Genomic DNA, 443,328 nt, shown 5'->3' with positions numbered 1-443,328 from the left:
AACTCGGCGGCCAGCAGTTCCGCGGGGAGGTTCCCCAGCGCGTCGACGGTCGTGTCCGGGTCGTAGTGGTTCGCCCACCGTTCGAGGATGCCACCGCTGCCGTCGAAGGCAAGTGGCATCGCCATCACCGACAGCGTCCGGACCTTCTCCGGGTACTGCGTGGCGTACATGGCCGACATCGTTCCGCCCATGCAGTAGCCCAGCAGGTGGACGTCCTCGACGTCCGAGTACTCCTGGACGGCCTGGACGCAGTTGTCGATGTAGCGGTTCACGTAGTCGTCGAGCGTCAGCGTCCGGTCGAGGATGGAGGGTTCCCCCCAGTCGACGAGGTAGACCTCGAAGCCCGCGTCGAGGAGGTGGCGGATGACGCTACGGTCGGGCTGGAGGTCGAGGATGTACGGGCGGTTGACGAGCGCGTAGACGATGAAGATGGGCGTCTCGTGGCGCTTCTCGTCGGGCTCGTAGCGGTGGAGTTCGAGTTTGTTCTCGGCGTGGACCACCTCGCTGTCGGTGTGGCCGACGTCGACGGTCAGCAGTTCCACGAACTGCTCCGGCGTGACCTCGGCCTTCTCGACGGCCTCGGCCATCAGTTCCCAGGTGCGACGCTGCGCGTCGACGGCCGCGGTCAGCTGGCTCGTGTTCACCGCGACCACCCCCCGGTCGTCGCGGGCCACGGTGGCCGCTGACGGTGCCCTCCCGCGTCGAAACAGACCCGGCTCGCTGTCATGGGCGGACAGTTGGACGAGCAGGACAATAGTAGTGGGTGTTCCTTCACCGCCTGCGATAGGACTCACAGGCGCTGTCTGTCGGTTTTCACCGCGAGAAGTCACTCGCTACTCCCGTGTGAAACAGAGTCACGGGGAGTCACAGGACGGGACGGACGCGGCCCTACTGTTCGGCACAGATGTCGACGAAGTTCCGCAGGATGCGCAGCCCCGTCTCGCCCGATTTCTCCGGGTGGAACTGGGTGCCAAAGACGTTGCCGGCCTCGTTGGCGACGATGCTGGGGAAGTCGAGGCTGTAGTCGGTCGTCGCCACGACGGCGTCGGGGTCCTCCGGGTCGGCGTAGTAGGAGTGGACGAAGTATGCGTACTCGCCGTCTACCCCCTCGACGAGCGGGTGCTCGCGCCGGACGTTCAGTTCGTTCCAGCCCATCTGTGGCACCTTCACGTCGTCCGGGAAGCGGACGTTCGTGCCGGGGATGAGGTCCAGGCCCTCCGCGTCGCCCTCGCCCGCGTGGTCGGCCTCCTCGCTCGTCGTCAGGAGCATCTGCATCCCGAGACAGATGCCAAAGAGGGGCGTCCCGGCCTCGGCCTCCTCGACCAGGGTCTCGCGGAACGGGCCGGCGTTCTCCATCCCCTCGCTGAACGCGCCCACCCCGGGCAGGACGATGCCGTCGGCGTCGCGCAACGCCGCCGGGTCGTCGGATATCTCCACGCCGGCGTCGGCACGTTCGAGGCCGCGCGTGACGCTCCGGAGGTTCCCGAGTCCGTAGTCGACGACGACCACGTCGGCGGCCGTCTGCCGCGTCGTACTCATGAGAGCGCGTACGCGCGGGCGCACTAAGTGCGTTCGGGTCGGGCCACCGCTTGCGCCACTGCCCGTCGGCGACCGACCCCGGAAGCCGGCTGGAGTGAACGAAAAACACCAGACGTAACGAGTATCGTTCAAGTATATATAGACTATATATAGATATATGTGAGTATGTTATAAATGTGGGAGAACATATGAACGCTTTACTTTGTTTTTTGTTTAATCAAACTGTATGCGTTCCAGACGAACGTTCCTGAAGGGAGTCGGTGCAATCGGTGGAATTGGTGTACTTGCCGGGTGTTCAGGTGATTCGAACGACGGGGGCAGCGGTGACGGCTCCGACGGGTCGAGCGGGTCAGGTGGCGACAACTCCACGGACGGTGGGTCCGGGTCCGATGGGTCCGACAGCAAGGCCTACGTGGACAACAAGATCAAGTTCCTGATGTCGCCCTCCGAACCGCAGGACCAGCTCCGGGCGCAGTACACGCCCATCAAGGAGCGCCTGGATAGCTACGTCGACGCCGTGGACACCGTCGAGATGCAGTACGCCGCCAACTACTCGGCGACGCTGACCGCGCTGGGCACGGGCACCGGCGACATCGCCGAGACCGGCCCGTTCGCCGCCGCCCTGGGTGTCAACTCCGGCAACGCGGAGGTGCTCCTCCAGCGGAAGGGCTACGGCTCCTGGACGTACTCCAGTGCCATCGTGACCCGCCCCGAAACGGACATCTCGTCGCTGACCGACCTGGAGGGCAAGACGATCGGCTTCGCCGACGCGCTGTCGGCCAGTGGGTCGCTGTACCCGCTCTCGATGCTCAAGGAAGCCGGCCTCTCGGTTCCCGAGGAACCCGGCTCGCCCGCGGGCGCTGACTTCACGCCCCGGTGGTCGACCCACGCACAGGCCGCCGAGGCCCTCAAGTCCGGCAGCGTCGACGCCGCCGGCGTCGGCTACTTCATCGTCGCCAACGAGGACCGCACCGGCTTCGTCGACGGCGTCGAGCCGGTCGAGCAGGCCGAGGGGATTCCGCGCGCCCCCATCATGGTCTCGCCACAGCTCTCCGAGGACGAGAAGACGACGGTGCAGAAGGCCTTCACCGAGGCCGGGGACGAACTCTACATCGGTGCCGACGGCGAGGCTGACACCGACGACGACCTCTGGTTCAGCGACGTCCGCCCGGCGTCCCTGGAGAAGTACCAGCCAGTCATCGACAAGGCCAAGACGCTCGGCTACGGCGCCGACGTCTTCGAGTAACACTCCACACTGTAGCTTGACGAACAGCCATATTTTTACTCACAGACCAGACAAAGAGGAACTTAGATGGCCACAATAACCATCGACGGCGTCAGCAAGGTATACGGCGAGGACACCGTCGCCCTCGACGACGTCTCCTTCACCGTCGAGGACGGCGAGTTCATGGTGTTGCTCGGTCCCTCCGGCGCCGGGAAATCGACCCTCCTGCGCCTGCTGAACGGACTCGAATCACCCACATCGGGCGAAATCTACGTCGGCGACGAGGCGGTGGCAGGCACCCGGTCGGACGTGGCGATGGTGTTCCAGATGCACAACCTCGTCGAGAGCATGAGCGCGTACCGCAACGCGCTGACGGGGGCGCTCAACCGCACCGGCGTCGCCCGCAGCGTCACCACGCAGTACGGCGACGACGTCGAACGGATGGCGCTGAACGCCCTCGACACGGTCGGCCTGCTCGACGAGGCCGGGCAGCGGGCCGACAGCATGAGCGGCGGGCAGCAACAGCGCGTCGGCATCGCCCGCGCGCTCACCCAGGACCCGCAGTTGCTCCTGGCGGACGAACCCGTCGCCAGCCTCGACCCGAAGGCCGCCGAGGACGTGATGGGCTACCTGCGCGCCGCGGCCGACGAGCGCGAACTCACGACGATAACGAGCCTCCACCAGGTCAACATCGCCCGGGCGTTCGGTGAGCGCTTTATCGGCCTGCGCGACGGCGAGGTCGTCTTCGACGGCGGGAAGGACGACCTCACGATGGACGTCGTCTCCGACATCTACTACGACGAGGACGAGGTCGTGAAGACAGTCGGCCAGAGCGAGCAGGGAGACAGTTCCGTCGAGGCCGACCACCAGACCGCAAAAAGCATCGAGAGGGAGTCATAATGGCAACCGACGACGCATCAGAGCTGGCACAGAACATCGAAGACGCGCGACAGCGCCTCTGGCGCAAGCGAATGATTCGCCGGGGGCTGTACGTCACCGCGTTCCTGACGATCGTCTATCTCACGTACTTCGTCTTCCTGGACTTCCTCGGGTTCAACTTCGCCGACCTCACCACACCACGCGCACAGCGTGAGTTCAGCAGGTTCGTCGGCGGTCTCCTCCCCCCGAACTTCGAAGACCTGACGACCTACACGAAGGAAAACGAGATCAAGGGCTTCGCCGCGCTCTCGACCACGCTGTTCACCTGGGAGTTCGGCATGCTATGGGGCATCATTCCCGGCGTCTGGCCGACGCACATCATGGACACGCTGGCACAGGCGACCGCCGGAAACGGGAACGTCATCATCTCCGCGGCCTACACCACCGTCGCAGCGGGGTTCACCGGCACGGTGCTCGGCTTCCCGTTCGCGCTCCTGTTCGGTGTGCTCGGCTCGGAGCGCGTCATCCCGTTCCCCTTCAACTTCATCTTCCGCGGCACGATGTCGACCATCCGCGCCATCCCGGCCATCGTCTGGCTGCTCATCTACATCCCGATTCTCGGCATCAGCCCCGCCACGGGTGTGCTCGCCATCACGACCGACACCGTCGGGAACCTCGGCCGCCTGTTCACCGACGAACTGGAGGAGATCGACGACGGCCCCATCGAGGCCATCCGCTCGACCGGCGGGAACCGCGCGCAGGTCGTCATCTTCGGGATGCTCTCCCAGGTGACCAACTCCTTCATCGCCTGGACGCTGTACATCCTCGAAATCAACACCCGCATCGCCATCACGCTGGGCGTGCTCGGCGTCGGCGGCCTCGGGATGTACATCGACGGCCGCCTCGGCCTGCTCGAGTATCCGACCGCCGCCGCCGGTATCGTGGCGGTCATCGTCATCGTCCTCTCCATCGAACTCGTCTCCTCGCGCATCCGCGCGTACCTGCGCCCGGGCGAACAGGAAAAGCGTGGCTTCGTCGGCGCACTGCTCGACCTGTTCAACCCCGGCAAGTGGCTCGGGATGAGCCGCTAGAAGGAGCCGAGCGTCGACTGCCCGCCCTCGCCGGCGTACTCTGCGGCCGCCCGGAGCGTGTCCGCGAACGTCTCTTTCTGACTCGGGTCGTACAGCGTCGCCGCCGGGTGGACCGAGAGCATGACGCGGTAGGTCTCCCCGTCGACCGTGCAGTCGTCCACATCGCCGGCCTCGCTCGTGACGGCCACGTCACGCCCCAGCAGGTGCTCGGCCGGGACCTTCCCGAGCGTGACGACCAGTTCCGGGTCGACCCGCCGGAGTTCCGCCTCCAGGTACCCCCGGCAGTTCGCCAGTTCCTCGACGTGCGGGTCGCGGTTCTCGGGTGGCCGACACCGCACGCAGTTCGTGATGCGCACGTCCGCCCTGGCGAGACCGATCTCACGGAGGCCGTCGTCGAGTACGTCGCCGCTGCGGCCGACGAAGGGTTCGCCCTCGCGGTCCTCGTTCGCGCCGGGGGCCTCCCCGACGAACAGGAGGGCCGCGTCCGCGGGACCGACCCCGTTGACGATGCGGCTCCGGGACGCGACCAGTGCGGGACAGCGCTCGCATCCCGCCACGGTCAGCCCGTCCATACAGGCCAGGTCCTCTGCCGTGCTGTCGTCCATACCCCACGGACGCCGCGGGCGACCAAAGAAGCTACTCTCCGTCGCCGGTCAGCCGGGCGCGGAACTGCTCGGCCGCGCGGGCGGCGCTGCGGGCGACGCGGAGCGGTTCCGGCCGGCCGCCCTCGGGCGTGAACGCGCGCACGGCGTCGGCGGCCTCGGCGTCGTCGATGCCGACGCCACGGACGAACACCGTCTCGTCGTTCACGGCGACGCGCCGGCGCTCTGGCTGGGCGCGGTAGGTCGACAGCCGCCGCGCGGCCGCGTCGCCGTCGAAGGCCTCGCGAATCGCCCCCGCCAGCCCGGGGCTGTCCTCGAAAGATACCGACAGGACGGGTCGCCCGGTGGCGTCGGCGAGGGCGTGGAGGTCGACGACGTTGAACCAGGCGGGAGCGATACCGGCGACGAACAGATAGCGCACGTCCTCGCGGTCCAGCCGCTCGAAGAGCGCTTCGATGGCGGGGGTGGCGTCGGTTCCGCCGACGGTACACGTCCCGAAGACGAAGTCCTCGGTGACGCGGTCCGCCCGGACGACGGCACCGGCGAGCGTGCTGCGGTCCGCGCGATACGACTCCGCGACGCCGAGGGCGCGGACCCCGGCCTTCACGGCTACGTGTTCTCCTTGATGTCCTGCAGTCGGTCCAGCAATTCGTCGTTCGAAGCGGTGAACTCGTACTCGACTTCGCCGTCGTGTGTGTTCTCTGCAGCGTTTACACCGTCCTCGTCTTCGAGGTCAGTGTCGTACTCCTGATTTTCCTGTTCGGATTCGTCGTAACTCCCGAACCCCATACACGCGGTATTTGGGGGTTCAGACTGAAAAATCAATCGGGCAGGAGTTCGTCCACACACGGCTGCTGTCCCGAGAGCGGACAACCTGTTCAGATTCCACAAACCGGACACATACCGAGATTTTTTTACGTCTATCGAACACGTGATAGCATATTTCTCGCCAATCTTAATATTATTCTCGCCCAATACTACCTGATTATGGCTTTCAGAAACGACCCGTTCGAGCAGATGAATCGCCTCTTCGAACAGATGCGCTGGTCCATGCTGGACGAGACGCCGGCGTTCGGTTCCACATCCCGACCCCGGACCGAGGACTGGCGGACCGACACGAACCTCTCCGTCGAGCCGACCGACGACGGCTACGTCGTGATGGCCGACCTCCCCGGCTTCGAGAAGGACGACCTCACCATCAGCTTCGAGGACGGTTCCCTCACCGTCCGCGGCGAGAGCGACGTCTCCGAAGAGACCAGCCACGGCACCCGCCGTCACAGCCGACACGTCCACGAGCGCGTCCACATCGACGGCGACGTGGTGACCGACGACATCACGGCGACCTACCACAACGGCGTCCTCGAAGTCGTCGTCCCGACGGAGGAAGAACCCGCGGACGACACCCACGTCATCGACATCGAGTAGCTGCGTCGGATACTCGCACAGCCACTTTTCCACCCCAGTTTCAAGCCTGCGCAGTCCCACCCCTCGGTATGGACGTCTACAACGTCACGGCGGACGCGGACGTGTTCACCTGCAACGCCTACCTCGCGCTGGGGACAGAGCCGACGCTGGTCGACGCCGGCGCGATGGACGGCGTCGTCGACACGATACGGGAACACACAGACGACCTTTCGAAGGTGGTGGTGACCCACCAGCACAGCGACCACGTCGCGCAACTGGATGCCGTCGTCGAGGCCTTCGACGCGGACTGTTACGCCTACGCCGACCACCCCGTGCGGACGCACGAACTCGCGGACGGGGACACCGTGACGGTCGGTTCGGAGGCGTGTGACGTCGTGTACACGCCAGGCCACGGCGACGACCACGTCTCGCTCGTGAGCGAGTCGTCGCTGTTCTCCGGGGACGTGGTGGTCCACAACGACGGCGCGTTCGACTACGGGAGTTTCGGTCGGACGGACTTCCCGGGGGAGAGCCACGACGGGATGAGCCGCGAGCGACTCATCGAGTCGATTCGGACGCTACTGGAGCGGATGCCCGACAGCGTCGAGTACATGTACTCCGGTCACGGCGACACGTTCCACGGCGACGTGCGCGACGTGGTGGAGACGGCCCTCTCACGGGCAGAGAAACGCGAACCGAAGTACCCGGAGGGGTGAACGGTCCGGGTGGCCGGTACGGGACGAAGTACCCGGAGGGGTGAACGGTCCGGGTGGCCGGTACGGGACGAAGTACCCGGAGGGGTGAACGGTCCGGGTGGCCGGTACGGGACGAAGTACCCGGAGGGGTGAACGGTCCGGGTGGCCGGTACGGGATTGTCGTGTGGTTGTGAGAGAGGTGGTAGTTGCGTAAGGGGGGGAACTACCGAAGTGCACACGCGCGTCGCGTGTACGGCCATGCCGTCCAGGCGGCTGAGAGCCGGAGCGACCGGGCGAGCAGCGACCCGTCGACGGACGGGCCGCGGGACATCGAGGTCGAGGACGCGCTCGCATGGCGTGGGCGCTCCGCAATCGTCTCGTCACAGACCGGGCAGTCGTAGGCGACGTGATCTCCGCGTGCCTGGACCCGCCAGTCCCCGTCCACAGGGCTCGCGTGCCCGCACGCCGGGCAAAAGAGCGTGCTCTTTCGCCCTGACGCGTCCGTCGTGGTCGACGACTGGCTGGTAACTGGTGGCATGCACGTGAAGATAGTCGCGCGACACATATAAACCCGTCGCTGATTACCATTGAATGGTTTCTAATGGTATTAACCACCAAAGATAGTCTGGGAGTGTAGGGCCGCCGCTGAGCAGGCGCTCGGCGGGGGTTCAGTCGGAAAGAGATGGAGACGCCGCTAGTGGTGCCGGGTGGCGGCGAGAGAACAGAGAGGAACTACGTGCTCCGGGTCTCGCGTGCCTTCGGGCGGAGTTTGCCGTAGCCGCACTTGCGACACTGGGTCGCTCGCTGCGCGTTGCGGGCGTTACAGCGCATGCAAATCTGCTTCGTGAAGATGCGCGCTTCTGCCTTCTCGAATCGAGCCATACCCGTCGATTTCTCCCGGGCGCGCTTAAGCGTCGTGGTCTCGGCCCGAGCCGTTATTCCTCCGCGGACCGTCGTCCATCCTATGCTCTACGACCACGTCGCCGACCTCCCGCTGACCGTCGAGACAGTCTCCGTCGACCGGCACGAACGCGACACCTCCAGCGGGTTCACCCGCGCAACGACCGTCGTCTCGCTGTCGGGCGACGGCGCGACCGGCCGCGGCGAGGACGTGACCTACGACGCCGACGAACACGACCCCGCGAAGTGGGACGCGCTGGACCTTCCGCTGGCCGGCGAGTACACGCTCGACTCCTTCTCGGGATTGCTGGCGGAGACCGACCTCTTTCCCGACCCCATCGACCGCGAGGTGTTCCACAACTACCGGCGGTGGGGCTTCGAGAGCGCCGCGCTCGACCTGGCGCTCCGCCAGGCCGACACGACGCTGGCCGACCTCCTCGACCGCTCGGTCGACCCCGTGCGCTTCGTCGTCAGCACCCGCCTCTCGGCGGCCGAGAGCGACGAGCCGCCGACGACCGACCGCGTCCACCGCCTGCTGGAGCGCGACCCCGACGTGGAGTTCAAACTCGACCCGACGCCCAACTGGACGCCGGAGGTCATCGACGACCTGGCCGAAACGGGAGCGGTCCGCACGCTGGATTTCAAGGGCCACTACGAGGGCACCGAGGTCGAGACGCCGCCGGACCCCGACCTCTACGAGCGCCTGCTCGATGCCTTCCCGGACGCGGTCGTGGAAGACCCCGCACTGACGAATGCCACGCGGCCACTGTTCGAGGGCCGCGAAGACCGCGTCGCGTGGGACGCACCGATTCACGGCATCGAGGACGTCGAGGCCCTGCCCTTCGAGCCGTCCTGGCTCAACATCAAGCCCTCCCGCTTTGGCAGCGTCGAGCGCCTGCTGGCGACGCTGGACTACTGCTTCGAGCGCGACATCGCGATGTACGGCGGCGGGCAGTTCGAACTCGACGTGGGTCGACTGCACATCCAGCGCCTGGCCGCGCTGTTCTACCCGGACGCCCCCAACGACGTGGCTCCCGGCGGGTACAACGATCCCGAACCGCCCGCGGGGCTGCCGTCGAGTCCCCTCGACGTGAGCTCCGACGGCCCGGGCTTCTAGCCGCAGTGCGCGGGGCAACGCGTCGCCCCGCTACTCGTCGGCGAGGTAGTCGTCCTGGACGGCGACGACGTCCGTCGAGTCCGCACAGTCGGCGTACCGCCGGAGCGGTTCCTCGTTCAGGTCGAGAAAGGTCGGCCCCCACGAGAACGTCGAGAGGATGTCCGCGGCCTGCTCGCGCTCGCCGAGAATCGCGAGCGCGCCGGCGAATGCCTCCACGGTGTTCAACTGGAAGGCAGTCCCGTAGTTGACGGGATTGGCCGCGACCAGGAAGGGCAGCGAGCGCTGGGGACCGTCGAGGTCGAAGGCCTCCCGCTCGGCGGTCTCCCACGAGCAGTCCAGCGCCACGAGCCGGTCCGGACCGGACTCGGCGTCCGCGGGCGAGAGCGCCTGCTCGGCGAAGGGGTTGAGGACGATGCCCGGCGGCGTCGCCCGGGCCGACCGGTGCAGCGTCGCGTGGCCCAGCCGGTCGAGCTTGCGGGCCGTGCACTTCTTCGGGTCGTCGTCGCCCTCGTAGCGGACGTGGAGTTCCACACCGGTCGTTGTCGGGCGGCGGGCAAAAGCGCCCCGCCCCGCGCGGTGCCAGCAGCCCCCAGGGTTAAGTGTGCGTGCGGGGAATTCCTGACAATGATTGAGGACGGTGACGAGGCCCCCGAGTTCACGCTGCCCGCCGTCGCGGACGGCGAGTTCGGCGAGGTTTCCCTCGCGGACTACCTCGGGGACGACATCGTCGTGCTGGCCTTCTACCCCGCGGATTTCAATCCCTGCTGCGACGGCGAGACGACCGACCTCGACCAACTCGACCTCTTCACGATGCAGAAGGACGTCTCCATCGTCGGCATCTCCGGCGACAGCGTCTACAGCCACCGGGAGTTCGCCGAGGCGTACGACCTCCGGATTCCGCTGCTCTCGGACGTCGACGGGGCGGTGGCCGCCGACTACGGCGTGGCCGTCGACCCCGACAGCGGCTACCAGTGCAACCGCGCCGTGGTCGTCGTCGACCCCGAGGGGACGGTCCAGTACGCCTGGCAGACCGAGAAACTCCGCGAACTTCCGCCGACAGACGCCGTCCGGCGTGCGGTCGACGACATCGGCGGGGCCGGCATCGCCGAGGCGCGCTACCGCGTCGGCCACGCACACTACGTCGAGGGGCGGCGCGCGTTCACCAGCGCGATGGACGAGTTCGGCGACCGGGAGTGGATGATGGCCCAGAACGACTTCTCGCGCGCCCGCGAGGAGTTCGACGAGGCGGCCGACCAGTTCGACACGGCCGTCCGCTTCGGCGAGGGCGACGACACGGTGCCGTACTTCGAGCGCGCAAAGGAGAAGTCCCGGGCGCTGTCCCGGGCCGCGGAGTGGCTCGCCGGGTCCGCCAGCGCCTACGCCAGCGGCGAGGGAGCCGACGCCATGGACCTGCGCGATGACGCCGAACGGCCGCTGGAGACCGCTCGTGACATCCGCGAGCCGCCGGACCCCGACGACTTCCCGCCCGGGGACGACCCGGCCGAGACCGACGACGACGAGGCCACCACGCTCCTCCCGGACGAGGAGGAACCCACGGCCAGCCTGGACGCGGACATCGACGACGGGCCGGACGCGACAGAGGACGGCGTGGAGAGAGGCCCAGCCGACGCGACGGAGCCGAAAGGGACACCCGACCAGGCGGCGGCCGCCAGCGACGGAGCCGCGGACGACGTGGAGAGCGAGGGCGACACGATAGACGACGCCGAACTGGCGGAGATAGCCGCCGAAGTCGAGGCCCAGACCGAGCAGGGCCAACCCGCGGCCAAGGCCACGTCGGGGGGCGCCGGTCCCGACAGCCCGTCGCAGTCCGGGACCGCCGAGGAGGACGGCGAGGAGACCGACGACGAGGAACTGTCGGTCGACGGGACGCTGGACCTCGCGGACCCGACCGAGGGAGCGGAGAGCACGGACGAAGACGAAGACGAGAGCGCGGCGGACGAAACGACAGACGAGAGCACCGGTGTCGAGGAGGACGGGAGCCACGGGGTCCCCGACTCACTGTGACGATGAGCGAGGACCCGACCCACGCGCCGGCGGACACCGCCCGGGCGTACTACCGCGCGCTCGACACCGACGACTACGACCTGCTCGCGGGGCTGTTGACCCCCGGCTTCGTCCACGAGCGGCCCGATATGACTCTCGAAGGCAGCGACCGGTTCGTACAGTTCATGCGCGACGAGCGCCCGATGAACGACACCACCCACCCCGTCGACGGCGTCTACGAACAGGTCGACGGCGAGGGCGTCGTCGTCCGCGGCCGCCTGCTCGCTGCGGACGGAACGACGATTGCGCGGTTCGCGGACGTCTTTTCCTTCGAAGGTGAGAAGATAGCGCGAATCCGGACGTTCACCGCCTGACTACTCGCGTTCGCCCGCGCCGACCGCCGCCTCGCCGATGGGTTCGTGGCCCTCGATGACCGCCTGGCCGTCGAGGTAGGGGCGCAGTGCCTCCGGGACGGTGACGGTGCCGTCGTCGTTCTGGTAGTACTCCAGGACGGCGACCATCACGCGGGGCAGCGCCAGCCCGGAGGCGTTGAGCGTGTGGACGTACTCGGCGGATTCGTGGCGCTCGGGCCGGTAGCGCAGGCCGGCGCGGCGGGCCTGGAAGTCCTCGAAGTTCGACGCGCTGGAGACTTCCAGCCACCGGCCGCCCTCGTCGGGGCCGTAGTCCATGTCGTCGCCGGGAGCCCAGACCTCGATGTCGAAGGTCTTCGCGGAGGCGAAGGTGAGGTCGCCGCCACAGAGCTTCACGACGCGGTAGGGCAGGTCGAGTCGCCGGAGGACTTCCTCGGCCTCGTCGACGAGCGCGTCCAGGCGGTCGTCGCTGTCGGCCGGTTCGACGAAGTTGACCAGTTCGACCTTGTTGAACTGGTGGACGCGGACCATCCCGCGGGTCTCGGTGCCGTGTTCGCCGGCCTCGCGGCGGAAGTTGGGGGTGTAGGCCTGGTGCTTGATGGGCAGGTCGTCGGACAGCAGCATGTCGTCGGCGTACATGTTGGTGACCGGCACCTCGGCGGTGGGACAGAGCCAGAGGTCGTCGTCGTCGTAGTCGTCGTGTTCGTCGCCGCCGACGCGGTAGGCGTCCTCGTTGAACTTCGGAAGCTGTCCGGTGCCCCGCATCGAGACCGAGTTGACGGGAATCGGCGGGAACACCTCACTGTAGCCCTGCTCGCGGTGGACGTCGCGCATGAACTGGATGAGCGCGTGCTCCAGGCGCGCGCCGTCGCCCTTCAGGAAGTAGAAGCCGCCGCCGGCGACCTTCGCGCCGCGCTCGAAGTCGAGTATCTCCAGGTCTTCCCCGAGGTCGTAGTGCGGGGTGACCGCGTCGGGCAGTTCGCGGAGGGAATCGAAGCCCACGCGTCGGACCTCCTCGTTGTCCCACTCGTCCTCGCCGGGCGGAACGTCGTCCTGCGGGACGTTGGGCAGTTCGAGCAGGTGGGCCTCCAGTTCGGCCTCCAGTTCGTCGGCGCGGTCCTCGACCTCCTGGAGTTCGGCCTTGAGTTCCTGGGAGCGCTCGATGGCCTCCTGGGCCGCCTCCTCGTCGCCCGCCTGTTTGAGTTCGCCGATCTCGCTGCTGACCTCGTTGCGCTGGTGGCGCAGGTCGTCGCCGCGGGCTTTCAGTTCGCGCCACTCCTCGTCGACCGCGAGGATGGCGTCGAGGTCGACGTCCTCGGTGCCACGGAGGGCGAGGGCGTCCCGGACCTCGTCGGTGTGTTCGCGGACGAACTGCCTCGATAACATGTCCTCGGATTCTCGATGCGGTGGCAAAACCGTGTCGCTCTCGCGGCCGGCGGCCCACAATTAAGTGGCTGCTGGCCGGCACTCCGCGCATGGAGACGCTGGCAGTCATCGAGAGTGCGCCGGGAGCCATCGCGGGGGCGATCGAGGCCGCGGCCCTCTCGGACGGGGCGACCGAGACCGGCCGGGAGATGTTCGTCCGTGTCACCGAGGACTCCGTGGAGACGCCGGCCAGCGGTACGGGCGCACGCCGCGCCTCCTACTGCACGCTCGACCCGGGTCGCTTCGACGACCTCGTCGTGCCCTCGGAGGGGGCCGTGGAGGCGATGTTCGACGTCGACGACGTGCTCGGCTGGCTGTCCTGGGTCGACAGCGACCGGGTCACCGTCCGCTTCGAGGGCGACGCGGGTATCGCGACCAGACTGACCCTGGCGGGTGGCACCGACGAGGTGAGCGTCGCCTGCGTCGACGACCCGACGGTGCTGAACAACATCGAGACGTTCCTGCCGACCCGCTTCGACGGCGCGACGTTCCTCGACGAGGACGGGACCGCGATGCCGACGACAGTCGAGACGACGGTCGCGCAGCTGGACCGGCTCGTCCGGGCGGTGGACCTGGCCGACGACGGCGACCGCTATCCGCTGCACGTCCGGGACGACGGAGTAGCGGTAGACGTCGAGACCGAGCGCGCGAGCGTCTCGGCACCGCTCCGCGCCGACGTGGCCGGGCCGGCAGTCACGAACCGCTACGACGAGAGCTTCGCCGAGGTCGTCCAGGGGCTGGACGGCGACGTGACACTCCAGACCGGCCCCGGCGAGCCGGTCGCCTTCGTCCAGGACCGCGACACCTGCACCCTCCGGTTCGTCGTCACCCACGCGTAGCGCCACGGACTGCCCGGACTCCCCTTCCGGGACGTACTGTCGGAATTACTGCTATTCTGCAGCGAATTGGCCGCCCTGCGATTCACGTAATTAAGCTTACTACATATTAAAATAACACGTTATTATGAGAGATAACCACCGGGAGTCTGTCGGGATAGCACAACATTCAAGTGGTATAATGGTAAGTCCTGGAATATGTCAGGCGATTCGACGACAGCCTCGACGCGGGACAGCCAGGGGAGCCGTGCCGGTAGGTCGCGGCGGGTACCGGGCGGTCGGACGCGCCGGTCGTTCCTCAAGACGGGGGCGGCGGTGACCGTCGCCTCGCTGGCCGGGTGCTCCGGGTCGGACGGGAACGATGGCGGCGCGACGCCGACGGACAGCGGTGGCGGCGAACCGTCCAAGCCGTGGACCACCGACGAACTGGCCGACCAGATAGCCGGCGACGAGACGATAACCATCTACGCGGGGACCGGCGACGACACGCAGTGGAAGGACCTCGTGAACGTCGTCAACGACGAGTTCGGGACGAATCTGAAAGCCAGCGTCGTCGCGGGGTCCGGCGGTGAGGTCTCCCAGCGGTTCGTTCAGGAGCGCCAGGCCGGCAACGACAAGGTGGACATCCTCAGCAACGTCAGCGACGTCCAGGACGAAATCAAAATCGCCGGCAACGACGAGGGCACGGAGAAGGCACGGGAGGTCGCGAGCAACTACTTCGAGATGGGCGTCGACGAGAACTTCTGGTTCGCAGACGTCCTCGACGACTGGCACCTGCTGCCGTTCATGGTGCCCGCGTTCAACGGCGGAACCAACATCACCCTCCCCTACAACGAGGACCTGTTCGAGGAACAGGGACTGGACGTGCCGGAGACGTACAACGACTTCCTCGACCCGCAGTACGAGGGCATGACGATGCTGGTGCCGGGCTATATCGTCGCCACCTACGCCGGATGGATAGTCAAGCGCCACGCGAAGGAGACGGACATGAGCAAGATGGAGTGGGTCGAGGCCCTGCGGAACAACCTGAACTTCCGGGGTGCCAGTTCCTACACCGCCGCGACGCGGCAGGTGGCAAACGGCGAGGCGCCGACGATGCTCTTTAGCTTCCCGAACACCGTCCAGTCGATAATCACCCAGTCCGACGCGCTCCGGGGGACCTTCCCCGGCGGCGGCTTCTGGCCCGCCTCCGCCGGCCCGCTCTTTATCAACAAGGAGGCCCCGAACCCGTGGGTGGCGCGCTTTTTCACCAGCGCGGTGCTCGAAGCGCCCGTCCAGAAGCGCATCCTGACGGACGTCTACACGCAGGTGCCGGTTCGGCTCGACCTCGACTACTCCGACGTCGAGACCAACCCCTACAACCGGAGCCGCATCGAGACGGACGGCCAGCAGGTCGGGTTCTACGAGACCGCCGCCTACGCCAAGACCGGCCAGAAGGCCCGGAGCGAGGGCAAGTTCAGCGTCGAGTAGGGCGGCAGGCGGCCGCGGCCAGGAGCTACACCGTCACTCGGTGACCTCGAAGGCGAAGTGGAAGGCCGGCAGCGGGCGGACCGGGTGGTTGTCGAGATAAGAGAGGTGCGGGCGGAGTTCGAAGTCGGGTTTGTCCCGCTGCACGACGAACAGCGACGGGTAGACGTCGATGAAGTGCCAGCCGGGTTCCCCGGTGGCGCGCAACACCGGATTGACGATGCCGGTGTCGTAGTCGCCACCCGTCCCACAGAGGTAGCCGATGGGCTTGTTGTCGTAGACGAAGAAGGGCGCGTTCTCGTACATCGTCCAGCCGACGCCGGAGAGTTCGATTTCGATGTCGGTCCCGACCGGGCCGCTCGTCGGCTCGAACCGCTCGATGGACGGTTGCAACACGAAGCCAGTCACGGCGACCTCCCGGCCGTCGACGGCAGCGGTGATTGGGCGGGTCGAGCCGATATCGCGCGGAATCTCTACCTCGACCTGGAAGGAACCGTCGCTGTCGGTGCTGACGGTGGGGAGCACGTCGGGTTTGGCAACCGGGGTGATGGTCGGGTCGGGTGCCTTCTCCCGACCTTCGGACTCGTGGCCCTCGTGGCGGTACCAGGTGAGGTCGACCTCGGCGTGTGACGGGAAGTCGGTGCCGGTGACGATGGCGCTGGTTCCCGCCTGCCCGCACTCGGGCGAGATGTCGAGTTCGGCGTCGGTATCCTCGTCGAGGTACGGATAGTGGGCGGGAATCGGCTGCTCGTCGAGCAGCGGGTCCAGCCAGGCCGTCTCGGGTGGCTCCTCGGGTTCGGTCACCTGGACCGTCCAGGTACTCCCGCGGTCGCCGGCGACAGCGCGGAACGGGGACTGGGTGTCCCGCAGGAGGTACGGGACGCCGCGGTAGCCGTGCCAGACCTCGATGACGTGCTTGCCGACCGGCCCCGCCGCCCGGATTTCGGCCGTGGCCGTCCCGCGGTTCTGGACGCCGCTCACGAAGCCGACGGCGCTGTTGTCCCAGCTCACGTGGTAGTTCGACGCCATCACGTCCGGGCTGATACCGTAGCCGCGGATGCGGAACGACTCCCCCAGCGGGGCCGCCGTCCGGTCGAGCTCGAAGTGCTCGACGATGGTGAATTCGGCGTCGTCGACGGTATCCCCGTCCGTGTCCGTCACCTCGATTCTGTGTCGCCCGCCGTAGTCCTCGGGGACAGTCCACTCCTCGTCGAAGGCCCCCTCCTCGTCGGTGACGACCGTGCCGATGGTCTCGGTTCGCGGGCGGTACTGCGGCCCGACTATCTCGTGGGCCTCCAGCACGCCCCACTCGCCCTCGACAGTGTGCCAGCGGACCTCTACCTGTTGCTCTGCCGGGAAGTTCCGTCCGTGGAGCGTGATGGTATCGCCGACGTGTCCCTCCTCGTCACTTACGACGAGTGTCCCACGCAGCCCGTTTTTCACGTTATCGTGCTGTCTCTGGCTGCTTTCACCAGAGACGTTGCTCGGCTCGTTCCCCATGGGAAAAGTGTAAAATTACCAATCTTATATGTGTTGGGATGCGTATAGTTATGTGATTCTGCGGTCGACGGGCCGCTCGTCGGGACTCGGGGGGCCGTCACCGTGGCGTGGCCGGGGCGGAAAGCGCGTTCCGGCCGCCCACGGGAACGCTTTTGCCGGCGGTCGGCGCACGTCCGGTATGGCACTCGGCGACCTCTACGAGGCGACGGCTGGCGAGACGACGGACCTCTACTACGTCGACACGGGGATGTACGACACCGCGGAGTACGGTTCCGTCTACATCCTCGACGCGGAGCGGCCCGCGCTCGTCGACACCGGCATCGGGACGAACTACGAGGCGATTCTCGACGCGATGGACCAGGTCGGCATCGCGCCCGAGGACCTGGAAGTCATCGCACCCACCCACGTCCACCTCGACCACGCCGGCGGCGCGGGCTATCTCGCCGCCGAATGTCCCAACGCGGATGTCTACGTCTACGAACTCGGGGCGCGCCACCTCGTCGACCCCGAACGGCTCTGGGAGGGGACCAAGGCCGCCGTCGAGGACCAGATTGCATACTACGCCGAACCGAAACCGGTCCCCGAGGAGCGAATCGTGGAGCTGACCGACGGCGACACGATAGACCTCGGCGACCACAGCCTGGACGTCCACCACGCGCCCGGTCACGCCCCTCACCAGGTCGTCTTTCACGACCCCGCGAACGACGGCGTGTTCACCGCCGACGCCGCCGGCATCCTGACGCCCGGGCTTGACGGCCCGCGCCAGACCAGTCCGCCGCCGACGTTCGACCTGGACCAGGTGCTCGCCGACGTCGAGATGCTCCGCGACCTCGACCCCGCGGCGCTGTACTACGGCCACTTCGGCGACTCGCCGACCGCCGACAACCTCGACGCATACGCCGAGGTCACGCGGGAGTGGGTCGCCGACGTGGAGGCCGCACGCGAGCGCCTGGCCGACGACGAGGCGGTCATCGAGCACTTCGTCGAGCGGACAGAGGCCGTCGACGCCTGGGGCGAGGAGAAGGGCCGCGCCGAGGAGCGGATGAACGTCCGGGGAATCCTCACCTACCTCGACAACCGCGAGGACTGAGTCCCAACAGGTTGATTGGGATGCTCGCGCCTACGCAGGTGTATGCCGACTACCCGACGGGTCGTCGCAATCGGACTGCTGGCCGTCCTCGTCGCCGTCGCCGGCTGTTCGCAGGTCGGTGACGGCGGTGCGAGCGCGACGCCGACCGAGACCGCCACAGCGACGGTGACGGCTACCGCGACTGCGACTGCCACGCCGACGGAGACGACGACAGCGACCGCGACGCCAACGGCCGTCCCGACGGTCACCGCCACGCCGACCGTGACGGCGGCACCGACTGCGACGGGCGACGTGGGCGCGGAACTCGGACTCTCCCTCAAAATCGCGACCATCACCGAGTGCGGCCGGACCTGCCGGGACGTAACCTACACGGTGACCGACACCGACGGCGACGGCGCGGACGACGTCGCTGCGAACTTCACCATCACCTCCGGCGGCGAGAACATCTGGGAGGGGCGACAGCGCATCGGCGACGTGCCAGCAGGCGGGAGCGTCGAGCAGACGGTCCGCGTCAAGGTCGGCCTCAGCGAGGCGCTCACTGTCTCCAGAAACGACAACGAGGTCACCATCACCACCGACCTGACCGCCGACGGGAAGACGACGACGGCCGTCCGGGACCGGCAGTTCTGACCGCGCCGTCCCCCGGTCAGCGGAAGTGAGTGCGTTTATACAGGGGGCACTCCTGTCACAGGACAGATGGAGGGACAGCCGTGGCGGCCAGCGAATTAATCGTCCTGGTCGCGGGCATCATCGCCCTGGGCGTGGTTGCGCAGGTGCTCGCCAGCCGAACCGGCATCCCGAGCATCATCTTCTACATCGTCGCCGGCATCGCGCTCGGCCCGGAGGGGGTGGGCTTCGTCACGCCGGAGGCCTTCGGCGACGCGCTGCCGGCCATCGTCGGCCTGGCCGTCGCCATCATCGTCTTCGAGGGTGCGTTCCACCTCGAAATCAACCGCCTGCGCGAAGCGCCCGCTGCGACCGTCCGGCTCATCACCGTCGGCGCGGTCATCGCGCTCGTCGGCACCGCCGTCGCCGTGCGCTTCGCGCTCGAGACCGGATGGCCGCTTGCCTTCCTCGTCGGCGCGCTGCTGGTCGCCACCGGACCGACGGTCATCACCCCGATTCTCAACGTCGTGCCGGTCCGGGACCGCGTCGCGGCGGCCCTGGAGACCGAGGGTATCGTCAACGACGTGAGCGCGGCCATCCTCGCCGTCGTCGTCTTCGAGGTCCTCAACCCCAAGAGCGCGACGACGGGGCTGGTCGAGGACTTCACCGCCCGCCTCGGGACGGGCGTGCTGGTCGGCATCGTCGTCGCCGCCGGCGTCTACTACATGCTGCTGTACATCGACCTCTCGCCGGGTGACGCGCCGCGCAACGCCCGCCTGCTCGTGCTCGCGGGTGCGCTGATGGCCTTCGCGGTGGCGAACGCACAGCGCAGCGAGGCGGGCGTCGCCGCCGTCGCGACCGCCGGCCTCCTGCTGGGCAACGCCGACATCCCCTACGAGGAGGAGATTACCGACTTCAAGGGCGACATCACGCTGCTGGTGCTCTCCTTCGTCTTCATCGCGCTGGCCGCGCTGCTGGATTTCGACGTGTTGCTCGGCATCGGCGTGCCCGGACTGGTCGTCGTCGCCGCCGTCGCGCTCGTCATCCGGCCGCTGCTCGTGTTCGTCTCGACGGTCGGCGGCCGCTTCACCGCCCGCGAGCGGGTGTTCATGAGCTTCGTCGGCCCCCGCGGCATCATCCCGGCGTCGGTCGCAACCCTGTTCGCGGTCGACCTCCGCGAGCAGGCGACGGAGTTCCGGACGACCGCCGCGGAACTGACCGGACGCAGCGTCACCAGTCTGGAGGGCGTCGACCCGGCGACGCTGGGCACCCCCGACGCAGTCGACGCCCTCACACAGGCACAGACGCTGACCAGCCAGGCCGACATTCTCGTCGGCACGGTCTTTCTCGTGATTCTCGTGACAGTCGTCTTCGAGGGCGGCTTCGCGCGCTACATCGCCGAATACCTGGACGTGATACCAATGCGAGTCATCATCGTTGGAGGCGGGAAGACGGGCCGTGCGCTCGCCGAACGCCTCGCAGACCGAGGAGAGAACGTCGTCATCGTCGAAGAGGACGAAGAAGTGGTAGAGGAGACCCGCAACGCCGGCTTCACCGTCGAGTGGGGTGACGGGACCGACACCGACATCCTGCGCTCGGCCGGCGCGGAGAACGCGAAAATCATCGTCGCCGCGACCGGCGACGACGACGCGAACCTGCTCGTGTCGCAACTGGCGGACTCGAAGTTCGACATCGAGAAGGTCATCGCGCGCGCGAACAACCCCGACAACGTCGAGGCCTTCGAGGACCTCGGCGTCAACACTATCGACTCGGGGATGGCGACGGCGTGGGCCATCGACAACCAGATAGAGCGGCCCGCGCTGGCGCGGTGGATGACCGGCGTCGGCCGCACCGGCGACGTCCAGGAGGTCGAAGTCACCAACGAAGCGGTCGTCGGCAAGTCCATCCGCGAGGTCGGGCCGACGCTGCCCGACGCCTGCCTCATCGCGCTGGTGAGCAAGGACGGCGACACGCAGGTGCCGACCGCCGACTACGTCATAGAACGCGGCGACAAACTGACCCTGCTGGGCCAGCGCGACCCCGTCCGGAAGGGGATGCAGATGTGCCAGTCCTGACGGGAGTCACTGCCCGCCGTCGTCCGGCGTGACGGTGGCCGCGTCCGACCACGGCGTCTCCTCGCCCTGCCCGCCCGTTTTGTAGGTCCCGTGTGCGGTAGCGACGTGTCTGTCGTCGGCGTCGTACATCTCGACGCGGGTCATCGCGAGGCTCTCGCCGAATCTGACCACCTCTGCCTCGGCGGTGAGGTCCGTCGTCACCGGCGCGAGGTAGTCCATGCGCATGTCGACCGTCGGCGAGACCGCGTGGGACAGCGAGATGACCGACGCGCTCCCGATTGCGTCGGCGAGCGCGTAGGTCGCGCCGCCGTGGACGACGTCGCCGTGGGGGTTCGAGAGCAGTTCCTCGCTGTGGGTCAACTCGCCGGTCGCGACGCCGTTCTCCGCGAACGTGAGTTCGATTCCCAGCAACCTGTGGAAGGGCATCTCGTTGAACAGCGCGACGAGGTCCATACGGCCCACCAGCGCCGCCGCCCCCATAAGACTCTTCGAACGGGCGACAACGGGAGCGGCGTTGCGGCTGTCGGCTGGCGGTGTCCGCCTACAGCGTCGTCGAACTCATCGACAGCAGGTGGTCGCCGGCGTCCTCGATAGCGTCGACGGCGTCGTCCAGCGCGAGCAGCAGTTCCCGGACGACGAGCGCGTCCGCCGTCGAACACGCCCCGAAGGCCGCCGTCAGCGCGTCGTACTTGTGGGCGTCACAGTCGCCCTCCATCGTCGCGAGCGTGTCCACGCTGTCGACCACCCGGACGGGTTCGCCCGCCGCGAGGAGGCTCTCGACGTAGGCTTCGGTCACGTCGGTGAGGACGACGGTCGCCTCGGTCGCCAGCGACGCCATCTCGGCGAGTGCCTCGTGGACCCGTTCTGGCAGGTCGGGGCGCATGGCGGCGAGTTCGCGCACGAACGACTCCGCGTGGTTCGGGACGGCGTCGACGCAGTCGTACAGCCGCATGACGTCGTCGGCGCGGAGGTAGACGTCGGTGTAGTTCGGCGGGAGCGACTCGCCGACGAGCGTCCGGAGTTCCCGCAGCGTCGCGTCGCACTCCGACTCCTGCGTACTCAGGCGGTCGACGGCAGCCTCGAAGGCGTCCCGGTCGGTCCCGTAGGCGTCGACGGCGTCCGGCAGGTGCGCGGTGGCGGCCCGGACCTGGTCGAGGTACGTCTCCGTTCGTGCGAGCACTTCGTCCCCGAAGGCGTCGGTGACCGTCGGCATGTTGTTCGACCAGGGTCCCGCGCCGGACAAAGCGTTGCTATGACTGCTACATAGCAGTCGGGAGCCCTCCCGAGCGGGGAGTGCGCGAAGGGTTTTGCCCGCAGCCGCCGTACGTGATGCATGCACATGACACCATTCGAGACAGACGTCAGCGCGGAGATGGCCGACCAGCTCGTCTCGGCGGCCCGGACCGCCCTGGGTGACGAACTCCGGGGCGTCGTGTACTTCACCCCCGCTACCTTCGACGTGCTGTACGTCCGCCAGGACCTCTACGACGCCGACGAGGACGCACGGGAGGCGAAGGCACAGCTGGTCGACCTGGAGACCGTCGGGTTCGCGGAGGGACCGGTCCGTGACGCCCTGGCCGACACCGAACCGGCTCCCATCGGGCCCTACCAGTTCACCGTCCGCTTCCACCGGGACGGCTTCGTCACCCGGATCATCCAGGGCGCGGCCGGCGTCATCCTGACGACCGACAGTATGGACGTGACCGCCTTCGAGGAGGCCGCGACCAGCATCCGGACGCTCCTGACAGAGTGACGACGCGCGACGCCGCGCCTACTCCAGGTGGAACTCGATGGCCGCGCCCTGGCCGAAGCCGACGCACTCCGTCGCCAGGCCGAGGTCGGCGTCGCGCCGTTGCATCTCGTGGATGAGCGTCACGGGCAGGCGCGCGCCAGAGGCCCCGAGCGGGTGGCCGATGGCGATTGCGCCGCCGTTGACGTTGAAGCTGTCGTCGTCGAAGCCGAGTTCGCGCTGGCAGTACAGCGTCTGGCTGGCGAAGGCCTCGTTGAGTTCCACGAGGTCGTAGTCGTCGGTGTCGCGGTCGGTCCGCTCGGCGAGGCCCCGCACCGCCGGGACCGGGCCGATGCCCATCATCGTCGGGTCGACGCCGGCGACGTTGTGGTCGCCGACCTCCGCCATGACGTCCAGGCCGTGGTCCTCGGCGAAGGCGCGGGAGGTGACCATCAGCGCGGCCGCGCCGTCGGTCGTCTGGGACGCGTTGCCCGGCGTGACCGTCCCGTCGGCCTTGAACACCGTCGGCAGCGAGGCCATCTTCTCCATGCTGGTGTCGTAGCGGATTCCCTCGTCCTTCTCGACCGTTCCGTCGTCGGTCTCGATGGGGACGATCTCCTCGGCGAACTTCCCGGACTCGGTGGCGTCGGCCGCGCGCTCGTGGCTGCGCAGGGCGTAGGCGTCCTGGTCCTCCCGTGAGATGTCGAACTCCGCGGCCACCTTCTCGGCGGTCATCCCCATCTGGAGTTCGCCGACGTTGTAGTGGTCGTTCAGACCGGGGTGGACGTTGTGGACGTTCTCGCCCATCTTCACGCGGGACATCGACTCGACGCCGCCGGCGATGGCGACCTGTCGCTGGCCGGCGGCGACGGCGTCGGCTGCGCGCATCACCGACTCCGCCGAGGAGGCGCACCAGCGGTTGATTGTCGCCGCGGGGACGGACTCGCCGAGGTCCGAGAGCAGCGAGACGACCCGGCCTACGTTGTTGCCCTGCTCGCCGCGTTGCTGGGCACAGCCCCACAGCAGGTCGTCGACGTCCTCGCCGGCGAGGCCGGTGCTCGCGAGGAGTTCGTCCACGAGCGGGATGGAGAGGTCTTCGCTTCGGACGTCGGCGAACGCGCCGTCTTCCTTGCCGAAGGGCGTGCGAACCGCTTCGACGATAACTGGTGTTGCCATGATCGGATTGAGGGGAGCCACCCTGTTAAAATCTCACAAACGGCGAACGACTGGCAAGCCGTTCACTCCGGCACGGTAACTAAGGCGACGGCGCGTGTCTGTCCGGACATGACCGACAGAGACGTCGTGGTACTCCGCCAGGAGGTCCACGGCCGCCCCATCGAGAACTACGTCGAGGCACTCCGGGAGCGACTGCCGGACCGCGAGATTCGGCTGGCGCGGACACCGGAGCAGGAGCAGGAACTGGTGGCGGATGCCTCCGTCGTGACCGGGTTGCAGATGGACGAGGCCCTGCTCGACCGAGCCGAGTCGCTGGAACTGTTCGCCTGCCTGTACGCGGGCGTGGGCCACCTGCCGACCGACGCCTTCGAGGAACGCGGCATCGCCGTGACGAACGCGTCGGGCGTCCACGGCCCCAACATCTCGGAGTACGTCCTCGGGTCGCTGCTGACGTTCGCCCGGGGACTGCACCGCGGCTGGCAGCGCCAGCAGCGCCGGGAGTGGCGACACTTCCAGACCCGCGAGCTACACGGGAGTACGGTCACCGTCGTCGGCCTGGGGGCAATCGGGACGACCGTCGTCGACCGCCTGGAGCCGTTCGACGTCGACACCGTCGGCGTGCGCTACAGCCCCGAGAAGGGCGGCCCGACCGACGAGGTGGTGGGGTTCGAGGACGTCCACGCCGCCTGCGTCGAGACGGACTACCTCGTGCTCGCCTGCCCGCTGACGGAGACGACGGAGGGGCTGATAGACGGGGCCGTCTTCGAGACGCTCCCGCCGGACGCCGTCCTCGTCAACGTCGCCCGCGGCCCCGTCGTCGAGACGGACGCGTTAGTCGAGGCGCTCCGGGGCAACGGCATCCGCGGCGCGGCGCTGGACGTGACCGACCCGGAGCCGCTGCCGGAGGACCACCCGCTGTGGACGCTGTCGAACGTCCTCGTGACGCCGCACAACTCCGGGGACACGCCCGAGTACTACGAGCGGGTGGCGGACATCCTCGCGGAGAACCTCCAGCAAATCGACGAGACCGGTGACTACGGGACCCTCCGCAACCGGGCCGTCTGAACGGGGTGAGACCGGAAACCGGGAGACGGGGCGGCCACGCGGACTTCGAGGCACTTATTTCCGTCGCGGGCTAACCTCGGTGAGAATGAACGACCCGGAGCGTGCCGTCGTCGAGTTCGTGCTGACGGCGTCTGTCTACACGGAGAACAAGCAGTTCGAGCCCGACGACCTGCCGCCAGCCTACCGCGAGGCCTTCTACAGCGACGGTCGCATCGAGCGCCCGCTCTCGCCGACCCTCGAGTCTGCCGCCGCGGCCACCGGCGTCGAGGAGCCCTGGAACGTCGTCTCCGGGCTGATGTTCACCGACAAGAACGACTTCGACGGGACCCTCTCGTTCACCGACCGGGACATGGCCGAGGAGTGGCTGCGCGACCGGCTCGACGCCGACGCCCTCCGGGCGAACCCGGTGCTCGCGGCCCACTTCGAGGACGACGTCGAGGGCGTCGACTACGAGAGCGCCCGCCAGTACAACCGCCCGTCTCGGGCCGACCGCGCGGTCATCGACAACCTCCTCTCGGAGTACTTCGACGAGGACGAGGAAGGGGAGATGCTGGACCTCGTAGACGTGCGCGCGCCGACGGAAATCGAGATGACGCTGGACGACATCGTGCTGACGGCCGACCAGGAGAACGAGATTCTGAAAATCGTCAAGGCGATCAAACACCGCGAGTACCTCGCCTCCATCGGCCTGCGCGAAATCGGCAAACTCCTGTTCGTCGGGCCGCCGGGCACCGGCAAGACCACCGTCGCGCGGGCGCTGGCCCGCAAGCTCGACCTCCCCTTCGTCGAGGTGAAGCTGTCGATGATTACCAGCCAGTACCTCGGCGAGACCGCGAAGAACGTCGAGAAGACCTTCGAGGTAGCGAAACGGCTCTCGCCGTGTATCCTCTTCATCGACGAGTTCGACTTCGTGGCGAAGACCCGCGCCAGCGACGAACACGCCGCCATCAAGCGCGCCGTCAACACGCTGCTGAAGAGCATCGACGAGGTCAGCCTCGTCCAGGACGAGGTGTTGCTCATCGGCGCGACGAACCACCCCGACCAGCTCGACGCCGCGGCCTGGCGGCGCTTCGACGAGATCGTCAACTTCCCCAAGCCCGACCGGACGATGCGCTCGGACATCCTGCGCGTCGTCACCCGCGAGATGGACATCCTCGACTTCGACCCCGACGAACTCGCCGAGATTACCGAAGGGCTGACCGGCAGCGACCTCCGGCTGGTGCTCCGGGAGGCAGTCCTCGACGCGCTGACAGAGGAGCGCACGACGCTGACTCAGCAGGACCTCATGGACGCCGTCGAGGACTTCGAGGAGCGTGACACGCTGAAGAACATGGACATGATAGAGGGCGACCACGACGCGCTGGTCGCCGGCGGCGACATCGGCGACGGGCACGACCACGGCCACGACCACTGAGCGGAAGCGCACCGTTTAGGCACCCCCGGCCCCTGTGTCAGCACGATGGAGGTCACGCTGCTGGGGACGGGCGACACGACAGGGACGCCGACCGTCGGCTGTGACTGCGACACCTGCGCCGCCGCCAGGGAACGCGGCGTCGAGCGCACTCGATTCTCCGTGCACGTCCGCAACGAGCGCACCGACGAGACGCTGCTGGTGGACCTGAGCCCGGACTTCCGCCAGCAGTTCCTCCGCGAGGACCTCTCCGTCCCCGACGCCGCCGTCGTCACGCACATCCACTTCGACCACCTCCACGGCGCGGGCAACGTCTTCCGGCTGACCCGCTCGCTGCCCGTCCACGCCGCCGCCGAGGTGGACCCGACCACCGGCGAGAGCGTCGCGGAGACCGTCGCCCGGCAGTACGACTACCTCGACGCCATCGAAGTCCACGACCAGGAGCCGCTGGAACCCTTCACCGCGGCGGGCCTGAACTGTCGGCTCGTCCCCGTCGACCACCCGCCGCTGGTCTGTTACGGGCTGGCCGTCGAGGACCCCGAGACGGGCGCGAAGCTGTCGATTTCGGGGGACACCACCTACGACGTGCCCGAGGACTCGCGGGACGTGCTCGCGGACCCGGACCTGCTCGTCGCCGACGGCATCGTCCACGCCGAGTTCTGCGAGCGCCACCCCCGCGGCGGCCAGCACCACGACGCCGACGGCGTCCCGCGCACGTTCGGGACGAAGCACATGACCGTCGACGGCGCGCGGGCGCTGGCCGAGGACCTGAACGCCGACCGGTTCCGGGCAGTGCACGTCTCCCATTTCGTGCCCGCCGACCGGGCGTTCGAGGACCCGTTCGCCGTCGACGGCGAGCGGTATCGGCTGTGACAGCTCCCGACCGTTGCGCGTGACCGGCTAGAGATTGGCAAACGGACCCACCCATTCGAGCGCGAATAGTCTGAGCGCTGAGAGAACGGCTGTGCTGCATACAACGCGCATAGTCGGCACCGAGGAATTACTGAGTATGGACGACGCTGAGTGCGAAATACAATAATCTTGCCGAGCGGATATTTCAGCGGACTCAGTTTGACGCAGGCATGACGATAGAGCACTGACTGCTGTGAGATGCCGGTGTGACCACATCCGGCTGATGCTGTGGTCATCCAGTGAGGATGGAAATCAGCGGCAGGTGCGAAATGACGGCGTCACTACACTTATTTTAGCCCAGTCTATTACAGGTCCCACATGTCGGATTTTAATTTTCATGGACAGGCCATGTCGTGGCCACAGAGTCTGTACTTTGCTGTCTACGGTCTCGTCGTTATTGGCGTGACCACGATTCTTCAGCAGGCGTTTGGGGTAAGTGGGACAGAGCTCGCTGGAGTCGCAATTGTAGTTGCTTTCGGATTGTTTTGGGGAGGGTTCCTCCCGCTCTACCGTCGTCTACCGAGTCGGTGGAAATAGTCGGTGAGCACGCTTACTGACCGGCTCATTCAGCAGAATTAGTGTGAAACCAACGATGGCCGACTGCTGACTACACCCTCTGTATCTCGCACGCTCCTTTTGACGGAGAAGAGATAGTTTGCTACACCTCTACAAAGCGCATTAGCTCCACTACCAGTCAAGGGTGTCTGGCAACTCCACGAATCCATCTCCTTGATAACGATGAGTAGTCCAACCAGCGTCGGTTGCTCCATCAATATCAGCGTCGCTGTCCCCGATCATCGCGTACGAGTCAGCCGGAAGGCGCTTTTCAGCGGTGTGAAACGGACTGACATGTGGCTTATGCATCCCGACGTCATAGGATGCAACGAATACGTCGAAGTATTGTTCAAGATCATAGGCCCGGAGTTTCTGCATCTGCCAATCTGGAAGGCCGTTTGTCAAAATCCCGAGTTTGAACGATTCAGCAAGCCTGTCGAGGTCAGAATGTGCGTTCTCCGGCGGTTGGCACATCGCTATTTCTCGGTTTCGAAGCGTTTCGATGAGTCGCTCTGGATCAGCCTGAGTATTGACGGCGGAGAATCCGTCTAAATACGGGTTTGGTTCGTGCGCTTTGAACGAGTCGTAGAACGCTTGATTGTACAATTCAATCCATTCCTCTCGGCTCTCCCCGAGAACAGCACTGAACGTATCGGTTAACACCTCACGGTACTCTTGCGTCAAATGAAGCAGAGTTCCATCCAGATCAAAGAAGATGGCTTTCATACAGAGCGTAGTGACAGCACAGATAAAAAACAGTGCTGCATACACTCTCTGTATCGGTCACGACATCACTGACAGAGGTTGGGTAGTTTGCGAAGGCGCTGATGGATACACAGCGCTTGTCGGTCACCAAATTACTGCTGAACTGGCGGCGGAGAATCGCTAAGTACAGCGAAGGCACGTTTCGGTCAGACGCTTACTCGGGGAAGGCGCGTCGGGTTGAGAAGCTTCGTAGTAGCTGTATCCCAGCAGTGAGAGCGACGATTCCCCCGACTACGCCAGCAGCACTGAATACGAGACTCTGCCAGTACAGGAGACTTGTCACAGTCAGGACATATCCAGTATGGGCCAGCGTGACAATGCCGACCCCCAAGAGGAACGCAATCACTAGCAACCACCGGCGAATCTGCTGAAGGAGTTCATCCGTCTCGGAGGGCATCAGCGGGATTTGAGTCTTCTCCGATATGAGCCTCCTGATTCTATCGCACCCCCTTTGCGGCTTTTTCATCCCTAGTCCTCTGAGACGAACAGCATCACTTGCTGAATGCACCCTCTGAATCGGTCACGCCGTTACTGACAGATATCGAGGGGTTTGCGAAGGCGCTGAGGGAGACAGGGCGCGTATCGGTCACGAACTTGCTGCCGAGCAGTGAGACGGCGCATCGGTCAATATGGCAGATTTAGGAAACACTAACACTACTCGCTGTTGTCGGTGTTGCGTGTGTCCCTCTCAAGAGATACCCTCCTGTTCAGTATCGTGGTTATGCTGTGGGCAGTTCAAATTGAAGCCAGCGGATACGGTACCTCGAATACAATTGTCCTTACCTCACTCACCATTGGGGTACTGGGACTTGCTGGAAGTTTCATATCGTCACTGATGTCTATCGACCAGAGTCCCGAGTCCGACCCCACCGAGTGATACGCAGGTTTACGGACTGGCTTGTACATCAGAATCTGTGTGAAACCAACGATGGCTGACTGCTGAACTTAACCTCTCTATCGGTCACTGCGAGATTGATAGATCGAATTTCTGCCACGAGAGAGCGTATGAGATGCCGCTACTTCCGATACACAACCGTCATCGAACGGCGTCCATTGCGGTCGCTCGTGTGTGATCGCTGCGATGCCTCCCCGACAGCGTGCCGTGTCTCTGGTGCCGGTGAGTCACTCGCCGACGAAGCGGTCCAGCCCCGACTGCTGGCGGGCGCGGCCGTCGGGGTCGGCGACCCACGGCGTCCGCGCGTTCCGGAGCGCCGCGGCGTCGCTGGCCGGCGGGTCGGCGGGGTCGTGGCCGTCGCACCCCGCGCCGCAGTCGGTGACCGGGCGGACGACCCGGCCCTTCCAGGGGCAGTGTGGCAGGCCGTCCTCGTCGGGGGCGACGCGGGCACACGCCGGCAGGTCGAACGTCCGCCAGCCCTTGCCGTAGGCGCGCTCCGCGAGGCGGCGGCGGGCGCGTGCCTTCTCCTCGGCCGTGGCGACGTGGACGTCCGTGCGCGCGGGCGTCCGCTCGACGATTTCGACGCCGGCCTCGTCGACAGGGAGCGGGTCGGGGTCGCGGACGACGGTGCGCTCGCCTGTCACGGGGTCGAACTCCCAGACGCCGACGGCGTCGGGGATGCGATTGAGGTGTGCGCCGGTGACGTGACTCGCCGTCGCCAGCACCGCCGCGTCGACGAGGCCGAGGTGGACGTCGGTCAGCAGTTGCGTCTCCAGGTCGCCGGGGCGGTCGAGATCCGGCTTGTTCTCGACGCCGACGATGCGGCCGAACCAGTCGTCGGGATAGCGGGCGGTCTGGCGGACGTAAGTGCGCCCGGAACGGCGCTCGCGCTCGAAGAATCCCACCTCGACTGCCCGGTCGACGACATCGCGGGCGCGCTCGGGGTGGCAGTCGACGGCGTCCTTCCAGAAGCGCGCCCGGCCGGTGCCGACCGCTCCCTCGATTGCGGCGGGCGGAATCGTCTCCGCGGTGATGGCCGCCCGCTCCGCGAAGGAAGGGCCGGGTTCGACCAGGACGGTGTCGAGCACGCGGTGGCCGGCGACGGACGCGCCGAGCTGGCGGCTGACGAGGGCGTCGCGGGCGCGCTCCAGGTGAGCGGACAGCGCCAGTTCGAAGGCGAACTCCGACACGGGTTCCGTTCGGCGCCGCGTCGGCAAAAGCAGTCCGCTGGCGGCCGGGTCGCGCAGACCGACAGCTCACTCGCCGTCGACGACGACGGTGCCGGGTGCGACCATGTACGGGTGACCGTAGCCACAGTAGACGGTGCAGGCGAAGCCGAAGGAGCCGGTCGCGTCGACGACGAACCCGAGTTCCGCGGGGACCGTCGAGCGGTGCCAGAGGTACGTCGACGGCGCGAGCGCCCCGGCGGCGGTGCCACCCGGCAGGCCGCCCATGCCGGGGCCAGTCCCGGGACCGTGGGGCCCGCCGCCCCACCCGGGTCCGTGATGGCCGCCCGGGCCGGGACCTGGTCCCTGCCCCGGACCGCCGAAGCCGCCGGTCCCCTGGCGGAGGTACTCGTCGCGGACGAGGGCGAGCCCGTGGTCGGGGTAGGCCGCCTCGGCCGTCTCGTGGAGGGCGTCGAGGTCGGTACCGCGGGGGGCGGGAATCGACTGCTCGTTGCGCCGGGCGCGCTCCTCGCTGCCCGGGATGCCCTCGCGGACGGCCGCCGGGAGGGCGGCGACGGCGTCGTCGGCCTCGACGTTGAACAGAGTGAGTCGGAGTTCGTCGCCGGTCGACAGCGACAGTCGGTCGCGCTCTGTCCCGGTGTCGTCGAGGAGGAAAAACCCCCAGTGGTAGGAGCCGACGAACCCGCGGACGGTCCGCGACTGCTGTTGCTGTGCCTGTCCGTTCCGGGCGTCCCTGCCGGCCGCCGAACAGCCGGCGAGTGCCGCCCCGCCAAGGAGCGCGAGCGTCTCGCGGCGGCTGAACGGTCGCGATGCGAGGTCCATGGTCGTCCACTCGGGAGAGCGAGGAAAGTCGGTTGTCGCCCCATACTCCCCGGTTCCACAGGAATACCGGCCAGCAGGACGCGCGGACGATGCGAATCGCCTGCGACGGGAGAGCGGGTTCTGGCCGGTGGGTCCGTCCGGAACGGGGGTCGGGGGGTCCTTCGGTGCGCAAACAGTAGGTTTATCACCGGCAGGGGGCGAATCTGTAGCAGGATTACTGTCGCGATGACAGCGAACAAACAACCGGAGGTAAACATCGGGCTCGTCGGTCACGTAGACCACGGCAAGACCACCCTGGTCCAGGCGCTGAGCGGTCAGTGGACGGACCAGCACAGCGAGGAGATGAAACGCGGCATCTCCATCCGCCTGGGCTACGCCGACGCGACGTTCCGACACTGTCCGGACATGGACGAACCGGAACGGTACACCGTCGAGGAGGAGTGTCCGGACGGCACCGAAAGCGAGGTGCTCCGGACGGTCTCCTTCGTGGACGCACCCGGCCACGAGACGCTGATGGCGACGATGCTCTCGGGTGCCTCCATCATGGACGGTGCCGTGCTCGTCATCTCGGCGAGCGAGCCGGTTCCGCAAGCACAGACCGAAGAACACCTGATGGCGCTGGACATCATCGGCATCGAGAACATCGTCGTCGCCCAGAACAAGATAGACCTGGTCGACCGCGACACCGCCGAGGAGAACTACGCCCAGATTCAGGAGTTCGTCGAGGGGACCGTCGCCGAGGGCGCGCCCATCGTGCCAATCAGCGCACAGCAGGGCGTCAACATGGACCTGCTCATCCAGGCCATCGAGGAGGAGATTCCCACGCCCGAGCGTGACCCGGACGCGGGGGCCGAGATGCTCGTCGCCCGTTCCTTCGACATCAACCGCCCGGGGACGACGTGGGAGAACCTCTCCGGCGGCGTCCTCGGCGGCTCACTCACGCGGGGCAAACTCGAAGTCGACGACGACATCGAACTCAGGCCCGGCCGCGAGGTCGAGGAGGGCGGCCAGACGGAGTGGCAGTCCGTCGAGACGACCGTCCGGTCGCTGCAGGCCGGCGGCGAGGGCGTCGACGAGGTCACCCCCGGCGGCCTGCTGGGCGTCGGGACGGGGCTGGACCCCGCCATCACGAAGGGGGACGCACTCGCCGGGCAGGTCGCCGGGCCGCCCGGGACGCTGCCGCCGGTCCACGAGCAGTTCACGATGGACGTCGAACTGCTGGACCGCATCGTCGGAGAGGACGGCGAAGACGAGGTCGACGAGATATCGACCGGCGAGCCGCTGATGCTCACCGTGGGCACGGCGACCACCGTCGGGTCGGTCACGAGCGCGCGCTCCGGCGAGTGCGAGGTGGCGCTCAAGCGGCCCGTCTGCGCCGAGCCGGGCGTGAAAATCGCCATCAACCGCCGCGTCGGCGCGCGCTGGCGGCTCATCGGGTACGGCACCCTGATGGGATGAGCGTCGTCCTGGATACGAACGCACTGATGATGCCCGTCGAAGCCAACGTCCGCGTGTTCGAGGAACTCGACAGGCTGCTCTCGGACCCGACCTGCGTGGTCCCCGAGGCGGTCCTCGCGGAACTGGCAAAATTGGCGGACGGCGCTGGCGAGGCGGCCACGGCGGCGAGCGTGGGTCGTGACCTCGCACAGCGGTGTTCGACACGGGCGACGGCGGCGGCGTATGCCGACGACGCCGTCTGCGAACTCGCACAGGCCGACGACGTGACACACGTCGTGACGAACGACAGACCCCTGAAACGCCGCCTGCTCGACGCGGGCGTTCCAGTAATATGTTTACGGGGGGAGAACAAACTCGCCATCACTCAACCATAACATGTACAAACGGGTTAGACTACGCGACACGGTCGAAGTCCCGCCGGCCCACCTGGCCGACGTGACCCCCGACCTTGTCAAACGGCTGTTGCAGGACAAGCTCGAAGGGCGGGTCGACGAGGACGTCGGCTCCGTCGTCTCGGTCATCGAAGTCCACGACGTCGGCGATGGGGCGGTGCTGCCCAACGAGCCCGGCGTCTACTACGAGGCGGAGTTCGACGCGCTCACCTTCGACCCACAGATGCAGGAGGTCGTCGACGGGGAGGTCGTCGAGGTCGTCAACTTCGGTGCCTTCGTGGGCATCGGGCCCGTCGACGGGCTGCTCCACGTCTCACAGATTTCCGACGAGTACCTCGCCTACGACGAGGAGGGCCAGATGCTGGCCTCGCGGGAATCCAACCGCGCGCTGGGCGTCGGCGACGCCGTCCGGGCGCGCATCGTGACCAAGAGCATCGACGAGCGGAACCCGCGCGATTCGAAAATCGGCCTGACCGCGAAGCAGGTCGGCCTGGGCAAACACGGCTGGCTGCGCGAGGACCGCGAGAAGCGCCAGGCGTCCGCGGAAGGTGAGAGCTGATGGCCGACCGACTCGTCTGCCGGGAGTGCCACCGCGTCCAGGAGGCCGTCGAGGCCGAGGCCTGTGACGCCTGTGGCTCCACCTCGCTGACCGAGGACTGGGCGGGCTACGTCGTCATCAGCCACCCCGAGAAAAGCGCCATCGCCGAGGAGATGGGCGTCACCCAGCCCGGCAAGTACGCGCTGAAGGTCCGGTAACGTGACGGAGACCGTCGTCGAGCTTCAGCGGGAGTTGCGCGCCGAGCTGAAAGAGCCGATGGGGCGCGTCTACACGGACGCCGAGGAACTCGTCGCCGCGGCCGGCGAGCCGCTCGTCACGGTCGGCGACATGGTTACGTACCACCTGCTGAAAGCCGGGTACGTCCCGGACGTAGCGCTGGTCGACGAGCGCACCGAGCGTGCCGAGGTCGACGCCGAGGTCTGGGACGCCATCACCGGGTTCGACCGCGAGGTGACGGTCGCGAACCCGGCGGCGACACTGACGGCACCGCTGCTGGAGGCGCTACGGGATGCGCTCGACCGGGCCGGGGACGCCTCGACGCTCGTCGTCGTCGACGGCGAGGAGGACCTGGCGACGCTGCCGGCGCTGGTCGCCGCCCCCGACGGAGGCAGCATCGTCTACGGCCAGCCCGGTGAGGGTATGGTGCTAGTGGCCGTCGACGGGCCCGCGACCGAGCGCGCGCGGGACCTGCTGTCGCGGATGGACGGCGACACGCGGCGTCTCTGGTCGGTGCTCGCCGTCTAAGAGTCGGTAGCGTCGGCTACACAGCGAAGAATCGTCGCCACGGGCCGGGAGCGGTCGTCTCTACTGCTGGCGCGGCACGCCGATGTTCTGCAGGTACCCGCCGCACTCGCAGAGGCGGCCGTCCGGATTCTCGATGTGGCGACTGCAGTCGAGACACTCGTAGAGCGACTCGCCCCCCGAGGCCGGGTCGCGGTGAACTGGCATAGTGATGTGCTATACGTTGGCGAGGGACATACCGGTTACGTAACCAACGGAAACCGTCACCGGCGGAGCGCGAGGACGTACCGCGTGAGCGAGCGGTGGACGGGGCGCTGGAAGGCTGCTTCGGTGGTCCAGCCGGCGGCGCTCGCGGTGCGTGCCCACGGCCGGTCGCCGACGACGATACACCGGGGCGCGACGCGCCTGGCCTCTCGCAGTGCCGCCGAGAGCAGGTCGTCGATGTCGCCCTCTATCTTCGACTGGCGGCCGTACGGCGCGTCGAAGACGACGGCGTCGACGCCGCCGTCGGCTATCGGGAGCGAGCGCGCGTCCGCGCGGGCGACGTGCCAGTCGCCGTCGAGGAAGGCTTCGAGGTTCTCGCGGGTCCCCTCGACCATCTTCTGCTGGGCGTCGGTCCCGACCACGCGCGCGCCGACGAGACCGGCCTCGATGAGGATGCCTCCGGTGCCACACATCGGGTCCAGCACCGTCGCACCGGGGCGAGCACCGGCCACGTTGGCCAGCGCACGCGCAAGCAACGGGTCCATGCTGCCTGGCTGGAAGTACGGCCGGTCGGTCGGCTTGCGCTCGCCGAAGTCGCGGACGCTCTCGGTGACCAGCCAGCCCACCGCGCAGGTGTCGGTCCGTCCGTCGCCCGGGTCGGGTTCGGCAAAGAGCACCCGGAGTTCGTGGTCGGGGTCGTCGAGGTCCACCGCGAAGCCGCGGTCGACGAGCACCTGTCCCAGGACCCGCTCGGCGCGCTGGGTGTCCACGCCGGTCCGGCCGCGGACGTCCTCGGCGCGGACGGCGACGGTCCCGGTCCGCTGGAGCGTCGTCGCCGAAAGCAACGCGCGGGCGCTCTCGACGTCTGGCGGGCAGCGCCCGAGGAGTTCGCTGGCCGCTCGGGTGTAGGCCAGCGACGCAATCCGGTCGGTCACGCCGCGGGCCGTCGCCAGCCCCGGCGCGATCGGGGTGACGTCGGAGGCGGCACTCTCGGCCTCGAAGACCGCGAAGTCGTCGTCCTGTCCACCGAGTTCGAGGACGTACACGGTCGTACTGACGGGAGCGGGCGTATCAGCGTAACGGTCGGACCCGACCGGCCGCCAGCCCGCACGTCGACTTAAATCGACGCCGCAGCGTTCCGGACGCGACGACGTTTCACGGACCTGTTACATCCCAGGCGGTGAACAGGCGACGACGTGCCACGAACCTTTATATAGTTTAAATACGACGTTTAAACAGAGTCATGGTTGACCCAAAAGAGACTATTAATATCGAAAACGTCGTCGCCTCGACTGGAATCGGGCAGGAGCTCGACCTCCAGAGCGTGGCGATGGACCTTGAAGGGGCTGACTACGACCCCGAGCAGTTCCCCGGCCTCGTCTACAGGACACAGGACCCAAAGTCGGCGGCGCTCATCTTCCGGTCCGGCAAAATCGTCTGCACCGGCGCGAAGAGCACCGACGACGTTCACCAGAGTCTCCGCATCGTCTTCGACAAGCTCCGCGACCTGAACATCCAGGTCGACGAGGAGCCCGAAATCATCGTCCAGAACATCGTCACCTCCGCCGACCTCGGGCGCAACCTCAACCTCAACGCCATCGCCATCGGCCTCGGCCTGGAGAACATCGAGTACGAACCCGAGCAGTTCCCCGGCCTCGTCTACCGGCTCGACGACCCCGACGTCGTCGCGCTGCTGTTTGGCTCGGGCAAGCTGGTCATCACGGGCGGCAAACAGCCCGAGGACGCCGAGGAGGCCGTCGACAAGATCGTCTCCCGGCTGGAAGACCTCGGGCTGCTCGAATAGCCCGCTCGGGAACGTAGCTCTCAAGCCGTCTCCCTTCGAACCTCCCCTATGCTCCTCCAGTCTTCGGTGAGTCCCACCGGCGGCGGGCTCCTCGCTATCCTCGTGACCTTCCTGGTCGCGACGCTGTTCTACGCGGTCACGCTCCACCTCGCGGCCACCTTCTTCATCGGCGAGGTCCCCAGCCAGCGGGCCGCCTACGTCGCCCCCGTCCCCGCCGCGACGAGTCTCCTCCTCCAGCAGTACGGTCTCAGCGGCATCGGGCCGCTATCGCCGAGTCTGGCCGTCATCGTGGCCGTCGGAGTCACGCTGATTGCCGACGCCATCGCCATCAGTTTCGTCTACCGCCTGAAGTGGTCCTCCGCCATCCCGCTCACGCTCCTGCACTTCGCCTTCGCCGCCGTCCTCGGCGTCGCGCTGAACAACATCTTTGGGTTCATCTGAACCACTTTTTACTTCGTCGGGGCTCGCAACGCGCCTTCGGCGCGTGCGGCCCACTCCTCGTAAAAACTTGGGGAAAAAGGCTCCTCGCGCTCGGTAGAGCGCTCGGAGGGAACCGGCGGCTCCGCCGCCGGATGCTCGTAGCAGGCCTGCCCTTCCCCGGGGAGCGCGACGGAGCGCGCTCCCGGCCACCGCTCCCCGCTACTCCAGCGACGCCATCTCGTCGGCGGGTTCGTGAGTCACCCGATAGCCGTCGTCGGTCTCGGCCACCTCGTCGGCGACGTAGAAACGGATGTCCTGCTCCTGTTTTGTGACGACCGGGAAGTCGTAGTGGGTCGCGTCGTACGCCGGTTCGTCGCCGGCGTCGCGGCGGTCGGCGACGAACTCGCGGTGGCTCCGCAGGCGCTCGCCCACGACGTCGCGGGCCATCTCCGGAACGTCGGTCACGCGCTCGGCGAAGTGGTCGGCGAACTCCCCGTCGAGTTCGTACCCCACGGAGTTGCGGCCGGCGACCATCGCCGCCAGCGTCGTCGTGCCCGTCCCCCAGAACGGGTCCAGCACGGTGTCGCCGTAGACGGAGTACATGTTCACGAGCCGGTAGGGAATCTCGAAGGGGAAGGCGGCGGCGCGGTCCCGCAGGTCGTCGGCGGGCAGGTCCTGCAGACAGCCGCGCACGTCCGTCCAGACGTCCGTGAACCAGCGGTTGCGCTCCTCCCAGAAGAACGCGCTCTCGTAGCGGCGCGTCGACCCGGGTTCGAACGACCGCCGCCGTCCCTTCCGAAAGACCAGCACGTACTCGTGTTCCAGCGTCACGTAGGCGTTCGGCGGGAGCATCCCCGACCCCATGAACTTCGCCGCGCTGTTGGCGGGTTTGCGCCAGAGCACGTCCGGCAGCGGGTCGAAGCCCAGGTCCTCGAAGGCGTCCGTGATGCGGGCGTGGTTGGGGTAGACCCGGAAGCTCTCGCCGACCTTCCGCGTGGCGTCGCCGACGTTGATGCAGGCGATGCCGCCGGGGACGAGCACCCGCTCCAGTTCCCGCCAGACCGCGTCGAGCGCGTCGTGCATCGCGTCGAAGGCTTCCTTGCCGTCGCCGGCGTCGAGCGCCTCCGCGGAAGCAGGCGCGACGTCGGCGAACAGGTCGTCCCACATCTCTATCATCGGATAGGGCGGCGACGTGACGACCAGTTCGACGGACTCCGCAGGCAGCGAGAGGTCGCGAGCGTCGCCCACCCTGACGCGGTGGGTCGTCTCCAGGCTGTCGGGCATCACTCGACGAGGCGCTCGATTTCGGTCACCAGGATGTCACTCGCACCCATCGCCTTCAGGTCGGAGATGGTCTCGAAGACCTGTTGCTCCTCGACGACGGCGTGGACCGCCAGCGCCTCCTGGCCGGCGATGTCCATCACCGTCGGGCCGCCCATCCCCGGAATCACGTCTTTCACGTCCTCCAGGCGCTCGGCCGGGACGTTCATCATCAGGTAGCGCTTGTCGTCCGCCGACAGCACCGAGGCCAGCGCCGTCCGGATCTGCTCGACCTTCGGGTCGTCGGCGGTGTCGGGGCGGGCGAACAGGCGCACCGAGGACTGAAGCACTTCGTCGACGATGCCCAGGCGGTTCATCCGCAGGGTGGTACCCGTCGAGGTGATGTCCACGATGGCGTCGGCGATGTCGACGTGCGGGGTCAGTTCCGTCGCCCCGGAGACCTCCGCGACGTCCACGTCGACGTCTTTGTCGGCGAAATAGTCGCGCGTGATAGAAGGGAACTCGGTGGCCACGGTGCCGCCGTCGAGGTCGGCGACGGAGTCGATGTCGCCGTCCTCGGGGGCAGCCAGGACGAGTCGACAGGTGCCGTAGTCGAGGTCCAGCAGGTCCACGAGGTCTGGGTTCGACTCCATGACCTGGTCAAGGCCGGTGATGCCGACGTCAGCCGCGCCGTCGGCGACGTACTCCGGGATGTCGGCGGCGCGGGCGAAGAGAACGGTCACGTCGGGGTCGACGGTGTCGGCGTAGAGCTTGCGGTCGGCACCGTCGACGAGGTGGAGGCCGGCGCGTTCCAGCAAATCGAGTGTCGGGTCGTGCAGACGACCCTTGTTGGGCACGGCGATGCGCATACGGGCAGGTGACGCTCGCGGGGCAACTGTCTTTCCCTCGCGGTCAGTCCGCGACCTGCTCGCGGGCCGGCAGGAAGAGGTAGACCAGGCCAGCGACGACGGACAGCCCGGCCAGCAGGAAGAAGGCCTCGGCAAAGAGTCCCCGGTCGGCCATCGCGCCGACGACTGTCGACCCGAAGGCACCGACGGTGAAAAAGCCCGTCCGGAGCAGGCCCCACGCCGTCCCCCGGACGTTCGCGGGCAGCAGTGAGACGATGTAGGCGTTCGTAATCGGGGCCATCGAGAGGCGCACGCCGATGAAGACGGCCACGAGCGCGAGCGGGAGGAGCCCGGAGACGAACGGCAACAGGGCGAGGGGAACCATCCCGGACAGCGCCACGACAGACAGAATCGACCCGTGGCCGTACCGGTCGGCGAAGCCGCCGCCGAGGGACTGCCAGACCGCCCCGGAGACGAACAGCAACCCGAAGAGGACGCCCGCGGTCCCCTCCGTCAACCCCTTCACTTCGACGAGGTACGTCGTGTAGAAGGCCGTCAACCCCTGGAAAATAAAGAGCATCAGCGTCGCGCCGACGACGGCGAGGACCACGCCCCGGCCGGCAATCGCCCGCCGGACTGCACCGGCACGCTTGCGGAGCGAGATGGTCCCGCCGTCCGCCCGGACCGACCGGCCCGCACCGGGGACGACGCGATAGAGCGCGACAGTCACCAGCAGGAAGCCCGGAATCGTCGCACCGAGGGCGACCCGCCAGCCGACCGCGTCGGCAACGACGATGGCGGCGACCGGTAACAGGGCGGCCCCGATGCTCCCGGCGGCAAGCACGCTACCGAAGGCCACGCCGTCGGTGTCGGGGAACGTCCGCGAGAGGACGGTCCCGCGGGGCGGGCCGTACAGTCCCGACCCGAATCCGAACAGCGCAGTGGCGAGGAGGAAGACGGCGAAGGTCGGCGAGAGCGCGTACCCGACGAGTCCGACCGATGCGGCGACCGTGCTGGCGGCGAGCAGTCGGCGCTCGCCGAGGCGGTCGACGAGCGCGCCCGCGGGGAACTGCACAAGGGCGTAGGTAATCCACAGCAGCGTGATGGCCGCACCGGCGGCCGCGTTCGAGACCGGGAAGTCCTCGGTGATGATGGGCAGGAGCGCTGGCACGACGAACCGCAGGCCGAGAACGAGAAACCAGCCCGCGGCGACGGCCAGCAGCGTCCAGCCCCGTCCCTGGCCGTGGACCTCGCGGGCGAGCGAGCGGAGGCGAGCGAGGGTCGCGCGCGGCGAGCCAGGGGACACACCCGGGGAGACGAAGTCGAGCGGAAAGACGCTGACGAACGAGACCCGGGGATTGACACTCCCCGCCCCCATATCGCCGCCGATGAGCCACCTTCACATCGCCGGCGGGCAGGTCCTCACCCCCGAGACCACCGTCGAGCGCGCGGACGTACTCGTCGACCAGGACACAGGGACCATCGAAGCGGTCGGGACGGACCTCGACGCGGCCGGCGCGGAGACGCTGGACGCCAGCGGCGGCCTCGTCATCCCCGGCCTCGTCAACGCCCACTCCCACGTCGCGATGACGCTCTTTCGGGGCCACGCCGACGACAAGGAACTCGACGCCTGGCTCCAGGAGGACATCTGGCCAGTCGAGGCCGAACTCCAGGCCGAGGACGTCGCCGCCGGGACGCGCCTGGGCGTCGCCGAGATGATTCGCTCGGGGACGACTACCTTCGCCGACATGTACTTCTTCATGCCGGAGGTCGCCGAGGTGGTCGCGGAGACGGGGATGCGCGCCCGCCTCGGCCACGGCTGTATCTCCGTCGGCAAGGACGACGCCGACGCCCGCGGGGACTTCCGGGAAGGGCTGGACTTCGCCCGCGAATACGACGGCTACGCCGACGGCCGCGTCACGACGATGTTCAACCCCCACAGCCTCACGACGGTCTTCGAGGACCACTTCGCGGACTACGTGCCGGAGGCCCGCGAGGCGGGCATGACGGTCCACTTCCACGCCAACGAGACCACCGACGAGGTGGACCCCATCGTCGACGAGCGGGGCCGCCGCCCGCTCGACTGGGCCGACGACCTGGGGCTGCTCGCCGACGATTCCTTCATCGCCCACGGCGTCCACGTCGACGAGTCCGAGATAGAACTCCTCGCGGACCGGGGCACCGCCGTCATCCACTGCCCGGCGTCGAACATGAAACTCGCCAGCGGGATGGCACCGGTCCAGGAGATGCTGGACGCGGGCGTGACCGTCGGCCTGGGCACCGACGGGCCGGCGTCGAACAACGACCTGGACATGTTCGACGAGATGCGCGACGCGGCGATGCTGGGGAAACTCGCCGCGGACGACGCCAGCGCCGTCGACGCCGCGACGACCGTCGACCTGGCGACGAAGGGCAGCGCCGACGCCATCGGCGTCGACAGCGGCCGCATCGCGGAGGGGGCCAACGCCGACGTCGCGGTGCTCTCCCTCGACGCCCCGCACCTGACGCCGCCCCACGACCTGGTGAGCCACCTGGCCTACGCCGCCAGCGGGAGCGACGTGCGCCACACCGTCTGCGACGGGCAGGTGCTGATGCGCGACCGCGAACTCACGACCATCGACCTCGCTGCCGCACGGGCCGAGGCGACCGAGCGTGCCGAGGCGCTCATCGAGCGCGCGAGCGAGAGTTAAACTTCGAGAAGAGTTTCTAAACCGTATAAAATATTCTGAGAGAGTTTCAGAGACAGCGGGAACGGGATGAACGAACCTGAACGAGGGGGCGGGTTTACTGTGGTCACGGTGCCACGTACAGTCAGAATGCGTACCAAATTGTTCGCGCTGTACGCCGCCGTGGGACTGGTCCTGGTCGCTGCCGGTCCCGGCCTGGCCGCTGCAGCAGACGACGGTGCTGGAAACACCGCCCTCTCGGTCGCGGTCAATCAGCCCGGCGACGGAGCACCGACAGTGAGCGTGACGGACAACGGGACCGGCGTCGACGGCGCCGCAGTGAGCGTCGTGGGGCTGGACAACTACTCCTACGTCGGCGTGGGCGACTACACGACCGACGAGAACGGGACCGTGTCCCTGCCGGAACCACAGGAGAACGGCACCATCGCGGTGACGGCGACGGTCGACAACTACACCGTGGCGACGACGGCGAACCTGACCGCCGCCGAGGAGGAGAACGAGTCCTTCGGGTCGGAGATGTCGGCGTTCGTCCACACGCTGCTGATGAACAACCCCTCGGGCGGCATCGGGCACTCGGTCGCGACGTTCGCGACGATGAACAACCCCGGCAACGCGCCGGACCACGCCGGCCCGCCGTGGATGGACGACGACGGTGACGACGAGCGCGGCCCGCCCGCACACGCCGGCCCTGGCGGTGACGAGGACTCCGAGCGTGGACCGCCCGAACACGTCGAGTCGGACGACAACGAGACCGACGAGCGCGGCCCGCCCGCCCACGCAGGACCGGGCAACGGCGACGACACTGAATCCGAGGATGAAGAAGACAGCGACGACGGCGAGGAGAGCGACGACGACAGCGAGGACACTGACGGCGAAGAGACCGACGCCGAGGAAAGCGACGACGACAGCGAGACCGAGGACGAGGACACCGAAACGGCCGACAACGAGGACGATGACGACAGGCGCGGCCCGCCGGGCGGGAACGGGCCGCCGGGTCAGGCCGGCCGGTAACGCCTCGACGCGGACCGCTTCGGTAGGGTTTTCCCCGCCCTTTCCTTCTTTCCGGGCATGACTGCACCCATCAGTGAGCAACTGGACGACGCCGCCTCCCAGCGCGAGGAGGGGGCCCGCAAGATGGACTGGGCGCGCCAGCACATGCCCATCATGGCCGCGCTCCGCGAGGAGTTCGAGGCCGACCAGCCCTTCGCCGGCGAGGTCATCGGCATGGCGATGCACGTCGAGGCCAAGACGGCCGTCCTCGCCGAGGTTCTCGCCGCCGGCGGCGCGGAGGTCGCTATCACCGGCTGTAACCCGCTGTCGACCCACGACGACGTCAGCGCCGCACTCGACGCCATCGACGGCATCACCTCCTACGCCAAGCGCGGCGTCGACGACGACGCCTACTACGACGCGATGGACGCCGTCGTCGCCCACGAGCCGACCATCACCGTCGACGACGGCGGCGACCTCGTCTTTCTGATCCACGAGGAGTACCCCGAACTCATCGAGACGATCATCGGCGGCTGTGAGGAGACGACGACCGGCGTCCACCGCCTGCGCGCGATGGCCGACGACGGCGCGCTCGACTATCCGATGTTCGCCGTCAACGACACGCCGATGAAGCGCCTGTTCGACAACGTCCACGGCACCGGCGAGTCCTCACTGGCCTCCATCGCCATGACGACGAACCTCTCCTGGGCCGGCAAGACCGTCGTCGTCGCCGGCTACGGCCACTGCGGTAAGGGCGTCGCGAAGAAGGCCAGCGGCCAGAACGCCGACGTCGTCGTCACCGAGGTCGAACCCCGCCGCGCGCTCGAAGCCCACATGGAGGGGTACGACGTGCTCCCGATGGCGGAGGCCGCCGCGGAGGGCGACGTCTTCATCACGACGACGGGCAACCGCGACGTCGTCGTCGGCGAGCACTTCGACGCCATGCAGGACGGCGTTCTGCTCGCCAACGCCGGCCACTTCGACGTGGAAATCGACCTCGACGCACTCGAAGCGAAGGCGGTCGACACCTACGAGGCACGCGACGGCGTCACCGCCTACGAGATGGACGACGGCCGCCGGCTGAACGTTCTCGCGGAGGGGCGGCTGGTCAACCTCGCCACGCCCGTCGCGCTGGGCCACCCCGTCGAGGTGATGGACCAGAGCTTCGGCATCCAGGCCGTCTGCGCCCGCGAACTGGTCGAGAACGGCGACGAGTACGATGCGGGCGTCCACGACGTGCCGGACGACCTCGACCGCGAGGTCGCGGAAATCAAACTCGCCGCGGAGGGCGTCGCCTTCGACAGCCTCAGCGACGCACAGCGCGACTACATGGACTCCTGGCAGCACGGGACGTAAGCACCAACGTCTATGGGCCCGCGCTCGAACGGGCGCGCATGGAGTACGTCCCCGCCGGCGACGCCGAGATTCCCGCACTCGGCGTCGGCACCTTCCAGCTCGATAGCGACCAGGCACGCGAGACAGTCCGAACGGCGCTGGACCTCGGCTATCGCCACGTGGACACGGCCGAGTACTACGACAACGAGGAGGGCGTCGGCGCGGGCATCGCGGCCGCACCCGTCGACCGCGACGACGTCTTCCTGACGACGAAAGTCTGGCGCTCGAACCTCCGCCGCGACGACGTCCGCGCCGCCGCCGAGGCCAGCCTCGACCGCCTGGGCGTCGACTACGTCGACCTCCTCCTGATTCACTGGCCCCACCCGCGCGTCCCCGTCGCGGAGACGCTGAGGGCGATGGAAGAACTCCGCGCGGAGGGGCTGACCCGCCACATCGGCGTGAGCAACTTCACGCGCTCGCAACTGGCCGACGCGATGGAGGTCGCCGACGCGCCAATCGTGACCGACCAGGTGCTGTACCACCCGTTCAAAGCGCAGCGCGACCTCCGCCAGTTCTGTGTCGAGTCGGACGTCGCACTGACCGCCTACAGCCCGCTGGCGACGGGCGACGTCGTCGGGAACGACGACCTGGCACGCATCGGCCGGCGCTACGACAGGACCGCCGCGCAGGTGGCGCTGCGCTGGCTCGTCCAGCAGGACGGCGTCGTGGCGATTCCCCGCTCGTCGAGCGCCGACCACCTCGCAGACAACCTCGACGTCTTCGACTTCGAACTGACGGACGCGGAGATGCGCGAGGTTCACGGGCTGACCGGCAGCCTCCGGCGGCGACTGGAGAACACGCTCCCGAAACTGATGCGGTCGTTCCCGCTCTAGAAGTCCGACAGCGACGTCTGATTCTGCTTCAGCGAGTGCGCCTCGTAGCCCAGCCGCGACCGTATCTCGGTCGCCAGCGTGTCCGTGCTCCCGTGGGTCGTGTAGACCACCTCGGGGTCCACCTGTTCGACGACGGCCAGCAGTTCCTCGAAGTCACAGTGGTCCGACAGCGGGAAGGTGCGGTCGTAGCCGCCGGCGTACCTGAAGCTGGTGTCGACTGCCCACCCCGAGAGGGCAGCCCGCAGCGCGCCCGTCTCCTCGACGATTGACTCGACGAAGGAGAGCCGGTTCGTCTGTGAGGGAAGTACGAGTGCATCGCCGGCCCCCAGCGTGGTCTCGCGGGTGTACCGTTCGACCGGGAAGGAGAGGTCCGTCGCCGCCGCGATGGGTTCGTTCAGGTTCTCGATTGCTTCCGTGACGAAGACGCGCTCGCGGCCCGAGTCGCCGAGCAGGAGTTGCACCTCCTGGGCCCGCCCCAGCGAGTACGCGAAGACAATGACCGGGTGGTCGGCGCTGTCGGCCAGCCAGTCGTGGAACGCCGTGGCCACTTCTGGTCGGGGCGGGAAGACGTATTCGGGGTCGCCGTACGTCGATTCCACGACGAGGACGTCCGCTTCCGGCGGGTCAAAGCCCGCGAGGGCGTGCCGCGAGCGCGTGCTGATGTCCCCGGTGTAGAGGTAGGTCCGGTCGGCGTCCTCGACGAGCACGGCCCGCGACCCGGGGACGTGTCCCGCGTCGACCAGGGTGATGCGGTCGTCGGTGACCGTCTCGGGCAGCGGGTCGTCGGGGCGGCGGACGGCAGCGAGGTCGGCGGTGAGCGACGACCAGACCACCTCGTCGGGCGGGTCGTCGTAGAGATGGTCGCCGTGGGCGTGGCTCACGACGTTGACGTCGCCGTCGGGGGCGCTGGCGTCGGCGACGACCGTCTCGCCGGTCGAGAGGTCGATTTCGATGCCGTCGGTGTACCGGACCGACCGTGTCACACCCGGAGTAGGGCTGTCAGAACCAAAACGCTGTGGGGCTTTCAGTCCGCGACGGCGACCGTGTCCCGGACCAGTTCGATGTCCGGGTCCGCGCGGAGTTCGAGGAGACACGCGGTACAGAGATGCAAGTCGAGTTCGACCGGCCGGCGCGTCTCCGGCGAGAACCGGAGCGTGTAGGCCATCGAGAGCTGTTGCTGGCCGCAGTTGGTGCAGGTCATTGCGGGCGGGCGACGACTGGTTCGGCCGCCGGGACGCTCACTCGGACTGTCATTGCCAGTGAGTGGACGGCCTGAAAGCGTATCACGTTACTCCGTGCAATCTGTGCAGGCCGTGCACAGCGCCGGCTCAGAACTCGTCGGCCGGCTTCACGCGGGCGCGGTCGCGGAAGTCCCGGTAGACCGACTCGGCCCAGGCGCGGACGTCGTCGCTGTCGGTCGCCAGCAGCGCCCGGGGGAAGCCGTCGTCGTCCTCGACGCCGACGTGGACGGTCCCGTCGTCACCGAGGCCGAGATAGAACGGAAGGTCCCCGTCATGGACCCGGACGGTCAGCCGGCCCGTCCGTATCTGCTCGCGAAAGAGCGTCGCGTACTCGCCGGTGGTGAGCGTCGGCTCCAGTCCCGCCGGCACGACTATCTCCGCCTCGAACTCGCCGGAGTGAATCCGCTCGTGGACGACCCTGGTCCCCTCGATGTCGAGCGACGGGAGCAGGCCGCGGAACTCCCCCACCTCGTGCAGGAGTTCCGTCTGTCGTCTGGCGGGGAGATAGGGGTCGCCGGGAGCGTGCGAGAGTATCTCGGCACCGCGGATGTGCGCCAGGTCGAGGTCGAACTCTGCGTAGGGAAACCACTCGAGGAACGTCGAGATCTCCTCGGTCGCCCGGATGGTGTCGACCAGGTCACCGAGTCCGTCAGCGACGATGCGACCCTGCGGCGTCAGGCGCCACGCCTCCCCGTCGCGTCGAATCCAGTCGTGCTCGTCCAGCGCCGACAGGGCGCGCGTCACGGTCGACCGCGACGCGTCGACGTGCTCGCGAAACTCCCGCTGTGTGGTCGGCCCCGACTCCAGCAGGTGCGTGAGAATCTCGACTCTCGGTTCCGCCCGGGTGAGAAAGGCAATCTGCTCGACCGCCCCGGCGTCGTCGCCCATCTGTCACCTCATAATAACACGGAGAGTATAACTCCTCTCATCGACAATTTCGGGAGCGCCAGACGCCGGTACCACCCCGGGCTACTGGTCCTCGTAGAGCCGCTCGACCCGTTCCAGCGAGTCCACCTCGTCGAGGCCGACGTCGTCGCGAAACCCCTCGAAGCGGGGAAAGCGCAGCGCGTAGCCGGAGTCGTACTCCGGTGACGCCTGTATCTCCTCGTAGGCCACCTCGATTACCTCCCGGGGTTCGAGGTCGACCGCCCGGCCGTCCTCCGCCACGATAGCGTCCTCCAGTCGCTCCGTCAGATCGGCCAGTTGTTCGTCGGAGAAGCCCGTCGAGAGGCGACCAATATCCCGGAACTCGTCCGTCTCGGGGTCCCGACAGCCGAGGTACAGCCGGCCGAGGTTGTTCGAGCGCCGTCCCTCGCTCCACTTCGCCCGCGTGATGGTCAAATCCAGCGGCTCCATCGTCGGCTTGACCTTCAGCATGTAGCCGACGCGCTTGCCCGGCTGGTAGGTCGCCGTCGGGTTCTTGACCATCACGCCCTCGTGGCCCGCGGCCAGCGCGTCCTCGTAGAACGCCGCCGCCTCGTCGGCGTCCGCGGTGGTACGGTTGGGCATCCGCTCGACGGCCAGGTCCTCGGGTTCCAGCCGGGCCTCCAGTTCGGCGACGCGGTCGGAAAGCGTCGCCTCCAGGAGCGTCTCGCCGTCGACGGCGAGCAAATCGAAGGCGTACAGCACGACCGGGACCTCCGCGGCGAGTTGCTCGACGTCGTACTTGCGCTTGATCCGCCGGGAGAGTTGCTGGAACGGGACGGGCCGCTCCGTCTCGGGGTCGTAGCCCAGCACCTCGCCCTCCAGGACGAACGAGTCGGCGTCGAAGGCGTCCTCGACGGCCGCCACGACGTCGGGGAACTGGTGGGTCACGTCCTCCAGCCGCCGGGTGAACACGCGGGTCTCCTCGGGGGTCGCGTGGACCTGCGCGCGGAAGCCGTCCACCTTGTACTCCACCAGCGGCGCGGTTCCTTCGTGGGCACCAGCGTCGGCATCGCCGTCGTCGGCGAAGGCATCCAGCGAGACCGTTCCGTCGTCGGGAGCGTCGGCGTCTGAACCTGCGTCGTCAGTCTCCTCGCCCCCGCCTCCGGCGTCGGCCAGCGCGTCGGCGATTGAGTCGGACTTCTCGGCGAGCATCACCTTCACCGGTCGGTGGACGGCCAGTTCCAGGTCGTCCAGGCCGTCCCTTCCCTCGCTGGCGGCGGTCTGTGCGACGACGCCGGCGTCGTTGGTCACCTGCAGCGCGCGCTCGACGGCCTCGCTGTCGGGTTCGTCCAGGAACGCCTCGGCGATGGCGTCGCGGACGGTGCCTTCGCCGATGCCGAGCCGGAGGTGGCCCAGCGCCGTCCGGACGACGTAGCGGGCCTCGTCGGGGTCGGCGTCCGACAGCAGGCCGGCCACCTCGTCGACCCGACGGCTCTCGCTGCCCGCGCCGTCGAGGTCGGCCAGCGACTGGAGCGTGTCGTAGACGCGCTCGACGGTGAGCGGGTCGCTGAACAGCGACTGCTGGACCTGCTTCTCGACCGCGCGGGCGGCGGCGTCGCCGAGGTCACCCGTCTCGCGCCAGTCGCTCTCGATGTCGTCCTCGGAGAGACCGGTCGCCTTCGCGACGGCGCGGCTGGCGAGGCTGGAGGAGACGCCGAGGTCGGCGGAGTGCCACGCCGCGAAGACTTGCCCGCGGAGGAGGCGGACGAGCATCGGCAGGTCCTCCTGGGGCGTCTCGGCCAGTTGCTCGGCGAGGATTGCCGTCTTCTCCGTGGTCGACTGCGTGCTGGCGAGGCGGTCGTAGACGGCGACCAGCGCGGCGTAGTCCATCGTCAGTCCGGTGGGCCGGGACCGACATAAACGGCGTCACTCGTAGCGCAGGGCGTCGATGGGGTCGACGCGGGCGGCCCGCCAGGCGGGGTAGATGCCGGCGACGACGCCGACGAGGACGCCCACGCCGATGGCGACGGCGAACCACCCCGGCGCGAGCGTCAGCGCGATGTCGGCGTAGGCGGTCGCGACCCACCCGCCGGCCAGGCCGACGGGGATGGCAATGAGCGCCCCCAGCGCGCCGAGCATCGCCGCCTCGACGAGAAAGAGCAGGAGGATGTCCCTGCGGCCGCCGCCGACGGACTTCATGATGCCGATTTCGCGGGTGCGCTCGGTGACGGAGACGAGCATGATGTTGGCGATGCCGATGGCACCGACGACCAGCGAGATGAGCGCCAGGCCGGTCACGAAGCGGGTCAGCCGGTCCACGAGGTCCGCGAGGTTGTCGGCGATGTCGCCGCTGGTGCGGGCCGACAGCGCGTAGCCCGCGGGCTGGAGTTGCTCGGCGTCGGTCCCGTTCAGCGCCGCCGCGACCCGTTCCTGGGTGCTGGTCAGCGTCGCGGGGTCGGCGACGACGGTCACCTGCGGGTAGGCCTGCTGGCGCGGGTTGCCGGGCAACGTCGGGCTCTGGACTGTCGTCTCGTAGTAGCGGTCGGCGGGGACGTAGAAGCGCGGCTGGCCGGCGAAGCTCTGGAAGGGGAGTTGCGAGCCGGTGCGGTCGACGACGCCGACGACGGTCAGCGTCGCCGTGCCGTTCCCGCGCAGGCCGACGGTGAGGCTATCGCCGACCGAGAGGTTCCGGTCGAAGACGGTGCGGGCCTGGCCGTTGATGACCACCTCGGCGGCCCCGGCCTCGAACGCGCGGCCGTCCTGGAAGGTCGCCCGCTCGAAGGCTTCGGGCGTGGTCGCGGTCACCTGCTGTCTGGCGATGGTCTGGTTGCCGAGCGTGAGCGTGCTGATGGCGACGGTCCCCTGGGGGACGACCTGTCGCACCCCCTCGACGCCGCGCAGGGTCTCGATGTCGTTGTCGGTGAACACCGCCTGCGGCCGGTTGGGGAAGCCCTGGTCGCCCTCGGGCGTCGAGAGGACGTAGATGTTGTTGGCCGTCGACTGGTCGATTTCGCCGACCACGTCGGCCTTCAGGCTGGCACCGAGCGTGACGAAGGTGACGACGGCCGCGATGCCGATGACGATACCGATGACCGTCAGGGCCGAGCGGAGTTTGTGCCCGCGCAGCGAGCGCGCGGAGAGTCTGAACAGTTCCAGCGCCCGCATCTACATCACCTCGGCCGGGCGCGCCGGGACTCGCCCGCTGTTCGTTGGGACCACTGTGGCCACTCTAGCGCTTCCCGGCGCATATATCGCTCGCCGACTGCAGACGACCGCAGGTGGAGACTGCCGGTACTGCCACCGACGAAGCCGGACCGACCAGCCGCCACGGGTGGGACTTTCGTGCTGTTCGAAGCGTCTCCGAGAGCGGGAGTCGCTAGCGGCCGAGGACATATGTTCGTGTAGCCCGTAACAGAGTCGATGACAGACGTTCGCGGACGACTTGACAGGTGGGGACCGCTCGTGCTCGTCGTGCTCCTCGTCGCCGCGACGGGGGCCGTCGGGGCGGTCGTGCTCGGCCCGCCCTCGGGTGACGCCATCCTCGACAACGTCGAGCAGCGCTACGAGAGCGCCGAGACGGTCCTCGGCGCGGCGACGGTCACCGTCGAGAACGAGACGATGGAGCGGACTGCGAGCGTCGAGTACGTCGCCGCCGACGGCAACAACAGCCGCGTCACCGTCACCGACGCGGACGGCCGCACAGTGGTCGTCGGGTCCAACGGCAGCGTCGCCTGGACCTACCAGCCCGCGACCGGGCTCACGCAGACCTTCGACGACGAGACGAGAGTCGAGGAGCTGAAAGCGCGCTACGACGGCAGATACGCCGACCGGATGGACCGCTTCACGGAGAACGTGACCGTCGAGCGGACCGGCACCGAGACCGTCGACGGCGAGGCGGCGTACGTCCTCTCCATCGAGTCCGAGAACGAGTCCATCACCTCGACGGCGACGCTGTGGGTCGATCGCGACGACTGGACGGTGCTCCAGAGCCGCGTCACGAGCGAGAAGGGGACCGTCACGACGCAGTTCACCGACACCCGCTTCGACGTGAGCGTCGACGAGTCGACGTTCCGCGCGCCGGACGAGACCGGCCAGCTAGTCGACGGCGCTGACCGGGAGCGCTACGACGACTTCGATGCGGCCCAGTCGGCGACCGACCTCGCCTTGCCGGACCTCCGTGACAGCTACACCTTCGAGGGCGCGCTGGTCGCCAGCTACGACGGGACCGCGACCGCGACGGCCATCTACGGGACCGACGCCGGGACGGTCTACGTTGGCGTCACCACCGGCGACGAGTTCGCCGGCGCGGGCGACGCGGAGGGCGGCGAAACCGTCACCATCGCCGGACAGGACGTGACCGTCGCGTCGACGCAGGGCGGCTCCATCGCTTACTGGACCGACGACGGGACGACGACAGCCGTCGTGACCCGCGGGCCGCCCGAGACCGCGCGCGAGGTTGCGGAGACCGTTCTCGGCGCGTAGCGGCCGACGACAGACGTTTTATAACCGTCCGACGGCGACGTAGTGGCAATGTCGAACGCGAAGGGCGACCGCCGCGAGCGGGAACTCGTGAACAAACTCGACGAGGCCGGCTTCGCGGTCATGCGCGCGCCCGCCAGCGGGAGCGCGACCGAGCGGGAACTCCCGGACGTGCTCGCCGGCAACGGCGGCGACTTCTACGCCATCGAGGCGAAGTCGTCGGCGGGCGACCCCATCTACCTCGACGGTGCGGAGATAGAGGCGCTGCTCTATTTCTCCCAGAACTTCGGCGCCCGCGCCCGCGTCGGCGTCCGCTTCGACCGCGAGGACTGGTACTTCTTCCACCCGGACGACCTCTACACGACCGACGGCGGCAACTACCGCGTCAAGAAGGAGACGGCGCTGGCCGACGGCATCGACTTCGCGGAACTGACCGGCCACTCCGAGCGCGTCACACTGGCCGAGGCCGCCGAACAGGACGAGGACGACGGCCCCGCTGTCCGCGAGATTCTCGAAGCGTTCCAGCGCGAGGACGTCACCATCGACGAGGCCGAGTCGATGCTGGAGTGACGGTCCGACGACTCACTCGCGGATGACGTTCGACTCGAAATCACGCGGGAAGTAGGTCAGCACGTCCACGCCGTCGTCGGTGACGGCCACGGTGTCGGAGTGGCGATAGCCCGCGGTGTCGGTGTAGATGCCGGGTTCGATGGTGTAGACGTGGCCCGGTTCCATCTCGGCGTCGTTGCCGCGGTCGATGTAGGGGGGTTCGTGGCCCTCCATCCCGATGTTGTGGCCGACGTGGTGCCGGGCCAGGTCGGTGACGCCCTGTTCCTCGAAGTAGTCCCAGACCGCCTGGTCGACGTGGCTGACCGGCACGCCCGGCCCCATCGCGTCGATGGCGACGTCCTGGGCCTCGCACATCAACTCGAAGTAGTGTTCGTCCTCGTCGCTGGCCTCCCCGACGAACATCGTCCGCTCCAGTTCCGAGTAGTAGCCGTCGACGTTCGCGGACGCGCCCGTGACGAGCACGTCGCCCGTCGACAGGCGTTCGTTGGGCGTGTGGCCGTGGGGAAGCGCGGTCTCCTCGCCGCTGATGTAGCCGGCGTGGACCGGCCCGTCGCCGCGCGTGCGGACGGCGTACTCCGACCCTAGCGCGTCGAGCATCGCCCGCGAGCCCTCCATCGACGCCCGCTGGCTGACCGTCACCGGATGCGCGCCGGGTTCGGTGTAGTCGGCCAGATAGCGGTGTGCGAGGTTCGCCCAGCGCGCGGACTCGCGGATGAGGTCCACCTCCGCGTCGCTCTTGGCTTCGCGCATCCCGGCCACCCAGTCCTGGGTCTCCACGTCGACGAACTCCGACAGCGACGGTCCCTCGTAGCCCATGACGCCCGGCGCACCGTCGGCGTCGGCGCGGACGCTCTCGACATCCAGTCCCTCTAGCATCTCCGCGACGGTCGCGATTGGCTCGCCGCCGGGGTAGTCAAAGTAGCTGTGGACGGCGTCGATGCGGGGGTTGTCCCGGACGCGCTCGACCTCCAGCCGCGGGACGGTGAGTTCGACCGCCTCGGCGGTGACGGCGAGACAGACCGGGCGCTCGGTCTGGATGTGGTGGAAACCGGTCAGGTACTCGATGCTGGTCGCGCCGAAGAAGACGGCGGCGTCGGCGTCGGCCGCGGCGAGGCGGTCGCGGACCGCTCCGAGTCGCTCGCGGAACTCGCGAGCGGGGAGACGTGTCGACATACCGGCACCAGGGACCGCGGCGGGATAAAACGCGCTACTGTCGGCGACCGGGCAGTCGGCGCGCAAACGGCGGTAGCGCTTTTCGGCCTGCGGCCCCACGTAGGGGTATGGAGAGTGCTGTTCAGCAGTCGGGAAGTCGCCTCCGCCTGGTCCTCGCCTCCTTCGGCCTCGCTGTCGGCGGCATGGTCCTGGGCATCGTCCTGTTACTCGGCCTGTTCCTGGCCGTCTTGGTCCCGCTCGGCATCCAGCCCTCGCCCACCGACGGGCTGGTCATCAGCCTGGTGCTCTTCCAGGGCATCGCCTTCCCCGGCATCGCCATCCTGTATTTCAGGTACAAGGGCCGCTCGCTCCGGCAGTTCGTCCCGGTCGCAATCCCGGGGCTGCGACAGGTCGGCATCATCATCGCCGCCTGGATCGGCGCGCTGGTGCTCGTCCTCGTCGGCGCGAACGTCGTCGTGAACCTGCTGGGGACGGAACCGGCCGCCAACGCCGCCTCCCAGACCGCCGCCGAGAACCCCGAGTTCATCCCCTTCCTCATCCCGCTGGTCTTCCTGCTCAACGCACCCGGCGAGGAACTGCTCTTCCGCGGCGTCATCCAGGGGCTGCTCCGCGAGCGGTTCAGCGCCGCCGGCGCGATTCTGCTGGCGACCGCGTCGTTCGCACCCATCCACATCACCGCGCTCATCGGGAGCATCGAGGCCGCGCTGGTCACCATCACCATCCTCTCGATTCCCAGCATCGTCTTCGGGGCCGTCTACGAGATTACGGACAACATCCTCGTCCCCACGCTCGTCCACGGCCTCTACAACGCGACGCTGTTCGTCGGGCTGTACTTCGCCACGACCGGCGGGTGACCGGCGGTCAGACGCTGCCACCCGCAGTGAAGGCGTCCAGAACGGCAGACAGCCCCGACTGTAGTTGCGCGAACGGCGCATCGTCGGCCAGCAGTTCCTCGGCGGACTGGACGTACTCGCCAGTGCCGGTGTCGCCGTCGACGGCCTCGACGAGTGCCCCCACGCTCTCGCGGGTCGCCTCCAGGTGGAACTGCAGCCCCAGCGCCAGGCCGTCGGCGGCGAGGAAGGCCTGGTTGCGGCAGGCCGGCGTCCGCGCCAGCAGCGTCCCGCCCGCTGGAATCTCGAACGCGTCCCCGTGCCAGTGAAAGGCCGGGAACTCGGGAACCAGCGGCGCGAGCGGGGAGTGTGCGGCAGCACCGGTCGTCTCCACCGGAAACCACCCCACCTCGCGGCGGTCGTGGCTGGCGACGTCGGCCCCGAGCGCGGCCGCGACCTGCTGGGCACCGAGACAGACGCCGAACACCGGCGTCTCCGCGTCCAGGGTCGCCCGAATCAACTCGCGCTCGGCGGGGAGCCAGGGATACGCCTCGACATCGTGGACGCCCATCGGGCCCCCCATGACCACCAGCAGGTCGACGTCGTCCGGGGCCGGCAGCGCCGCTCCGTCGTAGAGGTGGGTCCCGGTCAGGTCGTGGCCGCGCGCGGCGGCCCAGTCGGCGATGGCCGCCGGCGGCTCGAAAGGGACGTGCTGGAGGTAGTGAACGCGCATACTGAAACGGGGGCGGCCGACCAAATCAAAGCGCGGGTCGGCGCAAGGTCTGCGACAGTCGGCGGAACGGGCTCAGGCGTCGACCAGCGCCGCGTCGTCGGTCCGCTGGAGCCGCGACAGGGGGAAGGAGTACGTCCGCGGCTCGTCGTGTCTGATGGCGTCGCCGAGGTAGGCCACCTCGACCACGATGTCGTTCGCGGGGTAGCCCTCGTTGGTTGGGTAGTCGGCGACGGTCGTGTCCGCGGCCTGAATCATCACCTCGTCGGCGCGGCGGCCGGTGACGGCCCTGACGAGCAGGCGGTCGCCGGTCTCGCGGTCCACGACGACGTCCCCGGGGTCGAGTGCGCAGTGGTCACACAGCGGCGGCCGCGCGGCCTCGTCGACGAACGTCTCAGTGCCACAGGCCGCGCAGTCGGTGCGGCGCTTGCCCGGCGGCGGGACCCGGTGGGTCGTAATTTCGATGGCGACGCGGCGGCGGTGCTTGCACGTCTCGCCGCGGATGGTGGCGTCGGGGCAGGTGCAGGTCCCCTCGGCGGCGTCGACGACGTAGGTCGCGCCGCTCTGGCTGTCGACGGCGTAGCGCGACCCGCCGAGTGGGCGGACGGCCATCCGCTCGGCCCAGGCGCGGGCGGCGCGGTCTGGCATGGCACGGAGGTCCGGCGCGAGTGCGACGCGGCGGTCCGTGACGGGAGTCTCGGAATCGGGCATGGTGCTCACCGGACACGGGCGGTTTGCGTGGTGTGTCCAGTCGAAACGTAGGTTCCGGAGGTGGGTAAGTCGTTCGGTGGTGTGGCCGGCGCGGGGCCGCTGTCGGGCGGATTTCGGCCGGAGAGGGTTCGACACCCTTTTGCCCCTCCCTCTGGAATCCGCGGGCATGGAAATCGACGGGGAGACGGTCACGCAGATTCTCATCGCCGGCGGTGCCGTCGCTCTCTTTATCGTCGCCGCACTGGGCCTCAGCATGGCCTTCGGTAGCCATCCCGACCTCCAGAACGAGTCCGTCCAGGGCAGCCTCAACGGGACGCTCGCCGAGGGCGCGGTCTCGGGCGGGAGCGTCGACGGGGCGTTCAACGGGACGCTCGACGCCGACCTCAGCGCCAGCATCGAACGGGTCAACGGCACGCTCACCGGCACCGTCGAGAACAGCAACGTCACCGGCCGCTTCGTCGGCGAGGCCGCGGGGACGGTCGACGGGACGGTCAACGGGACACTCACCGGAACCTACGACGCCGACACCCGACGCGTCACCGGCCAGTTCGACGGGAACATCAACGGCACGGACGCGGGGACGGTCATCACCGAGACGGGCGGCATCGCGATCGTCGGCGTCCTCGCCGGCTTCATCGTCCTGATGGCGCTCGCGGGCTTCTACCTCGAACGTCAGGAGTTCGACTCCGACTCCTGACGCTCGCGCCAGTCGACGATGTCGTCCTCCTCGGAATCGTCCAGTTTCGCCTCGTAGTAGGCCATGGGATGTGAGATGGTCTCACAGAGGTCGTCCATGTTCACGCAGTCGCCGTAGGACTGCATCGTCGCACACGACGGCGCGGAGTACTCGGTGGGACTCGTCTCCCCGCGGATGTGGTCGACCTGGTAGCGCGTCGCCTCCTCGCCGAAGCCGGGGTTGACCTGGAACAGTTCCACGATTTCGTCGGTGTCCATCCCGATGCTCGTCAGGAAGGAGGCGATGGCGAAGCGGGAGTGGTGTTCCAGGTGCTCGCCCTTCTGGACCCGGTCCAGGAGGGACTTCATGCACGGCGGGAACAGTTCCGGGACGACCGTGTCGATGTCCCGGGTCAAATCGAGGTCGGCCAGTTGCTCGCGGATATGTGCACACTCCTCGTCGAGTTCCGCACCGATTACGTCCGGGACGTCGAGCGGCAGGCCGTCCTCGACGCGGTGCTGGACCGCCTGCCGGACCAGGAGGAGGAGTTCCTCCCCGGACAGGGGAACCTCGCCGTCGGCCAGGTCCCGGTTGACCAGTCGCCAGCCGTCGTCGCGCTGGTCGGCCGCGTGTTCGAGGTAGGTCCCCACCCCGATGCGGTAGCCGTCGGGGGTCTCGCGGACCGCTCCAGCGAGGTCGAACTCCCGGAGCAGGGCGTCGAGCGACAGCGACTCGGTCCGCGTGCTCTTCAGTTCGGTCTCCTCTCTGACTTCCTCGGTGAACCGCTCGTGAGCCGTCGCGGCCTCCGCGCGGGCGTACTTGCGGGTGAGCACGTGCTCGTCGACCAGCGAGACGAGCACGCGCGCGACCGGGTACGAGAGCAGTTCCACGCGCGGGCGACGGTGGGGCTCGCCGACCGAACTCCCCTGCAGCGACCCCTCGATGCGGCCCAGCGCGCGCTGGACGACCGCCTCTTCGTCGGCGACGACGGCCGCGAGGTCGACGCCCGCCTCCTGGACGGCCCGGCGGGCCGCGGCGAGGAACGGGTAGCGCGCGTGGAGCGGCTTCATCGCCACTCGGTTGCAGGGCGGCGAGCAAAAACCCGGCGGTCAGCCCGTCCTACTTCTCCAGTTCCTCGATGACCTGACTGACGTCCCCGCCGTCGCTGACGATGTCCCGGTAGCGGTCGCGGCTGACCTCCACCGTCTTCGTCTCGCCGTGGCGGACGACTTCGAGTTCGACGGTGCCCGCGGGGTTGTTCCGCAGGCGGAACGTGGCGAGCGCGGAGAAGACGAACCACAGCGCCACGGCAGCGCCGACCGCGTAGAGCATGACCGTCTCGAAGGCCATCGAGTCGGCGGTGCGGGTCCACCGGCCGGGGTAGGCGTGCCAGAACAGCCAGACGCCGACGACGGTCAGCGCGGACCCCGCGACCACGCCGACGCGCTTGCGCGTGCTCGCGGGCAGAACGAAGACGACGGACAGGAGCAACGCGGGGATGCCCAGACCGGCGAGAACGCCCGCCTGGGCCTTCGCGGCGACGGCGTCGCCGCCCACCGCGACGAGGAGGATGGCGGCGAGGACGGCGATGGCACCCGCCGCGCCGACGGCGAGTCCGCCGGCGACCCGTCGCGGGTTGCGCTCCGTGAACGTCCGCCGGTCGTAGGCCTCGTCGAGACTCGGCATACCTCCGTGTTCGGCAGCCTCGTACAAAACGATGCGTCAGACGGGCGCAAGACGGCGGGCGCAGAGAGACGCGGCGCTCAGTTGCTCTGGATGCGCGGGGCCAGCATGTACGTGACCGTCCCCTGTCCCTCGGCGATGTCGAAGTGGAGTTTGACGGGGAACTCCTCGCCGAGTTCCATCGTCACCTCGGCGTCGGAGGGGATGGCCTTGTTCATGTCCTTGAGGTAGTCGAGCGAGAACAGCGAGGCGGCCGGGCCGGCGACGAGGTCGATGAGGTCGTCGGTGTCCAGTTCGAGGTGGACGTCGTCGGTGTCGCCCTCCGCGGAGACGTAGAACAGTTCGTCGGCGGCGTCGACGCCGAGTTCGATGTGGTCGCTGACCATGTCCGCGGCGGTGACGGCGCGGTTGATGTCGCGTCCCTCGATGACGATGTTCGCGGGGAGGTCCAGGTCCGGCAGGTCCGGCTCCTCGCGGATGGACTCGGGGTCGATGAGCGCGAGCGTGTACTCCAGCCCCTCGATGGAGATGTGGAGCTTTCGGGTCTCCTCGTCGAGTTCCAGGTGAACGAGCTGGTCCTTGTCGGCCATGCCGGCGATATCCTGCAGCCGGACGAGGTTGACGCCGATGAGCCCGCCGTCGGCCTCGTAGGACTCGAAGGCCTCGGCCGACAGCGAGAGGTCGACCATGCCCACGTTGGCGGGGTCGACCGCCCGGATTTCCAGCCCGTCCGCTTCGAGGTGGATCTTGCACTCGTCCACCAGCACGCCCACAGAGTCGAGTGTCGCCTGGAGCGTCTCCGCGCTCACGATGGCGTTGAACATCTTGAAAATCGGTACGACCCCATCCCCTAAAAAGGCACGCCATGTGCGCTCGCGCGCGCGGACGACGGACCGTCAGTCCCGTTCGTCCAGCGCTCCCGCGACCAGACGCGGCGCAGGACGTTCAGCACACGCCTGCCAGGGCCGCGACGATATCCACTGCTCGGCCGCGTGCCGGCTCGACGGCGTGGACGAGTCCCTCGCAATCGCTTTCCAGCGGCAGGTCGAGCACGACCTCGGACCGTCCGATGCTTACGAGGTCGTGACGGTCGTCTGGACGTGAACCATTACCGCGCGGTGTGTGCCAGTTCCGACCTGGAAGCGGATCGTATGTTCGCCGGGGTCGTACTCATCACCCAGCTGCTCGGCGAGGTCGATGGTGCCGCTGGTCGAGCCGTCGCCGTAGTGAACGTGGCGGGCGTCACTAGGGATCACGTCCCCGAGGGGGACGAGCTCCGCGTCGATGATGGCGTGGAGGTGGCCGGCGTCGGAGTTGATGCCGTTGCTCGACGGTTCGATGGTGTAGTTATCGGCTTCGATCGTCCACTCGACGACGCTGCCGTCGACCGACGTGGACAGATCCAGGCTGGCTGTGTCCTCGACAGTGACCTCGACGGTGTCGGTCAGCCCCATCGCTCTGTGTGCGCCGTCTGCGACCTGCAGGTGAAGGGTGTGCTCGCCGGGTTCGAGTGCGAAGACGCCCTCTGTCTGGCCTGTCCCGTAGTGGATGTGGGCGTCGTCGCTGGGGATGATCTCGCCGGGAGTTACGGGGCCGGTGTCGAACATGACGTGATAGTGACCCGCGCCTTCGGTGACTTCACCGGCCTCCTCGATGGTGACGCCCTCGGCAGTCGTGTCCCACTGAACTGACGTACTCGTCAGCCCTGCCCCGTCCATCGGCACTGCGAACGAGACGCTGGCGTCGGGGCCGACGCCGTTCATGTACGTGCCCGTCGACGTGCTGGTCCCGGTCGGGGATCCGCCAGCGTCGGTCGGCGACCCGCCGGACGGACCGCCACACCCGGCCAGCGTCGCGATGCCAGTTGCGCCGAGTGCGAGTACCTCTCTCCGGTCGTACCAGGTGAAGCGGTCGTCCGTCATACACCATCTTGTCTGCCAGCAACAATGATAGCTGTCTCTCGGTCCACCACCCGGGAAGTGAACCGGAAGTATCCGGGAACGGTAGTATAATTATTTTTATATAGCAGCAGTCCAGGATTCGTTACGCACTACTATCGTCGAGGCTCGGGGAGGGAGGGCCAGCGTGACAGCGACACGCCTAACCGCGTCGGTCAGCTATCGGACGCAAGACTATGAGCGGGAAGGACATGTACTACAACAAGGCCAAGCAGGAGGGCTATCGAGCCCGCTCGGCCTACAAGCTCAAACAGCTGGACGAGGCCGCGGGCCTGCTCGGTGACGGCCGGACCGTCGTCGACCTGGGCGCGGCACCCGGCGGCTGGCTGCAGGTCGCCGCCGAGCGCGTCGGATCACGGGGGACCGTCGTCGGCGTCGACCGCCAGCGCATCGACGACCTGGACGAGCCCGTCGCGACGGTCCGGTACGTCCGCGGCGACATCACCGAGGATAGCACCAAAGACCAGATTCGGGAGACCGTCGCGGACGCGACCGGCGAGGACCCCACGGAGCGGCCCGTCGACGCCGTCGTCTCCGACATGGCGCCGAACATGAGCGGCGACTACGACCTGGACCACGCCCGCTCGGTGTACCTGGCCCGGCAGGCCTTCGAGGTGGCGACGGACCTGCTCGACACCGGCGGGGACCTCGCAGTGAAGGTCTTCGACGGCCGCGACCTGGCCGACCTCCAGGAGGACATCGAGGCCGAGTTCGAGTACGTCCGGCAGGTCCGCCCCGACGCCTCGCGGGACGCTTCCTCAGAACTCTACCTCGTCGCGAAGAACTACCTGACCGCGCCGGTCCGCGAGGGCGACCGGATGGACGTGGAAATCGTCGACGTCGGGGACGAGGGCGACGGCATCGCGAAGGTCGAGGAGTTCACGCTGTTCGTCGCGGGCGCCGAGGAGGGCGACGAACTGACCGTCGAAGTGACCGACGTGAAGCCACGGTACGCCTTCGCCGAACCGGTCGAGTAGTCAGTCCAGCCGCGAGGCGGTAGCGGCCGAGTCGCCGGCCCGCGAGCGGACTGCGCCGACGACGGCGTAGACGAAGGGCGTGTCCCCGAGTGCGATGAGCAGTTTCAGGACGTACTGCCCGACGATGAGCGCCGCAATCGCCGACAGCGAGCGGGGGTCACTGCCGACGAGCAGCGGGACGAGACCGAACGCGAGCGTGATGAAGATGACCGTGTCGAGCAGCTGGCTGCTGGCCGTCGACCCGAGGTTGCGCAGCCAGAGCGCGTCGCCGTCGGTGTACTCCCGCAGCCGGTGGAAGACGAGCACGTCCCAGTTCTGGCTGACGAGGTAGGCCGCGAGGCTGCCGACGACGATGGGGAGGCTCGCGCCCAGCACGCTCGCGAACTCCGCCTGCCCCACCGGCGAGAAGGACGCGATGGGGGCCTGGATAGTCAGGAAGGCCAGCGCGAGGAAGACGAAGTTCATGAAGAAGGCGACGTTGACCATCACCTGCGCCGCGCGGCGGCCGTACAGCTCGGCGTAGCAGTCGGAGGCGAAGAAGGTCACCGCGTAGGCCAGCGCCGCGCCCGGGAGAAGCAGCGTCTCGCCGGCCAGCGGGATGCCGAAGGGGAGGTCGATTGCCAGCAGCTTCGAGGCGGTCACCTGCGACGTGATGAGCGCCGTCACGAAAAGCGACAGCAGTCCCACCTGCACGACCTGGCCGAACGACGACCGGTCGAGGTCCGCCCGCTGGCTCCGCGTGTCGTGGCTCACGGCTCAGCGCTCACCCTCTTCGAGGCGGCCGTGGCGCTCGTCTATCTCGTCGAGCACGTCCAGCGTCTTCCTGATGGACGCGCGTATCGCCTCGCTGCGGTTGACGAACTTCCCGTTCTCGCCGACGTGGCTGTCGAGGTCCGCGAGGAGTTCCTCGGGCACCTCCACGCTAATCTTCGGCATGTATTCTACTGCGAATACCCGGGTAATATGCTTGACGTTCGGGGGTGATAACACGCGACACATAACCGGGCATGGTTTTATTAACGTGACAATAGTCATCTCGGGGTAACGATGCACGCGAACGATTCCGACGAGGTGTCGTCGACGAGCGAGACCGCGTGGCGGCCGGCGAGAGCGACAGTGCGGGACGCGAGCGCGGCCCGACCGGCCGACGCTGGCACGAAGACCGGCGTACACGCGGCGGTGAGTCGGCCATGACGGGCAACGACATCGTCTTCGAGGTGGTCGCGGCGCTGGCCGCGAAGGAGGGCGTCGCGCCCGAGGAACTTGACTACACCTTGTCGGAGTACGTCGACACGGACGCGCTGGCGACGCTCGCGAGCATGGAGGACAGCGTCTGGGAGTTCAGTTTCCGCGTCAAGGACCACAGCGTGACGGTCACGCACGACGGGCGGGCCTACGTCGACGGCGTCGCCTACCGCGGCGGCCTCCGCATCGACGAACCCGCCCACCACTGACAGTCTTTCTGCGGCGCTCTACAGTCGGTGTGCCAGGCGTTCGCCAGTGTCCAGTCCGTTGCGCAGCGCCGCGTGCAGGCGGGCCTCGCCGGCCACCCAGTCGCCGAGGCAGTACAGGTCGTAGTCCTCGGCGGACTGGACGAGTCCGCTCGGGACACCCGTCTCCGGTTGCGCGTAGCGCCAGCCCTGCCAGTCGGTCCAGTCCGGGTCACGCAGGCGCTCGTCGCCGATGATATCGGCCGTCATCTCGGCCAGCGCGGTCACGTTGTCTTCGGGTGCGGCGTCGTAGTGCTCGACCGACCACTCGTGGTTGGCCTGGACGACCAGCAGCGACTCGCCGTCGGGGACGTGCCCGTCCTTGCACTCCTCGCGGGCAATCCAGCCGACCGCGTGGTCCTTGTCGGTGTTGACCAGCGCGTAGTATGGGCGGTCCAGTTCGAAGGGGTAGTGCAGAATCCCCGTCCAGATGGTCCGGTAGTCGACGTCGTCGACGGCCGCGGTGAGGTCCGCGCGGAACGGGTCGTCCCACTCGGCGTCGGCGAGCAACGCGGCCGTCTGTGGCGCGGGCGGGTTCAGGCAGAGCACGTCGAAGGGACCCCACCGCTCGCCGTCGGTGTCCGTCGCCGTCCACCGCTCGTCCTCGCGTGCGATTGTCTCGACGCGGGTCTCCGTGTGGACGGTGGCGTCGGTGCGAGCGAACAGGCGCTTGGCAATCTGTGTCAGCCCCTCCTCGTAGCTCCACTTGTGCTCGTCGGCGTCGCGGCCCTCCGAGACCGTGCCGTCGGCGTCGAAGACGTAGATGGGTTCGGTGACGTCGACCAGGCCGTCGGTGTCCAGTTCCTCGGTGATGAGGGCGACGACGCGCTCGTCGTCGGCCTTGACGTAGTTCGCGCCGTAGTCGTAGCGGATGCCGTCCCGGCGGCGGGTGGCGGCCCGGCCGCAGACCCCGCGGGACTTCTCCAGGACGGTCACCGTGGCGTCTGTCGTCGAATCGAGGACGTAGGCGGCGGCCGCGGTGGCCGCGCCCGCACCGACGAAACCGATGTGTGTCATCGGCGTCCCTTGGGGTCGCAGACACTAAACGGCGCCACTCCGGTGCCGCCGTGGAGCGGGGCCGACAGGGGCAATATACAGCGGCTGTTTGACCCTCCGACAGTATTTCCATCGTGTCGGTCGACGGTTCCGATATGACGAAGCCGACCCGTCGCGACGTGCTCCGGGCGAGCGGCGTCGTCGCCGTCGGGGCCCTCGCTGGCTGCTCGGCGCTCGGCGACGACGCGACCGAGGAGCCGTCCTACAGGCAACTCCCGACGACCGCGGTCTACGTCGCCGACGTCGTGGACCTGTCGGTCCCGGCGGAGATAGAGACCGTGAGCGACCCGGTCAACGCCGACCTCGTCGTCGTCCCTGCCGACACGAGCAGCAGTGCCGAACAGACCGTCCAGTGGCTGGCCGACGGCCGCGCCGTCGCTTTGCTCGGCGACGCCGCCGAGGAGACGTGGCACGCCTGGGCCGAAAGCGCCGCCTACCGCGACACCTTCGACACGGAGGGGTACTCCGACAGCGACCCCGACCCGGAGCTACTGGTCGCGGGCGCAATCGGGCTGGACGTAACGACCTACCGCTACACCTGGGGCGAGGGACCGAGCGACGAAGACGTCCTGGGGGCGCTGGACGAATCGCTCGCGGACATCGAGACGCGGACGCCGCAGTGACGGAGACGATGCCCTACCGCCGCAAGCGGTAGAGCAGTTCCATCGGGGCCATCCCGATGAAGAAGGCGATGGTCGCGGGAATCGCGAGGATGAACATGGTGAACACGCCCTTCGGCGAGAGGAGGCCGCCGATGGCGAAGAAGCCGAGGACGGCCACGCGCCAGCGCGTCCGCATCGTCTCGTAGCTGATGAGGTTGCCGCGGGCGAACAGCCACATCGTGACGGGAATCATCGCGAGGATGCCGACGCCGATGGTGGTGAAGATGACCAGCCAGCCGAAGTTGTTGATGCGGTAGGCGATGACCATGTTCGAGGTCAGCGCGTCCCCGGCCAGCCAGGAGATGATGCCCGGCGCGATGTAGAAGAAGCCGAGCAGCGTCCCGCCGATGACCGACGCGAACAGGGTGCCGCCCCAGACCAGCAGGACGTTGCGGTTGCCGCCGGTCGTAAACCCGCGGCTCTGGATGGCCGGCCACGCGAAATAGAGCACGATGGGGATGATGGAGACGAAGGCGAGCAGCGTCGAGAACTTGATCTCGAAGATGAGCGCCTCGACGGGGTGCAGCGTCACGATGTCGACCTGGTCCGCCAGCGTCTCGGGCATGCTCCCAAGGAAGGAGTCGCGGATGTCGCCGATACCGCCGCTGTAGAGGTAGACGAACGTCAGCGCGAGGACGGTCATGAACGTGCCGACGATCCAGATGGCCTTCGAGGTCAGCGAGTCGAGGATGAAGGCGATGTCGTAGTAGTAGCCGCCGATGTCGTCCTCGGTGGTCTCGTCCTCGGTGAACGCGTCCATCATGCCGGCCGCCGTCGACGTGACCGGGTTCGAGGACTCCTCTGTCTCCGTGGCCTGCTCGGCGGCGAACTCCTGGGCCTCGTCGAACCGGTCGAGGATGGCCTGGGCCTTCTCGCCGTCCTGGTCCTCGACGGCGCGTTCGGCGTGTTGCAGCGCCTCCCCCTCCGACAGTTCGGCGAACGCTTCCGGCGGCGCGGCCCTGACGGCGGCCGCGCTCAGCGCGTCGATGTCGATTTCGGCGGGTTCGCCGGCGCTGGCCGCGGTACTGTCGGCCGTCACCTCCGACTGGGGCGTGCCCGTCGCGGCGAGCCGGTCGGTGACGGCGACCCGCTGGAGTTCCCGGATGCGCAGGGCGAAGAGGGCCACGCTGACCGTGAGCACGACGACCCCGCCAGTGATGACCGCGGCAGCGGTGGCCGAGTCGAGTCCCAGGAAGCCGAGTTCACCGAACGTCGGGAAGCGGTACGAGGAGCCGATGGCGTCGAGCGCGCCGTTGGTCGCCTCCAGACCGCCGCGGGTGAGGTAGGCGTAGATGCCCGCGCCAGCGAGGACGGCCGTGCCGGCGAGGACGTTCCAGCGCTTGCGGACCACCAGCCGGATGGGGACGTTCGCGCCGGCCTGCTTCGAGAGGACGGCGAGTCTGGTCACGCCGAGGCTGAGACCGTAGAGCGTGACCAGCGGCAGCGCCCACATGATCTGGGTGAACGGGTCTGGCGGGGAGAACACCGCGCCGAAGACGAAGATGCCGATGACGGCGTAGCGCCACTTGTCGCGGAAGGTCTGGTAGGGGACGACGCCGGTCAGCGAGAGCCCGCTCATCGCGAGCGGGAGCTGCGCGGCGAGGCCAAAGGAGAGCGTGAGGAAGAAGACGAACTCCGTCCACTTCACGATTGAGTACGTCGGCGTGAAGCCGGCCTGGACGGCGTTCTCCGCGAGGAAGGAGAACATGATGGGGAAGAACAGCTCGTAGGCGTAGGTGACGCCGCCGACGAACAGCCCGCCGATGAGCAGCCCCAGCACGGCGAGTTTCCAGCGCGGGATGGCCTCCGAGGGCCAGAACCCGCGCCGTTTGAGCGCACCGCGGCTGAAGAACAGCAGTGCCGGGATGGCGAAGAGGACCCCGACTATCATCCCGACTTTCACCTGCAGGAGGATGACGTCGAAGGGCGTGACGGCGACGACGGTGGTGGCCTCGCGGGCCTCGGCGTTCATCTGGGAGTAGAGGATGTCCTGCTTCAGCGCGTCCCAGACGTACATCCGCAGGGCGAAGAAGGCCCCCAGCATCCCCACCAGAAAGACGAGGAACACCTTCTTGAGGTCGCTCTGGGCCGTCGAGAGCATCGCACCGACGGTTTCGCGGCCGCTGGCGACTGTCCGCGCAGTGTCCTCGTCGAGTGCGCCAGCCATTTCTCGGGGGAATCTTGCCGACTGTCGGTTATCAATCTATTGCGTTAGAGCCGTGCGGGCGAGAGAGAAGGCTTACAAGAACTGCCGGCCAATCGCCGCTGAATGAGCGAGGGGGACCCCGACGAGGGCGACGAGCACCCGTCCGGGACAGACGAGGACGAGCAGACACCCCCACCAACGGGTCCGGAAGACGATGACGACCCGGAGACACCGGACGACGAACGGGAAACGGCAGCCGGTGCGGACGACGCGGACGAGGGCGACGATGCGGACGAGACGGCAACGACAGCCGAGGCGTCCGACGAGTCGAGGACCGAAGAGGACGACGAGAACGACGACAGCACGGGAGACGCCGACGCAGGCGACGACGCGGGGGCGGACGAGGAAAGCCGAGACGGGGACACAGACGAGGGGACCGAGGGCGAGACGACCGACGACGGGGCGGATGGCGACGAGACGACCGACGAAGAAACGGACGAGGACGAGACCGGCGACGACGTGGCGACGCCCGGGGAGGACCTAACTGTCCCTGCCAGCGGCGAGCCGCCGACCGCGCCGGCAGAGCCGCTCGAACCCGAGGCGGGCGCGCCGGACGACCAGGAGATGCCGCTGACCGCGCACATCGAGGAGATGGTCAAACGGCTCGGCATCGTCATCGTCGTGATGGCAATCGTCAGCGCGGTCATCTTCCCGCTGGGTGACCGCCTCATCAACTTCCTGTGGTACTCCTTCCTCCCCGGCCCGCCGACGGAGTGCGTCCAGCAGATCGCGACGGCTGCGGAGCAGGCCGCGGGGACAGCCGCCGACGGTGCCGGGAGCGACACCGCCGCCTGTCCGCGGCTGTACCACCCGCTCGCGCTCGTCCTCGCGCGGCTGAAAGTGGCTTCGCTGGGCGGCTTCATCATCGCGTTGCCCGTGTTCGTCTACCAGACCTACCTGTTCATGCGTCCCGGGCTGTACCCCAACGAGCGCCGGTACTACCTGGCGAGCGTGCCGACCAGCCTCATCCTGGCCGGCATCGGCGTCGCCTTCGCGTACTTCCTCGTCCTGCCCATCATCTTCCAGTACTTCCTGGGCTACTCACAGCCGGTCGCGGAGGTGGCCTTCGGCCTCAGCGAGACGTTCGGGCTCATCCTGCTGATGCTGGGCATGTTCGCGGTCATCTTCCAGATACCGCTTTTCATCATGCTCGCCATCATGATGGGCGTGACCACGCGGCGCTGGCTGAAAGACCGCCGGCTGTACTTCTGGTTCGGCTTCGCCGGCATCGCCTTCCTCTTCAGCCCCGACCCGACCGGGATGGCACCCTTCATCGTCGCGCTGACGATGGTCCTGCTGTTCGAGGGGTCGCTGCTGCTGCTGCGGTGGACGGGGCGGTAGTCCCCCGGCCGCCGGAGACACCCGACAGCTAAGAGCGTCGAGTGCCGAGCGAGTCCTGTGACGGGACAGCCAGCGGACGGCCGGACGCGGGTCCTGCTCGTCCGGCACGGCGAGACGGACTGGAACCGAAAGCGGCGGATTCAGGGGTGGGCCCCGTCGTCGCTGAACGACCGGGGCCGCGAGCAGGCGCGGGCGGTCGGCGAGCACATCACAGCGGCGTACGACGTCGACCGCGTCGTGGCCTCGGACCTCCGGCGCACCCGGGAGACGACGGCGCAGGTCCGCGAGGCGGGCGTCGACGCCGAGCCGACGTTCCTGCGGGCCTGGCGCGAGCGCGACTTCGGCGTCTACCAGGGCCTGGGCTACGACAAACTGTTCGAGCGCCACCCCGAGTTCGCCGCCGAGAGCGGCGTCGTCGCGCTCCGGGCACAGCCCGCCGGCGGCGAGCGCCTGCCCGAGGCCTACGAGCGCGTCGTCGACGGCTGGACCCACCTCTGTGCCGAGGCCGTCGGTGAGACCGTCCTCGTCGTCACTCACGGCGGACCCATCTACTTCGTACTCGGCCACGTGAAGGGGCAGGACGTGCTGACGGCGGTGCAGGAGCACTCACTGGACAACTGCGGCGTCACCGAACTGCTCGTCGGCGAGGAGACGGAACTCGTGCGGGAGAACGAGACTGTCTAGTCGGTCGGGTACTCGGCGTCCAGCGGGTCCGGCGTCTCGGCCGCTGGCTGGTCCTCCTCGGCGGCCTCGCCGGGGCTGACGCTGCCGGTCCGGTAGCCGTGGAGGTCCAGGGTCACGTGGTCGAACCCGAGGTCGGAGATGTGGTCCCGCGCGGCCCGGACGAAGTCGGGGTCCAGCGCCACGTCGAGTTCGTCCTCGGCGACTTCGATGCGAGCCAGGCCGTCGTGGTCGCGCACGCGGAACTGGTCGAAGCCCCACGTCCGCAGCAGACGCTCGGCCTTCTCGATGCGCGAGAGGCGTTCCTCCGTGACCTCCAGCCCCGTCGGAATCCGCGACGAGAGACACGCCATCGAGGGCTTGTCCGCCACCGAGAGGTCGTACTCGCGGGCGATGTCGCGGACCTCCTCCTTCGTGATGTCGTGGGCCAGCAGCGGCGAGTAGGCGTCGAGTTCCTCGACGGCCTGCAGACCGGGCCGGTGGCCCTCGCCGGGGTCCGACGCGTTCGTGCCGTCGCAGACGACCGGGATGTCCAGGTCCTGTGCGCAGTCGAACATCGCCGAGAGGCGCATCGAGCGGCAGTGATAACATCGCTCGTCGTCGTTTCGTACGAAGGCATCGCTGTCGAGTTCGGAGAACTCCACGATCTCGTGGCGGATGCCGATTTCCTCGGTCACCCGGCGGGCGTCGTCGAGTTCCTCGGCGGGGAGGGTCTCGCTCTTGGCGGTGCAGGCCACCGCGTCCGACCCGAGGGCGTCGTGGGCGATAGCGGCGACGACGGAGGAGTCGACGCCGCCGGAGAAGGCGACGAGGACGCCGTCGCGCTCGGCCAGGTCGGCCCTGGCGGCGGCCAGTTTCTCTGCAACCATACCTCCCGTTGCGCCTGCGCGCGCAAAAGGCCGTTGACCCTCAGCGAGCCGTCACTCGTTGACGACGGCCGTCTCGAAGCCGCCGTCGGTCGCCTCGACGCCGACGGCACAGACGGCGTGTTCGAACTCGTGGTCGTACACTTCGCGTGCGGCCCCGGCGGCGTCGCCGGCCGACAGCGGGAACGACGAGGGGCTGTCCCGTTCGTAGGTCGCCACGAGCGTCGGGCCCTCGACCTCCTCGACGAGCAGCGCGTCGCGGCGGACGGTCCCGACGAAGGCGCTCTTCCCGTCGGCTGTCGCCGTAGGGTCGTCGTCGAGGCCGACGATGCCGGCGATGCGCGGGGTGTCGTAGTCGTCCTTCTCGAAGTCCAGCGCGAGCAGCGGCTCCGCGAGGGCGTCGCGGGCGGGGTAGCCCAGTTCGAGTTTCTCGGCGATAGGGTCGACGTGGGAGCCGTTGCCCAGTACCGCGCCGCGGTCGGTGACCTGCACGCAGTTGTAGGAGATGTAGGGGTTGTCCGTCTCTGGGGCGTCCGCGGTGGGGCCGACGGTGACGGTCCCGTCGCGGTCGAGCGCGCGGCGGTTGGGGAACGAGCGCGAGGAGACGCGGTAGGCACCGAGTTGCGGGCCGACGACGACGAAGCGTCCGACGTACATACGCGTCCCTGGCGCGCGGGCCCACATGGGCGTGTCGGTTGGCAGCCCGCTTTTGTCGCTGGGTCTCCACGGTCCGGTATGCTCATCGCCGAGCGGGACGCCCGCTACCGCTTCGTGACGCAGCCGGCCCACGCGCGAGTGGCCGGCCGACTCGCCGAACACTGGGGCGGGGACGGCTTCGACCGACCCGAACCCTCCCCCGCCGTCGTCACCGCGACGTACAACCACGACAACGGCTGGTGGCGCTACGACCGCCAGCCACACCGCGACGCGAGCGGCGACCTGGTCGGCGTCCGCGACGTCCCCCCGGCGAGGTGGGTCGAGTTCTACGAGGACGGCATCGACAGCGTCGTCGACCTGGACCCGTACGCGGGGGTGCTCGCCTCGCTACACGGATCGGGACTGCGCCGGCGGCGGTACGGCCTCTCCGACGCGACGCCGCCGGAGCACGACAGCTACGAGCGGTTCGTCGCCGACGAGGAGGCCCGCCAGCGGCGACTCGTCGACGAGATGCGACGGGAGGGCGACGAGCGCGTGAGCGAACGCGACGCGGCCCTGCTGGAGTCGCTGCACGAGTCGGGGACGCCGGCCGACGAAGGGAGCCGGCTGTGGCGGAACTACGCGCTCCTGCAGGCGTGGGACCGGCTCTCGCTTGCAGTCTGTGCGACGCTCCCGCCGGGAGAGACGACCGAGATACCCCTGGCTGGAGACGAGACGCTGACGGTGGCCGCTGTCGACGGGACGACCTTCGAGGTCGAACCGTACCCCTTCGCGTCCGATTCGCTGGTCGTGCGGGTGCCGGCCCGCCGCGTCGAGAAGACTGCGGTCGAGACGGGGGAAGACCTGGCCGGGAGCTACTACGGGACTCCCCGGGAGTCGCTCGCGGTAACGCTCCGGGGTAAGCAGTGATTACCGGCCGGCGAAGGCGTCTCCGGCCCGCGACCAGTCCCACTCCAGGTACGTCACCTTGGGGGAGGAATCGGCCGGGATAGCGTCGTACTCGCGGAGGAACTCCCTCGTCCCGCGTCGACCGCCGAAGTCGCCGGGGTGCCAGCGGAACAGCCGGGGGACCCGCACCGCGTCGGCGTCGGGGTCGTACTCGACGGTGGCGTCGAGGTAGGTCTCCGTCGCGAGGTCGAGCTGGTCGTCGATGGCGTCGGGCGTGTACGCGCGGATGGCCGGACAGCTGGCCGCGCCGCAGTTGAGCGCGAAGTGGACCCGCGGGTCCAGGTCGGCCAGCCGGTAGCGAAGCTCGAAGGTGTCGGGAACGAGCCGCGGCAGATACCCCAGTCCGTACTTCGAGCGCCGGCGGAGGATGCCGTGTTCGATGTCGTCCAGGCTCAGCGCGTGACCCGCGACGGTGACTGCGGGAACCGAGAAGAAGCGCAGCGACCGCCATCGGCTCTCGTAGAGCCCGCTGCGGGTCGCCAGCAGGTGCTGCGTGCCCGCGTTGTAGAGGTTGCACCAGAAGGCGAGGGCGGTGGCGCGGTCGGTCCGTACCTCGGCGAGCGCCGCGTCGTCGAACGCGGCCAGCGCCGACAGATACGGCTCCGGGTCCGCGTCCGTCCGGTAGGCGACCAGCAACTCCTCGGCCGCCTCGGTCGGGGTCGGGGCCGGTCGGCCGTCCGGGGTCGACTCGGCAGCAGCCTCGGGAGCCATGTGCATCGGGAGGGGCGGACGCAGAAAAAGCGTTGTGCGGCCTGGCGCAGCCGATACCAGAGGAGGAGTGCGCTGCCCGGGCGAGGACGACACAGCGCCGCGAAGAAGCCGGAAGGAACCGGCTGCAGCCCCGTAGAAACCGACTACCGTCGACCACTTACGACACTCATAAGTAGGCCGGCGTGTAACCGACGAGTGCACAGTCCATTGGGGTAGCGGCCAATCCTGAAGCCTTCTGGGGGCTTCGACCCTGGTTCGAATCCAGGATGGACTATTCTACGAGGAACCGACACGACGAGTGCATTGTCCGTCACAGGTACGTCACCCCCAGCCTCGCACAGCGGGTCCACCGCGCGCCCGGTCAGCCACGTCCGACGACGCCTCCACAGGGTAATACAGCGTTACCGTCGCCGTTTCTGCTCCGCCACAGCGAGTCGCGTCCGTTACCGCCCGGGACGGCCGACCACGGTCGTTGGTTCGATAAGCCGACGCAAAGGGACACTTGAGAGTGAATAACCAAATCGCGGTCTGCTGTACTGTACCACACGCCAGACGGACGGTCTACGGCCCTCTCAAGGAGTGTCATGCCTGCGGAGGGTATCCCGCACGTCGGCAAGCGCGAGAACCGCGAATCCATGCCAGAACAGATATTTCACGGCCGAATCGGCCGTCCGGACGACGAATCGGAATCCTCGATGCGTCCAGTGCTGACCGGCGTCTTCGCCGGGTCGAGCGGCGGGAGCGACAGCGTCGACACCACCCGCGACCGCGCGCCGTTCGCGGTCGCGCGGGTGACCGTCGACGTCGACGGTGAGCAGAACGTCCACGAGGAACCAGCGACGAACCGCACGGTGGCGCGGGAATGACGATGAGTTCAGAACACGACGAACCGCAGCCGTTCCGGTACGACGCGGAGGTCGACCCCGGCGAAACCCGGCACATCCAGTACGAGGTCGGCGAGACGTACCTCGGCCGCCCGGTCGAAATCCCGGTCACCATCATCAACGGCGAACACGCTGGCCCCCGCCTGTGCCTGAGTGCGGCCATGCACGGCGACGAGGTCAACGGCGTCAAGGTGCTCCAGGAGGTCGCCGACCGATACGAACCGGCTGATCTCCACGGCGCAATCGTCTGTCTCCACGTCGTGAACGTGCCCGGGTTCATCGCCCAGCAGCGCTACCTCCCCATCTACGACCAGGACCTCAACCGGTCGTTCCCCGGGACCAGCAGCGGGTCGACCGCCTCGCGCATGGCCCGGGTCATCTGGGACCGCTTCGTCAGCAAGTGCGACATGGGCCTCGACTTCCACACCTCGACGCGCAACCGGATGACCGTCTTCCACGGCCGGGCCGACATGGAGGACGAGGGCATCCAGCGACTCGTCGAGGCGGCGGGCATCCCGCTCGTCATCTCGGGCGAGGGGAGTTCCGGGATGTTGCGCCGGGTGGCGACCGAGAAGGGAACGCCCATCGTCACCGTCGAGATGGGCGAGGCGAATCGCTTCCAGCCGATGCTCATCGACCTGGGCCTCCAGGCCGTCGAGAACGTGCTCGCGGCCCACGAGATGCACCCCGAGGCGACGCCGCGCCGTACCGAGTTCCAGAAAGTTCTCACCAGCGAGGACCAGAAGAAGTGGATTCGGGCCGAAAACGGTGGCCTCGTGGAGATGAAGTGGGGGCCGCTGCCCATCGTCGACGAGGGCGAGACCATCTGCGTCATCAGCGACCACTTCAAGACCGAGGAACACGTCGTCACCGCGCCCTTCGACGGGTTGCTCGTCGGCCTCCTAGCGAACCCGCGCGTGCTGCCGGGCCATCCCCTCGTCCACCTCGTCGAGATCGACGACGAGGACCGCGAACACGTCCGCCAGGCCTACGAGGACGTCGGATTCGCGAGACACGGCATCTTCCACTGGATGGGCAAGATGGGCGAACGGATGGCCGAGTCCGTCCGTGACCGTCAACTGAACAGGGGAGCGGACAACCGCTGACCAACCGACCGAACCGATGACCAACACCGAACCGGAGACCGGCTCGCTCGCCGACGATGGGTTGGCTCACCCACGGCGACGACCCGGCCGGCGAGGACGGCCGTAGGAGCGAGGGGCACCTGCTATGCTCGGCGACGACCACTCCTCGACCACCTTCCTCAGGATGCTCCTCCTGGTGGTCGGGGCGCTATCTGTCGTCCTCGTGTTGCCGTTCCTGCAGTTCGTCCTGGCGGCAGGACTGCTGGCGTACCTCGTCGAGCCAGTGAGCAAGCGCCTCTCGCGGCGACTGGGGCCGACCGTCGGCGCCGTCCTGACGATGGTCGCGACGGGTGCCGTCGTCCTGGTTCCCCTGCTCCTCATCGTCGGCGTCGCGGTCGAGCAAGCCGTGTCGCTGGTTCAGGGGTTCGAACGACCTGACTTCGGGGCCCTGGAGACCCTCGCCCAGGAGTGGGTCGGGGTCGACGTCGACCTTCCGGCACTGGTCGGGCCGCTGGCCGGGGCTGTCGAGACGGGAGTCGGCGGTCTCGTGGGGGGCATCGTCGGAGCGCTCGGCGCCATCCCCGCGTTCCTCGTCGGGGTCTTCATCTTCCTGTTTTCGTTCTTCTATCTCCTGCGGGACGGCGACCACCTGGTCGCCTGGCTCCGGGCGGCGGCCCCGCTCGACCGGACGGCGACGGACGAACTGTTCGGCCGGACCGACGACCTGCTGTGGGCGGCGGTGGTCGGCAACGTCATCGTCGCCGGGGTACAGGCGATACTGACGGTCCTGGGCTTTCTCGTCCTCGGGTTCGACAACATCGTCTTCTGGGGCGTCGTCACGTTCGGCCTGTCGCTACTGCCGATAATCGGCGCGTCCGTGGTCTGGATTCCCGCGATGGTCTATCTCTTCGCCGTGGGCCGCGTCACGGCGGCGGCGGGCCTGCTGGTGTACGGGAGTGTCATCATCAGCGGGTCGGACAACATCGTCCGTCCGCTGGCGATGCAACGCGGTGCGCGGCTCAACCCCGGCCTGCTCGTGCTCGGTATCTTCGGCGGCGTCGCCGTGTTCGGATTCCTCGGACTCTTCGTCGGCCCCGTGCTCATCGGCCTCTCGAAGGAACTCGTCGAACTGCTTGTCGAAGAGCGGGGGCCGTGACTGCCGGGGAGGCGTTCCCATCATCGAAGCGTCAGGTAACGCGACCGTAGCACTGGCGGTGTGCGGCCTACCGAAAATTGGTGACAAATAACAATGCCTGCAGCGGCCGATGGATAGGCGTCTGCGGGAGGGCTGACAGCGGAAAGGGACCGGAACCCAGACTATGGCAATCACGAACATCAATCCCGACATCGAACTCGTCGTCCACGCCCAGCACGCGAACGCGAGTGACCCCGACGCGGCGGCGAACTGGCTCCCGGCACCCGGGGGTAATTTTCGCTTTCCACCCCGGGCCTCCGGCCCGCACTGGTCGCTCGTCGCCGGTGTCGACGCCGTGCCGCAAGTCGTCTCCGTGGGGGAGTGACCGACGATGGCCGTCGTCCTCGAATCGCTCGCCACGCTGTCGGTGCTGGTCTTCGTCGTGACCAGCATGCTGGCGATGGGGCTGAGCCTCACCGTCGGGCAGATTATCGAGCCGTTGCGGAACCTCCGGCTGGTGGCGAAAGCCCTGGTCGCCAACTTCGTCCTCGTGCCGCTGCTCGCGTACGGGATTCTGCTGGTCATCCCGCTCACCGATGCGCAGTCCATCGGGCTAATCCTGCTGGCGACGGCCGCTGGCGCACCGTTCCTGCCGAAACTCGTCGAGATGGCGAAGTCAGACGTTGCCTTCGGGGTGGGACTGATGGTGCTGCTGATGGTCGTAACGGTGGCCTACGTGCCGGTGGTACTCCCGTTCCTCCTGCCGGGCGTGCAGGTGAGTCCGCTGGAAATCGCCAGTTCGCTCGTCGTCCTGATGCTCGTGCCGCTGGCAATCGGCCTGTTCGTGAAGGCCCGCTACGGCGACACGGCCGCGACCTGGCAACCGACGGTGAATCAGATTTCCTCGACCGCGCTGGTGTTCCTGGTGGTGCTCATGCTGGTTCTCAACTTCCAGACGCTGATAAGCGTCGTCGGGACCGGCGCGCTCCTCGCGTTCGCGGTGCTCATCGTCGGGTCGCTGGTCCTCGGGTGGGTGCTTGGCGGTCCCGGAACCGACACCAGACCGGTACTCGGGCTCGGAACCGCCCAGCGGAACGTCTCGGCGGCGCTCGTCGTCGGCGCGGCGAACTTCGACGACCCGAACGTCGTCGTGATGCTCGTCGTGGGCGCGACGCTGATGGGACTGCTCATCGTCGTCGCCGGCGAACTCGGGAAACGCAGCCAGCGGCCCGAGGCCGTCCCGAGCGCCGAGGAGGCGACCTATGACGACTGACGGGTCCGTGCCGGAGTGCTGTCGGGAGACGCGACGCGTCACTGCCATACCAGTCTGCAACTGCACGACGTCGACTCACGCCGGGCGGTGAGCACCCGTGCAGGCGGGCGTGGTCGACGTCGATGCGGTGCTCACCGCGCTCACCAGCCTCCAGGGGACCCTCGTGGCCGTCTCCCTGGTCGCCATGATGGCCGCGATGGGGACCCAGTTGACGCAGGGGGACGTCCGCAGGACCATCCGCGAGTCGAACCTCGTCGCGCGGTGGATTCTCGCGAACCTGCTCGCTGTCCCGCTGTTCGCGGTCCTGCTGGGGATCCTGTTCAACCTCCCGGACCCGAGTCTCGTCGCCCTCCTCCTCGTCGCCATCGCTCCGGGTGCGCCCTTCATCCCGCAGTTCGCCGCCCTGGCGGGCGAGAACTCCCACGAGGCCGTCCGTCTGACCGCCGCCCTGACCCTCGTCGCCACGCTGACCGTGCCGTTGCTGGTCGCCGCCGCACTGACCGTCCTCCAGATCGAACTCGTGTTCCCGGCGTGGCGGTTCATCGTCCCGTTGCTGGTCGTGCTCGTGATACCGCTCGTCGCCGGCGCCCTCGTGCGAAGTCGGCGACCGGCGCTGGCGAACGCGCTCCGGAAGCGGCTCGTCATCCTGGCGAACGCGGCGTTGCTCGTGGCGCTGGCTATCGTGGCGTTCCTGGACCTCGGCAGGACAGTGCGCGTGTTCACGGGGCTGGCCGGGACCGGGATACTGCTGGTGATGGCGCTTTTCGTGTTCGCGTCCATCGAAATCGGGTGGCTCATCGGCGGTCCGACGGCGCAGAACCGGCGCCTACTCGCGCTCGGGACGGCCGGCCGCAACGTGAACATCGCGCTGTTCATCGCGACGGGTGCGTTCCCCGGGTCGAACGCGGACGAGACCATCCTCGCGTTCACGACGATTATGATCGGCACCTCGTTGCTCGCCGCCCTCTACTGGCGGCGAAGTCCACTGACGGGCGGGTCCCCGCGGGACGAGCGCAAGCAGGACAGCGAGACGGGACAGCAGTGAGGAGTAGGGGGCGGCGACGACCCGTTCTCAGCCCGCGCGGCGTGCGTTCCGGACGGAAAGCAAAAACAGGACCGTCATGAACGTCGCGATGGCGTAGCCGATGGCCCCGAAGACGGGGCTGGTGTCGGTGAGAATCGACGAGCCGACGACCCAGGCGGCGGTGATGATGGCGTACGCGAGCACCCGCCCGATGGCGACGAGCGGGGCCTGGAGGTCCAGCCCCTGGATGGAGAGTTCGCCGCGGGCGAGCTGGTCGAGCACCGTCTCCAGCGCCGCCGGGAGCCTGACGGCGGACTGCGCCGAGGCGAGCGCATCGTCCCGTAGCTCCCGCGTGAGTCCCTCGACGCCCCGCCCCAGGTAGCCGTGGGCCGCGAGAAACTCCCGCGCGGCGGCGATGAAGTCGAACTCCGGGTCTATCTGGCGCAGCGTCCCCTCGCCGACGGTCCCGACGCGGATGACCAGCATGAGGTCCGGCGGGATGCGAAACGGGAACGACTGGAGCACCGCCATCGCCTCCTCGATGATGTCGCGCCAGTCGGTGACCCCGCGGCCCTCCAGGTCCGCGATGACGAGCCGGAGGACGTAGGCGATCGACGCGCGGTCGACGGCGGGGTCGAGCGCCCCGAGGTCGATCAGCGTGTCGATGATCGTGTCGACGTCCCGCCGGACGGCGGCGAGATAGAGGTCGAGAATCGCCTCCTGCATCTCGGGGGTGAACCGGCCGGTCATCCCGAAGTCGTAGATGACGACCCGGCCGCGCCGGTCCAGGCCGAGGTTCCCCGGGTGCGGGTCGCCGTGGAAGAGCCCGTGGTCGATACCCATCGTGAAGTAGGCGTTCGCCACCTTCCGGGCGGCGTCTTTCGGGTCGAACCCGGCACGCCGGAGCGCCTCCGTGTCGGTAATCTTGGTGCTCTCGACGAACGTCATCGCGAGGACGCTCTCCGAGGAGACGGCGGGAATCCGGCGCGGCGTCACGACGGTCTCGTCGTCCGCGAAGTTCTCGCGTATCTCCGCCATCACCCGCCCCTCCCGCTCGAAGTCGAGTTCTTCGAGGATGATGGTCTGGAAGTCGTCGGCCAGGTTCCGCAGCGAGAATCGGTGCCGTCGCGGGGCGAACCTCGCGATGACGGGGATGAGCCGGTCGAGCACCCGGAGGTCGGTCTCGACTAAGTCCACGACGCCCGGCCGGCGAACCTTGACCGCGACGCGCTGGCCGCGATAGCGCGCCTCGTACACCTGTGCGAGCGAGCCGCCGGCGACCGGGTCCGTGTCGAACCGCTCGAACTCGTCCAGGTCCAGCCCCGGGACGGCCGCCGGGTCCATCTCGCCGAACGGTCCCGGCGGGATTGCGTCCTGGAGCATCGCGAACTCCTCGGCGTAGACGGGCGGAACGATGTCGGGCCGCGTCGAGAGGACCTGCCCGATTTTGACGAACGTCGGTCCGAGGTCGAGCAGTGTCTGGCGCACGTCCTGGGCCCGTGCTCGTTGCTCGGACTCCGTGACGGTTCGCGACCCGCCGACGACGAGGAACCGACGGCGGTCTCGCAGGGCCGTGAGGACGAACGGGAGGAACTCGCGGACGACGCGCACGAGTCGCACGGGATATCGGGCCATTCGAACCGTGACGATACCGCGACCCGTTCGACAAAAAGAAGGTGGACCTTACCGGCCTCCCCACCAGGGCGGGCGCTACCCGGGGATGCCGCCCGAGAACTCGGGACCGGGGGTAGACACGCGAAGGCCGACACACGGTCGGTCGCCGGGGTTCTCGCTGTAGTGTGACTCCCCGGCGTCGATGCGCATCGAATCGCTGGTCGACAGCTCGACCGAGGCGTCCTCGGTGTGCAAGACGAGTTCGCCCTCGAAGACGATGACGACCTGCGCCGTGTCGTGCGAGCGCGGGTCCGAGGTGTGACCCGGGGGCGCTTCGAACGGGTCGACGGATATCGCATCGGTCGCCAGGAGGTGCTCGTCGACGACGTGGGTCATGTACGCCTGCCGTGCACCCTCCGTCGACGGCGCGATTGCCTGCCACGCGCAGTCGGGGTACGGACACTGTTTCATTGCCTTGGTCTGCGCAACACGGCGGGTAATATGAGCGTTCCGTTCGCCCGGTTGGGACCACTGGACGGCAGAGCGGTGCGTCGGTTGGCCGGGCTTACGGCCGTCACGCGCAGTCGGTGAGCGGCGGGGCGACCACGAGCGGCAATCGCTCACCCGGTAAGCTGTCACAGCGTGAAGACAGGCCCGGCTTTCCAGGGTAAGGACTCGCCCGGCGGGTGGCTACGAGTCGTCCTCTAGAGACAGAGGCGCGTCGATTGAGGGCTGGCGACGGCCGAAGGGGAGCGCCCCGCGAATCATCGTCGGCAGGTTGATGCGGCCCTTGGAGCCCCAGGTGTCGAGCGTCCGGCGGAGACGGACCCGCCGCGAGAGGTCGCGAGCGGTGACCGGGGTGGACTCCCCGACGAACGCGACCATCCAGCGGAGGTAGTCCTGGTATATCCGGTCGTCGCTGTCGTCCGGGGCGTAGTAGAAGGCCAGTTCGAGGTTCTTCCCGAGGCCGTCCCAGGTCAGGTTCGCCGACCCCATGACCAGCGCCGGCTCCGGGCCGTCGCGGAGGTAGAGCTTCGGGTGGATGAACCCGTCACGGTAGGTCAGAAGGCGGATGCGGTCGGCCTGCTCGTGCTCCCAGAGGGCGTTCGCCACCAGGCGGGAGAACTGGTCGGCACCCGTCGAGACGACGACCACGAGTCGGTTCTCCGGATTCCGGTAGAGAAACTCCGTGAGCGGGTCCCGGAGCGCGAGGTAGCCGGACCAGGTGAGATACCCAGTCGCCAGGTAGACGGTCCCGTCCGCCTCGAACAGGCGGGAGACCGCGTCGGCGACGAGCCGTTCGGTGAGGCGGTTATCGAAGAGTTCGTGTTCGACCATCGAGTGACACTTCGTACTCCGTTGTCCCCTAGCGTACGTCCAGCCGACAGTTAACCATGTCGTCGGTCGAACCGGCGCGACCGCTGGATGGCTGTAGCGTCGCGGGCCGGAGACGTCGGTGACCGGCCGGCGGGAACGGGGAGTGCGACCGGGTCAGTCGTCGGCCGGGACGGCGGCCGCAGCGCCCGCGTTGACGGGTTCGTCGGGGCCGGAGACGACGTGTCGGTAGAGGGCAATCGCGCCGTCGTCGATGACGAGGTAGGTGTTGGAGTCGGGGGCGCTCGCCTTCCACGTGCCCGGGTTCGCCACGGCGTTGTCCGGCCGGACGTACGGCCGGTGGGTGTGGCCGTAGACGAGTTTGTCCTCCGGGACGGCGTCGAGGTAGGCGTGAGCGCGGCGCTCGCGGCGCGGATACACCTCACCGTCGTCGTCGCCCGACAAGACGCTCGTCCGCGCTCGCTTGAGGCGGCGTTTCTGCGTCTGGACCAGTTCGCGCCCCCAGGCGACCACCGGGTCCTTCAGACCCCTCGTCGGGTCGATGTCGCCCCGGTCGCCCGGCCCGGAGAGGTGCTTCGAGAGCGCGTCCGACTGGAAGCGGTCGAACGCTTCCCCGTGGCAGAATCGGATGTCGTGGTCGCCGCTCCCGAGGACGAGTTCGTTCCGGAACTCGACGTCGTACAGCGTCCGGTCGAGATGGCGGAGATGGGTGTCGTGGTTGCCGAAGACGAAGTGAACCGGGACCTCGCTCGCCAGGCGTTTGAGGTGGGTAATCGTCTCGCTCGTCTCCCAGGCCACGCCGAAGGGGTCCCGGCGGATGAGGTCCCAGACGTCGCCCAGCAGGACCAGGTGGTCCACCGAGTGCTGGTTCCGGGACTGTGCCTGGAGGAAGCTATTGAAGGCGTCGACGTCCGCGTGTTCGGAGCCCAGGTGAACGTCGCCGGCGACGAGAATGCGCCCCGTCATCGGCTGTCACCCGCTGTCAGTATCGTCACGTGTTCGGCTGAACGGATAGACACACTAGCCGACCGTCGATAAAATACCTTTCCAGTCCGGGCGACGTCCGTGGCGGCCGAGTCACTGGGGCGCGCCGGGGAGTTCTGACGACCGGCCCGGCGGTCAGCCGCGGGACCGGCACTCGCCGTCGGTGCCGCGGAAGGACAGGTGGGCGCGGCGGACGGAGTCGAGCAGGTGAGCGCGCTGTGGCGCGTAGTGGAGGTGCGAGCCACAGTCGCAGTCCGAAGCGCCAAAGGCCGCGACGGGGTCGCCGTCGACGGCGGCCGCGACGGCACACTCGATGTCGGCACCGCGGGAGTCGACGACCGTGTCGATGTCCGCGGCCGGGTGTCCGAGCAGGTAATCGACGTGCCAGTGACGGGTGTCGCGCTCGCCGGCGGCCAGTTCCCGGTGGCGGTCGACCCGCGAGAAGCCGCCGGGGCCGAGCGCGCTCCCCGTGTAGGCGTACCACCCCGGGTCGAACGAACGCTCGCCGAGGGCACCCACCTCGACGGTCGCCGGTTCCAGCACCTCCACCAGGAGCGTGTACGTGCCACCGACCGCCACGGTATCGCCTGTCACTATCGGAACGTAACCGAGTGCGCACATAGATGTTTGGATACCGTTCCGGTGGAAAGGCGTATCCAGCCGGTACGCGAACGGGGAGCTATGACGCACGTGCTCGTGGCCGCGGCGTCGGTCCACACGACAGCGGCGGCCTGTGACTACCTCCAGGGGCGACTCGGCGGCGACGACAGGGTGACGGTGCTCGCGGTGGCCGAGCCAGGACTCGACGCGCGGGACCCGGGCGACGCGACGAACGTCGCGCGGACGCGGCTGGTGACCCCGGCCGTCGAGACGCTGGTCCGCGAGGGCGAGCCCGCGTCGACGATTCGGGCGGTCGCTGCCGAGCGCGACGTCGACGAGGTACTCGTCGGCCCACGGCGCGGCGACCCGGAGAGCAGCGGCGACCCGCCGGGGGAGACGGTGCGGGCGCTGCTGGCCGCGGGCGAGTGGCCGGTCGTCGTCGTGCCGCTCCCGGCGCTGTCGTGAGCGGGGCTTTGAAATCGGTGGGTGGCGAAGAGGGGCGTACATGTCGGGGTCGGAACTCGCCGCGCGGGTCAGGGAGCTGCTGTCGGTCGACGCCGAGACGTTCCGCGAGGAAGCACGGGCGGAGGCCGAGGACCTCAAAGCGGAGGTCAAGTCGGGGACGTTCGACAACACGCAGGCGCTGGTCGGCCTGGAACTGGAACTGTACGGCGTCGACAGCCGGACCGACAGCCTCCGGCGGATGCCCCGGAGCCTGCTCGAACTCATCGGCTTCGAGAAGGAACTGGGGCTGCACAACGCCGAGTTGCAGACGAGCCCGGAGCCGCTGACCCGCTACGGCCTCGTCGCACAGGAGAAGGAGTTGCAGGCCCACGTCGCGCCGGCCCAGGAGAAGACCGACGCCGAGGACCTCCAGCTTGTCGCGGACGGGATGTGGACCGTGCCGCCGACCGGCGAGACTGCCAGCGAGTACCTCACCGACTCCATCGAGCAGGACGGCATCCGCATCGGGACCAACATGAGCGACGCGGTGCGGTACCACGCGATGGCGAACACCGACTACCCCTCGCGGCTGGCGCTGGACGCCCCACACGTCAGCCTCCAGGCCGACACGGTGATGCCCGAGAGCCTCATCACGTCCATCCAGCCCCACTACCAGGTGCCCCACGCGCCGGACCTGCCGGAGTACTTCCGGTACGCCCTGCGCGTGGCCGGGCCGTTGCTGGCGCTGGGGGTCAACTCCCCCTTCTTCCCGCCGGACCTCTACGACGACGCGCCGGACAGCGAGATTCTCGCCGACGCACACATGGAGAACCGCATCGGCGTCTTCGAGTCGGTGCTGAACCCGCCGCCCGGCCATCCGGAGGAGCCGAAGGTGTGTTTCCCGCCCGACTTCGAGACCGTCGACGACGCCATCGACGCCATCGCGAACGACCGCACCATCGTCCCGATGGAGGTGGCGACGGGGACCCGCTTCGACGACCGCTTCGCGCACTTCCGGCACAAGCACGGCAGTTACTGGCGGTGGGTGCGGCCGGTCTTCGACGGTGCCAGCCGCTCCGGCGCGAACGCGCGCATCGAGTTCCGCCCGCTGCCGGCCCAGCCGACCATCCGGGACTGCATCGCCTTCGAGGCCGTCTTCGCCGGCCTGATGGAGAGTCTGCCCCGGCGGGAACACCCCGTCCGGACGCTCGACTGGGAGACGGCGGAGGACAACTTCTACGCGGCCGCCCGCGACGGCCTCCAGGCCGACATCGACTGGGTGACCCGCGACGGGGCCCGGACGACAGTTATCGACGAAATCTGTGGCGAACTGTTCGAGTTCGCCCGCGACGGGCTGGAGCTGCGGGGCCTCTCGACGGAGCAGGCCCGCGAGTACATCCGCCCGCTCAGGGAACGGCTCGACCGCCGGACGACCCCCGCCCGCTGGAAGCACGACCACGTCGCGGCGAGCGTCGAGGCCGGCGTCCCGCTCCCGGAAGCCATCTGGGGAATGCAGGCCGAGTACATCGACCGACAGGACGGCACCCTCATCGAGGGGTCGTTCGCGGACTGGGTCTAGTTTCCTTCGACGGCAGATTCGACGTATTCGACGGCCGCAGCCGGCGTCTCGACGTGCTCGATGCCGTCCACGCCCTCGACGCGGTGGGTTCCCAGCCCCGCAATCGGCCGACCGAAGTCGAGCGCGTGGCCGAGTTCGGAGAGCGTTCCGGGACCACCGTCGACGGCGATGGCGGCGTCGCCGTTCATGACCACGAGCGGATTGCGGGCGTTGCCGAGCCCCGTCGTGACGACGGTGTCGACGTACTCGTTCGCCCCGCTCCGTCGGGTCCCGGGAAGGATGCCGATGCTGTGGCCGTCGCGCTCGCTCGCGCCGCGGCAGACGGCCGCCATGACGCCGCCGCGGCCGCCGCAGACGACCGTGTGGCCGCCGTCGGCGAGCAGTCGCCCCACCTCGCGGGCGGTCCGGTACTCCTCGTCGGTGACCGTCGACCCGCCGATGACGCTCACGCGGAGTCCGCTGTCCATGGCTGCGTGCTCGCCGCTGGGCGAGAAAAGTCTGTCTGCTCGCAGCCGTTCGCACGAAGGAAAGAGCCGAAATCGCCGGTCGAACGTTATTCGAGCTGGTCGAGCCAGTCCTGGGCGCGTGCCTCGGTGGTCTCTGCGACGTCGGCGACGTCCGCGGCGTCGTGTTCGGCGAGGTCCTCGACCGTCTCGATGCCCGCCGCCCGGAGTCGGTCCGCGTAGGTCGCGCCGATGCCGTTGACGGTCTCGACGTCCGCGGCCGCCTCGTCGACCTCGGGTTCGGCCTGGCTCTCGGCGACCTGCTGGGCGGCCTGTTCCTGAATCTCGGCCACCTCGCTCTCGGCGGTCTCCTCCTCGCTGTCGGCCTCTGCGGCCTCTGACTTCTCCCAGAACCAGTCACAGACCTCCGGCCAGACGTCCTCGTGGGTGGATGACGAGACGGACATCCCGATGTGACCGGTCGGGTACTCGATGGTGGTCACGTCGTCGCTGCCGACGACCTCGTTGAACGGCTTGGAGGCCTCCGGCGGGATGAGGTGGTCGTACTCGCCGATGATCTGGATGATCGGCATGTCGATGTTCTCGACGTCGACGCGCTCACCGTCTAGCTCCAGAACGTTCCGGTAGAGCTCGTTGTTCTGGTAGATTTTCGTGAGGAAGTCGACGTAGGCCTGCCCCGCGAGGTCGATGCCCTCGTCGAGCCACTTCTCCATCCGGGAGAAGTTCGCCACGAAGCCGTCGCTTTCGAGGTTCTCGTAGAGCGTGATGTACTTACTGACGTAGTTGTCGATGGGGTCCATCAACGCGAACCCGTCGTCGAGCAGTTCCGCCGGGACGTTCCCGAAGGCGTCGACGACGTCCTGGGGGTCGTAGTACTCCTCGCTGCCCCAGTCTTCGAGGGTCCCGCCGGTGCGGTCGAAGCACAGCCCCGCGGCCATCAGGCCGAGGGCGTTGACCTTCTCGGGGTTGAGCGCGCTGTAGATGGTGCTCATCGTGCCGCCCATGCAGTACCCCAGCAGGTTGATCTTGTCCTGGCCCGAGCGCTCGCGCACCACGTCGACGCAGTTGTCGATGTAGCGGTTGATGTAGTCGTGCAGGCCGAGGTGCTGGTCGAGCCGCGAGGGCTCGTTCCAGTCGATCATGTAGACGTCGTGGCCGGCTTCGAGGAGCCGGCGGACGACGCTGCGGTCGGGCTGGAGGTCGAGGATGTACGGCTTGTTGATGAGCGCGTACACGATGAGGATAGGGACCTCGTTCTGCTCGTCGGTCTGGGACTCGTACCGGAGCAATTCGAGCTTGTTCTCCTCGTAGACGACCTCGGCCGGCGTCTGGCCGACGTCGATGGTCTCGATCTCGACGGCGCGCTCGGGCGCGATGGTGGCCTTGTTCGTGGCGTCCGTCAGCGCCTCCAGCGCGTCCGTCTGTGCGTCCAGTGCCGCTGACAGGGGGTTGAATGCCATGGTGTTACTCCTCTAGAGCGTCGAGGATGCGGTCGAGTTTCTCCTCGACCGCGTGCTGGCGACGTTCCAGTTCGACGATGCGCTCGCCGACCTCCTCGACGTCGTCGCGGGTTGGCATCCCCATCTGCGCGAGCGTGTCCTGCGTGACCTCGTCGACCTCCTGTTGCATCTCCATCATCGCCTCGACGAGCTGGCCGTTCGCGGACGCGAAGGCGCTCGTGGACATGACCTCCTTGAAGGCCTCGTTGGCCGACTGGAGCCAGATGTCGCGGAACTCCGTGGCGTCGACGTCCTCGCCCTCGGCCGCGTCGGTGGTCTTCTCGAACATCTGGCTGGCGGCGTCCATCCAGACCTCGTAGGCGCTGTTGTACCCCTCCATCCCCTCGGCGATGACGTCTTCCTCGGGGACGGAGCTGTCGAAGGCGTCACTCCATGACTCCATGAATGCCGCCTGCGCCTCCATGTTCTGCTCGACCGACTCGGCGACGGCCTCGTTCATCTGTTCTACCATCTCGTTCCAATCGTCTTGCATTTGGTTTCTATCGCTCATCGTAATGTCCTCGCACCTGTGGCGAATAAAAAATTCCGACGGTTTACGCCTCGACTGCCTCGACGGTCTGCTCCGAGACGTCGCGCATCTGTGCCTGCATCTCTTCCATCTGGTCCTGCATCTCCTCGACCTGCTCGGCCAGTTGCTCGACGGCCTCGACCGACTGCACCTCGAGTTCCTCGTGGGCGTCGAGCAGCAGTTCGAGCTGGTCTTCGACGGCCGTGAGGTAGTCACCGGTCATCTCGTCGTAGGACGCGACACCCTCGTCGACTTCCTCGGTGAGTGTATCGAAGGCTTCCGCGTGGTTCTCCAGCAGCATCTCGAACTGCTCGTCGACCGCAGCGCGCACGTCCTCGGTTCCCGCGTCGGCACCGGGCATGTTGGCCTCGATGACGTCGAGGGTGTTGTGGATGCCCTCCTGGAGGAGTTCCACGGTCCGGCGCTGTGCCGACTCCGTGCTCTCCATGCTGTCGAGCATCGCAGTTGTCATCTGCTTCTGGAGCTCGACGCTCTGGGTGAGGGCCCGCTGACCCTGTTCGATGGACTGGCGCTGCATTTCGAATGTCGTAGTGACGGGTGTCGTGTAGTCTACCATACTTACTCACTCCTGTTGCGTTTGACCGGGATTACGACGGTCTGGACGATATCTCCCTCCTCTATGTCGAGCGCCTCGCGCTCGGCATCGGGGATGCTGATGCGACCCCCGCTCTGGACACGGGTCTTAAACGTCGCAGTCTGACTCAACGCGCTGATCTGGTTCATGTCCATGCCGGACATGCCCCCGCCAAGCATCTGCTGGAGCAGCTTCTTCTGTTGTTCCACTGCCTGTTCACTCGTCTCCTGGAACACTTCGAACATTGCGGGCGGCCACATCGGCCCGTCGCTCTCGTCGGACATCGGTCACTTCCAACTACCAACCCTGAGTGCATAAATCTTACGCTCATTACCATTCTATACCATCCGGTACCATTAAGTGGCCGACACGCTTACAACGAGACATGAAAAGTTCAATCGTCAGAAACGAGTCCGTCCGTCGGGGCCAGGTGGGTAGGGATGGACACACGCGTGCGAACGCCGCCGCAAGAACGTCGCACGTAACCGGAAAACGACCCAATAATCCTCACATTTTAATAGTGGGTATGACCAAAGGTGAGTCCGATGAGTTCTGAATCGGACCGGAGTGCGCTGCTGGACACGTGGACGGAGACATCGTCACACGTATTCGAGAGTGTCGTCGCGGCCAACCGAGCCGCCTTCGCCGCGTTCGGCGTCGAACCGTCGGAGCAGGACGGTTCCGCAGCGACACCGACAGACCGCATCGAACCGGACGAGGACCTGCCCGAGTGGCACACCGAGCAGACAGCCGAGACGCGCGAGGAGCTGAGCGTCGGCGACCGGTTCGAGTTCACCAAGACGATTACCGAGGGCGACGTCAAGCGGTTCGCAGCCGCCAGCGGCGACACGAACCCGCTGCACCTCGACGGGGAGTTCGCCTCCGAGACGCGCTTCCGCGGCCGCATCGCACACGGCACGCTCGTCAGCGGCCTCATCAGCGCCGCGCTCGCGCGCGTCCCCGGGATGGTAATCTACCTCTCCCAGGACCTGGAGTTCCACGGCCCGGTCCGCATCGACGACCGCGTCACCGCCGAGTGTGAAATCGTCGAGGACCTCGGCAACAACCAGTACCGTCTCAGCACGCGCGTGCTCAACGAGGGCGACGTCGCCATCGACGGCGAGGCCGTCATCATGGTCGACGAACTGCCCGAGACCCTCCAGGACTGACCTCCGGCGGGACGGTCCCAGCCCCTCTTTCTTCCGGTCCGTTCGCGTTCTCGCTCCCGGACAGCCGACGGCTCACTCCTCGCCGTCGTAGGCCCCGTCGCGCTCCAGACGGGCGCGCTCGCGGACGATATCGGGCGTCCGGCACCGCCCCGGCTCCCCCGCCACCTGCGGAACCGTGCAGTTGTTGCAGCTCTCACACAGGACCCGCCCGCCGCCGTCGAGCAACCGCGCCGGGAGCCGCGGCTCGGCGTAGAACGGTCGCCCCATGCCGACCATGTCGCAGGCGGGGGAGCCGTCGTCACCGAGTAGCCCCTCGCAGTGGTCGCGCTCGCGGAGGCCGCCCTCGCAGAGCACCGGCACGTCCACGGCCGCCCGGACCGCGCGGCAGAGGTCCGCGTTCCAGCCCGGTTCCGTCGGGTACCAGTACTCCTCGACGCGGTTGGCCGCCCGGACCGCGCGCGCCCGGAGGCGGCCCCCGAACGCGGCGGCGTAGTCGGCCTGCAGGTCCGAAGCAGCCCACGCGCGGGCCGGGTACTCGCCGCGGACGACGCTCATGTCCCAGTAGACCGAGACCTCGACGGGGACGAGCGCGTCGAACCCCGCCGCCGCCAGCCGCGAGGCGATGTCCACGGCGTCCCCGCGGGTGAGGTGGCGACGGACAAAGGGCGGCGCGGCCGTCTCGGCCGGTACCTTCGTCACGAGCGGGACGTCGCCGGCGTGGTCGCGGATCGCGTCCCGAATCGCCAGCAGGAACTGCACGCCGTCGGCGAACTCGTCGTCGCGGCGGTTGTAGTACGGCGAGAGGAACTGCTGGATGAGGCTCATGTTCGCTGCCGAGAGGTGGATGCCGTCGTAGCCCGCGTCGACGGCGTACCCGGCCGCGCGGCCGAACGCCGCCGCGAGGTCGTACACCTCCGCCGTCGAGAGCACCTCGGGCTGGAGGTCGACGAATCCGAGGCGGTCGGCCAGCCGCAGGTGCCAGGGCGGTTTCGAGACTGCTTTCTGACCGACGGCGTCGCTCCGGCGGCGGTGCTGGGCGTGCCAGAGGTCCAGGCTCCGCAGGCCGCCGTGGGCGAGCTGGAGGAAGATGCGGCTGCCGTGGTCGTGGACGGCGTCCGTCAGCCGCGAGAGGTCCGCGACGAACTCGGGGTCGTGGACCCGCGTCATGTTCGGAGCGGCACAGCCGCCCTCCGGAGTGACGATGCTCGCGCCCTGGAAGATGAGTCCAGTCCCGGCGGCGGCCGCCGGTTCGAGTTCGTCGATCAGCGTGTCGACCGCATCCGGCCCGTTGCCGGCACACTCCAGCAGCGGAGCGCGGTAGAGCCGATTGGGCACCTCGCAGCCGCCGATGGAGAGGGGGTCGGTGAGAACGGTCATCGTTCCACGACGAGCAGCGCGACCCGTTCGCGGACCAGGTCGGCCAGCGTCCCGTCGGTCGCGGCCAGTTCCCGTTCGGTGACGTCGAAGAAGTCCATCACGCGCTCGCGGTCGGGTTCGCCCAGCGTCTCGGCCGGTGCCAGCAGGTCCGCGACGGCCGCGGCCGCACTGGCCTCGTCGCCCTCCGTTCCCCCGTCGACGACGACCACTGCCGGAGTCTCGCCCTCGTCGACGCCTATCTCGATGGCGCGGTTTATCTGCCGGCGGCCCGCGGCGTACAGCAGTATCTCGACCGCGCGGTCGCGGGCGATTGCCTCGCCCCGGTCGGTCTCGCGGTTCGCGAGGTCGACCGCCAGCGTCAGGTGCTCGCGGTCGACGACGTACCGGGCGTCGAAGGCCTGCACGGCGACGCCGTACTCCGCCCCAATCTCGCCCAGGCGCTCGACGAACGCGTCCACGTCCTCGACCCTCGCCAGCCCCTCGACCAGTTGCACTAGAAATCACCCAGGTTGGCCTGGTCGTCGGCGGTGTCGTCGTCGGTCGACGTATCAGTTCCTTCGTGTGAAACATCCTCGTCCGGCTCCACGCCGTCCATCGACGGGTCGCGGTGCCCGGCGTTCTCCAGGACGTTCTCTGCGGTCTTCCGGCGGCCTCGCAACGCGGCGAGGACGACGGACTTGTCCGCGTCCCGGAGGTCCGCGCGGGTCTCGATACCGGCCTCGAACAGGCGGCGGGCGCGCTTGCGGCCGACGCCGCGGACGCCAGCGAGGTCGACGAGTTCGCTCCGGACGCCGTGTTCGACGCGGGTGCGCGCCTCGCGGACGGCCGGCGCGACGTCCACGTCGAGTTCGCTCACCAGCGACTCCGCGGCTCCGAGCAGCCACTGGGCGGTGTCGACCTTCCCGCGGATGTCGCCCGGGCCGACGCCGTAGCGGTCGGTTATCTGGTCCTCGTCGCGCTCGCTGGCCCAGTCCTCCAGCAGCCGGGCGGTCTTCAGCGCCGACAACCAGTCGTCGAAGCGGTCCTCGTACTCCGAGGGTGGCCGACCGAGCAGTTCCGCCTCCCGCTCGTAGGCGATCTCGGTGTAGGTCTCCTCGTCGCCCGAGCGCAGGTAGAGTTCGTACATGTCCGGCGTCCGCGCGACGAGGTGGTACAGGCCGAGCGCGGTAATCTCCGGGGGCTCGTCGGTGGCCGCCTCCTGCTGGTCGCGGAGGTCGCTGGCCGACTGGAAGCCGGCCGGTTCCGCGTCCTCGCTCGGGGCGTCGGCCCCGGTCTGCACCGTCGCGCCGGCCCGCTGTGCCGCTCGCAGCCCGTCGATAATCTCGGCGGCGCTCATCGGGTCCAGGTACAGCCGCGAGACCGTATGGCCGAGGCTGGTCGCGGAGAGTTCGTCGGCCGCCCCGTCTTCGGAGGCGCGTGGCGCCTCGCGTTCCAGAAAGCCGTTCCGTTCCAGGTACTCGATGACGTTGTCCGTCACCGACTCCAGCCGGTCGCGGTCGGCGGTCTGCTCGGCGTACAGCGTCCCCTCCAGAAACTCCAGCAGGCCCGACCGGGAACGGGCAAACCCGGAGGCGACGGTGGCGAGGATGTGCGTCCGCAGCGCGGGTTCGGCGGCGAGTTTCGAGCGGACCGGTTCGGGGTCCGCCCAGACGTACCGCTCGAACAGTTCGTCCAGTTCGTCGTGGCTGGATGCCACGAGGACGGCCTCGCCGTACGGGTCCAGCCCCGGCCGCCCGGCGCGACCCATCATCTGGTGGACCTCCAGCACCGAGAGGGGTTGCATCCCGCCTACCTGGCCGTCGTAGCGCCGCCAGTCCCGGACGACGACGCGCCTGCTGGGGGTGTTCACCCCCGCCGCGAGCGTCGGCGTCGCGGAGACGACCTTGAGCAGCCGCTCGCGGAAGGCGTCCTCGACGAGCGAGCGGTGGTCGCGGGCGAGGCCCGCGTGGTGGAAGGCCGCGCCCGCCTCGACGGCGTCGGCCAGGTCCTCGCTGGTCTCGGTGTCGCTCACGTCGCGTATCTCGGCGGCAATCTCGGCCAGGCGCTCGCGCTCCTCGCCGGAGAGAAAGCCCTCCGTGGTGCCGGTCAGCCGCCGTGCCGCGGCCTCCGCGTTGCGACGGGAGTTGACGAACACGAGCGACGACCCCTCGTCTTCGAGCGTGTCGCGGACGACGGCAGCGGTCTGGTCCTCGCTGTTCCTGACCGCGACGCGGGACTGGCTCCCGTCTTCGAGGTGGAGCGCGTCGCCGTAGTGGACCCCCTTCTGGAGGTCGATGGGCCGCCAGTCCGAGTCGACCAGCGCGGCGTCCAGCCAGTCGGCGAGTTCGCCCGCGTTGCCGATTGTCGCCGACAGCGCCACCGTCTGGAGGCGCTCGTTCAGCGAGCGGAGTTTGGCGAGTGTCACCTCCAGCGTCGGCCCGCGCTCGCCGTCGTCGACCAGGTGCACCTCGTCGGCGACGACACAGGAGAGGTCGTCCAGCCACGGCGCGTCGTTTCGCACGAGGGAATCGACCTTCTCGCTGGTCGCGACGACGATGTCCTTGTCGGCCAGCCAGCCCCCTTCGGACTCGTAGTTACCCGTCGAGACGCCGACGTCGAGCCCGTACTGTTCGTACTCCGCGAAGTCGGCCTGCTTCTCGCTGGCGAGCGCACGTAGGGGAACGATGTACAGTGCCTTCCCCTCGCGCTCGATGCTGGCGAGCATCGCCATGGCGGCGATGAGCGTCTTCCCGCTGGCGGTGGGGATGGAGGCGACCAGGCTCTCGCCCTCGGTGACGCCCGCCTCCACGGCCTCGGCCTGCGGGGGATACAGCTCTTCGATGCCCTGCTCGCGCAGGTGGTCGGGCAGCCACGCGGGCACGCCCGGGATGTCCGCGACGTCCATTATCCCGTGGTTCGGGCGTGCCCCGATTTAAACGTTCGTTCGCTCTCCCTACACCTTTTAGCCGTTGACCGTGCAACCGGAGGTATGCGCATCGAGTACGACCGGGACACCTGTATCGGCATGTTCCAGTGTGTCTCCGAGTGGGACGCATTCGAACAGGACAAGGACGCCGGCAAGGCGGTGCTGGCCGACAGCGAGGAGCGGGAGGACGGCCTCTTCGTCCGGGAAGTCCCCGAAGACGCAGAACTGGACGCGAAGTTCGCCGCGCGGGCCTGCCCCGTCGACGCGATCGCCGTCTACGACGACGACGGCGAGCAGTTGATTCCCTGAGTCACTCGCGGACCAGTCCCGCCACGGTGGCTGTCAGGACCGTTCCCGCCTCCCCGCCCGACACCCGGCGGCAGACGACCCGCGCCTCGACGTGCCAGCCGTCGGCCCGCTCGGTGACGGACTCGTTCGTCCACTCACAGACCACGGTGTCGCCGGTGTAGACCGGCCGGTGGAACTCGAAACTCATCTCGCTTGCGAGCATCTCGATGTCGCCGCTCACCTCCGTCAGCAGGCTCCCGGTGAGCAGGCCGTGGACCAGCAGGCGGCCGTCGGGGCCGGGGTCGGTGTGGCGTGTCTGGTCGTCGCCGGTCACGGCGGCGAAGCGCCGGACGTCCGCCTCCGTGAACGTCCGCTCTGCGGTGTAGGTGTCACCCTCTGTCGGGGGCATACGGCAGCCGAAGCGGTCCAGACTCAAGGCGACGGCGGAGTCGAAACAAAGGTGACCGTGCGGGACAACGTCCGAGTGAATGGTCGTCCGTGGCGCAGTTCAGTGGGTGCTCGAGTCCTTTCCGGCGGCGCTCGCGCGACTGGGACTGGTCGAGCGCGCGAAGGCGACAGAGGCGTTCGACCTCGCCGCGCCGGTGATGGTGACCGGCGGGCTCCGCGTGTTGCTCCGGATGGCCGACTTCCTCTTCGTCGGCCTGGCCTTCGGCGACAGGGCCATCGCCGGCCTGGAACTGGGCTTTCAGTACTACTTCATCGGCTTCGGGCTGGCGCTGGCGCTGACCAGCGGAACCATTAGCGTCGTCTCCCGCCTGCAGGGCGCGGGCGAGCGCGAGCGCGCGGGCCTGGCGGTCAAGCAGTCGCTGTGGCTCTCGCTGGCCATCTCGATACCGCTGACTATCGGGGCGTGGGTGTACGCCGACCCGCTCGTGGACCTGCTCTCCGACGACCAGGCGGTCATCGACTTCGGGTCGGCGTACCTGCAGGTCGTCATGCTCTCGCTCGCTTTCCGGTTCTGGGGGCTCATCGCCGCCCGCGCGCTGGCCGGCAGCGGCGACACGCGCACCCCGATGTACGTCCGGATGCTCACGCTGCCGGCGAACGTCGTGCTCAACGCCGTGCTCATCTTCGGACTCGGGCCGGCACCGCGGCTGGGCATCGTCGGCGCGGCCGTCGGGACCGTCGTCGCCACCGCGTTCGGGGCCGCCGTGTTCTTCTGGCTACTGGTCTCGGGGAAGTTCGACATCGCGCTGCCCCTGCGCGGGAAGCAGTTCGACGCCGAGCTACTGACGGAGATCGTCCGCGTCGCCTCGCCGCTGGGCGGGATGCGCCTGCTCCAGTCGAGCGTCCGGTTCCCGTTCCTGTTCATCCTCAGCGTGCTGGGGCCGGCGGCCGTCTCCGCCTACGCCATCGGCCGGCGGGTCATGTCGCTCGCGCTGATGCCGGCGTGGGGCTACTCGACGGCCGCGAGCACGCTCGTGGGCCAGTCGCTGGGGTCGGGCGACGAGGATTCGGCGACCGACTACGGCTGGCAGACGCTGCGCATCGGGCTGGTCACGCAGTTGCTCATCGCCGTCGTCCTCGTCGTGGCCGCCCGCCCCATCGCGCAGGCCTTCGGCACCGAACACGTCGCGCTGACCGTCGACTTCGTCCGGATATTCGGGGTCGTGACGGCGGCGTTCAGCATCGCGCGGACGATGCGGGGCAGCCTCCGCGGTGCCGGGGACACCCGCTGGCCGCTGTACGGGATGTTCGTCGGGTCCTACGTCGTCCGCCTCCCGATTGCGGCGCTGGCGCTGCCGACCGGCTTCACCGTGACCGTCGCCGGCGTCAGCGTCGCGCCGGGGCTGGGGCTGGGCATGCCAGCGATATTCCTGGCCATCCTGGCCGATTACTACACGAAAGCAGCGGTGAACACGGGGCGGTTCTGGTCCGGGCAGTGGAAGACCGTGGCCCGGCGGGCGGGCGTCGGCACCTCGGGCGACTGATTACTCGAACTCGCCTTCCTCCACGTCGCGTTCGGGCTGGGAGGCCATCTTGATGCGGTTGCGCGGGAAGAAGTGCGCGAGGTCGGTCGTCGTGACGATGCCGACGGGTTCGCCGTCCTCCGTGACGGGCAGTTTCTTGACGCCGTTGTGGCCCATCCGCTCGCCGGCGACCTGGACGGACTCGTGGGGTCGGATGGTCACGACGGGGTCGGTCATTATCTCCGCGACCGTCGTCTCGTCGAGTGAGATGCCGTCACCGACCGCGCGGACGATGTCCGTCTCCGTGATGATGCCTTCGATGATGTCGTCGCCGACGACCAGCGACCCGACGTGCTCGTCGGCGAGCACGCCGGCGGCCTCGGCGATGGTCGTCTCCTGTGTAACGGTGACGACAGGGCTGCTCATGATGTCGCTGACCGGGGTCTCGTGTGTCTCCTCTGGCATTTGTGATAGTACGTCGCAGTGGACAGGTCTTAATATTGGTCCTTGTGACCGCGGCGAATCTGTGCCTTTTTAGGGTTGGTGGTGGAACGGTCGCGTATGAGTACTGCAACCAAAGTCGTCATCGGCACGCTCGCCGTCGCCGTCCTCATCTCGCTGGTGCTGGTCGCGAACCTCGCGCTGACCTGATGTTCACCGAGCGACCGCTGAGCGACTCCCTGGCCGGGGTCCGCGAGAGCCACGCCCCCGGCGCGCTCGTGCTGGACTGTGACCGCGACTTCGAGACGCTCCCGCCGGCACAGGCCGAGGACCTGGGCCTGCTCGTCGACAGCCTCGACCCCGTGACCGTCCCGGCCGAGTGGCTCCCGCAGGACGCGCCCGACGTCCTCCAGCGGTACGCCGGCGGGGACTTCACCGTCGGGATGCCGGGCGACGGCGGCGTCGCCTGGACCCGACAGACCGACCCGCCGGTGGTCATCGTCAAGCCCCGCCTGGAGGGTTCCCCGGAGTCGTTCGTCGACTTCCTCGTCGCGGAGGCGCTGGTCCAGGTCGGCCTCGGCGAACCGGAGCACTTCCTCGGCTTCTTCGAGGACCGCTATCCCGAGTTCGACGCTGCCGCCGGTGACTTCCTCGACCCCGTCGGGGTCTACCAGGTCGCCGCCGCCTGCTACGACGCCTACCTCGGCCTGCAGACCCGCGACGTCTTCGCCGGGTGGGGCGAGGAGTTCCCCGACCTCTTCGACGCCTGGCTAGACGCCGGCGAACGCCTGGAACCGCGACTGTCGGGGCTGAACGAGGCCGTCGCGCAGGGCCGCACCGACTTCGGCGACGCCGCGGAACTGGCCTGTTCGGCCGTCAAACACGCCGGCGAGATTCCAAAGCCGTTCGACGCACTGGACACCGCCGCCTACCGCGACCACGGCGCGGCCTACGCCGTCGAGTGGCTCTCGCGGACGGCCGGCGCGCTGGAGTGACCGACGGCAGCCGTTTCTCACGAAGGTACTGACGCCCCTGCCGTCGCTCTCCGCGGTGCGTTTACAATGTATTAATATGCAAACGGCTGTTCTACAGCCGGTCGAGGACCGCCCCGGCGTCGTAGTTCAGCGTGAGTTCCCGCGAGCGCCCGCGTCCCTCGACGTCGGTGTAGTCGGCGTCGATGATGCCCAGCTGGTCGAGCTTGTTGATTATCTCGGAGTAGCGGGTGTAGCCAAGGTCGGTCCGCTCGTGGAACGCCTCGTAGATGTCGCCGGTGCGCTCGCCGTCGTGTTCGGCGATGACCTCCACCAGCGCCGTCTCGGAGTCGGACAGTTCCCGGAGCCGGCGGGAGAGGTGGACGTACTTCGACTTGTCGTAGGCCTCCTCGACGTCCTGCGTCTCGACGGTGCGGGATGCGCGCATCTCGGCGTTCAGCCCCGCCCGCCGGAGCAGGTCGATGCCGACCCGGAGGTCCCCGCCCTGCTCGGCGGTGAGTTCGGCCACGCGGTCCAGCACCGGCGTGTCGATGACGCCGTCGTGGAAGCCGCGGTCGGCCCGCTCCTGCAGGATTTCGACGATTTCCGCCTCGTCGTAGTTCGGGAAGTAGACCTCCTCGGGGCGAAAGACCGACTGGACGCGGCTGTCCAGTTCCTCGATGATGTCGAGGTCCAGGTCCGAGGAGATGACGATGACGCCGATTTTCGCCCCGCCCTGCTCCTCGTGGGCGCGCAGCAGCGAGTACAGCGTATCGGAGGCCTCTGACTCGTAGAACAGGTAGTTCACGTCGTCCAGCGCGACCACCAGCACCTCGTCGTCCTCGACGAGGCGGTCGGTCACCTGGGAGAACACCTCCTTGAACGAGATGCCCGACGACGGCGGTTCGTAGTCGAAGACGCCCTCGAACAGCCGCGAGAACACCGAGTAGCGCGTGGAGTTGACCTGGCAGTTCACCCGCACCGCCTGCACGTCCGTCTGGGCGCGCAGTTCGTCGAACAGAATCTGCACCGCCGTCGTCTTGCCGGTTCCGGGCGGGCCCTGGGCCATCACGTTCAGCGGCCGGGAGCCGCGGACCGCCGGCCGGAGCGCGTGCTGGAGTCCCGTGACCTGCTTCTCGCGGTGGAGAAACGACTCCGGCACGTAGTCGATCTCGAAGACGTGCTCGTCCCGGAACACCGACTCGTCCCAGGATAGCATCCCCTCCTCGGGGTCGTCCGTCATTATTTTCACCGAGCTTTCGCCACCACTTAACAGTATTGGGGCTGGCAACGACCCGGCCGGTTACTGGTCCATCGACGGGACGATCGTCACCGGAATCTCCGCGCTGTCCGCGACGGCGAAGGCCGTGCTGCCGTCCTTGAGGTTGCCGAGCAGGCCCTTCGAGGTGTGCCCCATGACGATGTGGGAGATGTGGACGTCGGCGGCGGCGTCGAGCAGTTCCTGGGCGGTGCGTGGACCCGAGCGCGCGCCGGTGTGTGATATCTGTTCGACGGAGACAGTCACGGCGACGTCGGCCCCGGTGACGTACTCGCGGACCTCGTCCCGGATGCGCCGGGCGTCGGAGTCGGCAGATGTCTCGTTGACCAGATGCAGGACGTACAGGTCCTGGCCGAGCCCCCGGCCAAGGTCCAGTCCCACGTCCAGCACGCGCTCGCGCATCGGGTCGTCGGCCACTGCGACGAGGATGGTCATACTCGCTAGTGGGACGCGCGAGAATTAATCCTTACCGTCGAACAGGAGCGGGTATTGACGGTCAGAACTTCCCCAGCAGCCGGTCGTAGAAGTCGCCGTCGTCCTCGCCGGCCAGCTTCTCGACGATGAGTTCCGGCGTCGACCGCGCCAGCCGCCCCTTGACCGGCGTCCGGTCGACGACGAGTTCGCCGTCCTCCAGCCCCTCGGCTTCGATGCCGTCGACGGAAATATCCGTCGCGGCGGCCTCGCGTATCTCCCGGGCGAGGTGGGAGACGAACACGGCCGTCGCCCGGCGCTCCGCGAGCGCTTCCAGGATGCCCGCCATGATGTTCGCGCTCGCGCCCGGCTCCGTGATGCTCTCCAGTTCGTCGACCAGCACCAGGACGGGGCGGTCCGCACCGGCGTCGTCATTGTCGCTTTCACGTCGCTCTACCCCGCGGACGAGGTCGCCGAACTCCCGCAGCGTCGACTCGAAGGCCCCGGCGTCCAGCGTCCCCTGGGTCTTGGCGTGGTAGTGCAGTTCCGCCACGCGCTCGACGCGGGCGTGGTCGGCGGGGACCGGCAGCCCCATGTGCGCCAGCGTCACGACCAGCGCAACCAGGTCCAGCGTCGACGTCTTCCCGCCGCTGTTGACCCCGGAGAGCAACGCGACCCCCTCCACACCGTAGTCGACGGGTTCGACGGCCTCGAAGGGGACGTCCAAAAGCGGCGACCGGCCGCCCTCGATTTCGAACCCGCGGCCGCCGAACTCGGGCATCGTGCAGTCGAAGTCGCGGGCGAAGCGGGCGACGGCCCGTTCGACGTCCCGCTGGAGCGCGCTGTCGACGAGGTCCTGGGCGGCCTCGCGGAGGCCGGCGAGTTCCCGGGCGAGTTCGCGCTTGCGCCGGGCGGCGCGGCGGTCCCGCGTCGCGGTCAGTTCCTCCCGCAGGCGGCTGATCGCCCCCTCGTCGTGTTCGACCGGGTATGTCGGTTCGTCGCCGAACGCCCGCCGGGCCAGCGCTTCTGTGTCGCGGAGTTGCAGCGCGTCGACCAGGTGGTCGCGGGCGGCCTCGACGGCCGCGGCGTACTCGTCGGCGAGTTCGCGCTGGAGCAGCGAGTCGACGCCGGCCCCGCGCTCGACCAGCGAGAGCAGGTCGGTCCCCTCGATGGTCACGTCGCGCTCCTCGATTGCCTCCCGGAGGTGGTCGTTGGCGACGCTCTCGGCAGTCGAGACGGCCGCGTCGAGGTCGTCGACGGCCGTCGTGAGCCTGTCGAGTTCCTCGTCGCCTCGCACCGAGCCGTCGGCCGCCAGGTCGTCGAGCGCGGCCGACAGCGCGTCGAGGTCGCAGGGGGCGTCCATGTCGGCGGCGCGGTGGACCGCCGCGGCGGCGCGGATGCGGTCCCGGTTCGTCGCGAAAAACTGCAGCGCGCGCTCGGGGACCACTTCGACGGGATTGTCGAGCGCGTCGGGTTCGACCCGGACGTCCCCCTCCACGTCGACGCCGGCGAACGCCTCGTCCAGCGCGACGACGGTGGCGTACCCGCGGGCCAGTTCCGCCAGTTGCTTGGCGTCGTCGACCACCTCGACGCTGACCTCGGGAATCGCTTCCTTGGCCTTCGCGTAGGTCTCGGCGTCCTGCGTGGCGAGACAGCGGTCCCGGACCCGGACACCGCTGGGCGAGTCGAGCGGGGCCACCTCCGCCAGGGCTGCTGCGACCTCCTCGTCCGGGTCGCGCTCCACCGCTGTCCGGGCGAACTCGCGGACTTCGTCGATGCGTGACCGGACGCCGCTGGGGTACAGCGTCTCCAGGCGGCGGGCGGCGTAGTCAGTGACCGTCCGCTCCTGGAGCAAGGAGAGAGCCTCGCGGTGTATCTCCCGCGCTCGCGGGGTGGCGGCGAAGCCCCCGGGGTCGTCGTGGCGCTGTCGAATCGCGCCGCGGGCGATGCGGGCCGCCCGGCCCTCGGTGATGCCGGGGGCGCGAGAAAGCGCCGCCACGTCGCCGTCTTCGAGTGCGCGTTCGGGGTCGTCCAGGTCGGCCAGCGCCTCCGCCGTCTTCGTGCCGACGCCGGGAATCGACTCCAGGTCCATCTACCCGCCCGTTCGGAACAGGGGAGCAAAAACCCAGCGGGGGCGGGGATTGAAGCCCGCGGCGGCCCACCCCCCGACAATGAAGGTCGGTCTCGTCTCCGACATCCACGGGAACAGGGTCGCGCTGGACGCCGTCGTCGAGGACATGCCCCCCATCGACGCGCTGCTGTGTGCCGGCGACGTCGTCGGCTACAACCCCTGGCCGGCCGAGTGCGTCGAGTGGGTCCGCGAGGAGGGCGTGCCGACGGTGATGGGCAACCACGACCGGGCGGTCGCCGGCGGCGACACCTTCTCGTTCAACAGCCAGGCCGGTGCGGGCGTCCGCTACGCCCGCGACCACCTCGACGACGAGGCCATCGAGTGGCTGGCTGGCCTCCCCGACGAGCGCCGCGAACTGGACGGCCGGGTCAAAATCGTCCACGGCCACCCGGAGAATCCCGACCGCTACACCTTCCCGCGGGAGTTCGCGCCGAACCTGCTCGGCGACGAGGACGTGCTCGTGCTCGGTCACACCCACGTCCAGCACCACGCGAAATTCGAGGAGGGCGTCGTCGTCAACCCCGGCAGCGTCGGCCAGCCACGCGACAGCGACCCGCGGGCGGCCTACGCCGTGCTGGACCTGGCGGACCTGACCGTCGAGGAACACCGCGTGGAGTACGACGTCGACCGCGTCGTCTCGGCTGTCGAGGACACCGACCTGCCGACAGAAATCGGGACCAGACTGTTAGAGGGTCGCTAGACGACGTGCTGGATGAGCTCGAGGACGTCCTCGCGCTGGTCCCAGGGGACGAACAGTGAGACGGAGGTGGCGCTTGTGATGACGTCGTGGAGGTAGATGTGCTCCTCTGCCAGCGGGTCGATGAGCTGTTTGACCGCCGCCTCCTGGCTCTGGAGTTCCCCGCCGGTGACGCGGATGGCCGCGATGCCGGCCTCCTCGGTGACGCTGGAGAGGGTCTCGTCGGCGACGACCTCGTCGTGCAGCAGCGTCTCGGCCTCCTCGGCGTACTTCCGGTCGACGTAGAAGGAGATGGAGTCCATGCCGCTGGAGACCGTCTCGACGTTGATTTCGGCGTCCGCGAGGGCGGTCGACAGCTGTGAGAGAATCCCCGGCTGGTTCCGGATGGCACGGCCGGCGGCGGTGAGACAGACCAGTTCCCGCTCGTGCAGGGCGATGAGGTTCTCGAACTCGCCCTCGATAGAGGTGCCGCCGGTCAGCAGGTCGCCGTGCTGGTAGTGGACGACCCGGACAGAGAGGTCACCGGACTTGTACCGCAGCGCCGACGGAGCGACGACCTCCGCGCCGCGGAAGGAGAGGTTGCGGAGTTCGTCGACGGTGATCTCGCCGACGTTGCGCGCGCCCTCGACGACGTTGGGGTCGCCGGTCATGACGCCCTCGACGTCGGTGACGATGACGACCTCGTCGGCGTCCATGTAGTTGCCCAGCATGACCGCCGTCGTGTCGCTGCCGCCGCGGCCCAGCGTCGTGATGGTGCCGTCGTGGTCCTGGGCGAGGAAGCCGGTGATAACCGGGACCTTCCCGCTGGCCATCGACTCGGCACAGTCCTGTGCGCGGCTGGTGGTCTCCTCGACGTCGACCTCGCCGTACTCGTCGGTGATGATGGGCCACTCCGGGCGGCCGGGTTCGAGGAACTCCGCGTCGATGCCCCGGGCCTGCAGTGCCCCCTTGAGCATCCGGACGGAGGTGCGCTCGCCCATCGAGACGATTTCGGCGCGGTCCACCTCGCTGGCGTCGAACTTCATCTCGTCGAGCAGGTGGTCCGTCGTGCCCCCCATGGCGCTGACGACCACCGCGACCTCGTGGCCGTCCTCGACGGCCGAGGCGATGGAGTTGGCGGCGCGGTTGATGCGGTCGCCGTTGGCGACGCTCGTCCCGCCGAACTTGGCGACTATACGCATGCTACCACCCGCTGTGTGGGTCCGTGACTCATTGGCTGCGGCTTTGTCGTCACCCAGGATAACTGTGTTCATCTGCCGGAAGGGCACCGGGCCAGGGAGCTACCGGCACGTGGTTTAATTGGCGTGGCGCCCAAGGATTCGGGTATGGATGTCCGGGACGCCGTGGAAGCCGACGCCGAGCGCCTCGCCGACCTGACGGATACGCCACGCGACGTGATGCGCAACCTCATCCACGACCGGACCGTCCGCGTCGCCGAGCGCGACGAGGACATCGTCGGGTTCGTCAGCTACGACGCGCGCGAGCGAACCGTCCACATCACCCAGATAGAGGGCGACCCCGACGCCGTCGAGCGGTTACTCGACGAGCCGGTCCGCTTCGCCCGCACCGAGAACATGGCCGTCGAACTGCTCGCCCCCGAGAGCGAGGAGCGCGCCCGGCAGGCCGCCCGCGACGCCGGCTTCGAGGAAGTCGGCACCGGCCCCCACTTCGAGGGGGAGCCGACACGACGCTACCGCCTGGAGTAGCGGCGCGAAAAGAGCGAGCGGTTCACTCACATGAAGTCCGCAATACCCGACTGCTTGTTCTTGTCGTTCTCGAAGATACGCTCGATGCGCTTTTCGAGTATCTTCAGCCGCTGTTTCGTGTAGTCGCGGGCACCGAACTCCTCGGCGACGCGGATGGCCGTGTCCATGTACTTGTTGACCGACCCCTCGTGGACGGTCAGCGTCATGTCGCCGCCACACTCCCGGCAGTCGCCGGTCAGCGGCGCGCGGCGGTACTTCTCGCCACAGCCCAGACAGCGCACCTCCTGGCCGGAGAAGGCCTTGAGGTTGCCCAGCAGGTCCGGCAGGAAGTGGTACTCGATGATGCGCTCGGCCACGTCGGACTCGTTGACCGCCCGGAGCTTCCGCGAAATCGAGAGCTGTGCGTCCATCTTCTCGGTCATCGACCCCAGCGTCTTGTACGCCGACAGCGCCGGCCCCGCCGCGATGTTGGTCGTGTCGTGGGTGTGGTCGAACCCGGTGTACTCGCCGTCGGTCCCCAGGCGCTCCTCGGCGATGGTCATGATATCTTCGACCTCGCCGGGGTCGGCCATCTCGCGGGTGGCCTCGTAGAACTCGCGAGGGTACTCCCGCATGATGTCCATGTTGTGCGCCTCGTCGTCGATCTCCGAGGGGTCGATGCGCGAGGACATCACCAGGGGCGCGTCCATTCGGCCGCCCCGCTGGTCCGGGAGGTACTTCTTGCTGAAGTTGAGGAGGCCGTCGAGGAGCAGCATGACGCAGTCTTCGTCACCGTCGCACTGACCGACTGCCAACCCGTTCGCCGACAACCGGTGAGTCTCGGACACCGTGAGGCAGTACGTGTACTCGACATCGGACGAGATGTACTGAACTGTCTCTACGGTATCGAGGTCCGAACCGCCATCGGCGGTAAGTCCACTGGGAACCGCCGTCTGGGCCCGAGATTTCGCTCCGAGTACTGGGACTCGGTCACCTTTCCCCAGAGTATGTGCTGGAACTGTCTGGAGTTCGTCCGACCAGCGCACCATCGAGTGGTCTGGAGTGACAGTTAGCTTCCGCCCACTCTGCATCTCGATTTCTATCAGATGGTCCGGAGCAGGGTGTTTGGAAACGGCCTCGACGGGCTGGACGGTCTCCGTCCCATCGTCGCTCAGCGAGGGGACGCGAATCTGACCGTCGAGTTCCTGGACGAGCGTCCCGAAGTCGTCCGTCTCGGGATCGTCGAGTCGGTCCTCCACGAGCGTCTCGATGTGTTCGTGGTGCCACTCCCCGTCGACGTCTTCGTACCAGACCTTGGTCTCCGGGTGGAAGCAATTCCGGCGCTTCGAGGCGTGAAAGTACGGATGCGCATAACCTACTGCGGCGGTCGTGAACCCGACGACGCGACCGACAACGGCTGCGCTCGTGTGCGGTGCCATCCCGAAGACGAGTTCGCCGACCAGGTCGTCCCGTTCGTTCAGTTCGTAGTACGGCTCCAGGCCGTAGTACTGCGAGAGCAGGTCGTCGACGAAGTCAGCGGTTTGAAGCATGTGCTCGGCCGCGCCGTCGGAGAGCACGATGTCCTGGACCTTGAGTTCGACCAGCTGGTCGTCGAACCGCAGCGGGTCGCCCTCGATGTCCGTCTCGTAGCCCAGTTCACGGAAGTGGTCGGCGGTGACGTCGAGTTCCTCAGGGCGGACCGCCGTCACCGGAAGGTCGGTCATGTCGTAGCGGACGGTGCCGTCCTTGAACGCCGACACCTCGTGTTTCGCGCGGAGGATGCCCTTCTCCAGCGGTTCGGGAATCTTCTCCGCCGACGAGAGCCCCTTGACGGCCTTCAACTGGTCGAAGGCTGCGGGTCGCTCCCCGACGCCCTGCAGCGCATCGCGGAACTCGGTGTTGATATTCAGCGTCTCGTACTGGGTCGGCGACGCCAGCGTCTCGCAGTTGGGACACTCCGCGCGGCCGGACTCGTCGGGTTCGACCTCGCGCTCGCAGTCCCGACAGACGAACACCGGCTCGGTCGTCCCGCCGCAGTCGGGACACCGGGCGCGGTAGGTCCGGGTCCCGCAGTCGGTGCAGTCCCGCCGGGCCACCTCGACCTCGACCTCGCCTTTGGTTCCTTCGACGGCATCGCCGTGCTGGGCGGCCTTCGCCACGTCGCGCTGGTTGCCGCCGGCGGCCCCGATGGGAAAGAGCGTGTGGACCGCGGGTGAGAGTTCGCGCTGCTCGGATTTCTCCGGGCGGCCCATCCGGTTACCGATGCGGGTCGGAGCGCGCTCCCGGAGGGTAAACGGGGCGAGTTCGTTCACCGCCTGGATGGCGTTGTCGCCGCCGTCGTAGCTCCGGGCGCGCTCGGAGAGGTCCGTCGTCGTCCAGTCGCGGGAGAGGTCGGCGTCGAACCCCAGCGAGCGGACCAGCGGTCGCCACTCGGGGACGACCAGCGTCTCCTCGTGCTGGGTGTGGGTCACCAGCAGGTGCTCCAGCGTCTCGCGGACCCGCTCGGAGTGGGGCAGAACGAGGTCGCTGCTGCCGGCGTCGGCCGACGTGTCGGTGACCGCACCGTCACTGGCGGCGAGGTCAGCATCCTCCACAGCGTCGGCGAGCGCCAGCACGTCGTCGACGGTCACGTCGTGCCAGAGGTAGGTGTACGACGGGTGCAGCGGTGCGTCGTAGTCGGTCGCCCACTCCAGGGCCTCGGCCGGGGAGGGGTCCTCCAGGTCGACCTCGGGGGCGTCCTGCATCGCCTGGACCGGCGCGCCGGCGTCGGAAAAGTCCTGGACCCACCACTCGACGGTGTAGGAGGCGGGCGCGAGCGGGTGGTTGTTCTCGACGAACTCGCCGTAGTTGACCAGATACTCGCCGACGTCCAGAATCTTCTCGACGCCGTTGCGGACCTCCAGGGCCTCCTTCGGGTCGTCGATGCGGCGCACTTCGCCGTTGGCGAGGCGGACCGTCGGCCCCTCGATGGTGTCGACGGGCACGACGCCGGCGGCCTTGCCCGGCCGCTCGGTCTTTATCTGCGTCCCGGTCGCGAGGAAGTCGTCGACGAGGTGCATCGTCGCCGGGTGGACGCCCGCGGTGGCGAAGCCGTGGTTGCGCGCCCGGCCGTAGCGAAGGCGGAAGCCGCCGGACTCGCTCGGGTGCGAGAAGACCGGCCGGCCGGCGATGAGGTCCCGCAGGTACTTCGTGGCCGGGTCGACGCGGGGCGGACCCGACCGCTCGCTGTCGGCCTCCTCGTCGTCGCCCTCGTCTGCGCTTTCGTCGCCATCGCCGTCGGCGTCCGCATCCTCGGACTCTGCGTCGGCGTCGTTCTCGGCGCTCTTGTCCTTGTAGTTGCCGTCGATGAGGTCCTGGAGCCACGGCCAGTCGACCTCGTCGAGTGACCCGGTGTAGCGCTGTATCTTCGGGGCCTTCAGCGCGATCCCCTCCGCGAGGACGAGGCACATCCCGCCACGCGAGGAGTTGGTGTCGACCCGTTCCAGGTCGCGAAAGCCCGACACCTCCTCGTCGCCGGTGGCCTCGCCGTCGAGCATGATTGGCATGTGCTCGGCGATGAACTCCGTCTCCTTCTCCTTGGGCGAGTACTGGAGGCCGGTCTCCTGGTCGTAGAGCGCGACCTCCTCGGCGTAGCGGGCAATCTCGTCGCTGCGTGGCTTGTACTGGTCGATGTCCAGCAGCGCGCGGGCGTAGTCGGCCACGAGAACGGACAGCGCCTGCGCGGTCCCGCCGGCGGAGCGGATGGGGCCGGCGTAGTAGACGTTGATGAACTCCGTGCCGTCGTCGTTCTCCAGCAGCTCCACGCGGTCGATGCCCTCGATGGGCGCTGCGACGACGCCCTCCGTCAGCAGTGCGACGGCGGTCCGGACCGCGCCCTCGACCTTGCCGGCGCGGGTGTCGTAGTCGCCGACCGTTCCCTCGACGAAGTCCTCGACGAGTTCCAGCGCGGCCTCCTCGCGGCTCATCTGCCCCTCTAGTTCGCGGACGCGCTCGGCGACGCCCTCGATGCCGAGGATGTTCTCGACGCGGTCGGCCATGTCGCGGGCGACCGGAATCTCCACCTCGGGGGCCGGGTCGCCGCCGCGCTCGCGGGCGGCGTTGGCCACGTCGAAGGCCTCGTCGAGTTCGGCTTCGAGTTCCGCGAAGTAGCGCTCGTCTGCCGGTCTCATCGCTGGCCCGTCACAGCGGCCAGAGATCGAGGTCCGTGACCTCGTCGTGCTCGCGCTCCAGGTGCGCGTCGAACTCGCGGACGTACAGTTCGCCCGCGAAGGTTGTCGCGGCCTCCAGGTGACCCGCGACGGTGCTGCCGTCCTCGCGGCTGAGCGCGACGTGGGTGTGCGCGAAGCGGCCGTCGTCCAGCCAGGAGATGTTGCCGACTGCCGGGGCGACCTCGAATGGCTCGTCGAACTCGATGGCCTCGTACTCCTGGGTGTCCTGGTCGTAGAAGTACAGCGTCGCGTCCTGGACCGCGCCCAGGCCGAAGAAGAAGGCGGCGTCGATGTCCTCCTCGGCGGCGAAGTCCTCTATCTGGCCGCGCCAGTCCGCGCCGTGTTCCAGACGTGCCACGTACTCCCTGGCACCTTCGACTTCCTGGTAATCCATGTTCGATAGCGACGGACGGTACCCTCAAAAGCGTTGTCTGTCCTACCGCCCGGCCGGCAGCGAGACGGTCCCCGCGGGCTGGCTCCGCTCGGCGTCCCAGAAGACCAGTTCCGAGACGGTCCACTCCACGGGGTCGACGTCGCGGACAGCCAGGCGCTCGGCCGCGTCGACGCTCCCGCCGCGAGCGATTGTGACGTGTGGCGCGTAGTCGTCGCCCTCGATGCCGTCGACGGGGTCGAACTGTTCGCAGAGGCGCTCGTGGAAGTCGCGGAGTCCGGGTGACTCCACCGCGAGGTAGACGACGGGGGCCGCGCCGGTGGCCGGGTCGGCGAAGTAGTCGACGCCGGAGACCCGCGCCGCGAAGGCGGGCGCACCGGTGAGTGCGTCCCGGGCCCGGGCGGAGAGTCGCTGGAACGCCGCCCGGTCGCCCGTCCCCAGTCGCTTCGCAACCAGCGTGTGCTCTCCGCGCGTGCGAGCGCGAGCGCCGGGGAGGTCCCGCGCCAGGTCGGCGGCCAGCGCGGACACCTCGCTCGGGACCGGGACGTTCAGGCTGTACACACCCGAAGGAGGGCGCGAACCGGAAAAAGGCCGTCGGGTCGGGTCAGATGCGGTCGAGGAAGTAGAGGACGATGAGGACGATGAGCACCAGCCCCAGTATCTTCGGTAGCGGCGTCAGGATGAAGGCAAGCGTGTCGAGGAAGACCTCCAGAATCTCCAGTGCGAGCCAGACCACCGCCAGGACGAGGACCACCTTCAGGAGGGTGTCGGTGTCGATGTCGCCGCGCATGGAGCCACTGGGTCGGCTGCCGTCATATCCCTTCTGGCCCCTCGTCGGCAGTAAAGGGTTTGAGTCAGCGGGAGAAACCACCTGCCCGTATGCTGAGACGCGCAGGGCGGGCAGCGGTGCTGGCGGTCGTGGTCCTCGCGGCGCTGTCGGGTGCCGTGGCCGCGTTCGACAGTGACGCGCTCACCCAGGTCGACGTGGAGACCGACTCGACCACGCTGAACGTCGACGTCGGAGCCGACGGCAACGCCTCCTGGGAGGTCGTCTACCGGATTCAACTGGACGACGAGAACCGCACCGCGGCCTTCGAGGACCTGGCGCAGGACGTCGCGAGCGACCCCGCGACGTACCGCGGGACGTTCCGCGACCGGATGGAGCGAACAGTCGCCGCCGCGGAGAACGCCACTGGCCGGGAGATGAGCGTCCGGAACGTCTCCGTCGAGACGCGCCGCGAGTCCCAGCCACAGGGCGAGTACGGCCTGCTCGTCTACCGCTTCGCGTGGACTGACTTCGCCGCCGTCGACGGCGATACCGTCGAGGTCGGCGACGCCATCGACCAGTTCTTCCTCGACGGCGGGACCACGCTGTCCGTTAGCTGGCCCGCCGACTACGCTGCCGAGTCGGTGTCGCCGGACGCGGACGTCACGAACGAGAACGAAGTCGTCTGGCAGGGCCAGCGGGACTTCGACGCCGGCCAGCCCCGCGTCGTGCTCGTTCCCGAGGACCAGGCCGGGAGCGGCGGTGGAGCGGGAGACGGCGGCGACGGTGCCGACGGCGGTGACGGCACGACCGGCGACGGCACCAGCCTCCAGTTCGTCCTGCTGCTGGCGCTCGGCGCGATGCTTGTCGCCAGCGCCGTCTGGCTGTTCGTCCGCGAGAGCGGCATGTCGACGCCCCTCGACGGGGACGACGGGACGGCGGGGGCTGCGCCAGCCGAGGACAGCGGCGACGCCCCCGATACCGGGGCGGACGACGAGCCGGACGGTCCGCCGGCCGAGCTGCTGAGCAACGAGGAGCGGGTGCTGCGCCTGCTGGAGGACAGCGGCGGCCGGATGAAACAGAAGGCGGTCGCCGAGCAACTGGACTGGACGGCCGCCAAGACCAGCCAGGTGGTCGGTGACCTCCGCGACGAGGACAAACTCGACTCGTTCCGCCTCGGCCGCGAGAACGTCCTCACGCTCCCGGACGTGGAACTCGAACCGAGCGGCCCCGACGACGAGGAGTGACGGTCCTGACGGCGACGTTCGTCTAGCACACTCTGGACAACCACAAGACACTTTATTCGATGCAGCGGGGAACGGGGTATGCGCAGGGACGTCGCCCTGGGCGGTCTCCTGGCAGCAGTGCTCGTCCTCTCGGTCCTGTCGGCCCTGGCGGTCCCCGGGGCGCTGGCCGAGCGGCGCGAGGAGCCGCCCGACGGGTTCGTCAGACTGAGCGAGATAACTATCAGCGACGGCGCCGTCGGCGGCGAGACCGTCGAGTTGCGGACCGACGTCCGGCTGGCGAACCGCGGCGGCGTCTCGGAGAACGTCAGCGTCGAGTTCCGGGCGGTCGGCACCGACTCCGGCATCGTGGAGACGAGTCGGACGGTCGAGGTCGGGCGGGTGAGCGACCGGCGCGAAGTCCCGGTGGTCACGAACCTCACCGTCGGGCGGGGGAGCGACTACCGCATCGAGGCCATCGTCTACCAGGACGGCCAGCGCCTAGACGCCGGTGACAGGACGGTGCGCGGAATCGACTCGCTGACGCCCGCCTACGCCGAGACTGGCGTCTCGTTCCACCGCTTCGCCATCGACGACATGCCGGCCATCGAGTACAGCATCGGGACCGTCGCGGACAACCGGACGACGCTCGACGTGTCGACGTTTCTCACGAACAGGGGCGCGACCCCGTCCGGCGAGTTGCGAGTCGTCCTCAAGGCCAGGCAGGTCGACTCGAGCATCGTCGCCGACCGGACCGAGGTCCGACTGGACGGTATCGGCCCCGGCCAAACCGCCACGCCGTCGGCGAGCCTGACGGTCCCGTCGTCGTACAACTACTACCTCGACGCCGTCCTCTACTCGGGGGGCGTCGTCGTCGGGACCGCCCGCTCCGGCGCGAGCCTCGACCCGACGGAGACCGTCGAGGTGAACACTACCCGACGCGACGTGGGCCTGGAGGTCGGTGACTTCGAAACCGACGGTGGCGATGACGGCCGCCGAGACGGCGGTGACAGGGAGACCGAGACGCCATCGGAATCCGGACCCGGGTTCGGTATCGGCGTCGCGGCGGTGGCGATACTGCTCGCGCTCGTCGCACGCGCACACGGCGGTGAGACCCATGAGTGACACGACAGAATCGACGACGGACGAGGCGAACAGCACCGGGGACGAGCAGACGGTCATGCTCCCCGAGTCGATGGTGGCCTACCTCTACCGGGGCGCAGTCGTCGGACTGGCGGGACTCGCGCTGGTCGCGACCGTCCAGTTCTACCTGAGCGCGTCGCGGGCCATCTCAATCTGGATTGCGTCGGACTACGAACCGTTCTTCCAGTCGGCGTTCAACCTCGCCGTGATACTCGCCTGCGGGCTCGGGCTGTCGCTGCTGGTTCAGCGGCTCCGCCAGGACGAATCCGGTATATAAGCATTTCCACGGTTCACCTCCGAGTAGCACTCCGCCAGCGACGAACCGACAGACTGCGAGGGTTTTTAATCGGCGTTAATCGTGGTTAATCGGGCGAGAGTCGGCTTCAGCGAGTGTCGTTTATATAGGGTTGGCAGGACAAGGACGAGATACGATGCGACGAAGCACCGCAGTCACGATGGCAGTGCTCGTCGTCGTCTCCGTGGCCGCCGTGCCGATTTCGGGGCTGGCCGCGACGGGCGACGGCGTGCTGGCCGACAGTCACGACAGTAACGCGACGGCGACCAACGGCACCGACGGCAACGCGAGCGTCGCCCCCGGCGAGCGCCTCTCCGGCGTCGTCGGCGTCCAGCAGGCCGAGCTAGAGGGCGAAGTCGACAGGCGGGCCTTCGGCCTCCAGGTCGCCAAGGCGGCGTCGAACGAGAGCAAGGCCGGGGTCGTCGCCGCGCAGGTCGGTGACGTCCAGCAGCGGATTGCCGACCTGCGGGAACGCCAGCAGGCACTCAACGAGTCCGTGCAGAACGGCTCCATCAGCGAGGGCAAGTACAGGGCACAGGTCGCCGAACTGGGCGCGAAGATGCAGACCGCGAAGGACCTGGCGAACCAGACGGCGAGCGAATCCGAGGGACTACCTGTCGACCTGCTCAAGTCGAAGGACATCAACGCGACGGCCATCCAGCAGCTGCGAGAGCGCGCCAGCGAACTCGGCGGCAAGCAGGTCGCCGACATCGCGCGCAGCATCGCCGGCCCGAGCGCCGCGCCCCGCGGCCCGCCGGCAGACGCCGGACCCGGGCAGGGGATGCCTGACGACGTGGCGGACGGCGACATGCCCGACATGCCCGGTGACAACGCGGCTGGTGACGACACGGTCAGCGACAACGTGACCGACGGCAACCAGTCCGGCGGGCAGATGGGCGGCGCCGACGGCCAGATGGGGCCCGACGGGTCCGACGCGGACAACGCGACAGACGGCACTCGCGGCGGCTCGCCCGGCGGACGCTAACCCGACAGCGGCCAGAACGTATCTCGGACGGTGCTCGTCGCCCCGGCCGCGGCGGTGTCGCTCGCACGGCGAGGCTGACGCGCGTCAGCGAATCGCACACCACGCGCTTCTCGGAACTTATTTGTAGTCCACTCCGGCTATTCCTGCGTACATGACCCGGACCCGCGACGCTCGTGGCGTGCCCGTCGCCACCGGCGGGTCCGTTCGACTTCTGCGAGAACCACGACGACCGGGCCGTTAGGCCCGCTATTACTCACCCATCGACGTTCTGACCGGTCACCAATCGCCGCCCACCGTCGGGTTCCGGGGCGGACATCGTTCACCCGACACACTACACACAAATGCCAGAAGGAAACCGCGTCGCGCTCGCCTTTTCGGGTGGGCTCGACACGACAGTTTGCGTCCCGCTGCTCGAAGAGGAGTACGGCTACGACGAGGTCATCGGCGTCACCGTCGACGTCGGCCAGCCGAAAAAGGAGTTCGCCGAGGCCGAGGAGACCGCCGAGGCCTTAGACGTCGACAACTACGTCGTCGACGCCAGGGAGGAGTTCGCCGACCTCTGCCTGCGCTCGGTGAAGGCGAACGCCACCTACCAGGGCTACCCGCTGGGCACCGCGCTCGCGCGCCCGGTCATCGCCCAGGCCATCCTCGACGTCGCCATCGAACAGGACTGCGACGCCGTCGCCCACGGCTGCACCGGCAAGGGCAACGACCAGCTCCGGTTCGAGGCCGTCTGGCGCGACTCCGACCTGGAGGTCATCGCGCCCGTCCGCGAACTCGGTCTGACCCGCGAGTGGGAGATGGAGTACGCCGCCGAGCGCGACCTGCCCGTCGAGGGCGGCAACGAGGGTCGCTACAGCATCGACACGAACCTCTGGAGCCGCTCCATCGAGGGCTCGGAGCTAGAGGACCCCGCGACCATCCCCGAGGACGACATCTACGACTGGACGGACAACCCCAGCGGCAAGGAGGCCGAACTGGTCGACATCGCGTTCGAGAGCGGCGAACCCGTCGCGCTCGACGGCGAGGAAATCGACTCCGTCGAACTCGTCGAGGCGCTCAACGAGCGCGCCGGCGCACACGGCGTCGGCCGCACGGACATGATGGAGGACCGCATGCTGGGTCTGAAGGTCCGCGAGAACTACGAGCACCCGGCCGCGACGGTCCTGCTGACCGCCCACGAGGCGCTGGAGCAACTCGTCCTGACCCAGGAGGAGCGCCAGTTCAAGCAGCAGGTCGACCAGCAGTGGGCGCAGAAGGGCTATCAGGGCCTCATCGACGCGCCCATCGTCGATGCCCTCGAAGGATTCATCGACAGCACGAACGAGCGCGTGACCGGGACCGTCACCGTGAAACTGGAGGGCGGCCACTGCCGCCCGGTCAGCCGCGAGAGTGAGTACGCCGTCTACAGCAAGTCCGCGGCCTCGTTCGACCAGGAGGACGTGCAGGGCGGCATCACCCAGCAGGACGCCACCGGCGTCGCGAAGTACCACGGCTTCCAGTCGCGCCTGGCCAACACCGCCATCGAGAACGCCACCAAGGACGAGTAAACATGACCGAGGAGAGCGAGCCCGACGACAGCGTCGTCCGCCGCGACCGCTTCAGCGGCGGCCCAGCGCGGGACTTTCTCTCCTCGCTCGCCGCCGACGAGCGCATCTTCGCCGCCGACCTCGCCGTCGACCGTGCACACGTCGTGATGCTCGCCGAGCAGGGCATCGTCGACGGGGACGACGCCGGCGCGATTCTCGCGGCACTCGACGACATCGAGGACGACGGCCACGGCGCACTCCCCGACGGCGAGGACGTCCACGAGGCCATCGAGACGGCCGTCATCGAGCGCGTCGGGCCCGAGGGCGGCCGGATGCACACCGCCCGCTCGCGCAACGACGAGGTGGCGGCCTGCATCCGCTACCGCCTGCGCGAGGACGTGCTGGACCTGCTGGAGACAGTCGTGGACGCACGCGAGCAACTGCTGGCGGTGGCCGCCGAGCACACCGAGACCGTGATGCCCGGCTACACGCACCTCCAGCCTGCCCAGCCGACGACGGTGGCCCACTGGCTGTGCTCCTACGAGGAGGCGCTGGCCCGGGACACCGGCCGCCTGCTGGACGCCTACGGGCGCGTCAACCAGTCGCCGCTGGGCGGCGCTGCCTTCGCCGGGACGCCCTTCGATATCGACCGCGAGCGGACCGCCGAGTTGCTCGGCTTCGACGGCCTGGTCGAGAACGCGACCGACGCTGCGGCCGCACGTGACTTCCTCGTGGAGACGACCGCCGCGACGGCGACCCTGGCGACGACGCTGTCGAGCCTCGCGGAGGACGTCGTCGTCTTCGCCAGCAAGGGCCACGTCGACCTGGCCGACGACTACGCGTCGACGTCCTCTATCATGCCCCAGAAGAAGAACCCGGACACGCTGGAACTCGTCCGGGGGCGCACCGGCGACGCGACGGCGGGGCTGGAGGGGTTGCTGACGACGCTGAAGGGATTGCCGCGGGCGTACAACCGCGACCTGCAACGCGCCGGCCGGCACGCCTGGGACGCCATCGACTCGGTGAGCGAGAGCGTCGAGGTGGCAGTCGGCGCGGTCGCGACCGCCGACTGGCCCGAGGCGGTGCTGGCCGAGGCAGCGGGCGACGGCTTCGCGACGGCGACCGGCGTCGCGGACCTGCTCGCGCAGGCTGGCGTCCCCTTCCGGACGGCTCACGAGCTGGTTGCCTCCGCCGCAGCGGACAGCGACGACCCCGGCTTCGCGGAACTGGACGCCGCCAGCGAGGACGTCCTCGGCGAGTCGCTGACCGCCTACGTGCCCAGAGAGGAGGTCGAGGCGGCGCTTTCCCCCGCCGAGAGCGTCGCGATGCGGGACTCCCGCGGGGGACCGGCCCCCGAGGCAGTCGAGCAGTCGCTTTCGCGCGCGACAGAGGCGCTGGCCGCGGACCGCGAGGCCGTCGAGTCCCGCCGGGCGGCCGTCGCGGACGCGGCGGCGGAACGCCAGTCGGAGGTGGACGGCTATGTCTGAGCGACTGACAGACGCCGAGAGCGGTCAGGCGGGTACAGACGCCGGCCAGCGCGGCCGACGACCGGCCCCAGTACGACGACCACCCCCGCGAGGGGATAATGTACCAGAATACTGAACATCTGATTCAGCACGTCGCGAAAACCGGCACTTCACACGCTTAGAGTTGCGTATGCGTCACTATTCTGTTCTGATAAGTTCGAAGGCTTTAAGTCGATAGACGGACGAACAGCAGGTACAATGGCAGAATGCATCGAGTGTGGGGCCGACGTGACCCTGCACGAGGACATCGAAGTCGGAGAGATCGTCGACTGTTCGACCTGCGGTGCCGAACTCGAAGTGCTGGCGGTCGACCCCGTCGAACTCGACACGGCACCCGAGCTGGAAGAAGACTGGGGTGAGTGAGATGACAGCGGCCGGGCTCGACCGGCCAACTCCCCGGAGGCACCTATGAAAGTCGGCATCCTCTACTCGCGCATCCGGAAAGACGAGAAACTGTTGCTCTCGGAGCTACGCGAGCGCGACCACGACGTGGCGAAGATAGACGTTCGCAGACAGCGCTTCGGTCTCTCGGAGCCGCCGGCGGAGTTCGAGGACGTGGACGTCCTCGTCGACCGCTGTCTGGCGACCAGCCGCAGCCTCTACGCGACGGAGTTCGCCGACGCCTACGGCGTGCCCATCGTCAACAGCGCCGAGACGGCCGAGGTCTGCGCGGACAAGGTCAAGAACAGCCTCGCGCTGGAGCAGGCGGGCGTGCCGACGCCGAACACCGAAGTCGCGTTCACGAAGGACGCCGCGATGGACATTATCCAGGACTTCGGCTACCCCTGCGTGCTGAAGCCGGTCATCGGCTCCTGGGGCCGTCTGATGGCGAAACTGGAGTCCGACTCCGCCGCGGAGGCCGTCTTAGAGCACAAGGAAGTGCTCGGCCACTACGAGCACAAGGTGTTCTACATCCAGGAGTTCGTCGAGAAGCCGGGTCGTGACATCCGCGTGCTGGCGGCCGACGGCGAGCCAATCGCTGCGGAGGTTCGTTCGGCAGACCACTGGCTGACGAACGCCTCGAAGGGGGCAGACGTCACCGAATTCGACATGGACGATGAGAGCCGCGACCTCGTGGCACGGGCGAGCGAGGCCGTCGGCGGCGGGTTGCTCGGAATCGACCTGATGGAGACCGGTGTCGATGAAAACGGAAACCCGACTGGCTACACCGTCCACGAGGTCAATCACAACGTCGAGTTCAAGGCACTCGACGGGGCGGTCGAAACCGACGTGCCCGCCGCAGTCGTCGACTGGCTGGAAGCGAAAGTCGAATCCGAGACCGATACAGAGGTGACGGCATGACGTATACGGCCAGCGTCGTCGGCGGCAGCGGGTTCACCGGCGGCGAGTTGCTTCGCATCCTCGATGGCCACCCCGAGTTCGAAATCGCACAGGCCACCAGCCGGTCGAAGGAGAACAAGACCGTCGGCCACGCCCACCCGAATCTGCGCCACCGGGACCTGCGCTTCTCGCACCCGGAGGACCTGGAATCGGTGGACGTGCTGTTCGCCGCGACCCCTCACGGCGTCTCGATGGAGCGCATCGACGCCTTCCAGGACGCCGCGGACACCGTGGTCGACCTCTCCGCCGACTTCCGGCTGAACACGGAGGAGCAGTACGACGAGTGGTACGACGGCCACGTCCGGCCGGAGTTGCTGGAGAAGTCCGTCTACGCGCTGCCGGAACTCACCCGCGACGAACTGCCGGGTGCCGACCTCATCGCCTCCGGCGGGTGCAACGCCACGGCCACCATCCTCGGCCTGCTCCCGCTGTTCGAGGCGGACATCCTCTCGGGCGACGAGCAGGTCGTCGTCGACGTGAAGGTCGGCTCCAGCGAGGGCGGCGCCGGCGGTGGCGAGGCCTCCTCGCACCCCGAGCGCTCGGGCGTCGTCCGCCCGTACGCGCCGACCGGTCACCGCCACGAGGCGGAAATCGAACAGTTCCTCGGCCTGGACGTCTCCTTCACCGTCCACGCCGTCGACATGATTCGCGGCGCGTCGGCGACGGCGCACGTCTTCCCCGGTCAGCCCGTCTCGAAGGGCGACCTCTGGGGGGCCTACCGCGGGTCCTACGAGGAGGAGCCGTTCGTCGAACTCGTCGCCGGCGGCGGCGGCGTCTATCGCTACCCCGAACCGAAGGCCGTCGCGGGGACGAACCGCGCGGAGGTCGGCTTCGAACTCGACCCCGGGAACAAGCGCATCGTCGCCTTCTCGGCCATCGACAACATGATGAAGGGCTCGGCCGGCCAGGCCCTCCACGCGGCCAACGTCGCGCTGGGCATCGAGGAGACGGCCGGCCTGAACTTCCGCGGGCTCCACCCCGTGGGTGCCCCGTAACGGAGGTTTTCCAATGACTGTAGTTATCAAAGTTGGCGGTGCCCGCGCGGTCGACCCCGCGGGCGCGCTCGCGGACGTCGCATCGCTCGTCGACAGTGGCGAAGACACCGTCGTGACACACGGCGGGTCCACCGCCGTCGACGACACCCTCGAACGCCTCGGCATGGAACCGGAGTACGTCGAGACGCCGAGCGGCGTCGTCGGCCGGTTCACCGACGAGGACACCATAGAGGTCTTCGAGATGGTGATGCCGGGCCTTTTGAACACCGAGATGGTCGCCGGCCTCCAGAGCGAGGACGTCGACGCCGTGGGCCTGTCCGGCGTGGACGGGAAGCTGCTGTACGGTCCGCGCAAGTCCGCGGTCCGCGTCGTCGAGGACGGCAAGCGCAAGATTCGCCGCGGCGACCACTCCGGGTCAATCAAGCAGGTCAACGGCGACCTCCTCGAATCGCTGCTCTCGGACGGTTACACGCCGGTCGTCAGCCCGCCGATGGCCGGGGCAGACGAGGACGGCGTCACGCCGGTCAACACCGACGCCGACCGCTCCGCGGCCGCCATCGCGGGGGAACTCGACGGCACGCTCGTCCTGCTGACGGACGTGCCGGGTATCCTCGAAGACCCCGACGACCGCGACACGCTCATCCGCGAGGTCGAAACCCCCGAGGACTGGACGCGCATGGAAGACGCCGCAGAGGGCTTCATGGGCCGGAAAGTGATGGCCATCAGGGAAGCACTCGAAGGGGGTGCGCCAGAGGTCATCGTCGCAGACGCGAACATCGACCAGCCCGTCGCCACTGCGATGGAGGGCGACGGCACGCACGTCTACCCCAGCGCTCTACCCGACGATGCCGAGACCGACGGAGGTGACGACGAATGAGTGGGTTCGTCTTCAACGAGAAGCCCATTCAAATCGAGGAGGGGGACGGGCCGTACGTCTACGACGACAGCGGCACCGAGTTCCTCGACATGGGCGCGTCCTATGCCTGCGTCCCGCTGGGCCACGACCACGACGCCGTGAAGTCGGCGGTCCAGGAGCAACTCTCGAAGCTCACCTACGTGCAGGCGTCGTACCCCGTTGACGTCCGGACGGAACTGTACGAGCGCCTCGCCGACACGGCCCCGGACCCCATCGACAAGACGTGGCTGTGCAACTCTGGGACGGAGGCCAACGAGGCCGCATTGAAGTTCGCCCGCGCGGCGACGGGCAACTCGAAGATAATCGCCACGATGCAGGGCTTTCACGGCCGTACGATGGGCGCTCTCGCGACCACGTGGAAGAACAAGTACAAGAAGCCCTACGAGCCGCTCATCGGGGACGTGGAGTTCGTGCCCTACGACGACCCCGAGGCGATGCAGGAGGCTGTCGACGACGACACCGCCGCGGTCATCGTCGAACCCGTCCAGGGCGAGGGCGGCATCAACCCCGCCTCCGCGGAGTTCCTGCAGACCACCCGCGAGGCCACCGAGGAGGCCGGTGCCGCGCTCATCTTCGACGAGGTACAGACCGGGATGGGCCGGACCGGCACGCTGTGGGCCGCGGAAGGGGCCGGCGTCGCGCCGGACATGATTACCGCCGCGAAAGGACTGGGCAACGGCCTGCCCGTCGGCGCGACGCTGTGCCGGGACTGGATCGCCGACAACTACGGCTCCCACGCCTCGACGTTCTCCGGCGGCCCGGTCATCTCCGCAGCCGCGAACGCGACGGTGAAGACCATCGTCGAGGAGGACGTCCCCGGTCACGCCGCCGACGTCGGCGAGTACCTTCGTGGGCAACTCGAAGCCGAGGTCGGCGACGCAGCACGCGACATCCGCAGCGAGGGACTGATGGTCGGTGTCGAGGTGAAACGGGGGGCCAACCGCCTGCTGAAGGAACTCGCGTTGAACCACGGGATTCTGGCGCTGCCCGCCGGGCGGACAGTCGTGCGCCTGCTTCCGCCGCTGACGATTACGGAGGAGCACGCCGACCAGGTGGTCGACGCGCTGGTGGACGTGATAACATGAGCGAAGTCAGTCACGGCACCACGGAGACCAAAGCCCAGGGCGAGGCCAGGGACCTGCTGGTGAAACTCGTCGGCATCCCGTCGGTGACCCACAAGGAGCGGGCCTGTGCCGAACAGCTCAAGACGTTCTTCGAGAACCACGACCGCGAGGTGTGGATAGACGACGCGGGCAACGTCCGCGCGCCGGCCGACGACGGCGTCCTCCTGACCTCGCACATCGACACCGTCCCAGGAGACATCCCGGTGCGCGTCGAGACGCTGCCGAGCGATGACGTCGCCTGGGGCGGCGGCGGGAGCCCGCCCGGCGACGAGGCCGACGTGCTCTGGGGCCGGGGGAGCGTCGACGCGAAGGGCCCGCTGGCGTCGATGGCCGTCGCGGCCGTGCGGACGGGCGCGAGTTTCATCGGCGTCGTCGGCGAGGAGGTCGACTCCCGGGGGAGCCGCTACGTCATCGAGGACCGCGAGGCCGAACCGGACGCGGTCATCAACGGCGAACCCTCCGGCTGGGACGGCATCACGCTGGGCTACCGCGGACTGGTGGCCGGGACCTACGTCGCCACCAGCGAGTCCGGGCACACCTCCCGCCCGGAGAACAACGCCATCCAGGACGCCATCCAGTGGTGGGCCAACGTCGAGGACGAGTTCGACACCGACGAGTGGGAACCCGTCTTCGAGCGCGTCACGCCCAAGCCCATCGACATCGACGGCGGGCTCTCGGAGGACGGCCTCTCCGTCGAGGCGACGATGGACGTGCAACTGCGCGTCCCGCCGTCGATGAGCACCGAGGAGGTCATCGAGATAACGGACGGCTACCTCGACGTGGCCGACCGGGTGAACTGGGACGACCGGGTCGAACCCGTCATGCAGAGCCCGCGGACGAAGGTCGCGCGGGCCTTCCGCGGGGCCATCCGCCAGCAGGACGGCGACCCGCGCCTGCTGCGCAAGACCGGGACCAGCGACATGAACGTCTTCGCACAGCACTGGGACTGCCCGATGGTCACGTACGGGCCGGGCGACTCGGACCTCGACCACGCGCCCAACGAACACCTCGGGCTGGACGAATATGATAAGTCAGTGGCGGTACTCGAAACGGCCACGGAGCGGCTCCTGTAACCATGGACCTGGTGGACGTCGACGACCTCACGACCGACGAACTGCACGCAGTCCTCGACCGCGCGGCCGACATCAAGGCCGGCCGGGCGGCCGGCAACCCCGAGAAGCCGCTGGCGGACCAGACGCTGGCGATGATTTTCGAAAAACCGTCGACGCGGACCCGCGTCTCCTTCGAGACGGGCATGACACGGCTGGGGGGGCACGCCATCTTCCTCGGACCGGACGACATCCACCTGGGCCACGGCGAGCCCATCAAGGACACCGCCCGCGCCGTCGCGCGCTACGCCGACTTCATCATGGCGCGGGTGTTCGACCACAGCGACGTGGAGGAACTGGCCGAGTACGCCACGGTGCCGGTGGTCAACGGCCTCACGGACGACGCCCACCCCTGCCAGACGCTCGCTGACCTGCTGACCATCCGTGAACGCTTCGGCTTCGACACCTCGGTCGCGTGGGTCGGCGACGGCAACAACGTCTGCCAGTCGTTCGTCCTCGGCGCGGCGATGGTCGGGCTGGACCTGACGGTCGCGACGCCGCCCGAGTACGACGTCGACGACGACGTGCTCGCCCGCGCGGACGAACTCGGGGCCGCCCCCGAGACGACGACCGACCCCGACGCGGCGGTCGAAGACGCCGACGTCATCTACACCGACGTCTGGGTCAGCATGGGCCAGGAGGACGAACGCGAGGAGAAGCTGTCGGCCTTCGACGGCTTCCAGTTGACGCGCGACTTCGTCGGCGACCGGACCGTGATGCACTGCCTGCCCGCCCACCGCGGCGAGGAGATTACCGACGACGTGCTGGAGAGCGAGAACGCAATCGTCTGGGACCAGGCGGAGAACCGCCTCCACGCACAGAACGGCTTGCTCGTCTGGTTGTCAGAGCAGTAGAACCGCGAACGACCCGCGGGAGTGAGCGGGAGTTTCCTCGCCCTTTTTGGATACCGTATCGCAACAGAGTGGTATGGCAACGGAGTGTGGGTACACTCACGACGTGTCCGCCGAGCGGTTCGAGGACGTCCCGGGCGAGACCTGGACCTGCTCGCGGGAGGCGGTCGAGGACGGACACTGCGTGTTCCACACCGACCCGGACGCCGTGAGCGACGAGGCGGTCCGGGAGGCGCTACTGGAGGCCGTCTCGACCGAGGACGGCCCGCTGCGACTCGTCGGCGCACACCTGGGGTCGCTGTCGCTGAACTACGCCATCCTGGACGGGCCCTCGAACCACCCCATCGACCTCCGCGAGACCGAGGTCCACGGGACGCTGTCGGCGCGGTACGTCACCGTCGAGCGGCCGCTGCGACTGGACGGGGCACACCTCCACAGCCGCGTGGATTTCGAGGACGCGACCTTCTCGCGGCGGGTTGACTTCGGCGGCGCGACCTTCGAGGACCGCGTCTCCCTCCGGCTGGCCGACTTCGAGTCCTGGCTCGACCTCCGCGAGACCGACTTCCACGGCCCGGCGTACATGCGCGTCGCCACCTTCGAGCGGGGTATCTACGGCGTCGACGCGACGTTCCACGCGGCCGCCGACTTCCTGAACACGCACTTTGCGGACGTGGCGAACTTCTACCGGGCGACGTTCCACCGGGGGGCCATCTTCGACAGCAGTACCTTCGAGGGAAACGCGCAGTTCTACGACGCCGACGTCGACGCGCCGGCGGTCAAACTGGACTCCGCGTCGGGGAGCCCCCGCTCCGAGCGGGAACGACGGGACGGCGTGGCGCTGTCGCTGGACGGCGTCACCTGCGAGCGTGACCTCCGCCTGGCCGGGGCGACTCTCGGCGGCGACGTCGCCGTCACCGACAGCGACCTGGGGCGGGACCTCCGGTGTGGCGACATCTCGACCGCCGGCAGCGTCGTCGTGGACTGTTCGGGGACGGCCGTCGTCAGCGGCGAGGTGGCGGGCAGCGACGGGGGCGTGACCTACGACCTCACCGGCGCGACGGTGGGCGAACTCGACATCGTCGACGACGCCACGTTCGACGTGTTCCGCTTCGACGAGACGACCTTCAGCGGGTTCGACTTCGGGGCGTACAAGCGCGACCTGGCCGCCCGAGACTGGCGACTCCACGACGACGGGACAGAGCACACGCCCGAGCGACTGGAGAACCTCTACCTGCGCGCGAAAAACGGCGCGAACGAAATCGGGGAGACGCGGGCGTCGGCGGAGTTTTTCATCCGCGAGATGACCTACCGGCGGGCCGCTCACCGCGAGCGGGCACTCGCGGGGGACGGTCTCCGCGAGCGAGTCCGGGGCGTCTCGCAGTGGCTGTCGAACGCGGCGCTACGGCTGACCTGCGGCTACGGCGAGCGGCCGTTCCGACCCGTCGTGTTCTCGCTGGGGCTCATCGCCGTCTTCGCCGGCGTCTACGCCCGGCTGGACGCCCCCATCGCCTACACTCAGCCGCTGGGCTACCTGACGTTCAGCGTCGAGGGGTTCGTCTCGCTCATCCTCGGCCTACCGGAGATCACCGGGTCGACGCTCAGCTTCGTCGTCGCGCTGGAGGGCTTTCTCGGCGGGTTCGTCATCGCGCTCTTTGTCTTCACGCTGACACGCTCGATCAGCCGGTGACGAACCTGTCGCTTCCCGTGGACTGGAACGGCCGACGAGAACGGTCGTCGGCTACGACTCGGCGGTGCGCTGGTTCACTTTCTCGACGAGGTTGCCGACGTCGACCCGTTTCTCGCCGACGGTGGCACCGACGAGCGCACCCAGGCCCCCGCCGGTGCTGGCGGCGTTACGGCTGATGAGGCCACCGAGTGCGGCTCCGATGGCCGCGCCGATAGCTGCGTACTTCGAGCGATTCCAGATTCGTTTGATGCGAGAACCCATGTCTTGGCTGTCGGGAAACCATCAAATAAAGGTACTCGTCGGTGCCGACCCGACGGCCGGGTCGGGCCCTCAGCGGACGCTCGCGCGCCTGTCCGAACGCCGGAGGCCGGCGACCAGTGCCGCCGTCATCTGGACGAACATCAGGGCCAGTGCAACGAAGAACGTCGCGACGCCGGCGGTGACGAGGGGGTCGCTGGCGACGAGTTCGCCGGCGAGAGCCACGACGACCGCCAGCATCTGGAGTGCGAGCAGGCGGGTTAACAGTTTCATGGTTGCACTTGAGACTCCGTCCCCGACGGGGATAAGACGTGCGCGAGGGATGACGCCAGGGCCCGTGATGTCGTGGTTCGCGGTACCGTGACACATACAGGGGAGTGGAGAGTGCAGCCGACAGTATATCCGCCTGGGCAAAGAAGAAAGAAGGTATGAGCAGCGTCGCGGCGCTACGGAACCTCCTCGAAAACGGGAGCGAAATCACCATCGTCTGCCACAACAATCCCGACCCGGACTGCCTGGCGAGTGCCCTCGCGCTCGGGCGGCTGGCGGCCGACACGGGCATCGACGAGCGCCACATCCTCTACAGCGGCAACATCTCCCACCAGCAGAACCGCGCGTTCGTCAACCTCCTCGAAATCGAACTCCAGCCGTTCGACCCGGCGGCGGTCACCGGCCGCGAGTCGGGCGAACTACTGGCGTTCGTCGACCACTCGGTCCCGGGGGCGAACAACAAAGTACCGGAGGGAACGCCGGTCGACATCGTCATCGACCACCACCCCGCAGAGGACATCGAGGCGGCGTTCGTCGACCACCGGGAGGAGGTCGGAGCGACGGCGACGATACTGACCGAGTACGTCCACGAGAGCGGCCTGGACATAGACACCACGCTGGCGACGGCCCTGCTCTTTGCGATTCGCCGGGAGACGCTGAGCTTCCTCCGCGGCGTCACCGCCGACGAGTACAGGGCCGCGGCCACGCTGCACGAACACGTCGACAAGGACCTCCTGCAACGTCTGGCGAGCCCCTCCGTCAGTTCGGCCACGGTCGACGCCATCGCCGACGCCATCGAACACCGCGTCGTCCGCGGGCCGGTGCTGCTCTCGCACGTCGGGCGCACGAACGAGCGCGACGCGATTCCACAGGCCGCGGACTACCTCGCCACGCTGGAGGGCGTCGAGACGGCCATCGTCTTCGGGCTCGTCGATGATACCGTCCAGATCAGCGGCCGCTCGACGGACGCGCGGGTCCACATCGGCGACGTGCTCCACGACGCCTTCGCGGACGTGGGCAGCGCCGGCGGACACCGCGAGATGGCCGGCGGCGAGATTCCACTCGGGCTGTTCGCCGACTACACCGACGACGACGACCGGCTGACAGAGATGATAGAGCAGATAATCACCGGCCGTCTCGTCGCCGAACTCAACCTCGCGGAGGACGACGACGACGAGGACGACGATTAGCCGTGCTCCCGCCAGTCGTCCGGCGCTGTCCGGCCTGTGGCCACGTCGGCCTGACGCCGCGCTTTCCCGCGCGCCTCGACGGTGACGAGTGGACCGTCGAGTGTCCTGCCTGCGGGCACCGCTTCGAACCGCCCGACACGCCGTGGGTGGCCTGACGGAGTAAGGTCAGATTTCCCGGCGGGCGCGCGAGTGGCCGCTGCATAACAAAGTGCGACCCGGCGCTCGTCGGAGACGCGACACCATGCCAACACTCACAGAGACAGACATCGGCAAGAAAGTGGTCAACCAGGACGGCGAGTCGGTCGGGATGATATCGGGCTTCGAGGGCGGACAGGCCTACGTCGAGCCGGACCCGGGACTGACAGACAGGATAATGTCGAAACTCGGCTGGGAGGACATCGACGAGGACAACTTCCCGCTGGACAGCGAGGAAGTCCACACGATTACCGACGACGAGGTCCGCCTCCGCGGCTGAGCGCACCGCACGGACGACAACCGGACTTTCTTTCGGGCAAAAATCGCCAGCGGGGACCACTACGGGCACCCGGACAGGACCAGCCTACCGGACGACAGCCGTCGGTAACGTCGGCGTACGTCGAACGCGCAGGCGAAATCTCCAGGCGAAACGAAGGGGTTTGTGAGGCGTTCACACGAGCGGAGTGCTGCCGAGCGTCTCAGTTCGGTGGCGAGTCGGACTGTCCGGGGACGCCCCGGCCCTGGTAGAAGTCGCCGGCCCAGTTGCCGACCCAGATGTCCTGGTTCGCCAGGTAGAGCGCGTCGGCCGTCCGGAAGGTGTCGTCGGTGACCGACCACGACCCGCTGCCGGTATCGTAGGCGACTTCGGCGTTGTAGACCGCGGCCTGGCCGAACTCGCCGCCGGCCGCCGGTGGCAGCGGCGGTTCGTTGTCGCGGCCGTTGACCGACGGCGGCCGCTGGGCGCGCTGGAGGCCGCCGGTGTTGAACGTCTCGTCGAAGAAGCGGGCGAAGGTCTCCCTGACGCCCGACGTGCCGAAGACGGCGTCGGCGGCGTTGAGCCCGCCGGTGATGTCGCCGGCGTCGCGCGCGGTGATGGCGTAGGTGTCGGCACCGGGACCGGAAGCGAAGGTGCCGGCGTCGTCGTCCCACAGCGTGTCGGTCATGTACCCGAGCACGTCCGCGGCGGTGTCGGTGTAGTCGACACCGTCCAGCTGGGACGCCCACAGCAGCCCCTGGGCGACGATGCCCTGCGTAGCAGCCTGGTTGGCCGCGCCGTTCTCCACCATCCCGTTGCCCGCGAGGTTGTCCCGCACGACGCGAGCAAGCCCGTCGACGTACTCCGTAACCGCCGCCCGGCTGTCCGAACTGCCGGCCTGTGGACCGTAGTATCCGGCGGCAGCGAGCATGAGACCGACCGAGCGGGTCGATTCCTGCTGCGCCACGTCCTCCGGACTGAACAGTTCCATCGTCGTCCCGGCGACGCCGTCGGCGATCTCCTGGATACCGACTGGCGGGTCGAAGACGGCATCGGCCCCCGCCTCCCGCGGGAGGAGCGGCCGGGGGTTGACGTACCCGAACCACCCGTTCTGGGCGAGACTCGTCATGTCCGAGAGGAACCACAGCATCGCAGCGTGGTGGTGTGGTCGGCGCGTTTCGTCCTCGATGCGGCCCTCGCTGGGTCGGTACTCCGAGAGGAATTCGAAGCTGTCACCGTGGGTCAGCGCACCGTTGCCGCGGGAGCCCCCGGAGAGGATGGCGGCGTTGATACCGACCTGTGCCAGCGTCGACAGCAACTGCGCGCGGAACTTCGGCGCTATCTCGCCGGGCAGGATATCGAAGTGCGCCTGGAAGTTCTTCGCCCAGGTGACCCCCTTGAGGTGCGTCCAGGCGAGCGATGACGGACTGACGACACCGGAGGCTTTCGACTTGTCCCAGGCAAGCGTCGAGGCGTCGGGACGGCCGCTGTCGTCTTCCAGCACCGGTTGCTGGGTGAAGTGGGGGTCGCCCTCGGTGAAAGCCGCGAACGAGAGGTTCGGGTTCGCGATCGGGGGGCGGTCGACGTCGGCGTTCGCCAGCATCGCCGGCAGCCGCTGGTCAGCCAACTGCTGCATCTGTTCGTTCAGCGGGAAGGGGACGCCGTTCCCGCTCATCGCGATGTTCGTACTCATGTTGTACAGCGAGTACCAGTACGAGTCGAACGTCGCGGCCTGCCAGTCGTACTGCTGGCCCCCGTCGCCGCCGTCGCCACCGGCCGAGGAGTCGCCGACGACGACGGCCCCCCGCATCCCGATGCCGCGATGAGGGTCGCAGAAGTACTTGACCATGCCCTCGCTGTCGAAGGTGTGCTCGAAGGTGTGGCCGGCCTCGTCCGTCGGGTCACCGCTCCGGAAGGAACCGTCCTCCGCGACGACGTTGTGGCTGCCGCCGTTGCCGGTCCACTCCCAGGTGACGGTCGTCCCGGGGTCGACGTGTACCGCCGGCGGGTCGAAGGCGAAGGCCCCGCCGCTGTTGCCTTCGGCCCCGACTGTCACGGTGAGGCTGTCCTGGCCGCGGGCGTCGACGGTCGTCCCGTCGAAGTTGTCGGTCTGGGCGAACCAGTCGCCGTAGTCGATAGTCCCCGTCGCAGTAGCCGTCGGGGTGGCAGTGTCGGTCTCGGTCTCAGTCTCGGTCGGCGTGACCTCGCCGGAACCGGCGGTGAGTGCCGAACAGCCGGCGAGCAGGCTGGTCGCGGCGATACCGCCGAGCTGGAGAACGCGGCGTCTCTGTGGGTCCATAGCGGCTGGGGATACTGCCAGGACCCGTTTAGCCGTGTGCCGGTCGCGTGTGGTGGTTACACGGGTGAGGTAGGATTATATCCGTCCGGCGAGCGGCCACTTAACGCTCGGTCGGACGGGCGCGCGTGCGACACAGCCACACAGGGAGTGGGAACACTCAAGCAGTTGGCACCAGTAGCCTGGGACGATGACCGACCCACTCGTCGTGGAGGCCGGCGAGATGACCACCGAGGCGTTGCTGGACGCGCTCGACAGCGGCACGCGCGTCGTCGTCCGGACGGAGTTTCTCGGCTCGGAGCACGAGGTGACGCTGCGCCACGACGGGGAGACCTACTACTGCGACACGCCGACGCGGCTGCACAAACACCAGTCCGCTGCCGAGATGCGAAAGTGCCTGGAACGGCAGGGTTACGGCGAGTAATCCGGGTGAGCCGGGGGTAACGCCTGTTTTTATTCACACGGGACGAGTAACGTGGTGTATGCCAGCGGCCGACCCCTCGCCCGACCAGTTCCGCGAACTCATGCTCAACGAGGAGCCGGGTCTGCAGGACGTACTCGCCTGCGTGTTCGGCATCCAGCGCCACGAGGCACGGACCTACGAGACGCTACTCGCGAACCCCGGAAGCACAGTCGAGGAACTGGCCGACGTCCTCGACCGCGACCGGAGCAACGTCAACCGCTCGCTGTCGACGCTCCGGGAGAAGGGCCTGGCCACGCGCCAGCGCCGCCTCCTCGACGGCGGCGGGCACGTCTACCAGTACTCCGCGACCCCGCTGTCGGAGGCCCGGGACCTGATGCACAAGACGCTGGACGAGTGGACCGCCTACGTGCACGGGCGTATCGACGAGTTTGGGGACAGCGAGGACGAACGAGCGTAGCGAGTGAGTCCTCGAAGTGAAGCGGCGACGACGGGAGCCGCGGAACGCGAGGCACGAAGGTCGCAGGATAGCGGAAGACGGGGCGCACAACCGCCCCACTTTTGCCCGCCCGGACCATCACCTCGGCCAATGACGAGTCTCGAACTGACGGCCGAGGCACCGCCGGAGGCCGACGACGGGGTGTGGCTCTCCTGCATCGAGTGCGGGGAGTCGTTCGCGCCCTTCGACGACGTGCGCTACACCTGCGACGACTGCGACGGCCTGCTGGAGGTCCGCTACGAGGACCTGCCGACGTGGGACGACTTCGACGACGACCAGTGGGGCGTCTGGCGCTACAGCGCCGCCCTGCCCTTCGAGGAGGGCGTCTCCCTTCCCGAGGGCGGGACGCCGCTGCACGACGTGCCCCGGCTGGAGGAGGAAATCGGCGTCGACCGTCTGCGCGTGAAACACGAGGGGATGAACCCGACGGGCAGTTTCAAAGACCGCGGCATGACCGTCGGCGTGCGCGTCGCGAAGGAGATCGGCGTCGGCCGACTGGCCTGTGCCTCGACGGGCAACACCAGTGCCGCGCTGGCGGCCTACGGGGCCCGCGGCGGGATGGAGACGCTGGTGCTCCTGCCGGCCGGGAAGGTCGCAGCGGGGAAGGTCGCACAGGCCAGCCTCCACGGCGCGCGCATCCTCGAAGTCGACGGCAACTTCGACACCTGCCTGGACATCGTCCAGGACCTCGCCGGCATGGGCGAGGCGTACCTCCTGAACTCGCTGAACCCGTTCCGTCTGGAGGGCCAGAAGACCATCGGGCTGGAAATCTTAGAGCAGTTCCGCGACGAGGAGGGGAGCTACCCCGACCGCATCGCCCTGCCGGTGGGCAACGCGGGCAACACCGCGGCGCTGTACAAGTGCTTCCGGGAACTCGTCGAGAGCGGCGCGCTGGACGAGGACGAGGTGCCGAAACTCACCGGCGTCCAGGCGGAGGGTTCCGCGCCGATGGTCGAGGCCATCGAGAAGGGCTGGGACCACGTCGAGCGCTGGGACCACGTCGAGACCCGCGCGACGGCCATCCGCATCGGCAACCCCGTCAACGCGCCGAAGGCGCTGCCGGGCATCCGGGAGACTGGCGGGACGGCCGTCGCCGTCACCGACGACGAGATTACCGCGGCCCAGCGCGACCTGGCCGAGGAGGGCGTCGGCGTCGAACCCGCCTCCGCCGCCTCCATCGCCGGCGTGCGCAAACTCCGGAAGGAGGGCATCGTCGACGCCGACGAGGAGGTCGTCTGTCTGACCACGGGCCACCTGCTGAAAGACCCCGACGCGGCCGCCGAGGCCGGGTCCGAACCCGAACCGGTCCCCGGCGACACGGAAGGCGTGCTCGACCACCTGCGGTCCTGACTGCCCGCCGCCGATGACGCCCGTCTGACGGACTGTTTTGTGACTGCAGCAACAAGAAGTGCAACGGCCCCATGTCAGAAAGTCCCATAGAGGGTCGCGGCTCCCCAGCGTGGAAGTTGACGGCGTCCGACCGTCCGGACGGTGCGGACCTGCGGACGGACCGGGCCATCAAGGGAGTGGCGACCTACTACCGACTGCGGAGCATCGCACTCGAAGCCCGGGTGCAGCGCCTCGAACGAGAACTCGACCGGGCGGAGCAACGCCTCCAGGAGACGGTCGCGCGGTACGAGCAGATTCTCCAGCACCAGGACCGTGACGGCACCGTCGCGGTACCGACGGCCGGTCGGCCCGACGCGCCCCCCGCCGACGACTGACGCCGACGTTCCCGCTACTCCGCGCGGTCGTCCTCCTCCTCCTCGTCCTCGCCCCCGTCCTCGGTCTGGTCGGCGTCGCCGGTCATGCCGCCCCGGGTCGGATGGTCCATCGTCGGCGCGAACAGGGACGCCACGGCGTCCAGCAGGCGGTCTTTCAGTCCCATACCCGACAGGGTGCGCGCCGAGGCGGAAAGAGGTGTGGGACCGCCGCCGCCCCGCCGGCCGTCTCCGGCGACCGACGGACAGATAGTGTAACCACACCGACACCGAATCGCAATCTGTCGACAGGTCGCCGACGCGAACGTCCCCACTGCGTGGGAATCGGCTGGCAATTTATATCCGGACGCGGTCTCCTCTCGATATGATGAGTCTATCCGCAGCGACATCTCACGCCGGAGAGACCGTCGCACTGGCGCGGCTACTGGCGTACGCCGTGGTCGCGCTGGGGTCGGCAGTCCTGCTGTACTACCTCTCCCAGTACGTCTCGCACGTGCTCGCGGAGAGCGATACCCGAAGCTGGCTCCTGCTCGGCGTCGGCATCGCCGCCGGTGTCCTCTACGGACTCGCCGGCGTCGTCGACACGCTGACCGACCTCGCGTGGGCCGGGACGTTCGCCGAGGGGGCGACGCTGTTTTTCATCCTCTTCGTGGCCCTCGGTATCCGGCACCTGTACTTCACGGGCTACGCGGCGAGCCAGTCGCCGCGGGCGCTGCCCGCGTGGGTCGACCACCTAGTCGTCACCGGCTTCGTCGGCTCGTGGTGGTTCGGGTTCCTGGTCGACCAGGGGTGGGCCCACCTCGTCGTCGTGGTCGGCTGGGTCGGGGCGTCGCTGTGGGCGCTGTACTACAGCGTCCTCGCGGTCCGCAAGCACGAGGGGACGAGCATCGCCGCGCTGGTCAGGAACCTCCTGCCGGCCGTCATCGCCGTGACCGTCGTCGTCTTCGCCGACGTCGTCGGCGGGTACGCCGGACTCGGCGCGGCCGTCGACGCGCTGTGGCTGGTCGGGACGGTGCTGGTCGGCGGGTTCCTGTTCACCACCGCCGTCGCCATCCGCCAGCAGGGCGGGGAAGTCGAGCGGCTGTACGACTGGACGACCTGGCGCGGCGACAGCCTCGACGAGGAGACGAAAACAGAGCGCTCGGGAAGCTACACCGACGACTGACCTTACTCGCCGTTGTCCAGCGAGATGTACTTCGTCTCGATGATGCGCTCGTCGGCGTTGAGTTCGTCCAGCACGTCCGTCGGGACCGGGTCGTCGAGGTTGTAGACCGACAGCGCCTCGCCGCCGATGGTCTCGCGGCCGTTGAACATCCCCGCGATGTTGAGCTCGTGTTCGCCGAGGACGCTGCCGATGAACCCGATGACGCCGGGGATGTCCTCGTTGCGCGCGACGAGCATGTGGCCGTGGGGGACGGCGTCGACGCGGTACCCGTCGATGCGGACGATGCGGGGGTCGTCGCCCGCGAACTGCGTCCCGCAGACGGAGATGCTGCCGTCGTCGTTGCCGACGGTCACCGTCACGAGCGACTGGAAGTCCTCGGACTGGTGGGACTTGGTCTCCGAGACGTCGATGCCCCGCTCCTCCGCAATCTGTGGGGCGTTGACGGCGTTGACTTGCCACTCCAGGGGCTGGAAGACGCCCTTCAGGGCGCTGGCGGTCACGAGGTCGACGTCCTCCTCGGCGATGTCGCCGGCGTACTCGATTTCGACCTCCTCGACGCGGTCGTCGAACAGCTGGACGGCGATTTTGCCGGCCGTGTCCGCGAGGTCGATGTAGGGCTGAATCTTCGGGAACGCGCTCTCGTCGACCGAGGGCGCGTTCAGGGCGTTGATGACCGGCTCGTCGTTGAACGCGGCGACGACCTGGTCGGCCGTGGACGTGGCGACGTTCTCCTGTGCGGCCTCCGTGGAGGCGCCCAGGTGGGGCGTCACGATGACGTCCTCGACGGACAGCAGCGGGTTGTCCGGCGAGACGGGCTCGTCGGCGAAGACGTCGACTGCGGCCCCGCGGAGGACGCCGTCCTCGACGGCCTCGGCGAGGGCGGGCTCGTCGACGATGCCGCCGCGGGCGCAGTTGATGACGTAGCCGCCCTCCAGTTGCGCGAGGCGTTCCTCGCTTATCATGTTCTCAGTCTCGTCGGTCAGCGGCGTGTGGATAGTCAGGAAGTCCGCCCGGTCGATGCACTCGTCTAAGTCGTCGACGAGTTCGGCCCCGAGCTGGGCGGCGCGGTCCTCGCTGATGTAGGGGTCGAAGGCGACGAGGTCCATCCCGACGTTGCCCAGCCGCTTTGCGACCTCCTGGCCGACGCGGCCGAAGCCGACGACGCCCAGCGTCTTGTTGTTGACCTCCGTCCCGAGGAAGTCACCTTTCGCCCACTCGCCGCCGGTGAGGCGGTTGTGGGCCTGCGGGATGGAGCGGGCCGTCGCGAACGTCATCGCGACGGTGTGTTCGGCGGCGGCGCGAACGTTGCCCTCGGGGGCGTTCGCGACGATGACGCCGTGTTCCGTGGCGGCGTCGATGTCGATGTTGTCCACGCCGATGCCGGCGCGGCCGACGATGACGAGGTCGGGCGCGGCGTCGAACACCTCGGCGGTGACCTCGGTGCCCGAGCGCACGATGAGCGCGTTGGCGTCCGCGACGGCGTCGAGGAGGTCCTGTCCCTCCACGTCGTAGGCTGTCTCTACCTCGTGGCCGGCGTCGCGCAGGCGCTGAATCCCGGCGTCCGCGATGGGGTCAGTGACGAGTACCTTCATGCCCGAGGAAAGTGAGGGGGTCGGCATAACGCTTGTTTTATCGTCGCGGCCGCTCGGGCCCCAGGGCGGTTGTTCTCCGGAGGTTCGGGATTGTCAATGGCACACACAGCAGACCGGCGTCGCCGCTCCCGGGCGACGGCTGCGAGAACGTGGCCGGACGGTCAGCGCCAGGCCGGGAGCGAGGCAGCGTCGTCGAGCGGGAGTGTTACGAACGCGTCGTCCTGACTGATGTCCGCGATGATGAACTGGGCTGTCGGTCCCTTCTCGACCGAGGCCATGACTTCCGCGTCCGCTGCCACCTCCGACGGGACAACCGTATCCGGCTCCATGCGTGTCAACATGTAACACTGGTACATAAAGCCTCCGAAAGGGGGTGTGGACAATCACCCGAAGGTCCGGCGACGGCGTCGGACGGGCGTCAGACGGCGGGCGGACCCGTCCCGAGATGCCCGAGGACGGGAACCCCGGAGTCGTCGCGGCCGTGCGCCGGTGACCGCCCCGCCCCGGGGCGAAGTGTAAGGACTTAGTGGGTGGGGCGTGGAGTAGGTGGCAGTATGAACGTTGCAGACGTCATGACGCCCCGAGAGGAGGTCGTCACCGTCGAGATACCGGGGACGCGTGACGACGTCCTCGACTATCTCCAGGACAGGCAGTTCTCGTCGGTCCCGGTCATCAAGCAGACCGACGACGGCGAGGTCTTCCGCGGTATCGTCTCCCGCGACGCGCTCATCGAGGAGCCCGACGAGGACCAGCTCGCCCTGCTCACCGAGGAGGTGCCCACCACCACCGCCGACACCGACCTCGCGGACGTGGCCGCCCTGATGCTCGCCGAGGACGAGCGCCGCATCCCGGTCGTCGACGGCACCCTCGAAGGGATCGTCACCGTGACGGACGTGGTCCGCGCCATCGCCAACGGCAACCTGAACGGCGAGACCGAGGTCGGCGGACTCGCCCGGCGGGACATCAACAGCGTCTACGAGGGGGCACCGCTGCCGGTCGCCGAGCGCGAGCTCTTCTTCGCCCGCGTGCCCTACGGCGTCGTCCTCGACGAGGAGGGCGACCTGTCCGGCATCCTCACCGAGGTCGACATCCTGGAAGTCGCCCGCGTCGTCGAGGGCGAGGCCGACACCGGCGAGTCCATCGCCGGCGAGGACGACGAGTGGGCCTGGGAGGGCATCAAGGCGGTCGGCAACCGCTACATGCCGACCCGGAACGTCGAGATTCCCGCCGAACCCGTCCGGGAGTTCATGACCAGCGACATGGTGACCGTCAGCAGCACCCGGACCGCCCAGGACGCCGCCCAGCTGATGATAGAGCACGACATCGAGCAGATTCCGATGGTCAGCGGCGACCGCCTCTCGGGCATCGTCCGGGACATCGACCTGCTGGAGGGAGTATGAGCGACGAGGGCGCGCGCCTGACCGAGCTGGCGAAACGCCGTGGTTTCTTCCTGCAGTCTGCCGGTGCCTACGGGGGCGTCTCCGGCTTCTACACCTACGGCCCGCAGGGCGCGACGCTGAAGGAGAACCTGGAGGACGCCTGGCGGGACCGCTACGTCACCCGCGAGGGTCACATGGAGATTTCCGCGCCCGACGTGATGCCCGAAGCCGTCTTCGAGGCCTCGGGGCACCTCGACGGCTTCGACGACATGATCATCGAGTGCCCGGAGTGTGGCGCGAGCCACCGGGCCGACCACCTCGTCGAGGACAACACCGACATCGAGGAGGCCGAGTCCATCTCCACCGAGGAGATAGCCGAAATCATCGCCGAACACGACCTGGTCTGTCCGGACTGCGGCACCGAACTCGCCGGCGAACCCGTCGAGGACTTCAACCTCATGTTCGAGACGAACATCGGGCCGGGCTCGTCCTCACCGGGCTACCTCCGCCCGGAGACCGCCCAGGGTATCTTCGTCGAGTTCCCGCAACTCGCGGAGTACGCCCGGAACCAGTTGCCCTTCGGCGTCGCACAGATCGGGAAGGCCTACCGCAACGAGATTAGCCCGCGGAAGGGCCTCATCCGCGTCCGCGAGTTCACCCAGGCCGAACTCGAACACTTCATCGACCCCGAGGAGGACGAACCGCCGCTCTCCCGGGTCGAGGACGTGGTGCTCCCGCTGTACTCCGCCGAACAGCAGGACGCCGAGGACGGCGGGATTCGGGAACTGACCGTCCGCGAAGCTATCGACGAGGGCGTCGTCACCTCCGACTGGGTGGCCTTCTACCTGGGCCTGTCGACGGCCTGGTACGAGCGGGTCGGCGTCGACATGGACCGCTTTCGCTACCGCCAGCACCTCCCGGGCGAACTCGCCCACTACGCCTCCGACTGCTGGGACGCCGAGTCCGAACTCGGCGGCGACTGGGTCGAGATTACCGGCTTCGCCTACCGCGGCGACTACGACCTGAAGAAACACGAGGAACACTCCGGGGAGGACTTCTCGGTGTTCAAGCAGTACGACGAACCCGTCACCGTCGAGCGCCCGACCGTCGACCCCGACATGAGCGTGCTCGGCCCCGAGTTCGGCGGCGACGCCGCCGCCGTGGCCGCTGCACTCGAAGACCTGGCCGAACGCGACCCCGATGCGTTCGACGACGACGAAGTGACCGTCGACGTCGAGGGCGAGGCCTACACCGTCGACGTCGAGGCGACCGGCTTCGGCGTCGAGGAGGTCACGGAGTCCGGCGAGCACGTCCGCCCGCACGTCGTCGAACCCTCCTTCGGCGTCGGCCGCCTGGTCTACACGGTGCTGGCCCACGCCTACGCGGAGGACGAGGTCGACGGCGAGGAGCGCAGTTACCTCTCGCTCCCCCCGGAGATGGCCCCCACGACAGTCGGCGTCTTCCCGCTGATGGACAGGGACGGAATGGGCGAGGAGGCACGTGACCTCGCCAGCCGCCTCCGGGAAGCGGGGCTGGAGGTTACCTACGACGATTCGGGTGCCATCGGCCGGCGCTACCGCCGCCAGGACGAAATCGGCACGCCGTTTTGCGTCACGGTCGACTACGACACGCTCGGCGACGGCGAGGGCGACGGGGCACAGGCCGGGACCGTCACGGTCCGCGAGCGCGACTCGACCGAGCAGCGACGGGTCGCCATCGACGAGCTGGCCGGGACGCTCACCGCGCTCCGCGACGGCGACCTGACCTTCGAGGACCTGTAGCGACCCCATGAGCTACGCGCGGCGGCTCATCCACTTCAGCGGGACGCTCGTCCCGGCGGCGTACCTCGTCGGGGTGCTCGAGTGGTCCCACGTCAGGCTCCTGCTGGCTGTGGCAGCCGTCGCTGTCGTCGTGCTGGAGGTGTTGCGGCTGTACGTGGGGCTCGACTGGACGGTCTTCGACCGGCTCACCCGCGAGTACGAGCAGGACAACCCCGCGGGATACGCGCTGGCGGTCGTCGGTGCCGCCCTCGTCGTGCTCGCCTTTCCTCCCGAGGTTGCCGTGCCGGCGCTGCTGGTGTTGACCATCGCCGACCCCATCGCCGGCATCCTCGGCGACGTGGACAGCGTCGACTCGCGGAAGGCGTGGTGGGTGATGGCCGTGACCTTTCTCGTCTGTCTCGCCATCACCGCGCCGCTCATGCCGCTCCGGGCCGCCGTCCCCGTCTCGGTGGTCGTCGTCTTCGCCGACGCGGTCAAGCCCCGCGTCTTCGGGTTCGTCGTCGACGACAACTTCTCGATTCCCGTCGGCGCGGGCGTGACCGGCTGGCTCGCGCTCACCTACCTCCCCCCGCTTCTCTGAGCGTTCACTTTCACTCCGCCACGGGAACCCTTAACCGCAATCGAAGGCAAGGTGGGGAAAATGGCGACGAGCGAGGCCGACGGTGACATCGACTGGCCGTTCCTGGCCGAGGGCCTTCTGGAGCGCCGCGAGTACCAGTTCCAGCTGGCCCAGGCCGCCCTCCGGGACCACACCCTGGTCTGTCTCCCGACCGGGCTGGGCAAGACGACGGTCAGCCTGCTGGTCACCGCCCGCCGGCTCCACGACGTCGGCGGCACGAGCCTCCTGCTGGCCCCGACGAAGCCGCTCGTCTCACAGCACGCCGACTTCTACCGCGAGGCGCTGGCCGAGGTACCCGACGACGAAATCGTCGTCTTCACCGGCGAGGTCCGCCCCGCCAAACGCGCCGACCTCTGGGAGGAGGCCCGCGTCGTCGTCGCCACCCCGCAGGTCGTCGAGAACGACCTCGTGGGCAACCGCATCTCGCTGTCGCGGGTCACCCACTGCACCTTCGACGAGTGTCACCGCGCGACCGGCGACTACGCCTACAACTACATCGCCGAGCGCTACCACGAAGACGCCGAGGAGCCGCTGGTGACCGGCATGAGCGCCTCGCCGGGCGACGACGAGGAGGCCATCCTGCAGGTCTGCGAGAACCTCGGCATCCACGACGTCGAGGTGATGACCGAGGACGACGCCGACGTGGCCGAGCACACCCACGAGACCACCGTCGAGTGGGAGCGCGTCGACCTCCCGGAGACGGTCGAGGAGATACGCGACGCGATAAACGAGATCGTCCGCCAGCGCCTCACCCGGCTGAAGGAACTCGGCGTGACGAACAAGACAAGCCCGGACGTCTCCGAGCGGGAGATACAGCGCATCCAGGGCCAGCTCCGGGACCTGATGAACAACGACCAGTCCGAGGGCTACGAGGGGATGAGCATGCTCGCGGAGGTCCGGAAACTGCGCACTGCCGTCACCTACGTCGAGACCCAGAGCGTCGAGTCCTTCCGGCGGTACATGGAGCGCCAGAAGGAGGCCGCCCGCTCCTCGGGCGCGTCGAAGGCCGACCAGCGGATGGTCTCGGAGCCGAAGGTCCGCGAGGCGGTCCGGAAGGCGCGGGACTACGACGACCTGCACCCGAAGTTCCGCCGCGCCCGGATGCTCATCGCGGAGACGCTCGGGATCAACGACGGCGAGCGCGTCATCCTCTTCACCGAATCGCGGGACACAGCGGAGGCGCTGACGGACTTCCTGGGCGCACACTTCGAGACCCAGAAGTTCGTCGGGCAGTCCGACACCGACGGCAGCGAGGGGATGACACAGACCGAGCAACAGGAGACGCTGGACCGCTTTCGCGCCGGCGAGTTCGAGGTGCTGGTCTCCACCTCCGTCGCCGAGGAGGGCCTGGACGTCCCGGAGGTCGACCTGGTGCTGTTCTACGAACCCGTCCCGACGGCCATCCGCTCCATCCAGCGCAAGGGCCGAACCGGCCGCCAGACCGAAGGCGCGGTGACGGTCCTGCTGGCCGAGGACACCCGCGACGAGGCCTACTTCTGGAAGGCCCGCCGCGACGAGAAGGAGATGGAACAGCAACTGCGCAGCCTGAAAAACGTCGCCGGCGAAATCGAGGGCGAACTGAGCGAGCAGGCGGGGCTGGCGGCGTACGAGGACGACGAAGGAGGGAACGATGACTCGGCGGGCGACGCGCCCCAGGAGAGCGAGGAAGCGACGAGCGGGACGACCGCCGGCAACGACGGGCAGGCCGGCCTCGACGCGTTCGCGGGGAAAGCAGTCGAGAAGAAGGACGAGAGTGGCGGGGGCGACGACGGAGAGGACGAGACCGAAGACGGAGACGGCGTGGTCGCCGAGGCGGGGACCGACGACGAGGCAGTTGAAATCGTGGTCGACCAGCGGGAACTGGACTCTTCTATCGCGCGGGACCTCTCAACCAGGGACGGCATCGAGACCCGACTGGAGACCCTGGAGGTCGGCGACTACGTCCTCTCGGACCGCGTCGTCGTCGAGCGCAAGACCGTCGCGGACTTCCTCGACACGCTGACCGGCGGGGACCGCTCGATGTTCGAGCAGGTGGGCGACGCCGCCCGCCACTACGCCCGGCCGGTCGTCGTCGTGGAGGGCGAGAACCTCTACGGCGAGCGCAACGTCCACCCGAAGGCCATCCACGGGGCGCTGGCCTCGCTGGCCGTCGACTTCGGCGCGAGCGTGATGCGCACGAGCGACGAGGCCGAGACGGCGGACCTGCTGGAGACCGTCGCCGAGCGCGAACAGGACGACGGCGGCCGCGAGGTCAGCGTCCACGGCGAGAAGCAGTCGAAGACGCTGACCGAGCAACAGGAGTACGTCGTCGCCTCCATCGCCGAGGTCGGTCCCGTCACCGCGCGGTCGCTACTCGCCGAGTTCGGCAGCGTCGAGGCGGTGATGACCGCCGAGGAGGACGACCTCCAGGAGGCGGAAGGGGTCGGCGCGGTCACCGCCGAGCGGATTCGGGAAGTGACGGGGAGTTCCTACGACGGGAGCGAGTGAGGCGTCGGCGTCCCCTCACTCCGCGAACTGAAGGTCGCTTCTGCTAACATACATCACGCTGGGAGAACAACGGCGGCTATGCCCGACGCGACGCTCCCCGCGCCCGGACTGGGAACCTACGAGAACACCGACCCCGAGACCTGCCGGGCGTCGGTCCGCATCGCGCTGGACTGTGGCTACCGCCACGTCGACACCGCAGAACTGTACGAGAACGAGGCGGCGGTCGGGGCCGGACTCGACGCCGCCGACGTCGACCGCGAGGAGGTCTTCGTCGCCACGAAACTCGACTCCCGGAACCTCGGCTACGACGCGGTCCGCGACCACGCCCTGGGCTGTTGCGACCGACTCGGCGTCGACACGCTGGACCTCCTGTACGTCCACTGGCCCATCCGGACCTACGACCCCGAGGGGACGCTGGCTGCCTTCGACGAACTCCACGACGAGGGGCTGGTTCGCCACGTCGGCCTCTCGAACTTCACGCCGGACCTGCTCGCGGACGCGCTGGACCGCCTCGACGCCCCGCTGTTTGCCCACCAGGTGGAGTGTCACCCCCTCCTCCCCCAGGAGGAACTGCGCGCCACTGCGCGGGAGGACGACCACTACCTGGTCGCGTACTCCCCGCTGGCGAAGGGGGAGGTACTGGACGTGCCGGAACTGGTCGACGTCGCAGCGAAACACGACGCCACGCCCGCGCAGGTGAGCCTCGCCTGGCTGGACGGGAAGGAGAACGTCGTCCCCATCCCGAAGGCCGCCACGCCCGCGCACATCCGGGAGAACTACGCGGCGCTGGACCTGGAACTGGACGACGAGGACGTCCGGCGAATCGACGCCATCGAGCGCCGGAAACGGGTCGTCGACTTCGACGCCGCGCCCTGGAACTGAGACTTACCGCCGCAGCGAAGAAAGCGTCTCGGCGGCCTCGCGCGCGGCCGCGAGGTACTCCTGTGCCCGCTGGGGGTCCTCGGCCGCCTCCGCCTGCTGGCTGAAACGGGTCAGCGTCCGGACCAGCGACTCCCGTGCAGCGGTCACGTCGCTGGCGGCCGACGGGTCGGACGCCGGGACCTGACGCGGCTGGTCCGAAGGACCTGCGGACTGCCCGGCGCTCGGCTGGTGTGTGTGGTCTTCGGGGGTGCGCTGGCGAGCGGGAGGGTGGGGCTGTCCGTGTGCAGGACCACCTGCCTCGGTCGGCGTCTCCTCGGCGGGGGCGGCCTGGTCCGCAGTCGGCTGGGACTGCGTCTCGGTGTCCTGCTGTGACTGCGTCGCTTCGTCCTGCTGGGCCTCGTCGGCCGCCTGTGCGGCGTCGCCGCCGAAGGCCACGCGGGCCTCGTCGTCGGGGTCGGTGACCTCGATGTTCTCGGGTTTCTCCTCGCTCTCCTCGTCGGCGTCGCCGGTCCCGCGGTCGACCGCCTTCTCGCAGGTGGCACAGAACTCCTGGCCGTCGTACCGGAAGATGGGGTCGCCACAGTCCGAGCAGTGGGCGTTCGTCATCGTCGCCCCCTGGAGGAGGAGTTCGCTCATCTTCTCGGCCACCTCGCGTTGCTCCTGGTCGCGCTCGTACTTCTCGCGGAGTTTCTCCCGCTCTGCTTCCTTGTCGAAGTCGCTCATGTGCGTGTGTGAGCAGACGAGGAGGAATAGGCATTGCGGGACCACACCCGACACCCGGCTGTCGGTGCCGCTGTGCGGTGGTGTGCGAGACGGTACCGAAGGGTATGGGTATGGTTCTGAGTGGCGTTCCGACAATCTTAACGTAGGGCCGCAGGGATTTCCATGTGACATGGCAAAAGTAAGCATCGTCGGTGCGGCAGGCACCGTCGGCGCGGCGGCAGGGTACAACATCGCCCTCGAAGACATCGCTGACGAGGTCGTCTTCGTGGACATCCCCGAACAGGAGGACGTCACCGTCGGCCAGGCCGCGGACACCAACCACGGCATCGCCTACGACTCCAACACCGAGGTCCGACAGGGCGACTACGCGGCGACCGAGGGCTCGGACGTCGTGGTCATCACCGCCGGCCTCCCGCGCTCGCCGGGCGACACCCGCCTGGACCTCGCCGAGGACAACGCGCCCATCATGGACGACATCCAGTCCTCGCTGGCCGAGCACAACGACGACTTCATCACTATCACGACGTCCAACCCGGTCGACCTCCTGAACCGCCACCTCTACGAGTCCGGGTCCCGCCCGCGCAACCACGTCATCGGCTTCGGCGGCCGGCTCGACTCCGCTCGCTTCCGCTACGTCCTCTCCGAGCGCTTCGACGTGCCCGTCCAGAACGTCGACGCCACCATCCTCGGCGAACACGGCGACTCCCAGGTCCCGGTCTTCTCGAAGGTCCGCGTCGACGGCGAGGACCTGACGTTCACCGACGACGAGAAGGAGGAGATTCTCGCCGACCTGCAGGAGTCCGCGATGAACGTCATCGAGCGCAAGGGCGCGACCGAGTGGGGTCCCGCCCGCGGCGTCGCCCACATGGTCGAGGCCATCCTCCACGACACCGGCGAAGTACTGCCCGCCTCCGTCGTCCTCGACGGCGAGTTCGGCCACGACGGCGTCGGCTTCGGCGTCCCGGCCAAACTCGGCTCCGACGGCGTCGAGGAAATCATCGAGTGGGACATCGACGACTTCGAGGCCGAACAGATGCAGGAAGCGGCCGACAAGCTCTCCGAGCAGTACGAGAAGATTAGCTGAGGCGGACGCGACGACGAAGAACGCCCGATTTCTTCTTGTTTCCGTACGAAGTTCCGACGTGGGAGAGACTGGTCAAACGGCTGTTTGAGTCTTCACGAGACCCTTTATGCTGGCGTCCGAGGACACTAACAGGATGAACTTTCGACTGGTCCCCCTTCCGACGCCCCCGACCGCGTGGGACACTGTCGCCGGCGGGATTCGCCGCCTCGCCTTCTGGGCGGCGGTCCTCATGCCGCTCGTGTACGTCCCGCTGCTGTCCAGCCCCGTCACGGACTCGGAACTGCTCGCCTTCGCCGGGCTCGTCGCCGTCCACGTCGGCTGCCTGCTCGTCGGCCACGACTACTCGCCCTGACCATGTCTCCGAACGCCGCACCACCCGAGACGGATGCCGTGCCGGCGAAGGCCCGCCCGCTGGTCGCCTACCTCCGCGAGCGCGTCCAGGAGGAGGGAGACATCTACGTCAAGAGTCGCTTCGTCGCGGAGGACATCGACCTCTCCTCGAAACAGATCGGGAGCTACATGCGGAGACTGACGGAGGCGTCGACGGACCTGACAGTCGAGGCCTGGGCCTACACGAACGGAACGACCTGGCACGTGGCCAGGGAGTAACGAATCAGTCCTCTTCCCAGCGTTCCGGAACCTGGATAGTGTACTTGCCGTCCTCCTGCAGCGCGATGATGTACTCCTCGCGGTCGTACAGCTCCATCAGGTTGAGTTCGTACTTGCCGGGGTCGAGCACCTTGATGGACTCGAACTGGTCGTTGAGTTCCTCGCGGAGTTCCGAGAGGTCCGGACGGTCCCGCTCGCGGTCCGCCCCGCGGGGCCGCTCGCTGTCGTCGTTCAGCACCGGCGTCCGCTTGCTGGTCGCCGGCGAGTCCGGTGCCGGCGGGAGGTCGTCCTTCGAGACGACGTCCGAGCGCGCACTCTTCTGTGCGGCGTCCTCCTCGACGGTCTCCGGTGCGGGCGCGTCGCCCGGCACTTCGGGGTCCGGAGTGTCGGGACTGTCCGCTGACGGCGGCGCGTCGTCCTCGGGTGGCTGGCCGCTGCCGACCAGGTCGCGGACAGCGGTAGCGGCCGAGCCGACCGTGCGGGCGACCGAACTGTCGACCGGCGGCTCCGGTGGCTCCGGGGGTTCCTCGCTCGGGGGCGAGTCCTCGCCGGCGGGCTGGTACTGGAACTTGTTGCCGCCGCAGTCCGGACAGCCCGAGAGCATCTGCTTGGAGCCGTCCTCGAACGTCCGGCCGCAGTCGGTACACTGGTGGGGCATCCTTACTTCCGGGAGACGAGCGTCTGAATGAGCGTTTCGTCCTTGTGGAGCGTCTCGATCTGGTTGGCCGGCCCGATGACCGTCAGTTTCTTCGTCGACTCCTTGCCCATCAGGCGGTCGAGGAAGCTCTGGTCGGCGGTCTCCGAGCGCGGGTGGGTCTCTATCTCGATGCCGTTGAACTCGTCCGGGCTGATTTCGGTCATCGTGACCTCGATGAGCCGCGATTCCTCGTCGGGGGAGAGTCCCTCTTCGAGGATGACGATGTTGCCCTCGCGGACGCCGTCGAGGATCATCCGAATCTTCTCCATGCTCGTGAGCCCGTCCATGCGCTCGGCGCTGATGAGGTCTATCTGGACGCCCTCACCGGGATTTTTCACTTCTGCCATACTGTTCACCCGAAGTACTCCGCTATCTTGTCGTACACTTCGTCCATGTTGTCTCCCTCAAGCGCCGACAGCGGAATCGTCTCGTGCTGCGGGAAGGCGTTGCGAATGCGCTGGACGCTCGACTCCTCCTTGTCTATCTTGTTCGCGAGAATCAGGACCGGGAGGTCCTGGCTCTCGATGATGCCGATGAGCATCGTGTTGACCTGCGTGAACGGGTCCGTCGTCGAGTCCAGCACGTAGATGACGCCGTCGACGTCCTCCCGGAGCCAGTGCATGGCCTCGGCGACGCCCTCGGTTGCCTCACGCGACCGGCGGACAGCGTCGTCTTTCTCCATGTCGTGTTCCAGGAACTCCGTGTAGTCGACCTTCGTCGTCACGCCGGGCGTGTCCACGATGTCGATGTTGACGGTCGATCCGTTCCGCTCGATTTCGACGTTCTCCTTTCGGCGCGCGCGTCGCGTCTCGTGGGGAATGTGGCTCTCCGGACCGACCGCGTCGCCGTGTTCGGTCCAGTCCCGCGTGATGCGGTTCGCGAGCGTCGTCTTCCCCGCGTTCGGCGGGCCGTAGATGCCGATGCGCTTCGACTCCTCCTCGGAGAACAACACCGATGCTGCACGTGAAATGCTTGATTTGAGGTTTGTGAGCAGTCCCATCCTATCCTCCCGGCCCCGTGGGTGGGGCTTGTGACAACAACCCGAGCGCACTCACTTAAGCGTACGTCAGACATACATAAAGAATCCGATATCTGCAGCTGAAAGCGTGGTGCGGTCGGGAGAGGCACGTACGGTCCTGTGTGATTTCGAAAACGACGTGGGCAGTCGTGAGGCCCGAGGAGCGGGCGGGCATTCTGGTATTTTCCACTCGAAAGAGAGGATGCCAAGAGACTGGAGAGGAACGAAGGGAGACGAGAGTGCAGAGGGGAGGAGTGGAGAGAGAACAGTGGAGAGAGTAACGGAAAGAGAGAGGAGACCGAGAGACGGCGGAAAGACAAGCGGGCGAGAAACAGGAGGGAAAGGAGACACCCAGGAGAGGAGAGAAATGAGACGAGACGACATGAGACGACACGAGATGGATACGAGGTCGCGGCGTGGCACCCGGGCTGTGAACTGTCACTTGCAGTTGCTACCCGCCACAGCCGGAGCCCAGCGGGAGGTGAAACCGACCGGGTTGTGGGACGGAAGCGCGTAGGAAGAACGTGGATGTGTCCTAGCCCCCCACCCCTTCGTTTCAACTGGAGTCCCAGGATACCCCGGGTGGGAGTACGCCGGGAGGTGGAGGTCTGTTGTTCCGAAGGTGACCAGAACCGCAAGAGGGGAGACGCCTCGGAAGATTCCTCTAGATTAGTTCACTAGAGTCTAGCAGTAATTAATACTAGCTCACACTAACCTTAGTTTTTGTCTAGTACGGGTTTGGTTTTAGTACTATCAACTTAAAACTTTCCTAGCTAGATGGCACTCCCTCTCGCCGCTCTCACCCCTCCCCTGCTGTTCTCCGTTCCACCCGAAACGAAGGGGTGGGGGGGTCACTTCCACCACAGTCCCGACCTACCTCCCGGCAGCCCCACTCGAACCACTCACCACTCACATCTCGTTGTTCGTCGAACCTCACCGTTCCCGTCTCCCTCCCCTGGTTTCCCCTCCACCGCCAGCCGGAACCACCGACACCTCGCCGTCACGCTCTCCTCTTCGAACACACCCCACCCCTCGCTTCCCGTCGACCGGGCTCGCCTCGTCGGACTCCTCGGGAATCGAAGAACCTGACCCACTCGTGCCAATTCGTCAACCGTTGTTACGAGTTTATTCACCGAGTGCCGACGAACTCCTGTGCGAATGGTTGACAATCGAAATCTTTAATATCGTTTCAACCACGGGTTCTTCTGGTTCAACTGCACGCGCGTCTATCGCCAAAACCCGCGAAATCCGATGGTACGGGCGGACTGGGGCCTTATCTAACGCGCGTGCGACGCGTCTCCACCTGAAATGGAGGGGTTCGAGTACGAGTATGACAGACACGAACGATTCAACCGATTCCGTAGGTGACGCCGATTCCGGGCAAGAGGAGGCAGACGGGACGGCCAGCGACGGGGGGGCCGACTCCCCGCTGGACGACGTCCTCCTCGACGACATCGAGGACGGCGACGCCGACGAGGCCTCGCAGGGGCTGTTCGACGACCTCCTGAGCGGCCAGCCCATCTTCGAGAACAAGGAGGTACTGCGCCCCTCCTACACGCCCCGCAAGCTCCCCCATCGCGAGGAGCAAATAAACAGCATGGCGACCATCCTGGTCTCCGCGCTCCGCGGGGACACGCCCTCGAACATCCTCATCTACGGGAAGACGGGGACCGGCAAGACCGCCAGCGCGAAGTTCGTCAGCGACGAACTGGAGCGCACGTCCCAGAAGTACGAGGTTCCCTGCGAGGTCGAGTACATCAACTGCGAGGTCACCGACACCCAGTACCGCGTCCTCGCCCAGCTCGCCAACAAGTTCATCGACAAGAACGAGGCGGCCATCGAGGCTGACCTCGACCGCCTGCGCTCGCTTCGCGAACGCGGGCGCACGAACGCGGACGCGCTCGCGGAGACGGAGTACGACAGCGTCGAAGCCGTCGAAGACCGCATCGAGGCGCTCGAAGCCGACCTCGACTCCTTCGAGGACGTCCCCATGACGGGGTGGCCGACCGACCGCGTCTACAACTCCTTTTTCGACGCCGTCGACTACCGCGAGCGCGTGGTCGTCATCATGCTCGACGAGATAGACAAGCTCGTCGAGAAAAGCGGCGACGACACCCTCTACAACCTCTCCCGGATGAACAACGAACTGGAGAACTCCCGCGTCTCCATCATGGGTATCTCCAACGACCTGAAGTTCACCGACTTCCTGGACCCCCGCGTCAAGTCCAGCCTCGGCGAGGAGGAGATCGTCTTCCCGCCCTACGACGCCAACCAGCTACGGGACATCCTCGACCACCGCGCGGAGGTGTCCTTCAAGGGCGACGCACTCTCCGACGACGTGATTCCGCTCTGTGCGGCCTTCGCTGCACAGGAACACGGGGACGCCCGGCGGGCGCTGGACCTGCTGCGCACCGCGGGTGAACTCGCCGAGCGCGACCAGACCGACGAGGTCGAGGAGGACCACGTCCGCCAGGCCCAGGAGAAGATCGAACTCGACCGCGTGGTCGAAGTCGTCCGCACGCTCCCCCAGCAGTCGAAACTCGTCCTCTTCGCCATCATCCTCCTTGAGAAACAGGGCGTGCACAACATCAACACCGGCGAGGTCTACAACATCTACAAGCGCCTCTGCCAGGAGATCGACGCCGACGTGCTGACACAGCGCCGGGTCACCGACCTCATCAGCGAACTCGACATGCTCGGCATCGTCAACGCCGTCGTCGTCTCGAAGGGCCGCTACGGCCGGACGAAGGAGATCTCCCTGTCGGTTCCAGTCGAAGAGACGGAGGCCGTCCTGCTGTCGGACTCCCGGCTGGGCGACATCGAGGACGTCCAGCCGTTCGTCCAGGCCCGCTTCGACAACTGACGCGGACGTCTCGCCCGTCCGATTTCCGTTTGTCCACGCCTCCGTCGCAATTACCGTCAACGATATCTCTCTCGGTCCGGTACGTTCTACATGGATACCAGGGACTCCGCGCTCGCCGAGACGGTCGACGAAGTCCTCCCTGTCTTCGAGTCCGGCGGCGCGGAGCCGTATTCCTCGCGCGAAGTCGCCGACGAACTCGGGTGTGCCCGGACGACAGCCTACAAGAAACTCCAGCGGCTGGCCGAGGCCGGCGTCCTCGAAACGAAGAAAGTGGGTGCGAAGGCACGCGTCTGGTGGCTGCCCCCGGAGGAACCGACCCCGCGGTCGGGGACGGGCGCGGAGGACGAGCGAACCGGGAGTCGGGCAGACGCCGACGCGAGCGAGCAGCAGTTCCGGGCCGCGTTCGAGGCGGCGTTCGACGCGATGATGATAGCCGACGACGAGGGGCGCTACGTCGAGGTCAACCCGGCGGCCTCGGACCTCTTTGGAGTCCCCGAGGAGGAGCTCCTCGGACGGACCATCGCGGAGTTCGCCGCCGACGGCTACGACTTCGAGGAGGCGTGGCGCGACTTCCAGGAGTCCAACCTCGACAGGGGGCTGTTCCCCCTGGTTCGACCGGACGGCGAGCACCGGACTGTCGAGTTTGCGGCGACGCCGAACATCCTGCCGGGGCGTCACCTGTCGGTCATCCGTGACGTGACCGAGCGCCGGGAGGCGAAAGAGCAACTGGCCGAGGAGCGAGAGCGCAGCGAACGGTACCTGCAGACGCTCGCGGCCGAGGTGGTCATCGAACTCGAAATCCGTCTCGACGACGAGGACTTCCTCTTCAACGACCTCTCGGCGGCGCTCGACTGTCGGTGCGCGTTCGAGGGCATGGTTCCGACGGCCGACCGGGGATTCCTCCAGTACATCGAGGTGGCGGGACCCGACTCGGAGGAGGCCAAGCAGAGAATCGCGGCGTCGCCACAGGTGAGCGACTCCCGCGTCGTCTTCGAGTCCGACACGGCGTGCGTTCTCGAACTCGTCATGGACCGCTCGCCCCTGCAGAAACTGGTCGAACTCGGTGCGAGCGGGCGCTCGATGCACAGCGAGGGGGGAGCGACGACGGTCGTCGCCGAGGTCGGGGCGGACGCGAGCATGCAGGACCTCATCAATCGGTTCACCGCGGCGTATCCGGCGGCGACGGTCACCGCGAAACGCACCCTCGACCGCCCCGTCGTGACGACGAAACAGTACCGTGATTCCCTCGGGGACAGCGTGACCGAGCGCCAACTCGAGGTGCTGCGCGCCGCCTACCTGGGCGGGTACTACGAGTGGCCACGGAACAGTACGGCCGAGGACGTCGCGTCGTCGATGGGCATCGCCGCGTCGACGTGGCTCCGCCACCTCCGGCTCGCGGAGTCGAAGCTCGTCACCTGGGTCTTCGAGGAGCTAGACTTCTAGCGCCAACCCTTATTCCCGCCACTGGGCTGTCTCTCTCCATGGCATCGAGTAACGAAACCGCGGGCGCACCCCGCCTCGCGGGCCAGGGAATGGATGCGACGGACGAACTGTTCGACCAGCTCAGCCACCCCGTGCGGAGAGACGTCCTCGTCGAACTCCTCCGGGCGGACCCCGGGGCCGAGGTTCACATCTCCGAGTTCGCTCGCTCGGACCGGGGCAGGTCCTCGCTCTATCACACTCACTTCCCGCGGCTGGCCGCGGCCGGGTACATCGAGTGGGACCGTCGGACCGACACGATAGCGGCCGGTCCGCGATTCGAGACGGTCACGCCGGTCCTCGAATTGCTCGTGGCTCACAGCAATCGTCTCCCCGCGGACTTGCGATAGCACCACCCGGAGAGGGGGGCGCGGCGCACTCTGGTCTGGATATCTATTCTGTCCCGTTCGATTCGGGACGTCACCAGCGGCGAACGGTCGGCTGACTCGCTCCCCAGCGCTCACTGCGTACTCAGGCGGACCCAGCCGAGGCCGGGCACGCGGAACTCCGCAGTGCCGATGACCCACTCGGGCCTGACGGGCCCGCTCCGCGACGTCGCCTGGTCGTAGACGGCGTTGTTGTCGCCTTTCGTGATGAAGCCGCCGTGGTCGGCGGTGCACTGCTCGTCGCCGGGGTCGAGTCCGCGGAGGTGGCTGTCGTCGCCCATCGCACACCAGTTCTCCCCCGCGTCGACCCAGTACATCGCTCTGTGGATTATCGGCGTGGTCCGCTCGTTCCCGTCGGGTTCGAAGACGATGACGTCACCCGGTTGTCCGAACTTCACGTAGGAGCCGTCGGACGCCGCGTGGGCCGTGACGACCCCGGTTCCGGGCTGTGCCGCCTCGCCCGGGAAGCGGTGTTCCTCCATCACGAATACGAGGTCGTTGACCTGCATGTTCGGCACCATGCTGCGGCTCTCGACGGCGACCAGCGGGGGCCAGACGCCGCTGACCGCGAAGAGGTACGCGCCGACCACCAGCACCGCCAGCACGCTGCTCACGAGGTCGTAGACGAACAGCCTCGCCTCGCTTCGCTCCTCGCGTCTGCCCCGCTGGCGGGGTGGCGCGTCCCCGCCGGTCTCCTCGGTTCGCCACTCCTCCGGGGAGGGCGGGCGCTCCGGGCCGCTCGTCGACTCTCTGTCGACGGCAGCGTCGCCGACAGACCGCTCGGGGCCGTCGGCAGGGGTGCGGGCGTCGTCGCGGGGCGGAGTCGCGTCCTCGGACGGGGCGGCGTCCGACCGCTCGCGCCGGTCGTCGTCACCGGGGGAACTCATTCGTCCGTTCTTGTCCGACACGGCGTTTGAATGTTCTGGATACCCCGGACCAGTATCCTTTTTGCCGCCCTCCCCCGGAGTAGTGGTGTGCCACTGGAGACCCCCGCCACCGTCGTGAGCGAACTCGCGAGCCGGGGGTACAACGCCGAGCGCGAGGCGGTCACGCTGCTTTCGAACGCTCCCGACCCCGAGACGGCGATGGAGCGCGCAGTCGAAGCGGCCCCCGACGACGCGCTCACGCTCACCACCGACCACGTCCGTGCCGTCGTCGACGACACCTCGTCGTCTGGTGATTCTGCGGAATCCGACCTCGCCGCCGAACGCTCGACGACAACCGCTCAGCCCTCACAGCCAGACCCCTCTGTTTCAACTGGAACGACGGCGGGGGAATCAGGGAACGATGGGGGTGGCGTTCCAGTCGAAACGAAGGGGTCTGGCGGGCGGTCCGTCGACGAGGCGCTCCGGGACCTGCGCATCGACGGCGACATGACCGGCGAGAGCACGGGGACCGGCGAGTACCGCGACTTCGTCGCCGTGTTCCGGGACCGCTACGAGCGCCTGGCCCGACAGCTCCGCGGGCGCGTCAACCACCGCCCGACGGACACCATCGAGAACATGGCCCCCAACAGCGACGCCGCCATCGTCGGGATGGTCTCGGACATCCGCTCGACCGCCAGCGGGCACTGGCTGGTCGAACTCGAAGACACCAACGGGACCTTCCCCTGTCTCGTGATGAAGGACCGCGCCTTCGCCTCGCAGGTCCAGGAACTGCTCTACGACGAGGTCATCGCCATCGAGGGGACGCTGGCCGACGACGGCGGCATCCTCTTTGCCGACGCCATCCACTTCCCCGACGTTCCCCGGACCTACAGCCCGTCGACCGCCGACCGCCACGTCCAGGCGGCGCTCATCTCGGACGTCCACGTCGGTAGCCAGGAGTTCATGGAAGACGCCTGGCACCGCTTCACCGACTGGCTCCACACCGAGGAGGCCGAGACAGTCGAGTACCTGCTGCTCGCCGGCGACATGGTCGAGGGCGTCGGCGTCTACCCGGACCAGGACGAGGAACTGTCCATCATCGACATCTACGACCAGTACGAGGCCTTCTCGGAGCACCTCAAGGAGGTCCCCGGCGACATGGACATCGTGATGATTCCGGGCAACCACGACGCCGTCCGCCTCGCAGAGCCCCAGCCCGCCTTCGACGAGGAACTCCGGGACATCATGTCGGCCCACGACCCCCGCATCGTCTCGAACCCGTCCACCGTGACCATCGAGGGCGTCTCCGTGCTGATGTACCACGGCGTCTCGCTGGACGAGGTCATCGCGGAACTCCCGGACGAGAAGGCCAGCTACGACGAACCCCACAGGGCGATGTACCAGCTCCTGAAGAAGCGCCACGTCGCCCCGCAGTACGGCGGTCACACCCGGCTGGCACCCGAAGACCGGGACTACCTCGTCATGGACGAGGTGCCTGACATCTTCCACTCCGGCCACGTCCACAAACTCGGCTACGGCAAGTACCACAACGTCCTCACGATCAACTCCGGGTGCTGGCAGGCCCAGACCGACTTCCAGAAGAGCGTCAACATCGACCCCGACGCCGGCTTCGCGCCCATCGTCGACCTGGACACGCTGGATTTGACTATCCGGAAGTTCGTCTGAACGCCGGCGACCCCCTAGTCGCCCAACGCGGCGACGAACGACGCCTGGCGTGGCCGGTTCCGGACCCGCTTTGCTTCCTCTTCGAACAGCGTCGCCGCGAGTTCGTCGGGCGCGACCCACTGGACGGCCTGCAGGTCGTCCCGCGCTTTCGCGTCGTCGGTACTCGCTTCACAGTGGTACACCAACTGCAGGCTGTCCCGGACGCCCTCCCCGCCCCACGGAAAGGTCATCGCGTCGACGAGCGTCTCGACGGTGACCTCAAGCCCCGTCTCCTCCCTGACTTCCCGGCGCATCGCCACCTCCACGTGCTCGTCGAAGGCAACGTGCCCGCCGAGCAGGTGCCACTCGCCGCCGATGGGGTGGCTCTCGTCGTCCTCCTTCTGTCCGATGAGTACCCGTCCGTCGTGGGTGATGAGTCCCTTCACGACGGTCCGGAACGCGTCCAGGTCCATGTCCCCCTCGGACAGCGCCGGCTACCTGTACTGTTCGGTTTCGGTCGCGACGAGTGAGTGAAAAGGCGCTGTGTCGTCGTGCAGGCCTGGCCGCCTCAGGGGCGAGCGCGATGTTCCGTCCGGCGCACCGGGGGGCTCGTGGGTGCCCGGAGGTCGGTCACGATGGTCCGGGCCCGCCGGAGGAGGCGGGGGCTGAGTGCGCCAGTGACGAGAGCCAGCGTCAGGACGGGGTAACTCAGCGCGAGGAGGAGGGCGAGACTCACCAGCGCCGCGCCGATGGCGGTCCCGACTGTCGGGTGCACGTCGGTCCGGTTGCTGCGCCGCGCCGAGAGGGTCGGTGGGTAGTCGCTGGTCATGTTTCTACGGAAGCCCCGTACCAACATAAACATAATCTGAATAACATTTCTGTAAGCCGAGTTTCTGAAATCCTCTTCTGTATGGAATCTGACGCCTGCAGCCATTTACGTGGGGGCCGTTCGTAGACGGCGTATGGCAGACGGAAACCGGGAGACGACGCTCTCGCCGGACGACGCCTTCGCCCTCCTGGGGAACGAGACCCGCATCGGTATCCTCCGGGCGCTCGGCGAGGCCGACGGACCGCTGTCGTTCTCCGCCCTCCACGACCGCAGCGACGTGCGCGACTCCGGACAGTTCAACTACCACCTGGAGAAACTCGTCGGCCACTTCGTCCGGAAGGACGACGACGGCTACACGCTCCGCCGCACCGGCCGCCGGGTCGTCGAGGCGGTGCTGTCCGGTGCCGTCACCGAGACGCCCTCGCTGGAGCGGACGCCCGTCGACGAGCACTGCGAGTACTGCGGCGCGCCGATAGAGGTCACCTGGCAACACGGCAGCGTCCGGATGTACTGCACCGAGTGCGCCGGAACGTACGGCCGCGCCTACGACGAGGGCCGCGGCGTCCCGGCCGGCGAGGGCTACCTCGGCCGCCTCCCGCTGCCGCCCGCGGGCGTCAGGAACCGCACGCCCGAGGAGGTGCTGCGGGCCGCCTGGACCTGGGGGAACCTGGAGATATTCGCGATGGCCAGCGGCATCTGTCCCCGCTGCTCGGCGACGGTCGAGACCTCGGTCCGGGTCTGCGAGGACCACGACGCCAGCGACGGCCTCTGTGAGACCTGCGAGAGCGTCTACGCCGTCGCTGCGAACGTGACCTGTACGAACTGCATCTTCGTCAGCGGCGGCGGTGCCGTCATCGCGCTGGTCGCGAACACCGACCTCCTCACCTTCGTGACCGAGCACGGGCTCAACCCCGTCGCCCCCGAGTCGATACGGGTGCTCAACGGCGTCCACGGCGACTACGACGAGGAGATACTCCAGCGGGACCCGCTTCGCGCCCGCTTCACGTTCCACGTCGACGACGATTCGCTCGCGCTGACCGTCGACGAGAACCTGGACGTGGTCGAGGTCGACCGGTGACTACAGCACGCCCTCGGCGGCGAGCAGGTCCTGCAGTTCCGCCATCGACTCGACGATGCTCTCGCAGGCCGGCGCGACGTTGGGTTTCGGGTTGAACCCGACCGCAAGCCCCGCGACTTCGAGCATCGGCAGGTCGTTGGCCCCGTCGCCGACGGCGATGGTGTCCTCGCGGTCCTCGCCGACGACGGCCGTCAGCACCTCCAGCGCGTCGTCCTTGGTCCCCTCGATGAGCGGCCCCTCGACGTCGCCGGTGAGTTCGCCCCCGGCGACTGGCAGGCGGTTGGCGACGATGGCGTCCACCTCGACGCCCTCCCGTTCGAGTGCAGCGGCGACGCCGCGCTCGAAGCCCCCGGTGAGGATGGCGACGTAGACGCCGGCCTCCCGCAGTGCCCGGATGACGTCGGCCGCGCCGGGTCGCAGGCGGACCTCCTCGAAGGCGGCCTGGGCCTTCTCGTCGGCCAGCCCCTCCAGCAGCGCACAGCGCTGGCGGAGGCTCTCCGCGTACTCGATTTCGTCGTTCATCGCGCGCTCGGTGATGTCGTCCATCTGGTCGGCCACGCCACACTGGTCGCCGAGGAGGACCGTCATCTCGGAGTCCGAAAGCGTCCCGTCGAAGTCGAAGGCGACGACTGTCATGCCCGCCAGTTCTCCGCGGGGGGATTCAAACGGTGCGGTTTCCCGTCGAGTCAGTTTTATCCCTTCGCCCCGCGGACGTTCGGGCATGGTAGACGACTCGGGACGCGACGCCCGCTCGACGCTCGTCGGTGCCGCCCTCGCCGGCCTGGGTGCGCTTCTCGTTCTCTCGGTCCTGACGGTGGCGGAGGTCGGCTCCCCGCCGGTGCGCGCGCTCGTCGCTGTCCTCCTCGGCGTCGCGCTCGCACAGGTGTACGAACGCCGGGGCTAGCCCCCGGAATTATCCGTCGCCCGTTCGAGCGATGCCACATGGAGAAAGTCTCCGTCGACGACGTTGAGCCACAGGCACTGGGCGACGACATCGACCGCCGCGGCCTGGCGGCCCCGCTCGATGCCACCGACGTCGCCATCAACCGCTACGCCCTGGAACCCGGCGAGGCCTTCAGCGGTGGCCTCCACGCCCACCTCGACCAGGAGGAGATATTCTACGTCGTCGAGGGCGAGGCGACGTTCGACCACGCGCCCGACCCGACTGCCGACAGCGAGACGGTCACGGTCGAGGCGGGCGAGGCCGTCCGCTTCCCGCCCGGCGAGTACCAGCAGGGGCGCAACGAGGGCGACGACCGGGTCGTCGCGCTGGCACTCGGCGCGCCGAAAGAGACCACTGAGGGCCGGGTCGCACAGCCCTGTCCCGCCTGCGACAGCCCCGCGATGGCCATCGCGATGGGCGAGGAGGGCATGATTCTGGAGTGTCCCGACTGCGGCGAGACGCTCCAGCCGGACCTCTAGACCTCGCCGTCGACCTCCCGCTCGAATCGCTCCAGAAAGTCCGCGACGACCGCCCGCCGGTCGGCGGCGAGTGCGCGGCCGGCGTCGGTGTACATCCGCTCGGGCAGGGCGAGAATCTTCTTGTGGAAGTGGTTGTACTGCGTCGCCCCGGCGGCCGTGTCGTCGGCCTCCGGCGGCAGGTCGGGGTCGTGAATCGTCTCGCCGCGCTCCCCGCCGTAGGTGAAACACCGCGCGATGCCGACCGCGCCGAGGGCGTCCAGGTTGTCGGCGTCGCAGAGAATCTCCGCCTCCAGCGTCTCCGGCTCGCGGTCGCTGGAGTAGCGGTGGACCCGGATGGCGTGACAGACCGCGTCGATTCGCTCGCCGTCGACGCCGCGTTCGGCCAGCAGCGAGCGCGCTTCCCGCGCGCCCCACCTCGCGTGGTCGGCTATCTCGCCGCGGTCCTCCCGCGCCCGCCCGATGTCGTGGAGCAAGACCGCCAGCCGGACCGTTCGCTCGTCGGCGGCGTCGTACTCTGTCAGCAGGCGCTCGGCCAGCGCCTCGACGCGCTCGACGTGGTGCCAGTCGTGGGCGGGGCTGAGTTCGTCGTCGAAGTACGACCGTGCCGTCTCCCGAAGGTTTTCGACGTTCATGTATCGCTACGGCGTCGGCGGGTCACCGTCGTATGCATCCACATCTTGATAGAAGTTCAACAGCCCGAACTTCAGTTTCTCGGGCTGGACGTCTATCATCTCTGCCCGTTCCTCGGCGGGGAACGCGCCGCGGACGGCGTACTGTCCCATCTCTATCTCGGCGCGCTCGGTGTACCGGCCGTCGACGAGGATGCGCGCGCCGAAGTCCTCCGGCGAGCGCACGACCCGCCCCATCGCCTGCCGGGTCTTGCGGATGGTCGGAATCTCGACGGCGTAGTGCCAGCCGGCGTCCTCGCCCTGCACCGTGGGTCCGGAGCCTTCCTTCTCGCCCACGTCGAAGGCCGCGTCGTAGGCCTCCTGGACGGCCTCCATCCGGTCGTCCAGGTGCGGGTAGGGGACGCCGACCACGACGACGGTACGGGCGTCGTCGCCGTCGAAGCTCACCCCCTCGCCGAGCGTGCCCCACAGCGACGTGAACAGGATGCCGTCGCCGTCGGCGGCGAACTCCTCGCGGAGGTCGTTGGCCGGGGTGCCGGGTTCGTCCAGGTAGCGGTTACCCACCATCACGCGCTCGTGGTAGCGCTGGGCCTCGGAGTAGGAGGGGAAGAACACGAGCGTGTTGCCGGGCGTGAAGTGGGCGGCGTCCTCGATGACCTCGGTGATGGTCTCCTGGACGTGCCGGTCGTCGCGCTTGCTGGCGAACAGTTCCGGCCCGTCGACGGCGTAGGTCCGGCGGCGCTCCTCGGGGAACTGCGCGCCGTAGGCCATCGTCTCCGGGTCGTCCAGGCCGAGGACGTCCTCGGTCACCTCGAAGGGCCGCAGCGTCGCGCTCATCAGGACGCTCGCGTGGAGTTCGTCGAACAGCCCTCGCGTCACCTGCTCGGGGATGCAGGTGTACAGTTCCGCGCGGCCGTACACATCGTCGGTGTCCTCGTCCCGACGAGTGCTGACGACCGGATACGTCCCCATCTCGTCGCCCTCCTCCAGCCACGACCGGACGAAGGCGGCGGCCTGTAGCGTCTGGCACTCCTGGCGGACGGTCGCGTCACCGTTCTTGTAGGCCTCCTCGTACTCCTGGTCGAGTTCCCGGCCGAGTTCGACGGCGTGGTCGAGTTCCTCGGAGAAGCCGGGACCGGTGTAGTTCTGGAGAAACGTGAGTGTGAGGTCGTCCCGGCGGTCGTCGTTGGCGATGGCGAGGTCGTACCAGTTCTCGCCGACCTGTTCGCGCTCGCCGAAGGAGAAGGCCTCGTCGTAGGCTTCCCGCAGGGCTTCGAGGAACGTCCCGAGGACGTTGTATGCTGGCTCCGAGCGGGCGTCGTCGGATTCGGTGAGTTCGTCCAGCGCGCTCTCCAGCGTGTTCTCGGTGACCGTCCGCCGGGCGTGGTCGCGGGCCGCGTCCTCGACGTTGTGGGCCTCGTCGAAGATGGCGATGACGTCCTCGGGGTCCCGGCCGAGCCACCGGAAGAACTGCTGGCGTATCATCGGGTCCAGCAGGTGGTGGTAGTTACAGACCACGAGGTCGACGTTCTCGATGCCCTCCTTCAGGAGCTCGTAGCCGCAAAAGCCCTCGCCGTGGGCGCGCTCGTAGATTTCGTCCGGCGTGCGCACGTCGTCGTACAGCCACGCGAAGAAGTCGTCGGTGTCGGCAGTGAGGTTCCGGTAGTAGTGGTCGCAGGTGGCCCTGTCCTCGAACTCCGCCAGGTCGTCCTCGACGGCGTCGAGTTCGTCCATGACCGCCGACCGGGCCTCGGCGGCCCCGCTGTCGCCGCCCTGGCTATCGCTCAGGAGGTTTCGCTGCTGGCGTTCGAGGTCGGCCAGTTCCTCCTCGGTCTCGACCAGGTCGCGGGTGGTGTCGCGCAGCGCCTGGCACTCCTCGTACCCGACGTCGATGTGACACATCGAGGCCTTCCCGCGGAAGACGACGGCGCGAATCGGTTCCTCGTCCGTAATCGCCGAGGCGTCGCGGCGGAACTGCCGCATCTGCTGGTGGACGTTCGTCGTGATGACCACCGTCTTCGACGTCTCGCGGGCGTACTCGAGTGCGGGCGCGAGCGAGGCCAGCGTCTTGCCGGTCCCCGTCGCGCCCTCGAAGAGGATGTCCGACCCGTCGGCCAGCGCGTCGTGGATGCGCCCCATCGCCTCGCGCTGGTGGTCGTAGGGCTCCTCGTAGGGGAAAAACCGCAGGTAGCCCGCTGTCTCTGACACGGGCGGGGGTAGGACGCTTTCGATTATAAACTGCCGCCCCGGAGTGAAGGTGGAGTGAGTGGGAGGCGTCGGCCGCGTGCCGCCCGCGACGCGGTTGTGAGCGACCCGCGCCCCATCGACGTACGCTTTAGCCGGTTTCGCCCGTATCCGTTGTCATGAACCGCCGCCGCTTCCTGGGCATCGTCGGCACCGGCTTCACCGTCGGGGCCGCCGGGTGTCTCTCCGACGGGGGCTCGCCCGGGACCACTCCCGCCGGCCCGACCGGAACCGACCCCGCACCCACGGTCACGGTCGAGGGGGACTCGACCCGCGTGGGCAGCCTGGCCGACCCCGACCTGCCCCTGTCGGACAGCGACCTCCGCCGGGGCGCAGCGAAGGACGCCATCCCGGCCATCACCGACCCCGTCTTCGGGCCCGACTGGAGCGAGGAGAGCGCCGACTTGGCCGACGACGAGCGCGTCATCGGTGTCACCGCCGGCGACGCCGCCCGTGCGTACCCCCTGGCCGTCCTGAACTGGCACGAGGTCGTCAACGACAACTTCGGCGGCCCGCTGCTGGTCACGTTCTGCCCGCTGTGTGGCTCCGGCGTGACCGCCGAGCGCCGCGTCGACGGCCAGGAGACCGTCTTCGGCGTCTCCGGGCTCCTCTGGATGTCCGACCTGGTGATGTACGACGCGCTCACGGAGTCGCTGTGGAGCCAGGTGCTCGGCAAGGCCGTCAAGGGGCCCAAAACCGGCACGGCGCTGGCGCTTCGCCCCTCGACCATCACGACCTGGGGGGAGTGGCGCGGTGAACATCCCGAGACGGAGGTGCTGCTCCCGCCGCCGAAGTCGGCGACGGTCAAGGGCGAGGTCTCGCGCGACTACGACCGCGACCCCTACGTCGGCTACGACAGCAGCCGTCGCATCGGCATCGGCGGCGACACCGCTGACGGCCGCCTCCACCCGAAGGCGTCGGTCATCGGCGTCGCGACCGACGAGGCCGCCCGCGCGTACCCCCTGGAGACGGTCCAGGACCGCGGCGGCGTCGTCAACGACACCGTCGGGGACCTCCCCGTGGTCGTCGCGGCCACCGCCGACGGTTCGCTGGTCGCCTACGAGCGCACCGTCGACGGCACCACCCTCACGTTTGCTCGCGACGGCGACGTCCTGACGGCCGGCGGGTCCCGGTGGCGCATCGTCAGCGGCCGGGCCCAGGACGGCCCCCACGAGGGAACGACGCTGACCCGGGCCAACGACCGCTCGCCGATGTTCTGGTTCGCCTGGGCGGACTTCTACCCCGGCACCGAGATATTCGGCCAGGGGTAGGGTGGGACCTGTTCAGGCAGCGGCGGTGAGCGCCTCGCGGACCTCCTCGTCGGTGACCTGGTCGAATCGGTCGTAGAACCGCCCGACGGCCCCGAACGGCTCCGGCGTCGCCACCGCGACCACGTCGTCGGCTTCCCGCCCGACCATCTCCAGCGACGACGGCGCGCCCACCGGGACGGCGAGAATCACCTCGCTCGCGCCGCGTTCCCGGGTCGCCCGCAGCGCGGCACACGCCGTCGCGCCCGTCGCTACCCCGTCGTCGACGACGAGTACGCGCTTGCCGCTCACGTCGGGCGTCTCCCGGTCGGTCCGGAAGTGTGCGGCCTTCTCGGCGGCCGACGCCTCGGCCTGTTCGCGCCGGTTGGCGAAGACGGACTCGTCGACGCCGAGTTCGGCGACGAGGTCGTCGTTGAACCACGCCGTCCCGTCGCTGCTGACCGCGCCAAGCGCCAGTTCCTCCCGCCGCGGCGTCCCGATTTTCTGGACGACGACGACGCCGAGGGGACAGCCCAGTCGCTCGGCGACGACGCGGGCGACCGGCACGCCGCCGCGCGTGATTCCCAGCACGACGTCGGCCTCGACGTCCTGAGATTCGAGGCGGTCGGCGAGACGGTGGCCCGCCTCGGTCCTGTCGGTGAACATGTGTTATCGTGGCACAGACGAGACGAAATAGCTCCCGGTGTGGGAGACGGCGTCGCGACTGGACGGGCAGCGTCGAAAAAATCGGTGAGAGTCGCGGCTTCAGTTGCCGACTTCCATCGCGCGCTCGACGACGTCCTCGCTGTAGAGTTCGGCGAGGTCGTCGTGCTGGTCGGGACGGTTGTCGTAGACGTCCTGGAACAGCGTGATGGGGGTCTGCAGGGCCTGGTAGGTGGCCTCGTCCCACATGCGGTCGCGGCTGATGTCGACCTCGACGTCGCCGATGCGGACCGTCGCGGCCTGGGTCATCGCGATAGCGCCCTTGCCGGCCTCCTTGGCGGCCTCGAACTCCTCCATGGAGTCGACGATGTCGTTCATGCTCGGGACGTAGGAGACCAGGTCGAGCAGTTCCTGCGCGAGTTCGTCGTCGTCGGCGACCTCGGTCTCGTCGGTGCCGACCGTCAGGACGTAGCCGTCGCCGCTCTCCTCGACGGAGATGCGGTCGCCCTTGTAGGCCCAGACGCCGTCCTCCTCGTCGAGTTCGACTTCGTCGCCGGCGGCGTCGATGAGCCAGTAGCCCGCTGCCGGGGGCAGGGGCGACTTGTTGGCCTCGACGACCTGGCCGGGCGTGAGCGACCAGATGCCGAGTTGCCCTTTGGCCTGGTTGTCGGTCATGCGCTCGCGGTAGCCCTCGACGTCGCGGATGTCGTCGTACGGGCCGTCGACGGCGATGAGGCCGGCGGCGTCGGCCGCGCGCGAGGTGTTGTGGCGCAGTTCGGGCCACGGCGGCAGTTCGCCCGTGGGCGTGATGGCGCGCATGCTCTTGGTGTAGTCGACCTCACCGTTGACCAGCATGAACAGCCGTTCGAGGTTGTTCGACGGGCGTCCAATCTCGGTGCGCAGTTCCTCCATCGCGAGTTCGGAGGCACCGCACTCGACGATGACGGACATCGCGAGGCTGCCCTCGCCGAGGTCGTGTTCGTTCTCGACGATGGTCAGGAACTCGTCGGCCTTCTTCCAGTCGTCGATGTCGCCGACTTCGGGGATGACGAAGCCGTCGATGTGCTGGATGGCCCCGTTCTCGGGATCGGCGATCTCCATCAGGTGCTTGAAGCCCTGGTGGCGCGTGTCGGGGCTGTCGCGGTGCCAGACGATGCGGGGGTGAATCTCCGCGGGGAAGTCTTCCCCGTGCTCGGAGATGACGTCGATGATGTTCTGGGCACCCTCGTCGCGCATGTTCGGCGCGGTGGCGTCCTCGTTGTCCGGGACCCAGACGTCGGGTGCCTGCATCCCGCGGAGCTGTGCCGCGCTTCGCATCATCTTGGCCGAGTCGTCTTCACCCTCGACGGCTGTCGGCGAGGTGAAGAACGTCCGAACGAACTTCCGGGCGTGTTTTCGTTCCATGTGTCATGTTCTACCTCCACTCCCCGACTATTAAAGATGGTCAAATCGGCGCGACGGGATGAAGGAATTTCACGGCTCACAGGCTCTAGGCGGCGTGAAAATCGAAAGAGGAAAAATCGAGAGCGGCCGGAATCAGTCGTCGTTGGATTCGCTGGTGAGGACGGTGTCGCCCTCTTCGGTGAACCCTGCGGACTTCTCCTGGCGCTCGGCGGCCTCGGGGTCGAATTCGGCCTCGATCTCCTGGAAGCGCGGGACGAACGAGAGCTCGTGGTGGCTCTCGGTCGGGTGGCCCAGGTAGCGGTCTTCGAGGTCGAACTGCGCCTCCTCGGCGTTCTCGGCGATGTTGACCATGTCCTCGTAGACGGCGTGAGCACCCGAGTGCAGGGCGTACAGCGTGATGAACTGGTACTTGTAGCCGAGGTCGCCCAGTTCCTGGAACGTGAGCGGGTCCTCCTCCTCGCTCCAGGCGAAGGAGCTGGAGTAGTTGAAGGCCAGCTTCAGGTCGGGGTGGGTCTCGTGGATGGTCTCGGCGTACTCGACGGCGTCCTCACGGGACGGGTCGGGCATCTCGGGCCAGACCAGGTCGACGCCGGCGTCGGCGTAGAGCCGACCGCGTTCGAGGTGTTCCTCCCAGTCGCCGTTGGCGGAGCCGTAGGCGTCCGTCCGGGCGATGATGATGGTGTCCTCGTCCTGCTTGGCGTCGACGGCCGCGCTGAAGCGGGCGACGGCGTCCTCTCGCGAGACGATCTGCTTGCCGGCGATGTGGCCGCAGCGCTTGGGCGTCGTCTGGTCCTCGATGTGGACCGCGGCGACGCCGACCTTCTCGTACTCGCGGACGGCGCGGCGGACGTTGTGGATGCCGCCGTAGCCGGTGTCACAGTCCGCGATGATGGGCAGGTTCGTGGCCTCGACCTGGCGCTTGGCGTTCTCGACCATCTCGCGCATGTCGACCATCTCGAGGTCCGGGAAGCCGAACTGGCCCAGCACCGTGGAGTAGCCGGACATGTAGACGGCGTCCAGACCGGCCATCTCGGCCAGGCGGGCGTCCAGCGCGTGGTAGGTACCCGGCGCGAAGACGTAGTCCTGGTTGTTCAGCATGTCCCGCAGTTCGCGGGCCGCGTCGTTTTCCACGTCGCGGATGTACGGGTCGGTGCTCTTGACTCGGCTCGCAACTTCGTCGATTCCGTCGTCGTCTTGTGTCATGATTGGAGTGTGTGTCCGCGTTCGAGACGCGGGGTATCTTGCATCCACCCGGAAACGGCGGGTATAGAAAAATGTTATGAACTATAATGATAATATTCTTTAATGCATTTAGATACCTTGCCCACGTCTAGGACCTTAAATTGCGTGTGACTCTCTTGCAGGCTCCCGGGCAGTCACCGAGCGGGCGCGCCCCGCGCCGTCCACTCCGGCGCAGTCACGCCCGCCGTGGGCTCACTCGAACCGGCTCGTCGCCGCGAGACGGTCCCCACAGAGCGGGCACATCCCGATGGCGATGTCTACACGGGCCGTGTAGTCGCAGGGGGCGCATTCGTAGTACGTGTCTTCGACGGCGGATGATGACTCGCTCTTACTCATCGTATGTAAATCAATTCTGGATTTCTCTACTTAGAAGTTCCGTACAATGTCTTCACAAGACCTAGAATGTTTACCTATTCTCGTAGGTAGTGATTGATTATGGGAAACAGGCGGGCGCCGTCGCCCCGGCCGCTCACTCGTCGGGTGCGACGACGGTGTTGCGCAGGGTCCCGATACCCTCGTACCAGATTTCGATGTCGTCGCCGGGTTCCAGCAGGCCCGGATTCGCGGGGCTGCCGAAGGAAATCACGTCGCCCGGCCTGAAGGTGTACCGCTCGGAGAGGAAGGCGATCGTCTCGTAGGGGTCGAAAATCATCCAGTCCGTCGTCGCGTCCTGGCGTTTCTCCCCGGAGATGTGCGTCTCCATGTCGATGCCGCGGGGGTCGAGGTCCGTCTCGATGACCGGGCCGAGTGGCCCCGACCCGTCGAAGGCCTTCCGGGCGGTGCGCCGCTCCTGGTCGAGCGCGTCCAGGTCGTTCAGGATGGTCCACCCGCGCAGGACCTCCCGGACCTCGTCCTCGCCGTCCAGGTCGGTGCACTCCTCGTCGACGACCGCGGCGAGTTCGCCGGCGTAAGTGAGTTCTTCGGTCCACTCGGGGTGGACGATGGGCTCGTCGGGGTGGTGCAGCGAGACGGCGGGCTTGATGAACCAGTCCGGGATGTCCGGGACGTCGTAGTCCATCTGGTCGATTTTCTCCGCGAAGTTGCGCCCGACGCAGTAGAAGGTACCCGGTTCGCAGGGCGCGAGCAGGTCCGCGTCCGCGCCGACCTCGTAGGTCCCCGCGTCGGTCGTAACCGTGCCGTCGTCGTACTCGCCGGTCTGGACGCCGTCGTCGGTCCGGATGCGTGCCAGTTTCATCACCGCCGGGTTCGCACAGACTCCGTTTAGGTGATTCGACTTGCCGTGGACGGCTGTCCGGTCGGCTCGCTCGTGGTGTAAGGCACCGCCAAACTATACCCGGATGCGCCGACAGACTCTCTATGGTTCGTCCCACTTTCGTGCCAGTTGCACTCGCCCTCGCCGTCGCACTGGCCGGGTGTCCGGCCTCGGAGACACCTGGGTCCCCGACGCCCACCGCCTCCCCGACCGCGACGGCCACGCCCACCGCCACGGCGACACCAGGGGCAACACCGACGCCAACCCCGACGGCGTCACCACCGACCGGTGACCTCGCGCCCGGCGTGACCGCCGACGGCATCGCCGACGTGGAGGCCCTGTTGTCCGCCCACGAGTCGACGCTGCTCGCCGACGGGACGACGCTGGATTTCGAGGTCACGCGCACCGAACCGGGCGGGACCGTCTCCCAGCGCTCGAACCAGACGCTCTCGCTCGGCCCGGGTTCCCGCCCGGTGACGGTCAACGGCTCCGGGCTCGGTCCCGACGGCCCCCTCCGGGTCGACGCGTGGCTGACCGACGCGACCTCGCTGTACCGTTTCCAGGACGGTAACAGCACGGGCTACCGGGTGCTGGACCCGCTCTCCGACACCACCCGGCTCGTCTGGCCCGGGAACGTCGACACGTACCTCCGGGCCGCCGCCGGCAACTTCACCGTGGCCTCGACCGGCACCGAGGACGGGACCCGCGTCGCGACGCTGACGGCGGGGCTTGACCTCGTCAACGGCTCCACCGACCCCGACACGGAGATGACGGTGACTATCACCGGCGACGGGGTCATCCGCTCGTTCGACCTCACGCAGACCCAGCCAGACGGCGACGAGTACGGCATCGCCTACCGCGTCCGGGCGGTGGGCGTCACGCCGGCCGAACCCGCCTGGGTCGCGTCGGTGCCCGACAGCGCCTTCCTCGACGTCGACCTCTCGGTGGCGGTCACCGACGACGCGCTCGTGACCGTCACGAACGACGGCCCCGACGCGGTGCCCGCGAACGCGACCGTCTCCGTCGCCGCCGGTGGGACCGCCTACGACGCGACGCTGGCCGACCCGCTCGGACCCGGCGAGACGCGGTGGCTGTGGGTCGACGACGGGACCGGGACGCTCACCGTGGCGGCCGAACAACCCGCCGCGCCGTCGGCCCGCGCGCTCGGCGGGCGGGCGACGGTCGTCGTCAGAACGGCGGACGGGACGACGCTGGCGACCGCTGACCTCGCCTGGCGGACGAACGGAACCCGCTGAGTCGCCGTCAGGCCCCGCCGTCGACCGACTGCACGTCGTCCTTCTCGACCTCGACGAACACCGACTTCACCTCGTCGTCGGCCGCCTTCAGCGTCCGCTCTATCTCGTCGATGACGTCGTCTATCTCCCGGCCGACCATCCCCGTCTCGAAGTCGACGTCGGCGGTCACCAGCAGGCTCTCGGGGCCGAAGTAGACCGTCCGGAAGTCGATGACGTCGGTGACGCCCTCGACCTCGGCGACGAGCGCGCGCAGGTCCGTCTCGTCCTCCCTGGGCAGGCTCTCGCCGATGAGCAGGCGCTTGTTCTCCCAGGCGAGCGCGATGGCGAAGCCCATGAGCATGATGCCGATGAGCAGCGCGGAGGCGGCGTCGTATATCTCGTTGCCCGTCGCGCGCGTGAGGTAGATGCCAAAGAGGGCGATGCCGGCACCGGCGAGCGCGATGGAGTCCTCGGTGAACGCCGTCAGCGTCGTCGTGTCGGCGGTCTTCTTGAAGGCCTCGCGGTAGCCGCTCCAGTCGTTCTCCTCGATCTGCTTTTTCATCCCGGCGCGGGCCTTGTAGAGCGCGTAGGTTTCGAAGACGATGGCCCCGACGAGGACGGTGTAGTTGACGTACACCGAGGGGAACGTCTGGCCGAAGTACGTGACCGTCTCCGCGCCGCCGTGGCCGCCGCCGTGGCCGCCGAGCGCCTGCTGGACCTCGTGGTAGCCGTGCTTGGCGGACTCCCAGCCCGCGATGCCAAAGAGCAGGACGCTGACGAGAAAGCTGTAGAAGAACTGTGACTTGCCGTACCCGAAGGGGTGGCGCTCGTCGGCCGCCCGACCGCTGTAGCGGATGCCGATGAGCAGGAACACCTGGTTGCCGGTGTCCGAGATGGAGTGGTAGGTTTCGGAGAGCATCGCCGGGCTGCCGGTCAGGAGGTAGCCGAAGAACTTCAGGACGGCAATCGCTCCGTTCGCGATGAGGGCCGCGATGACCACGGACTTGCTGCTTGCCATTGTGGCTCCACTCTCACCCCTGTCACAAGTATGGCCGGGATTCCGTCGCCGGACTGGGACGTTTATGCCGCCCGACCGCCCACGTCGGGTATGCTCGCTGTTCTCTCCGACACCCACGCCACCGCCGACCCGCCCCTGACCGACGCGATTCGCGAGGCCCTGGCCGACGCCACGGTCACGGTCCACGCCGGCGACTTCACGACGCCGGCCGTACTCGATACCTTCGAGGCGGCGACCGACCGGCTGGTGGCCGTCCAGGGCAACCGCGACGCGCTGGGCGTCCGCGAGCGTCTGCCCGAGACGGCCACGGTCGAGGCGCTGGACAGGCGGATTCTCGTGGTTCACGGGCACGAACACCACAGTACGAGTCTCCCGTTGCTCGCCAGACAAGAGGAGGCCGACGTGGTTATCGTCGGACACACACATCGGCCGGGGATTGAGCGGGTGGGGCAGGTGACGGTGCTCAATCCGGGGAGCCACGCCGACCCGCGCGGCAATCGCCCGGCCTTTGCGACGGTGGGGCAGGCAAGGGGTGGGGTCGAGGGGCAGTTGCGGACCCCAGCAGGGGATGTGTTCGAGCGAGCCGGGTTGTAAGAGGGCCGAAGCGGGTCAGCGCGCACTTCGACGTACGACGGGCAGGGAAAAGTAGCCGACGAATACTCAAACAGCGTTTTGAGCTACCGGACCGCCAGGACCGCGCCGACGACGACCAGCGCGAACAGACCGCCGGCGAAAAAGAGCAGCCCCGGCGGGAGCCCCGCGGCGACGTCCGGTGCGGCGTCCGCGGCCTCGGTCGCCGTCTGCGTCGCGTTGCTGACGGTCTCGGTCGCGCTCGCCGCCGTCTCCGTCATCGTCTCGATGGCAGTCTCGGTGGCCGTTCGCATCGGCTCGTCGGTCGGTGTCCCGGCGTCCGTCGTCACGTCGAAGGCACCCACCTGGCCGTCGCCGCCAGCCGTCGGGGTGTCCGCAGGGGCGGGGCTTGGGCTCGCTGTCTCCGTCGACACGTTCGCCCCGCCGGCCGCGGCCCCCTCTCCGCCGCCGGCGAGCGGTTCGCCGCCGTCGCCCCCGCCGAACAGTCCGCGCTCGCCGTAGAGTTGCTGGATGGCGAGGCTGGCGAGTCCGAGGACGCCGACGGCTCCGAGCACGCGCGACAGCGCCGAGCGCAGCAGCGAACTGTCGTCGTCGTCGCCAGCGAAGATGACCAGCGGCTGGTCGGCGGGAGCGTAGACGTCCATCTCGCGCCCCTTCGCGGAGTAGGCGGTGTCGACGACGGCGACGGCACCGGCGCTCTCCAGTTTCTCCAGGTGGTACTGTGCGTTCTGCAGGGAGGTGTCGACGCGGTCGGCGAGTTCGGAGGGGGCGGCGGGATCTTCGTGTATCTCCGCGAGCAGTTTCCGGGCGGTCTCGGAGGACAGCGCGGAGAGGACTTCCTCGGCGTCCTCGCTGTCGACGCCGACGACCCGGGGTTCGGCGTCGTCGGGCGGCGACGCCTCGGGTTTGGAGGGCAGCAGCGACATTGACTGGGAATTGTACGCCCTGCGGTATCAGTCTTTTCGACCTGGCGACAGGGATTTGTCCCTCGCTCCTGTACCGCGGGTATGGGCTGGCTCGCCAAAATCGGGAACCACATCTACGAGAACAGGGACGGGATGGTGTTCGACATGGCCTTCGCGCTGGTCTGGGTGACCCTCGTCGTCGCCTTCGTGACCATCGTCGACGGCCCGGACTGGGCACAGTACCTCCTGCTCGCTGCGGGTATCCCCGCGTACTTCGGGTTCGTCTACTCGCTGGAACTGGCGAAAGAACACCAGAAACAGCGCGGTGCCTGACGCCGAAACCACTTTCCGCCCGCCCCGTCTATCCCGCGATATGGCCGACGTCATCGTCCTCGGTATCCTCGCCGCCCTCCTGGTTTTCGTCTTCTTCATCTACCTGATGCTCCGGCGCACCGTCACGGGGTTCAAGGAGGGCATGGACCAGGGCCGACGGGACCGGTGAGGCTCGGTCCCGACCCAAAAGCGGTTTTGCCCCGCCCGCCCAGCACTGCGTCATGGACCCGCGAATCCGCGAACACGCCGAAATCATCGCCGACCACTCCGTCGACCTGCAGGAAGGTGACAACGTCGTCGTCCTCGGCCCGCCCGAGGCCGCGGACCTCGTCACCGCCCTCCACGAGGTCGTCGGCGACTACGGCGCGAACCCGCTCGCACTCGACAGCAACAGCCGCTTCTCCCGTGCGTTCCTGCGTGCTCGCGAGGACGACTTCGAGACGCCCGAGCACGAACTCGCGCTCATCGAGGAGACCGACGTCTACATCGCCATCCGCGCGGACCGCAACGTCACCGAGGCCAGTGACGTCTCGCCGGAGACAAACGCCGCCCACTCCCAGGCCAAACAGCCCATCCTCGACGAGCGGCTCTCGAAGCGCTGGTGTCTCACCCAGTTCCCCGCCCCGGCCAACGCCCAGCTCGCCGAGCTGAGCACCGAGGCCTACGAGAACTTCGTCTGGGACGCCATCAACAAGGACTGGGACGCCGTCCGCGAGCACCAGGCCCAGATGGTCGAGATTCTCGACCCCGCCGACGAGGTCCGCATCGTCTCCGGCGACACCACCGACGTCACGATGTCCGTCGCCGGCAACCCGACGCTCAACGACTACGGCGAGAAGAACCTCCCCGGCGGCGAGGTGTTCACCGCGCCCGTCCCCGACAGCGTCGAGGGCGAAGTGCTGTTCGACAAGCCGCTGTACCACCAGGGCCGGGAGGTCACCGACGTCTACCTGCAATTCGAGGACGGGCAGGTCGTCGACCACAGCGCCGAGAAGAACGAGGAGGTCCTGACCGAGGTGCTGGAGACGGACGAGGGCGCGCGCTATCTCGGCGAACTCGGCATCGGGATGAACCGCGACATCGACCGGTTCACCTACAACATGCTGTTCGACGAGAAGATGGGCGACACCGTCCACATGGCCGTCGGCCGCGCCTACGGCGACACCGTCGGCGAGGACAACGAGCAGAACCAGTCCGCGGTCCACGTCGACATGATCGTGGACATGGCGGAGGACTCCCGCATCGAGGTCGACGGCGAAGTCGTCCAGCGGGACGGGACCTTCCGGTTCGAAGAGTAGCGAGGTCTGACCGGAGGGAAGACCTCGAATCGGAACGGCGAGCGAAGCGAGCCGTCGACATGCATCGCCTGGTCCGGACATGGAACAGACTAATGAGGGCGCTCTCCTAGTCTATTCCAGATGGATTTCGACCTGGATTCCAGGATTCTCACGCTCGCGCTGGCGCGGATGGTCGACGCGCTGGCGAACTCCTTTCTCGTCGTCGTCCTGCCGCTGTACATCGGGAATGTCGTCGCACTTCCTGCCTTCGTGGGTACGACGCTCACCGTCGCCACCGTTGAGTTCACCGTCACGCCGGAGTTGCTCATCGGGGTCGTCCTCTCGCTTTTTGGCTTCCTCAACAGTTTCGGCCAGCCCTTCACCGGGTCGCTGTCGGACCGAACCGGCCGGCGAAAGGCCTTTCTCCTCCTCGGTCTGGCGCTGGTCGCCGTCGGCAGCGCGGGCTACATCCTGCTGCGCGACTACGTCTCGATTCTCCTGATGCGGGCGCTGCAGGGCGTCGGCGCGGCCTTCACAATCCCCGCGACCGTCGCGCTGGTCAACGAGTACTCCGCGTCGGACGAGCGCGGCGGCAACTTCGGGCTGTACAACACCTTCCGGCTGCTCGGCTTCGGCACGGGACCGCTGGTCGCCGGTATCGTCGTCTCGCAGGGTCCCTACCGCGTCGCCGGCTTCGACGTCTCCGGTTTCGACGCGGCCTTCCTGGTCGCCGTCGTCGGCGCGGTGCTCAGTTTCGCGCTCGTCACCGCGCTGATTCGCGACCCGGACCAGACCGAGGCCGAGGCCGGCGACGACATCTCCATCCAGATGCGCAACCCGGACGGGCCGGGGCTGGACCCCGTGTTCGCGCTGGGGCTGGCGACCATCGTGATGGCGTTCAGCCTCGCACTCTTTGCCCCGCTCGCGAACGTCATCAACGAGCGGCTGAACCAGGGCGAGTTCCTCTTCTCCGTCCAGTTCGGCGCGGCCGTCCTGGCGAACGTCATGTTCCAGTTCCCGCTGGGGCAGTGGAGCGACCGCTACGGCCGCCGCCCGTTCCTGCTGGGCGGGTTCGTCCTCCTGTTGCCGACGACGTTCGCGCAGGGCTTCGTCGGGTCGACGCCGGTCGTGACGCTTCTGCAGTCCGTGCCCGTCCTCGACCCCTCGCTGCTCATGGTGCTCGTCCGCTTCCTCCAGGGCGTCGCCATCGCGGCCGTGTTCGCGCCGTCGCTGGCGCTGGCCGGCGACCTGGCGAAGGAGGGCCAGTCCGGGTCGACGCTGTCGCTGCTGACGATGGGCTTCGGCCTCGGCATCGCCTTCGGCACGCTGTTTTCGGGCATCCTCGTCGGCTTCGCCTTCTACGTCCCATTCGTCGTCGCGACCGCCGCGGGCGTGGGCGCGCTCGCGCTGGTGTACACCCAGGTCGGCGAGACGGTCGACGACGCGGTGGGGATTCCGGCTGTCGGCGATTGACCGATGCGGGCCGTCACCACACGTCACGCCAGTCCTTTAGGTCGGTATCGCCTCTTGCGTGTATGAACTACGATTCTGCACTCGACAGGGCATACGACGAGTTGCCGGAGCAGGCCCACGACGAGGGCTCCCGCCTCAACGTCCCCGACCCCGTGGGTGAGACCGACGGCGCGTTCACACGGCTGAACAACATCAGCGACATCGCCGACGCGCTGGGCCGGGAACCCGACCACGTCCACAGCGCCATCCAGCGGGCGCTCGGTACCAGCGGTCAGTTCGACGGCGAGCGCGCCCGCTACAACGGCTCCTTCGACGAGAGCGACTTCGACGCCGCACTCGACGACTACATCGCCGAGTTCGTCACCTGCTCGGAGTGTGGCCTGCCCGACACCGTCCTCACGACCGAGGACGGCATCCAGATGCTGCGCTGCCAGGCCTGCGGTGCCTTCCGCCCGGTCCAGAAGCGCAGTTCCGCGTCCTCGCAGGCCAGCCAGGCCACGCTGGAGGAGGGCAAGAGCTACGAGGTCAAGATAACCGGCACCGGCCGCAAGGGCGACGGCGTCGCCGAGAAGGGCAAGTACACTATCTTCGTCCCCGGTGCCCGGGAGGGTGACGTGGTCACCGCCTACATCGAGAGCATCAACGGCAACCTTGCCTTTGCGCGACAGGTCTGAGGCCTGAGCGGGGCCTGTGCGGCGGTTCCGTACTGCTAACGTTTTATGTCTGTACTGTAATAGCGGAGGTATGGCACAACGTGAAGACGTGAACCCCGCGGTCGCCTTCGTCCGCGAGCGGCCGCTTGCGGTCGTCTTCGTCGTACTCGCACTCGTTCTCGGAGTCGACCTGATACGCAAACTCGCGATGGGGACGCTCCCCGTCGGCGACCTGGCGACCCACCTCTGGGACGGCACAGTACGCGGACTCAGCCTCGGACTCGCCGGCATCGGGCTGGCGATGACGTACAGCATCCTCAACTTCGCCAACTTCGCCCACGGCGACTTCATGACCACCGGGGCCTTCGTCGGGTGGGTGACCGCCTTTCTCATCGCCGGCTTCGGCGACTTCGCGACGGAGGCGCTGTTCTTTCTCGGCGGGCCGCTCCCGATAAACACCGGCACGCTCGGCATCAGCATCACCTCGACGCCGATTGCTATCGTCGTCGGCCTCCTGGTCGCGGCCGTCGCGGCTGCGGGTCTCGCGCGACTCGTCGACCGCATCGTGTTCAAGCCCATGCGGGGCCAGGGCGGCATCTCGCTGCTCATCGCCAGCGTCGGCGTCGCACTCGTCGTCCGGCATCTCCTTCTGTTCGTCTTCCAGGGTTCCTCGCGCGGCCTGACGGCCACCCAGCAGACGCCCTCTTACACCCTCGCCCTCGGTGACGGCTCGGTCACCATCACCGCCCACGAGGTCACGCTCATCGTCCTGGCGGCCGGACTGATGCTCGCGACCCACCTTCTCCTGCGCTACACGAAACTCGGCACCGCGATGCGTGCGATGGCCGACAACGAGGACCTCGCGCAGGTCACCGGCATCCCGACCGAGCGTATCATCCGCGCGACGTGGCTGCTCGGCGGCGGCCTGACCGGTGCTTCCGGGTATCTCATCGCGCTGGAACAGGGGACGCTCACCACGACGCTCGGCTGGGGCCTGCTGCTTCTCATCTTCGCTGCGGTCATCCTCGGCGGCATCGGGTCGGTGTACGGCGCGATGGCCGGCGGGCTGGTCATCGGCATCGCCGAGACGCTCTCGCAGGTCTGGATTCCCCAGAGCCTGACGTTGGCCGCCGTGTTCCTCGTGATGATTGCGATGTTGCTCGTCCGGCCGAAGGGGCTGCTCGGGGGTGTCGCGACCGTATGAGCACCGCCACCGGCGACCGTCTCCGGTCCTGGGTCGGGGTCAGCGACGCCCGCCTCCTGCTGGTCGTCTCGCTTTTCATCTACGCGCTGTTCGTCCTCGTCTCACTGCTGCTCAACAACGACCTCAACGGCATCGCCAACACCATCCGCCAGATTACGTTCCTCTCGGCCGTCTACGCCATGCTCGTCCTCGCGCTGAACCTCCAGTGGGGCTACGCCGGCCTGTTCAACCTCGGCGTCGCCGGCTTCATGGCCGTGGGCGTCTACACGATGGGGATACTGAGTACGGCCCCCACCAGTTCGCCGCCGGGGCTGGGGCTCCCGCTCCCCATCGGCATCCTCGGGGGCATCCTCGCCGCCGCGCTCGTCGGCGTCGTCGCCTCGCTGCCGGCGCTTCGCCTCCGCGGCGACTACCTCGCCATCGTAACCCTCGGCGTCTCAGAGATCATCCGCCAGACCTACCGCTCGGGCGTCTTCGAGGAGTTCGCGGTCGGCGGTCTCCAGATCGGCTTCGGCGGCCCGAGCGGGATGGCACTGCCGAAAAACCCCATCCGGATGCTCTTCTACGAGAACCCGACTGAAATCGCCTCGCCGCCGTCCGCGCTCGGCGAGGCCGTCTTCTCGACGTTCGCCACCTTCGGTATCACCGGGCCGGTCGTCGAGGGACTGGCATACGCGGTGGTGCTCATCCTCGTCGTCGCCGTCATCTACGTCCTCCTGCGCCGCGTCGGTAACTCGCCGTTCGGGCGCGTCCTCAAGGCCATCCGCGAGGACGAACTCGTCGCGAGCGCGCTCGGCAAGGACACCCGCTGGTTCAAGATCAAGGTGTTCGCGCTGGGCTGTGGCCTCATGGGCCTGGCGTCGATGCTCTGGTACATGGGCGGCATCGCCTCGACGACCTCGTTCCGCCCCATCACGACGTTCTACGTCTTCGTCGCGCTCATCATCGGCGGCGCTGGCTCGAACACCGGCAGCGTCATCGGCGGTGCGGTCTTCGCCAGCCTGCTGTTCGAGGGGCCGAACTTCCTCAGGCGGCTGGTCACCCAGCTGTTAGACGTCGGCGTCGCGCCGAACACGCTCGTCGACGCCGTCGCCCCGCTCGCGCAGTTCGACGTCACGCCGCTTTTGGCGTACACGCTGTCGGACGTCAACATCTCTGCGCTCCGGCTGGTCCTGCTGGGGGTCGTGCTCATCTACCTGATTCAGAACCGCCCGCAGGGGCTGCTCGGCCACCGCAAGGAGGTCGCCTCACCGATAGACCTCTCCGAGCGCTCGGGGGGTGACGACTCGTGACGACCGCACCACCCGACGCCGACGCGGACGCGAGCGACGGCGACAGTGCAGTCGACGCGGCCGAGCGCTCCACGGAGGACGGGTCGCTGCTGGAGGTCCAGAACCTCCGGAAGTCCTACGGCGGCATCACGGCCGTCGACGGCGTGACCTTCGACGTCACCGCCGGGTCGATGACGGGCCTCATCGGCCCCAACGGCGCGGGCAAGTCGACGACGTTCGACCTCATCACGGGCGTTCAGGAACCCGACAGCGGCCAGGTCGTCTTCGACGGGACGGACGTCACCGGCTTCCGGCCGTACCAGGCGGTCGAACGCGGCCTCGTCCGCACCTTCCAGATCGCCCGGGAACTCGACGAGATGACCGTTCTGGAGAACGTGATGCTCGCTCCCCAGGACCAGGTCGGCGAGAAACTCTGGCGGTCTGTGACCCCGGGCGTCCGCGACGGCGTCATCGCACAGGAGACGGAACTCCGCGAGCGCGCCTGGGACATGCTCGATTTCTTCGAAATCGACCACCTCGCGGAGGAGGAGGCCGGGTCGCTGTCGGGCGGCCAGCGCAAACTCCTGGAGATGGCCCGCGTGCTCATGACCGACCCCGACATGGTCCTGCTGGACGAACCGCTGGCCGGGGTCAACCCCAGCCTGGAGGAGAAACTGCTCGAACGCCTGCACGAACTGCGCGACGACGGCTACACCTTCCTGCTGGTCGAACACGACATGGACGTCATCATGAACCACTGCGACCCGGTCATCGTCATGCATCAAGGGCAGGTCCTGGTCACCGGGTCGCCCGAGACGGTACAGAACGACGAGCGCGTTCTCGAAGCCTACCTCGGGGGTGAGGTCGAGGAATGAGCCTGCTCGACATCCAGGGCCTCGACGCCGGCTACGGCGACCTCCAGATTCTCGACGGCGTCGACATGACCGTCGCGGAGGGCGAGTACGTCTCCATCGTCGGCCCCAACGGCGCGGGGAAGTCGACGGTCATGAAGTCCGTCTTCGGGCTGACGACGCACATGGGCGGGGAGATACTGTTCGCCGATGAAGACATCAGCGGCCGCGCGCCGGAGGAGATCATCACGCTCGGGCTGAGCTACGTCCCCCAGAGCGACAACGTCTTTCCGGGACTGACCGTCCGCGAGAACCTGGAGATGGGTGCGTACATCCTCGACGAGGTGCCCGACGACCGCCTCCGGATGGTGTTCGACCGCTTTCCGATTCTCGAGGACCGACAGAACCAGAAGGGCGGCTCGCTGTCGGGCGGCCAGCAGCAGATGCTCGCGATGGGACGGGCGCTCATGCTCGACCCCGACCTGCTCCTGCTCGACGAACCGAGCGCGGGGCTGGCACCGGACCTCGTCGACGACATGTTCGACCGCATCGACGACATCAACGACGCTGGCACCGCCGTCCTCATGGTCGAACAGAACGCGAAGGAGGCGCTGCGCCGTTGCGACCGCGGCTACGTCCTCGTCCAGGGCCAGAACCGCCACGAGGACACCGGCGACGCGCTGCTGGCCGACCAGCAGGTGCGCGAGGACTTCCTCGGCGGATAGCGAGGAGTAGAGAGAAGCGGTCCGGTTACGGGGTGATGCTCTCGATGCTCTCCAGTCCGCTGTCGGTGAACTGGAAGTAGTCGTAGGCGGCACTCGCCAGGTCACCCGCGTCGTCGAACGCGATGGGACCGGAGACGCCCTGGTAGTTGATGGCCTCGCCGCTGGCGGCCATCTCTATGCCCTCGACGAGGTTGCTCGGCGTCACTTCCGTCCCGTCGTCCTGCGCGACCGCCCGCATGTTCTCGGAGACGGCGGTCCCGTCGTTCTCTCCCGCTGCGGCGTTTGCCAGCACGAGCACCGCCGCCGCGTCGTAGGCCTGCCGGACGAACGGCTGGCCGGCCGGGTCGGCGTCGTAGGTGCTCTGGTACTGCTCGTTGAAGAAGTCCACACCGGGACCCTCGCCCAGCGGTGCGGTCCCGCGGACGTTGCTCATGTCCCGACCCACGTTGCCCGGGAGGTCGGAGGACTGCAGGCCGTCCGAGACGAGCACGTCCTGGCTGGCGTCGTAGTTGGAGTAGAAGTCCCGGAAGATCTGGACGCCGCTGTCCGGGTAGCCGACGATGAGCAGGACGCCGGGGTCGTCGCCCAGCGCCTGCTGGAGTTGGCTGGTGTACGACGACTGTCCCTTCGAGAACGACACGGAGGCCGTGACGGTCCCGTCGTACTCGCTCTCGAAGGAGTTGACGAACCCCTGCGAGAGCCCGTTGCCGTAGGCGTTGTTGAGATACAGCGTCGCGGCGGAGTCGTGGCCCAGCCGCTCGGAGGCCACCTGCGCGAGCACTGCGCCCTGCAGCGCGTCCGTCGGTGGCGTCCGGAAGAACAGGTCGTTGTCGTCGAGCGTCGAGAAGTCGGGTGCGGTACTCGCCGGCGAGCACATCGTGACGCCGTTGGGAATCGCGACCTGGTTCGCCGACTGCAGGCTCACCTCGGAGCTGAGCGCCCCACAGACCATCGGATAGCCGGCGTTGACGAGCGCGTTCCCGTTCTGGACGCCCTGGTTCGGGCTGGTCGCCGTGTCCTCGAACTGCGTGTCGACGCTAAAGTCCGTGTCGGCGTCGTTGACCTGCTGTGGCACCAGTTGCGCCGCGTTGCGAATCGGCGGACCGAGCTGTTGCAGGTCGCCCGTGACGCCCATCAACAGCCCCATCTTGATTGTGCGACCGCCGCTGCCGCCGCCACTGCCACCGTCACCGCCGTCGCCGCCGTCGCCGCCGTCACCGCCATCGCCACCGTCGCTGCCGTCGCCACCGTCGCCGCTACAACCTGCCAATGCGAGGACACCTGCTGCCCCGATACTGCTGATGACCTCGCGCCGTCGTAGGTGTTTTGCCATACCGCGTGTACGTAGCTCACAATAGAAGATAAAACCTGCTGTGCCCGCAGTCTTCGCTTCTGCGCCCGACCTATCAACCGGGGAACGTTAATTGTCCGCCCACCTCGCCCGCCGTCCGCTCACTCGGCGACGGCCGCCGGGGTCGCGTCGGCCAGGTCGACCAGCACGTCGGGGTCGATGGGAAACACGGTCTGGGGGGTGCCGCCGGCGGCCCACACCTCGTCGTGGGACAGCAGCGTCTCGTCGATGTAGACGGGAATGTCCCGCTCGTGGCAAAACGGCGGCACGCCGCCGATGCCGTAGCCCGTCGCCGCCCGGACCGTCTCGGGGTCGGCCATCTCCGCGCCGTCGGCACCGACGACGTCGGCCAGTCGCTCCTCGCTGACGCGGTTGGCCCCGCTCGTGACGACCATCACGGGCTCCCCGTCGGCGACGAACACCAGCCCGCTGGCTATCTGGGCCACGTCGCAGCCGACGACTGCCGCGGCGTCGGCGGCGGTCTTCGTCCCCTCGTCGAACTCGTGGACGTTGACGTCGAATCCGTACTCCTCGCTGGCCTCCGCGGCGAACTCCTGCGCTCGGGGATGCATGTCCGGGCCGACGCACCGGTTCGACAAAAACGTCCTGCTGCGGGCCTGCGGCGGTGAGCTTCCCGACAGCGGGCTCGGTCCGGGTTGCTCGCCCCCGGAGGCCGCTCCGCTGCTGGGTCCTGGCCTTGCAGTCCCCTGCTTGCCGCTCTCCAGTGGTGCCACAGCACGGCAGAAGAGATGTCCACCGGTGCATACAATCAGTCTGCTACGGTAGAGACTGGTAGTTCTCGAAGCACTTCGAGGGGGTGGGGGGATTGGGGGGTGCCGTGCCTCTGTGAGAGTACGGCACGTCTGACTAATACTGTCATTGGCAAAAAACTATCTATAATCTGGTAGTATTACTGGATAAATTATTCTTCATGGAAAATGAAACATACGGGACTCGTCGCAGAAGCGGGCACGTAGGGGATTTTCACCCGATGTCAGACCTCACTTCGCTCGGTCTGCCGTGGTTCGAATCCCACCGTGCAGCGTTTCGGCACGCTGCATTGTCGTTCAACGGCTTCACGGGCACGGTGGGATTTGAACCCACGACCGTCGGATGACTTCCCCCATCAGGGCCGTGGGGATAGAAGTCCGACGCTCTGGTCCGGACTGAGCTACGTGCCCTCACCCGGGAGTTGTTCCAGAGGGGCAAAAATCAGGTGGAATCACGCGGCGTCCGTTCGCCGCTCGGACCACGACTCCACGACTGCAAAGGAGAGCGTACTCGCCAGCCCCAGCAGCGTCCCGCCGGTCAGCATGATGGCGAGGTACTCCAGGCTCGCTTCGCCGAGGAAGAAGGCGCTCACGCCGTGCAGGACGGCGGCGATGGAGAGCACGTAGAAGGGCGCGTTGAGATAGCCCCACTCGAACTCCCCGGCGAGGTACTCCTCGGTGACGCGGCCGAGGCTGCTGGTGATGCCGGCCGCGGCGAACCACTGGATGGAGCCGTAGACCAGCGCCGCCAGCGTGTCGACGACGCCGACCGGTGCGGGTGCGGCCGTCTGGGTCCGCTCCAGCATCTCGACGCCGCTGACGCCGCCGATTATCATCAGCGCCGCGGCGGCGACGTAGGTGATGAGCGTCACGCGGCCGGTGAAAAGCGCCGCGCGGACGCGGGCGACGGTGCTGTCCAGCGTCTCCTCCAGACCGAACCCGCGAGCGAGGACGTACAGCCCGAGCAGTGCCGAGACGACGCCGAAGACAGTCCCCGGAAAGCCCAGCAGGTCAGCGAGAATCGTCAGCGGGTAGATGAGCAACAGGATACCGAGCGGCACCAGCAGCGTGCCGCGGGTCTCGGGGTCGTCCAGCACCTGTTTGATGGTGTAGTACATCGATTCGAGGTCCTGTGCCTGCCGGACGACGACGCGGCGGACGCCGTCGATGGGCACCCGCGAGCGGATGACGGGGACGACAGACTCGTCCTGTGCGCCGTCCGTGACGACGAGCGCGCGCACGTCCTCGCCGGTCGCTAACTGGGCGAGTACGCGGTCGACCTCCTCGCCGACGGCGCGGTTCGCGGCCACGTCGCTGCCGTCGACGCCGGTGACCGCCGCGACCTCGACGGTCTCGTCGATGATACTGTCCGCGAGGTGGCACCCCTCGAACAGGACGTTCACGTCGCTGTCCTCGGGGTCGGCGGTGGCGAGTTCGACCGCGGCCGCCTCCACGGCGTCGCGGCCGACGACGGGGGTCTCGACGTCGGTCTTCCGACCGAGGTCGTCGTCGAGGTCCACACACAGCACCAGCAGCATTATCCACGGCTATGCCAGCCGTCTTTATCTGCTTTCGGGCGGCGGGGTAGCGTCAGTGGCCGACGCCGTCGTAGTCCTTCTCGCCGGCCTCGATCGCCACCTCCAGCCAGTTCTCCGTCGGCGGGAGCGGACACTCGTAGCGGTCCGAGTACGCGCAGGTCGGGTTGTACGCCTCGTTGAAGTCGAGTATCCACTCCCCGTCCGCCGTCCGGTGGTGCTCGGGTTCGAGGTCGATGTACCGCCCCGCGCCGTAGGTCTCCTCGCCGCTGGTCGCGTCCCTGAAGGGCACCCACAGGCGGTCCTCGTCGGCGTCGGACCTGTACGCGACCAGGCTCACGTCCTCGCCGTCGACGGTGAACGTGAACTCGCCCCACGCCAGGTACTCCTGCTCGCCGTCGGTGCTCGTTCCGACGACGACCGGCTCCGGCTCGTCGTACTCCTGCAGCGACAGTTCGTACCGGTACGACTCGTCTATCGGGTAGTAGTTCAGCCCGTCGAACGCCTCCCGTTCGTCCGGCGGGAGCGGCGACCGGGGGTCCCCGCCGAAGTACTGCTCTTTCCGCTCGCGCTGGCGCGCTATCTCCTCTTTCCAGGACATTTCTACCACCAGTTTTGCGCTAGACACACAAAACTGCATCGTCGTTCCCTGCATCTCTATCCGCACGAGTTCCGCTTGCCCCGCCTATACCGGTTTCGAGCGTCTCCAACCGAGTTTTTGCCGGGTGCTGTCGGTCTGGCTGCCAGTTTACGGAGCGCTGACTTCGGGACTGACCGACTCACTGCCGGAGATAGTATTGTATGGCTAGCAATATACTTTAGTAGCCGCTCGCCGAAGAATCAGACATGACAGACCCAGTGGTCGTCGTCGGCGGTGACGCAGCGGGGATGAGCGCCGCGAGCAAGTTCAAGCGCGACGCGCCCGGCCGGGAGGTCGTCGTCTTCGAGAAGGGCGAGTGGGTCTCCTACGGGGCCTGCGGCCTGCCCTACTACGTCAAGGGCGAGGTAGAGACGCTGGAGGACCTGGTGTCGGTACCGGCCGAGGCCTTCCGCGAGGAGCGAGACGTCGACCTCCGGACCGGTCACGAGGTGACGGCCATCGACCGCGACGCCCGCACCGTCACCGTCGAGGGTCCCGAGGGCACGTTCGAGCAGGCCTACAGCGACCTCCTGATTGCGACCGGTGCCCACGCCCTCACACCCCCGCTCGACGGGATGGACCTCGACGGCGTGTTCACGCTGCACGATATGAACGACGCGCCGCGCATCCGGCAGTTCCTCGGGATGGACACCCCCACGGCGTCGCTCCCGGACCTGGGCTACGGCGAGGCCGCCGCGGCGTACGCGGAACTGGAAGCGCCGGACGCCGTCGCCATCATCGGCGGCGGCTACATCGGTATCGAGATGGCCGAAGCCTTCGCCGAGCACGACCTCCAGGTTCACCTCTTCGAGATGCTGCCGCACACGCTCCAGCCGTTCGGGCCGGAAGCCGCCGCCGTCGTCGAGGAACACCTCCGCGAGCAGGGCGTCGAGGTCCACCTCGACACGGCCGTCGACGGCTTCCTCGGTGAGGACGCGGTCTCGGCGGTCGCTGCCGGCGACCTGGAAGTCGACGTCGACCTGGCGCTGGTCGGGGCTGGCGTCGCACCGAACACCGACTTCGCGGAGGCGGCGGGCATCGAACTCGGCGAGACTGGCGCTATCGCGACCGACGAGTACGGCCGGACGAACGACGAACACGTCTACGCGGCCGGCGACTGCGCCGAGGCGACCCACGTCGTGACCGGCGACCCCGACCACGTGCCGCTCGCGCTGACCGCCAACCGCGCCGGCCGCGCCATCGGCGCGACGCTTGCGGGCGACCCCACGCCGGTCGGGGAAATCGCGGGCACGGCCGTTCTGAAGGCCTTCGACCTCGAAGTCGCCCGGACGGGCATCATCGACGAGGAGCGCGCCCGCGAGGCCGGCTTCGACCCGGTCAGCGTCACCATCGACGCCGAGTCCCGCGCCCACTACTACCCCGGCGGGCAGGAAATCCAGATTCACCTCGTCGGTGACCGCGACAGCGGCCGCGTCCTCGGCGCCAGCATGGTCGGCCGCGAGGGCGTCGCCAAGCGCATCGACACCGTGGCGACGGCGCTCCACGCGGAGATGACTGTCGACCAGCTATCGTACCTCGACCTCGCGTACGCGCCCCCGTTCAGCCCGGTCTGGGACCCGGTGCTGACCGCGGGGAAGGTCCTTGCGGGCAAACTCGACTGAGGACCCTCCTCTTTCACTCCGGCGGCGCGTCGATGCCGTCCAGAATCAGGTAGTGCCAGACCGCGGCGAGGACCGCCCAGGTGGCGAAGAAGGCCGTCACCGTCACAGCCCCCCAGAAGAGGTCCGGCCGGGCGAGTCGCGTCCCCAGCAGGTACTCGCTCAGCAGGACTGCCACGAGCGGCATCGCGAGCGCGACCCGCCGCCAGGTGGCGAATCGCCGTCTATGATACTCCGGACCTGCCATCGTTCGTGACCAGACTCCGAACGACAGTAATCCTTCCCCGGTTCTGTGCGCCGCTTGCACGCCGGGCTCGACTGGCCAGTCGGGCGGCCACTCCGTTCCGCACGGCTTTTGACGCTCGATGGTGTAACGGTGGTACCGAATGATTTCCAAGGGCTGTGAACAGTGCGCGAAAGGCGGCAAGATGGTCATCTTCGTCTACGGCTACTGCGACCAGCGCGACTGCTTCTACTGCCCGCTCGGCGAGAACCGCAAGAACGTCACCGACGTCTACGCCAACGAGCGCGAGGTCGAGCGCGACCAGGACATAATCGACGAGGCCCGTCGGATGGACGCGCTCGGTTCGTCCATCACCGGCGGCGAACCCCAGGAGGTTCTAGAGCGGACCTGCCGGTACATCTCACTGCTGAAAGAGGAGTTCGGCGAGGACCACCACGTCCACCTCTACACCGGCATCACCGGCGGTCGCGAGAACATGCGCCGCCTGGCCGAGGCCGGCCTCGACGAGATACGCTTTCACCCACCGTTCGAGCAGTGGGGTGACCTCCACGGCACGGAGTGGGAGGACATCCTCTACGTCGCCCGCGAGGAGGGCATCACGCCCGCCTTCGAGATTCCGGGCATCCGCGCCGAGGAGGAGTTCCTGGACTTCCTCGACGAGGGCGCTGCGGACTTTTGCAACATCAACGAGTTCGAGATGAGCCAGGGGAACTTCCGCCGGATGCAGGAGGAAGGCTACGAACTCCGCGAGGGCCACATGAGTGCCGTCGAAGGCAGCCACGACATCCTGGAGACGATGGGCGACCACGAGCAGGTCTACTTCTGCACCTCGGTGTTCAAGGACGCCGCCCAGCACCGCAACCGCCTGAAGCGGATGGCGAAGAACGTCCGCCGCCCGTTCGACGAAATTACCGACGACGGCACTATCGTCTACGGGAAGACCTGGGTCGACTCCGCCCGCTTCGCGGACCTGGGCGTCCCCGAGGAGTACTACACGGCAAAGAGCGACCACGTCGAACTCGCCTGGTGGCTGCTGGAGGAGATGGTCGAGGAGGGCGACCTGCCGAAGGGGGAAATCGTCGAGCAGTACCCGACGGTCGAGGGAACGGTCGTGGAACGGACGCCGGTCGTGGGAACCGAGTCTGCAGGGGCAGACGAGTCGGCGTCGGCCGACTAGTCCGGGGCCGAGCGTCCGTGGCTCAAAGAGCGACTTGTCCATTCTGAAAACACTTACCGCCCGTCCCGGTAGCGGTGGTCATGCACCGACGCACGTTTCTGACCGCGGCTGCCACCGGATTCGCTGCGACTGCCGGCTGTCTCGGCGAGAGCGACCCCGGTGCGAACACCGACGGAACCGGCGACGACGCGACGGACACGCCGACGCCCGACCCGACTGCGACGCCGACGCAGGAACCGGCGTCCGTCGAGCGCGTCTCCCTGGCGGGACTCCAGCCGGCGCGGATAGCACTCGGTACCCCCGACTCTATCGGCGTCTTCGGGGAGTCGGCCGGGCAGTCGCTCTTTATCTCTGTGCAGACCGGCTCCGAGAACCCGCCGGCGCGCTCGGACTTCGCGTTCGAACTCGACGGGAAGACGCACACGCCGGTGGCGAAGACGCGGCGGCTCTGGCGACGCTCCGAGTCGGAGTTCGGTGCGGAGTACTCGCCGTCCGGCGGCTGGCTGCTGTTCGACCTTCCCGCGACTGCCGACGACCCGGACTCGGCACGCCTGCGCTGGCCGGGCGGTTCCTGGCAGCCCGACCCGGCAGTCCGGACGCGACTCGCCAGCCAGAATCCGACGTTCGACGTGTCGGTCACGGCACCCGAGACGGTCCCGGTCGGTGAGACGCCGGAGGCGACTGTCGCGTTCGAGAACACCAGCGACGTCGCGGGCACGTTCGTGCTGGCCGTCAACCGGGTCGGGCCGTACATCGCGTACGCGCCGGAGGCGGCGGTCAGGAACCTTCTCGAACCGGGGGCGAGCGGGTCGGTGACCGTCACGCCCTCCTTCTTCGACGAGTCGGAGATAGCGGCGGGGGATACGACACAGCTGAAATTCGACTGGTACGGCGGCGAGACCAGCCGGGAGATAGCGTTCGTCGCTCCCGACGCCGAGTGACTCCCGCAACGGTTGTATCGGTGGCCGCCGTACGTCCGCCCGATGTACCTTTCCCACCCTGTCCGGCGCATCCGCGACGACCCGGCCGAGGACGAGACGGTCACGCTGCGCATCACTGCCGTGGACGACGATAGCGCTGACGCCCTCGCGGACAGGCTGGACGACATCGGCGTCGTGGAGAAGCGACTGCGCTTCGCGGGTATCCGGATGACGCTGCCCCAGGAGCGAGTCGACGACGTTTGTGCCCTCGACGGCATCGAATCCATCGAGACGGGGAACACGTTCACCCTCGACCCCGACGGGGCCGGAGAGGACGTGGAGTACGACAGTACGTGCCGGTAGGGGGACGGAGCATCCGCGCGAGCAGGGCGAGCGCGGTTCCCTGACCGCGAGGCCTGTGGCCGAGCGGTCAGCCTTTTTCGCCCACGTTTTTCGAGGAGCGGTTCCCGCAGCGAACGGAGTGAGCGAGGAAACCCGACGAAGAAAAAGGTGGAGGGAAAGCGTTTAATCTGCCGCCTGACTACTCCGTCGCATGTCCGACTGTCCACTCGCCGACGAGTGCCCCAGTTTCTCCGAACGAATCGAGGGTATGGGGTGTCAGCACTACGGCGACCGGGGCGGCAAGGAGTGGTGCAACCACTACAGCCAGCCCATCGAAGACCTCAAATCGCAGCCGGTCAAGGTCGGCGAGGAACTGGAGGTCACCGTCGAGGACATCCACGAGAGCGGCGCGGGCGTCGGTCGCACCGAGGACGGTTTCATCGTCATGATAGACGGCGTCCTGCCGCCGGCCCGTTCGCTGGTGAAGGTGACGAAGGTCCACTCGAACCACGCCCGCGCGGAGGAAATCGAACGGCTCGAACTCGACGAGGAGGAGGGAGACGACGACGCAGACGACGCCGAGGCGGAGGACGAGGTCGACGACGGGGAGGACGAGGACGAGGGGCCACGTCTCGGCAGCCGGGACAACTTCTGGGGCAGCTAGGCTACCGCCACTGCTCGTACTTTTCGCGGACAGTCTCTACCGGGGACGCGGATAGATTTCGTCTAAAGCCACTGGTCCGGTCACAGAGCAGGCCGTTCGGCGCTGGCCGTCGGACGGACGACGGCCCGGTCCCAAGCCGGTAAACCGCTCGGCGTCGTTGTCCCACTCATGGACCTCGACCTCGACGACGCCGACGCACTGTGTACTGCCGCCAGCAGCGGTCTCGGCCTCGCCAGCGCCGAGGCACTCGCCCGCGAGGGGGCGAACGTCGCCGTCTGTGGCCGGACCGAAGCACACCTCGACGACGCTCGCGAGACGCTGCGGGCGGCCGGTACCGGAGACGTCCTGGCGGTACAGGCCGACATCACCGACCCCGACCACGTCGCGGCCTTCGTCGAGCAGACGGCCGAGGAGTTCGGCGGCATCGACCACGTCGTCACGAGCGCCGGCGGCCCGCCGAGCGGCCCCTTCGAGGACATCGCCGACCGCGACTGGTACCAGGCCTACGACATGCTCGTGATGAGCGCCGTCTGGACGCTCCGCGAGGCAGCACCGCATCTCCGCGCGTCCGATGCCGGCTCCGTTACCGCCATCACCTCCCGCTCTGTCCGGGAGGTGCTGGACGGGCTGTTGCTCTCGAACGCCGTTCGCCGGGCCGTCGTCGGCCTCGTCAAGACTGTCTCACACGAGATGGCACCGGACATCCGCGCCAACGCCGTCCTGCCTGGCGCACACGAGACGGGCCGCATCGAGGACCTCATCGAGGCGGCCGTCGAGCGCGGCGAGTTCCCGGACTACGAGGCCGGCTACCGCGACTGGGCCGCGGACGTGCCCCTCGAACGCATCGGCGACCCCGAGGAACTCGGCGACGTGGTGGCGTTCCTGGCGAGTCCCCGCGCCAGCTACGTCAACGGTGCGGCGCTGGCCGTCGACGGCGGGTCGCTCCGGAGCGTCTGATATCAGGCCGGCATCTGCTCGCGGACGCGCTCGACGTTGCTGAACTCGAAGCGGGCCCCGCCGGCCCAGCTCTCGGTAATGCGCACGTTCCACCCGTGAGCCTGCGCTATCTCGTCGACGATAGCGAGGCCGAACCCCGTCCCGTCGTCCGCGCTGGTGTGGCCGGCGTCGAAGACGGCGTCGCGCTCGTCCTCGGGGATACCGGGGCCGTCGTCGGCGACGTAGTACCCGTCGTCCGTCGACCCGACGCGCACCGTCACCGACCGGGTGGTTCGCCCGACGGCGTCGGCCAGTTCTGCCGCCGGGGACGCGTGTTCCACGGCGTTGCGAAAGAGGTTCTCGAACACCTGGCGCAGGCGACCCTCGTCGGCGACGATGGTGACGTTCGCGTCCGTCTCCAGCGTCGCCTCGCCGGTGTCGACGTGGGCCCAGGCCTGGGTCGCGACGTCAGTGAGTGCGACAGGGGTGGTTTCGTCGAGGTCCCGCCCGTGGCGTGCGAGGTCGAGCACGTCGTCGATGAGCTGGTGCATCCGCTCGTGGGCGTCCTCGACGTCCTCCAGGTGCGAGAGGTCGCCGGTCTCCTTCGCGAGGCTCGTCCGGCCGGCGGCGACGTTCAGCGGGTTGCGCAGGTCGTGGGAGATGATGCTGGCGAACTGGTCGAGTTGCTCGTTCTGGCGTTCGAGTTCGCGGCGCTGGCGCTCGCGCTCGGTCACGTCGTGCAACAGGACGACCCGGCCGAGGCGGTCCCCCCGCTGGTCCTCGACCGCCGAGACCGTCACCTCGAAGTCGCGCTTGCCCGCGGGGGTCGAAACCCCCACTATGGCCCCGTCAGCGTCGGCCTCGATGGCGGCCTGCAGCGCGGGGTAGTCCCCCAGGATGCTGTCGATGAGCGTCCCGATAGCCGGGCTGTCGCCGTCGATGACCGGCTCGAACGCCGTGTTGTAGTCGATGATGCGTCCCTGCTGGTCGACGACGACCATCGCGTCGTCGATGGTGTCGACCACCATGTCGCGGGCGACCGGTACGACGTCCATGAACCCAGCCCACCGGATGGACATGAACAGGGCGACGCCGGTGACGCTGAACGCCAGCGGCGTCACGTCGACGGTCAGGAAGTCGAACAGGTACAGCGCGTTGGCGAAAATCGGCACGAAGACGCCGGTCAGCAGGGCGGCGAACTGCCAGACGTACAGCCCCCGGGTCTGGAGTGCCGTCCGAAACAGCAACCCGGTCGTCACCGCGACGAGCAGATAGGAGTACGCCGCGTGCGCCAGGAACGCCGGGCCGGCGGTCGCTACCCCGCCGCTGCCGACCATCTCCCGGACGAGCGCGCCGCCTGTTGGGTCGTACACCAGCAGCCCGAGCAGCAGGCCGGGCTCGATTGCGAGTGCCGCCACGGTCCGTCGCGTGAGCAGGTCGCCGCGGCCGATGAACTCCAGGCCGAACAGGACGTAGCCGTTGACGACGACGACCATCCCCGCGTACAGGGCCTTGTTCAGGAGGAGGTCGAGTTCGGGACTCGCCGACAGTTGCGTCGCGAGGTCACAGCCGCTCCACAGCGCTGCACCGACCAGTAGCCAGACCAGCGGGACCGCACCCGCCTGCTCGCGGTTGCGCCACGTCGCCCACGCCGCCAGCAGCGTCGCGACGACCGACCCCAGCAGCGCGAGGACGTACCAGTCGGTGATGTCCACTGTCACCTTCTATGCAACTCATTACTCTTAACAATGTTCTTCTGCTGTCAATTACTCCACCGCCCCCGAAACCTCAGCAGACGGGTTTGGGATTGACGCCCAGCGACTCCAGCGTCTCGAAGTACTCGTCGTAGGCCGCCTCGACTGCGCCAGTGGCCGCTTCCTGTGCAGTTCCCCAGTCGTCGTCGCCGTCGCAGTACTCGTCGAGCGCCGCCAGCGCCGCCTCGCGGGTCGCTTCGTAGTCGTCGCCGAACCCGCGGAAGAGACTCGCCGTCCGGGGGTCTGCCTGGCCGGTGAAAAACCCGGAGGACTGGCTGGCCTTCTCCTCGATGGCCAGTGTCCAGCCGACGAGCGCTCCGAGTCGCTCGACTGTTGACTCTTGCCCACGAAGGAAATCGACGATAGCCGGCGTCTCACCGGGGTCGTAGTCGTCGAGTTTCCCCGTGATGTCCTCGGCGTGGCCGCGCTCGCGCTCGGCGGCGTCGGCGAACGTCTCGCCCGCGGGCCCGTCGCTCCAGTCCTCGAAGGTTTCGGCTGCGCCGGTCGCGTCGTCCGCCGCCGCGGTCAACACGGGGTCGGCCTCCATCTCGCCCTCGGTGTCGGCGTACAGGGACTTCGAGGAGCCCAGCCGGGAGAGTTCTGTCTTGGTTTCGCTTCGCACTGCGTCGACGAACTCGCTTGCGTCCATGTCTCACGTGTGGCCTGCCGAGGGCTTGTAACCATCGCCCTCCCGGTGCTCGGTGTCGAAAACAGGCGTCGCTGGTCGAGCGGCGCGGCGAAAAATGCGGTCGTATCTGTCTCCTCAGTCGCCCTTCTCTGCGGGTCGGCTTCGCCTCCCCGCGTCGATTCGAGGCCGTCTCCTTCCCTTCGGTCAGTCGTCGGCCTCGCCCTTCTCTATCGGCGCGCCGACCAGGTTACCCCACTCGGTCCAGGACCCGTCGTAGTTGATGGTGTCGTCGTAGCCCAGCAGTTCGTGCAGTGCGAACCAGGCGACCGACGAGCGCTCGCCGATGCGGCAGTAGGCGACGGTGGTGCCCTCGCCGTCGATGCCTTCCTCGGCGTAGAGGTCGCGGATTTCGTCGGCGGTCTTGAAGGTGCCGTCGTCGTTGGTGACGGCGGCCCAGGAGATGTTCTTCGCGCCGGGGATGTGCCCGCCGCGCTGGGCGGTCTCCTGCAGACCCGGGGGCGCGAGAATCTCGCCGGAGAACTCCTCGGGGGAGCGGACGTCGACCAGCGGGAGGCCGCGGTCGATGGCGTTCTCGACGTCCTCGCGGTAGGCGCGGATGGACTCGCGCGGGCCGGAGGCGTCGTACTCGACTTCGGAGAACTCGGGGACCTCGTCGGTCAGCGGATAGTCGTTCTCGACCCAGTAGTCGCGGCCGCCGTCGAGCAGGCGGACGTCGTCGTGGCCGTAGTACTTGAACTGCCAGTAGGTGTAGGCAGCGAACCAGTTGGCGTTGTCACCGTACAGGACGACGGTGGAGTCCTCGGTGATACCGTGGCTGCCGAGCAGGTCCTCGAAGTCCTCCTTCGAGAGGATGTCCCGCGTCGTCTGGTCCTGGAGCTGTGTCTCCCAGTTGAACCCGATAGCGCCGGGCGCGTGGCTCTCCTCGTACAGTTCTGTGTCGACGTCGACCTCTACCAGTCGGTGGCTCGGGTCGTCGCTCTGGAAGTCGTCGAGATGGTTCTCGACCCAGTCAGCGGAGACGAGAACGTCCTTCGCGTAATCAGTCATAGTACACCCCAATATACGCCCACATCACCTATAGTACTACGACTCTCGGCAGGTCCCGCCCCTCCTCACCTCTCCCGGCAGAATCTGCCCCTTCTCGCGTGCCGCTCTGAGAGACGGTCCCGGTCCGGGGCCACTGTCTCGCTCAGTGCGACGTGCTACGCGGTGGCATTTCGACCTGACACAATTGTTGCCGCTATCTTCGACCGACTGAGACGGACATATTCAAGCGCTTCGCGGCTCAAAGCCCGTCAATGAGTGACATCGTGGTCCCGGCGTCGTGGGTAGTCGACCGCCTCGACGACCTGCGGGTCGTGGACGTTCGCGACCCCTGGGAGTACGACGGCATCGGACACGTCCCCGGCGCGGTGAACATCCCCTTCGACGCGTTCCGCGCCGACGAACACGCTGCCGACGGCGAGGGCGGAGGGGAGGGTATGCTCCCCGGCGAGGACGTCTTCGCCGACCTGCTTGGTGAGGCGGGCATCGCACGCGAGGACGACGTCGTGGCCTACGACGACCACCACGGCGTCTTCGCCGCGCGCTTTCTCGTCACCGCGGAACTGTACGGGCACCCCACCGACCGACTCCACCTGCTCGACGGCGACTTCAGCGCCTGGCAGCGCGACCACGAGACGAACGGCGACGCCCCCGACGTCGAACCGACGACCTACGACATCCGGGCCCCGTCCGAGACGCCGCTGGTCGACGCCGACGCCGTGGCGGCGGCCATCGACGACCCGGACACCGTCATCGTCGACACGCGCGAGGACTGGGAGTTCGAGGAGTCCCACATCCCCGGCGCGGTCGCGGTGGACTGGCGCGAACTCGTCGACGACGAGACCCGCGGGCTGAAATCCCGAGAAGACATCGAGGCCATCCTCGCCGACGCCGGCATCACCCCCGACAAGCGCGTGCTGCTGTACTGCAACACGGCCCGGCGCATCAGCCACACCTACGTCGTCCTTCGCCATCTCGGCTACTCGGACCTCGCCTTCTACGAGGGGAGTCTCACCGAGTGGGAGGCCGCCGGCCGCCCGGTCGAGTCGGCGTGATAGCTTCTCGGAGAGCGTGTCGTAGAACTCTCCTCGTCCTCCTCGAAGTGGCCGAAACGATGGCGACAGTATCGAGATACAGCACGCTGGGCAGCATGCATATGGACACCTTGGTGGACAATGCATCACATCCTTTGAAGTACGGACTCACCACGTACATGGATGCCAAGCACCTCTCACGCTGTGCGCATCCCGCAAGAAGTCGGGTAAATCCGTTGCCCGGCTTTGACTTGGACAGCCAGCACACCCTATCAATCAAAATACTGATGAACAAACACCCTTGGAGAGACTTCTCTGACATGCTCTCCAGTAGCGAAAGGTAGCATCAGCGGCGGCGTTAGGTCAGCTCTTGCTGGACGGTCGCCGCCTCGGCCGTCAAAAGTGACACCGCCTCGGCCAGCAGCGCCACGACGACCGGGCCGGCGACAAGTCCGACGACGCCGACCGAGAGGATGCCGCCGGTGAACCCCACGAAGTAGAGGCTGCCGGGCATCCCCGTCGTCAGCCGGGCCAGCCGCGGCCGGATGAGTGCGTCCGGCAGGAACCCGATGACCACCATCCCGACGACGAAGATGACGACCGCTCCCGTCACGTCGCCGGCGATTATCTGGACGCCGCTGAGTACCGCGATGACGACGCTCGGGCCGAGAATCGGAATGAACTGCAGGACGCCACAGATGACTGCCAGCGCGAACGCCGACTCGTAGCCGAGCAGCAGGAACACCGCCAGCCCGATGACGAAGGTCCCGAAGGCGACGGCGGCCTGCAGGACGTAAATCGCGTACAGAATCGAGCGCGTCCGCTCGTGGAAGGCCAGCACGATGTTGTGATGGCGCTCGGGCACCGGCCGGAGCAGCCCCTCGCGAATCCCCTCGGGCCGCAACAGCAGGGCGTACACGACGAGCGTAAACAGGAACAGCTTCAGCGCCACCACGGGCAACAGCTGGATACCCGTGACTGCGACCCGGCCCGAGGCCGCCTGTGCCGCCGCCAGCACCGACCCGATGTCGACGGTGTAGCTGAACTCCCCCACCGAGAGCACCAGCGACTGGGGCAACTGCCGGAGGAACTCGAACAGTTCCCCCCGGCGGAAGTACAGCGCACTGAACAGGGGGGCCGCGAGCAACACGCCGACGAAAAACGCCGTCGCCGTGCTCAGCAGTGCCGCCAGCCGCCCGCTCGCGCCGTGGGTGACGAGTCGCTTCCGGAGCGGATACATGATGTACGCGATGGTGATGGCGAAAAAGACCGTCGGCAGCACCTCCCACAGCAGGAACGCTGTGAGCACTGTCACAGCCCCGAAGAGCACGCCCAGCACAGTCTGTCGCCGCCACTCCAGCACAGGCGTGGACTCTCACCGCACCGGGTAAATGTTTGTGCCCTCGCTGCCGTCACGCCGCGCCCGCCCTGCGACCGGCCCCGGCGCAACGAAACGCTTTACTCTGCGCCGGATGGATGTTCGGACACGGGATCGTGGGTTAGCCTGGTATACTTCGGGCCTTGGGTGCCCGTAACCCCGGTTCAAATCCGGGCGATCCCATTCACTTAAAAGCAAAAACGGAATATTTTGCTGGTTTTTGCGGTCGTCCACTCACTCATCTGTAGACCGCGGGAGGTTCGGGCACCGGAATATGCTACGTGGTGTTGATGCGTAACCATGCAGACGAGTTGCCTGCCGACTGGATATAAGTCGAATCGGGGACTGCTAACGGGGGTTACAGAACCCGCAGTCGGTAGCCTTCGAGGGCGGTCTCATCGGTAATTCGTCCAGCCTCGGAGGCCGCGTCGAGCAGTTCGCTGACGAAATCCTTGGGTACCTCGACGCCGATGAAGTCACTCCCGTCCCGCCCCGTGGTTAGCCGTGCCATCGTCCGCTCGGTGCCGTCGTCGTTGTAGATACTCCCGACGCGCTCCTCATCTCGGATGAATCGAAGGGTGACGTCGGTCGGTTCGATGGTGTCGAAGCTCACCTCAAACACACGATCGTCACCTTCGACCCGCGCAAGCATGAGTCCGTCCAATTCGGCTATCGTCGTCTCCATGCTTCCACTACGGCTTCGACGCGTTTAGGAATCAGGCCAAGCGGTCACGCACACCCCTCTCTGGAATGCCACCCCTCCAGCCCACCCAACACCGACGATCAATCGTTCCACTCTCTCAGAGGAGTCGAACAAACGACCGATGAGTGCGAGACACGCGCTGTGTAGCAGTATCTCAAGGAACTACCATAGACACTCAGATCATTGGGCGGGTAGGTGAGTTCGAAACTGATGCTAATTATCTCATATAGCACACTTTTGTCACTCGTCGACGTCGTGCGACCCGACACACGCCAGGATATCTTGTTCTAATCCACCACCGACAAACTGAACATGACCCGCGTCAGCCTCGTAGTCAATTACCCCGGCATCCGCCAGTTTCGGGAGATGAGTATGATGAAGTACGATCCGGACGCGTTGGCGATGCTCGTCGGATACCCCCTCGGTATTTTCGTCTTCAACCCTGTCTGCAACGCGGTCTACGAGCGCATCGTATTCCAATGTCCTATCAGCAGCGTTGTTCAGTGAACGAACAACAGCGCGTCGGTGTTCGTCCGCTACTGCCGACAGGAGTCTATCGGGCGAAATCAACCGCTCTCGTTCCGCAGATCTGGAGAAATTGTCGATATTCCGCAGACCCGGTTCCTCTCGCTCCACGTTCTCATCCATACTCACACAACAGCGCTCCAACTGCCTGGCTCTATTCCATGGTGCACAATGGAAATCGTTGGTTCTTACGCCTCTGTCTCGGGGGTCAGGAGTGCATGTCGAACGAACCCACCGACGGCACGACGCAGGCGCTCAGTCACTGCTTGATCAGAAATCCCGAGTTCGTCCGCGAGCTCCTCGGTCGTGCAGCCTCGTGGAATGTCGTAGTATCCCATCTGAACGGCAAGCATAAGCGCTTCTCGTTGTGGCTCGCTCAAGCCGTACCACGGACCAATCCCGGGATCCGTGGGATTGTATAGCCTGATAATTTCCGGGGATATGTGCGCGTCCTCACAACAGGTTTGAAACCGGCTCAGGCCCTCGCGGTCAGGGAATCGTATCTCGAAATCCCATCCTTCTGTTGTTCCAGTCGCGCTCAATATTTGCCCCTCGTTGACCAGGATGCACTGAAAGAAATAATCCTGGCTCGCATCCCAATCAAGTCTGAACAGGGTCCGATCTTCGAATACGTCTACCTCGGTTACGCTGTTGACAGTTGGGTAGCGTTGGACGGCTTCGAGAAACTCGTCTCCGACAGGTTCGTAGACCCAAAAGAGTGGCACGGTAGCGTCCCCACTCGGGACGAGCGTTTCGAGTTCGATAGCCGAGGCCTCCTCTAAACTGAGAATCTGCCCGAGTTCGAAATCATCGGGAGATAATCGAACCTCCATTAACACACTCATGCTCTTTTGTTAGGCTAGGTTGCTCTGGGTCCTACAAAAGAGGGAGACATGGTGCACCATGCCCGGACAGTATTCTAACGGCACGACCCGCTCGCAGAACACACCTGCTCATCTGCGTTGGATGATGGATGGTATTTATAAAAACATGGCTCACCATGCTTACTTAGGTATCCCCGGCATATTCTCTCTTACATGGCGACTGAAATGGAATTCACAATTCCAGTAAACGAATTTCCGTTGGGAAGTGTCTTCGAGAACTTGCCGGGAGTGACGGTCGAACTGGAGCGGTTGATTCCACACGAGACGCTCACTATCCCGTACTTCTGGGTGCGTGGTGCGTCCTCTACCGACATGGAAGCTTCCTTTGATCCACATGCTGGCGTGACGGACATCCGATTGGTTGATAACGTCGAGAACGAGTATCTCATGCGTGCAGAGTGGGTGCGAGAATACGATGGGGTATTGAGTGCGTTAGCAGAGACTAATCTAACCGTTCTCTCTGGGGTTGGAACGGACGATGGGTGGCGATTCGAAGTCCGGGGAGACAGTCAAGAAGCAGTTGCCGCGTTTCGAACATGCTGCCAGGAAAATGATATTTCAGCTAACATCTCCACAGTTCACGCGTTGCTCCCGATACAGGGAGATAGCTACAAGTTGACCGAAACCCAGCGCGAAGCGCTGGTATTGGCGCACGAGCGTGGGTACTATGACTCCCCACGCGAGGCATCGCTTGAAGAGATTGCAGCCGAGCTCGGCATCACCCAGCAGTCGCTTTCTTCCCGTCTCCGGCGGGGGTATCGACGTCTCGTCGGTGAGACGCTCATCAGTTCGTAGGAGCGTATCAGTCTTTGAGAATGCCGATAATCGACGGATAGATCGCCATGCCGAACGTCGCGTTTTCCATGGTACACCACCCACGCCAATTATCGGCCTGTCGGACGAAGACTTCCACATGGCGACCGTAATGGAGTTTACGAGCCCGGCAAAGGAGTTCCCGCTGGGGAGTATCTTCGAGAACTTGCCGGGAGTGACGGTCGAACTGGAGCGGCTGATTCCACACGAGACGTTGATCATCCCGTACTTCTGGGTGCGTGGCGTGGACACCGAGGACATCGAAGCGGCGTTCGAACCACGCGAGGGCGTGACGGACATCCGACTGGTCGATAGCGTCGAGAACGAGTATCTCATGCGTGCCCAGTGGGAGCAAGCGTACTTTGGCGTCCTGAGTGCCCTGGCCAAGGCCAACGTCGTCGTGCTCTCGGGGCTCGGAACGAAAGACGAGTGGCGATTCGAGGTGCGCGGCGAGAGTCAGGAGGCAATCGCTGAGTTTCGAGAGTACTGCCAGGAAAACGATATCTCGATAGAGATCACCGCCGTCCACGCAATGCTTCCGATCCAGGGGGAGGGCTACGAGTTGACCGAAACGCAGCGCGAGGCGCTGGTGCTGGCCTACGAGCGTGGCTACTTCGACACCCCGCGCAAGGCGTCGCTCGAAGAGATCGCTGACGAACTCGGTATCACCCAGCAATCGCTTTCGTCACGACTCAGGCGTGGGCATCGACGTCTCATTGGAGCGACGCTCGTCAGTTTGCCGTGATCGTTCTGGCGGGCCCATCTTTTAAACCTACTGTATAATCAGTATCCCTACTAAACCGACTCAGGCCGGTAGAATAGGTACATATGGATGCTGTGGTGTCTGGAGTCGGAGTAGAATCAGTCAAGTATCATCAGGACTCTGCGACTGTTCGGACCCAGTTTGACCAGGAGAAGACCCCCGCAAGTATGGCTGTAATCGCAACGCTGGCGGAAGTGATGGACGCTGATCCGGTTGAACTGGATCCGCTCCATTCTACGGTTGACCCAGACGCGTTGGATGCGCTCGTCCGCGTTCGCACCGGGACGGACGGAGATATCCACGTTACGTTCACGCACGAGGACCACGAGATAACTGTGTACAGCTACGGTGTGGTCACGATCACGTCCGGCGATGAACCAACAGCGGAGCAATCCGGGAGGAACGCGGGAAGATGACGTCTGAGGAGAACCCAGTCGCGTCGAAAGCGGAATTGAACGCGGAGCTAAAAGCACTCCTTATCAGGTCCTACGAGAATGGAATCGATGTGGAAGGCGCGTTCGAATGCCGGAATGGAGTCGACCATCCTGACTGGGACGTGATCGTCACCGAAGTCCAAAAGAACGAACCTTCGGAGTGACCAACTGGGAGAGAACTCGGGTCGGTAGCAATTGAAGTAGTAGCCGTCCTGTTTCAGGCGGTTGCCGGGGTACAGGTCGGCGTTCTCGGTGCTGTATGCGACCGCCGCGAAGTTACAGATGCCGAGGTCAATACCTGCCGTCTCCTCGCCGGGTGCGTTGGGTGTCTTGATTTCGTCTTTGCAGACGAGATGCAGTTCCCATCGCTGCTTCGCTTGGTCGTAGACTGCCCTGACTTGTTGCAAGTTCTCGACCGTGACGCCGGGACGGGGTTCGTATTCGACAAGGATGTATTCCCACGCTTTCGGGTGTTCCTTGTGATTTGCGCCCTTCGAGAGTCGGACTCGGTTATTCTTGGCGTCGTGTCCCGACGGGTCGACAGGTTCAGATTCGTGGTGTCTCGATACTCCACCTCGAAGCGGGACTCATCTGTGAACACAGGTTCTACACGAATATGGACGAAGTGGCTGCGCAGCTCGGACTGACGTTCCCACAGCTACTCGGCCAACTCCCGACGCTCCTGGTCGGGAAAGTGCGGTTATCCCTCTCTCGGTAACTGATCTCTGTTTCGGCCACCTCGGTACTGTCAGCCATTGAGCAATCGAAGAACGCTCTGCGGCATACACAGCCCATCTCTTGCACGTACCTCCGTTCAAACTTGGATTGGATACGAGGAAAATTTCGAGCCGCTTTCGGGAGACAAAAAAGCCCCGATTCGACGAATGGCCTTTACTCCGGTGACACCACCTCGTAGGGAAGCATCATCTCCTGGTCCTCGTGTTCGAGGATGTGGCAGTGCCAGGGATACAGTCCGGTGTAGCCGGTGAAGTCGGGCTTGATGCGGATCACCTCCTGCGGGTTGACCAGCACCGTATCCTTGTGGAAACGGTTGTTCGGATTCGGCAGCGTAGGCGCTCCAGAGAGCGTCACGTAGTCAGAGATGTCTGGCCTGGTGGGAGTCTCGCCGTCGATGAAGGCCTGGGCAGCATCCTGGTACCCCGCTTCGTCGTCCCAGGTGAAGCTCTCCCGCTCAAGCACTTCGAAGTCGACGAGGTGCAGGTGAATCGGGTGGGAATCACCCGTGGTGTTGTACAGCTCCCAGACTTCGGAGGTCCCTAGCGTCGGGTTCACGATCGCGTCGTCATCCTCCCACAGTGAGAGGTCGAGGAAGTGGCTGTCTAGTTCGTCACCCTCGAAATCGCCTTCCTCGACCGTGAACACCGCGCTGTCGAGCGTGAACGTCCGGGTGATTCCGGACGGGTTCGTCTCCGGTTCCTGGTACTTCCTGTTGATGCCATTCAGGAACCCGTCGAGATTGACATTGTTACCCCGGTTGGAGGTTGAGTCGGTGACGCGAATCTGAAGCATCTCACCGATTGAGTCGAGGTCTGGTCCGCTGTTCTCGCCTGCGTAGGGGAACTCGGCGTTGTTTTTCACTGTGAACGTCGTTCCCTCGTAGCCACTGAAGTCGACGATCACGTCTGCACGTTCCGCACCGGAGAGGAGCATCGACTCGATAGGGCCCTCGGGGCCGACCGTACCGCCAGGACCCACCTCGACAACTTCGTCGAGGAAGCCGAGGTCCACGCCGATCTGTTGCATCAATGGGACGTCGCTGTACGAGTCCGTGTCCTCGTTGTAGAACCGCAGGTTGAACGTCCGGTTGTTCGACCCGTTGAGGAGGCGGAACCGGTACGGCCTGGGTTCGACTTCGAGGTACGGATACACCTTGCCGTTGACAACCGGGATGTCGCCAGCGAATTCCGCCTCGTAGTCGTCGTCGTCCCCCGGTGGATAGAACAGTGACCCATCGTCGTTGAACGTCCGATCCTGAAAGAGGATTGGGATCTCGTACTGCCCGTTTGGGAGTGCATTCTCCATCGGATCCCGGAGCAGGTAGAAGCCCGCCAGACCGGCGTAGACGTTGAGGCGCGTGATGCCGAGCGCGTGGTCGTGGTACCACAGCGTCCCCGGTTTCTGGTCGTTTGGGTACTCCTTGGGGTTATTATATGGAACTTCGCTGTCCGGGACGCTTTCGATATCCCCGGCGGTCTGGCCACCCGACGAGATCCACGCCTCCGGGTACCCGTCGTCCTCCGGGGCGACCACCCCGCCGTGGAGGTGGGTAACCGTCCGGACGGCGGGTGCGCCCTGACCCGCACCGTGGACCCGTTCGTCGACGCTCAACAGGTGGTCCGAGGGAAGGTTGTTGACGTATTCGACTTCGACGGGACGTCCGGGCCGTGCCTCGATGGTCGATGCGGGATACGTCCCTTCGTACCCCCAAAGGGTCGTGTCCTTCTCCAGGGAACTGGGGAGTACGGTCTGCGTGAATTCGGTCAGTTCGATCTCGTAACGGTCGGTCCGACCCTTCCGGCTGGCTGGCGTCAATACTCCCGGCCGCGGAAGCGGATCTTCCCATTTGTGGTCTCCGAGCGCCAGCGGCGTGTTGCCAGTGACGGCTGCAACTTGTCCCGCGGTCCAGGGCGATGCTGCGGCGAGGCCGGCAACCCCGGCTGCTTTGAGAACTGTCCGTCGATTCAGGTAGCGTGATTGCTTTCGTTCGTCACTCATAGTTGTGGATTGTTTCCTGTTACGTTGAGGGGAGAACAACGGAAGCGACCCGCCGTGTAACAGGGTATTCACAACTGACGATACGCTCTGTATCTTGTAATGAACATTTTAACCTTGATCACAAACCAGGTAGCGTCGATTTAACAAAACTCACCCAGCCACGTGTATTCCCGATATCGCGTACTTCGTGCAGACACCTCATCTACGCGCTGCATACATCCTCTGAATCGGTCACGCCAGAACTGACAGACACTGAGTGGGTAGAGGAGAGACTGCTGCATACACAGCGCATATCGGTCACCGTGCGGTGTCGAAATCAGTGCTGCTCGAATCGGTAGAGACAGAGTGTGTGTGCAGTACGAGGAAGACGTTCTGGAGATACCTTCCACCGAAGTAGCCTGCTTTGAGCATAAGATATTCAACCCGGTCGCTAATGGACCAGTTTGTGAAACGCCGGACGTATCTCAAAGGGCTCGCCGCAGCATCGCTCGGGACGGGCGGCGGCTGTCTGTCAAAGGCGGGCGGCCCGTCGGACGCCGTCCGGTTGGGTTGGTACAATGTCGGCAATTTCGATACCGAGAGTCACCGGTTTGGATTGCGGATAGAGCGTGACGGGGAACAGGTGCATCACTCCTCGCACGTGGTGCAGGGACGAACCGATCCCGACTCGGCAAGTGAACACGCCACTATCTACGGCGCTACTGCTAGGTGTACGTGGGACGATACAGCCGGCGACTACACCGTAGCTGTCCGTGTAGATGGTGGTCAGTGGGTGACAAACTCCCTCACGGCGAGCGACTCAGAGACGGACTGTACCGTGGCCAGGGCTGAATATGACAATGCGAACCTGGCACCAGATGAGTTTGCATTCTGGACAGATTCCTGTGCGAACGTCAGGCGATACACCGGCGGATGTGAGTTTGCCGAAACCACGGTAACGCCGACAAATTGAGCCGCGGGCCCAAGGACAATTCTGTAGACTTTAAGCAACTGTTGAACCCCCAACACGGGTTCTATCGGTCGTCAGGACCAGCCTGCTGTGCGCGATACGCACACGCTCTCGACCAGCTGATTCATCGGAATCGGTGTGAAACCAACGATGGCTGGCTGCTGACTACCTCCTCTGAATCGGTCACGCCAGAATTGACAGGCTCCGAGTAGGTAGAGGAGAGACTGCTGCATACACAGCGCGTATCTCGCACCGTACTTCGATCGTGACCGCGAAGCGCCGTCACCGGGTCCAGGAGGTGTGCCGGTTCGGCGACGGAGGCAGCGCCTCTTGGCCTCGAATACGAAGCAGCTTCGAGCGAGGCCACCCTCGCCGAGTCCCGTGGATCGATTGCTCGCGGGGAGGAGACTCTGAGCGTCGACCCACTTGCAGTCAGACTCGGAGGATACTACTCTCCATCGCCGTTCCCGTCCGAGCTACCACCATCGGTAACCCCCGACGATGTCCGTGAATTGTTTTCCCCCTGCCTCGAAGCCATCGGTGGAGACGACCGGCCAGCTGTGGACACCGGCGGCAACGGCGACATCGGTCCCGCCGTCGTGCGCGTGTTCGACCCGGGCGATGTGGACGGCCACGCCCCACGGCCCGGCGTCGTCGTTGACCACGCCCAGGAAACTCCGCAGGTCGGTTTCCTCATCGAGGATGGTGGTGCCGTCCGGCGAGTCCTCGATGAACTGCGTTCCGTCGGGGTTGTCCGAGGCCGGTGTCGGGCCCGAGAGCCACTCGACGTCGTCGGCATCAGTCACGCCCGCCTCTTTGAGCAACCCGCGGGCCTGCTCGCTGGTGAGCAGGTCTCGAAGCCCATGTCAGCGATGGGGTTGACCGACTGCCCGGCCACCTCTCCCGCCGGCGTCGACAGCACCCCCAGCCCGTAGGTCAAGCCGCCGATCCGGGTAGAGACGCCCGATTCGTAAACATCGTCGAGGAACGACTGATCCTCGGGGTGAAGATTGGTGGAGGCGGGCGCAGCCACCAGGAATGGATTTGTGCTCCCACTCGATCGTACGAACGAGTCGCCCTCCTCGATCCGCTCGCCGGGCATCTCCTCGGCTGACAGGCCGAACAGCTCTTCGGTGGAGTGCTCGCCGAGCAGTACCACCACCTTGCCCTCCAAGAGGAAGTCGGGGCGCGGGACGGGATACTCTCTCGCGGGCATCCACTCCTTCAACCGGTCGTACTTCCGCCCTAAATCGTACACCAACCCCGGGAAGAACTCCTTCGCGTCGACGAGGTACGCTCCGTTCGTTGCGTTTTTTGGTCCAGATTCTTCCTCAATTCGGGGGATGTCTCCGGTGGGTACATCAACCCCATCCCACCGACCTTTGGTTTGTCAAGCCACAGTCCACTGGGGGCCACGAGGCTGACCCGGTCGCCGGAGAATTGGTATACGTTCTCCCCGAGGTCGAGAGCCACCTCGTCGACGCCGATATCGCTGGCGGCCGCTCCCAGGCCGTTCGTGCCGTTGACCTGCCCGAGGTACCGCCCGTGCAGCGAGAGTCGGGGGTGTAGTCGGCCCCCTCGAGGTCGTAGGCCTTCTTGCGCGTGTACGCGGCCGAGTGAACTGCGACCCGGGCCGATGCCGGCGTCCAACAACGCTCCGAACAGGGAGCCGGCTCCAGCGATCAGTGTGACGTGCCAAAGAGCACCCGATCGGGGCCCGGTACCGTCGGAAGCGTCGACCCCGGACGACCGGACGGATTGACTCGCGGTCGGTCCACGCCCACGACGTCACTCCCAGACGAGTCGGCGCACCCCCATATAGAGTACGAACAGTCCGAGTACAGCGAAGATCAGGCCAGACAGGACCGCACCCACCGAGACACTATAGACTCCACCAGCCGACATGACGACGCCCAGGACGACGGGCACTATCGGGTGGGTCATCTCGCCGGACGGAGCGGCGCCGTCGCTCACGTCCAACCCACCTTGACGACGCTCGTTCCGGGCCCCGAACAACCGTTTCACGAACGGGACCACCGTACCGACGATGGCGAGCAGCCCGAACCCCACCGGAACGAGGTACACCACCGGGAAGTCCGCGTCGAGCAGGTAGGCGTTCGACGGGTCGTCCGGGTCGACGTGGACGGTTGCGGTCGATCCCTCCGGGTAGCGATCGACGACGGACTGGGCCACCTTCTCGGTGTCCGGCCCGTAACACCCGTTGTTGTACTCGCCCGGACAGAGCTTCGAACTCGTGTACGTCGTTCCTTTGTAGGTGTACCGGTACTCGATGTCGGGACTCGATCCACTGGATTGCCCGTTATTGTAGTCGACGACGGAAGATTCGACGACGACCCCGTCGACCGGCGTCGAGTGCATGGTCGCCTGGTAGTGAGTGAAGATCATGAACCCGCCGACACCAGTAAACGCCAGTCCGACGAGAAGCCCTAGCACGAGGTTACGGAGGTCCACGCCACGTCACCTCGATGAGTGATCTCGCCGGCCGGCAGACTGGCGTCTGGGTTGCCAAGGCGCGCCCACGGCTGTTCCGGCCCATCGCTCGCTCATACCGTACAAAACCCCCCGGGGCGTGAATTGCGTCATGGCCGATTTGCCTCCGTGAGTGTCCCCTCCATCCTGACGGTGTTACTATTCGTATTTTCGGCCTTATACGAGATGGTGAATGGGTACCCGTCGGCTGTACAGATGGTATATTTGTACGACGCATACTCTTTATCCGGGATCACAGTAAACTCGGTGCATGGGATCCCGTTGACGGTCGTCTCACTGCCGACTTCGACTATCTCCGCCTCCCACTGTTTTTGTTGGTCGGAGACGTCGACGCGAAAGGTCGTATTCGGCGCAAAGGGATCCGCCTTGGAGTACAACTGTGCATTGCGAACGATGATAAACATCGGTCCAGCATCCATCATGACATTCTGATAAACATACTTGGAGGATCCCGTCACTTCCTTCGTGGTACTTTCACCGTCCTCGGTTATCGTGTGCTTGACCGTCACCTGGTCACCGTCAACGCCAATGACCTCCCATGTCTGTTCGCTCACCGTCCCGACATAGTTGAAGTCGTAAGTGTACGATTCGCCCTCGGTGAACTCGTACACGGATTTAGGAAACGGGACCGTCGGTAGCTCCTCCGTCGTCTCGGTCGGTTCGCCAGTTTCTTCGGTCGTCGCCGTTTCCTCCGTCGTCTCGGGGGATGGGTCACTCTTCCCGCCGTCACTCGTTGTACCCGGATCGTCTCCCTGGGAATCCTGATCGGTGTCGCTACTGCAACCCGCCACACTGCCGACGGTCACGCCGGCCAGCGCCGCGAGCACGCTCCGTCTGTCGACTGTCCCCCCGTGGCGGTCCGAGTGTCGTCTCTCATCTGGTGACATATCCGCTGGGATGGGCGAACCCAACAAATAACGCGACGCTACTTGTTTAGCGTTCGAACGCGGGCGTCCCGAGGTGGCTCGAGAATCGACGCGGCGGCCACTGACCGTCCAGTTGCCCCCATCGAATCAGCGGAGTGCGAGTCGCTCACTGGTCACCGACATCACGTGCCGCTCTCGACGCCCGTGACTGGTTCAGTGCGGCGTCAGTTTGGCGGAGCTGCTTAATGGTGTCCTGCTGAATCCAGGTCTGTCGGAACGTACGGTCCAGACCCTAAACACGTAGCGTCCGATACTTTGTGCTGGTGACTTGATGCCGGGAGCATGAAAGACGGGGGCACGAATTCACATACAGGAACAGCTCAGAGCGCTAGTGACGCCAGCGGCTCGCGTGTTGGACGTGCTGGCACCCCGAGTCACGGGAGGCAACCATTATGACTGAGGATTCACAGTCTCATGGAGACGATGATCCGTCCGGTGACGGGTTACCGTTGGACCGACGGGATTTCCTTCGGACGGTCGTCGCTGGGGCCGCAATGGACCGAAATATGGCTGATAACGCGCTCTTGCTGGACGATACGGACCGTCCTGCGGCGGTCGGAACTGAGACACCTCAAGGGGACACGTCTGACCCGGTAGCCAAACGGGAGTACTTCCCGGTCAAATCTGACTTCCTATCAGTCCGCGGGCTCGCGCCCGACCAGAACACTAGCGTCGGCGGGAACGTGTGGCGCTCTGGGGGCGTCTTCAGCGTCGCAGACCTGGCCTCAGAGTACGATGTCAACCGCGACGCAGTCTCGGTCCGGGAACTACGAACGCCTCAGAGCGTGGGGAGCGCGATGTCTGTCGACCAGTTAGGGTGGGATAACTGGCTGGACGACTACGAGCGGGAGGGGGCTGAGGGTGTAGAGGTTCCGCCAGGTGGGGATGTTTCCCAGTTGATCAGTCTCGTTAATCAGCAGACTGACGGTAAGTTCCGTGGAGTCGGGTCGGGCCACTCCCACTCCGAGGCCGCGGTGCCCGAGGATCTGTTCTCCGACATCAAGAATCTTGAGGGGGAATTGCCACGACCCTGGCTCCGGGACCCCGGCGACGACTTCTGGGACCCCAAAAAGGATCCCAACCGCGATCCGCCGACTCGCGACCACCTCATCCGACTACGCGGGGGTACAATACTGAAAAAGCTCAACCGGAAAATCCTGCCCAACCCCGGCGTTGACGGACGGAAACCGCTCGCCTTGCCGAACATGGGTGCTTGGGACGGACAGACCCTCGCAGGCGCGATCAATACATCGACACACGGGAGTGGGCTCGGACTCGGTACTTTCGCGGACTTAGTGAGGTCGGTCGAGATAATCACCGTTCCCGAATCGCAGTACGAGAGCGATGAGCCACACGTTCGCATGTTCCGGGTCGAACCTTCTGACGGGGTCACTGACCCGAGGAAGTTCGCCAGGGACGCTGGCACCCACGATATGGTGCTCGTCCAAGACGACGACATCTTCCACTCGGTCGTGGTCGGGTACGGAAGCATGGGAATGGTCTATGCGTACACCCTGGAATTGCGCGAGCCGTTCTGGTTGCGCGAGGAGAACACATTCGAGACCTGGGGCACGTTCGATCCCTACCAGGAGGCCCAGCCGTCGAACAACCGCCACTACCAGTTCCTCGTCAACATCGTCGAACCGCAACTCGACGTGTTTACCGGGACAGCGCCGTCGAATGCCCCGGCCCCGCTCTGTCTCGTCCGGAAACGAAACGAGGTGTCAGCGAGGGGACGAACGCCGACCGAGCGGTTCAACACGCAAAACGAGGTCGAGAAGTACGTCGAAGCGTTCCTGACTCCCTACACGGGATTCGACCCGAGCAAACTCAAGAACCTGGATTTCTCGGTAGCGTTAAACAGGGTCATGAATTTCAACATAGGAGACTTGGTCGCCCCAGACCCACCGTTCAAGGCCCCGCCCGGTGGAACCCGGGGACGGCACGAGACGGCCTCGTACATCGCCTTGCGCCGGAAGCAGGACCTCAACCCGAACGACCTGACGAAAGCCGAACCGCCCGTCGACACCATAACCACGGAAATCGCCGTCCCCGCGTCGGACGTGGTCCCAGCTGTCGACGCCGTCATCGACTACGTGTTGAACAACCCCCGCCTGTTCCCCGCACCGCTGGGCGTCCGGTTCACGGCAGGGAGCCCGCACTTCTTCTCCCCCGAGTACGGCCGGGAAACGGCGATGCTGGAGTTACCGATTCCGTTGCCGGATACGCTGCAGCAGGAGTTCGACGACGTGAAAACCCACTACGACACCCCGCCTGCCCTCCCGGGCCAACCATACCTGAAACCGAAGAAGATCTTCTTCCAGAAACTGAAAGAACTTAATCAGAGCATCAGAGTGGCAAAAACAGAGAATCACGACAACGTCGGACCGGGCTTTCTGGACCACATGCTCAGCATCGACGTGGCGAAGGCGGAACTGGAGAAGCTTGAAGACAAACTCGTCAGACAGTTCGACGGACGGCCACACATGGGCAAACACAACACCGTCGACACCAGCGAATCACGGAGCTACATGCAGCCTGGCAACATGTACCCGGAGTACGACAAGTGGCTCGACGCCTATCGGTACTTCAACCACACGGGCACGTTCGATGGGGAGTTCACGGCCAGGAAGACGCCGTAGGCGACTTTGACCGCTGTGTTCCACCTCACACTAAGTGCTTAGCGCGTGTCTATTTCTTGTTACCTGCGTACCATCTGCTATCCAATGGTTGACACTGACATCCTTCTCGAACAGGACAGGATCACCGTCGTTGGACCGCCCAGGGGCCAGTCCGCTGGTGCGGATGTCGCCGTCACGACCGATCCGGACGACGACCCGAACATCACTCTGAATCCCGACGTGGCGGACGCGACGTTCGGCGGGGGGAGCGGGCAGGTCCCGGAGGGAAAGCTACGTGTCGACGACGAGACCGGAACCTCGCGCGTCGAAATCACCGCACCAGGGCAGACGCGACGGGAGCGGGGAGAACGCAGCGAATTCGTCGTCCGCGACGACGATGGGAATCGCCGCGTCGAACTCACCTCGGCGAGCAGGGAGTCCGACCGCGGAGAGAGCGAACTGGTCGTCAGCGACAGCCGGGAGAATCCGCGGGTCCAGGTCAGCGCCCGGCGGGGCGAGAAGCGCGACCCCGGGGAGAACGGGGTGTGGATCAACGGCCAGGACGGAATCGTCCAGCTCGGCCAGGCACAGGGCGACGGCACCGCGCGACCGTGGATCGAACTCAGGGGCAACACGGGTATCCTGGACCTGAACAGTGACCCCCAGTTCCGCGATGACTTCGCCATCAGGCTGGACCCCCGATCGGCCGACATCACGGCTGGTGGGAACAGCTCCGACCCCTCTCCCGGAGGAATCAAACTGCTGGACCGGGAGGGAGACGAGACCGTACTGGTAGCGGCCGAGTCGGAGGGGGCGGGGGCGAAATCCCGGCTCCGGCTCAGCGAACGGGGCCTCGGTGGCGTCGACCTCCACACGCTGGCCTCCGAAACGAACGACCCCTCGGCCGGCGTCGCCACGTTCTACAATGGTGACAATTACGACGCCGTCGAGGTCCGAGGTGATCAGGCGGCGCTTCGGCTGGGATACTCCGTCCCCGGCGGACAAAGCGAGGTCCCGACGGAATCCGTCGGGAACACCAGCACGACGTTCGCCCCGGGTTCCGGGGCCAGCGGGAAGATCCTCCTCGACGACGGGAACGCTGGGGTGCTCGCCGGTGGAACAGTGTTCCGGGTCGAGGCCACAGAGGGAACGCTGGAAATTTCTAGTACTGGCAGCCGGAGCCCCTTCTTCGTGATCGACCCCGACGACAAGAGCATCAAGACGCCGGGAGACTGGACGTTCGACGACCTCTGAGCGGATACTACAGACATGACTCGACAGTCAGACTGCGAAGGACGGGTGACCGATGCCAGGACCCTCGTCCTCGGCATAGTTACTGTGGTGGTGATAGCGACAGCACTCAGCGGAGCAGGATTGGCTACACAGCAGTCTGCTTCGGACGCGACCCTGTCGGACTCGGCTGTCTGTCCTCTTTCAGACCCCGGCCGGGCCATCGGCGACTACGGTCCCACCGGCGTGGCTGCGGCGGCCAACACCGCGCCGACCGCTGGCTTCACCTACGACCCGGCGGAGCCGTCGGTTGGCGAGACGGTCCGCTTCACTGCGGACACCGAATCGTTCGACCCCGACGGAGAGATCGACGAGTACTCCTGGCGGGTCGACGGCAGAAAACTCAGCAACTATCCGTCCTTCCAGTACTCCTTCGACGGTCCCGGCGAGTACGAGGTCAGGCTGACGGTAACCGACGACGACGGTGCGACAGACACCATGACTAAAACTGTCACCGTTAGGGGGACCGGCGAGAACCAGCTCCCGACAGCGGACTTCTCCGTCACGCCGCAGCAACCGAAGCCAGGCGAAGAGGCGACGTTCCTCGCCGACGCATCGGATCCCGACGGGGAGGTCGTCGCGTACGCCTGGCAAATCGACGGCCAGCGGATCTCCGGTGGATCCGAGTTCGCCGTCTATTTGCCCGAAGCGAGGGAGTACGACGTGCGGCTGACGGTGACAGACGACGACGGCGCAGTTGCTGCCACAAGTGAGACAATCTCCGTCACCGACTCCAGCTCGAACCAGCCTCCGACTGTAGCCATCTCGACCGCCCCGACAGAGGTGACACCTGGCGAGGCGATAACGCTCACCGCCGAGGCGTCGGACCCGGACGGCGAGATCACCGGCTACACGTGGCGGGTCGACGGCACCAGAGTCGGTGAGGGGCCGAGTCTCCAGTACGCGGTCGACGAGCCCGGGGAGTACGCGGTCGAGGTGGTAGCAGTCGACGACGAGGGCGCGAGGACGACCGCGAGCAGGACCGTGACTGCTGAAGAGACGGAGTCGCCGACTCCTACCCCGACAGAGTCGCCGACTCCTACCCCGACAGAGTCGCCGACTCCCACCCCGACAGAGTCGCCGACTCCCCCTGATAACGTCCGCGTGACGGCCGAGTGGTGGCACACGCCGCTCACCCCGACTGCCGGTGCGGCGGTGACGCTGGTCGCCGCCGGCGAGTCCGGGAAAGTCTCCTACCAGTGGGACATAGACGGTGACGGTGAGGCCGAAAAAAGCGGCCGGACGATGAGCCACGTGTTCGCCGAACCCGGCGCTCGGACTGTGACGCTGCGGGCGGTCGGACCCGACGGGAAGACCGAGACGCAGTCGGCAACGGTGCAGGTAACAGCGGCGTCCGTTGGCGGCGGCAGCAATAGCGACGGAGCGTCGTTCTGGATGTCACCGCGGAACCCGCTGCCGGGCGAGACAGTGACGCTGATCGCAAGCGGGGCCGGCGGTCCGGAGACCACCTACCGCTGGGAGGTCGGTGACACCGAGAAGCGCGGCCAGATGGTCAGCTACACGCTCGCCGGCGGTGCGACCACGATCACTCTGAGCAGGATCGGTGCGGAAGGCGAAGTGACGACACAATCCAGGTCAGTTGCGACCCGCGACGCGTCGAACGTCACGCGGAGCGGCGACGGGGGCCCGTCACTGTGGATGACACCGCTCTCGCCGCGGCCCGGGGAGGCGGTGACACTGGTCGCAGAGCCCGGGGCAACGCCCGATTCGGAGGTCGCGGACTACCGGTGGGACCTGGACGGCGACGGGGATCCCGACGCACGTGGCCGGACGGTGAGACACAACTTCTCGTCAGACAGACAGACCACGGTGACACTGGTCGTCGAACGTACCAACGGGACGACGGCGACAGTCGAAGAAACCGTCGCCGTGGGGAACGCGACGGCGAAGCCGAGCGAACCGACACCTGAACCCGAAGAGGACCCGACCGACACTGCAAGCCCGGAAACCGACGACACCAGCCCCACGGAAACTCCCGGCGGAGCAGGCCCCGGATTCGGTCCCGTCGTGACCGTGGTCGCGCTCCTTCTCGTCCTGTCGAGGCGGCGGTGGACGTGACTCCCCGTGGTCCGACGAAGCAGTTGGCGACGGTACTAATTTGCACTCCCGGTCCGAACTCGGCTCTCGACGCATGAAAGTCGAAATCGAGATCCCCGACAAGTACGCACAGAAACTCGACGAGATCGAAGAGGTCGAGCCGACGATCCTCGACCAGATTGAGGTCGAGGTGCTCCCGCAGGTCCTGCGGCTGATCAACGACGCGCACAGACAACTCGAAGAGCAAAGTCGGGAACGGTTGCTCGAGGGCTCCGACGACAGGTCTGAGGGGTGACTAGCCGTTTCTGCGGGGCAAAAACCCACAGTATCTCGTCGACCGCGCAAGCCTGCAAGTTTCGAACTCGTTCAATAGACGGTCTGCCTATTTTATATGTGATTGAAAAGTAACTGAACGCTACGTATATAGTGTCCGGGTTTGCCGTCGTTAACACTCAAAGACGCCAAAAACGGGGTCCATCACAACGCTCGGGAGTCCCTGGTGCTCACGCCGTGAAAGAGGTCAGGCTGCATCAAATAGCGTCGACAGGATGACACCCTCGGCCTTTCTGAGGTGTCCGTGAAGCGTCGCGGACGTGACATCCAGCGATTCAGCGACCTCTTCGCCTGTACTCTTCCGCGGCCAGGCGAAATAGCCTGATCGATAGGCCGCCTCCAGCACCTCTCGTTGACGGTCGGTCAGTTCGCCGAGTACCCCATCGGGCCGACTCACGGTCGAGACCTCCTGGTCGCGGTCTCGTTGTGCGATGAAGTCGACGCTTGGATGTTCACTTTGTATGTGATCGACGATTTCACGGATGTCGGCGTTGACGGGAGCGTCGACGATGAATCGCATATCATCCGGACTAACGGTGGCGGTTCTGAGCGAACATCCCGCTCGAGTGATTGTATGAATCAACGACGAATCGGTGACTGTGATTTCCACGTGGCCTTCTCCGTCGGTCATGCTAATGTCCCTGGCTCGCTCGACTCTCTGGTCTTCGGCGACGGTGGCCACAACATCGTCCACCGATGCGCCGTCGACCTCGAAGTAGAGAACCCACCGTTGACCTGAAGCGACGGAGCCGTCGAGTTCGAGTTCACAACCGAGAGTCTCAGCGGTATCGACAAACACGGAATCAGCGTCCGCCAGCTGGAATTCGAGTTCTCTTACAGTGTCTGTAAACAACAATTTGCGGTTCTTCACGGCGTTGATGATGTACCCGATCGTGCGTCCGAGCACGTCACATCCCTCCTTTTCACGATCCTCGAAGGCGTTTTCCCGCTCTGTGTGGATCATGAGGGCCCCGTAGACCGTGTCTTCGTAGTGGAGCGGAACCGCCGCGACCGACTCGAATCCGCATTCGCTGGCGACGTTCTGCCAGGGAGTAGATTCGGGACAATTCGGGTCGAGGACCTGCACGTCCCCGGTTTGTATCGCCCGATGCGCGAAATCCCCCTCTGCCACGTTACCTTCGCTTTCGATCGCATCGAGAAAGCCACGGTCATCGCCAGCGGTCGTACGTGGGACGAATTGGTCACCGTCGATTGCCAGATCCCCGATCCACGCGAACTGGTAGAGATCAGAATTCGATAGCTGTCTACAGACTGTCTGCTCGATGACATCACGATCAGCCGTCTCGATCAAGTCACGTGTCGTTTCGAGCAGGATCTGGTTGACGCGATTCAGTGTCCTCAGTTCGTCGAGATTGCGTTCCAGTGTGCGCTTTCGTCTCTCTCGCTCGGTCACATCACGAAGCACGCCGACACTTCCCTGGTACTCGCCGTCCGGTTCCGGGTGCAATCTGTAGCGCGATTCGAAGATTCGCTCACCATCAGGCGTTGACGATGTCCACTGCACGATTCCCGTACTGGTGTCGTCTTCGACGGCGCGCTGGCGAAGCTCGTCGGCCAGTTCGCACTCCGAACCGTGGTCGAACAGATCACAAACCGGCAATCCAATGAGGCCTTCGCGTGATTGGCCGACGATCTCGCAAAATCCCTCATTGACAAACGAGAATCGCAACTCCTCATCGAGTGCGTAGATGCCGTCGTCGATCGTTTCGACGATAGTTTTGTACTGCTTCAGTCTCCGCTCGCGCTCCAGGCGATCGGTTATGTCTCGGGCGACGCCACAGCGGAAGACCTCGCCGGTTTCTGGATCTTCGAAGCTCTTCCCCCTGAACTCGTGCGTGATCGATTCTCCGTCCTTGGTAAGTACGTCCAGCTCCACCCGCTGATCCTCTAGGGACGCTATCGCCTTCATCAACCCCGGAACGTGCTCGTGTTGCTCCTCGGGAATAAAATCCCTGCCGTGCATCGACTCGATTTCGTCGTGGTTGTATCCCGTCGTTTCCGTGAGCTCCTCGTTCCAGATGTGTGGCCGGCCCTGGGCATCCAGAACGTAGATGATGTCATCGACCGCATTGATTACGGTTTCGAGGAACTGTCGCTCACGTCGGAGCTGGTTTTCCGAGCGTCTGAGTTGCGTGACGTCGTTAATCAGCACGTACGCCGCTGGCTCGCCTTCATATTCGACGGGGGCGGCGGCAATTTCCGTGAATCGCTCCTGCTCATCCACCCCGAGTAACCGATACTCCATTGGTTCGGTCGGTTCTCCCTCCTCGAGGACCCGACGGATGCGCTGACGTGCTCGCTCACGTTGGTCTGGGTGAATGAACTGTTCCGGCTCCTTACCGAGTATAGTCGACTGATCTTCGGCCCCGAGAAGCTCGACCGCCTTCGTGTTACAGTAGATGATTCCCCGATTGGCGGTGAATACCACAATCGGAACGGGCGCGGTTTCGACGAACGGCTGGAATCGGGTTGTCCGATTCTGTGACTCTCGGTGGTCGACCGGACCGCCACTTCCGTTGGTTTGGGACGCTCCCCGTTTGCTTCCCTCCTCACAGTTTCCCGCCAGCTTGGACGCTGGTCTCCGCTGTCTGTCGAGATTTGGCTCGTGATGGACCTGTTCACTCTGGTCACGGACAATCCAGACGAGGCGTCCGTTCGCTGTACGGCGTATCGACAGAAGCTGCGGGAACGGAGAACCGTCTCTACGGACCCCTCTCGCTTCACCTCGCCATTCCTCTTCGGGCCGAACTTCGGGGAGGACCTCGCTTTCGATGTGTCTGCGCTCCGCTTGCGGATACAGCTCGCTCCACGGTATCCCGACGATATCGTCCGAATTATCGTATCCGAAGGTTGTGGCTAACTGCTCGTTAGCCGTGACAAAGATGTTTTCCTCGACGAGGCCTACTCCATCTATCGAGGCAGCGATGACTGCACTCCTTTCAGTTGGCGAACGTGTTGGTTCGCCCATTGGTAACATACAATTAACCAGCAACCAAAGTTCTTGTGCGAACGATTTGGAAACTGACTACCCAGGGCGCAACGTTGCGGACTGCTTTATGCCAGAATCGACGATTTCACTTCAGCTCTGGACAATAGCAGGTGTCTCAGATGAGACCAGCGCAAAACGCTCCAGTCTTCCTTACCTGACTCAATGAGTACACTGCTCAGTTCGCGGGCTTAGTGAATAAAGGATTCACCCTGATGGAGAGAAAGAGCCCCCGCTTCGTGCTGCATCCACCCTCTGTATCTCGCACACACTACCTGAAAGATTTCACAGAGATTGCTCCACAGTGTGATGGAACGTTTGTCTGTATTGTGCAGTCACAGACTTATGCAAAAAGTCGGCACTGGCTGTGAATTTTGTATTTCGCGCTCTTACAAGAGAACGCCCTGCTCACCGAGCGTACGTCGCGCTTGTCAATGGGTCGGTAGTTACACTGGACTGTGTCTCTAGCGATGATGTTCGTCAGCCACCGCCACCAGCGACGCCGCTTCCAATCGCGGCACCGCAGTTGTTACACGCGACGACGTAGAACCGTTTCGACGACCTGAAGATGCCAGCCATCTTGGCATCCAGATCGACAAATTCGACATCCGATTCCTCTGCAATTTCACCATCACATTCGGGGCAATGTACCATGGCACCGAAGACATGGCTGTGACGCCTGAAATGAATGTCCGAAAGTCAAATCACTGCTGAACCTACCGCTGTCTCCTGGAGGTCAGTTCTGACGGCGTCTGCCGAGGTGGGGTGGTCCGTATGCGAACAATGGGGCTTCTGTATTGACGGGTTCAGACGCTGGAAATCTCCTGTCTCAACCCGGGGATTCGTTTACTGGGTCGGTTCGACGTTGTGGTTGAGCCGGAAGACGTTCTCCGGGTCCCACTCGTTTTTGACCTCGACCAGCCGCTCGTAGTTCTCGCGGTAGGCCGCCTGCTGGTCGCCGACTTCTTCGGGGACGAAGTTGGCGTAGACGCCGCCGGTCGCGTGAGGAGCCATCGCCTTGTGCATTCTGCGCGCCCACGCCATACACTCCTCGTCCTGCGCGGGGTCTTCCCACTGCGTGTGGAGGTTCATCACGAATTGAGCGTCGCGGTGAGGGTAGGCCGTCGCGTCAACGGGGCGTTCGTTGATCGCTCCGCCGAGTTGCGCGCAGGCGATCTCCGTGAGTTCGGAGGGAATCGTCTCTCCGAACTCCACGAACGTCTCGATCATGCCGTCGGTCATCTCCTCGAAGTTGTGGGACTTCCAGTAGTTGCGGTTACCGGCCGGAGCCAGGCCGTCGAACGCCTGCTGCCAGCCAGCGTACGGGTGGGGACCAACCCCGTCGGCGACGGGGTCGCCGATGTCGCGCAACGGCTGGAGGACTTCCTCACCCTCGGACATCTCACCGCCATAGAATGCAGCGAGAATGAGGACCTTCTCGCCGTGCCACTCCTCGGGGATGACCTCCATGGGTGGTGCGTGTCGGATGACGAACCAGACGGCCGCCTCCTCGGGGGCGTCGGCAACGAACTCGCGGTACTCCGAGAGGACCGACGCGGTGTCCTCGAAGGGATGGACGATAGGGCCCGACAGCACTTCGGGACCGACCTCGTGCAACTGGAACTCGAAGGAGGTGACGATACCGAAGTTGCCGCCACCACCCCGGATCCCCCAGAAGAGGTCCTCGTTTTCGTCCTCGCTCGCGCGAACCAGTTCGCCTTCTGCGGTGACGACGTCGGCCGACAGGAGGTTGTCGACGGTCAATCCGTGCTTCCGGGAGAGCCATCCCCACCCGCCGCCGAGCGTCAGACCGGCGATGCCGGTCGTCGAATTGTACCCCACTGGCGTGGCGAGACCGAACGCCTGGGTCTCGTGGTCCAGTTCGTTGAGTACGACGCCCGGTTCGACGCGGGCGGTCTTCGCGTCCGGATCGACCCGTACCGAGTTCATCGGCGAGAGGTCGATCATGAGGGCGTCGTCCTCGACAGCCCTGCCAGCGATGTTGTGTCCGCCGCCTTTCACCGAGATGGGGAGGTCGTGCTCTCTGCCGAACGTCACCGCGCTGATGACGTCGGCCGTACCGGCACACTGTGCAATGAGCGCCGGGTGTTTGTCTATCATCGCGTTCCAGACGTCTCGGGCGTCGTCGTACCCCTCGTCGTCCGGCCGGAGGAGTGTTCCTCGAAGCGTCTCCGCGAATTCGGCAACCGCTTCGTCAGCTTGGTTTAGTTGCTCTAATGACATTTTAACACGTCCAGAGACGGTGTGCTTGTAAATGGGTAGCACCCAGTCGCTGTCGCGGGAGACTACCGGGGGACCCCGTACAACAGTTGCCTTCGGTATGGCCGTCGATGAACGGGGACTTGTGATGGCATATCGAACCCGGCCGAGTCGGGTGTTCGACTGCCGACCATCGATATCGAAATCTGGGTCCGGTACGCCTCCTCCGACTGAGGACGGACGGGACCGGCGTCGACGACGATCGTGTGGTCCGGTGCCATGTCGTAGACGTCCCCGACCTCGACGACCTCGTCGTGGTCCGCGTACCGCACAGTCGTGCGACCCGAACCCAAACAGGAAAGTCAGGAATCTGTCGCGGGTGACGATTCCGCGATGACCGATTGTCTGACGACGCTAGCGAGAGCGCGACGAAGCCGTTGCGAGAGTGCGCTATCACTGATATCCATGCTTTCAGCGAGCTCGGTGAGGGTGACGCGTCTCGGGATTTCGAAGAACCCGCGCTCGTACGCTGTAACGAGTGCGTCACGCTGTTCGTCCGAGAGTTCGGCGACCTCGTCCGGTGGTGTCGGATTGTAGAGATGCCGCAACGTGACGGGAATGCCGTCGTCAGTGAGCGCCACGTTGAATTCGGAGAGGTGTTCGTGAGCTTCGAATCGGAGGCGGAAATCCCACGTCTCGGCGGCTCCCGTTGCTTCGAGAATTTTCCCGTGCGTCTCGATGAGCGCCTCGACAATCCCGTTGATCTCGTCACTCCAGTGAACCTCGAACAGCGTCTTGTCGTCCGTTTTCGTGAGTTGCGTGACGGTTTTCGTCTGTGGATTCCCCGCCAGTACCTCTGCGACCTCTCCAGTGTCAGTGCCGGAAACCCAGAACAGCGGGATGATCGTCTCCCGTAGCGGCACGATCCGTTCGAGCTCGATCTCGACGTTCGGGAAATCCTGCATGACCCGTCCTAACTCGAACGAGTTCGCTGGAACCGTGATGTCGGCGATGACTGTCATTGGTAGTCTCTCTGAGATGGGTCGGTCTGCCGCTTTCGCCACACAAGTGTGCTAACAGACTACGAGGTCGAAGGGTAAAACAGTACGTTCGTGGTGGTCACAATTTACTATCGAACCCGTCGAATGCGTGTCTCTGACTACAGTCCGTTTATCTCTCCGTCACATCACGCTACATTCCGAGGGAGTCATGCAACAGTGGTGCCGTCCTCGTTTCGAGAGGCCGTTTCCGCGAGGCGGTCCCGACCTACGCACTGACGCACCGCTCGATGTCTGCCTTCGATTTCATCTCGAGCACGTTGAACGGCGCGCCGATGTCAGTCGCGACGGATTCGTAGTCCGGAAGCGGGTCGTGGTCGTCGTTGCGGCCGTCGTTGTCGTGGAGGTGGGTGACCTTGATTCGGCTCCCGAACCGGTCGGCGAACGCCTGGTACTCGACGCCGGTGGCCTTCGCGTGGCCGACGTCCAGCGTGACCCCGAGATAGTCCGAGTCGACGCCGACGTCGTCGAGGAAGGCAGCGAGTCGGGAGGGGGTGGAGGTGTTGTACCGCTTTTTCGTCTTGCGTCGCTGGTTCTCGACGCAGAGGTGGACGCCGACGTCGTCGGCGTGTCTGGCGGCCTCCCGAATCGTCCGGACTGCCTGTCTGCGAGCGTGGGCCTTCACGTCGTCGGGGTAGTCCCGCCGGACTGCACCACCGTGTACCACCACCGCGTCGGCACCGATAGCGGCTGCCAGGTCCAGCGTCCTGACGATGCTGTCGCTGGCGGCCTGCCGGAGCGGTTCGTGGAGGTTTCCGGGGTTCCAGTCGGTGTAGGGCGCGTGGAGCGTGTAGGTGACGTCGTACGACTCCCGGAGTGCAGCGAGCCGCGTGGCCGCTGGCGGGTCCGGACGCGTGTCCAGGTAGCTCTTCCTGATTTCGACGTGTGAGAGGTCGAGCGCGTCGAGATAGTCGATGAACTGCTCGGGGGAGTCGGCCATCCGCAGGTCGAGTGAGGCACCGTAGCGCATGTGAACGTTCGACCGTCGAGTCCGGTTCGCGGTCTGGTCGAACAGTAGGTACGTGTGGATATGAACCTGTTTCTCGGGTAGTTGTGACTTGTAAGCGGGTTCTCGCTCGCCGGTGTCAGTCGGCCGCCTGCTCCTCGGCAGCCGCCTCGTCGGGCGCGACGGAGACGTCCACCAGCGAGTCACCGACGAGCTTCGGGAGGACGTCGCGGGAGTTGACGTTCATGGCGTACTCTCGGACGTCACGGCGTCGCAGGTCGTGCGTCTCGGTGTAGTCGTGGCCCTTCGCCGTCTCGAGCTGGCGGCGGAACAGGTCCAGTTCCGTCTCCGAGACCGGCACACCGTCCAGGTAGCGACTGACGAGCGTCGCGCCGATGTGGTCTTCGACTGCCACCTCGCCTTTCGAGCCCGAACTCACCAGATGCACCTGTCCGTCCTGGCCTCGCAGGTACTCGCCCAGCGCAGCCGCGTTCATCGTCGACCCGACGAAGACGTCGACGTCGTCCCCGGCGCGTGCCCGCAGGCACGCCACCGCACGACCGCCGTTCGAGGAGGTCATGCTGACCGGCGACCCGTCGACGTCGAGTCGCTGGACGTAGCTCGGCGAGTTGAAGAAGTCGTACCCGTCCGCGGGTTCGTACTCGTCCGTGCTGCCGCCGCCGAGGACCGCATCCGGGTACCGCTCCCGGTAGCTGAACTCGTTGCCGCGCTCGTCGGTGATGTGGATGTGTGCCGCACCCTTCGCGAGCAACTCGATGACGGTGTTCGAGAAGTGCATCGTGTCGATAACCACGTACTGGCCCGGTTCGGGGCGCTCCGGTATCGCCTCGCACCGCTCGATGAGCCGTTCGTCCAGGAGATTCTCCGACGAACGACGGGCCGATGTCGCCTCGTCCATCGGTATATAGAGAGCGCCCGAAATTCATAACCCTGTGTATTAGGACTACATTGACCAACGTAGTCGAACGGTAGGGTGTGGTTGCCGGCACAGACGTTTATCATCGTCCGTGCCCCTCATTGGAACTCCGTGACAGCACCCAAGCCCCGAATCGGTCTCATCTGCCCGGCCGACCACGAGATGTTCGGCCCCGTCGCGGACCGCCTCCGCGACCGGGGGTACGCGGTCGAGTTCCTCGAACCCGGCGTCGAGTTGTCCACCGACCGCCTGGACGCTCTCGACCTGCTCGTCAACAAGAAGGTGCGGTGGGAGTCGCTTCACGCACTCGAATACGCCCACCGGAACGGGATTCCCGCGTGGAACGGCTACGTCGCCTCGATGGTGTTCTTCAACCGTCTCTCGCAACTGGGCGCACTCGCCGCCGTGGGCTTCCAGGTTCCCGACGTCCACCCCGACAAGCCGGACGGCGACTTCGTGGCCAAGGGCTTTCTCGACATCCACGAGGAGCCGACGCTGAACGGCGACGGTGACTTCTACCAGCCGCTGCTGGACTTCGACGGTATCGACCACAAGTACTACGCCGTCGACGACGGGAAAACCGTGCAGACGGCGGTCACGCGCTTCGAGTCGAAGCTCTTCGGCGAGCGCGCGTTCCTCGGTCGCGGGACGCCAGACCCGGCGGTCGAGCGGCGACTCGCACGCCTGTTGCGCTTTAGCGGGGCACGGGCACTCGGTGTCGACGTCGTCGAGGTCGACGGGGAGTCCCACGCCGTCGACGTGAACCCGGCGACCAGTTTTCGCCGGACGGGACTCGAAGCGGCACTCGTGGAGTCGATTGCGAGTGCCGTCCCCCGGTAAGGCGGCGGTATCGGCTGGAAACGACCGCTGGCGGGTGGTCCTCCTGCTGTGGCGGTGTCGTCGAGAGATATATAGTATGCTCTCTCTTTTGCGACCCGGGGGACGTTAGCCAGCATATAGAGATATAGAGGGGTATCCTTGTGTCTGGCACTTATGGGAGAGGGCACACCAGACGGTTCGGCCGGGGAGCGACGCGTCGGACTCATCTGCAACGCGGACCACGACATCTTCGCCGACGTCGCGCGGCGTCTCGAAGCGGCCGGCATCACCGTCACCTTCTTCGAGCCGGGGAGACGGCTGACCGACGCCGACCTGGCGGACCTGGCGTTGCTGATGAACAAGAAGGTCGACCCGGAGTCGTTCCACGCACTCCTGGCCGCCCAGCGGCTGGGAGTGCCGACCTGGAACGGGTTCCGCACGCTGTTGCTCGGGGTTCGCCTGCTGGGGTACCAGAAACTCAGGGACGTCGGCTTTCGCGTGCCACCCACTCATCTCACCAGGCCGGACGGGCAGCACGTCGCGAAGACGCACGTCGACTGGCACTTCCGGCCGGACCCGGAACTCAACGGCGAGGGCGACGTCTACCAGGAACTCGTGCCAGCGACGCCCGTCGACTACAAGTACTACGCTGTCGACACGGGGTCGGACATCGTCGTACAGGTGCTGAAGACCACCTCGAAGCTCCGGGGCGAGAAGCGACCGCTCGGACTGGTCGAACCCGACCCCGACCTGGCACGACAGGTCAGGGCACTGTTGCGACGGACCGGCACGCAGGCCCTCGGCGTCGACTGCGTGAGGGCAGACGGCCAGTACTGGGCCGTCGACGTGAATCCGGCCATGAGTTTCCGCAACGCGGCCATGGTGCCCGACCTCGTCGAGTCCGTGCTCGCTCGCCTCCCCGGTGGAACCGACTCTGTCGACGCCGCCGAGACGGACGTTCGCGCGGTCGAACAGTAGGGGTCGAGCACACTCGGCGGTCCGTCGTCAGTCGCCACGTCGGGGATTGCTCAGCGGTAAGCAGCGCTTACTCGAAGCACTACCGAGACCGCTCGGTTCCAGGTAGTCACACGTCGGTTTCGGGGCGCAGACAGCGTCGTCGAAAGGGCCGACGTGGCCCAATCACAAGGAGCCGGCAGGACCGAGCGCGCCCGGAACGCGATGCCGGTCGCGTGAAGTGACAAGACTCGGTGCGCGCTCGCTGCCGGGCGGTCTCACACCGGACTGCCACGTACCGATGCACGAGACCACCTGTTCGTAAGATGTCTCGGCGCATAGGGTTGTCGGCGACGCGTCGTCTGCACCCGGTCGCGCACGTCCCGACTGACGGCGCTCAGTCTGCTCTGGGGAGTTCGACGACGAACACTGCCCCAGTGGGGTCGTTGTCTTCGACCCAGACGTCGCCACCGTACCCGTCCACGAGCGATTGCACCAGGTGGAGCCCGAGGCCGGTTCCCTCGCTGTCGAGTCCCTTCTCGCCCTTCCCGAAGATGTCGGCCTTCCGCTCGTCGGGGACGCCCGGCCCGTTGTCGGCGACGCGGACTCGAACGTCGTCGCGGGACTCCACCTCGACAGTGACCTCGGGCGTCTCGTCGTAGTTGTGCTGGATAGCGTTTTTCAACAGGTTGCGGAAGACGGACCCGAGCATCTCGTTTGCCAGCACGGTCTCTGTGGGTATCGCGCCCTCGACACTGATTTCCGCCTCGGGGTAGGCAGATTTCTGCTCCGCTATCTCGGCTTCCAGTGTCGCCCGGAGCGAGACCTGCTCGCGGTTCTGTTCGTCCCCGAGCATGACCTCGGCCATGTTCCCGGCCGTAGTCGTCAGTTCGACGGCGTGCTCGGCCCGTTCGCGAATCGTGTCGACGAACTCGCTGTCCTCGCTGCCGTCTTCGGTCCGTTCGGCACACAGACCGGCGTGCGTCGTCACCACCTGGAGGTCGTTGCGGATGTCGTGTCGCAACACCTGGTTCAGCGTCTGCAGGTTGTCGCGCTGGTTCGCGACCCGCTGTTCCCGTTCCTTCCGCTCGGTGACGTCGCGGGAGAAAATCGAGAGTCCGCCCTCGTCGGGATAGACGTCGACCTCCACCCAGTAGTCGAACGGGTCGTCGAGGTAGTACTCGAACGACCGGGGGTCACCGTCGGCCATCGCCTCCCGATAGCTGGCTTCGAGTTCGGTTCCCCTGACTGTCGGAAAGGCCGCCCAGAGTGTCTTCCCCTGGACGTCGTCCGCCGGCCGCCCGGTTCGTTCGGCCATCCGCTCGTTCCAGTACGTAATCCGCCACTCGGAGTCGACGGCGTAGTACGCGTCCGAAATCCGCGTCGCGAGACGCTCGTACTTCTCTTTCTGTGCTTCGACTTCGCGGCGGGCGACGATGCCGGCGATGGCCGTCGCGATTGTCTCACCCAGCTCCGACAGCAACTGCTGTTCGCGTCGCTCGAAGGCCTCCGGCCGGTCGGCGTAGAGATTCAGCACCCCGTAGGCGTCGGTGTCGTTGGCTATTGGGATGGCGGCGCTGGACTCGAACCCCCGGTCGAGTGCGTGCTCCCGCCAGGGTTCGTACTCCGGGTCGTTCCGGATGTCCTGCATGACCTGGATGCGGCCGGTGCGTACCGCCGTCGCGGTCGGCCCGTGTCTGTCGGGGGATTCGGAGACAGAGATGGAGATGTCGTCGAGATACGCCGCGTCCACTCCCGCAGAGGTTCGTGGCACGATCTGCTCCGTCTCGGGGTCGTGCGTCCCGATCCACGCGAAGACGTACGGGGACGACGTCGCAAACGCCTCGCATACCTCGGATTCGAGAGACTCCCGGGTCTCCGCATCAACGAGAGCCCTGTGGATGCCCCGAATGACGTCGCCGATTCGGAGCTGCTCCTTCGTCGATTCGCTACCCATAGGTGACCGTATGGTGGACGGGTACTGGAGCTTTTGCATCGACTTTCTGTCCGTCTTCGGCTCGACGGCCGGCCGCGCCGGCGCTCGACGACGATGGTGGCCGCGTCTCGTCGTCGGCCGACGTCGAGTGTCACGGGGATTGATAACCTCCCCGCGAGCGCTCACGAGACGATGCATCAACGAGTGAGAGGCGGTATCATCGCGCTCGTCCTCGGCGTCGCGTTCGTCGCCGGCGGCGTCTACTGGGCCGCGCCCCACGTGCTAGACACCATGAACAGCGAGCCGGTGGAGGCGGAAATCGTCTCGTCCAACTGGACGCGGTACGAAACCGGCGACGGGGCGTCCGGATACATCCTCGACGTCACCTACCGGTACAGCTACGACGGCCAACAGTACGAGGGTGACACCGTCTTCCCCGGTGACCGGAATCGGGTCTCGTCGGGGATTCGAGCGGGGGAAGTAATCAGGAACCACTCCCCGGGTGACCGGGCGACGGCCTACGTCGTCGCGGGCGACGGGACGGACTCCTACCTCGTCGAGTCCTCGATGCCGTGGTGGCACTACCTCGCTCCCGGCTTCGGTCTCCTGCTGGCCATCGCCGGGGTGGTCAACGTCCTCCAGGGCGTTCGCGGCGTCGATTCCACCGGTTCGAACGACGACGCTCGATAGCGGCCGGCATCCCGTTCGGAGACCCCGAATCTGGGTTGACGAAACTACAGCTTCACAGGAATATCGGGGGCGGTTGGACAATTTTTACGCCAAATCTGATTTGATTGTGGTACAAAGACCCACAGAATATTTAAATATGGATGTACCCTACTCCGGGTCGAGGAACGAATGTCATTCAGGTCATTGACGTCGACGTTGACGCTGTACCGGAGCGGGACGCTCACTCTCGACGAGGCGGCCGAACGGAGTGGCGTCTCACCCACCAAACTCGCGTCCGAACTTCGCACCCGGGGCATCCCCGTCCGTGAGACGGGCCGGACGGATTCGATGAACCGGTCGGGCACCTGACCGACGGCGATTTCCACTCCATCCACATGGCAGTGACACAACGCGAATCCCGTGCCGACGTTCCGTCCAAATCGACGCTGTTCTGTCCGGAGTGTGGACACCAGAGTCGATACGACGAGGACTGGCGCGTCGTCGAGACGGCCCGGACCGCCCGCTATCTCTGTCCCGAGTGCCGGACCGAGATAACCGTCCGGCCCACGTTCTCCCCCCGCGCCCGCCACGACACCCCTGCCGCCCCGCCCACGCTCTGGCGGGCCTGGAGCGAGAGCGTCCGCCTCTGGGTCGCACTGTGGTATCGGCCGGCGGCCTCGAACTAGTCCTCTCTCCCGTCTCCCGCGTCCAGTCTCCAACCCCTTCGTTTCGTCAGTCGCCGACTCGGAGTCTGGCGGTTCCGTCGCGGCCAGACTACTTTCACTCCGGGTCGGCACTCCGCTCTGCCGTCCGCTTCGGCGTCGGGCGACTGCCCACCCCGACCCACCCCTTCGTTTCGAGGGTGCGGTCGGCGTCGTCTCCCGGTTGCGCGCGCGCCGTATCACTTCCACCCCGATTTGCGAACCTTCTTGACCGAAGGGAATCTAAGCCATTGCCACCAGATGGCCCGCGCGGACGACACCGAACTCATCGACACGTTCGAGGAGTTCTACCGGAGCTACTACCGCAACGACATCGGGGAACTGGCACAGAAGTACCCGACCGAGCAGAAGTCGCTGTACGTCGACTGGCAGGACCTCTACCGCTTCGACCCCGACCTCGCCGACGACGTCCGCACGAAACCTCAACAGCTCACCGAGTACGCCGAGGAGGCCCTGCGCCTGTACGACCTCCCCGTCGACGTCTCGCTCGGCCAGGCCCACGTCCGCGTCCGGAACCTCCCCGAATCGACCGACATCCGCGCCATCCGCGCCGACCACCGCGGCTCGCTCATCTCCGTCAAGGGCATCGTCCGCAAGGCCACCGACGTCCGCCCGAAGATTACCAACGCCGCCTTCGAGTGCCAGCGCTGTGGCACGCTCACGCGCATCCCGCAGGTCGACGGCGACTTCCAGGAACCCCACGAGTGCCAGGGCTGTGAACGCCAGGGCCCCTTCCGCATCAACTTCGACCAGTCCGAGTTCATCGACGCCCAGAAACTCCGCGTCCAGGAGTCCCCCGAGGGCCTGCGCGGCGGCGAGACGCCCCAGAGCATCGACGTGAACATCGAAGACGACATCACCGGCGAGGTCACCGCCGGCGACCACGTCGAGGTGACGGGCGTCCTCAAACTCGACCAGCAGGGCAACGACCGCGAGAAGTCCGCGATGTTCGACGTCTACATGGACGGCCTCTCGGTCACCATCGAGGACGAACAGTTCGAGGACATGGACATCACCGACGAGGACAAGAAGGAGATCGTCGAACTCTCCAACGAGTCCGGCATCTACGAGAAGATGGTCGGCGCGATTGCGCCCTCCATCTACGGCTACGAGAAACAGAAGCTGGCGATGATTCTCCAGCTCTTCTCCGGCGTCACCAAACACCTCCCCGACGGGTCGCGGATTCGTGGCGACCTGCACATGCTTCTGATCGGTGACCCTGGTACGGGAAAGTCGGCCATGCTTCAGTATATCCGACAAATAGCCCCTCGCTCTGTCTACACCTCGGGCAAGGGTGCAAGTTCAGCTGGGTTGTGTGTGACTGGAGATACACTGATCCATACGGGAGAAGGTTTCCAAGAAATCAGCTCTCTGGTTGAACAGGAAATCCCCGAACCCGTTCAAACTGAGACGAACGCAAAAAAGCAGCACCAGCTATACACCTTTGACCGCGATGAGGGAAAAGCAACGGCCAAGCAGACATCACACGTCTGGCGAATGCCAGAAAAGCCGTGCCGTCGTATCGAGACCAGTCACGGGAAGGAACTAGAAGCCTCGGTGAACACTCCTGTTCTCGTCTGTGGTGAAGAAGGAATCGAGTGGAGGGAGATTGACGAAGTAATGCCGGGCGACTACGTTGCAGTTCCGAAATACGACGACATCTCTCAATCGACGGTTCCGGTTCGTGAATTCCTTGATTTAACCAGTGAGAAGGTAAAACTGACCGATGAATCCCTCTCGTTCATTCGCACCGAGCTTTCTGAGGAGTTCGGACATCTTCGCGCGGCAGCCGCCGAACTCGGTCTCTCGGAGGACTTTATCTATGATACACTCTCGAATCGATATGTTTCATTAGATAAACTCGATACTGTACTTGACGGCATCGGTGTCTCTCGAACGGCCGTTGATTTCCAGCGGGCGATGCTTCGTCATGGCGACGATATCGCGCTGCCAGAGACGTTCGACGAGGATCTGATGTACCTGCTTGGACTTGTCTTCGGCGACGGTGATATTTCACTGAATCGGCGCGGGGGCAATCGCGGACTTGTTCGTATTTCGAACAGCAATGAAGCACTTCTCGAACGTGCAATTGACATCTTTGCTCGGAAGTTCGACAAGCATGTCGAAATTGAGTATCAGGATGACAGAGTCCCCTCAATTCGAGTGAATAGTGCAACGATTGCGCGCCTGTTCGCCAACGCAGGAATGCAAACGCCAAAGGAAGACCTTTCTCTCGATGCAAAGCTGACGACATCGAAACACGCTGACGCATTTCTTCGGGGCTTGATGGACGCCGATGGTTCTGTCTCTGTTCGCACTAACGGTGGGTCGAGTATATTACTCTCAACCATCAGTGACGCGCTCGCTCGACAGGTACGTCTGATGCTCGAAACCTATGGTATTCGGGCACGGACTCGTGAGCGAGATCGTCGGGGCAAGTACGAATTGGACAATGGGCACGTGATCAATTCACAGCATATCCAACAGTTCATCGAACTATATGGCGCTAATATCGATCGATACGCCGAGCAGATTGGCTTTGAGGCCGAAGAAAAGCAGGAGGCGCTACAGTCGATCGTCGGCGAAACAAACCGACGTAAGGACAAAATCCCCGTCGGAAGCATTCTGGCGACTGCTGGTGAAGCGACCAATTCGTCACACATCGCTCTCAAACAGGGAGCTAATCCCGGTCGTGATAGGGTACGGACAATACTGACTAATGTCGACTTAGATGGAGCCGAACCACTTGTTCAAGAAGCTGTCGACGCCAATCTTCAATGGGATGAGGTCGTCGCAGCTGTCAATACCGGTGAAAAAGAGGTGTTTGACGTTACCGTCCCTGAGACTCACAACTTCTTTGCGAACGGTGTTGTAACTCACAATACCGCTGCGGCGGTACGCGATGACTTCGGCGACGGCCAGCAGTGGACGCTCGAAGCGGGTGCGCTCGTGCTCGCAGACAAGGGCATCGCCGCTGTCGACGAACTGGATAAGATGGAATGTGTGACGGGCGAGACGCTCGTCAACACAGGCGACGGTATCGTGCCCATTCGAGAGGTAGCGCTCAGTGCTGATGCAGACGGTGACGGAGAGCAGAAAGAGCGGGGTCGAATCCTGAGAGATATCGACGCAACCGTCTGGACGATGACCGACGACGGACAGTTGACGACACGCGATGTGACGGCGGTACACGAATACGAGGCCCCGTCTGCGCTTCGCGAGGTAACGCTCGAATCCGGGGAGTCAGTCACGGCGACCGCCGACCATCCATTCTTTGTTCTCGACGAGGGTCGCCGCGCCGAACGGCCGGCGGCCGACCTGGAGTCCGGCGACTGGGTCTATGTCCCCGATTCGATACCACAGCCCGCCTCCGACGGGGGTGCTGCCGTCACGACTCCCAGCGGTGCAGGCGACATCGCCTCACAGACGACGCCTGCTCTCGGGGCGCTCATGGGGTACGTCGCCGGCGACGGGAACGTATACTACAACCGCGACGAGGGGAGCTACGGCATCCGGTTCATAAACTCGGAGGAAGAACTGCTCGCCGACTTCGAGCGCGCGTGTCGTGAGGCCTTCGACGCCACGCCGGTTCGCCACCCGAGCGAGCAGCGCGCTGATGGCGTCGAGACAGTCCGACTCCACGGGAAGCGATACGTCGACGAGTTGCTGGCCGCCGGACTCAATCTCGAAACGTACGAGGGCAAGCGCGCTCCGGCCGCGGTGTTGCAAGGCGACGCCGACGTGAAAGCGGCGTTCCTTCGGGCGCTTGCTGACGCCGAAGGCAACGTCGACGACCGGAACGTGACCATCTACTCGGCGAGTTACGAACTCCTGCTGGGTGCGAAGATGCTCCTCTCGGAATTCGGCGTGACCAGCCAGATACAACACCGAGAACGCGACGAGGGTCGCGACCTCTACATCCTCGCAATCACGGCGGCAGATTCGCTCGCGGCGTTCAACCGACACGTTGGATTCACGCTGGCGCGGAAACAGGAGGCGCTCGATGCCGTCTGCGACCGTGTCTCCGGAGACCGGACGATTCTCGACGTGCTTCCTGAGTGTGGTCACCTGTTCGCGGAGGCACGAGACTCGCTCCGACTACATCAGTCGGAGTGTGGCCTCACTGATGCAACCTACTGTAACTTCGAGAACGGCGACGCCAACTTCTCGCTCTCGAAGGCCGAGCGCGTCCTCGACCGCTTCGAGGAGCGCCGCGACCGGGCTGTGACCGACCACGAAACCCTCTCCACGCCCTGTTCGTGGGACACGCTGTCGACGCTGAAAGAGCGCTACCACGTTTCGCAGAGCGAGATTGCCCAGGGGAGCGATTACTCCCAGCAACGCGTATCGAGGGCGTGGGGAAGCGACGACACGCTTCGGACAGTCGTTCGGCAGACGCTTCGAACGATTACCAGCGCGGCGGCCGAGACAGACCTCGACCGACTCCGCGACCTCGTCCGCGGTGACGTGAAGTGGCGGCGAGTAGACTCCGTCGACAGCGTCGACCCGTCGGTCGGCGACGACCGCCTCGCTGTGCTCCGTCACCGTCTCGCCGACATTCTCGGTACCGACGAAGACGATGCGTACTCCCGTGCGACCGACCTCCTCGCGGTGGAACCGAGTGCCGACTCGTGGGACTCGCTCCGGGCCGAACTCGACCGTCACGGCCTCTCATTCCAGGATATCGCGGCCCGGATGGACGTGGACGGGTCGACCGTCTCGCGCTGGTTCCACGGCGTCGTCGACGGCGAGTCGTTCGAGACTGTCCGTGACGTCACGTTCAGCCTTATCGAGAACGAGCGCGACCGCATCCGGACGCTCGTCGCCGAACTCGACGACCGCCGCGAGCCGAAGGTCTACGACCTCACGGTCGACGGGACGCACAATTTCCTCGCGAACGGGATGGTCGTCCACAACTCCGACGACCGCTCTGCCATGCACGAAGCATTAGAGCAGCAGTCGATTTCGGTTTCCAAGGCCGGCATCAACGCCACACTCAAATCGAGATGCTCGCTTCTGGGCGCTGCAAACCCCAAATACGGCCGCTTCGACCAGTACGAACCTATTGGGGAGCAGATAAATCTTGAGCCGGCGCTCATCTCGCGGTTCGACCTCATCTTCACGGTCACCGACCAGCCCGACGAGGAGGAGGACGCCAACCTCGCAGAGCACATCATCCAGACGAACTACGCGGGCGAACTCCACACCCACCGCACCGAGACGAGCACGTCGAATTTCACCGAGGAGGAGGTCGAGACTGTCACCGAGGAGGTCGCGCCGACTATCGAACCCGACCTCCTGCGGAAGTACATCGCCTACGCGAAGCGCAACTGCTTCCCGACGATGACCGAGGAGGCAAAATCCGAGATTCAGGACTTCTACGTCAACCTCCGGGCGCGGGGGTCCGACGAGGACGCGGCGGTGCCGGTCACGGCCCGGAAACTGGAGGCGCTGGTGCGTCTGGCAGAGGCCAGCGCGCGCATCCGTCTGTCCGACACCGTCGAGCAGGAGGACGCCTCCCGCGCCGTCGACATCGTGCGGTATTGCCTGGAGGACATCGGGATGGACCCCGAGACCGGCGAGTTCGACGCGGACATGGTCGAGACGGGCACCTCGAAGAGCCAGCGCGACCGCATCAAGGACCTGCTATCGCTGATTCAGGACATCGAGGAGGAGTACGACGAGGGCGCGCCCGTCGACGTCATCATCGAACGCGCCGAGGAGGCGGGGATGGAGTCCTCGAAGGCAGAACACGAAATCGAACAGCTCAAACAGAAGGGCGAGGTCTACGAACCCAAGACCGACCACCTCCGCACGACTTGAGGAAGAGGCCTCCGCGCTACCGCTTCAACAAAATGGTGTACCACAATTTCTCAACCCACAGTATATTATTATAAACTATCAGATTTTACCATTCATAAGATTTTTTAATTTGTTGGCCTGTCCGAAACATATGTATTACGGTGGTCTTCCAATAGTGATTGTGCAGTCATGTTGTATGCTCTACAAAGTAAGTGACATGTTCGGAGAATTATTATTTAAAAATCAAATATAATTGGTAATAGATGCGGTAATTTACCGACATCCTGTCGTAGTGGAACACGGGCGCTCTCATCGAGATAACGCGGTGGGTCTGTCGACAAGAAATTCACAGGGGAGACAGGTCACTCAGCATGGAAATCATGGAAGTGAACATACAACGTTGAACATGAGGTGCTGTAGTAGCCGTTAGAACTTTTTACTCGGAGACTGTTACAATAGATGGTGAATCATCTCGACGAGATCTCCGTCGAGGAGTTACAAGACGCCCTCGACAACGTAGATAATAAGAGGCCGACACAGCGGCTCTTAGCCGCAATTGCGTACAAAAACGGTGTTTCGCAAACGGAGTTAGCCGAGTGGCACGATGTTCAGCGGCGAACAATCTACAGCTGGCTCAATCGACTCGACACGGACGGGTCGCTTGAGCAGGCCGTGTCTGATGATAAAAGAACCGGAAGAAAATGTAAAATATCAGAAATACAGAAAAAGAAATTTGAAGAAACCGTTCACGAACCTCCCACCGAGGTCGGTATCGACGCGCCGGCGTGGACGCCGGCGCTTGCCCAAGACTTTCTCGAAGAAACGTACGGCGTCAAGTATTCAATCCCGAGTTGTCGGCGGTTGCTGAAAGAAGCGGGACTGAGCTATCAGAAACCGCGCCGTTCAGCCGCCGAAGCCGATGAAGGCGAGCAAGAAGAGCTCCACGATAACCTCAAAAAAAGCGGCGGGAGATGGACGCCACCGTAGTCTGTATCGACCAAACCAAGACATCCGCGCAAGTTGAGCTGCGTGCCGCGTTGTTTCCGCGCGGTATCGGCCCTCTGTCGACCTCTTTGGCCAACGCGACTGGACGTGTCTGCTGGGCGCGACCACCGAGAACGGTGATTGCTTTTCTCCCGATTCACCGAGTACGTTAGTGCCGTGTGCGCAAAACATTTCATTTTAGTATTATGCAAAGAATTCGAGTATGATTTTGATTATCGTTCTAGATGTAGCGCCATATTTCCAGGCATCGGTCGTCACGGACCTAGCGGCCCGTGACGACCTCACCTTCTTGCCGTTACCGTCGTATTCGCCGGAGCTGAATCCTGTTGAGGAGTACTGGAGACACCTTCAAGCGTCTCTTAGCAACCGCTTCTTTGTCTCTTCGACGAGCTGACAACAGCGATTGATACAGCTCTCGACTGTCTCTCCGAAAGTGAGTAACTATTTCTGAGTTTACTAGAGTGATCACTGTAACCTCTGAATATTGTTGGGAAGAAACGTCTCGATCCAGTCAACAGCGAAGCTGAGCTTGTGACTCAGCCGAAGGAACGTCTCGGTGACGAACTCTCTAAAGTGGTCTTTCCCCTCAAAGATGGTTGGTGAAATCTCGCGCTTGAGGTCTTTCCAGAGCGGTTCGATCGCGTTCAGCGTCGGCGAATACGGTGGGAGGAAGACGAACTCGATGCCGAGTTCGTCGGCCCGTTGTTGGGTGAGGTTCGCGTGATGCGAGCCATAGTTGTCGGCCACGAGCAGAATCCAGCCCCGCGGATTCTGCTCGCGGATCTCCTCGAGTGCCTCAACGATCGTTTCTTTGACTAACCGCTCTTTGTACGTGATCACGCTCTTGCCAGTCAATGCGTAGAAGCCAATCGACCGCCACGGCACCGCGACTAACGGTTTCTCTATCTGGACGGTCCGATCGTACGACCACATCCGCTGGGAGTTCTCGAACGGTTGGGGCCACGCTTCATCGAAAAAATCCCAGCACGACAGGGTCTTCCTCGTCTTCATCTGTGTCTTCGCCGAGCGCCTGGCCGAGGCGCTCGGCGAGAATCTCCTCAGCGTCGGCAGGATGTCGCGGGTCCATCGGTCGTGGTTTCGCGTAGTGCATCCCCGACGCACGCAGTTTCCGAGCGAGATGTGACGGGTGGTAGGTAACGCCGTAGCGGTCTTCGATGAGTGCGTGAATCTCGCGTGGCGTCCACGGTTGGCCGTCTTCGAGGAGTGTGCAAATCTCGTCCCACTGTGCTGGGGTGGGTTTCGGCGGCCGACCGCCGCCGAAGCGTGGGCGTAAGCCCTCGACCCCGTCTTGATTCCACGCGCGTGCCCAGCGACTACTCGTCGGCTGGGAGACGCCAACAGCTGCACCAGCCTGCTGTTGGGTCTTGCCCTCATAGAGATTCTTCACGAAGCAGAGTCGCCGGACGAGACGCGTCTCGTCCGCCTTCTGAGCCACATCAATGGCGTCGTCCAATTCTTCGTTCGAGAGATGCTCAACGACCGTGAACCGACGTGATGCGTTCATCACAGAGAATAGGCTGTCTGAATATTCAGCTATTGCGCTAATCACTCTAGTAAACTCGTACCTCGGGCGTCAACTGGCACCAATTGCTGGATGTTGTGGCACCTCGCTTCGTGGGGAGTAAGTCCACTGCTTAGAGGGAACTGTCGCCAGTTTGGTTTTAGGCAACACAAACTACAAATAGATTCGGAGAGGCGTATTGCACGAGGAACAATAGCATGCATTCCGACGTGGGTTCTACCCAGCCCGACGAGTCACCAGACCGTTCTCGGAGCGGTTGGAGCAACGGTTCAGTTGGCCGTCGAGCTGGGAGCGAGACGAGTGTACCGAGCGCCAGTCAGTGGGGCATTGCCCCCGATGACGGAAAGGGGTCGACGTAGCCATGTTCGAGAAGCTACTCGTCGCCAACCGTGGCGAAATCGCTGTCCGCATTATGATCGCGTGCGAGGAGTTGGGTATCGACACCGTCGCTATTTACAGCGACGCAGACAGAAACAGCGGCCACGTCGATTACGCCGACGAGGCGTATAATGTCGGGCCGGCACCGGCCAGCGACTCCTATCTCGACCAAGCGACAATTATCGACGTTGCGCAGCGGGCGGATGCCGACGCAATCCATCCTGGCTACGGTTTCCTCGCGGAAAACGCCGAGTTCGCGCGCCGCGTCAGGGGTACGGATGGCATCACGTGGGTCGGTCCGCCGAGTGATGCGATGGAACAACTGGGTGAGAAGACGAAGGCCCGGTCTATTATGCAGGAGGCAGACGTTCCAGTCGTTCCCGGCACCACCAACCCGGTTGAGAGTGCCGAGGAAATCCGAGACCTCGGTGCAGAATATGGATATCCCCTCGCTATCAAGGCCGAAGGCGGCGGTGGCGGGCGGGGGATGAAAATCGTTCACAACGACTCAGCGGTGGAAAAAGCCTTCGAGAGCGCCCAGCGTGAGGGTGAGGCGTACTTCGGCAACGATTCAGTGTACGTCGAAAAGTACCTCGAAGCGCCGAAGCATATCGAGGTCCAGGTGCTCGCAGATCACCACGGCAACGTCCGGCATCTCGGGGAACGGGAGTGTTCACTCCAGCGTCGCCACCAGAAGGTCATCGAGGAAGCACCGAGTCCGGCCCTCTCCGACGACCTCCGGGCAGACATCGGTGAGGCGGCCCGTCGCGGCGTCCGTGCGGCCGACTACACCAACGCTGGCACCGTGGAGTTTCTCGTCGAAGACGGCGAATTCTACTTCATGGAGGTCAACACGCGGATTCAAGTCGAACACACCGTCAGCGAGGAAGTAACCGGTATCGACATCGTCCGCTGGCAGATTCTCGTCGCCGCCGACGAAGAGTTGACGTTCGACCAGGAGGACGTCGACATTGAGGGTCACGCCATCGAGTACCGCATCAACGCCGAGAATCCAGCCAACGACTTCGCACCGACGCCGGGATACTTGGAGACGTACGACCCGCCCAGTAGCATCGGCATCCGTCTTGACCACGCAGTCAATCAGGGGGATACAATCGCCGGCGACTACGACTCAATGATAGCCAAACTCATCGTCCGCGCAGACGACCGAGAGCGCTGTCTCGCGCGGTCAAGGCGCGCACTCGAACACTTCACTGTCTCGGGCGTCAACACGACGATTCCCTTCCACCTTCTAATGCTCAACGACGATGTTTTTGTGGCTGGTGACCACACGACGAAATATATTGACGAAGATGTCGAGGAAGCCGACATTGCGGACGCTGTCGACCGCTGGGGCGGTGACTCTTCGGCCCGCGCGGGCGGCGATGCGACGACACAAGAACTGACGGTCGAAGTTGACGGCAGGAAGTTCGACGTAGTCGTCGAAGACGGGTTGCCGCATGCACAGACGGGTGGGCAGGTCGACGCGAGCGGCGGTGGCGGTAGCGACGGCGGCGGCAGTCACCAGACGGCGGCGGGTGTCGTCACAGCCGAGATGCAGGGGACTATTCTCTCGGTCGAAGTAGCCGAGGGCGACGAGGTCGCCCAAGGGGATGTTGTCTGCGTGCTGGAAGCGATGAAGATGGAAAACGACGTAGTCGCCTCCACGAGTGGGACGGTTGCCAGCGTCCCCATCTCCGAAGACGACTCCGTTGACATGGGCGACACACTCGTCACTCTCGAATAACAATGAATGTCTCAGTTTCAGACGACACGACAGACGCACAGGCACAAGCAATCGCGCAGGCGCTCGCTTCGCAGTTCCAAGACGAGGTAACCGTGACGAACAAAAGCGGCAGCGAGTTGGCCACTGCGGCCTACGAACAGGCAGACGAGAGTGGGACCGCGGCTCAACAGCCCGAGGAGGCGCTCGGCCCGACCGAGCGCGAGGAGAACCTGCGCGCGGAAATCGAAAAGATTCTCGAAGGCGGTCCGGAGAAGTACAAAGAGCAGTTACCCGAGCAAGGGAAGCTGTTCGTCCGTGACCGCATTGACCTCTGGTTCGGGGACGATTTCCTCTTTGAGGACGGCAAATTCGCGGAGTTCGACGCCGACGACAAACTGCCGGCAGACGGCATGATTACCGGTGCGGCCAAGTTCGAAGACCGGTCGGTCCACTTCATGTCCAACGACTATACAGTCAAGCGTGGGAGTATGGCCGCCAAGGGGGTCGAGAAGTTCCTCCGGATGCAACAGCGCGCGCTCAAAACGGGCCAACCGGTGCTCTATCTGATGGACTCCTCGGGCGGCCGTATCGACCAACAGACCGGCTTCTTCGCCAACCGCGAGGGCATCGGGAAGTACTACTACAACCACTCACTACTCTCCGGGCGTGTCCCGCAGATCTGTGTCCTCTACGGCCCGAGCATCGCAGGGGCGGCATACACCCCCGTCTTCGCGGATTTCACCATCATGGTCCGTGGGATGAGCGCGATGGCAATCGCCAGCCCGCGGATGGTCCAGATGGTAACCGGCGAGGACATCGACCTACAGGAGTTGGGTGGTCCGGACATCCACGCGAAATACTCGGGAAGCGCCGACCTCGTGGCCGACGACGAAGAACACGCCCGCGAGATCGTCGCCCAACTCGTCTCCTATCTTCCGGACAACAGCGACGAGAAACCACCCAAAACCACGGGGACGGCTCCCGCGCGCTCGCCCGACGGTATCGACGGCGTCATCCCCCAAGAGCCAAATCGGGGTTACAACATGACCGACGTCATCGAGCGCGTCGTTGACGCCGACTCGTGGTTCGAACTCCAGCCCGAATACGGCAAGGAGATTCTCACCGGCTTCGCCCGCATCGACGGCAGACCGGTGGGTGTCGTCGCCAACCAACCCGCCCAGCGGGCTGGCGCTATCTTCCCGGACGCCGCAGAGAAAGCGGCGCAGTTTGTCTGGAAATGCGATGCCTACAACGTTCCCCTTCTGTACCTCGCGGACACGCCGGGTTTCATGGCCGGCTCTTCCGTGGAAAAAGAGGGCATCCTCGAACAGGGCAAGCGGATGATTTACGCCACGTCCGAAGCGACGGTGCCCAAACAGTGTGTGGTCGTTCGGAAGGCCTACGGCGCGGGCATCTACGCGATGAGCGGCCCGGCCTACGACCCCGAGTCGACTATCGGCCTCCCGAGCGGCGAGATTGCGATTATGGGGCCCGAAGCCGCCATCAACGCCGTCTACGCACGAAAACTCAACGAAATCGAAGATGAGGAAGAGCGCAAGCAGAAAGAGCAGGAACTCCGCGAGGAGTACCGCGAAGACATTGACGTGCGCCGGATGGCGAGCGAAGTCGTCATTGACGACATCGTCCCGCCCAGCGACCTTCGGCGGGAACTCCAAGCACGTTTCGCCTTCTATGAGGACGTTGAGAAGGACCGCCCGGAAAAGAAACACGGCACCATCCTCTGAGCGCTGTATCGACCTACAACCACACGCGTTACAACCACCAATCCACCACAACCTATGACAGGACTGTATTACGAGGAGTTCGAGGTCGGTGAGACCATCGAGCACGAGAAGCGCCGGACGATTAGCGAGTCGGACAATCAACAGTTTTGCGATATGACGATGAATCAGCAGCCGTTGCATCTCGACGTAGAGTTCGTCGAGGGGACGGACTTTGGCGAGCGGTTGGTTAACGGGCTGTATACGATGAGTCTGGCAGTCGGTCTGTCAATTCCAGATACGACCGACGGCACTATCGTCGCCAACCTCTCCTACGACAACGTGGAACATCCGGAGCCGGTATTTCATGGGGATACGATTCGGGTGCGGTCGATGGTGTCGGACAAACGGGAGACGAGCGACGGCGAGCGCGGCATCGTGACGATGCACGTGGAAGTGTTCAAGGTCAACGACCCGGACGAACCGGTCGTTTGTGAGTTCGACCGCACCGCCCTCTCGCTGAAACGCGCTAACCAATCCTCAGAGTGACTGTGCACCCTCTCAGCGACTGAGTTCGTAGCCACTCTCGCGGTCCCACGCCGTCGACACGGGTTGCTCTTCGAGGGTCTTCTTCTGGACGCTTCCCGAGGGCCCACGAGGTAACTCCTCGCGGACCTCGATGTATCGCGGCACTTTGAGGTATGGCAACTGCCGCTCACAGTGCCGGCAGATATCCACTGGGTTGACCGTGGCGTCGGTTTCGGGCACGACGACGGCTTTGATTTCTTCCCCGCCGCGCGTGCCCTCGACGCCGACGACGGCAGACCGTGCGACGGCCGGTTGTCTGTCGATGACGCTCTCTATCTCCAGTGCCGAGATACGGCCGGCGATGCGGCCACGATAGATGGAGTTGTCCTCGCTGGCGACGAAGTGGAGATAGCCGTCGTCGTCCATGTAGCCGATATCACCGGTGTGAATCCACTGATTCCGACAGACTTCCATAGCTGCCTCCGGGTCGTTGGCGTAGCCTTGCATCATCGTGTTCGGTCGGGTCGGCCGAATGACTATTTCCCCGGATTCACCGGTCGGAACGGGTCGGTCGGCGTCGTCGACGATTGCTACCTCGACGTAGGAGCCGGGCTTCCCCGCACTCCCGATTTTCTGTTCTTCCGGTGTGTTGTACGTCGCTACGGTCGCGGTTTGGGTCACGCCGTACCCCTCGAGCACCGTGAGGTCGAATTGTGTCTCGACGGTCTCGATGAGAGCTTTGTCGGTGCCGAAACCGAAGCCGTGGCCGATGGCCATCTCGACGGGATTGTCCTCGCCGTCGCTCGCGGCTTGGTTAGAGAGCACCGACAGCATCCGTCCGAGATAGAGGAGGATCGTCGCGTCGTGCGTTCGGACTCGGTCCCAGAACACGTCCGGGTCGAACGGATCTCCGACGACGAACTCCGAACCCGCCAAGAGCGCGCCCATGATGCCGAGTTGGAACGTGAATACGCTGTACAGTGGCAGTGTGGTGAACAAACGGTCGTCCTCGGAGAAGCCAAAGAGATTCTCACAGGCCTCCCAGCCCGTGTTGACGTAAGAGTAGTGAGGCAGCATCACACCCGTCGGCTGTTCGGCGGCGTGGCGTTGGACGTAGATGACTGCGAGCGTGTCAGTTTCTGCGACAGCCCGATTCGGCGCTGTCGTGGTGTCACCGTCAAGCAGTGTACCGAAGTCACGATACGGGTGATCGGCGGTCTCCGCGCCGAGGATGTATTCGGTTCTGCCGTCCGAGAGGTCGGTTCTGACTGCCTCGTACTCCGCCCGGGTCTTCGAATCAACCACGACCGTGTCCGCATCCGCATTCGAGAGGACGTATCTCAGAGTGTCGCCGGTAAAGCGGGTGTCGATCGGGACGACGATGGCACCGATTTTGGCGAGGGCAAGGTAGGTTGCGACGTATTCGAGTGAGTTGTAGAGATAGAGACAGACGTGGTCGCCGCTGTCGATGCCCTGCGAGACGAGGCTGTTGGCGATAGCGTTTCCATCTCGGTTAAGTCCGGTGTAGGTCAGCGTCTCGTCCGTGTCGTGGAGAAACGGCTGGTCTCCCCGAGTCGTGACCTGTTGTTCGAGTGCATCCTGTACGGTCCGCGTCTCATCGGGCGGTGCCATCTCACTCATCACTCGCTCACCCCCTCGGCGGCTCGTTGGATGTCCCCGGCAGCGCCCTGTAGTACCGACTGGATGTCGCGTTGCTGGCGCATCTCGCTGAAGTCGTGTGAGTAGCCGAAGACGCCGAGAGCGTGTGTGTGGCCAGCGGCTCCCTCGAAGGCAACGCCGACTGACTGGATGCCCAATGCCGCCTCCCCGTCGCTGACAGCGTATCCCTGCTGGCGGATCGTTTCCAGTTCGCTTAGCAACGTCTCGGCGTCTATAATCGTTTTTTCTGTGTGTGTGGGGAGTCCGTGATAGTCGAGCACATCCGAGACATACGACGCCGGGAGTTGCGCGAGAATCGCTTTCCCGGGTGCGTGCGTGTGGAGGAACGACCGCTTTCCGATACGGCCATAAATCTCTCGCGTGTTCGCCGTCAGTCCGCGCCGGTTGACGAAGATGCCACGGCCGAACTCCTCGACGATCCACCAGGTCGGCTGTGAGAGTTCCGCGGCTACCTCCTCGAGTACGGGCGTGACCACTTCACGTAGCGTGAGGCTGTTTCTCGCGGCCATTCCGTGGGTCAAAAATCGAAGTCCCAGCCGATAGGTCCCCTCGTCGTCGACGACGTAGCCGAGCGATTTTAGCGTCCGGAGATAGTTGTGGACCGTACTTTTTGCGAGGTCCAACTCTTCGGCCAGTTCGCTCATCGTTACACCCTCCCGGTCCTGCATGATTGTGATCAGTCGGAACGCGGTTCGGACCGACTTCACCTGCCGGGAGGGGGCTTCCGATATCATAGCCGTGATTGGACAAGCGTATCTTTATACTTTATTGTTCTATTGTGTATTAGTCAATACCAACCGTCGGACTTTGGCACAAACTGTTCGGTAATTGTAGACGATTCTAACTTCCAACCAAGGTTCGCTCTCCTTCTGAGGTGGTGGCGTGGGGGGTTCCCTACCGGTCCGGAGGGCTGAATCGACGGGAAATCACGTGCCAATCGCCGTTCTGACGCCTATTATCTCGTGTGTCGGGTTGTCTCGCTATTCCTTCGATATCGACTACCGACGCCGAGATTGTTCACTATGTGTGGACTAGAATTTTGAAGTCCCTGTAGGACATTGTCGTATTGCTAGATCTGCCGAGGAATGTCCGTCGTTAAATCTCCGTGATACGAGCGTACTCGTCGGACAGCGCCTGTGCGTCTTCCGGCAGGAGGGCGATGAACAGGTAGTTGCTGAACTCGCGGAGGTAGTCCACAAGCGCGGAGAGACGTTCGGCGTCGATAGCTTCGAGCGAGTCGAGTAACATGAACGGCACCTGTTCGTGGACGTCGTGTGCGAGATAGCCGGCCAGCGCAAAGACGAGTCCGGTCACTTCACGCTCGCTCTCAGAGAGGTGGTTGACGGTGTCCTCGTAGGCGGCACCGGAGTCGGTGGTTCGGACGACGTGGAGTTCGAAGACGGTTTCTTGAACCTTCCGCCGTCCGTCTCGCGTCTCGTGTTCGGCCCGTTCCAGCCAGACGCGGCCGAGGTTATCGTACTCCAATATTTCGAGGACGTTGTCCATGTGTTCGTTGAACGTCTTGATGGTCTCCTCCTCGATGCGTTCGATGCGGGTCCGGAGGTCGGCAATCTCCGCCCGGACGTCGTCGAGTTCGTCCGCTAACTTCTCCCGTTCGTCGAGTCGGTCCTCTATCGAGGCAATCTTCTCGTTCACGCGGTCGAGGTCGTTCTCCAGGACCCCGAGTTCGTACTCCAACTGGTTCGCCTCTTTGTGCAAATCGAGCACCGTGCTGTGGTCCTCGTCTTCGAGCTCCTCGACTTCGGCTTCGATTTCCTCGACCTTGTCGGTGAGTTCTTCTCGCTCCTCCTGTAGACGCTCGATGGTCTCTTCGGTCTGGTCGATTTCCCGCTCTATCTCACTGCGGCGACGGTCGAGGTTGTCACGCTTTCGTTGGGTCTGTTCGAGTTCGCTCCGCTCGGCCTGCAACTCGTCGATTTCCCCTTCGATGTCGTTCAGTTTACTGACCTCCGACTGGCTGCGCTCGCGCAACTGGTCGATGGTCGCCTCGATTTGGTCGGCTTCGACTTCGCTTCCACACGTCCAGCAGGCCACAGTGTCGTCTTCGAGGAGTTGGTCGGTCAGTTCGGCGTCGTTATTGTCGGGTTCGAACGCGGCCAGTTCGCTCTCGTCGAGCATCTCCTCGTTGAATTTGATTACGTTCTGCAGTTCGTTGATCTCGGCTTCGATGCGTTGTTTCCGTTGGCGGAGCGTGTCGAGTTGTGCGTCGATGTCGGCGATGGCACCGGCGGGCGTCTCCGACAACTCGTCGAGCGCCTCGCTGATCTCCGTTCGTTCCTGTTTGAGCTGTTCGAGACTCTCCCGTTCCGTGTCGAGGTCGTAGCGCACGTCGTCGATGTCCGAGCGCTTCGACCGGAGTTCTTCGAGTTTTGTCTCGAGTTCGTCTTTCACCTGCCGTTTCTCTTGGACGTTCGTATCGACGGCTTCGAGTTCTGCCTCCTTCTCTTCGAGTTCTGTCTTCTTTTCCTTGACTTGGTCTTCGAGACCCTGTCGCTGTTCTTCGAGGTCGGAGAGGTTTCGCTTCTGCTCGTCTATCTCCTCTATCTCCCGTTTGAGTTCGCTTCGCTTCGTGACTAACCGGTCGATTTCCGCCTGAATCTCGTCGGTATCCACCGGTTCCATGATGAGTTCTCGGAGGTTGTCACCCCGAGCGACGGCCTGACGTGCCTTGTTAGATTCCAGCAGAAACGCAAACAGTTCCGCCAGCTCCGGGTCTTCAGCGTACGGTTGTCCCTCGGCGATAACCGCCCCCGACTGCTTAGTCAGGTTTCGCTCATAGGTGTCGTCCCCGAGTTGCAGTTCGATGTGGGCCTCGTCCGCGTCGCCTTTGATGCTCACGTCGTCGCTTCCGACCGCCGCCATAACCGACTGCAGAAACGAGGTTCGATTGGTCGCATTCCGCCCTTCGAGAATCGTCACGCCCGGTTCGAACTCGACCGTGGCCTGCTTGATACCGCCGATATTTTCGACGGTGAGTTGCCCGCGCGAATTTTCCGTCAGTTTTAGCGCCATTGTTTTTCAAAACGGCGATGTAATACATAAGTCTTGATAACCCCACTAATCTTCGCACCGTCTGTCGTATTTGGCGAGTTCGACGACCTCGTCACACCAACTATAACAATCGTATGGATGTTATGGCAATCTCGCTCAAGATATAACAGCAGTACAGTTGTTATACTTAGCTAGCCGCAGTCGCAGCCGCCACGGCGAAGGAGTTCGCCAACGGCGTACTGGCTGCCGCAGGTTTCACAGAGGACACGGATATCGACAGTGGTCGTAGGTTCGTCAACCGTGAGGTCGCCACGCTCTCGAAGCTGTTCGATTTTGCTCTCGGTCACCGTCGCCGTTTTCGCCTGCAACCGTTGGAGGCTTTCGGTGTGGCGCTCGACTGGGTCGGTGTCGTCGCTCGGTGTATCGGCATTCCGATTACGTTTTAGATACGTTCGAATGGCTTGATAGCTCACAAAGTCATCGAGGAGCATCTCCAATTCGACGCCGTTGCGTTCGAGGCGGCGACGCACTCTGGTCCGTTCTGCGGTGCTGACATCGTCGTCCGCCAACAGCCGATAGAGGTTCTCGACTTCTCCATCGAGGGGCCGATCGTCCGCATCAGCGAGACTCTCGGCCAGCAATTTTTGGTTGAAAAACGCCGCGAGGTCGCGCAGACTCATCCGGTCGTCCTCTGCCGTCCAGCGGCGCTCGAGTTCCGGACCGAGACCCTCCAACCCGTACTCGTCGATGAGACGAGCGACCTTTACTTGTCGCTGCGACCTCGCCCCATCTTCTTGGTTGTTTGTGTCCATATCTCGCGTTGGTTCTGACAATTGAATAATTCTTCCCTTCGCTTCTCGGGGTGGCCAACTTTGCCGTTCCAGCACCCTCTCTGTCAATCCCGGGGCAGTGCTCGGCTTAGGCGTGTTTGATGTTCAGTTCCAACTCGTTCGCTGCCCCGAGGAGGAGGTCCGGTAGCTCCTGTTCGAAAAGGTCCCCTTTCAGTCGGTGGGTCGGTCCCGCGATACTCAACGCACCGAAGACGCCGCCGGCCGGCGACTTGACCGCGACACCGACAGCGCGGATGCCTTCGGAGTTTTCCTGTCTGTTGTAACTGTAGCCTCGCTCCCGTATCTGCTCTATCTCCTCGAAGAGTTTGTCGCGGTCGGTGATACTGTGTTCCGTCCCTCTTTCCAGACCGTAGCGCTCACAGATGTCGTGGATTTTTTCGTCGGGATACTCCGCCAGCATCGCCTTACCCGCCGACGCTCTGTGGACCGGGATACAGTCGCCAATGCTCCGGTGGAGATGCACCGCGTGGCGGCCGGTCTCCTGGTGGAGGTAGTAGACGTTCCCGTACTCTTCGACCATGAACTGCGCTCGTTCGTCGGTCTCGTCGGCCAACTCTTCGACTTTCTTCTGTGCGAGGTCGTAGCCCGTCTTTCTCGTTCGCACCTGATCCCCGAATCCCAACAACCTCAATCCGATATGGTATGTGTCGTTTTCCTTCACTACGTACTCGTCTTCTTCTAGCGTCTGCAGATGTCTGAACACCGTGCTTTTCGTGATGCTGGTTTCGTTTGCGATTTCGGTGATTCCGGCCCCGTTCCGCTCCCGAATCGTTTCGAGAATGCGAAACGACGTGTGAACCGCCTTCACTTTACCTTGGCCTGTTTCCATGTACCGTGTTATGAGACTTCCTCACATAATCGTTTCGCCTGTCGAAACGACTGTTTCGATCCAACCGACACGTTCCTCGATCTGTTCTCCTTCGACTGGTCGGGCCGAGACTCGTTTTGGCTTTCGAATCTTCGATTGATTGGTTACCCAGAATGCAATCTCTGCGCTGTCCGTCCGTTGCACTCTGCGAAATATTCTCCCTGTTATCAACATACGCGTTCTTCCTGATTATTCGGATTGGGTTTTCTGCTTTGTGGGGAATTATGCGGACATATCTCGGCAATTTTCACAAATTTTTGCCATTTCTAAATCCCGCTTTTCTGGATTACTTTCCGCTGCATGATACCTGCCAACTAATATTACACTTGGCGGTGGAAGCGGGCGATGATGCGTCCAACGACGACTGCGACTTTGCGATGGAGCCCTCTAAGTGTGAGGAAAACATCGCGCTATCGTGGGGTTCGTTCACACCTACCGAGTGGATACCCGGCGATTGATTTGCTCGCTCCTGATTAGTCTTCCCAGCCATCTTGTTCCGCAGAGCGAAACGAGAAATTCGTCGGGGTGAATTGACGCCGGCAGGACCACGCGGAGAAACTGTGTTAGTGTGCTTCGTCGGCGACGTGGGTTTCGACGAGTTTCCGAAACTCCTGTTCGCCGATTTTGAACACTGAGAACCCGTCGGCGGTTCGTTTGTGCCCCACGGGCGCGATTGATTCACCGTCTACGCGAATCGTCCAATCGTCGCCGTAGCTGACTCCGATACCGACGAATTCGATAGTCACGTCGTAGGATGCTTCGATGTCCTCAACAACTTCGTGTTTGTACGAACCGTCCGCGAGGCGTGGCGGTCGGTACGGTCCAAGCCCCGCCTCCTCGAATTCGTCTATCGCATTCCGCCACCAGTCCGGTAGTGCCGAGGTGTCGATGTCCCCGTAGAGAGCCTCGTCGTCTTCGTCCAACTCCTTGTTCCGCAGTTTCTCGATTGCGTTTTCGTCCCCGGTCATACCCGACGCTTTGGGTGGATTCGGCAAAGTCCTGACGGTCGGCTTAATTATACGTGCCGTGTGCCCACCCCTCCGCATACGAACATTTTTGTGGATACTCTGAGATTAGAGTGAATGCTGTTACAGTCTCACTCAACAGCCAACAACAGTGATTCACGAATGACGAAACTTACACTTTCCAGTTCGGCGTTCGACGGCGGTGAACCGATACCGAGGTGCTACGGATACACGCAAGCAAACACGTCTCCACCCCTGACGGTTGAGGGGGTACCGGACGACGCGGTGTCGCTTGCACTCGTGATGGATGACCCGGACGCGAAACCGATCGCGGGCAAAATCTGGACGCATTGGATTCTTTGGAACGTCCCCCCGGACACTACCGAGATTCCCGAGGGTGAGTGTCCTGCGGAGGCTGTCACAGGACGAAATGACTGGGACGAACCCGGCTACGGCGGGCCGAACCCGCCGGACGGCGAACACAGCTATCGGTTCAGACTCTACGCGCTCGACACCGACCTTGACCTCGCTAAAACCGCGACCGGCGCCGCGTTACAGGAGGCGATTGCCGACCACATCGTCGAGCAGACGCTTCTCGAAGGGACCTACGCCCCGTAAGGACAGATCATCCCGACGTTCCCACGGTGCGCAAACACTTAACACGACCAAGGCCAATTCTCCCTGTATGCCCGTCTTAGCGGCTATTGGTGAGAAACACCAGTCAAACCCCGTTGTCTCGACCGCATACGAACTCGCGTCCGCGCTCGATGAGGAACTGCTCCTGTTGCATGTCGTGCCAGACGAGGAGTTCGAGAGTCACCGCGAGATGATATTGGACGCGGTGGGAACCGACGATTACTCGTTCAGACAAGAAGAACAGAGCGCCGCCCAGTTCAGCGAAACCGTCGCCAAAGAGACGCTTGGCGATTTCGACGAGGAGAGGGTCCGCGGTGTCGGACGCATTGGCGACCCCGAGTCGACCATCGTCGCTGCTGCGGACGAGTACGACGTATCCTATCTCGTCATCGGGCGGTACAAGCGCTCTCCGACCGGGAAGGCGATTTTCGGCAGTACGACTCAGTCTGTGCTGTTGAACACGGACCGACCGACAGTGACCGTCGCTGCCGACGGTGACTTCTAACAGTCGCCATCTAACCCCAAACTCGGCGCGAGTGCTGCCTTGAGTGAGTCGGCGTCCCGTAGTGTCTGGAGATTCTCGTAGAGCTCCGATACGGCTGATCCAGAGAGCCTCCGGATTGCACACTCGCGAAACTTCGTGCGGAGTTCGTCAGCTGAGAGGGGATTCGCCGGGGTTCCCGGCGGGTGCGGGACCGTTTCCGTGTGGCGCTGCCCGTCGGTCGTGACGACTGTCACCGTCGAACGGTGGTCGTTGTACGCGAGGAAATCGTCGTACGCCACGTCGACGCGCTCTCTCAGGGCGTGCACGTCTTTGCGCTCGACTTGGTTGTTCTCGAATGCGTCGAGACCAACGCGGTCTAGACAGGCCGCGGCCGCAACGCAGTGTTCCAGCGAAAACTTCGCTTCTGCGCCCGTCTCGGGCCGTGTATACCGGAGTGCGTCTCTCCCGAACGGTGCAATCTCGACGGTGATGCTGTCGATTGTCTCGGGTGCGATGCCTGCAGTCTCGACCAGCTTCGATACCGCGCTGATGCTCGAATGCGTCGCGCCACAGGAGGGGTACAGTTTCGTGTTGACACCCTCGCGGACGGTACCGAACGGCTCACCGAAGGTTGGTACTGCATCGAGGTCAAGCTCGTCGCGACCGCAGTAGAGGTCGTAGAACCCCCCTTCCCCGGTGAGCGCGTGTGCTTCGGCGGAGAACTCCTGTTCGGCGAGCAGCGCGGCGGTAACACCCGACCGGGACGCCTGCCCGGCATGCATCGGCTTCGTGTCCGTCCCGAAGTTGCGCCGCAAACCCGACGCCGTCGAGGCGGCGATATGCAGTGCGTGCTGAATCTCCGCTGGTGCGAGGTCCAACAGCGAGGCTGCCGTCGCAGCGGCCGCGAACACACCGAAAGTTCCCGTTGCGTGCCAGCCGGTCTGATAGTGGGACGACGATATCGGCGCAGTGAGCGTGGAGAGGGTCTCGAAGCCCGCAGTGTAGGCCACAATCGCGTCCCGGCCGTCGATGTCTCGGTGGCCGAGAAGGCTAAGAATCGGGGGGACGATAGCGACGCTCGGGTGGAGCGGATAGGCGTAGGTGTAATCGTCGTAATCGAGTGTGTGGGCGGACGTACCGGTGAGAAACGCCGCCTCGGCGGCACTCGTCTGCATGTCTGTCCCGACGACCGGGACACCGTCCCGGCAGTCGCTGTCGCCGGCCGCGGCGAGGGCCCGCTGGCCCGCCCCCTCGTTCATCCCGGCGAGGGTCACGCCGACGGTATCGACGATGGCCCGCTCTATCGCATCCGTCGCTGTGGCCGGTACGTCGTCGTAGTGCAGGTCGGAGATGAACGCTCCGAGGTCGGCCGCCGGGTCCCAGTCGTCCGTTGCGTGCATTGCATGACTAGCGGCGGGACCCAGCAATAAATCATATGGTCAGACACGGCGGTAGCTCGCTCGTGGTGCTGTCGAACGGCTTCCGAGGTACCGACTTTCTCTCCCGAGGGTGTTGTTCTCGGAGGCTAAAACCCCAGTTCTTCGAATCTTCCGTGGAGGCCTTCTATCGCCTCGCGGAGTCCCTTCTCCTGTCGGTCCCGGACGAAATTGTACTCGTCGTCTTCGAATCGTAGTTGCGTGGAGAGCGTATGGCCGACGATGCCCATCTCGATATCCATGTCCATCCCCAGCGTCTTGTAGGCGACATTCGCCATCTCCGACCCGATGACGATGCCGTCCAGCGGCAGGAGGTTGATGGCCTCACAGTACCGCTGTACTTCGTCTTCTAACTCCTCTCTCGGAACGACGTGGTTCGCAAAGCCCACGTCTTCGGCTTCCTGCCCGCTGACGGCCTCGCCGGTGAGCATGAGTTCACGCGTTTTTCGCGGTCCCAACTCCAGAAACTCGAGTGCGTCGATGAACTGGTTCCCGGAGAAGGTTAATCGCTGTTCCCGGTGACTGAATTTCGCATCTTCCGAGGCTATCGTGATGTCAGAGGCAAAAACGAGGGCGAGGGCACCGCCAACACACCACCCCTGTACCTGCGTGATAATCGGTTTCAACGAGAACAGGATGCCCTTGTACGCTTCGAGAATTTGGGTGTCCCGGTGCAGGCGCGACCGCATACTCGGTTGGCGCTCACCCGCATCCTCGCCGTCGTACACTTGATACGCTTTGTACACCTGACTCAGGTCGTGGCCGCCGGAGAAGTTCTCTCCCTTCGCGTTGATGAGAATCACCTTCACGTCGTCGTCCATCTCCGAGCGCTTTACGGCGTCGTAGATGCCGTACCGCATGCTCGATGTCAGCACGTTCTCTTTCTCGGGTCTGGCGATGGTGATCTCGGCAATGCCATCGTGCACGCTGTAGTTGATTTCTTCCACTTCGTCGACGGTGTTGCGAAGGTACTGTCGCGGCGGTTCCCACCCCTCTAACGCGTCGAAGGGGATGTCACTCGTGTCGATGGGAATGTCTTCTGGATTACCGACCATACAGCAGTACTTTGCCGTCATCCTATATAATTGCCCTCACTATTTGCTTCGTCAGCCTGTCCGTGTCGCGCCGAAAAATTGCTGGGTGAGTGGCGTCAGTTGCCGCGGACGAGGTACACGTCGCCGTCCTTGACCTCGGTCTCGTACTTCACGAGTCGGTGCTTGGTGCCGCCGGTGTGCTTTCCGGTCTCGATGTCGAACGTCCAACCGTGCCACGGACAGGAGAGATATTCGTCCTCGGTGTAGGTGAGTTCGTTCTCGTCGTCGAGCGCCATAATGCCGTGGACCATACCTTCACAGACTGGTCCGGACTGGTGAGTGCAGTAGTTCAACACCGCGTGGTAGGTGCCGTCGATGTTGAAGACGGCAATTTCACGGCCATCTATTTCGATGATGCGGCGTTCACCCTCGGGTATCTCCGACTCGGGCGCGACGTGATGGAGGCTCGTTTCCTGTGGTGCGTCTGGTTTGTGTTCACTCATTGTGGCGTCAGAATGGGAGAAGGTCAAGCGCGTTCTGCCCGTAGATGTTGTTGATTTCGTCTTCGTCGAACGACGAGAGCAGTTTCATCAGTTCGTCGGTGTTGTCGAAGTCGAAGTGGGGGTAGTCCGAGGAGAACATCAGCGCTTGGTCGCCGCCCATATGCTTGACCATGTCCTGCACGTACTCGGGGTGTTCCGCGCCTTCGACTGGTTGGCTCGTGAAGTAGAACTGGTCTTTGAGATACTCGCTCGGTTCCTTCTCGAGCATCGGCACGTCCTCGGTGTTCTGGTGGTACTGGTGGTCCATTCGGTTCATCAGATAGGGGATGTAGCCGATGCCGGCTTCCTGAATGACCCAGTTGAGGTCCGGATATTTCACCGGCAGGCCGCGCGTGATGATGTCCGTCACGTTGCACATGTGCTGGATGGGGTGGGAGACGGTGTGAATCGAAAAGTATCGCGTCAGGAAGCGGTGCATGCTCGGGAAACTGTCCATCACCGTCGACGCCGAGTTGTGCATGAAGACCGGAAGTCCGTTCGCTTCGGCGGCCTCGTAAATCGGTTCGTAGAGCGGGTGGCCGAGGAAGGGAACGACGCCGGTCGGGGGGACGAACACACCCACGATGCCTGGGTCGTCGGCCCATTTGTTGATTTCCTCTGCACCCTTCTCGGCGTTCTGCGGCGAGACGAGAACCGTGCCGTAAATTCCCTTGTCGGGGGCCGTGATTTTGTCGTCCTGCCAGCGATTGTATGCGGTGGCGATAGCCGCGGCGAGTTCCTCGTTGCGGACGGCACCGAGCAGGAGATTGAGTGTCGGTGTCGTCACCGCCTTGTCGATGTGGAACTTCTCCATGCCAGCCTTGACTTCCGCTCTCGATGCGACCGAGTCGGAGTCTGCCTGCCCCAGCGTGACAGTGTTAATCGACCCTGGGAGCGGGTAGAAGGAGCCGAGGACGCCGTAATCCTCGGAGTCCTCGGTGAGGCTCCGTTGGAACATCTTGCCCCACGGGTCCGGCAGATAAGGCATCAGGTCCTCCTGCCGTTCGGTGAGGTGGAAGTCGCAGTCAACAACTTCGTCTACCTGTTTAAGACGGTCTAGTGTTTGTCTGGCTTGTGCCATGGATTGGCAATGGGTATACTCTACCTATAATCTTTCGGGGAGCAGGATACGAATCTGTCGACGCCGGTGGAATAGTCGACGGAAGAACTCGAAAACGGTTGGTTTCGGGGAAGGTTTTTGCTCGGGGGCACCGACATTGAGTTATGTATTCCCCATCGCTGTTCGAGGAACGAGTCGCACTCGTGACTGGTGCGGGCCGAGGTATCGGCCGGGCAGTCGCACATCAACTTGCCGAACTCGGAGCCGACGTCGCCGTCAACGACATCTCCGCGGAGAGTGCTCGCGCGACGGCCCGAACTATCGAGAGCGAAACTGGGAGCCGGGCGACGGCGACGCCAGCCGACGTGAGCGACCCCGACGAAGTGACGGCGATGGTCGACGAGGCTTCGGACACCCTCGGCCCAGTCCAGCATCTCGTGAACAACGCGGCGACGAAAAACTACGCACCGTTGGTCGAGCTCACGGTCGAAGACTGGGAGCGTGTCATCCGTGTGAATCTGACCGCGCCCTTCCTTGTCGCTCGCGAGGTTGCACGGCGACTACTCGACGGGGGACAGACTGGGTCGGTGGTCAATATCGCGTCCATCTCGGCGCTCCGCCCGCAACCGGGTTCTGGTGGCTACTCCCCCAGCAAGAAGGCGCTCGTCTCGCTGACCGAGCAGATGGCGATGGAGTGGGGAAGCGAGGGGATTCCGGTCAACAGCATCTGTCCGGGGATGATCTGGACGGAGGCGGGCGAGGCAGTCTACAGCGACGACGAGCTTAGAGAACAGCGCGAGTCGTTCGTCCCGATGGCGAAAATCGGTCGGCCGGAACACGTCGCGAACGCGGCCGTCTACATGCTCGCACCGGAGAACGGCTATCTCAACGGCGAATCGCTCGTCCTCGACGGCGGCCTCCAACTCATCGGCAACGACAGACTGGCGGGGAAGACCGAACGGGAGTAATCGCCGGGCGATTGACTACCCGGACGGCGTCGGTGGCTCGCGTTAGTCGGGGAACTCGGAGCGATGGCGGAGATTATCGAACTTGGTTCGGCGCATCAGGTTCAGTTCGGTGACAGTGTTGGGCGGGTGCTGGCGAGCTGTAAAGACGATTGCCTCGGCGGCTTCGCGCGGCTCGGTAATCTCGCCGGGGTCGTAGCGGTCGATGTTCGTCTCGCCGCGTGCTGCTTCTCCGATTTCCGTTCTGACTTCGCCCGGATTCACGACCGACACCGCGACGCCTTCCATCCCCTCGGCTCCCTGCAAACTGTGGGCGAACCCCCTGAGCCACCACTTCGACCCCGCATAGAGCGGCGAGCGGGGGAACGGAAGCGTTCCGGCGTAACTTCCGACGAAGACGAGATTGCCTTCGCCCTCCCTGAGATGGGGGAGGCTGGCTTTCGTCAGGAAGTACATCCCATCGACGTTGACGCCCATGAAGTTCCGGTACTGGTCCTCGGTCAGGTCGTCGATACCATTCGGCGGGAGCAGGCCGGCGTTGCTGACGACGATATCGAGGCCGCCGAAGGCGTCGACCGTCTCCGCGACGAGCGCATCGATTTGGTCGGTGTCGGTCACGTCTGTCGGGACGACCAGTATTTCGCCGTCGTCGGACGGGCCGAACTCGTCTGCGAGTTCGTTCAAGCGGTGTTCACGGCGTGCGGCGACGGCGACTGCTGCGCCTTCCTCCGCCAGCAGGCGTGCGGTCGAGCGGCCGATGCCCGCGCTCGCCCCGGTGACAATTGCGCGTTTGCCGGACAGGTCTGAGTCGTCGGTCATCTCACCGCACGGTAGCAGCACGGTCGTTATAAAAATACCTCCCCGATGCAAACCTTTATTTCTGGATACAGCGATGTTCCGGCCGATGACGCTTCTCGAAGCCGAATTAATCGAAAATGCGCGCAAGCCGTTCGAACTGAACGTCGACGACCCGGAGAACGACGAGGTGCTCATCGTCACCGACACCGAACAGGACGAGCAACTGTGGCAGGTACTGCTGAAGGCCGCCCGGTCGATGGGGATTCGCCCGACAGTCCAGATTGTTCCCAAATTCCAGTACACACACAGCGAGCCACCGGCGATGGTCCGGGAGGCGATGCTCAACTCCGACGTGACGGTGTTCGTGACGACCGAGCCGGTCGTTCACAGCGACGCCTGCATGGAGGCACAGCGCCAGCACATCAAACTCGTCGCCATGGAGGAAATCACGGCGGACATCCTCGCCGGCCCCGCCGCCTCGGCCGACTACGACTACATCTACGACGAAGGGGTCCGCCTGCGGGAAATCTGGAGCCGCGGCGACCACGTCGAAATCACGACACCCAGCGGGATGGACCTCGAAGCTAGCTTGGAGGGCCGTAACGGCTACTTCGCAGTCAGCAAGGTCGAAGAACAACTCGAAGGTATCGACCTCTACGTCGCCAGTTTCCCGGACGGCGAAGCGTCGATCGCGCCCATTGAGGGCACCGCCAACGGCACCATCGTCTGGGACGAGACGATGCACGAACTGGGACACTTGGAGGAACCCATCGAAGCCGACGTGGAGGATGGCTACATTACAGAGATTCGCGGCGGCCAACAGGCAGACCAGTTCCGGCGATTCCTCGAAGAGATGGACCACCCCGACGCCTTCGCACTGGGCGAGATTGCAATCGGTATCAACCCCGGCGCTCGCATCACAGGCAGTCCCCGCGAGGACAAGAAAGCACGTGGCTACCTCCACCTCGCCGTCGGAGAGAACACCGACGTCGGCGGGACGCTCGAAGCCCCGACTCACATCGACGGCGTCGTCGGCGGGGCGACGCTGAAAATCGACGGCGAACTCATCGTCGAAGACGGGGAAATCGTCGCGTAAGTTCGGCAGTCGTGGTCGGTGTGGCGGAAATACGTCGCAGGAAAACGATTTTCAGACGTGGAGGACGACGAGACCGTCTTCGACGGTGACGTCGTAGGTCTCGACTTCCGGATTCTCGGCCATGTCGTCGAACAGGTCCGAGTCCGGGGATTCGACGGTGACGTCGTAGGTCATCGTCCGGATCTTCTCCGGGTCGACAACCGACTTTCCGTTCGTGATGTCGAACTCCCAGCCGTGCCACGGACACTTCAGAATCTCGCCTTTCCGTTCGAGTTCTATCTCGCCGGGTTCGGGGCTCGTCTTGAGTCCGGTCACACTCCCCTCGCACAGCGGCGCGCCCCGGTGGGGGCACTCGTTGAGGAGCGCGTAGAACTCGCCGCCGGTGTTGAAGACGCCGATAGAGCGGTTTTCGACTTCGACGATGCGAACGTCGCCCTCTGCCAGTTCGTCGACCGGGCAAACAACGTGTTCCGCCATGTTAGATATCGAGGTCGTACTGCTCTTTGGCGTTCTCAGCGAAGACGCGCTCGCGGGTCTCGCCGTCGAGTTCCAGCAAGGTCCGCGCGGGGTCGTCGAAGTCCCAGTGGGGGAAGTCGGTGGCGAACATGAGCGTCCGGTCGCCGTCCATCCAGTCGACGATTTGCCGGAGGTCGTCGGCCGTCGGTGGTTCCTCGACGGGTTGGGTGTTGACCTTGACGTGGTCTTTGAAGTACTCGCTGGGGGGCCGTTCGACCCACGGCACCTCGTCGCGCAGGGCCTTCCAGTTGGCGTCCATCCGCCAGAGGTACGCGGGCACCCACGCCCAGCCACATTCGAGCAGGGAGACGCGCAGGTCGGGGTACTTCTCGAAAGTGCCTTGGAGGATGAAACTGGCGAGGTGTGACTGGTAGGTGCCTTGGCGCATCACGCGGTTTTCGGCGTAGTGGTTGGGCCAACCGGCGGCCGTCGGGGGATGGCCGTGGACGCCTTTGCTGTCGTTGCCGAGATGGAGGGAGATAGTGAGGTTCAGTTCCTCGGACGCCTCGTAGATGGGGTCGTAGAACTTGTTTCCGAAGGTTCGTGACGCGCCGATAGGCATCATCACGCCGGTCACTTGCGGGTGGTCACCGATGCGACGGATTTCTTCGGCCGACGCTTCGGGGTCGCGGTGGTTGATGGCGATTTGATAGCGAAAGCGGTCGTCGACATCGAGATACTCCTCGACAGTGTATTCGTTGAACGCGGTGGCGATGGCGTTGGCGTACTCCACGTCTGCCGTCGAACTGAGGCGGTAGGTCGGCAGGCCGGTGAGAATGGCGATGTCGATGCCACAGCCGTCGAGCAGTTTCGTCTGGACGAGTTCGGGCGGTGCGCCGGCAAAGGGGAGCGGGTCGTCGCTGTCCTGTACGTCCTCTCGGACAGCGCGGTCGCCGCCGTTGTTGGCGAAGCCTCGGCCGAGCGACGGGATACCGTACATCTCCCATCGGTCCTCGTACGCCTCGGGCATGTACGGCGTCAAGTCCGAGCGCTCCCCGAAGGAGTGGTGTACGTCAGTGTCGACGATGCGTGAGAGTTGTCCTGCCGAGTCAGAAGCCGTCGATTGTGCCATGTTGAACCTCTTGGTTCGCTGTTGGCGAGAGAGTTGTTTATACGTTTCGCACGAGTGAACCCGCTCGATTCCGCCGGCATCCTCGACCTGCTGTTGCCCCGTCTTGACTGCTATCTGATGGGTTCCAAAATGATTAAGAGGGCTACCCACGTCGGAGAAATTGCAGCCGTGGTAGTTGCTCCCACCCCACGATTCAGGAACCCCCTCACCTGTGTCCTATCACGGTTGGCACACCGGTAGCGAGCAATCCATGACAACCGCGACGCCGGTCGCGGTGGAACGAAGCCCGGTCCGGGCTTCTCTCCCTCTTTGCACCTTTTGTACTGCGATAGCGTCCGAGCTATAACCCCGTACCCACACACTTTTGATGTACTTCACCGATGCTACTGCTATGCACGTTGCAATAATCGGCGGTGCTGGTACTATTGGAACGACCGTCGCCTACACGCTTGCGACCGCACAGCAGGACATCGACATCACACTCGTCGACCCTGCAACGGACCCCGCGCGGGGCCACGCCATAGACCTCTCACACGGCCGGACGGCGAGCCAACTCCCAGGGCTTGCCACCGAACGCCTCCCCGAGGGCCACATTCGCGCCCGTCCGTCCGGACCGGATGCACTCGCGGATGTCGACTGCGCTATCGTGACTGCGAGCATCTCGCCGCCCGATGGGACCGCCGAACGGGGCGCGCGCATCAGGTATCTGGAAAAAAACCGCGACCTTGCCGACTCCATCGCTGACTCGTTGTCGGCCCACGACCCGATACCGGTCGTCGTTGCGAGCAACCCAGTAGACCTCATCACCCACCGCATCTGGGAGTCGACCGGATGGGACCGACACAACTTCGTCGGCTACTCGCTCTCCGAGACTGCACGCGCCGCCGACGAACTCGCCCGCATCTTCGACTGTCGACCGAACGACGTCTACTGCCCGACGCTGGGCGAACACGGGGAATACGTCGTACCGGTGTTCTCCCGACTCTCGATTGTCGGCGAGCGCGTCGAGATCTCCGAGGCACAGAAAGAGCAGGTACTCGAATACGTCCGCAACGTCCCCTACGAGGTCATCGAGTACCGAGGAGAACAGGACTCCTCGCGCTGGGTGACCGGCCAAGGCGTCGGCCGTCTCGTCCTGACGCTCATCGGCGGCGGGTCGAGCGAACCGCTCGGTCTCTCGGTCCCGCTAGAGGGCGAGTACGGTTGTGAAGACGTGTGTCTCAGCGTTCCGGTGCGTCTCGGCGAATCCGGCTGGGAGGAAATCGTCGAATGGGAGATAGCTGACGAGGAGTTCGAACGCCTCCAGCAGGCGGCCGCGTCGGTTGCTTCGGACCTCTAAATCTGCATCTCGCCGTCTTTCGTGATGAGCGTATCGTCGATTTTCATCGTCGCGTTGCCGATGACGCCGTCGAAGTGGATATCGGCGTCGAGTTTCCCGCCGACGTCGGTGTTCTCGCCCAGCGCGATGTGGAGATAGCCAAGCGCCTTCTTGTCGACGCGAATCGACCCCTGGAGTTCCACGTCGGGGTTGAGTCCGACGGCGATTTCACCGATACCCCACGAGTCGCGGTCGGCGTTTTCGAGAATCCGGCGGAGCTGGTCGGCCTCCGCGCCGCCGCGTATCTCCGTGACGTAGCCCTCCTCGACATCCACCTCGATGGGTTCGTCGATGCGGTTGATGTCGTTCATCGTCGTGTCCCAGATGATGGTGCCGTTGACCGTCTCCTCGATGGGTGCGACAGCCACTTCGCCGTCCGGGAAACTCGCCGCGTAGATTTCGATGTCACCGGGCTGTTTCTCGACTTTCCCGACAGCGGAGAAGCCGGGTCGGCCCCCGATTTCCGCTTCGAGGTCCATCCCGAGCGGCGTGGTAATCGTAAGCCGCTCGCCTTCGGTGAACACCTCGCGGACGCTCCGTGAGTGTTCGAGAATCGCTTCGTAGTCCGCCGAGGCCGCACTGCCCGTGATAATCTCGGGCGTAATCTCTTCGAGTGCGACGCCCTTGGTTCCCCCTTTCATCGCCTCGATTGCGGCGTGGGAGTGAACCATCGTCTTCTCGGTGAGGAAGACGATAACGTCGGCTTCCATCATCGCCTGCTGAATCGGCTCGGGCGGTTCTTCGTGGCTGTGTTCCAACTCCGAGCGCATCGTCACCGTCGGGTCGATGCCCCGAGAGCGGGCCGCCTTGAGGACGACTTGCCACATCTGTGGGTCCATCGAGGTGTCTGTCACGAACACCACCTCGTCGCCCTCCTCGATGTTCATGTCCAGTGGCTTGCCGGCGTTCTCTATCATCTCAGCTTCTAAGAGTGTCATTCGTTACCACAACGACTGTTTCTGTGGAGGAGAATAAAAGTATCCCGGTTGCTCCGGCGACTGGTCGTCAGTGTTTCACTCCGGGTGTCGGTCACGCCGATAGAAGAGTATTTGATTCTCGCTCGTGAACGTGAACGCATGGGAGACACTAGCAACCGACTCGTCGAGGGTGTCGACACCATCGTGGACACGGATTTTCATCTCACGGAATCGGAGAAAGACATCTTGCCGTACATCGAAGACCCGTTCGACGGGATGTTGAACGTCGGCGGGTCGGAGACCTACCTCAGCAACGTCTACCCGTCGGCGGGCTTTCTCACCCGCGTCACGACGGAGAAAGCCGAGATGGACGACCTCAGAAGCCCTGAAGCGATCCGCCGAGCGATGGACCTCCTCGGCGTCGACAAGGTGGTGCTCTCGCCGGGGCAGAATCTCCGGCTGAGCTTCGTCCACCACGACGAACTCGCCGCCGCGCTCATGCGGGCGTACAACGAGTGGTTGCTCGATGCAATTCTCGACGAGGACCCCGGCCTGACCGGGTCGATGGTCGTCGCGCCCCAGCGACCCGAGGAGGCCGCCGAGGAGATTCGAAACCGCGCCAGTGAGGACCAGATTATCAGCGTCATGCTCCCGACGGCCGGCGCGCTCCCGCCGCTCGGTCGGGAACACTACTTCCCCATCTACGAGGCCGCCGAGGAGGCGGGCTTTCCTGTCTTGATGCACAACGCTGGCAACGGCCTGATGGCGAACTTTCCGCATCACTGGCGCTGGACCAAACGCTACATCGACGTGCACGTCCCGCTCCACGGCGCAGAACACATGTGGAACCTTTCGACGATGCTCACGAACGGCGTGCCCGAACTGTTCCCGGACCTCACCTTCGTCGCTGAGGAGGCGGGACTGGGCTGGATACCGTACTTCCTCCGGCGCTACGACCACGAGATTCACGGCAAGCGCCGCGACGCCCCCAAACTGAAGAAAAAGCCCAGTGAGTACGTCTACGACCAGTTCTACTTCACGAGCCAACCCGTCGAAGGTGCCGACGACCCCGAGTACGTCGCGTCGATTATCGACCTGTTCGACGGACAGACGAACCTTATGTTCTCTTCGGACTACCCGCATCCGGACTTCGATTACACCGACGACCTCGTCCGGACGATTCGCGCTGAGTTCGGGGAGGAAGCGCTGAACAACATCTACGGCGGGACCGCGATGGAGGTTTTCGACTTCTGACTATGAGCGAGGGAGACAACACTACCGACGCGGACTTGCCCGACGACCACCACTTCGTCGTAGCGGTCGAGGAGTTACCGCCCGGTGAGCGGGCGATGATAGACCTCGACGGACTGGAAGTCGGCGTCTTCAACGTCGACGGCGAGTTCTACGCGCTGGCGAACTACTGTGTGCACCAAGGCGGACCGGGCTGTGGCGGGCGTATCTCCGGGCGAGTGACCGAAACCGAGGACGGCAAACTCACCTACGACAAGCGCGGCGAAGTCGTCTGCTGTCCGTGGCACGGCTGGGAGTACGACATCACGACGGGTGAACACCTCGCGGACCCGTCGATGAAACTCCCGACGTTCGACGTCGTCGAGCGGGACGGCAATCTCTACGTCGTCCGGTGACTGCTGTCGAACGAACTCCCCGCCGTCCTCAGCGCGAGTAAACCGCTGACGGCTCGATTCTGACGATGACTCGCCCGATATCTTCCTCGTAGCGTCGCTCGTAGAAGTTCTCTTCCCCGAGGAGCGTCTCGGCCAATCGGTTGTAGTGGTCGATAGCTCCTTCAGTGACGAACTCGACGGCCTCACCTTGCACCGAGAGATACCGCCGCTCGTCGTCTTCGTGGACGTAGGTCAGCGCGACGGCTGGGTTCCGGCGGAGGTGTTGCTCCTTCTCCCGGCCGGGGACGGTGTTGACGAGAAACTGGTTCCGCTCGGGGTCGTAGTCGACCCAGATTGGAGTCATCAGCGGCGCGCCGTCACCGTCGAGCGTGCCAATCGTGCCGTAGACGCCACCCGCAATCAGTGACTGGTACTCGTCGGGGACGTTGACCATACCGGGTCCGACCACGCTCTGGTACGTATAGGTGTCGGTGGCCGGACTCACTGGCGGTCGGCCGTGGTCACCGTCCCTATCAGAGGTCGGTCAGCACATCGCGTCGGTAGAGGTCGAGTTCGGCCACCGTGTTCGGCGGCTCTTGGCGGGCAGCGAAGGCGATTGCCTCGGCCACTTCCTCGGGTTCTGTGACCTCACCGGGGTCGAACTGGTCTTTCGAGAGTTCGTCCCGGAACTCCTTGGCGAACTCCGTGCGCACCTCGGTCGGGTTCACGATTGTCACGCCGACGTCGTCCTCGCCTACCTGTCCGGCGAGACTCAGCGCGAACCCCCGCGTCCACCACTTCGAGGCGGCATACATCGGGTTCCCTGGACGGGGGTACTGCCCGGCCAGACTCCCGACAAAAATCAGAATGCCGTCCGTCTCCCGGAGGTGGGGAACCGCCGCCCGCGAGGTGAAAAACAGCCCGTCGGTGTTGACGCCCATTACCGTCCGGTACTGTTCGGTGTCGTACTCCTCGATAGCGAGGCCCTTCTCCTGTCCCGTCCCGGCGCTGTTGACGACCACGTCCAACTGCCCGAAGCGGTCGATTGCCGCTTCGACCAGCGCCTCGACGTCTGTCTCGTCGGTCACGTCGGTCGGCACGGCGATCGTCTCCACTCCGTGTTCCGCTTCGATGTCCGATGCAATCGACAGCAGGCGTCGCTCCCGCCGTGCCGCGAGGACGACGTTTGCGCCGTCACCTGCGAGCGTCTTTGCGGTCTCACGGCCGATACCAGCACTCGCGCCAGTCACGAGCGCTGTTTGGGTTGCGAGGGGCTTCTCCGCGACCATGCCTCTCGTTTCACGGCACCGAGTATAAAGCCATACCACGGCATGTCCACCCATCTCAACATATATAACCCTCGGTGGGAATGCAGTTACTATGGCGCTCGATTACGAGACGTACGAAGCGGCAGCCGAGAGTTTCAGCTGGGACGAACGCTGGGAACTGTTCGACGGCGACACGGAGTCGTTCAACATCACACACGAGTGTATCGACCGCCGCGACGACGATTCGACGGCGGTCCGCCTCAAGTTCGGCACTGGCGAGACGGCCACCTACACCAGCGGCGAGATCGGCCGTGCGGCCAATCAGTTTGCGAACGCGCTGTCCGAGCGCGGACTTGAGAAGGGCGACCGCATCGCAGTGATGCTCGACCCCTGTTACGAACTCTACGTCGGGATGTTCGGAATCTGGAAGTTTGGCGGCGTCTTCGTCCAACTCTCTCCGATGTTCGGTCCCGATGCCGTCGAGTACCGTCTCGACGACAGCGACGCCGACGTGGTCCTGACGACCAAATCCGCCGCCGAAGAGACCGTCCCCGAGGACGCCGCTGTCGAGGTCGTCACCGTCGAGGAGGATTTCGAGGACCTACTCGCGGGCCAGCCGACCGAATACGAAGCCACGACCGGCGCGAAGGACATCTCCGCGATTCAGTACACGAGCGGCACCTCTGGAAAACCCTCGGCCACCGAGATGCGCCACGAGACGATCACCTACGTCGCCGTCCGGTCGATGTTCGCCTACGGTATCCGTGCCGAGGACCGATTCTTCTGCACCTCATCGCCCGCGTGGGCGCACGGCCTCTGGATTGGAACGACTGCGCCGCTCGCGCTCGACACTGCCGTCGGTGCGTACTCCGGTGCCTTCGACCCCGAGACGGCCTTGGATGCCCTCGAAGAGTTCGAGATTACGAACCTCGCGGCGGCGGCCACCGCCTTCCGGAAAATCAAGACCTCCGGTCTCCTCGACGAGTACGACCTCAAACTCAAACGCGTCGCAACCGCAGGCGAGGCGATGGACACCGAGACGCAGGCGTTTTTCCAAGAGCAACTCGGCGTACAGGTCGCAGACGTCTACGGCGTCAGCGAGTTCGGCGGGATGATTATGAACTACAACGGCTTCGACGGGTGGGAGATGAAACTCGGGAGCATCGGCAAACCCTTCCCCGGGCTGACGGTGGCCGTCATCGACGAGGAGGGAGAGGAGTGCCCGCCGGACGAAATCGGGGAAATCGCCGTCGAGCGCGGCGGGGAGTGGTTCCGTACCGGCGACGCCGGGATGGTCGATGAAGACGGCTACTACTGGCACAAGGGCCGGAAAGACGACGTCATCATCTCCTCGGGCTACCGAATCGACCCGCACGAAGTCGAAGACAGCCTGCTGGCCGTTCCTGAAGTCGTCGAAGCGGCCGTCATCGAGAGTCCGGACGAGGAGCGAGGCAACATCGTCAAGGCCTACGTCAAAGTCGAAGGCGAGCACTCGGACGACCTGAAAGACGACATCAAGACGAGCGTGAAAGAGGATTTGAGCCGCCACGAGTACCCGCGCGAACTCGAATTCGTCCAGGAGTTCCCGCGGACGGAAGCGGGCGGGAAAATCCAACGGAACAAGCTCCGCGAACTCGACGCGAACGAAGCCTAAAGAGCCATTTTCGTCTCGGTAGTTATTCGCGGGAGGGAAGCCGAATCGTCGCGTTCCCTTTCGCGGTGACGTTGTCGCGCTGATTGGTCGCTTTCAGTTCGACGTCCACGAGGTGTTTCTCGCCGTCGACGTACGTGTCTGTGACTTCGCCGGTACACCACGTCGCGTCACCCAGAAGGTTGTGCCGGCGGACTTCGACGTAGAGGTCTTCGAGGAAGCCGTCGTCGCCCATCCAGTGGTGGCAGGTGTGGCCGAGCCACGAGACGCGTTCCGGGCCGTAGTCGTAGGGTGCCGGGACGCCAGCGTGCTGGGCGAATTCCTCGTCCCAGTGGACGCGTGACGGCGGCTCCGGCGCGCCGTAGCGGTTGATGGTCTTCAACCCTGGATGGTCGTCGAACAGCGCGTACATGAGCTGGTGGCCGCGGGCGTTGACGTAGACACTGCCCCACCCCTGCAGGAACGCGATTGCGCCGGTGACCGTCCGGGGGCCCTTGAGAAGTTTGTCGAGTTGCTGTCCTTCCTCGACGTCTTCGAAGTAGCGCGTCTCACCGCCGCGGGGTTCCTGCTGGCGGTAGTGCTCCGCGAACGCTTCGATATCTTCTTCGTCCCAGTTGGCGAGTTCGACGCCCTCTGATTCGTACTTTTTCTTACCTTCGCGGGCTGTGTCGCGCTCGGTGCGGAAACACCACGAGTCGGCCGTCGCCAACTGCTCGCCGTGCTGGTTGTAGAACTCGGTGCGGTATATCTGCTGTATCGAGCGCCCGGCGAAGTTCGTCTCGTGTTCGATGAGGTCGTGGAGCCAACTTTTCGTCTCTATCTCGTAGCCGCGCTTGATGGGTTGTTTCCAGTCCCAGTCGGTGCCGGCGTACATCGCGTGGACGCCCGGGAGACCGCCGACGTAGCCGCCGGAGATGTGGCAGGTGGCATAGAGAAACGTCGGGGGCGCGGTGATGCTCCCGTACTGGGTGTCCTGTGCGTACTCGGGGTCGGTGTAGAGGGGGTTGTCGGTCCCGATGCCGTTGGCCCAGTGGCGAATCGTATCCCGCGTCGCTTCCGAGACGTAGGGGTCCCGCTCGTCGATGACCGTGCCGATTCTGTCCTCCAGTTCCGCGAGTCCTTCGTCTGTGATTTTGCCGTACGTATCGCTTTCAGTATCTTGTGACATGAGCTGCCTGACTCAATATTGAGCGATGGGGGTAATATGCTTTACCCGCTGGTCCGCCGTCTTCGGCGTCTCGGACCGGCCGACTCAGCGCGGCCAGTCGGTGCCGATGTTGGCACAGACGTTCTTGACCTGCGTGTACTCGTCGATGGCTTCCAGTCCCTTCTCTCGGCCGTAGCCGCTGTCCTTGTAACCGCCGAAGGGCGTCTCGATGCCGCCCGCGAACCATTCGTTGATGTAAATCTGTCCGGCGGCGACCTCCTTCGAGAAGCGAAGCGCCCGCTGGACGTTCTCCGTGAAGATGCCCGCGACCAGCCCGTAGTCCACGTCGTTGGCAATCTCGATTGCTTCCTGTTCGTCCGCGAACGTGATGACGCTCAACACCGGCCCGAAGATTTCCTCCTGTGCGATGCGCATGTCGTTGTCCACGCCGTCGAAGATGGTCGGTTCGAAGAAGTAGCCCGGCCGGTCCAGCGCCGACCCGCCGACCACTGGTTCTCCCGCCTCTTTCCGACCGACTTCGACGTAGCGCTGTACCTTCTCGAACTGCTCTTCGGAGACGAGCGGGCCGACATCGGGGTCGTCGATACCCGAATCGACGGTGAGCGAGTCGACCTCATCGACGAGACGGTCGAGAAACTCGTCGTGGATGTCCTCGTGCAACAGCAGGCGCGAACCGGCCGAACACACCTGTCCGGTGACGGCTGTGAACCCCTTCACGGCGTTCTCGACGGCGTTGTCGAGGTCGGCGTCCGGGAAGACCACGTTCGGACTCTTGCCGCCGAGTTCGAGGTAGTGCGGTGTCAGATTCTCCGCGGCGGCGGTGGCAATCGCCTTGCCCGTTGGGACCGAACCGGTGAAGCCGATGCCGTCGACGGCGTCGTGTTCCACGAGCGGTGCGCCCGCCTCGGTGCCGAAACCGGGAACGACGTTGAGGACGCCGTCGGGGAGGTGGTCGTCGATGACGCGAGCGGCCACGAGCGGGGAGAGCGGGGCTTGCTCGGCGGGCTTGACGATACAGACGTTGCCCGTCGCGAGTGCCGGCGCGACCGACCGCCCGAACACGGAGAGCGGTCCGTTCCACGGGATGACTTGTGCGGTGACGCCGAGGGGTTCCCGGACGGTGAAATCGACGTACTCGTCGGAGAGGGGAATCGAGTCGCCGTACACCTTGTCGGCGATGCCGGCGTAGTATTCGAAGTAGCGGGCACACGTCTGGGCGTGACTGCGTCCCGTCCCGAGCGGTTTGCCCGTATCCAGTGTCTCGATTTCGGCCAGTTCGTCCTCGTGGTCACGGAGCGCCTGCGCGATTTCGTAGAGCAGTTGGGACCGCTCGTCGACGGCCATCCGACGCCAGCCGTCCTCGGCGGCGACTGCGGCCTCGATCGCGTGTTCGATGTCCGTCTCTCGTCCACGGGCGACCTGTGTCAGTTCCTCGCCGGTGCTCGGGTCGTACACTGCGAACCGCTCGCCGCTGTCGGCCGATACCCACTCACCGTCGACGAGGATATCGTACGCGTCTGCGACGCTCCCCTGCGAATACTCGGTCATTACGGTCGTAGATTCCGTAGGACCGCTCAAATTTGTTTCGGTGGGGTGGGTCAGTGCCCGCCTCGCCGGCAGATTTTATATACGCACCTGTCCAACGACTCGGATATGACAGACATCGACCTGACGGGGAAGACTGCGTGGGTAACCGGTTCGGCCCGCAACATCGGGAAAGCAATCGCCGCCGAGATGGCTGCGAGCGGCGCGAACGTCGTCGTTAGCAACCGCTCGAACGAGGCGGAACTCGACGCTGCCGTTGCCGACCTCCGTGAGCGCTTCGACACGTCGGTTATCGGAGTCCAGACGGACGTGAGCGACCCCGACGCGGTGCTCGATGCGGTCGAGACCATCGGACAGGAACTCGGGCCGGTCGATATCTTGGTGAACAACGCGGCAGTCCGTCCGCACAATCCGGTCGAGGACATCACTCTCGAAGAGTGGAACACCGTCGTCGGGACGAACCTCACGGGGCCGTTCCTCTGTGCACGGGCGGTCGTACCGGACATGCGCGAGGCTGGGTGGGGCCGCATCATCACCATGTCAGGCGCGGACGCGATGTTCGGTCAGTCCAACCGCCTCCACGTGGCATCGACCAAGGCGGGATTGTTCGGCTACACCCGCGCCCTCGCTCACGAACTCGCAGAGGACGGCATCACGTCAAACTGCATCGCGCCGGGCATCGCCAAGACTGACCGGGCCGGTGAGGGACAGGGCCAACCCGACTTGGAACCGTACCGGCAACGCATCCCGCTTGGCTACATCTGTGACCCCGAGGAGATAGCGCCGACTGCCACCTTCCTCGCCTCCGACCACGGCGGTTACATCACGGGACAAGTCGTCCACGTCAACGGCGGCCTCTTCCCGACGATTCGGTTCTAGCTCCCCGAGAGCCGCGGGATTTACGTCGATTTCGAGGGCTGGTTCGGCCGCTACCGAACACTTATTCCACAGTAGATGCTACGCCGTCACATGCCGACACGCGAGACGGACAGACAGTCCGGAAGTAGCTATCTCTATCGAGCGCTCGTCGACGCCGGCGTCGAGACGGTCATCGGTATCCCCGGTGCCCAGACAGTTCCGTTCGACAAACTCGTCGCTGAGCGAGACGACATGGACTACGTCATGGCCCGACACGAGACCGCCATCCCTCACATCGCGTGGGGCTATTACGAGGCCAGCGGGGCGATGGCGGCCACCGTCACCATCCCGGGGCCGGGCGACACCAACGTCTCGACGGGGCTGAAAAATGCCCTCTCGAACGGGATTCCCATGATTCACATCGCCTCCGACGTCGACGACGCGGACCGTCCGCGGGAACCCGTCCACGAGATCGAGCCGGAAACCTTCGACAACGTCGTCAAGGAGAACATCCAGGTTTCATCCCGGCTACGCCTCCCCGAGCAGATTTCTCGGGCGATTGCCGTGGCGCGCGAACCGCCGACCGGACCCGTCCGTCTCGGGATTCCAAAGGACATGCTCGCAAGCGACTTCGCCGCCCCGGCCGCCGACGTGACGGCTGAACGAACCACCTACGACAACGAAACTGCCTACGACCGCGCGGCGACACTCCTCTCCGACGCCGAGCGACCGTTGTTGTTCGTCGGCGGCGGCGCTCGACGGACTGCCGACGGCGTGCGCGTCGTCGAGCAGTTGGCGGACCGGCTGAATGCACCCGTCGCCTCCTCCTACAACGGCAAGGGTGTCTTCCCCGAGGACGACCCGCGCGCGCTCGGCGTCACCGGCAAGCACATGCCCGAACCCGGCATCGACGTGGTGCGCTCGGCCGACGCCGTTCTCGCGCTCGGGACGGATTTCGACATCCTCGCAACGAACTCGTGGACGCTCCCAATCGAGGGGTCGCTCGTCCACGTCGACATCGACCCCACGTCCATCGGCAATCACTACCCGACGGCAGTCCCCATCGTCGCGGACGTGACAGACGCCGCCGAGGCATTGCTCGACCGACTCGACCCGGTCGGTGAGGGTCGGTCGACCGGCTGGGACGGCTCGGCCATCGGGCAGGCGGTGCGGTCGGACTACGACGCCCACCTCGACCGGCAGGGTGCGCTCGACGACACCGACCCGACATCGACGCCCGCCGCGATGCACGCCGTGCGCGAAGCCGTCCCCGAGGATGCAATCGTCACTGTCGACGTGGGGGCATTCCGGCTGTGGGCCATGCAGACGTTCCCGGCGTTCACGCCTGGCAACTACATCACCTCCGGCTCGTGGGCCGGGATGGGTTACGGACTGCCGTCGGCCATCGGCGCGGCACTTGCCGAACCCGACCGGCCGGTGCTGACGCTCACCGGCGACGGCGGCTTCTACATGTGCATCCACGAACTCCACACGGCCGTCGAGAACGACGCGAATCTCGTTGCGGTCGTGTTCAACAACGGTGGCTACGGCAGTATCATCAACAAGTCACCGGAAATCAGCGACGATGCGCGAACTCACGAGTTCTCGTGGGGGTCGCCCGACCTCACGACGATTGCCGAGGGGTTCGGGTGGAACGCGACAGCGGTCTCGACCACAGCAGCGGTCGAAACGGTTGTCAGCGATGCACTCGACGACGACCAGCCACACCTCGTGGAGATACAGACGAAACGCAATCAACTCACGGCCGCCGACGCCGCCGGCTACGACTCCCCACTCGACCTCGACCAGTTCGGTGTCTCGACCGGTTCCGCAACCGACAACTGACGACGCAAGACGACACGCTACACTATGATACTAGAAAAACGACAGCGCAGACGTGACAGACGGCTATGGACTCGGTACCTGCACGAAGATTTAAGAGTGCCCCCGGGTAGGTATTGTAAACAGGAACAAGGAGTTGACACTGAAAGGCATGTCTGAGCGAGCAGAAATCCCCCTCGAAGAGTTATTTACGCCATCGTCTGTCGCAGTCATCGGAGCCAGTACCGGCCGGGAGTCACTCGGCGGGCGCATCATCGGCTATCTGGATGACAACGACTATGCGGGCACCGTCTATCCTGTCAACCCGAAGTACGACTCCCTCCACGGCAGGGAGTGCTACGGGAGCATTCTGGACATCGCGGACCCGCCGACGGCCGCCTTCGTGATGTTGCCGGCACCGCTCGTCATCGACGCTGTCCGCGAGTGTGGCGAGGCGGGTGTCGATTACGTCATCATCGGGAGTTCCGGCTTCGGTGAGACAGGGCGCGACGACAGCGAGCAGGAACTCAAGGCCATCGCGGACGAGTACGACATGCGGATACTCGGGCCGAACTCGGAGGGGGTCATCAACACGCCCGAACAGATTGCGCTCTCGTTTTCGAGCGTCTGTCGGCTGGACCTCGAGGCGGACGGCCTCGCTGTCGTCTCCCAGAGCGGCGGCATGGGCGGTGCGTTTCTCCAGATTGCCGCACACGCCGGCGTCGGCACGCGAAAGTGGGTGACGACGGGCAACGAGGCGGACCTCTCGCTGCTCGACATTCTCGAAAACTACGTCGAAGACCCGGAAGTTTCGTTCGTCGTGACACTCGTGGAGGCCGTCGGAGACGGCCGTCGACTGTTCGAAATCGGACAGCGCGCACTCGAAACCGGGACGCCGATTCTCACACTCAAAATCGGTGACTCCGACCTCGGTAAACAGGCAACGCAGTCACACACCGGGCGGATGTCCGACTCGGGCGAGGTGTACGAGGCCGCGCTCCGTGAGACCGGTATCGTCCAACTCAACTCCGTGCAGGACTACGTCGACGCACTCGAAGCCTTCTCGACGCTCGATATGCCACAGTTCCCGGACGGCCCCGGATTGAGCGTCATCAGTGCCAGCGGCGGCTCCTGTGCGCTTATTGCCGACGCCTGCGAGGAGTACGGCGTCGACCTGCCGAGTCTCCCGGACGATGTCCGAGAACAGATTTCCGAACATCTCCCGGAGTACGGTTCGGCATCCAACCCTATCGACATGACGGGGAAGATTATGACGGACCTCGACCTCTTAGATACGCTCGCGGGGTCGGTTATCCGGAGTCCCTCGGTCGATGCAATGCTCTTGCAGGTTGGCAACACGGGGCCGGAGTACGTTCGTCCGGCTCGTGAGACGATCTACGAACTGATAGCCGAGACCGGAAAGCCCATCGTCGTCGTCTTCACCGGCGGCTGGCCCGACGAGGAGTTGCTGGCCGACCTTCACGCACACGGGGTACCGGTGTATCAAGACCCAGTGACGGCAGTCCGCGAAATCGGCCACCTCGCGGAGTGGACCGAGCGCCGGCGCAATCCGCCGCCGCTGGCCGCGGAGGTACCGACAGCTGGCGACCTCTCTTTGCAGGGCGGCTGGGAGGAACTCGCCACGGAGGCGACCGAACGGGGTGTCGATGTCGTCCCCTATCGGCTCACACAGTCGGTCGACGGCACAGTCGACGCCGCCGAAGCCCTCGGCTATCCGGTCACGGTCAAACTCTCCGCGCCGGGACTGAAACACAAGACGGAACTCGGCGGTGTCAGGACCGACCGCCGAACCGAGCGGGAAGTCCGGGCAGCCGCGGATGACCTGCTTTCGACAGCCGAGCGCGAGGGTCTGACCGAGGCGTCACTGCTCATCCAGGAGCAAGTCGACGGGTTCGAACTCGTCTGTGGCTTCCTCGACACGGCGGAGTTCGGGCCGGTGATGCTCGTCGGTCCCGGCGGCGAGTACGTCGAACTGTTCGACGAGACCGCACGCGAGACGGTTTTCCTCCCGACCGAGCGGGAGTATCTTCGCGACCGCCTCACGGGCGGGCGACTCGGCCACATCCTCGACAACAACAGGCGTCACGACCTCTCAGTCGACGCGCTCGTGGACACGTTGGAGGGTCTCGCTGCGTTCTACATTGACTCGGGAGAATCGGAGTTCGAAGTGAATCCGGTCGTCCTCACCGACGAGCGGGCAGTCGTCGTCGACCTGCTTGCAGAATAGCGACAAGTCGGCTTCGGGTCTCCTTTTAGTCGAGGTATGTCGCTTCTTTTCCGTGGACCAGTGCAGTCACGAGGTCGTTGTACGGCGTGGCGACGCCGTGGCTCGCACCGTATTCTGCGACCGTGCCGTTGATGTGGTCGATTTCCGTCTCGCGCTCCTGTTCGATATCGACCAGCATCGAGGAGTGTTTCTCACTGGTCCGTTCGCAGGCGTCGATGACGCGGTCGAGGGGGTCGGACTCGTCGAGCGCGATGCCAGCGGCGGCGGCGACCTCCCGCGTCTCTGAGAGCAGTTGGTCCATGACGCTGAGGACGTGCTCCGAGGCGACCAGGGCACCGTTTGGCAGTTCCGTCAGTGCGGCGGTCGGTTTGACCGCGACGTTGACCAACTGTTTCGACCAGATTGCCGCACGCGGGTCGGCAACCATCGAGGCGGGAAGCGGTGTCTGTTCGAGGAGACTGACGACTTCCCGTGCGCGGTCCGCGTCGTCGCCCCCGACAACAGTATCGGCAACGCGGTAGAGACGGACCGATCCGGGGCCGGTGACCGTCGCGCCGACCATCGTACTGCCGCTGACGATTTGATGCTCGGCCACCTGCTCGGATAGAATCTCGACGTTTTTCAGGCCGTTCTGGAGCGTGACGACGGTCGTTTCGGGTCCGACGACGCCGGCCGCGTTGCTGAGTGCCTCGCGGGTCTGAGTCGCTTTCACGAGAACGAACAGGGTGTCGACGACGCCAACCTCGTCGGGGTCGGTCGTCGCGCGGGGCGTGACGACGCGCTCGTCGGCCCCGCTCGTGATTGTCAGGCCGTTCTGATTTATTTCCTCGACGTGCTTGTCCCACACGTCGATGAGGTGGGCGGATTCGCCCGCGTCGTGCAGGTAGCCGCCGTAGGTACAGCCCAGTGCGCCAGCACCGAGGATGCCGACAGTCATTGTCTCTCTCTTTCGTGAACGACCACTAAGGTGTTGTGGGGAAACAACTTAATCACCCGCCGCGCAAGCATTCCACAGGAAGATTCCCGAATGCACGAGTCTGCCGAGACGACTGAGGAGAGTTTCGTACGGGGATACACCGGTCGGATAACCATCGTGCTCGCGCTGGGGTCGCTCGGCGTCAGCATCGGGCGGCAGATGTTGCCGCTGGTTCTGCCCTCGATAATCGACGAACTCTCGATAACCTCAGCCAAAGCCGGCATGGCACTGACCGTGATGTGGGCCGCCTTTGCCGTCTCGCAGTATCCGGCGGGTCGCTTTGCCGACCAGTGGTCCCGGACGACGATTATCGTCGGCGGACTGGCGACGATGGTCGTCGGATTCGGTCTCCTCCTCGTCGGTCTGACCTATCCGTTGTTCGTGGTGAGTGCGGGCTGTATCGGCATCGGTGCCGGCCTGTACATCATCTCGACGCGAACGATGCTCTCGGACCTGTTCGTCGAACGCCGCGGGCAGGCCTTCGGTATCAACACCAGCGCGAATATGGTTGGCGGAGCGTTCGCCTCCGCCGTCTCCGTCGTCATTCTCTCGGCAGGTGTCTGGGAGTATGGTTTTCTGCCCGTCCTCGTCGTTCTCCTTTCGGTCAGCTTCCTTCTACATCTCTGGTCACAGGAGTCCTACGTCGTCACCAGCGTTACACTGGAACTCGCCAGTTCGACGAAGCGCGTGTTCAGTCGTAGTCGGATGCGCTGGCTCGTGGTCGCTTACACGATGTACATGCTGACGTGGCAGGGGGTCCTGAGTTTTCTTCCGACGGCGCTCAGAGCAGATAAGGGGTTTTCCCCGGAGCTCGCGGCCGTCGGCTTCGCCATCCCTTTCGTCGTCGGTATCGTCGTGATGCCGCTGGCAGGGAAGATGAGCGACGGCATTGCCCGTCTCCCGATTACGGCGGGGGGACTCCTCCTCAGTGCCGCCGGGCTGACGACGATTATACTCGCCCCCTATCCGCTCGTGATTCTGTTCGGAATCATGCTGTTTGCCCTCGGTCTGCTGAGCTTTCCTCCGGTCATGCAGGCGTTCCTGATGGACGTGTTCCCGGATACGAACAAGGGTGGGGACTTCGGCATCTTCCGGACGATGTATTTCGGCATCGGCAGTCTCGGTCCCACCTACGTCGGGTTCGTCTCCGAGTGGTTCAACTACCTCGTCGCCTTCGCTGGTCTCGTCTGCTGTCTGCTCGCTGGCGGTGCCATCATCTTCTGGACGCATCTGACGAAGGGGTAGCCGGCAAGTGCTCCGCGGACTCTCGGACCGTTCGCTACCCTCGTGGTGTGACCCACCGACAGAACTATTGGCTGGAGTGCGCCACTGATACCCGTATGCTCGGAGTTGGAGAGTCAGCACCCACGTTCACAGTACCGATTGCCTACGGCGATAGCTACGACGATATCGGGGAGTTCTCGCTTGCCGACGAACTCGGTGACGGGCCAATCGTCCTCGCCTTCTTCCCGGCGGCCTTTACCGGAGGCTGTACGGAAGAGATGTGTACGTTCCGCGATTCACTGGCGGCGTTCGAGGAGATAGACGCTCGGGTATACGGGCTGAGCGTCGACCTCCCGTTCGCGCTCAACGTCTTCATCCAGCGCCACGACCTCACGTTCCCGATACTGAGCGACTTCGACCGGGACGTGATTCACGCCTACGACGCCATCATCGAGGACCTCTACGGTCTCTCGGAGGTGGCCGACAGGGCTGTGTTCGTCATCGACGACAGCGGGACAATCACTTACGCGTGGGCGAGAGAGGGCGACGAGAATCCGGACTTCGACACCTTCGTCGACGACGTCCGGGACGCGGCGGCAGCGACACGACAGTAAGAACAGTCGTCGACAGGTGGGGGTCTCTACTTTCGCATCGCGTCGCTGACGACGCCGTCCTCGTCGAACTGGACGATGTCGTCGGTGTCGAAGCCGACGTCGGTGAGGATTTCGGCGGTGTGCTCTCCGACTTCCGGCGGCCCGTGCTCGATAGTTGGTGGGGTCCGAGCAGGCTTGACCGCCGGCATCGAACCGGTCACGTCACCGTCAATATCCGGGACTTCCCTGACGGTCCCGCGCTCGCGCAGGTGGTCGTCGTTTGCGGCTTCGGGAATGGTCTGGACTTCGGAGACAGGGACACCCTTCCCGGATAGTAGTTCCATGAGTTCTGCCCGGTCGTAGGGGGCGAACTCCTCTTCGATAGCCGCAAACAGTTCCTCGCGGTTGGCGAGACGGTCCTCGTCGCTCCCGTATTTGGGGTGGTCGACCCACTCTTCGCGGTCGATGGCCGAACAAAAGCGCTTCCAGAGGCGCTGTGAGGGGATAGCGAGGTACACCGGTTCGTCGGCGGTGTCGAAGACGCCAGCGGGACAGTAGCCGTCCCACGAGTGGCCCCGTCGGGTCGGCTCCGTCCCCGTGAGTTCGTGATAGCTGTACCAGTAGCCCATCGCGGAGCCAGCGGTATCGAACAGTGATGCTTCGACTTTCTGCCCCTCGCCAGTCCGCTCGCGGTTCCACAGCGCGCCCATGATACCAAACGCGGCGGCTTGGGCGGCGGCGAAACTGACGAGCGAAGCCCCGACCCGTGAGGGCTTGCGGTCGGGTTCACCGGTGTTCCACATCAGCCCGGACATCGCTTGGGCGTGCGGGTCGAAACACGGCCGGTCGCTGTAGGGGCCGCTCTCGCCGTAGCCGGTCAGCGAGCAGTAGACCAGTTCGTCGTTGTATGCCCGGAGTGTCTCGTAGTCACAGCCGAGTCGCTCCATCGTGCCGGGTCGGTTGTTGTGGATGAGTACGTCCGCGGACTCGACGAGCGAGCGGACGACTTGCTCGGAGTCTTCGGCTTTCAGGTTCAACACGAGCGAGCGTTTGTTCCGCATGTAGTTCGGTCGAAGTGCCCCGCTGGTGAGCGTGCGTGTTGTCGCACCGCCGGGTGGTTCGACTGAAATCACGTCTGCGCCGAAGTCCGCGAACAGTACGCCAGTCAGTGGGCCGGGGCCCGCCTGCGAGAAATCGAGTACGCGCAACTGGTCAAACAGCGTCTCGTCCATACTGCTCTGAGGTTACAGCGTAGGGTTAAGTGTTGGGGTCGCCCCGGTCGGACTGTTCGGTTGGGCACGTCTCGGATGCCGAGCAGGTATACGGCATGTGTTGTAGATTGGATGATACGAACTCGTCACAATCCGGCGCAGTCGCTCGTGCTGGGAGACGTGCGGATGCCTGCTGTCTCGTATCTGGCCGTGAACTCCATACACAAAAAGTATAAGTAGTTCATGTTGTTATGTTATTCCATGTCATCCGACTCGACCGGTAAGACATTGGACCGCAGAGACATTCTCAAAGGGCTATCGTCGGTCCCCGCTCTTGCACTCGCAGGGTGTGCACTCATCGGTGGCGACGGGGGCGATGGTGGCGACGACGGTGGTGATGGTGGCGACGACGGTGGTGACGGCGGGTCAGGCAACGTTCCGACCCAAGACGCCTCGGAACTCGGTGAGCGTGTCCCGACGCTCACAATCGAGTACATGACGGGACAGGCGGGTCGGACGGCAACCATGGAGGAGTTGGCTCCACGGATGGCCGAGGACCTCAGTCAAATCGGCATCAGCGCGGAGGCACGCGGCCGCCCAAACGCGGAAGTTGTCGACGACATCATCAACGACCGACGAGCCGCCGCGTTGTGGATGGCGATGTCCACGTCCTCACCCGACCGACTCGACCCACAGGAGTTCATCCTCCGGGAGTCTATCGGGAACGCCGGGAAAGGCGGTCTTAACCTCTCGAACTGGCCGAACTGTGAGTACAGCGCCATCGCGCAAGAACAGGGTTCCGTCGGTCCGGAGCAGCGTCGAGAACTCGTCGACGAAGCGTTCCAGATTCTCGGTGAAGACTACTCTCACATGATGATCGTGGGCGTGCTCGACTCACAGATCGTCCACACGGATCAAGTCGAGATGAACTCGACCGGCGAGGCCGGTCTGCGCATCTCGAACCCGATTTCGCTCGTCGACTCGCGCCCCAAGAACGGCTCCGAGATTACGATGTCCGCGAACTCCCAGACGATGGCGCGGAAAAACTGGATGATTCAACAGCAGGGGGAGACGTTCTTCCTCTGGAACGCGCTCATCTTCTCGCCGCTCGTGATGTACGACGGCAACTACGAGCTGCAGAACGCGCTGGCGAGCGACTACTCGAGCAACGAGGACTCGACGCAGGTGACTGTCACGCTGGCCGACGACGCCCAGTTCCACAACGGTGACGAGGTGACCGCCGAACACGTCAAATTCACCTACGAGTTCCTGCAGGCCAACTCGGCCGAGGTCTACAAGGTGACGGACATTCCGTTCTCGTCGATCAACGTCATCGACGACAAGACTATCGAGTTCAACTTCGAGAGCCCGTACCCGATCTTCACCACGCGGGATATGGCGACGTTCGGGATTTTGCACAAGGACCAGTGGCAGGCCGCAGACGGCAACGCCGGTGGCTTCCAAGTTCCCGACGATGTGTGGGGCTCCGGACCGTTCGAACTGGCCTCCTTCCAAGCGGACCAGTCGGCACGACTCACCGCCTTCGACGGTCACCCGAACTTTCAGCCCGACCACGACATCGTGCTCCGTGGGTTCGAAGACGAAACCTCCGCTGTGGCCGCCTTCGAGAACGGCGGTATCGACCTCGTCACGCTCGTCACGGCCGGGACCTTCGACCGACTCGACGGACAGGGAGACATGCAGGGTGTCACCTCCGCTGGTCTCTACGGTGGTCCAGCGATCTACCCGCAGATTCCGATGCCCGGTGTCAAGTACAAGCCGATTCGCCAAGCCATCGGTGCGGCGATCAACCGACAGGAGATGAACGAAGTCGTGCTGTTCGGACAGGGGTCCGTCCAGCTCCACTCCCAGTTTATCACGCAGGAACACCCGTGGTTCCCGGACGACGCTCCGATGTACACGGATGACCCCTCGGGCGACGTGGAAGCCGCCCAGCAGGTTCTCTCGGACGCCGACTGGGGCTGGGACCAAGACGGCCGTCTGCACTACCCGCAAGGTGCCGATACGTCGCCACTGTGGCCCGCTGAAGGCCAGCCCAGCCCCGACGACTTCCCGTGTGTCAACGCCGAAGGCGAGTACACCGGATAACGCACGCTTTTTCGCCGCCCGGTTCTACCCGTTGTCTGTTCGAGGGATAGCTATAGATGGGTGACCGACGTCGTAGCTTCTATGGCGAACACGACGTTCAGACTCGCGGCCACTGGCGACGCCATCCTCGCTGAACCGATTTTGGAACGGGCCGAAACCGACAGCCAGTTCCACGCCGTCGTCTCGACACTCCGTGAGGCAGACGCGGCGGTGACGAACTTCGAGACGCTCGTTCCCGGCGACGACCGACCACCTGCTCACGAGGGTGGACTGCTCCATCTCCGGTCACCGCCCGCCGTCATCGACGACCTCGTCGAGATGGGCTGTTCGTTCGCCAGTGCTGGGACGAACCACTCGTACGATTATACTCACGAAGGAATCAGAGATACGATGGTTGCCTTCGAGTCGCACGGGATGACTTACGCAGGCCTTGGTCGGAATCTTGCGGATGCACGTCGGCCCGCGTACAGGCAGACGCCGGGGGGACGTGTCGCGCTCGTCAGCGCCACGACGAGCATTCCGCCCGAGAGCGAGGCTGGTCGCAGTTCCCCGCTGGTACCGGGGCGGCCGGGCATCAATCCGCTCCACGTCGAGAAAATCTACCGTCTACACAGCGAGCGTATCGACCAAATCCGGGCGATTAGCGAGGCGACCGGCGAGTCTGATCGCCAGCGCGCGTGGAAACAGAAGGGACTGGGCATCGGCCACGACTGGGATGACGAGTCGTACGTCCACTTCGACGACAAGAAATTCGAGACCGTCGAGGACGAGTCCGAAGAAGGCGTTCGATATGCAGTCGACCAGCCGGACTGCGAGGCGATTCTCTCCACGGTCCGCGAGGCGAGCACGCGGGCCGAGTGGGTCGTTGCGACGCTTCACTCACATCAGGGGACGGACGGCCAGCGGAACATGCCCGGCACGCCCGACTTTCTCGTCGAGTTCGCTCACGCGTGTGTCGACGCCGGGGCGGATGCCTTCGTCACGACCGGCCCGCACGTGCTCCGTGGAATGGAAGTGTATGACGGGAAGCCGATCTTCTACTCGCTGGGGAACTTCTTCCTCCAGTTGGAGCAGATAGACCGGTTCCCGGCGGAGACGTACCGTCGCTTCGGCGTCACCGACGAGCGGCCGTCGGCGCTGTTCGACCGGTGGTTCTTCGAGGATGGGCAGTTGCGTGAGGATATCATCGGTGACGGGCCGATTTGGGAGACTGTCCTGCCGGTCTGTACGTTCGTTGGTGGACAACTGGACCACATCGAACTAGTCCCTTGTTGGTTACAGGAGAGCCGTGGCCCGTCTTCTCGAGGCATTCCCGTGGTTGCGACCGGCGACCGTGCGGACGCCATCGTGGACCGATTCGCATCACTCTCGGCGGCCTTCGACACGACCATCGACTGTCGGGACGGCCGTGGTATCGTCGATATCTGACCGGACCGTCGGCAGCGGCGTTGCTGTCTGTCCTTTCAAGCAACGTCGCGGAGAATGTCGATTTCGGAGTCGAGTGTCTCACGCGTGTGTGCGCCGACGAGGCGGGCGTCCACTCGGCCGTCGACCATGAACAGCACTGTCGGGCCGGCCATCACGTCGTAGCGCTCCTGTAGCATGACGCTGTTGTCCGGGCCATACACCGAGAAGAGAGCGATGTCTTCGGGAGCGTCACCGAAGATATTCTCGAAATCTCCGCGAACAATGTCACACGGGTCGCACTCTTCTCGCCACACGTAGACGATTGCGGGGCTGAACAGTTCGAGATACGAGGGAAGTTTATCGCCGGAGACGTCGAGAAACGGCTCCGGTGACCCATCCGTCGGAGATGCATCCGCTCGGAACTGGTCGAGAATCGCAGTCCACCGAATCAACTCCTCCGCACTTGCGTCGGAGACCATCTCTACCAGTGTGGCATACTCGACGAGGAACGGCGCGTCAGCTTCGTCCAGTTCGCTCACCGGTCCCTCAGAATCGAGTCCGAGGACAGCGTGTACACTTTCGTCGGGTGTCAGTCCATCCAGCGCCGCTTGGTTCGCCTCCACAGTGTCGACGAACTGTTCGCTCAACTGAAACCCGGACTCCCCTTCTGTGAGGACACCGGAGTCCAGTAACTGCGTCAGCATGGGTAGAATGTACAGACTCCGCTCTTAAAATACCTTGCCGTCGCCCGAGTCAGTCCGACCTTGCCGCTTAGCCTCACTTACACCCACCCTCACAGTCCCGTGTCATTCCTGCCCTCGTGTGTAACAACCCACCGCTGGCTTGCGGCTCGATACTGTAGACCGTACAACAACCTCCAACAATTTTATAATCCATAGATGCAAAGGTTGCCTATGAGTACCATGGGCAATACTGTGGCCTTCCCAGTGAGGCATAGGAGGGTGTCGACGTGGTGACAGCTCGTTTCACAGCCGCGTACGGGCGAGTTCGCTCGAACTATTTCGTCCGAAATCTGGTCGATATCTTCCAGAACACTCTCTCGGACAGAATCACGAAGGTCGCGTTTGCGTTCTTCATCGCCGTGGTTTTGATGGGTGCCTTCGGTCCACAGATTGCTCCCTACAACCCTTCCGAGACGCAGTACAGCGACTCGGGCGATATTCTCCGGACGCAGCCACCATCTATCGACCATCCGATGGGGACGGATAGATTAGGCCGCGACATCTTCTCTATGGTGCTGGTCGGTGCCCAACCGACGATGTTGCTCGTCGTCGTCGTCGGCACGATGATTCTCACCATCGGGTCGGTAGTGGGGGTGACAGCCGGCTACGTCGGTGGACTCGTCGACGAGGTGTTGATGCGGTTTACAGACTTTATATACAGCGTCCCACTGTTACCGGCGGCGCTCGTCCTCGTGGTGATTCTGGAGAGTGGCTTCTGGACGACCGCGTTCATCATCGGGGCGTTGATATGGCGTGGGATGGCGCGGGTACTCAGGTCGCAGGTGTTACAGGTGAAAGAGCGGCCGTTCGTGATGGCGGCGAAATCCACTGGCGCGAGTACGCCCCGGATTCTCCTGAAACACATCTTCCCGAACGTGGCGCCGATGGCGATACTCTTTACCGCGATTGGTGCCGGATACGCGGTCATCATTCAGGCCGGACTCGCGTTTCTCGGTCTCGCTGACCCGTCCAGTTACACGTGGGGCATCATCCTGCGCAACGCGTACCAATCCGGCGTCATCGTCGACGCGTGGTGGTGGGCGCTGTTCCCGGGCCTGCTCATCTCCTTTACCGTGCTCTCGCTATTCCTCATCGGGCGGGGCTACGAAGATGATGACGTGGCAGAAGATATGATGGCGAGTGCATAACAATGAGTGAACCACTACTCCAATTCGACGATACCACGATACAGTACCAGACGCCCTCGGGCAAATTGACGGCTGTCTCGGACGCCTCCTTCGAGATTAACCGCGGCGAATACTTCGGTCTCGTCGGCGAATCCGGTTGTGGAAAGACGACTCTTTCCAGTGCCGTCATCGGTGGCTTAGACAAGAACGGCGACGTTGTCGACGGTCGCATTCTCTACAAGGGAGAGGACATCTCGAATTATTCGGAAAAGGAGTACAACGAGAACATCCGCTGGAAGGAAATCTCCTACATCCCGCAGAGTTCGATGAACAGTTTGGACCCGCTCGAACGGGTCGACAAGCAGGTTGTCGAAATCGCCCAGACACACACCGACCTGAGCAAGGAGGAAGCACTCGACAAGTTCGAGGAGATGCTGGAAATCGTCGGTATCTCCGCGAGTCGCGTGACGGACTACCCCCATCAATTCTCCGGCGGGATGCAACAGCGCGTCATCATCGCGCTTGCGCTCTACTTAGAGCCGAATCTCCTCATCGCAGACGAGCCGACGACGGCGCTTGACGTGATTATGCAGGACCAGATTTTCAAGTATCTCGACAACATCAAAGCGGAGACGGACACGAGCCTGCTCTTGATTACCCACGACATCAGTGTCGTCTTCGAATCCAGCGACAAGATGGCGATTATGCACGGCGGGCAGGTCGCTGAAACCGGCACCGTTTCCGACATCTACGACGACCCGAAACACCCCTACTCGATTATGCTCCAGAAAGCCTTTCCGGACCACCGACGACCGGATGCGGAACTCGAAACGATCGAAGGGGTACCCCCGCAGATCTTCGGTGATGTCGATAGATGCACCTACGCCGACCGCTGTCCACTCGCCACGCAGGAGTGCCGTGACGAGGCACCGCCGCTGGAGATAGTCGGTTCGGACGACCACCGCGCGTCGTGTTTCCACACCGACCGTGCGGACGAGTTGCGGGAGTCGGAAGTGATCCACCAATGAGTTCCGACGGACAAGACAGCCAGCCGCTGTTTGAGGCCGACGGTATCACGAAGGAGTTCCCCCGGTCAACGAGCGTCGTCGACACCATTCTTCGCCGGTCGAAAGAGCCGCTCCGGGCGGTGGACGACGTCTCTATTTCGCTCGCCGAGAACGAAATCACCGGTGTCATCGGTGAGAGTGGCTGTGGGAAGACGACGCTGTTGAAGATGATGGGGAATCTGATGGCCCCCACGAAGGGAACGATACGTTACGAGGGCCAAGACATCGGGGAGATGACCAAGGCTGAACGGATGAACTTCCGGAGCAACGTCCAGTTCATCTTTCAGGACCCGTTCAACTCACTGAACCCCCGGATGACGGTCCGGGAGACGCTCACCGAAGTCTTGGAGATTCACGACTTCGACAACCACGACGAGCGTATCCACGACGTCCTCGAACGAGTGGAGTTGAACCCACCCGAGCGCTTCGTCGACCAGCGACCACCGGCACTCAGTGGTGGCGAGAAACAGCGGGTCTCGATTGCGCGAGCGCTCATCGTCGAACCGTCCGTGTTGCTCGCGGACGAGCCAGTTTCGATGCTGGACGTCTCGACGCAGGCGTCGATTCTGAAACTACTCTCGAACCTCTCGACGGATCTGGGCGTCTCGATAATGTACATCTCCCACGACATCTCGACGGTCTCGTATCTCTGTGAGGACATCAACGTGATGTACCTCGGTCGCTTGGTGGAGCGTGGGCCGACCGAGGAGATAATCAACGACCCGAAACACCCGTACACGAACGCGCTCATTCAGGCCGTTCCGATTCCCGACCCACACAACGCCCGTGAACGAACGAAACTGGAGGGGGCAACGCCGGAACCGGTCGGACTCGGTGAGGGCTGCCGGTTCAGGGACCGGTGTCCGTCGATTATCCCCCCCGACGACATAGACATCTCCCAAGAAGGATTCCGTGAGATAATGACATTACGGCAGCAGATATCGAAGCAAGCGGTGAATCTCGACCATGTCGAGCTGACACTCGAGAATGCCGGTGTTTCCGAGAGTGACGAGAGCCACGACAGCGTCGGTCACACGCTCTATACCGATAGGTTCGAGACGGAGTTACCCGACCGCCATCGACAGCAGGTCGAGACGGCTCTCGCACACGTCGCCAACGAAGATTGGAACAGTGCTAGCGAGGCTCTTGCGGACTACAAGAGTGTCTGCGAACAGACGCCGCGGAGCGTCGAAACTGGTGAGCACCGGGAGAGTGCGTGCCATCTGTACGACGAACAGCGTGCGGGCGTCGCCGGCGGGTCAGGCGAGGGACTGCACAGCGAGACGAGCGCCACTGCGTCGGGTGAGAGCCAATGAGCAAACTCCGATACATCGCTGGCCGACTCGTTCGCTCGGTTATTCTCCTGTTTTTAGTCCTGACGTTCCTGTTTTTCTTCTTCCGGTTGCTCCCCGGTGACTACACCGACCTGCTGATATACAGCGGGGCGACGGAGGAGGAAGTCGCAGTGTTGGAAGCGAAGTGGGGGCTCGACCAACCGATTTACATCCAGTACGTCGACTACATCACGAACTTCCTGACGCTCGACGCCGGAACCTCGTTCCGGTTCAGGGTGCCGGTCGTCGATTACGCAGCGCCGCGTATCTTCAACTCCTTCGTCCTCATCGCGCCGGGGATTACCTTCGCGTACATCCTCGGTATCATCTTCGGGACTGGCCTCGGTCGCGCACGCGGCAGCAAAGCCGAGAAGTACGGCATCATCCCAATCCTGATGACGGGGACGTTCCCCTCGTTTTTCACCTCGATACTGCTCGTGGTCATCTTCGCAGGCATTCTCGGGTGGTTCCCCACGTCGGGGATGCTCACTGCGGGGTCGGCCGCTGCTGGCCTTGACAGATACCTCTCGACGGATTTCCTCTGGCACTACATCCTGCCGTTTACCGCCGTCGTGTTACGGTATCTGTTCCTACCGACGCTGATGATGCGGACGAACGTCATCGAGGTGTCCGGGCAGGACTTCACCTACTACCACCGACTGACGGGTCTCAGTCGGCTGAAGCGCGCCCGCCACATCGCCAAGCACTCGATTCTGCCGATTGTGACGATGTATCCCCTCTCGCTCACCCGGGCTATCGGTGGGCTGGTGCTCATCGAGACGGTGTTCAACTGGCCCGGCATCGGGAACGCGCTCGTGCAGGGCGTCCTCGCGCGTGACTTCCCGCTCGTCCAGTTCATCTTCTTCCTGATAGCCGTCTTCATCGTCTTCTCGAATCTCATCGTCGACCTCGTCTACGGGGTCATCGACCCGCGCGTCTCGCTAGAGGGTGACGAGGGGTAGCGCCCACTGCCGGCTTTTGCGGGCGTTCGCGTGAAAAACAGCGCCGGACAGAACGCTGGTAGCTATTTGTAGAATTCGTAGACGCGGGTGAGATCGGTCTCGCCGCCGAGCTCGTCCTTCGACTGGCGAATCGCCGCGAGGACGACATCAGCGAGTTCGAGGTCCGGGCCGTGTTTGCTGACGACTGCCCGGCCGAGTTCGACGTCTTTCTCGGCAATGTTCAGCGAGGAACCGCGGTCGAACTCGCCGGTGACTACCTCTTCGGGGAACTTCTCCTCGGACCAACTGTTCCGACCGCTCGAATCGTTGATGACGGCCAGCATCGTTTCGAGGTCTAACCCCAGCGCCTCCCCAGCGAGTGTCGCTTCCGTGGTCGCAATCATGTTCACGTAGCTGAGGTAGTTGTTGATGAGCTTCATCGCATGGCCGTGATGCGGTTGGTCGCCCACGTGGTAGATGTTCCCAGCGAAGGCGTCCAGTAGTGGCCGAACTGTCTCAAGCAGGTCACCGTCGCCGCCGACCATCACAGTGAGCGCTTGCTGTCGGGCACCGGGTCGGCCGCCGCTGACCGGGGCACCGAGGAAGTCGATGCCGTCCTCGTCCAGTCGCTCCTGAATCCGCTGGGTGGTTTCGGGTTCGGAGGTGGTCGTATCTACGAGGATGTCGCCCGGTGACAGCGCGTCTGCAATGCCATTCTCTCCGAGGACGATCTGCTCGACGATGGTGTGGGAGGGGAGACAGAGCATGACGACATCCGAGCGTGCAGCGAGGTCAGCCGCCGAGTCTGCGGCTGTCGCTCCGGCCGCGACGAGCGTATCGAGGGCGTCGTCGTCGATGTCGAAGACGAGCGGGTCGTGGCCGTGTTCGACGAGTTTCTCTGCCATCGCCCCGCCGAGGTTGCCGAGACCGATGAACCCGACGCTCGTCATGGTTCGCTCACCCGGCAGGTGTTCCTCGTCGCGTGTTCAAATCGACTCATCGACATCGAACTCCGTCTGGTAGTCCGTGAGGTCGAGAAAGCCCTCGCGCATCTGCCAGATGTCCATCAGAATACAGGGTTCGTCGGAGTTCGGTTCCTCGTAGTGTTCGACGTTCGGCGGGATGAAGAATACGTCGCCCTCCTCGACGGAGATTTGTTCGCCGTCGATGTGGAAATCCGCTGTGCCCTCGACGACGAAGACGACCTGTTCCCACGGGTGGGAGTGTGGTCGCGTCTCCATGTCGGGTTCGATGCGGACCCAACTCATCGTCATGTTGAGGCCGCGGAACATCTTCTGATAGACGCCCTTTCTGACCTTCCGTTCCGGGATGTCGTCGAAGACGCTGTACACTGCCGGTATCTGCTCCGGGTCGTAATGACGTACCATACACCACTCTCTTCCCGTGGGCCGGGTATAAAGATTTCCAGCGGCCGGGTCGATGTCCTCGTGGGGTAACACATAGGATACTCCGGCGGGAAGCAATGCGTATGAGTGAGGTTACCAAAGCAGTTCGCGTCGCCAACCGCGCCGTCCGCACACTGCTCGACGTACAGCAGACAGACACCGTGTTGGTCGTGACCGACGAATCCGGGATGCGAGAGAACGGGGCAATCGTCGACGCCGTGGTCGGCACCGCGCGGGACATCGGCGCGGAGACGAACCTCATCACTATCGAAGACGTCCCGACTGGCGTTGAGTACGTCCCGGAGATGGTGGAATCGGCAATGGGCATGGCCGACGTGCTCATCGGTATCACGAAGACGACAGCCGCGTCGGTCATCCACAACGAGGTGCCCGAGCAACTTGAAGCGGCGGGGCAACTCCGCCGGCTCTACATGGTCAAACGCTCCTTCGACGCGCTCACGAGTCCGAACGTACTGGAGGCCGACTACGAGGAGATGCTGGCGCTCGGCACCCGGATTCGGGAGTTCGTCGAAGACAAATCCCGCATCGAAATCACGAGCACCGCCGGGACGGACGTGACTGCGAGCATCGAGGACGCCCACTGGAAGCAGTCGAGTTTCGCCCACGAACCGGGACAGATGACCGGCATCAGTTGGGGTGAGGTCAACTCCGCGCCGGTGGTCGGGACGATGGAAGGCACAGCGGTCATCGACGGGCCGATTCTCGAATACGGCTGGCCCTCGCCGCCGCTCGAACTGACGATACGCGAGGGCAAGGTGGTCGACGTGAGTGGCGACGATTCCATCGCGCCGAGGATTCAACGGCTCATCGAGGACAACGAGAACGCCGAGAACATCGGTGAGATTGCATTCAGCCTGAACGACCACGCGGACCTGCGGGAGACGAACATCTGGAAGAAGGGTCGGGGTCGACTCCACATCGCTATCGGGAACGGCACGAGCTACGGGCAGAACGTGGTCTCGCCAGTCCACGAAGACCTCGTGATGAACGTCCCGACGGTCGTCGTCGACGGGGAGACGCTCATCGACGAGGGCGAGTTCGTCCTCGGAGAAAACGATTAGGCCCTCCGGAGAGAAGTGCTGGTGTGCACTACACGGCCATCGACTGCCCGCGGTGTGAGTTCAGAAACGAGGTGTTCCTCTCGGACGACGAGGACGAATACCTGCGCCAGTGCGCGAACTGTGACGGATGGGCTATCATCCGCGAACAGGCCGTAAGCGGGGGAAAATCGGACGCCAAGGACGGCGAGTTTCGGGTCGATGGCCTCGGAATCCCCCCACAGTGTCCCGTCGACGGCTGTGGCAAGACGCTGCCGGACAACGACCTCGCTGTCCACATCATCGAGTCACACGGCGGCTCGCTCAGTTGAGAAACGCGGTTAGAGGCTATTCGCTCCCTTCAGACTGTCTCGATGCCTGCCTCCGTGAGCAGGTCACGAAGTGACTCGCCGGCCTTTTCGCCCAGTTCGGTCGCAGGACGGTCGTCGAACTCGTCGGAAATCACTTCGATTCCAACTGAGCTAAGGCCGCCGATGTCGTCGAGAATCCCCAGCACGCCCACGAGGTCGAGGTCACCGTCGCCTGGGAAGAGGCGCTGGCGCGAGTCCCCCCGGAGCGTCCCCTGCACCGTTTCGGGTGCGTCACACACCTGTACGCGGAAAATCTTCTCGCCCGGAATCGCCCGGAGAAGGTCGTCGTCGGGCGTCCCGCGGAAGTAGTGGCGGGTGTCGAAGACGATGCCGCCGTTGTCACGGTCGGCGCGCCTGACGATGTCCCACGCCGTTTCGAGGTCGGGGATGCCAGTCGAGGGGATGAACTCCAAGTGAACGCGCAGGTCGTGGTCGGCGGCGCGGTCACAGAATTGGCCGAAGTGCGTCGCGGCAACCTCGGGGTCGAACTCCCGTCCCCACCGTTCGAGCGCGGTCAGCGATTCGACGCCGAGGTCGTCACACAGCGAGAGATATTCGGTCTCGTCCACGTCGTACAGGGGCGGTACGTCGTCGGGGTTCGGTGGCGTCCACTCGGGCACCCATTTCGTGTAGGGGTCCAAGATGGTGATTTCCACTCCGTACTCGGCAGCGAGCGCGCGGATGTCCGCGACCGATGTCCCGGCGTCGACTGCCTCCCGCACGTCCGTCGGGAACAGCGAGAGTTCGCCAAAGCCGCCAGCGTTCGCCGCTTCGAGACGCTCCTCGATGCTCCGCGACCAGACAGTCCCGCCCCAGAGAACGTAGGATGGCATACCTCTACGGGGTCGCCAAGCCGGCATAAATCTTCGCGCCGGAGTTGCCGGCTCTCCGACCTACCCGAAAAAGTCAGCGAGGTGGCGTCGGGTTTCCTCGGGGGCTTCCTCCATGATGAAATGGCCGGAGTCGATGCCCGCACCGGTCACGTCGTCGGCCCAGCGCTCCCAGACGGGGCGGAGGTCGGACTTCCCGTCCGTACCCCACAGGGACAACACGGGACACGCTATCTGTCGGCCCTGCTCGCGGTCCTGCCGGTCGTGTTCCACGTCGAGGCTGAGGCCGGCACGGTAGTCCGCACAGATTGCGCGGATGGTGTCGTCCTCGCAGAAACACCGTCGGTACTCCGCTATCGCGTCCGGGGAGAGTACTCCGTCGCCGGCCCAGCGCTCGAACATCGTGTCGATGAAAAATGCCGGGTCGTTGCCGATGAGTCGTTCCGGGAGCGGCGAGGGCTGCGCTAAGAGAAACCAGTGGAAGGCGGCTTCGGCCATCTCGGGCGTGAATCGGTCGAGTTTCTCGACGTTCGGCACCATGTCCAAGACGGCGAGTCGGTCAACGCGGTCGGGGTGGTCGAGGGCGAGGCGGTATGCGACGCGCCCGCCTCGGTCGTGGCCGGCCAGGCCGAATCGGTCGTAGCCCAGTCGCCCCATCAGTTCGACGATGTCCCGGCCCATCGCGCGGTTCGAGTAATCGGCGGTCGTCGGCTCGTCGGGGCCGATGCTGTCGCCGTACCCTCGGAGGTCGGGGACGACGACGGAGAACTGCTCGGCCAGTGCCGGCGCGACTGCGTGCCACGCGACGTGTGTTTGGGGGTAGCCGTGGACGAGGACCAGCGGCGGCCCGTCGCCGCCGAGCCGAAGGTGTATCTCGGCGTCGCTCGTCTCGACGACACGCGTGTCGAAGTCTTCGAACATGTCTCAGTGACCCCCGTGCCTCGACCACTCCGCCGCGTCCGGCCCGTGAGACGGCGTCAGAACAGCACCACCTCGATGTCGCTGTCTGCTTCGACGACCTTCTTGAACTCCTCGGGGTCGGCGTCGAGGCCGTCGATTTGTGGCGTGTTGTAGTGAAGCGGCAAGGCGAGGGCCGGCCCAATCTGCCGGACGAGGGTAGCGGCCTCGTGTTGGTCCATCGTCGCCATCCCGCCGATTGGCGGGAGTACCACGTCCGCTTCGATGGCTTCGAGTTCGACCAGTGCGTCGGTGTCGCTCGGGTAGTACAGGGTCGTCCCGTCGATGGTGAGGACGAGTCCGATAACGGTTCCTTTCGGGTGGAACGGGTCGCCGTTCGGCCGAAGATGCGGGCCGTCTGCACGGTTGTAGGCAGGGACCGTTCGCACGCCGATACCGGCGACAGTTGTCTCGCTCTCCGGAGCCAAGCTGACCACCTCCACATCGAGCGCGCTCGCGTCGATGTCTTCGAAGACGGCGACGGTCGTTTCCGGTGACGAGACTGCCTCGATCGCGTCGGAGTCGTAGTGGTCACGGTCGTCGTGAGTGCTGAAGACGACATCGGCGTCGCCCGGTGCGCCGTCGATGACTTCTGACCACGGGTCGATGTAGATGACGGTACCGTCGTCAGTTTCGATACGGACTGTCGCGTGTCCCGGCCGGCTGAACGTCAGTCCTTGATATTCCGCGTCCATTGTGGGTCTGTCATACTTGTGGTCCGCGAGGGGATTAAAGATGGGCGTCGTGGTGCTTCGGCATTACCGAGAGCCGAATACTGATATGACCGCGCTGTGAGTGGGCTATTGTGAGTCAATCTATCGAGCAGGAGAGTCTCTTTACCGGGTACACCGGCCACCTGTTTCTGACGTTCTCGCTCGGGTGGTTGCTCATCCAAGTCGGGATGCAACTGCTCCCGCCGCTGCTACCCCAAATTATTGCGGACCTCTCGATTACGCCAGCTGAGGCGGGGATTGCGCTGACGCTCCAGTGGCTGGCCTACGCGCTCTTGCAGTTTCCCGGCGGTCGCCTCTCCGACCAACTCTCCCGGAAGACGCTGTTGGTTGGTGGCTCGGTACTCATCGTCGCCGGGTTGTTGGTGCTCACCAGAGCGGTCGCGTACTCGGTGTTTCTCGTCGGCGTCACTGTCGTCGGACTCGGCGCTGGCCTGTTCACGACGCCCGCTCGCGCACTCGTCTCGGACCTGTTCGTCGAGCGTCGCGGACAGGCGGTCGGTCTCCACGTCGCCGCCGGCGATATCGGTACGGTGCTTGCCGCCGGTGTAGCCGTCGTTGCCCTCGCCGTCGCGCCGTGGCAGTGGTCCTTTCTCCCTGTCGCGCTGGCGCTGGCGCTCGTCACCGTCGTTGTCCACATCCTGAGTCGGGAGTCCTACGTCATCGACGGGGTCGCGTTCGACGTTCGGGGTGCCGGTCGCCGGCTGTACGCCGATAGCTATCTCATGCAGATTCTCGTCGCCTACGCGCTCTTTACCTTCGTCTGGCAGAGCGTCGCTGGCTTTCTGCCCACGTATCTGACGGCGGAGAAAGGGATGTCACTCGGCCTCGCAAGCGCGGCGTTTGCGGTGTATTTCGGTGTGGGCATCTTGGCGAAACCGCTGGCCGGGCTGTTGGCGGACAGAATCGACCGCGCAACTGTCGCCACGGGCGGACTTGGTCTCGCCAGTGGCGGACTGGGAGTGATGCTGTTCGCTGGTCGGACCGCCGTCATCTTCGTCGGCGTCTCCATCTTCGCCATCGGCTTCTCGATGTTCTCGCCGGTCATACAGGCCTACCTGATGGACCTCATCGCTGACGGGACGATGGGGAGTGACCTCGGCGCGGCGCGGTCCTTTGCTATCGGCCTCGGCGCTGTTGGCCCGACCTATGTGGGCATCGTTGCCTCGTTCAGCGACTACTCGTGGGCATTCGGCGGACTGTTCGTCTGTTTACTGGCAAGTGTCGCCTTGCTCCACTACAGTCCAGCAACGGCCGAGTAGCTCAGTGGATGACACAAAACTGGGCCGCGCTCAACCGAGCGATGTGAGTCGGTTAATCGGATAGAGGCCGCCGTTGGCGTGAATCGTCTGCCCAGTAATAAAGGAGGAGGCATCCGAACAGAGAAAACAGACGGTCTCAGCGATTTCTTCCGGTTGTCCCTGCCGGCCGAGCGCGGACGCTGCCGCCATCTTCTCTATCGTTGAACTTCCTTCCTCGTAGTTTTCGAGGTCCCTGTCGGTGTCGATGACGCCGAGAACGAGACAGTTCGCCCGGACGCCGTCACTGCCGAACTCGACAGCCAAGCCCCGCGTCAGTCCTTCAATACCCGCCTTGTTTGCGAGGACGTGGGTCTTGTTCTCGACGCCAATAAAGGTCGTGATGCCGTTAATGTTGACGAGAGACCCCCATCCCGCGTCGAGCATATCCGGCAGGACTTCCTGTGCGAGGAGGTACTGCGCCCGGAGGTCGATGTCGTGGACGGCCTCCCAATCATCGAGAGACACGTCGAGAAGTGGTTTCAGAGGCCGGTAGGATGCGTTGTTCACGAGGATGTCGATGGGGCCGAGTTCCTCTCGAACGCTGGCGACGACCGCTTCGATATCTCCGGGCTCGGAGAGGTCACCGAGCGCGATTGCGGCCTCGCTTCCCGCCTTACTCACTGCTTCGGCGGTTGACTCACAGCCCTCGCTATCCGACCGGGCGGTGATGCCAACGTCGGCCCCGGCTTCCGCAAGCCGAGTAGCGATTGCCGCCCCGATGTTCCGGCTTGACCCCGTGACGAGGGCGGTGTGGCCGTCAAGATTCATTGCTCGTTACGGACGCGCTTGAGAGCTTCCGACCCTGTCTTGATGCCCCACGCGCTGCCGGCCAAACCGGCGAGTTGAATCGTCTTGACGACTTCGTCGTCGGTCGCGCCGTGGTTGAGCGCGTCGCGGATGTGATCGGCACAGGGGTCAACTTTGTCTTCGGCACACGCTAGTGCGATGAGGATGAGTTCGCGCGTCTTGCGCGATAGTCCGTCGTCCGAGCGGATAACGTGGCCCGCGAGTGCGTCGTATTTTGCCGCGTAGGCGAGGTCGCTATCGAAGAACTCCTCAATGCCGTCGTGAGTATATTCGCGCGCGTCCATAATCGCAGCTCCCGACTCCGCTGGCTGGTCTTCACTTGTCATGGTTCATACTCGGGAGAGTGCACTATCAAGGTTTCCACGCTCACGAGGCCACCAACAACCCGAGAAAGAGTGCGACGGCGGCGAACACCGAAGCCGTGAGCACGGCGAAAGCGACGGTGTACGACGCGAAATCGATGAGCAGGCCGACGACAAACGGCGCGATGCTGCCGCTGACAATCATTATCGTTCGGACGACGCCGAAGGTTCCGCCCGCGACGGCGTCGGGAATGAGTTTCGTGAGATAAGCGTCACGGACTGGCCGGTAGCCGTGCATACCTGTGCCGAGGCCGAGCACACAGAGGCCAACGACGACCGGGTTCACGACCACGAGCAAGCCGCCGATGGCGAGACCGGAGGCCGCAATTGTGACCGCCATCACGCGCAACTGGCCGACCCTGTCGCTGAGTGCTCCGAGGACGGGTTGGGCGAGACTGGCCGCGAACAGGAGCCCGTACAGGCCGTTTGCGAGGTTCGGGGACAGGCCGGCGGAGTCGGTGAGATACAGCGGCATGAACGCGGTCGCGCCGTTCCAACAGAACGCGATGAGCACTGTCGCGGCGATGAAGACGGTGAATCGCGGCTCGACAAACAGCATGACATACGAGTCGTCGCTATCATCTCTGTTGTCGTTGTCGCGGGCCTCTTTGCCCGGGTTGTCGCCGTCACTTGCTGTGGTCTCTGTTGCCCCGGAAGATACTGTCGTGCGGTTCTCCCACAGTCCCCAGTAGTGTTGGCCGAAGAAAACGCCCGCGAGCAGGAAGATGACGCCAGCCGAGAGCAGGAACAGGATGCGCCAGTCGGCGCCGAGCATCCCGATGGCGACGACCGCCGCCGGCCCGGCGACGCCGCCGAACTGTCCGACCATGTCCATCAGGCCGAGCGTCCGTCCGGGTGAACTGGGATACCGGTTCGAGAGAAGCGGGAGCGAGACGGTCTTGTGGCCGCCGGTGCCGACGCCAACGAGGACGAGACCGGCGACCAGTCCGTACCACGACAGCGATAGGGAGATGAGAAGCGCGGCAGTCCCGAACACCGCCGCGCCACCGACGATGACTTTCACCATTCCGAGTCGGTCGGCTAGCCATCCGGCGGGAAACTGCATCGTTGAGTAGGCTATCATCAGGGCGCTATAAGCCAGTCCCAGTTCGGCCCGCGACACGTCGTATTGAATCTGAAAGGTGCCAAAGAGCGGCGGGAGGACGTACCGGAGAAACAGCGCCATGAACCACAACAGCGACGTGAGTATCAGCGCGTCTGCTCTTCGAATCCGCTTGGCAGAGACACGACTCATTCACTCTCGCCGTCCCATCTGTCTGGCCCCACGCTTTGGTATCCGAGTTTGGACGCGCCGCCGAACCGGTGCGGCGAACATACTATCTCGCATATCTTCTCGGAATGGATGAATCCTTTTTGCGAGTCTACTTAACTGTTTACGCTCGTGGCTTGGCTCTAGCCGTTCCGGTACTTACCGGACCGACAGTCGCCTCTGGTTGGAAGGGCACTGCACTTCACACGAGACCGTTCTACCAATTCCATCACATACTGTTTGAGAAACATCTATTTGTGCGATAGCGAACCAAGAAGCCGAATTGGGCGGTGGAACTGGATGGCGATGAGCACAATATTGAATATACTGCGCCCTGTGGATAGACTCATGAGTCACTATGATGATGTAAAAGCGTGTGACAAGATAGACGACACTGTCAAGGAATTTTACGACGTCCGCAATGCCGACGTTGTTCAGGCTTTGAATTCGCTTGACTTTTATAACGATGGCATCTGTGATGGGGGAATAACGCCAATCGTGCGTGGACACGAAATTCGTGGCCGGGCACTGACGGTCAAAATCATGCCGAAGAATGATAAGAAACCCAACTACCAGGGAAGGTCTCTGTCAGATGCCGAAGATGGTGCTGAGGAAACGAACCCCATGAACCAAAACAAGGGGTGGAAAGAGGACTTTGGGAATGTCTTGCATGAGTACTTGGACATCACTCAACCGGGCGATGTCATCTGCGTAGATATGGAGGGCGAAGCATACCAACTCGGTGGAGACCATCTGTCGCTCAAAAGTCTCCTCAGGGGTGCTGTCGGCATGGTGGTTGACGGCGGAATGCGAGACGCGTTCGGGATTCGGGAAGTAAACTTCCCCGTGTGGACGCGTCATATCGCACAAAAAGAACCCGTCCAAGAGATGGAATTAGTGGCGATCAACGAACCCATCAGCCTCGGTGGTACCAAAGTGCAACCCGGCGACCTCATCTGCTGTGACGATGATGGCGTCATCGCAGTGCCGAAACAACACGAAGACGAAGTGCTTGATGCGGCTAAAGGCGGCTACGAAATGGACGTTTCACTTCGAAAGCAAAAGATGAACTTCCTCCGTGAGGAGGGTGTGGATATCGACATTGATTTCACGCCGCCATCCCAGCGGCGGGAGGTGCCAGCGAACCTCAGCGGCGTATCTGAGGAGGTTTGGGAGGAAGTACTTCAGCGAACGGAAGAGGACTACTAAGTCGGATAGTTATGGATGCACCAACGGAAAAACCGCTGTCAGGTGTTACCGTCATCGACGCCTCGTCGTACGTGACTGGTGGTTTTGCTACGACGATTCTCGCAAACCAAGGTGCCGAAGTGATCAAAGTCGAACGAATCGGGACAGGTGATCCCAGCCGTGGGTCCGGCCCGCCGTTCGTCGAAGGCGAGTCGGCGTACTTCATGACTTACAATTATGGGAAGAAAAGTATCGAGCTTGATTTGAAATCCGAAGAGGGCCAGGCAGTGGTTCACGACCTGGTCAAGACGGCAGACATCTTCGTCGAGAACTTCCGACCCGGGACTGCTGAGAAATTGAACGTCGGATACGAGACGTTGAGTGAACTCAACGACGAACTTGTTTACTGTTCGATCAGTGGGTTCGGAGAAACCAGCCCGTGGCGCCACCGCTCGGCCCTTGACGTGCAAATGCAGGGGTTGACCGGCATCATGAGCGTCACGGGAGAAGCCGGGCGAGATCCGGTCAAGGTTGGGATTCCAATTACGGATCTCTTTACAGCGATGTGGGCGAGCGTTGGCATCCTTTCGGCGTTTTATCGCCAAGAACGGGACGGCTCGGGCGATAGGGTCGAACTCGCGATGTACGACTCCATCCTGCCCTTGCTGACAAAACAGGCCTCTCGCGTCTTCGAGGGTGAAACACCGGAGCGACTGGGGACACGGGACCCGGTTCTTGCCCCGTATCAGGCGTTCGAGACGAAAGACGGATATATAGTTATTGGCGCCGGGACCCAAGACCTCTGGGAAGACCTGTGTGCTGCGTTAGATCGGGAAGATCTCCTCGAAGACGAACGATTTGCGACAAACGAGGGCCGCGTTGAACACAGTAAGGAACTGCAGGCGGAGATAGAATCAGTCCTTGCCGACAAAACGGTAGAAGAATGGACGGAGATACTGGTCGAAGAGTACCGCATTCCTGCGGGTTCAGTTCGAGAAGTTGCAGACGCTCTCGATAACGACCACGTAGAAGCACGGGAGATGATTAAACATCTCGATCACGACGCTATCGGGGAGTATCCGCTCGTTGACCATCCGATTAATTACGAATACAGGGACCACGGATTCGAACGTCATGCACCTGTTCTAGGCGCTCATACCGACGACGTACTCGAATCACTCGGCTACACTGAGGACGAAATTACCGCGCTTCGCACCGAGGACGTAATCGGGGACAACTCTTAGGCTGTCTTTTTCCCGCAACGAGAGACTCCCGTCATGGATGTCTCTATTTTTGTTTTCGCTCTTGCGAAGTAGATTGTTGACGGTGAGAGCGGCGGCTGAAAGTCGAAGAGGGCAAGGGCACCGCGCGAGTGGTGCCCGACATGTTTCCGATGAGCCGATTCGTGTCAGAATCGGCTGCAGCGGACCTGCTGCAACAGGTTCGCTGGCGTAATGGTGTCGAGTGCCCTCGCTGCCGTTCTGACCTGACGGTCAGAAACGGCAGCTACAGGGTGTATCAACGGTATTTGTGTAAGAATTGCGGTCGAACATTCAACGACAAAACCGGGACGATTTTCGCCCACTCGAAACTGAAGCTCAAAGAGTGGTACCTCACAATCTACGTGTTCTTACGGTTCAACACGAGCCTTCGCCAAATCGAAGCGGAACTCGATTTGTCCTACAGAACGGTGAGACGGCGCGTCGAGCGCTTCGCCAGAGCGCTCGACGCGCCTTCGATCACGCTGTCTGGCCCGGTCGAGATCGACGAAGTGTACGTCTCTGCCGGCCTCAAAGGCCGCGAGCGCGACCGGAGTGGTCACTGCAACTGTCGAATAGTCAGTGAAGAGCGTTACAGACCAGTGATTGCGAGCAAGGCGAAGCCACCGATTGTGTAGCCGCTCGCCCGTTTTCGTTTACTATTCAGTTCTTGTGCATATCACTCGGAGTCGCGCTCGCGTGGCCTGTCAACACGCGGACGAGGATCGTACAGCGGCGACAAACCGCCGGTGTTCACGTTGGTCGATCGCGGCTCGGACAATCGGTACGTTGTGCCAGCGAAATCGGCCGAGGAATCGACCGTGCGACTCCTGCTCGCCGACCACGAGCAGGAGTCGCTGACCGTCTATACCGATGGATTTCGGGCCTACGACCCGCTAGAGGATGACGACGAGTTCGACCGCGAATACGTCGTCCACGGCGACGGGGAATACGCCGATGGCGAGGTACACGTTAACGGCTGCGAGAGCCACGCGTCGCTGGCGCGACGGTGGCTCTCGCCCCACCGAGGAATCTCGAAAGACAAGCTAACGCCGTATCTCAGGGCCTTCCAACTCCGCTGTGAACTCTACAGAAAACCAGGCGACGAAGCGCTCAAACATGCTCTCGACGCTGTACTTTGAAAATCAAGGCTCTGGTGAATCGCTAGATGGCGTCAGCTTCAATCGTCAGAACTAGGGAGTTGAAGCGGGAAACCGCCGATGATCCATGTCGAAGATTTCCCGCTTCACGACGAAGGTCGTGACGTTAGCCAAAAATGCTGTTGGTGGCAGAGGCGAAGTCGCCGCCCCCGAGGGGGGTGGCGGCTTCGCCGACTACGCTGTCGTTTCGCTGCATTGTCTCCGGGTTTACCTGGAGAAGTCTTACCGAGAGGCGTTGGATTTGCTGAGCGAGATGCCACATATTCTCGGGGAGATCGGCCTCGAACCGGCCGATCTCCCGCACCACTCGACGCTAGTGAAGTGGTTTGATAGGATCAAGATGGCACTCTGGCGAGTGCTCCTGCGTCTCTCAGCGCAGGAGCACGAGCCATCCGGTCACGCCGCTATCGATGCGACGTTCTTTGACCGCGAAAACGCGAGCAAGCACTACTGCCGCCGGACGAATTACCGCGTTCAGACACTCAAAACAACTGCTCTCGTCGATACAGAAACTCAAGCCATTCTGGACGTGCACTGTACGACCGAGAAACGCCACGATACACAGCTCGGCTGGCAGGTCGCCCGCCGCAACGCGGGCGACCTTGCCAGCCTCGCTGCCGACAAAGGCTACGATTGGATGGACTTACGCGAAAAACTCCGCGAAGAGGACGTGAGACCGCTAATCAAACACCGGGAGTTCCGGCCCATCGACCACGCGCACAACGCGCGGATCGATGGGCCTCGCTACCGGCAACGAGCGATGTGTGAAACCGTCTTCTCGACGCTCAAGCGCACGCTCGGCGACGCCGTGCGTGCGCGAACTTGGTACGGCGAATTCCGAGAACTCGTCCTGATGTGTGCAGTTTACAACATCAAGCAAGCAGTGAAACAGTGAAATCAAACTCCATCTGGCGATTCACCACGGCCAAAATCAACAACGTGCTTCCCAAGAGCGTTTGTTTTTATATTTGGTAGTTCCCATCGAGTTAGGAGTTAGTCAGGACTGATGAGGTTAGATTCTCAGGAAGCGTCTCGATAGGTGTCTGAAGTCCCTTTCCTATCCGGACACGATTCCCACGGGCTCTGATCTTGAAACCTTAGTGCTTGATCTCCTCTCGGAGATTCCGATTCCCGGAGTCGAAGCCGCAGCCTTCGACTCCGGGACCATCCGGCAGACACTCTTCCATCTGTTGTCGCTCAGAAGTCCATCAAGGCCGTCACCGACATCACTCGTGGAACGTACTCTGACGACTACACGCTCGCTCAGCTTCACACCGTCTCACCTGACGAATTCGAACCCGTCGTTAACGAACTTCTCATCCAACAGGCGACGATGATCCTCGGGCCGGGGCTGAGGATCATCTGCTCCACGACTTCGTCGACAACCCGGAGGGTGCGTCCGTCAAACAGGTCGATTCGGTCAAGCGCGCACGCGACATCCTGGAGGACGCCGGTGCCGCCGTCACTCTCCGCGAGGGCAGCGGCGACCCCGCGCAGTCGATACTCGACATGGCGGAACAGCTGGACGTCGACCTGATATGTATCGCCGGACGGAAACGCTCGCCGGCCGGCAAGGCGCTCTTCGGGAGCGTCTCACAGTCGGTGATACTGAACGCCGAGCGGCCGGTGCTGACGTGTGGCTCGCCGGGCGACGAAGCGTAGGCGACCCCGCTACCGTTCGTACTCGGGGTCGCGGCCCTCCTGCATCGCCGCGACCGCCTCCTCGTGTTCGGGGTCGTTGACGCACTCCCACTGGTAGTCGATTGCCCGCTCGCAGTGGTCCGCGAACGACGTGCCGGCGCCGACGAGCCGGTTCGTCCGCTGGACGGCCACGGCCGGCTTGTCGGTCACCGTCTCGGCGAACTCCCGCGCCGCCCCGACGACGTCTTCGGCGACGCCGCTGACCAGTCCCAGGTCCTCGGCGTCCTCGGGCGTGATTTTCTCGCCCGTCAGCAGGTACTCGCGGGCCTTCGACTCGCCGATGAGCTTCGGGAGCAGCCACGCGCCGCCGTCGCTGGGCACCAGCCCGACGGTGACGGTGCCCTCGGTGAAGTAGGCGTCGGGCGCGACGTAGCGGACGTCACAGGCGAGCGCGAAGTGACAGCCGGCCCCGATGGCCGGGCCGTTGACCGCGGCGACGCTCGGCTTCCCGAGCGAGCGTAGCTGTCGCACCACATCCTGGACCTTCTCCAGGAAGGCCCCGTACTCCGCCTTGGACTGTGCGGACCAGTCGGGCATCGTCGACACGTCGGCACCGGTACAGAACCCGTCGCCTTCGCCCGTCAGCACGAGCGCGTAGACCGCGTCGTCCCGCCTGGTGCGCCCCAGCGCGTCGTTCAGTTCCTCTATCATCGCCTCGGTGAACGCGTTGTAGACGTCCGGTCTGTCGAGGGTCAGGGTCGCGACGCCGCCGTCGACGGCGTAGGTGATATGTTCGTACACGCTGGTCTCCACGCCCGCTATCGCCTTTGTCATTACGGAGTCCTGGTGCATCGCACACTGTGTGGCGCCGGCGCGGCACCGCCGCTCGTCGGCAGCGCAGGTGAACCGACCGCGAAGCGGGCGGTCGGTTCGTCGTTACATGTCACCGTACCCGGTTCGAGGGGGAGAGTGTCTACCACCGGAACTCGAACGACACGTTTGAACCGGGCTCTGGTCGGGTGGGGGTTCGACGAGGCTCGTGGTGGCCGGCCTCGGCCGCTCTGTTCGCGGCGGTTCACGCTTTGCTATCTCGGTATATAATAATTCCTCCCGTCCGGGCGTCTAGTTCGCCCTAGACGGTGCGACCGGCCGCCGCAAGACCTGGGAAAAGAAGCGCCCGCTAGGCCGTCAGGAGACTGCTCTTGTAGGCCCCGTGGTGGTCTTCGAGCACCTTCATGATCTCCTCCATCGTGGCGTAGGCCTTGACCGCGTCGATGATCGGCGGCATCACGTTCTCGTCGTTCTCGACGGCCGCGGAGAGCGCGTCGAGTCGCTCCTGGACCTCGTCGTCGTCGCGCTCGGCCTTGACCTGTTCCAGCCGGTTCAGTTGCGTCTCGGCGACCTCGTCGCTGACGTGGAGGAGTTCGGGGTCAGTCTCCTCTTCGATGGTGTACTCGTTGACGCCGACGACGACCTCCTCGCCCGCCTCGACGCGCTGCTGGTACTCGTAGGAGGCGTCCTGAATCTCGCGGTCGAAGTAGCCGTCCTCGATGCCGTGGAGGACGCCGTCGCGGACGGAGCCGTCGCCCATCTCACGGATTTCGCCGATGTAGGCCATGATCTCCTCTTCCATCTCGTTCGTCAGTTTCTCGATGGCGAAGGAGCCTCCCATCGGGTCGACGATGTCCGCCGCGCCCGACTCCTCGGCGATTATCTGCTGGGTGCGCAACGCGACGCGGACCGCCTCCTCGCTGGGGAGTGCCAGCGCCTCGTCGTAGCTGTTGGTGTGGAGACTCTGCGTCCCGCCGAGGACGCCGGCGAGCGCCTGGATGGTGACGCGGACGATGTTGTTGAGCGGTTGCTGGGCGGTGAGTGACTGCCCCGCCGTCTGGGTGTGGAACTTCATCCGCTTTGACTCCGGGTTCTCGGCGTCGTACCACTCGTCCATGATGCGGGCGTAGACGCGGCGCGAGGCCCGGAACTTGGCGATTTCCTCGAAAATCGAATTGTGCGAATTGAAGAAGAAGGACAGTTGCGGGCCGAACTCGTCGATGTCGAGCCCGCGGTCCAGACAGTCCTCGACGTAGGCGAACCCGTCGGCCAGCGTGAACGCGGCCTCCTGGGCCGCCGTCGACCCCGCCTCGCGGATGTGATAGCCGGAGATAGAGACCGGGTGGAACTTCGGCGTCTCCTCGATGGCGAACTCGATGGTGTCGGTCACCACGTCGAGCGACGCCTCGGGCGGGAGCACCCACTCCTTCTGTGCGATGAACTCCTTGAGCATGTCGTTCTGGAGGGTCCCCCGGATGTCCTCGCGCGGGACGCCCTGCCGGTCGGCCAGTGCGACGTACATCGCGTAGATGACCGCCGCGCTCGGGTTGATGGTGAACGACGTCGACACGTCGCCGATGTCGATGCCGTCGAACAGAATCTCCATGTCGCGCAGCGTGTCGACGGCGACGCCCTCCTTGCCGATCTCCCCGTCGCTCATCGGGTTGTCGGAGTCGATGCCCATCAGGCTGGGCATGTCGAAGGCCGTCGAGAGCCCGGTCTGGCCCTCGTCGATGAGATAGTGGAAGCGCTCGTTGGTCTCCTCGGCCGTCCCGAACCCGGCGAACTGGCGCATCGTCCAGGTCCGGCCCCGGTACATCGTCGGATAGGGGCCCCGCGTGTACGGTTCCTCGCCGGGGAACCCGAGGTCGTCCTCGAAATCGACGTCGGCGATGTCCTCGGGGGTGTACAGCCGGCCGACCTCGTGGTTCGAGACGGTCGCAAAGCGGTCCTTGCGTTCGCCCCGTTCGAGAAACGGCTCCAGCGTCTCCGCCTCCCACTCCTCGCGGGATTTGCGTATCTCGTCGAGATTGTCCTCGTCGAACATTGGTACCAGTAACCGGGTCTCGAATAGACAAAAATATTTGCTCTGGCCGTGGTGAATCGCCAGATGTAGTTTGATTTCACTGGTTCAGAGACTGCTTGATGTTGTGAACCGAACACATCACAGAATGACCTCACGAAATTCACCGTACTCTGGTTCGCGCACGCACGGCATCGCCGAGCGTGCGCTTAATTGTGGAGAAGACGGTCTCACACATCGCCCGCTGGCGGTAGCGAGGCCCTCGATTCGCGCGTTGTGTGCGTGCTCGATGGACCGGAACTCACGATGTTTGATCAGCGGTCTTACGCCCTCCTCGTGGAGCTTCTCCCGTAAGTCCATCCAATCATAGCCTTTGCCAGCCGAGCTGTGTGTCGTGGCGTTTCTTGGTTGTACAGTGAACGTCCAGAATGGCTTGGCTTTCTATACCCACGAGCGCTGTTGTTTTCAGGGTCTGCATCCGGTAATTTGCCCGCTGGCAGTATAGGTTGCTAGCATTTTTGCGGTCGAAGAACGTCGCGTCGATGGCGGCGTAATCGCTCGGGTCGTACAGCTGTGCCGACAGGCGCAGCAGCACTCGCCAGAGTACTGTCTTGATTCTGTCAAACCACTTCACTAGCGTCGAGTGATATTGGAGATAGGCCGGTTCGAGGCCGATCTCTCCGAAAATATGTGGCATTTCGCTCAGCAGATCCAACGTTTCCCGGTAAGATTTCTCCAAGTCAACCCGCAGGCAATGCAGCGATACGACGGCGTAATCGGCAACTTTGCCTTGGCCACCAACTGCATTTTTGGCTAACGTGACCACCTTCGTCGTGAAGCGGGAGATCTTCGACATGGATCATCGCCGGTTTCTCCCTTCAAATCCCTAGTTCTGACGATCGAAGCCGACGCAGTCCAGCGATTCATTAGAGCCGAAACGATCAAACCTTGGGGCGAGGAAGCACCGCCCCAACACGGGACTGGCCTCGGCCGCTGGATCGTCTACTGGACTGTCTCACTGTTCGGTGGCGAAATCACCTTTGTGGATAACTCACCGCGTGGAACAGGCGTCGTATTGAGTCCCCCCGATCTCCACCGACTCATCTGCTCGGGGAACGCGCGTCGAACACCACTGACCAATGGAAGAAACCGAGGTTTCGAACACACGGAACAAGAGTCAGATGGACCGGTATCGAACGCTCGTGGAAGAATTGAACGACATCGCCACTGACGGCAGGATAACCTACGTGAGTCAGGCCGTCACACGAGTGCTCGGCTACGATCCGGACGAATTATAGTAGCCGTTAGAAATTTTCACTCAGAGACTGTTGCAATAGATGGTGAATCATCTCGACGAGATCTCCGTCGATGAGTTACAAGACGCCCTCGACAACGTCGATAGTAAGAGGCGGACAGAGCGGCTCTTAGCCGCAATCGCGTACAAAAACGGTGTTTCGCAAACGGAGTTAGCCGAGTGGCACGATGTTCAGCGGCGAACAATCTACAGCTGGCCCAATCGACTAGACACGGACGGGTCGCTTGAGTAGTCCGTGTCTGACGATAAATAAACTGAGAGTAATCAGAAAAGCTCGATAAACTGAAAGAAAATTTGAAGAAGCCGTTCACGAACCTCCTGGCGGGGTCGGTATCGACGCGCCGGCGTGGAGTGGTCACTGCAACTATTGAATAGTCAGTGAAAAGCGCTACAGACCAGTGATTACGAGCAAGGCGAAGCCACCGATTCTGTAGCCGCTCGCCCGTCTTCGTTTACTATTCCGTTCTTGTGCATACCACTCGACGCCGGCGCTTGCCCAAGACTTTCTCGAAGAAACGTACGGCGTCAAGTATTTAATGCTCATCTTGCGGAGATTGTTGGTATCGACTGCGCTGGTTCAGGAGGTGACCACCTGATAATCAACTTCACAGACTATCGATAATTGCAGCTAATCGCAAGAGTGCTCGCCATCAACAATGTCCGCTAGGAGAGCGAGTATTCACTCCCGAGTTGTCGGCGGTTGCTGAAAGAAGCGGGACTGAGCTATCAGAAACCGCGCCGTTCAGCCGCCGAAGCCGATGAAGACGAGCAGGAAGAGCTCCACGATAACCTCAAAAAAGCGGCGGGAGATGGACGCCACCGTAGTCTGTATCGACCAAACCAACAAATCCGCGCAAATTGAGCCGCGTGCCGCGTTGTTTCCGTGCGGCATCGGCCCTCTGTTGAACTCTCTGGCCAACGCGACTGGACGTGTCTGCTGGGCGCGATCACCGAGAACGGTGATTGCTTTTCTCCCGATTCACCGAGTACGTTAGCGCCGTGTACGCAAAAAATTTCATTTTAGTATTATGCAAAGAATTCGAGTATGATTTTGATTATCGTTCTAGATGGAGCGCCATATTTCCAGGCATCGGTCGTCACGGACCTAGCGGCCCGTGACGACCTCACCTTCTTGACGTTACCGTCGTATTCGCCGGAGCTGAATCCTGTTGAGGAATGCTGGAGACAGCTGCAAGCGTCTCTTAGCAACCGCTCCTTTGACTCACTCGCCGAGCTGAAGACAGCGATTGATACAGCTCGATAAACTTTCTACTTCAAAAGTGAGCAATTATTTCTAACTACCATAGATGTGTGTGTACCACAATTTCTCAACCCGCGGCATATTATTCGCAAACTGTCCGATGTTACTGTTCATCAAAATTTTAAGGGTTTGAGTTATCCGCCGCAGCAGTCTCGTAGTGATCTCCATACAGTGCTTGTGCAGTCATCTCGTACGCTTTACGAAGAAGTGCCAGGGTCGGAGGGTTTATTAGTTGATATTCAAATCTAATTGATAATGGGTGCGGCAATTCACGGACATCCCGTCGTAGTGGAACACGGGTGGCCTTATCGACATGATGCGGTGGGTCGGTCGACAAGAAACTCACGGGGGAAACAGGTCACTCAGCACGGAGGCCATGGAAGTGAACGTACAGCGGTGAAAATGAGGTGCTACATCCGTGGCTGACAGGCGATCTTTCCTGAGGGTGGGGGCGACAGCGGGGGTTGGTTTGCTGGCGGGTTGTTCAGAGGCTCTGTCCGCTCTCGAAGAGAGCATCGGCGGGGGAGAGGACACGTTGCGGCACGAGGCCGACGCGGAATTGTCGACCGACGGCTCATCCCCGAGTGGATGGGCGCACTACGGCTACGACCGTGCGACGACGAACAACGCAACTGCTGAACAACCGCCCGAAGGATGGGTCCAGCCCATCTGGCGGACAAACGCGGACGCCGCCAAGACCAACGAGCCGTTTGTTCCAGTCCCAGTCGGTAACCGTGTACTCGTAGAAACCAAGTTTCGGGGGAGGAGAACTGTCGTTGCCGTGGACGCCGAATCCGGCGACCAGCAGTGGGAACATCAGTTGAGCGGTGGGGGGATCAGGAACGGGTCAATTGTCGGGGAAACTGCATTTTTTACCGGAGAGGAGGCTGTTTCGGGTGTGTCCTTGTCTGACGGAACTCTTGCCTGGGAGCGAATTCTCGCTGAAGAGGGCGAAACACGTCTTACGATCGGCTGTCGAGTGACTGTCGTGGATGGCGTCGCCTACCTCCCAGGCGTCAAGTCGACGCTTTTGGCACTCGATGCGAGGACAGGCGAACAACACTGGTCGTACGGTGACGAGCCGGGCAGGATGACGCCGGCGGTAGCCGGTAACCGTGTGTTCATCGCCGACGACCGGACAATCCACGCCCTCCCGAGAGATTCCGAGAATAGTGAGAACAACGAGGAGACCGCTGTCGAGGCGGTGTGGACCTACGAGGCCCCAGGCCTCGGGTCGGTCCAAGGGCGCGATACATCCCTCGTCGTGGACCGCGAACAAGGCCTGGTCTTCGCAGTTCTCGCTGACAGGAAACGCCTTCTCGCACTCTCGATTGAGACTGGAGAGCCGGCTTGGGCATACGATGTCGAACTCGCCCCGGTGTTCGGCCGACTCGCAGTGGCCGACGCGACCGCGTATCTGGCCACCGAAAGAGGTATTGTGGCAGTTGAGTACGGTGGGGGCGAACCGAAGCGCCACTGGACGGTCGAAACGCGCGACGTGGTGATGGACGCCCCGACAATCGTCTCTGATACCCTATACGTGTCCCTAGAACACGGGGAAGTGAGGGCCATTGATCGTGCGACTGGCGAAACGCTGTGGCAAACCTACACTCAGGCAGGAACGTCCGCACAGACATCGCCGGTCGTCCACGATGGCCGACTCTACGTCGGGACTGACAGAGGTACACAGGCGTTTGAACGTCGAAAATCGGTAGGGTCAGCCGACACAGGTTCGTGGCCATCGTTCAGAGGCAACAGTCGTCACACTGGCAGTATCCGCAACGCGGGGTCGTTCCTGTCGAAGCCGGATGTCGACTGGATCTACGGAATACAGAGTGGCGAGAATGCGGTGCTGAGCGACGGAATCGTCGTCTTCAAAAGTAATACAGTGGTCGCTGTCGACGTGGCGACTGGCGCCCCAATCTGGAAGGCTCGGCCCGACTCCAGAAACGGCCCGTTCGGCGTCGGGACCCACGATGGGACGGTTATTGTGTGCGGGGAGTGGCATGGCGAACGCGGCAAGGAGGAGCCCGTCGTCCAGGCCTATGACCTGCAGACCGGCAGTCTCGAGTGGGAGCGAGAGCTCGGAACCCGACCGATCGGTGGTCCAGCCTTCGGAGACGGCCTGGTCTATGTCGGCACAGAGAAAGGCAGAATCATCGGCCTAAACCCCGAAACGGGCGAAACTGTTCGACGGCTCCAGACTGGCGGTGAAGTCTGGTGGTTCTCTCTCGACCAGCAACGACTCGTAACGGGGTCGATGTCAGGGTGGGTCGGAGCGTTTGACGTGAAAACTGGTCAGCGGGTGTGGGAGCAGCGACTTGACAACCGGTACCCCTCGTCGAACCCACCGTTGTTGGCCGATGGAACAGTCTATCTTGCACAGAACGCTGGGGCGGTGTACGCTTTCGACATAGAGAGTGGCCAACAGCGCTGGAAGCAGTCGCCGCCGGCCGGCACCGTCTGGAAGGGGACACTTGACGAAGATTCGGTCTACTTCGTAGGCAACGAGAGTGGCTTGACAGCATTCGACCGAGCGACTGGGCGTATCGAGTGGAATACCGATGTGGCACGCCCATCGGGAATCGTTCACGATGGCGAACGGCTCATCTGTGCCGTGGAGAAAGGGACGCTGATGGCGATCGATCCCTCGGACGGGTCGACAGTCTGGACGGTCCCACCGTCGTCAATCTTCGGTGAGCCAGACGTCGCGATACCGGGATCGATGGACCTGGCCTTAGGCGATGACGCCATCTACCTGACCTCGGATTCCTTCGCAGTTCGGTATGCGTGAGCCTTCATCTACCAGTCGGGAGCAGCTGCTTTTTTGGCTCTGGTGAATCGCTGGACGGCGTCGGCTTCGACCGTCAGAACTAGTGGAATGAAGCGGGAAACCGCCGATGCCTATGTCGAAGATTTCCCGCTTCACGAGCAAAGCGGTTCAGTTAGCAAAAAACGCTGTCGGTGGTCGAGGCGAAGTCGCCGCCCCCGAAGGGGGTGGCGGCTTCGCCGAGTACGCGGTCGTCTCGCTGCACTGTCTGCGGGTGTACTTGGAGAAATCGTACCGAGAGACGCTCGACCTGCTGAGCGAGATGCCACAAATACTGGCCGAGATCGGCCTCGACGAGGCCGATCTCCCCGATCACTCGACGCTAGTGAAGTGGTTTGACAGGATCAAGACAGCACTCTGGCGAGTGCTGCTCCGACTGTCGTCGGAGCTGCACGACCCGAGCGGTCACGCCGCGATTGACGCGACGTTCTTCGACCGCGAAACCGCCAGCAAGCACTACTGCCGCCGGACGAATTACCGCGTCCAGACGCTGAAAACCACCGCGTTGGTTGACACAGAGATGCAAGCGATTCTCGACGTTCACTGCTCGACCGGAAAACCGCACGACACGCAACTCGGCTGGCAGGTCGCCCGCCGCAACGCGGGCGACCTGACCAGCCTCGCTGCCGACAAGGGCTACGACTGGATGGAATTACGCGAGAAACTCAGGGAAGAGGGCGTAAGACCGCTGATCAGGCATCGGGAGTTCCGGCCCATCGATCACGCGCATAACGCGCGGATCGATGGGCCTCGATACCGCCAGCGATCGATGTGTGAGACCGTCTTCTCGACGATCAAACGCACGCTCGGCGACGCCGTGCGGGCGCGAGCGTGGTTCCGCGAGTTCCGAGAGATCGTCCTGAAATGTGTCGTTCACAACATCAAGCGTGCCGTCACACCGTGAAATCAACCGCTGTATGCCGATTCACCAGAGCCACCTCGCCTAACTTGCCTGTCTTCACTTGGACTAATACTTTTAACAGACACGTTCGTACGGGATTTTGAAGAGAACATGCGCAGACGACAGTTACTATGTCTTACTGGCGCGGGTATCGCAGCTGGAATCGCAGGATGTTCACAATCTAACCCAAGTGATGATGGAGGTGGGGATGGCGATGTCCCTACCGACACACCTGACCGAACGCCAACATCGACGCCCACCGCGACACCAGACCCAGGCCCTCAACCTCCGAACGAAGTAACGTATGTCGTGGCTCAAGATGGTAGTGGCGACTACGACTCCCTCGAAAAAGCACTCCAGGTGACGCAGAGCGGCGACGTGCTACGCTTGAAACCCGGGCAGTACGAGTGGAGCCCTGAAATCAAGGTAAGCGGCACCACCCACGACTCGTTCAAACAACAACTCACCTTCCTTGGAGATGACCCGAAGAACACGCAACTCACTATCAACGCGGAGAAGGTGAAGAACAGCACAATCGAAGCCCAAAATAAACCGCCAGTCTTCCATAACCTCCGTCTGAACTTCCCATCGGGCGTTACGTTCAACATAGGTTCAGACGGCGCGATTCACCGGTGTCGGACGACTGGAGGAACGGTCGGCGGGGAGTTCTACGCCTACGACACGACATTCGATGGAGCGGTGTCTATTGGCGAAGGCGGCGGAGAATTCGAGAAGTGCGAGGTGAACGGGTACTTCAGATTCGGTGATGATTTTTGGGCGGAACAGACCGTGTTCAACACAACCGTCCGGTGCGGCCAGACCGGTGACGGGAAGGGCACGTTCAGAAACTGTGAATTGAACAACGGCGTCGTCCCAGCTGAGGAGGACTACAACGAGACCAGACCAGTCCTTGAAAATTGCGTTGTGAAACCCATGAGCAACGGGTTTGCATTCGAGCTTGAACGCCCGGGGAGCGAGGATAACCGCGTGTTGGTCATGTATCCCAAGGCGTTCGGCTGCGAGATCGAAGGCCGCATCCGTAATAGTGGCGGGAAATGGGTCGGGAACAAGTTCACCACCGGTGGAGCGTCGTTCGACTACTTCTTCCGCGACCCCGACGACATTGGCGGATACGATGACGGGTCGATGGGTATATGGGGGAACATCTTCGACGGCGCGGACGTGAAATTCGGTGATGGTGACGTGAACATGTACAGCGGCAAAAAGAAAATCGGGAATTACTACTCCGAATGGGATGGCGGCGAAGACAAGGACGGCGACGATATTTCCGAGCTCCCTCGCCCGATCCCCGGGGACGGGGATGTCGTAGACCAACACCCGTTGATGAAGCCAGACCGGTCGGCGTACGATATCCCGTTAAACTGATCCCTCTCCTACTGTCCTTAGTGGGGAACGAATCACTCCTTTCGGCTCTGGTGAATCGCCATACTACGGTTGATTTCAGGTGTGATGGCTCGCTTGATGTTGGGAACCACACATTTCAGGACGATCTCTCGGAACTCGCAGAACCACGCTCGCGCACGCACGGCGTCGCCGAGCGTGCGCTTGATTGCCGAGAAGACGGTCTCACACATCGATCGCTGGCGGTGGCGAGGCCCATCGACCCGCACATTGGGCGCGTGGTCGATGGGCCGAAAGATGCGATGCTTTATCAGCGGCCACACGCCCTCTTCTCTGAGGTTCTCGCGGAATTCCATCCAGTCGTAGCCTTTGTCGGCAGCGAGGCTGGTCAGGTCGCCCACGTTACGGCGGACGACCTGCCAGCCGAGTTGCGTGTCGTGCGGTTTCCCGGTCGAGCAGTGAACGTCGAGAATCGCTTGCGTTTCCGTATCGACAAGCGCGGTGATTTTGAGCATCTGAACGCGGTAATTCATCCGGTGACAGTAGTGCGTGCTGGCGGTTTCGCGGTCGAAGAACGTCGCGTCGATCGCGGCGTGCCCGCTCGGGTCGTGCAGCTGCGCCGACAGGCGCAGCAGCACTCGTCAGAGTGCTGTCTTGATCCTGTCAAACCACTTCACTAGCGTCGAGTGATCGGGGAGATTGTCCTCGTCAAGGCCGATCTCGGCCAGTATTTGCGGCATCTCGCTCAGCAGATCGAGCGTCTCTCGGTACGTTTTGACGGTCGAAACCGACGCCATCCAGCGATTCACCAGAGCCGCTTTTTTATATTGACATCCTCCCGCGCAGTGGGATGAACACGAGTAGACACCCGCCGCTTTCGGGGAACACTCGTGGTCGCCTGACCAACCCAGCGTCAGCGAACCCGCACGTTCACAGCCGGGGTAATCGACTGACTGGATTACCCACGAAGGAAGTCAACGAGGGTCAGCCACTGGTATCAGCGGCCACCGAGGTCTCGAGCGTCTCAAGCAACGAGCGATTACTGTCGTTAATTTCGGTTACTTCCCCAAGTATCATACCGGCCTTGCGATTGGCCTCGTCGGCCATCATCGCAAGTTCCTCAGTACTCTCAGCTTGCTGGTCAGTCGCCGTGGCCACCTGATCCATGCTCGCGGAGAGTCGGGCGGTGATATCCTCGATGGACTCGAAAGTCTCGACGGCGCGGTCGGTCTCCACTCGCCCGACCTCGGCCTCCTCGTAGACGTCTTCGATGTCGTCGGTCACGCGGGTGGTGGCCTCGTCGATAGTCGCAACCAGCTCCCGGATGCGGGCAGCCTCGGCTTGACTATCTTCTGCGAGTGACTTCACCTCGTCGGCGACCACGGCGAAGCCCTCGCCACCGTCCACCCGGGCAGCTTCGATGGAGGCGTTCAGCGCCAGCATGTTCGTCTGGTCGGCGATGTTGTCGATTGTTTCGACGAACTCCTCGATGTCGGCGACGTGTTCGGCGAGGACCTCAACCGCCTCGTTAACCCGGGTCGCACGGGTATGGATGGCATCGATTCGCTCGCTGAGTTCGCGCGCTCGTTGGCATCCTTCCTCGGCGAGGGCCGCCGCGTCGTCGCTCTGTGCGTTGACCTCGTCCGTCGAGGCAGCTATCTCCTCGACAGCGGCGCTGACGTCCCCCACTTCCCGGCTCAATTCGTCCATGTTACCGGACTGTTGGTCCGCCAGGGAAGCGATCTCGGCAGACCGGTCGGCCACCTGTTCGGTCTGGGAGTAGACCGAGTCGGCCGTCCGCGAGGGAATCTTGTCTGAACCATCTCTCATCCTGACGAACGCAGCGGTGATTCGAGCGATGTCCTGGCCGGTGGCTGTCTGTACTCTCTCCTGGGATACCGGCCCTTCTCGGTCAGCTGCCTCGAGTACCCGCCCCTGGAGGTCGGTCAGGAACGTCGCGAGCGTTCCTTCGTCAAGTCCACAGTCCCGACACGTTTGGGCGAAGTCGGTGACTGTCTCGTCGGTCCCAGTTGGGAGTACCGACGTAACGTACTTGAGGGCGATATCCCGGAGTTCCGTCTTGGAAACCTGGCTGTCTTCGAGTAGTTCCGACGTAATCGCTGGGGCAATGAGAGCACCTGTCTGTCCCTCGTCGTCAGGCAGGAGCCTCCCAAGGTCAGTTCTATCGGGGCCACCGTGACTCGTTGCACTCATGTCGGATTGGTGGGTTTCATCATTGCTGTCATGTATCTGGAAATAATGGGCGTCAAAAGATGTTACTCGTGGTGTCGTTCGAGGTGAATGACGATGTCCTCGCTGTCGGCTAGCCATCCACCGTCGAGGCGGGGATCGAACAGTACGGGAACACCCCGTTGCTTAGTGCGTTCGTATAACTCTTCGCGGTCAGTGTGCTTGTCCGGGACCACAATCTCGTCGTAGGTGAGTCCGAGTTCGTCAAGTTTGTTGCGAACCTTTCTCGAATACGGACAGTCTCGCCTGTCGTACAACTCCAGTTTCGCCATCGTATTTTCCGTTCACATCTGGGTCTAATAATGTCCCTGCGAGCGTGCAAGTCGGTTGCACAGGCCTGGAAGCCTCGTTAGTAGCGAAGGGTCGCGGTTCGGAGTCTGAAGTGGTCGTTGTACCGACGGTGGCAGTAACTGTGCTAGATGTGTGATGTTGCATTATTATCGCCTATTTTTCATTACTTTCCCAGATCTTCGACATCCTCACCTACGATATCGGGGATGCAATCCGGTCGTTCGCAGTCACCGGCGGGACTCCGATGTACCTCACTTTGTTCGACTACTCTGAATCCCTCGCAGCGAACGTACAGAAGGAGGTTCTATCGCCAACGGCATTCCTGTACACCGAATCCGAATTCCTGCTTCGGACAGAATTGCGCAACCCGGCGCGGTACATGAGCATTTTCGAAGCGCCTGCGACGGTTGCGACTCATCAACCGCGAGGTACCCGTGACCGCCTCGGCGAAGCAGTGCAGTCCAAATGCTCTCGCTCTCACGTCGCCGACGAGTTCCTGCGCTTTTGGTATCGTTTCGTTGAACCGAACCGCTCCAGCACCGAAGACGCACCCGGCGTGGTCTTCAACTTGCCCTGAAGTCTGGAACAGTGACGCCGAGGGGCGGATTTACCGCCCACCCGGACGGGTTCGAGGCTGAGTTCACGGACCAGCCCCACCCTCCACGAGCGAACCCGTCAGGGTGAGCGAAGTAGGGTCGGGTAGTTGACAGAGTAGCTTTGTAGATGGGCTTGCCGCCGACCTCGGAGACGAGTGGACGCTGTTCAGTCTCACAAAGCTGGACCGTCTCCTCTCCACGCAAGTATAGCGCATCGACAGTCTCCCATTCATTCCACTAGTTCTAACGGTCGAATCCAACGCTGCCAAGCGATTCACCGGGGCCCTATTTTGTGAATAAGAATAATGGACCGGATCTCTGCCCTCCGGAACATCAAGGAGTCGCTGGCTTCCTTCGAGGACGGCGAGCAGACGCTGCCGGAACTCGAACGGGAGGTGCGGGACATCCTGCGGACCTACGCGACGGCGTTCGCCGAGAGCGACGCCTACCGGGTCAGCGGGGAGGACGCTGCCGACGGACTGGTCGTCGTCGCCGACTCTAGGCAGGCGGCCCGCAAGCGCGTCCGGGAACTCGTCGGGGACCCGGCCGCGTTCACCGTCGAGCGAATCGAGGCCCCCTGACGCCATCGGAGGAACGCAAAGCGGTTTAAACGACAAGTTCGTTAGTCGAGACGAATAGCCGGAGTATGACAGCTATCACCGAACAACTCGACGGGGCGCGCAACGTCCTGCTGGCGGGGCCGTCGATGGGCGGGAGCCGCGAAGTCTGCCAGTCGCTGCTGGCCGAGCAGGTCGCGGCACCGAGCGTCCTCTTCGTCTCCTACACGCAGCGGCCAGCGGCGTGCGTCGACCGCTGGGAACGGACTGGCGAAACGGCCCGCAACCTGGGCGTCATCACCGTCGGCGACGGCACCGCCGACCTGGACCGTGAGGACGTGGTCACGGCGAACGTCTCGACGCCGAGCGACCTGACGGGACTCGGTATCGAACTCTCCCAGTTCCTCTCGGAGTGGGAAGCCCCGGTCGTCGTCTGTTTCGACTCGCTGACCTCGATGCTCCAGTACGTCTCCTTCGAGACGGCCTACGAGTTCCTCCACGCCGTCACCGGACAGGTCCAGGCTGCCGATGCCCTGGCACACTTCCACATCGACCCGAGCGCCCACGACGAGACTGCGGTCGCCGGCATCACGTCGCTCGTCGACGCCCGGGTCACCGTCGGCGAGGAGACGACCGTCCGAACCCGGGACATAATTGAGTAGTCCAGCAAAGCAACCAAAGTGACCTCCTCTCCATTCGTTGGGACGGCACTTTTGCCTCAATTCCGGTAAAACCAGACGCTACTCGGTGATCGCCCCGCTCGGCGGAAATCCGATTGCCGGATTCCACATCCTTCAGGGTGTGGAGGTGGTCAAAATCGAGGCTTGATATCAGATACATTTTACTTTCCGAGAGGTGGTATCTAGATACTCTTCTATTACTAATGATACGGGTTGAAATGCCAGACACACCATCGGAAATTATCGATGTCATCTGCGCCAACTCTTCCAATTTCGCCAGCGTATCGTCGACGCCACGCTGATAGTGGCCTCGGAGCACTTAACAGAAAGACAACACTATTTTGCGACCGCTCTCAGTCTTCTTGTGTTGGCAGACTATTCATTCGAGTGAGCGAATCCAGCTATTGCCGCACTGGTGGTGATCGCCGTGGGTGCTAAACGAACGCGGGATGAGCCTGATGCTTCTACAGCACAGTCAGTCGAGACAGATTCATCCTCGTTACCTGTCCCAGTCTCTCTTCCAGACGAACAGCACGTCCAGGCGCGCTATCTCCCTGCAGAGCCAGTCGTACCGCGGCCGTATATCGAAATTCGCCCCTCAGAAACCATGGTTGATTCGGATGCAGTTCTTCGGGCTATGGATCTTCTCCATACTCTGTTACAATCCCATACGCAGACAGGGCTGAAACATTCCCTCTTTGGTTCCACGCAAGTTCCACTCGTTGAATGGCTCCTCGTTTCTGATGGGCGGTCTGATCCCCGGATTCGCTATCTCGTTGGGACAGCTCATACTGACCTGACCGAGGATCTCCTGGGCATTCTTCGAACCTGTTTTCCAAATAGCTACGAGTTTCGCGTCATCGAGTGGCACCCACGCAATGTCGAGGAGTTTCTCCCACTCGTCGATACAACAGCGGGCGCAAAACCACTGACACTCCCAACAGGCGAAGCAATCGATACGACACTCGAACCCTACGTTGCTGGCGTTGAGTATGCTGGGCACACAGCATACAAGCAAGACTGGCAAACCCCGTTTGCTGCCTACGGTGAGCCAACCCGAGAAACCACTTCTCGCTCACACCGTCACACGGATCGGACGCCATCCTCCCACCGTGCAGAATCACACCGGAATTCACTGAGTGTTCTACTTGAAACCATTCGAGATGCAGCGGTGCCTGTCATTTATCAGGCAGTCTGTCATGCACATCGTGATTGGGAGAGCCAAGCCAATTCCTATGTTCAGGATCTGGAGACGGGCACCGTTTCGACTCGAGCCCGCATTCTCGAGTTTCTCTCACCACGCTCACAAGAAGAGCGTGCAGCGCACACCCCCTCACTTTCAGATCGAGAACGAATCGAGCTGATTTCCCACCGCGATCCTCGTCGAACATTTCGGGTTTCCGCTCGTGCTGTAGCACTCACGCGCCAAGACTCTGGGCGTGCAGATACTGTTGCGCGACGACTTGCCAATGCACTCGGCGGAATCAGTGGCCCGTTTCATGAGGTTCGTGGCCATGTCAGGACGGACGGGATGATTCGACCGTCCCGTGATACACCACCTGGTTCTGACATCTATTGTCACCTTATCGATCGCGCTGTGTATAGCGATAGCTATGAATCCGTTTCGACTCGCCTTCCATGGAAACGCCCGCAGAGCCGAGGCATGGTCGTTGCCCCGGCGGAGTTACCCGGCTTTTGTCTTATCGATGGTGCTGCACTCACGCCGAATGGCCAACGCGCACTGGCAACACGGCCGGGTGAACAGACCGCATTGCAACTTCCACCACCGGATCAACTCATCCGCTATACCCCACCTGGGATGGCGCTGTGTATGCCGCTGACGCACGACAGACAGCCCTATGGCCAGCCATTGTATCTGCGGCCCAGCCAGCAAGATCGCCATCTCGTCGTGGTCGGAGATACTGGTTCAGGCAAGTCCGTCCTGATGGAAACCGGGGTCTTGACGAATGTTTCAGCAACGGACGGGCCTGAGATACTCTTCGACTACAAAGGCGGCGGAACGGCATCTGAGTACCTGCAGATGCATTTTGCAACTTACGGCTCGCTTGAAAACGTCTATTACTTCGATTTATCCCGAGTATTGCCTGCGTTTTCGGCCTTCGATATCTCGCCACTGCTCGAGGCCGGGATTCCACGCGAAGAAGCTCGCTCGCGCAAAGCCGGACACTATGCAGAGATCTTGCAGGGCTTGATGGGTGCAGAGAAATATGGCGAGGCAGCCGAATCAGTCAAAGCCATCCGGAACCACCTCCGCGCACTCTATGATCCAGTTCACGGCGAAGATGCAGTTTCCCATGCAGACCTCTATGCAGCACTGCAGCGCACCCAACGTGGCGAGGGAATGCCTCCGACCTCTGATGAAAAACTGGCTGCCTATTTCACTGGGCTTGCCGAGCGCGACCGCGATGTTTTCAATATGATTCTCGGCGGCGCTGTTGGTCGCGTCGAGACAATTGCGACCGATGGCCGACTTGCGCCGCTGTTCGATCATCTTCCGGGAGACAGAGCGAATGAGGCCGCTGGAGATGAGGCTGAGACCGACAGTGATGCAACGGCCGCTTCGTCGTCTCCAGCCTTCGATTTCACCGAGATTATCAATGAAGATGCAGTCGTCATCTTCGACTTTGCCGGCATGGAAGGCAAGATTAAACGCGCCCTCACGCTCGTTATTCTCTCGAATCTCTGGACGGCGCTCAAAGCACGCGACCGAGAGCGCGGTGAGACTCATACCGAGGATCTCCCACAGGTCAATCTCTACCTCGAAGAGGCACGCGATATCGGTGCGACGAAACTACTCGATACACTGCTTTCTGAGGGGCGAAGCTTCGGCCTCTCCATAGCCCTTGGCCTGCAGTTTCTCGAACAACTCGATTCGTCACGCGCTGATACGAAGACGTATCAAGAGGCGCTCAATGAGACCGCAACCTTCCTCGTTGGAAACGTCACTGCTGATACCGACCTTTCGCGAGTGCTTGCAACCGATGCCCTCTCTAGCGATGATATCGAGACACGAATGGCGACGATGGGTCGCGGGGAGTGGCTCGTCCGACCTGGCACTGACTTTGGCGAAGAGGCTGTTCGCCCGTTCCTTGCCCGCTCGCTTGCCGCCCCTCCTGGCCACCCGGTGAGTGAACATCCGCTTTCACCGAGTGAGAAGGCAACGTTCGAACAGGAATTTGCACGCCTCGAGCGTGAGACTGCGCTGCGTGCTGGTCTAGCTCACGAGCGGGACGTAATCGCCAGCGATGATGATGATGATGATGATGGTGAGGATGAGCCAGAGCAGACGGAAGCTGTGGAAACGGAACTCACAGGCGAGACACCCCATCCCGACCTTCGCGTCGATACATTGCTGACGCACACCCGTCGGATGCCTGAGTGCGTCTCCTATGACGATCAGTTAGATGCACTCCACTGTGAGACGTGCTCGAATCGCTACGATTCAGATATTGCGGGCATGCTTCGGGCAATCAAGTGCTGTCACTCACTCGATGACGTTGACCGCGATGACATCCCTGTCTGTGATTTCAATCTGAAACTCTCACATAACGAGATTCTCGCATCTGACTGGTCGCTGCAGCAGTTGTTGTTCCTCCAGGCGGTGTATAACGCACAACAACGCCGCTATGACCCTCACGAGTATAATCTGCAGTCGGATTCGATGGTTCGACTCCATGAATACGTCGGGATCGAACAAGAGGCCGTTGACGAATTGCTTGCGGCCAACCTCCTCCATCGCGATACAGACCACCCACATCGCATGTATTCAGTGGTGGCCGATGGCCGGTCGGCTATTGTTGAATCTTATCGACAGGGGCTTGATTTCGGCCATGGCGCTGGCGACCTCAACGAATCCACAGAACACGTCTTCGGTGTCGACATTGGTGTTCGACTCGTCGAAGAACACTATCAAGCCGATCCGGACTCGGCCGTCGAGACTGTCCGCCCCTATCACGATCTCGGCGAGGGCGAACTCCCGGCTGCAGCATTCATGAGCGATAGCGACGATGCCGAGACAGCCAGTAATCGGTATGAACAACGCAGACTCGACGTTGCCGGCCTTGATGCTGATGGCAATGTGATCGTGGCTGTCGAAGTCGAACGAGTCAATCATGATGTCGGCCGTGCCGTCCCCGAGGATTACGATAAGATGGCGATTTGTGAGCCCGAGGAAGCTATCTGGCTCGTCATGTCCCGAAGTGATGGCCACAAGATCTTAGAGACATTGAACGATCCGATTGACGGTGAGCCACGCGTCGAGAAAACCTACAGTCCGAATACGCCGCTACAGCACTTTCGGATCGATACGCCTGGGATGACCGCACTCTACCCCGTCGGATATGTCCGTGATTCGCTGTTGGAGTGAGTCAGTGTAATGACGACGATTACTGCTTTGCCTCAATTCTTGATTCGTTGCTGCTTGGCTTGATCGTAAAGCCGCAGGGTTGCTACCATGAGTGTGTCATAGAAATATCCTCACGAGGTTTGTTTCATCGATTGCTGATTGAATCAACCCCTCAGTAAGCGTGCGGAGTGACTATTCGATTTCGAGCTGGCCACTTTCGCTGCTCTCCCCACTAGCGTTCTCGTCCCATTCGAGTTCGAACTCGACACTTAATTCAGACATATTGCCAGCGGGGCCTTCGCGCTCGGCTTTGACCTCGAAGGTCGGTCGTGCAGGGGGATTCAGTGTTACAGACTCGGAGCCTGCTGTCAGGCTGATAGCGTTCCCACCCTCAAGATTGTCCGCGACTTTCCGGAGGTACGATGCAATCTCTTCTCGACTCTGGTTACTCTCTGATTTGAACAGGACTTCTTCAGGCATACTGAACGATACGCTGCCTTCACCGATAAGTGAACTCCCCCTTGATTGGCCACTCACGGATGATCGGTACGGGATTGGGAACGGTTCTATGACACGCTAATCATCGCAAAAACACAGCTTCAAGCATGCTGGTTGTAGACGAGAAGCGATGACTTCACCGGCTGGCCTTGGCCTGGCTCCTTTGAAAGAGACTGTTTGCACTCTCACTGCTGCGCTCGAAGGTGGGCGTTGAGATGACCAGCGAGTCCATCTCCGAGCAGCTCACGCTTCCAAGCGATGTATCCCTTCATGCAGACACGGGAGTTCTTGACCCGCGCGCCGATCCTGCATTTGCTGGTGTCTCACTCACGGATCGAATTGTTTCTATCAACGATAGTAACAATGTAGTTGTCTTTGTCCCTTGGCTCAACTTCCCGAGTATCGAAACCGGAGTGCGCCAGTTCATCGATATCTCGCAGTTTAAACGTAAGCAGACAGTTGCTGAGATCGAAAGCTGTCTCAATACGGCTCACTCAATGCTTGAGCCATCCCCACGGGGGTCTTCTTGGTATGGCGTTCTCCATGGTCGGGTGCAACTGAGTTCGAATACGCCAAGTCGATTTATTACCGATCTCCGAGAGATTGAGGCCCGTGCGAGAGAATTTGAACAGAAAGTCTCGGGATTTCGGGCGTCAGTACCTGGTCAACCCGAGAGTGAGTGTCTTGGCTCTATTCTCTGGCCAACGAAATATGGCTGGTTCTATCTGAATGCGCTCCGGCCGAGGGCAGACTCGAGGTTTTTTGTTCGCTTTGGCTTGCTCCGCATCGGGACACTCCTTGATCCAACGCCAGTGAGTGCGTTCTTTGAGCAGACGACTGAGGAACCCCCGATGTCACAAGATCCATGGCCATTCCGACAGCTAATCCTCTCGTCGAATCGGTCGGGTCCAGTGGTGAACAGTGAGTCTGTCGGTGACGCCATTATGCTCCCAATCGGTCCAGATTTTTCTCCCCGACTACGCTACGGTGATAATCCACTCTTGGGCGTCAGCCCGACACATCTTGGCAACCTTTCAGAATCGGCGGCGCGGTCGCTCTATCGACCACTACAGTTGTTCAGTGGTGTTGTTTATGATCGAAATGGTCAGCCCGACTCTGCAGACCATGTTGAGCGGCTTGTCGTGCTTGATCCGCCAAGTCGCCGGACACTGTATGTGACTGCCTCGCTGAAGCAGGTTGGATTTTGAGCTGTCTTTGATGCTGTCAGTACCGCTTTGTATCTCACACGTTATTCATATCACAGGTTGCAAAGACGGGGTTGCGCGTCGACAGAAAGCAATTGCCGAAATTGCACACATCTTGATGGAGTGGCGTGTGCAATTTCTCTCGCGACGAGCGTGGCGACCAAGTGGCCATCGTCAGGATCACGCCGACTTCCGACCCTATTTATAACTGAGCGGCCAGTTCGTCGGTCGAAAAAACTAGGAACCTAGGGGGTGTGTGCAAAAATATGCGGCTCAGGATGAACGACGAGCGGGAGCGTCGCCTCGAAGCGCTCCTCGAGGCCAGCGGCGAGAATACGAAAAGCAAGGCCATCGACAGTGCTGCGAAGTATTACGTGCGGATGTCCGGGGGCACCCAGGCAGTCCCGACCGGGAAGATGACAGAACTGATGCAGCTCGCCGAACAACAGGGCAGCGTCACGCCAGCCGAGATCGCAGACGTCCTCGACACTCAGGAACTCCCGGTCACCTGGCAGAGCAGCTGGTCAGTGGGTGACTGATATCAAGTCCGAGAGTTTCAATCCCGATCTTGGTTTTCTCCTCGCCGCGACGGAAGCGTCGATCGTCGGCATCCCCGCCGACCCACGGTTTCAATCTCTCCCGAGCTTTCTCCGGGCTGCAACGTGCCCCTTGGACTCGTGGGTCACCATCTGCGGCTGGCTGTTTCAATCTCTCCCGAGCTTTCTCCGGGCTGCAACCGGACCACGTCAGCGGCACGGTCCCGGAGGCGTCCTTGTTTCAATCTCTCCCGAGCTTTCTCCGGGCTGCAACGGTCGTGTGCCGCGTTCCCGCTGAAACCGACGCTGGTGTTTCAATCTCTCCCGAGCTTTCTCCGGGCTGCAACCTCGCCGACCTCTAACAGCGCGTCGGGGACAACGCCTGTTTCAATCTCTCCCGAGCTTTCTCCGGGCTGCAACGGGCCAAATGAGGATACCCTTGTCCTCTCACGTACTGAGTTTCAATCTCTCCCGAGCTTTCTCCGGGCTGCAACCCGGAGACCGAGGCCTCGTCGGTCCCGTCTCCGTCGTTTCAATCTCTCCCGAGCTTTCTCCGGGCTGCAACCCGGCCGTCGCCGAGTCGGTATCCCGAGATATCGACGTGTTTCAATCTCTCCCGAGCTTTCTCCGGGCTGCAACGGCATATTGCTATTGCAACCCCTGCAATATGAATGCGTTTCAATCTCTCCCGAGCTTTCTCCGGGCTGCAACGTATCTCATCCCTGGCGATTTTCACCCACGCTTTCATGTTTCAATCTCTCCCGAGCTTTCTCCGGGCTGCAACGCCGCGAACCGATCCTCTCAGTACGCATCCAGGGCGCGGTTTCAATCTCTCCCGAGCTTTCTCCGGGCTGCAACGGCGTTCAGTCTGCACTGTTCCCCAAGCGGTCAAATTCGATGTTTCAATCTCTCCCGAGCTTTCTCCGGGCTGCAACGGTGACTCGACGGCGTTCGACCCGCCCGTCGACGTTTCAATCTCTCCCGAGCTTTCTCCGGGCTGCAACCCATCAGTCATCCTCCCCTCCGATTTCGATGCGGTTGTTTCAATCTCTCCCGAGCTTTCTCCGGGCTGCAACGGCTCCTCCGAGTGGATAAAGGTCGAGGACAACACGTTTCAATCTCTCCCGAGCTTTCTCCGGGCTGCAACGCGGCTGACGCAGTCGTACTACGATTCGGGGTCCGGGCCGGTCCAGGTTTCAATCTCTCCCGAGCTTTCTCCGGGCTGCAACGGGCAACTCCCTGGGCGTGGCCTTCACCGACGCCAACGAGTTTCAATCTCTCCCGAGCTTTCTCCGGGCTGCAACGAGGCCAGCCGGTCGCGCGACGCGGAACTGCTGCGGCAGTTTCAATCTCTCCCGAGCTTTCTCCGGGCTGCAACGCAACACTGTTTCTGTATGGCCCACCCTCTACGGCTTGGTTTCAATCTCTCCCGAGCTTTCTCCGGGCTGCAACATCATTTCCTCAATCGCAACTGCACCAACACCAGTGTTTCAATCTCTCCCGAGCTTTCTCCGGGCTGCAACAACTGCCCCGTTGTCGAATTGGTTGCCCGTTGCCGTGTTTCAATCTCTCCCGAGCTTTCTCCGGGCTGCAACACCACATGACCATCTACCGCGACCCGCTGGGGAGCAAGTTTCAATCTCTCCCGAGCTTTCTCCGGGCTGCAACGGTGGCGACTCTTATTTCACGAGTTCGGGCACTGACAACCTGTTTCAATCTCTCCCGAGCTTTCTCCGGGCTGCAACAGCGGTTGTGCTGTATCATCACCGCTGGCGTGGACGCGGTTTCAATCTCTCCCGAGCTTTCTCCGGGCTGCAACACATCCACAATCCTGAAGACTCGATTGCAGTTAGCGAGTTTCAATCTCTCCCGAGCTTTCTCCGGGCTGCAACCCTCCTCGCAACTTTTCATGTGGAGCGGGAGGTTTCTGTTTCAATCTCTCCCGAGCTTTCTCCGGGCTGCAACCTCCCGGCGTTTTTGATCTGGTCGTCGCGACCCAGCGTGTTTCAATCTCTCCCGAGCTTTCTCCGGGCTGCAACGACCCCGACTTCCGGGCCCAGGTCGTCGGTGGTAATCACGATGTTTCAATCTCTCCCGAGCTTTCTCCGGGCTGCAACTGGTCGCACTGGTCGGCTCGGCGCTCCCGTTTTCGATGTTTCAATCTCTCCCGAGCTTTCTCCGGGCTGCAACCTCACGACGACGAGGGCGATGGCAGCCATGACGAGGTTTCAATCTCTCCCGAGCTTTCTCCGGGCTGCAACCAACCATGCCAGCAATCGAAAACAGCCAACTCAAGCGGGTTTCAATCTCTCCCGAGCTTTCTCCGGGCTGCAACACGACACAGGCCCGCGAGTCAATCGACCCCGGCCAGGTTTCAATCTCTCCCGAGCTTTCTCCGGGCTGCAACAAACACGTCCACTTCTCGGGCGGAGCAATTGAAGGGGTTTCAATCTCTCCCGAGCTTTCTCCGGGCTGCAACATGAGCGCCGATGCCCAGCCCGCCGACCGGCCCTCGTTTCAATCTCTCCCGAGCTTTCTCCGGGCTGCAACCCACGCCGACCACGGCGGGGCAACGGCGGCGGCTTTGTTTCAATCTCTCCCGAGCTTTCTCCGGGCTGCAACGCCTGCGATGACGCCCAGTAGTGCGACGGGCATCAGGCGTGTTTCAATCTCTCCCGAGCTTTCTCCGGGCTGCAACGTTTCGAGCAATCGAGTTAGATACTTACCATTAGTGTTTCAATCTCTCCCGAGCTTTCTCCGGGCTGCAACGATGCGATAGGTCGTCTGTGGCTGTAGACTCTCGTTGTTTCAATCTCTCCCGAGCTTTCTCCGGGCTGCAACCTTCGAAGGTTGCCTCTCCGTGCTCGCGGTTGATGTGGTTTCAATCTCTCCCGAGCTTTCTCCGGGCTGCAACATAGCAGCGCGTGGCTCGCGGCCGATGCCCTGCGCGGAGTTTCAATCTCTCCCGAGCTTTCTCCGGGCTGCAACGGCCGACGCACAGGTCCCTGGCGTGGACGTCGACGCAGTTTCAATCTCTCCCGAGCTTTCTCCGGGCTGCAACGACCCAGTTCGTCTCGGCCTCGTCGCCGGTCAGCGTGTTTCAATCTCTCCCGAGCTTTCTCCGGGCTGCAACCGTACCTGTATGTGGACGCGAACAGTATCGGCCCGCGCAAGGTTTCAATCTCTCCCGAGCTTTCTCCGGGCTGCAACCCGGCCTGGCAGGTCCGCGAGTGGCTGGAGATACTGGCGGTTTCAATCTCTCCCGAGCTTTCTCCGGGCTGCAACAGAGTACGTTATCGGCGCTGCCCCACCGCAACAGAACGACGTTTCAATCTCTCCCGAGCTTTCTCCGGGCTGCAACGCACTACTGGGGATGTTCTCCCGATATTTGCGGTCATGTTTCAATCTCTCCCGAGCTTTCTCCGGGCTGCAACGAGCCAGTAACGCGACCGCTTTTTGTCCCCGTCACGTTTCAATCTCTCCCGAGCTTTCTCCGGGCTGCAACCCAACTACTGCGAGCGCTGCGAGTCCCAGGAGCCCCACGTTTCAATCTCTCCCGAGCTTTCTCCGGGCTGCAACCCGACGACAACGCGGTCGCCGGCCTCGCACTGTTTGTTTCAATCTCTCCCGAGCTTTCTCCGGGCTGCAACGTTTGGGTCTGTTATCATAACCGGCGACGGGGCCGGGTCGTTTCAATCTCTCCCGAGCTTTCTCCGGGCTGCAACACGAAATTCAGGTCGAGCAGTTGGGCCCAGACGGTGAGTTTCAATCTCTCCCGAGCTTTCTCCGGGCTGCAACAGCCAGCAGCAAGCGCTGCAGGCCATCCTCGAAAGCGAGTTTCAATCTCTCCCGAGCTTTCTCCGGGCTGCAACACGGCGACCGTTGGGGCCACCACGACAGCGGGGCAGGCCGGGTTTCAATCTCTCCCGAGCTTTCTCCGGGCTGCAACGCCGCGGGAGCGGGCTTGAGCGCGGACTCAGGAACCGGTGTTTCAATCTCTCCCGAGCTTTCTCCGGGCTGCAACATGCCAGCTGGTGGCTCGACCTCCTGGACGTCGAGGTTTCAATCTCTCCCGAGCTTTCTCCGGGCTGCAACGCGCGGATGTGACATCGTTCGCAACGACATTGACGACGTTTCAATCTCTCCCGAGCTTTCTCCGGGCTGCAACCCTGGTGCCATGTAGTATGAACGGGACAATAAGCGCTTCTCCGTTGTTTGTTTTGGCCACCACTCTCGGCGAGTGAGGCTGTCGGAGAAATATAAAACCCTTCACGAATCATCATACAATATTTGCTGGTTCATCATCCATCTCACGGTCGGGTATCACCACGTCGTTTTTCACCGGACCAACAGAGTAAATACAGATCTCTGCCTGTCCGTCTCCCTCTGATACGAGGTCACGCGCGTCCTTGACGAACTCAGCCTTCTCCGTCTCTGTAAATCGGACTTCGAAGAGACTGAACTGCCGATGGGCTCCGTAGCGACGGCAAAGCGAGCGTATCCGAGAGCGGAGATCGTCGTCGCTTGCGTCGTATGCGACGACGAATCTGCGTGACTCGCTCATCGGCTCGTCTCGTACGGTGGGTACTCAGGGATGTCGCCTATGATTCGCTTCCTGAGTAGGTTTGCCTGCACCCGGATCGTTTCTCGACGGGTGAGTGTTCGATCCACGATGTCGTGAGTCAGTTCCTCTGCCAGGTACTGGTCGAACTGCGAGAGATACGTGTCAAATGCACCGTCGCGGAGTTCGTTCTCGACCGTGAAGTCGTCGTGCGTGAGCGTTTCAGTGTTGATGAGACGAGCCACGAACGGGTCGGCAAATCCGCGGCGAAATTCTTCCATCAGATCCAGTGCCAGCGCCGGACGTCCATGTCGCATGTCGTGGAAAATGCCGACGAAGGGGTCGAGATTGACCTGTCGAAGTGCTGCCTCCGCCTCCCGTTCGAGCATAGTGTAAGTCAACGATAAGAGGCTATTGACATGGTCCTCCGGTGGTCGTCGAGACCGCCCGTCCATCGTCCAGCCGTCAGCTAGTGTGTCCTCGTAGTGGCGGAAAAAGGACTTCGCCGCCGCTCCTTCTATTCCCCTGATTTCGTTGAGTGTCTCCGCCGCTTGCAAGCGAGTGAGAGCCGTCGCAAGGCCGTCATCTTCGGGGACTTCCACGCCCTTACGACCAAGATACCGGCGGGCGTTCGTGACCTTCCCGGCGACGATGCGGAGGGCCACGTCATGAGTATCTGACTCTGACAGGTGGTGTTGCTGTTCATGGAGTAACGCGACAGATGTCTCTCCCGGCACGAACCGTCCTCGAAACCGTCCGTTCGTCGTAAAGTAGTTGATTGCCGTCTGCGTTCGACTCGCCATTGCAATCACCGCAGAGGTGAGGTCAACACCTCGACCGAAGATATTGACAGTCTCTATTTTTTCCACAGGGAACTTCTCGAGGATGTTCGGTGATGGTTCTCCCTCCCCCGTATCACTTAGGTCCCGAATCTCGTACTGATTATCGTTGACGCCGAGTTGTGTTCCCTGCGTCGTGATGTACAGAACTGTCTCCTCAAGTGGCGGGCGTGGGTCTGGACCGCGACGAGCATCACTCATGTGAATCTCCCCCTGTCTGTGGAGCGGAGCTAAGGTCATCCGAGACAGTTTCGACAGTACGTGGAAGACAGCGGTGCTGAACGGAACACGGCTCGCATTTCCGCGGATTGTCTACCACCTCAGGCGGATTATCCGGTTCAAGCGCCTGGATCTCCGCGATGGTTTCACGGACCGCACACCGATGGTCGTCTGTGATTGTGATTTCGTGGCGCTCGTCTGTCTCGTATAAATAGATGTATCCACTCTCGATAGTGATCACCTCTGGCACGGCGTGTTCCAGCAACAGGCAGTAGCCGGCCAACTGTACTTCATCGTTCCAGTAGTAACGACCGCTGGAGCCACGTTTTCGCTCAACAGGGGTGGGGTGGTCCTCATCCTCAGACTGTTCGAGCAGGTCGACAGCACCGTGCAGACAGAGGTCAGGGGCTGCAAAGTGCTGCTCCCGAAATTGTGTGCTCGTGCGTGATTGACTATCGTGATTGGTACGCCCGTCAACGAGCACGGCTGACCTATCTTCCGGGTTGAAGAACTCGTAGTACCACCATCGGCGAGGACAGTACAGATATTGATTCAGCGCACTCACCGGAATCAATCCTGAGGGGCTACGCCGTGCGCGAGATACTGACATTGTCTTCCCTCCCCTCGTGAGTCTCGATAGTTATTGTGACGCGGCCTGCCCGAATCTCCGCCGGGACGAGCATCGACCGTAGCGGCACCAATCTAAACCAGTCCAGAAGGTCGGTCTCGGACACCGCAACATTATCAAGTTGGCCGTGTTTCGCATAGCCCGTGTACCCCGCCGTCAGCACGTCTTCGATGTCCCAGCTCGCTTGAGTTAGGTCGATACCGTCACCGTCTGCCGGCTTTCCAGGGTAGTACCCGCGGACGTCAACCCCCTCACTCGCATCCCAGAGTGTCAGCACGTTCCCGTCCGTAATGTCGCCTACGCTGTAGTGTTGGAGTGCGCGCACGAGGTCATACTCCGTCCGCTCATGGCCGTCACCGCGAGGGTATCGCACCGGATGTGAGACGGACCGGCCTCTGAGTGAGCGAAGTCCTTTGAATGCTTCCATAGCAGCCCTGACCGCCCGACTCCCAGCACGGTCGATAGCTGGGCCCCCGAGCAATGCGTCGGACTCCTCGTCAAGTGCTTGTTGTGCACTCCCCAAGTCTTCGAGGAACGATCGCCAGCGCGACTGCTCGGGGAAGTCACCGAAGTCTGCGTAGACTGCGTCTGAGACTCCGTGTCCCTCGTCGCGGTCGTGAATAGCAGCGGCAGCACGCATACCGCTTAGTGCACGCAGTCGTTCACGGCTAGTACTCGGCTCTGGACGCGCCTCCATGACTCGCTGTAGAAACTCAGGGTACGACTGGACAGGCGGCCATGTCGGGTCATCAAGCCCGTAGAGGTCGACAATTGCTGGCGACTGTCGACCCGCACGCCCGATGCGCTGGATGAACGCAGACGCGGTGAACGGGCTCGCCATGACGAGTCGCTGAACATCGAAGTCAAGGCCGACTTCGCCTTTGCTTGTCGTGTTGAGGACTGCAAACTCATCTGGAAGGGACCGTCTGGCACCCGTGTCGTAACCGTTATCTTTGACTACGAGATTAGCGAAGGCATCGTCGTAAGTCGTCTGCAGGAACTGATAGAAGGCGTTGCTCCGTGCCGCGCTGTTGAAGATAACTGCTGCAATCGGTCCTCCACCGTCGTAGGCCCGGCTGACCGTTCGCCGGAGCCGTTCGGCAATCTGTTCGAACGCGTCCCCGATGCGATTCGGATAGCGATTCACCAGCATTGGCGAGCGGAACCGTGAGATATCCCCTGGACACGTCCCTTCAATTGTCGCGTCGAGGGTGGCGTCAGTCAGTGACTGACTCTCGTAGGTACGTGTTTGCTCCTGTGCCGTCGTGGTGGCATGTTCGTCGTGTCGGTAGAGTAAATCGGCATCCGGAGGTGGGGCCTGCGTGCTCATTGCGAAATCAAGCGGTTGGAGACACGCTGTAATGCGGTCTGCAGAAAGGCCAATATCCTCGATAACATGGTCGATGAACGCGGTATCTGGTGTCGCTGACGACAGGAGGAATCGTGGTGGTGTGAGTTCGTCGTCGCCGTCTGGACTCAGGACCGCGCCGCGCTCGGACAAGACCTTGATCTGCGTCAGCAGACCACTTGCAGCTAATGCGTCGTAGTAGTGAAATTCGTCGAAGACCGCGGCGTCGAACAGGCCGTAGATCCGGAGAATATCATCACCTGGTGAGAAATACAGCCCCTGCAACACCGCCTGCAGGATGTCAGGGTTTGTCACAATCACGTCATGTGCTCCGCGTTGGCCACGCTGTGCGTACTCGATGAGTTCACGCGTCCGGTCGTCGCCAGTCCCACTGAGTGTATCACTCGTCACGACCTGTACGTCGAGTCCAGCAGCCTCCAGTTCGGCAGCCTGAGCATTCACTAGCGCGTTTGTCGGGTACAGGCAGAGCGTGTGCCCCATCGCACGACTAAGAGCCGCAATAACAGCTGTTTTCCCACTTCCGGTCGGCGCTTCGAGTGTAGCGACAGGGGCAGCGTCGGTGTCGTGAATCCATGCAAGTGCGGTCGCCTGAAATTGCCGGGCAGGCTCGTGGGGGAAGTCAGTATCCGGCATCGTCGTTGGCAAACCCGCACCGCCGATGAGATATCGGTCGGCTGGTTCCGGGTCGGTCATCGTCAGAGTACGCTGCCGGGTAGGACTGTAGTTTCGAACCACTGCCGGTCCACGTCCACGAACCGATTCGTCCGCACGTCGTTGCCCCGGCTATAGGTGTCCGCGTGGCGCATCAGGTCAACAAGTGTATCCTCCCCGACATCGTATACCGATTGCAGAAGGTACTGATTGACAGTTACTGTCTCGGCAGGGTCGTCTCTGCGCGTCGCCCGGAATTCTCCCGTTCGCTTGATACCCGCCCGGAAACCGATTTGAGGAGGCGGGGCATCGTCGGGATGTGCCCAGATAGTGAATTCGAAGTTCGTGCCCGGCGACAGTCCGACAAACTCACGAACCTTGTGCCAGCCGGCATTGCTCCCTTCGAGTCGCCTTGGGACTGGCTTCTTCGAGCCACGAATCATCTCTCCGACCGTGTTGTCCTGGGAGACGATGGCTCGTTCGGTCGAGTATGATACCGTCCGGAAGGTCCGTTCGTCTGCATCAACGTCTTCGATAGGGGCTAGTTCACTAACGAAGAACGGCAGGTTCCGTAAGTGTCCGTAGTCCGGGGTTGTGGCCTCGTCACCGATCAGTGCATAGCGCTTTTTGAGATCGTAGTACTCGTAGCCAAGCGCGTGCATGACGGCCGTCGCTGCGATGATAGGATCAGTCTCAATTACGCTTCCCTCCTTGCTGGCGTAAAAAAGGGGTGCGTAGAGTCTGGCGTCATACGTATGCGCACGGACTACCTCGGAGGAACGTGCCGAACTCTCTGCATCCTGGACAGCATCCTCCAGACTGACCTGATTATGTGACATGGGTTGCTGGCATCTCTTGGTTTCAGGCGGTCAGTCGAGTTCGGGGATGTTCTCCCGTGCGGCTGCGGTATCGCTGACAAGCAACTCACGTAGGATCTGGGTTGCGTCGTCGCGTTCCCGTCCAGAAACAGCCTGGAGCGTGGAGAACCACTCGGGGAACGACTCTACATCGCTGACTTTCTCATCGCCGTACACGTCCCAGTTTGCCCGCTCCTGTGCACGGAGGTAGTGCCCGAGAGCGTCACCGATGTCTTCGTGGTCTGGGTCGGGGTCGTACCCCTCGAGGAATTCACCAACGGACAGTAGTGCTGGCTGGTCGGCCACGACAAGCGCCCGAATACTGTTCTCGATAGTCTTCCCGCTCCGAGTTTCACGCGCTCCGTACCCGTGGGTGTTCAAAACATTGTGCAGGACGTACGCAAGCATCGCTGGCGTCCCGGCTTCCAGTGTTAGGAAGTGCATGAACGTGTTTCCTGGCTGGACGCGGACCTGCTCGTACAGCCCCTGCGAATGTTCACCTTCTTCGTCGGTCATCGTGCCGGACTCGAAGGCTTTATTCCGTGTTTCGGCATTCATCACGTCGTATTCGCCTGTCGTGTAGGTGTAGCCCGCGAACAGCCGTGACTTCATGCCGTAGTCCTGATCACCCGTGCCGGTGATACCGTATGTCACGGCATCCATGTTGATGGCGTTCTCCAAGGTAGGGGGTTCATTGTAGGCGTACTCTTCCGCGATGAGATCGTCTCCGTCGTCGAGTTGGCGGAGCAGGTCAAGTCCAGTCAGACGCTCTTTCGTGGTGAATTTCTCTGGGTTCGACTGGGCACGGGTAGTATCAGCAATTATCTGCGTCTCAGCACGGTCCTGCTCAGTATTGCGGATGAGCAGCGGATCGACGACGTCACGTTGAACGGCGAGCGTGACAGATGGTCGACGCCGCATGTAGAACTGATACTGGTCGATGAAGCCTTTCTCCGGGAAGTCGATGGCGGTGGTAGCGTTTGTGCTCATGGGTTTGTTGTCTGGAAGGATAGTTTCAGGCCGGTGCCTCCTCTTCGTCTGCCTCTTCTTCTCTCAATTCGTTCAGTAACTGGTCGTAAGCGAATAGGTACGTGTTCGCCAGTGTGTTGCGCCGACTGCTCAGGTCTTCCTTGGTCAGCGAATCATCTGATTCCAGATATTCGAATAGTGACTCGACGAATTGCGTTGCCTGCTCGGTCGTGACTCGTCCCGTGTACTCCTCCTCCTGAGCGGCTTTGTACACCTGTCCTGCAGTATGCTCAACTAACTCCTCGTCTGCAAGGCCACGATTTAATCCGTCGAGTGCTGAATCAACAGCCAAGCGGAATATCTTGACCTTTTTGTGTCGACTGCCATACTCTTTTCCGTACAGTTCGAGTCCTGATTCGGCTACGTTTCGCATTAGCATGTATGTCACTTTGTATGTACTATCAGTGAAGTGTGAGTGCGTGTCCTCTCTGACGGACGCATACCACTCGCTGTTCTGGACGACGAGGTCTGCTATCGGTTCGAGTGTGTCACCTGGGAGGCTAATCAATTCACGTCCCGCGTCGTAGTCTCCGCTGTCGGCGGCTGACCGGAGGATGTCGAAGAGCCGGCGCGACTGTCGAAGATCGTCGAACGACTCGATGCGGTCCACGCTGTAGGAACGTTCGCGGCGGGTCGGTACCAAGTCCGCAAACAGTGCATCCTGCGGCTCGAATCCCGTGAAGGGCTTACCAATCAGGACTTTGAACCCATTACTCACCAGTGCTTCGAGCAATTCGCGAACCTGCCGGAGCCGCCCGTTCTCGGTGTCGGCGTAGATTGGTTGGAGGTGATATTGCGGGGCGAACGAGTGGGCGACGAGTTCGGGTGTGGTTACTGTGGCTGCTACCTCCTCCTCGTCGGATTGCAGCGAACGCACGAGTCGGTCTGACTCGCCAGTAGCGCCGACAGTGAGGTTCGCAACAAATGCGTCGTAGTAGACGAACGCAATCTTGATGTCTGCCCCCACGGAGTAATCGTGATCCTCAACCGTATCCCTGAGGAGCGCATGCTCGAGGTTGCAGACTGGGCAGATTTTCTTGTAATCTCCCTCTGGCTCGACTCGGCGCGAGAAGCTCTGGGTCCTGTAGAAGGCGTTGTTGCCTTTCTTGTAGTCTCGCGTCGAGTGCCGACCACAGAGGAAGCACATCTCGTCTCCGCTCGGGACCGATATTTCCTCCTCAAGGCCGGTTTCGAAGAACCGGTCGACGACGACCCCTCCAGCCTCAGATTCTGGCTGGAGGTCATCCCGGAGACTGTCGCGATGCTCTTCAGCAAAGTCAGCCAGTTCGTCCCGTACTGTGGCAACCTCATAGCCGTCTGCAACTGCACCGGTCCATCGGCGGAGCAACTCCGCGATGAATCCGATTTTCTGTGTGAACGAATTATACGTATCACCCTCAGAGATTTCCTCCCAGAGGCGTGCCATCGACGGGTAGTTCTCGAAGGCTGACTCGTAGTTCTGGTCGCGAAACACCACTTTTGCCAGCTCTGGAAGATGGGCGGCAAATTCGTCGGGTATCGACTCGAATTCGTGGTCTGTCCCACTACCCTGTCGGAGTGTTTCTGCGTAGCCTTCAGCGATAATTTCTCGCTTTTCGTCAAAGTGGATGTCGACCTCGGCGAGGATATCGTACTCGAAGGACCGCCACTCAGTCTTCGCGTTGAATTCGTGTTCCTCGGTAATCCTGCTCATCAATTCGCTGTCGACGGCCTCACGAAGCGTGTCTCGCTCAATTGGGACGCCAAGGTAGGCTACTTCATTTGGTGTGCTTCCGAGTATGAGACCGTGTGTCGGTGGATTAATCGTTTCCAGGGGCTCGTCGCCTCGATCACCGATGATGTGTTTGACGGTGGTGAGCAGGTGGTTGTTCAAGACTGGTTGTTCCAGTCTGGTGAACTCCACATATTGGACGGGGCTGTCGTCGTCGGCAAAGAACTTCTCGAGCCACTCGACACCCTTTTCGAGCCCATCCTCATGGACGACCGAGACGAAGCCATCACTGATACGACAGTATCGTTCCAGCCCGCGGACGCGACGTGTCGATGCACCGCGGGTTTCACTCTCATCTTCGTAGGCTTCGGTACGCTGGACCAGCCACTTCACGTCTGCTCTGTCCCGAGCGAGTTCCTCTTCGCTCTCACCGGGCAGCACCTCCGTAATGTCGAAATCGTCACCCTGGTCGAAGTAGTAATCCAATACTTCCTCACTGTTATTCGATGTGTCGAGGGAGCAGTCGTAGGCTGCATCAACGTACTTGTTGGTGTCGTGGAGAGCGAGTGCCGCGAGAAGCAATCGCACCTCCGTGTCGTCGATTTCTCCTTCGTCATTAACGACGCGTTCGTACACGTAGACCGTAAGTCCGACTGTGACGACGTTGATAAGGTGAGTCGAGAGCGCGACCGGCGGGTCGTACTTACCTGGATAGTTCCCAGCCTGGTCGATGAGTCTGCCAGCGAGGCCCGGCAATCCATCGGCATCTGACTTGCCGCTGCTCCCGACAACATACTGTCGAACATCACGTGCGTGCTCAGCAGCCTCTTGTAAGCGGTCTGCCTCGGGCACCTCAAACGTGACCGACGAATCCGTGCTGTCAGAAGGCATTGTCACACCCCACTATTTCAACGCTGACGGTACCCGCTCCACGTGCGGTGTGTCGCCCGACACCGGAGAACTCGGCGAACCGCGACAGCGCCAAAACAGCTGTTTTCGTTGCTTCTGACGCACCTTTGAACCGAAACGTCCACGTCCCCGTGTAGCCCTGCGCTTCGTTGAGGTGCTGTCCCCCATCGCTCGCCACGTCATCTGTTTCGGTGCTCTCCTCGTCCATCGGTGGCTCCTCACGATACACCACGATACTGTGGGTGTCGTATGCATCCGCATCCGGAACTGTGTACAGTTCTTCCCCAAGAGTCTCCGCGACTGGCATCATCTCAATGTCTGGCGTGTCGGCGAGTGCGTTCCATCGGTCGGCCAGATGTGGGAATAGTGTCGTTCGTTGCGGATGCGTCTCCCATACTTCGCCGTACCGTTGTCGACACGTCGGCGTCTCGAACGAGACGCGAACACCACCTAGGTCGGCTTCTGTAAGGTCGTGTGCTGTCGTGAGTACCGTCTCTTGCTCGGTCGTCTCTGATTCGACGCTTTCGACCGTCAACTCCCCATGAGCAAGCGGGAGGGAGCGGTCGTTGATAACGAACGCCCGGACCAGCGCCTCAAACAACGCCTCGTCATCTGGGTGTGTGACACCGAGTCGGAGTCGGTACTCTTGATTCCCGTACACCTGTTTGTGGTATGGACGATCAGCACCGTACCCGAAATCCCCCAGCAAGCCACTGTTGGTGAGTGACGAGAAGTTTGCGCCGTGGATCTCGTCGGCAACTTCCGTATCGACATTCGAGAGCAACGAGAGCAATCCACTGTACGTCTGGTAACCCGTGGAGAACGGTACTGGGAATGTGCCAGACGAGGGGACGAGCGTCAGAGTCATTTGCTTCATATCGGTTCGCCCAACTGTGCGTCCTAATCGTGTCGGCTTAATAGTTATGGGAAAATCGACATGATTGCGCTAAGATAGAAAGCAGGAATTATCTAACGCTGAGAAGAGGGAATGTCAGTTGCGTTTTCCTATACATAGAATACAGCGTGTTAATTCTCGCTGCTTTCCGTGAGCATGGAAACAAAATCAGTAGAAATCGAGAGGTTCAAAATCGGGAAAAGAATTATTTATCTATCAGGCTAGCGGTAATTCACACCCTATTCAATGAAACGATTCGTCGCTCCACTCGGATTTAGCGGGCATTTGGTAACACGTTCTGTCATTGCGCATGGTATTGATGCTGGCCACACGATAACGTTGGTATACCCAGAACAGGACGAACCATCTGCCACGGAACGCGTTAAAAGTGCAGTCAACGACGTTGAATCGACGCTCACCGGTGTGGTTCATAGCGTCGATCTCGTCGAGAAGACGGTCCCTCCAGACGATTTCAATGCTGCGCTCGATATTTGTAGTTCTATCCTTACCGACGGACAGCCCCCAGTCGTCTGCATGGGTGGCGGGGCAACGGACGTTCACCTCCCGATGACTGTCGCTCTACTTGCACACTCGGAGCACATCACAGATGTCGTGATGTACAGCGATACGAAGCAGGCCGCCACGCCGGTCCACATTCCTGATATTACAGCAACGATTCCCGACGAGACGGAATCGACATTCACCACGCTACTCTCATTATTGGAAGAAGGCAACGAGGTGTCGGTGTCCGACCTCGCTGAGGCTGCAGATGTCGCAACCAGTACGGCCAGTCGGCATATCTCAACACTCGCTGACCGCGATATCGTCTATCGGGAGCGTTCCAATCAGGCTAAAGTGGTCCGACTGACAACGCTCGGTCGTCTCTTTTCCCGGAATCGGATGTGACTCTCGTATGTTCTGTCTCAGCTCTCAGCCATGAGCGCTCAATACCTATGGAGCCTGCTAATTGAACATTCCACGTCTACGATTATATCGGTTTGGCCGTCGCAGCACACCAAGTGGCTTGAGTTGAGCGAGAAATCACAGGCAAGCGTCCGGATGACTGGTGTTACCGGCCACCCACGGGAGACATCTTCAGCGAGACACCTGTTGCTCACGCTAGCGCTGGCCGGCCGATGAGTGATCAGCCCAACAATTGAACCCCCGATGATGAACGCTGACACCAGTGCGTGGAAACCGAGAGATGGCGTGGAGATAGTCATGTCTCGCCTCATCTCTCCATCTTTTCAAAACTTATGCAGACCACTCCCGCGCGGCATCCGGGCTGTAGCGCCCATGACTCGGCTTCTTTCGCGCATGGACCAGTCAGTAGGACGTGCTCGATGGCACGGAATACAGGTCGGTCTCTTGCGTTCCATGCTTACTCCACTGTCTCCTGGGATAGCAGCGTTTCCATCGAGTCAGCAGACCTCCACAAACCTATCAGCGCTTAAGAAGCAGACTCGAGCACGTCAAAACTAGCCACACCCGTCCAGGTGCGGTGGTATTGCGGTCTGCGGTGCGGTCGCCGAACCCCGAGCGTCAGCGAGGGGTGAGGGGTATTTGGATTGTGTGGCCTTTGCCACACTTCCTCTGAAGGGTTTGCCTAGCCAGCAGGAAGGTGACTGGCACCCAAATCACTGTAAACATCGCCGAACTGCGTATACGGAAGAAAAACTGTCAGGGGACCCGCTAGCAGTCGTGTTCGTGTACTCGCTCGGGCAAGCCAATCCGACCACAGCTGGGGCACTCACCGAGTGCAGTCGGATAGCTCTCGCCCAATTGCTCTAAGATCGCCTCGAAGTGTCGCCGAGCATCGGGATGCACCGCCCGCGTCACGCCCGCAGCGGCGTGCTGGCGAATCACGTCTTTGTTCATCGATCCAACTCCGGCAGGTGATAGACCGCGCCGCGACTGTGGCCACGCGCTGCCAGTCCATCGGCCAGTGCATCCCAGTTTTCGACATCGACGAAGCCAATGAGATCTTTGCCGATGGTGCAGTGTTCATAGACCAGTACGCCGCCGGCGATGGGCACTTGGATGCGGTCGCCGGCGTAAGCCTCTTCGTGTGGTAGTTGTTCTATCGACATGGGTTACTTGGAACCCAGCTCGCCTGCTCTAACAGGCGGGCGCTTTCTGCGTGAAATCGCCCCACGGAGCCGGTGTTCCACAACAAACTGTTGTGCCCACACACCCATAAAACTATTGTAGCTCTACAACCAATTTGTTACTGAACAAAATGTCCACTCGGGGCCCGAAACCAACAGTTTCCGATGATGAATTGATTGACGCGATTCGGATGTCTGATCGCCCATTCGCAACGGCTGCAGACGTTGCGAAGCGAGTAAATCTCTCGGATTGGCGCGTCAGGCAGCGACTCGAACGAATCGGAGAACAAGGCCACAGTCAATTAAATATCGCCCGCATTGGGGGTGGGCCGCTAATCTATTGGCTTGACGGGTCGTTCTCTTCTGAAGCCAACTGACGCCTTCCTTCGTCTGTCAACCACCATACTCTGGCGTTCCCAACTTTATCAGACTCCACGAGTCGATACTCCTCTAATGTTTCAAGCCGCTTGCTCGCCGCCTGTTGACTCATTCCTACTTTCTCAGCCAGCTCAGTCGTGCCTAGTACGGGCTTGTAGGCCATGTGCAACTGATAGAGGAACTCTTTATCAGGGACGTTGGGATCGGGGCCGCGGCGTTCAACCACAGTAGCTGTATTAACCAGTGAGGTACAAGACTAATTTGTTGTGATACTCCTGTATAGACACAACAGTTATAGTGGCTACCCTCATAGCCACCGCTAGCACTCACTCGCAGTGATAGTCGCACGCTGAAAACCGCATGCGACGACCTGCTCTCGACAGATCGCCGCGAGTGGGTCTACCCCAATGAGACTGCACGCACCGCGGGTTCAAAAAGAATCCGCACGGCCAGTTGCATCGCCCGTCAGCCACCAGACCAACCCAGATTTCTCTCCGTAGCTATGCCATCAGAACTCACTTCCAGCGAGCCCACACCAACCGACCCATCTACAGACCACATCGACGCACTCCTCACTGAATGTCGAGACCTCCGCGAGACCGTCGCCGATCAACAGGCCACCATCGAAGCCCAACAAACCCAGATAGAATCCCTCGAATCCCGACTCTCTTCACTCGAAGAGACAACAACCGACCTCCAGACAGAGACCGACGAACTCGAAACAACTACCCAGATCAACACCACCCGCATCGACAGCCTGGATGGGGCAATCGACGCCCACGACCAGGCCATTGCCGAACTGCAGAGTCGCGAACTCGAAAAGAACGCCCATCTCGCACTCGGGAGTGTCGCACGTTTTCTGGAATCGACCCAAACCGCCGACCTCAGCGTCGATGGCGAGCGCCTTGAACGCTTCACCACCAAAGACGGCACGCAGTACGTCCGCCTGCCTGATGCAGCCGATCCACTCGAACGCTCGGGGACCTCGGCACTTGCTCAAGGGGATCTCCTGCCTATCCAGCAACTCGCCCGCCTCGATGATGACATGCTGCGGGCGAACGTGAGTACACTCCCGACGCGGCTGGCAGCCCGCTGTTGGCGTGAGCGGATTGGCGACGACTCGAATGAACCCTGGAAGCGTGGGAGTAACACCGTCAGGCAGTATCTCGACGCGAGTGATCTTCGAACCTGGATACGCCGCGTCGAGGATGGTATCTCAGACACCTATGCAAAAAAGCTCGCCCGTCGCACGATGGATGCACTGACCGACCTCGGACAGGGCCGCCTCTATCAACAAAAGATGACGCATCGCAAAGACGGCCTCCGTTATAAGGAAACCAGATTGATCCTGCCGAGTGATTCGGCCATCCCGGGCGAACAGACTGGAAGCGACTAGTCCGAAGACAGCAGTCGTCGCCGGTCGGGACTGTCTCCCAACCCACGATCGGCCCTGTGAAGGCGCTCACACGACCTACCCCATCACACGAACAACCGAGGGCGGGACTCCTTGCGGTGTCACTACCTGCTGGTGCGTCCTGAGTGCGGGCGTCGGCGGGCACACACCAGTGACGCACCCAAAGCAGGGACCGTCGACGACAGTTGTCGCCGGAGCATTCCGGGAGTTCCTCTTAGGATGTCCCTCACCGTTTTCGAGGCGGAGGCCCGCAGAAACCCAGAAGTAAGCACCCCAACTCACGTAGCTTGGGGAGTCAAGCGACGCTTACAAGCGATGATGACCGACCATCCCACGGCGGGAGACATCTTGTTGCGGTCAGGCGGCAGCGCAAGGCGGGAGGTCGCAGTGGTACGGAGCGAACAATTCGGGTGTGACTGGTTTGGGTGGTCGTGTCGAGACCCTCAGCTGTTGAAAAGTCTCAGCAGTCGTGCTGCATACACAGCGCGTATGTAACACCCAGGCCTAGCCGTCTGTAGTTGAGTGTGTTCGGTGAGAGACCATGATTCTCGCGCTGTTTCACTCACTTCGGTGAGAGTCGCAGTTTGTCCTTGAACGACTGGAGCGCGTATCTAGCAGCCATTCGCGTGGGTCCGCGTTTGGGGGCGTCCCGGACGACCGACCACGTACTCGGGGTTTCGGTCCCATCGAGATTGAACGACCATTCGGTGTCGGCCTCGAGCCGCTCCATCGCCGCCTCGACCCGGTCGAGGACGGCGTCTGCATCCATCGTCTGCAGGTCCCCGTCACGCAGCAGGACCTGTCCGTCCACGATCACCGTCTCCACGTCGGCTCGGGTCGCCTGGTTGGCGACGTGGGCGAAGACGTTGTTGACCGGCGCGAACTTCGGTGAGGAGATGTCGAGGACGAGCAGGTCTGCCCGTTTGCCTGCTTCGAGGCTCCCGATTTCGTCGCCTATGTTCAGAGCGCGCGCTCCATCGATGGTGAGCATGCGGACCAGCTCCCGGGAAGTGAACTGGCCGTGCCCCCATTCGAGGTTCGCCGCGAGCCGTGCCTGTCTGGCCTCCCCCAACAGGTCGTAGGAGTCGTGCCAATAGTGATCGTCGATGCCCAGCCCCACGTCGACGCCCGCATCTAGCAGGTCGGGGACGGGCGTCCACTGTGCCTCGGGATCTGGATTCCAGTAGCTGAAAATCGACGCGCAGTGTGCGACGCCAACATCCGCGTTCGCCGTCCGCTGGATGTCCTGTTCGTCTGCCATCCGGAAGTGAGCAGCAAGTAGCCGGTCGTCGAGGATTCCAACGTCCTCCAGCAGGTCCAGCGAGTCGGCCGCGCCGTTCGACCGTGCAATCGTGTTGCTCATCTCCAGTTCGAGCAGATGCGTGTGGACGAGGAGGTCGGGGTACTCGGCGGCGAACTCGGCAGTCCGCTCCCAGAGCTTTCGGGTACACGACCAGTCGTCGTTAAAATACGGCATTTTCACATCTGGTTATATATGATAGGAAATTTCATTTACTGTGGAAGGATGCGAAGTATTATTTAAAAACCATTTTTAGTTTTTATACAGACAATTAATTATTTATTGGCTATAATCCATTATTTAATTTAAAATACTACATAATCTACATTTTCTCCATTTCTGCTATAGTATCCTTGTTAATATTATTACTTTCACTATCTACTATAATTTTTGTTTTTTAATTTACAGTAGTGTGGCGAGGGGAATGCAGGAATTTAAATTAGTGAAATTTACCAGCCATGTCGCTGAGCTTATTTATAAAAACTCTAAATTTTCTCACTTATTGTGGGCCATCTTGCCTTTCAGAGGCGGACATTCGAAATATCGCCGCCACCAGTAACTTCGCATAGACGCACCCTGAATAGTGAGTATGCATAGCATTGTGCTATCCACTGGTCTCGGATATTCAGGCCAATCGTGGATTTGTTCACGTCGTCAGGAGGGATACCTGTGATTGTATCCGCTTCCAAGCGACAGCGTAAATTCCGTGATTCAAGCGCCCCGGTATCAGCACATAAGGAGTAGTATGTCTCAGTCATACTGGACCAGCGGATGGAGGCTCTCGTGACGGATTTCGTTCCTGGTGAACTGTTCACCACTGACGACCCGATAACTATCAACGAGGGTCGCGAGACAGCGACAGTTACCGTTGAGAACACGGGTGACCGTCCTGCACAGGTAGGATCACACTTCCATTTTTTTGAGACCAACCCTGGACTCGAGTTCGACCGGAAAGCAGCCTACGGGATGCGACTCGACATCCCTGCCGGCACGGCAATCCGGTTCGAACCCGGCGCCGAACGCGATGTCGACCTCGTTGCAATCGGTGGGGATCGTATCGTTCACGGGATGGGTGGCCTCGTCGACGGCGAACTCGATGACGAGGAAGTCCGTGAGCGCGCGTTCGAACGCGCGATCGCACACGGGTATATGGAGGTGGAGGAAGGAGAATGAGCCGCGATTTGGCACGCAGCGAGTACACCGACCTCTTTGGTGCAACCGAGGGCGACCGCCTCCGACTCGGCGACACGAGTCTACTGGCCGAAATCGAGACAGATCACGTCACCCACGGGGACGAGGCGGTCTTCGGTGGTGGTAAGACAATGCGCGATGGGATGGGAATGAAATCCGGCGTCACACAAGCTGAAGGCGCCCTTGACTGGGTGTTCACGAACGTCGTGGTCCTCGACCCCGTCCTCGGAATCGAAAAAGGTGACCTCGGCGTCCGTGACGGCCGAATCACAGGCTTCGGCAAAGCGGGCAATCCCGATACGATGGACGGTGTCGACCCCAATCTTGTCATCGGACCGAGTACCGACGCAGTGCCAGCAGACGGCCTGATTGCCACACCCGGAGCGTTCGACATCCACGTTCATTTCAACAGCCCACAGCTGTTCGACCACGCGCTGGCAAGCGGTATCACGACCATGTTCGGCGGCGGCTACGGCGGTGGTGCGACCACCTGCACCCCCGGGCCACAGAACATCAAGCGCTTCCTACAGGCCGCCGAGGAGTACCCGATGAACGTCGGTTTCTACGGCAAGGGCAACAGCAGCAAGCCCAACGCAATCCGCGAACAGGTCGAGGCTGGCGCATGTGGGCTCAAGCTCCACGAGGACTGGGGGTCGACGCCTGCAGCCATCGATACTTGTCTCTCGCTGGCTGAAGACGCGGACATCCAGGTGTGTATCCACACCGACACGCTCAACGAATCCGGGTTCGTCGAGCATACGTTCGACGCGATCGACGGACGCGCTATCCACACCTTCCACATCGAGGGAGCGGGCGGCGGCCACGCCCCTGACGTACTGGAGCTCGTCGGCCACGAACACATGTTGCCATCCTCGACGAACCCCTCGATGCCTTACACCACCAACACGTTCGATGAACATCTCGACATGGTGATGGTCTGTCACCATCTCAATCCAGATGTCCCGGAAGACGTCGCATTCGCCGAATCGCGTATCCGCGCTGAGACAATCGCCGCCGAGGACGTCCTTCATGACATGGGTGCTATCAGCATCATGACCTCTGACTCACAGGCAATGGGGCGCATGGCCGAGGTCATCTCGCGCACCTGGCAGACTGCAGATAAGATGAAACAGCAGCGCGGACCACTCTCTGCGGACGAGGGAACAGATGCCGATAACACCCGCATCAAGCGGTACGTTGCGAAGTATACCAGCAACCCGGCGAGAGTAGCGGGCATCGACGAGTATATTGGAACACTCGAGCCGGGCAAACTCGCGGACGTGGTGCTGTGGGATCCGGCGTTCTTCGGGACGAAACCCCACTACGTATTCAAAGGCGGGTTCCCAGTCCACAGCGAGATGGGGGAGGCAAACGGGTCACTGATGACCTGTGAGCCAATTCTCCAGCGCGAACGGGCGGGCGCGAAGGGGAAGGCGAAGCAGGCACTGTCGGTGACGTTCGTCAGCGAGGCTGCCTACGAGGCTAACGTCGGGAGCGAGTACGGCCTCGAGACGCCGGTCCGGCCAGTCCAGGGGACGCGAGACGTTCAGAAGGGGGACATGCTGCACAACGACTACTGTCCCGACGACATCGACATCGACGCCCAGACGTTCGAGGTATCGGTCGACGGGGAACACGTCACCTGTGACCCGTCCGAGGAACTCCCACTCGCACAGCGGTATTACCTATGAAACTCACACCGAAAGAACAGGAACGGCTGACGGTTTTTATGGCAGCAGAACTGGCTAGGCGACGGAAAGAGCGTGGCATCGCACTCAACCATCCCGAGACGGTCGCATACATTGCTGACTGGGCGTGCGAGCGTGCACGTGAGGGCATGTCGGTTGCCGAAATCCGTCAGGACGCCACGACACTGCTTACACGCGAGGACGTGATGGACGGCGTCGCGGAGATGGTCGACATGGTACAGGTTGAGCCGATGTTCCCAGACGGGACAAAGCTCGTGACGATTCACGACCCGATCCGTGCTGACAGCCCACAACAGGTGGAAGAATGAGCCACAACGACGTCGCAACCGTCGGTCTGGGCGGGCCAGTCGGGTCTGGCAAGACCGCACTCGTCCAGCGACTCGTCCCGCGTCTCGACGATGCGGGCTACGACGTCGGCGTCATCGCCAACGACATCATGACGCAGGAGGACGCCGACAGACTGCGAAGCTCGTTCGCAGACCGGCTCCCTTCCGACCTCGTGACTGGTGTCGAGACCGGCGCCTGTCCTCACACCGGTATCCGTGAGGATCCCTCGATGAACATCGCCGCCATCGAGGAGTTTACCGAGTCGTACCCCGACCTCGACGTAGTACTGCTGGAGAGTGGTGGCGACAACCTCGCAGCGACGTTCAATCCCGAACTCGCCGACTACTTCCTCTTCGTCATCAGTGTCGCCGAGGGCGACGACATCCCGCGCAAGCGCGGGCCTGGCGTCACGGAGGCGGACCTGCTGGTGGTCAACAAAACGGATCTCGCCCCATACGTCGATGCGGACCTCGACGTGATGCGGCAGGATGCGTCGGAGGCTCGGGGCAACGAGCCGACCTGTTTTACGAACTGCAAGTCCGACGAGGGCATCGACACCGTGGTCGACCATATCGAACAGCAGGTCCTGTTTGCATGAGCTCAGTTCCGCCAGCGTTCGCGGCCTACGGGGAGGAAGAACTCGAGCAGGCACCGGCCTTCGGTCCGGGCAAGTCGGGCGAGTTCGAGGCGACGCTTGTTCGAGAAAAGGGCGGTGAGACGCGCCTGCTCCGCGAGTATACCAGGGTGCCTTACCACCTAACTGGAACGCTCGACGTAGACCCCGCGGACGGACTGACCACACTCTGCCTGCAGGAACCGACCGGCGGCGTCGCACAGGGGGACCGCCACTCGATAGACGTGACTGCTCGGGAGCGCGCCCGGGCACACGTGACGACACAGAGTGCGACGAAAGTCCACAGCATGCAGGCCAACTACGCCCATCTGGACGCGACACTCACCGCCGAACCGGGGTCGCATCTGGAGTATCTACCAGGCCCGACCATCGTCAACGAGAACGCTCGCTGTCTCCAGACAGTCTCGGTCGACTTCTCGGAGGACGCCGTCGTGGTCGTCGGCGACGTACTCGTTCCCAATGGACTCTCGAACCATGAGCCGTTTGCGTTCGACCACTACGCCAGCCACATTGAGGCACGCCACGATGGCGAGCTGGTCTGTGTCGATGCGGTTGACCTGCAGCCGGCGACCGGCGTGCCGGCTGACGCCGCGACGATGGGCAAGTACGGGGTTGTCGGCTCGCTGTATATCTTCGCGCCGACAGTAGAGATATCTCCGCTTACCGACGCCATTCACGACCGGCTCGAAACCGACGGCGATACCATGACGGGGGTGTCGGAACTCGCCGACGGCGTCGGCGTCGCGGTTCGCGTCCTCGGCAACCGGATGACCGACGTCTCCGATGCGGTGACCGCAGCGTGGGACGAAACGAGAAGTGCGACGCTGGCTGTTGGCGCTCCTGAGGACAGGTGGTACTGATGCAGAGGGTCGATGGTATCCTCGGGAACGTGAACGACGATGCCGAGCTGTCACGCAGTGTAGCGGTCCACGAGAAGGACGGGTCACTCGAACGTGTCGTCATTCCCGCTGGGGACCGCCACAGGTCACGTCTGCGAGTCGAAACCGACGCCGGGAAAGACCTCGGTATCGTGGTCGATGAACCACCACTGTATGCCGGTGACGTGCTCGTTCTGGACGACGACCGCGCGGTCGTAGTCGCTTTTGAGGACGAGGAAGCAGTCGTCATTGACCTGCCGGAGCCGTCCAGCGAGGGTGTCGTGACGGCGGTCGAACTGGGTCATCGCATCGGCAACCTGCACTGGGACCTTGCCATCCGCGACGGCGCGGCGTACATACCGGTGGCCGCGGACCGCCATATCATCGAGAACGTCCTCGCCGAGTCGCTTCCCGCAGGCGTCGAACCCCGGTACGAGATGGTGGATGCCTCGCTGTGGGTCGGGGGTACGCCCGACAACGGTGGAACGGAACACGACCATGGAGCCGACCACAGCCACGACCACGAACACACGCATTCGGACGACTACAGATATGCGCATTCCGAGGGATACGACCACGCGCATGGTACCAGTCATTCTCACGGAGGCGACGAGACGTGACTGACGCGTCGTTCCTGCTGGCGATGCGTCTCGCGGACTCCTTTCTGCCAGTCGGAACACACACGGCATCGTACGGCATCGAACAGTACGTCAACGACGGGCGAATCGAGACGGCCGAGGAACTGGGTGCGCTCATCGAAGCGTACCTCGAACGCATCGTCGGTCCGACCGATGTCGTCGCGCTCGGAAACGCACACGCTGCAGCTACAGAGGGAACTCTCGACGGCGTCTGTACGGCAGACCGGCGACTGCATGCAGCGATGCTTCCAGCGGAGTTCCGGGACAGCTCGACGAAAGGCGGTCACAAACTACTGGAACTTCTGACCGAAACCGACGGTCAGCTGTTCCCTGCCATGGACGATGGAGCAGTGGCGGATGGTGTAGTCGCAGACGGAGCCGGTGACGACGTTGCCACGGCCTACGCAGCAGCCGTCGGGGACGGCGAGACGCCGGGCCACTACGCTGTCGCGCTGGGTGTCGTCGGCCAGCGAGGAGGGCTCTCCAAGCGGGAGGCATCTCTCCTGCAGGCGTACTCGTTCGTGACGGAACTGCTCGGGGCCGCCCAGCGACTTGGCCAGTTCGGCCACACTGCGATTCAGGCCCAGCTTGCGCACCTACTGCCGGTCGTCGAGGACATCTGTGATACGTATGCCGATTCCGACCTCGACCGACTATCGTCGTTCGCCCCACTCGCGGAGATTATGGGGATGCACCACGAACGCGCAGACCGGCGATTGTTCATGAGCTGAGCGCTCCGGGGACAGCGGACACCGTGAGACGAGATTGTTCGGTAGTCGACAAACCACGCACTCCTAAACAAGACAGCAGAACATCTGAGCTGGGTACGCGTCCAGCGCGCAAATATCGGCACGATGCCCGATGTTTTTATTGCCAACAGACAAGAGACAGATAGACAGACGACGACCGCAAGCTGCGACTGGAGATTCATCAAACCAATGGGAATCGATACAGTAATCTCAAACGGAACGCTGGTATGGGCTGACAGAACACGAGAATGCGACCTCGCAATCGATGGTGAAAAAATCGTCGCAGTCGGGGACAGAGAGACGTTTCCCTCGGCAACGGAGGAAATCGATGCGTCGGGCAATTACGTGCTGCCGGGACTCGTGGATCCACACGTCCATCTCGAATGTTATTACTCGCAGGATAGTTACGAATCCGGTACTCGTGCTGCGGCACTGGGTGGTGTGACGACGTGCATCGCGTTCGCGTGGCAGGCGTGGGCGAACGATGCACCAGATAGCATGAGTACGTTCGAGGAAGACGGGACGTTGCTCGAAGCAATCGACCGTCACAAACGACGGGGGGAGGACGCACTCGTCGATTTCGGGCTACACGGTGGGATAACTCGTCCCGACCCAGCAGTGTACGACGAACTCGGTGACGCCGTTTCGGAGGGCGTCACCTCCTTCAAAATGTTCACGACCTACGAAATCGGACTTTCGAACGGCTTTCTCGACAAACTCTTCGAGGAAATCGCCGAACACGACGGGATTGCAGTGCTACATACAGAGGACGACGACGTCTGTGAGGCGCGAACCGAGCGTCTCAAAGACCAGGGGAGAGGTGACGTGGAGGACTATCCCGGCACTCGGCCAGCGTTTGCAGAGGCGATGGCTGCAGACGACGCAGTTCGGATGGCCAGGGAAGCGGGCGTCCAGTACTACGGCTTTCACACCTCCTGTGGCGCTGCCGGGGACGTTCTCGCCGATGCACAAGACGACGGCACGCAGATTCGCGCGGAAACGTGTCCGCACTACCTGACGCTGGACCAGTCCGCGTACGAAACACAGGGAACACTGGCCATGATTGCCCCACCACTCCGAACCCAACGGGACATCGAAGCACTGTTTGACCATCTAGAGCGGGACACACTGAGTGTCATCTCGACGGACCACACGTCGTTTCAGAAATACAAAAAAGAGGTCGACGACTGGTGGGACTCAACGTTCGGTGCCAATAGCGTGCAACGGAGCCTGCCCGTCTTCCACGACGAAGCAATCGTCAGTCGAGACTACTCGTATCCGTTTCTCGTCCGACTCATGTGTACCCGACCAGCAGAGACGTTCGGACTGCCGAACAAAGGGACGCTCGATCCAGGAACAGATGCCGACGTCGTTATTTTCGATCCGGATGCCACACAGACCATCAGGGCGGCGGACAATGAATCAGTCTCCGATTACTCTATCTACGAAGGGCGGGAGGTTGTCGGGCAGGTCGAAACGACGCTCGTGCGTGGGAGCGTTGTCGCCGACGGCGGGGAAATTAAACGAGAACCGGGCTACGGCAATTTCATTGAACGCGAGTGTCCGGACTGGGAGCCACTGTGAGAGACTGAACGCGTAGTTCGCAGCTGGCAGTTCGCTTTTGTGCCCGCTGCCAGTGGTGGTCGTCGCATCGGTGTAGCGCCGGAACAAAAAAGAGAATCGCTCTGTTCTAGTCGGAGGAGCTGAGTATATTCTCTCCTTCACTCAGCAGCAATCGCATACCGAAGCGCCGGATGACATACAGGATTCCTGCAGTTGCAAGGACGCCGTACTGTACGAGTGGGTCGGGGTGGATGACTGCTGTCGCTCCAGTCCCGAAATAAATAATCCGCACGAGAAGGTTTGTGATACGGGGCTCGTTTTCCCGCCGGACGAAATTCATCCCGTAAATCAGCGTTACGATACCCAGGAGGACGCTGACGCTCGTCAGGAGCGACGCCAGGCTGAGTCCGTCGGTAACCAGCGTCGGCTTGAACAGGAACGCGATTGGAAGGATGTACAGCGTCGCACCGATTCGGATTGCTTCCAGGCTTGTGAGCCAGAAGTCAGAATCGGCGATACCGGTCGTCACCACGACCGCGATTGCGATTGGGGGAGTGATGCCGGACAAGACCGCACCATAGAAGACGAAGTAATGGGCTGCGATTTCTGGCACGCCGAATTCGCCGACGAAGGTCGGTGCAATAAGGATAGCGACGATTGAATACGCCGCGACAGTTGGCATCCCCATATCCATCACGAACGAGAGGACCATGCCGAGAATGGCCGCAAAGATGAGAACACCACCAGAGATGCTGATGATCGCAAGCGCCAGCATCCCCGGCATACCCGTCGAATTCAGAAGGTCGACGATGACGTTGATCAGCGCAATCATCAGGGCAATGGGTGCCAGCGATTTTGCACCGAACGTGACTCCATCCAGCGTTTGTCCTAGCACCGTTTTGAGGGTTTCCGTGACGCTCTCGGTCTGAGACACCATACTTTGTATCAGCGGAATGCTAATTCCGGTGGCAAACATCAAGCCTGCGGTCAGCAGGGCCGACGTGACCACCGTGAAGTTAGCAATACCAAGCAGGTAGACCAGTGCGAAGAACGGAATACCGAAGCGGACGGCACTGACGATGAGGTCAGTTCGGCTCTTCGAATTATCGAGTGCTGTCTCCGGATCGATACGCAGGTCGTCGGCGTAGCGCTTGGTGGCGAAGTGAATGGCAATTGCGACGCTGAAATAGAAAAACAGCGCGGGAAGCATTCCCGCAATCAACACGTCAGTGTAGCTGGTTCCGAGAAACGATGCCATCAAGAACGCTGCCGAACCCATCACGGGGGGCATCACTTGTCCACCGGATGAGGCAACAGACTCGATGGCCGCTGCCGTCCGTCCGGGTAGCCCGCTTTCTTTCATTAGTGGGATGGTGAACGATCCAGTCATCGCTGCATTCGCGCTTTTTGCTCCGTTAATCGAGCCAATCAGCATACTCGAGATGACGGCCGTCTGGGCGATTCCGGAGCTCATAAAGCCAGCTGCCCGAATCGAGATCCGCTTGACGAGATCGAACCCGCCATACGCTCTAATGAGTCCTGCGTACAGCAGGAAGGGGGCGACCCAGGCAGCGACAATCCGGGTGACCGACCCGTACAGCCCTCGTATGTCCAGTACACTCACCTCAATGAGGCGTTCGAACGAAAGCCCCGCGTGGGAAAAAAGGCCCGGGAAGTACTGTCCGTAGAAACTGTAGACCATCGTCAACAGCACGAGCAAGAGAAATCCGAGTCCGAACCCATCGTACGTCAGATAGAACATGGCCAGAAGCAGGGCGGCCCCGAGGATGTACTCGTGTTCGAAAATCGTAATCGGCCGCGTGACGAACAGTTCCTCGAACGTCACGAAGAGATACACCGAGACGGCGACGACCACGACCATAGACGCAACGAGCAGCAGCTGCTGGATGCGAGAGGGTTCGTCTTCTTCCACATGTTCGCCCTCTGCTGCGGTGCCGTCCCCGCCGTCAAGCCGGGAGAACACGTAGATGACGGCGCCGCCGCCGACGAAAAAGATCGCAAACTGGGGTCGCGGTAACCAGTAGGTTATTCCATAGTACAGTACTACCCCCCAGTAGATGACTGAGAGGAAGATTATGAAATGTCGTAACGGCTCTTGTTTGAGTTTCGTCTGTAACGAGTTGAGGTTCATTTGTACAAAAATTGGTGAGTAGTCGATGGACTAGTTATCAGCTGTTGATAGTGATTGCTGTTGCAGTTGTCGAGTCACAGGTCTGCTTCCGTCATGCTGTCGTCCCAGATATCCTGTTCTCTGAAGAACTCTGCCGCGCCGGGATGAATCGGAACGTCCGGGAGCAGGAAGCTGTTCATACTGCTCGGGTCCGAGTGGTCGAGGTACTGCGACATCGAATTCTGTAAGACGTCCGGATGTTCGTGACTCACGCGAGCCATCTCGTAGACCGCATCTGCGGGCACGTCCTCTCCGAAGCAGAACTGGACGCCGTTGTTCCATGCCATGACGGAGTCGGCGCCGACGTCCTGACTCCAGCCGTACGGTTCGATCTCTTCGGGTTCGATGGACGGCGTGTCTTCGACTGCACTGATGAGTTCGTCGGACGTCTCGACCACGTGAACGTCTTCTCTGGCTTCGATTTCCGTCGCCCATCCCGGAATGCCCGCGTAAGAAGCCCCTTGCCCGAAGAAGGCGTCCACACGCCCCTCTCCGATTGCCCGGGCCAGGTCACCCGCTGGGAGGTTGACGATCTTTTCCTCGATGTTCTCCCACTCGCCCATGTTCTGGTACAGGACTTCCTGAAGCAACCGCGAGCCCCAAGCTGCTGGGAACATCCAGACGTTGACGTCCTGTTCCAGAATGTCCTGAGTCGTCTGGATGCCACTCCCGTCGAGTGCCATCCAGTAGTAATGGAACACCAGATTGTTGAACCCCTGTGGTGCAACGTCCTGAGGTTCGCTGAACGGCTCCTGTCCGTTCTGTGCACCGACGAGGGTAAAATTCTCCGTCGAGTAGGAGTCTGTCTCACCATTGTTGTACAGTTGCACACTGGCTGGATTGCCACCGGAGTCAGAGACCTGCAGTTCGACCGAGTCCGACTCCTCTTCGAGCGCCCGCTGGAGGGCCTGTGCGGTCCCCAGACTGAACGTCCCCGATCCGGTCATGGTGAGCGTGGTGGTACTGCTCTCCCCGCCAGAGTTCCCATCACTGCCATCGCTACTTCCACCGTCGCTGCCGTCGCCACCGTCACCGCCATCTCCGCCACTGGAACACCCAGCAAGCCCGACCACCGACGCAGCACTGGCGGCCTTGAGGAAGTTCCGGCGTGACCTCTTTTCTGCGAATCTGTTTGTCGAATTGCCCGCACTATTCGTTGACGATTGGTTACTGCTTTCTCCACTCATATGGCCGATTCCAGTCTGTAGTAGTAATTGGTGTACATATAATGATTTTCTCTCCCGCAATATTACCACGGCGTTTGTTCGAGAATGTTACCGAACTCCGCACGAATATATAGTCGGCCGCTCACGCTAGAGGTGATGCCGCGAGTACCACGTGTTGATCCAGCATCGCTTCCCGACGAGTACGAGATTCTTGAGGAGGAGTCTGACGCACTCGATTCCACCATTACGGCCGAGTGGTGGAACTCCCAGTCGACTGTTCAGACGTTCGGTAACAACGTCGATCTCGCCGAAACGCACGTCCACGCGAACGTCTCAATGTGGACCCAGACCAACCTCACACCACAGGAGGTCGAATACGTCATTCTGGCAGTCGGACGTGAACTGGATTCGGCCTACGAGTGGCACGACCACGCGATTGCGGCCGTCGAACGCGCCGGCATCGACGAGGAGAATGTTATTGCCATTGCCGAGAAAGACACAGACGCACTCCCGGAGAAAATCAGCGTACTGGTCGAATACATCTACGAGTTCGTCGCCTTGTCAGGTGGCGTCAGCGACGAGACACACGAGGCACTGACAGGACACTACGACGATAGCACGGTCGTCGGCATCGCAATGCTCGCCGCCTACTACGTGTTCATATATTACGTCGCGTCTGCGCTCGGGCTCGAACTCGATGAGGATTTCGTCGGCTGGAATCTCGAGAACTATCCGGTCTGAGTGCTGTCGAGATCCGCGTCAGCGAGACGCTCTCTGAGTGTCGCTGCGATTGACAACAGCGTTTCGTCATCTCCGTGTGCAGCGATACACTGCAGACCAAGTGGAAGTCCAGCGTCAGTTTTGCTCGATGGGACCGTCACGGCTGGGAGACCTGCGTGTGTCCACGGCAGATTCATCACCGGGTCACCGGAGTCGTCGAGTCCCTCAGGTGCTGGCCCGCGTGCCGCAGGAGCGAGCAGTACGTCGAGGTCGAACTGTGCCATTGTTTGCTCGATGGTGTGACGGGTGCGCTGTTGACTCAGCCGTCCGTCGCCGACGGCGTTGAGGTCCGTCTGCCAGCCGTTCTCGACCATCGCCGCCGAGTCCGGGTGGTACCTGTCGCCGTACTCGACGTACCAGTCCGCGTGTTCCATCGCAGCCTCGGCCTCGATCATCGACTCGTGTCGCTCGTTGAGAGCCCCGATGTCGTTGAACAACTGAACTCGGTCGACGGTGATGCCAGATCGTTCGAGTGCCGAAATCTGGGTCTTGAAGTGTTCACGCCCAGTCTCGGTCGCCTGTTCGAGGTACCCTCCCGCTGGGATGCCAACGCTAGAAGAGGTCGTCAAATCCGGCGCCCTGGTCCAGTTCGAACAGAGGACGCTCGCGGCGAGTTCCATTCCCGGGACGTCCTGTGTGAACATGCCGACCTGGTCGGCTGAGGGAGAAAACGGGACGATACCGTCTGTCGAGAGGCGACCCTTGCTGGGTTTGAAACCGACGATCCCACAGAAGGCAGCGGGACGTACGATAGAGCCGACGGTCTGTGTACCGAGCGCGAGTGGCACGAGGCCGGCGGCAACGGCAGCAGCAGAGCCGCTGCTTGACCCACCGGGCGTGTGAGAAAGCGCGTGTGGGTTTCGGGTTGGCCCGGTCGGCGAGGACGCGAACTCAGTCGTGACGGTCTTTCCCATCACGAAAGCGCCCGCCTCCCGAAGCGTCGTGACGACGGGCGCCTCAGGGCTTTCGAACGTGGACGGAGGCAAGTCCGACCCCGCTCGGGTCGGAAAACTGTCGACGCTGAAGATGTCTTTGACACCCACGTTCACGCCGTAGAGCGGCGGCCTCACCGAGGTTCGCTCCCAGCGTTGTCGAACTCTCTTGACGGACTCCCGGAGTGTCGTGAACTCGGGGGTTTCCACAAACGACTGGAGGTCGTCTTCGACAGTCTCGACGCGTGCTTCGACGTCGTCGTAATAGGAGTCAAGATCCTGTTGCCCGCTGCGTAGCGCTCGAACCGTCTCGGAGAGTGCCGCGGAGTACCGTTCGATCGATTCGGTCATTCGATTATCGCCACCGGTCTGATCGGGGAGCCAGTTCCGTCACGGACTTTCAGTGGGAACGCAGACAGCGTGAACCGCTTGCCGACGACTGTGTCGAGATTTGCCATGTTCTCGATGTTGATCATCTCCATCTCTGCGCACACGTCATGGGCGGGAAATTCAGCCGTTTCCGCTGCGGTGCCGTGGTCGATGCTCGGGGCGTCGATGCCGATGTTTTTGATTCCTTGTTTGCCAAGCCACCGCGTGGCATCACCGGTCAGGCCCGAGTATTCGTACTGGTAAGCGTAGCGTTTTTCGTGATCGTCGACCGCGTAGTGTTCGTCACGGTGGCCGGTGTAGAGCGTAATCGCGTCCCCCTCTTGTATCGTGAGGTCGTGTTCGTTGAGACTGGCTCTGATGTCGTCGGCTTCGATGAACTCGTCGCTCGTGACGTGTGAGACATCAACGCCAACAGCGTCGCCGTAGAACCAGTCGAGGCCCATCTTGTCGATGCTTTCCTCCCGCGTCGGGTCGATGTGACAGAGCGCATCCACGTGCGTCGGACCATGTTCACTGACCAGTATCGTCCGGACGAGCGGGTTTTCTTCTTTTTCTCCCGCTCGTTTGGCACCCAGTTTTCGCTTGATTGTCCCGGTTTCTTTGCCCAGTTGCTTCCGGAGGGTGTAGGCTTGCTCCTCGTGGAAGTGCGTGGTCCAGAACTGAGTTCGCTCGTGTCCGGGAAACACTGGCTGGTCTTCCTCAATGTACCCCGAAAGGTCGATGAGTTCTACCATCACCGCACTATTCTGCACAGACGTAATTATATATTGGTATAAGGTCAAACTCCGCCACAAGATTAGACGTAGACCACTACGATTTCATCTCTCACGTCGGTGTCGTACGTCTCGATAGGTGGTGCATCCTCACATAGTTCAGTCCTACAGTCGTTCGGTTCGTCGTGTGCGGCTCGCTCGTCTGCTGCTGTCTCCGGAGGCGTCTGGGTCGCCTTCCCGCTCTGTGGTGTTGCTGTCGGCTCTTCGTTCTGTGCAGGTCGAGATTCGACGTCGGTATCGTAGGTCCGTGTTCGCAGTCGGTGGGGGTTGTAGACCGATTCACCGGTCTTGATATCGAATTCCCACTTGTGCCACGGACATCTGATTATCTCACCCTCTTTCTCCCAGTTGTACTCGCCAACAGCATCGGCTGGCGACAGTGTACCACCGATAGTTCCCTCACACAATGGAGCAAGATGGTGTGGGCAGACATTCCTGAGGGCGTGGAACTCGCCAGCGACGTTGAACACACCGATCGACTCGCCGTCTATCTCGACAATCCGTCGCTCACCGGGTGGTAGCTCCGCAACCGGACAGACCGGATGTGGGTCACTCATATCTATACCAGGCCCTTGGTGGTCGGCAGATCATACAGCTCCATTGCCGTTCGATACATGATCTGCTCGGTCAGGTCGGACGGAAGCGGCGGGAGACCAGGCTGACGTGAGCCGTTCCAGTAATCTCCGTCCCAGTGTGGAAAGTCACTCGAAAACATCAGCGTATCTTCTGCGGTGATCATTTCGAGAAGCTGTTTGAAGTACTTGGGATTCGGTGGTTCGGGGACCGGTTGTTGCGTGAACTTGACGTGCTCGCGCATGTACTCACTGGGCGCTCGCTCCAGCCACGGCACCTGTCTGCGACACGTTTTGAAGTTCTTGTCCATCCGCCACATCAGGTGGGGGGCCCAGAAAAAGCCACCTTCGGCAGCGACGACGGTCAACTCGGGAAACTCCACGAACACCCCCTCGCAGATGAGACTGTTTATTTGCTGCATGTAGGTCGTCGGAAAAATGTTGTGGTGCTCGAAATACGTGCTGGGATGACCAGCACTGGTAGTCGTCCCGCTCAGCCCTGCGCCGTCACTGGCCACGTGCATTGCAACTGGCAGCCCCATCTGTTCTGCAGCGTCGTAAAGCGGCCAGAACTCGTGCTTGCCCAGCAGATTATGAGAAGCACTGTTGATAATTACCTGGACGAACTGCGGATGGTCGCCGTACTCACGAATGATGTCCGCTGCGGCGGCAGCATTTTGTTGTGGAACGTATATCGAGGCGAGAAACCGGTCGTCGGCTGGGAGCCACGAATCCATGACCCATTCGTTGACCGCTCGCGCGAGTGTGGTCGCATAATCCCTGTTCGGAAGGAGATTGAGACCGAGGGCGTCCCCGTTGAGAAGGGCGTAGTCGATGTCGTTCTCCTCCAGATGATTCTCCCGAACCCGGTCGGGAGATGTCCACCCTCGCTGATTGCCGTCTATCAGGTCGTCACGTGTCCGATATCCTGACGGATTGCCGTAGGGAGTCGATGGCACGTCCGGTAGCGAGGGTCCCGACGTATTCTTGAACCGATGTCTGTGTCGGTCCGGGACATGGCGGGCAATCTCATCAAGCGAGTCCCACATCTGATGTACGTCTGTGTCGATGATGGGGACACTCATTGAATTTCCTCGATTCGCACTGTCTGCTCGCCATCTTCCAGCGTCGTCTGTTCGAGTGAACGGAGACGGTCACGCTCATCGGATATCGTCGCAAAGTGATTGCCGGCCAGTTCCCCCGCGGGGCTCTTGAAACACGTCGGTCCACAAGGAAGCAGAATCTCTTGTTCGTTTCGGTAGCCCGGATATAACAAGATGTCTCCACACGAGGGATACACGGTGTGGTTTTCGCGTGGAATGTCCGGGAGTGTGAGGTCGTCGATGTTAATCCACGTCGCAATCCCGCTCCATCTGACGTGCATGAGTGTCGATTCGAGTGGGAGCAGTTCCCTGACTCCGGCAGCTGTTTCCGGAGCGCGCTGGTCGTGTATCTCTGCCGTGAACGTCATCTCGTTCGTGGTAATCTCTAGCATTGTTGGTGTGCCCCAGTTCTGGCGAGTTCTGCGAGGGCCTCTGCGAGTACTTCCGTCGCAACGATGCAATCGTCCCATGCAACGGACTCTTTTGGAGAGTGTGAGTGGCCACCTTCCGAGGGAACGAAGACAAGCCCTGCCTCTGTCACGTCAGCAACCTGCATCGTATCGTGGCCGCCGCCCGAATGGACGGACATGGTCTCTGCGCTACAGTTGTCTGCGGCAGTCTGTAGGACGTCCTGAACTGCCGGTGACAGCGCCGTTGGCGAGACGTCGTAGGTAATCTCCAGTTCGGCGTCCACTCCGTAGTCAGTCTCGATGGCTGCTACCGAGCCTTCAACAGCGTCCAGTTGGGTGTCGATCTCGGCAGCACAAATCGACCGGATGTCCAGCGACAGCGAAACCGACCCGGGAACCACGTTTACCACGTTCGGTCCGACGTTGAGTTCCCCGACCGTTCCGACAGCTGTGCCCGTTCCGGTCGCGGAGAGGTCCGACGCAGTCTCCTCGACAGAACGGACGAGTTCACTGGCAGCCACCAGTGCGTCGCTCCGCTCGGCCATGCCAGTCGTTCCAGCGTGGTCTGCTTCTCCCTGAATGTGGACTTCCCCGCGGACTGTGCCAGTGACGTCGGTTACGATACCAATGGGAACGTCCGCCGCCTCAAGAGAACCACCCTGTTCGATATGTAGCTCCAGCCATGCAGCCCACTCACCGGCGTCGAGCCGACCAGCCCCCTGATACCCTATCGTTCGGAGTGCCTCTCGCAATGTCACGGTCCCGTCGGACAGCGAAAGTGCTTCATCCACGGAGAGGTGTCCCGTGGCGACGGACGACCCCAGTACACCGTCCGCAAACCGTGTGCCCTCTTCCCCGGTAAAACAGACGACTTCGAGTGGTCGCCGCAGTTCCACACGACTGCGTTGGATGGCCCGAACGGCTTCCAGTGCGGCGTACACCCCCAGCGCGCCGTCGAAGATGCCACCGCGCGGAACGGAGTCGAGGTGGCTTCCCGCTGCGACCGGGGCCACATCAGGAGTGGTTCCCGGAGGTGTCCACCGACCAGCGATGTTACCAACGGCGTCGACCCGGACCTCGAGACCAGCGTCTTCCATTTGATTGATGAGATAGTCGCGGGCCCCTCCGTTTGCTTGGTCACCGGGAAGAACAGTTCGTCCGCGGCCGACATCCGCATCGATGTCACCAAACGTCGCGTTCTGGCGGATGTCAGTCTGGAGTGTGTCACCGTCAATACTGAATTGACTCGTCATAATCCTACGACTGACCGAGGAGACACTCGCAGACCAGAGGTGCAGTTCCGAATCGGCCGCATCTGTCGCCGCGTAGAACGTCGTGTTCCATAGACACAGGGGACGCCATCTGGCCATACGGGAGAGCAGGCAGATGTGCCACTGCGGGCGACGCTCAGTTCATCTCCGGGGGGGCATCCGACAGTACCTCTGCGTGGTGGATAGCGGTCTGGAAACATTGTTATTTTTGCTCCGGCTTCACTAGCAAACTGTCACCTGGTGCCTAAAATAACTTTTCAATCGGACAATCCTGTCCGGGCGTCAGAACTACTGCACTCCAGAGTTGAGGTCTCGCTTCACTCACTGATTACCAACAACCAATTTGGCCAGGTTTTTCAGAATGGAGTCGGGAACTGTTCCAGGCTCACCCAGTAGGGGGAGTTGTTGACCAACTCTGTTCCCATATTCCGAACGAGTACATTACAAGTACACGACGTAGGAAGACAAGCCGACAGAACAGAACCGAGCGCGCTGGCGTTAGGAAGCAGTAGCTAGAGTTTTTTTACCACCTAAGACTTTTTCGGATATGCGAACATACATAAACCAATAGTGGGTATTAGTGAACATGCCACCAACTGACAACTCTACTGGGACACGGTCGTTGAAAACCGTGTCGAAGGCTGCGGAGGTGCTCGAAACCATCAAATCCCACGGCGGTATCAGTGTGACGGAACTCTCGCGTGCGCTCGACATTCCGAAGAGTTCTGCATACACCCAGCTCAAAACGCTATCCGAAAACGGGTTCGTCGTGAAACAGGACGATGAATACGTCCTCGCTCTGAAGTTCATCTCGTTCGGTGAATACGTCCGCAACCAGCACGCGCTCTACAGACACGGGAAACCCCACATCGACGAACTGGCACGTGAAACCGAGCAATACGCACATCTCGTCACCGAGGAAAACGGTCGAGGGCTCAATCTATACCGGTCTCGAGGTGATACGAGCGTCGGGGGAGACTATCAGAACAGGAAGCTGCAACAACCAGACTATCTTCACTATACAGCGGCCGGGAAAGCAATTCTAGCGAGTTTGCCGGACGAACGAGTCCACGAGATTATTGACCAGCACGGTCTTCCCGAGCGGACAGACAATACAATAACAGACTCGGAGACACTGTTCAAAGAACTCGCTGCGATTCGTGAGCGAGGATACGCATACAACGACGAGGAGGAAATACGAGGCTTCCGTGCGATCGGCACACCGATCAGAGGTGGTGATTCAAAAGTACTCGGGTCCCTCAGCATCTCCGGCCCAACGAGCTACTTCAGCGATGAGCGGTTCGATCAGGCACTCCCGGAACAGGTTATCGAGAGTGCAAACATAATAGAAGTGAATATAACGATGAGTGGACAAGATTGAGTGTGTGCGTGGGAGAGCGCAACACGCAAGTGTGAATTTGCATTATACGAACAAAGTGGAATAAAAACCGTTCGGGGATATGTTGCTGATTATTGGTGTACCCCTAAAAACTGACAGCCGTGGTGATATCACCACAAATAAGACTCCTACTGTTGACAAATCCGAATTTTCGGCCGTATCTGTGTTGACTGACAGGGTGACCCCCGTAAACTATTGTTCAGTATATGCGAACACTTTGATGCACCCCTCTGTGCACCCAGGATAAGCGGATGTCAACGGTCTATGCTAGAAGTGCCGAGCGGTCAGCAGCGGTTGTGCGGCGACGGTCGGGTCTGCAACGGGGTCAAATCGTAATCTTCTCCCGATATCCATTATAAGCATATGCTTGTAAAGGGGCTCGTCGCGTCAGAAGTGGCAATCCATGATAGCGTAGCAGTTCCGGGTCACAGTCAGTGGAGGCAGGTAGGAGAGAGCAAATCGCGTACGGTCGAAAGAGACGCACATAGGCTCCCCGACATGGCGGCAGTGAGTCACAGGATCCTCATCCCTGCGTTATCGAGAGAGTTATGTGTCTGGAACCTGTCAGTGCTCGGTAGTAATTTCGTCCGCATCTTCCGGGAGGCGTATGACGACCAGGTACTCGGCATACTCGGTGAGATAATCCAGTAGCGTATCGATTCGGTGGGCATCGATAGCATCCATCGAATCGAGGAGAATTAACGAGACCGTTTCGTCAACATCGTGTACCAGATAACCAGCAAGTGCGAACACCGGTGCGGAAAATTCCAATGGAAACATACCGAGCGTTTCTCGACGCATCGGCCGAGAAACGCTCTGGTCACGTCGTCATCGACGCAACTGGCTTCGACCGCGACCAGCCCTCACGCCACTACGCTCAGCGAGCACACTACCGCGTTCGATTGCTGAAAGTCACCGCCCTCGTTGACGTGAAAACGCTGTACCTCTTCGATGTTCACTGTACCACGACGAAGAAACACGACGCTAAGATTGGTCCGCAGGTCGCTGGCTGCTGACCGCGGCTACGACGGGAAACCGTTTCGCGACGAACTCCGTGAAGATGGCATACGCCCGCTGATCAAACGCCGCATCTACTCGTCGCTAGATATTGCTCACAACGCCCGGATGAGCCGCCTCTGGTACAATCGCCGCTGGATGGTCGAAACCGTCTTCTCCTCGATCAAGCGCACGCTCGGCTCCGCCGTGCGTGCGCGAAGCTGGCACCTCGAATTCCGTGAGATGGTGCTGAAATGTGCCGTTTACAATCTTCGTCGAACGGTCAGACACCCAGCAGATTAACCGCAGTCGATGGGTTTTTGCTCGATAGCCGGACGAGTGAAAACTTCGAAATCAAGCTCAGTATAGCGATTCTACAGCGCGAAAGACTGCAAGCCATGGGCCCACAAGGCAATCAGCATGGGTTCGGGATATTCTCCTGTCTGGTTAGGGAATATGCGATTCAATCCTGCCTATTTTCCTATAACTACATTCCTATATCTCAACTCTCTCTTTTCCTTGGCCATTTACGTAAGATATAATCATATCCTATGGCGAAAGTTCGTATTTGGATGTTTAAACTTCGAAATAAAAATAAAATTTGGGTTTAGGGGAGTGAATATCCTCAAAAACAGTCTAAAACCAGAAAAATTAAATTATCTCGGGGTGGTCGCTCATTATTTCCTACTACTTGAGTTTGTCTAAAAGTGGTAGCTATTCCGAAAATCTCTCCATAAACCGTTTTGAGGTTTCTGCTACAGTTTATTCAGAAATTTCGCCGGGTTGAGTAGTTGCTTGTCCCTCTTATTTTGATTTATCAATATGGGATTTTCTCAGCTCTACATACGGTTCCACTCAACAATTCACATATGACCTGCTGGTTCTCAACCTCGAGACGTGCTCAAAATCCTTCTCGCTAAAATTAATTGCTTAGATTCACCTATTCGGCCTTTCCCGGCTGCTGCTTCCGGAGGCATCCGGGCTGTAACGCCGATGACTCGGCTTCTTTCGCACACGGGCCAGTCAACACGATGTGCTCTGTGGCACGGAATACAGGTCGGTCTCTTGCGCCCCATCTTGGTTCACGATCTCATGGCGTAGCACCGTTCCATCGAGTCAGCAGAGTGTTTAGATCATCCGCTGAGGGTTTTAACAGAGCCGCTTGAACTGAAAACTGCTGGCATCCTTGTCCTCTATAGTAGGTCTTGAAACGAGTTACACATCGAACGCATTGTCGTCGTGCGGTCGAGTGTGCATTGACTTTCAAGACCTATTATAAGGGATCTGTGTCTGGCTGGTGGTTGCCATCTCGGCGCTTTAGGAGGGATTCATGTTTCCGATCGTGTGTCTCGTCTCTTCGAAGTCAGGAGGCATTGGCTCTTCTACATTCCTCTCTCAGGGTGCGTTCTGGCCACTGAGTCTCTCGGTGAGTTACCGGATTCACATGGACGTCAGCCAACACACCTTGGTCTTGCCCCCCATACCCCGTTTGAGCATGTCTGTGCGTGCTAAGGGGTGTCTAGGCGGTTCTGCGTTCGCCTCCAGGGTTTCACACACGGCTGTATACCCCGGAATACCCTGTTTTTGTCTCTGTTTCTCCTGTGTGTGACCGCAGTTCTCTTTCGATAGGCGCTGCGAATGCAAACCCGCCACTGGCGGCGAGCGTGCTTCTATTGGGCGATTTTGAGTGTCTGGGGTCGTTCACCGCCGGCGCTTCAGTGTGTCTTCTCACTTCTTTCGCATGCGTGATTCCAAAACCGCATGACGGAGGCCGTGTGTGAACGCTCATGGCCCAACACATGTGAACGTCCCTTGCCTGTCCAACGCGCCCTTCGTCTCGCGTCATTCGGCGCTGTCGGGGGTTTCAGCGCTTCGGTTGTATGTCTGGCGGAGATGAGGTACTGCTCGCTCTTGCGATTGCCAGCGCAATGGCATTGTCACAATTCTCTGAATATGGGCGATAGAAGGTTTATACCGGTTGAAAAAGCCGATTGTGATTATTCGGGTCAACTCCTCCAACGCGAAGTTGGTTGTGGAGACTCTGTTGTATGTCGGTCAGTCGTAGAGTCACGACTGACTCCCTATTGACAACGTCCTCGATAATCGCGATGTCCGTGTCTTTCACTTTGGCGGGCAGCCACTACGGCCAGTTATGAGGGACGTTCCGGAGACGCTCACCACCGCACTGGCCGACGTCACCGTCTCGGACAAGCGCTGTCTGGAGGCGGGTGCCGGCGCCGACCACACCACGGCTGGCTTGGTCGCGGCGGTGACCCACAACCCTGACCACGCGGCGACGGTTCGCGACTGGCTTGCCGGCGATCTCTCGCGGACGATAGTGATGGATCTCGCTCGCGCCTCCGAGCGGGAGTTCACACTCGTCATCTACGTCGAGACCCACTACCCGCTGCGGGGGCCCGCGCCGCCGTCGAGGACGCGCTGGCCGTCGACGGAGATGCCGACTCGCTGGCGGACGCCCGCAGCGAGGTGACCGACCTGCTGTAGCGTGCCTGTCGTCCTGCCGGAGCGACCCTCACGACCGACTGTACTATCACCTGACAGTCCGTAGTGTCCACATGGACGCCGCCGAACTGACCAGAGACGTCTGGGATCTGGACCCGGACGCGTTCCCTGCAGACGCCTCGCTCGAACGGCAAGTGACCTTCCTCTTGCGCTACGCGATCCTGGCTCCGTCCAGCCACAACAGCCAGCCGTGGCGGTTCGCGGTCGATGGTGGGACGGTTGCCGTCCGGATTGCTGACGACCGGCGGCTGGAGGTTGCCGACCCCGACGGCCGCGAGCTACACCTCAGCGTCGGCTGCGCCGTCGAGAACCTCTGTGTTGCGGCCGAGCACTTCGGATTCGCTCCTGACGTGGACGACGACCCCGACGGGGGCGCGGCGGCCGTCGTCTCGCTGCATCCCGACGCGGAGGCGGATTCGCCCCGGCCGCCGGAGCTGTTCGACGCGCTGACCGCGCGGTACACCAGCCACCGGCTGTTCGAGGACCGACCCATCCCCGACACCACGCTGGGGCGCTTCCGGCAGTGCGCCGTCGAGGACGACGTGACGCTCCATCTCGTCTCCGACGCCGAGACGAAGGAATCGGTCGCCGAACTCCAGGCCGCCGCCGACGAGGCGCTGATGGACGACCCCGACTACCGGCGGGAACTGGGCTACTGGGTCGGGACGGGCGCGCTCGGCGCGTCGTGGCTCGCGGCCAGGCTCGGCCAGACCGTCGTCACGCACTTCGACCTCGGCGCGCGGGAGGGACGGAAAAACTCGAAGTTCGTCCAGCGGGCACCCCTCGTCGCGGTCCTGTCGACACCGACAGACGACCCGACGACGCAGGTCCGGGCCGGACAGGTCTTCGAACGCCTCGCCCTCGTCGCGACGACCGCCGACCTCGCGGTCCACCCGCTGAGCCAGACGCTCGAACGGCCCGACGCGCGGGCGGACCTCGCCGACCGAGTCGGTATCGGGGATGGGGTGCCACAGCACCTCTTCCGCGTCGGCTATGCCGACGAGACACCCGAACACACGCCGCGGTTGCCGCTAGAGGCAGTGCTAGAGGACGCCCCGTAGCGTCCGCGGCTCCGGTCTGTTCACCTGTCAAGAAGTTTCTCAAGCCAACCGCCGCTCTCGAACTCGAGTTCGAGGTCGACGTCCAGCGCGGTCAGCGCGTCGGCCAGTTCGACCCCGTCGTCGGTGACCAGCGCGGTCACGTCCGTCTCGATGCGTCCGTCGACGTAGTCGGCCAGCCCCTGCGTTCCGAAGGCGGCGTCGATGACTGCCACGTCCCGCCCCGTCTGTGCGAGCGTCGCTGCCGACTCCACTGCCAGTCGCGTCGTGCCTGCGCCGCCGGCGGCCCCGACGAGCGCGAGCGTCCCGGTCATATCTGGGGGTGGTTCCCTCCCGCTGAAAAAGGTACGCGATTCCCGCCCGGCGTCGCCGTGGAACCCAAGACAGATGGTCGCCTGGCCGCATCGCCCTGGCATGAGCGACGTGCCCGAGACGGTCGCAACCGCCCTGGCGGACGTCCCGGTCGCCGGCCGCCCGTGTCTCGAAGCCGGTGCCGGCGCGGGGAACGCCACGGCCGCCCTCCTCGCACGCGACGCCGGCCGGGTGTACGCGGTGACCCACGACGCCGACCACGCCGCCACCGTTCGCGACCGGTTCCGCGCGGACCCGGCCGCCGCGACACTGCGCGGGGACCTCCGGTCGGTACCGCTCCCCGACGACGGCGTCGACGTGGTCACGGCCCACGCGCTGTTCAACGTCGTCGCGCCGGCCGACGTGACCCCCATCCTGTCGGAACTGACCCGCGTGACCGCGCCCGGCGGGTGGCTGGTCGTCGACGACTACGACCCCATCGAGGGACCGGTTCGGGACCTTTTCGGCCTCGCCAACGCGACAGCGGAACTGACCGACGCGCGGCCGGCGTACACGTTCTACCCTCGCGAGCACCTCCGCTCGCTCGTCACGGCGGCCGGCTGGGACCACCAGTGGACGCGCACGCTGCTGGACCCGGTGCCCTGGACGCCGGACCTGCTGGACGCTCACGCCGACCTGATTGCCGACCGGACGGCAGAGCTACCCGCCGACCTCCGCGACGCCCTGCGCGCCCGCCTCCAGCAGGTCCGCGAGCGGACGGGCGACGGCGTCGACGTGGGGACGATGTACAGCCTCGTCTTCAGACTCCCCGAGTAACGGACGTCGTCACCGGGCCTCGCGGATGGCTTCGGCGGCCTCGGCCATCTCGTCGTCGTCGAGGTCGGCGCCGGCAAAGAGCGCGTGAATCGGGCGGCCGCCGTCCTCGGGGAAGCGCGGCACGATGTGGCAGTGGACGTGCGGCACCTCCTGGCCAGCGGCCTCGCCGTTGTTGAACGCGACGGTGCTGGCGGGGGCGTCGACGGCCGATTCGACGGCTGGGGTCAGCTCGTTGACCAGCTCGAACACGTCGCCGGCGAGGTCGGCGGGCATGTCGCCCACGCGCTCGTGGTGTGCCTTCGGGATGACCAGCGTGTGCCCGCGTGCGAAGGGGTTCACGTCGAGGAAGGCGTAGGCGGTGTCCGTCTCCGCGACCGTGTGGCTCGGGATGTCGCCGGCGACAATCTGGCAGAAGATGCAGTCCTCGCTCATGTGCGACGGGTCGGCCGCCGCCGCTATCAAGGTTTGGCCGGCGGCGCGGTCCGCCGGGAGGGTTCATGCGTGGCAGTCCACCTTTTTACGGCTGACCGGAGTATGGATGTCCCACGCCATGACACCCGACGTCACAGAACCGCCGGAAGTGACCGCGGACGACATCCAGACGGTCGACGACGAGCACTTCACATCGGAGACAGTCGCCATCGTCACCGGTGGGGCCTCCGGCATCGGCCGGGCGACGGCCGTCGCCCTCGCGTCCAACGGCCTGACGGTCGTCGCCACCGACGTCGACGAGGAGGGGCTGGCGGAGACGGTCGACCGGGCGGCCGCCTGCGACGCCGACGGCACCGTCGAGACGGTGACTGCGAACCTCGTCGACGAAGACGAGATAGCGGCGATGGTGACGGCGGCCGCGGAACTGGGCGACGTCCGCTACGTCGCGAACATCGCCGGCCTCCAGCACATCTCGCCTATCGAGGAGTTCCCCACCGAGAAGTTCGACCTGATGCACGACGTGATGCTGCGTGGCCCCTTCCTGGTCGCGAAACACGCCATCCCGCACATCCGCGAGACGGACGACGGCGTCGGTGCCATCGGCAACATGGCCTCCATCCACGGCCACATCGCCACCAAGGACAAGGTGGCCTACATCACCGCGAAGTTCGGTCTGCGCGGGCTCACCCAGTGCATCGCGGCCGAGGGCGGCGGTGACCTCCGCGGGTTCAGCGTCTCGACGGGCTACGTGAAGACGCCGCTGGTGACGAACCAGATTCCCGACACCGCCGAGGAACGCGACATCAGCGAGCAGGAGGTCGTCGAGGACGTCATGCTCGGTGAGTCCCGCGTCAAGGAGATGATGGAACCGGTCGACGTGGCCAACCTCTTTACCTTCGGCTTCTCGAAGCGCGGCCGCCACCTCAACGGCGGTGACCTTACCTGGGACGGGGGACATCTCTACACCTACTAGATGACCACCAACGTCGCAATCGCCTGCCAGGGCGGCGGCAGTCACACTGCCTTCACCGCCGGCGTCCTGGAGACAGTGCTGCCACACCTCCACGCGGCCGACGACTGCCGGCTCGTCGGCCTGAGCGGCACCTCCGGCGGTGCCGTCTCCGCGCTCGCTGGCTGGTACGGCTACCTCACCGGTGGCGGCGAGGGAGCCGTCGAGACGCTCCGCTCGCTGTGGGCGGACATCGCCGCCAGCGACCCCTACGAGCGCCTGCTCAACGAGTGGGTCGTCTGGGGGAGCCGTCTCCAGCACAGCGCCGCGCCGACGCCGAGTCTCAGCCCCTACCACCTGCCCTTCTCGGACATGGGCAAGCGGGAGTTCGTCCGCGTGCTCGAACGCCACGTCGACTTCGACCGCATCCCCGACCTCGTGACGTCGGACTGTCCCCGTCTCGTCGTGGGTACCGTCGACGTCAACGCCGGCGAGTTCGAGACCTTCACCGAGGAGAACGTCTCGCCGGCGGCCATCCTCGCCTCGGCCGCCGTCCCCTCCCTGTTCGAGGCCGTCGAGATAGACGGCCACTACCACTGGGACGGCCTGTTCTCCCAGAACCCGCCGGTCTACGACCTGATGCACACCGACCCCGCGCGCAAGCCCGACGAGCTCTGGGTCGTCCAGATTAACCCCCAGACCCGCGAGGACGAACCGCGGACCGTCGAGGAGATAAGCGACCGCCGGAACGAACTCTCGGGCAACATCTCGCTGAACCAGGAACTGCGCTTCATCGAGACGGTCAACCGGTGGGTCGACCGCGGCGACCTCTCCGACGAGCGGTACAGCCACACGGAAATCCGCCGCATCGTCCTCGACGAGCAACTGGGCTACCCCTCGAAACTCGACCGCAGCACCGAGTTCATCCAGCGCCTCCGCGAGCAGGGTATCGCCGACGCCGACGCCTTCCTCGACGGCGTCACCATCGGGGAACACGCCCACACCGTCCATAGGGACACCACGCACGGACACTGACGGCGCGGCGGTCGCTCAGACGAGGACGTCGACCTCGTAGCCGTGGTCTTCGAGCGCCGTGACCACCTGCTCGACGTGAGCGTGTCCGCGGGTCTCCAGGTCGAGTTCCACCTCCGCGTCGTTCATCGCCACGTCGCGGGAGGTCCGGTCGTGCTGGATGGCGTAGATGTTCGCGCTGTTGTCCGAGAGGATACCGACCAGGCTCTCCAGCGCCCCGGGCCGGTCGTGCAGCACCGTCCGCAGACGGAGATACCGGCCGGTCTCGACGAGGCCGCGGACGATGACCGTCGTCAGCATGTTCATGTCGATGTTGCCGCCACACAGCGCGGGGACGATGGTCTCGTCCTCGTCGAAGTCGAACTTCTCGAAGAGCAGGGCTGCAAGCGGCACCGCGCCCGCCCCCTCGACGAGCGTCTTGCCCCGCTCCAGCAGCGTCGTCAGCGCCACCGCTATCTCGTCGTCGCCCACCGTCACCACCTCGTCGACGCGCTGCTTGATTATCTCGAAGGTCTTCTCGCCGACCGTCCGCGTGGCGATGCCGTCGGCGATGGTGTCGACCGAGTCCCGGACCACCCGCTCGCCCTTCCGGAGCGACTCGGCGACGCTCGATGCGCCCTCGGCCTGGACGCCGACGACGCGGATGTCCGGATTCTTTCCCTTGAGGGCAGTTGCGATGCCGCTGATGAGGCCGCCGCCGCCGATGGGGACGACGACAGTCTCGACGCCGGGCAGGTCCTCCAGAATCTCCAGGCCGATGGTGCCCTGCCCGGCCATCACCATCTCGTCGTCGAAGGCGTGGAGGTAGTACCGACCCTCCTCGCGTTCGAGTTCGTGGGCGTGCTCTGCGGCCTCGTCGTAGTCGGCACCGGCGAGGACGACCTCTGCGCCGTAGCTTCTGGTCGCCTTGACCTTCGAGATGGGCGCGTTCTCGGGCATGACGACTTTCGCGCTGACGCCCATCCGGGAGGCGGCCAGCGCGACGCCCTGTGCGTGGTTGCCGGCGCTCGCGGTCACGACACCGGCCTCACGGTCGCTCTCGGGGAGGGTGGCGATGCGGTTGGTCGCGCCCCGAATCTTGAACGCGCCGGTGCGCTGGAACGTCTCCAGTTTGAGGTGGACGTCCGCGCCGGTCATCGCGGAGAAGGTATGTGAGTAGTCGAGCGGTGTGTGTCGCGACGTCTCTGCGACCCGGTCCCGTGCCGCCAGCACGTCCGCCAGTTCGAGCATGCCACAGGCTACCCGTTGCTGGTCCAAATACCCCCGGGCGGAACCCGAGGACGTCGCACTCAAACTACCGAGAGCGTGTGACGCGCAGTCGCGACTGCACGCGGAACGATGGAGTGCGGGTACTTAAACTCTCGGGCCTCCGGAGCGGACCGCTAACCACCAGACGAGAGCGATATTTGACACCTGTCAGACGGCCGGCGCACGGGCGTCTTCCCTTATAAATGCTCAGTCGCTTGCCGGGCGCGGCCCGCGCCGCCCGGTCGGGTCGTCCTCGTGGACCTGTGCCAGCCGTTCCCGGGTCTCCTCGAAGGCCTTCATGCCGTCGGCGAACTCGCCCATCCGGTCGGCGAGTTCGTCAACCTGCTCGGACAGGTCCGCAATCGGTCCGTCGAGCGCTTCCGTGGCCGTCTGGAGCCGTTCGCCCGACTCGTCGATTCCACCGCGGGAGTGTTCTGACATGTGTGTGGGGATGGACGGGTGTACTGTATGCAGTCTACCAAACACGTTTGACCGCCGCGGGAGCAGCACTGCAGCGGCCGCTCGGGGCTGTCAGCGGGTGCCACCCCGTCGCCCGACTCGAAAGACAGAGGTACGGGCGTCGACAAGCCGCGGCCATGTTGCGACAGCGCCGGCGCGCCCGCGGCGTGTGGCTCCCCACAGCGCCCGCCGGGGGTGGCCGATGATTCGCGTCGTCCTGGGCACCGGCACCGCCCACACCGCCAAGGGCTCGTTCGACCGCGCGCTCGCCGCGGCGGGGCTCCACCAGTACAACCTCCGGGAACTCTCCTCGGTGATTCCCGCCGGTGCCGACGTCGAGGTCGTCGGGACCGCCCCGGACCTGGGGCCGACCGGGAACGTACTGGACGCCGTAATCGCCCGCCAGACCAGTCCGCCGGGGACGCGGGCCGCCGCGGGGCTGGCGTGGGCGCGCGACGACGACGGCGCGGGCATCTTCTACGAGGTCGGCGACCACGACCCCGAGAGCGTCGCGGAACTGCTCCGCTCGGGCATCCAGACCGGCTGTGACATCCGTGGTATCGAGGGGGCGGACGTACACACCGAAGTCACGACCGCCGCCGCCAAACCCGACCGCTACTCGACGGCCGTCGTCGTGGCGGCCTACGGCGAGAGCGAACCGCTGCTGTGAGCCGGTGACTGTCTGCTCGAAACCGCAGAAACTGCGTGCAGGAGAATCGCCGTCGCCGTCGCGTTACCGCTCGTCGATGGGGGTGAACGTCTGGTCGTTCGGCCCGATGTAGCGACCGCGGGGGCGAATCAGCTTGTTATCTTCGGTGTACTCCAGGATGTGGCCGACCCAGCCGCCGACGCGGGACATCGCGAAGATGGGCGTGTACATGTCGACGGGGATGCCCAGCTTGTAGTAGACAGACCCGGAGTAGAAGTCGACGTTGGGGGCGATGCCCTTCTCCGGCAGGCCCTTCTCCTCGGTCAGGAACTCCTCGATGGTGGTGGTGTAGTCCAGCCACTTCGTCTCGCCGTCCTCCTCGGAGAGGTCTTCGAGTTTCTGCTGGAGAATCTTCGCGCGCGGGTCTTTCGTGTTGTAGACGCCGTGGCCCCACCCGGGCAGGCGCTCGCCGGCCTCGGTCTTGGCCTTGACCCACTCCAGGGGGCCCATGTCGCTGTCGTCGAGTTCCAGCAGCGCCTCGATGACGTCCTGGTTCGCGCCGCCGTGCAGCGGGCCCGACAGCGCGCCGATGCCGCCCGTGATGGCGGAGTACATGTCGGCGAGCGTCGAGGCGATGACCAGCGTCGTGAACGTCGAGGCGTTGAAGCCGTGGTCGGCGTGGAGAATCAGCGCCATGTCGAAGGTCTCCTCGGCGACCGGGTTCGGCTCTTCACCCGTGAGCATGTAGAGGAAGTTGCCGGCGTGAGAGAGGTCTTCGCGGGGCTCGATGGCGTCCTCGCCGCGGCGGAAGCGGTCGTAGTTGGCGAGGATGGTCGGAATCTTCGCGGTGATGCGCCGGCCCATCCGCTGGGCGGCACCGAGGTCTTCGGGGTCCGCGTCGAGTTCGGGCTCGCTGGCCGACAGCGTCGAGACGCCCGTCCGAAGCGCCGCCATCGCCTCCTCGTCGCTCTCGGCGAGAATCCGGAGCGTCTCCAGGGTCTCGGCTTCGACGCCGCGCTCGGTCGCCATCGAGTCGCTGAAGGCGTCGAGTTCCTCCTGGTCAGGGAGTTGCCCCTCCCAGAGCATGTACAGGACCTCCTCGAAGGTCGCTTCGCGGGCCAGCTCTTCGATGTCGTAGCCCCGGTAGATGAGCTTGCCAGCGTCGCCGTCGATGAAACTCATCTCCGACTCGGCGACGAGGACGCCCCGCAATCCCTTCTTGAGTTCGTCGGACATACACTCCGGTTTTCCACCTGCAGGAAAAAACATTACCATTTCGACCGTCGGGCCTGGACACGCACAGACACGTTTTTTGGATAAATGTTCAACTTGAATTGTAAGCGCGACTCAATCACAATTAATTCCGCGGTATGCTGTGCCATCCGTGATGCACGGTCGCGTGCGCCGGCCGTCCGGGCAACGCTTTTGCCTCGGGACGGCGGAGCAGGTGGTATGGCTGGCGACGAGGTGACGTACGAACCGGTCAGTGTCAAGGAGATGCTGGCCGAGATGAAAGACACCGCCGAGTTGCTCATCGACCTCTCGTACTCGGCGGTGTTGCTCGGCAGTGACGACGTCGCCCAGGAGGTCGTCGCACTCGAAGAGAAGATGGACGTCCTCCAGATGCGCGCCCGCATGAGCATCCTCATGGCCGCCCGCAGCCCTGACGACGCGGAGTCGCTCGCGCCCGTCCTCGGCATCGTCGGTGCCGCCGAGAAGATCAGCGACGCCGCCGGCGACATCGCCAAGGTCGTCCTCGAAGATATCGGCCTCCCCGACGAGATGCGCGCCGCCCTCCCCGAGGCGCTGGAGACGCTGGTCCGCGCCGAGATCGCCGACGACTCCCACCTCGTCGGGATGACACTCGGCGGGCTCAACCTCGAAACCGAGACGGGCGTGCGTGCGCTCGCTATCCGCCGCCCCGACGGCTGGCTGCTCAACCCCACCGCCGGTACGATGCTGCAGGCTGGCGACGTCGTCGTCTTCCGCGGCCCCGAGGAGGGCATCGCCGGCGTCTACGCCGACGCGACCGGCGACGAGTACGAGCCCCCGGCCCCGCCCGAGACGGACTCGACGGACCTCGAACGCGCCGTCGACTCCATCGTGCTGATGAAGGACATGGGCGAACTCGCGGTCGACCTGGCCTACGGCGCGATTCTGTTCGACTCCGAGGACCTCGCCGAGGAGGTGTTCGAACTCGAAGCCGAAGTCGACGCGCTCCAGTCGCGCTTCGAAGCGTGGACGCTCCAGGCCGCCAGCCGCGTCGACGACCCGGTCTCGCTGCGCGGGCTCGTCCAGCTCGCCGGCAGTACCGAGGTCATCTCCGACGCCGCCCTGGAGATAAGCGAGGGCGTCCTCCGCGGGCTCAACACCCATCCCGTCGTCCGCGAGGCCGTCTACGAGAGCGACGAGGTCATCGTCCGCCTGGCGGTCGACGCCGACAGCACGCTCGACGGCGTGACGCTGGGCGCGCGCGAAGTCAAGACGGAGACCGGGATGCGCGTCATCGCCGTCCGGCGGACGGGCGAGGCGGGCGACCGCGCCGGACAGACGGAGTGGGACATCTCCCCCGGGCCGGAGACGCGGCTCTCGGCGGGTGACGTCATCATCGCGAAGGGGACGCGGGCCGGTGCGGACCGACTGGCGACGCTGACGGACTAGAGTTCCTGCGAGAGCCGGTACGCGCGCCGCATCACGAGCACCGTCGCCGCCAGCCCGGCGGTCGACAGCGCGAGGACGAAGGCCAGCGCGACGTAGTACACCGGCGACTCGACGGTCGCGGGCGGGAAGACGACGAACACGAGGAAGATGACCGCCGTGAAGCCGAGTCCGACGGCCGCCCCGCGTTTGAGGTTCTTCCGGACCTCCAGCGCTTCGACCAGTGCGGCCCGCCCGCCCGCGGTTTCCTCGGTGGATGACACACCGTCGTGTAGGGCCGAGAGCCCCATAGTCGCGTCGGTCTTCCCGTCCGGCCGGTATCGAACTGCTAAAGAGTGTGGGGCCGTCCACTCACCGGTATGACGAGTCTCGGCACCGCGAGTGCCGCGCCCGGCGAGGTCGATACCGGTCGGCTCCACGTCGGCGAGACCCGTGACGGGAGCGCCGTCGGGCTCCCTGTCGCGGTCATCAACGGCGCTCGCGACGGCAAAACGCTCTACATCCAGGCCGCCAGCGACGGCGACGAACTCAACGGCGTCGGCGTCGTCCAGCGCGTCGTCCCACAGCTCGACCCCGGTGACCTCGCCGGGACCGTTCTCGTGGTCGGCGTCACGAACTACTACGCCTTCCAGGTGGCCGAACACCGCAATCCCATCGACGACACCAAGCTCAACCGCGCGTACCCCGGCGACGCCACCGGCACCACCTCCGAGCGCATCGCCGCCGCCACCTTCGACGCGGCCACGCGTGCCGACTTCATCCTCGACCTCCACCAGGGCTCGACCTCCCGGATGATAGAGGAGGTCCGCGTCCGCTGCGGTGCCCGCCACCGCCTCCACGACGAGTGTCTCGAACTCGCGAAGGTCTTCGGCTGCGGGCACGTCCTCGACCAGAAGGGCCCCGACGGGCAACTCGCCCGCGCCGGCCCCGACGAGGGCATCCCGACCGTCGACCCCGAACTCGGCGGCAGCGTCGGCTGGGACGAGCAGTCCATCAGGGCCGGCGTCGACGGCGTCTTCAACGTTCTCCGCTACTACGGCTTCCTCGACGGCACGGTCGCGCCGCGCCCGCAGACGCGGGCCAACAGCTTCGAGCAGTACGGCGCACCAAACGGGGGCCTCGTTCGCTTCCACGCCGACCTCGGCGACCGCGTCACCGCCGGCGAGACGCTGTTCGAGGTCACCGACGTCTTCGGCACCACGAAGACGGAGGTCACGGCGGACTCCCGCGGCGTCTTCTGGCGCGCCCGCCGGTACCCCCACGTCGCCGCCGGCGAGTACGTGTGTTCTGTCGGGACGGACATCGATACTTACTGAGCCACTTTTTACTTCGTCGGGTGTCGGGCGCGCCTTCGGCGCGCACCGCACCACTCCTCGTAAAAACTTGGGGAAAAAGGCTCCTCGCGCTCGGTAGAGCGCTCGCAGGGAACCGCGCTCGCGCGGATGCTCGTAGCAGGCCTGCCCTTCCCCGGGTTCTCGCGGTTGCACCGCGAGGCTCGGGAGACCGAAGGTCTCCCGGTGCGCGCGATGAAACGCGCTCCCGGCCACCGCGCCGCCGCTCTGCTCTCTCCTCTCCCACCACCGACACCGACTTTGCCGACCGGACCGGCCGTCCGACCATGCCCGCAGCACACCACGTCGGCGTCACAGTCGCGGACCTCGAACGGGCCGTCGAGTTCTACGAGGAGACCTTCGACCTGCCGGTCCTTGCCCGCTTCTCTGTCTCCGGCGAGGCCTTCTCGACCGGCGTTGACGTCCCGAACGCCACCGGCCGCTTCGCGCACCTCGACGCCGACGGCATCCGGCTGGAACTCGTCGAGTACGACCCCGAGGGCGAGGCGGCCCACGCCGAGCGCGTCAACCAGCCCGGTGCGAAACACCTCGGGCTGGAGGTCGACGACCTGGACGACTTCTACCGCGCGCTGTCCGAGGACGTGACCACGCTCTCGGAGCCACAGACCACCGAGAGCGGCACGCGCATCTGCTTCGTCCGGGACCCGGAGGGAAACCTGGTCGAGGTGCTGGAACCGGCCGGCTAACCCCAGTCTGATGTGCCCGCGGGTCCTCGGCCCGCGTATGTACGTCTGCGAGTCCTGCGGCCGCGAGTACGACCTGACCGCCGACGCGCCCTGGCGCTGTGCCTGCGGCCACGCCCTCGACTTCGCCGACCCGTCGCTACCCGACCGCGACACACCGCCCGACAGTCTCGACCGCGACCGCGGACTCTGGGCTTTCGCCGACTTCCTGCCGGTCGACGGCCTCGTCACCCTCGGCGAGGGCTGGACGCCGCTGGTCGACGCCCCCGAGTGGGACGCGACGTTCAAACTCGAATCCCTGTTCCCGACGGGCAGTTTCAAGGACCGCGGCGCGGCCGTGACGCTCTCGCTCGCCGACGCCCTGGGCGTCGAGCGCGTCGTCGAGGACTCCTCGGGCAACGCGGGCCACGCCGTCGCCACCTACGCCGCCCGCGCCGGCATCGACGCCGACGTCTACGTCCCCGCCGACGCCAAGCCGAAGAAAATCGAGGCCATCGAGCGCACCGGCGCGACCGCAGTCCAGGTCGAGGGCGACCGACAGGCCGTCACCGACGCCTGCGTCGACGCCGTCGAATCCGACGATTCGGGCTGGTACGCCAGCCACGCCTGGCAGCCCGCGTTCTTCGCCGGCACCGCGACCTTCGCGCTCGAACTCGCTGCCCAGCGTGACTGGGCGGTCCCCGACGTCGTCGTGACGCCGCTGGGCCACGGCACGCTCTTCCTGGGCGCGTACCGCGGCTTCCGCGCGCTCCGGGACGCCGGCTGGACCGACCGCGTCCCCCGCCTCGTCGGCGCGCAGGCCGCCGGTGTCGCGCCAATCGTCGCAGCGCTGCACGGGCCCGACGCCGCAGCGGGCGACAACGACGCCGCCGACGGCATCCAGATAACGGAACCCGCCCGCCGCGACCAGATTCTCGACGCTATCGAGGCGACCGGCGGCGATGCCGTCGCAGTCGACGCCGAGGCGACCCGCGACGCGCTCGACCGTCTCCGCACGCACGGTGTCGGTGTGGAACCGACCTGCGCGACTGCGCCCGCGGCGCTGGAAACGCTCCGTGACCGCGGCGATATCGGCGCGGCCGAGGACGTGGTCGTCGCGCTCACGGGCACCGGTCTGAAAACGTAACGCGTACGCATCGCTCAGGTCGACGTCGCCCCTTCCCGGATGTGACACCTATCTGCAACGACCACAGGGTTATCTGGATTGACAGCCTATATCCCAGGATGGCAGACGACAAGAGAGGGCGAGACAAGCAAGCGCGCGACGCAAAACGGCGTCAGCAAGCGCGCGACCTCGCTACCGAACTGGAGCGCAGGGAGGAAACAGAGCCGCCGATCGACGACGCGGAACTCGACGAGTTCGAGGAAGAACTCGAGAGGCTGGAGTTCCCGGCGACGGGGGCCGAGGTCGTCGCGGCGGTCGGCGACCGGGAGGTCGACTCCCTCGAAGGGACCTTCCCCGTCGCGGAACTCATCCCGGACACGGACGTGGTGATCTTCGAGGCTCCCGCTGCGGTCCGGGCGCGAGTCCAGCGGCCGACAGTCGCCGCGGCGATGAAACGTATCGTCGAGGCTGCCGATACATACCCGAAAGCGGACTTCGACACCTCGCAGCGCGAAGCGTACGAGAAGACGGTCCGGGAACTCAAAGCGATCGACGCCGACGACGAGGACGAAGGCGTTCGGTACATAACCGACTGGATCGTCGAAAAGGTCCACGACAAAGAGCAATTGCCAGGGTCGCGGGCGGTCCGTCGGGAAGCGGCGAAGTTCTGCCGGCAAAACGGCTATCAGGTTCGCAACGACGACTGGCTCGGCATCTAGGTCGTCGTCAGAGATACTGCGGACGGCTCTCGGCGGGGGGCGACACCCGCTTCGCCGCCGCTTCCGGTCGACCTACCGCTCGGGATGCGTCGGCGCGTCGAACCCGCCACGCACCAGCGGCTCCGCGACCACCTTTTTCAGCGTCGGATGTCCTCGCTCGCTCCGCTCGCTGCGGGCACCACTCCTCGAAAAACGTGGTGTTCGTGAGCGGAGCGAGCGAACGCTCGAAAGACGAGTGAAGCGAGTCTTTCGGTGGTAAAAAGGCCGAACACTCGCGTTGCTCGTGTTCGGTCCCGTCTCACTGTTCCGGATGCGTCGGCGCGTCGAACCCGCCACGCACCAGCGGCTTCGCGATGTGTCGCCGCGCCACCGGCGGCACCTCGTACCACCCCTCCTCGATTTCCCGCTCGGTCTCCCGCTCCACTTTCCCGTCGGCGCTCGTCCCGCAGTCCCGGCAGCGGTAGCCAGCGTTCGCGCCCGCCGACTTCATCGAGCGGCCGCAGTCGGGGCAGTCCGGCGTCACCCGTTCGGTTCGCACGAGGTCGCGGACGGCGAACTTCTCCAGTTTGAGCGTCCCGTCGCCCACCTCGCCGCAGACAGTCACGCGGTCGCCGACCCGCAGCGTGCGCACCCGGTCGCGGAAGCGCTTCGTCGGCTCGAACGCCGCACAGCGTAACTCGCCGCCGTCTCCTTCGAGGGAAACGAAGACGTGTCCCCCCTCCCTCGTTTCGGGTGCGCTGGCGACAGTACCGGTCACGCGGTAGGCCCGGCCTTCCTGCAGGTCGCCGATCGTGCCGTCCCGCAGGTGGGCGTCGGTGCCCTGGTTCGTAACGAAGGTGTGCCGGCGGGCGACGGGTTCGCTCTCGATGCGCTCGGCGACCGCGCGGACGGCATCGGGGTCGTCGCCACGGATGCCGTGGAGGATGGGGCAGGGCGTCCGCGGGACGCAGACTGCCGCGCCCTCGTCGCGGTCGACGGTGTCCCAGACGTCGGGATAGCCGTCGTCCGCCGCGGCAAAGAGCGAGTCGTAATCGACATCGCGGTCGGTCCCCCAGCGGTCGCGCTCGCGGTAGGAGATGCACTCGTATGTCCACTCATCGAAGGCGGCCCACGCACCGACGGCAGCGGTCGCGCCAATCAGCCCCCGTCCCATCCCGCGCTCGGCGGTCTCGAAGCCGGCCGTCTCGAGGACGTCCCGCACGTCGTTCAGGTCGACGTGCTCCCGGACCGCTCGTCGGGCAACGTCGGCGACGGCGTCGGGGACCGTTTCGGGTCGAGCGTCGGCGACGACGGCTCCCGGATTCGTCCGCGGGTCCGCCGTTGCCGCGCGGTCGAGTGCGTCCGCCGCGAGTTCGAGCGCCTCGTCGGGCGGCAGGTCGCAGTGGACCGCGAGCGCGGCGTTGCCCCGCGTCTTGTGCTCGACGGCAGGGTTGAGGCGGACCAGCAGCGTCCGCTCGACGTGGCCGCCGTGCTCGCGGACGCGCTCGGCCAGGCGCGCGGCGACGTAGGTCGTACACATCCCGAGTTCGCGGGAGTCGGTGTCGTCGACGCCGATGAGGGTCACTGTCCGGGCTAGTCCCGACGCTCACTAACCGCTTTCGGGGACGTGTCGCTCACCGTACTGTTCGCCGAAACCGCCGGACGCGGGCGGCACAGCCGCCACAACGCATAAATACGAGGAGTGAACTATGTACCGATAGATAACAGTATGTCCCGGTCCGCACTGGTCGGAAACGTCACCGCGATGCTCGAGGACGCTGGCTTCGTCGTCAGCGAGCGGTGCGCCATCCGTCCCAAGAGCTTCGACGTTGCCGCCCGCCGGGGCGAGGACACCTTGCTGGTGAAGATTCTCGGGAACATCGACGCCTTCGACGCCAGGACCGGTGCCGAGATGCGCCGCCTCGGGGAGTACCTCCAGGCGACGCCGCTGGTCATCGGTCTGCGGACCCGCGACGAGGAGCTCAAGCCGGGCGTGACCTACTTCAGACACGGCGTCCCGGTGCTGTCGCCCGACACCGCGATGGACCTCTTTGTCGAGGAGGTGCCGCCGCTCATCTACGCGGCCCCCGGCGGACTCTACGTCAACATCGACAGCGAGGTGCTGGCCGACGCTCGCCAGGACCGCGACTGGTCGCTGGGCCGGCTCGCCCAGGAACTGGGCGTCTCCCGGCGCACCGTCTCGAAGTACGAGGACGGCATGGATGCCAGCGTCGAGGTGGCGAGCCAGCTGGAGGAACTGTTCGACGCGCCCCTGACCTCGCCCGTCGAGGTGCTCGACGGGGCCGAGGAGGTCCACGAGGCCCGGGAGACGCCGGAGGACCCCGACGTCGACCCGGACGACGAGCCCATCGTCGCCGTGTTGACCCGCGTCGGCTACGAGGTCCACCCGACGGACCGCGCCCCCTTCAAGACCGTCAGCGAGGACGAGAGCGACCACGACCGCGTGCTCACCGGCCACTCGACGTTCACCAAGACGGCCGAGAAACGCGCCCGCATCATGTCCTCTGTCGGCCTCGTCACGCGGACGACCAGCGTCTACGTCGTCGACGAGGCACCGCGCGATTCCGTCGAAGGCACCGCCCTCATCGAGGAGGACGAGATGGCTGGCATCGAGGACCGCATCGACCTCCGCGACCTCATCATGGAGCGCGCGGAGGAAGAAGGCACGGCCTGACCGGCCGTAACTATCTTTCTGAAGGAACGCTATCCGGTGAGAATCAGGCGTAGGTCTGTTCGAGGTACTCGACGATGTCGTCGGACTCGGGCATCCCCTCGATGTCGTGGTCGGGGTCGACCAGGACGGGGACGCCCGTCTGGCCGCTTATCTCCTCGACCTCGGTGCGCTGGCTGTGGCTCCGGGGGACCATGTGGGACTCGTACTCCAGTCCGAGTTCGTCCAGTTTCTTCTTGACCTTCGCGCAGTACGGACAGCCTTCGAGTTCGTACAGTTCCAGGTTCGGCATCGACCGTCAGTAGGAACTGAACACACAAGAACGGGGTGGTCGCGTGCGCCACGGATACAGACCCGCGCAAGCGACGCGGTGACATCCCGGCGCCAGTCCCGCTACTCGGGGACGTGGTCGGTGTCCGCCAGCAGGTCCGAGGCCGTCAGAAGCGACTCCAGTTCGACGTCGTGTTCGGCCAGGTTCTCCCGTGCCCCCTCCTCGCGGTCGACGACGACCAGCACGCGGTCGACCACCGCGCCGGCCTCGCGCAGCGCTTCCACGGCGTCGATGGCGCTTTGCCCGGTCGTGGCGATGTCCTCGAGCACGACGACTTCCTCGCCCTCGGTCAGTTCGCCCTCGATGCGGTTGCCCGTGCCGTACTCCTTGGCCTGCTTGCGGGCGATGACGTAGGGGTTGCCGGTCTCGACGCTGGTGACCGCCGTCAGCGGGACGCCGCCGAGGGCGACACCGCCGAGTTTCGCGTCGCCGACCCGTTCGGCGAAGGCGTCGGCGATGAGCGCGAGGCAGTCGGGGCTGGTCTCGAAGAGGTACTTGTCGATGTAGTAGTTGCTCGTGCCCCCGTGGGAGAGTTCGAACTCCCCGAAGCGGACGGCGTCGGCGTCCCGGAGCGCGTCGATGAGCGCCTGCGTGTCCATGTGCGCCGGTGATGGGGCCGCCGGTAAAGGCCTTGCCGGTCGCGCCTGCCGCCTCGACCCGCTGACGCGCCAAGTACTGAAGTGGTTCCCGTCTGTACGCGGAGTTATGACATCTGTCGAGGATATCGACGTTATCGAAGAACTCGCCCGCCTGCCGACTCTTGCCCACCCGACTGTCTCTCCCGACGGGAGCGAGGTCGCCCTCTACTACGACGGCTCCGGCCGCAACGAACTCCACGTCCTCGACGTCGCGTCCGGGGAATTGCGACAGTGGAGCGACGGCGAGGTCCCCCGCAACGCCCGCTGGTACCTGGAGTGGGGTGCCGACGGCGACCGCGTGTTCTTCCACCTCGACGAGGGCGGCAACGAGCAAAACGACGTCCACGCGCTCCACCGGGACGGGACGGTCGAACCCGTCGTCGAGATGGACGGCCAGGTCTCCGTCAACGACGTCGGCGCGGACGGCGAGACCCTGCTACTCGGGTCCAGCCGCGACGGCCAGATGAACGTCTACAGCCACGACCTCACCAGCGGCGAGACGACCAAGATTACCGACTACGACCGTGCGGTCTGGACGGCCGACCTCTCGCCGGACGGCGACGCCGTCGCCTACGCCACCAACGAGACCGACGACTACGACAACCGCGATGTCTACGTCGCTGACGCGGACGGGTCGAATCCCCGCAACCTCGACATCGGCGAGGTCGGCGCGGAGGCGACCCCCGCCGACTGGGGCCCCGACGGCGACCGCCTGCTCGTGGGCGACAACTCCGAGGACCTTGGTCGGATTGGCGTCTACGACCTGACGAGCGACGACGTGCGGTGGCTCGGCGACGGCGAGTTCGAGGAGGCTCCGACCGCCTTCCTGCCCGGCGGCGACCGCGTCGTCGGCACCCGCGACCGCGACGCCGTCACCGTCCCCGTCGTCTACGACCTCGAAACCGGCGAGGGCCGGGAGTTCGACATTCCGGACGGCGTCGCCACCTTCGGGCAGTATCCGGGCGCGGGCGACCCCGTCGTGGACGAGGACCACGTCGTCGTGACGCACACGACGCCGACGAAGCGGCCCGAACTCCTGTTGTACGACCTCGCGACCGACGAGTACGAGACGCTCGTCGCGGCCGAACACGGGCCCTTCGACCGCGCGGACTTCGCCGACGCGGAGTACTTCACCGTGGACTCGGACGGCGTTCCCGAGACGGCGGCCGAAGCGGTCGACCACGACCCCTCCGACGAACTCGAAATCGGCGCGTTGCTGTACGACTCCGGCGAGCGTCCCTCGCCGCTGGTGGTCAACCCCCACGGCGGCCCGCGCGGGCGCGACTCGATGCGCTTCGACATCTACACGCAGGTGCTGGCCGCGCAGGGCTTCTCCGTGCTGAAGGTGAACTACCGCGGGTCGACCGGCCGCGGCCGGGAGTTCGTCGAACGCCTCATCGAGGACTGGGGCGGCGCGGAGCAGGGCGACGTCGCCATCGCCGCCGAGGACGTCCTCTCTGAGTACGACTGGCTGGACGACGAGCGCGTGGTCGTCTTCGGCGGCTCCTACGGCGGCTACTCCGCGTACTGGCAACTCGTCCAGTACCCCGACCTCTACGACGCGGGCGTCGCCTGGATCGGTCTGACGGACCTCGAAGACATGTTCGAGAACACGATGCCCCACTACCGGACGGAAATCATGGAGAAGTACATGGGCACGCCCGAGGACAACCCCGACCTCTACGAGCAGCGCTCGCCGGTCACCCACGCCGACAACCTCGACGCACCACTGTTCGTCGTCCACGGCGTCAACGACCGCCGCGTGCCCGTCTCGCAGGCGCGCATCTTCCGGGAGCGCCTGGAAGACCTGGGATACGATGCCGGCGAGGACTTCGAGTACGAGGAACTCGGCGAGGAGGGCCACGCCTCCTCGGACCAGGAGCAGAAACTGCGGATGTTCCGGATGCTGACGGACTTCCTCGACCGCCGGGTCTGACTACTCGCCGGCCATCCCGCCGAACAGGTCCTCGGCGTCGGCGGGCGTGTCGAAGTCGTGGAAGTGCTCGCCCTTCTCCTCGCTGAGGATATTGAGCGCGGCGGCCGCGCCGTCGCCCGCGGAGATGACCGCCTGCCACTCCTCGGCGCGCACCATCGCCCCGGTCGCGTAGGCACCCTCGACGGACGTCTCCATGCTCACGTCCACGTCGACCACGTCGCCGTCGAAGGCACAGCCCAGTTCCTCGGCCAGGTCGCGGTTCGCGCCGGTCGCCAGCACGAGGTAGTCCGCGCTCGCCTCACCCTCGTCGTGGGTGACGGTGAACCCGTCCCCGTCGGCGGCGACGTCGCTGACCTCGACGCCCTGGTGGCGCTCGACGCCGAAGTCCGCGCACTGGTCCCGGAGCGTCTCGACGAACACCGACCCGTCGACGGAGCCGATGCCGGGGTAGTTGAACAGGTGGGCCTTGTGCAACCACGTCCCGTCGGTGTCGAAGACGGTCGTCTCCAGTCCGTTCTTCGCCGTGAACAGCGCCGCTGTGAGGCCGGCCGCACCGCCGCCGACCACGATAACACTCGCCATGGAGAACGTTCGTCTGGACGACACATAAATCCTCACAGCCGCCGTCGAGCGGAATCCATATGCCGGCCCCGTGCACATGCACAGCCGAATGAACGTCTTCGGGTCAAGCGGCGTCCGCGGGGTCACAAACGAGAAACTCACCCCGGACTTCGCGCTCTCCGTGGCACAGGCGGCGGGTCGGGAGTTCGGGGCCGACCGGGTCGCGCTCGCACGAGACACGCGGCGAACGGGGCGGATGCTCGCCGACAGCGTCGCCAGCGGCCTCGAAAGCGTCGGCTGTGCCGTCGACCGCCTCGGCGTCGTCCCGACGCCCGGCCTCCAGGCGTACTGCGAGCGGGAGGGGATTCCCGGCGTCATGGTCACGGCGTCGCACAACCCGCCCCAGTACAACGGCATCAAACTCGTCGGGAAAAGCGGCGTCGAACTCACGCGGGACCGCCTGGAGACGGTCGAGAGCTACCTCGACGAGGAACCCGCGCTCGTCGGCTGGGACGAGGTCGGCGACTCCACCCACGTCGAGGGCGCGCGCCGGCACTACCGCGAGCAACTGCTCTCGGCCGTGGACTGCGAGGCCGTGGCCGACGCCGACCTCACCGTGGCTATCGACCCGGGCCACGGCGCGGGCGCGCTCACCAGCGCCGAGTTCTTCCGCGAGCTGGGCTGTTCGGTGCTGACCGTCAACGGCCAGGCCGACGGCCGCTTCCCCGGCCGGGATCCCGAACCGGTCGAGGCGAACCTCGCCGACCTCCAGCGGCTCGTCCGAACCACGGACGCCGACGTCGGCATCGCCCACGACGGCGACGCCGACCGCGCCATCTTCGTCGACGAGACCGGGGCGTTCGTGGAGGGCGACGCCGCACTCGCCGCGCTCGCGGCCGCCGAACTGGAGGCCGGCGACGTGGCCGTCTCGGCAGTCAACGCCTCCCAGCGGCTCGTCGACGTGGTCGACGCCGCGGGGGCGGACCTCCGGCTGACGCCCATCGGGAGCACGAACATCATCACCGCCATCCGCGAACTCCAGGCCGACGGCCACCACGTCGCCATCGCCGGCGAGGGCAACGGCGGCATCCTCTTTCCGGACTACCGCATCGCCCGCGACGGGGCCTACACCGCGGCCCGCTTTTGCGAGCACCTGGTCGACCGGCCGGTCAGCGAACTCGTCGCCGGTTTCGACGGGTACCACAACGTCCGTCACAACGTCGCCTACGACAGCGACGGCGAGCGCGCGGCGATGCTCCGGGCCATCGAGGACTTCGCCGACCGCGCCGACGCCGACGTCGACACCACCGACGGCTACCGGCTGGACTACGGCGACGGCTGGGTGCTGGCCCGCCCGAGCGGCACCGAACCCGTCGTCCGCGTCTACGCGGAGGCTCGCGAGCGCGAACGCGCCAGCGACCTCGCCCGGGCGCTCGTCGACGCCGTCGAGTCGGCCTGACTCACTCCTCGGGGTACTCCGACAGCCCCGTCTCCAGTCGCTCCAGTCGCTCCCGCGCGTCCGCCAGTTCGTCCTCGACTGCGCCGCTTTTCAGCCGCTCGCGCTCTCCGTCGGTCAGGTCGGCCTCGGCGACGGCGCTCTCGCGCAACCGCCGGTACTCGGTCTCCCGGGGCAGCGCCGCCACCGCGCGCAGGTGCTCGACCACGTCCGGCGCGAAGCGGTTGACCGCCGCCGTCAGTTCCTTCGTGCGAAACTCCAGTTCCTCGGCCGTCGGCGGCGGCCAGTCGACGGTCAGCGGGTCGGCGTCCAGCCGCTGGAGGTAGGTCTGGCGCGTGCCGACCGCGCGGGTCAGCGCAGCCGGGTCGTCGACGTAGTGGTCGAGTTTCGACCGCGAGTAGTCGGCGTACTCCAGCAGCTTCGGGACTGGCTTCTCGCCGGGCGGCCGCTCGCGGACGTACTCCCGCAGTTCGCTCGGCGGCGTCTCGAAGGGGACCAGCGGGAACTGCCCCATCGAATCGAGGAACGCGACCACCTCCCGGGCGGGCGCGTCGCGGCGGAACTCCCGCCAGGCCGTCTGCACCGCGTCGTTGTACGCCCCGATGGGGTCGCGCAGGCGCTCGGTGGGTGCGTCGAGGTCGGCCTCGCCCAGGCGGACCAGCCGCTCCAGGTCGTCGATGCGCTCGCTGGTCTCGTGGCGGGCCTGCTCGACTCGCCGCCGCGCCCGCCGGTACGCCGCGAGCGCGTCGTCGCGCTCGTCCAGCCGACCGACGAGGTCGGCGACCGGCTCCAGTTGCTCGCGGACGTACGCGAAATCGGACTCCGAGAGGCGGCGCTGCTGGAGGTGCTCGTCGGCCTCCTCGAAGGCCTCCCGCAGGAGGATGTCGTCGGCCAGGCGCTCGACGGCCGACTCGATTTTCCCCTGGAACTCGATGAACTTCTGGAAGTCGCCGTCGCCAGTGGCCGGCTCCTCGTAGCGGTTCAGGAGGCCGGTGAACTCGTCGTAGGCGTCGGCCAGTTGCCGGAGGTCGGCCTCGCCGAACTCGTCGACCCGCTGGCGGGCCCGCGCCAGGCGCTCGTCGGCCCGCTGCAGGGCGGCCACCGGGTCGTCGACGGTCTCACTCGTAGACATCGTCGGGGTCGAAGACGCGGTCGCCGACGACGTCGCCGTCGACGGTGCGGTAGAAGCACGATTCGTAGCCGGTGTGACAGGCCCCGCCCTCCTGGTGGATGCGATAGAGGAGGGCGTCGCCGTCGCAGTCCACCCGGACCTCCTCGACGTGCTGGACGTTGCCGCTGGTCGCGCCCTTCTGCCAGAGTTCGTTGCGGCTGCGGGAGTAGTAGTGGGCCAGCCCTGTCTCGCGGGTCTTCGCCAGGGCCTCCTCGGTGACGTAGGCGAGCATCAGGACCTCGCCGGAGTCGACGTCCTGTGCGACAGCGGGCAGCAGGTCCTGCTCGTCGAAGGCGAGTGCGGGGGCGTCGTCGTCCATACCCGGTGTCACGCCCGTTCCGGGGATAGGTTTTGTCCTCGGGGCTGGAGCCCTTTTGTGTCCTCGGCCCCACGGTGTCCCATGCGCGAGGAAGACGAGATCCGGGAGCAGTACGAGTTTCTCAAGGAGCAACTTGACGACGAGGAGATGCGCCACGAGGGCGTCCGGCAGATGTTCACCTACTACAAGCGGGCGCTGGGGTGGGTCCTCGAAGAGGAGCACATCTGAGCTACGCGCCCCCGTCGCCCTTCGCCCGGGCGTAGCTGACGCCGAACAGCCACATCGCGTAGCCGGCGCCGAGGACGAACAGCCCGAGACTCACCCGCAGGCCGGCGTCGACGGGAACCCACGGCCCGACGCCCAGCAGCGCGACCAGCAGGAGAAACGCCGTCGCAGCGGCCGACCAGAACCCGTAGCGGAAGCCGACCCTGCCGACGCCCTCCTGGTAGACGGTGTCGGGGTGTCTGGCCGACAGGACGACGACGGCCCCGTAGCTCAGGACGACGCCGGCCGTCAGCGAGGGGTCCGGCGCGCCGACCGTGTAGCTGAGGCCGCCGGCGAGTCCGCCGACGGCGGCGGCGAGCACCCAGGCGAGGCGGCGGTCCATGCCCGGGGGTTGGTCCCCGCACCCGAAAGCAGTTGGTGGTCTCAGACCAGTCCGACCAGCGTCAGGACGGCAAAGAGCAGGTCGCCGGCCGTCAGCGCGAGACACAGCCCGACGAACAGCGGGACGAGAAAGGGTATCCCCGGAGAAATCCACACCACGTCCTCGCCGACCAGCGCGTCCAGCCCCTCGCGGAGCGACTCGGGCGTGGTCCCGTAGGCGCTGCCCTCGATGTCGTCGAGGAAGGCCGCGGCACCCCAGGGGTCCGCGGACTCGGCGTCGGTTTCGGGGACCATCTCCGGTTCGGCCGGGGTCCCGCCGTCGGTGATTGCGCCGTCGCCGGGGTCGTTCGGCTCGACGGGTAGCGTCGCCGGGTCGCGGTAGCGCTCCGGGTTCTCGCGGACCTCCGCGAGCGTCAGGCCGCGCCACTGCAGGTACATCCGCAGGGCGTCGAGGTCCAGCCCGCGCCAGGAGAAGTACGCGCGCAGCCCCGACAGCGAGAGGTCCGCCGTCAGCGAGCGGTCGGGGAACTCCAGCAGGGTTCCATACTCCTCGCCGACGGCGGCCGAATCGACGGGTTTGGCGATGAACATCCCCGGCGAGACGTAGCCGGCGGCGGCGTTGCGCACCGCCAGCGCGACGGGGTAGAAGATGCCGGCGACGACGGTGTTCGAGAGGATGGTCAGCGAGAACACCGGGAGTTCCGGCCGGACGTACGGGAGCCGGAAGTCGAGTCCGACGCCGAGTTCCCAGAGGTTGTAGGCCGGGAACACCGGAAAGAGGAGAGCGATGACCCAGAACGCCTTGACGTCTGCCCCGCCGAAGCCGCCGACGAGCCAGAAGCCGTAGACCAGCGGGACGATGAAGAGGAGGCTGAAGGCGACCCCGACCAGGAAACGCCGGCGCTGGAAGGCTGCGACCGTCGGGTCCCCGGCGAACAGCCGGTAGGCGTCCCAAACCAGCAGGATGACCGCCAGCGCGGCCAGCGGGTACCAGGTCCGGTTCGGGATGCGCCGGGTCTCGACGTCCCGATAGGCGACGTAGCCGAAGAAGGGGACCGCCACCAGCCGGAGCAGGTCGGGAATCGTCGCGAACACGCCCCTTGCTGTGACCCGCCGGGAGTTAGCACTTGCGACTCGGCAGGGTAGCTGGCCGCGAGAAGTGTGCTGCAGCCGTCGTCAGATGACGCAGGGCTGACCGCAGCCGTCCTGGAGACGAGAACCCTCCAACGAACCCGACGTTCAAGTACGATGGCGGCATAGAACTCCGTATGAGCCAGGTGAGCCGGAGAATCGTGCGGGAACTGCACGACGAGCCACATCTCGAAGGCCGACGGGTCACCGTCCAGTTCATCAAAACACAGGTCGAGGACCGCGGCCTCGAACCGCGGACGGTCGCCGACCGTCACGACATCGACGTAGCCGACGTCTACCGTGCGCTCACCTACTATCACGACCACCCCGAAGAGATGCGCGACGTCGAACGCCAGCGCGAGGCGGCAGTCGAGGACCACGAGCACCTGACTACCGACCCTGACGACGTCCGCGGCTGATGGCGTATCGGATTCTCGCGGACGAGAACGTCGAGCGAGCGACAGTCAACTACCTGCGAAAGCTCGGTCACGACGTGGAGCGTCTCGACGACGTCACCGAACTCGGCCTCGGTGTCGAAGACGAGTCCATCGCCCAACACGCTCGCGAGCACGGCCGTCTGATTTTCACCCAGGATGACGACTTCTTCACCGAACTGGACGTCGAGGACGCTGGGGGCGTCCTCTTTCAGCGGGACCAGACGCTGTCTACGCGCGAGGTGGGGGACGCCGTTCACGAGATGTCGAAGTACATCGAACAGTCAGACGTCACCCTCGAATACGTCAGCAGGAACTGGCTGTGAGACACAGCAGACGCGCCACTCGCCGCTGCCGGCGAGATGTCGTGCTGTCCGCGGTTCTCGTCTGGGGGTGACATCGACACTGACGCGTCTGACTGTCGAGAACATCCGGGGGCTGCTTACGACACAACCCCGGAAGGAAGTGCGTCTGTGAAACGCACGTTTCACACCGCGAATTAGATGACGCGGTTCTGCAGGTAGTCGAGGTGCTTTGCGTTGTAGACGATCTTCACCGTGTCGGCGGCGGGCGACCCGATACAGGTCAGGCGGACGTTCTTCTCGTCGACTTCCTCGTCGGAGAGAATCTGCTGCATGTCCATGTCGATGTCGCCCTCGGTGACGATGGCCGCACAGTTCGCGCAGGCGCCTGCGCGACACGAGAACGGCCAGTCGTAGCCCTGTGCCTCGGCTGCTTCGAGGATGTACTCGCCTTCGTTGACCTCGAGTTCGCCGTAATCCTCCTCGTCGAGACCGGCGTCGGCCGCCGTCTCGAAGAGGTCATCATCGTACAGGTCCCAGCCCTGGTCGTCCACGACTTCGTAGTTAAGGTACTCTACGGTAGGCATCACCTGCACCTATTATGCCCTCCCGGTTAGACTTTGCTGTTCATTCGGACCCGTTCGAACGGCCGTGGACCCCGCAGAAACATACTCGAACTGTTACTTGTGGCGGGTGGGGGCGCCGCGGATTCGGGCGTTCGACGGTCTCACTCTGCCGTCAGGCGGCGAATCGTCTCGTCGATTTCTTCGAGCTTGGCCTGCTGGCGCTCGTTGGCCGTGGCGACGCGCTGGACTTCCCCGGCGACCTGCTCGGCCCGGTCGACCAGTTCGTCCAGCATGCTCGCGACCTCCTCGCTGCTGGCGGCCTGGTCGTCGGTCGCCGCGGCGACCTCCTCGATGCCCCGTCTGGTCTCGTGGACCGCGTCCACGATGTCGGCCAGGCTCTCCATCGCCGCCTCGACGCGCTCGATGCCCTCGGTCACCTGGTCTGTCGCCGTCGCCAGGTTCGCGACGGTCTCCTCGGTCTCGGCCTGTATCTCCGTGACCGTCGCCTCGATTTCGCTGGCGTTGTCCTGGGACTCCTCCGCGAGACTCTTGACCTCGTCGGCGACGACGGCGAACCCGCTGCCGGCCTCGCCGGCGCGCGCGGCCTCGATGGAGGCGTTCAGCGCCAGCATGTTCGTCTGGTCCGCGATGTCGTTGATGACCTCGACGATTTCGTCTATCTCGCCGACGCGGCTCTGGAGGCGGTCCACGTCGTCGGCCACGTCTTCCACGACGCCGCCGACCCCGTCGATGGCGTCGACAGCCGCGTCCGCCGACTCCTGGCCCTCCTCGGCGAGGCGTTCGGCGTCCCTGCTCGTCGCCTCCACCTGGTCGGCCGTCGAGGCGATCTCCTCGACTGTCGCGCTCATGTTCGACACTTCACCGGTGACCTCGCGGATGCGGCCGGTCTGCTCGTCGGCGAGGTCGGATATCTCCTCGGCGCTGTCGGCCATCCGCGCCGCCGAGTCGTTGAGTTCCGCGATTGGCTCCTCGATGTCCTCCTCGACCTCCCGCATGAGCCGTTCGCGCTCGTCGACCGCCTCCTGGAGGTCCTGGCTGTAGGCGTGGATGTAGGTGTCGGCGACGACCTGCATGTCGAGGTTGATGACGCGCAGGACCGCGAGCAGGTCGCGGAACCCGTCGTCGAGTTCCTCCCGTACCGCCGCCTCTACCGCCCCGCGTTCGAGCGTGACGGTCTCCTCGCCCCGTGCCGCGGCCGCTCCGCCGTCGGCGGCGACGCCGCCCTGTTCGACGACGGCATCGACGATGTCGTCTTCCAGCCGGTCGCGCATGATGTCGAAGATGAGGTCGTAGTAGACGCCGTACTGGCCGATGTAGTGTTTCATCGGCATGTCGATGAGGTTGTGGAGCTTCCCGATGCGCGCCCGGTTCCGGACGTACTCGCGGCCGTACTCCCCGCCGGCGAGGGTCACGAGGTAGGCCCGCTGTGTCTCCTTCAACTGGTCGACGGCCTTCTCCGAGCGCCCGATGACCTCGGTCGTCTGGTCGTACGCGGTCAGGTTCTCGTAGAAGTCCTCGGCGATGTCGTCGGCGTGGGCCTCGAAGAGGTCCTGCAGCGCCGCCAGCCGCTCGGCGTCCTCGCCGTCGAACCCGATGAAGTCCTTGCGCCAGGCTATCTCCTCGCTGTCGATGCCACACTCCGCCAGGAGCGCGTCGGCGTCGACGAGATGGTTCAACCCACCTCGACCGAACCGGTCTGCGTACCCAGTCATACATCCACTCTCCTCACGTGCCGTATAAACCCCGTTTATCGCGAGGGTAACACGACGCCCGCGCCGTCGCGTCCCGGCGGGGACCAACACGCTTTCACCCGCCGGTCGCGCACACCCGGGTATGTTTCCCGAGTTCGAGGTGGTTCCCGCGGTGGACATGCAGGACGGGCAGGTCGTCCAGCTGGTCGGCGGCGAGCGCGGCACCGGCCGCACCTACGGCGACCCGGTCGAGGCCGCGACGCGCTGGGTCGACGCCGGCGCGGGGACACTCCACCTGGTCGACCTCGACGGGGCCTTCGAGGGCGAGCGACAGAACGCCGCCGCCATCGACGCCGTCCTCGATGCGGTGGACGTGGACGTGCAACTCGGCGGCGGCATCCGCACCAGCGAGGACGCCATCGGACTGCTCGACCGCGGCGTCGACCGCGTCATCCTCGGGACGGCCGCCGTCGAGAACCCCGACATCGTCGCGGACGTCAGCGCCACCCACCCCGGCAGCGTGGTGGTCAGCCTCGACGCGAAAGGGGGCGAGGTTGTCGTCTCCGGGTGGACCGAGGGCACCGGCCTGGACCCAGCCGAGGCCGCCACCCGCTACGCCGACCTGGGTGCTGGCGCGATTCTGTTCACCGACGTCGACGTGGAGGGACAGCTAGAGGGCGTCAGGACGGAGCCGGTCCGCCGGGTCGTCGAGGCCGTCGACATCCCTGTCGTCGCCAGCGGCGGCGTGGCGACTATCGAGGACGTGCAGGCGCTGAAGGAGGCGGGCGCGGCCGCCGTCGTCGTCGGGAGCGCCCTCTACGAGGGGGAGTTCACGCTCGCCGAGGCCCAGCGGGCCGCCGACGAGGTCTGACCCGCCGTCGCCTCGACTACCGCGTCGCGGGGCCGTGGGGCTCGATGAACTGCGGCAGGATGAGCGCGTACGCGCCACCCGCTACGAGGAGCGCGCCGACCAGCGCCGTCTCCGCCGTGTTGAACAGCAGAAACCCGGCGAGGATGACCAGCGTCGCGACCGCTTCCATCTTGTAGCTCATACAGGGAAGCCATGTCAGCGCTTTCGCATATAATCCCGGCAGACAGCCGTCTGACGCTCGCACGACGGCGTTCTCGTCGGTCGCGGGCGCTCGCTCGCGTCCGCCTCTGCCGGTCACAATCGTCATATAGGCGGGCCGACACCGTGGACATATGACCGACCGGACCGCCGCCGTCACGCGCGAGACCGCCGAGACCGATATCGAGGTGACGCTCGATATCGACGGCGACGGCGAGACGACCGTCGACACCGGCATCGGCTTCTTCGACCACATGCTCGACGCCTTCGGCACGCACGGCCTGTTCGACCTCACTGTCACCTGCGACGGCGACCTGGACGTCGACGACCACCACACCGTCGAGGACGTCGGTATCACGCTCGGCGACGCCTTCGCGGAGGCGCTGGGCGACAAGCGCGGCATCTCCCGCTTTGCCGACCGCACCGTCCCGATGGACGAGGCCGCCGCCGACATCGTGGTGGACATCAGCGGCCGCCCGTACTTCGCCTTCGACAGCGAGTTCTCCCAGGACTCGGTCGGCGGGATGACCAGCTACATGGCGCGGCACTTCCTGCGCTCGCTGGCGACCAACGCGGGGCTGACGCTGCACGCCAGCGTCCGCGGGGAGAACGCCCACCACGAGATAGAGGCGCTGTTCAAGGGACTCGCGCGGGCGCTGGACGACGCGACGCGCATCGACGAGCGGCGTGCCGACGCGCCGAGCACGAAGGGCGAGCTATAGATGTTCGCCGAGATAATGGAGAAGTTCTCGGACTCGCCGAGCCAGCAGCGCGTGATTCGTCTGCTGCTCGAACGGGGCTTCTCCGTCAACGACGAGGGCCGCGTCGTCTCCGGCGGCATCGAGATTCCCAACACCGGCATCGCCCGCGAGGTGGGCGTGGACCGCCGCGTCGTCGACGCCACCACGGACGCCATCCTCGCGGACGACGAACTCCGTCCCATCTTCCAGAACATCTCCGCCATCCCGAGCCTGATGGACCTCGCGCCCGTCCTCGACCTGTCGGTACTGACCGTCGCCGTCCGCGATGCCGAGGAGAGCGGCATCGTCGCCACCGTCACCGGTGCCATCGCGGACCGCGGCATCTCCATCCGCCAGACCATCAGCGAGGACCCGGAGTTCACCGACGAACCGGTGCTGTACGTCATCACCGACGAACCGCTGCCCGGCGACCTGCTCAACGAGATTCGGGAGTTGCCCTTCGTCCGCCGGCTGGAACTCCAGTAGGCCACCGGAGGCACCGACAGAGCGTCACGTCGCCGTCGTCCTGCTCGGCTGAGACGGCACAATCCCTATCCTCGACGCACCCGAAGCGCACACGTGACACCGCCAGCGGAGACGCGACACCAGGTGACCGTCCACCACGACGGCGAGACGACCGACCTGGCAGTCGCCGACGGGACGGTCCTGCGCGACGCGCTCCTGGCGGCGGACGTCTCCCCACACAGCAGGGCAGGGCGGCGGCTCAACTGCGGCGGGCGGGGCCTCTGTGCGACCTGCGGCGTCCGCGTCCTGGCCGACGAACCCGCACCCGAACACTGGCACGACAGCCTCGCCGACCGCTTTGGTTACCCCCGACTCTCGTGTCAGATTCGGGTGACCGGCCCGCTGGCGGTCGAGATTCCCGAGAAACTCGTCTGGGGCGGGCGGGAGACCGACGAGTGACCCGGCTGCGGCGGGCGACCCACACCGAAACGCTGGGGGCGAATCCATTAGTCGGGGCCCGTCCAAGCACGGGCCATGCAGCGAATCGAGGCTGCCGATTTCCACGACATCGAGCAGGTCGCGGACCCCCGCGTCTCGCCGGACGGCGACGCCGTCGCCTTCCTCAGGAAGGTCCCCGACGACGCGGAGTCCTACGAGGCGACGGTCCACGTCGCGCCGCTGGGTGACGGGCGACCCCGCCGGTTCACGCTCGCGGAGGGGGTCGACAGCGAACCCCGCTGGAGTCCCAGCGGCGACCGCCTCGCCTTCGTCTCCACCCGCGGGGCCGACGACGACCGGCCGCAACTGTGGGTCGTGCCCACCGACGGCGGCGAGGCCCGGCAGGTCACAGACGTGGTCGGCGGCGTCTCCGACATCGCCTGGGGTCCCGACGGCGACCGCATCGCCTTTCTCCAGCGGGTCAGCCCCGAGGACCGCGAGGCCGACCGCGACCTGTCGGTCCCCGACGACTACGAACCCGCGGACCCGGACCCCCGCGTCGTCGACCGCACCGTCTACCGGTCGGGCGAGGAGTACTTCGACGGGACGCGCCCGCAGGTCTACCTCGCGACCCTCGCCGCCGACCCGGGCGGCGAAGACGACGTCGAGCGCGTGACGACCGCAGATGCCGGCCACGCTAGCCCGGAGTGGGGGGACGGGAGCACGCTGTACTACACCGTCCAGCGGGGCGACCCGGACCCCGACGACGATATCGAGCACGCCATCGTCGCTCACGACACCGACACCGGCGAGGAATCGGGGGTCCACACGTTCACGGCGTGGGGCCCGACGCTGTCCGCGACGGCCGACGGCCGCATCGCCTACGCCCGCGTCGACCCCGACCGGTCCTCGATGCGCCCCATCGAGCCGCGCGTGTACGACGTCGCGACCGGCGACGTTCACGAACCCGCCGCCGACCTCGACCGCTCGCTGAGCCACGAGCGGGTGCTCCAGTGGGGCCCTGACGCCGAGCGCCTGTACTTCGTGACGCCCGACGAGGGTGCGAGCGCGCTGTGGCGGGTGCCGTGGGACGGGACCGACCCCGAGCGCGTCGGCCGCGAGGACTGGGCCAGCATCGACGGCGCCCACGTCGGCGCGGACCTCGTCGCCTTCGTCCGCAGCGAGTGGGACCACCCCGGCGACCTCTTTGTCGCGACCCCCGGCGGTGCCGAGGAGCGCCGCCTGACCCGGGTCAACGCTGACTACCTGGACGACCGCGCGGTCTCCCGGCCGGAGGAAATCCGCGTCGACGGCCCCGACGGAGAGGTCCAGGGGTGGGTGCTCACCCCGCCGGATTTCGACCCCGAGGAGCAGTACCCGCTGGCCGTCGAGGTCCACGGCGGCCCCCACGCGATGTGGACCACGAGCGGGACGATGTGGCACGAGTTCCAGACGCTGGCCGCCCGCGGCTACGTCGTCTTCTGGTCGAACCCCCGGGGGTCGCTGGGCTACGGGGAGGACTTCGCCACCGCTATCGAGCGCGACTGGGGGGCGACCACGATGGCGGACGTGATGGCCGGCGTCGACGCCGTGACCGACCGCGCGTCCGTCGACGGCGACCAGGTCTTTCTCACCGGCGGGAGCTTCGGCGGCTTCACGACCGGCTGGATGGTCGGCCACACCGACCGGTTCACCGCGGCCGTCGCCCAGCGCGGCGTCTACGACCTCACCGGGTTCTACGGGTCGACCGACATGGCCTACAAGCTCGTCGAGGGCGACTTCGACACCACCCCCTGGGAGGAACCCGAGTTCCTCTGGGAACAGTCGCCGGTCGGTCACGCCGACGAGGTGGACACACCCACACTCGTCGTCCACAGCGAGGACGACTTCCGCACGCCCATCGGTCCCGCCGAACTGTTCCACCGCATCCTCCGCAAGCACGGCGTCGACACCCGCCTCGTGCGCTACCCGGACGAGGGCCACGAACTCTCCCGGTCGGGCCAGCCCGGCCACGTCGTCGACCGCATCGAGCGCATCGCCCGCTGGTTCGACGGCTACTCCGCGTACCACGACGTCCCGCGCGCGCTGGACCGGGACGACGACGCCGGTCTCACCGGGGAGGACGAGCGATGAGCCGCGACGAGTGGGCCGCGAAGGCCGACGAGAACATCGAGCAGTGGGGGCTGCAAGACCCTGAGACGCTGCTGCTGGCGATGCAGGAGGAGATGGGGGAACTCGCCCAGGCCCACCTCGAAGCCCGCGACGAGGACGGCGACCCGGCGCGGGTGGCGGAGGAACTGGACGACCTAGGCGCGCTGTGTGTCCAGCTAGAGCGGGCGCTGGAGGGGGACTGACGAAAGCCCCAAACCGACCCCCCGCGAACGTCGCGGTGTGACCGACGCCTTCCGGACCGTCGCCGGCCGCGGCCGCGCGCGCTTCGAGATTCGCGGCTCCGAGTTCATCGGCCACGTCGCGCCCGCTCACACCGTCGACGAGGCGGAGGACTTCATCGCGGCGGTGAACGAGGAGTACGCCGACGCGACCCACAACGTCCCCGCCTACCGCGTCCGTGCCGACCCGCTCCGGGAGTGGTCGAGCGACGCTGACGAACCCAGCGGCTCTGCCGGCAAGCCCGCGCTGAACGTCCTCGTCCAGGAGGACGTCGAGAACGTCGTCGCCGTCGTCACCCGCTACTACGGCGGGACGAAACTCGGCGTCGGCGGCCTGGCCCGGGCCTACAGCCGCGGCGTCAAGGAGGCGCTGGACGACGCCGGCGTCGTGGAGGCGGTGCCCCACGAGACGTTCTCCGTCACCGTCGACTACGACGACTCCGGGTCGGTGCGGGGCATCCTCGAATCCGCCGACTGCGAGTTCGAGGCCAGCTACGAGGAACAGGTCGCCTTCGACGTGCGCGCGCCGGAGGCCAGCGCCGCCGAACTCAGAGACCGCATCCGCAGCGCCACCAGCGGCCGCGCGGACCTCGCCGGCGAGTTCGACGATTGACTAGTCTCTCGATTGACAACGGTTCGTGTCACCACCCGACACGAATTCTGATGCAGGTGTAAACAGACCGCTGTCTGTCGAATCTCCAGGTGAAACGAAGGGGTACGACACCCGTCGATACGGGCCACGGGCGGTCCGGTCAGTTCGTGTTGAACGCCCGGTCGCCGGCGTCCCCGAGTCCGGGGACGATGAAGCCGTCGTCGTCCAACCGGTCGTCGAGGCCGACGGTTATACGTTCCGCATTCGGGAAGGCCTCGCCGACGCGTTCCAGCCCCGGCGGCGCGCTGACCGCCGAGAGGACGACGAGTTGCTCGGGGTCGGGCTGGCCGCCCGTCACCTCCTCCAGGACGGTACACATCGTCGACCCCGTGGCGAGCATGGGGTCGGCGACGACCACGGTGTCCTCGGGCCGGATGTCCGGCAACTTGACGTACTGGACCTCGATGGGGAACTCGCCGTCGTCGTCCATCCCCGCCTCCTCGTCGCGGCTTGCCGAGATGACGCCCTGCCGGGCGTCGGGGACGGTCTTCAGCAGACCCTCGACGAACGGCGTCGCCGCGCGCAGGACGTTCACGACGACGACGTCCTCCAGCCCCGCGACGCGCTGGCCGGTCGTCTCCGTCAGCGGCGTACGTATCGGCACCGCCTCGGTCTCCATGTAGCCGTCGACGAGTTCGTACCCGCAGAGCCGTCCCAGGTCGACCAGCCCCTCCCGGAAGGCCACGGAGTCCGTGTCGGCCCGGCGGAGGTCGGTCAGCGTCTGCTGTGCCAGCGGATGCGTCACGACGACAGCGTGTTCGCGCTCCTCCAGTCCCATACCCGACGGTCGGAGCGGTCGCGCAAAGTATCTCGTGATTACGTCGGTCCGGTCTGGCCCTCCGTCAGGGCGTCCAAACCATCACAACGAGCCAAACTTTCAGAACGCTCCGAACGGCGTCCGTGGTCGACGGGCGAGTCGCGCCACGGGCGGTCGCCGTCGCGACTGACCGCTGCTCTCCAGGTGCCTACGTGTGGTTGCGCGTTGCTCACGGGTCTGGTGCCAGGTTCCGGACCGCTGTTCGCTGATGGTCCGTCGTCGTTGCGGGGTGGTGTACCGGCAGATTCACGGGCGGCAACACTTATTCGGGTCCACACCGTATCCGCGACCGACTGATGGTTACGGCTGGCAGCCGCGGGAGACGACACGCACTATTGTTCACATATGGTTGACTTCGAAGAGAGCGTTTCCGGATTCAAGATACGGGGGGACTGGGTCGACGCCGTCGAACACGGCGAGCGCATCGTCCGTGCGCTGAAAGACGTCGGTACGGAGGAGGGCGTCGCGGTCGACGGCGACGCGCTGGCGGAGTTCGACGAGTGGCGACCCAAGAGTCACGAGCGACTGGACGAGGACGTCAGCGAGAAGACCGCCGAGCAGGCGAGCGTCGAGGAGGGCAAAGGCGAGCGGGAGGGCAAGAACCCCGACGAGGACCTCCAGACCGCCGGCGAGAAACTCGCGGAGTCCTACGAGAAACTGGACGACCCCGACGAGGCCGTCGACAAGTGGGGCGAGAGTCTCGACTACGTGGCCCGCGCCGCCGACTCCGCGGGCCGGAAGGCGCTGCGGACCGTCGAGAACGCCGTCTACGAGAACGTGATGACCCAGATAGCGCCCTACTACTTCGACAACGACCTCGTCAGCGCGAACCTCCAGCGCGTCGGCCGGGGCGAGGGCCCCGACTACATCTTCGAGGTCGACGTCAACGACGACGACCTGAAGATACGCGTCTCGAACACGCTGGCGTCCTACGTCGAGGACATCGACCGCTGGCACGTCGACACCGAAAAGGAGACCGAGGCCATCGAGGCCGCGGAGGGGGTCGACGCACCCGAGACCGACAACGACGCCGACGCGAAGACGAGCTAACTTGAAACCCCGCCGTCGTGCGGGTGCCCCGTTACACGGGTTCAGTCCCTAGCGCCGGTGATGTCCTCAGCGCCCCTGAGTGACGAGTCCGTGACAGTCGTCGGTGCCGGCATCGGTGGGCTGGCGACGGCCGCCGCCCTCGCCGACAGCGGTGCCGACGTGACCGTACTGGAGCGCCACGCCCATCCCGGCGGCCGGACCGGTCGCATCGAGGACGACGGCTTCACGTTCGACACCGGCCCCTCGTGGTACCTGATGCCCGACGTCTTCGAGTGGTTCTTCGACCGCTTCGACCGCTCGCCGGAGGACTACTACTCGCTGACCCGCCTGGATCCCAACTACCGGGTCTTCTTCAAGGACGGCGACCGCGTCGACGTCCCCGCCGACCCCGACGGGGTCCGCGAACTCTTCGAGTCCTACGAGACGGGCGCGGGCGCGGCCTTCGACACCTACCTCGACGAGTCCGAGTTCGTCTACGACGTCGGTATGGAGCGGTTCGTCTACGAGGACCGCCCCCGGTTTCGCGACTGGGTGGACACCGACGTGATGCGCTCGCTGCCCGCCGCCACGCTCGTGAAGTCGATGGACGACTACGTCGGCCAGTTCTTCGACCACCCGAAGCTCAAGCAACTCGTGCAGTACACGCTGGTCTTCCTCGGCGGGTCGCCGTACAACACGCCCGCCATCTACACGCTGATGAGCCACGTCGACTACAACCTCGGCGTCTACTACCCCGACGACGGCGGCCTCTACCGCGTCGTGGAGGCCCTGGCCGACCTCGCGACCGAACTCGGCGTCGACGTCGAGACAGGCGTCGACGTGACGGGCATCCAGCCGGGCGGCACGCGGGGCCTGCAACTGGAGACTCCCGAACGCGCTCGCGACGCCGACACCGTGGTCGCCAACGCGCCGCCGGCCCACGTCGAGCGCGACCTCCTCCCCGACCGGCACCGCGACCACGGGGACCGCTACTGGGACTCCCGGACCTACGCCCCCTCCGCGTACATGCTCTATCTCGGCGTCGAGGGCAGCGTCGACCCGCTGGAACACCACACGCTCGTCCTGCCGACGGACTGGCGGAGCCACTTCGAGGCCATCTTCGACGACCCGCGCTGGCCGGACGACCCCGCCTACTACCTCAACGTCCCCAGCGCCACCGACGACACCGTCGCGCCCGACGGCCACGAGACGGTCGTCATCCTCGTCCCCATCGCGCCCGGCCTGGACGACGGCCCGGACCAGCGCGCGCGGTTCCGCGAGCAGGTGCTGGCCGACGTCGCCGAGCACACCGGCGTCGACCTGCGCGGGCGCATCGTCACCGAGCACGAGGCCAGCGTCCGGACCTTCGCCGAGCGGTACTCCGCCCCGGGCGGCACCGCGCTGGGGATGGCCCACACGCTCACCCAGACCGGCCCGTTCCGGCCCGGCCGCCGCGCCGATGCGGTCGACGACCTCTACTACGTCGGCGGCTCGACGACGCCCGGCATCGGCGTCCCGATGTGTCTCATCAGCGGCGCGCACGCCGCCGACGCGGTGGCTGACGACCGCTCGCCGGCGCGCTCGCTCCGGGACCGCGTCTCGCTGGAGTTCTGACCGCTCCGGGCGTTCGGCAGGCTCTTACACCTCCACTCTGTACCACGCCCAAATGGTAACAGCCGGGACGCTCGCGACGCTTCTGGTCGCCGGAGTCGCCAGCCTCTTCATGGCGTGGGCAATCGGTGCCGGCTCCTCGGGGTCGACGCCCTTCGCCCCCGCGGTCGGTGCCAACGCCATCTCCGTGATGCGGGCCGGCTTCTACGTCGGGATACTGGGACTGGCCGGCGCGGTCCTGCAGGGTGCGAACGTCACCGAGGCGGTCGGGAAGGACCTCGTCCTGAACCAGCCGCTGACGCCGACGGCGGCCATCATCGCGCTCGTCGTCGCCGCCGTCCTCGTCGCGCTCGGGGTGTTCGAGGGGTACCCGATAGCGACCGCGTTCACCGTCACGGGCGCCGTCGTCGGCGTCGGGCTGGCACTCGGCGGCGACCCCGCGTGGGCGAAGTACCAGGAGATAGCCACGCTGTGGGTGCTGGTCCCCTTCGTCGGCGGCGGCGTCTCCTACGCCACCGCCCGCCTGCTCCGGACCGAGGGCATCCCCGAGAGCCTGCTCGTACCCGCTCTCGCGGGCCTGGTGGGTCTCATCCTCGCGAACATCCGGTTCGTCTTCCTCGGCCCGGCCGGCGCGCAGCGCTCGGTCGCCGAGACGGTCGCAGCGGACCTGGGCGGCACCCTCGGTGCCCGTGTCGCCGTCTCGCTGGCGCTGGCTGTCGCGCTGGCGCTCCTGCTGGCCTACGACATGCGGGGCGACGAGGCCCGCGGCCAGCGGCACTTCCTGCTCGCGCTGGGCGGGCTCGTCGCCTTCTCCGCCGGCGGCAGTCAGGTCGGGCTGGCGCTCGGCCCGCTCCTGCCGCTGACCGACACGGTCGGCATCCCGCTCGTGCCCCTGCTTTTCGGCGGCGGACTGGGGCTGTTGCTCGGGTCGTGGACCGGCGCGCCGCGGATGATAAAGGCGCTCTCGCAGGACTACTCCTCGCTCGGCCCCCGCCGCTCCATCGCCGCGCTCATCCCCTCCTTCGCCATCGCCCAGACGGCCGTCTTCTTCGGGATTCCCGTCTCCTTCAACGAGATTATCGTCAGCGCCATCATCGGCAGCGGCTACGCGGCCAGCGGCGACGGCGGCGGCGAAGTCTCTGTCTCGAAGATGGGCTACACGGTGCTGGCGTGGATTGGCTCGCTCGTCGGCGCGTTCGCGGTCAGCTACGGCGCGTTCGCCGTCGTCGACGGCCTCCTAATCGGGTGAGACCTCGCTGGTCTCGGTGTCGTCCGCCTCGTCGGCCTCCTCGCCGTCTTCGCCGGTGAAGCCGCTGATGCGCGCCTTCATGATGCGGGTGTTCTCGACCTGCTCGACGCGTATCTCGACGCCGTCGTATTCGATGACCTCGCCCTCCTCGACCAGGCGGCCGGCGCGGTTGAAGATGAACCCGGCGATGGTCTCGAACTCCTCGCCCTCGGGGATGTCGATGCCAAGGGTCTCGTTGACCTCGTCGACGTTGACCTCGCCCTTGACCAGGACCGTGTCCTCGTCCAGGAACTCGATGGGCTCCCGTTCCTCGCCCTCGAGTATCTCGCCGACGATTTCCTCGGTCAGGTCTTCCATCGTCACCAGGCCCTCCGTGGTCCCGAACTCGTCGATGACGATGACCATGTGCATGCGCTCGTCGCGCATCTCCGCCAGGAGGTCGTCGACGTTCTTCGACTCGGGGACGTGCAGCGTCGGCTCGATGACGTCCTCCAGGTCGATGTCCCGGTCCAGTTCGCCGTAGTTGAGGTCCCGGACCAGGTCGCGGATGTGCGCGACGCCGATGACGTTGTCCAGGCTTCCCTCGTAGACGGGGATGCGCGCGTGGCCGCTCTGGATGCACGTCTCCAGGGCCTCCTGGATGCTGGCGTCCTTGGCGACGGCGGTCATGTCCAGCCGCGGGGTCATCACCTCCTTGGCGATGGTGCGGTTGAACCGCAGCGTGCGCTGGAGCATCTCGCGTTCCTCCTCGTCGAGGACGCCCTCGCGCTCGCCGGTTTCGATGATGTCGCGTATCTCCTGGCGGGTGACGTAGGACGTCTCGATGGCGCTGCGGCCGCCGGTGACCTTGTTGACCACCCGCGTCAGGTAGTCGAAGAGGACGACCAGCGGCAACAGCAGCGTCTCGGCGAGTTTCAGCGGCCGGGAGATGCGCAGCGCCCACGACTCGGTGTTCTCGATGGCGTACGACTTCGGCGCGCTCTCGCCGAACAGCAGGACGAGCGCGGTGATGCCGACCGTCGCCAGCACGACCGCCAGCCCGCCGTTGCCCAGGTAGAAACTGAGCAGTCCCGTCGCGATGGAGGACATGGCGATGTTGACGAGGTTGTTGCCGACCAGAATCGTCACGAGCAGGCGGTGTGGGTCGTCGCGCAGGCGCTTGAGCACCGTTCCCGCTCCGCCCCTCTCGGCCAGCGACTCCACGCGGTGGGAGGCGAGCGAGAACATCGCTATCTCCGAGGAGGAGAAGAAGGCAGACAGCGCGAGGAGCACGACGATTGCGACTGCGCCGAGTCCGACGAAGGCCGTGTCGCTCACTGCGATGCCAAATACGTCTACGGACACCGGCACAGCGGCGACCACGGCGGCGGTAGGGGCCCCCATTGACGTTTGGGATTGACAGCGGGCAGGATTAAGAGTTGTCATGATTTCGAGGGCGAGGCCCTGGGGCCAAACCCTTACACCGCTCTCGCTCCAACGGTCCACTATGACAGCCCAATCGCTGACGCTCTACCGCCTGCAGGCCTGCCCGTTCTGCGAGCGCGTCGTCCGACTGCTCGACGAGTACGACCTCGACTACCAGTCCCGCTTCGTCGAACCGATGCACTCCGACCGCGACGTCGTCAAGCGCGTCAGCGGCAAGCGGACCGTCCCCGTCCTCGTCGACGAGAACACCGGCGCGACGCTCACCGAGAGCGCCAACATCGTCTCCTACCTGGAGGCCACCTACGGCGGCGACGCCGAACCGACGGCCGCGGCCGAACCGGCGACGGCGGGGGAGGGGTCGTAGATGGACCTGGGCTTCGACGTCGTCGACCTGCCCGAGACCGACCACGTCGCCGAAGGCGAGACGGCCCCCGACTTCGTCCGCCCGCTCGTCAACGACGAGTTCTGGGAGGACGTCGCCCTGTCGGACCTCACGGCGGACGGCCCCGTCGTCCTCGTCTTCTACACGATGGACGGTGCCTTCCCGGCGACGTACATGTGGAACGAACTCCGGGACCGCGACTTCGACGACTACGACGCCACGGTCGTCGGCCTCTCCATCTCGACGCCCTACGAGCACAAGACGCTCATCGAGGAGCGGGGGATGTCCTTCGACCTCTTCTCGGACCCGAAAAACGAGGTGGCCGAACAGTACGGCGTCGTCAACGACCTCGATGGGATGGCCGGCATCAGCGAGCCCCGCCCGGCGACGTTCGTCATCGACGGCGACCGGACGGTCCAGTACGCGTGGGTCGCCCAGGAGTGGCCGGACTTCCCCGACTACGACGCCCTGGAAGCCGCCGTCGAGGACGTCGTCTGACGATGCAGACGACCGACGCGAGCGTCGCCGCCGCGGCCGTCCGCGACGGCGAGTTGATCGCCTACCCGACGGAGACGGTCTACGGCCTGGGCGCGGACGCGCTCGACCCCGACGCCGTCGCGGCGGTCTTCGACGCGAAGGGGCGGGACCGCGACGACCCGATATCGCTCGCGGTCCCGACGGTCGACGCTGCCGCGGAGTACACCGACCCCACGGACCGCGAGCGCGCGTTCATGCAGGAGTTCCTGCCGGGCCCGGTCACGGTCGTCCTCCAGCGCCGGTCGATGGTCCCCGACGTCTTGACCGCCGGCCGCGAGCGCGTCGGCGTGCGCGTCCCCGACCACGACCTCGCGCTGGACCTGCTCGCGGAGGTCGCGCCGCTGACCGCGACCAGCGCCAACGTCAGCGGCCAGCCAAGCGCCCGCCGGGTCGCGGACATCCAGGGCCCGCTCCGGGACCGTCTCGCGGTGGTCCTCGACGGTGGCCGGACGCCCGGCGGCGGCTCCACCGTGGTCGACGTCGAGCGCGGCGAGGTACACCGGCGGGGCCACCTCGCCGACGAGGTCGCGGACTGGCTGGAGCGCCACTAGCCGCCGAGGAGCGACCGCAGCGACCGGGTCCGCGTCCCGCAGTCGTCGCTAAACTCGCAGGGCCCGCACCTGGCGTCGCTGTCGACGCGGGCCGGCGGCCCGTCGATCGTGTCTGCGGTGCGGACCGCCTCGCGGTACTGCGCGCGCCGCCGAGTCGTCATCGAGACCTCGCGGACGACGCCGTGGGCGGGGTACTCCGCGAAGACCCGTTCGACGGCGGTCTCCCGCTCCCAGGACAGCGCCTTGGCGGCCGCGACCAGCCGGACGCTCTGTGGGTGCCAGACGCCCTGTTCGGGCGGCTCGCCGGCGAAGACCAGCGAGACGGTCGGCTCGTCGGCCAGCAGTTTGTGTGCGATGCCGCGACACTCGCGGCCGGAGAGCAGCACGTCGCGGTCGTCGGGGTCGACGAGTCGGTCCCAGATGTCGAGTCGAGCCTTCGCACAGCCCAGGCTGGAGCGGTACTGGGTGGGCGTCACCGCAATCGGCGCGTCCCGGAGCGCGTCGTCGTCGGCGAGCAGCTCCTCGTACCGGAAGGCGAGGTCGCGGCGGCGCTTCACCGCAGGTGGAGTCGACGGGCGCTCTGGCTGTCGGCGTCGGTAGTACAGTTTGCGTGGGCAGTAGGCGGCAGTGGCGACGTCGCGGAAGCCGTGCATGGGACGGGCTGGCCGCGTTATGGATGATAAGGGTCGGGGTCAGAAGTCCACGTCGACTTCCATGCCCTCGGTCGCCTCGTCCAGGCCGTCCTCCCGGGTGTCCGCGGTGAGGCGGACGGCGATGTCGGCGTCGGTCAGAATCTCCTCGAACTCGGTCCGGAAGCGCTGGCTCACCCGCTGGGCGCGGTTCTCGGCGGCGATGACCTCTCGGGCACGCGAGACTGTGCCGGGGTCGACGTCCAGCCGGGCGGCGACTCCCTCTGTCGTCGCGTCGTCGAGCAACCGCCGGACGGTCGAGAGGTCGACGTCCCCCGCGTCGTCCTCGCGGACCAGGTGCAGGTCCATCCGGGCCTCGAAGACCGCCTCGACGGGGATTCGCAGGACCGTCGCGATGCCGTCGTCGCTCTCCCCGTCGTAGAACCGCCGGACGACGACGCGCAGCGCGTGGTCGTCGAGTTCCGTGTCGAAGTCGAACCGCTCGCGCATCTTCCCGATGGTCCCCTCCAGCCGCTCGTTGACAGACCCCGCCCGCAACAGGGACCCCCGCTGCTCGGACTGGGACTCCGTCACCGTCTCGTCGTCGGCCACGTCCATGAAGATGTCCCGGAGGTGCTCTGTTTTCTCGTCCATTGGATAGTTACTCAGACGATTTGTGTTTAAAAAGCTACGCCCCCGTGCGTTACCACGTCATGACACAATCTCACACGGTGGGTCGACGGCCGTCGGGCGGTCCACGTGACAACGCTTATGCGCGTCGCCCTCACCGTGTGAAAACATGGCATTGCTGCAAGCGGACGCGGTGACGCGGCCGACGTTCTGGCAGATCGGGTCTACAGGGAAGGCCGTGTTCTACTATCTGGCGGCGCTGGCGATTCTCGTGCTGGTCTACGGCGTGTACCAGCGGGTCACCCGCTACAGTCAGGGGCGCGAGGACCCGTTCGAGCGGCTGGACGCCCTCCCCGGCCGCATCCTCTCGGCGGCCCGTCTCGCGCTCTCGAACCGCAAGCAACTCGACCGCGACGTCGTCGCCGGCGTGATGCACGCGTTCATCGTCTGGGGCTTCCTGACGCTGCTCATCGGCACGACCATTCTCGGCATCGACATCGACTTCTACCGGCCGCTGACCGGCGAATCGTTCTTCGTCGGCGACTTCTACCTCTCCTATTCGCTGGTGATGGACGCGCTCGGGCTGCTGTTCGTCGTCGGGCTGGGCGTGGCCATCTACCGGCGCTACGCCGCCCGCACTGCCCGCCTGTGGGGGAAGCACACGAGCCGGGAAGACGACCTGTTCGTCTGGTCGCTGTTTCTCCTGGGCATCGGCGGCTACCTGACCGAGGGCGTCCGCATCCTGGGGACGAGCGCGACGCGCGACGTGAGCTTCGAGACGGTGAGTTTCGTCGGCTGGGCCGTCAAGGACTGGCTCGCATTCGCCGGGATGACGCCGGCGATGGCAACCGACTTCTATCCGATTACGTGGTGGAGCCACGCCCTGCTGGCGCTGTGGTTCGTCGCCTGGGTGCCCTACGCCAAGCCGTTCCACATGCTCTCGTCGTTCGCCAACCTCGTCACCCGCGACGAGAAGGCCGGCTCGCGGCTGCCCGGCGTGCCGCTGGACCCGCAGGCCGACACGGCGCTGGAGGACGTCGACGACTTCACCTGGAAGCAACTGCTCGACCACGACGCCTGCACGAAGTGTGGCCGCTGTTCGAGCGTCTGCCCGGCCAACGACGCCGGGCGGCCACTTGACCCCCGGGACGTCATCCTCGATTTGAAGACCTACCGCGAGGAACGCGACGCCGGCGGGGAGGAGCTACCCATCGTCGCCGACGGCGGGACGAGCGTCATCGACTCCTCGACGATGGAGTCCTGTCTGTCGTGTATGGCCTGCATGGACGCCTGTCCGGTCGACATCGAACACGTCCCGCAGTTCACCGAGATGAACCGGCAACTCGTCGAACAGGGTGACGTCGACGGCCACGTTCAGGACCTCTTCCAGAACGTGATGCAACAGGGCAACACCTTCGGTGACAGCGCCCGCTCCCGACCGGAGTGGACGGACGACCTGGACTTCGAGGTTCCGGACGCGCGCGAGCAGGAAGTCGAGTACCTCTGGTACGTCGGCGACTATCCCAGCTACGACGAGCGCAACCGCGCGGTGGCCCGGTCGCTGGCGCGGATCTTCGAGCACGCGGGCGTCGACTACGGCATCCTCTACGAGGACGAGGTGTACGACGGCAACGACATCCGGCGGCTGGGGGAGGAACTGCTGTACGTCGAGCAGGCCTCGCAACTCATCGCCGCCTTCGAGGAGTGCGAGTTCGAGCACGTCGTCTGCACGGACCCCCACTCCTACAACACCATCACCAACGAGTACTCCGACATCGACTTCGGGGAGTTCGCGGACGACCCGATGCTGGAAGCGCCGGTCGAGGGGTACTGGAACGCCGACGGTGAAATCGGGATTCACCACTACACGCAGGTCGTCGAGGACCTCGTCCAGTCTGGCCAGTTGTCTGTGCCCGGTTCGCTCGACCGCACCGTGACGTACCACGACCCGTGTCACCTGGGGCGGTACAACGACGAGTACGAAGCGCCGCGGGAACTCGTGCGAGCGACGGGCGCGGAACTGGTGGAGATGCCGCGCAACCGCAACAACTCCTTCTGCTGTGGCGGGGGTGGCGGCGGCCTCTGGATGGACTTCGAGGAGGACCACAAACCCAGCGAGGAGCGCCTGCGGGAGGCCGTCGAGGACACCGGCGCGAGTGACGTCGAGCAGTTCGTCGTCGCCTGCCCGATGTGCGTGACGATGTTCGAGGACGGGCGCAAGACCGGCGGCTACGAGGACGACCTGGAGATTGTGGACCTCACGGAACTGCTCGTCGACGCCATTGAGGCGTGATTAGACCTCTGTGGGGTCGAGCCGCGGAACGAGGCCGTCGAAGTCGTCGTCGAAGGTGAGGACGGAGTCGATGTCGCGAGCCTCGACCAGGGCAACGGTCGTCGCGTCCGTGACGCTCAACCGCTGGTCGTCGTATCGCTCGAGGACGCCGACGGCACGGTCGAACACGGTGCGGTCGACGAACACGAGTTCGACGACGTCGTCGAAGTCACCACGACCGAGCATGCGGTCACTGACACGCATCGCCGGCTCGTAGCTCGTCCGTCGGCGGGTCAGCGTCACCGTTTCGTCGTAGATGTAATCGCTCGTGTACGGCTTGCCGTACGTCCCCGACGCGACGGCCGCCATGGCCTCCGAAGCGCTCTCGTGGCGTTCGGTATCTCGGTCGTGCTGGGCGTAGAAGACGCCAGTGTCGACGAAGACGCTCACTCCGGTGACCCCTCCTCGTAGAGCACCGTGTCGATATCTTCCTCGGCAACCGGGTCGCCGGACGCGGTCGTCCCCGACAGCCACTGCTCGACCGCTTCCTCGGAGAGCCCCTCCCAGTCGTCGCGGAACGAATCGACGAGGGCGTCTTTCGACGCGAACTCGCGGGCGACGATACGGTCGAGTAACTCCTGCTGTGTCACTTTTCTGCCGGTCTCGAGTTTTATCTCGGCCTGCAACCGCTCCAGGCGGTCTTTCGTCGCCTCGCCCACCTTTATCGAGGTCGCCATACCTGCCAGTAGCATTCTCTACCTGAAGTTACTTTCCACGCTACTGGTGGCGTCCGTGACCCGGCCGGGTCTGCTGACGACGGGGCTGGTTGTGGCCGTGGTCGGTCTGCTGGCGGGGTTGCGTCTGGCGCTCGCGGTGTGGCTGGTCGTCTCCCGGGTGCTCGACGCTCGTCCCGCACGCCCGGCAGAACGTCTCCGCTCCGAGTTCGTCGTTGCAGTTCGGACACCGAACCATGGGCGGGCGTGGTCCGGTTCTCGGGTATAAACCCTCGGCCGTCGGCGGGCGACGTTGCGGGTCCGATGTCGGGAGTGACCCCCGGTCACCACTCACAGCGCGGCCAGCACGTCCGCGCCGTAGAGGGTCAGTCCCGCGAGGATGAGTTCGAACGAGAGCGTGCCGAGCGCCGACAGCGCGACGAAGGTGCGGGTGTCCATCTCCGCGAGGCCGGCGGGGATGGTGAGCATCCCGCGGGTGAAAAGCAGGGTGTTGCTGACCGGCACGACCAGCGGTCCCCAGCGGTCGAACCAGGACTCGAAGCGGTCCAGGCGGTCCTCGCCGACGGTCACCCACCGGCGGTTGTGGATCACCTCGCGACCGCCCCGCTTCGCCAGCAGGAAGAGGGCAGTCTGGCCGATGGTCGCGCCGACGACGGCGACGGCGAGGATGGCGGCGACGTCCGCCGTCGACTCGGCGAGGAAGAGGACGGCCGCCGGGACCAGGCTCTCGCTGGGCGCGAAGTACAGCAACATCGCGCCCTCGATGATGAACACGGCAAAGAGCGCGGGCAGGCCATATTGGTCGAGCAGCGACCGCGCCGTGTCGGTGGTCCCCTCCGGGAGGCTCACGACGCCGGTCTGGAACAGCACCACGACGAGGAGGGCGACGACGACCGTCCCGCCGACGGCGTAGCTCACGCGCGTGCCCGGCAGCGAGACGCCGGTACCTGCGTCGTTCTCACCGTCGGGGTGTTCCGATGCCATCTGCTCCTCCCTTCGCCGAGGTCCGTCAAACGTTTTCTGCTTGCTGAATCCGTCGCTCGACGTACCACCCGGCGAGTACCGGCGTTGCGATGACGCCGACGACGATGACGAGGCCGTAGGCGAGCCAGACGACGTCCGGCAGCGCGACGGCGCGGTTGACGACACCCAGAGCGCCCAGCAGTAGCGCCGTCACGCTGAGAAAGTCGCCGACGAACTCCGCGGTCAGTTCCGGGTCGGCGACGGGCGTCGTGACGCCGACGGCCAGCGAGGCGAGTTCGAGCCGTCGCATGGCGAGTCCCACCCCCAGCACGACGGCGGCGACGAGAAGCGGGGAGTCTCCGGCCATAATCGCGTCTCGGTCGTCCGCCCTGGTATAGCTACTGGAGCGACACGGCTTTGCCGCCGCCGTGACAACGCCGACTATGGACCTGACACGTCGCCCGCGCCGCCTGCGGACCGACGGCGTGCGCCCGCTCGTGCGCGAGACGGAGCTGTCGGCGTCGGACCTCATCGCACCGGTCTTCGTCGACGCCACGACCGACGAGCGCCAGCCCATCGAGTCGATGCCCGGCCACGAGCGCGTCCCGCTCGACGAGGCCGTCGCCCGCGTCGAGGAAGTCCGGGAGACCGGCGTCGAGGCGGTCATCCTCTTTGGCATCCCCGAAGCGAAGGACGAGCGCGGCACCCGCGCCTGGGCCGCGGACGGCGTCGTCCAGGCGGCGACCCGGCGCATCAAAGACGAGACGGACGCCTACGTCATCACCGACGTCTGTCTCTGTGAGTACACCAGCCACGGCCACTGCGGCGTGCTGGAGGAGGGGGCAGCCGAGGAGCCGACGCTGACCGTCCGCAACGACGAGACGCTGGCGCTGCTCGGACAGATTGCCACCTCCCACGCCGACGCCGGCGCGGACATGGTCGCCCCGTCGAGCATGACCGACGGGATGGTCGGCGCGATTCGGGAGTCCCTGGACGGGGCCGGTCACGACGACGTCGCCATCATGAGCTACGCCGCGAAGTATGAGTCCGCGTTCTACGGCCCGTTCCGCGACGCGGCCGACGGCGCACCCGCATTCGGCGACCGGCGGCACTACCAGATGGACCCGGCCAACGCCCGTGAGGCCGCTCGCGAGGTCGCACTCGACGTCGAGCAGGGCGCGGACGTGCTGATGGTCAAGCCCGCACTTCCCTACCTCGACATCGTCGCGAGCGTGCGCGAGCAGGTCGACCACCCCGTCGCGGCCTACAACGTCTCCGGCGAGTATGCGATGCTCCACGCCGCCGCCGAGAAGGGCTGGCTCGACCTGGAGGCGGTCGCTCACGAGTCGCTGCTGTCCATCAAGCGCGCCGGCGCGGACCTCATCCTCACCTACTTCGCCGAGGACGTGGCCGCGCAGTTGTAGGCTACTGACCCGACGACGACCGGTCGGCGCCGGCGACGGGCAGGCGGGCCGCGACGGTCGTCTCGCTGCCGCGGCGCTCGTAGCTGAGACGGCCGCCGTAGTTCTCGACGACCCACTTCGCCAGCCACAGCCCCAGACCGCTGCCGTGGGAGAGCTGCGAGAGCGGCCGGTCGTCGAACACGGCGGCCCGCTCGTATTCGGGGATACCGGGCCCGTCGTCGGTGACCGTCGCGACGGCCTGGTGACCCTCGACGGCGGCCGCGACGCGAATCGTCGGTGCGACCGGTCCCTGGCCGTTCGCTCGCCCGGCCGTCCCGTGTTCGACGGCGTTCTCGACGAGCGCGTCGAGCGCGTCCAGGAGGCGGGCGTCGGCCTGGACCGGGAGCGACTCCGGCAGGGCCGTCTCTATCGTGGCGTCGGAATCGCGGCGGTGGCTCCCGACGACGGTCCGGAGCGCGTCGGCGAGGTCGACCTGCTCCTGTCCGGTCGGCACCGACCCCAGCATGTCCTCGACACGACCCGCGGCCCTCGTCAGTTCTTCGAGGTCGGCGACCGCGTCGCGGGCACGCCGGGCCTGCTCGCGGACGTACTCGTCCTCCTCCTCGACGAGCAGCGCCTCCGTCGCGGCGAGAATCCGCGAGAGGTCGTTGCGGAGGTTGTGCCGCAGGACGCGGTGGAGCACCTGGTGGTGGCGCTCCCGGCGGCGCTGGTCCGTGATGTCCGTGTAGACGGCCAGCCCGTGCTGGCTGTCGCCGCGCTCGAAGGGGACCCCGCGGTAGAGGAACTCCCTGATTCCGTCGGCGGTCCGCCGGGAGACGGTCGCCCAGTTCGCCTCGCCGTCGGCGGTCCGCCGGTCGAAGCTCGCGGCCTCACCTCTCCTGTGTTCGGGCACGATGAACTCGTTGAGCGACTCGCCGACGATGACCTCCCGGTCGTAGCCGAAGACGTCGACGAACGAGGGGTTGACCGCCCGGACTACCGGGACGCTGTCGACTATCTGTACCTCCGCCACGGCGTCCGTACTGAGTTCGAACAGCAACCCGTAGCGGTCGCTGTGGGGCCGCCGGGCGCTCGCACCGCCGTCGCCGGTGCCGGGTCGCCGTCGTTCGTCTGCTCCCGACTCGGACTCGTTTTCGACCATGGTCTCGCTGTGGATTTTCGCCCGTTTCGCGGGAATCCTCCGCACACGTCGGAGAGTTACGCGAAACGGTTCACGGATATACCCGAACGGGTTCGAATACTTAACACCGGGTACGCTGGCAAATATTCGCGGGCTGACCGTCTGCTGCTCCGCCGGGCGCGCTTGCGCGCAGTTCGGCCCTGACGGGGCCGTTCGGCCGGTTTCCCACTCGACAACTGTCCGAAAAATACCTTTCGTACGTCTATTATCTGGACGATTTACAACCTTATATCGATAATATACTTCTGAATACTGGACGAACGTCTTCTATTTCGACTGTATATCTGGTTCTGTAAAGCCAATCCTTATATGGATGCATTCCGGTACGGTATCCCGTGAGAAGGACAACGATATCGTAGGTTTCGCGAGAAAAGTTGGACAAACGAATACGCAAAAACGAAATCACAACAAAGGTGAGAAATAAGAAATGAGTGCAGTACCCCTACAGATCGACACCGCGACGCTACTGAGTAGCATCAACAACATGTGGATACTGGTCGTATCGTTCCTGATCTTCTTCATGCACGCCGGCTTCGCCATGCTCGAGGCGGGGCAGGTGCGCTCGAAGAACGTGGCGAACCAGCTGACCAAGAACCTCCTGACCTGGAGCGTGGGGGTGTCCGTGTTCTTCCTCCTGGGGACTGGCATCGCGTCGCTGGCCTCCGGGCAGGGCTTCTCGGCGGCCTTCCAGTCCAGCGCCGACGGCTGGATCAACTGGCTATACGGTGCCGTCTTCGCCATGACGGCGGCGACCATCGTCTCCGGGGCAGTCGCCGGCCGCGCGAAGCTCCGCGCGTACGTGACCTACACGTTCCTGCTGGCGGCGGTCATCTACCCCGTCGTCATCGCCTTCACGTGGTCGGCACCCGGTGCCGGCCTCGTCGAACAGCTGACCGGCACGGCCTTCACCGACTTCGCGGGCGGGATGATCGTCCACGGAATGGGCGGCATCGCCGGCCTGACGGCGGCGGCGATTCTCGGACCCCGCCTCGGCCGCTTCAACGACGACGGCTCGGTGAACGTCATCCCCGGTCACTCCCTGACCTTCGCCGTCCTCGGGACGCTCATCCTGGCCTTCGGCTGGTACGGGTTCAACGTCGGCACGTCGGCCATCTTCAGTGACGGCGCGCCCGTCATGGAACAGCTCGGCCGCGTCGCCATGGGCACGACGATTGCGATGGCCTTCGGCGCGATGGGTGCCGGACTCGTCGCCTGGGCAAAGTCCGGGAAAGTCGACACGCTGTACGTCGCCAACGGCCTGCTCGCCGGCCTGGTGGGTATCACGGCGATCCCCCACACCACGTCCTGGTGGGGTGCAATCGTCGTCGGCAGCCTCGCCGGTGCGCAGCTCCCCATCGTCTTCAGCTTCGTCGAGAAGACGCTCAACATCGACGACGTATGTGCGGTCTTCCCGGTCCACGGGAGCGCCGGCGTGCTCGGCACGCTGCTGTTCCCGTTCGTCGCCGCACCCGGCGTCGTCGATTCCGTCGCCAACGCGTTCATCGCGCAGGTCGTCGGCGTCGTGCTCATCGGCGGCTGGACGCTGACCATGACTGCCCTCATCTGGTACGTCCTCAAGCTGGTCGGGCAGGCACGCGTCACGCCCGAACACGAGCAGGAAGGACTCGACATCTCCGAGCACGGCGTCGAGACCTACCCCGAGTTCGGTGGCGACGAAGGCGTCATCGCCGACGGCGGCCCAACCTTCAAGACCGATGGCGGCGCTGACATTACGGACGGTGATGCAGAATGACTGAAATCGAGATGGTCGTCGCCTACATCCGCCCGGACAAACTGGGCGACGTCAAACAGAGCCTCGCAGAGGCAGGCGCACCGTCGCTGACAGTCACCAACGTCTCCGGCCGCGGCTCCCAGCCCTCGAAGAAGGGGCAGTGGCGCGGCGAGGAGTACGTCGTCGACCTCCACCAGAAGGTCAAGGTGGAGTGCGTCGTCGCGGACATCCCGACGGACGACGTGGTCGACGCCATCGAGGACGCCGCCCACACGGGCGAACCCGGTGACGGCAAGATATTCGTGATGCCGGTCGACGACGCGGTCCAGATTCGCACCGGCAAGCGCGGCCCGGACGCCGTCTGAACGCCGGTACGCGCGACGCGTTAGCTTCTTTCGGGCCCCCCTCCAAGCGGGGTGTATGACTCACGAGCAGTCGCGGTCGCTGTACGACCGAGCACTCTCCGTGCTGTCCGGCGGCGTCAACTCGTCTGTACGGGCCATCCGTCCCTATCCGTTCTTCGTCGAGCGCGGCGACGGCGGCCACGTCATCGACGCCGACGGCAACCGCTACATCGACTACGTGATGGGCTACGGCCCGCTCCTGCTGGGCCACGACATGCCCGAGGACCTGCGGGCGGCAGTCCAGCAGAAAGCCAGCGAGGGCCCGATGTACGGCGCGCCGACGGAGGTCGAGGTCGAACTCGCCGAGTTCGTCACCCGCCACGTCCCGAGCGTCGAGATGCTGCGGTTCGTCAACAGCGGGACCGAGGCAACCGTCTCCGCCGTGCGCCTCGCCCGCGGCTACACCGGCCGGGACAAAATCGTCGTCATGCAGAGCGGCTACCACGGCGCACAGGAGTCGACGCTGGTCGAGGGCGAGGGCGACCACACCCAGCCCTCCTCGCCGGGCATCCCGGACTCCTTCGCCGAGCACACCCTGGCCGTCCCGTTCAACGACGAGGACGCCATCGACGCGGTGTTCGAGGAGCACGGCGACGACATCGCCGCCGTCCTCACCGAGCCGATACTGGGCAACTACGGCATCGTCCACCCCGTCGACGGCTACCACGAACACCTCCGCGAGGTCTGTGACGACTACGGCTCCCTGCTCGTCTTCGACGAGGTCATCACCGGCTTCCGCGTCGGCGGCCTCCAGTGCGCCCAGGGCAAGTTCGGCATCGAACCCGACATCACCACCTTCGGGAAGATAATCGGCGGCGGCTTCCCCGTCGGCGCAATCGGCGGTCGCGCCGAGATAATCGAGTCGTTCACGCCCGCCGGCGACGTGTTCCAGTCCGGCACGTTCTCGGGCCACCCGGTGACGATGGCCGCGGGGCTGGAGACGCTGCGCTACGCCGCGGAGAACGACGTCTACGACCACGTCAACGGCCTCGCCGAGGACCTGCGGGCCGGCCTGACCGACATCTGCGCCGACCAGGCGCCGAACTACACCGTCGTCGGCACCGACTCGATGTTCAAGGTTATCTTCACCCGCGAGGGGCCCGGCGACGTCGGCGACGACCACTGCGAGGCCGGCTGTCGCCAGCGCGAGGCGTGCCCGCGGTACGACCACTGCCCGAAGACGGGCGCGGACGTCAAGGCCGCCCAGACCGAGCGCTGGGAACGCCTGCACTGGCCCGCGATGAAGGAGCGGGGCGTCTTCCTCACCGCCAACCAGTTCGAGTCGCAGTTCGTCTGCGACGCCCACACCGAGGCGGACGTCGAGGAGACGCTGGAGGCCTACAAGGAGGTGCTGTGATGCCCGCCGACGACGACATCGCGCTCGACGAGAAGCGCGTCTACGGCGAGAAACGCGACGAGACCGACGCCTACGTCGCGAGCGCGCTCGGCGTCACCCGCGTCGAGGTCGCCGGCGATCAGATCGGCCGCTTCTCGCTGGCACGTCAGTGCAAGGCGACCGGCATCGCCGGCGGTGGCGGCCGCCTCGTCGTCGGCACCGACGAGGACGTGCTGGTGGGCACCGACGAGGGGTTCGCGGAGACGGATTTCGGCCCGGCCGCGGCGGTCGGACTGGCAGACGGGACGCCCGTCGCAGCCAGCCCCGCCGGCGAGGTCTCTCGCCTCGTCGGCGACGAGTGGGAGCAGCTGGGAACCGTCGCCCGGCCCCGCCGGATGGACGGCGACCTGCTCGCGACCCGCGACGGCATCTACCGCGTCGACACCGGCCTGCCCGCGCTCGGTGCCGGCCGCACGGTGCGTGACGTGGCCGCCGCCGGCCCCTACGCCGCGACGGCCGACGGCCTGCTCGCGTACGACGGTGAGGGCTGGGAGCGCGTGGCCGGCGGGGACTGCACGCTCGTCACTGCTGCGGACGACGGTCGGGCCCACGCCGTCAGCGAGGACGGCCTCCTCGTCCGCCGGGGCGACGACTGGCACCTCCAGGACATCCCCATCGACGCCGCCATCGCCGACATCACCCACGGCGAGAGCCTCTACGGCGTGACCGCGAACGGGTCGATGCTCGTCTACGCCACGGCCGACCTCACGCCGGACGGCCAGGCCGGCTGGCGCTCGCGCGCCCTCGGTGTCCGCGAGGCGGTCGGCATCGCCGTCCCGTAGCGGCCGGCCACGGACGCCACCTTTTAAAAACACAGCGCGGGTAGCTCAGCCATGGTCTGGGACCTGGCCCTCGGCTTCGTCGCCCTCGTCGCGGCGTCGTACATCGGCACCACGATGGCACTGCGCGGGTACTTCGGCCGCGAGTACCGCGAGGAGGCGGGCCGGGCCGACCCATCCACCGCCCGCGACGACGGCGACCCGCCCGAGCCGTGAACCGGACGCGTTTTTGTCTCCCGTTGCGAACCCTGGCGTATGTCGAGCGACGCTGACGACCCGGACGTCCCTATCATCTGCCCCGAGTGCGAGACCGAAAGTCGCGTCCCCCTCTCGGAGGTCGCCAACATGCTCGACCGGCACAACGAGAACCAGCACGACGGCGAGGAGTGCGCGCAGATCGACCCCGACCTCGCGGCGCAACTCCAGGACCTCGTCGCCGAGGACATGGGCCTGCTGGACTGAGGCGAGGGTGAGTAGCCGGAAAGAATTATTGGGGCTGCTGGCGTGTACGTGGCATGGAATCGACTGCGCCGACGGGTGGGCGGCGTGCGAAGCAGCTTCGGACGGCAGTCCACGGGGTCCACAGGACGGGACTGACCGCCGACGACCGGACGGGGGACGAGGAACTGCTGGCGTTCGTCGCGGAGCCGTACACCGACGTCGAGGAGACTCACCGGCGACTGGGGGGCCTGCTACGGGCGTTCGAGGAGCGGGGCGACCGCCGGGCGGTCTTTCTCGCCATCTACTGGCGGATGACGGCCGCAGTCGCACGCGGCATCCGGGACGGCGACTTCGCGGACCCCGACTGGGTCGGCGACTACCTGGTCGCCTTCGCGAACCTCTACAGGCGGGCGGTCCACGACTACGAGCGCGGGAACGTTGCGGCGCTGCCCGACCCCTGGCACGTCGCCTTTCGGGCCACCGAGCGGGGCGACAGCCTCGTCGTCCAGGACGCCGCGCTGGGCGTGAACGCGCACATCAACTACGACCTCGCGCTGGCGCTCGACGCGGCCGGCGTCGGGCCGGACCGCCGGACGAAGTACGAGGACCACACCGCCGTCATCGACGTCATCGCGGACCTGGTCGACGAGGCACAGCGGACGCTTTCGGCCCGCGACGCCGACGGACTCGCGGCCGTCGACGACTCGCTCGGGCAACTCGACGAGTGGCTGGCGGTCGCGACGATAAACGAGTGCCGCGAGAGCGCCTGGCGCACGGCCGTCGCGATGAACTCGCGGTTCCGCACCCGGCGTCGCTTCGCGCACTGGTGGAACGCCGTCACCTCGAAGGGGGCCGCGTATCTCATCCTGTCCTCGCAGGCCAGCGACACTGTCCACGAGGCGCTGGCGGACCTGGAACAGTCCGCAGAGAGCTGAGTCGCACGACCTGGGAAGGGCAGGGCAGTCACGAGCATCCGGCGGCGGAGCCACCGGTTCCCTGCGAGCGGCCGACCGGCCGCGAGGAGCCTTTTTCACCACCGAAAGACTCGCGTCGCTCACGGTTACACCGTTCGCGTATCCGAGACGCTCCCTGCGGTCGCGTCTCGCTTTGCTCGTCTTTCGAGCATTCGTTCGCTTCGCTCACGAATACCACGTTTTTGCCGCGAGTGGTGCAGTGCGCGCCGAAAGCGAGACGCGACCACCGGGAGCGTCTCGGAGATGCGAACGGCGGCTTTTCCGCCGTGAGCCGGCGCGAGTGCGACACCCGAGTGGGAAAAAGGTGGTTAGGTATCGAAAAGCGGTTTAGGCCGTGTAGCGATTCCCCGCACATGATTATCTCCGGGTCGAACACGCAGGCGCTCGCGGCCGCACTCGCGGCGGAGACCGGCCAGCAACTCGCGAGCGTCGAGTACGAACGCTTCCCCGACGGCGAGGCCATGGTCCGGGTCGAAGAGCCCGGCGACCGGGCCGTCGTCGTCGCGTCGACGGTCTCCGACGAGGCACACGTCGAACTGCTCCAGCTTCAGGACGCCGTCCGCGAGGCCGGCGCGAGCGAGGTCGTGACGGTCCTGCCGTACATGGGCTACGCCCGCCAGGACCGCGCCTTCGAGACCGGCGAACCCGTCTCGGCCCGCGCCGTCGCCCGCGCTATCTCGACGGGAACCGACCGCGTCGTCACCGTCAATCCTCACGAGGAGGCCGTCTGCGACTACTTCACCGTCCCCGCCGAGAGCGTCGACGCGGCGGGACTGCTCGCCGGCCCGCTCCCCGAGGACCTGCACGACCCGCTCTTTCTCTCGCCCGACGACGGGGCAATCGACCTCGCGGTCGCGGCCGCCGAGGTGTACGGCCGCGGCGAGACCGACTACTTCGAGAAGACCCGCCGCTCCGGGACCGAGGTCGACATCGCCCCCAGCGACGCCGACTGCGCCGACCGCGACGTGGTGCTGGTCGACGACATCATCGCCACCGGGTCGACGATGAGCGAGTCCGTCGCCATCCTCGACGAGCGCGGCGCCGACCGCGTGTTCGTCACCTGCGTCCACCCGCTGCTGGCCGCCAGCGCCCACCTGAAACTCGCCCGCGCCGGCGTCGAGGCGGTCTACGGCACCGACACTATCGAGCGCCAGGTCAGCGAGGTCAGCGTCGCGCCGGTCGTCGCCGACGCGCTGTAGGCGGACCACCCCCCTCCGCCGGCCGCCCCACCGCCGTCCCGTCGCTCTTTCCGCAGGCTCAAATACACCCTCGCCATACGCCCCGTGTGCGCACCGAACGGTTCAGTCGGCCGCTCACGGCGACCAGCTACCGCTCGAAGATGCTGCTGGTCCTGTCGCTCGGCTGGGCCACCCTCCAGGGCGGGCGCTTTCTCCTCTCCCCGCTCCTTCCCCGCATCACGGAGACCTTCTCGCTCTCCTCCGGGGGGGCCGGCCTCGCGCTGACCGCCTTCGGTCTCGCCTACGCCGTCTCGCAGTACCCCAGCGGTACCTACTCCGACGCGCTTTCCCGCGCGACGCTCATCCTGCCGGCCTTCGCCGTGCTGTTGACGGGATTCGTCCTCGTGGGCGTCGCCGGCGGCGTCGCCGTGTTCGTCCTCGGCATCCTGCTCCTCGGCGTCGGCAAGGGACTGTACGCCAGTCCCAGTCGAGCGCTGCTCGGCGACCTCTACACCGGCAGTCGCGGGCGCGCGCTCGGTATCTACGCCGCCGGGACCGACGCCGGCGGCCTCCTCGCCGCTGGCCTCGCGGCCGTCGTACTCGCGACGACCGTCTGGCAGGCCGCCTTCGTCCCCGTCGTCGTCCTCCTGGCGCTGGTGACCGTGCTCTTTGTCCTCTGGAACGAGGAGCAGTACAGGGTCGAACACACGCCGCTGGAGCCGGGTGACACCCTCCGGCGTGTCCTCGCAACCCGCGCCCAGCGCGAGCGCCTCGTCGCCTTCGCGTTCTTCTACTTCGCCGTCGGCGGCCTGACGAACTTCTACCCCCTGTTTCTGGTCGAGAGCGCCGGCTTCTCGGAGACCATCGCCAGCGTCGCCTTCGCGCTCATCTTCGCGGTGGGTCTGTTCGTCAAGCCGGCCGCCGGGGAACTCAGCGACCGCTTCCCGCGCCTGCTGGTCAGCATCGCCGGCCTGCTCGCCGGTGCCCTCGGCTTCGCGGTCATGATTCTCGGCTCCGCCTCGCTGGCCGTCGTCGCCGTCGGCACCGTCCTCGCCGCCGTCGGCTACAAGACACAGTTCCCCATCGCCGACGCCGTGGTGATGGAGGCCGCGCCCGACGAGAACGTCGGCGGCGACCTCGGTGCCGCCCGCGGCGTGTTCCTCGGCACGAACGCGCTCGGCCCGGGCTTCGTCGGCGTCGTCGCCGACGTCGCCGGGTTCGACGTCGCCTTCTGGGCGCTGGCCGCCAGCCTGCTCGTCGCCGCACTCGTCCTCGCCCGGCAGTACCGGCGACAGTGAGCAGTTCCAGCCGAGAAGCCACGCTAACGCGACCGAGAAAGAGGTGCGTCAGTCCGACGCCTGCGGGGCAGCAACTGCCTCGACGGCGATGTCCATCTCGACGCCTTCCACGTCCCAGGTCTTCCGGTGACCGTCGTCGACGCCGCCGAACTCAGCGGCGCGCACCTCCTCGGCGATGAGGTCCTCGTGGTCGTCCACGAGTTCTGCGACGCGCTCGTCGGCAATCGAGAGGTCGACCCGAATCTCCTCCTCGATGTCGAGGTCGAGGTCCTTGCGCATCTCCTGGACGCGGCGGATGACCTCGCGGGCGTAGCCCTCGCTCTCGATGTCCTCGGTCAGCGAGGTGTCGACGTAGACGACGCCCGCGCTGTCCAGCGCCTCGAACTCCGTCCCGGAGACGCCCTCGGGTGTCTCGGTGACGAACTCGACCATCTCCGCGGTCAACTCGACGTCCAGCCCGATCGCGTCCGCGACGGCTGCCTCCAGCGTAGCGAGGTCGGGGTCGCTCACGCGGGCCTCGTTGAGCGCGTTCATCACGCGGCCGGCGTCGTCGCCGAACTCGGGGCCGAGGATGCTCATGTCCGCCTCGGCGGAGTAGTTGAGTTCGCCCCAGCCACCCTCGTCGGGTCCGATGACCGTCACCTCGCGGGCGTTCAGCCGGTCGGCGACGAGGTCGGCCCGGCGCTGGACCGCTGCGGAGACGCGGTCGTCGGGCACGTCAACGACGACTTCCGGGACGGGCCAGCGGAGCTTGCGCTCGGCCTGCTGGCGGGCGTTCGACCCGGCCTCCTCGACGGCCCGGACCACCTCGATGTCCTCCTCCAGTTGCGTGTCGCGCCAGGTCGGGGCTGGCTCGGGCCAGTCCAGCATGTGGACTGAGTCGTACCCGTTGTCGCCGGTGAGGGTGCCGTATATCTCCTCCGCGACGAAGGGGGCATACGGCGCGAAGAGGGCGACGACCTCCGAGAGCACGCGGTGGAAGGTGGCGTAGGCGGCCTGCTTCGAGGCGCTGTTTTCCTCCTCCCACATCCGCTCGCGGACGACCTGGATGTAGAACCGGGAGACGTCCTCGACGACGAACTCCAGCAGCGCATCGAGCGCCCGGTCCTGCCGGAAGTCCTCCCAGTGCTCGCCCATCTCGGCCTCGACGGCCTGGAGCCGGGAGAGCACCCACTCGTCGACCGTTTCGAGGTCGGCGTCTTCGACTGTCACTCCGGCGGCTTCGCCGCCTCCGTCTCGCGATTCCCCTGGAATCGCGCCCGGTTCAAACCCATCCAGCCGCATGTACGGCAGCGGGAACCGGAAGACGTTCCAGAGGATGTTCAAATCGCGCTGCATGTTCTCGATTTCGTCCCACGAGAAGCGCATGTCGTCGCTCTGGGGCGTCACCGAGAGCAGGAACAGCCGCATCGGGTCCGCGCCGTGTTTCTCGATGACCTCGTGGGGCGTGACGACGTTGCCGATGGACTTCGACATCTTCCGGCCGTCCTCCGCCAGCGCCCAGCCGTGCATCAGGACCTCCTGGTAGGGCACCTCGCCGAGCGCGGCGGTGCCCATGCCGAGTTGCGACCAGAACCACCCGCGGGTCTGGTCGTGGGCCTCCATGATGAGGTCGGCGGGCCACAGCTCCTCGAAGTCGTCTTCCTGTTCGGGGTAGTCGAGCGTCCCCCACGTCGCGACCGAGGAGTCCAGCCAGACGTCGAAGACGTCGCTGACGCGCGTGTACGTCGTGCCGTCCTCCGTGATGGTCAGGTCGTCGACGGTCGGCTTGTGCAGGTCGACCTCGTCGGGGTCGACGTCCTGGTCGACGCGCTCGGCCAGCTCCTCGCGGGTGCCGACGACGATCCACTCGTCGGCGTCAGGGTTTTCGACACCCTCCGCGGCTTCGCCGCTCCGGTTCGCGGAGCGTTGCTCCGCGCTATCCGGCGTCCAGATGGGAATCGGGATGCCCCAGTACCGCTGCCGGGAGACGTTCCAGTCCGGCGAGTCCTCGACGAAGTTCCGGAAGCGCTCGTCGCGGGCCTCCTGGGGGTGCCACTCGCTGTCGTCGATGTTGTCCAGCAGTTCCTCCTTGATGTCGGAGACGGTGATGAACCACTGGTCTGTGACGATGCGGACGATTTCGCTGTCACAGCGCCAGCAGTGCCCCTCGTTGATAGTGTGGCCCTCCTCGCTGGCCAGCAGCAGGCTCTTCTCCTCCAGCGTGGCGATGACGTCGTCGTCGGCGTCGCGGACGTAACTACCCTCGAAGGCACCTGCCTGGTCGGTGAACACACCGTCGGGTCCGACGGGAGAGAAGACGTCCAGGCCGAGTTCCATACCGCGCTCGAAGTCCTCCTCACCGTGGCCGGGCGCGGAGTGGACCAGCCCCGTCCGGTCGGCCTCGACGTAGTCGGCGGTGTAGACCTCTCCGGCACCCTCGAAGTCGGGGTGTTCGGGCACTTCCTCGGCGAGCGGGTGCTCGTACTCCCAGCCGACGAGGTCGTCGCCGGAGAGTTCCTCGACGACCTCCCAGTCGTCGTACTCGGCCCACTCGGCGACCTCCTCGGCGACGGCTTCGGCGACGTAGATTCGCTCGGATTCGTCTCCCTTCTGACCTTCGAGGGCAACGTAGGTGAGGTCTTCGTCGACGGCGACGAAGGTGTTGGCGACGATGGTCCACGGCGTCGTCGTCCAGATGACGAGATTGCCTTCTCGCTCTGTGAGAGGGAACTTCACGTAGATAGACGGCGCGCCCACCTCGTCGCGCTCGACCTCGTTGTTGGCGATGGCCGTCTCACAGCGGGGGCACTGGTTGATGGCGCGTTTGCCCTGCTCGACCAGGCCGCGCTCGTGGGCCTGCTGGAAGCCCCACCAGGCCGCTTCCATGTACTCCGGCGAGACGGTCTTGTAGGGGTCGTCCCAGTCCATCCAGACGCCGATGGACTTGAAGTCGTCCTGCAGGCCTTCGAGTTGCTCGTCGGCGAACTCCTTGCACTCCTGGATGAAGTTCTCCTCGCCGAACTCCTCGATGTCCTTCTTCGAGTCGAAGTCCAGGCGTTCCTCGACTTTCGTCTCGATTGGCAGGCCGTGCATGTCGTAGCCCGGCCGGTCGGTGACGTCGTAGCCCTGCATCCGGTGAAAGCGGATGTAGGCGTCCTTCAGCGTCTTGTTCCAGGTGGTGCCCATGTGGGCCGCGCCGGAGGTGTAGGGCGGGCCGTCCACGAAGAAGAAGGTCTCCTCGTCGGCCCGGTGCTCGACCGTCTGGTCGTAGGCGTCGACGGCGTCCCAGTAGTCGAACACGCGGTCCTCGACCGCGTGGGGGTCGTACTGGTCGTCGACCGCCTCGAACTGTGACGGCTCCCCGTCCTCGTGACTGCTCATATCCACGTAGTGCCGCGCCGTCGTTAAAGGAGAATCGGTATTCGCCCCCGGTCACGCTCCCGTCGCCCGCGGGTTCGGGAACGCTTATCCCGGTCGCCTGACGATACGCTGCCGTGAGCGTCATCCAGCAGATTCCGTGGCGGGGCATCGTCATCGGCGGTCTCGTTCTGCTCGCCGGCACCATCACCGCCGCCGTCGTCGAGAGCGACATCCTTCCCGCGCTCGTGGCGGCTGTCGTCCTGCTGGTCCTGCTGGCCATCGACGACCAGCTTCAGGAGTCCGAGGAGTAACCCCGTTCGGGCCCGTGCGCCGTCTCTCGCCGTCTCCGGTGGCACAGGGGCTATACTTCTCGGGGCCCTACGACGGGTATGTCCACAGCTACGGCGACGGTTGCCGGCGGGTGTTTCTGGTGTGTCGAAGCGGCCTTCGAGCGCGTGCGCGGCGTCGAGTCGGTAGTCTCCGGGTACTGCGGCGGCCACGCCGACGACCCCACCTACGAGGCCGTCTGCAGCGGCACGACCGGCCACGCCGAGGCCGTCCAGGTTACCTACGACACCGACGAGATATCCTACCGCGACATCCTCGAAGTGTTCTTCACCATCCACGACCCGACGACCGAGGACCGGCAGGGCCCCGACGTCGGCTCGCAGTACCGCTCGGGCGTCTACTACCACGACGAGGAGCAACGCCGCGTCGTCGAGGAGTACATCGACGAACTCGAAGCGAGCGGCGAGTACAGCGGCATCGTCACCGAGGTCGCGCCGCTCGAAACGTTCTACCGCGCCGAGGAGAAACACCAGGACTACTTCGAGAAGAACCCCAACCAGCCCTACTGCCAGATGCAGATTCCGCCGAAACTGGAGAAGATGGCGGCCAAACACGCCGACAAACTCGCCGACGACTGAATGCCACAGTTCCCGGACGCCTCCAATCCCCTGGCCGACGACTGCCGGCGCTGCCCCGCACTCGCCGAGAGCCGCGAGTGCATCTCGTGGGGGAACGGTCCCCTCGATGCGACCGTCCTGGTCGTCGGCGAAGCGCCGGGCGCGGGCGACTCTGACGCCGACCGCTGGCGGGGCGGCAACTGGACCGGGATGGCCTACACCTCGCGTCACTCCGGCCGGCGCGTCCGTGCGATGCTCGCCGACGCCGGGTTCGGTCCCGACGACTGTTACTTCACGAACGCGGTGAAGTGCTTCCCGGCAGACGACGCCGACGGGACGACGAACCGCGAACCTACCCCTGAGGAGCGCGCGAACTGCCGGCCCTACCTCCGGGAGGAGATCGAGACGGTTGGCCCCGACGCCGTCGTCGCGACGGGGAAACACGCCACGCAGTCGGTGCTGGCGATGGTCGACCGGGAACTCGACGGCTTCCTCGACACCGTGCTGGACCCGATTCCCTGCCCCGCGCTGGAGACGACGCTCGTCCCGGTGCTTCACCCGTCGTATCAGGACGTCTGGGTTCCGCGAATCGACCACACGCCCGAGTCGTACCGGGCGGCGCTGGCGGCGACCCTCGACGCCGAGACGGTAGCTTGAAACCGTCCGGAACGGTGGTCTCCAACGATGACGTGGTGCGTCCCCGCTGTGCGCGCCGGGGTGGTCTCGTGACCGACGCGCCGGCCGTCGTGGTCGTCTGCGGCCTGCCGGGCGTCGGCAAGTCCCGGGTGTCCCGACTGCTCGCCGACCGGCTCTCGGCGACGCTGGTCCGGACCGACGTGGTGCGCAAGGACCTCTTTTCGGACCCGCAGTACACCGACGAGGAGACCGACCGCGTGTACGCGGCCGTCCGCGAACGTGCCCGCGAGGCCGTCGAAGACGGCGGCCGCGCGGTGCTCGACGGCACCTACCGCTCGCGCCCGTTCCGGGACGACGTCGCCGAGATGGCCGCCGCCGTCGGCGTCGACTGCGAGTTCGTCCACGTGACCTGCGACGAGGACACCGTCCGCGAGCGCATCCGCCAGCGGACCGAGACCGTCAGCGACGCCACCTACCGGAACCACCTGGAACTCAAAGCCGAGTTCGACGCCTTCGAGCGGCCCCCAGTCACCGTCGACAACTCCGGCGCGTGGGCGGACACGCGCGAACGCGTGACTGACCTGTTCGCCGACGTGTAGCCTCCGCCGACGGGTCACCGACGACGGGTCGCCGACGTTTATGTCGCTGGCCGTCGGAGGTCGAGGCATGAGAGAGGTCATCAGTACCGACGACGCACCCGCCGCCGTCGGCGCGTACAGCCAGGCGATAGCGACCGACGACCTCGTGTTCACGGCCGGCCAGATACCGCTCACACCGGAGGGCGACCTGCTCGACGGGGCCGACATCGACGTCCAGACCGAGCAGGCGCTGGAGAACGTCCAGGCGGTCCTGTCGGAGGCCGGCGCGAGCATGGCCGACGTGGTGAAGGTGACGGTGTACCTCGACGACATCGAGGACTTCGACGCGATGAACGACACCTACGAGTCCTTCTTCGCCGAGGACCCGCCGGCCCGCAGCGCCGTCGGCGTCGACGCGCTCCCGAAGGGCGTCGGCGTCGAGATAGAGGCGGTCGCGACGACGTGATGGACCCCCGCGTCAAGTCGAGCCTGCTGTGGGGACTGGTCGGCGGCATGGCCTTCCTCGCGCTCGTGCAGGGCTATCACTTGTTCGGCGGTGACTTCGTCGGCGTGGCGCCGATGGTCGCCGGCGCGGTGGCCGTGCTCGTCGTCACCAGCGGACTGGCTCACGCCCTCCGACCCCGACTGGTCGAGAGCGAAAGGTCTTAATCGGCGACCCCCGGACTGTCCGATGCAGGCCAGGATGGCCGAATCTGGTAAGGCGCACGCCTGGAAAGCGTGTTCCCGTATGGGATTCTGGGTTCAAATCCCAGTCCTGGCGCTTCTGTTGCGATCTACACGGCGAGCACCCCGTGTGCTCGCCACCGCGTGAGCGTCGAACGCCCTCCTGGATTTGAACACGCGAGTCGCAGCGCGACCACCGGGAGCGACCGTCTCGCAATCGGTTCAAATCCCAGTCCTGGCGCTTCTGTTGCGATCTACACGGCGAGCACCCCGTGTGCTCGCCACCGCGTGAGCGGCGAACGACTTTCTGGCGTCCCGCCGCTCGTTCGTCGCCGCTGTACCTGGTCCCCTCTCAGCGCCCGCGCAGTTTCGGGAGAACGCTCATCCGTCCGCCGTTACAAGAACCCGGGAATGGCAGTATCAGAGGACTTGCGCGTCGTCATCGTCGGCAGCGGCCGTACGGGACTGCGCACTGCCCGGTTCCTCGACGACCGGGGACACGACGTCGTCATCATCGAACGGAATCCCGAGCGGGTTGCGGAACTCGTCGACGAACACGTCGCAACCATCATCGAAGGCGACGCCACGGACTCGGCCGTGCTCAGACAGGCCGACCTGGGGCGCGTCGACGTGCTCGTCGCGATGACCGACACCATGGGCACGAACTTCACCGTCTGCACGCTGGCGAAGGATTTCGCGCCGGAGATTCGCACCGTCATGCGCTCGGTATTCGAGACCACCCGCGACTACGCCGACTACGCGGACGAGATCATCTTCCCGGAACGCGCCGGCGCGCGAACCGCGGTCAACGCCGTCGAACACGGCGTCCGCTCGCTGGACGACACGGCGGCCCAGGTGGAACTCCTCGAAATCGAGGTCGCGCCGGCGGCACCAGTCGCCGGGCAGCAACTCGCGGAGACCCGGTTCCCCCAGGGCAGCGTCGTCATCAGCAACGTCGAACAGAGTCACATCGTCTCGGCGGAGACCGAACTCAACCCCGGAGAGACGTACGTGGTGGCCGTCGAACCCGACGTCGCTGACGAGGTCCGCCGCCTCTTTCGGGGGTAGACCGGACCGCGCGGGCCCGACGACGCGGTCGCGGGCAACGAGGGCGTACGCGGCCGCTGCCCAGTCACGACGACGGTGGCGTTCCCGCCGGGCTCGCTCACGTCGCTCAGGCCCGGCCCAGGGTCCGGCGCAGCAGTGCGAGGGCCTCCCGGCGGTAGTAGTAGCCGAGCACCCACGTGAGCAGGAGCGCGCCGAGGACGAACCCGGTGAGTGCGAACCGGCCGGACACCAGTTCGGCACCGAGGAAACTCGCGAACAGCAGGGCCGGAGCGCGGCCGGCGACCGCCGCCAGTATCAGCCGCGGGATTGGAATCGTCGAGACGCCGGCGACGAAACACACCATGTCGTCGGGCCACGGGCCGGGGACGAGAAAGAGCGCGAAGACGCCCGGGAGTCCCGTCCGCTCGACGAACCCGTCGAACCGGACCAGCCGCTGGGGTCCCACGAGCCGACTCACGTACGGCCGTCCGTACCGCCGGGACAGCGCGAACGCGATCGTGCTGCCGATAGTCGTGCCGATGAGGCTGTACACCGCACCCGGGACCGCACCGAAGAGGGCCCCGCTCGCCACCGCCAGCACCGCGCCGGGAATCGGTGCGACGAGCACCTGCAACACCTGCAGGACGACCAGCACCAGCGGTGCCAGCGGCCCGAAACTCAGCAGATACCCCCGAATCGCGACCGGGTCCTGTACCTCCGGGACCGCCCACACCATCACGGCAGGCGCGAGCGCGAACAGGAGGGCGACGACGGCCGCCCGGAGGATGAGCGGGCGCAGCGAGGGCAGCGGCTCGTCCATCGACCGACCACACTCCCGTGGAGAGAAAATACTTGGGGAAACTGCCTTCCGGGGTCGCGACCCGCCGCGTGCTGTCAGTCGGTCCCGTCAGCCGTCAGCCGGCGCTCGCGTTCCCCGGCGCCGTTTCCTGAAGGACGTAGCGCTGGCCGACCATCGGTTCGAGCAGGCTGTCGACCGGCGCGCGGTCGTCGCGGAGGAGCGGCACGTCCTCCGGCGGGTCGTCGATGGTGTAGTCCCGTATCTCGTCGCCGAGGTCGATGCCGACGTCCCGTTGCTGGTTGCGCTCGCGGAGCGTCGACTGCGAGACCCTCGTCGCCGACTTCGTCGCGATGACTTCGATGTTCTGGACGACGCTGCCGTCGTGTGTCGGGAACGTGTAGACCCTGGGGAACACCGCCTCCATGGTCCGGTGCTCGGCGCGGTAGAACTGTCCGGCCGGCCCGGACGGTGCCGAGATGATGTTCGCGTAGAGCATCCCGTCGTCGGTGAGCCGGCGCTCGGCCAGGCGCATGAACTCCACCGTCGTCAACTGGAAGGGGACCTTGTCCTTCTTGTACGCGTCGAGGACGATGAGGTCGTAGGTCCGGTCGGTATCGCGGAGGAACTGCCGGCCGCCCGCGTTGTAGACGGTGAGGTTCGGTGACTCCTCAAGGTGGAAGTACTCCTTGGCGACGCGGATGACCTCGGGGTCGATTTCGACGACGTCTATCGTCGCGTTGTACTCCGCCGCGAACCGGCGAGGTCCGGTGAACCCGCCGCCGCCGACGAACAGCACCCGGTCGATGTCGTCGGGGTCCTCGGCGAACAGGTACGGCAGGTGGAAGTACCGCGTGTACTCGAAGACGTGGCGGGTGGGGCGGTCCCTGTCCATCGCGCTGTGTCGCTGGCCGCCGAGGTACAGCGTCCGGGTCCCGCCGAGGTCGGCGACCTCCAGTTCCTGGTAGGGCGTCTGCGTGTGGTAGACGACGCGGCCGTGTGCCGACACCCCGACCGCGCCACTACCGAGTGCTGCGACGAGCACCACGCCGACGGCGGCGACGGCGAAGACGGACCGGCGCTGTGGCGACCGGCCCAGGACGACGGCCGCCGTCACGACCAGCAGGACGCCGAAGACGAACGCTATCTGGTCGATGCCGAGCCACGGGATGAGGAGGTAGGTGGTCCCGAAGGCCCCCAGGATGCTGCCGACGGTGCCGACGGCGTAGATGTGTCCCGACGCCTTCCCCACGTCCTCGGTGCTGGAGAGGTCGGCCGCGTAGGGACTGATAAAGCCCAGGAGGTACGTCGGCGGGCCAAAGAGCAAGATTACGGCCGGCAGCGACGCGAACCTGCTGGGGAGGGGAAACACCGTCGTCGAGCGCAGGAGGAGGTCGCCGGCGAAGATGAGCACCGCGACGTAGACGGCCGTCACGAGCAGGAGGCGGGCGAGTCGGCGGTGGTTCGCCCGCTCGGCGGCGCGTTTCCCGCCGTAGTGATAGCCCAGCGACAGCGCCGCCAGGAAGACGCCGATGATGCTGCCCCAGGTGTAGATGCTGTTGCCGAACTGCGGCGCGACGACCCGGCCGGCGAGGATTTCGAGGCCCATGCTCGCCACGCCGGAGACGAACACCGCGAGTTCGGGCCGGGTCACCCGCCTGGCCCAGTCTCCCGTCCCTGTCGCCATTCATCGCACGTACGGCCCTTCGTATCAAATGGGTAACGACTGTCGCGTCGCTCGCCGCGACTTCGACCGGTACTAATATATACAAAAACAGCGCTCGCGCCGAACTGCCGCCGCGGCGCCGGTCGACGGGAACGGGCGTTTCTTCCTGCGGTTCTCGGTCACGCGTCCGAATCCCGGAGCGAGCGATAAGCGGGGAATTTATATAGAACCACATACAAACTCTCTCCTGACTATGAGCCAGCAGCAGATGCAGGGCCAGCCCATGATTATCCTGGGCGAGGACGCCCAGCGGATGAAGGACAAGAGCGCGCAGGAGCACAACATCGCTGCCGCGCGCGCAGTCGCCGAATCGGTACGCTCGACACTCGGGCCGAAGGGGATGGACAAGATGCTCGTCTCCTCGCTCGGTGACATCACCGTCACCAACGACGGCGTCACCATCCTGGAGGAGATGGACATCGACAACCCGACGGCGTCGATGATCGTCGAGGTCGCCGAGACCCAGGAGGACGAGGCAGGCGACGGCACCACGACGGCCGTCGCCATCACCGGCGAACTCCTGAAGAACGCCGAGGACCTGCTCGAACAGGACATCCACCCGACAGCCATCATCAAAGGGTTCGACATGGCCGCCGAGCGGGCCCGCGAGGAAGTCGACGACATCGCCATCGACGTCGACCGCGACGACGAGGAAATCCTGAAGAAGGTCGCCGAGACGTCCATGACCGGCAAGGGCGCGGAACAGCACAAGGAGGTCCTCGCCGAACTCATCGTCGAGGGCGCACAGGCGGTCACCGTCGAGGCCGACGACGGCAGCGTCGTCGTCGACATGGCCTACCTCGACATCGAGACCCAGACCGGTCGCTCCGCCGGCGACTCCGAACTGCTCAACGGCGGCGTCGTCGACAAGGACCCCGTCCACGAGAACATGCCCGTCGACCTGGAGGACGCCAACATCCTCCTCGTCGACTCCCCGCTCGAACTCGACGAGGCCGAGGTCGACACGCAGGTCAGCGTCACCGACCCCGACCAGCTCAAGAACTTCCTCGACAAGGAGGAGGAACAGCTCCAGGAGATGGTCCAGAAGATCGCCGACGCCGGCGTGGACGCCGTCTTCTGTCAGAAGGGCATCGACGACATGGCCGAGCACTACCTCGCCAAGGAGGGCATCCTCGCGCTCAGCCGCGTCAAGAAGTCCCAGCTCCAGTTCCTCACCGAGGTTCTCGAGGCCCGCATCGTCTCCGACCTCGACAGCATCGAGGAATCCGACCTCGGCACCGGCAACATCGAGCGCGACGAGGACGAGGAACTGTTCTACGTCGAGGGCGCCGGCGACCAGAGCCACGGCGTGACTCTGCTCCTGCGTGGCTCCACCGAGCACGTCGTCGACGAACTCGAACGCGGCGTCAACGACGCCCTCTCGGTCGTCTCCGACACCATCATCGAGGGCGCCGTGCTCCCCGGCGGCGGCGCGCCCGAGGTCGAACTGGCATCCCGGCTGCGCGATTACGCCGACAGCGTCAGCGGCCGCGAGCAGCTGGCCGTCGAGGCCTTCGCGGACTCGCTGGAACTCGTCCCGCGCGTGCTCGCCGAGAACGCCGGGCTGGACTCCATCGACACGCTCGTCGACATGCGCTCGGCCCACGAGAGCGGCGACGCCCGCGCCGGCCTGAACGTCTTCAGCGGTGAGGTCGAGGACACCTTCGAGGCCGGCGTCGTCGAACCCGCACACGCCAAGCGCCAGGCGATGGGCTCCGCTGCCGAAGCGGCCAACCTGGTCCTGAAGATTGACGACATCATCTCCGCCGGCGACCTCTCCACCAGCGGCGACGGCGAGGAAGGCGGCCCCGGTGGCGCCCCCGGAGGTATGGGCGGCATGGGCGGCATGGGCGGCGGCATGGGCGGCATGATGTAACCCCACTTTTTGCTGCGTCGGGTTCGCGCAAAGCGCGAACCTCTCCTTGCAAAAACTTGGGGAAAAAGGCTCCTCGCGCTCGGAGGGAACCGGCGGCTTCGCCGCCGGATGCTCGTGGCAGGCCTGCCCTTCCCCGTGGTCTCGCGGTTACACCGCGAGGTTCGGGAGACCGCAGGTCTCCCGGTGCGCGCGATGGAACGCGCGCTCGGCGGCTCTCACGTCGGACAGAAGATACTTAGTCGGGATACCGCAATCCGACGCCATGCCCTCCCGACGCCGACTCGCGTTGCTCCTGTGTGTCGTCGTACTGGCTCTCGCTGGCTGTGCCGGGACTCCCTCGGGAAGCGACCAGCCGACGAGCACTGAAACGATGGCGGACGACCGACCGACGGCGGTTCCGTCGGACATCGAGGTCGTCAACTACACGGCGCTCAGCGACGCGCAACGCCAGGCCTTCGACGCGGCGCTCGAACCGGGAGACGTCACGCTACTGGACGGGGACGCGTGGGGTGCGCCCGACGACTACTACCGGTACGCTGCTGTGTACGAATCCTGGCCGGGCGAGACGACCGACGCTGGCGACCGCGTCACGGAGGCGTTCGTGCGGCGAAACGGGACGTACTACCGGGTGACGTTCGACGGGCCGCGGTGTTGTGCCGGCCCGGGGACCGACCCGTCGTTGACTGAAATCGACGCGCCCGGGAATCGAACCGTCACTTCCCTCGACAATCTAACCGGCCAGGCAGCGGCGTACCTCGAATATCGACTCGCAGAGAACGGCGACAGGTCCGGGTACGGCGTCGATTTGCCCCTCGAAGACGGTGACGTCGTCGAGTATCGGGGCGCATACTACGAGGTGTCGGGAACGAATCGCGTGGTCGACTACGGGACGGCTTCGATGTCGGTTCTGGAACTGGAGTAGAGAGCGTGCGAACCCGACGGAGGAAACCGCCCGCTCAATCGTCGACGGCGGCTTCGTCCTCGACGCCCGACCCGGAGACGGTGGCCGTCGGGTCGTCGGTGAGGTCGGCACCGCGCCAGGTCCCGCGGCGGTACCAGACGTAGGCGATGACCGCGCCGAGGACGTTCGAGACGATGAAGGAGGCAAAGAGGCCAGTCGTCCCGAAGTCGAACTCGATGACCGCGAACCACGCCACCGGCAGGCGGACGATGCCCAGCGTGAAGATGGCGATGGCGGCGGCGATGATGGTCTTGCCGGCCCCGCGGAACCCGCCGCTGTAGGCGCGCATCACGCCGGTAAAGCCGAACGTCGGCGCGACGATGCGCAGGAAGTCCGCGCCGATGGGGATGACGTCGGGGTTGTCGGTGAACACCCGCATGATGGCCGGCGCGGTCAGCCAGACCACGACGGCAGCGCCGGAGAGGACGACGAACATCACCTTCGCCGCGAAGTCGCTCGTCCGCGCCGCCCGGTCCTCGTTGCCGGCACCGATGTTCTGTCCCGCGAGCGTCTCGACACCCCGGCCGACCGCGATTGCGGGCAGGAAGATGACCGAGAACACGCGGATGCCGACGCCGAAGGCCGCCGCCACGGTGTCCGGGAAGGTGGCGACGACGACCAGCAGGAGGTTGATGGAGAGTGCGCGGCCGGTCCCCTCGATGGAGGCGGGCGCGCCGATGCTGAACAGCCGCCGGAGGTAGCCGAAGTCGGGCCACATGTCCCGCAGCCGAATCTTCACGCCGCGGCTCCCGTCGAACATGATGTAGAGGCCGACGAGCATCGCCAATCCGCGGGAGAACACGGTTGCGATTGCCGCGCCCTGGACGCCCATCCGGGGGAACACCCACCAGCCGAAGATGAGGAACGGGTCCAGCGCGATGTTCAGGACGACCGTCCCGAGCATCACGAGCATCGGCGTGATGGTGTCGCCGTACCCGCGCATCAGCGAGATGAACACGAAGAAGCCGAACATCATGAAAAGGCCCAGCGAGACGACTTCCATGTACCCCGTCGCCAGCGGGAGCACGTCCTGGCTCACGCCGAGCAGGCGCAGGGCGTCCTCGACGAAGAAGAAGCCGACGCTCCCGAGCACGAGCGAGAGGACGACTGCAAACGTCATCGTCTGCGAGGCGGCGTAGGTGGCCTTCTCCTCCTCGTCGGCTCCGATGTGCTGGGCGACGAGGACGCTGCCCGCGACTGTCAGTCCCATCCCCAGCGAGATGAGCAGGAACACCATCGGGAAGGCGAAGGTAATCGCGGCCAGCGCGTCCTTGCTGAACTGGCCCAGCCAGAACGTGTCGGCCAGGTTGTAGGCCGTCTGGAGGAGGTTCGTCACGACGATGGGCAACGACAGGTAAAACAGCGGCCAGCCGATGGAGCCGCTGGTCAGGTCGATCTCCTCCTGTCCCTTGAAGAGGTCGCCCAGCCGCCGCGGGTCCAGCCGCGCGAGCGCGTCGCGCAGCCTCATTCCGCCGACGCCTCCGGGCGGTAGACGTGTTCCTGGAGGTGGCGCTCGATGTGGTCGCGCACGGGCTGGCGGCTCTCGCCGACGGACACCTGGCGCAACTGCGCGCCCGCGAACATCGTCACGACGAAATGCGCCGTCTCGTCGGGGTCGACATCGGGCCGGACGCTGCCGTCGTCGATGCCGTCGGCCAGCACCTCTGCCAGCAGGTCACGGAATTGTTCGTCGGACTCGCGGAGGCGCTTCCGGAAGTCCGACTCGTGGGGGGCCTGGGCCTTGAGTTCCAGCAGGGCGGTCTGCATGTCCTCGATGTCGCCGGTCTCCGGCGGCGAGAGCGCCGCGTCGATGACCGCCGAGAGGCGGGCGGCGGCGTCGCCGTCGGTCGTGGCCGCGGCGTCGCGGACCCGGCCCAGGAACCGGTCGGCGACGTGGTCGAGGAAGGCCACCAGCAGGTCGTGCTTGCTGTCGTAGTGGTAGTGCAAGGCGGCTTTGCTCTTGGTCGTCTCGTCTGCGATGTCCTGCATCGTCAGGTCGGCGTACCCGTGGGTACACAGGGCTCGCCAGGTCGCGTCGAGTATCTCGTCGTCAGCAGCCATGGAGGGAACTGCCCTAGCTGACTGACTGGTCAGTCAAAAACCTTCGGAACTCCGGCGTCCCTGCGGGTAGTCGACGCCTACCACGACGCTGCCACGGTTCAGTCGAGCAGACGCTCACACAGCGCCGTCAGGTCGTCGTGGAACGCACCGGCGGTGTCGTACCGGGCGAACTTCTCGGTGGCCGTCGCCCGCTGGAGTATCTCGTCGAACGCGTCCGGGAGCCGGCGGTCCCGTGGCGCGACCGGCGGCACGTCGTCGGACAGCACGGCCTCGCGTACCTCCCCGGGGCTGCCGTCGAAGGGCGGCCGGCCGGTCACGAGCGTGTAGACGACCGTCCCGAGCTGGTAGATGTCGGTCGTCCGGTCGACGATGCCGCGGGACTGCTCGAAGTACTCGGGGGCGGCGTAGCGGGGGTCCAGCACCGTCGCCGGGTCGCCGTGGCGTCGGTACACGTCCGCCAGCCCCACGTCGGCGAACGCGGGTGCGGGCCGGTCGCCGTCGGCAGCGAGCGGGTAGCCCACGCTCTCCGGGTCGATGCCTGCGTGGACGACGCCGCGGTCGTGCAGCGCCGCCAGCGCACCCGTGAGCCGGCAGGCGTGGTGCAGCGCCAGCCCCAGCGAGAGGTCGCGCTCGCGGACCGTCGGGCCGACGCTCGCCGTCGCGACCCACGGGCCGCCCCCGCTCCCGTAGGCCAGCATCGGGACGACGCCGTCGACGTCGCCGACCTCCGCCCAGCGGTCCAGTTGCGCAGCGAGTGCGTCCTCGAACGCCTCGCCGCTCTCGTCGGTTGCCCGCTCTGGCTGTGCGTGGACCCGGACGTCAATTCTGCGCGTCTCGCCGTCGACGACGGCCCGAACCCGGCGTCGCGTGCCGAAGCGCCGCTCCACCGCCGGCCCCACGTGGACCAGCCGGTCGAACGGCGCCGCGCGCTCGACCACCGACAGCACCGGACAGCGCTCTGCCTCGGCCGTGTGCGAGGCTGTCTGTGCGCCGTCGGCCGATAGCGGCGGACCTTCCCGTGGCTCGTCGTTCTCACCGGGCTGTCCGGGCTTTTCGCTCGCCGCACTCGCCCGCTTCTCGGCGGCCAGCGTCCGGAGCCACCTGAGAGCGTCGACGGACGCGGGCTCCGTGTCGGCCGTCGCGCTCTCGACGCGTCGGTACCAGGGCTCCTCGGCCGGGCCGTCGGCGGCGTCGAGCGTCGCGAGCAGGGTGTCGACCAGCGTCTCGGACGGCTCGTCGTCGGTCGTCCCCTCCGAACCGTCCGCGCTCATGGCCCCTCGTTGCCGCGCCGCCGTCAAGAAGGTGCGTCAGACGCCCGTCAGTCGAGGACGGCCTCGCAGATGCGACAGAGGTCCTGGTGGAAGGCGTGGGCCGTCTCGTACCGGGTGAGCTTCTGCTTTGCCGTGGCCTTGGCGAGGACCTCGTCGACGGCGTCGGGCAGTGCGGGCGTGCAGTCGGTGGCCGCCGGCGGGCGGTCGTTCAGGACTCCCTCGCGTATCTCGCCGTAGCTCCCGTCGAAGGGGTGCCGGCCGGCACAGAGCCGGTAGACGACCATACCGAGCTGGTAGATGTCGGTCGCGTGGTCGAGCCGGCCGTACTGGCTGTCGAAGTACTCGGGAGCGGCGTAGCGGGGGTCGAGGTAGTCGGCCGGGTCGAACGTCTGACGGTAGACGCCGATGAGGCCGGCGTTGTCGAGCATCGGCCGGCGCTCTTCGAGGGTGTCCGCCGCGTACGCGACGTTCCGGGGGTCGACGGCGCCGTGGACCACGTCCTGCTGGTGCAACTGGACGAGCGCGCCGGTCAGCGCCCGCGCGTGTTTCAGCGCCGCCGCGGGAGCGAGTCGGCCGCGACGGGCCAGCGTCTCCTCGACGTACTCCGTCGCGATCCACGGCCGGGGCGTCGTCCCCCAGTCGACGACGGTGACGATGCCGGGCGCCTCGACCAACCGCGCCCACGCGCGCAACTGATCCGCCAGCCCGTCGAAGCGTCCCTCGCCGGGCGTGTGCAACAGCCGGACCGCGACGCCGCGTTCGGTGTCGCCTGCGCGAGCCCGCGCGCGGAGTACGTTCGCGTACCGCCGCTCGGTCTCGGGGGCGACGACGGTCAGGTCGTCGAACCCGCTCTCCCGGGCGATGGCCTGGAACGTCTCCGACGCCGCGGCCTGTTCGATGCGGTCCCGTTTGGTCTGCACCGACCCGCCGGCGTCCCCCGGCCCGGTCGCGTTCACGTTCACGTCGCTCCCGTCCGACTCGTCACTGGCGTCGTCGTCCGCGGGGTCGCCCTCGCGGATTTCCACTTCGGTCGGACCGTCGCCGGGGTCGGCTGTCCGGTCGACGGTGTCGGGGTCGTCGGGGCGGACGACCTGCCGGAAGGCGGTGAGGTACTCGGCGTGGCTGCCACCGTCGGCGGACAGCGGCCGTGGCGGGTCCCACGGCTCCGCGTCCCGAATCCGGCCGTAGAGGTCCCGCGCCCGGTCGTGGCTGGTCGCCGCCAGCAGCGCCTGCCGGACGGCCTCGTCGTCGACGCGCCGAATCGCAGCGAGGGTGCGACAGACGTCCCGGCGGGAGTCGTCTGCTGCCAGGCGGGCGACGAGGTCCTCCGCGAGCGACGCCGCCGCCGTGTCGTGGGCGCTCGCCAGCACGAACAGGCCGTAGCCGGCCGTGTGCGTCGTCTGCGGGTCGTCGGCGTCGAGGCCGGCGAGCATGGAGGGCGCGAGGAGGGCTACGGCTGGCTCCGTCCCGTCGTCGGCCGCCGCGGCGGACTGGCTCTGTCCGGGTCGGTACTCCCCCTCGGTCGCCATACAGTGCTCTCGCGACTACAGCATCAAGAACGTATGTCAGACGGGTGGCAGACGCGCGCTGTCTGCGCAGTCGGCTACTCGAGTTCCAGCGTGAACTGCTCGTGTTCCTTCGCGGCGTTGAGGACGACGCTCGTGTTGGACTCCTTGATTTCGGGGTCGTTCAGCAGCGTCTTGATTTCGTCGTTCATGTCGTCGGTGTCGGTGAACTTCCCGACGGCGATGATGTCGTGGTCGCCGGTGACCTCGTAGACGGTGACCATCTGACGGTGCTCGCGCAGGTCCTCCGTGACGTCCTGCAGGGCGCTACCCTCGACTTTCAGCTGGAGGATGGCCGTCACGTCGTAGCCGAGCTTGTCGTAGTTGACCTTCGGTGTGTATCCTTCGATGATACCCTCCTCCTCGAGGTCCGAGAGGTGGTTCGAGACGGTCGTGACCGACACGTCCAGTTCCTCGGCCAGGCTGCGGAGGCTCGCGCGGCCGTCTCCCAGAAGTGCATTCACCAACTTTCGGTCCAGATTTTCGTACGTCATCAATTACACCAACGAACTCCACATATTATAATTTTACGAATATCCAATTCTGGGGGTAGAGTGCAAGATTTGCGCAAAATAGGAGGGTTTTTGTGATAGCGGCACGCCCTCTGACACGTCGAAAGATGACAAGCGAAAACCTATCTTCGGAAGCAGAGGGGGTCCTCGACGAGATCGAGGAGAAAGACGTAGACTTCCTCAGGTTGCAGTTTACGGACATTCTGGGCACAGTCAAGAACGTCTCTATCCCGGCCGAGCAGGCGGAGAAAGCGTTCACGGAGGGCATCTACTTCGACGGCTCCTCCATCGACGGATTCGTCCGCATCCAGGAGTCGGACATGCGTCTCGAACCGGACCCGACGACGTTCGCCGTGCTCCCGTGGCGCAACAGCGAGAAAGTCACCAGCGCTCGCCTCATCTGTGACGTCCACGACACGACCACAGACAAGCCGTTCACCGGCGACCCGCGGCTCGTCCTGCAGGACGCTATCGACCGCGCGAACGACCTCGGCTACCAGGTCAACGCCGCGCCGGAACCCGAGTTCTTCCTGTTCGAAGAAGACGAGAACGGCAACGCGACGACGACGACCCACGACTCCGGCGGGTACTTCGACCTCGCGCCGAAGGACCTCGCACAGGACGTCCGCGGTGACATCATCTACGGCCTCGAGGAGATGGGCTTCGAGGTCGAGGCCAGCCACCACGAGGTCGCTGAGGGTCAGCACGAGATCAACTTCACGTACGACGACGCGCTCTCGACGGCCGACAACGTCGGGACGTTCCGGTCGGTCGTCCGGGCCATCGCGGCCGAACACGACCTGCACGCGACGTTCATGCCCAAGCCGATTCCGCGCATCAACGGGTCGGGCATGCACACGCACCTGTCGCTGTTCCAGGACGGCGAGAACGCCTTCCACGACGACGACGGCGAGTTCAACCTCTCCGAGACCGCCCGGAAGTTCATCGCGGGCATCCTCGAACACGCGCCCGCCATCACGGCGGTCTGCAACCCGACGGTCAACAGCTACAAGCGACTCGTTCCCGGCTACGAGGCCCCGGTCTACATCGCGTGGTCCGACGTCAACCGCTCCGCGCTCATCCGCAAGCCGGCCGCGCGGACGCCCGCCGCGAGCCGCATCGAGCTACGCTCGCCGGACCCCTCGTGTAACCCCTACCTCGCCTTCGCCGTGATGATTCACGCCGGCCTCGACGGCATCGAGAACGACCTCGACTGCCCCGACCCGGTCCGCGAGAACATCTACGACTTCGACGAGGAGAAACGCGAGGAGTACGGCATCGACACCCTGCCCGAGAACCTGGGCGAGGCCGTCGACGAACTCGAGAAGGACGAGGTCATCCTGGACGCCCTCGGCCCGCACGTCGGCGAGAAGTTCGTCGAGGCGAAAAACCAGGAGTTCCAGGAGTACCTGGTCGACGTCTCCCAGTGGGAGATCGACCGCTACCTGGAGAAGTACTGAGGCGACCTTCGCGAACTTTTTTGCCGGACGACGGGGTTACCGCAGATTGCGTAGTGTATCGAGCAGACGGCCCGGGACGTCGGCGACGTTCAGCGTTACGCCGACCATGAGCATCAGGACGTACAGTCCGAGCGTCGACAGCCACACGACGATCATCGCGAGGATGGCCCAGACGCCGTCCAGGAAGTAGAACGCGCCCAGGGTCATTGCCGTCCCGTACAGCAGGACGAGGTACGGCCCCCAGCCGCGTGCCTTCCCGCGTCTGAGTCGCCTGCGGACGTACTGCTTGAGGTCCGACTCCAGTTCGTCCCTGTGGACCGTTCGCTCCTCTATCTCCTCCTCGAACCGGTCGAGCTCCTCGCGCAACTCCGCGAGGTCCCCGTAGTCGACCGGTTCCGGCTCGATTGTTGTCACCCCGTCGCCGTCCTCCGGCGACGACTCCGAATCACTCATCGGTCGTCTCCTATCTCGAAGCGGTTCCTGTTGTAGTTGCCGGTCTCGCCGGCCCGCGAGCACGGCGTTCAGTGCCGCTCCCAGGAGCAGGAGCAGTCCGCCCAGGTAGAACCACGTCAGTGCGAGCAACACACCGCCGATGAGCCCGTACAGCTGAAACGTCGGCGCCTGCTCGGCGTAGACGCTGAAGCCGGTGCTCAACAGGACCCACCCGCCGGCGGCGAACACCGCACCGGGCAGCGCCTCGCCGACGGTCATCTCGCAGTCCGGGAAGACGTAGTACACGGGCAGGAAGACGGCGACGAGCGTGGCGAGGAGCACCAGTACCGAGACGATACCCGCCAGTGGCCTGAACGCGGCCTCTGCACGGGGGCCGACGACGACCGTCGCGGCGAGTGCCAGCGCGATGGTCACGAGCACGAGCAGCGCGTCCTGGACCTGGGAGCGCAGTGACGGCGGTGCGTCGATTTCGTAGACCCGGGCGAACGCGATGTCGAGGCTGCGGAACACCCGCAGCGAACTCCACAGGAGCACCCCCAGACCGACGACCGTCGCCTCGCTGCGGCCGGCGCTGCTCGTGAGTGCGTCCTCGAGCAGCGACGCGGCCTGGTCTGTCAGCAGGCCACTCGCCAGCGCGACGACCTCCGTCGCGAACGTCTGTCCGGCCACCGCCGAGGTGACTGCCAGCGCCACCAGCGTCAGCGGGAACACCGATACGAAGGCGTAGTAGGCGATCGCCGCCGCGAGGAAGCTCAACTGCTGGTCGCGTACGACGCCCACCAGCGACCGGGCCAGGTCGGCGGGCCGTGCGTTCTGTGTCACGTCCACGAGTGCGACCGACGCGACCAAATAGCTCCGGGCCGCCGCTGGCCTCCCTCGAAACCACTTAGGCGGGCGAGAGCGAGCACCGGGTATGGACTGGAAGACCGAGACGTTCCGGCTGACCGTCGTCCTGGTGGCCGCGAGCGTCGCGCTCGTCGGTGCGGGCGTCGCCGGCGTCGGTGGCTCGCTGCTGCTCGCCGTCCTCTTTGCGGGACTCGCCGGCGTGCTCTTCGCCGCGCGGGACGCGCTCGCGACAGCACCCGTGGTCGTCGGTCACGACGTCGGTCACTACGGGGCGGTGCTGTGGGTCGGCCCGCTCGTCGCCGCCCTCGTCGTGCTGGTCGCGCCCGACGCGACGCCGGCCGAACTCCAGGCCCTCGGTGGGCTGGTCGGCCTGGCGGGCATGGTGAACTACTTCCTCCGGCCGGTCTACCGGCTCGTCTACTCGCTGCTCGGGCGCGTCGGGGTGGCCGCCTAGTCGCCCGTCGCCGCCCGCATCTCCGTGACCGACGCGGTCGTTTTGAACGTCGTCCCGCCGTAGTGCGTCCGCGACGCCTCGTAGCCCGCGGCCCGCAGGTCCGCGAGGAACTCGTCCATCGCGGAGGCACCCCGCCCCCACCGCTTGCACAGGCGGTGCTGGTCGTAGTGGGTCGGCTCCGGGAGTTCCGCCTCGAGCGTCTCCAGCAGGTCCACGGCCCGGTCCGCGGTTCCCATCTCGTCGGTCACAGACTCGCGGACCGTCGCGACGAACGCGGGGTCGTGTGTCGGCCCGAGCCAGACCGGCCCCGCGGTCTGGATGTGGTGGCCACACTCCGGGCACGCCTCCGGCGGATGGGCGATGAGCCCGTCCTCTGTCTCCCGGCGCAGGCAGTGCTCGCAGTGGTGGATGTACCCCAGTTCGTCGATGGCGGCGTTGGCAACCTTCGCGCCGCGGTCGAGTTCCAGGTAGGTCCGGACGTAGTGCTTCGTGGCGTGGGTGAGAATCGGCGTGGCCGCCACGTCGTAGCGGGCGGCGGTCCGGGCAAGCGCCGACAGGAGGATGCGGACGCCCATTTCGGCGTGGTACTCCGTGTTCCGCGGGACCGCGCTGTAGCTGCGGACGCCGCTCTCGAAGTGCGCGCCACACAGCGGCGCGGTGTCAGTCGCCGTGACACAGAGGAGGTTGCGCGTCCCCTGGCAGGCGGCGTCGACGAAGGGGATGGGGGTCCCGAAGGGGTCGACGTCCACCACGTCGAAGTAGTCCTCGTGGAGCAGCGGGTTCGCGTCGCGGTGGACGACGCACCCGTCGAGGTCGTTGCGTGCGAGGTTGTCCTCACAGAGGGCGATGGCCTCGGGGTCGATGTCCGCGCAGGTCACGTCCCACCCCTCCGCGGCGGCGCGAACGCCGCGGATGCCGCTGGCGGCCGTCGCATCCAGGTACGTCCCCGCGCGCGGTTCGCGGTCGCGGTAGGCCCGCAACGCGGCGACGGTCACGTCGCGGTTGAGTTCCTGGACCGGGTTGAAGAAGACGTCGTCGCCGACGCTATCGCCGTCCTGTTCGGGGACCTCGACCGCGACGTTGCCCTCGTCGACGCGCATACCCGCTCTCCGACGGCGACGGCGAAAAGCGACACGCTCTGGGGTCGTCACTCGGCCCGGATGGCGTACAGCCGGCACCGTCGGTGGCCGCCCCACCGGTTCGACTGCGGAGCGTCGTGCCGGACTCCCGCGTCCCGCTCCGCAGCGACTCGTCAGGTCACGCGCAGGGCTGGTCGCCTGCTCCGATATAAAGCTCCGCCGTCGCTCGCGAATCGGTGGGTCCGCTCCCGGCACCGACGGGATTTTGTCGCGCCCTCGCCAAGTTCGGGGCGTGACAGCGGTCGACGAGTGGTACGGCGACCTCGAAGCAGCGGGGGAACTCACCCCGGCCGTAGTCGACCGTCTCATCGCGACCCACGGCGACCGCGGCCAGCAGGCCATCGAGGCCGTCGCCGAGGGTCGGGTCAAGTCCTACCGCGATTTCACCGTCGTCGTCGGCTACGAGGACGAGTACATCGTCGAGGACGACGGCTGTACCTGCAAGGACTCGGAGTACAACCTCGACGCCGCCGACCCCGACCAGCTGTGCTGGCACGCCATCGCCGTCCGCATCGCCGAGGCCATCGGCGAGACTGACGACCACGACATGTGGTACTCTGACGTCCGCGATTTCCTCTAGTTACGGCACCGCGGCAGCCCTGTTCGTCCCTGGCACGCGCCCGTGGCCCTGGCATCACCGTCCAGTCTGTCGGTGTGGCGCGTCTTTGAGTTACCCAAACCGACAATATGGCTGGGATAGACGGTCGAGACATGCTCTACGCTGGCAGCGACGACGGCGTCTATCGCATCGCTGGCGTCCCCGAACCGGGGGAGACGACTGCCGAGAAGGTACTCGACGCCGAGCAGGTGTACCGGGTTGCCGTCTTCGACGGCATCGACGGCTTCTTCGCCACGTCCGAGTCAGGCCTGTACCACTCGCCTGACGGTGACGACTGGCAGCGCCTTCCTGTTCCCGAGGAACAGGTATACGCGGTAACGGCCAGTCCCGGTGGTGAGCGCGTCTACGCCGGCACCCGCCCGTCCGGTCTGTTCATCGCCGACTGGTCGGCCGGCGTCCCGACCGACCCCGACGACTGGACGGCAGTCGAGGGGTTCCGGCAACTCCGAGCGAACGCCGACTGGGGCATCCCGCGCCACGACGGCGTGGCGCAGGTGCGCAGCCTCCGGACCCACCCCGACGCCCCCGACCGCATCGTCGCCGGCGTCGAGGTCGGCGGCGTCCACGTCAGCGACGACGGCGGGGAGACGTGGGACGACAGACGCATCGAGGGGTTCGACGCGCCCCACACCGACGACATCCACCACGTCGCGCTGGGCGACAGCGAGACGTTCGTCGCCTCGACCGGCAGCGGCCTCTACCGGTCGACCGACGCTGGCCGGACGTGGACGCGCCTGGACACCGGCTACGACCAGCGGTACGTCCGCGAGGCGGTTGTTCACGACGGCGTCGTCTACGCCGGCGTGGCCCCGTCGTCGTCCTCCTCGTGGGCCGAGGACGACGACCACGTGCTGGTCACGTCCCGCGACGGCGAGTCCGCCGACCCCGTCGACTGGCCGACGCCGGAGGCCGTCGCCATCGGCTGGTGTGTCGTCGACGGCGACCCGGTCGCGGCGAACCACCAGGGGACGCTGCTGCGCCGCGGGGCCGAGGGCTGGACCCGGGTCGGGACCGTCCCGACGGCGGGTAGCGTCCGCGGGCGTTACCTGCCGCTGCTGTGGGACGGGTCCTGAGCGCCGCCAACCACGACGCTTTTGCCCGTCACCGGAGTACGGGGCCGATATGAAGGTGCTCACGCTGGGCCCGGCCGGAACCTACTCACACCGGGCGGCCAGCGCCGTCGCCGACGACGAGGACATCGAGTTCACCGAGTCGGTCACGGCCATCGTCGAGTCGATTGCGGAGGGGGCGTACGACCGCGGTGTCGTCCCGGTCGAGAACAGCATCGAGGGGTCGGTCACGGAGTCGATGGACGCCTTCGCGGAGCACGACGTCGCCGTCGTCAAAGAGATAATCACGCCCATCCGCCACGCGCTGCTGGCCCAGGGCGAGGACTTCGACACCGTCGCCAGCCACGCCCAGGCGCTCGCGCAGTGCCGGGGATACCTCGAAGAGCACTACCCGGACGCCGAACTCGAAGCCGTCGCCTCCACCGCCCGCGGCGTCCAGCGCGCCCGGGAGGACCCGGCCGTGGCCGGCATCGGCCACCCCGCGAACGCCGACAACGGCCAGTCGCTGGAGGTCCTCGCCGAGGACATCCAGGACCGCTCCTCGAACGCCACGCGCTTTCTGGTGGTCGCACCGGTCTCGGAGCGGTCGGAAGCGGGCAGCAAGACCTCCTTCATCGTCTACCCCAGCGAGGACCGCCCGGGACTCCTGCTGGAGATGCTCGAACCCTTCGCCGACCGCGACATCAACCTCACCCGCGTCGAGTCCCGCCCCAGCGGCGAGCGCCTCGGTGACTACGTCTTCCACATCGACATCGCCGCCGGCCTCTACGAGGAGCGCACACAAGAGGCGCTTTCGGACGTCGAGGACATCACCGCAGACGGCTGGGTCCGGCGCCTCGGCTCCTACGACAGCGAGACGGTCCTCTACTAGAACTTAAACCGCTCGCTGGCGTATTGTCTGGTATGAGCGGACGCGACGACCCCTTCCAGGACATCGAGCGACTGTTCGACCAGTTCACCCAGTTCGGCGCGGCCGGCGGGAGCGACACGCCGGTCGACGTCGTCGACGAGGGCGACGCGTTCGTGGCTGTCGTCGACCTGCCGGGCTTTTCCGCCGACGACATCGAGGTCACACTCGACGACGAACGTACCCTCGTGGTTGGCGCCGAGCGCGACACCGACGAGGAATTCGCCGACGGCACCTACGTCAGGCGCGAGCGCAGCCACGAGCACCGCAGCCGCACCGTCACGCTGCCCGGTCCCGTCGACCCCGAGGCCACGACAGCCAGCTACGAGGACGGCGTGCTGACGGTCCGGCTGGGCAAGGAGGCCGCCGAGGGTGAGGGCACCGACATCCCGGTCAACTGAGACGCAAGTGCTTAGGGCGTTCCCGGCCACCGAGTGGTATGGTTCTGGACACGGGCGAGCCGGTGCCGCAGGTGACTGCGACGAACCAGGACGGGGACCGGGTGACCGTCGACTTCGTGGCGCCGACGGTGCTGTACTTCTACCCGCGCGACGACACCCCCGGCTGTACGACCGAGGCCACGCAGTTCGACGCCGAACTCGACGCCTACCGCGAGGCCGGCGTCGCCGTCTACGGCGTCTCCACCGACGACGCCGACTCCCACCGGACCTTCGCGGACGCGCACGACCTCGACGTGGAACTGCTCGCCGACCCCGACGGCAAGATTGCCGACGCCTTCGGCGTCGACACGACCGACGGCGCGGCGACGCGGACCACCTTCGTCTGCGCCCGCAGGCAGGTCTGTGGCCTCTACGAGAGGGTCCACCCCGACGGCCACGCCCGCAACGTCCTCTTCGACATCCTCGACATCGGCCTGGCGACACTGCCGGAGTAGCGCCGTCAGCGCGCAGGCACGGCCGCTTCGGGGAGTATACACGTCTCCAGCGAGAACGGCCGGTGTGTTCCAGCCCGGCGTCCTCCCGTCGCTGCTCGCCGCTCTCATCTTCGGGGTCTACCTGTTCGTCTACAAGCGCTCGTTCGCCGACCTCCCCTCCCCGGTGTACGTCGCCACCGTCGAACTGGCCGGCCTGGCGTGGTATACCGTCGTCGCCGCGGTCACCTGGCCCGCCGGCGCACCGCTCGTCCCGCCCACCTTCGACGCGGGCGACGCCCTCCTGCTTCTGGGTATCTGTGCGGCCATCGCCGCCGCGAACCTCGTCTCCATCCACGCGTTCAAACTCGGGGACGTTTCCTACGTCGCGCCGCTGAACAAACTCGCGCCGGCCTTCGTCCTCCCCATCGAGGTGGCGGTTCTGGCCGCCGCACCGACGGCCTTCCAGACTGCCGGCCTCGCGCTCGCCGTCGTCGCCATCTACGTCGCCAACTACGAGGGCGGCGGCCTCGCGACGCCGTTTCGCCGCGCCGCGGGGTACGCGCCCGCCCGCCTGGCGCTGCTGGGCGCGGTGCTGTTCGCGCTGTCGGACGTGGGCTTTCGCGCGCTGCTGTCGGGGACGGACCTGACGCCCCAGGCCGTCGCGCTGGCCTCCTTCGCGGCGGTCGCCATCGCCGCGCTCCCGCTCGCGCTCCGGCGCGTCGAGTGGCACCGACTCCGCCCGGCGGTGCCGGGCATCGCGGCGCTGGCGGCCTTCTTCGCCGTCGCCGTCCACCTCAAGACCATCGCGTTCGACGTGGCCGCCGCCAGCGTCGTCTCGCCCATCGTCAACACCCAGGCCGTCGTCGCCGTCGTACTGGGCGGCCTGCTCCTCGGCGAGCGCGGCCTGCCGCGGCGACTCGGGGCCGCCGTCCTCGCGGTCAGCGGCGTTGCGCTCATCGCCGCCGGGTGAGGCCCGCCCGAAGGTGCAGGGCTTATAGTGCCGGCCTGCCGAACGCGTGTATATGGATTACGAGCCCCGGACCCTCGAATCGAAGTGGCGCGAGCGCTGGGACGACGAGGGTCGCTACGAGGCGACCCCGGGTGAGGACGACGACCCAACCTTCATCACCGTCCCCTACCCCTACCCGAGCGGCGGGATGCACATCGGCCACGCCCGCACGTACACCGTCCCCGACGTCTACGCCCGCTACCGCCGCCTGCAGGGCGACAACGTCCTCTTTCCCATCGCCTGGCACGTCACCGGCACGCCCATCATCGGTGCCGTCGAGCGCCTGAAGAAAGGCGAGGAGGCCCAGCTTGAGACGCTGCAAGAGGCCTTCAACGTCCCCCGCGAGGAACTGAAGGATCTGGAGACGCCGATGGGCTACGCCCGCTACTTCATCGAGGGGGGCGACTGCAGCTACAAGGCCGGGATGCAGGGGCTCGGACTCTCTATCGACTGGCGGCGGGAGTTCACGACCAACGACGACCGCTACTCGAAGTTCATCACCTGGCAGTACGAGACGCTGAAAGAGCGCGGCCTGCTGGAGAAGGGGCTCCACCCGGTCAACTACTGCACCAACGAGGAACAGCCGGTCACCGCCCACGACCTGCTGGAGGGCGAGGACGCCGAGTTCCAGGAGTTCACGCTGATTCGGTTCTCGAACGCGGAGGGCACTGTCTACCCGATGGCGACGCTCCGACCGGAGACGGTCCGCGGGGTCACCAACGCCTACGTCAACCCCGAGGGAACCTACGTCCGTGCCACCGTCGACGGCGAGGAGTGGCTCGTCTCCGAAGACGCCGCCGAGAAGTTCGAACTCCAGGACCGCGCTGTCGAGGTCCACGAGGAGTTCCCCGGCAGCGACATGGTCGGCGACACCGTCTCCAACCCGGTCACCGGCGACGAAGTCGTCGTCCTCCCTGCCGACTTCGTCGACCCCGACAACGCCACCGGCGTCGTCATGTCCGTCCCCGCCCACTCGCCCGACGACTACGTCGCGCTGGCGGAGGCGAAGGAGCGCGCCGACGACATCGCCGCCGAGTACGGCATCGACGCCGACGCCATCCGCGACATCGAACCGGTCCCCATCCTCGAAATCGAGGGCTACGGCGAGATTCCGGCCGCCGACGCTGTGGCCGCGGCGGGTATCGACTCCAGCGACGACCCGGAACTGGAGGAGGTCACGGCCGACCTCTACCAGGACGAGTTCGTCAGCGGGAAACTGCTCGATTCCTACGGCGACTTCGCGGGCGAGGTCATCGAGGACGTCCGCGAGCGCTTTCGCGACTACCACCGCGAGCAGGGCGACTTCGACCTGATGTACGAGTTCACCGAGGAGGTCGTCTGCCGTTGTGGCGGCGAGGTCGAAGTCGCCCAGCAGGACACCTGGTTCCTCCGGTACAACGACGAGGCCTGGCGCGAGAAGACCCGCGAACTCGTCGCGAACATGGAGTGCATCCCGGAGAACACCCGCGAGCAGTACGACCACACCATCGGCTGGTTGGAGGAGTGGCCCTGCATCCGCAACTACGGGCTGGGTACCCGACTGCCCTGGGACGACGAGTTCGTCATCGAACCCCTGTCGGACTCGACCATCTACATGTCCTACTACACCATCGCCCACCGCATCCAGGACATCCCGGTCGAGGATCTGGACCGCGACTTCTTCGACGCGCTGTTCTACGGCGCAGACGCCGTCGAGGACCCCGACGAGCGCGCGCTGGACCTGCGCGAGGAGTGGTCCCACTGGTACCCGGTCGACTGGCGGTGCTCGGGCAACGACCTCATCCAGAACCACCTCACATTCTTCCTCTATCACCACGCCGAACTGTTCGACCCCGACGAGTGGCCCGAGGGCATCACCGTCATGGGGATGGGCCTGCTGGAGGGCGAGAAGATGTCCTCCTCGAAGGGCCACGTCATCCTGCCCGGCGAGGCCATCGAGAAGTACGGCGCGGACACCACGCGGTTTTTCCTGCTCAACAGCGCGGAGCCCTGGCAGGACTACGACTGGCGCGAGGAACTGGTCGGCAACACCCGCGACCAGCTCCAGCGGTTCTGGTCGCGTGCCCAGGAGGTCATTGCCAGCGCGGAGCAACGCTCCGCGGCACAGTCGAGCGGCGACACGCCGCGAGACCGTGACGTGCCCGACGACGCAGACGAGGACCTCAAACACATCGACCGCTGGCTGCTCTCGAAGCTCCAGACCACCGTCGAGGAGACCACCGACGCTCTGGAGCGCTTCGAGACCCGCACCGCCAGTCAGGCGGCCTTCTACAGCTTCGAGGAGCACCTGAAGTGGTACCGCCGGCGGGCGGACCTCGACCGGCCCGGCGCGGCCTGGACGCTGCGGACGGTGCTGGAGACGCGCCTGCGCCTGCTCGCCCCCTTCGTCCCGTTCATGACGAACGAACTCCACGAGCAACTCACTGGCGAACCCGCCGAAGATGCTGCCTGGCCGGCCCCCGACGCGGCGTTCGAGTCGCCGGTCACCGAGGCCCGCGAGCAACTCGTCGAGGGCCTGCTGGCGGACGTCAACGACATCGTCGACGTGACCGGCACCGACCCCGAGACGATTCGGGTCTACACCGCCGCCGACTGGAAGCACACCGTCTTCGAGACGGTCCGCGAGACCGGCCCGGACGTCGGCGCGGTCATGGGGAAGGTCATGCAACGCGACAGCCTCCGCGAGAAGGGCGACGCGGTCAACGACCTCGCGCAGGACCTCGTGGAGTTCGTCCGCGAGCGCGACGACGAGACGCTGACGGCACTGGCCGAAATCGACGAGGCGGCGGTCTACGAGCGGGCCGTCGGCTTCCTCGAACGCGAGTTCGACGCCGACGTCGAGGTGTACGCCGAGGACGCGGACCCGGTCGACCCCGACGGGAAGGCGAGCCAGGCGGTGCCGTTCCGGCCCGCCATCCACCTCGAATAGCGCCGCCGTCCGGCGGTACGCGCGGTTTATTGTGACAGCGGCCCTACCACTCGTATGGCAACCGAGGAGTCCCCGCCGGGCCTTGAACCCGTCCAGAAGGTGTACCGCACCGTGACCCCACCCTACCGCGGGCGTTCGAACCAGCAGATGAACCTCGTCGGGTACCTCATCATCGGGGGCATGCTCATCCTCTTCGTCCCCCTCGCCCCGTTTATCATCGCCTGGTGGCTGGTCGCGAAACTGCTGGGCGCGATTCGACAGCGGGCCGAGTGACGGACTACGTTTCAGTACCCACGAGGGCAAAATCCGTTCCGATGCCACGCTCCCGGGCGTGCTCGTAGACGATGTGGGAGGCGGCCACGTCCTGGATTGCCAGGCCCGTAGAGTCGAAGACGGTGACGCCATCGCCCGCCTCCCGCCCCGGTTTCTGCCCCGCGACCACTTCGCCGAGTTCGGCGTGGATGTCCTCGTCGTCGAGCACGCCGGCGGTGTAGGGGACGTTGATTTCGCCGGAGTGGGTACACTGGGCGTGGTCGTCGATGACCACTTTCGCGTCCAGCAGCACGTCGTCGGCTATCTCGTGTTTCCCGGCGGCGTCCGCTCCCATCGCGTTGACGTGGGTGGACTCGCCGACGGACTCGACGATGGGGTCCTCGACGGGCGTGGTCGTCGAGACCACGTCGCAGGCAGCGGCCTCGTCGATGCTCCCCTCGCGCACCTCGTAGTCGTCGCCGTACTGCTCGATTATCTCGGCGATGGCGTCCGCGTCGATGTCGGCCACCACGACCGTCTCGATGTCGCGCACCCCGGCGATGGCCTCCAGTTGCGTGTGGGCCTGGATGCCGGCCCCGACCAGCCCCAGCGAGGTGGCGTCTGCGCGGGCGAGGTGCCGCGTCGCCACCGCGGCGGCCGCACCGGTGCGCAGGCGCGTCAGCGTCGTCCCGTCGAGAATCGCCAGCGGGAGCGCCGTCTCGGGGTCGGAGTATATCATCGTCCCCATGACCGTCGGCAGGTCGTGGTCGTCGGGGTTGTGCGGGTGGGAGTTGACCCACTTGACGCCGGCGGCCTCCCAGCCCTCCTCCTCGACGAGGTCGATGTAGGCGGGCATCGAGCGGAAGTCGCCGTCGTGCTGTGGCAGGTCGATGTAGGACTTGGCGGGCATCTGCACGTCGCCGCGGGCGTACGCGCCGAAGGCACCTTCTACGGCGTCGATGACAGCCGGCAGGGAGGCACTCTCGGCGACGTCCTCGGGGTCCAGCAGTAGGGTCTCCATACCCGACTCTCGGCGGCCCGCGCACTTATGATGCGGGGCACCAGGGCGTCTTACTCGGTCCCGACGGTGCGCTCGAACTCCTGGATGGCTTCGTCGCTCCCCGCGACGAACACCTCGTCGTCGCTCTCTATCGTGGTCTCCCCGTCGGTGTACACGTCCCCGTCGCGGACCAGACCGACGACGCTCCAGCCACGCGCAGTGTCCCGGCGCATGGCACCGAGCGAGTTGCCGGCGAACGACGACGCCGACGTCCGGACGAGACGGATCTGGTTTACCGGGGCCACCGTCCGCTCGCCGTGTACCTCGGACGCGACCAGGCGGGCACACACGCGCTGGGTGGAGAGGACGTAGTCGGCACCGGCCCGGAACGCCTCGGAGGTCTTCTCGGCGTCCGTGGTGCGGACGAGAATCTCGACGTCGTCTGCTATCGACCGGGCCATCGCAGCGGTCAACAGTGCGGTCGCGTCGTCGTCGACGGTCACGACAAGCGCAGAGGCCCCCGCGATGTCGGCGTCGCGCAGCGTCTCCGGCTCCGTGACGTCGCCGACGACGTCGGGGTCGGTCGCCGGGTCGTCGTCGACGGTCGTGACCGGAACGTCCGCGGGGAGTGTCTCGACGGCCGCGGCACCGCCCTCCCCGAGACCGGCGACGACGACCCGCGAGTGTCTCGATTCGCGTGGCTCGCGGACGCCGGCGGTCGCCCGTTCGAGGTCGTCGATGGCGTCTTCCGGCCCCGCGACGACCAGCACCGTGTTGGACGTGAGCCGCTCGTCCGGCGAGGGCGGGAGGCGAAACTCGCCGTCGAACCAGCCGGCGACGAGCGTCAGCTCCGGGTGGTCGGCCAGCGGCGAGTCTGCCACCCGGACGCCGTGGAGTGGGCTGTCGTGGCGAACCAGCACCTCGCGGATAGCCACTGCGCTGTCACCGGTCGCGGCCTCGACGGAGACGGGTGTGGTCGCTTTCGCGGCGAGTTGCTGGCCGATGAGTGCGTGCGGTGCGATGCTCCTGTCGACACCGACCTCTGCGAGGGCCGCCGTCCGGCGCGTCGACGGGGTGAAGCTGACGACGGTGAGGTCCTCGTTGGCTTCGAGAGCGGTCAACACGACGCTCGCGGTGCGGTCGCCGGTGTCGGTGATGAGCAGCGACGCCCGTTCGATGGTG

438 protein-coding genes, 4 tRNA genes, 13 pseudogenes and 1 CRISPR repeat array (2 of these 456 running past the window's edge) are annotated in these 443,328 nt (G+C 64.9%); of the genes and pseudogenes, 246 read left to right on the top strand and 209 right to left on the bottom strand.

The genetic code is table 11. The features are described from left to right. Both phaC (WDJ57_RS12610) and hisH read right to left on the bottom strand, forming a co-directional pair. Positions 1 to 644: the start of a class III poly(R)-hydroxyalkanoic acid synthase subunit PhaC gene (phaC, locus tag WDJ57_RS12610; RefSeq protein WP_380629713.1), read on the bottom strand. It extends 688 nt beyond the left edge of the window; the window shows 644 of its 1,332 coding nt (coding positions 1–644); it begins with the start codon at positions 642 to 644; its stop codon lies beyond the left edge, outside the window. Between the two features lie 244 nt (positions 645 to 888). Beyond that, the gene (hisH, locus tag WDJ57_RS12605; RefSeq protein ID WP_338901173.1) at positions 889 to 1,539 is read right to left on the bottom strand and encodes an imidazole glycerol phosphate synthase subunit HisH; all 651 of its coding nucleotides are present in this window, start codon (positions 1,537 to 1,539) and stop codon (positions 889 to 891) included. 226 nt (positions 1,540 to 1,765) lie between these two features. Here hisH and phnD point away from each other — a divergent pair, with 226 nt between their 5' ends. From phnD to WDJ57_RS12590, 3 genes are all read left to right on the top strand, one after another. Next, on the top strand, positions 1,766 to 2,785 hold the full coding sequence (phnD, locus tag WDJ57_RS12600) for a phosphate/phosphite/phosphonate ABC transporter substrate-binding protein (protein ID WP_338901172.1): 1,020 nt from the start codon (positions 1,766 to 1,768) through the stop codon (positions 2,783 to 2,785). A 66-nt stretch (positions 2,786 to 2,851) separates the two neighbouring features. Then, positions 2,852 to 3,664, top strand: a complete 813-nt coding sequence (locus WDJ57_RS12595; RefSeq protein WP_338901171.1) for a phosphonate ABC transporter ATP-binding protein — start codon at positions 2,852 to 2,854, stop codon at positions 3,662 to 3,664. Then, positions 3,664 to 4,734, top strand: coding sequence for a PhnE/PtxC family ABC transporter permease (locus tag WDJ57_RS12590; RefSeq protein ID WP_338901170.1), 1,071 nt, complete (start codon positions 3,664 to 3,666; stop codon positions 4,732 to 4,734). The genes WDJ57_RS12595 and WDJ57_RS12590 overlap by 1 nt, the downstream gene beginning before the upstream one ends. Here WDJ57_RS12590 and WDJ57_RS12585 read toward each other — a convergent pair. Genes WDJ57_RS12585 through WDJ57_RS12575 form a run of 3 tightly spaced genes read right to left on the bottom strand, consistent with a single transcriptional unit; the run spans position 4,731 to position 6,125 of the window. Further along, positions 4,731 to 5,315, bottom strand: coding sequence for a uracil-DNA glycosylase (locus WDJ57_RS12585; RefSeq protein WP_338906292.1), 585 nt, complete (start codon positions 5,313 to 5,315; stop codon positions 4,731 to 4,733). The two genes, WDJ57_RS12590 and WDJ57_RS12585, sit on opposite strands and share 4 nt — an antisense overlap. 55 nt (positions 5,316 to 5,370) lie before the next feature. Then, complete coding sequence (locus WDJ57_RS12580; protein ID WP_338901169.1) at positions 5,371 to 5,943, bottom strand: DUF99 family protein; 573 nt, start codon at positions 5,941 to 5,943, stop codon at positions 5,371 to 5,373. A gap of 2 nt (positions 5,944 to 5,945) precedes the next feature. Next, positions 5,946 to 6,125: a DUF5786 family protein gene (locus WDJ57_RS12575; protein ID WP_338901168.1), complete on the bottom strand. Its 180-nt coding sequence runs from the start codon at positions 6,123 to 6,125 to the stop codon at positions 5,946 to 5,948. Positions 6,126 to 6,323: 198 nt separating this feature from the next. Here WDJ57_RS12575 and WDJ57_RS12570 point away from each other — a divergent pair, with 198 nt between their 5' ends. The 3 genes from WDJ57_RS12570 (at position 6,324) to WDJ57_RS12560 (ending at position 7,836) form a co-directional block, all read left to right on the top strand. Beyond that, entirely contained in the window at positions 6,324 to 6,761 is a 438-nt protein-coding gene (locus tag WDJ57_RS12570) for an Hsp20/alpha crystallin family protein (RefSeq protein ID WP_338901167.1), read from the top strand. A 68-nt stretch (positions 6,762 to 6,829) separates the two neighbouring features. Further along, complete coding sequence (locus WDJ57_RS12565) at positions 6,830 to 7,456, top strand: MBL fold metallo-hydrolase (protein ID WP_338901166.1); 627 nt, start codon at positions 6,830 to 6,832, stop codon at positions 7,454 to 7,456. Positions 7,457 to 7,683: 227 nt separating this feature from the next. Next, positions 7,684 to 7,836, top strand: a complete 153-nt coding sequence (locus WDJ57_RS12560; protein WP_338901165.1) for a hypothetical protein — start codon at positions 7,684 to 7,686, stop codon at positions 7,834 to 7,836. Positions 7,837 to 8,167: 331 nt separating this feature from the next. On the opposite strand, the gene WDJ57_RS12555 is transcribed toward WDJ57_RS12560, so the two are convergent. Further along, positions 8,168 to 8,317 (bottom strand): 50S ribosomal protein L40e, encoded by a 150-nt coding sequence (locus WDJ57_RS12555; protein WP_338901164.1) that lies wholly within the window; start codon positions 8,315 to 8,317, stop codon positions 8,168 to 8,170. A gap of 82 nt (positions 8,318 to 8,399) precedes the next feature. Here WDJ57_RS12555 and WDJ57_RS12550 point away from each other — a divergent pair, with 82 nt between their 5' ends. After that, the gene (locus WDJ57_RS12550; protein ID WP_338901163.1) at positions 8,400 to 9,452 is read left to right on the top strand and encodes a hypothetical protein; all 1,053 of its coding nucleotides are present in this window, start codon (positions 8,400 to 8,402) and stop codon (positions 9,450 to 9,452) included. A 30-nt stretch (positions 9,453 to 9,482) separates the two neighbouring features. On the opposite strand, the gene WDJ57_RS12545 is transcribed toward WDJ57_RS12550, so the two are convergent. Continuing rightward, the gene (locus WDJ57_RS12545) at positions 9,483 to 9,983 is read right to left on the bottom strand and encodes a DUF367 family protein (protein WP_338901162.1); all 501 of its coding nucleotides are present in this window, start codon (positions 9,981 to 9,983) and stop codon (positions 9,483 to 9,485) included. Between the two features lie 93 nt (positions 9,984 to 10,076). Here WDJ57_RS12545 and WDJ57_RS12540 point away from each other — a divergent pair, with 93 nt between their 5' ends. Together WDJ57_RS12540 and WDJ57_RS12535 are read left to right on the top strand one after the other, a co-directional pair. Further along, positions 10,077 to 11,477 (top strand): peroxiredoxin family protein, encoded by a 1,401-nt coding sequence (locus WDJ57_RS12540; RefSeq protein ID WP_338901161.1) that lies wholly within the window; start codon positions 10,077 to 10,079, stop codon positions 11,475 to 11,477. 2 nt (positions 11,478 to 11,479) lie between these two features. Continuing rightward, complete coding sequence (locus WDJ57_RS12535; RefSeq protein ID WP_338901160.1) at positions 11,480 to 11,830, top strand: nuclear transport factor 2 family protein; 351 nt, start codon at positions 11,480 to 11,482, stop codon at positions 11,828 to 11,830. Here WDJ57_RS12535 and serS read toward each other — a convergent pair whose 3' ends face one another. After that, positions 11,831 to 13,213 carry a serine--tRNA ligase gene (serS, locus tag WDJ57_RS12530; protein WP_338901159.1) on the bottom strand — a complete coding sequence of 461 codons (1,383 nt, stop codon included), beginning with the start codon at positions 13,211 to 13,213 and terminating at the stop codon, positions 11,831 to 11,833. An 89-nt stretch (positions 13,214 to 13,302) separates the two neighbouring features. Here serS and WDJ57_RS12525 point away from each other — a divergent pair, with 89 nt between their 5' ends. Together WDJ57_RS12525 and WDJ57_RS12520 are read left to right on the top strand one after the other, a co-directional pair. Continuing rightward, a complete protein-coding gene (locus WDJ57_RS12525; RefSeq protein ID WP_338901158.1) occupies positions 13,303 to 14,091 on the top strand; it encodes a hypothetical protein in 789 nt (262 codons plus the stop codon). 195 nt (positions 14,092 to 14,286) lie between these two features. After that, on the top strand, positions 14,287 to 15,558 hold the full coding sequence (locus WDJ57_RS12520; RefSeq protein WP_338901157.1) for a substrate-binding domain-containing protein: 1,272 nt from the start codon (positions 14,287 to 14,289) through the stop codon (positions 15,556 to 15,558). A 33-nt stretch (positions 15,559 to 15,591) separates the two neighbouring features. Here the strand turns inward: WDJ57_RS12520 and WDJ57_RS12515 are convergent, their stop codons facing one another. After that, positions 15,592 to 17,055 (bottom strand): hypothetical protein, encoded by a 1,464-nt coding sequence (locus WDJ57_RS12515; RefSeq protein ID WP_338901156.1) that lies wholly within the window; start codon positions 17,053 to 17,055, stop codon positions 15,592 to 15,594. 178 nt (positions 17,056 to 17,233) lie between these two features. On the opposite strand from WDJ57_RS12515, the gene WDJ57_RS12510 reads away from it, so the two are divergent. From WDJ57_RS12510 to WDJ57_RS12500, 3 genes are all read left to right on the top strand, one after another. Then, positions 17,234 to 18,145 (top strand): MBL fold metallo-hydrolase, encoded by a 912-nt coding sequence (locus WDJ57_RS12510; RefSeq protein ID WP_338901155.1) that lies wholly within the window; start codon positions 17,234 to 17,236, stop codon positions 18,143 to 18,145. Between the two features lie 42 nt (positions 18,146 to 18,187). Beyond that, on the top strand, positions 18,188 to 18,775 hold the full coding sequence (locus tag WDJ57_RS12505) for a hypothetical protein (protein ID WP_338901154.1): 588 nt from the start codon (positions 18,188 to 18,190) through the stop codon (positions 18,773 to 18,775). 80 nt (positions 18,776 to 18,855) lie between these two features. After that, a complete protein-coding gene (locus WDJ57_RS12500) occupies positions 18,856 to 20,826 on the top strand; it encodes a cation:proton antiporter (protein WP_338901153.1) in 1,971 nt (656 codons plus the stop codon). Positions 20,827 to 20,832: 6 nt separating this feature from the next. Here WDJ57_RS12500 and WDJ57_RS12495 read toward each other — a convergent pair whose 3' ends face one another. Further along, on the bottom strand, positions 20,833 to 21,279 hold the full coding sequence (locus tag WDJ57_RS12495) for a PaaI family thioesterase (protein WP_338901152.1): 447 nt from the start codon (positions 21,277 to 21,279) through the stop codon (positions 20,833 to 20,835). A gap of 88 nt (positions 21,280 to 21,367) precedes the next feature. Beyond that, on the bottom strand, positions 21,368 to 22,039 hold the full coding sequence (locus WDJ57_RS12490) for a DUF47 family protein (protein ID WP_338901151.1): 672 nt from the start codon (positions 22,037 to 22,039) through the stop codon (positions 21,368 to 21,370). Between the two features lie 120 nt (positions 22,040 to 22,159). Here WDJ57_RS12490 and WDJ57_RS12485 point away from each other — a divergent pair, with 120 nt between their 5' ends. After that, entirely contained in the window at positions 22,160 to 22,579 is a 420-nt protein-coding gene (locus WDJ57_RS12485) for a DUF7522 family protein (RefSeq protein ID WP_338901150.1), read from the top strand. Between the two features lie 18 nt (positions 22,580 to 22,597). Here the strand turns inward: WDJ57_RS12485 and WDJ57_RS12480 are convergent, their stop codons facing one another. After that, positions 22,598 to 23,731, bottom strand: a complete 1,134-nt coding sequence (locus tag WDJ57_RS12480; RefSeq protein WP_338901149.1) for a thiolase family protein — start codon at positions 23,729 to 23,731, stop codon at positions 22,598 to 22,600. 108 nt (positions 23,732 to 23,839) lie between these two features. Between WDJ57_RS12480 and WDJ57_RS12475 the strand changes: the two genes are divergently transcribed. The 3 genes from WDJ57_RS12475 (at position 23,840) to WDJ57_RS12465 (ending at position 27,080) form a co-directional block, all read left to right on the top strand. Further along, a complete protein-coding gene (locus WDJ57_RS12475) occupies positions 23,840 to 24,796 on the top strand; it encodes a D-2-hydroxyacid dehydrogenase (protein WP_338901148.1) in 957 nt (318 codons plus the stop codon). An 85-nt stretch (positions 24,797 to 24,881) separates the two neighbouring features. Beyond that, on the top strand, positions 24,882 to 26,210 hold the full coding sequence (locus tag WDJ57_RS12470) for an ATP-binding protein (protein ID WP_338901147.1): 1,329 nt from the start codon (positions 24,882 to 24,884) through the stop codon (positions 26,208 to 26,210). 45 nt (positions 26,211 to 26,255) lie between these two features. Next, the gene (locus WDJ57_RS12465) at positions 26,256 to 27,080 is read left to right on the top strand and encodes an MBL fold metallo-hydrolase (RefSeq protein ID WP_338901146.1); all 825 of its coding nucleotides are present in this window, start codon (positions 26,256 to 26,258) and stop codon (positions 27,078 to 27,080) included. A gap of 726 nt (positions 27,081 to 27,806) precedes the next feature. Here the strand turns inward: WDJ57_RS12465 and WDJ57_RS12460 are convergent. From WDJ57_RS12460 to WDJ57_RS12445, 4 genes are all read right to left on the bottom strand, one after another. Next, positions 27,807 to 28,400: an HAD family hydrolase gene (locus tag WDJ57_RS12460; protein ID WP_338901145.1), complete on the bottom strand. Its 594-nt coding sequence runs from the start codon at positions 28,398 to 28,400 to the stop codon at positions 27,807 to 27,809. A gap of 193 nt (positions 28,401 to 28,593) precedes the next feature. Next, positions 28,594 to 28,836 (bottom strand): hypothetical protein, encoded by a 243-nt coding sequence (locus WDJ57_RS12455; protein WP_338901144.1) that lies wholly within the window; start codon positions 28,834 to 28,836, stop codon positions 28,594 to 28,596. A 725-nt stretch (positions 28,837 to 29,561) separates the two neighbouring features. After that, positions 29,562 to 30,524 (bottom strand): DUF5787 family protein, encoded by a 963-nt coding sequence (locus tag WDJ57_RS12450; protein WP_338901143.1) that lies wholly within the window; start codon positions 30,522 to 30,524, stop codon positions 29,562 to 29,564. 66 nt (positions 30,525 to 30,590) lie between these two features. Then, positions 30,591 to 31,343 (bottom strand): hypothetical protein, encoded by a 753-nt coding sequence (locus WDJ57_RS12445; RefSeq protein ID WP_338901142.1) that lies wholly within the window; start codon positions 31,341 to 31,343, stop codon positions 30,591 to 30,593. A gap of 225 nt (positions 31,344 to 31,568) precedes the next feature. On the opposite strand from WDJ57_RS12445, the gene WDJ57_RS12440 reads away from it, so the two are divergent. The 5 genes from WDJ57_RS12440 to WDJ57_RS12420 are packed head-to-tail and all read left to right on the top strand — an operon-like array spanning position 31,569 to position 34,496. After that, on the top strand, positions 31,569 to 32,801 hold the full coding sequence (locus tag WDJ57_RS12440) for a translation initiation factor IF-2 subunit gamma (protein WP_338901141.1): 1,233 nt from the start codon (positions 31,569 to 31,571) through the stop codon (positions 32,799 to 32,801). After that, positions 32,798 to 33,175, top strand: a complete 378-nt coding sequence (locus WDJ57_RS12435; protein WP_338901140.1) for a twitching motility protein PilT — start codon at positions 32,798 to 32,800, stop codon at positions 33,173 to 33,175. The genes WDJ57_RS12440 and WDJ57_RS12435 overlap by 4 nt, the downstream gene beginning before the upstream one ends. Before the next feature lies 1 nt (position 33,176). Beyond that, the gene (locus WDJ57_RS12430) at positions 33,177 to 33,752 is read left to right on the top strand and encodes a DNA-directed RNA polymerase (RefSeq protein ID WP_338901139.1); all 576 of its coding nucleotides are present in this window, start codon (positions 33,177 to 33,179) and stop codon (positions 33,750 to 33,752) included. Then, positions 33,749 to 33,949, top strand: coding sequence for a transcription elongation factor subunit Spt4 (spt4, locus tag WDJ57_RS12425; RefSeq protein WP_380629850.1), 201 nt, complete (start codon positions 33,749 to 33,751; stop codon positions 33,947 to 33,949). Before WDJ57_RS12430 ends, spt4 begins: the two co-directional genes overlap by 4 nt. Position 33,950: 1 nt before the next feature. Continuing rightward, positions 33,951 to 34,496 (top strand): GTP-dependent dephospho-CoA kinase family protein, encoded by a 546-nt coding sequence (locus WDJ57_RS12420; protein WP_338901137.1) that lies wholly within the window; start codon positions 33,951 to 33,953, stop codon positions 34,494 to 34,496. Between the two features lie 60 nt (positions 34,497 to 34,556). Here WDJ57_RS12420 and WDJ57_RS12415 read toward each other — a convergent pair whose 3' ends face one another. Both WDJ57_RS12415 and WDJ57_RS12410 read right to left on the bottom strand, forming a co-directional pair. Next, a complete protein-coding gene (locus tag WDJ57_RS12415; RefSeq protein ID WP_338901136.1) occupies positions 34,557 to 34,700 on the bottom strand; it encodes a DUF7129 domain-containing putative zinc-binding protein in 144 nt (47 codons plus the stop codon). 56 nt (positions 34,701 to 34,756) lie between these two features. Then, entirely contained in the window at positions 34,757 to 35,743 is a 987-nt protein-coding gene (locus tag WDJ57_RS12410; protein WP_338901135.1) for a methyltransferase domain-containing protein, read from the bottom strand. Positions 35,744 to 35,940: 197 nt separating this feature from the next. On the opposite strand from WDJ57_RS12410, the gene WDJ57_RS12405 reads away from it, so the two are divergent. Both WDJ57_RS12405 and WDJ57_RS12400 read left to right on the top strand, forming a co-directional pair. Then, positions 35,941 to 36,501 (top strand): TATA-box-binding protein, encoded by a 561-nt coding sequence (locus tag WDJ57_RS12405; RefSeq protein ID WP_338901134.1) that lies wholly within the window; start codon positions 35,941 to 35,943, stop codon positions 36,499 to 36,501. Positions 36,502 to 36,549: 48 nt separating this feature from the next. Further along, positions 36,550 to 36,942, top strand: coding sequence for a DUF7473 family protein (locus tag WDJ57_RS12400; RefSeq protein ID WP_338901133.1), 393 nt, complete (start codon positions 36,550 to 36,552; stop codon positions 36,940 to 36,942). Between the two features lie 198 nt (positions 36,943 to 37,140). Here the strand turns inward: WDJ57_RS12400 and WDJ57_RS12395 are convergent, their stop codons facing one another. The 3 genes from WDJ57_RS12395 to WDJ57_RS12385 are packed head-to-tail and all read right to left on the bottom strand — an operon-like array spanning position 37,141 to position 40,407. Continuing rightward, positions 37,141 to 38,193 carry a DNA-methyltransferase gene (locus WDJ57_RS12395; RefSeq protein WP_338906291.1) on the bottom strand — a complete coding sequence of 351 codons (1,053 nt, stop codon included), beginning with the start codon at positions 38,191 to 38,193 and terminating at the stop codon, positions 37,141 to 37,143. Positions 38,194 to 38,204: 11 nt separating this feature from the next. Then, the gene (gene hisG / locus WDJ57_RS12390; protein WP_338901132.1) at positions 38,205 to 39,050 is read right to left on the bottom strand and encodes an ATP phosphoribosyltransferase; all 846 of its coding nucleotides are present in this window, start codon (positions 39,048 to 39,050) and stop codon (positions 38,205 to 38,207) included. 43 nt (positions 39,051 to 39,093) lie between these two features. Then, the gene (locus WDJ57_RS12385; RefSeq protein ID WP_338901131.1) at positions 39,094 to 40,407 is read right to left on the bottom strand and encodes an MFS transporter; all 1,314 of its coding nucleotides are present in this window, start codon (positions 40,405 to 40,407) and stop codon (positions 39,094 to 39,096) included. A 10-nt stretch (positions 40,408 to 40,417) separates the two neighbouring features. Between WDJ57_RS12385 and WDJ57_RS12380 the strand changes: the two genes are divergently transcribed. The 4 genes from WDJ57_RS12380 to WDJ57_RS12365 all read left to right on the top strand — a co-directional run bounded on the left by WDJ57_RS12380 (position 40,418) and on the right by WDJ57_RS12365 (position 44,934). Next, complete coding sequence (locus WDJ57_RS12380; protein ID WP_338901130.1) at positions 40,418 to 41,719, top strand: amidohydrolase; 1,302 nt, start codon at positions 40,418 to 40,420, stop codon at positions 41,717 to 41,719. Positions 41,720 to 41,845: 126 nt separating this feature from the next. Then, entirely contained in the window at positions 41,846 to 42,727 is an 882-nt protein-coding gene (locus WDJ57_RS12375) for a hypothetical protein (protein WP_338901129.1), read from the top strand. 57 nt (positions 42,728 to 42,784) lie between these two features. Further along, positions 42,785 to 44,062: an adenosylhomocysteinase gene (locus tag WDJ57_RS12370; RefSeq protein WP_338901128.1), complete on the top strand. Its 1,278-nt coding sequence runs from the start codon at positions 42,785 to 42,787 to the stop codon at positions 44,060 to 44,062. A gap of 38 nt (positions 44,063 to 44,100) precedes the next feature. Then, positions 44,101 to 44,934, top strand: coding sequence for an aldo/keto reductase (locus WDJ57_RS12365; RefSeq protein WP_338901127.1), 834 nt, complete (start codon positions 44,101 to 44,103; stop codon positions 44,932 to 44,934). Here WDJ57_RS12365 and WDJ57_RS12360 read toward each other — a convergent pair. The 5 genes from WDJ57_RS12360 to WDJ57_RS12340 all read right to left on the bottom strand — a co-directional run bounded on the left by WDJ57_RS12360 (position 44,931) and on the right by WDJ57_RS12340 (position 50,207). Further along, a complete protein-coding gene (locus tag WDJ57_RS12360; RefSeq protein ID WP_338901126.1) occupies positions 44,931 to 45,917 on the bottom strand; it encodes an MBL fold metallo-hydrolase RNA specificity domain-containing protein in 987 nt (328 codons plus the stop codon). The genes WDJ57_RS12365 and WDJ57_RS12360 overlap by 4 nt on opposite strands. 41 nt (positions 45,918 to 45,958) lie before the next feature. Then, on the bottom strand, positions 45,959 to 46,135 hold the full coding sequence (locus WDJ57_RS12355) for a hypothetical protein (RefSeq protein WP_338901125.1): 177 nt from the start codon (positions 46,133 to 46,135) through the stop codon (positions 45,959 to 45,961). 127 nt (positions 46,136 to 46,262) lie between these two features. Continuing rightward, complete coding sequence (locus WDJ57_RS12350; protein ID WP_338901124.1) at positions 46,263 to 47,063, bottom strand: helix-turn-helix transcriptional regulator; 801 nt, start codon at positions 47,061 to 47,063, stop codon at positions 46,263 to 46,265. An 81-nt stretch (positions 47,064 to 47,144) separates the two neighbouring features. Continuing rightward, a complete protein-coding gene (locus tag WDJ57_RS12345) occupies positions 47,145 to 48,932 on the bottom strand; it encodes an ATP-dependent DNA ligase (protein WP_338901123.1) in 1,788 nt (595 codons plus the stop codon). Between the two features lie 36 nt (positions 48,933 to 48,968). Continuing rightward, a complete protein-coding gene (locus WDJ57_RS12340; protein WP_338901122.1) occupies positions 48,969 to 50,207 on the bottom strand; it encodes an ABC transporter permease in 1,239 nt (412 codons plus the stop codon). 255 nt (positions 50,208 to 50,462) lie between these two features. Between WDJ57_RS12340 and WDJ57_RS12335 the strand changes: the two genes are divergently transcribed. Beyond that, positions 50,463 to 51,524, top strand: a complete 1,062-nt coding sequence (locus tag WDJ57_RS12335; protein WP_338901121.1) for a LolA family protein — start codon at positions 50,463 to 50,465, stop codon at positions 51,522 to 51,524. A 48-nt stretch (positions 51,525 to 51,572) separates the two neighbouring features. Then, positions 51,573 to 52,091: a Holliday junction resolvase Hjc gene (gene hjc, locus WDJ57_RS12330; RefSeq protein WP_338901120.1), complete on the top strand. Its 519-nt coding sequence runs from the start codon at positions 51,573 to 51,575 to the stop codon at positions 52,089 to 52,091. 12 nt (positions 52,092 to 52,103) lie between these two features. Here the strand turns inward: hjc and WDJ57_RS12325 are convergent, their stop codons facing one another. Further along, positions 52,104 to 53,264 (bottom strand): M24 family metallopeptidase, encoded by a 1,161-nt coding sequence (locus tag WDJ57_RS12325; protein ID WP_338901119.1) that lies wholly within the window; start codon positions 53,262 to 53,264, stop codon positions 52,104 to 52,106. A 107-nt stretch (positions 53,265 to 53,371) separates the two neighbouring features. Here WDJ57_RS12325 and WDJ57_RS12320 point away from each other — a divergent pair, with 107 nt between their 5' ends. Beyond that, positions 53,372 to 54,118, top strand: coding sequence for a CPBP family intramembrane glutamic endopeptidase (locus WDJ57_RS12320; RefSeq protein ID WP_338901118.1), 747 nt, complete (start codon positions 53,372 to 53,374; stop codon positions 54,116 to 54,118). 7 nt (positions 54,119 to 54,125) lie between these two features. On the opposite strand, the gene WDJ57_RS12315 is transcribed toward WDJ57_RS12320, so the two are convergent. Together WDJ57_RS12315 and WDJ57_RS12310 are read right to left on the bottom strand one after the other, a co-directional pair. Then, positions 54,126 to 54,827, bottom strand: coding sequence for a type 1 glutamine amidotransferase (locus WDJ57_RS12315; protein WP_338901117.1), 702 nt, complete (start codon positions 54,825 to 54,827; stop codon positions 54,126 to 54,128). 72 nt (positions 54,828 to 54,899) lie between these two features. Next, positions 54,900 to 55,535 carry an SWIM zinc finger family protein gene (locus tag WDJ57_RS12310; RefSeq protein ID WP_338901116.1) on the bottom strand — a complete coding sequence of 212 codons (636 nt, stop codon included), beginning with the start codon at positions 55,533 to 55,535 and terminating at the stop codon, positions 54,900 to 54,902. A gap of 166 nt (positions 55,536 to 55,701) precedes the next feature. Between WDJ57_RS12310 and WDJ57_RS12305 the strand changes: the two genes are divergently transcribed. Then, positions 55,702 to 56,232, top strand: a complete 531-nt coding sequence (locus WDJ57_RS12305; protein ID WP_338901115.1) for a DUF7472 family protein — start codon at positions 55,702 to 55,704, stop codon at positions 56,230 to 56,232. Here the strand turns inward: WDJ57_RS12305 and priL are convergent. The 4 genes from priL to WDJ57_RS12285 form a co-directional block, all read right to left on the bottom strand. Next, positions 56,208 to 57,281 carry a DNA primase regulatory subunit PriL gene (priL, locus tag WDJ57_RS12300; protein WP_338901114.1) on the bottom strand — a complete coding sequence of 358 codons (1,074 nt, stop codon included), beginning with the start codon at positions 57,279 to 57,281 and terminating at the stop codon, positions 56,208 to 56,210. The genes WDJ57_RS12305 and priL overlap by 25 nt on opposite strands. A 49-nt stretch (positions 57,282 to 57,330) precedes the next feature. Then, the gene (locus tag WDJ57_RS12295; protein ID WP_338901113.1) at positions 57,331 to 57,897 is read right to left on the bottom strand and encodes a DUF7139 domain-containing protein; all 567 of its coding nucleotides are present in this window, start codon (positions 57,895 to 57,897) and stop codon (positions 57,331 to 57,333) included. A 77-nt stretch (positions 57,898 to 57,974) separates the two neighbouring features. Then, the gene (locus WDJ57_RS12290; RefSeq protein ID WP_338901112.1) at positions 57,975 to 58,718 is read right to left on the bottom strand and encodes a DNA polymerase sliding clamp; all 744 of its coding nucleotides are present in this window, start codon (positions 58,716 to 58,718) and stop codon (positions 57,975 to 57,977) included. Between the two features lie 249 nt (positions 58,719 to 58,967). Next, on the bottom strand, positions 58,968 to 59,816 hold the full coding sequence (locus tag WDJ57_RS12285) for a DUF4399 domain-containing protein (protein WP_338901111.1): 849 nt from the start codon (positions 59,814 to 59,816) through the stop codon (positions 58,968 to 58,970). A gap of 212 nt (positions 59,817 to 60,028) precedes the next feature. Between WDJ57_RS12285 and WDJ57_RS12280 the strand changes: the two genes are divergently transcribed. Then, complete coding sequence (locus tag WDJ57_RS12280) at positions 60,029 to 60,829, top strand: RlmE family RNA methyltransferase (RefSeq protein ID WP_338901110.1); 801 nt, start codon at positions 60,029 to 60,031, stop codon at positions 60,827 to 60,829. Here WDJ57_RS12280 and WDJ57_RS12275 read toward each other — a convergent pair whose 3' ends face one another. Both WDJ57_RS12275 and WDJ57_RS12270 read right to left on the bottom strand, forming a co-directional pair. Continuing rightward, complete coding sequence (locus WDJ57_RS12275; RefSeq protein ID WP_338901109.1) at positions 60,830 to 61,582, bottom strand: queuosine precursor transporter; 753 nt, start codon at positions 61,580 to 61,582, stop codon at positions 60,830 to 60,832. 3 nt (positions 61,583 to 61,585) lie between these two features. After that, positions 61,586 to 61,765 (bottom strand): ribbon-helix-helix domain-containing protein, encoded by a 180-nt coding sequence (locus tag WDJ57_RS12270; protein ID WP_338901108.1) that lies wholly within the window; start codon positions 61,763 to 61,765, stop codon positions 61,586 to 61,588. A gap of 254 nt (positions 61,766 to 62,019) precedes the next feature. Between WDJ57_RS12270 and WDJ57_RS12265 the strand changes: the two genes are divergently transcribed. Next, entirely contained in the window at positions 62,020 to 62,283 is a 264-nt protein-coding gene (locus WDJ57_RS12265; protein WP_338901107.1) for a HalOD1 output domain-containing protein, read from the top strand. Between the two features lie 18 nt (positions 62,284 to 62,301). Here the strand turns inward: WDJ57_RS12265 and WDJ57_RS12260 are convergent, their stop codons facing one another. After that, entirely contained in the window at positions 62,302 to 63,336 is a 1,035-nt protein-coding gene (locus WDJ57_RS12260) for an NAD(P)/FAD-dependent oxidoreductase (RefSeq protein ID WP_338901106.1), read from the bottom strand. 134 nt (positions 63,337 to 63,470) lie between these two features. Here WDJ57_RS12260 and WDJ57_RS12255 point away from each other — a divergent pair, with 134 nt between their 5' ends. Further along, a complete protein-coding gene (locus tag WDJ57_RS12255) occupies positions 63,471 to 63,998 on the top strand; it encodes a hypothetical protein (RefSeq protein ID WP_338901105.1) in 528 nt (175 codons plus the stop codon). Between the two features lie 13 nt (positions 63,999 to 64,011). Here WDJ57_RS12255 and WDJ57_RS12250 read toward each other — a convergent pair whose 3' ends face one another. Beyond that, entirely contained in the window at positions 64,012 to 66,204 is a 2,193-nt protein-coding gene (locus tag WDJ57_RS12250) for a twin-arginine translocase subunit TatC (protein WP_338901104.1), read from the bottom strand. 102 nt (positions 66,205 to 66,306) lie between these two features. Here WDJ57_RS12250 and tatC point away from each other — a divergent pair, with 102 nt between their 5' ends. Beyond that, a complete protein-coding gene (tatC, locus tag WDJ57_RS12245; RefSeq protein WP_338901103.1) occupies positions 66,307 to 67,584 on the top strand; it encodes a twin-arginine translocase subunit TatC in 1,278 nt (425 codons plus the stop codon). Positions 67,585 to 67,641: 57 nt separating this feature from the next. Next, complete coding sequence (locus WDJ57_RS12240) at positions 67,642 to 68,268, top strand: histidine phosphatase family protein (RefSeq protein WP_338901102.1); 627 nt, start codon at positions 67,642 to 67,644, stop codon at positions 68,266 to 68,268. Here the strand turns inward: WDJ57_RS12240 and larE are convergent. Both larE and WDJ57_RS12230 read right to left on the bottom strand, forming a co-directional pair. Further along, a complete protein-coding gene (gene larE, locus WDJ57_RS12235) occupies positions 68,265 to 69,134 on the bottom strand; it encodes an ATP-dependent sacrificial sulfur transferase LarE (RefSeq protein ID WP_338901101.1) in 870 nt (289 codons plus the stop codon). The genes WDJ57_RS12240 and larE overlap by 4 nt on opposite strands. 51 nt (positions 69,135 to 69,185) lie before the next feature. Further along, positions 69,186 to 69,788: an IMP cyclohydrolase gene (locus tag WDJ57_RS12230; RefSeq protein WP_338901100.1), complete on the bottom strand. Its 603-nt coding sequence runs from the start codon at positions 69,786 to 69,788 to the stop codon at positions 69,186 to 69,188. A gap of 78 nt (positions 69,789 to 69,866) precedes the next feature. Here WDJ57_RS12230 and WDJ57_RS12225 point away from each other — a divergent pair, with 78 nt between their 5' ends. Further along, complete coding sequence (locus WDJ57_RS12225; protein ID WP_338901099.1) at positions 69,867 to 70,697, top strand: DUF3891 family protein; 831 nt, start codon at positions 69,867 to 69,869, stop codon at positions 70,695 to 70,697. Here the strand turns inward: WDJ57_RS12225 and WDJ57_RS12220 are convergent, their stop codons facing one another. Beyond that, a complete protein-coding gene (locus WDJ57_RS12220) occupies positions 70,698 to 71,447 on the bottom strand; it encodes a DUF547 domain-containing protein (protein ID WP_338901098.1) in 750 nt (249 codons plus the stop codon). It abuts the gene before it with no gap. 201 nt (positions 71,448 to 71,648) lie between these two features. On the opposite strand from WDJ57_RS12220, the gene WDJ57_RS12215 reads away from it, so the two are divergent. The 7 genes from WDJ57_RS12215 (at position 71,649) to WDJ57_RS12185 (ending at position 76,869) form a co-directional block, all read left to right on the top strand. Further along, a tRNA-Gln gene (locus WDJ57_RS12215) sits at positions 71,649 to 71,721 on the top strand. A gap of 310 nt (positions 71,722 to 72,031) precedes the next feature. Beyond that, positions 72,032 to 72,313, top strand: coding sequence for a hypothetical protein (locus tag WDJ57_RS12210; protein WP_338901097.1), 282 nt, complete (start codon positions 72,032 to 72,034; stop codon positions 72,311 to 72,313). A 2-nt stretch (positions 72,314 to 72,315) separates the two neighbouring features. Next, positions 72,316 to 73,437 (top strand): succinylglutamate desuccinylase/aspartoacylase family protein, encoded by a 1,122-nt coding sequence (locus WDJ57_RS12205; protein WP_338901096.1) that lies wholly within the window; start codon positions 72,316 to 72,318, stop codon positions 73,435 to 73,437. Between the two features lie 124 nt (positions 73,438 to 73,561). Beyond that, positions 73,562 to 74,572: an AI-2E family transporter gene (locus WDJ57_RS12200; RefSeq protein WP_338901095.1), complete on the top strand. Its 1,011-nt coding sequence runs from the start codon at positions 73,562 to 73,564 to the stop codon at positions 74,570 to 74,572. Positions 74,573 to 74,735: 163 nt separating this feature from the next. Next, on the top strand, positions 74,736 to 74,936 hold the full coding sequence (locus tag WDJ57_RS12195) for a hypothetical protein (protein WP_338901094.1): 201 nt from the start codon (positions 74,736 to 74,738) through the stop codon (positions 74,934 to 74,936). Between the two features lie 6 nt (positions 74,937 to 74,942). Continuing rightward, positions 74,943 to 75,824, top strand: coding sequence for a bile acid:sodium symporter family protein (locus tag WDJ57_RS12190; protein WP_338901093.1), 882 nt, complete (start codon positions 74,943 to 74,945; stop codon positions 75,822 to 75,824). 97 nt (positions 75,825 to 75,921) lie between these two features. Then, entirely contained in the window at positions 75,922 to 76,869 is a 948-nt protein-coding gene (locus WDJ57_RS12185) for a bile acid:sodium symporter family protein (RefSeq protein ID WP_338901092.1), read from the top strand. Between the two features lie 27 nt (positions 76,870 to 76,896). Here WDJ57_RS12185 and WDJ57_RS12180 read toward each other — a convergent pair whose 3' ends face one another. The 5 genes from WDJ57_RS12180 to WDJ57_RS12160 form a co-directional block, all read right to left on the bottom strand. Then, positions 76,897 to 78,483: an ABC1 kinase family protein gene (locus tag WDJ57_RS12180; protein ID WP_338901091.1), complete on the bottom strand. Its 1,587-nt coding sequence runs from the start codon at positions 78,481 to 78,483 to the stop codon at positions 76,897 to 76,899. A 75-nt stretch (positions 78,484 to 78,558) separates the two neighbouring features. Then, entirely contained in the window at positions 78,559 to 78,933 is a 375-nt protein-coding gene (locus WDJ57_RS12175) for a cupin domain-containing protein (protein WP_338901090.1), read from the bottom strand. 219 nt (positions 78,934 to 79,152) lie between these two features. After that, entirely contained in the window at positions 79,153 to 79,800 is a 648-nt protein-coding gene (locus WDJ57_RS12170; RefSeq protein WP_338901089.1) for a phospholipase D-like domain-containing protein, read from the bottom strand. A gap of 153 nt (positions 79,801 to 79,953) precedes the next feature. Next, positions 79,954 to 80,763 carry a metallophosphoesterase gene (locus WDJ57_RS12165; RefSeq protein WP_338901088.1) on the bottom strand — a complete coding sequence of 270 codons (810 nt, stop codon included), beginning with the start codon at positions 80,761 to 80,763 and terminating at the stop codon, positions 79,954 to 79,956. 153 nt (positions 80,764 to 80,916) lie between these two features. Continuing rightward, entirely contained in the window at positions 80,917 to 81,375 is a 459-nt protein-coding gene (locus tag WDJ57_RS12160; protein WP_338901087.1) for a GIY-YIG nuclease family protein, read from the bottom strand. A gap of 87 nt (positions 81,376 to 81,462) precedes the next feature. Here WDJ57_RS12160 and WDJ57_RS12155 point away from each other — a divergent pair, with 87 nt between their 5' ends. After that, on the top strand, positions 81,463 to 81,846 hold the full coding sequence (locus tag WDJ57_RS12155) for a universal stress protein (RefSeq protein WP_338901086.1): 384 nt from the start codon (positions 81,463 to 81,465) through the stop codon (positions 81,844 to 81,846). A 40-nt stretch (positions 81,847 to 81,886) separates the two neighbouring features. Beyond that, positions 81,887 to 83,404 carry a hypothetical protein gene (locus WDJ57_RS12150; protein ID WP_338901085.1) on the top strand — a complete coding sequence of 506 codons (1,518 nt, stop codon included), beginning with the start codon at positions 81,887 to 81,889 and terminating at the stop codon, positions 83,402 to 83,404. Here WDJ57_RS12150 and WDJ57_RS12145 read toward each other — a convergent pair. The 5 genes from WDJ57_RS12145 to WDJ57_RS12125 all read right to left on the bottom strand — a co-directional run bounded on the left by WDJ57_RS12145 (position 83,401) and on the right by WDJ57_RS12125 (position 86,775). Beyond that, on the bottom strand, positions 83,401 to 83,871 hold the full coding sequence (locus WDJ57_RS12145; RefSeq protein ID WP_338901084.1) for a TIGR00725 family protein: 471 nt from the start codon (positions 83,869 to 83,871) through the stop codon (positions 83,401 to 83,403). The two genes, WDJ57_RS12150 and WDJ57_RS12145, sit on opposite strands and share 4 nt — an antisense overlap. A gap of 86 nt (positions 83,872 to 83,957) precedes the next feature. Beyond that, complete coding sequence (phaC, locus tag WDJ57_RS12140; protein ID WP_338901083.1) at positions 83,958 to 85,328, bottom strand: class III poly(R)-hydroxyalkanoic acid synthase subunit PhaC; 1,371 nt, start codon at positions 85,326 to 85,328, stop codon at positions 83,958 to 83,960. A 4-nt stretch (positions 85,329 to 85,332) separates the two neighbouring features. Further along, positions 85,333 to 85,878 (bottom strand): poly(R)-hydroxyalkanoic acid synthase subunit PhaE, encoded by a 546-nt coding sequence (locus WDJ57_RS12135; RefSeq protein WP_338901082.1) that lies wholly within the window; start codon positions 85,876 to 85,878, stop codon positions 85,333 to 85,335. Positions 85,879 to 85,921: 43 nt separating this feature from the next. After that, positions 85,922 to 86,473 (bottom strand): hypothetical protein, encoded by a 552-nt coding sequence (locus WDJ57_RS12130; RefSeq protein ID WP_338901081.1) that lies wholly within the window; start codon positions 86,471 to 86,473, stop codon positions 85,922 to 85,924. A gap of 2 nt (positions 86,474 to 86,475) precedes the next feature. Then, positions 86,476 to 86,775 carry an AbrB/MazE/SpoVT family DNA-binding domain-containing protein gene (locus tag WDJ57_RS12125; RefSeq protein WP_338901080.1) on the bottom strand — a complete coding sequence of 100 codons (300 nt, stop codon included), beginning with the start codon at positions 86,773 to 86,775 and terminating at the stop codon, positions 86,476 to 86,478. A gap of 261 nt (positions 86,776 to 87,036) precedes the next feature. Between WDJ57_RS12125 and WDJ57_RS12120 the strand changes: the two genes are divergently transcribed. Then, entirely contained in the window at positions 87,037 to 87,660 is a 624-nt protein-coding gene (locus WDJ57_RS12120) for a MaoC family dehydratase (protein ID WP_338901079.1), read from the top strand. A 72-nt stretch (positions 87,661 to 87,732) separates the two neighbouring features. Here the strand turns inward: WDJ57_RS12120 and WDJ57_RS12115 are convergent, their stop codons facing one another. The 3 genes from WDJ57_RS12115 to WDJ57_RS12105 are packed head-to-tail and all read right to left on the bottom strand — an operon-like array spanning position 87,733 to position 91,921. Then, positions 87,733 to 89,037 (bottom strand): NADH:flavin oxidoreductase, encoded by a 1,305-nt coding sequence (locus tag WDJ57_RS12115; RefSeq protein ID WP_338901078.1) that lies wholly within the window; start codon positions 89,035 to 89,037, stop codon positions 87,733 to 87,735. Next, positions 89,034 to 89,531 (bottom strand): KEOPS complex subunit Cgi121, encoded by a 498-nt coding sequence (cgi121, locus tag WDJ57_RS12110; protein WP_338901077.1) that lies wholly within the window; start codon positions 89,529 to 89,531, stop codon positions 89,034 to 89,036. The genes WDJ57_RS12115 and cgi121 overlap by 4 nt, the downstream gene beginning before the upstream one ends. After that, positions 89,531 to 91,921 (bottom strand): ATP-dependent DNA helicase, encoded by a 2,391-nt coding sequence (locus WDJ57_RS12105; protein WP_338901076.1) that lies wholly within the window; start codon positions 91,919 to 91,921, stop codon positions 89,531 to 89,533. The genes cgi121 and WDJ57_RS12105 overlap by 1 nt, the downstream gene beginning before the upstream one ends. A gap of 84 nt (positions 91,922 to 92,005) precedes the next feature. Between WDJ57_RS12105 and WDJ57_RS12100 the strand changes: the two genes are divergently transcribed. Next, positions 92,006 to 92,251 carry a ferredoxin gene (locus tag WDJ57_RS12100; RefSeq protein WP_338901075.1) on the top strand — a complete coding sequence of 82 codons (246 nt, stop codon included), beginning with the start codon at positions 92,006 to 92,008 and terminating at the stop codon, positions 92,249 to 92,251. 1 nt (position 92,252) lies between these two features. Here the strand turns inward: WDJ57_RS12100 and WDJ57_RS12095 are convergent, their stop codons facing one another. Beyond that, on the bottom strand, positions 92,253 to 92,639 hold the full coding sequence (locus tag WDJ57_RS12095) for a MaoC/PaaZ C-terminal domain-containing protein (protein ID WP_338901074.1): 387 nt from the start codon (positions 92,637 to 92,639) through the stop codon (positions 92,253 to 92,255). A 79-nt stretch (positions 92,640 to 92,718) separates the two neighbouring features. Here WDJ57_RS12095 and WDJ57_RS12090 point away from each other — a divergent pair, with 79 nt between their 5' ends. After that, entirely contained in the window at positions 92,719 to 94,182 is a 1,464-nt protein-coding gene (locus WDJ57_RS12090; RefSeq protein WP_338901073.1) for an MATE family efflux transporter, read from the top strand. Here WDJ57_RS12090 and WDJ57_RS12085 read toward each other — a convergent pair whose 3' ends face one another. After that, positions 94,183 to 94,626 (bottom strand): cyclic nucleotide-binding/CBS domain-containing protein, encoded by a 444-nt coding sequence (locus WDJ57_RS12085; RefSeq protein WP_338901072.1) that lies wholly within the window; start codon positions 94,624 to 94,626, stop codon positions 94,183 to 94,185. A gap of 185 nt (positions 94,627 to 94,811) precedes the next feature. Here WDJ57_RS12085 and WDJ57_RS12075 point away from each other — a divergent pair, with 185 nt between their 5' ends. After that, positions 94,812 to 95,597, top strand: coding sequence for a DUF7089 family protein (locus WDJ57_RS12075; protein WP_338901070.1), 786 nt, complete (start codon positions 94,812 to 94,814; stop codon positions 95,595 to 95,597). 91 nt (positions 95,598 to 95,688) lie between these two features. Here WDJ57_RS12075 and WDJ57_RS12070 read toward each other — a convergent pair whose 3' ends face one another. From WDJ57_RS12070 to WDJ57_RS12060, 3 genes are all read right to left on the bottom strand, one after another. After that, positions 95,689 to 96,816, bottom strand: a complete 1,128-nt coding sequence (locus WDJ57_RS12070; protein WP_338901069.1) for an ORC1-type DNA replication protein — start codon at positions 96,814 to 96,816, stop codon at positions 95,689 to 95,691. A gap of 60 nt (positions 96,817 to 96,876) precedes the next feature. Beyond that, positions 96,877 to 97,287 (bottom strand): universal stress protein, encoded by a 411-nt coding sequence (locus WDJ57_RS12065; protein WP_338901068.1) that lies wholly within the window; start codon positions 97,285 to 97,287, stop codon positions 96,877 to 96,879. A 61-nt stretch (positions 97,288 to 97,348) separates the two neighbouring features. Next, positions 97,349 to 99,355 (bottom strand): helix-hairpin-helix domain-containing protein, encoded by a 2,007-nt coding sequence (locus WDJ57_RS12060; protein ID WP_338901067.1) that lies wholly within the window; start codon positions 99,353 to 99,355, stop codon positions 97,349 to 97,351. A gap of 79 nt (positions 99,356 to 99,434) precedes the next feature. Here WDJ57_RS12060 and WDJ57_RS12055 point away from each other — a divergent pair, with 79 nt between their 5' ends. Beyond that, positions 99,435 to 100,094 (top strand): metallophosphoesterase family protein, encoded by a 660-nt coding sequence (locus WDJ57_RS12055; RefSeq protein ID WP_338901066.1) that lies wholly within the window; start codon positions 99,435 to 99,437, stop codon positions 100,092 to 100,094. On the opposite strand, the gene WDJ57_RS12050 is transcribed toward WDJ57_RS12055, so the two are convergent. After that, positions 100,091 to 101,272, bottom strand: coding sequence for an aspartate kinase (locus WDJ57_RS12050; RefSeq protein WP_338901065.1), 1,182 nt, complete (start codon positions 101,270 to 101,272; stop codon positions 100,091 to 100,093). The two genes, WDJ57_RS12055 and WDJ57_RS12050, sit on opposite strands and share 4 nt — an antisense overlap. A 144-nt stretch (positions 101,273 to 101,416) precedes the next feature. Here WDJ57_RS12050 and WDJ57_RS12045 point away from each other — a divergent pair, with 144 nt between their 5' ends. Then, positions 101,417 to 101,797 carry a hypothetical protein gene (locus WDJ57_RS12045; protein ID WP_338901064.1) on the top strand — a complete coding sequence of 127 codons (381 nt, stop codon included), beginning with the start codon at positions 101,417 to 101,419 and terminating at the stop codon, positions 101,795 to 101,797. Positions 101,798 to 101,823: 26 nt separating this feature from the next. On the opposite strand, the gene WDJ57_RS12040 is transcribed toward WDJ57_RS12045, so the two are convergent. The 4 genes from WDJ57_RS12040 to WDJ57_RS12025 are packed head-to-tail and all read right to left on the bottom strand — an operon-like array spanning position 101,824 to position 107,165. Further along, entirely contained in the window at positions 101,824 to 105,945 is a 4,122-nt protein-coding gene (locus tag WDJ57_RS12040) for a DNA-directed DNA polymerase II large subunit (RefSeq protein WP_338901063.1), read from the bottom strand. Between the two features lie 10 nt (positions 105,946 to 105,955). Beyond that, entirely contained in the window at positions 105,956 to 106,378 is a 423-nt protein-coding gene (locus tag WDJ57_RS12035) for a PPC domain-containing DNA-binding protein (protein ID WP_338901062.1), read from the bottom strand. Positions 106,379 to 106,420: 42 nt separating this feature from the next. Further along, positions 106,421 to 106,936: a 2'-5' RNA ligase family protein gene (locus WDJ57_RS12030; protein ID WP_338901061.1), complete on the bottom strand. Its 516-nt coding sequence runs from the start codon at positions 106,934 to 106,936 to the stop codon at positions 106,421 to 106,423. A gap of 43 nt (positions 106,937 to 106,979) precedes the next feature. Continuing rightward, positions 106,980 to 107,165 (bottom strand): DUF7554 family protein, encoded by a 186-nt coding sequence (locus tag WDJ57_RS12025; RefSeq protein WP_338901060.1) that lies wholly within the window; start codon positions 107,163 to 107,165, stop codon positions 106,980 to 106,982. An 89-nt stretch (positions 107,166 to 107,254) separates the two neighbouring features. Here WDJ57_RS12025 and WDJ57_RS12020 point away from each other — a divergent pair, with 89 nt between their 5' ends. From WDJ57_RS12020 to WDJ57_RS11955, 14 genes are all read left to right on the top strand, one after another. Continuing rightward, on the top strand, positions 107,255 to 108,388 hold the full coding sequence (locus WDJ57_RS12020; RefSeq protein WP_338901059.1) for a DUF7345 domain-containing protein: 1,134 nt from the start codon (positions 107,255 to 107,257) through the stop codon (positions 108,386 to 108,388). A 78-nt stretch (positions 108,389 to 108,466) separates the two neighbouring features. Beyond that, positions 108,467 to 109,489 (top strand): DUF7490 domain-containing protein, encoded by a 1,023-nt coding sequence (locus tag WDJ57_RS12015; protein ID WP_338901058.1) that lies wholly within the window; start codon positions 108,467 to 108,469, stop codon positions 109,487 to 109,489. Then, the gene (locus WDJ57_RS12010) at positions 109,482 to 109,784 is read left to right on the top strand and encodes a hypothetical protein (protein ID WP_338901057.1); all 303 of its coding nucleotides are present in this window, start codon (positions 109,482 to 109,484) and stop codon (positions 109,782 to 109,784) included. The genes WDJ57_RS12015 and WDJ57_RS12010 overlap by 8 nt, the downstream gene beginning before the upstream one ends. A 154-nt stretch (positions 109,785 to 109,938) precedes the next feature. Next, positions 109,939 to 110,787, top strand: a complete 849-nt coding sequence (locus WDJ57_RS12005; protein WP_338901056.1) for a hypothetical protein — start codon at positions 109,939 to 109,941, stop codon at positions 110,785 to 110,787. 341 nt (positions 110,788 to 111,128) lie between these two features. Next, a complete protein-coding gene (locus WDJ57_RS12000) occupies positions 111,129 to 112,337 on the top strand; it encodes an argininosuccinate synthase (RefSeq protein ID WP_338901055.1) in 1,209 nt (402 codons plus the stop codon). A 2-nt stretch (positions 112,338 to 112,339) separates the two neighbouring features. Further along, positions 112,340 to 113,803 (top strand): argininosuccinate lyase, encoded by a 1,464-nt coding sequence (gene argH / locus WDJ57_RS11995; protein WP_338901054.1) that lies wholly within the window; start codon positions 112,340 to 112,342, stop codon positions 113,801 to 113,803. Positions 113,804 to 114,040: 237 nt separating this feature from the next. Then, a complete protein-coding gene (lysW, locus tag WDJ57_RS11990) occupies positions 114,041 to 114,205 on the top strand; it encodes a lysine biosynthesis protein LysW (protein ID WP_338901053.1) in 165 nt (54 codons plus the stop codon). A gap of 45 nt (positions 114,206 to 114,250) precedes the next feature. Further along, positions 114,251 to 115,144, top strand: coding sequence for a lysine biosynthesis protein LysX (gene lysX / locus WDJ57_RS11985; protein WP_380629759.1), 894 nt, complete (start codon positions 114,251 to 114,253; stop codon positions 115,142 to 115,144). After that, positions 115,141 to 116,178 (top strand): N-acetyl-gamma-glutamyl-phosphate reductase, encoded by a 1,038-nt coding sequence (argC, locus tag WDJ57_RS11980; protein WP_380629761.1) that lies wholly within the window; start codon positions 115,141 to 115,143, stop codon positions 116,176 to 116,178. Before lysX ends, argC begins: the two co-directional genes overlap by 4 nt. 13 nt (positions 116,179 to 116,191) lie before the next feature. Continuing rightward, on the top strand, positions 116,192 to 117,055 hold the full coding sequence (locus WDJ57_RS11975; RefSeq protein ID WP_338901052.1) for an acetylglutamate/acetylaminoadipate kinase: 864 nt from the start codon (positions 116,192 to 116,194) through the stop codon (positions 117,053 to 117,055). Beyond that, entirely contained in the window at positions 117,052 to 118,179 is a 1,128-nt protein-coding gene (locus WDJ57_RS11970; protein ID WP_338901051.1) for an aspartate aminotransferase family protein, read from the top strand. Before WDJ57_RS11975 ends, WDJ57_RS11970 begins: the two co-directional genes overlap by 4 nt. Then, positions 118,176 to 119,291: a [LysW]-lysine hydrolase gene (locus tag WDJ57_RS11965; RefSeq protein ID WP_338901049.1), complete on the top strand. Its 1,116-nt coding sequence runs from the start codon at positions 118,176 to 118,178 to the stop codon at positions 119,289 to 119,291. The genes WDJ57_RS11970 and WDJ57_RS11965 overlap by 4 nt, the downstream gene beginning before the upstream one ends. A 2-nt stretch (positions 119,292 to 119,293) precedes the next feature. Next, complete coding sequence (gene argF, locus WDJ57_RS11960) at positions 119,294 to 120,181, top strand: ornithine carbamoyltransferase (RefSeq protein ID WP_338901048.1); 888 nt, start codon at positions 119,294 to 119,296, stop codon at positions 120,179 to 120,181. A 73-nt stretch (positions 120,182 to 120,254) separates the two neighbouring features. Continuing rightward, on the top strand, positions 120,255 to 121,865 hold the full coding sequence (locus WDJ57_RS11955; RefSeq protein ID WP_338901047.1) for a pentapeptide repeat-containing protein: 1,611 nt from the start codon (positions 120,255 to 120,257) through the stop codon (positions 121,863 to 121,865). 51 nt (positions 121,866 to 121,916) lie between these two features. On the opposite strand, the gene WDJ57_RS11950 is transcribed toward WDJ57_RS11955, so the two are convergent. Beyond that, on the bottom strand, positions 121,917 to 122,126 hold the full coding sequence (locus tag WDJ57_RS11950) for a glycine zipper domain-containing protein (RefSeq protein WP_338901046.1): 210 nt from the start codon (positions 122,124 to 122,126) through the stop codon (positions 121,917 to 121,919). A gap of 69 nt (positions 122,127 to 122,195) precedes the next feature. Next, entirely contained in the window at positions 122,196 to 122,396 is a 201-nt protein-coding gene (locus WDJ57_RS11945; RefSeq protein ID WP_338901045.1) for a hypothetical protein, read from the bottom strand. 155 nt (positions 122,397 to 122,551) lie between these two features. Here WDJ57_RS11945 and WDJ57_RS11940 point away from each other — a divergent pair, with 155 nt between their 5' ends. The 3 genes from WDJ57_RS11940 (at position 122,552) to WDJ57_RS11930 (ending at position 124,058) form a co-directional block, all read left to right on the top strand. After that, positions 122,552 to 123,583 carry a DHH family phosphoesterase gene (locus tag WDJ57_RS11940; protein WP_338901044.1) on the top strand — a complete coding sequence of 344 codons (1,032 nt, stop codon included), beginning with the start codon at positions 122,552 to 122,554 and terminating at the stop codon, positions 123,581 to 123,583. Positions 123,584 to 123,585: 2 nt separating this feature from the next. Further along, the gene (locus WDJ57_RS11935) at positions 123,586 to 123,738 is read left to right on the top strand and encodes a hypothetical protein (RefSeq protein ID WP_338901043.1); all 153 of its coding nucleotides are present in this window, start codon (positions 123,586 to 123,588) and stop codon (positions 123,736 to 123,738) included. 86 nt (positions 123,739 to 123,824) lie between these two features. Continuing rightward, complete coding sequence (locus WDJ57_RS11930; protein ID WP_338901042.1) at positions 123,825 to 124,058, top strand: PRC-barrel domain containing protein; 234 nt, start codon at positions 123,825 to 123,827, stop codon at positions 124,056 to 124,058. 199 nt (positions 124,059 to 124,257) lie between these two features. On the opposite strand, the gene WDJ57_RS21635 is transcribed toward WDJ57_RS11930, so the two are convergent. Further along, positions 124,258 to 126,333 (bottom strand): halocyanin domain-containing protein, encoded by a 2,076-nt coding sequence (locus WDJ57_RS21635; protein WP_380629767.1) that lies wholly within the window; start codon positions 126,331 to 126,333, stop codon positions 124,258 to 124,260. Positions 126,334 to 126,520: 187 nt separating this feature from the next. Here WDJ57_RS21635 and WDJ57_RS11920 point away from each other — a divergent pair, with 187 nt between their 5' ends. The 4 genes from WDJ57_RS11920 (at position 126,521) to WDJ57_RS11905 (ending at position 128,974) form a co-directional block, all read left to right on the top strand. Continuing rightward, positions 126,521 to 126,754, top strand: coding sequence for a hypothetical protein (locus WDJ57_RS11920; RefSeq protein WP_338901041.1), 234 nt, complete (start codon positions 126,521 to 126,523; stop codon positions 126,752 to 126,754). A 58-nt stretch (positions 126,755 to 126,812) separates the two neighbouring features. Continuing rightward, positions 126,813 to 127,211, top strand: coding sequence for a helix-turn-helix domain-containing protein (locus tag WDJ57_RS11915; RefSeq protein WP_338901040.1), 399 nt, complete (start codon positions 126,813 to 126,815; stop codon positions 127,209 to 127,211). A 129-nt stretch (positions 127,212 to 127,340) separates the two neighbouring features. Next, entirely contained in the window at positions 127,341 to 128,600 is a 1,260-nt protein-coding gene (gene thrC, locus WDJ57_RS11910) for a threonine synthase (protein WP_338901039.1), read from the top strand. A gap of 71 nt (positions 128,601 to 128,671) precedes the next feature. Continuing rightward, positions 128,672 to 128,974: a hypothetical protein gene (locus WDJ57_RS11905; RefSeq protein ID WP_338901038.1), complete on the top strand. Its 303-nt coding sequence runs from the start codon at positions 128,672 to 128,674 to the stop codon at positions 128,972 to 128,974. A gap of 14 nt (positions 128,975 to 128,988) precedes the next feature. Here the strand turns inward: WDJ57_RS11905 and WDJ57_RS11900 are convergent, their stop codons facing one another. Beyond that, positions 128,989 to 129,138: a hypothetical protein gene (locus WDJ57_RS11900; protein ID WP_338901037.1), complete on the bottom strand. Its 150-nt coding sequence runs from the start codon at positions 129,136 to 129,138 to the stop codon at positions 128,989 to 128,991. Between the two features lie 197 nt (positions 129,139 to 129,335). On the opposite strand from WDJ57_RS11900, the gene WDJ57_RS11895 reads away from it, so the two are divergent. Then, positions 129,336 to 130,136 carry a hypothetical protein gene (locus WDJ57_RS11895; RefSeq protein ID WP_338901036.1) on the top strand — a complete coding sequence of 267 codons (801 nt, stop codon included), beginning with the start codon at positions 129,336 to 129,338 and terminating at the stop codon, positions 130,134 to 130,136. Positions 130,137 to 130,138: 2 nt separating this feature from the next. Here WDJ57_RS11895 and serA read toward each other — a convergent pair whose 3' ends face one another. Together serA and WDJ57_RS11885 are read right to left on the bottom strand one after the other, a co-directional pair. After that, positions 130,139 to 131,728 (bottom strand): phosphoglycerate dehydrogenase, encoded by a 1,590-nt coding sequence (gene serA, locus WDJ57_RS11890; protein ID WP_338901035.1) that lies wholly within the window; start codon positions 131,726 to 131,728, stop codon positions 130,139 to 130,141. A gap of 161 nt (positions 131,729 to 131,889) precedes the next feature. Further along, on the bottom strand, positions 131,890 to 132,057 hold the full coding sequence (locus tag WDJ57_RS11885) for a DUF7556 family protein (protein WP_338901033.1): 168 nt from the start codon (positions 132,055 to 132,057) through the stop codon (positions 131,890 to 131,892). A gap of 225 nt (positions 132,058 to 132,282) precedes the next feature. Between WDJ57_RS11885 and WDJ57_RS11880 the strand changes: the two genes are divergently transcribed. The 5 genes from WDJ57_RS11880 to WDJ57_RS11860 all read left to right on the top strand — a co-directional run bounded on the left by WDJ57_RS11880 (position 132,283) and on the right by WDJ57_RS11860 (position 138,876). Next, positions 132,283 to 133,128, top strand: coding sequence for a CBS domain-containing protein (locus WDJ57_RS11880; RefSeq protein WP_338901032.1), 846 nt, complete (start codon positions 132,283 to 132,285; stop codon positions 133,126 to 133,128). Further along, entirely contained in the window at positions 133,125 to 134,888 is a 1,764-nt protein-coding gene (gene glyS / locus WDJ57_RS11875; protein WP_338901031.1) for a glycine--tRNA ligase, read from the top strand. Before WDJ57_RS11880 ends, glyS begins: the two co-directional genes overlap by 4 nt. Positions 134,889 to 134,895: 7 nt before the next feature. After that, a complete protein-coding gene (locus WDJ57_RS11870) occupies positions 134,896 to 135,468 on the top strand; it encodes a dolichol kinase (protein WP_338901030.1) in 573 nt (190 codons plus the stop codon). Positions 135,469 to 135,528: 60 nt separating this feature from the next. Beyond that, a complete protein-coding gene (locus WDJ57_RS11865) occupies positions 135,529 to 137,994 on the top strand; it encodes a DEAD/DEAH box helicase (protein WP_338901029.1) in 2,466 nt (821 codons plus the stop codon). Between the two features lie 78 nt (positions 137,995 to 138,072). Beyond that, a complete protein-coding gene (locus tag WDJ57_RS11860) occupies positions 138,073 to 138,876 on the top strand; it encodes an aldo/keto reductase (protein ID WP_338901028.1) in 804 nt (267 codons plus the stop codon). Positions 138,877 to 138,879: 3 nt separating this feature from the next. Here WDJ57_RS11860 and WDJ57_RS11855 read toward each other — a convergent pair whose 3' ends face one another. Further along, complete coding sequence (locus WDJ57_RS11855) at positions 138,880 to 139,599, bottom strand: Sjogren's syndrome/scleroderma autoantigen 1 family protein (RefSeq protein ID WP_338901027.1); 720 nt, start codon at positions 139,597 to 139,599, stop codon at positions 138,880 to 138,882. Between the two features lie 169 nt (positions 139,600 to 139,768). On the opposite strand from WDJ57_RS11855, the gene mdh reads away from it, so the two are divergent. From mdh to WDJ57_RS11840, 3 genes are all read left to right on the top strand, one after another. After that, on the top strand, positions 139,769 to 140,683 hold the full coding sequence (mdh, locus tag WDJ57_RS11850) for a malate dehydrogenase (RefSeq protein WP_338901026.1): 915 nt from the start codon (positions 139,769 to 139,771) through the stop codon (positions 140,681 to 140,683). 133 nt (positions 140,684 to 140,816) lie between these two features. Further along, complete coding sequence (locus tag WDJ57_RS11845) at positions 140,817 to 141,035, top strand: hypothetical protein (protein WP_338901025.1); 219 nt, start codon at positions 140,817 to 140,819, stop codon at positions 141,033 to 141,035. Positions 141,036 to 141,037: 2 nt separating this feature from the next. After that, positions 141,038 to 141,292, top strand: coding sequence for a DUF7123 family protein (locus tag WDJ57_RS11840; protein WP_338901024.1), 255 nt, complete (start codon positions 141,038 to 141,040; stop codon positions 141,290 to 141,292). 4 nt (positions 141,293 to 141,296) lie between these two features. Here WDJ57_RS11840 and WDJ57_RS11835 read toward each other — a convergent pair whose 3' ends face one another. Genes WDJ57_RS11835 through WDJ57_RS11825 form a run of 3 tightly spaced genes read right to left on the bottom strand, consistent with a single transcriptional unit; the run spans position 141,297 to position 142,989 of the window. Beyond that, positions 141,297 to 141,950, bottom strand: a complete 654-nt coding sequence (locus WDJ57_RS11835) for an OapC/ArvC family zinc-ribbon domain-containing protein (protein WP_338901023.1) — start codon at positions 141,948 to 141,950, stop codon at positions 141,297 to 141,299. A 2-nt stretch (positions 141,951 to 141,952) separates the two neighbouring features. Continuing rightward, entirely contained in the window at positions 141,953 to 142,336 is a 384-nt protein-coding gene (locus WDJ57_RS11830; RefSeq protein WP_338901022.1) for a DUF2073 domain-containing protein, read from the bottom strand. A 5-nt stretch (positions 142,337 to 142,341) separates the two neighbouring features. After that, positions 142,342 to 142,989: an Era-like GTP-binding protein gene (locus tag WDJ57_RS11825; RefSeq protein ID WP_338901021.1), complete on the bottom strand. Its 648-nt coding sequence runs from the start codon at positions 142,987 to 142,989 to the stop codon at positions 142,342 to 142,344. Positions 142,990 to 144,337: 1,348 nt separating this feature from the next. Here WDJ57_RS11825 and WDJ57_RS11820 point away from each other — a divergent pair. The 3 genes from WDJ57_RS11820 to WDJ57_RS11810 all read left to right on the top strand — a co-directional run bounded on the left by WDJ57_RS11820 (position 144,338) and on the right by WDJ57_RS11810 (position 147,699). Continuing rightward, the gene (locus tag WDJ57_RS11820) at positions 144,338 to 145,870 is read left to right on the top strand and encodes a Cdc6/Cdc18 family protein (RefSeq protein WP_338901020.1); all 1,533 of its coding nucleotides are present in this window, start codon (positions 144,338 to 144,340) and stop codon (positions 145,868 to 145,870) included. A 90-nt stretch (positions 145,871 to 145,960) separates the two neighbouring features. Beyond that, a complete protein-coding gene (locus WDJ57_RS11815) occupies positions 145,961 to 147,313 on the top strand; it encodes a bacterio-opsin activator domain-containing protein (RefSeq protein ID WP_338901019.1) in 1,353 nt (450 codons plus the stop codon). A 38-nt stretch (positions 147,314 to 147,351) separates the two neighbouring features. After that, complete coding sequence (locus WDJ57_RS11810; RefSeq protein ID WP_338901018.1) at positions 147,352 to 147,699, top strand: DUF7344 domain-containing protein; 348 nt, start codon at positions 147,352 to 147,354, stop codon at positions 147,697 to 147,699. 110 nt (positions 147,700 to 147,809) lie between these two features. Here the strand turns inward: WDJ57_RS11810 and WDJ57_RS11805 are convergent, their stop codons facing one another. Further along, positions 147,810 to 148,622 (bottom strand): S26 family signal peptidase, encoded by an 813-nt coding sequence (locus tag WDJ57_RS11805; protein WP_338901017.1) that lies wholly within the window; start codon positions 148,620 to 148,622, stop codon positions 147,810 to 147,812. A gap of 87 nt (positions 148,623 to 148,709) precedes the next feature. On the opposite strand from WDJ57_RS11805, the gene WDJ57_RS11800 reads away from it, so the two are divergent. Beyond that, entirely contained in the window at positions 148,710 to 150,287 is a 1,578-nt protein-coding gene (locus tag WDJ57_RS11800; protein WP_338901016.1) for a DNA-directed DNA polymerase II small subunit, read from the top strand. A gap of 14 nt (positions 150,288 to 150,301) precedes the next feature. On the opposite strand, the gene WDJ57_RS11795 is transcribed toward WDJ57_RS11800, so the two are convergent. Next, a complete protein-coding gene (locus WDJ57_RS11795) occupies positions 150,302 to 150,739 on the bottom strand; it encodes an NUDIX domain-containing protein (RefSeq protein WP_338901015.1) in 438 nt (145 codons plus the stop codon). Between the two features lie 95 nt (positions 150,740 to 150,834). Continuing rightward, positions 150,835 to 151,095, bottom strand: a complete 261-nt coding sequence (locus tag WDJ57_RS11790) for a hypothetical protein (protein WP_338901014.1) — start codon at positions 151,093 to 151,095, stop codon at positions 150,835 to 150,837. A gap of 133 nt (positions 151,096 to 151,228) precedes the next feature. On the opposite strand from WDJ57_RS11790, the gene WDJ57_RS11785 reads away from it, so the two are divergent. Next, the gene (locus WDJ57_RS11785) at positions 151,229 to 152,173 is read left to right on the top strand and encodes a winged helix-turn-helix domain-containing protein (protein WP_338901013.1); all 945 of its coding nucleotides are present in this window, start codon (positions 151,229 to 151,231) and stop codon (positions 152,171 to 152,173) included. Here WDJ57_RS11785 and serB read toward each other — a convergent pair whose 3' ends face one another. After that, positions 152,174 to 152,809 (bottom strand): phosphoserine phosphatase SerB, encoded by a 636-nt coding sequence (serB, locus tag WDJ57_RS11780; RefSeq protein ID WP_338901012.1) that lies wholly within the window; start codon positions 152,807 to 152,809, stop codon positions 152,174 to 152,176. Positions 152,810 to 152,894: 85 nt separating this feature from the next. On the opposite strand from serB, the gene WDJ57_RS11775 reads away from it, so the two are divergent. Both WDJ57_RS11775 and WDJ57_RS11770 read left to right on the top strand, forming a co-directional pair. Beyond that, the gene (locus WDJ57_RS11775; protein WP_338901011.1) at positions 152,895 to 153,077 is read left to right on the top strand and encodes a hypothetical protein; all 183 of its coding nucleotides are present in this window, start codon (positions 152,895 to 152,897) and stop codon (positions 153,075 to 153,077) included. A gap of 38 nt (positions 153,078 to 153,115) precedes the next feature. Next, the gene (locus WDJ57_RS11770; RefSeq protein WP_338901010.1) at positions 153,116 to 153,595 is read left to right on the top strand and encodes a cupin domain-containing protein; all 480 of its coding nucleotides are present in this window, start codon (positions 153,116 to 153,118) and stop codon (positions 153,593 to 153,595) included. Here the strand turns inward: WDJ57_RS11770 and WDJ57_RS11765 are convergent. Together WDJ57_RS11765 and WDJ57_RS11760 are read right to left on the bottom strand one after the other, a co-directional pair. Then, a complete protein-coding gene (locus tag WDJ57_RS11765) occupies positions 153,592 to 154,227 on the bottom strand; it encodes an HD domain-containing protein (protein WP_338901009.1) in 636 nt (211 codons plus the stop codon). The genes WDJ57_RS11770 and WDJ57_RS11765 overlap by 4 nt on opposite strands. Before the next feature lie 6 nt (positions 154,228 to 154,233). Then, positions 154,234 to 156,363 (bottom strand): ATP-dependent DNA helicase, encoded by a 2,130-nt coding sequence (locus WDJ57_RS11760; RefSeq protein WP_338906290.1) that lies wholly within the window; start codon positions 156,361 to 156,363, stop codon positions 154,234 to 154,236. A gap of 224 nt (positions 156,364 to 156,587) precedes the next feature. Here WDJ57_RS11760 and WDJ57_RS11755 point away from each other — a divergent pair, with 224 nt between their 5' ends. Then, positions 156,588 to 157,739 carry a DUF3179 domain-containing protein gene (locus tag WDJ57_RS11755; protein ID WP_338901008.1) on the top strand — a complete coding sequence of 384 codons (1,152 nt, stop codon included), beginning with the start codon at positions 156,588 to 156,590 and terminating at the stop codon, positions 157,737 to 157,739. Between the two features lie 12 nt (positions 157,740 to 157,751). Here WDJ57_RS11755 and WDJ57_RS11750 read toward each other — a convergent pair whose 3' ends face one another. The 5 genes from WDJ57_RS11750 to WDJ57_RS11730 form a co-directional block, all read right to left on the bottom strand. Continuing rightward, positions 157,752 to 158,381 carry a phosphoribosyltransferase gene (locus WDJ57_RS11750; protein WP_338901007.1) on the bottom strand — a complete coding sequence of 210 codons (630 nt, stop codon included), beginning with the start codon at positions 158,379 to 158,381 and terminating at the stop codon, positions 157,752 to 157,754. Between the two features lie 99 nt (positions 158,382 to 158,480). Further along, on the bottom strand, positions 158,481 to 159,782 hold the full coding sequence (gene aceB / locus WDJ57_RS11745; protein WP_338901006.1) for a malate synthase AceB: 1,302 nt from the start codon (positions 159,780 to 159,782) through the stop codon (positions 158,481 to 158,483). A 132-nt stretch (positions 159,783 to 159,914) separates the two neighbouring features. Next, entirely contained in the window at positions 159,915 to 160,985 is a 1,071-nt protein-coding gene (gene aceA, locus WDJ57_RS11740) for an isocitrate lyase (RefSeq protein ID WP_338901005.1), read from the bottom strand. A 231-nt stretch (positions 160,986 to 161,216) separates the two neighbouring features. Continuing rightward, complete coding sequence (locus WDJ57_RS11735; protein ID WP_338901004.1) at positions 161,217 to 161,360, bottom strand: hypothetical protein; 144 nt, start codon at positions 161,358 to 161,360, stop codon at positions 161,217 to 161,219. Positions 161,361 to 161,493: 133 nt separating this feature from the next. Further along, positions 161,494 to 162,219 carry a fumarylacetoacetate hydrolase family protein gene (locus WDJ57_RS11730; protein WP_338901003.1) on the bottom strand — a complete coding sequence of 242 codons (726 nt, stop codon included), beginning with the start codon at positions 162,217 to 162,219 and terminating at the stop codon, positions 161,494 to 161,496. 122 nt (positions 162,220 to 162,341) lie between these two features. Here WDJ57_RS11730 and WDJ57_RS11725 point away from each other — a divergent pair, with 122 nt between their 5' ends. After that, on the top strand, positions 162,342 to 163,493 hold the full coding sequence (locus tag WDJ57_RS11725) for a hypothetical protein (protein ID WP_338901002.1): 1,152 nt from the start codon (positions 162,342 to 162,344) through the stop codon (positions 163,491 to 163,493). Between the two features lie 7 nt (positions 163,494 to 163,500). Here WDJ57_RS11725 and WDJ57_RS11720 read toward each other — a convergent pair whose 3' ends face one another. After that, positions 163,501 to 164,490, bottom strand: coding sequence for a cation diffusion facilitator family transporter (locus tag WDJ57_RS11720; RefSeq protein ID WP_338901001.1), 990 nt, complete (start codon positions 164,488 to 164,490; stop codon positions 163,501 to 163,503). Between the two features lie 90 nt (positions 164,491 to 164,580). Here WDJ57_RS11720 and WDJ57_RS11715 point away from each other — a divergent pair, with 90 nt between their 5' ends. Beyond that, a complete protein-coding gene (locus tag WDJ57_RS11715; protein WP_338901000.1) occupies positions 164,581 to 165,084 on the top strand; it encodes a metallophosphoesterase in 504 nt (167 codons plus the stop codon). An 83-nt stretch (positions 165,085 to 165,167) separates the two neighbouring features. Here the strand turns inward: WDJ57_RS11715 and WDJ57_RS11710 are convergent, their stop codons facing one another. Then, entirely contained in the window at positions 165,168 to 166,007 is an 840-nt protein-coding gene (locus WDJ57_RS11710; protein ID WP_338900999.1) for an ArsR/SmtB family transcription factor, read from the bottom strand. Between the two features lie 81 nt (positions 166,008 to 166,088). Between WDJ57_RS11710 and WDJ57_RS11705 the strand changes: the two genes are divergently transcribed. The 9 genes from WDJ57_RS11705 to WDJ57_RS11665 all read left to right on the top strand — a co-directional run bounded on the left by WDJ57_RS11705 (position 166,089) and on the right by WDJ57_RS11665 (position 173,773). Then, complete coding sequence (locus WDJ57_RS11705; RefSeq protein WP_338900998.1) at positions 166,089 to 166,319, top strand: hypothetical protein; 231 nt, start codon at positions 166,089 to 166,091, stop codon at positions 166,317 to 166,319. A gap of 40 nt (positions 166,320 to 166,359) precedes the next feature. Continuing rightward, positions 166,360 to 166,488 (top strand): hypothetical protein, encoded by a 129-nt coding sequence (locus WDJ57_RS11700; protein WP_338900997.1) that lies wholly within the window; start codon positions 166,360 to 166,362, stop codon positions 166,486 to 166,488. 52 nt (positions 166,489 to 166,540) lie between these two features. Then, on the top strand, positions 166,541 to 167,617 hold the full coding sequence (locus WDJ57_RS11695; RefSeq protein ID WP_338900996.1) for an aminopeptidase: 1,077 nt from the start codon (positions 166,541 to 166,543) through the stop codon (positions 167,615 to 167,617). 120 nt (positions 167,618 to 167,737) lie between these two features. Continuing rightward, entirely contained in the window at positions 167,738 to 169,069 is a 1,332-nt protein-coding gene (locus WDJ57_RS11690) for an MFS transporter (RefSeq protein ID WP_338900995.1), read from the top strand. A gap of 62 nt (positions 169,070 to 169,131) precedes the next feature. Beyond that, entirely contained in the window at positions 169,132 to 169,743 is a 612-nt protein-coding gene (locus tag WDJ57_RS11685) for a translation initiation factor IF-2 subunit beta (RefSeq protein WP_338900994.1), read from the top strand. Between the two features lie 70 nt (positions 169,744 to 169,813). Further along, positions 169,814 to 170,926 carry a branched-chain amino acid ABC transporter permease gene (locus WDJ57_RS11680; RefSeq protein WP_338900993.1) on the top strand — a complete coding sequence of 371 codons (1,113 nt, stop codon included), beginning with the start codon at positions 169,814 to 169,816 and terminating at the stop codon, positions 170,924 to 170,926. Beyond that, positions 170,923 to 172,218, top strand: coding sequence for a branched-chain amino acid ABC transporter permease (locus tag WDJ57_RS11675; RefSeq protein WP_338900992.1), 1,296 nt, complete (start codon positions 170,923 to 170,925; stop codon positions 172,216 to 172,218). The genes WDJ57_RS11680 and WDJ57_RS11675 overlap by 4 nt, the downstream gene beginning before the upstream one ends. Further along, entirely contained in the window at positions 172,215 to 173,072 is an 858-nt protein-coding gene (locus WDJ57_RS11670; protein WP_380629788.1) for an ABC transporter ATP-binding protein, read from the top strand. Before WDJ57_RS11675 ends, WDJ57_RS11670 begins: the two co-directional genes overlap by 4 nt. Then, a complete protein-coding gene (locus tag WDJ57_RS11665) occupies positions 173,069 to 173,773 on the top strand; it encodes an ABC transporter ATP-binding protein (protein ID WP_338900991.1) in 705 nt (234 codons plus the stop codon). Before WDJ57_RS11670 ends, WDJ57_RS11665 begins: the two co-directional genes overlap by 4 nt. 25 nt (positions 173,774 to 173,798) lie before the next feature. On the opposite strand, the gene WDJ57_RS11660 is transcribed toward WDJ57_RS11665, so the two are convergent. From WDJ57_RS11660 to WDJ57_RS11640, 5 genes are all read right to left on the bottom strand, one after another. Beyond that, positions 173,799 to 175,106 carry an ABC transporter substrate-binding protein gene (locus WDJ57_RS11660; RefSeq protein WP_338900990.1) on the bottom strand — a complete coding sequence of 436 codons (1,308 nt, stop codon included), beginning with the start codon at positions 175,104 to 175,106 and terminating at the stop codon, positions 173,799 to 173,801. A 119-nt stretch (positions 175,107 to 175,225) separates the two neighbouring features. Further along, positions 175,226 to 175,696 carry a YbaK/EbsC family protein gene (locus WDJ57_RS11655; RefSeq protein WP_338900989.1) on the bottom strand — a complete coding sequence of 157 codons (471 nt, stop codon included), beginning with the start codon at positions 175,694 to 175,696 and terminating at the stop codon, positions 175,226 to 175,228. Between the two features lie 507 nt (positions 175,697 to 176,203). Beyond that, positions 176,204 to 176,305, bottom strand: a tRNA-Arg gene (locus WDJ57_RS11650). A gap of 41 nt (positions 176,306 to 176,346) precedes the next feature. Beyond that, a complete protein-coding gene (locus WDJ57_RS11645) occupies positions 176,347 to 177,432 on the bottom strand; it encodes a DUF373 family protein (protein WP_338900988.1) in 1,086 nt (361 codons plus the stop codon). Positions 177,433 to 177,484: 52 nt separating this feature from the next. Beyond that, on the bottom strand, positions 177,485 to 178,030 hold the full coding sequence (locus WDJ57_RS11640; RefSeq protein ID WP_338900987.1) for a DUF1684 domain-containing protein: 546 nt from the start codon (positions 178,028 to 178,030) through the stop codon (positions 177,485 to 177,487). A 245-nt stretch (positions 178,031 to 178,275) separates the two neighbouring features. On the opposite strand from WDJ57_RS11640, the gene WDJ57_RS11635 reads away from it, so the two are divergent. Further along, positions 178,276 to 179,691 (top strand): FAD-dependent oxidoreductase, encoded by a 1,416-nt coding sequence (locus WDJ57_RS11635; protein WP_338900986.1) that lies wholly within the window; start codon positions 178,276 to 178,278, stop codon positions 179,689 to 179,691. 13 nt (positions 179,692 to 179,704) lie between these two features. Here WDJ57_RS11635 and WDJ57_RS11630 read toward each other — a convergent pair whose 3' ends face one another. Continuing rightward, positions 179,705 to 179,935, bottom strand: a complete 231-nt coding sequence (locus WDJ57_RS11630) for a hypothetical protein (RefSeq protein WP_338900985.1) — start codon at positions 179,933 to 179,935, stop codon at positions 179,705 to 179,707. Between the two features lie 139 nt (positions 179,936 to 180,074). Here WDJ57_RS11630 and WDJ57_RS11625 point away from each other — a divergent pair, with 139 nt between their 5' ends. The 5 genes from WDJ57_RS11625 to WDJ57_RS11605 all read left to right on the top strand — a co-directional run bounded on the left by WDJ57_RS11625 (position 180,075) and on the right by WDJ57_RS11605 (position 183,992). Beyond that, complete coding sequence (locus WDJ57_RS11625; RefSeq protein WP_338900984.1) at positions 180,075 to 181,109, top strand: radical SAM protein; 1,035 nt, start codon at positions 180,075 to 180,077, stop codon at positions 181,107 to 181,109. 80 nt (positions 181,110 to 181,189) lie between these two features. Continuing rightward, the gene (locus WDJ57_RS11620) at positions 181,190 to 182,050 is read left to right on the top strand and encodes a hypothetical protein (RefSeq protein ID WP_338900983.1); all 861 of its coding nucleotides are present in this window, start codon (positions 181,190 to 181,192) and stop codon (positions 182,048 to 182,050) included. Positions 182,051 to 182,092: 42 nt separating this feature from the next. After that, complete coding sequence (locus tag WDJ57_RS11615; protein ID WP_338900982.1) at positions 182,093 to 182,392, top strand: hypothetical protein; 300 nt, start codon at positions 182,093 to 182,095, stop codon at positions 182,390 to 182,392. 190 nt (positions 182,393 to 182,582) lie between these two features. Beyond that, a complete protein-coding gene (locus WDJ57_RS11610; protein WP_338900981.1) occupies positions 182,583 to 183,035 on the top strand; it encodes a TRAM domain-containing protein in 453 nt (150 codons plus the stop codon). Positions 183,036 to 183,203: 168 nt separating this feature from the next. Further along, positions 183,204 to 183,992: an SDR family oxidoreductase gene (locus tag WDJ57_RS11605; protein WP_338900980.1), complete on the top strand. Its 789-nt coding sequence runs from the start codon at positions 183,204 to 183,206 to the stop codon at positions 183,990 to 183,992. A gap of 2 nt (positions 183,993 to 183,994) precedes the next feature. On the opposite strand, the gene WDJ57_RS11600 is transcribed toward WDJ57_RS11605, so the two are convergent. The 3 genes from WDJ57_RS11600 to WDJ57_RS11590 form a co-directional block, all read right to left on the bottom strand. Further along, positions 183,995 to 185,686, bottom strand: a complete 1,692-nt coding sequence (locus WDJ57_RS11600) for a histidine kinase N-terminal 7TM domain-containing protein (RefSeq protein WP_338900979.1) — start codon at positions 185,684 to 185,686, stop codon at positions 183,995 to 183,997. A 73-nt stretch (positions 185,687 to 185,759) separates the two neighbouring features. Next, positions 185,760 to 186,374 carry a rubrerythrin family protein gene (locus WDJ57_RS11595; protein WP_338900978.1) on the bottom strand — a complete coding sequence of 205 codons (615 nt, stop codon included), beginning with the start codon at positions 186,372 to 186,374 and terminating at the stop codon, positions 185,760 to 185,762. Between the two features lie 183 nt (positions 186,375 to 186,557). Next, positions 186,558 to 187,421 carry a sulfurtransferase gene (locus WDJ57_RS11590; RefSeq protein WP_338900977.1) on the bottom strand — a complete coding sequence of 288 codons (864 nt, stop codon included), beginning with the start codon at positions 187,419 to 187,421 and terminating at the stop codon, positions 186,558 to 186,560. A gap of 251 nt (positions 187,422 to 187,672) precedes the next feature. Here WDJ57_RS11590 and WDJ57_RS11585 point away from each other — a divergent pair, with 251 nt between their 5' ends. Continuing rightward, complete coding sequence (locus tag WDJ57_RS11585; protein WP_338900976.1) at positions 187,673 to 188,473, top strand: sulfurtransferase; 801 nt, start codon at positions 187,673 to 187,675, stop codon at positions 188,471 to 188,473. A 337-nt stretch (positions 188,474 to 188,810) separates the two neighbouring features. Here the strand turns inward: WDJ57_RS11585 and WDJ57_RS11580 are convergent, their stop codons facing one another. Then, positions 188,811 to 189,815 carry an AI-2E family transporter gene (locus WDJ57_RS11580; protein WP_338900975.1) on the bottom strand — a complete coding sequence of 335 codons (1,005 nt, stop codon included), beginning with the start codon at positions 189,813 to 189,815 and terminating at the stop codon, positions 188,811 to 188,813. A 125-nt stretch (positions 189,816 to 189,940) separates the two neighbouring features. Here WDJ57_RS11580 and WDJ57_RS11575 point away from each other — a divergent pair. After that, positions 189,941 to 190,013 (top strand) — tRNA-Pro (locus WDJ57_RS11575). Positions 190,014 to 190,188: 175 nt separating this feature from the next. On the opposite strand, the gene WDJ57_RS11570 is transcribed toward WDJ57_RS11575, so the two are convergent. Further along, positions 190,189 to 190,515: a hypothetical protein gene (locus WDJ57_RS11570; RefSeq protein ID WP_338900974.1), complete on the bottom strand. Its 327-nt coding sequence runs from the start codon at positions 190,513 to 190,515 to the stop codon at positions 190,189 to 190,191. A 330-nt stretch (positions 190,516 to 190,845) separates the two neighbouring features. Here WDJ57_RS11570 and WDJ57_RS11565 point away from each other — a divergent pair, with 330 nt between their 5' ends. After that, complete coding sequence (locus WDJ57_RS11565) at positions 190,846 to 191,040, top strand: hypothetical protein (protein WP_338900973.1); 195 nt, start codon at positions 190,846 to 190,848, stop codon at positions 191,038 to 191,040. A 206-nt stretch (positions 191,041 to 191,246) separates the two neighbouring features. Here WDJ57_RS11565 and WDJ57_RS11560 read toward each other — a convergent pair whose 3' ends face one another. Next, on the bottom strand, positions 191,247 to 191,903 hold the full coding sequence (locus WDJ57_RS11560; RefSeq protein ID WP_380629797.1) for a helix-turn-helix domain-containing protein: 657 nt from the start codon (positions 191,901 to 191,903) through the stop codon (positions 191,247 to 191,249). Between the two features lie 192 nt (positions 191,904 to 192,095). Between WDJ57_RS11560 and WDJ57_RS11555 the strand changes: the two genes are divergently transcribed. From WDJ57_RS11555 to WDJ57_RS21630, 4 genes are all read left to right on the top strand, one after another. Further along, positions 192,096 to 192,737, top strand: coding sequence for a helix-turn-helix domain-containing protein (locus tag WDJ57_RS11555; RefSeq protein WP_338900971.1), 642 nt, complete (start codon positions 192,096 to 192,098; stop codon positions 192,735 to 192,737). A 118-nt stretch (positions 192,738 to 192,855) separates the two neighbouring features. After that, a complete protein-coding gene (locus tag WDJ57_RS11550) occupies positions 192,856 to 193,500 on the top strand; it encodes a helix-turn-helix domain-containing protein (protein ID WP_338900970.1) in 645 nt (214 codons plus the stop codon). Positions 193,501 to 193,685: 185 nt separating this feature from the next. Further along, positions 193,686 to 193,934, top strand: a complete 249-nt coding sequence (locus tag WDJ57_RS11545; protein WP_338900969.1) for a HalOD1 output domain-containing protein — start codon at positions 193,686 to 193,688, stop codon at positions 193,932 to 193,934. Then, on the top strand, positions 193,931 to 194,116 hold the full coding sequence (locus tag WDJ57_RS21630) for a hypothetical protein (protein ID WP_380629800.1): 186 nt from the start codon (positions 193,931 to 193,933) through the stop codon (positions 194,114 to 194,116). Before WDJ57_RS11545 ends, WDJ57_RS21630 begins: the two co-directional genes overlap by 4 nt. 33 nt (positions 194,117 to 194,149) lie before the next feature. Here WDJ57_RS21630 and WDJ57_RS21625 read toward each other — a convergent pair. Further along, positions 194,150 to 194,479: pseudogene (locus tag WDJ57_RS21625) on the bottom strand (transposase); the annotation flags it as partial. Positions 194,480 to 194,843: 364 nt separating this feature from the next. Continuing rightward, a complete protein-coding gene (locus WDJ57_RS11535; protein ID WP_338900967.1) occupies positions 194,844 to 196,688 on the bottom strand; it encodes a multicopper oxidase family protein in 1,845 nt (614 codons plus the stop codon). Positions 196,689 to 197,133: 445 nt separating this feature from the next. Between WDJ57_RS11535 and WDJ57_RS11530 the strand changes: the two genes are divergently transcribed. Further along, positions 197,134 to 197,640, top strand: a complete 507-nt coding sequence (locus tag WDJ57_RS11530; RefSeq protein WP_338900966.1) for a hypothetical protein — start codon at positions 197,134 to 197,136, stop codon at positions 197,638 to 197,640. Positions 197,641 to 198,113: 473 nt separating this feature from the next. Here the strand turns inward: WDJ57_RS11530 and WDJ57_RS11525 are convergent, their stop codons facing one another. The 4 genes from WDJ57_RS11525 to WDJ57_RS11510 form a co-directional block, all read right to left on the bottom strand. After that, positions 198,114 to 198,443: a hypothetical protein gene (locus WDJ57_RS11525; protein WP_338900965.1), complete on the bottom strand. Its 330-nt coding sequence runs from the start codon at positions 198,441 to 198,443 to the stop codon at positions 198,114 to 198,116. Further along, entirely contained in the window at positions 198,440 to 198,895 is a 456-nt protein-coding gene (locus WDJ57_RS11520; protein ID WP_338900964.1) for a hypothetical protein, read from the bottom strand. The genes WDJ57_RS11525 and WDJ57_RS11520 overlap by 4 nt, the downstream gene beginning before the upstream one ends. Positions 198,896 to 199,425: 530 nt before the next feature. Further along, complete coding sequence (locus WDJ57_RS11515; RefSeq protein WP_338900963.1) at positions 199,426 to 200,109, bottom strand: DUF3592 domain-containing protein; 684 nt, start codon at positions 200,107 to 200,109, stop codon at positions 199,426 to 199,428. 128 nt (positions 200,110 to 200,237) lie between these two features. Then, on the bottom strand, positions 200,238 to 201,035 hold the full coding sequence (locus tag WDJ57_RS11510; protein WP_338900962.1) for a hypothetical protein: 798 nt from the start codon (positions 201,033 to 201,035) through the stop codon (positions 200,238 to 200,240). A 545-nt stretch (positions 201,036 to 201,580) separates the two neighbouring features. Between WDJ57_RS11510 and WDJ57_RS11505 the strand changes: the two genes are divergently transcribed. The 4 genes from WDJ57_RS11505 to WDJ57_RS11490 all read left to right on the top strand — a co-directional run bounded on the left by WDJ57_RS11505 (position 201,581) and on the right by WDJ57_RS11490 (position 207,338). After that, positions 201,581 to 203,716 carry a hypothetical protein gene (locus tag WDJ57_RS11505; protein ID WP_338900961.1) on the top strand — a complete coding sequence of 712 codons (2,136 nt, stop codon included), beginning with the start codon at positions 201,581 to 201,583 and terminating at the stop codon, positions 203,714 to 203,716. A gap of 84 nt (positions 203,717 to 203,800) precedes the next feature. Beyond that, on the top strand, positions 203,801 to 204,949 hold the full coding sequence (locus tag WDJ57_RS11500) for a hypothetical protein (protein WP_338900960.1): 1,149 nt from the start codon (positions 203,801 to 203,803) through the stop codon (positions 204,947 to 204,949). Between the two features lie 120 nt (positions 204,950 to 205,069). Then, on the top strand, positions 205,070 to 207,064 hold the full coding sequence (locus tag WDJ57_RS11495) for a PKD domain-containing protein (RefSeq protein ID WP_338900959.1): 1,995 nt from the start codon (positions 205,070 to 205,072) through the stop codon (positions 207,062 to 207,064). A 73-nt stretch (positions 207,065 to 207,137) separates the two neighbouring features. Further along, positions 207,138 to 207,338, top strand: a complete 201-nt coding sequence (locus WDJ57_RS11490) for a hypothetical protein (RefSeq protein WP_338900958.1) — start codon at positions 207,138 to 207,140, stop codon at positions 207,336 to 207,338. A 225-nt stretch (positions 207,339 to 207,563) separates the two neighbouring features. Here WDJ57_RS11490 and WDJ57_RS11485 read toward each other — a convergent pair whose 3' ends face one another. The 6 genes from WDJ57_RS11485 to WDJ57_RS11460 all read right to left on the bottom strand — a co-directional run bounded on the left by WDJ57_RS11485 (position 207,564) and on the right by WDJ57_RS11460 (position 215,526). Beyond that, positions 207,564 to 210,365 carry a PAS domain S-box protein gene (locus WDJ57_RS11485; RefSeq protein ID WP_338900957.1) on the bottom strand — a complete coding sequence of 934 codons (2,802 nt, stop codon included), beginning with the start codon at positions 210,363 to 210,365 and terminating at the stop codon, positions 207,564 to 207,566. 498 nt (positions 210,366 to 210,863) lie between these two features. Continuing rightward, positions 210,864 to 211,037, bottom strand: coding sequence for a hypothetical protein (locus WDJ57_RS11480; protein WP_338900956.1), 174 nt, complete (start codon positions 211,035 to 211,037; stop codon positions 210,864 to 210,866). Positions 211,038 to 211,229: 192 nt separating this feature from the next. After that, positions 211,230 to 212,627, bottom strand: a complete 1,398-nt coding sequence (locus WDJ57_RS11475; protein ID WP_338900955.1) for an FAD-binding oxidoreductase — start codon at positions 212,625 to 212,627, stop codon at positions 211,230 to 211,232. A 338-nt stretch (positions 212,628 to 212,965) separates the two neighbouring features. Further along, on the bottom strand, positions 212,966 to 213,568 hold the full coding sequence (locus WDJ57_RS11470; RefSeq protein ID WP_338900954.1) for a helix-turn-helix domain-containing protein: 603 nt from the start codon (positions 213,566 to 213,568) through the stop codon (positions 212,966 to 212,968). A gap of 301 nt (positions 213,569 to 213,869) precedes the next feature. Continuing rightward, positions 213,870 to 214,631: a sugar phosphate isomerase/epimerase family protein gene (locus WDJ57_RS11465; protein ID WP_338900953.1), complete on the bottom strand. Its 762-nt coding sequence runs from the start codon at positions 214,629 to 214,631 to the stop codon at positions 213,870 to 213,872. 115 nt (positions 214,632 to 214,746) lie between these two features. Beyond that, positions 214,747 to 215,526: a 2-phosphosulfolactate phosphatase gene (locus WDJ57_RS11460; protein WP_338900952.1), complete on the bottom strand. Its 780-nt coding sequence runs from the start codon at positions 215,524 to 215,526 to the stop codon at positions 214,747 to 214,749. A 129-nt stretch (positions 215,527 to 215,655) separates the two neighbouring features. Between WDJ57_RS11460 and WDJ57_RS11455 the strand changes: the two genes are divergently transcribed. Both WDJ57_RS11455 and WDJ57_RS11450 read left to right on the top strand, forming a co-directional pair. Beyond that, positions 215,656 to 216,384 (top strand): histidine kinase, encoded by a 729-nt coding sequence (locus WDJ57_RS11455; protein WP_338900951.1) that lies wholly within the window; start codon positions 215,656 to 215,658, stop codon positions 216,382 to 216,384. Between the two features lie 153 nt (positions 216,385 to 216,537). Then, complete coding sequence (locus WDJ57_RS11450) at positions 216,538 to 217,341, top strand: hypothetical protein (protein WP_338900950.1); 804 nt, start codon at positions 216,538 to 216,540, stop codon at positions 217,339 to 217,341. A 373-nt stretch (positions 217,342 to 217,714) separates the two neighbouring features. Here the strand turns inward: WDJ57_RS11450 and WDJ57_RS11445 are convergent, their stop codons facing one another. Continuing rightward, entirely contained in the window at positions 217,715 to 219,274 is a 1,560-nt protein-coding gene (locus WDJ57_RS11445; RefSeq protein ID WP_338900949.1) for an ATP-binding protein, read from the bottom strand. A 171-nt stretch (positions 219,275 to 219,445) separates the two neighbouring features. On the opposite strand from WDJ57_RS11445, the gene WDJ57_RS11440 reads away from it, so the two are divergent. The 5 genes and pseudogenes from WDJ57_RS11440 to WDJ57_RS11420 all read left to right on the top strand — a co-directional run bounded on the left by WDJ57_RS11440 (position 219,446) and on the right by WDJ57_RS11420 (position 227,902). Then, positions 219,446 to 219,943, top strand: coding sequence for a DUF3592 domain-containing protein (locus WDJ57_RS11440; RefSeq protein ID WP_338900948.1), 498 nt, complete (start codon positions 219,446 to 219,448; stop codon positions 219,941 to 219,943). Between the two features lie 168 nt (positions 219,944 to 220,111). After that, positions 220,112 to 220,291 carry a DUF7317 family protein gene (locus tag WDJ57_RS11435; RefSeq protein ID WP_338900947.1) on the top strand — a complete coding sequence of 60 codons (180 nt, stop codon included), beginning with the start codon at positions 220,112 to 220,114 and terminating at the stop codon, positions 220,289 to 220,291. Positions 220,292 to 220,317: 26 nt separating this feature from the next. Next, positions 220,318 to 220,608, top strand: a complete 291-nt coding sequence (locus WDJ57_RS11430; RefSeq protein WP_338900946.1) for a hypothetical protein — start codon at positions 220,318 to 220,320, stop codon at positions 220,606 to 220,608. Positions 220,609 to 220,884: 276 nt separating this feature from the next. Next, the gene (locus WDJ57_RS11425) at positions 220,885 to 226,467 is read left to right on the top strand and encodes an LAGLIDADG family homing endonuclease (RefSeq protein WP_338900945.1); all 5,583 of its coding nucleotides are present in this window, start codon (positions 220,885 to 220,887) and stop codon (positions 226,465 to 226,467) included. 441 nt (positions 226,468 to 226,908) lie between these two features. Then, positions 226,909 to 227,902 (top strand): annotated as a pseudogene (locus tag WDJ57_RS11420) (IS630 family transposase). A gap of 14 nt (positions 227,903 to 227,916) precedes the next feature. On the opposite strand, the gene WDJ57_RS11415 reads toward WDJ57_RS11420, so the two are convergent. Together WDJ57_RS11415 and WDJ57_RS11410 are read right to left on the bottom strand one after the other, a co-directional pair. Continuing rightward, complete coding sequence (locus tag WDJ57_RS11415; protein WP_338900944.1) at positions 227,917 to 228,462, bottom strand: IS630 family transposase; 546 nt, start codon at positions 228,460 to 228,462, stop codon at positions 227,917 to 227,919. Next, complete coding sequence (locus WDJ57_RS11410) at positions 228,419 to 228,976, bottom strand: IS630 family transposase (protein ID WP_338900943.1); 558 nt, start codon at positions 228,974 to 228,976, stop codon at positions 228,419 to 228,421. The genes WDJ57_RS11415 and WDJ57_RS11410 overlap by 44 nt, the downstream gene beginning before the upstream one ends. 379 nt (positions 228,977 to 229,355) lie before the next feature. Here WDJ57_RS11410 and WDJ57_RS11405 point away from each other — a divergent pair, with 379 nt between their 5' ends. Genes WDJ57_RS11405 through WDJ57_RS11395 form a run of 3 tightly spaced genes read left to right on the top strand, consistent with a single transcriptional unit; the run spans position 229,356 to position 233,368 of the window. Then, positions 229,356 to 231,119 carry an acetyl/propionyl/methylcrotonyl-CoA carboxylase subunit alpha gene (locus WDJ57_RS11405; RefSeq protein ID WP_338900942.1) on the top strand — a complete coding sequence of 588 codons (1,764 nt, stop codon included), beginning with the start codon at positions 229,356 to 229,358 and terminating at the stop codon, positions 231,117 to 231,119. A gap of 2 nt (positions 231,120 to 231,121) precedes the next feature. Beyond that, positions 231,122 to 232,843 carry an acyl-CoA carboxylase subunit beta gene (locus WDJ57_RS11400; protein WP_338900941.1) on the top strand — a complete coding sequence of 574 codons (1,722 nt, stop codon included), beginning with the start codon at positions 231,122 to 231,124 and terminating at the stop codon, positions 232,841 to 232,843. Between the two features lie 54 nt (positions 232,844 to 232,897). After that, complete coding sequence (locus tag WDJ57_RS11395; RefSeq protein WP_338900940.1) at positions 232,898 to 233,368, top strand: MaoC family dehydratase; 471 nt, start codon at positions 232,898 to 232,900, stop codon at positions 233,366 to 233,368. 12 nt (positions 233,369 to 233,380) lie between these two features. Here the strand turns inward: WDJ57_RS11395 and WDJ57_RS11390 are convergent, their stop codons facing one another. The 6 genes from WDJ57_RS11390 to WDJ57_RS11365 form a co-directional block, all read right to left on the bottom strand. Continuing rightward, the gene (locus WDJ57_RS11390; protein WP_338900939.1) at positions 233,381 to 234,988 is read right to left on the bottom strand and encodes an AMP-binding protein; all 1,608 of its coding nucleotides are present in this window, start codon (positions 234,986 to 234,988) and stop codon (positions 233,381 to 233,383) included. Then, a complete protein-coding gene (locus WDJ57_RS11385; protein WP_338900938.1) occupies positions 234,988 to 235,761 on the bottom strand; it encodes an IclR family transcriptional regulator in 774 nt (257 codons plus the stop codon). The genes WDJ57_RS11390 and WDJ57_RS11385 overlap by 1 nt, the downstream gene beginning before the upstream one ends. A 361-nt stretch (positions 235,762 to 236,122) precedes the next feature. Further along, the gene (locus WDJ57_RS11380; protein ID WP_338900937.1) at positions 236,123 to 238,060 is read right to left on the bottom strand and encodes an archaea-specific SMC-related protein; all 1,938 of its coding nucleotides are present in this window, start codon (positions 238,058 to 238,060) and stop codon (positions 236,123 to 236,125) included. Positions 238,061 to 238,230: 170 nt separating this feature from the next. After that, positions 238,231 to 238,851, bottom strand: a complete 621-nt coding sequence (gene rdfA / locus WDJ57_RS11375) for a rod-determining factor RdfA (protein ID WP_338906288.1) — start codon at positions 238,849 to 238,851, stop codon at positions 238,231 to 238,233. 106 nt (positions 238,852 to 238,957) lie between these two features. Further along, positions 238,958 to 239,719 carry an IclR family transcriptional regulator gene (locus WDJ57_RS11370; RefSeq protein WP_338900936.1) on the bottom strand — a complete coding sequence of 254 codons (762 nt, stop codon included), beginning with the start codon at positions 239,717 to 239,719 and terminating at the stop codon, positions 238,958 to 238,960. Between the two features lie 602 nt (positions 239,720 to 240,321). Beyond that, a complete protein-coding gene (locus WDJ57_RS11365; RefSeq protein WP_338900935.1) occupies positions 240,322 to 240,726 on the bottom strand; it encodes a hypothetical protein in 405 nt (134 codons plus the stop codon). A gap of 159 nt (positions 240,727 to 240,885) precedes the next feature. On the opposite strand from WDJ57_RS11365, the gene WDJ57_RS11360 reads away from it, so the two are divergent. Beyond that, a complete protein-coding gene (locus WDJ57_RS11360; protein WP_380629817.1) occupies positions 240,886 to 241,341 on the top strand; it encodes a YbhB/YbcL family Raf kinase inhibitor-like protein in 456 nt (151 codons plus the stop codon). Positions 241,342 to 241,408: 67 nt separating this feature from the next. Next, positions 241,409 to 241,864 (top strand): universal stress protein, encoded by a 456-nt coding sequence (locus tag WDJ57_RS11355; RefSeq protein ID WP_338900933.1) that lies wholly within the window; start codon positions 241,409 to 241,411, stop codon positions 241,862 to 241,864. On the opposite strand, the gene WDJ57_RS11350 is transcribed toward WDJ57_RS11355, so the two are convergent. The 4 genes from WDJ57_RS11350 to WDJ57_RS11335 form a co-directional block, all read right to left on the bottom strand. Next, the gene (locus tag WDJ57_RS11350; protein ID WP_338900932.1) at positions 241,861 to 243,243 is read right to left on the bottom strand and encodes an MmgE/PrpD family protein; all 1,383 of its coding nucleotides are present in this window, start codon (positions 243,241 to 243,243) and stop codon (positions 241,861 to 241,863) included. The two genes, WDJ57_RS11355 and WDJ57_RS11350, sit on opposite strands and share 4 nt — an antisense overlap. A gap of 125 nt (positions 243,244 to 243,368) precedes the next feature. After that, positions 243,369 to 244,334, bottom strand: a complete 966-nt coding sequence (locus WDJ57_RS11345) for an enoyl-CoA hydratase/isomerase family protein (protein ID WP_338900931.1) — start codon at positions 244,332 to 244,334, stop codon at positions 243,369 to 243,371. Positions 244,335 to 244,429: 95 nt separating this feature from the next. After that, positions 244,430 to 244,816 (bottom strand): Rieske (2Fe-2S) protein, encoded by a 387-nt coding sequence (locus WDJ57_RS11340; protein ID WP_338900930.1) that lies wholly within the window; start codon positions 244,814 to 244,816, stop codon positions 244,430 to 244,432. Between the two features lie 7 nt (positions 244,817 to 244,823). Next, positions 244,824 to 245,936, bottom strand: coding sequence for an amidohydrolase family protein (locus WDJ57_RS11335; RefSeq protein ID WP_338900929.1), 1,113 nt, complete (start codon positions 245,934 to 245,936; stop codon positions 244,824 to 244,826). Between the two features lie 143 nt (positions 245,937 to 246,079). On the opposite strand from WDJ57_RS11335, the gene WDJ57_RS11330 reads away from it, so the two are divergent. Further along, a complete protein-coding gene (locus WDJ57_RS11330; RefSeq protein ID WP_338900928.1) occupies positions 246,080 to 246,883 on the top strand; it encodes an SDR family NAD(P)-dependent oxidoreductase in 804 nt (267 codons plus the stop codon). Positions 246,884 to 246,925: 42 nt separating this feature from the next. On the opposite strand, the gene WDJ57_RS11325 is transcribed toward WDJ57_RS11330, so the two are convergent. After that, a complete protein-coding gene (locus WDJ57_RS11325; RefSeq protein ID WP_338900927.1) occupies positions 246,926 to 247,699 on the bottom strand; it encodes an SDR family oxidoreductase in 774 nt (257 codons plus the stop codon). A gap of 85 nt (positions 247,700 to 247,784) precedes the next feature. Here WDJ57_RS11325 and WDJ57_RS11320 point away from each other — a divergent pair, with 85 nt between their 5' ends. Continuing rightward, a complete protein-coding gene (locus WDJ57_RS11320; RefSeq protein WP_338900926.1) occupies positions 247,785 to 248,774 on the top strand; it encodes an aminopeptidase in 990 nt (329 codons plus the stop codon). 51 nt (positions 248,775 to 248,825) lie between these two features. On the opposite strand, the gene WDJ57_RS11315 is transcribed toward WDJ57_RS11320, so the two are convergent. After that, positions 248,826 to 249,251 (bottom strand): Rieske (2Fe-2S) protein, encoded by a 426-nt coding sequence (locus WDJ57_RS11315; protein ID WP_338900925.1) that lies wholly within the window; start codon positions 249,249 to 249,251, stop codon positions 248,826 to 248,828. 1 nt (position 249,252) lies between these two features. Then, positions 249,253 to 250,362 (bottom strand): amidohydrolase family protein, encoded by a 1,110-nt coding sequence (locus WDJ57_RS11310; RefSeq protein ID WP_338900924.1) that lies wholly within the window; start codon positions 250,360 to 250,362, stop codon positions 249,253 to 249,255. Between the two features lie 391 nt (positions 250,363 to 250,753). On the opposite strand from WDJ57_RS11310, the gene WDJ57_RS11305 reads away from it, so the two are divergent. Beyond that, positions 250,754 to 251,701: a malate dehydrogenase gene (locus WDJ57_RS11305; RefSeq protein ID WP_338900923.1), complete on the top strand. Its 948-nt coding sequence runs from the start codon at positions 250,754 to 250,756 to the stop codon at positions 251,699 to 251,701. Here the strand turns inward: WDJ57_RS11305 and WDJ57_RS11300 are convergent. Further along, on the bottom strand, positions 251,698 to 252,678 hold the full coding sequence (locus WDJ57_RS11300; RefSeq protein WP_338900922.1) for an aminopeptidase: 981 nt from the start codon (positions 252,676 to 252,678) through the stop codon (positions 251,698 to 251,700). The genes WDJ57_RS11305 and WDJ57_RS11300 overlap by 4 nt on opposite strands. Positions 252,679 to 252,816: 138 nt before the next feature. Here WDJ57_RS11300 and WDJ57_RS11295 point away from each other — a divergent pair, with 138 nt between their 5' ends. Continuing rightward, a complete protein-coding gene (locus WDJ57_RS11295) occupies positions 252,817 to 253,911 on the top strand; it encodes an amidohydrolase family protein (RefSeq protein ID WP_338900921.1) in 1,095 nt (364 codons plus the stop codon). Between the two features lie 2 nt (positions 253,912 to 253,913). Beyond that, positions 253,914 to 254,303 (top strand): Rieske (2Fe-2S) protein, encoded by a 390-nt coding sequence (locus WDJ57_RS11290; RefSeq protein WP_338900920.1) that lies wholly within the window; start codon positions 253,914 to 253,916, stop codon positions 254,301 to 254,303. Positions 254,304 to 254,331: 28 nt separating this feature from the next. Here WDJ57_RS11290 and WDJ57_RS11285 read toward each other — a convergent pair whose 3' ends face one another. Then, the gene (locus WDJ57_RS11285) at positions 254,332 to 254,736 is read right to left on the bottom strand and encodes a pyridoxamine 5'-phosphate oxidase family protein (RefSeq protein WP_338900919.1); all 405 of its coding nucleotides are present in this window, start codon (positions 254,734 to 254,736) and stop codon (positions 254,332 to 254,334) included. Positions 254,737 to 254,815: 79 nt separating this feature from the next. Next, a complete protein-coding gene (locus WDJ57_RS11280; protein ID WP_338900918.1) occupies positions 254,816 to 255,571 on the bottom strand; it encodes an SDR family oxidoreductase in 756 nt (251 codons plus the stop codon). A gap of 91 nt (positions 255,572 to 255,662) precedes the next feature. Here WDJ57_RS11280 and WDJ57_RS11275 point away from each other — a divergent pair, with 91 nt between their 5' ends. Beyond that, positions 255,663 to 257,204: an acyl-CoA synthetase gene (locus WDJ57_RS11275; protein ID WP_338900917.1), complete on the top strand. Its 1,542-nt coding sequence runs from the start codon at positions 255,663 to 255,665 to the stop codon at positions 257,202 to 257,204. A 22-nt stretch (positions 257,205 to 257,226) separates the two neighbouring features. Here the strand turns inward: WDJ57_RS11275 and WDJ57_RS11270 are convergent, their stop codons facing one another. Both WDJ57_RS11270 and WDJ57_RS11265 read right to left on the bottom strand, forming a co-directional pair. Next, a complete protein-coding gene (locus WDJ57_RS11270) occupies positions 257,227 to 258,369 on the bottom strand; it encodes an FAS1-like dehydratase domain-containing protein (protein ID WP_338900916.1) in 1,143 nt (380 codons plus the stop codon). Between the two features lie 84 nt (positions 258,370 to 258,453). Beyond that, positions 258,454 to 259,917 carry an aldehyde dehydrogenase family protein gene (locus tag WDJ57_RS11265; protein WP_338900915.1) on the bottom strand — a complete coding sequence of 488 codons (1,464 nt, stop codon included), beginning with the start codon at positions 259,915 to 259,917 and terminating at the stop codon, positions 258,454 to 258,456. A gap of 105 nt (positions 259,918 to 260,022) precedes the next feature. On the opposite strand from WDJ57_RS11265, the gene WDJ57_RS11260 reads away from it, so the two are divergent. From WDJ57_RS11260 to WDJ57_RS11250, 3 genes are all read left to right on the top strand, one after another. Further along, the gene (locus tag WDJ57_RS11260; RefSeq protein ID WP_338900914.1) at positions 260,023 to 260,793 is read left to right on the top strand and encodes an SDR family NAD(P)-dependent oxidoreductase; all 771 of its coding nucleotides are present in this window, start codon (positions 260,023 to 260,025) and stop codon (positions 260,791 to 260,793) included. Positions 260,794 to 260,883: 90 nt separating this feature from the next. After that, positions 260,884 to 262,617 carry a thiamine pyrophosphate-binding protein gene (locus WDJ57_RS11255; RefSeq protein ID WP_338900913.1) on the top strand — a complete coding sequence of 578 codons (1,734 nt, stop codon included), beginning with the start codon at positions 260,884 to 260,886 and terminating at the stop codon, positions 262,615 to 262,617. Between the two features lie 148 nt (positions 262,618 to 262,765). Next, the gene (locus WDJ57_RS11250) at positions 262,766 to 264,841 is read left to right on the top strand and encodes an acetate--CoA ligase family protein (RefSeq protein ID WP_338900912.1); all 2,076 of its coding nucleotides are present in this window, start codon (positions 262,766 to 262,768) and stop codon (positions 264,839 to 264,841) included. 25 nt (positions 264,842 to 264,866) lie between these two features. Here the strand turns inward: WDJ57_RS11250 and WDJ57_RS11245 are convergent, their stop codons facing one another. After that, complete coding sequence (locus WDJ57_RS11245; RefSeq protein WP_338900911.1) at positions 264,867 to 265,778, bottom strand: ketopantoate reductase family protein; 912 nt, start codon at positions 265,776 to 265,778, stop codon at positions 264,867 to 264,869. Between the two features lie 90 nt (positions 265,779 to 265,868). Between WDJ57_RS11245 and WDJ57_RS11240 the strand changes: the two genes are divergently transcribed. Together WDJ57_RS11240 and WDJ57_RS11235 are read left to right on the top strand one after the other, a co-directional pair. Continuing rightward, positions 265,869 to 267,062 carry an MFS transporter gene (locus WDJ57_RS11240; RefSeq protein ID WP_338900910.1) on the top strand — a complete coding sequence of 398 codons (1,194 nt, stop codon included), beginning with the start codon at positions 265,869 to 265,871 and terminating at the stop codon, positions 267,060 to 267,062. 95 nt (positions 267,063 to 267,157) lie between these two features. Next, positions 267,158 to 267,655, top strand: a complete 498-nt coding sequence (locus WDJ57_RS11235) for a redoxin domain-containing protein (RefSeq protein WP_338900909.1) — start codon at positions 267,158 to 267,160, stop codon at positions 267,653 to 267,655. 26 nt (positions 267,656 to 267,681) lie between these two features. Here the strand turns inward: WDJ57_RS11235 and WDJ57_RS11230 are convergent, their stop codons facing one another. Continuing rightward, the gene (locus WDJ57_RS11230; protein ID WP_338900908.1) at positions 267,682 to 268,866 is read right to left on the bottom strand and encodes a CaiB/BaiF CoA transferase family protein; all 1,185 of its coding nucleotides are present in this window, start codon (positions 268,864 to 268,866) and stop codon (positions 267,682 to 267,684) included. A gap of 240 nt (positions 268,867 to 269,106) precedes the next feature. On the opposite strand from WDJ57_RS11230, the gene WDJ57_RS11225 reads away from it, so the two are divergent. Continuing rightward, positions 269,107 to 270,954, top strand: coding sequence for an ABC transporter substrate-binding protein (locus WDJ57_RS11225; protein ID WP_338900907.1), 1,848 nt, complete (start codon positions 269,107 to 269,109; stop codon positions 270,952 to 270,954). 81 nt (positions 270,955 to 271,035) lie between these two features. Continuing rightward, on the top strand, positions 271,036 to 272,382 hold the full coding sequence (locus WDJ57_RS11220) for a CapA family protein (RefSeq protein ID WP_338900906.1): 1,347 nt from the start codon (positions 271,036 to 271,038) through the stop codon (positions 272,380 to 272,382). 35 nt (positions 272,383 to 272,417) lie between these two features. Here WDJ57_RS11220 and WDJ57_RS11215 read toward each other — a convergent pair whose 3' ends face one another. Beyond that, entirely contained in the window at positions 272,418 to 273,065 is a 648-nt protein-coding gene (locus WDJ57_RS11215; RefSeq protein ID WP_338900905.1) for a thioredoxin family protein, read from the bottom strand. Positions 273,066 to 273,331: 266 nt separating this feature from the next. Between WDJ57_RS11215 and WDJ57_RS11210 the strand changes: the two genes are divergently transcribed. The 4 genes from WDJ57_RS11210 to WDJ57_RS11195 are packed head-to-tail and all read left to right on the top strand — an operon-like array spanning position 273,332 to position 277,594. Next, the gene (locus tag WDJ57_RS11210; protein ID WP_338900904.1) at positions 273,332 to 274,252 is read left to right on the top strand and encodes an ABC transporter permease; all 921 of its coding nucleotides are present in this window, start codon (positions 273,332 to 273,334) and stop codon (positions 274,250 to 274,252) included. Between the two features lie 2 nt (positions 274,253 to 274,254). Further along, the gene (locus WDJ57_RS11205; RefSeq protein WP_338900903.1) at positions 274,255 to 275,259 is read left to right on the top strand and encodes an ABC transporter ATP-binding protein; all 1,005 of its coding nucleotides are present in this window, start codon (positions 274,255 to 274,257) and stop codon (positions 275,257 to 275,259) included. Next, the gene (locus tag WDJ57_RS11200; protein WP_338900902.1) at positions 275,256 to 276,614 is read left to right on the top strand and encodes an ABC transporter ATP-binding protein; all 1,359 of its coding nucleotides are present in this window, start codon (positions 275,256 to 275,258) and stop codon (positions 276,612 to 276,614) included. Before WDJ57_RS11205 ends, WDJ57_RS11200 begins: the two co-directional genes overlap by 4 nt. Further along, complete coding sequence (locus WDJ57_RS11195) at positions 276,611 to 277,594, top strand: ABC transporter permease (RefSeq protein WP_338900901.1); 984 nt, start codon at positions 276,611 to 276,613, stop codon at positions 277,592 to 277,594. The genes WDJ57_RS11200 and WDJ57_RS11195 overlap by 4 nt, the downstream gene beginning before the upstream one ends. A gap of 62 nt (positions 277,595 to 277,656) precedes the next feature. Here WDJ57_RS11195 and WDJ57_RS11190 read toward each other — a convergent pair whose 3' ends face one another. Together WDJ57_RS11190 and WDJ57_RS11185 are read right to left on the bottom strand one after the other, a co-directional pair. Next, on the bottom strand, positions 277,657 to 278,523 hold the full coding sequence (locus tag WDJ57_RS11190; RefSeq protein ID WP_338900900.1) for an NAD(P)-dependent oxidoreductase: 867 nt from the start codon (positions 278,521 to 278,523) through the stop codon (positions 277,657 to 277,659). Positions 278,524 to 278,559: 36 nt separating this feature from the next. Further along, positions 278,560 to 278,961: a cupin domain-containing protein gene (locus tag WDJ57_RS11185; protein ID WP_338900899.1), complete on the bottom strand. Its 402-nt coding sequence runs from the start codon at positions 278,959 to 278,961 to the stop codon at positions 278,560 to 278,562. A gap of 101 nt (positions 278,962 to 279,062) precedes the next feature. Between WDJ57_RS11185 and WDJ57_RS11180 the strand changes: the two genes are divergently transcribed. After that, the gene (locus WDJ57_RS11180; RefSeq protein ID WP_338900898.1) at positions 279,063 to 280,061 is read left to right on the top strand and encodes an aminopeptidase; all 999 of its coding nucleotides are present in this window, start codon (positions 279,063 to 279,065) and stop codon (positions 280,059 to 280,061) included. Between the two features lie 23 nt (positions 280,062 to 280,084). Then, positions 280,085 to 280,369: a hypothetical protein gene (locus WDJ57_RS11175; RefSeq protein ID WP_338900897.1), complete on the top strand. Its 285-nt coding sequence runs from the start codon at positions 280,085 to 280,087 to the stop codon at positions 280,367 to 280,369. A 29-nt stretch (positions 280,370 to 280,398) separates the two neighbouring features. On the opposite strand, the gene WDJ57_RS11170 is transcribed toward WDJ57_RS11175, so the two are convergent. The 3 genes from WDJ57_RS11170 to WDJ57_RS11160 are packed head-to-tail and all read right to left on the bottom strand — an operon-like array spanning position 280,399 to position 282,890. Continuing rightward, the gene (locus WDJ57_RS11170) at positions 280,399 to 281,241 is read right to left on the bottom strand and encodes a sugar phosphate isomerase/epimerase family protein (RefSeq protein ID WP_338900896.1); all 843 of its coding nucleotides are present in this window, start codon (positions 281,239 to 281,241) and stop codon (positions 280,399 to 280,401) included. A 60-nt stretch (positions 281,242 to 281,301) separates the two neighbouring features. Beyond that, positions 281,302 to 282,159 (bottom strand): alpha/beta fold hydrolase, encoded by an 858-nt coding sequence (locus tag WDJ57_RS11165; RefSeq protein WP_338900895.1) that lies wholly within the window; start codon positions 282,157 to 282,159, stop codon positions 281,302 to 281,304. A 56-nt stretch (positions 282,160 to 282,215) separates the two neighbouring features. Continuing rightward, positions 282,216 to 282,890 carry an MBL fold metallo-hydrolase gene (locus tag WDJ57_RS11160; RefSeq protein ID WP_338900894.1) on the bottom strand — a complete coding sequence of 225 codons (675 nt, stop codon included), beginning with the start codon at positions 282,888 to 282,890 and terminating at the stop codon, positions 282,216 to 282,218. Between the two features lie 110 nt (positions 282,891 to 283,000). On the opposite strand from WDJ57_RS11160, the gene WDJ57_RS11155 reads away from it, so the two are divergent. After that, entirely contained in the window at positions 283,001 to 284,188 is a 1,188-nt protein-coding gene (locus WDJ57_RS11155; RefSeq protein ID WP_338900893.1) for an MFS transporter, read from the top strand. A gap of 30 nt (positions 284,189 to 284,218) precedes the next feature. On the opposite strand, the gene WDJ57_RS11150 is transcribed toward WDJ57_RS11155, so the two are convergent. The 3 genes from WDJ57_RS11150 to WDJ57_RS11140 form a co-directional block, all read right to left on the bottom strand. Further along, the gene (locus WDJ57_RS11150) at positions 284,219 to 284,995 is read right to left on the bottom strand and encodes an SDR family NAD(P)-dependent oxidoreductase (RefSeq protein WP_338900892.1); all 777 of its coding nucleotides are present in this window, start codon (positions 284,993 to 284,995) and stop codon (positions 284,219 to 284,221) included. Beyond that, positions 284,992 to 285,318, bottom strand: coding sequence for a carboxymuconolactone decarboxylase family protein (locus tag WDJ57_RS11145; protein ID WP_338900891.1), 327 nt, complete (start codon positions 285,316 to 285,318; stop codon positions 284,992 to 284,994). The genes WDJ57_RS11150 and WDJ57_RS11145 overlap by 4 nt, the downstream gene beginning before the upstream one ends. 82 nt (positions 285,319 to 285,400) lie before the next feature. Next, positions 285,401 to 286,651, bottom strand: a complete 1,251-nt coding sequence (locus WDJ57_RS11140; RefSeq protein WP_338900890.1) for an MFS transporter — start codon at positions 286,649 to 286,651, stop codon at positions 285,401 to 285,403. Positions 286,652 to 286,966: 315 nt separating this feature from the next. Here WDJ57_RS11140 and WDJ57_RS11135 point away from each other — a divergent pair, with 315 nt between their 5' ends. From WDJ57_RS11135 to WDJ57_RS11115, 6 genes and pseudogenes are all read left to right on the top strand, one after another. Then, positions 286,967 to 287,875 carry an RraA family protein gene (locus WDJ57_RS11135; protein ID WP_338900889.1) on the top strand — a complete coding sequence of 303 codons (909 nt, stop codon included), beginning with the start codon at positions 286,967 to 286,969 and terminating at the stop codon, positions 287,873 to 287,875. Between the two features lie 11 nt (positions 287,876 to 287,886). Then, the gene (locus WDJ57_RS11130) at positions 287,887 to 289,098 is read left to right on the top strand and encodes a CaiB/BaiF CoA transferase family protein (RefSeq protein WP_338900888.1); all 1,212 of its coding nucleotides are present in this window, start codon (positions 287,887 to 287,889) and stop codon (positions 289,096 to 289,098) included. 140 nt (positions 289,099 to 289,238) lie between these two features. Beyond that, positions 289,239 to 289,667: pseudogene (locus tag WDJ57_RS21620) on the top strand (transposase); the annotation flags it as partial. Between the two features lie 132 nt (positions 289,668 to 289,799). After that, a pseudogene (locus WDJ57_RS21615) lies at positions 289,800 to 290,255 on the top strand (IS1595 family transposase); the annotation flags it as partial. An 85-nt stretch (positions 290,256 to 290,340) separates the two neighbouring features. Beyond that, a complete protein-coding gene (locus WDJ57_RS11120) occupies positions 290,341 to 291,168 on the top strand; it encodes an IS5 family transposase (RefSeq protein ID WP_338900887.1) in 828 nt (275 codons plus the stop codon). 467 nt (positions 291,169 to 291,635) lie between these two features. After that, positions 291,636 to 291,935 (top strand): annotated as a pseudogene (locus WDJ57_RS11115) (universal stress protein); the annotation flags it as partial. Positions 291,936 to 291,944: 9 nt separating this feature from the next. Here WDJ57_RS11115 and WDJ57_RS11110 read toward each other — a convergent pair. The 3 genes and pseudogenes from WDJ57_RS11110 to WDJ57_RS11100 form a co-directional block, all read right to left on the bottom strand. After that, on the bottom strand, positions 291,945 to 292,748 hold the full coding sequence (locus tag WDJ57_RS11110) for an enoyl-CoA hydratase/isomerase family protein (RefSeq protein ID WP_338900886.1): 804 nt from the start codon (positions 292,746 to 292,748) through the stop codon (positions 291,945 to 291,947). Positions 292,749 to 293,094: 346 nt separating this feature from the next. Next, on the bottom strand, positions 293,095 to 294,792 hold the full coding sequence (locus WDJ57_RS11105) for a methylmalonyl-CoA mutase family protein (RefSeq protein ID WP_338900885.1): 1,698 nt from the start codon (positions 294,790 to 294,792) through the stop codon (positions 293,095 to 293,097). A 76-nt stretch (positions 294,793 to 294,868) separates the two neighbouring features. After that, positions 294,869 to 295,624: pseudogene (locus WDJ57_RS11100) on the bottom strand (transposase). Positions 295,625 to 295,907: 283 nt separating this feature from the next. Here WDJ57_RS11100 and WDJ57_RS21610 point away from each other — a divergent pair. The 6 genes and pseudogenes from WDJ57_RS21610 to WDJ57_RS11075 all read left to right on the top strand — a co-directional run bounded on the left by WDJ57_RS21610 (position 295,908) and on the right by WDJ57_RS11075 (position 302,461). After that, positions 295,908 to 296,066 carry a PAS domain-containing protein gene (locus WDJ57_RS21610; protein WP_380629424.1) on the top strand — a complete coding sequence of 53 codons (159 nt, stop codon included), beginning with the start codon at positions 295,908 to 295,910 and terminating at the stop codon, positions 296,064 to 296,066. A gap of 42 nt (positions 296,067 to 296,108) precedes the next feature. Next, positions 296,109 to 296,436 (top strand): annotated as a pseudogene (locus WDJ57_RS11095) (helix-turn-helix domain-containing protein); the annotation flags it as partial. A gap of 320 nt (positions 296,437 to 296,756) precedes the next feature. Beyond that, positions 296,757 to 297,381 (top strand): annotated as a pseudogene (locus WDJ57_RS11090) (IS630 family transposase); the annotation flags it as partial. Between the two features lie 381 nt (positions 297,382 to 297,762). Next, positions 297,763 to 300,138, top strand: a complete 2,376-nt coding sequence (locus WDJ57_RS11085; RefSeq protein ID WP_338900884.1) for a PQQ-binding-like beta-propeller repeat protein — start codon at positions 297,763 to 297,765, stop codon at positions 300,136 to 300,138. A gap of 112 nt (positions 300,139 to 300,250) precedes the next feature. After that, positions 300,251 to 301,078, top strand: coding sequence for an IS5 family transposase (locus WDJ57_RS11080; protein WP_338900883.1), 828 nt, complete (start codon positions 300,251 to 300,253; stop codon positions 301,076 to 301,078). A 306-nt stretch (positions 301,079 to 301,384) separates the two neighbouring features. Further along, a complete protein-coding gene (locus WDJ57_RS11075) occupies positions 301,385 to 302,461 on the top strand; it encodes a hypothetical protein (RefSeq protein WP_338900882.1) in 1,077 nt (358 codons plus the stop codon). A gap of 32 nt (positions 302,462 to 302,493) precedes the next feature. Here WDJ57_RS11075 and WDJ57_RS11070 read toward each other — a convergent pair. From WDJ57_RS11070 to WDJ57_RS11060, 3 genes and pseudogenes are all read right to left on the bottom strand, one after another. Then, a pseudogene (locus WDJ57_RS11070) lies at positions 302,494 to 303,216 on the bottom strand (IS5 family transposase); the annotation flags it as partial. Between the two features lie 205 nt (positions 303,217 to 303,421). Then, the gene (locus tag WDJ57_RS11065; RefSeq protein ID WP_338900881.1) at positions 303,422 to 304,651 is read right to left on the bottom strand and encodes a methyl-accepting chemotaxis protein; all 1,230 of its coding nucleotides are present in this window, start codon (positions 304,649 to 304,651) and stop codon (positions 303,422 to 303,424) included. Between the two features lie 62 nt (positions 304,652 to 304,713). Then, positions 304,714 to 304,959 carry a glutaredoxin family protein gene (locus tag WDJ57_RS11060; RefSeq protein ID WP_338900880.1) on the bottom strand — a complete coding sequence of 82 codons (246 nt, stop codon included), beginning with the start codon at positions 304,957 to 304,959 and terminating at the stop codon, positions 304,714 to 304,716. 191 nt (positions 304,960 to 305,150) lie between these two features. Between WDJ57_RS11060 and WDJ57_RS11055 the strand changes: the two are divergent. From WDJ57_RS11055 to WDJ57_RS11035, 5 genes and pseudogenes are all read left to right on the top strand, one after another. Further along, positions 305,151 to 305,546 (top strand): annotated as a pseudogene (locus tag WDJ57_RS11055) (AAA family ATPase); the annotation flags it as partial. Then, positions 305,513 to 305,662 (top strand): annotated as a pseudogene (locus WDJ57_RS11050) (transposase); the annotation flags it as partial. The pseudogenes WDJ57_RS11055 and WDJ57_RS11050, both read left to right, overlap by 34 nt. A 217-nt stretch (positions 305,663 to 305,879) precedes the next feature. Then, complete coding sequence (locus WDJ57_RS11045) at positions 305,880 to 306,155, top strand: hypothetical protein (protein ID WP_338900879.1); 276 nt, start codon at positions 305,880 to 305,882, stop codon at positions 306,153 to 306,155. Between the two features lie 65 nt (positions 306,156 to 306,220). After that, entirely contained in the window at positions 306,221 to 306,793 is a 573-nt protein-coding gene (locus WDJ57_RS11040; protein WP_338900878.1) for a DUF7504 family protein, read from the top strand. A 1,681-nt stretch (positions 306,794 to 308,474) separates the two neighbouring features. Continuing rightward, positions 308,475 to 311,198, top strand: a complete 2,724-nt coding sequence (locus WDJ57_RS11035) for an ATP-binding protein (RefSeq protein ID WP_338900877.1) — start codon at positions 308,475 to 308,477, stop codon at positions 311,196 to 311,198. Between the two features lie 171 nt (positions 311,199 to 311,369). Here the strand turns inward: WDJ57_RS11035 and WDJ57_RS11030 are convergent, their stop codons facing one another. Further along, complete coding sequence (locus tag WDJ57_RS11030) at positions 311,370 to 311,657, bottom strand: amphi-Trp domain-containing protein (protein WP_338900876.1); 288 nt, start codon at positions 311,655 to 311,657, stop codon at positions 311,370 to 311,372. Positions 311,658 to 311,890: 233 nt separating this feature from the next. On the opposite strand from WDJ57_RS11030, the gene WDJ57_RS11025 reads away from it, so the two are divergent. Next, positions 311,891 to 312,883, top strand: coding sequence for a hypothetical protein (locus WDJ57_RS11025; RefSeq protein ID WP_338900875.1), 993 nt, complete (start codon positions 311,891 to 311,893; stop codon positions 312,881 to 312,883). Positions 312,884 to 313,146: 263 nt separating this feature from the next. Then, complete coding sequence (locus WDJ57_RS11020) at positions 313,147 to 313,419, top strand: hypothetical protein (protein WP_338900874.1); 273 nt, start codon at positions 313,147 to 313,149, stop codon at positions 313,417 to 313,419. Between the two features lie 87 nt (positions 313,420 to 313,506). Beyond that, positions 313,507 to 317,584: a CRISPR direct-repeat array (repeat unit 36 nt; unit sequence GTTTCAATCTCTCCCGAGCTTTCTCCGGGCTGCAAC). 111 nt (positions 317,585 to 317,695) lie between these two features. On the opposite strand, the gene cas2 is transcribed toward WDJ57_RS11020, so the two are convergent. From cas2 to cas6, 8 genes are all read right to left on the bottom strand, one after another. Continuing rightward, positions 317,696 to 317,980 (bottom strand): CRISPR-associated endonuclease Cas2, encoded by a 285-nt coding sequence (gene cas2, locus WDJ57_RS11015; protein ID WP_338900873.1) that lies wholly within the window; start codon positions 317,978 to 317,980, stop codon positions 317,696 to 317,698. After that, entirely contained in the window at positions 317,977 to 319,017 is a 1,041-nt protein-coding gene (gene cas1 / locus WDJ57_RS11010; protein ID WP_338900872.1) for a CRISPR-associated endonuclease Cas1, read from the bottom strand. Before cas1 ends, cas2 begins: the two co-directional genes overlap by 4 nt. Continuing rightward, positions 319,010 to 319,600 (bottom strand): CRISPR-associated protein Cas4, encoded by a 591-nt coding sequence (gene cas4 / locus WDJ57_RS11005; RefSeq protein ID WP_338900871.1) that lies wholly within the window; start codon positions 319,598 to 319,600, stop codon positions 319,010 to 319,012. The genes cas1 and cas4 overlap by 8 nt, the downstream gene beginning before the upstream one ends. 19 nt (positions 319,601 to 319,619) lie before the next feature. Next, positions 319,620 to 321,725, bottom strand: a complete 2,106-nt coding sequence (locus WDJ57_RS11000) for a DEAD/DEAH box helicase (RefSeq protein WP_338900870.1) — start codon at positions 321,723 to 321,725, stop codon at positions 319,620 to 319,622. Between the two features lie 2 nt (positions 321,726 to 321,727). Next, positions 321,728 to 322,345, bottom strand: coding sequence for a hypothetical protein (locus WDJ57_RS10995; protein WP_338900869.1), 618 nt, complete (start codon positions 322,343 to 322,345; stop codon positions 321,728 to 321,730). 207 nt (positions 322,346 to 322,552) lie between these two features. Then, positions 322,553 to 323,530 (bottom strand): type I-D CRISPR-associated protein Cas7/Csc2, encoded by a 978-nt coding sequence (gene cas7d, locus WDJ57_RS10990; RefSeq protein ID WP_338900868.1) that lies wholly within the window; start codon positions 323,528 to 323,530, stop codon positions 322,553 to 322,555. A 25-nt stretch (positions 323,531 to 323,555) separates the two neighbouring features. Further along, positions 323,556 to 326,171 carry a hypothetical protein gene (locus tag WDJ57_RS10985; RefSeq protein WP_338900867.1) on the bottom strand — a complete coding sequence of 872 codons (2,616 nt, stop codon included), beginning with the start codon at positions 326,169 to 326,171 and terminating at the stop codon, positions 323,556 to 323,558. Further along, positions 326,161 to 327,057 carry a CRISPR system precrRNA processing endoribonuclease RAMP protein Cas6 gene (cas6, locus tag WDJ57_RS10980; RefSeq protein WP_338900866.1) on the bottom strand — a complete coding sequence of 299 codons (897 nt, stop codon included), beginning with the start codon at positions 327,055 to 327,057 and terminating at the stop codon, positions 326,161 to 326,163. The genes WDJ57_RS10985 and cas6 overlap by 11 nt, the downstream gene beginning before the upstream one ends. A 273-nt stretch (positions 327,058 to 327,330) precedes the next feature. Here cas6 and WDJ57_RS10975 point away from each other — a divergent pair, with 273 nt between their 5' ends. Continuing rightward, positions 327,331 to 327,990 carry a MarR family transcriptional regulator gene (locus tag WDJ57_RS10975; RefSeq protein WP_338900865.1) on the top strand — a complete coding sequence of 220 codons (660 nt, stop codon included), beginning with the start codon at positions 327,331 to 327,333 and terminating at the stop codon, positions 327,988 to 327,990. 786 nt (positions 327,991 to 328,776) lie between these two features. Here WDJ57_RS10975 and WDJ57_RS10970 read toward each other — a convergent pair. From WDJ57_RS10970 to WDJ57_RS10960, 3 genes are all read right to left on the bottom strand, one after another. Then, entirely contained in the window at positions 328,777 to 328,962 is a 186-nt protein-coding gene (locus WDJ57_RS10970; protein ID WP_338900864.1) for a hypothetical protein, read from the bottom strand. Next, on the bottom strand, positions 328,959 to 329,174 hold the full coding sequence (locus tag WDJ57_RS10965) for a hypothetical protein (RefSeq protein ID WP_338900863.1): 216 nt from the start codon (positions 329,172 to 329,174) through the stop codon (positions 328,959 to 328,961). Before WDJ57_RS10965 ends, WDJ57_RS10970 begins: the two co-directional genes overlap by 4 nt. Before the next feature lie 355 nt (positions 329,175 to 329,529). Then, positions 329,530 to 329,796, bottom strand: a complete 267-nt coding sequence (locus WDJ57_RS10960) for a helix-turn-helix domain-containing protein (protein ID WP_338900862.1) — start codon at positions 329,794 to 329,796, stop codon at positions 329,530 to 329,532. 276 nt (positions 329,797 to 330,072) lie between these two features. Here WDJ57_RS10960 and WDJ57_RS10955 point away from each other — a divergent pair, with 276 nt between their 5' ends. After that, the gene (locus WDJ57_RS10955; protein ID WP_338900861.1) at positions 330,073 to 330,966 is read left to right on the top strand and encodes a hypothetical protein; all 894 of its coding nucleotides are present in this window, start codon (positions 330,073 to 330,075) and stop codon (positions 330,964 to 330,966) included. A 580-nt stretch (positions 330,967 to 331,546) separates the two neighbouring features. Here the strand turns inward: WDJ57_RS10955 and WDJ57_RS10950 are convergent. Then, positions 331,547 to 332,461 carry an amidohydrolase family protein gene (locus WDJ57_RS10950; RefSeq protein WP_338900860.1) on the bottom strand — a complete coding sequence of 305 codons (915 nt, stop codon included), beginning with the start codon at positions 332,459 to 332,461 and terminating at the stop codon, positions 331,547 to 331,549. A 606-nt stretch (positions 332,462 to 333,067) separates the two neighbouring features. Between WDJ57_RS10950 and WDJ57_RS10945 the strand changes: the two genes are divergently transcribed. The 8 genes from WDJ57_RS10945 to WDJ57_RS10910 all read left to right on the top strand — a co-directional run bounded on the left by WDJ57_RS10945 (position 333,068) and on the right by WDJ57_RS10910 (position 339,994). After that, entirely contained in the window at positions 333,068 to 333,457 is a 390-nt protein-coding gene (locus tag WDJ57_RS10945) for an urease subunit beta (protein ID WP_380629450.1), read from the top strand. Next, positions 333,454 to 335,166: an urease subunit alpha gene (gene ureC, locus WDJ57_RS10940; protein WP_338900858.1), complete on the top strand. Its 1,713-nt coding sequence runs from the start codon at positions 333,454 to 333,456 to the stop codon at positions 335,164 to 335,166. The genes WDJ57_RS10945 and ureC overlap by 4 nt, the downstream gene beginning before the upstream one ends. Next, on the top strand, positions 335,163 to 335,492 hold the full coding sequence (locus WDJ57_RS10935) for an urease subunit gamma (protein WP_338900857.1): 330 nt from the start codon (positions 335,163 to 335,165) through the stop codon (positions 335,490 to 335,492). The genes ureC and WDJ57_RS10935 overlap by 4 nt, the downstream gene beginning before the upstream one ends. Then, the gene (gene ureG, locus WDJ57_RS10930; protein ID WP_338900856.1) at positions 335,489 to 336,109 is read left to right on the top strand and encodes an urease accessory protein UreG; all 621 of its coding nucleotides are present in this window, start codon (positions 335,489 to 335,491) and stop codon (positions 336,107 to 336,109) included. Before WDJ57_RS10935 ends, ureG begins: the two co-directional genes overlap by 4 nt. Then, the gene (locus WDJ57_RS10925; RefSeq protein ID WP_338900855.1) at positions 336,106 to 337,005 is read left to right on the top strand and encodes an urease accessory protein UreD; all 900 of its coding nucleotides are present in this window, start codon (positions 336,106 to 336,108) and stop codon (positions 337,003 to 337,005) included. The genes ureG and WDJ57_RS10925 overlap by 4 nt, the downstream gene beginning before the upstream one ends. Further along, positions 337,005 to 337,643 (top strand): urease accessory protein UreE, encoded by a 639-nt coding sequence (gene ureE, locus WDJ57_RS10920; RefSeq protein ID WP_338900854.1) that lies wholly within the window; start codon positions 337,005 to 337,007, stop codon positions 337,641 to 337,643. The genes WDJ57_RS10925 and ureE overlap by 1 nt, the downstream gene beginning before the upstream one ends. Further along, on the top strand, positions 337,640 to 338,392 hold the full coding sequence (locus WDJ57_RS10915; protein ID WP_338900853.1) for an urease accessory protein UreF: 753 nt from the start codon (positions 337,640 to 337,642) through the stop codon (positions 338,390 to 338,392). Before ureE ends, WDJ57_RS10915 begins: the two co-directional genes overlap by 4 nt. 207 nt (positions 338,393 to 338,599) lie before the next feature. Further along, positions 338,600 to 339,994 (top strand): dihydroorotase, encoded by a 1,395-nt coding sequence (locus WDJ57_RS10910; protein WP_380629448.1) that lies wholly within the window; start codon positions 338,600 to 338,602, stop codon positions 339,992 to 339,994. Positions 339,995 to 340,100: 106 nt separating this feature from the next. Here the strand turns inward: WDJ57_RS10910 and WDJ57_RS10905 are convergent, their stop codons facing one another. After that, positions 340,101 to 342,125 (bottom strand): TRAP transporter permease, encoded by a 2,025-nt coding sequence (locus WDJ57_RS10905; RefSeq protein WP_338900851.1) that lies wholly within the window; start codon positions 342,123 to 342,125, stop codon positions 340,101 to 340,103. Positions 342,126 to 342,199: 74 nt separating this feature from the next. Then, positions 342,200 to 343,111, bottom strand: a complete 912-nt coding sequence (locus WDJ57_RS10900; RefSeq protein WP_338900850.1) for a TAXI family TRAP transporter solute-binding subunit — start codon at positions 343,109 to 343,111, stop codon at positions 342,200 to 342,202. Positions 343,112 to 343,486: 375 nt separating this feature from the next. Here WDJ57_RS10900 and WDJ57_RS10895 point away from each other — a divergent pair, with 375 nt between their 5' ends. After that, complete coding sequence (locus tag WDJ57_RS10895) at positions 343,487 to 344,071, top strand: hypothetical protein (RefSeq protein ID WP_338900849.1); 585 nt, start codon at positions 343,487 to 343,489, stop codon at positions 344,069 to 344,071. Here WDJ57_RS10895 and WDJ57_RS10890 read toward each other — a convergent pair. The 6 genes from WDJ57_RS10890 to WDJ57_RS10865 form a co-directional block, all read right to left on the bottom strand. After that, complete coding sequence (locus WDJ57_RS10890; RefSeq protein ID WP_338900848.1) at positions 344,059 to 345,393, bottom strand: amidase; 1,335 nt, start codon at positions 345,391 to 345,393, stop codon at positions 344,059 to 344,061. The genes WDJ57_RS10895 and WDJ57_RS10890 overlap by 13 nt on opposite strands. Beyond that, the gene (locus WDJ57_RS10885; protein ID WP_338900847.1) at positions 345,390 to 346,166 is read right to left on the bottom strand and encodes a cyclase family protein; all 777 of its coding nucleotides are present in this window, start codon (positions 346,164 to 346,166) and stop codon (positions 345,390 to 345,392) included. Before WDJ57_RS10885 ends, WDJ57_RS10890 begins: the two co-directional genes overlap by 4 nt. A 62-nt stretch (positions 346,167 to 346,228) precedes the next feature. Beyond that, complete coding sequence (locus tag WDJ57_RS10880; RefSeq protein WP_338900846.1) at positions 346,229 to 346,762, bottom strand: Rieske (2Fe-2S) protein; 534 nt, start codon at positions 346,760 to 346,762, stop codon at positions 346,229 to 346,231. Between the two features lie 2 nt (positions 346,763 to 346,764). Further along, positions 346,765 to 347,862, bottom strand: a complete 1,098-nt coding sequence (locus WDJ57_RS10875) for an amidohydrolase family protein (RefSeq protein WP_338900845.1) — start codon at positions 347,860 to 347,862, stop codon at positions 346,765 to 346,767. Beyond that, positions 347,859 to 348,272 carry a DUF3830 family protein gene (locus WDJ57_RS10870; protein ID WP_338900844.1) on the bottom strand — a complete coding sequence of 138 codons (414 nt, stop codon included), beginning with the start codon at positions 348,270 to 348,272 and terminating at the stop codon, positions 347,859 to 347,861. The genes WDJ57_RS10875 and WDJ57_RS10870 overlap by 4 nt, the downstream gene beginning before the upstream one ends. Next, positions 348,266 to 349,543 (bottom strand): Zn-dependent hydrolase, encoded by a 1,278-nt coding sequence (locus WDJ57_RS10865; RefSeq protein WP_338900842.1) that lies wholly within the window; start codon positions 349,541 to 349,543, stop codon positions 348,266 to 348,268. Before WDJ57_RS10865 ends, WDJ57_RS10870 begins: the two co-directional genes overlap by 7 nt. Before the next feature lie 604 nt (positions 349,544 to 350,147). On the opposite strand from WDJ57_RS10865, the gene WDJ57_RS10860 reads away from it, so the two are divergent. Next, a complete protein-coding gene (locus WDJ57_RS10860) occupies positions 350,148 to 350,942 on the top strand; it encodes an IclR family transcriptional regulator (RefSeq protein ID WP_338900841.1) in 795 nt (264 codons plus the stop codon). Positions 350,943 to 351,524: 582 nt separating this feature from the next. Here the strand turns inward: WDJ57_RS10860 and WDJ57_RS10855 are convergent. After that, positions 351,525 to 351,740, bottom strand: a complete 216-nt coding sequence (locus tag WDJ57_RS10855; protein ID WP_338906327.1) for a hypothetical protein — start codon at positions 351,738 to 351,740, stop codon at positions 351,525 to 351,527. Between WDJ57_RS10855 and WDJ57_RS10850 the strand changes: the two are divergent. From WDJ57_RS10850 to WDJ57_RS10840, 3 genes and pseudogenes are all read left to right on the top strand, one after another. Continuing rightward, positions 351,725 to 352,259: pseudogene (locus WDJ57_RS10850) on the top strand (IS5 family transposase); the annotation flags it as partial. The gene WDJ57_RS10855 and the pseudogene WDJ57_RS10850 overlap by 16 nt on opposite strands. 1,849 nt (positions 352,260 to 354,108) lie before the next feature. After that, on the top strand, positions 354,109 to 354,447 hold the full coding sequence (locus WDJ57_RS10845; RefSeq protein WP_338900840.1) for a hypothetical protein: 339 nt from the start codon (positions 354,109 to 354,111) through the stop codon (positions 354,445 to 354,447). Between the two features lie 85 nt (positions 354,448 to 354,532). Beyond that, positions 354,533 to 355,540: an Acg family FMN-binding oxidoreductase gene (locus tag WDJ57_RS10840; protein ID WP_338900839.1), complete on the top strand. Its 1,008-nt coding sequence runs from the start codon at positions 354,533 to 354,535 to the stop codon at positions 355,538 to 355,540. A gap of 68 nt (positions 355,541 to 355,608) precedes the next feature. Here WDJ57_RS10840 and WDJ57_RS10835 read toward each other — a convergent pair. Next, positions 355,609 to 355,851: pseudogene (locus tag WDJ57_RS10835) on the bottom strand (ParA family protein); the annotation flags it as partial. 100 nt (positions 355,852 to 355,951) lie between these two features. Here WDJ57_RS10835 and WDJ57_RS10830 point away from each other — a divergent pair. Then, positions 355,952 to 356,665 carry a class I SAM-dependent methyltransferase gene (locus WDJ57_RS10830; RefSeq protein ID WP_338900837.1) on the top strand — a complete coding sequence of 238 codons (714 nt, stop codon included), beginning with the start codon at positions 355,952 to 355,954 and terminating at the stop codon, positions 356,663 to 356,665. Between the two features lie 9 nt (positions 356,666 to 356,674). Here the strand turns inward: WDJ57_RS10830 and WDJ57_RS10825 are convergent, their stop codons facing one another. Next, positions 356,675 to 357,097 carry an HIT family protein gene (locus tag WDJ57_RS10825; RefSeq protein WP_338900836.1) on the bottom strand — a complete coding sequence of 141 codons (423 nt, stop codon included), beginning with the start codon at positions 357,095 to 357,097 and terminating at the stop codon, positions 356,675 to 356,677. Positions 357,098 to 357,215: 118 nt separating this feature from the next. On the opposite strand from WDJ57_RS10825, the gene WDJ57_RS10820 reads away from it, so the two are divergent. Both WDJ57_RS10820 and WDJ57_RS10815 read left to right on the top strand, forming a co-directional pair. Beyond that, positions 357,216 to 358,070 carry an SDR family oxidoreductase gene (locus WDJ57_RS10820; RefSeq protein ID WP_338900835.1) on the top strand — a complete coding sequence of 285 codons (855 nt, stop codon included), beginning with the start codon at positions 357,216 to 357,218 and terminating at the stop codon, positions 358,068 to 358,070. Beyond that, the gene (locus WDJ57_RS10815; RefSeq protein WP_338900834.1) at positions 358,071 to 359,081 is read left to right on the top strand and encodes a patatin-like phospholipase family protein; all 1,011 of its coding nucleotides are present in this window, start codon (positions 358,071 to 358,073) and stop codon (positions 359,079 to 359,081) included. A gap of 15 nt (positions 359,082 to 359,096) precedes the next feature. On the opposite strand, the gene ilvA is transcribed toward WDJ57_RS10815, so the two are convergent. Continuing rightward, positions 359,097 to 360,308, bottom strand: coding sequence for a threonine ammonia-lyase (gene ilvA, locus WDJ57_RS10810; RefSeq protein WP_338900833.1), 1,212 nt, complete (start codon positions 360,306 to 360,308; stop codon positions 359,097 to 359,099). A gap of 225 nt (positions 360,309 to 360,533) precedes the next feature. Next, complete coding sequence (locus WDJ57_RS10805) at positions 360,534 to 360,767, bottom strand: hypothetical protein (protein ID WP_338900832.1); 234 nt, start codon at positions 360,765 to 360,767, stop codon at positions 360,534 to 360,536. Positions 360,768 to 360,987: 220 nt separating this feature from the next. On the opposite strand from WDJ57_RS10805, the gene WDJ57_RS10800 reads away from it, so the two are divergent. Further along, positions 360,988 to 361,455, top strand: a complete 468-nt coding sequence (locus WDJ57_RS10800; protein ID WP_338900831.1) for a pyruvoyl-dependent arginine decarboxylase — start codon at positions 360,988 to 360,990, stop codon at positions 361,453 to 361,455. Positions 361,456 to 361,518: 63 nt separating this feature from the next. Here the strand turns inward: WDJ57_RS10800 and citZ are convergent, their stop codons facing one another. After that, positions 361,519 to 362,670: a citrate synthase gene (gene citZ / locus WDJ57_RS10795; protein ID WP_338900830.1), complete on the bottom strand. Its 1,152-nt coding sequence runs from the start codon at positions 362,668 to 362,670 to the stop codon at positions 361,519 to 361,521. Between the two features lie 216 nt (positions 362,671 to 362,886). Between citZ and WDJ57_RS10790 the strand changes: the two genes are divergently transcribed. Then, on the top strand, positions 362,887 to 364,095 hold the full coding sequence (locus WDJ57_RS10790) for a potassium channel family protein (RefSeq protein WP_338900829.1): 1,209 nt from the start codon (positions 362,887 to 362,889) through the stop codon (positions 364,093 to 364,095). Here WDJ57_RS10790 and WDJ57_RS10785 read toward each other — a convergent pair. Continuing rightward, positions 364,092 to 364,355: a DUF7536 family protein gene (locus tag WDJ57_RS10785; protein ID WP_338900828.1), complete on the bottom strand. Its 264-nt coding sequence runs from the start codon at positions 364,353 to 364,355 to the stop codon at positions 364,092 to 364,094. The two genes, WDJ57_RS10790 and WDJ57_RS10785, sit on opposite strands and share 4 nt — an antisense overlap. A 96-nt stretch (positions 364,356 to 364,451) precedes the next feature. Between WDJ57_RS10785 and WDJ57_RS10780 the strand changes: the two genes are divergently transcribed. The 4 genes from WDJ57_RS10780 to WDJ57_RS10765 all read left to right on the top strand — a co-directional run bounded on the left by WDJ57_RS10780 (position 364,452) and on the right by WDJ57_RS10765 (position 367,951). Beyond that, positions 364,452 to 365,408, top strand: coding sequence for a succinylglutamate desuccinylase/aspartoacylase family protein (locus WDJ57_RS10780; protein WP_338900827.1), 957 nt, complete (start codon positions 364,452 to 364,454; stop codon positions 365,406 to 365,408). Between the two features lie 302 nt (positions 365,409 to 365,710). Beyond that, positions 365,711 to 366,130 carry a VOC family protein gene (locus WDJ57_RS10775; protein WP_338900826.1) on the top strand — a complete coding sequence of 140 codons (420 nt, stop codon included), beginning with the start codon at positions 365,711 to 365,713 and terminating at the stop codon, positions 366,128 to 366,130. Positions 366,131 to 366,167: 37 nt separating this feature from the next. Beyond that, a complete protein-coding gene (locus WDJ57_RS10770; protein ID WP_338900825.1) occupies positions 366,168 to 367,253 on the top strand; it encodes a threonine synthase in 1,086 nt (361 codons plus the stop codon). A 98-nt stretch (positions 367,254 to 367,351) separates the two neighbouring features. Continuing rightward, positions 367,352 to 367,951 carry a hypothetical protein gene (locus WDJ57_RS10765; RefSeq protein WP_338900824.1) on the top strand — a complete coding sequence of 200 codons (600 nt, stop codon included), beginning with the start codon at positions 367,352 to 367,354 and terminating at the stop codon, positions 367,949 to 367,951. Between the two features lie 298 nt (positions 367,952 to 368,249). Here the strand turns inward: WDJ57_RS10765 and WDJ57_RS10760 are convergent, their stop codons facing one another. After that, positions 368,250 to 369,515, bottom strand: coding sequence for a tRNA(Ile)(2)-agmatinylcytidine synthase (locus WDJ57_RS10760; protein WP_338900823.1), 1,266 nt, complete (start codon positions 369,513 to 369,515; stop codon positions 368,250 to 368,252). 144 nt (positions 369,516 to 369,659) lie between these two features. Between WDJ57_RS10760 and WDJ57_RS10755 the strand changes: the two genes are divergently transcribed. Continuing rightward, positions 369,660 to 370,625 carry a transcriptional regulator gene (locus tag WDJ57_RS10755; protein WP_338900821.1) on the top strand — a complete coding sequence of 322 codons (966 nt, stop codon included), beginning with the start codon at positions 369,660 to 369,662 and terminating at the stop codon, positions 370,623 to 370,625. Between the two features lie 43 nt (positions 370,626 to 370,668). Here the strand turns inward: WDJ57_RS10755 and WDJ57_RS10750 are convergent, their stop codons facing one another. Continuing rightward, positions 370,669 to 370,914, bottom strand: a complete 246-nt coding sequence (locus tag WDJ57_RS10750; RefSeq protein ID WP_338900820.1) for a glutathione S-transferase N-terminal domain-containing protein — start codon at positions 370,912 to 370,914, stop codon at positions 370,669 to 370,671. A gap of 101 nt (positions 370,915 to 371,015) precedes the next feature. After that, positions 371,016 to 371,552, bottom strand: a complete 537-nt coding sequence (gene pyrE, locus WDJ57_RS10745) for an orotate phosphoribosyltransferase (RefSeq protein WP_338900819.1) — start codon at positions 371,550 to 371,552, stop codon at positions 371,016 to 371,018. A gap of 106 nt (positions 371,553 to 371,658) precedes the next feature. Between pyrE and WDJ57_RS10740 the strand changes: the two genes are divergently transcribed. After that, positions 371,659 to 373,527, top strand: a complete 1,869-nt coding sequence (locus WDJ57_RS10740; protein ID WP_338900818.1) for a S9 family peptidase — start codon at positions 371,659 to 371,661, stop codon at positions 373,525 to 373,527. Here WDJ57_RS10740 and WDJ57_RS10735 read toward each other — a convergent pair whose 3' ends face one another. Next, entirely contained in the window at positions 373,528 to 374,109 is a 582-nt protein-coding gene (locus tag WDJ57_RS10735; protein ID WP_338900817.1) for an FAD-dependent oxidoreductase, read from the bottom strand. It lies immediately after the preceding gene. Positions 374,110 to 374,197: 88 nt separating this feature from the next. Here WDJ57_RS10735 and glmM point away from each other — a divergent pair, with 88 nt between their 5' ends. Next, on the top strand, positions 374,198 to 375,547 hold the full coding sequence (gene glmM, locus WDJ57_RS10730; protein WP_338900816.1) for a phosphoglucosamine mutase: 1,350 nt from the start codon (positions 374,198 to 374,200) through the stop codon (positions 375,545 to 375,547). 1 nt (position 375,548) lies between these two features. On the opposite strand, the gene WDJ57_RS10725 is transcribed toward glmM, so the two are convergent. Beyond that, positions 375,549 to 376,676, bottom strand: a complete 1,128-nt coding sequence (locus WDJ57_RS10725; protein ID WP_338900815.1) for a DUF7118 family protein — start codon at positions 376,674 to 376,676, stop codon at positions 375,549 to 375,551. Continuing rightward, on the bottom strand, positions 376,663 to 377,034 hold the full coding sequence (gene hisI, locus WDJ57_RS10720; RefSeq protein WP_338900814.1) for a phosphoribosyl-AMP cyclohydrolase: 372 nt from the start codon (positions 377,032 to 377,034) through the stop codon (positions 376,663 to 376,665). Before hisI ends, WDJ57_RS10725 begins: the two co-directional genes overlap by 14 nt. 81 nt (positions 377,035 to 377,115) lie before the next feature. On the opposite strand from hisI, the gene WDJ57_RS10715 reads away from it, so the two are divergent. Then, positions 377,116 to 377,262, top strand: coding sequence for a hypothetical protein (locus WDJ57_RS10715; protein ID WP_338900813.1), 147 nt, complete (start codon positions 377,116 to 377,118; stop codon positions 377,260 to 377,262). A 1-nt stretch (position 377,263) separates the two neighbouring features. On the opposite strand, the gene WDJ57_RS10710 is transcribed toward WDJ57_RS10715, so the two are convergent. Continuing rightward, positions 377,264 to 377,641 carry a hypothetical protein gene (locus WDJ57_RS10710; protein ID WP_338906226.1) on the bottom strand — a complete coding sequence of 126 codons (378 nt, stop codon included), beginning with the start codon at positions 377,639 to 377,641 and terminating at the stop codon, positions 377,264 to 377,266. Positions 377,642 to 377,682: 41 nt separating this feature from the next. Next, on the bottom strand, positions 377,683 to 378,735 hold the full coding sequence (locus WDJ57_RS10705; protein ID WP_338906225.1) for an A24 family peptidase: 1,053 nt from the start codon (positions 378,733 to 378,735) through the stop codon (positions 377,683 to 377,685). Between the two features lie 173 nt (positions 378,736 to 378,908). Here WDJ57_RS10705 and WDJ57_RS10700 point away from each other — a divergent pair, with 173 nt between their 5' ends. Together WDJ57_RS10700 and WDJ57_RS10695 are read left to right on the top strand one after the other, a co-directional pair. After that, complete coding sequence (locus WDJ57_RS10700) at positions 378,909 to 379,190, top strand: DUF433 domain-containing protein (RefSeq protein WP_338906224.1); 282 nt, start codon at positions 378,909 to 378,911, stop codon at positions 379,188 to 379,190. Continuing rightward, positions 379,190 to 379,531: a DUF5615 family PIN-like protein gene (locus WDJ57_RS10695; RefSeq protein WP_338906222.1), complete on the top strand. Its 342-nt coding sequence runs from the start codon at positions 379,190 to 379,192 to the stop codon at positions 379,529 to 379,531. The genes WDJ57_RS10700 and WDJ57_RS10695 overlap by 1 nt, the downstream gene beginning before the upstream one ends. 173 nt (positions 379,532 to 379,704) lie before the next feature. Here WDJ57_RS10695 and fer read toward each other — a convergent pair whose 3' ends face one another. Together fer and WDJ57_RS10685 are read right to left on the bottom strand one after the other, a co-directional pair. Then, a complete protein-coding gene (gene fer / locus WDJ57_RS10690; protein WP_338906220.1) occupies positions 379,705 to 380,094 on the bottom strand; it encodes a ferredoxin Fer in 390 nt (129 codons plus the stop codon). 140 nt (positions 380,095 to 380,234) lie between these two features. Continuing rightward, positions 380,235 to 381,806 carry a globin-coupled sensor protein gene (locus WDJ57_RS10685; RefSeq protein WP_338906218.1) on the bottom strand — a complete coding sequence of 524 codons (1,572 nt, stop codon included), beginning with the start codon at positions 381,804 to 381,806 and terminating at the stop codon, positions 380,235 to 380,237. Positions 381,807 to 381,927: 121 nt separating this feature from the next. On the opposite strand from WDJ57_RS10685, the gene hisA reads away from it, so the two are divergent. Then, positions 381,928 to 382,656 carry a 1-(5-phosphoribosyl)-5-[(5-phosphoribosylamino)methylideneamino]imidazole-4-carboxamide isomerase gene (hisA, locus tag WDJ57_RS10680; RefSeq protein ID WP_338906217.1) on the top strand — a complete coding sequence of 243 codons (729 nt, stop codon included), beginning with the start codon at positions 381,928 to 381,930 and terminating at the stop codon, positions 382,654 to 382,656. A 16-nt stretch (positions 382,657 to 382,672) separates the two neighbouring features. Here hisA and WDJ57_RS10675 read toward each other — a convergent pair whose 3' ends face one another. After that, on the bottom strand, positions 382,673 to 382,837 hold the full coding sequence (locus WDJ57_RS10675) for a hypothetical protein (RefSeq protein WP_338906215.1): 165 nt from the start codon (positions 382,835 to 382,837) through the stop codon (positions 382,673 to 382,675). Positions 382,838 to 382,988: 151 nt separating this feature from the next. On the opposite strand from WDJ57_RS10675, the gene hisB reads away from it, so the two are divergent. The 6 genes from hisB to WDJ57_RS10645 all read left to right on the top strand — a co-directional run bounded on the left by hisB (position 382,989) and on the right by WDJ57_RS10645 (position 387,500). Next, positions 382,989 to 383,576 (top strand): imidazoleglycerol-phosphate dehydratase HisB, encoded by a 588-nt coding sequence (gene hisB / locus WDJ57_RS10670; RefSeq protein ID WP_338906213.1) that lies wholly within the window; start codon positions 382,989 to 382,991, stop codon positions 383,574 to 383,576. Continuing rightward, positions 383,577 to 384,080, top strand: coding sequence for an amino acid-binding protein (locus tag WDJ57_RS10665; RefSeq protein WP_338906211.1), 504 nt, complete (start codon positions 383,577 to 383,579; stop codon positions 384,078 to 384,080). It begins immediately after the preceding gene. 93 nt (positions 384,081 to 384,173) lie between these two features. Next, positions 384,174 to 384,518: a 2Fe-2S iron-sulfur cluster-binding protein gene (locus WDJ57_RS10660; protein ID WP_338906208.1), complete on the top strand. Its 345-nt coding sequence runs from the start codon at positions 384,174 to 384,176 to the stop codon at positions 384,516 to 384,518. Between the two features lie 75 nt (positions 384,519 to 384,593). Further along, a complete protein-coding gene (locus WDJ57_RS10655; protein ID WP_338906206.1) occupies positions 384,594 to 386,630 on the top strand; it encodes a S9 family peptidase in 2,037 nt (678 codons plus the stop codon). Next, positions 386,627 to 386,851: a hypothetical protein gene (locus WDJ57_RS10650; RefSeq protein ID WP_338906204.1), complete on the top strand. Its 225-nt coding sequence runs from the start codon at positions 386,627 to 386,629 to the stop codon at positions 386,849 to 386,851. The genes WDJ57_RS10655 and WDJ57_RS10650 overlap by 4 nt, the downstream gene beginning before the upstream one ends. A gap of 37 nt (positions 386,852 to 386,888) precedes the next feature. After that, positions 386,889 to 387,500, top strand: coding sequence for an IMPACT family protein (locus tag WDJ57_RS10645; protein WP_338906203.1), 612 nt, complete (start codon positions 386,889 to 386,891; stop codon positions 387,498 to 387,500). A gap of 139 nt (positions 387,501 to 387,639) precedes the next feature. On the opposite strand, the gene upp is transcribed toward WDJ57_RS10645, so the two are convergent. After that, complete coding sequence (gene upp / locus WDJ57_RS10640; RefSeq protein ID WP_338906202.1) at positions 387,640 to 388,317, bottom strand: uracil phosphoribosyltransferase; 678 nt, start codon at positions 388,315 to 388,317, stop codon at positions 387,640 to 387,642. Positions 388,318 to 388,701: 384 nt separating this feature from the next. Between upp and WDJ57_RS10635 the strand changes: the two genes are divergently transcribed. From WDJ57_RS10635 to WDJ57_RS10625, 3 genes are read left to right on the top strand one after another with little or no spacing between them, the layout of a single operon-like run. Next, the gene (locus WDJ57_RS10635; protein ID WP_338906201.1) at positions 388,702 to 389,406 is read left to right on the top strand and encodes a DUF5828 family protein; all 705 of its coding nucleotides are present in this window, start codon (positions 388,702 to 388,704) and stop codon (positions 389,404 to 389,406) included. A gap of 60 nt (positions 389,407 to 389,466) precedes the next feature. Beyond that, a complete protein-coding gene (locus WDJ57_RS10630; protein WP_338906200.1) occupies positions 389,467 to 390,999 on the top strand; it encodes a phytoene desaturase family protein in 1,533 nt (510 codons plus the stop codon). A gap of 52 nt (positions 391,000 to 391,051) precedes the next feature. After that, complete coding sequence (locus WDJ57_RS10625; RefSeq protein WP_338906199.1) at positions 391,052 to 392,245, top strand: inorganic phosphate transporter; 1,194 nt, start codon at positions 391,052 to 391,054, stop codon at positions 392,243 to 392,245. Here the strand turns inward: WDJ57_RS10625 and WDJ57_RS10620 are convergent. Continuing rightward, positions 392,234 to 393,628 carry a hemolysin family protein gene (locus WDJ57_RS10620; protein ID WP_338906198.1) on the bottom strand — a complete coding sequence of 465 codons (1,395 nt, stop codon included), beginning with the start codon at positions 393,626 to 393,628 and terminating at the stop codon, positions 392,234 to 392,236. The genes WDJ57_RS10625 and WDJ57_RS10620 overlap by 12 nt on opposite strands. Before the next feature lie 103 nt (positions 393,629 to 393,731). On the opposite strand from WDJ57_RS10620, the gene WDJ57_RS10615 reads away from it, so the two are divergent. The 3 genes from WDJ57_RS10615 to WDJ57_RS10605 are packed head-to-tail and all read left to right on the top strand — an operon-like array spanning position 393,732 to position 395,140. Continuing rightward, positions 393,732 to 394,034, top strand: a complete 303-nt coding sequence (locus tag WDJ57_RS10615; protein ID WP_338906197.1) for a glutathione S-transferase N-terminal domain-containing protein — start codon at positions 393,732 to 393,734, stop codon at positions 394,032 to 394,034. Then, positions 394,035 to 394,550, top strand: coding sequence for a redoxin domain-containing protein (locus WDJ57_RS10610; protein ID WP_338906196.1), 516 nt, complete (start codon positions 394,035 to 394,037; stop codon positions 394,548 to 394,550). Between the two features lie 2 nt (positions 394,551 to 394,552). Beyond that, positions 394,553 to 395,140, top strand: a complete 588-nt coding sequence (locus WDJ57_RS10605) for an L-threonylcarbamoyladenylate synthase (protein ID WP_338906195.1) — start codon at positions 394,553 to 394,555, stop codon at positions 395,138 to 395,140. On the opposite strand, the gene WDJ57_RS10600 is transcribed toward WDJ57_RS10605, so the two are convergent. Both WDJ57_RS10600 and WDJ57_RS10595 read right to left on the bottom strand, forming a co-directional pair. Next, positions 395,137 to 395,793 (bottom strand): CRISPR-associated protein Cas4, encoded by a 657-nt coding sequence (locus WDJ57_RS10600; protein ID WP_338906193.1) that lies wholly within the window; start codon positions 395,791 to 395,793, stop codon positions 395,137 to 395,139. The genes WDJ57_RS10605 and WDJ57_RS10600 overlap by 4 nt on opposite strands. Positions 395,794 to 395,832: 39 nt before the next feature. Next, positions 395,833 to 396,423: a conditioned medium-induced protein 4 gene (locus tag WDJ57_RS10595; RefSeq protein ID WP_338906192.1), complete on the bottom strand. Its 591-nt coding sequence runs from the start codon at positions 396,421 to 396,423 to the stop codon at positions 395,833 to 395,835. Between the two features lie 145 nt (positions 396,424 to 396,568). On the opposite strand from WDJ57_RS10595, the gene WDJ57_RS10590 reads away from it, so the two are divergent. Then, a complete protein-coding gene (locus tag WDJ57_RS10590; protein WP_338906191.1) occupies positions 396,569 to 398,692 on the top strand; it encodes a (Fe-S)-binding protein in 2,124 nt (707 codons plus the stop codon). Here WDJ57_RS10590 and WDJ57_RS10585 read toward each other — a convergent pair whose 3' ends face one another. The 5 genes from WDJ57_RS10585 to WDJ57_RS10565 form a co-directional block, all read right to left on the bottom strand. Beyond that, on the bottom strand, positions 398,693 to 399,121 hold the full coding sequence (locus WDJ57_RS10585) for a type II toxin-antitoxin system VapC family toxin (protein ID WP_338906190.1): 429 nt from the start codon (positions 399,119 to 399,121) through the stop codon (positions 398,693 to 398,695). Next, the gene (locus WDJ57_RS10580; protein ID WP_338906189.1) at positions 399,118 to 399,408 is read right to left on the bottom strand and encodes a hypothetical protein; all 291 of its coding nucleotides are present in this window, start codon (positions 399,406 to 399,408) and stop codon (positions 399,118 to 399,120) included. Before WDJ57_RS10580 ends, WDJ57_RS10585 begins: the two co-directional genes overlap by 4 nt. A 40-nt stretch (positions 399,409 to 399,448) precedes the next feature. Then, positions 399,449 to 399,643, bottom strand: coding sequence for a hypothetical protein (locus tag WDJ57_RS10575; protein WP_338906188.1), 195 nt, complete (start codon positions 399,641 to 399,643; stop codon positions 399,449 to 399,451). A 92-nt stretch (positions 399,644 to 399,735) separates the two neighbouring features. Next, on the bottom strand, positions 399,736 to 400,389 hold the full coding sequence (locus WDJ57_RS10570) for a DedA family protein (protein ID WP_338906187.1): 654 nt from the start codon (positions 400,387 to 400,389) through the stop codon (positions 399,736 to 399,738). 25 nt (positions 400,390 to 400,414) lie between these two features. Next, positions 400,415 to 400,735: a hypothetical protein gene (locus WDJ57_RS10565; RefSeq protein WP_338906186.1), complete on the bottom strand. Its 321-nt coding sequence runs from the start codon at positions 400,733 to 400,735 to the stop codon at positions 400,415 to 400,417. 76 nt (positions 400,736 to 400,811) lie between these two features. Here WDJ57_RS10565 and hemB point away from each other — a divergent pair, with 76 nt between their 5' ends. Further along, on the top strand, positions 400,812 to 401,792 hold the full coding sequence (gene hemB, locus WDJ57_RS10560; RefSeq protein ID WP_338906184.1) for a porphobilinogen synthase: 981 nt from the start codon (positions 400,812 to 400,814) through the stop codon (positions 401,790 to 401,792). 1 nt (position 401,793) lies between these two features. On the opposite strand, the gene WDJ57_RS10555 is transcribed toward hemB, so the two are convergent. Beyond that, positions 401,794 to 402,933, bottom strand: a complete 1,140-nt coding sequence (locus tag WDJ57_RS10555; protein ID WP_338906183.1) for a PAS domain-containing sensor histidine kinase — start codon at positions 402,931 to 402,933, stop codon at positions 401,794 to 401,796. Between the two features lie 466 nt (positions 402,934 to 403,399). On the opposite strand from WDJ57_RS10555, the gene WDJ57_RS10550 reads away from it, so the two are divergent. The 9 genes from WDJ57_RS10550 to WDJ57_RS10510 all read left to right on the top strand — a co-directional run bounded on the left by WDJ57_RS10550 (position 403,400) and on the right by WDJ57_RS10510 (position 411,174). Continuing rightward, positions 403,400 to 404,725, top strand: coding sequence for an ammonium transporter (locus WDJ57_RS10550; protein ID WP_338906182.1), 1,326 nt, complete (start codon positions 403,400 to 403,402; stop codon positions 404,723 to 404,725). Continuing rightward, entirely contained in the window at positions 404,722 to 405,069 is a 348-nt protein-coding gene (locus tag WDJ57_RS10545; protein WP_338906181.1) for a P-II family nitrogen regulator, read from the top strand. Before WDJ57_RS10550 ends, WDJ57_RS10545 begins: the two co-directional genes overlap by 4 nt. A gap of 55 nt (positions 405,070 to 405,124) precedes the next feature. Beyond that, positions 405,125 to 406,465: a glutamate-1-semialdehyde 2,1-aminomutase gene (gene hemL, locus WDJ57_RS10540; protein ID WP_338906180.1), complete on the top strand. Its 1,341-nt coding sequence runs from the start codon at positions 405,125 to 405,127 to the stop codon at positions 406,463 to 406,465. Further along, the gene (locus WDJ57_RS10535; RefSeq protein ID WP_338906178.1) at positions 406,465 to 407,286 is read left to right on the top strand and encodes an HVO_0234 family beta-propeller protein; all 822 of its coding nucleotides are present in this window, start codon (positions 406,465 to 406,467) and stop codon (positions 407,284 to 407,286) included. Before hemL ends, WDJ57_RS10535 begins: the two co-directional genes overlap by 1 nt. 51 nt (positions 407,287 to 407,337) lie before the next feature. Next, complete coding sequence (locus WDJ57_RS10530) at positions 407,338 to 407,499, top strand: hypothetical protein (protein ID WP_338906177.1); 162 nt, start codon at positions 407,338 to 407,340, stop codon at positions 407,497 to 407,499. 39 nt (positions 407,500 to 407,538) lie between these two features. After that, positions 407,539 to 407,745, top strand: coding sequence for a hypothetical protein (locus WDJ57_RS10525; protein ID WP_338906176.1), 207 nt, complete (start codon positions 407,539 to 407,541; stop codon positions 407,743 to 407,745). A 53-nt stretch (positions 407,746 to 407,798) separates the two neighbouring features. After that, positions 407,799 to 408,659 carry a DUF5995 family protein gene (locus WDJ57_RS10520; protein ID WP_338906175.1) on the top strand — a complete coding sequence of 287 codons (861 nt, stop codon included), beginning with the start codon at positions 407,799 to 407,801 and terminating at the stop codon, positions 408,657 to 408,659. A 392-nt stretch (positions 408,660 to 409,051) separates the two neighbouring features. After that, positions 409,052 to 409,897: a ribose-phosphate diphosphokinase gene (locus WDJ57_RS10515; RefSeq protein ID WP_338906174.1), complete on the top strand. Its 846-nt coding sequence runs from the start codon at positions 409,052 to 409,054 to the stop codon at positions 409,895 to 409,897. A gap of 140 nt (positions 409,898 to 410,037) precedes the next feature. Beyond that, on the top strand, positions 410,038 to 411,174 hold the full coding sequence (locus WDJ57_RS10510) for an MFS transporter (protein WP_380629446.1): 1,137 nt from the start codon (positions 410,038 to 410,040) through the stop codon (positions 411,172 to 411,174). Between the two features lie 48 nt (positions 411,175 to 411,222). Here the strand turns inward: WDJ57_RS10510 and ileS are convergent, their stop codons facing one another. Further along, on the bottom strand, positions 411,223 to 414,537 hold the full coding sequence (gene ileS / locus WDJ57_RS10505; protein ID WP_338906170.1) for an isoleucine--tRNA ligase: 3,315 nt from the start codon (positions 414,535 to 414,537) through the stop codon (positions 411,223 to 411,225). 113 nt (positions 414,538 to 414,650) lie between these two features. Between ileS and WDJ57_RS10500 the strand changes: the two genes are divergently transcribed. From WDJ57_RS10500 to WDJ57_RS10465, 8 genes are all read left to right on the top strand, one after another. Next, positions 414,651 to 414,827, top strand: coding sequence for a hypothetical protein (locus WDJ57_RS10500; RefSeq protein ID WP_338906168.1), 177 nt, complete (start codon positions 414,651 to 414,653; stop codon positions 414,825 to 414,827). 78 nt (positions 414,828 to 414,905) lie between these two features. Continuing rightward, positions 414,906 to 415,442 (top strand): peptide-methionine (S)-S-oxide reductase MsrA, encoded by a 537-nt coding sequence (msrA, locus tag WDJ57_RS10495; protein WP_338906166.1) that lies wholly within the window; start codon positions 414,906 to 414,908, stop codon positions 415,440 to 415,442. Then, a complete protein-coding gene (locus WDJ57_RS10490) occupies positions 415,443 to 416,078 on the top strand; it encodes a uracil-DNA glycosylase (RefSeq protein ID WP_338906164.1) in 636 nt (211 codons plus the stop codon). It begins immediately after the preceding gene. Between the two features lie 68 nt (positions 416,079 to 416,146). After that, on the top strand, positions 416,147 to 416,656 hold the full coding sequence (locus WDJ57_RS10485; RefSeq protein ID WP_338906163.1) for an AAA family ATPase: 510 nt from the start codon (positions 416,147 to 416,149) through the stop codon (positions 416,654 to 416,656). Positions 416,657 to 416,723: 67 nt separating this feature from the next. Continuing rightward, complete coding sequence (locus WDJ57_RS10480) at positions 416,724 to 417,101, top strand: Rid family detoxifying hydrolase (RefSeq protein ID WP_338906162.1); 378 nt, start codon at positions 416,724 to 416,726, stop codon at positions 417,099 to 417,101. Beyond that, positions 417,101 to 417,304: a hypothetical protein gene (locus WDJ57_RS10475; protein WP_338906160.1), complete on the top strand. Its 204-nt coding sequence runs from the start codon at positions 417,101 to 417,103 to the stop codon at positions 417,302 to 417,304. The genes WDJ57_RS10480 and WDJ57_RS10475 overlap by 1 nt, the downstream gene beginning before the upstream one ends. Positions 417,305 to 417,332: 28 nt before the next feature. Continuing rightward, a tRNA-Ser gene (locus WDJ57_RS10470) sits at positions 417,333 to 417,416 on the top strand. Between the two features lie 314 nt (positions 417,417 to 417,730). Beyond that, entirely contained in the window at positions 417,731 to 418,387 is a 657-nt protein-coding gene (locus WDJ57_RS10465) for a potassium channel family protein (protein ID WP_338906158.1), read from the top strand. A 106-nt stretch (positions 418,388 to 418,493) separates the two neighbouring features. Here the strand turns inward: WDJ57_RS10465 and WDJ57_RS10460 are convergent, their stop codons facing one another. Further along, positions 418,494 to 419,186: a TVP38/TMEM64 family protein gene (locus WDJ57_RS10460; protein ID WP_338906156.1), complete on the bottom strand. Its 693-nt coding sequence runs from the start codon at positions 419,184 to 419,186 to the stop codon at positions 418,494 to 418,496. A 94-nt stretch (positions 419,187 to 419,280) separates the two neighbouring features. Then, entirely contained in the window at positions 419,281 to 420,849 is a 1,569-nt protein-coding gene (locus WDJ57_RS10455; RefSeq protein WP_338906154.1) for a spermidine synthase, read from the bottom strand. A 232-nt stretch (positions 420,850 to 421,081) separates the two neighbouring features. Here WDJ57_RS10455 and thsB point away from each other — a divergent pair, with 232 nt between their 5' ends. Together thsB and WDJ57_RS10445 are read left to right on the top strand one after the other, a co-directional pair. Then, positions 421,082 to 422,764, top strand: coding sequence for a thermosome subunit beta (thsB, locus tag WDJ57_RS10450; protein ID WP_380629374.1), 1,683 nt, complete (start codon positions 421,082 to 421,084; stop codon positions 422,762 to 422,764). 262 nt (positions 422,765 to 423,026) lie between these two features. Beyond that, the gene (locus tag WDJ57_RS10445) at positions 423,027 to 423,686 is read left to right on the top strand and encodes a hypothetical protein (protein ID WP_338906152.1); all 660 of its coding nucleotides are present in this window, start codon (positions 423,027 to 423,029) and stop codon (positions 423,684 to 423,686) included. A gap of 34 nt (positions 423,687 to 423,720) precedes the next feature. Here WDJ57_RS10445 and WDJ57_RS10440 read toward each other — a convergent pair whose 3' ends face one another. The 5 genes from WDJ57_RS10440 to lrp all read right to left on the bottom strand — a co-directional run bounded on the left by WDJ57_RS10440 (position 423,721) and on the right by lrp (position 429,116). Then, positions 423,721 to 425,193: an MATE family efflux transporter gene (locus WDJ57_RS10440; protein ID WP_338906150.1), complete on the bottom strand. Its 1,473-nt coding sequence runs from the start codon at positions 425,191 to 425,193 to the stop codon at positions 423,721 to 423,723. Continuing rightward, positions 425,190 to 425,786 (bottom strand): TetR/AcrR family transcriptional regulator, encoded by a 597-nt coding sequence (locus WDJ57_RS10435; protein ID WP_338906148.1) that lies wholly within the window; start codon positions 425,784 to 425,786, stop codon positions 425,190 to 425,192. Before WDJ57_RS10435 ends, WDJ57_RS10440 begins: the two co-directional genes overlap by 4 nt. 98 nt (positions 425,787 to 425,884) lie before the next feature. Further along, a complete protein-coding gene (locus tag WDJ57_RS10430; RefSeq protein ID WP_338906146.1) occupies positions 425,885 to 427,057 on the bottom strand; it encodes a protein kinase domain-containing protein in 1,173 nt (390 codons plus the stop codon). A 47-nt stretch (positions 427,058 to 427,104) separates the two neighbouring features. After that, positions 427,105 to 428,586, bottom strand: a complete 1,482-nt coding sequence (locus WDJ57_RS10425) for a protein kinase domain-containing protein (RefSeq protein ID WP_338906144.1) — start codon at positions 428,584 to 428,586, stop codon at positions 427,105 to 427,107. A 74-nt stretch (positions 428,587 to 428,660) separates the two neighbouring features. Next, complete coding sequence (gene lrp / locus WDJ57_RS10420; RefSeq protein WP_338906142.1) at positions 428,661 to 429,116, bottom strand: HTH-type transcriptional regulator Lrp; 456 nt, start codon at positions 429,114 to 429,116, stop codon at positions 428,661 to 428,663. A gap of 125 nt (positions 429,117 to 429,241) precedes the next feature. Between lrp and glnA the strand changes: the two genes are divergently transcribed. Then, complete coding sequence (gene glnA / locus WDJ57_RS10415) at positions 429,242 to 430,594, top strand: type I glutamate--ammonia ligase (protein ID WP_338906140.1); 1,353 nt, start codon at positions 429,242 to 429,244, stop codon at positions 430,592 to 430,594. A gap of 36 nt (positions 430,595 to 430,630) precedes the next feature. On the opposite strand, the gene WDJ57_RS10410 is transcribed toward glnA, so the two are convergent. Then, positions 430,631 to 431,869 carry a YihY/virulence factor BrkB family protein gene (locus WDJ57_RS10410; RefSeq protein ID WP_338906138.1) on the bottom strand — a complete coding sequence of 413 codons (1,239 nt, stop codon included), beginning with the start codon at positions 431,867 to 431,869 and terminating at the stop codon, positions 430,631 to 430,633. Between the two features lie 91 nt (positions 431,870 to 431,960). On the opposite strand from WDJ57_RS10410, the gene WDJ57_RS10405 reads away from it, so the two are divergent. Continuing rightward, positions 431,961 to 432,347: a hypothetical protein gene (locus WDJ57_RS10405; RefSeq protein WP_338906136.1), complete on the top strand. Its 387-nt coding sequence runs from the start codon at positions 431,961 to 431,963 to the stop codon at positions 432,345 to 432,347. On the opposite strand, the gene WDJ57_RS10400 is transcribed toward WDJ57_RS10405, so the two are convergent. Continuing rightward, entirely contained in the window at positions 432,344 to 433,447 is a 1,104-nt protein-coding gene (locus WDJ57_RS10400; protein ID WP_338906134.1) for a tRNA (guanine(26)-N(2))-dimethyltransferase, read from the bottom strand. The two genes, WDJ57_RS10405 and WDJ57_RS10400, sit on opposite strands and share 4 nt — an antisense overlap. A 271-nt stretch (positions 433,448 to 433,718) precedes the next feature. Here WDJ57_RS10400 and WDJ57_RS10395 point away from each other — a divergent pair, with 271 nt between their 5' ends. The 8 genes from WDJ57_RS10395 to WDJ57_RS10360 all read left to right on the top strand — a co-directional run bounded on the left by WDJ57_RS10395 (position 433,719) and on the right by WDJ57_RS10360 (position 441,167). Continuing rightward, positions 433,719 to 434,066, top strand: coding sequence for a hypothetical protein (locus WDJ57_RS10395; protein ID WP_338906132.1), 348 nt, complete (start codon positions 433,719 to 433,721; stop codon positions 434,064 to 434,066). A 131-nt stretch (positions 434,067 to 434,197) separates the two neighbouring features. Next, the gene (locus WDJ57_RS10390; RefSeq protein ID WP_338906130.1) at positions 434,198 to 435,178 is read left to right on the top strand and encodes a WD40/YVTN/BNR-like repeat-containing protein; all 981 of its coding nucleotides are present in this window, start codon (positions 434,198 to 434,200) and stop codon (positions 435,176 to 435,178) included. Positions 435,179 to 435,227: 49 nt separating this feature from the next. Then, entirely contained in the window at positions 435,228 to 436,046 is an 819-nt protein-coding gene (gene pheA / locus WDJ57_RS10385) for a prephenate dehydratase (protein WP_338906128.1), read from the top strand. A 32-nt stretch (positions 436,047 to 436,078) separates the two neighbouring features. Beyond that, positions 436,079 to 436,483: an Hsp20/alpha crystallin family protein gene (locus WDJ57_RS10380; RefSeq protein ID WP_338906126.1), complete on the top strand. Its 405-nt coding sequence runs from the start codon at positions 436,079 to 436,081 to the stop codon at positions 436,481 to 436,483. Positions 436,484 to 436,521: 38 nt separating this feature from the next. Beyond that, positions 436,522 to 436,977 carry a peroxiredoxin gene (locus tag WDJ57_RS10375; RefSeq protein WP_338906125.1) on the top strand — a complete coding sequence of 152 codons (456 nt, stop codon included), beginning with the start codon at positions 436,522 to 436,524 and terminating at the stop codon, positions 436,975 to 436,977. 64 nt (positions 436,978 to 437,041) lie between these two features. After that, the gene (locus WDJ57_RS10370; protein WP_338906124.1) at positions 437,042 to 437,926 is read left to right on the top strand and encodes an EamA family transporter; all 885 of its coding nucleotides are present in this window, start codon (positions 437,042 to 437,044) and stop codon (positions 437,924 to 437,926) included. A 52-nt stretch (positions 437,927 to 437,978) separates the two neighbouring features. Beyond that, positions 437,979 to 440,894 (top strand): leucine--tRNA ligase, encoded by a 2,916-nt coding sequence (gene leuS, locus WDJ57_RS10365; protein WP_338906123.1) that lies wholly within the window; start codon positions 437,979 to 437,981, stop codon positions 440,892 to 440,894. Positions 440,895 to 440,948: 54 nt separating this feature from the next. Beyond that, positions 440,949 to 441,167: a DUF7535 family protein gene (locus tag WDJ57_RS10360; protein WP_338906121.1), complete on the top strand. Its 219-nt coding sequence runs from the start codon at positions 440,949 to 440,951 to the stop codon at positions 441,165 to 441,167. A gap of 4 nt (positions 441,168 to 441,171) precedes the next feature. Here the strand turns inward: WDJ57_RS10360 and WDJ57_RS10355 are convergent, their stop codons facing one another. Together WDJ57_RS10355 and WDJ57_RS10350 are read right to left on the bottom strand one after the other, a co-directional pair. Next, a complete protein-coding gene (locus tag WDJ57_RS10355; RefSeq protein ID WP_338906119.1) occupies positions 441,172 to 442,167 on the bottom strand; it encodes an ornithine cyclodeaminase family protein in 996 nt (331 codons plus the stop codon). A gap of 50 nt (positions 442,168 to 442,217) precedes the next feature. Then, positions 442,218 to 443,328, bottom strand: partial view of an NAD-binding protein gene (locus WDJ57_RS10350; RefSeq protein WP_338906117.1) — the 3' portion only. It continues 548 nt past the right edge of the window; the window shows 1,111 of its 1,659 coding nt (coding positions 549–1,659); the start codon falls outside the window, past its right edge; its stop codon occupies positions 442,218 to 442,220.

Source organism: Salinibaculum sp. SYNS191, from assembly GCF_037338445.1.
GTDB lineage: Archaea > Halobacteriota > Halobacteria > Halobacteriales > Haloarculaceae > Salinibaculum > Salinibaculum marinum.
The sequence above is the reverse complement of the archived record's forward strand: the minus strand, read 5'-3'. Positions and strand labels throughout refer to the sequence as shown.

What these genes read in the sequence shown, in the direction of transcription:
- hisH (WP_338901173.1), bottom strand. Translation starts at nt 1,539, where the DNA reads ATGAGTACGACGCGGCAGACGGCCGCCGACGTGGTCGTCGTCGACTAC.
- phnD (WP_338901172.1), top strand. Translation starts at nt 1,766, where the DNA reads ATGCGTTCCAGACGAACGTTCCTGAAGGGAGTCGGTGCAATCGGTGGA.
- WDJ57_RS12595 (WP_338901171.1), top strand. Translation starts at nt 2,852, where the DNA reads ATGGCCACAATAACCATCGACGGCGTCAGCAAGGTATACGGCGAGGAC.
- WDJ57_RS12590 (WP_338901170.1), top strand. Translation starts at nt 3,664, where the DNA reads ATGGCAACCGACGACGCATCAGAGCTGGCACAGAACATCGAAGACGCG.
- WDJ57_RS12575 (WP_338901168.1), bottom strand. Translation starts at nt 6,125, where the DNA reads ATGGGGTTCGGGAGTTACGACGAATCCGAACAGGAAAATCAGGAGTAC.
- WDJ57_RS12570 (WP_338901167.1), top strand. Translation starts at nt 6,324, where the DNA reads ATGGCTTTCAGAAACGACCCGTTCGAGCAGATGAATCGCCTCTTCGAA.
- WDJ57_RS12565 (WP_338901166.1), top strand. Translation starts at nt 6,830, where the DNA reads ATGGACGTCTACAACGTCACGGCGGACGCGGACGTGTTCACCTGCAAC.
- WDJ57_RS12555 (WP_338901164.1), bottom strand. Translation starts at nt 8,317, where the DNA reads ATGGCTCGATTCGAGAAGGCAGAAGCGCGCATCTTCACGAAGCAGATT.
- WDJ57_RS12550 (WP_338901163.1), top strand. Translation starts at nt 8,400, where the DNA reads ATGCTCTACGACCACGTCGCCGACCTCCCGCTGACCGTCGAGACAGTC.
- WDJ57_RS12540 (WP_338901161.1), top strand. Translation starts at nt 10,077, where the DNA reads ATGATTGAGGACGGTGACGAGGCCCCCGAGTTCACGCTGCCCGCCGTC.
- WDJ57_RS12535 (WP_338901160.1), top strand. Translation starts at nt 11,480, where the DNA reads ATGAGCGAGGACCCGACCCACGCGCCGGCGGACACCGCCCGGGCGTAC.
- serS (WP_338901159.1), bottom strand. Translation starts at nt 13,213, where the DNA reads ATGTTATCGAGGCAGTTCGTCCGCGAACACACCGACGAGGTCCGGGAC.
- WDJ57_RS12525 (WP_338901158.1), top strand. Translation starts at nt 13,303, where the DNA reads ATGGAGACGCTGGCAGTCATCGAGAGTGCGCCGGGAGCCATCGCGGGG.
- WDJ57_RS12520 (WP_338901157.1), top strand. Translation starts at nt 14,287, where the DNA reads ATGTCAGGCGATTCGACGACAGCCTCGACGCGGGACAGCCAGGGGAGC.
- WDJ57_RS12515 (WP_338901156.1), bottom strand. Translation starts at nt 17,055, where the DNA reads ATGGGGAACGAGCCGAGCAACGTCTCTGGTGAAAGCAGCCAGAGACAG.
- WDJ57_RS12510 (WP_338901155.1), top strand. Translation starts at nt 17,234, where the DNA reads ATGGCACTCGGCGACCTCTACGAGGCGACGGCTGGCGAGACGACGGAC.
- WDJ57_RS12505 (WP_338901154.1), top strand. Translation starts at nt 18,188, where the DNA reads ATGCCGACTACCCGACGGGTCGTCGCAATCGGACTGCTGGCCGTCCTC.
- WDJ57_RS12495 (WP_338901152.1), bottom strand. Translation starts at nt 21,279, where the DNA reads ATGGACCTCGTCGCGCTGTTCAACGAGATGCCCTTCCACAGGTTGCTG.
- WDJ57_RS12490 (WP_338901151.1), bottom strand. Translation starts at nt 22,039, where the DNA reads ATGCCGACGGTCACCGACGCCTTCGGGGACGAAGTGCTCGCACGAACG.
- WDJ57_RS12485 (WP_338901150.1), top strand. Translation starts at nt 22,160, where the DNA reads ATGCACATGACACCATTCGAGACAGACGTCAGCGCGGAGATGGCCGAC.
- WDJ57_RS12480 (WP_338901149.1), bottom strand. Translation starts at nt 23,731, where the DNA reads ATGGCAACACCAGTTATCGTCGAAGCGGTTCGCACGCCCTTCGGCAAG.
- WDJ57_RS12475 (WP_338901148.1), top strand. Translation starts at nt 23,840, where the DNA reads ATGACCGACAGAGACGTCGTGGTACTCCGCCAGGAGGTCCACGGCCGC.
- WDJ57_RS12470 (WP_338901147.1), top strand. Translation starts at nt 24,882, where the DNA reads ATGAACGACCCGGAGCGTGCCGTCGTCGAGTTCGTGCTGACGGCGTCT.
- WDJ57_RS12465 (WP_338901146.1), top strand. Translation starts at nt 26,256, where the DNA reads ATGGAGGTCACGCTGCTGGGGACGGGCGACACGACAGGGACGCCGACC.
- WDJ57_RS12460 (WP_338901145.1), bottom strand. Translation starts at nt 28,400, where the DNA reads ATGAAAGCCATCTTCTTTGATCTGGATGGAACTCTGCTTCATTTGACG.
- WDJ57_RS12455 (WP_338901144.1), bottom strand. Translation starts at nt 28,836, where the DNA reads ATGCCCTCCGAGACGGATGAACTCCTTCAGCAGATTCGCCGGTGGTTG.
- WDJ57_RS12445 (WP_338901142.1), bottom strand. Translation starts at nt 31,343, where the DNA reads ATGGACCTCGCATCGCGACCGTTCAGCCGCCGCGAGACGCTCGCGCTC.
- WDJ57_RS12440 (WP_338901141.1), top strand. Translation starts at nt 31,569, where the DNA reads ATGACAGCGAACAAACAACCGGAGGTAAACATCGGGCTCGTCGGTCAC.
- WDJ57_RS12435 (WP_338901140.1), top strand. Translation starts at nt 32,798, where the DNA reads ATGAGCGTCGTCCTGGATACGAACGCACTGATGATGCCCGTCGAAGCC.
- WDJ57_RS12430 (WP_338901139.1), top strand. Translation starts at nt 33,177, where the DNA reads ATGTACAAACGGGTTAGACTACGCGACACGGTCGAAGTCCCGCCGGCC.
- WDJ57_RS12415 (WP_338901136.1), bottom strand. Translation starts at nt 34,700, where the DNA reads ATGCCAGTTCACCGCGACCCGGCCTCGGGGGGCGAGTCGCTCTACGAG.
- WDJ57_RS12405 (WP_338901134.1), top strand. Translation starts at nt 35,941, where the DNA reads ATGGTTGACCCAAAAGAGACTATTAATATCGAAAACGTCGTCGCCTCG.
- WDJ57_RS12400 (WP_338901133.1), top strand. Translation starts at nt 36,550, where the DNA reads ATGCTCCTCCAGTCTTCGGTGAGTCCCACCGGCGGCGGGCTCCTCGCT.
- hisG (WP_338901132.1), bottom strand. Translation starts at nt 39,050, where the DNA reads ATGCGCATCGCCGTGCCCAACAAGGGTCGTCTGCACGACCCGACACTC.
- WDJ57_RS12385 (WP_338901131.1), bottom strand. Translation starts at nt 40,407, where the DNA reads ATGGGGGCGGGGAGTGTCAATCCCCGGGTCTCGTTCGTCAGCGTCTTT.
- WDJ57_RS12380 (WP_338901130.1), top strand. Translation starts at nt 40,418, where the DNA reads ATGAGCCACCTTCACATCGCCGGCGGGCAGGTCCTCACCCCCGAGACC.
- WDJ57_RS12375 (WP_338901129.1), top strand. Translation starts at nt 41,846, where the DNA reads ATGCGTACCAAATTGTTCGCGCTGTACGCCGCCGTGGGACTGGTCCTG.
- WDJ57_RS12370 (WP_338901128.1), top strand. Translation starts at nt 42,785, where the DNA reads ATGACTGCACCCATCAGTGAGCAACTGGACGACGCCGCCTCCCAGCGC.
- WDJ57_RS12365 (WP_338901127.1), top strand. Translation starts at nt 44,101, where the DNA reads ATGGAGTACGTCCCCGCCGGCGACGCCGAGATTCCCGCACTCGGCGTC.
- WDJ57_RS12355 (WP_338901125.1), bottom strand. Translation starts at nt 46,135, where the DNA reads ATGACCTGCACCAACTGCGGCCAGCAACAGCTCTCGATGGCCTACACG.
- WDJ57_RS12350 (WP_338901124.1), bottom strand. Translation starts at nt 47,063, where the DNA reads ATGGGCGACGACGCCGGGGCGGTCGAGCAGATTGCCTTTCTCACCCGG.
- WDJ57_RS12345 (WP_338901123.1), bottom strand. Translation starts at nt 48,932, where the DNA reads ATGGACTACGCCGCGCTGGTCGCCGTCTACGACCGCCTCGCCAGCACG.
- WDJ57_RS12340 (WP_338901122.1), bottom strand. Translation starts at nt 50,207, where the DNA reads ATGCGGGCGCTGGAACTGTTCAGACTCTCCGCGCGCTCGCTGCGCGGG.
- WDJ57_RS12335 (WP_338901121.1), top strand. Translation starts at nt 50,463, where the DNA reads ATGACAGACGTTCGCGGACGACTTGACAGGTGGGGACCGCTCGTGCTC.
- hjc (WP_338901120.1), top strand. Translation starts at nt 51,573, where the DNA reads ATGTCGAACGCGAAGGGCGACCGCCGCGAGCGGGAACTCGTGAACAAA.
- WDJ57_RS12325 (WP_338901119.1), bottom strand. Translation starts at nt 53,264, where the DNA reads ATGTCGACACGTCTCCCCGCTCGCGAGTTCCGCGAGCGACTCGGAGCG.
- WDJ57_RS12320 (WP_338901118.1), top strand. Translation starts at nt 53,372, where the DNA reads ATGGAGAGTGCTGTTCAGCAGTCGGGAAGTCGCCTCCGCCTGGTCCTC.
- WDJ57_RS12315 (WP_338901117.1), bottom strand. Translation starts at nt 54,827, where the DNA reads ATGCGCGTTCACTACCTCCAGCACGTCCCTTTCGAGCCGCCGGCGGCC.
- WDJ57_RS12310 (WP_338901116.1), bottom strand. Translation starts at nt 55,535, where the DNA reads ATGCCCGATTCCGAGACTCCCGTCACGGACCGCCGCGTCGCACTCGCG.
- WDJ57_RS12305 (WP_338901115.1), top strand. Translation starts at nt 55,702, where the DNA reads ATGGAAATCGACGGGGAGACGGTCACGCAGATTCTCATCGCCGGCGGT.
- priL (WP_338901114.1), bottom strand. Translation starts at nt 57,281, where the DNA reads ATGAAGCCGCTCCACGCGCGCTACCCGTTCCTCGCCGCGGCCCGCCGG.
- WDJ57_RS12295 (WP_338901113.1), bottom strand. Translation starts at nt 57,897, where the DNA reads ATGCCGAGTCTCGACGAGGCCTACGACCGGCGGACGTTCACGGAGCGC.
- WDJ57_RS12290 (WP_338901112.1), bottom strand. Translation starts at nt 58,718, where the DNA reads ATGTTCAACGCCATCGTGAGCGCGGAGACGCTCCAGGCGACACTCGAC.
- WDJ57_RS12285 (WP_338901111.1), bottom strand. Translation starts at nt 59,816, where the DNA reads ATGACGGACGACCGCTTCACCTGGTACGACCGGAGAGAGGTACTCGCA.
- WDJ57_RS12280 (WP_338901110.1), top strand. Translation starts at nt 60,029, where the DNA reads ATGAGCGGGAAGGACATGTACTACAACAAGGCCAAGCAGGAGGGCTAT.
- WDJ57_RS12270 (WP_338901108.1), bottom strand. Translation starts at nt 61,765, where the DNA reads ATGCCGAAGATTAGCGTGGAGGTGCCCGAGGAACTCCTCGCGGACCTC.
- WDJ57_RS12265 (WP_338901107.1), top strand. Translation starts at nt 62,020, where the DNA reads ATGACGGGCAACGACATCGTCTTCGAGGTGGTCGCGGCGCTGGCCGCG.
- WDJ57_RS12260 (WP_338901106.1), bottom strand. Translation starts at nt 63,336, where the DNA reads ATGACACACATCGGTTTCGTCGGTGCGGGCGCGGCCACCGCGGCCGCC.
- WDJ57_RS12255 (WP_338901105.1), top strand. Translation starts at nt 63,471, where the DNA reads ATGACGAAGCCGACCCGTCGCGACGTGCTCCGGGCGAGCGGCGTCGTC.
- WDJ57_RS12250 (WP_338901104.1), bottom strand. Translation starts at nt 66,204, where the DNA reads ATGGCTGGCGCACTCGACGAGGACACTGCGCGGACAGTCGCCAGCGGC.
- tatC (WP_338901103.1), top strand. Translation starts at nt 66,307, where the DNA reads ATGAGCGAGGGGGACCCCGACGAGGGCGACGAGCACCCGTCCGGGACA.
- larE (WP_338901101.1), bottom strand. Translation starts at nt 69,134, where the DNA reads ATGGTTGCAGAGAAACTGGCCGCCGCCAGGGCCGACCTGGCCGAGCGC.
- WDJ57_RS12230 (WP_338901100.1), bottom strand. Translation starts at nt 69,788, where the DNA reads ATGTACGTCGGACGCTTCGTCGTCGTCGGCCCGCAACTCGGTGCCTAC.
- WDJ57_RS12225 (WP_338901099.1), top strand. Translation starts at nt 69,867, where the DNA reads ATGCTCATCGCCGAGCGGGACGCCCGCTACCGCTTCGTGACGCAGCCG.
- WDJ57_RS12220 (WP_338901098.1), bottom strand. Translation starts at nt 71,447, where the DNA reads ATGGCTCCCGAGGCTGCTGCCGAGTCGACCCCGGACGGCCGACCGGCC.
- WDJ57_RS12210 (WP_338901097.1), top strand. Translation starts at nt 72,032, where the DNA reads ATGCCTGCGGAGGGTATCCCGCACGTCGGCAAGCGCGAGAACCGCGAA.
- WDJ57_RS12205 (WP_338901096.1), top strand. Translation starts at nt 72,316, where the DNA reads ATGAGTTCAGAACACGACGAACCGCAGCCGTTCCGGTACGACGCGGAG.
- WDJ57_RS12200 (WP_338901095.1), top strand. Translation starts at nt 73,562, where the DNA reads ATGCTCGGCGACGACCACTCCTCGACCACCTTCCTCAGGATGCTCCTC.
- WDJ57_RS12195 (WP_338901094.1), top strand. Translation starts at nt 74,736, where the DNA reads ATGGCAATCACGAACATCAATCCCGACATCGAACTCGTCGTCCACGCC.
- WDJ57_RS12190 (WP_338901093.1), top strand. Translation starts at nt 74,943, where the DNA reads ATGGCCGTCGTCCTCGAATCGCTCGCCACGCTGTCGGTGCTGGTCTTC.
- WDJ57_RS12180 (WP_338901091.1), bottom strand. Translation starts at nt 78,483, where the DNA reads ATGGCCCGATATCCCGTGCGACTCGTGCGCGTCGTCCGCGAGTTCCTC.
- WDJ57_RS12175 (WP_338901090.1), bottom strand. Translation starts at nt 78,933, where the DNA reads ATGAAACAGTGTCCGTACCCCGACTGCGCGTGGCAGGCAATCGCGCCG.
- WDJ57_RS12170 (WP_338901089.1), bottom strand. Translation starts at nt 79,800, where the DNA reads ATGGTCGAACACGAACTCTTCGATAACCGCCTCACCGAACGGCTCGTC.
- WDJ57_RS12165 (WP_338901088.1), bottom strand. Translation starts at nt 80,763, where the DNA reads ATGACGGGGCGCATTCTCGTCGCCGGCGACGTTCACCTGGGCTCCGAA.
- WDJ57_RS12155 (WP_338901086.1), top strand. Translation starts at nt 81,463, where the DNA reads ATGACGCACGTGCTCGTGGCCGCGGCGTCGGTCCACACGACAGCGGCG.
- WDJ57_RS12150 (WP_338901085.1), top strand. Translation starts at nt 81,887, where the DNA reads ATGTCGGGGTCGGAACTCGCCGCGCGGGTCAGGGAGCTGCTGTCGGTC.
- WDJ57_RS12145 (WP_338901084.1), bottom strand. Translation starts at nt 83,871, where the DNA reads ATGGACAGCGGACTCCGCGTGAGCGTCATCGGCGGGTCGACGGTCACC.
- phaC (WP_338901083.1), bottom strand. Translation starts at nt 85,328, where the DNA reads ATGGCATTCAACCCCCTGTCAGCGGCACTGGACGCACAGACGGACGCG.
- WDJ57_RS12135 (WP_338901082.1), bottom strand. Translation starts at nt 85,878, where the DNA reads ATGAGCGATAGAAACCAAATGCAAGACGATTGGAACGAGATGGTAGAA.
- WDJ57_RS12130 (WP_338901081.1), bottom strand. Translation starts at nt 86,473, where the DNA reads ATGGTAGACTACACGACACCCGTCACTACGACATTCGAAATGCAGCGC.
- WDJ57_RS12125 (WP_338901080.1), bottom strand. Translation starts at nt 86,775, where the DNA reads ATGTCCGACGAGAGCGACGGGCCGATGTGGCCGCCCGCAATGTTCGAA.
- WDJ57_RS12120 (WP_338901079.1), top strand. Translation starts at nt 87,037, where the DNA reads ATGAGTTCTGAATCGGACCGGAGTGCGCTGCTGGACACGTGGACGGAG.
- WDJ57_RS12115 (WP_338901078.1), bottom strand. Translation starts at nt 89,037, where the DNA reads ATGACCGTTCTCACCGACCCCCTCTCCATCGGCGGCTGCGAGGTGCCC.
- WDJ57_RS12105 (WP_338901076.1), bottom strand. Translation starts at nt 91,921, where the DNA reads ATGGACGTCGCGGACATCCCGGGCGTGCCCGCGTGGCTGCCCGACCAC.
- WDJ57_RS12100 (WP_338901075.1), top strand. Translation starts at nt 92,006, where the DNA reads ATGCGCATCGAGTACGACCGGGACACCTGTATCGGCATGTTCCAGTGT.
- WDJ57_RS12095 (WP_338901074.1), bottom strand. Translation starts at nt 92,639, where the DNA reads ATGCCCCCGACAGAGGGTGACACCTACACCGCAGAGCGGACGTTCACG.
- WDJ57_RS12090 (WP_338901073.1), top strand. Translation starts at nt 92,719, where the DNA reads ATGGTCGTCCGTGGCGCAGTTCAGTGGGTGCTCGAGTCCTTTCCGGCG.
- WDJ57_RS12085 (WP_338901072.1), bottom strand. Translation starts at nt 94,626, where the DNA reads ATGCCAGAGGAGACACACGAGACCCCGGTCAGCGACATCATGAGCAGC.
- WDJ57_RS12075 (WP_338901070.1), top strand. Translation starts at nt 94,812, where the DNA reads ATGTTCACCGAGCGACCGCTGAGCGACTCCCTGGCCGGGGTCCGCGAG.
- WDJ57_RS12070 (WP_338901069.1), bottom strand. Translation starts at nt 96,816, where the DNA reads ATGACGGACGACCCCGAGGAGGGGATGCTATCCTGGGACGAGTCGGTG.
- WDJ57_RS12065 (WP_338901068.1), bottom strand. Translation starts at nt 97,287, where the DNA reads ATGACCATCCTCGTCGCAGTGGCCGACGACCCGATGCGCGAGCGCGTG.
- WDJ57_RS12060 (WP_338901067.1), bottom strand. Translation starts at nt 99,355, where the DNA reads ATGGACCTGGAGTCGATTCCCGGCGTCGGCACGAAGACGGCGGAGGCG.
- WDJ57_RS12055 (WP_338901066.1), top strand. Translation starts at nt 99,435, where the DNA reads ATGAAGGTCGGTCTCGTCTCCGACATCCACGGGAACAGGGTCGCGCTG.
- WDJ57_RS12050 (WP_338901065.1), bottom strand. Translation starts at nt 101,272, where the DNA reads ATGCGTATAGTCGCCAAGTTCGGCGGGACGAGCGTCGCCAACGGCGAC.
- WDJ57_RS12045 (WP_338901064.1), top strand. Translation starts at nt 101,417, where the DNA reads ATGGATGTCCGGGACGCCGTGGAAGCCGACGCCGAGCGCCTCGCCGAC.
- WDJ57_RS12040 (WP_338901063.1), bottom strand. Translation starts at nt 105,945, where the DNA reads ATGAGACCGGCAGACGAGCGCTACTTCGCGGAACTCGAAGCCGAACTC.
- WDJ57_RS12035 (WP_338901062.1), bottom strand. Translation starts at nt 106,378, where the DNA reads ATGGATTACCAGGAAGTCGAAGGTGCCAGGGAGTACGTGGCACGTCTG.
- WDJ57_RS12025 (WP_338901060.1), bottom strand. Translation starts at nt 107,165, where the DNA reads ATGCGCGGCGACATCGACACCGACACCCTCCTGAAGGTGGTCCTCGTC.
- WDJ57_RS12020 (WP_338901059.1), top strand. Translation starts at nt 107,255, where the DNA reads ATGCTGAGACGCGCAGGGCGGGCAGCGGTGCTGGCGGTCGTGGTCCTC.
- WDJ57_RS12015 (WP_338901058.1), top strand. Translation starts at nt 108,467, where the DNA reads ATGCGCAGGGACGTCGCCCTGGGCGGTCTCCTGGCAGCAGTGCTCGTC.
- WDJ57_RS12010 (WP_338901057.1), top strand. Translation starts at nt 109,482, where the DNA reads ATGAGTGACACGACAGAATCGACGACGGACGAGGCGAACAGCACCGGG.
- WDJ57_RS12005 (WP_338901056.1), top strand. Translation starts at nt 109,939, where the DNA reads ATGCGACGAAGCACCGCAGTCACGATGGCAGTGCTCGTCGTCGTCTCC.
- WDJ57_RS12000 (WP_338901055.1), top strand. Translation starts at nt 111,129, where the DNA reads ATGCCAGAAGGAAACCGCGTCGCGCTCGCCTTTTCGGGTGGGCTCGAC.
- argH (WP_338901054.1), top strand. Translation starts at nt 112,340, where the DNA reads ATGACCGAGGAGAGCGAGCCCGACGACAGCGTCGTCCGCCGCGACCGC.
- lysW (WP_338901053.1), top strand. Translation starts at nt 114,041, where the DNA reads ATGGCAGAATGCATCGAGTGTGGGGCCGACGTGACCCTGCACGAGGAC.
- lysX (WP_380629759.1), top strand. Translation starts at nt 114,251, where the DNA reads ATGAAAGTCGGCATCCTCTACTCGCGCATCCGGAAAGACGAGAAACTG.
- argC (WP_380629761.1), top strand. Translation starts at nt 115,141, where the DNA reads ATGACGTATACGGCCAGCGTCGTCGGCGGCAGCGGGTTCACCGGCGGC.
- WDJ57_RS11975 (WP_338901052.1), top strand. Translation starts at nt 116,192, where the DNA reads ATGACTGTAGTTATCAAAGTTGGCGGTGCCCGCGCGGTCGACCCCGCG.
- WDJ57_RS11970 (WP_338901051.1), top strand. Translation starts at nt 117,052, where the DNA reads ATGAGTGGGTTCGTCTTCAACGAGAAGCCCATTCAAATCGAGGAGGGG.
- WDJ57_RS11965 (WP_338901049.1), top strand. Translation starts at nt 118,176, where the DNA reads ATGAGCGAAGTCAGTCACGGCACCACGGAGACCAAAGCCCAGGGCGAG.
- argF (WP_338901048.1), top strand. Translation starts at nt 119,294, where the DNA reads ATGGACCTGGTGGACGTCGACGACCTCACGACCGACGAACTGCACGCA.
- WDJ57_RS11955 (WP_338901047.1), top strand. Translation starts at nt 120,255, where the DNA reads ATGGCAACGGAGTGTGGGTACACTCACGACGTGTCCGCCGAGCGGTTC.
- WDJ57_RS11950 (WP_338901046.1), bottom strand. Translation starts at nt 122,126, where the DNA reads ATGGGTTCTCGCATCAAACGAATCTGGAATCGCTCGAAGTACGCAGCT.
- WDJ57_RS11945 (WP_338901045.1), bottom strand. Translation starts at nt 122,396, where the DNA reads ATGAAACTGTTAACCCGCCTGCTCGCACTCCAGATGCTGGCGGTCGTC.
- WDJ57_RS11940 (WP_338901044.1), top strand. Translation starts at nt 122,552, where the DNA reads ATGAGCAGCGTCGCGGCGCTACGGAACCTCCTCGAAAACGGGAGCGAA.
- WDJ57_RS11930 (WP_338901042.1), top strand. Translation starts at nt 123,825, where the DNA reads ATGCCAACACTCACAGAGACAGACATCGGCAAGAAAGTGGTCAACCAG.
- WDJ57_RS21635 (WP_380629767.1), bottom strand. Translation starts at nt 126,333, where the DNA reads ATGGACCCACAGAGACGCCGCGTTCTCCAGCTCGGCGGTATCGCCGCG.
- WDJ57_RS11920 (WP_338901041.1), top strand. Translation starts at nt 126,521, where the DNA reads ATGACCGACCCACTCGTCGTGGAGGCCGGCGAGATGACCACCGAGGCG.
- WDJ57_RS11915 (WP_338901040.1), top strand. Translation starts at nt 126,813, where the DNA reads ATGCCAGCGGCCGACCCCTCGCCCGACCAGTTCCGCGAACTCATGCTC.
- thrC (WP_338901039.1), top strand. Translation starts at nt 127,341, where the DNA reads ATGACGAGTCTCGAACTGACGGCCGAGGCACCGCCGGAGGCCGACGAC.
- WDJ57_RS11905 (WP_338901038.1), top strand. Translation starts at nt 128,672, where the DNA reads ATGTCAGAAAGTCCCATAGAGGGTCGCGGCTCCCCAGCGTGGAAGTTG.
- WDJ57_RS11900 (WP_338901037.1), bottom strand. Translation starts at nt 129,138, where the DNA reads ATGGGACTGAAAGACCGCCTGCTGGACGCCGTGGCGTCCCTGTTCGCG.
- WDJ57_RS11895 (WP_338901036.1), top strand. Translation starts at nt 129,336, where the DNA reads ATGATGAGTCTATCCGCAGCGACATCTCACGCCGGAGAGACCGTCGCA.
- serA (WP_338901035.1), bottom strand. Translation starts at nt 131,728, where the DNA reads ATGAAGGTACTCGTCACTGACCCCATCGCGGACGCCGGGATTCAGCGC.
- WDJ57_RS11885 (WP_338901033.1), bottom strand. Translation starts at nt 132,057, where the DNA reads ATGGAGCCGGATACGGTTGTCCCGTCGGAGGTGGCAGCGGACGCGGAA.
- WDJ57_RS11880 (WP_338901032.1), top strand. Translation starts at nt 132,283, where the DNA reads ATGAACGTTGCAGACGTCATGACGCCCCGAGAGGAGGTCGTCACCGTC.
- glyS (WP_338901031.1), top strand. Translation starts at nt 133,125, where the DNA reads ATGAGCGACGAGGGCGCGCGCCTGACCGAGCTGGCGAAACGCCGTGGT.
- WDJ57_RS11870 (WP_338901030.1), top strand. Translation starts at nt 134,896, where the DNA reads ATGAGCTACGCGCGGCGGCTCATCCACTTCAGCGGGACGCTCGTCCCG.
- WDJ57_RS11865 (WP_338901029.1), top strand. Translation starts at nt 135,529, where the DNA reads ATGGCGACGAGCGAGGCCGACGGTGACATCGACTGGCCGTTCCTGGCC.
- WDJ57_RS11860 (WP_338901028.1), top strand. Translation starts at nt 138,073, where the DNA reads ATGCCCGACGCGACGCTCCCCGCGCCCGGACTGGGAACCTACGAGAAC.
- WDJ57_RS11855 (WP_338901027.1), bottom strand. Translation starts at nt 139,599, where the DNA reads ATGAGCGACTTCGACAAGGAAGCAGAGCGGGAGAAACTCCGCGAGAAG.
- mdh (WP_338901026.1), top strand. Translation starts at nt 139,769, where the DNA reads ATGGCAAAAGTAAGCATCGTCGGTGCGGCAGGCACCGTCGGCGCGGCG.
- WDJ57_RS11845 (WP_338901025.1), top strand. Translation starts at nt 140,817, where the DNA reads ATGAACTTTCGACTGGTCCCCCTTCCGACGCCCCCGACCGCGTGGGAC.
- WDJ57_RS11840 (WP_338901024.1), top strand. Translation starts at nt 141,038, where the DNA reads ATGTCTCCGAACGCCGCACCACCCGAGACGGATGCCGTGCCGGCGAAG.
- WDJ57_RS11835 (WP_338901023.1), bottom strand. Translation starts at nt 141,950, where the DNA reads ATGCCCCACCAGTGTACCGACTGCGGCCGGACGTTCGAGGACGGCTCC.
- WDJ57_RS11830 (WP_338901022.1), bottom strand. Translation starts at nt 142,336, where the DNA reads ATGGCAGAAGTGAAAAATCCCGGTGAGGGCGTCCAGATAGACCTCATC.
- WDJ57_RS11825 (WP_338901021.1), bottom strand. Translation starts at nt 142,989, where the DNA reads ATGGGACTGCTCACAAACCTCAAATCAAGCATTTCACGTGCAGCATCG.
- WDJ57_RS11820 (WP_338901020.1), top strand. Translation starts at nt 144,338, where the DNA reads ATGACAGACACGAACGATTCAACCGATTCCGTAGGTGACGCCGATTCC.
- WDJ57_RS11815 (WP_338901019.1), top strand. Translation starts at nt 145,961, where the DNA reads ATGGATACCAGGGACTCCGCGCTCGCCGAGACGGTCGACGAAGTCCTC.
- WDJ57_RS11810 (WP_338901018.1), top strand. Translation starts at nt 147,352, where the DNA reads ATGGCATCGAGTAACGAAACCGCGGGCGCACCCCGCCTCGCGGGCCAG.
- WDJ57_RS11805 (WP_338901017.1), bottom strand. Translation starts at nt 148,622, where the DNA reads ATGAGTTCCCCCGGTGACGACGACCGGCGCGAGCGGTCGGACGCCGCC.
- WDJ57_RS11795 (WP_338901015.1), bottom strand. Translation starts at nt 150,739, where the DNA reads ATGGACCTGGACGCGTTCCGGACCGTCGTGAAGGGACTCATCACCCAC.
- WDJ57_RS11790 (WP_338901014.1), bottom strand. Translation starts at nt 151,095, where the DNA reads ATGACCAGCGACTACCCACCGACCCTCTCGGCGCGGCGCAGCAACCGG.
- WDJ57_RS11785 (WP_338901013.1), top strand. Translation starts at nt 151,229, where the DNA reads ATGGCAGACGGAAACCGGGAGACGACGCTCTCGCCGGACGACGCCTTC.
- serB (WP_338901012.1), bottom strand. Translation starts at nt 152,809, where the DNA reads ATGACAGTCGTCGCCTTCGACTTCGACGGGACGCTTTCGGACTCCGAG.
- WDJ57_RS11775 (WP_338901011.1), top strand. Translation starts at nt 152,895, where the DNA reads ATGGTAGACGACTCGGGACGCGACGCCCGCTCGACGCTCGTCGGTGCC.
- WDJ57_RS11770 (WP_338901010.1), top strand. Translation starts at nt 153,116, where the DNA reads ATGGAGAAAGTCTCCGTCGACGACGTTGAGCCACAGGCACTGGGCGAC.
- WDJ57_RS11765 (WP_338901009.1), bottom strand. Translation starts at nt 154,227, where the DNA reads ATGAACGTCGAAAACCTTCGGGAGACGGCACGGTCGTACTTCGACGAC.
- WDJ57_RS11760 (WP_338906290.1), bottom strand. Translation starts at nt 156,363, where the DNA reads ATGGGGCGCATCCACGACGCGCTGGCCGACGGGTCGGACATCCTCTTC.
- WDJ57_RS11755 (WP_338901008.1), top strand. Translation starts at nt 156,588, where the DNA reads ATGAACCGCCGCCGCTTCCTGGGCATCGTCGGCACCGGCTTCACCGTC.
- WDJ57_RS11750 (WP_338901007.1), bottom strand. Translation starts at nt 158,381, where the DNA reads ATGTTCACCGACAGGACCGAGGCGGGCCACCGTCTCGCCGACCGCCTC.
- aceB (WP_338901006.1), bottom strand. Translation starts at nt 159,782, where the DNA reads ATGGAACGAAAACACGCCCGGAAGTTCGTTCGGACGTTCTTCACCTCG.
- aceA (WP_338901005.1), bottom strand. Translation starts at nt 160,985, where the DNA reads ATGACACAAGACGACGACGGAATCGACGAAGTTGCGAGCCGAGTCAAG.
- WDJ57_RS11735 (WP_338901004.1), bottom strand. Translation starts at nt 161,360, where the DNA reads ATGAGTAAGAGCGAGTCATCATCCGCCGTCGAAGACACGTACTACGAA.
- WDJ57_RS11730 (WP_338901003.1), bottom strand. Translation starts at nt 162,219, where the DNA reads ATGAAACTGGCACGCATCCGGACCGACGACGGCGTCCAGACCGGCGAG.
- WDJ57_RS11725 (WP_338901002.1), top strand. Translation starts at nt 162,342, where the DNA reads ATGGTTCGTCCCACTTTCGTGCCAGTTGCACTCGCCCTCGCCGTCGCA.
- WDJ57_RS11720 (WP_338901001.1), bottom strand. Translation starts at nt 164,490, where the DNA reads ATGGCAAGCAGCAAGTCCGTGGTCATCGCGGCCCTCATCGCGAACGGA.
- WDJ57_RS11715 (WP_338901000.1), top strand. Translation starts at nt 164,581, where the DNA reads ATGCTCGCTGTTCTCTCCGACACCCACGCCACCGCCGACCCGCCCCTG.
- WDJ57_RS11710 (WP_338900999.1), bottom strand. Translation starts at nt 166,007, where the DNA reads ATGTCGCTGCTGCCCTCCAAACCCGAGGCGTCGCCGCCCGACGACGCC.
- WDJ57_RS11705 (WP_338900998.1), top strand. Translation starts at nt 166,089, where the DNA reads ATGGGCTGGCTCGCCAAAATCGGGAACCACATCTACGAGAACAGGGAC.
- WDJ57_RS11700 (WP_338900997.1), top strand. Translation starts at nt 166,360, where the DNA reads ATGGCCGACGTCATCGTCCTCGGTATCCTCGCCGCCCTCCTGGTTTTC.
- WDJ57_RS11695 (WP_338900996.1), top strand. Translation starts at nt 166,541, where the DNA reads ATGGACCCGCGAATCCGCGAACACGCCGAAATCATCGCCGACCACTCC.
- WDJ57_RS11690 (WP_338900995.1), top strand. Translation starts at nt 167,738, where the DNA reads ATGGATTTCGACCTGGATTCCAGGATTCTCACGCTCGCGCTGGCGCGG.
- WDJ57_RS11685 (WP_338900994.1), top strand. Translation starts at nt 169,132, where the DNA reads ATGAACTACGATTCTGCACTCGACAGGGCATACGACGAGTTGCCGGAG.
- WDJ57_RS11680 (WP_338900993.1), top strand. Translation starts at nt 169,814, where the DNA reads ATGGCACAACGTGAAGACGTGAACCCCGCGGTCGCCTTCGTCCGCGAG.
- WDJ57_RS11675 (WP_338900992.1), top strand. Translation starts at nt 170,923, where the DNA reads ATGAGCACCGCCACCGGCGACCGTCTCCGGTCCTGGGTCGGGGTCAGC.
- WDJ57_RS11665 (WP_338900991.1), top strand. Translation starts at nt 173,069, where the DNA reads ATGAGCCTGCTCGACATCCAGGGCCTCGACGCCGGCTACGGCGACCTC.
- WDJ57_RS11660 (WP_338900990.1), bottom strand. Translation starts at nt 175,106, where the DNA reads ATGGCAAAACACCTACGACGGCGCGAGGTCATCAGCAGTATCGGGGCA.
- WDJ57_RS11655 (WP_338900989.1), bottom strand. Translation starts at nt 175,696, where the DNA reads ATGCATCCCCGAGCGCAGGAGTTCGCCGCGGAGGCCAGCGAGGAGTAC.
- WDJ57_RS11645 (WP_338900988.1), bottom strand. Translation starts at nt 177,432, where the DNA reads ATGCTGCTGGTGCTGTGTGTGGACCTCGACGACGACCTCGGTCGGAAG.
- WDJ57_RS11640 (WP_338900987.1), bottom strand. Translation starts at nt 178,030, where the DNA reads ATGTCCTGGAAAGAGGAGATAGCGCGCCAGCGCGAGCGGAAAGAGCAG.
- WDJ57_RS11635 (WP_338900986.1), top strand. Translation starts at nt 178,276, where the DNA reads ATGACAGACCCAGTGGTCGTCGTCGGCGGTGACGCAGCGGGGATGAGC.
- WDJ57_RS11630 (WP_338900985.1), bottom strand. Translation starts at nt 179,935, where the DNA reads ATGGCAGGTCCGGAGTATCATAGACGGCGATTCGCCACCTGGCGGCGG.
- WDJ57_RS11625 (WP_338900984.1), top strand. Translation starts at nt 180,075, where the DNA reads ATGATTTCCAAGGGCTGTGAACAGTGCGCGAAAGGCGGCAAGATGGTC.
- WDJ57_RS11620 (WP_338900983.1), top strand. Translation starts at nt 181,190, where the DNA reads ATGCACCGACGCACGTTTCTGACCGCGGCTGCCACCGGATTCGCTGCG.
- WDJ57_RS11615 (WP_338900982.1), top strand. Translation starts at nt 182,093, where the DNA reads ATGTACCTTTCCCACCCTGTCCGGCGCATCCGCGACGACCCGGCCGAG.
- WDJ57_RS11610 (WP_338900981.1), top strand. Translation starts at nt 182,583, where the DNA reads ATGTCCGACTGTCCACTCGCCGACGAGTGCCCCAGTTTCTCCGAACGA.
- WDJ57_RS11605 (WP_338900980.1), top strand. Translation starts at nt 183,204, where the DNA reads ATGGACCTCGACCTCGACGACGCCGACGCACTGTGTACTGCCGCCAGC.
- WDJ57_RS11595 (WP_338900978.1), bottom strand. Translation starts at nt 186,374, where the DNA reads ATGGACGCAAGCGAGTTCGTCGACGCAGTGCGAAGCGAAACCAAGACA.
- WDJ57_RS11590 (WP_338900977.1), bottom strand. Translation starts at nt 187,421, where the DNA reads ATGACTGATTACGCGAAGGACGTTCTCGTCTCCGCTGACTGGGTCGAG.
- WDJ57_RS11585 (WP_338900976.1), top strand. Translation starts at nt 187,673, where the DNA reads ATGAGTGACATCGTGGTCCCGGCGTCGTGGGTAGTCGACCGCCTCGAC.
- WDJ57_RS11570 (WP_338900974.1), bottom strand. Translation starts at nt 190,515, where the DNA reads ATGGAGACGACGATAGCCGAATTGGACGGACTCATGCTTGCGCGGGTC.
- WDJ57_RS11565 (WP_338900973.1), top strand. Translation starts at nt 190,846, where the DNA reads ATGACCCGCGTCAGCCTCGTAGTCAATTACCCCGGCATCCGCCAGTTT.
- WDJ57_RS11560 (WP_380629797.1), bottom strand. Translation starts at nt 191,903, where the DNA reads ATGAGTGTGTTAATGGAGGTTCGATTATCTCCCGATGATTTCGAACTC.
- WDJ57_RS11555 (WP_338900971.1), top strand. Translation starts at nt 192,096, where the DNA reads ATGGCGACTGAAATGGAATTCACAATTCCAGTAAACGAATTTCCGTTG.
- WDJ57_RS11550 (WP_338900970.1), top strand. Translation starts at nt 192,856, where the DNA reads ATGGCGACCGTAATGGAGTTTACGAGCCCGGCAAAGGAGTTCCCGCTG.
- WDJ57_RS11545 (WP_338900969.1), top strand. Translation starts at nt 193,686, where the DNA reads ATGGCTGTAATCGCAACGCTGGCGGAAGTGATGGACGCTGATCCGGTT.
- WDJ57_RS21630 (WP_380629800.1), top strand. Translation starts at nt 193,931, where the DNA reads ATGACGTCTGAGGAGAACCCAGTCGCGTCGAAAGCGGAATTGAACGCG.
- WDJ57_RS11535 (WP_338900967.1), bottom strand. Translation starts at nt 196,688, where the DNA reads ATGAGTGACGAACGAAAGCAATCACGCTACCTGAATCGACGGACAGTT.
- WDJ57_RS11510 (WP_338900962.1), bottom strand. Translation starts at nt 201,035, where the DNA reads ATGTCACCAGATGAGAGACGACACTCGGACCGCCACGGGGGGACAGTC.
- WDJ57_RS11505 (WP_338900961.1), top strand. Translation starts at nt 201,581, where the DNA reads ATGGCTGATAACGCGCTCTTGCTGGACGATACGGACCGTCCTGCGGCG.
- WDJ57_RS11500 (WP_338900960.1), top strand. Translation starts at nt 203,801, where the DNA reads ATGGTTGACACTGACATCCTTCTCGAACAGGACAGGATCACCGTCGTT.
- WDJ57_RS11490 (WP_338900958.1), top strand. Translation starts at nt 207,138, where the DNA reads ATGAAAGTCGAAATCGAGATCCCCGACAAGTACGCACAGAAACTCGAC.
- WDJ57_RS11485 (WP_338900957.1), bottom strand. Translation starts at nt 210,365, where the DNA reads ATGGGCGAACCAACACGTTCGCCAACTGAAAGGAGTGCAGTCATCGCT.
- WDJ57_RS11480 (WP_338900956.1), bottom strand. Translation starts at nt 211,037, where the DNA reads ATGGTACATTGCCCCGAATGTGATGGTGAAATTGCAGAGGAATCGGAT.
- WDJ57_RS11475 (WP_338900955.1), bottom strand. Translation starts at nt 212,627, where the DNA reads ATGTCATTAGAGCAACTAAACCAAGCTGACGAAGCGGTTGCCGAATTC.
- WDJ57_RS11470 (WP_338900954.1), bottom strand. Translation starts at nt 213,568, where the DNA reads ATGCAGGATTTCCCGAACGTCGAGATCGAGCTCGAACGGATCGTGCCG.
- WDJ57_RS11465 (WP_338900953.1), bottom strand. Translation starts at nt 214,631, where the DNA reads ATGCGCTACGGTGCCTCACTCGACCTGCGGATGGCCGACTCCCCCGAG.
- WDJ57_RS11460 (WP_338900952.1), bottom strand. Translation starts at nt 215,526, where the DNA reads ATGGACGAGGCGACATCGGCCCGTCGTTCGTCGGAGAATCTCCTGGAC.
- WDJ57_RS11450 (WP_338900950.1), top strand. Translation starts at nt 216,538, where the DNA reads ATGGGAGAGGGCACACCAGACGGTTCGGCCGGGGAGCGACGCGTCGGA.
- WDJ57_RS11445 (WP_338900949.1), bottom strand. Translation starts at nt 219,274, where the DNA reads ATGGGTAGCGAATCGACGAAGGAGCAGCTCCGAATCGGCGACGTCATT.
- WDJ57_RS11440 (WP_338900948.1), top strand. Translation starts at nt 219,446, where the DNA reads ATGCATCAACGAGTGAGAGGCGGTATCATCGCGCTCGTCCTCGGCGTC.
- WDJ57_RS11435 (WP_338900947.1), top strand. Translation starts at nt 220,112, where the DNA reads ATGTCATTCAGGTCATTGACGTCGACGTTGACGCTGTACCGGAGCGGG.
- WDJ57_RS11430 (WP_338900946.1), top strand. Translation starts at nt 220,318, where the DNA reads ATGGCAGTGACACAACGCGAATCCCGTGCCGACGTTCCGTCCAAATCG.
- WDJ57_RS11425 (WP_338900945.1), top strand. Translation starts at nt 220,885, where the DNA reads ATGGCCCGCGCGGACGACACCGAACTCATCGACACGTTCGAGGAGTTC.
- WDJ57_RS11415 (WP_338900944.1), bottom strand. Translation starts at nt 228,462, where the DNA reads ATGAAGACGAGGAAGACCCTGTCGTGCTGGGATTTTTTCGATGAAGCG.
- WDJ57_RS11410 (WP_338900943.1), bottom strand. Translation starts at nt 228,976, where the DNA reads ATGAACGCATCACGTCGGTTCACGGTCGTTGAGCATCTCTCGAACGAA.
- WDJ57_RS11405 (WP_338900942.1), top strand. Translation starts at nt 229,356, where the DNA reads ATGTTCGAGAAGCTACTCGTCGCCAACCGTGGCGAAATCGCTGTCCGC.
- WDJ57_RS11400 (WP_338900941.1), top strand. Translation starts at nt 231,122, where the DNA reads ATGAATGTCTCAGTTTCAGACGACACGACAGACGCACAGGCACAAGCA.
- WDJ57_RS11395 (WP_338900940.1), top strand. Translation starts at nt 232,898, where the DNA reads ATGACAGGACTGTATTACGAGGAGTTCGAGGTCGGTGAGACCATCGAG.
- WDJ57_RS11390 (WP_338900939.1), bottom strand. Translation starts at nt 234,988, where the DNA reads ATGAGTGAGATGGCACCGCCCGATGAGACGCGGACCGTACAGGATGCA.
- WDJ57_RS11385 (WP_338900938.1), bottom strand. Translation starts at nt 235,761, where the DNA reads ATGATATCGGAAGCCCCCTCCCGGCAGGTGAAGTCGGTCCGAACCGCG.
- WDJ57_RS11380 (WP_338900937.1), bottom strand. Translation starts at nt 238,060, where the DNA reads ATGGCGCTAAAACTGACGGAAAATTCGCGCGGGCAACTCACCGTCGAA.
- rdfA (WP_338906288.1), bottom strand. Translation starts at nt 238,851, where the DNA reads ATGGACACAAACAACCAAGAAGATGGGGCGAGGTCGCAGCGACAAGTA.
- WDJ57_RS11370 (WP_338900936.1), bottom strand. Translation starts at nt 239,719, where the DNA reads ATGGAAACAGGCCAAGGTAAAGTGAAGGCGGTTCACACGTCGTTTCGC.
- WDJ57_RS11365 (WP_338900935.1), bottom strand. Translation starts at nt 240,726, where the DNA reads ATGACCGGGGACGAAAACGCAATCGAGAAACTGCGGAACAAGGAGTTG.
- WDJ57_RS11360 (WP_380629817.1), top strand. Translation starts at nt 240,886, where the DNA reads ATGACGAAACTTACACTTTCCAGTTCGGCGTTCGACGGCGGTGAACCG.
- WDJ57_RS11355 (WP_338900933.1), top strand. Translation starts at nt 241,409, where the DNA reads ATGCCCGTCTTAGCGGCTATTGGTGAGAAACACCAGTCAAACCCCGTT.
- WDJ57_RS11350 (WP_338900932.1), bottom strand. Translation starts at nt 243,243, where the DNA reads ATGCACGCAACGGACGACTGGGACCCGGCGGCCGACCTCGGAGCGTTC.
- WDJ57_RS11345 (WP_338900931.1), bottom strand. Translation starts at nt 244,334, where the DNA reads ATGGTCGGTAATCCAGAAGACATTCCCATCGACACGAGTGACATCCCC.
- WDJ57_RS11340 (WP_338900930.1), bottom strand. Translation starts at nt 244,816, where the DNA reads ATGAGTGAACACAAACCAGACGCACCACAGGAAACGAGCCTCCATCAC.
- WDJ57_RS11335 (WP_338900929.1), bottom strand. Translation starts at nt 245,936, where the DNA reads ATGGCACAAGCCAGACAAACACTAGACCGTCTTAAACAGGTAGACGAA.
- WDJ57_RS11330 (WP_338900928.1), top strand. Translation starts at nt 246,080, where the DNA reads ATGTATTCCCCATCGCTGTTCGAGGAACGAGTCGCACTCGTGACTGGT.
- WDJ57_RS11325 (WP_338900927.1), bottom strand. Translation starts at nt 247,699, where the DNA reads ATGACCGACGACTCAGACCTGTCCGGCAAACGCGCAATTGTCACCGGG.
- WDJ57_RS11320 (WP_338900926.1), top strand. Translation starts at nt 247,785, where the DNA reads ATGACGCTTCTCGAAGCCGAATTAATCGAAAATGCGCGCAAGCCGTTC.
- WDJ57_RS11315 (WP_338900925.1), bottom strand. Translation starts at nt 249,251, where the DNA reads ATGGCGGAACACGTTGTTTGCCCGGTCGACGAACTGGCAGAGGGCGAC.
- WDJ57_RS11310 (WP_338900924.1), bottom strand. Translation starts at nt 250,362, where the DNA reads ATGGCACAATCGACGGCTTCTGACTCGGCAGGACAACTCTCACGCATC.
- WDJ57_RS11305 (WP_338900923.1), top strand. Translation starts at nt 250,754, where the DNA reads ATGCACGTTGCAATAATCGGCGGTGCTGGTACTATTGGAACGACCGTC.
- WDJ57_RS11300 (WP_338900922.1), bottom strand. Translation starts at nt 252,678, where the DNA reads ATGACACTCTTAGAAGCTGAGATGATAGAGAACGCCGGCAAGCCACTG.
- WDJ57_RS11295 (WP_338900921.1), top strand. Translation starts at nt 252,817, where the DNA reads ATGGGAGACACTAGCAACCGACTCGTCGAGGGTGTCGACACCATCGTG.
- WDJ57_RS11290 (WP_338900920.1), top strand. Translation starts at nt 253,914, where the DNA reads ATGAGCGAGGGAGACAACACTACCGACGCGGACTTGCCCGACGACCAC.
- WDJ57_RS11285 (WP_338900919.1), bottom strand. Translation starts at nt 254,736, where the DNA reads ATGGTCAACGTCCCCGACGAGTACCAGTCACTGATTGCGGGTGGCGTC.
- WDJ57_RS11280 (WP_338900918.1), bottom strand. Translation starts at nt 255,571, where the DNA reads ATGGTCGCGGAGAAGCCCCTCGCAACCCAAACAGCGCTCGTGACTGGC.
- WDJ57_RS11275 (WP_338900917.1), top strand. Translation starts at nt 255,663, where the DNA reads ATGGCGCTCGATTACGAGACGTACGAAGCGGCAGCCGAGAGTTTCAGC.
- WDJ57_RS11270 (WP_338900916.1), bottom strand. Translation starts at nt 258,369, where the DNA reads ATGTCACAAGATACTGAAAGCGATACGTACGGCAAAATCACAGACGAA.
- WDJ57_RS11265 (WP_338900915.1), bottom strand. Translation starts at nt 259,917, where the DNA reads ATGACCGAGTATTCGCAGGGGAGCGTCGCAGACGCGTACGATATCCTC.
- WDJ57_RS11260 (WP_338900914.1), top strand. Translation starts at nt 260,023, where the DNA reads ATGACAGACATCGACCTGACGGGGAAGACTGCGTGGGTAACCGGTTCG.
- WDJ57_RS11255 (WP_338900913.1), top strand. Translation starts at nt 260,884, where the DNA reads ATGCCGACACGCGAGACGGACAGACAGTCCGGAAGTAGCTATCTCTAT.
- WDJ57_RS11250 (WP_338900912.1), top strand. Translation starts at nt 262,766, where the DNA reads ATGTCTGAGCGAGCAGAAATCCCCCTCGAAGAGTTATTTACGCCATCG.
- WDJ57_RS11245 (WP_338900911.1), bottom strand. Translation starts at nt 265,778, where the DNA reads ATGACTGTCGGCATCCTCGGTGCTGGCGCACTGGGCTGTACCTACGGC.
- WDJ57_RS11240 (WP_338900910.1), top strand. Translation starts at nt 265,869, where the DNA reads ATGCACGAGTCTGCCGAGACGACTGAGGAGAGTTTCGTACGGGGATAC.
- WDJ57_RS11235 (WP_338900909.1), top strand. Translation starts at nt 267,158, where the DNA reads ATGCTCGGAGTTGGAGAGTCAGCACCCACGTTCACAGTACCGATTGCC.
- WDJ57_RS11230 (WP_338900908.1), bottom strand. Translation starts at nt 268,866, where the DNA reads ATGGACGAGACGCTGTTTGACCAGTTGCGCGTACTCGATTTCTCGCAG.
- WDJ57_RS11225 (WP_338900907.1), top strand. Translation starts at nt 269,107, where the DNA reads ATGTCATCCGACTCGACCGGTAAGACATTGGACCGCAGAGACATTCTC.
- WDJ57_RS11220 (WP_338900906.1), top strand. Translation starts at nt 271,036, where the DNA reads ATGGCGAACACGACGTTCAGACTCGCGGCCACTGGCGACGCCATCCTC.
- WDJ57_RS11215 (WP_338900905.1), bottom strand. Translation starts at nt 273,065, where the DNA reads ATGCTGACGCAGTTACTGGACTCCGGTGTCCTCACAGAAGGGGAGTCC.
- WDJ57_RS11205 (WP_338900903.1), top strand. Translation starts at nt 274,255, where the DNA reads ATGAGTGAACCACTACTCCAATTCGACGATACCACGATACAGTACCAG.
- WDJ57_RS11200 (WP_338900902.1), top strand. Translation starts at nt 275,256, where the DNA reads ATGAGTTCCGACGGACAAGACAGCCAGCCGCTGTTTGAGGCCGACGGT.
- WDJ57_RS11195 (WP_338900901.1), top strand. Translation starts at nt 276,611, where the DNA reads ATGAGCAAACTCCGATACATCGCTGGCCGACTCGTTCGCTCGGTTATT.
- WDJ57_RS11190 (WP_338900900.1), bottom strand. Translation starts at nt 278,523, where the DNA reads ATGACGAGCGTCGGGTTCATCGGTCTCGGCAACCTCGGCGGGGCGATG.
- WDJ57_RS11185 (WP_338900899.1), bottom strand. Translation starts at nt 278,961, where the DNA reads ATGGTACGTCATTACGACCCGGAGCAGATACCGGCAGTGTACAGCGTC.
- WDJ57_RS11180 (WP_338900898.1), top strand. Translation starts at nt 279,063, where the DNA reads ATGAGTGAGGTTACCAAAGCAGTTCGCGTCGCCAACCGCGCCGTCCGC.
- WDJ57_RS11170 (WP_338900896.1), bottom strand. Translation starts at nt 281,241, where the DNA reads ATGCCATCCTACGTTCTCTGGGGCGGGACTGTCTGGTCGCGGAGCATC.
- WDJ57_RS11165 (WP_338900895.1), bottom strand. Translation starts at nt 282,159, where the DNA reads ATGTTCGAAGACTTCGACACGCGTGTCGTCGAGACGAGCGACGCCGAG.
- WDJ57_RS11160 (WP_338900894.1), bottom strand. Translation starts at nt 282,890, where the DNA reads ATGGACGCGGAATATCAAGGACTGACGTTCAGCCGGCCGGGACACGCG.
- WDJ57_RS11150 (WP_338900892.1), bottom strand. Translation starts at nt 284,995, where the DNA reads ATGAATCTTGACGGCCACACCGCCCTCGTCACGGGGTCAAGCCGGAAC.
- WDJ57_RS11145 (WP_338900891.1), bottom strand. Translation starts at nt 285,318, where the DNA reads ATGGACGCGCGCGAATATACTCACGACGGCATTGAGGAGTTCTTCGAT.
- WDJ57_RS11140 (WP_338900890.1), bottom strand. Translation starts at nt 286,651, where the DNA reads ATGAGTCGTGTCTCTGCCAAGCGGATTCGAAGAGCAGACGCGCTGATA.
- WDJ57_RS11135 (WP_338900889.1), top strand. Translation starts at nt 286,967, where the DNA reads ATGGCGATGAGCACAATATTGAATATACTGCGCCCTGTGGATAGACTC.
- WDJ57_RS11130 (WP_338900888.1), top strand. Translation starts at nt 287,887, where the DNA reads ATGGATGCACCAACGGAAAAACCGCTGTCAGGTGTTACCGTCATCGAC.
- WDJ57_RS11120 (WP_338900887.1), top strand. Translation starts at nt 290,341, where the DNA reads ATGTCGAAGATTTCCCGCTTCACGACGAAGGTCGTGACGTTAGCCAAA.
- WDJ57_RS11110 (WP_338900886.1), bottom strand. Translation starts at nt 292,748, where the DNA reads ATGACAAAGGCGATAGCGGGCGTGGAGACCAGCGTGTACGAACATATC.
- WDJ57_RS11105 (WP_338900885.1), bottom strand. Translation starts at nt 294,792, where the DNA reads ATGTTCGACGAGGACAATCTCGACGAGATACGCAAATCCCGCGAGGAG.
- WDJ57_RS21610 (WP_380629424.1), top strand. Translation starts at nt 295,908, where the DNA reads ATGGAAGAAACCGAGGTTTCGAACACACGGAACAAGAGTCAGATGGAC.
- WDJ57_RS11080 (WP_338900883.1), top strand. Translation starts at nt 300,251, where the DNA reads ATGTCGAAGATTTCCCGCTTCACGAGCAAAGCGGTTCAGTTAGCAAAA.
- WDJ57_RS11065 (WP_338900881.1), bottom strand. Translation starts at nt 304,651, where the DNA reads ATGAGTGCAACGAGTCACGGTGGCCCCGATAGAACTGACCTTGGGAGG.
- WDJ57_RS11060 (WP_338900880.1), bottom strand. Translation starts at nt 304,959, where the DNA reads ATGGCGAAACTGGAGTTGTACGACAGGCGAGACTGTCCGTATTCGAGA.
- WDJ57_RS11045 (WP_338900879.1), top strand. Translation starts at nt 305,880, where the DNA reads ATGGACCGGATCTCTGCCCTCCGGAACATCAAGGAGTCGCTGGCTTCC.
- WDJ57_RS11040 (WP_338900878.1), top strand. Translation starts at nt 306,221, where the DNA reads ATGACAGCTATCACCGAACAACTCGACGGGGCGCGCAACGTCCTGCTG.
- WDJ57_RS11035 (WP_338900877.1), top strand. Translation starts at nt 308,475, where the DNA reads ATGGTCGTTGCCCCGGCGGAGTTACCCGGCTTTTGTCTTATCGATGGT.
- WDJ57_RS11030 (WP_338900876.1), bottom strand. Translation starts at nt 311,657, where the DNA reads ATGCCTGAAGAAGTCCTGTTCAAATCAGAGAGTAACCAGAGTCGAGAA.
- WDJ57_RS11025 (WP_338900875.1), top strand. Translation starts at nt 311,891, where the DNA reads ATGACCAGCGAGTCCATCTCCGAGCAGCTCACGCTTCCAAGCGATGTA.
- WDJ57_RS11020 (WP_338900874.1), top strand. Translation starts at nt 313,147, where the DNA reads ATGCGGCTCAGGATGAACGACGAGCGGGAGCGTCGCCTCGAAGCGCTC.
- cas2 (WP_338900873.1), bottom strand. Translation starts at nt 317,980, where the DNA reads ATGAGCGAGTCACGCAGATTCGTCGTCGCATACGACGCAAGCGACGAC.
- cas1 (WP_338900872.1), bottom strand. Translation starts at nt 319,017, where the DNA reads ATGAGTGATGCTCGTCGCGGTCCAGACCCACGCCCGCCACTTGAGGAG.
- WDJ57_RS11000 (WP_338900870.1), bottom strand. Translation starts at nt 321,725, where the DNA reads ATGACCGACCCGGAACCAGCCGACCGATATCTCATCGGCGGTGCGGGT.
- WDJ57_RS10995 (WP_338900869.1), bottom strand. Translation starts at nt 322,345, where the DNA reads ATGCACGCGCTTGGCTACGAGTACTACGATCTCAAAAAGCGCTATGCA.
- cas7d (WP_338900868.1), bottom strand. Translation starts at nt 323,530, where the DNA reads ATGAGCACAAACGCTACCACCGCCATCGACTTCCCGGAGAAAGGCTTC.
- WDJ57_RS10985 (WP_338900867.1), bottom strand. Translation starts at nt 326,171, where the DNA reads ATGCCTTCTGACAGCACGGATTCGTCGGTCACGTTTGAGGTGCCCGAG.
- cas6 (WP_338900866.1), bottom strand. Translation starts at nt 327,057, where the DNA reads ATGACTCTGACGCTCGTCCCCTCGTCTGGCACATTCCCAGTACCGTTC.
- WDJ57_RS10975 (WP_338900865.1), top strand. Translation starts at nt 327,331, where the DNA reads ATGAAACGATTCGTCGCTCCACTCGGATTTAGCGGGCATTTGGTAACA.
- WDJ57_RS10970 (WP_338900864.1), bottom strand. Translation starts at nt 328,962, where the DNA reads ATGAACAAAGACGTGATTCGCCAGCACGCCGCTGCGGGCGTGACGCGG.
- WDJ57_RS10965 (WP_338900863.1), bottom strand. Translation starts at nt 329,174, where the DNA reads ATGTCGATAGAACAACTACCACACGAAGAGGCTTACGCCGGCGACCGC.
- WDJ57_RS10955 (WP_338900861.1), top strand. Translation starts at nt 330,073, where the DNA reads ATGCCATCAGAACTCACTTCCAGCGAGCCCACACCAACCGACCCATCT.
- WDJ57_RS10950 (WP_338900860.1), bottom strand. Translation starts at nt 332,461, where the DNA reads ATGCCGTATTTTAACGACGACTGGTCGTGTACCCGAAAGCTCTGGGAG.
- ureC (WP_338900858.1), top strand. Translation starts at nt 333,454, where the DNA reads ATGAGCCGCGATTTGGCACGCAGCGAGTACACCGACCTCTTTGGTGCA.
- WDJ57_RS10935 (WP_338900857.1), top strand. Translation starts at nt 335,163, where the DNA reads ATGAAACTCACACCGAAAGAACAGGAACGGCTGACGGTTTTTATGGCA.
- ureG (WP_338900856.1), top strand. Translation starts at nt 335,489, where the DNA reads ATGAGCCACAACGACGTCGCAACCGTCGGTCTGGGCGGGCCAGTCGGG.
- WDJ57_RS10925 (WP_338900855.1), top strand. Translation starts at nt 336,106, where the DNA reads ATGAGCTCAGTTCCGCCAGCGTTCGCGGCCTACGGGGAGGAAGAACTC.
- ureE (WP_338900854.1), top strand. Translation starts at nt 337,005, where the DNA reads ATGCAGAGGGTCGATGGTATCCTCGGGAACGTGAACGACGATGCCGAG.
- WDJ57_RS10910 (WP_380629448.1), top strand. Translation starts at nt 338,600, where the DNA reads ATGGGAATCGATACAGTAATCTCAAACGGAACGCTGGTATGGGCTGAC.
- WDJ57_RS10905 (WP_338900851.1), bottom strand. Translation starts at nt 342,125, where the DNA reads ATGAACCTCAACTCGTTACAGACGAAACTCAAACAAGAGCCGTTACGA.
- WDJ57_RS10900 (WP_338900850.1), bottom strand. Translation starts at nt 343,111, where the DNA reads ATGACCGGATCGGGGACGTTCAGTCTGGGGACCGCACAGGCCCTCCAG.
- WDJ57_RS10895 (WP_338900849.1), top strand. Translation starts at nt 343,487, where the DNA reads ATGCCGCGAGTACCACGTGTTGATCCAGCATCGCTTCCCGACGAGTAC.
- WDJ57_RS10890 (WP_338900848.1), bottom strand. Translation starts at nt 345,393, where the DNA reads ATGACCGAATCGATCGAACGGTACTCCGCGGCACTCTCCGAGACGGTT.
- WDJ57_RS10885 (WP_338900847.1), bottom strand. Translation starts at nt 346,166, where the DNA reads ATGGTAGAACTCATCGACCTTTCGGGGTACATTGAGGAAGACCAGCCA.
- WDJ57_RS10880 (WP_338900846.1), bottom strand. Translation starts at nt 346,762, where the DNA reads ATGAGTGACCCACATCCGGTCTGTCCGGTTGCGGAGCTACCACCCGGT.
- WDJ57_RS10875 (WP_338900845.1), bottom strand. Translation starts at nt 347,862, where the DNA reads ATGAGTGTCCCCATCATCGACACAGACGTACATCAGATGTGGGACTCG.
- WDJ57_RS10870 (WP_338900844.1), bottom strand. Translation starts at nt 348,272, where the DNA reads ATGCTAGAGATTACCACGAACGAGATGACGTTCACGGCAGAGATACAC.
- WDJ57_RS10865 (WP_338900842.1), bottom strand. Translation starts at nt 349,543, where the DNA reads ATGACGAGTCAATTCAGTATTGACGGTGACACACTCCAGACTGACATC.
- WDJ57_RS10860 (WP_338900841.1), top strand. Translation starts at nt 350,148, where the DNA reads ATGCCACCAACTGACAACTCTACTGGGACACGGTCGTTGAAAACCGTG.
- WDJ57_RS10855 (WP_338906327.1), bottom strand. Translation starts at nt 351,740, where the DNA reads ATGTTTCCATTGGAATTTTCCGCACCGGTGTTCGCACTTGCTGGTTAT.
- WDJ57_RS10845 (WP_338900840.1), top strand. Translation starts at nt 354,109, where the DNA reads ATGAGGGACGTTCCGGAGACGCTCACCACCGCACTGGCCGACGTCACC.
- WDJ57_RS10840 (WP_338900839.1), top strand. Translation starts at nt 354,533, where the DNA reads ATGGACGCCGCCGAACTGACCAGAGACGTCTGGGATCTGGACCCGGAC.
- WDJ57_RS10830 (WP_338900837.1), top strand. Translation starts at nt 355,952, where the DNA reads ATGAGCGACGTGCCCGAGACGGTCGCAACCGCCCTGGCGGACGTCCCG.
- WDJ57_RS10825 (WP_338900836.1), bottom strand. Translation starts at nt 357,097, where the DNA reads ATGAGCGAGGACTGCATCTTCTGCCAGATTGTCGCCGGCGACATCCCG.
- WDJ57_RS10820 (WP_338900835.1), top strand. Translation starts at nt 357,216, where the DNA reads ATGACACCCGACGTCACAGAACCGCCGGAAGTGACCGCGGACGACATC.
- WDJ57_RS10815 (WP_338900834.1), top strand. Translation starts at nt 358,071, where the DNA reads ATGACCACCAACGTCGCAATCGCCTGCCAGGGCGGCGGCAGTCACACT.
- ilvA (WP_338900833.1), bottom strand. Translation starts at nt 360,308, where the DNA reads ATGCTCGAACTGGCGGACGTGCTGGCGGCACGGGACCGGGTCGCAGAG.
- WDJ57_RS10805 (WP_338900832.1), bottom strand. Translation starts at nt 360,767, where the DNA reads ATGTCAGAACACTCCCGCGGTGGAATCGACGAGTCGGGCGAACGGCTC.
- WDJ57_RS10800 (WP_338900831.1), top strand. Translation starts at nt 360,988, where the DNA reads ATGATTCGCGTCGTCCTGGGCACCGGCACCGCCCACACCGCCAAGGGC.
- citZ (WP_338900830.1), bottom strand. Translation starts at nt 362,670, where the DNA reads ATGTCCGACGAACTCAAGAAGGGATTGCGGGGCGTCCTCGTCGCCGAG.
- WDJ57_RS10790 (WP_338900829.1), top strand. Translation starts at nt 362,887, where the DNA reads ATGGCTGGCGACGAGGTGACGTACGAACCGGTCAGTGTCAAGGAGATG.
- WDJ57_RS10780 (WP_338900827.1), top strand. Translation starts at nt 364,452, where the DNA reads ATGACGAGTCTCGGCACCGCGAGTGCCGCGCCCGGCGAGGTCGATACC.
- WDJ57_RS10775 (WP_338900826.1), top strand. Translation starts at nt 365,711, where the DNA reads ATGCCCGCAGCACACCACGTCGGCGTCACAGTCGCGGACCTCGAACGG.
- WDJ57_RS10770 (WP_338900825.1), top strand. Translation starts at nt 366,168, where the DNA reads ATGTACGTCTGCGAGTCCTGCGGCCGCGAGTACGACCTGACCGCCGAC.
- WDJ57_RS10765 (WP_338900824.1), top strand. Translation starts at nt 367,352, where the DNA reads ATGGCAGACGACAAGAGAGGGCGAGACAAGCAAGCGCGCGACGCAAAA.
- WDJ57_RS10755 (WP_338900821.1), top strand. Translation starts at nt 369,660, where the DNA reads ATGTCCCGGTCCGCACTGGTCGGAAACGTCACCGCGATGCTCGAGGAC.
- WDJ57_RS10750 (WP_338900820.1), bottom strand. Translation starts at nt 370,914, where the DNA reads ATGCCGAACCTGGAACTGTACGAACTCGAAGGCTGTCCGTACTGCGCG.
- pyrE (WP_338900819.1), bottom strand. Translation starts at nt 371,552, where the DNA reads ATGGACACGCAGGCGCTCATCGACGCGCTCCGGGACGCCGACGCCGTC.
- WDJ57_RS10740 (WP_338900818.1), top strand. Translation starts at nt 371,659, where the DNA reads ATGACATCTGTCGAGGATATCGACGTTATCGAAGAACTCGCCCGCCTG.
- WDJ57_RS10735 (WP_338900817.1), bottom strand. Translation starts at nt 374,109, where the DNA reads ATGGCGAGTGTTATCGTGGTCGGCGGCGGTGCGGCCGGCCTCACAGCG.
- glmM (WP_338900816.1), top strand. Translation starts at nt 374,198, where the DNA reads ATGAACGTCTTCGGGTCAAGCGGCGTCCGCGGGGTCACAAACGAGAAA.
- WDJ57_RS10725 (WP_338900815.1), bottom strand. Translation starts at nt 376,676, where the DNA reads ATGTCTACGAGTGAGACCGTCGACGACCCGGTGGCCGCCCTGCAGCGG.
- hisI (WP_338900814.1), bottom strand. Translation starts at nt 377,034, where the DNA reads ATGGACGACGACGCCCCCGCACTCGCCTTCGACGAGCAGGACCTGCTG.
- WDJ57_RS10715 (WP_338900813.1), top strand. Translation starts at nt 377,116, where the DNA reads ATGCGCGAGGAAGACGAGATCCGGGAGCAGTACGAGTTTCTCAAGGAG.
- WDJ57_RS10710 (WP_338906226.1), bottom strand. Translation starts at nt 377,641, where the DNA reads ATGGACCGCCGCCTCGCCTGGGTGCTCGCCGCCGCCGTCGGCGGACTC.
- WDJ57_RS10700 (WP_338906224.1), top strand. Translation starts at nt 378,909, where the DNA reads ATGAGCCAGGTGAGCCGGAGAATCGTGCGGGAACTGCACGACGAGCCA.
- WDJ57_RS10695 (WP_338906222.1), top strand. Translation starts at nt 379,190, where the DNA reads ATGGCGTATCGGATTCTCGCGGACGAGAACGTCGAGCGAGCGACAGTC.
- fer (WP_338906220.1), bottom strand. Translation starts at nt 380,094, where the DNA reads ATGCCTACCGTAGAGTACCTTAACTACGAAGTCGTGGACGACCAGGGC.
- WDJ57_RS10685 (WP_338906218.1), bottom strand. Translation starts at nt 381,806, where the DNA reads ATGACTGGGTACGCAGACCGGTTCGGTCGAGGTGGGTTGAACCATCTC.
- hisA (WP_338906217.1), top strand. Translation starts at nt 381,928, where the DNA reads ATGTTTCCCGAGTTCGAGGTGGTTCCCGCGGTGGACATGCAGGACGGG.
- WDJ57_RS10675 (WP_338906215.1), bottom strand. Translation starts at nt 382,837, where the DNA reads ATGAGCTACAAGATGGAAGCGGTCGCGACGCTGGTCATCCTCGCCGGG.
- hisB (WP_338906213.1), top strand. Translation starts at nt 382,989, where the DNA reads ATGACCGACCGGACCGCCGCCGTCACGCGCGAGACCGCCGAGACCGAT.
- WDJ57_RS10665 (WP_338906211.1), top strand. Translation starts at nt 383,577, where the DNA reads ATGTTCGCCGAGATAATGGAGAAGTTCTCGGACTCGCCGAGCCAGCAG.
- WDJ57_RS10655 (WP_338906206.1), top strand. Translation starts at nt 384,594, where the DNA reads ATGCAGCGAATCGAGGCTGCCGATTTCCACGACATCGAGCAGGTCGCG.
- WDJ57_RS10650 (WP_338906204.1), top strand. Translation starts at nt 386,627, where the DNA reads ATGAGCCGCGACGAGTGGGCCGCGAAGGCCGACGAGAACATCGAGCAG.
- upp (WP_338906202.1), bottom strand. Translation starts at nt 388,317, where the DNA reads ATGGGACTGGAGGAGCGCGAACACGCTGTCGTCGTGACGCATCCGCTG.
- WDJ57_RS10635 (WP_338906201.1), top strand. Translation starts at nt 388,702, where the DNA reads ATGGTTGACTTCGAAGAGAGCGTTTCCGGATTCAAGATACGGGGGGAC.
- WDJ57_RS10630 (WP_338906200.1), top strand. Translation starts at nt 389,467, where the DNA reads ATGTCCTCAGCGCCCCTGAGTGACGAGTCCGTGACAGTCGTCGGTGCC.
- WDJ57_RS10625 (WP_338906199.1), top strand. Translation starts at nt 391,052, where the DNA reads ATGGTAACAGCCGGGACGCTCGCGACGCTTCTGGTCGCCGGAGTCGCC.
- WDJ57_RS10620 (WP_338906198.1), bottom strand. Translation starts at nt 393,628, where the DNA reads ATGGGGGCCCCTACCGCCGCCGTGGTCGCCGCTGTGCCGGTGTCCGTA.
- WDJ57_RS10615 (WP_338906197.1), top strand. Translation starts at nt 393,732, where the DNA reads ATGACAGCCCAATCGCTGACGCTCTACCGCCTGCAGGCCTGCCCGTTC.
- WDJ57_RS10610 (WP_338906196.1), top strand. Translation starts at nt 394,035, where the DNA reads ATGGACCTGGGCTTCGACGTCGTCGACCTGCCCGAGACCGACCACGTC.
- WDJ57_RS10605 (WP_338906195.1), top strand. Translation starts at nt 394,553, where the DNA reads ATGCAGACGACCGACGCGAGCGTCGCCGCCGCGGCCGTCCGCGACGGC.
- WDJ57_RS10600 (WP_338906193.1), bottom strand. Translation starts at nt 395,793, where the DNA reads ATGCACGGCTTCCGCGACGTCGCCACTGCCGCCTACTGCCCACGCAAA.
- WDJ57_RS10595 (WP_338906192.1), bottom strand. Translation starts at nt 396,423, where the DNA reads ATGGACGAGAAAACAGAGCACCTCCGGGACATCTTCATGGACGTGGCC.
- WDJ57_RS10590 (WP_338906191.1), top strand. Translation starts at nt 396,569, where the DNA reads ATGGCATTGCTGCAAGCGGACGCGGTGACGCGGCCGACGTTCTGGCAG.
- WDJ57_RS10580 (WP_338906189.1), bottom strand. Translation starts at nt 399,408, where the DNA reads ATGGCGACCTCGATAAAGGTGGGCGAGGCGACGAAAGACCGCCTGGAG.
- WDJ57_RS10575 (WP_338906188.1), bottom strand. Translation starts at nt 399,643, where the DNA reads ATGGTTCGGTGTCCGAACTGCAACGACGAACTCGGAGCGGAGACGTTC.
- WDJ57_RS10570 (WP_338906187.1), bottom strand. Translation starts at nt 400,389, where the DNA reads ATGGCATCGGAACACCCCGACGGTGAGAACGACGCAGGTACCGGCGTC.
- WDJ57_RS10565 (WP_338906186.1), bottom strand. Translation starts at nt 400,735, where the DNA reads ATGGCCGGAGACTCCCCGCTTCTCGTCGCCGCCGTCGTGCTGGGGGTG.
- hemB (WP_338906184.1), top strand. Translation starts at nt 400,812, where the DNA reads ATGGACCTGACACGTCGCCCGCGCCGCCTGCGGACCGACGGCGTGCGC.
- WDJ57_RS10555 (WP_338906183.1), bottom strand. Translation starts at nt 402,933, where the DNA reads ATGGTCGAAAACGAGTCCGAGTCGGGAGCAGACGAACGACGGCGACCC.
- WDJ57_RS10550 (WP_338906182.1), top strand. Translation starts at nt 403,400, where the DNA reads ATGAGTGCAGTACCCCTACAGATCGACACCGCGACGCTACTGAGTAGC.
- WDJ57_RS10545 (WP_338906181.1), top strand. Translation starts at nt 404,722, where the DNA reads ATGACTGAAATCGAGATGGTCGTCGCCTACATCCGCCCGGACAAACTG.
- hemL (WP_338906180.1), top strand. Translation starts at nt 405,125, where the DNA reads ATGACTCACGAGCAGTCGCGGTCGCTGTACGACCGAGCACTCTCCGTG.
- WDJ57_RS10535 (WP_338906178.1), top strand. Translation starts at nt 406,465, where the DNA reads ATGCCCGCCGACGACGACATCGCGCTCGACGAGAAGCGCGTCTACGGC.
- WDJ57_RS10530 (WP_338906177.1), top strand. Translation starts at nt 407,338, where the DNA reads ATGGTCTGGGACCTGGCCCTCGGCTTCGTCGCCCTCGTCGCGGCGTCG.
- WDJ57_RS10525 (WP_338906176.1), top strand. Translation starts at nt 407,539, where the DNA reads ATGTCGAGCGACGCTGACGACCCGGACGTCCCTATCATCTGCCCCGAG.
- WDJ57_RS10520 (WP_338906175.1), top strand. Translation starts at nt 407,799, where the DNA reads ATGGAATCGACTGCGCCGACGGGTGGGCGGCGTGCGAAGCAGCTTCGG.
- WDJ57_RS10515 (WP_338906174.1), top strand. Translation starts at nt 409,052, where the DNA reads ATGATTATCTCCGGGTCGAACACGCAGGCGCTCGCGGCCGCACTCGCG.
- WDJ57_RS10510 (WP_380629446.1), top strand. Translation starts at nt 410,038, where the DNA reads ATGCTGCTGGTCCTGTCGCTCGGCTGGGCCACCCTCCAGGGCGGGCGC.
- ileS (WP_338906170.1), bottom strand. Translation starts at nt 414,537, where the DNA reads ATGAGCAGTCACGAGGACGGGGAGCCGTCACAGTTCGAGGCGGTCGAC.
- msrA (WP_338906166.1), top strand. Translation starts at nt 414,906, where the DNA reads ATGTCCACAGCTACGGCGACGGTTGCCGGCGGGTGTTTCTGGTGTGTC.
- WDJ57_RS10490 (WP_338906164.1), top strand. Translation starts at nt 415,443, where the DNA reads ATGCCACAGTTCCCGGACGCCTCCAATCCCCTGGCCGACGACTGCCGG.
- WDJ57_RS10480 (WP_338906162.1), top strand. Translation starts at nt 416,724, where the DNA reads ATGAGAGAGGTCATCAGTACCGACGACGCACCCGCCGCCGTCGGCGCG.
- WDJ57_RS10475 (WP_338906160.1), top strand. Translation starts at nt 417,101, where the DNA reads ATGGACCCCCGCGTCAAGTCGAGCCTGCTGTGGGGACTGGTCGGCGGC.
- WDJ57_RS10465 (WP_338906158.1), top strand. Translation starts at nt 417,731, where the DNA reads ATGGCAGTATCAGAGGACTTGCGCGTCGTCATCGTCGGCAGCGGCCGT.
- WDJ57_RS10460 (WP_338906156.1), bottom strand. Translation starts at nt 419,186, where the DNA reads ATGGACGAGCCGCTGCCCTCGCTGCGCCCGCTCATCCTCCGGGCGGCC.
- WDJ57_RS10455 (WP_338906154.1), bottom strand. Translation starts at nt 420,849, where the DNA reads ATGGCGACAGGGACGGGAGACTGGGCCAGGCGGGTGACCCGGCCCGAA.
- thsB (WP_380629374.1), top strand. Translation starts at nt 421,082, where the DNA reads ATGAGCCAGCAGCAGATGCAGGGCCAGCCCATGATTATCCTGGGCGAG.
- WDJ57_RS10445 (WP_338906152.1), top strand. Translation starts at nt 423,027, where the DNA reads ATGCCCTCCCGACGCCGACTCGCGTTGCTCCTGTGTGTCGTCGTACTG.
- WDJ57_RS10440 (WP_338906150.1), bottom strand. Translation starts at nt 425,193, where the DNA reads ATGAGGCTGCGCGACGCGCTCGCGCGGCTGGACCCGCGGCGGCTGGGC.
- WDJ57_RS10435 (WP_338906148.1), bottom strand. Translation starts at nt 425,786, where the DNA reads ATGGCTGCTGACGACGAGATACTCGACGCGACCTGGCGAGCCCTGTGT.
- WDJ57_RS10430 (WP_338906146.1), bottom strand. Translation starts at nt 427,057, where the DNA reads ATGAGCGCGGACGGTTCGGAGGGGACGACCGACGACGAGCCGTCCGAG.
- WDJ57_RS10425 (WP_338906144.1), bottom strand. Translation starts at nt 428,586, where the DNA reads ATGGCGACCGAGGGGGAGTACCGACCCGGACAGAGCCAGTCCGCCGCG.
- lrp (WP_338906142.1), bottom strand. Translation starts at nt 429,116, where the DNA reads ATGACGTACGAAAATCTGGACCGAAAGTTGGTGAATGCACTTCTGGGA.
- glnA (WP_338906140.1), top strand. Translation starts at nt 429,242, where the DNA reads ATGACAAGCGAAAACCTATCTTCGGAAGCAGAGGGGGTCCTCGACGAG.
- WDJ57_RS10405 (WP_338906136.1), top strand. Translation starts at nt 431,961, where the DNA reads ATGGACTGGAAGACCGAGACGTTCCGGCTGACCGTCGTCCTGGTGGCC.
- WDJ57_RS10400 (WP_338906134.1), bottom strand. Translation starts at nt 433,447, where the DNA reads ATGCGCGTCGACGAGGGCAACGTCGCGGTCGAGGTCCCCGAACAGGAC.
- WDJ57_RS10390 (WP_338906130.1), top strand. Translation starts at nt 434,198, where the DNA reads ATGCTCTACGCTGGCAGCGACGACGGCGTCTATCGCATCGCTGGCGTC.
- pheA (WP_338906128.1), top strand. Translation starts at nt 435,228, where the DNA reads ATGAAGGTGCTCACGCTGGGCCCGGCCGGAACCTACTCACACCGGGCG.
- WDJ57_RS10380 (WP_338906126.1), top strand. Translation starts at nt 436,079, where the DNA reads ATGAGCGGACGCGACGACCCCTTCCAGGACATCGAGCGACTGTTCGAC.
- WDJ57_RS10375 (WP_338906125.1), top strand. Translation starts at nt 436,522, where the DNA reads ATGGTTCTGGACACGGGCGAGCCGGTGCCGCAGGTGACTGCGACGAAC.
- leuS (WP_338906123.1), top strand. Translation starts at nt 437,979, where the DNA reads ATGGATTACGAGCCCCGGACCCTCGAATCGAAGTGGCGCGAGCGCTGG.
- WDJ57_RS10360 (WP_338906121.1), top strand. Translation starts at nt 440,949, where the DNA reads ATGGCAACCGAGGAGTCCCCGCCGGGCCTTGAACCCGTCCAGAAGGTG.
- WDJ57_RS10355 (WP_338906119.1), bottom strand. Translation starts at nt 442,167, where the DNA reads ATGGAGACCCTACTGCTGGACCCCGAGGACGTCGCCGAGAGTGCCTCC.